The organism is Brevundimonas sp. TWP1-3 (genome assembly GCF_049896085.1).
Classification (GTDB): Bacteria; Pseudomonadota; Alphaproteobacteria; order Caulobacterales; family Caulobacteraceae; genus Brevundimonas.
Genome location: NZ_JAFCTP010000002.1, coordinates 450,773 through 900,616 on the forward strand (window position 1 = coordinate 450,773; position 449,844 = coordinate 900,616).

The window sequence follows — 449,844 nt, forward strand, 5'->3', positions numbered from 1 at the left end:
GGCGCGCGAGGCCCGACGGTTCGTCCGCGAGGGCGCGGCGCCGCCGACGCGGGACGACAGTTTTCTCCTCCATCTCGAGGACACCCCCGCAATGGCCGCCTGGCGTCGCAACAGCGCCGCCTTCGGTCCGGCGAAGGCCGGGCAAATCAGCGGCGTCATCGACAACATCACCCGACACGGCCCTTCCCTTCTGACCGAGGGCGTCGATGTCCGTCATCCGCTGTGCGCCCAACCGGTGGTCGAAGCCTGTCTGTCGACGCCAACCGCCCTTCTGGTCCTTCAGGGGCGTGACCGGGGTCTGGCGCGACATGCTTTTCGAGACCGGTTGCCGCCGGAGATTCTGCACCGGCGCTCCAAGGGCGACATGAGCCGCCTCTATGGCAAGATCATCCTCGACAATATCGACGTCCTTCGGGACTGGCTGATTCACGGCCGGCTGGTCGCTCTTGGCGTGATCGACCCCGCCGGCGTGGACAAGCTTCTTCAACGAGAGACGCTGATCTGGCGGGGCCGTTACGCCGCCCTGCTCACGGCGGCGGCGTTCGAGGGTTGGATAAGGGCCTGGGAGCGGCGCCTTGCTCCTCCTCCGCCGCGGTGATCGTTCCGGAGGGGGGCAAGGTCTCTTCGAGCCAGCGGAAGATCTGGCCATACTGGTCGCGGATATTCGCAGGGCTCCATCGTGCATGGTGCTCGCCCCAGTAGGTGACAATGCGGGATCGGCCGCCAAGGCGCGACAGGGCGCTGAACACCCGCTCGGCGTTGGTGAGGCCAACGAAGTCCATGTCAGCCGTCAACAGGAGCACCGGCGCCGAAATCCGATCGGCCTGCAGCCAGGGGCTTTCGCGAACATAGGCGGCGGGATCGGCCCAGGGCGTCGCGCCGAGCTCGCCCTGGCCGTTCTCGACCCAACCCTGCTGGTGACCGAACGGAATGCCGTATTCGGGCGTGCTGCGGCTGGATGCGTTGAACTCGCCCCACATGGCGAACATGTCCGCCGGGGGCGAAGACAGGATGTAGCTCTGGTAGCGCTTCGTCTGCGTCGCGATGGCCAGACCGGCGTAACCGCCCATACTGTGGCCGAAGACGGCGATGCGATCCCGGGGCAGGTCGGGATGAGCGGCGAAGACGGCGTCCACCGCCCGATCGACGCTGTCCACATAATGCGCGAAACTGCGCGTGCCCGGCCTGTCGGCAGGCATGGCCGGATTGATCACGGCATAGCCGGCCGCCGCCAGGACCTGCGCCCGGATGTTGTAGGTCAGAAGCAGAGGGCCTGCCCATCGTCCTTCCTCCGCGAAGCCCGGATAGACCGCAACGACAACGCCGCGCGTGGGACCTTGCGGAAGAAACAAGGCAGAACGATCCGGCTCCCCCAGCGCATTGGCGTGCGGGATGAATTCCGGAGCGATCAGTCGCACGTCGGCCCGGCCCGCATTGACCCGGTCCAGGAGGATGTCGTCGTCCCCGCGTCGCAGGCGCAGGTCCTCCACCAGTTCGTCACGCACCAGCACGAGCAGGGCGTCCGGCGATGCGGCGAGGATCTGGGTTTCGCCGGCATCGGTCGCCGGACCGATCGGACGAACAGACCCGTCCCTCACCACGACGGCCTGACCCGCGTCCTGCACCGCCGCCGTCCAGTCCTGTCGCGGCGCGTCCAGGACGATGCGGCGAGGCCGCTCCGGATCATAGGCCGGCATGGGCCGGACCGTGATCGCTGCGGGGGTCAGTCTTCGCACCCCGCTGGCGTCCATGCGCCAGTAGCCGTCCTCGGCGAAGACCCGAAGCGCATCCTCCTCCGGCGCGGCCGCGAGGCTGGCGGGCGGGTGGGCCAGCCCTGCCGTGAGCACGGTCTGACCGGCGCCGTCCAGACGGAACCAGTCCGCGCGTGCGCCTGCGGAAGGTCGCCCGTAGATCACCGGCGCGCCTTGCAGCCAATCCGCCCGCACCCCGCGGAGAATGTTGATGTCCCCCCCGAGATCGAGGGTCGTCGGCCACCGGCGAAGGGTCCCATCCTGCGCCATGGACCGAAGCCCCCCTTCGGACCACCGCTGGTCATCGCCACGCGCCCAGAACAGCACCTCGCGCGAGTCCGGCGACCAACGCAGCATCTGCGTCGCCACGTCAAGCCTGTCCGACGGCGCCGTCCGTCGTCCATCCGCCATCCGGACCATCAGCAGGCCCTGGCGGAAAGGATCGTCGAAGGACAGGGGCGGATCGGCGAGCTTGAGCCGTTCGGCGCCGAGCAGCACCGCCAGCGTCTGACCGTCCGGCGAAAGCACCTGATCCGTCACGACGCCGGCGAACAGTACCCGGACCACGTCTCCCGTCTCCGCGTCCAGTTCGACCAGATGCTGAACAGGCGTGGCCGTCTCGGGCGTCTGCACCCCCGCGTCGGTGTCGATGACCGTGCGACTGGGCGCGCGCCCCTCCGACGTGACGCGCCAGGCCGCGGCGACACGGGCCTGAGCATTGCTCGCTGCGCCCAGGAGGGGCGGAATGCTTCCGTCCGGACGGGTCACGACCAGGAGCCGGGTCGGCGACGCCCAGACCACCGGCGCGCCCTTGGGCAGAAAGTCCGGCGTGAGACCGGTCCATCGTACGTTTCGCGCCCCGACCTCGGCGATCCCGAGTTCGTAGCGGCCGCCCTGGAGACGAAACACCGCCATCCGGACGCCGTCCGGCGACCACTCTCCGCGCAAGAGACCAAGACCTTCGTCCGGAAGAAGACGCTCGGGCTGCGGTGAGACCGCCGTCAGGTCGACCCGCCAGAGATCCGTGATGGTCCAAACGGACCTCTGGACATAATCGACGGCTTGAATGGTGTCGTAGGCGCCGCGCTTTTCATAGACCGCCCACCGGCCGCCCGGGGCGATCGAGGCCCTCCCAAATCCTTCAAGCCCGACGATGTCGTCGACCGTCATATCCCTTTTTCCATCCGGCTCCGCATGGACCGAGGTCGCCAGGCAGGCGCAGATCGCCAAGGCGCCGGCTAGGCGCTTGAATATTCTGTTCATGGCGGCCCCCTACCAGCGCTTGATCAGCTGAAGGGCGACGACCCGCCCATAGGGATTGCCCTGACCCGGGTCGAATCCATACCCATTGGCGCTGTCGAAGAAGGGCGGGTCCGCATCAAGGAGGTTCTGAATGGTCAGGGCGAGGCGCAGGCCCTGCCCGCTACCGGTCCCCGGCGTCCAGCTCACCCGCCCGTCGAGCGTGTCCCAGGCGCCGACCCGGGCGCCGAGGCGGTCGCGTCCGGCCGCCGAATGGCTCCAGTGGAGGCCGCCCCCGATGGCGCCGTGCGTCCAGCTGGCCCCGATCCGCGCCCGCAGCCGGGCGGGATAGCCCGTCAGGCCGATGACGTCCTGGACGGCTGAAGCGGGGGTCGGTCGATTGTCGTACTCCAGCACCCACGACCCCGTCCCTTCCAGCGTCAGGGCGCCGCCGGCGAGCGCGATTGGGTACCGCGCCTCCAGGTCCACGCCCCGGATCTTGACCGCCCCGGTATTGACCCAGCGCGCATCGACGATCGCCCCATAGGTCGTCAGCGGATAGAGCGAGGGAAACCCGGGCAGTCCCGTGAGGCCCTGCACCCGGGCGAGATCAGCCGGGTTCGCAGCGGGCGCGATCGCGGTGACGAAGGGGGCGAGCGCGGGATCGCTCAAGGCGCCGGCGGGGTTGGCCGCGACGGGCTGGGCGATCCGATTCGTGAACCGGGTGTCGAAATAGCTGACGTCCAGATGCAGGCGTCCGCGCGGCCGCCAGCTGAAGCCCGCGGTGAAGGTTTCGGCCGTTTCCGGCTCGAGGTCCGCGTTCCCCCCTACGAGCATCAGGGAGAGGACCTGGGCGCCGCCGGGTCGCGACAGGAACAGACCGTTGACGGCCGCCGCATCATAGATCTGCGGCAGGGAGGGCGCGCGGAAGGAGGTCCCCCAGGTCGCTCGCAACAGAAGGTCGTCCACCGGCCCCCAGGCGAGCCCCAGCCGGGGATTGGCCGTTTCGCCGAAGTCGTCATACCGTTCCAGCCGCCCCGCCACAGACAGGTCCAGCCGACGAAGCCCCGGACGGGCGTTGCCCTCCCCCACGAGCGGGAAACGGGCTTCGGCGAAGACGGCGGCGATCTCCCGGCTTCGCTCCGGGGTTTCATAGACGATCGGCGCGGCCGAGGAGAGGAAGCTGGTCGCTTCCGTGTCGAAATGATCCGAGCGCCACTGGGCGCCTACAGCGAGCCGCGCCTCTCCGCCCGGCATCGACCAGAGAGGGCCTTCCGCCAGCAGGTTGACGGAGCCGGCGCGGCTCCGGTCCCATCCCCCGGAATAGCCCTGGCTGATGAAGGCGAGCACGGCCTCGCTGTTCGCCTCACCCGCCCCGAACAGGTTGAGATAACCGTCCCGGGCGGCCGAATAGGACGTCGCCGGATCGTCCGCCAAGGCGCCGAGCGCCTCGTTCACGAAGCGGGAGTTGACCCGATTGCGCTGCCCCACTTCCCCTCGCTCCGTGGCGAGGGCGGCGTAGGCGTCCAGGCTCCAGCCGGACGTGAAATCGTAGCGCGCGGCAATCGTGCCGCCGACGCTTCTTGACTGACCGGCAGCCCGGGCCAGCCCCACGTCATTCAGAAACGAATAGCCGATCAGATGCGATGAGGCGCCGACAGGCGAAAGAAAATGCGGATTGGCGGCGCTGACATTGAAGATGCCGGCCGAGGCGCCGCGCAGCAGCGTATAGTCCCGTTGACTGAACCGCAGGTCCGCCGACAGGTCAAGCTGCCCCCCGATCGTCTGCGACCATCGCGCATAGGCGCTGTACCGCTCGATCGCCGGGGCGATGTCCCCTCCCTGTTCGAGGCTCTGGCGGTTAGCGCCGCCCGCCACGAAATCCGCCAGGGAGGTCGCAGACCCCGAGGCGTTCGGGCGGATGGCGTAGCGGGAGACGTAGCCGCCCGCTGCGGGATCGAAGGCGAGAATATTCCCCGGAGAACTGTAGAGGGTGCGTCGATCCGTGCCGCCGTACGGCCGAAGGTCGCCATCCGCCGTATAGGGCCGATCGAGGGTGCTGAAGGCGTTGGTGGTCTGGTGCTCGGCGGAAAGATAGGCGCCGCCTCCCGACCATGTCCGACCGATCAGATGCGAGACGACGATGTCCTCCGCACCGCCCTGGGCGGCCGAAGCCCGTACGCGACTTTCCTGACCGTCATACGTCCGACGCAGGATGACATTGACCACCCCGGCCACGGCGTCGGTGCCGTAGATCGCGGAGGCGCCATCCAAAAGCACGTCAACCCGCTCCACCGCCGCCGACGGCAGGGCGGAGACATCGGCGAACTCGCCCCGGAAGCCCGAGCCGGCCAGTCGTCGGCCGTTGACCAGGCTGAGGGTCGAGGACGGGCCCAGGCCGCGCAGGTTGACGCCCGTCGCATAGACCGAGTTGGAGCCCGAGCGGTCCGAGCCGGCGCCCTGCACGAGCGGCGTCGACGACCCCGCATAGTTCTGGGGCAGTTCGACGAGCACCTCGGCGACGGTCGCCCGGCCCCGCCGGTCCAGTTCGTCGCGGCCGAGCGTGACCACCGGAGACACGGCAGGTCCCGGGTCGCGAAGCAGGCTGCCGGTGACCACCACCTCCTCCAGTTCGGCGGCGGGCGCCGCCGACAGACTCACAGCGGGGATCGTCCGAATATAGATGACCCCCGGTCGCGGCTCGCTCCATTGCAGTCCGGCGCCGTCCAGCAGACGGCTCAACGCCTGCGCTGACGTGTAGGCGCCGCTCAGGCCTGGCGACGTCTTGCCGTCGACCAGGCGGCTCTCAAAGAACAGCTGCTGATCCGAGGCCGCCGCGAAGGCGTTCAGCACATCGCGCAGAGACCCCGCCGGTATCTCGTAGTTGCGCGCCGACTGCGGCGCCTGGGCCGACGCGGGTGCGGCCGCCGCTAACGCGAGGACGCCGACCGCGCCGCTCGTCCATAAACCCCACTGATGCATTCGTTTCTCTCCCGGACGCCCCTCGCGTCAGTGAAAGAGACCGTTCGAACCCCGGCCTACCCCGGAGGCTTGGATAAATATTTCTCCGCGGTCGGATCACGCCGAGCGCGCGACACCGTCACCCGCCTCGCGACAGGACCACCGCCCCGTCCGCCCTGGATTGAACTTTCAGGCCCAGCGCCCCGGAGGCTGCGGCGACAAAGGCGTCACGATCGCCGACCCGGAACGATCCATTGACGGGCGTGGACACCGGCGCATCCGGCGCCAGGATCACAGGCTCCGTCAGATAACGGTTCACCTCCATGACGGCGTCCTTGAGCCTGGCGTCCACCAGGACGATCCGGCCCTCGGTCCAGCTCGTCGCCGCCCTGGCGTCGATCACACGGCTCTGCACCCGGCCGGCGCGGACCTCGGCCTGGCGGCCGGCCGTCAGACGTTCGCGCCCTCCCCTGCCCGCTACATCGACGATGCCTTCGACAAGCGTCACCCTCAGGCCTGCGGCTTCGCGCCGGACGTCGAACACCGTGCCGACCGCCGTCACCTGGGCTCCGTCGACGTCGACGACGAACGGCCGTGCCGGCTCCTTGGCCACCTCGAACAGGGCCTGGCCCTTTTCGAGCGCGATCGTGCGGCGGTCGCCGGTGTAGCGCACGCGCAATCGGCTGTCGGTGTCCAGCCGCACCGACGACCCGTCCGAGAGTTGCACCACCTGCTGCTCGCCCACGGCGGTGCTATAAACGTTGCGGACCTGGGTCCACCACCATCCCCCGGCGCCCAGCGCCAGCACCGCGCCGATCGTGGCCAGCCCTCCCAAGGCCCAACCCGACGGCCCTCTCGCCTCCCGCGCGCTCTTTCGCTGCATGGCTGCCTCCAGAGCGGCCTGAACCTCGGGCGAGGATTTCAGGCCCTCCGCCTGTCGCCAAACCTGTTCGACACGTCGATAGGCGGCGGCGTGGCCTGGCTTCGCGCGCCAGTCGAAAAAGTCTTGAAGGGTCTGCGGATCGACCTCGCGCGCGCCAAGACGGGCGTGCCAGGACGCCGCCTCGGTCTCTTCCTTCGCAACCCGCACCGTCGGGCCGTTCATGTCGCGCCCCATTCTAGCGGAGCTGAGCGGCGCAATGCGCCAGAGCCTTGGTCATCCGCCACTCCACCGTCTTCGGGCTGATGCCGAGCCGCTCGGCGATCTGGGCGTTGCTCAGCCCACCGACCCGCGACATCACAAAGACATCCCGCAGCGGCTCTGGCAACCCCAGGATGATTTGTTGGAGAACGAACGAATTTTCCGACGATGCAGTCGATTCTTGGCGTCCAAAACCGACAGCACCTTCAGCTAACCCTCGTTTTAAGGTGCGGGCAGCCTGGTCCCGGACGATGTTGGTCGCAACTCTGAACAAAAATGCCTTTGGATTCTTGATCTCCTCTCCACCACCATAAATGGCCGTACGAAGATAAGTTTCTTGAACGATATCCTCTGTCCCACGGATACCGACGCCCGCGAGCCGCCGCGCTAGCCAAGCAGCATGGCGTCGGTAGAGAAGGTCCAGCCGGCCCTTCGGATCTTCTGGCGGATGTGCGTCTGAAGTGCTCATTGGTTTCAATGCAAAGTGTAATTCAGCTAGCAACATATTGCTAGCAGTTTAGCTCCTTTAACATCTGCTTGTGACCGGCGATCCATCTTCGATGGATTGGAAGGACACCCTAGGACGGAACATACTTCGCTTCAGAACCGATCGCGGTTGGACTCAGCAGGATCTCGCCAGCGAGGCGGACTTATCTGTTCGATTTGTCTCTGGCATCGAACGAGGCGAGGAAAACCCCAGTCTGGAGACAACTTCTCAGATCGCAATCGCGCTCAAGGTTCCGATTTGGACACTGCTGCAACCGGCAGAGAACGAAACGTAGAGTTTTGTAACTAGCAATATACTGCTAGCAGCATATCACCTTTATCATTACTGTTTGATCGCCCACCCAAACCTTATGGATTGGAAGCGCTGCGTTGGGCAGAACATCTTACAGCTTCGCCGCCGTCGAGATTGGTCGCAGCAGACCCTCGCAGGTGAGGCCAATTTATCCCTACGATATCTCGCAGGGATCGAGCGCGGCGAAGAGAACCCGAGCCTTGAGACGATCGTTGCTATTTCGATCGCACTCGGCATCCATCCTGCGCGCTTGTTCGAGATCAAGAGTGAGAACATTAGTTACCAGAATACGCCTTAGTGAAACTTGGTCCGGTCTTGCTAGAGGGTGCCGAGGTCTCACCCTAGGTCGGCATTGCGCCAGTAGCGGACATTACAACCTTGCCGGAATCCGGACATTCACCATCCCAAGGCGAGATAAGGCGCTTCTCAACTTGGCTCGGCTAACCTGACGGCGTTATCCAGGTAGGGTCGGACGTTCACGGATGCTGGCTATTGTTGACCCATGGCATGACGAGCGGCGAGGTCTGCCATTTGCTTCTCTGCCACCTCAGCGTTGTCATAGATAACGGCATGCTCAAGCGCCCCAACATCAGCGTCTAGGACAACCCATCTGGCGGTCTCCATAGACTCTTCATTAAGGAGTTCGGACACAGCCATAAGCTGAGACATCGGCACCAGGGCAGTGACGAAGTTGTGGTTCATGCGGTCGCGCGTTCTGCGATTTCTGAGGAACGCGCCGAGCGCATGGTCGAGGCGACCGAGACCCTCTTGTGTCGGGTCATAGACGAAGGCGAGGATGCGCCGATCCGTGCGCTTTGCCTCTGCGGCCGCCTCCGTCAAAGTCGACAACGGTGACTGGTCGCGAAAATGCTCCGCTTCGATAGGGAGCGCGTTCGGGCCGAGAGCAACCTTCAGCTTGGCAGTCAGCCAAATTCCGACGACGTGGGTGAAGGCCTCGTCCCAGACAGGCTCGCTCAATGGCGTGCGATAGACGTCCCCGCCCGATATTCGAAGCACGAGCTCATCTCCCACCACCTGCACTTCGTAGGTCGTTTTAAGGAGGTATTGGTTGGACCCTTTACGGGTGAGGAACAACGTGTTCTCGCCGCGGTCCATGTAGACATTGAAGTTGGTTTGAGCTGCGACCAGCGTGCCAGATATTCTCGCAATCAGGTCATTGTAGGCCCGCTGCACGGCCTGAAGACCGTTGCGGATTGCGGCATCGGACAGGCCTAAGCGACGTTCAGCGGGAGTATCGAAAAATTCGGCCAACTCGCCGATGGCGTCCTCTAGCGAGCCTTCAACTGGGACGTCGCGCATGAGCCGATCCAATTGCGAGAGCATCGCTTCGGCATCCGTGAAACGGTCGTCGAGCATCGAGGCGAAAGCATGATCGAAGATTGAAACGAGCCGCTGAAAACGATCGCCGGCCGCCGTCTGGAGCAGTGCGTGCGCCTTGGACCTCTGGTGCGGGAGCTTCCCCTGAGCGTCCGAGAGCAGGTCGGGGTGGTCTCCTGTCAGCGCGTAGAACAGTATGCCTGCCGCGAACGATACGTCCGAGCGTGGGTCCTGCTTCAGGCGGCTTCCCGCAGAGAGTTCCGGGAGACGAAGAAAGCGGTTCCCAACCTCCTGCCCGTCCTCGGTAGTGAACTCGATGGCCGGCGCTTCGTGAAAGTTCAATCCGAAGTCTAGCAGGATCGGGTTGGCCGGATCGCCGCCCGCCAGGATGATGTTATCAGGTTTGACATCGCGGTGAACGCACCCTTCTCGGTGACAGGCATTGAGGATGTCGAGAAGGGCGCGCGTGAGTACGACAGCCGCTTCCAGGGAGACGTGCGCTTCACTCGCACGCCACTTTCCAAGCGTTGGCCCTTCGACAAAGTCGCTGACCAGGTACGGCGTGTAAGCCAGATCAGCGTGATGCTGGGCATTGCTCTCGATCAGACCCGGTACGCCGCCGACGCGGAACGTGTCGTAGGCGTTCGCCTCGCGAAAGAAGCGGGCCCGGCGCTCTGGCGCGTTTTTCGACTTGATGATCTTCAGGAAGCCGGAGTGACCGTCGTCCTTCCGCCGCACGCGAAAAGCCTCGCCCTGGCCGCCGCCCTCCAGCGTCTCAACCTTCTCCCAACGATCTTTCCAGGTCGCGGCGTCAGACCACACGCCATCCAAACTCATCGCCAAGCTCTCATCGCAGTCGCCGCCGCCGAAAGGACTTCGACAGCGAGTTGATTGATAAGGTTGTACTCGTGAAGCGTCATCACCAGTCGCCTCATGCGCCTGTCTCTCGGATAGGTGATCCTAGTCCGATGTTGGAGACTGAATGAAGCGCGATGAATTCGGCACGGCGATCACACTGGCTGATGCTAGGTCCATCAATCAAGGTGCCGGCCGATCCAGGAGCACTGCCAACAGCGGACCGAAACGACCCGTCAGGTTCGCAGCATATCTGAGGCAGCCGCCTCGTGTTCGGGCTATTGTGCGCGGATGACGATCTCTTTCGATCTGGCGGACTTGGTCCAACCGCTCGTCCTGAACGTGCCGGGCTTTGGTGATTTCGACCTCGAGGTTCACGGCGACCTCAAGGAGTGGCTTGCGGCTGGAGCGGACAGGAAGGCGTGGGCAACCGGCCGTGACCTGGTGCGAGACCTGCTCGTCTCCCGCGCCAAAGGGCCCGAAACGCTTGCGACATCCGGCGGCAGTCCTTGGGAACTAACGGACGAAGCCGCCGAGAGCGTCGCTGAGGCGGTCCTTTCTGGAGCATCCTTCGCGCTTCGGCCTCGCTGGATTGAACTGAGGCGAACAGGAAAGAATATTCGCGCGCGCCGGAGGAGAACTTCTGAGGCCTACGACATGTCGCGCCGCGATGACGAGACGGCAACGGCTCAGCTGATCCGGCTTTCCAACGACTTGGCGCACGACGCCCGGCTTGAAGCCAGCGGGCGAGTGACCGAATCGCTTGGGCCGAACTACGAGCAGATCATGGATGCCGTAGATCGTGCCGATCAGATTCAGGCTGCGGTCAAAGCCGCTGGGGTTCTCGACTATCTCACCGCTGACACGCCAATGGCTCGGACGTTGGCGGCGGCTCGTGACACCACGGTCGGCAGGTTGGCTCGCGGGATTGAAGGCAGCGCTTTTAGCGCCGCACGCGCCGCCGCCGCTGGTATCGATGCATCGAGCCTCAGCTTGGCTGCTCGCGCGGCGGCCGGCCTCACACCTTCGGCTATCGCTGCGGCGCAAGGCCTGGAACTCGGCGCCATGTCAGCCGTGCGAAACGCCGCCTTGGGGCTCGATGTTTCCGGACTGACTGCGGCACACAAAGCTGCGCTCGGGATCGGCGCTTCATCTCTCGGCGGCATTGCGTCAGGGTTGGCTGATCGCGAGATTCTGAAAACCTACGCCTTGGGCTCTGACGTGGCCCGGTTGGCGCGAGCGAATCTCCCGGCCTACGAGGCGTTCAACGAAACCATACTGGCGCAGTCTCGCGCCCTCAGGACCGCGATCGGCGCTCGGTCGGCGGCGGACCTCGGACTCGCCTCGACACTTGGCGCGTGGTCCGAAACGCAGAGTGCTTACCTGTTAGACTTGCACCACCACATGAGAGTCACGAGGCCGATGCTAGGCCTCGTCGCTGATCTCGCGTCCGGCGGACTTGCGTCGCAGATGGCCTCGTTCGCTGAGACCATCGCTCAAACCGGCATCCTAAGGCCCGGCTATCAGATGACCGCCGCAGCAGGTTTGGCGGGTACGGTCGCTCGCGGCGTCGCCGTCGAGGCCCTTTGGGCATATGACGACGATACTGACATCGACGCACCAGTTTTCTCTACCGCTGTCCGCACCGCGCGGGCCGCCGATGCTGAAACCGTCACCGGCGAAACGATCACGGTCCTGATGGAGACCGTCCGAGATTTGCAAGTGCAGATTCTCAGGGAGCGGGATCCGGTCCGACGCGTCGGATTGCTCGATATCGCCAACTTCATCGGCGTAATGATCGCACTTCTGATCGCGATCGCGAGTTACAGGGGAGACGAGGCCGGTCGCAAAGCGGAGGATCAAGACCGCGCCGCTCAGGTCGCGTTCGAGGCTGAAGTCCGTCAGGAAAGATCTGATGCGCGATCCGAGGCGATGGAGCGGTATCGGACCGTTCGGTACATCGGTTCGGACGGTGCGCTGAGGACAGAGCCTCATGCAAAAGGGCCGGCGATGCAGACCGTCTTTGCCGGACAAATGGCGGTGACCAAGGACATGCGCGACGGGTGGGTTCTCGTTGAGGTCTTCAGCTACGCGCCTGAGCAATCTGTCACTGGCTGGTTGCCGGCCCGTCGTCTTAGGGTGACAGACCGCTAGCACGATGATGGGCGAGTTGATCGGCCGTCTAGGAGCGCTTAGCATTCGAACGGTCGGTCTGATTTCGCGTAAGGCCGCTTGGGCGAAATCGCCCCGCTCTCATCCGTCTGCGAATGCCGGCCTGCGCCAGAAGCGGTCATTGGTTGGCCGCCCGGAAACAGACGTCCAACCGCCAACGACGTCAGGTAATGCACGTCCTTGCGCCTCGCTCTCTTAAAAGAGGCCTGCTCGGCCGATGGCGGCGTTCCGGGTGAATTGATAGTTGTTGTACGGGACCACCACGCCCTGGTCCGACCGGTGGTTCTCGATGATGATGAACTGGGCCAGATGAGCCATGCTCTGCAGATGGCGGTAGAAGTGCGTCGCGACATCGGCGCTTCGTAAGCGCTGCTCGTCCTCGGTCAGTTCACCGGGCCGGATTTCTTCAGCCGGTCGATAGGCGAAGAGCGGCGAATCCAGAACCACGAACCCTGGGTGAGGCCTTCCCTTGTCGATACAGTGTGCGAGCACACCGACCTTGAACGCCGCATGCAAGAGGGCCCGGACGCCTGCCCCGTTGTCCCGACGCCGCTTGCCGTCGACAACGATATCCTGGTCGCCTTTGTCGAAATGCAGCGCGTCCGCACCCGGATAATTCCAGGCCTTGAGCACCGCTTTCACCGCGTTCGAAAGCTCGTGGGCCTCGCTATTCGTGAGGTCGAGGTTGAGATCAATGCCCTCGGCGCGTGGCCTCGACCGAACGGATTCGGCCTTGATCTGATCGATCTGAGATTCGAGTTGCGCGAGCCGACGGCGGCTGTCCAAGGCAGCCTCAAGCTTCTCGCATTTTGTGCTAGCGCTCAGAAACATCGACCGCGCCGAGAACTCTTGCCGTCCGGCGTTCTCACGATCGCTACGTGTTTGCGTTAGGCGACCGTTCGCGCCCGTAGCAAGCTTCTCGACCTCGTCCATCTCGGCAATCGCATCGGCGAGGGCCGTTTCGAGCTCGCGAGCTTCGAACCGAATTTTACCCATCTCTGACTCGACCGCTCGCCTCTGGTCCTCGATGCCGCCCAAGCCGTGATCATGCAGCTGATGCTGCGGCTCCGCTCCGCACAGCGGGCAGTTCATCGAGGCGAACCGTTGGAGGAGAAATCCACCCTCCTCCAAACCTTCGAGCCGTTCGAGGTCGGAGGCGTAGACGCCGGCAAGCTCCTCGAAGCGAACCTTGAGGGCGACGAGTTCAGCGAGCCGCGCCTGATGAACGCGAACCTCGTCGGAGAGCGCCCGCTCCTCCTTGAACAAGGTGTCCAGGCTGGTCTGCCGCTCACCCAGAGCCTCCAACAAGCCGGTTCTCTCGTCGTCGGCATCGATGAGATCGGACGCGATGGCATCCTCATCGACTGTCTCATCGATCGTTTGACGAAGTCGATCAGCCATCTGGGAGAGCAGTTCGATCTGCCCCTCCTTTACCGCCTTCAGCTGGTCGGCTGAGCGAACCTGAGCCACCGAGGCGCCATCGACGCCCGTTAGCAGGAACTTGAGCAGCCCTTTGTCTTCCGAGGTCACGGTGGTGTTGTGAGCGAGCAGAAGGCTCTTCTCGTCGATCATCCGCGTTTCGTCGACGAGGAGGTAGCGCATGACCACGCGCAAAGAGAACGGAGACTTCTCCGCGCGCTCGTTCTTCAGAAGTTGCGCCGGTCGGAAGCCTGACGCCGACAGCAGGAACCGAGAGACATTGGGCGAGGTCACGTGCTTGCGCGAAAACACCTCGTATCCGGCGGACGTCGTATCGACGCCCGTCAAATGCCCTTCCGCTTTGTAGATGTCGCCTCCCAAGGCGGATGCGCGCAAGGTCGCCTTCTGGTCGCCGGGGAGCGTCAACCAGAGGAGATAGTTGTCCATCCCCTTGCCCTCAGGCGGCAGCGTGGGGAGGTCTCCACCCAGCAGGTAATCGATCGACTTGCGAACGAACGACTTACCGCTGTTCGAAGCGCCCCAAATTATGTTGACGCCCGATTTGAACTCGACGAACGCCGCTGGCCGCTCGGGCCCCGTGAACATCAGTCGATCGATCGTGATCCTGCGGCGTTCAGACATGCCGAGGCGCCTTTCCGACGATCTCATGGGACCAGCGCTCGAGACCCTCCTTCAAGCTCCGGATGAATGGCTCGATCCCTTGGGCAGCCGCTTCCCGCGAGAGCCACCTGGCCGCCTCGGCGAGCTGTCGGTTATACCGACTCCCCAACAAATCGGTCATCGCGGCAGCTGTTTCGTGCGCTCGGAAGGCGATGCCGCTGGTGGCGAAAACCTGCTCCACGAGGGACGCCCGCGCCATCAAGGACAGGCCTTGTTCCACCAGATGTCGGCGGACAAAATATTCACCCGCCCGCGCGTTGAGCTCGGGGTGCAAACTGGGAGGACCATCGATGTCGCCGGTATGCACGATGTAGTAGTCGAGCAGGGACAGGGTCGCGAGATCAAACGCTTCGGGCGCGAAGGCGTCGAGGATGAGCACGGCCCTCACGCCGGCTTCGAGGGGCGTGTTGAACAGGGGCGTGGCGTCGGTCGATAAGCTCAGGCCCACGGCATGCGGCCCACATTGGCGAAGTGGTGGCAGGCGCCCTGCTTCACGCTGGGCGTCACGCGATTATGCCGCCCCAGCGCGCCCGTCACTTGGGCCGTCGAGGCGCTCTCCATGATCTGGGCATGTCTATCATGCAGCGGCGCGCCTCCCAGCGCGTGATAGCGATCGATCACCGTGTCGTGCACGTCCACATCTACATTGTCGATCTGGCTAGCCGGGAGATTGTCGCGGAAATGACGACGGAACGCCTGGCGTTCGAGAAATCGCCGGCGGGCGTTGATGATCTGCGGCCCATAGACCTTGTCGGCAACGACATCCGCATAGGTCGCAAACGGCTGGCCACTGGCGCCGGCAAAGACAGCCACAAGCTGGCTGACGTACGCGGACTCGTCATCCTTAAAATCTTCCGGCACGTCGTCCACGCCGACGCGCGGAGCCTCACCGGGATCGATGTCGAGGTGATCATGCAGAACCGCTCGCATGTGCGGCTTTTCGACAAGCTCGCTGGCTTTCCAAAGTTCGACATGCGTGAAGTCGTAGCCCCGGATCGCAGCTTCGAGATCCGGTGTCAGCGGGCACGGCGTCTTCGAGATGCCGTTCAGGCAGTATTGGTCCCAATGATCGATCAGGAAGTCGGCGATGAGCGACGGTCGATCTATGACCTTCTTCACGTCTCGCACAGCGGAGTTCGGGCAGACGAAAACGTAGAGCGTCGGGAGCGTGAACTCGCCCTGGCCCGCGTAATAGAAGATCTTTCCGAGTTCGACGACGAAGTCGGCCTTGCTCAGCGGCGTCTTCAGGTGCTTGCACTGATAGTTGTGCCACTCCCCGTCGTAGCGGTGTGCCGATAGGAAGCCGACAGAATCGCGGCCCATATCGGCCGACGCGGTCGGCCGTTCATAACCGGCATAGGTCTCCTCCACCCGCGCCAGCCATTTCTTGATCAGATCTTCGAGTTCGCTGTCCGTCAGGTTGAGGATCAAGCGATCTTCGTTGAATGACATTGCGCGCTTCCTCCCCTCCTGCACGTGCCTTAGATTTAGCGGATACCCTTCTCGCGAGCGCTGTCCTCCAGACCCTAAGCGAGCGAGTTACCACCAATGCGCGAGATGCCGCCACCTGCATCTTTTGGCACCAAGAGCTTCGCTCAGCGAGGATAGTGCAAGGGGCTGCGGTCAGAAATCCCCACTGTCTCTTGAGAGGGGCTGGGAAGGCGCATCGAAGGGCACCTTTAAGCCGGACGTCTCGCAGCTTGGCGCAGGTGTTCAAGCAGCAAATTGCTGGCTGACGGCAAGCGGACGTTCCGAACGTCCCCTCTGAGTCAGAGACGGACATTTGCTTTCGACTTGGAAGCAAACTTTCGGTGGGCGTCTGCCGTTCGTTAGCGGCAAGCCATCCGCCTTAATCGCCCCGGCCTGACTGCGCTCGCCGACCACCCCAAAAACCCAGCCCGGCAGCCAGCGCAAAGAGTGCGCCAGGGACGCCGATCAGCATGCCCACCCAAAGCAGCGGCCATGTGGCGAAAGCCTCTCCAGATTTCAGTCCGAGGTAGGCCACTATAGCCGCTGCAAAAGCCAAGGGGAGGCAGCACCAGCCAATCAATGCACGCCTGCGAAAGCGGGCAGCGCGAGCGCGGCTGATCGCGACTCCCCCCAGTGCGCCAACGACAAGGGCAATCATCACAAGGCTGAACATAGACGCACTTCTCGTCGTCGGAAGTTGAAGTGAGCTCCGCGCATTTGGGTTGGAAGGGCTGCGCGGGCTTCGGCCGTCCCCTTAACGCCTCTGCTCCGGCCATCCCTCAGTCGATGATATCGGTTTGCGGATCTAGAAAGCCGTATTTGCACTCGGGGCTGTCGTCGCCCGAAAGACAGTCCGACCAACGGAACAGGTTTTCGATCTGGACGACGGGACCCGTCCTGTCTCCGCCGCCGGAACCTATGTAGGTCGTGCCCGAGATGCGACCGATGATCGTGACATTGGTCAGCTCATGAACCAGCATCGGATCGTAGGCGGTCGCGGCGCAGGCTTCGAAGTGTTGATAGGTTGGCGTGTTGGTCCAGAGAGGCTCGCCATCCTCACCGCTGCGGGCATAAAGTATGGTCAAGCACACGCCCTGATCGGTTGCGGTGATCCGCTCGACTGCGCCTGCCCAACGGATGCGCTTGCCACGGTGTCGCTCCTCAACCCCCTGACTAGGACTCAACGCAGCAACCGAAACTGTCCTTAAAACCTCGAAGTCGTCGGAGGCCGCGCCCGCTTCCGAGGGCGAGGGCGCGGCGTAGGGCTCGGAAGACGCGAGAGGCGGCTTCACCTTCCGAGAGCCGTCCGACGCGACCAGTGGCGGGGACGTGACGCATCCCGACAAGACCGCATAGCTGAGCAAAACGCCTGCGTTCAGTCTGCTCGACATGTTGAGGAGGCGAAGTTTCATCGAGCTGCACTTTCGTCTTGGGCGGATGCGCGCCCAATCATCAAACCACAGGTCGGCGGTCACCACACCCTTCAACGCTTGCCCATACGGCGGTTGGTATTTTGGGCCAGTGCGTGCAGCATCGGGCCCTAATTGCGGCAAGGGTTGATGTGATGGTGCGCACGACACGACAGTTTAAACAGAGGACCGTCGGCTCGATTGTGTCGCACGCTCTGGCTTGCGCGCTGCTCTTTGCGGGCGTCTGGACGTCGAACGCCGTCGCTGCGACCGAACGTTCGGGCGAAGAAGTCTTCGTCACCTGTCGAATCGAAGGGCGCGATCGAGAGGCATCGGTATCTCTCAGTGATATCGGCGCAACCTATCGCTACGGGCCTTCGTCGTCAGAGCCGGAGCTGACCCTGTCGAGCCCCTTGGCCGATCTCGACTATGTCCGCCACAACGGCCCGGCGGGAACGGTCGACGAGATCATGACCTTCGCGAATGGAGACACTACCTACCGGTTTGAGACAGGCCTTCGCAACGGCGCGCAGCCCGATCCCTCCGCCCTTCTGCCGTTCGGACACCTCACCATCAGTCGAAGCGGCAGCGAACTTGCTCGCCTGCCTTGCCGTCCCGACACGATTGAGCGCGCACATGATCGGCTGCTGGCGCGCATGCGCGACATCGGGCGGGAGCGGGCGTCAGACGGCGTTGGCTTCCCAAACTATACTATTCATGACCTCGCAGCCGCATCTGCATCTGCGCCTTGCGAGGTCGAAAACAACGTGGACACCTGCTGGAGCCGCGGCGTCAGCGCGGCACGGGGCGGCGATCTGAAGGTCGCGCTAGAATACTACGACATGTCCTGCGCGGCCCGCATCATGACTGCAGGCTGCTACGAGGCCGGCAAGCTGTATCTCCAGAACCGCCAGCTGCGCGACTACGTGCGCGCGAGGCAAAGTCTCGTGCTGACCTGCGACGGCGACGATTCAGGTCAAGGACCCTACGCCTGCAAGTACCTTGGCTGGATGTACCTCACGGGAACCGGCGTGGAGCGTGATCTAACCCAGGCCTTCGTCGCGCTATCGAAGGCCTGCTTCCTGCACAACGACGCCATCCTCATCGACGGGGAAGGCTGCCATTTCCTCGGCCAGGTGATTTTCGAGACTAGGGCCCCATCCGTCCGCAGCGAGACGAACGTCGATTACCTTGCTTTCCTGTCGTTCGCACAGGGGTGCACCGACGAGGCTGAGACGGTTTGCGATGAAGGCCGCGCCCTCCTCCGGCGGGGGCAGGCGCGCGCCGCGCCATGGATCAAGCGTTGCGATCGAAACGTCGGCCGTTACGGCGACATAGGCTCATGCGCGGAGTTGCTCACCATTTCGGCGGACTACGACGTCCGGCAGGCGATGCGGCGACAGCTCAAGTCGCTCTTCAGCCAGGCCTTAGCCGCCCCGGAATAGCGCCTTGGCGCTCATCGCCATTCTCCAGATTGTGAAAGTTGCGCGCGATAGGTGCGCCTGATAACATCAAGGCTGAGCCTTTCGGCTCGCTCCAGCGGGGAGCTAGGGCCGGAGGTTCCGCAGATGCCCCGGCCAGTCTTCCAAATTTGCCAAGCCGTGCAGTGAGGCGATACGGCAGAGCTGTCGCGGCTCATGCCCGAACTGCGTCACGCGGCCCGGCTGGGCGAGGACACATTCGGCCGGGCCGCATTACAGCGACGGGGGTTGCGATGACGACGGGACGCTGGAGCGGCGCGCTATGGGGGCTGAGCAACTAGTCGCCGCCAAGATCACCGAGTTTGGGGCGCACTTGACGTCAGGCGACCGGGCAGCGGCCGAGCGAGCGCGGACGGAAGCCCTTGCCGCCCTGGAGGTTCACCTCGAACTGACCGATCAGTTGATCAGCCAGACGTTCGCGTAGGCCTGATCATCCCTCAGCGCAGGCTTGCGGGTTGAACGACTCGCGTTATCTAAAAGGTATCCGGGAGGAAACATCCGGACAGGCCCGTTCCGAACCTTCAGTGGCTCCGGGGCGGGCCGAACCTTGTCGGGTCAGGTTGGGCGGCTGGCGCGCCTGTCTGAATCCCCAATGGGCGCAGGCATGATCGCTTCCGACGATGGACGCCTCCACCGCGGAGCTTCGACTGGCTCGCAGCCCCGGCAGTCGCGGGCCCGCAACCGTTGACGATAACCGCCACAGCCGCCACCTGACCAGACATGCGTTTCATCGCGATGGGGAGAGGCACGCCGACGGTCCGCTTTCCACCTAAGCCGATGACCAATAGGTCGGTCCCGTGCTTGGGTTTCGAGGTTCTGCTTCAGCACCTTCGCAATGACCGAGGTCAAGCATTGCAGACGGGCAATCCCTGTGTGAAACGCCCACGATCGCGCAGGAAGTCGCCATGCAGTTATTCCGACCCATCCTGCCCGGCACGACGATCATCGATCGTGTTGTCGCGTGCATCGCAGCCATGATCGGGATCGCGGCGACCGGTCTCGCCACTCGGTGGATGCTGGGATCGGAAGGCCCAGCGTCCTTAATGATGGTCGCATCGATGGGAGCCTCCGCCGTTCTCGTCTTCGCCGTTCCCGCAAGCCCTCTTGCACAGCCTTGGCCTGTGCTCGGCGGCAATGTTGTTTCGGCCGCCGTCGGCGTGGCGGTCGCCCACCTGCTCGACGACCCCATGCTCAGTGCAGGAATCGCGGTCGGAGCGGCCATCGCGATGATGTCGCTTCTTCGCTGTCTACATCCGCCAGGCGGGGGAACGGCTCTGATCCCGGTGCTCGCCGGCGTCGGCGCACCAGCGGCGACGTGGTTGTTTCCTTTTTTGCCGGTCGCGCTCAACGCCGCGTTTTTGATTGGCTTCGCCTGGCTCTTCCACCGCTTCTCGGGGCACCGTTACCCGAGGGTCGTCCAAGTCGCGACAGCACCAACATTCTCAATCAACGACGACGACATCGCCTACGCACTCTCGCAAATGCACGAGCCTCTGGACGTAAATCCAGGCGACCTCCGCATCATTGCAACATTGGCTGCCGAGCACGCGCGACGTCGCAGGTGAAACGTCCGTCAACTCCTTAACGCTGCACGCGTCTGCTTTGAAGAAGGGCAGCCTCGAACCGAGGCTGCCTCGATGAAGCGGACCTTTCGAACGTCTCAAATGAGTCAAAAACGAACATTTTCTTTCAGAAGCAAACTTTCGGTGGGCGTCTGCTGTTCGTTAGCAGGCAAGCCACCCGCCTTAGTCGCCCCGGCCTGACTGCGCTCGCCGACCACCCCAAAAACCCAGCCCGGCAGCCAGCGCAAAGATTTCGCCAGCGCCAATCAGCATGCCCACCCAAAGCAGCGGCCATGTCGCGAAAGCCTCTCCAGATTTAAATCCGAGGTAGGCCACGACGACCGCTGCCAAAGCCAAGGGCAGGCAGCACCAGCCTGTCAATGCAAACCTCCCCCAGCGCAGAAGACGAGGCGAGGCGTGTTGCCTTGCGGTGACCGCATGCCAGCTTTCCGCCGTAGCTGCATCGACCCCGACCGATCACTATCTGGAGACTAACGTGCTCCTCAAGAAGGCCCCGGATCGGAACCAATCCCAAGCCGAAATCGAGGATTGAGTGGTGTCGGCGTGAAATGCATCGCATAGGTCGGGGTCACCCGCTTTTGAGCACCGGCTGGCGAACGATTTTCGTTCCGCTCCCCGGAGGCGCAAATGCCTGAGACAATCCTCGTCAACAACTGGCTGTTCAGCGGGATGAGCGCGCCCGATCAGGACGTTCTTCGGCCCGCACTCGCACGTCGCGAGGTCGCGTACTCCGAGGTCCTCTTCCACGCAGGCGACGTCGTCGACGTCATCCACTTCCCGGTATCCGCGCAAATCGCAAACATCATGCGATTTGACACGGGCGAGAGCCTCGCCGTCAGTTCGGTTGGCCGAGAAGGTGTCACAGGGCTGGCGGCCTTCATGGCCGTCGAACCCTTAGGCTGGGACGCCATCGTCCAGGTCCCAGGGGTCGTGTGGACGGTTCCGGCTCACACCGTACGCACGCTCGCCGCCAGCAGTCCCGAGTTCGCGACACAGCTCCTGAAGGCCACGCACGCTAACCAAGTTGAAGCTCACAACCTCGCGATCTGCGCGACTTTTCATGCGGCTTTGCCGCGCGTCGCGCGCTGGCTCCTGACCCTGCAAGAGCGCACCGGGCAGGCAAGCTTCACATTCACACAAGAAGACCTCGCCGGTCTGCTCGGCGTTCGACGCTCCACCGTCAACGAAGCCATGATCGCCCTCAGAACGGCGGGAGCCGTCCGCGGCAAGTTGAGAGGCCGGGTTACGATTGCTGATCGCGCCGTTCTCAAAGTTATGGCCTGCTCGTGTAATCGAGCGCACTGAACGGTTCCGCATTTCTCCACAGCGTCCGTTTGCCACCATCGCGGACCTGCGGGCGTGACCCAGGCGGCGGGCTCGTCGTCCAGAACTGACATTGCGTAAGCTTAACTTGCGACATCGGATCAAGCGAAAGCACATGTCGCTGCCGCCATGTCGGCGGCGGAGGCTCTGGGAAGCATGATGCGTGCGGGCACGATGTTGGCGATCGGGGTGTGGTTGGCGACGAGTCCGACAATGGCGCAGTCGCACCATGCCGAGTCTGCGGTCGCGGCGGCTCCCATCGCCGCCTCTTTAGAATCTCAAGCGCCTGGACTACTCGCACGACTGAACATCGCCAGCCTCTCGGTCGCAGTTCTTGAGGAGGGGCGCATGGTTTACACTCAGGCTTGGGGACAAGCCTCGCCTGGCCAAGCTGCGACTTCGAATACGCTCTACAACGTCGCGTCCTTGGCGAAACCGGTCAGTGCGGAAGTCGCTATGCGGCTCATCGCGACGGGGCGTATCGGGCTCGACGAAGCCATGTCCCCCTACTGGATCGATCCGGACTTGGCGGAAGATCCCCGGGCCTCTCGGCTGACGCCCCGCCTTGTGATGAGCCACAGGACGGGATTGCCGAACTGGCGAGCAGACGACGGGGGAGTCCTCAAGTTTGATCGCGAACCGGGAGAGGCCTTCGGCTACTCAGGGGAAGGTTTTGAATGGCTCGCGCGGTTTATCGAACGCAAAACCGGCACGCCTTTCGAAGAACTGGCGCAAGCGCTCGTCTTCGCCCCAAGCGGCATGAAGGATACGGCCTACACCCGGCGTTCCTGGTTTAGCGGGCGTCTGGCCGTACCCTACGATGCGGACACGACAGCGTTGAGTCCGCAGATCGCTGAGAACTATGTGGCCTCTGACGATCTGATCACGACGCCGACCGACTACGCGCACTTCATGATCGGGGTACTGAACCAGCAAGGTCTGACGCCAGAGCTGTACCGAGAACGTCAGACGATTCAGACGGCGCGCCCGGGGCCGGCGTGCGCGACTGATGCGGCAACAGTTTGTGCGTCCGAGGACGGCTTTGGCCTAGGTTGGGAAAGCGTCTTGATCGACGGTCGGCGGGTCTTGATGCACACCGGGATGGATGAGGGAACCTTCACCTTCGCCTATTTCGAACTCGATGCGGGCAAGGGACTGGTCCTGTTCACAAACAGCAGCAATGGATGGAAGGCTGTTTTGCCCGTTCTTCAACTGACGAACGCAGACAAGGGATTTATCCAACACCTTCGCCGCGCCATCTCGTAAGTCTTGTTCGGTTGGGCCGGAAACGTGGGCCGTCGTCCACCGGCGTTTCGAAACAGCTTGGTAATGCGAGCGCGCATTGGCTGCAGTCCGCTTCCCACCCTTGCGGACGCGAACCAGATGAGCGGATCCGACTACCGCCGCGCCGCCCGCCACCACAGGAGACCGGCGTGCGCAGCCAGAGAAGCCAGGGTCCAGACAGCTGCGTTGATGAGAAACATCCGCCAATCGAACCGATCAGCAGCGAACCACACCTCGGTTATATCGGCGGTGTTCACCACGGACATGCCGAGGTAGTCGCTGACGAATGTCAGGGGCCATCCTGTGGCGACAACATTGCAGCCGTGTTCACAGCCCATGATTTCCGGATCAACGACGGTGATGGAACGCGCGCCGACGAAGGTGGACAGCAGCGTAAGCGCCGCTCCGGCGCATCCATGGAGAAGAAGGGCGGTCGCGGCGTTCATTCTCCCGGCCTATTGTCGGGCAGGCCGCGCGTCAATCTTGGCTTTCCACCCCTAGCTTACCCCCCATCGGCGCTATCGGCGATGTTCGATCCCGAAGGATGGAAAAACCCCTCGGCGGAACCTTGTAGAACCTGACGTCTTGAGGGGAAGGCGCCGACTGTGAGGGAGCGCGTGACGCTAAGTCCAGTCGTTGCTGCCGCCTAAGGGAAGATGATGACTCCATTGCGCGCGAGTAACCGCCTACTGATCGTTGAAGACGATGTACTCATCGCGACCGTCCTCAAGGACGAGCTGGAAGATGCCGGATATCACATCCTCGATCTGACAGACCGAACCGCCGACGCGCTCGAAGTCGCCAAAGGCCGCGCTCCAAATCTGGCGCTGGTCAATATTGACCTCGCTGATGGGGACGACGGTGTCGAGCTGGCCGATGCTCTTAAGACCTTGGGCATACCGGTCCTGCTGATTAGCGGCCAGGTCAGCCGCGCACGATCAGCGCGGACGGTTGCGATCGCCTCGCTGCCGAAGCCTTACGACGCCGCAGACATGGTGCGTGCCGTCGACTACCTGCTGGCTCGCCTTCAGGGGAACGCTTCACGGCCGAAGCCTATGGGCCTCGAGGTGTTCGACGAAGATGTTTTCGAGTTTGCGGCAGCAAACTAGGCGTAGGGTTCCGACCCAAGAAGGCTTGAGGCAGCGCTTCGCCAACAGCGCGTCAGGGCCTGTCAAAAATAAGGGCTCCGCAGTCCAAAAAAAATGACGTGCCGGCTTGCCGTGAATAATTCCGGCGCCCGCGTTGGTCCCGCCTTGGCTGACAACTATCGCAGGTCATAGCGACTTATGGCGAGGTCGCTTAGGCGCAGAGTTCAGATCCCTCAATACATAACGGCAACTAATGACGCCGCTTGGGTTTCTATCCGGGTGCGATCGACGCACGCATGGCGTCGCAGATCGTGGCGCTCGGTCGTGCTGGAAGGACCGGGATGCCCAAGACACTTACGAGGCTGGTTTACAGGAGCCGGTCGCTCGTGGCGCCAGACGATACAACGACTGTGAAGGCCATCTTCGAGGTCTCACGACGAAACCACAAACGCGATCGCATTACCGGCGGCCTTGCCCAACCCGATGTCATTTCACCCACGTGGTCGAAGGGCCTGCCGTGGCGATCGACGCCTTGATGGCCCGAGTTGCCGCAGACCCCCGTCACGACGACATCGTCATCCTCGGCAGGTGGCCTGCTCCTGGGCGGTTGTTTGAGGCTTGGGTGATGGCGATCCCCGATCGAACGCCTCTGAAAGAGCAGTCGTTCCGTATCATAAACGAAACAGGGACCGGGGCTCAGGTCGTCAGCGTCCTCTTAGAACTCACCAAGCGGCCCGGGAGTCTCTACGGAATTCTGTAGACCGATAGGCTAACCAATTTTCCAAAATCCACCTGCCTTTTCGCAGCCTCGACGATAAGCGCAAACTCAAATGGCCGGTTGTAGCCGCCAAGTCTTGCGGCCCGTCCGCCGTCACTGCTGAAAGCAGACGTTTGGAGAGTATCGGACTTGGTGAGAGGTGCGGATTCAGCGGGCAAACGCGGCGAGCATGCGGGCGTTGCCAAGCGCCACATCGTGCCCTTATGCTGCGAACTTGCGGCCATTTTGCCCGGCCTGCCCGTGTCAGAGCGCTGCGGTCTTGCGGAACGCCAATTTCCTAATCCATAGCCACTGAACCTTGGTTTCGCGCGACTGCCCAGTAGGCTTGAAAAGTGGGCTATCGCTTGCGCCGAGGGCTACTCCTGACCGAGGCCCAGTTCGACCGAACCGCTGAGCGGCACTTCCGGCGCGGGAATGTCCGCGCGGACCAGCCGATGGGCCGCGGCGGCAAGCTTGTGTCGCATCTGCGCCGGTCGGCGCCACGGTCGCAGGCTGTCAGCTGCCGAGATTGGATCTCCCAGGTGGTGTTCGGCGACGAACCGGGAGAAGGCGCCGTGACTGCGTGACCGAAGCGGACGCAGACGATCCAAACCTTCGTCCCGCAGATGCTCGATGCCAGCGCCGATGCCGCCGTGGGCCATGATTGCCCGGCTGACCTGCATCTCATCGCACCCCAGCCAGTGCGCAATCAGCCGGCTACGAAACACGCCGACACACGCCCCTCCCGCCGCTTCAGGGCCCGACCCCGCATCTAGGGTCAGGTCGCATTCGCTATCGAAGCCCTGAGATCGGTTGTTGACGTTGCTGGACCCGATGCGGACGAACCGGTCGTCGACGACGGCGAGCTTGGCGTGCACGATAATGATCCGGCCATTGCGGGTGACAGGGCTATAGGCGCTGAACCGCCCATGCCGGTCCGCGTCCTCCAGCCGTTTGAGAAACGCCGAGCGCGTCTTGTCCATGGTCATCTGGTCAAACCAGCTTGGCGAATGCCGGGTCGACACCAGGATCACTTCCGGGCCGTTGGCTTCGTCGAGCCGCTGGGCGATGGCCTCCGCCACGATGGGAGAGGTGAAATACTGGTTCTCGATGTAGAGGGTCGTCCTGGCCGAAGCGATCGCGGCCAAGGTGGCCGCCTCGCCCTCCCTCAACTCCGGAAAATCTTTCCACGGGGCCTGGGTTCGTGACACGCCGATCTCGACGTTTTCTAGATCAGGCGTCACGTCGGCCGGCCAGACGTCGGACACGGTTGCAGCTTGGGTGGCGAGCATCTCTCCGGTCGCCCTCGCCCACCGCTCGCGGAAAAGATCACCCAGAATGGCCGCCGGCGGACCGTCGACCATCGCCATGACCTCATGGCGGCAATCGTAGCAGGGCATTCCTTTGGCGGTCTTCCCGCGACGCGGGTCAGGGTGAAGATGTTCGGGGCTATCCCAGCGGTCGGGGCCGATGTCGCAACTGCCGCAGAAGGCCACGGCGTCGTCGATGACGATGACCTTCTGGTGGTGGGAAGCGCCCGGCGGCAAGGTTCCGTCCAGACGAAAATCGACGCGCGTGTTGGCGAAGAAGCGACGGCTGCGCCAGGGAAAGAACCGTTGGGTGGCCGCCACGGCCACGGGCGACTTCCAGCACAGGATCCGGATCTCGAGGTCCGGCCGGGCCTCGGACAGATCTCTGAGGAAGCAGCCGATCGTTTGCGGACCCGAACCGTCCATCGGCTCGTGATCGAGGACAGTGTCGGGATCAAAGGCCCAGTTCAGGAAGTGGATGGACCGACTCGCCTGGCTCATCGCCGCCTTCGCGGCGGCCAGGTAAGGTTCCATGTCCACCAGGAGCGCGGCGCGGGGCGCGACTTCGGCGCGCCAGCAGGTGGTCCCGACTTCCAGCATGTCGACGTCTCCCGACAGAAATCGCCCCGTGAGCCGGTCGCACTGCTTACATCATCTCGAGGGTGAAGCGACGCGCCCGAAATGCATCGGGAGCGTCGCGACGTTTGTCTTACTCGGTCCGGGCCGCGGCGTCGGCCGCCGCATCGGTCTTGCGCGCCGCGGTATCGGCGGCAGCGTCGGCGTTGGCTGCCGCGTCCCGGGCCGCAGCCGCGGTCGTGTCGGCGGCGGCGTCCGCATTCGCGGCTGTGTCGCTGGCCGCCGAGGCGACCGTGTCGCCGGCGTTTTCCGCAGTGGCGGCGGCGTTTTCCTCGGTCCGCTCGGAGCAGGCTGCCAAGGCCAAGGCGGCCGCAGCGGCGATGTACAGGATGCGCATTGTGTGTTTCCTCTTGCTGACGGCGGCTGATCCGCCTTCGATTGCAGCGCCGTCAGGCTAAGGCGAAGGCCTGCCGATGGCGACAGACATTTCTCACCCGGCTTGGTAGGGTCGAGCGTCTAGCGGCAGGTCGCCCGAACGTCACAGCTAGGAAGCCACCAATTTTTGCATCGCGCCAGAAGCGGTCACTCAACGACGGCCGCAAACATGACATTAAGTGCGCTCGAAAGTCGGCTTTCTGGCCGATAGACTAAGACGGTTCGAGTCGATCACTCTCACCAGGCATCGACCAGCCAAGCGTACTGTCTGGTGCCTACGTATGATAAAAACATCTCTTTCGCCAAGGCGGCTAGAATCACGCGTTTCCTGAAGCGCCGGATTAGATATGGCGATTGCCCTAGCGACCTGATGGCCCATCTGGAAAAACCGTTGGTTGTTCAGCGTCGGAATACCCGGGCGAGCGAAGCCTAGTATAGGATAGATGCTATCGCCTGCGATGAGGAGGCAAGCCTACTGCTCAAGTATGCCGTCCAGATCACCGACCTCGCGTGTGATCGCGGATCCAATAAAGCGGCTTCGCGGCCATTAGCTGCGTCACCATGTTGGCCATCCGGGACAGCCGCCCAGAGCCGGAGGGACCCAGCACAAATCCCTGGCTTCCAAGTGCTCCCGACACTTGGCGTCGTCGATGAACGGTGCCGCCCGCGCCACTGCCTCAGTCCTTGATCTCAGCTGTGCAGGGTCGATCGTCTGGCCCGGCCGCGCCGTCGCAGCGACGCGCCGCGAGAACCGTTTCCTCTGTCTCGATCAGGCGGTTCAAGCCGTCCTCGCCCTTCACCAGGGTGAATGCGTCGTAAAGTCGGCCCGTTGCGGTGAAGGCGCGGAAGTTCAACCGCTCTGCTTCGACATCGATCAACTGATAGAGCTCGGTGTTCTCAGCGGCGCGCACGGGTTGTGTATCCGCGCGGTCATTGAGACCGTACATCTTCGAGCCGGTGACTGAGACGACATAGACCGGACCCTGCGGCCGTCCGGCGGCGCTGTCGACGCGCGAGGCCTCGGCCCCGGCGGGATTGGACACCCGGCCGTAACAGTGGTCATGCCCCTGCAGCACGAGGTCTACCCGACGAGAATCGAAGATCGGCTTCCATGCCGCCTTCAGTTCCTCAGTGTCCTCGGGCCGAGCGCATGTGTAGATTGGCTGGTGAAACAAGGCCACGTTCCAGCGGGCAGTGCTGGTGGCGAGCGTCTCGTCCAGCCAGCGCGTCTGGCTTCCTGAAGCTCCGAGGTCGATGGCGGCCGTGCCGTCCAATACGATAAACCGCACACCCTGATAGTCGATGTAATAGCTGGTCTTCTCCACGCCCGGCGCGCCGTTGCCAGGAAGCGCGAACTGGAGCGCCCAGTGCGGGCCAAGACGTCGCGATTCCGACCCGTCTGGCAGGATTTGATCGACGTATTCATGGTTGCCCGTCGCGGGCAACTGCGGCGTCATGGCGAAGGCGCGACCGCCAGCCTCGGTCCATTCGCCCCATTCGTCGTCGTGGACCTTGGTCTCGCGCTGGGCCACCAGATCACCGGCGTGGACTATCAAGGCCGCCGGACCGGCTTCTTTCAGCGATGAGCGGATGACGCGCGACCCGATCTCAAGGATGTCATTTTGGGTGTCGCCCAGATAGATAAACCGAAACGGTGCGAACCCGGCCGACGCGGTGCGGAAAGGCAGCCACTCGCTCCATCCGTCCGCAGCTCGAACGCGATAGACATAACGCGTATCCGGCTCCAGCCCTTCAAATCGAACTTGATGATAATGAGCCTGACCGTTCTCGTTTTCTATCGGCGAAGTGGTTCCAGCTACTTCGCGCGTGGTGAAGTCTAAAAGCGGCCCATCGATCTCTTGCGCGATCTGAGCTTGTGCGAGCGTCTGACGGGTGTCCGTACGCCAGGCCACGGCTGCGCCTCTTGCTGCGTCGGCGGCGGGGCTCAAGACGATCCGATCCGCCCACCCCTTCGCTGCCCATCGACCGCTCGGCGCATGGGCGGGTGGCGGAAGCGGATCGGGGTCGGGCGGAGCGACGACCTGTGCGGACGCCGCCTCGACGATAAGCGTGCAGGCCAGCATGGCTCCAAGGGCGGTCAAAGCGTATCGTTTCGGAATGCGCATCTTGGAAACGGCTCCATTTGGGGACGGCCTGCGCCGGGACGCAGACAGCCGCTGACAGGACTGTATATGATGAGGCGTCTGCTTGGCTGGGGGCGTGCCATCGTCGCAAGGCCTTCGCCGTCTAACCCGCAAGCGCTACGCAAATGCGACAGGACCTGCCCGACGCGGTGACCTTCTACACGCTGCGTCAAAATGCCCAGCCTCGCTCGCGCCTTCGTCGCGAAGGCCAATCAGACTCTACGTCCGCCGCCGCATAACCGTGCGCGCAGTTCGGACACGCCTTGATGGTCTACACCATAGACGAAGGCGAGAAACGCGGCGAATACCAGGCGCGATCAACCAAAGGCAGTAAGCCAGCTAATCGCAGGGTCGAGATGGCCACTTCGATCGCAATGAGTCGTGGGATGCGAGAGGCAGGGGAGCCACGGGCCATGTCAGTTCGGCGCTGGAACAGACGGTCCTAAATGAAAAATCTCTCTGTGACAGCGGTTTTTGCACGACGACTAGGAAAAGCCCGATTGAGAGCGGCGCGGCGCGCAAGCCGCGGTGATCGACGTCCGAGACAGCAACGCGCTTTGGAAGGTTTTACGAACCGGAACGCGGGCTTTCCTCCTCAACCCGCGAGCGGACGATAGCTTGGTCGCCGACAGGGCGGAACGCGCTACAGGCACCGGCGACATCCCCGCGCGCTCAATGCTGTCCGACATCGGCTCGTCCGGTCGACATTCGACGGGCCGCAGCACAGCAGGGACGAGTATGGCACGGGCCGACTGGCTCTCCGCGTGCAACCTCGCCATAAACGGGCACCGCGTTCGTCGCCAGTCTGTTCGACACCTAGCCAACACATTAGCCCGCAGCGACCCCGTCCGTCTGCCCAACGCGCAAGCCGTGCCCCCCTTCGCCCCGCCCATCGGCGTCACGCTGAGATGGACGCCTCATAGCGTCGTCCGTCTGGGTTCATCTCGATGCAAGACTGACGGCCGTGCGCGTGCAGTCGGCCAGGTCCCTGACCACGTGCCGACCGATGCAGAACATGTCCTCATAGCTGGGCTTGGCCGCGGCCAGGCACTGGAACAGGTTCAGCTTGGACATCTGCAGGCAGAAGGTCGCGTTCGGATCCTGCAACACGCCGTCACTCCCGTCATCCGCCACGCTTTCGCCCAGCAAGGCCCGGGCGGCGATGCTCAATGACCGAGTCACCGCCGGCGTATAGGGCGCCGTTCGAAGCGAGGCGGGCGTGCGAGACGGCTCGGCATGGGCGGCCATCAGCAACAGGGCGCTCTCGTCCTCGGACGCCGGTCGAGACGTCTCAGACGCCAGTTTCGCCCGCTCCAGCCGGCCCGGCCGATCGGCCACGGGCTGACCTGCCCAGCGACGGCGGGGATCGTTGCGCTCCTGGATCGTATAGGCGTCACCCTCGACCCGGTCCGACGCGGCCTCGATGGCGACGGCGGCCTCTTCCATGACCTCGACGATCAGACCCGCCGCCGCATCGGCGCCGGGAAAGGTCGCGGCATAGGCGGGGTCGGCCGCCAGTCGGTCCAGGATCTCGCGTCTTTGCTCAGGATCGGCCGCATAGGCCCGCACGCCCGCGACGAAGTCTGGGGACTGCATCGCCAGCACCGCGCCATAGGCCACCAGACCGCGCGCCAACTGGTCGGCGTTATAGGTCGCGCCTCGCTGCAACGCCGCCTGAACTGCATCGGCGTCGGCGAAACCGCCGTCGAACGTCGCTGCGTCGCGCATGAAGACCAGATAGACCGACGCCGCCTGCGCCACGCTGTCGTCCAGTCGGATCGAGGGCGGCGGGGGCGGTGGCGGCGCAGGCGGTTCGGCCGGCTTGGCGCACCCCATGGCCAGCGCGATCAAGCTCGCCGCCGCCGCGATCCGCGCCCAGCGCAGGCTTGCGCGGCTCACAGCATGGCCACGATGAACGCGCCACAGGCGGCGAGCACTGCAACGTTCACGGCGGTCATGGCGGCGACGAAGATCTGGTGGGCGGTGAATTTCATCGGCTCTCAAAATCGGCTTCGGGATCGACGCCGCTTCGCACGTCGCCGTGGGGCGTTCGTGTGGACTTCATGGAGAAATCATGGAGACACCCCATCTAGGCTGGACCGCCGCTCTTCACCGGGCGATGTCGTGGAGACCCAATGAGCGCCTTGGTCATCATCGCCGAAGACGAGCCCGAGATCGCCGCCGTGCTCGACGCCTATTTCGTGCGCGAAGGGTTTCGCACCGTGCGCGCCATGGACGGCCAGATCGCGCTGGACCTGCACGCCGCCCTTCGGCCCGACCTGGTGCTGCTGGACGTGCGCATGCCGCGCGTCGATGGTTGGAGCGTGCTGGGCGAACTGAGGCGCAGGGGAGAGACGCCTGTCATCATGATCACCGCGCTGGACCAGGACATCGACAAGCTTCAGGCGCTCCGCATCGGGGCCGACGACTATGTCGTCAAACCCTTCAATCCGGTCGAGGTCGTGGCCCGCGCCCAGGCCATCCTGCGGCGCAGCGGCGGCTCGGGCCAGGGCGGCGTCATTCGCCTAGGGCCGCTTGAGATCGATCTCGAGGCCCACATTGTCCAGTGGCGAGGGGCCGAGGGGCCGCAACGCATTCCCCTGACCCTGACCGAGTTCCGCATGCTGGCCCACATGGCCCGCTATCCGATGCGCGTCTTCTCGCGCGCCGAGCTGGCCGATGCCTGCCTGAAGGGCGACGAGGTGCTGGACCGGACGGTGGACAGCCATCTCAGCAAGCTGCGGCTCAAGCTACGCAAGGCCGGCGGCGACGACGTCCTCGTGGGGGTGCGCGGCGTGGGCTATCGCCTGGAAGCCATGCCATGAGGGCCGCGCGCGCCCTAGGTCCCCGCATCGCCGTGCGTATGGCCCTGGTCACCCTGGCCGTGCTGGGCCTCAGCGCGGCTGGCGCCTTTGCGCTCTACGGCTGGGTATTCGAGAACTATCCCGATGCGGTGGCCTCGCCCCAGGCCTGGCATCCGCAGCCGGTGGACTATGTCGCCCTGGCCTCAGCCGCAGTCCTGGCCCTGATCGGCGCCGCCTTCGCCGGATTGCAACTGGCCCGACGCATCGTTCTGCCTCTCGCCTCCCTGTCCGGCGCCGCCCGCGCCATCGCCGACGGCGACCTGTCTGCCCGCGCCGTAGCCGGCGACCGCTCCATGTCCGAGACCGCCGACCTGGTGGACGACTTCAACCTGATGGCTCAGCGGCTGGACACTCTGGCCGCCGACATGACGACCTGGAACGCCTCCATCGCCCATGAGTTGCGAACGCCCGTCACCATCGTGAAAGGCCGTCTGCAAGCCGCCGCCGACGGCGTCCTTCCACTGGACCGCGAGATGTTCCTGACCCTGCTCAAGCCGGTCGATGCCCTGGGCCGCCTGATCGAGGATCTGCGTGTGGTCAGCTTGGCCGACAGCGGCCGCCTGCAACTGCGCCTGACGCCGCAGGACCTCGGCGAACGGCTGGAAGACGTCCGCGCCCTGGTCGGCGCCGAAGCTGAGGCCGAGGGTTACCCCATCACCTGGACGACGCCGTCCACCCCGGTCGTCTGCGACGGCGACCGTATTCAGCAGGCCGTTCTGGCTTTGCTCGAAAACGTTCGTCGGCACGCCGATCCCGGCCCTGTCGCCGTCAGCGTGACGGCCGATGACCACTTCGCCGTCATCGCCGTCGAGGACAGCGGCCCCGGCCTGCCCGACGCCATGAGCCAGTCCGTCTTCACCGCCTTCAAGCACGGTTCAGGCGACGCAGGCGGCACGGGTCTCGGCTTGGCCGTCGTACGCGTCATCGCCGAGGCCCACCGCGGCTCGGCGCACTACATCACCGGAGCTGGCCGAGGCTCGCGGGTTGAGATCCGCATCCCCATCCTGGGCCAGCTCCCTCGAGCTCACGGCCAACTCGTAGGTAGCGCTGAATGATGATTCGGCGGAGCGAACCTTACGGCACGAGAGAAGTGCGTTCCTGTTCAGCGAATGAGGATAAGCTGCCTACCCCCGAAGAAAACGGCCTGTGCGGATAACTTTAGTTCGATTTGCCTCGTTTTAGGCAGACACTTGCTCGACTCAGGTCGAAACCGGGCAGATCTCGTCACTCAGACCGGCGGCGACGCCAGATTACTGCTTGGAGAATAGCCATGAAGATGATTGCCGCTGCTGCCGCTCTTGTTCTGATCGCATTTGCGTCGCCGTCTTTGGCGCAGTCGAATTCCTCCACCACCGGTTCGGGCTCGATCACCGTGATCCGCCCTCTGACCCTTACCAAGACCGCCGACCTGAAGTTCGGCACCGTGGTTCGCCCGGCGACGGGATCAGGCGCGGCCGTAATCAGCGCCGCCGGCGCGCGTTCGGTCGCAGGTGGCGTCGTCGGCCTTGCGTCAGGCGATGCGCCGGCCGCTGCAGCCTTCTCTGTCGCCGGCGAAGGCGGCCAGTCGGTCTCGATCACCGTCCCGGCGTCCTTCTCGATGGCCAACAGCACGGACGCCGTGGTCGTCACGACCTCGAACAGCCTGACGGGTTCAGTCGCTAGCCAGACCTTGTCGAACGCCCTTGGGTCCGCCGGCTCGCTGGCCTTCAGTGTCGGCGGCTCTGTTCCCATCGGCGCGAGCACAGCGACGGGCGCATACACCGGCACATTCACTGTCTCGGCCGCCTACAACTAAGCTCGAACTTAGGCTGTCATCGCGATGGGCGGATGTGTCGCGCCGTCCGGAGGGAGTCTGGCGGTAACATCGGGGAGGGAAACTTCTACAGTTGCGTGGGCGTCAAAATGGTCGTGCGTTGGCTTTGGCTGGTCTGTGCAGTCGCTGTTCTGAGCGTCGCTTCTGGCGCTCAAGCTCAAGTGAGCTTGTCGCCTCGTACCGCACCCTCCCTCGGCACCACCATTCGCGGCTCCAGCGCGACGACGTTTTCCATCAGCAATACAGGTGCGGTAAGCCGTCTCAGCGGTGATGCGATCCGGTTGTCGAACAGTTCGGTGACCGTGCCGACGGTCTCCTTCAACTGCGGGCTGCTCAACTTAGGCGGCCTGTGCGCCCTCAGGCCGGTCCGCATCACAATCGCCCCCGCGAGCGCTGATCCAGTCGCCATATCGAAGTTCCGCGTCTCCGGCCTCAGAGGCGGGACGTATCGAACCGGGGCTCCGCCCGCTGACGCCCAGATAATCGTTTTCGATCTCAATGCGATTGGTCTGCTTTCAACGGTCAGCTTTAATCTGAGCATGGACGTCGTTTTACAGGGCGGAGCCGCGTCGGGGGTTCACAGCTTCCCATACACAGTCACGGTTCAACTGCTTTGAAAGCGAACATCACAACCTCCTGCCGCTGTTTGGTAACTGAACAGTCGGCACTCCGCTCTCTTCCCACGGTATAGCTCGCCGGCTAGTGTGGGCGGATGTGCAAGAATGGCCCCGATGTGATCGACCCCGCCGTTCAGTCCGACGTCGATCTGGTCAATTCAATCACTGCCATTACAGGCATTCTTGAGGTTGTCTGTCGGACAACAGGCATGCGTTTTGCTGCGGTCGCGCGCGTAACTGACAAGAAGTGGATTGCCTGCGCGGTCAAAGACGACGTGAATTTCGGTCTCGAACCGGGTGGCGAACTCGACCTCGGAACTACGATCTGCGATGAAATCCGCGACAGCCACGTCCCGGTCGTCTTTGACGATGCCCAAGCCCATCCCGTATACGCCGATCACCACACGCCGCGCATATACGGGTTGAGAAGCTACATCTCTTTTCCGATTATCCGCGCCAACGGAGAGATGTTCGGCACGCTCTGCGCAATCGATCCGGAACCGCGCCAAGTCTCGTCCGACGAGACCAAAGAGATGTTCCGACTGTTTGCAGAGTTGATAGCATTCCACCTTGATGCGGCAGACAAGTTTGACGCCCAGTCGTCCGACCTTGAAGCCCAACGTCGAGAATCAGAGCTTCGCGACCAGTTCATCGCAATCCTAGGCCACGATCTGCGAAACCCGGTTGCGTCGATCGCAGCCGGACTGAAACTCATTGGGCGATCCGATCTATCCGATCGAGACCGCATGGTGGTGACCCAGATGGGCGCTAGCATTATGAGAATTAGCCGTCTGATCGAAGACGTGCTGGACTTCGCGCGCGGTCACCTGGGCGGCGGACTCTCTATGGCGATGGCCGGGGAGAACGAACTCAAACCCGCCATTGAGCAGGTTATTAGCGAGCTTCAGCAATCCCACCCTGACCGCACGATTCGTGCATTCGTTTCCATCGATCACCCAGTTGCGAGCGATCCGGAACGCATAGGCCAATTGCTATCAAACCTGCTCGGCAACGCGGTGACGCACGGATCGGCGGCTCATCCCGTGGAGGTCCGCGCCGCCGCGACAAAGGGCGAATTTACGCTTTCGGTTTCTAACGGCGGAAAGGCGATCCCGCCTGAAGCTCTTCCCAACCTGTTCAAACCTTTCACCCGCGCTAGTGTCGATAAGACATCGGGAGGTCTGGGCCTGGGCTTGTTTATCGCATCGAAGATTGCGGAAGCACATGGCGGGTCGCTGACCGTCATTTCAGACGATGCCGAGACGCGCTTCACAATGAAGATCAGCGAAACCCAGGGGTAGACCGATAGCCTCATGGGACTTCTGACTTTTCCCATCAACCTCACTCTAGATGGCTGCATCGACCATCAGGAAGGCATCGCCGACGACGAAACGCATGCCTCTTTTACCCGCTTGATGGACGAAAACGGCGCGATGCTCTGGGGTCGTGTGACCTACGAGATGATGGAGGGCTACTGGCCTACCCGAGGGTCGTCCAAGTCGCGACAGCACCAACATTCTCAATCAACGACGACGACATCACCTACGCACTCTCGCAAATGCACGAGCCTCTGGACGTAAATCCAGGCGACCTCCGCATCATTGCAACATTGGCTGCCGAGCACGCGCGACGTCGCAGGTGAAATGTCCGTCAACTCCCTAGCGCTGCACGCGTCTGCTTTGAAAAAGGGCAGCCTCGAACCGAGGCTGCCTCGATGAAGCTGACCTTTCGAACGTCTCAAATGAGCCAGAAGCAGACATTCGCATCCGCGCGGAAGTCAGACATCCGGCGGGGAGCTGAAGGCCCGCCCGCTGAACCGATGGGCGGTCGAGTTATCCGGACGGGCCTGATAACGCCGCCTCAGCGTTCGATCATGTCGTGGACCTTGGCGGCGAGGTCCCCCATCACGAAGGGCTTGGTCAGGACTTCCATGCCGGGCGCCAGCAGGCCGTTGCCGACGGCTGCATTCTCCGCATAGCCGGTAATGAAGAGCACCTTCAGCTCTGGCCGATCTACGCGCGCGGCGTCCGCCACCTGGCGCCCGTTCATTCCGCCGGGCAGCCCGACGTCGGAAATCAGAAGATCGATACGACGGCTCGAGCGGAGTATATCCAGGCCCGAGGGACCGTCCGGGGCCTCGATGACACTATAGCCGGCTTCGCCCAGCACCTCGGCAACGAGCATCCGCACCGTCGCCTCGTCGTCAATGATCAGCACCGTCTCGCCGTGCCCGCCTTCGGTCACCGGGGTTCCGGAGACCTCGTCACCCTCCTCCACTCCGCCTTGATGGCGGGGTAGATACAGGCACATGGTCGTGCCCTGGCCGATCTCGGAATAGATCCGCACCTGGCCGCCCGACTGGCGTACGAAACCGTGGATCATCGACAGGCCGAGGCCCGTGCCCTGGCCCAGGGGTTTGGTGGTGAAGAAGGGGTCGAAAGCCTGAGCCTGGACCTCGGGCGGCATCCCCGTCCCGGTGTCTGTGACGCAAAGCGACACATACTGCCCCGGCGCCAGCTCGCGAGCCTTGGCCGCGCGGTCATCGAGCCACTTGTTCGAGGTTTCGATGGTCAGCCGCCCGCCGCCCGGCGCCATGGCGTCGCGGGCGTTGATGCACAGGTTCAAAAGCGCGTTCTCGAGCTGCGACTGATCGATCTTCGTCGCCCAAAGACCGCCGGCGCCGACGACCTCGACCTCAACCGCGGGGCCAACTGTGCGGCGTATGAGGTCCTCCATGCCGTTGATCAGACGGTTCACATCGGTGGGTTTGGGGTCCAGCGTCTGGCGGCGCGAAAAGGCGAGAAGCCGCTGCGTCAGCGACGCCGCCCGCTTAGCCGAGTCCTGCGCCGCATCGATATAGCGTTCCATCCCATTCAGCCGGCCCTCGGACAGGCGTTTCGACAGCAGCTCCAACGCCCCCGATATGCCGGCCAGCAGGTTGTTGAAGTCGTGAGCAATGCCGCCCGTAAGTTGGCCCACCGCCTCCATCTTTTGCGACTGGCGCAAAGCTTCCTGGGCGGTCGCCAGTTGCTGTTCGCGGGCCCGATCCTCTGTGACGTCGCGGCCGACGCCGTAGAGACGTTCGCCGCCCGGCTCCGGCGACAAGGTCCAGACGAAGCTGCGCCATTCTCCGGTGGCTGTCCGCAGGCGGTCCTCGAGCAGCCTCGGCTGTCCATCCGCCTTCATAGCCGCCAGAAGGTCGCCGATCGGCTCCACCTCATCGGGGTGAAGGATTTCGGCATAGGGCCGGGACAGCAAGGTCGCCTCGTCCCAGCCCAGAACCCGTGACCAGGATGGGTTGATCCGCTCAAGCCTTCCTTCAAAGTTGACCACTGTGAGCAGGTCGGGGCTCAGGTCCCACAGAAGGTCCCGCTCCGCCGTGCTGCCCTCCAGGAGGAACTCCAGTTGAGCGTTCAGCGCCTCCAGTTCCTCGCCCTGGCGGCGGATGTCGTCGATGTCGCTGTTGGCGCCGACCCAGTTGATGATCCGGCCGCCCTCGTCGCGCACCGGCTCCGCCTGAACGACGAACCAGCGCCAGCGTCCGTCGGCGGCGCGGATGCGGAACTCAGTGCTGTAGCGTTCGCCGCTCGACAGCGCTCGCCCCCACGTCTCTGCGGCTGCCGCGAAATCGTCGGGGTGGACGATCTTGCCCCAGCCCTCGGCGCCGTCGATGTCGCCCTCGGATAACCCGGTATAGGCATAGACCTGTTCATTGAACCAATAGAGGCCGCCGTCCGGCCGGCTGGCCCAGACGTGATTGGGAACCGCCTGGGCGAAAGCCCGGAATTGCGCCTCGCTTTCGCGCAGCGCCGTCTCCGCCGTCCGGCGCGAGGTCAGGTCCTTGAACAGAACGGCGACCTGATTGCGCGTCGGCGGCTCGATCCTGAACGCGGCGACTTCCAGCCAGCGATCGGTGGCCTCGAACGCTCTTTCTACGCGCGCAGGCTCGCCCGTATCGAGCACCCGCTTGTACAGGTCGACCCAGTCCGGCGCCTCGTTCGGCGCCAGCTCCCGGATGGTTCGGCCGGCGACCCCGCTCAGACCGACCTGGACGGCCGCCGCCGGGTTGGTCTCCACATGCAAATAGTCGCTCAAGGGGCCGTGCGGACCATCGACGAACTCGATGATGCAGAACCCCTCATCCACGGTGTCGAACAGCGTGCGGTATCGGGCCTCGCTTTCCCGCTGTTCGGCGAGAGACCGGACCCGCTCGATGTGAGCCCACGACCGTTCCGTCACTTCCCGGATTAGGGCCAGTTCATAGTCTGTCCAGACATGGGGTTGGGCCGCGTGGATGGCCATCAGGGCCGTCAACCGACCTTCCTTGACCAGAGGCATGCAGATGGTGGCGGAGATACCGAGGGCTTGGAAGGTCGATGCTTCTTCGGGTGCGATCTCCTTGAGATTGTCGTTGATGATCAGCGGCCGTCCCGCGCCCAGCTCCTGCACCGCCAACTGGCCGAAATCCGCCAATCGGTAGTGGCCCACAATGCTGCGGGCGCCAGGCTCCGCCCAGTCGCCTCGAATGGTGAAGCCGTCCTCGTCCTCGTCCATATCGGCATAGGCGCAGTTGGCGACGCCAAGGTGTTCCGCCGTCATCCGGGTCGTGGTCGCCAGGATGGCGTCGGCGTCGGTGAGGGGCTGGGTTCCGCGCGCGAGTTCATCGAGGAAGCGCAGCCTTCGCTCGCTCTCCCGGAGCGAAGTCGCGACCCGCGCGCGTTCGCTGGCCGTACGGACCCGTTCGGCGACCTCGCGAACCAGAGCCACATCCTCGTCAGTCCAGATCCTCGGCGCGGCGTTGTTGACGAACAGCAGGGCCACGACCTCGCCCTGTTCGATCAAGGGCATGTTGATCAGGGCGGTGGCGCAGATACCGGCCAGCGCGACCCCGCCATCCTGGACGCGGGGGTCGTTGGCGGCGTCTGCGAAGACGACCGTCTGCCCGCGCACCAGCTCTTCAACGTAGGAACCGAAGTCCCGGAAGTGGATCATCCCGGCGATGCTCGCAACGCCCGGGGCGTTGTAATCGCGCGCGATGGTGACGGTCTCGGCGACGGTGTCCATCACCCCATAGCCGACACGGCTCACCCCCAGCGCCTCGGCCAGAATTCGTGAGGACGCATGCGCAATTTCGTCGGGATCGGTCAGGTCGCGAACGGCGTCGTTCAGTCCCAGGAGCACGCTCTGTCGTCGCTGAGCCGTGTGGATTTCCTGCTGGGCCTTGCGGCGAGTCGCCACCGCGCGGGTGCGTTCGGCGAAGGCTCGCGCAAGGTGGACATCGTCGGCCGTCCACGACCGGGGCATGTCGGAATGGACCAGGACCTGGGCGACCATTCGGTCGTTCTCCATGACCGGGACGTCCAAAAGGGCGCGGATCTGGTAGGCTAGCAGGGCGCCGGGGTCCGCCGCGGTGCGAGGGTCGACGGTGACGTCCGCAATCGCAACGGGCAGGCCCTGAAGCGTTTGTTCGATATAGGTGCCGTAAGTGCGGAAGCTGTGGGGACCGGCGACGCTCTCGCCGCCCTCCTGAACCCAGTCGTCCGCGACGACGATGGTTTCGGCCTCCGAATCGACTTCTCCATATCCGGCGCGATAGGCGCGCAGCGCCTTGGCCAGAAGCCGGGATGACGTCTGTACGACCCGATGCGGATCGGTTTCGTGCGACAAGGCCTGATCGAGCTCGATGAGGGCGGCCTGTCGAGCTTCCAGCTGTTTGCGGGCGCTGATGTCGTTGAACAGCACGGCGACACGATGCGCATCTGGCGCTCCGATGCGCAAAGCCTCCACATCGTACCACCGCCCGAAGACTTCGGCCTGGTTTTCGAACCGCGCTGGTTCGCCGGTCCGGGCCACCCGGCCATACAGGTCGAACCAGTGCTGCTCCAAGCCGGGGGCGATCTCGCTGACCCACTTGCCCGCCGCGTCCTTTAGGCCCGTCATGTCCTCGAAGGCGGCGTTGCCCTCGACGATCAAGTAATCGACCGCCCGAGCGCCCTCGTCGAACTTTATATGTATGATGCAGAAGCCGGTCTGAACGTTCTCGAACAAGGTGCGGTATCGAGACTCGCTGTCCGCCAACGCCGCCGCGCTGCGAACGGCTTCGGTGACGTCGTAACCGCCGGCGAAGATGCCCGTAATGGCCCCGCTCGTATCGCGGACCGGTTCGTAGAGCAGGTCGACGAACCGCTCGCCCCGACCTTCGGCAAGCTGAACGGCCGTGGCTTCCCCCCGGTAAGCCTCACCCGTGCGGTAGACTCCGTCCAGCAGCTCGTAGAAGCCCTGGCCGTCCAGCTCGGGAAAAACCTCGCGCACCGTGCGACCCAAGAACTGCCGTTGTCCCGCCAGTTCCACATAGGCGTCATTGACGTAGTCGAACCGATGTTCCGGCCCTGTTAAAACGGCGGCGAAGCCAGGCATCTGCCGCAGCATCGCCCGCTGGCGCGCTTGTTCGGCCGCCGCCTGCCGTTCGGCGACGACCCGGCCCGTTGTTTCGATCACCACCGCCAGCACGCCGGCCGGACGTCCGGATTCGTCCGGCACAGGCGAGTAATCGAGATTCATGAAGACCTGTTCAGGTCGACCATGGCGGCTGAGCGTCAGTTCCTGATCCTTGTAGGCCAGGGTCCCTCCGGCCAGGCCGACCTTCATGACGTTGTCGTTGAAGTCTGCGACCTCGGGCCAACCCTCCCGCACATTGGACCCCAGCAGGTGCGGGTGGCGGCCGCCAGCGAAGACCGAATAGGCGTCATTGTAGATCATCACGCCGTGCTCGCCCCACAGCAGGACGATGGGGACAGGAGAGGCAATCAACAGCGCGACCGCCGTGCGCAGACTTTGCGGCCATGCGTGACTCGGGCCCAGCGGCGTCGAGGCCCAGTCGTGACGCCGCACGCGTTCGGCCATCTCACCAGCCCCCGGAGAAAAAGCTTCTCCTAGGCCATTACTCCTTGGCGCGTCAGACAGTGGTGAGCCCCCAGCCTTGGCGACAAAGGTCGCCTCCATCGTGCGCAAACGCGGCGAAGCTTGAAAGGGTTCAATCGACGTTCGTAGGCAGCGTCAGCGTCCTGCCGGTTGGGTCTGCTTGGCGCCAAACTCAGACAGACATCCTGCCGCGTAACAAACCCGCGTCAACGTCACCACGCATCTTAACCCGGTCAACACCTCACCGCTCAAGCGCGCTCGCTCGCCCCTCGACCGCCTGGGCCATCCCATTTACCCCAGCGACCAAGCTCAGGCTTTGACCCGATTGAGCCTGTGACCCTGGCCTCAGGCGAGCGTAATGCTCAACCCCTCGAGCATCTCTGACGACGACATAGGGCTGCAAGCCCATCTCATCATGAAACCCGGTCTTCACGGCGACGCCCTGTACCCGGCCGTTCTTAACAACGCGCACATCCTTCGCGCCTTCGAGCCGTCGCTGGTTCAGTGTCCGGATGATGTCGCGCCGCATCTGAAGCGCCCGCAATCGCGGTTCCAAGTCGCCGTCCAGCCGATATCTCCGCCCTGCCGGGACCGCCAATCCCAAACCTTCGAGAGTCCTGAGCCGCCCTCGCGTCAAAGCAGACCAGACATCGGTTCCGCCGACGCCGTCGTCCACCAAACCGGCCTCATCGGCCGCTGCGATCAGTCGGCGATCAAGCCCTGTGAACCGCTCCGCCTGGGTCTCTCTCCAGACGCGTCTCTCCGCATCGATGCGCGACAGATCCCCCAGCCGCTCCTGCGCGGCCTCCTGCGCCCGAGCCCGGAATCCATAACCGATGTAGTCCCGCGGAATGACCAGATCCCGACCACCCGCGCGCCGCCCTCGCACCAGGACGTGGGCGTGGGGCTGGTCCGTGTCGTAGTGGCAGGTCCCCACCCAGCGCAGCGACGGCTCGCCCAGGTCCGCCGCAACACGTCCCATGACATCCCGCACATAGCCCGGCAGATCGGCGATCCGGTCGCCGTTCTCGGGTGAGACGATGAACCGGAAATGATGCCGATCTGCGCCCCAGCTTTCCGTCGCCATCCGCGCGTCCAGGCCGTCGCTTTCACGGTCGAAGAAGTCCGGCCGCGCCGCCTCCGCGCCGGCGCCCGGCCGGCCCAGATAGGCGACGTGCGCCGCGAGCGCGGACGCCCGCGCTGCGCCCTTGCCGACATGGCGGGACACCATCGCCTTGACGATCACCCGCTGCCGGACGTCCAGCCGGAACGCTCGTCCCGAGCGGGTCTGCGCCGCTCGCAACACGCCTGCGCGATCGCCCAGAGCGAAGGCGCGCGACGCCGCCAGACGAACGAACAAGGCGGTCCTCACATCGGCCCTGTCGCGCTTGAGACTGGCGGGAAGCCGAACCTGGATGCCCGCGTCCGCAGAGCACTCCACCGGGGTCTCGAGGTCAGCGAACCGGTCACGTACGAGCATAGGCAAAGCCTCCCTGACGCTTTCGACCGCCCCAACCCGTGACTTGCGACAAGTCGAGAGGACCAACCAGCCGGTCGCTCAACTCACGGAGAAGATAGCCGAAAAGCGCAGCGCCGACCCCCGCCTTTTATCTTGCCCTGACCCCCTTTCACCAGATTCTCGGCCAGCCTCATCAACACCGATCAAACCGCATCAACATCAATCATGAGCTTCGCCGGCCTGGTGCGGCGGTGGGGCTGATGGTCTGCGGGCTTCGCACGACAAACAAAACCCGCCCGGCCGAGGCCGAGCGGGTCATGGGAGGGCTGACGCTTCAGGCCGATCGGGCGCGGATCTGCATATGCCGTAGCCCCTGCGCCACCGCCTTCTGCCCCAGATTGAGGGCGGGACCGAACGGACGCGGATCGCTCGCGCCATCTCGATCCACCGACTGGACCAGGGTGAGGCAGCAGCTCGGCTCGAGGGCGATGAGGTCGTCGTTCGCCCGGAACGGCGCGGCCTTGCCATGGGTGTCGAAGTCCGCGCGGGCGAGGATCACCGTCACCCCCTTCTGCTGGGCCCATTTGATGGCCAGCTTCTCGGCGCCCTTTGCTCCGGTCGTCGCCAGAGCCATGCCGGGCCATTCCTGTTTCGCCCAGTTGAGGGCGTCGAAGATCCGCCCCGCATCCCCTGCGGTGTCGGCCGAGGGGGCGCCGCGGAAGGCGACCACAGGACCGTCCGGGACCGCCTCTCCGGCGCGTCGGTTGCGGATCGCGCGGATCGCCTGTTTGGCCTCCAGCTGCGCCGCTGTCAGGTGGGTGCCGCGCCGACTGCCGCGCCAGGCCGTCCAGACCTCTCCGGTCGAGACCGTCCAGGTCTGGGAGGCGGCGTCGCGGACCAGTTCGCAGGCCCGGGTCGCCGCATCGCCGGCGCGGGCCTTTGCCGTCGCCTCCTGCAGCTCCGTATCCGCCGCCTCCGAGCCGTCGAAGTTTCGATCCAGGGCGCGCATCGCATCGCGCGCCCTGTCGGCGTCGCGTTCGATCCGTCCCGCCGCCGAATGAAACGCGCCGATCAGCGCCTCTCCGAGGATGGTCTGATAATCCTCCAGCGCGGTGTCGGCGATGACGTCGAGCAGCTCCGTCATGAGCGCGCGGCCGAGTTGCTCGAGCGCCGCCTCGCTGGGATGCGGACGCGGATCGCCGAGGGCGCCGGTGAGATCGTCGAAGGCCGAGTCGGATTTCTGGAAGGAGGCGGGGGTGTTGAAGGTTTGCATTGCAGTCATCCTCTGAATGAGGTCGAGCGCCCCATGCGCAACGACTGAGGATTTGGGCACGGCGGGGTCCCCGGCAGTCACCGGAGCGGCGCGCCCTTCGCGGCGCGGAGGGGAACGGCGCAGCCGTTGACTTCCGGGGTGACGTGACAAGATCAGAAGGCGTTGTGTGGGGGCATGTCGGCGTCGCCTTCGCGGCGCCGACCCCATTCGGCGCCGCGCGCCGATGCCGTCGATGATCCGCACAACCTGTCGAAGGGCGGCGGCTCTCGCCGCCGCCCCCTATCGACCCCGGATCGGCGCTAGTCCAGCGGACCGGCGTCCAGCAGGCTTTCCGCCACGAACGGACGGCGCTGGTAGCCGATGGCGGCGTGCGCCAGACAGAAGGCGCCGCGTTCGACCGGCGCCCCGCATAGACCGAAGGTCGCGTCCCCGCGCTTCCCGAGCGGCCAGCGGCATTCTCCGGCTCGGATGGTGAGGATCGATCGGCGAACGGGGGTCTGTTCGACAGACGGCATCAAACGGGCCCGTTCGGTCTGCGACGGCCGCGACGCCTCCTCACGGCCCTCCGACCACGCGGATCGGTCCGGGGGGCCGACCGGCGCGCGCTTCAGCCCCAACCGGTGCGCCTTGTCCAGGACAGCGGGGCGGGACACGCCCTCTCCCAGCTGGGTCGCTATCTGTTCGGCCGTCAGCCCCTCGACCCAGAGGGTGATCAGCCGGTGGGTTCTCTCCTTCGTCCAATAGCTCATGACGGAACTCCGTTCAGGCCCAATCGGCCCGACCGGCGTCGCCCTTCCTCCCGACCGCATGACAATGACCCGGCGCTGTTCGCGCCGGGTCACCGTGCTGCTGGACGACCGGTCTTCAGAAGGGGATGTCGTCGTTGATATCGTAGCCGCCGGCGGGTTCCTCCACCCGACCGCCGTCCGGGGTCTCGTCGGCCGACTGCCCGACCGCGTTCCGCCGGTTCTTCAGCCGGATATCCGACACGATCACGCGCAGATCGTAGTGTTCGACGCCGGTCTTGCCGGTCCAGCTGTCGTTCTCCACATGCCCCTGGATTACGACGCGGCTGCCCTTTTTGGCGAAGGCCTGGATGTATTTCTCGGCCGTGGACTCATTGAAGCAGAGGCAGTTGAAGCCAGTCGTCCGTTCGCCAGGCGTCCCATCCGCCTTGCGGAACCGGGTGGTCTCCAGCACACGGAAGCTCGCGCGCTTCCGGCCCGAACCCTGGGCGGAGAGGATGGAGGGATCGGCAGCCAGATAGCCTTCGAGGGTGAGGGTCTGCATGGTCAGTCTCCTGGTGATGAAGAGGAAGGTCAGGCCGCCGCGCGTTCTGCGGCGGGTTCGCGGGCCTCGGCCCAATCGAGGACGGTCAGACGGTTCACCACCAGCTCCTTGGCGGCGCGCTCCGTGCCGTCCGCAGCGGTGTAGGCGGTGTCGATGAAGGCGCCGACGACGACCGCCTCGCAGCCCTGTGCCAGACCGCGCGCGATGACCTTCTCATTGAGGCCCTTTGACCAGCTGACGCAGTTGACGCCGACGAGCCGATCCTTGCCGCCGACATCGACGCCGCGTTTCTCGATCAGCCGGAACACCGCCTTGGCGAAGTCCGGGCTGATCTGGGGGTCGGCGGCGAGCCGACCGGTGAACACCATGGTCTGCATGTCAGTCTCCTGTGGATCCTGAGGCGTCGGGGAGCCGATCTCCCTCATCCCGCCTCATCCCTCCCCGCCCTTCCCTCTCCTTCCGCGAGCCCGCTTCCGGGCGATGCCGAAAGCGGGCTGGGCCGGCGACCGTCAGGCGACGCTCAGGCCGCCGACCGCCTCAGCGCGGCTGCGCCTTCCAGAGTCACGATAAAGACGCCCTCGCCCTCGGGGATCGCCGGGTCCGCTTCAGGCGTCGTCGTTTCCTTCTCGGCTGGGTCGCCTTTTTCGGCGGTCCTCAGCCCGTCTTCCGATCCAGCATCCGCCTGCGCTTCGATGCGGCCGTGGTCGTCGCGGTCGTCGTGGTCGTCGTAGCCGTTGGGACCGGCGATCGCCTCGCCGTCGTCCGCAGCGCCGGCTCCGTCGTCGTCTCCGGGCTGCGGGATCCAGGAGAGGGAGGCCGGCGCCCAGGTCTTGCCGGCCGCTGTCTCGACCACGTGCGCCATCAGCTCCGGCTTCTTCAGCCCGATCACATCGCTCATCGGCGCGTCCATCGCCTCCAGCATCGCCAGCAGGAGGGGCTTGGGATGAGGTTTGAGGAAGACGAGATCCGGCGTCCAGTGGCGCGCGATATCGGCCTCGCACAGCCGGGCTAGCTCCGCAGCCTGGGCGCGGGCCGGGCGCTTGATCGTCGTCGTCCGATCCTCATGAAGGTCGAGAGTAAGCGCCGTCAGCTCCGCCAGCAGACCCTGGCGGTCGTCGTCCGCGAGGCCGTGCACCCAGGCGATGACCGTCTCGCCCGACCCCTCCCAGGCCGCACGCCGATCGTCCAGCCGCCGGCGAACGACCCCGTCCAGGGTGTCGATCACCCGCCCGCCCGTCGGTGCGAACGCCTTGGCTGTGATCGTCAGCGCGCCTTGCGACCGGGCGCCGCGCACGGGGATCGCCAGCAGGCTGAACAGTCCGGCGATCAGGGCCGTCATGGCCACGGACGGCGCATCCGCCAGAGCGCGGATCAGCCCCCGCGTCGCCGTCTCGGTCCTGACCCCGTGCAGGGCATGGGTCACGCCTTCGGTCTCGGGGACGGCCCCCTCCGCCTGTGGCGCCGCATAGGGCGCCGCGCCCCAAGCGCTTCGCGACAGCACGGGGCGTGACGGGTCCGCGCCCGGGTCGGCGTCGGCCTGGACCTCAGCCTCGACCCCAGCCTCAGGCTCCGGCGGGGCGTAACACTGCACTTCGACGCCCGTGCGCCGATCTGGACGAATGACGAGGACGGTCGCGAGGCGGCCGCCGCTCGCGGCCTGATCCATGGCCAGCCTGGCCTGCACCAGGGCGATGAGCGCGGGCTCGATGCGCTCCGCATCCGCCGTCTCCTCCAGGCGCGCGGCGGCATCCTCCGCCACCGCGTCATAGCGATCCCGCGCCGCACGGTAGTCATCGAGTTGACGCTCGGTGAGATCGCCGCCGTAGGCGTAGTGGAGCCGCTCAAGATCGTCGGGCAGGTCCGTCATATGCCCGGTCTCAGGACCTGCAGCCAAGTGCACCGCCAGGCCTTCCGCCTCGAAGACCAGGGCGAGTCTCCGCGCCCGCGCCGTCCAGGCGGCGGTCAGCCGATCCGGATCGAGCAGAACCGGCGCCCGTTCGCCGAACAGATCCGCTTCGACCCGGCCGCCGGATGCGGCATAGCCATCGGCCCCCACCAGGGCGAACCGCGGATCGTGGGTGGTCACCCGACCCGCGTCGAGCCGTTCCGTGACGCGCCAGTCCGCGAAACCGCGACCATCGAGGGCGTCCTGGGCCAGGGCGGCCTGTTCCGAAGGGTCGTTGAGCCGCGCCAGCAGGCGGGCCTGACGCAGGTTCATCCGTCCGGCGCGCAAGGCGTCGAGGGCGACGGACGGCAGGGCGGATAGGGCCGCCAGGCGCTTGATGTCGATTTCGGCATAGCCGAGGGCCCGCGAAATCTGCGCTGGCTTCAGCCTGGACATCACCATCCGGCCGATTGCGGCGATGACGTCGGCGACATGGATCGGCGCAGCCGTATTGGTCAGGACAGCGGCCGCGGCCTGGCGCGTCGGATCCGTCTCGACGATGACCTCGACCGGATGATCGTCCGCGATCCGCCCCTTCGCCGCCAGATGGCGCAGGGCGAGGAGACGTCGGCGGCCGTCCAGGGCCATGGCCGGGCGTTCAGTGGGCCCGCACGCCAGCCTCACGGTCAGGGGCTGCAGCTGGCCGGCGGCGAGCAGGGTTTCCGCCAGGACCGGAATGTCGTCGTCGGCGGGCTCGCCGTAGCGGAGGTTTTCGGGCGCGATGTCGAGATCGGCGAGCGCGAACTGGCGCCGCTCGCGGGCGGCGGCGACGTGGGCCGGCGTCGGGGAGACGGCGCGGCCTTTGGAGCGGGAACGGGTCATAGCGGGATTCCAACCGGCGGCGAGGACCACCCCCGCCCTACCGGCGCCCCTCCCCTCCCTCCCTTTCCCGCCTCCCGCCGGACATGAACGCTTCGTTCCAGTCCCCCCACGGCGGCGGCGGGGTCGCGACGCAACACCGGAGTCCCGCCCGCCTCAGGCGGGCGGCGAGGGTCGCGGCGGCCGCCTGACCCGCGGCGTCTCGGTCTGCAGCGATCAGGACCGAGTCGACGCCGGGCGGCGCCGCCCAGGCCGCCAGATTTCCTGCGGACAGCAAGGCCCACCCAGGCAGTCCGAACAGCGTCATGGCGCTCAGCGTAGTCATCACCCCCTCCGCCACCAGAAGACGCCCTTCCGCCTCGCCCAGCCGGACAGCGCTGCCGGGCGGAACGACCCCGACAGTCTTGCGGGCGGGCGTCGCATTTGGGGACCGATGTCCGTTGGATGACAGATAGACGAGTTCGACAGCGGTGATCGCGCCCGCCGGCGCGCGTATGCCCGCCATGAGGGCCGGAAGGCGCCGGCGACCCGGTCGATAGACCGAGGTCGGGACCGCGCCATGCTGGCGCAGATCCGGTTGCGTCGCACCGAACGCAACACCGCGAAGGCGGAGATGGCGTGCAGCGGGGCCATCCATTGAGATCGGTCCGGACTCGACCCAAAGGTGGGTGGCCGCCAGAATCCGCTCGCGACGGTCCGGACGCGGCGCGGGATCCCCTCCGCCGCCGGCGCCCCCGTCATTGCAGAGACGTCCCCGGTCGTCGACGAGGCCGCGCCGGCGAAGATCGTCGAGCACGATGCGCCAGTCGGCAGAGCCGAAGCCATGAGCGACGACACGTCCCTGGTTCAGCAGCAGGGACACCGATCGGTCGGAACTGCTGTGACCGGGGGCGGGAATATTCGCCCGGCTGCCGCCGGCATACAGATCGCCCCCGACCGCGCGGACGACGCCCCCAAGCGTCCCGGGCCTCACATCAACCCCAGGGCGCGAAAGCTGGCGACGGCCTCACGGGCCACCACCACATGATCATGAACCTGGAGCTCGAGGGCCCGGCAGGCGTCCACGATCTTGCGCGTCATGGCGATATCGGCGTGCGACGGCGCCGGGTCGCCGGAGGGATGATTGTGGACGAGCACCAGGGCGGAGGCGTTCAACTCGAGCGCCCGCCTGACGATCTCCCTAGGGTACAACGGCGCATGGTCCACCGTGCCGTCGTTGCAAATCTCGTCGCGGAGCAGACGGTTCTTCTTGTCCAGAAACAGGGTCCGGAACTGCTCGCGAGGCATGTGCGCCAGCTCCGCCCGAAGATAGGCGAGCAGGGCCGACCAGGACGACAGCACGGGTTCACGCGAGGCCTCGACCCGCGCGAGCGCGACGGCGAGCCGGCGCAGCAACATCAGGTCCGCGATCGCTTTGCACGGCAGGCGGCTGGAGCGCTGGATCTCGCCCGGATCGGCGCCAAGCACGGCGGCCGTCGATCCGAACCGCTCGATCAGGATGGCGACGGCCGAGGCGCAAGCCTCGGGCGGCAGGCTCCGGGACAACAGATCCCCAAGGAGGGCGGCATCCTCACCCAGGGCGGGTGTCGCGGCGGACGCCTGCCGCAGGGACTGCGCCTTCTGACAAAGCGACGGCCGACGGCGGGGGCGAGCCTTTGAGGCGGTATGGACGACGGTGACGACGGGGACAACGGGGACGATAGGGGGATGGGACACGGCGGCCTCCTGGCCAGAACGCTCTCAAACCGGAGCGCTCTCCCGCGCCCTTCCTCCCTGCTCGACCTTCGGCGCCGCGAGGAGGGCCCTCTCGAACCGCACCTGCTCCGAACCGGACGCGAGGGTGGCCACGAAACCGAGGGGCGCCCATGCTCGCGTGTGCGCCCCGTCGGCCCGCCACCATTCGGCGGCGTTGGCGGCCTTGGGCAGCAGGGCTCCGAGACGCCGCTCGATCTCCGTGAAGCTCAGTTCGACCACAGCCCCCTTCTGGCGCTTCAGGTATCTGCCGAGCGGATCGTATTTCCCCATTGGGGCTTAAGGCCGTATCCGAGAGCAAACATCAAGATCGGCGGCTTCAAACGGGGTCCGGCCGATCGTTCCTATGGACATCGATTTCGAAGACCCCGTCCGCCTGCGCCATCTTCCCGCGACGACGCAGCGCGGGTTGGAGGGTCGACCGAGCCCTTGGGCCGCTTCTCTTCCTATTCGTCCGGAACGCCCTGCGCCGATACTCGCGCCCAGTTCGCAACCTGGCCATGAACCCGCATCGCATCCGGTCCCGGCGCCGCTGTGCAGGCCGCATCGATCCCCATCATCAACCTTGGCCTTTGGAACGATGACTGGCGACGACTCTTTCTAAGGGGCAACTTCGAAAAGGATGCTCCCATGTTGAAAGCCGCCCTCGCCGTCTCGGCGACCGCTGTCCTCCTCACCGCGTGTGGGAATAATGAGCCTGCCGATGCGCCCGTCGAAGGTCCAGCCGTCTCGTCCGCCGAAGCCCCCATGAATCCCGCCGTCGACACCCAGGACACGTCTGAACAGGCTGCGCTCACCCCCGGCGCCAATTCCTTCACCGAGGGCCAGGCCAAGTCCGCCATCGAAAAGCAGGGCTACGTCGTTTCCGGCCCCCTGACGCAGGACGATCAAGGCATCTGGAAAGGCCAGGCGTCTCGCGCAGGCGGTGAATCGACCACTGTTTCGGTGGACTACAAGGGCGTCGTAACGCCCCAGTAACGCGCCCTGACCCTCCACTTTTTCCCAACATCAAGGAGCCAACATCATGGCGACCGTTACTCGGCTGTTCGACAGCCACACCGAAGCCCTGGACGCCGTCTCGAAACTTGAGGCTGCGGGCGTCTCCCACGACAAGATCAGCATCGTCTCGAACAATGCCGACAACTGGCATTCGGGATCTGGAAATCATAACGCCGGACCTCTCGGGGACCGAAACGGCGATGGAGAGAACGATGTCGCCGACGGCGCAGGCAAGGGCGCGGCCACGGGCGGCATCCTCGGCGCCGGCGCCGGCGTCCTCGCAGGATTGGGCATGCTCGCCATTCCCGGACTCGGTCCCGTGGTCGCCGCCGGCTGGCTCGCTTCGACAGCGGTCGGCGCAGCGGTCGGCGCCGCAGCCGGCGGTGCAACCGGCGGCCTTCTCGGCGCGCTGAAGGAAGCCGGACACAGCGACGACGAGGCGAATGTCTACTCCGAAGGCGTGCGTCGAGGCGGAACACTCGTCAGCGTCAAGGCTGACGGCGACGACGCCCACCGTCTGCAAACGATCCTCGACGGCAGTCGCGGCTTCGACGCCACGACGCGTGGTGAAGCCTACCGCCAGTCCGGCTGGTCCGGTTTCGACGCCAACGCCGAGCCCTATACCTCGGAACAGATCGAACTCGAACGCGCCAGATACCGCTAGGCGCAAGTCGACGCCCATCGCCGTCTATAGCGGCTTAATAAGCGGCCCGATGTTTCAACATCGGGCCGTAACTGCGTGGCGTCCACGAAACGAGGCCGGCGCAACCCCGCCGCGCGTCAACAGACAGCCTGCGGCCCTCGAGATCACGGCATGAAGGGCGACCCTGTATGGCCGAACACGCCGTTCCCGACCGCCGGCGCCGAGCGCCACCTCCATAGGCCCTTATTCTTTGGCGTTTGCGAACGACGCAGACCTCATTGCGCCCAGGTCCAACCGGAACAGCATGAGGTCATCGGCGCCAGAGACGGTCATCGAGACCGCCCCCTCACCCAGAACTGCGACCCGTCTTCGCTCAGCAGTTCTCCAGGCGTTCGGATGGCTTCGACCTGCGCCTCTCGCATCGTTGCGAGCTCGGCGGACCAACTCTGGGATCCGTGGACGCCCGCATCGCTCTGGAAGTGGAAGATCATAAGACGCTACGCCTTTTCTCGTCGTTCGGTTTCCTCCCGTGTTCTCTGCCAACCAGAAAGCCCCTGCGGGGACGTCAAAGGGTCCGGCTTCGGCGGTCTTTACGAAGCCGCCAAACCCTCTGTCCCTTGCCTACGAAGGTGATGCACGCTCGAAGCCTGGGGACCGGCGACGGCATCCTGCCAAACCGCCTCATCCCCCCGACGCCCGTTTCAGTCCGGGACGGATCATTTGACGGCCAAACTGCTCCGGCCCGCTAATCCGCGCGAAGGCGGCTGCGCGCGGACTCTGGAGCCCTTGATCTTGCCGGGCGCGACCTAGACCCGTGCGGTCACTGCGCCTTCAGTCGCGAGGCCAAGGCCACCGCGCCGGCTTTTGTCCATCTTGCGATAGGTCGCCAGTGCCTGACCCACGACCTGGTCCATATTGTAGTATCGGTAGGTCGCAAGACGTCCGGCGAAGACCACGTCCGGCCGCCCTTCGGCCAGCGCCTCATACCGTTTGAACAGGGCCTGGTTCTCCGGTCGCGGGATGGGATAATAGGGGTCGCCCTCGGCCGTCGGATATTCGTAGGTCACGCTGGTCTTGGGATGCACCTGGCCCGTCAAATGCTTGTATTCGGTGACCCGGGTGTAGGGCGTCGCCTCGGCCGGCGCATTGACGGTCGCGACGGACTGCAACTGCTCCCGGTCCAGCGTCTCATGCTGGAAGCGCAGCGAGCGGTAGGGCAAAGGTCCATGGCAGTGATCGAAGAACTCGTCGATCGGTCCAGTGTAGATCAGGCGATCGAAGGTCACCTCGTCGACGATGTCGCGATAGTCGACGCCCGTCTCGACGCGGATGTTTTCGTGGTCGACCATGCGCTCGAACATTCGGGTGTAACCCTCCAGCGGCATCGCCTGGAAGGTGTCGGTGAAGTAGCGGTCGTCGGTGTTGGTCCGGGTCGGGACGCGTGACGTCACCGACTTGTCGAGGTCCGAGGGGTCCAGGCCCCACTGCTTTCGCGTATAGCCTCGGAAGAAGGTCTCATAGAGCTCGCGGCCGACGGCCGAGACGACCACGTCCTCGCTAGTCCGCACCTTCTCGACCGGCTCCGCACGCGCGGCCAGGAATTCCGCTGCGGCTTCGTCCGTCTGCAGGTCGAGATCATACAGGATGTTCAGCGTCGTCCGATTGATCGGCATAGGCGCCAGCTTGTCGCCGACCTGCGCAAGCACCCGATGCTCATAGGGACGCCACCGCGTGAAACGCGACAGATAGGCGAAGACGTCGGCCGAATTGGTGTGGAAGATGTGCGGCCCATATTCGTGGATCAGCACCCCCGCCTCATCGAGGCGGTCATAGGCGTTGCCGCCGATGTGCGGCCGTCGATCGACGATCAGGACGCTCATGCCCGCGTCCGCCGCCAAGCGTTCGGCCAGGACGGAACCGGCGAAGCCTGCCCCGACGACCAGGGCGTCGTAGTGGGCGCGGCGCGGTGGGCGCGCCGCCCGCGTCGCCGACATCGCGCCCCGCGAGGTTGCGGCCCGATCAACAAGAGCGCTCATGCGAATATGGGTCTGGTCCCATGACAGATCCGCCAAGGCGGCATCCGCCTCGGTCAGCCATTGACCCGTTCGGTCGCCTGCGAGGACCAGAGCGGTCTCGCAGGCGGCGACGAAGGCTTCCGGGGTCGCTGCGATGGCGACGGCGTCCAGATCGCCATAGTGGCGCACCACGTCGCGGATCGGCGTCGACACCACAGGCCGCCCCCCCGCCAGATACTCCGGCGTTTTCGTCGGACTGATGAACTGCGTCGAGTCGTTGATCGCAAACGGCATCAAAGCGACGTGCCAGCAGCCGAGTTCGGCCGGCAAGGCGTCGTAGGATTGTCCGCCAGGATAATCGATATTGGGGCGACGCGGCAGGTCGTCTTCCGAGATCTTCACCACCGGCCCGACCATGACGATGGTCCAGTCCGGCCGCGCATCGGCGACGGCGGCGATCAGGTCGAGGTCCATCCGTTCGTCGATCACGCCGTAGAAACCCAGGGTCGGCGTCGCGTTCGGCTGGACATCGCGGGCCTGGGCGAAATGGGCCCGATCCACGCTCGATGGGAAGGGGTGGATATTGGCGTGCAGGTGGGCCTTGGCTTCGTAGAGGCTGTGGCCGCCGGTAAAGACCACATCGGCCGTGGCGATCAGCTCCTGCTCCAGCGGACGAAGCCCGGGCGGGGCGAAGCGGAAGTTGGCGAGCTCGTCCATGCAATCATAGACGACCGCCGCAGGCTGCAGATGCCGCGAGAACGGCAACATCATCGGCGTATAGTACCAGAGCACCGGCCGGGCGACGCCTTGCTCGGTCAGCAGTCCGTCGAGCAAGGCCTTGAGTCGCTCTTCCCTCGCGAGTTCGGACAGCCCATTCGGCAACCGGGGCGTGGCGATGACGACGCCGCTCAACGGACAGACGCGCGTCTCCACCCTGGCCTCGCCGTCATCGGGGATCGGTTCTTCGAAATAGATGACCGTCCTCGATTGGGCGAACCGCGTCATCAGATGCTGAGGGCGCTGAAAGACGAAGTCCCAGCGCAGATGAGAAAAACACACGATCGGATCGCGGCGGGCCGAGGGGGCGAGGTCGATGACCTCTGCGCCGGCGGCGGCGCGGTCTTTGGAGGCGGTGATCATCATTGGGGTCCTTGGTTCTGGCGCCCGCGAGGCGGTCGCCGTGGCCTTCCGGTAGTGTTGGCGTGTGCGGGACGGGGGCGGTCTCAAAGGGTCGGAGGGTCAGGCGGCAAGAGCGCCATCCGGCGGATCATCGATCTCGGGGTGGAAGCATCTTCGCTCCTCCAGCGACCACCACCCCCCGCCCGCAGGAGGATCGCTCGGCTCTCGCCGCGCCAATCCCGTGAGCCACCGCGCCAGGTCGCCAGCGACGGGTTGGCCGGAGGAGACGTCGAACGCGCCAGCCTCGTATCGGCCCTGCGTCCTGGTCAGGAGGCTGTCCCAGTCGACCGCGCCGAGCAGGGACCACGTCGTTACGGCCTCGATGGACGCGCCCTCCGCCGACAGGTCGCTCGCCGCTCGCCAGCATTGGTGGAACCAACGAATCTGTTCATCGGACTCCGCCCCGAGATGGCATTCCGTGACCGCCAGAGGCAGGCCGTACCGGTCCCAAAGCCTCGAGAGATGATCGCGCCACCCGCCAAGCCGCGGCGACATCGCCCTGACCGCCTCCACATCGGCATAGGCCAGTTCAGCGTTCGCGCCGTGCGACGCCGGCGGATAGCGATCAAGCCGGTGATCCAGGAAGCGGTCGCTCGTCACATAGTGGTTCATGCCGATCACGTCCGGCGGGCACGGGTCTTCAGAGATGACGGCGAGCCTGTCGCCCAGCCCAAACCACGCCAGACGCTGGAACAGCGGATGACCCGCCGTCACCCGGCCGCACAAAAGGTCCCAGGTCATCAGTCGTCGATCATTCTCGAACCGGACTTGGGACGCGCAGGGCGCTGTGCCATAGGTCGCGCCGAAGTCCTCGGTCTGCACCAGCCTGGCCTCAGGATTCACGCGCCGGATCGCCTTCATCGACAGCCGCGTCGCATCGATCTGGTTCAGCAGCGCCAGCCAGAAGTCGCGCTCATCGGTCCGATGCGGGTACCAATGGCCGTAGAGGGCGCTGAACCGCGCGGTCGTCAGCGGCTCGTTCACCGGTGTCCAGTCCCGAACCCACGAATAGCGTTCGGCGGTGCAGGCCGCATGGCGCGCCAGGCCCTCCGCGAAGCCCGGATCAAGGAGATCGGTCCAGGCCGGTCCAGAACCGTGATGCAGCAGCCCGACGATGGGTCGCAAGCCTAGAGACCTCAGCCGCGACAGGCGCGGGTCTGGCCACGTCCAATCCCAGACGCCCTGCGCGGTTTCAGTCCTCTCCCAGAGCACCGGATAACGCAGGGCCTCCAAACCCAGTTCGGCAAACCGGTCGAGATCGTCGATCCGGTCGTGATGGCCGCTTAGCCGTGTCTGATCGCGCCACACATCCCCGATACGGTTGAGCGTGCACTCGGGTCCGCCCCAAAGCCCGGGTCCGCAGCCGGTCATGCGGCGTTCGGCAGGATGGAAGCGCCGAAGCGCCGATTCCTGCGCCAGGCGACGGCCGTGGCGATGATCGTCTGGAGATCGTCGAACTCCGGTCGCCAACCCAGCCGCGCCGCCGCGCGCGACGGATCGGCGACGAGCACCGGCGGATCGCCCGCCCGACGCGGGCCGACCTCATAGACGGGCGGCCGGCCACAGGCTGCGCCCACCGCGTTGATCACCTCGACGACCGAAGCCCCGACGCCTCGGCCGAGGTTCATCGCCTCGAAACCACCGTCGATCCTGTCCAGACCGAGCGCCAGCACATGGGCCCGCGCCAGGTCCGCCACATGAATGTAATCGCGAACGCAGAACCCGTCCGGGGTGGGGAAGTCGTCACCGAACACGGTCAACGGTCGCCCGCCCGCCAAGGCCGCCTCGATGGCAAGGGGGATCAAATGGGTTTCAGGATGGTGCGCCTCCCCGATCAGACCCTCGGCGTCCGCACCTGACGCGTTGAAATAGCGCAGCGCTACCGACTCCAGTCCGAAGGCGGCGCAGTGGGCGGCAATCATCCGCTCTCCCGCCAGTTTGCTGTCGCCGTAAGGGTTGATCGGATTGAGCGGGTCCGTTTCCTGAAGGAGGCCAGACGTCGATGGCGTTCCATAGACGGCGGCCGTGGAGGAGAAGATCAGCCGTCCCACGCCCGTGCGCCGCATGGCGGACAGCACGGCGGCCACGCCGTTGACATTGTGATCCCAGTAGAGGTCCGGACGATGCATCGATCGGCCCACCTCGATCAGTCCGGCGAAGTGGATCACCCCGACGATCCTGTTGTCCCTCATCGCCTCCGCAAGGCGCTCCGCATCGCGCACATCGCCCTGAACCAGCGGCCCCCACAGCACCGCCTCTTCGTGGCCGTTGCTGAGATCGTCGTAAACGACCGGCTGGTAGCCGGCCTGTGACAGGGCCTTGCACGTGTGGGAGCCGATATAGCCCGCGCCCCCCGTCACGAGGATCCGGTCAGCCGCCATGACGGTTGAACCCTCCCGCCATCATCCGGCGTATCTTTCGTATTCCTCGGCGTAGCGCGCCGTCAGCAGAGCGGAATCGTCCGCCTGGTTCCAAAGATCGAGAAACCAGCCGGATTCCTCTTCGAACATGTGGGTCAGGACCGCACCCTCGATATGTTCGAGCTTGTCCAACCACTCAGGCTTGGACGCGGGTATGCGCTCCAGTTCCGCCATCTGGGTCTTGGCCACGGTCTGCTCGAGATAGGCCTGGGCGGCATGCGCCTTGTGGTCGGCCTTCCCCAGCGCGGGGTAGAGCACGATCTCTTCCGCCAGCGAATGGCCGTTCAAGACCAGGGCCAGGGCCTTGAATGCGGACTTGCGGTCGGCCGCCGACCGCGCGGCCCGCGCCGTCGCGAACGCGTCGCGGATGAGATCGTGGTGGTCCAGGACCATCGTCAGCCAGTCGCCGGGCTTCGCGGCGGCGCGCGCCTCCGCCGTCGCGGCCGCACGCTTTTCCGCGTCCGGCAAGGGCGTCACCGCAGCCATGAGCTTGTCGATCACAGACATTGTCTTCTCCGTCCAACTTCCATGGCTAAGCGACGGATCGATTGATGGTTCCTGTGTCGGCGTCCCGACTCGAAGCGCGCCGTTCTCAGTCGCCGTGCCGTCAGCCCGCGCGTCTGGGCCCCCACCGTCCACATTCGGTTCCGGCGAATGTGAGGACCAGAACATCCCCGGGGATGATCCGTGCCAATCGCAGCTGAGCCTGTCCGCGCGCCTGCTCGTCCGTCATGGCGCGCAGGCTTTCTTCAGAGACCGGACGGCCGTTCCGAACTGTCGACAAGGTGTATCTGGGCATCAGGAGAGATTGAGCGAGGCGCTCGCATCGACGCGAGCAAGCGGCCGATCCTGAGCGCTCTCGGCGACAAAGGCCGCGATGCGTCCGTTGTAGTAATGATCCCGCTCGAGAAACCCCATGTGATTGACGCCTGTGACCGGGTCCAGGGATCCAGCGGACGCGGTTTCGACCAAGGCCTCGCTGGCCTCCAGCTTCGTGACCAGGTCGAGCGTCCCGCCGATGACCAAGACCGGGCACGCCATGGCCGCGATGGCCCCTGAGGCGTCCCAGTCGAACATCGCCAGGTTGCCCTTTGCGAGGACCGCCTGCGAATTGCGCGTCCCCAGCAGCGTCGTATGTTCGAGCTGGCTGCGCGTCACGGCCCGGCCAAACTGCAGACGGTTGGCGAGATGCGCGGTTCCGTTCAGGTAGGATTGCCAGGCGCTCAACCAGGCCAGAGGCGCGAACAGCACCGTCAGCTTGAACATCGGCTCCAGAAGGGGGCGGCGCAGCGCCATCATCAAGGGACTGAACACCATGGTCCGCAAAGGATTCGTATAGGTCGTGTGGAGCAGCACGACGCCTGACACGCGCGCGTGGAACAGGGCGGGATGATCGCGGACGAGCGTCTGGATCGTCATGCCGCCGATGCTGTGCCCGATCAGAAGGACGGGCCGCGGCGCCGCCTCTTCGATCAGGTGCGCCAGGTCGGTCGCGAAGTTCTTGATGGCGATTTCGCCCGTCGGAGGCGCTTTGGATTTGCCGAGCCCCGCCAGATCCCAGGTGACGAGACGATGAGGGACGAGGCTCCGCTCGGCCCCCAGCCGGTGCTTCAGAGAGTGCCAGATGGTGCGGTCGAGTCCCCAGCCGTGGGTGACGATGACCACGGGCCCGTCTTCCCCGCCCTCGCTCTCGACATAAAGTTCAGCCCCGGTTGGACTGGCCGTCATAACGCCCCCGCCCCGATGCGCCCGCGTGGGTTCGCTGTCGGCTTTCGCGAGGAGAAGCAGGGGGAACGCTCGACCGGCCAGGCTCCACCCGACGACACCCCCGGCGACCCACAGGCGCCAATCCTCGCGCACGCGCAAGGGGACGCCCGATGGGTCAAGAAGGACGTCGCCGCGCCACCAGGTCCAGATAAGGTAGGCGGCAAGAGCGAGGACCAGAAGTCCAAGGAGCGAGAGCAAGGCCCGCACGAAGGGGATAAGGGGCATGAGGCGTCCTGAACCCGCGTTGGTGCGGGCGCAGGGCAAATGCCGCCCCATCGCCCGCGTTCCAATGTCGTCTTGACGACAGACACAGGCCTCCGCCTCCTCTCTTCCGCCGGCGACACGGCCCGACATCTCAACGTCGGCGGCGCTCCTGTGAGCGGCCTGCTCAAGCCCGCAGCGAGCGATCCAGGCAAGCGTTCGAGACGTCTGCACACTCGACCACGCCTTCACAGGCGGTAGGTTCGTCCGATCCCGGCTGGCGCAGACTTTGGGGATAAACGCCTCAGCCAAAGTTCGACGGTCGCGATATCGGCGCCGGCGAGGGCGAGGTCGTGATCCACACGAACGCCGCAACGGATATCGCCGCCCGCCGCCGTTCAGAAACCCTGCCTTCGGGACGTTGCTCAAACGGTCCCCTGCACCGTGAGGGCGCCCGAGGCGATCCGATCGCCGATGTCACCGGACTGAGAGTGATGCCGTTCAAAAATTCGGGAATGAAGCGCGGTTCGTTGACCTGGGGCTCTAGCCCCCGCGTCGGTTGGATCAGCGGGGGCCCGGGCCCTTGATACATCAAGTGTTCCAAAGTCGTCAGGACGACACTCGGACGAAGTATTCAGAACCACGCGATTCAGCGTTCAATCGCTTCACTCAAGTGTCGTCCAGCCGACATTCGAGCAAACAGACGCTTAACTGATAAATCTGGACCTGGATTCTGGAACGACTGGCGAAACGAAGGAGTTGTTGCGGAAGATTAAAAGCCCACCCTAAAAAGGACGACTCCAAAATGTTCATGCACAACAAGAGGCTGCAGTATACGGTGCGGGTCGCTGAACCCAATCCGGCGCTGGCATCGTTGCTCCTTGAGCAGTTCGGAGGACCGGATGGCGAACTCTCCGCCGCGATGCGCTACTTCACCCAAGGTCTGGGCGAGCTCGATCCCGGCCGCAAAGACCTCCTCATCGATATTGCGACGGAGGAGCTCAGCCACCTTGAGGTCATCGGGTCGATCATCGCCATGCTGAACACCGGCATCAAGGGTCAGCTTGCCGAAGCATCGATGGCGGAAGCCGAGCTCTACATGGCCTTGAACGCCGGCGGCGACAGCCACACCCAGTCGCTGCTCTACGGCGGCGGCCCTTCCTTGACCAACTCTTCCGGCGTGCCTTGGACCGCCGCCTATGTGGACAGCCGCGGCGATCCGACCTGCGACCTGCGATCCAACATCGCTGCGGAAAGCCGCGCGAAGATCGTCTACGAGCGGCTGATCAACATCACCGACGATCCCGGGATCAAGGATGCGCTTGGCTTCTTGATGACGCGAGAGATCGCGCACCAGAAATCGTTCGAGAAGGCGCTCTACGCCATCGAGGACAATTTCCCGCCGGGCAAGCTGCCGGGCATCGAGCGCTTCGCCAACATGTACGTCAACACCTCACAGGGCGAAGGCGACGTCGACGGGCCGTGGAACAGCGGCGAACAGTGGGATCGTATCGACGACCTGGATCAGGTCATGCCGGCCGATGACGGCGACGGCGGCGCAACGGTCGCCCTCGACAAGAAGACGCAAGGGGTCGTTGATAAACTCGCAGAGCGCACCCAGTCCGATCCGGCTGTGGATGCGGAGACGGGCGTTGATCTCGGAGCCGGCCCCGGGGCGGGGCGGGTCACCGATGAGGATTTCGGCGGGGCTGCAGACATCCAGGAGGCCGCCGCCCAGGCGAAAGCCCTCTGACCAAGTGAGGAGGCCGGCGCTCGGGCGCCGGTCTTTTCAAAGATGCAGGCTAGACCGCCGGACGATCTTTCGGTCCGTGTCGCTGCGCTGGGCGCGCCTGAAACGGGAGTTTCGTAGCCGGGGTCCAAGCGAAGCGGGCGCCGCTCCATTGACCGCCACGCGATCGGTGTTCGACGTCACATCGGGCCTCAGCTCCGCGAAGGGGGCGGGGAAAGCCCCGCTCGGAAAGCGTTTTCGCGCGATGGGCGTCATTCTTCAGCGTACGACCCGGCATGCGCTTGCAACCCTCGCGCCGCGTGAGGGCTTATGTCGTGGAGGCGACAGAAGTCCACGCACGACTCCTATACCGGCTTACCGGTCGAAGTGGACGTCGTGGAGAGCGGGGCGGCATGATAACGGCGGAAGCCAACGGCCTATGGGCCGCGATGAACGATGAAGACAAAGCCATTTTGGGCCAGTCCGCGATCCTGTCCCATCTTCCGAAAGATGACGTTCTCCTCCAGCGCGGCGATGCCGTCGAGCGTGTCTTTCTCCCGATCGACGCGGACATCAGCAACGTCATCCACCTCGCCGACGGCATGATGTCGATGGCGAGCAATGTGGGACGCGAGGGCGTAACCGGCTTGGCGGCCTTCATGGCTGACGAACCAATCGGCTGGGACCTGCTGGTGGCGGTCCAGGGTTCAGCCCTGATGATCCCGACGCCGGTCTTTCGGGAACGCGCGGATGCAAGCCCTCACCTTCAACAGCTTCTTCTCAGCCTTACCCACTACAATCAGATCGAGGCCGCCCAGAACGCCGTCTGCAACGCTCTACACCCGGTGCCCGCCCGCCTGGCGCGCTGGCTGCTCATGACGCAGGATCGGACGGGGCGAGACGAGTACGATCTCAAGCAGGAAAATCTGGCCGACTTGCTTGGCGCCCAGCGAACGACCATCAACAGCGTCCTTCGCGCTTTCTCGGAATGTGAAGCCGTGCAAAGTCGACGAGGTCGGCTCCGGATCCTCAATCGAGACGTCCTGCTCCGGCAAACCTGTGAATGCTACGAGACGATTGGCAGCACCCGGTGGCGACGGGGGCGCTAAGCTCGCGTTGCGAGGCTTGAAGGCTGGCGGGAGGTGCGCGCCTCCGCGTTCCAAAGTCGACGCCTGCGCGCCGGAGATGCTGGTCTTGCCAATCGAACAGACGGACCATCCTCCGCCGTATACCTACTGACGGTGAACCGCGGGCCTGCAGAGGTGTTGAACCCTCATGACCGCGAAAGACGCCTTGGCCTGCCGCCGCGCCCTTAGGGAAATCCGGGAGATCGCCGCCGTCGCCCTGCTGGATGGCGCTCAGATCTCTGAACAGGAATCGCTCCAGACCATCGCCGCCATCGCCGGGTGGGCCGTCGAGGACACGGGTTCTGCGCCTCCCGACTGCGGAGACATGATCCGCCGCCTGGACGATGCGATCGGCGAGATCGACATCGAAACCCTCGACGACAGGACCGCGATGGATCTGTTCCAGAAGGTCATCGCCCTGCTCCAAACCCAGGCCGCGCCCGGAGCGCCGGCGGCATGACCTCCCCGTGGCCCGCCCGTCTCTGGATCGTCCGCCATGGGCAAAGCGCAGGCAACGTCGCCCGCGACCACGCCCACGCCGCCGGCCTCGGCGAGATCGATCTCGATATCCGAGATGTCGATGTACCGCTCAGCCACCTGGGGCAGGTGCAGTCCGAGGCTCTCGGCAAATGGTTTGCGGACCTGCCCAAGGGCGAGCGTCCGACCGTCGTCCTGACCTCGACCTATCTGCGCGCCCAACAGACGGCGACCGCGATCGCCGAGGCCGGGGGGCTCGCCGAGGCCGATCTTGCCTTCTGTATCGATGAACGCCTGCGCGAACGGGAGTTCGGCGTGCTGGATCGGTTGACCACTCGGGGCATCGAATCCCGTTACCCCGAACAGGCCGAAGCCCGCCGCCGCCTGGGAAAGTTCTACCATCGGCCACCAGGAGGCGAGAGCTGGTGCGACGTCATCCTCCGGCTTCGCGCGGCGCTCGACACCCTAAGCCTGCATCATCGCGACGAACGCGTCCTGATCGTCGGTCACCAGGTCGTGGTCCTGTGCCTGCGTTATCTGCTGGAAGGACTGACCGAGACCGAGATCCTCGCCATCGACGCCGAGGGCGATGTCGCCAACTGCGGGGTGACGACCTATTCGCGCAACCGTCAGGGCGGCCTGACGCTCGAGGTCTACAACTTCGTCGCCCCGTTGGAAGATGAAGGGGCGCCGGTGACCTCTGCGCCGGACGCCAAGGTCGCCGCGCGATGACGACGCCCCTCGACGCCGCGGCCCTGTCCCATCATCCCCTCCCCCCGCTTCCTGCGGACGGCGACAAGGAAGACCGCGGCGCCGTCTTGGTCGTCGGCGGCGACGCCGTGATGGCGGGCGCGGCGATCCTCGCCGGCGTCGCGGCCCTCAGCGTCGGTGCGGGCAAGCTGCAGATTCGCGCCGACCGCGCCTCGGCCGCTGCGATCGCCGTGGCGGTGCCGGAGGCCCGGATCGTCATCGCGGGAGCGACGAGCGCCTCTCCTTTGGTTCAACAGGCCGTCAAGGCCTCGGCCCTCGTGCTCGGGCCAGGCATGGACACCGCCAAGGCCAGTCGGCGCTTGGCGTCGAGGTTGCTGAACAGCGCCCCCGCCGTCCCGGCGGTGATCGACGCCGGCGCCCTCCCAGTTTACGACGAAGCCGACGCCTTCGCCCGGCTCGCGGGCGGCCGGACCGTCATGACGCCTCACGCCGGCGAGATGGCCGCGACCCTCGGTCGGGCCAGGGACGACATCCAGGCCGATCCGCTCGGCGCCGCCCGTCAAGCGGCGGCCATGTTCCGGTCAGTCGTGGTCATGAAGGGAGCGACGACCTTCGTCGTATCCCCGGACGGGACGGCCTGGCGCCATGACGGCGGTGTGGCCGGCCTGGGAACGTCGGGTTCCGGCGATGTCCTGGCGGGCGCGATCGGCGGGATTCTCGCGCGGGGCGCCCCGCCTGTGGTCGCCGCCCTCTGGGGTGTCATGCTCCATGCCCAGGCCGGGTCGGACCTCGCCGCTGCCGGCGCACCGCTGGGCTTTCTGGCGCGAGACCTTCCGGGTCGGTTGCCGTTCGTGCTCGCGCGACTGTGCGCCACGTCGGGCGCTTCGTCCTGACCGCGCCCGCAGGCCTGGAGGCGCTTCTGTCGCGCCCGGCGCCGGAGGTCGCCGCCGGGCTGATCGGGGCCCGTCTGAAAATCGACGGCGTGGGCGGGATCATCGTCGAGACCGAGGCTTACGACCGCCACGATCCGGCCTCGCACAGCTTCCGTGGACCGACGCCGCGCAACGCGCCGATGTTCGGGGCGATCGGTCGGGCTTACGTCTATCGGATCTACGGCCTGCACTGGTGTCTCAACATCGTCTGCGACGCCGCGACCCCCGGCAGCGCCGTCCTCATTCGCGCCCTCGAGCCGATCTGGAATCTGCCCGTCATGGCCGAACGACGGGGCAGGGTTCGCCCCCGTGACCTCTGCGCCGGTCCCGGCCGGCTCTGTCAGTCGCTCGGGGTGACGGGGGCGCTCAACGCCCTGCCGATCACCGTCGCCCCGTTTGCGCTTGACCTTGGCCAACCCGAGCCGGTCCTCGTCGGCCCACGGATCGGCCTTCGACGCGGCGTCGAGACGCCCTGGCGGTTCGGCCGGGCTGGCTCGCCCTATGTCAGTCGCCCCTTTGCCGATGCGATAGCGGGATCCGATCCTGCCCGGGCCGTTCAGATCGGCTCAACATAAGGAGCGGCCAGACCGGGTCGGCGGCAGCTCCAGGCCCAACCCATCCTCGGCCACAAGGCTGCGCCTTCGTAACCACCCCCGTTTGAAGCGACGGTCACCCCGGCGAGCGGACAGCTTCGACGGTCGTGAGTTGATCACCAGACATCGAATCCTCCAGGTCGGCGCATGGCCGTGCGCGCTTTTCCGGTTCCGTATTGCGACGCTGGAACGCAGCGGCGTCGGGCGGATTGGGTAACGGACCAGACGGAGCATCCCATGTCCTCATCCGATCCGATTTCGACCGACGCCGAAGTCGCCTCCCCGGCCTTCATCGACAATGACAACGTCGAGGGCGATCACGCCGCATCGACCATCCGCGCAGCCATGATCAACAGGCCTCGCCAAGACCTCTACGCCTTCTGGCGTGACTTCACGAACCTTCCTTCCTTCACCGAGAATGTGAAGGCCGTCGAAGTTCTTGACGTCAGCCGATCGCAATGGACGATCGCCGGCCCGGCGGGCGCCGAGATCGATCTGGTGTCCGAGATCACCGAGGACATTCCCGGCGAGCGGATCGCCTGGCGCTCCAGCGAAGGCTCGGACGTCGATCACGAGGGGTGGATCGAGTTCAAGGACAACGCCTTCGGCCGCGGCACCGAGGTGCGCATCTTCATCAGCTACGACCCGCCCGCCGGCGCGATCGGCAAGGTCGTCGCCAAGGTGATGCAGCGCGAGCCCCGCATCCAGGCCCGCCGCGAACTCCGCCGCTTCAAGCAACTCATGGAAACCGGCGAGGTCTCGACCTCCAAGGCGCCGGAAGCTGCGCCTCGGGCCAGCCGTCACTTCTGATCCCGGGCTCGCCCGCCCCCCCCTTCAACAGCGAGAGTCCCATGCGCGCACTCACATGGCACGGCAAACACAACGTCCAGGTCGACACCGTCCCTGACCCCCAGATCGTCAATCCCCGTGACGCCATCATCAAGATCACCGCCACCGCCATCTGCGGCTCGGACCTGCACCTTTACGACAGCATGATCCCGGGCATGTCGAACGGGGATATCCTTGGTCACGAGTTCATGGGAATCGTCGAAGAGGTCGGCCCTGCCAATACGACGCTGAAGCGCGGCGACCGAGTCGTGGTGCCTTTCGTCATCGCCTGCGGCAAATGCTTCTTCTGCGACCACAAGATGCCGGCGGCCTGTGACAACTCCAACCCGGCCGACAAGGCGGATGCGACCGAGATCGCCTATGGCTATTCGGTCGCAGGCCTGTTCGGCTATTCGCACCTGACCGGCGGTTATGCGGGCGGCCAAGCCGAATACGCCAGGGTTCCCTATTCCGACTATGGCCCGATCAAGATCCCGGATGGCATCGAGGACGAGCGCGTCCTGTTCCTCTCCGACATCTTCCCCACCGGTTGGATGGCCGCCGAAAACGCCCAGATAAAGCCCGGCGACACGGTGGCGATCTGGGGCTGCGGCCCCGTCGGTCTATTCGCGATCAAGAGCGCTCTCCTTCAGGGCGCCGGCCGGGTCATCGCCATCGACCACCACCCGCGCCGCCTCGATCTGGCGAGGCAGAACGGCGCCGAGGTCCTGAACTATCATGAGGTCAAGGTGCGCGAGGCCCTGATGGAGATGACCGCCGGCATCGGGCCCGACAGCTGTATCGACGCCGTCGGCATGGAGGCGCACGGCTTCTCGCCCGACAACATCGTCGACGCCATCAAGCAGGAGACCAAGATCTTGGGCACCGACCGCCCTCACGTGCTGCGCGAGACCATCATGGCGGTGCGCAAGGGCGGCACCGTCTCGGTGCCTGGCGTCTATGGCGGCGTCGCCGACAAATGGCCGATCGGCGCCTTCATGGAAAAGGGCCTGACGCTCAAGACCGGCCAGACGCACGTTCAAAACTATCTGCCGCAGCTGCTCGAACTGATCCTTGAGGGGAAGATCGACACCACCGATCTGATCTCGCACCGACTGCCGCTGGAACAGGCCGCCGAGGGCTACAAGAACTTCAAGGAAAACCAGAATGAGTGGACCAAGGTCGTGCTGAAGCCCGGATGAGGCCAAGCCGTATGCACGCTGATCTCGACGCCCGCCCCATGGAGGCCCGGTCTCGGCCGGATCTGCCCGAGGGGGCGGGATGGGTCTACGAGCCCAAATGGGACGGGTTTCGTTGCCTCGCCTTCAAGCGAGACGGTCAGGTTCACCTGATCGCCAAGTCGGGAAAGTCGCTGAACCGCTTCTTTCCCGAGGTGGTCGATCGCCTCGCCGCCCTGCCGGAGACGCGCTTCGGTCTCGACGGCGAACTTTTGGCCCGCGACGGCGACGCCTTCTCCTTCGAGGTGCTTCAGGCGCGTCTCCACCCCGCCGAAAGCCGTATCCGGCGCCTCGCCCAGGAAACGCCGGCGATCTACGCGCTCTTCGACATGCTGGTCGATATCGATGGATCAGACCTCAGGGGTCGGCCTTGGTCTGATCGACATGGACGGCTCGAGGCCTTCCTTGAAGTTCATCAGTCGGCCGACCTCACCCTCACGCCCGGTACGTCCGACCGGGTTCTCGCCCGGACATGGTTGGAAGAGGCCAAGTTGGAAGGCGTCGTGGCCAAGGCTGAAGACGGCCCCTACGTCGAAGGCGAGCGCGCAATGATCAAGGTCAAGCGCGCCCGCACGGCCGACTGTGTCATTGGAGGCTTCCGCTATGCGTCAGACGCGCCGGTCGTCGGTTCGCTGCTGCTCGGTCTCTACGACGGAGAGGAGAAACTCAACCATGTCGGCCATACATCGGGTTTTGCAGGTGTCGACAAGATCGCCCTGACCCGTGAACTCGAAGCTTTGCGCGGGGGTGACGGCTTCAGCGGCCGCGCGCCCGGTGGGCCGAGCCGATGGTCCACCGAGCGGTCGGCCGCCTGGGTGCCGCTGCGGCCTGAGCGGGTGGTTGAAGTCGGCTTCGACCAAGTCTCGGACGAGCGCTTCCGCCACGGCACCAAGCTGTTGCGATTTAGGCCTGACAAAAGGCCTGACCAATGCCGCATGGAGCAGTTGGAGAGCTGAAATACGCTCGCGTCGTCAAAGCTAACTGGCGAAAACTTCGCACTCTCCGCCATCATCCAGCGGAGCAATGCAGGCATCTACTCGCAATCTAGCTTCGCAAATGGCGCTTAGCCGTAAAGCGGCTCACTCTTCCTCACTCACAAAGGTCGCCAACGCTCCAGAAGCAGTCGTTGGGGTGTCGCCCAAAAGCCGCCGTCTGAGCTGATACAAAAATGGTCAGCAGCGAACCGGATGAAGCAGCCCCGAACTTTTTGCATTTCTCCGATCAAACACACCGGAATAGCGCCGGGTTGAAGCGCGGCAAGTCCCCGCACGACTGGCTGGGCCTTGGAGCGAGCCTCGCGCTCTAGCTTAGCCTCGCTTGTAGGCGGCGCAGGACGCGGTCCCGCTCCTATTCGCTAACCACCCCACTGCACCGTCCGTATCATCGCGGCTTTTGGAACCGCATGGGCCGTCGAGCGCGTTGATCGCTCGCACATACTGGAGCACCCATGGCGTCGCCGTCCCAAGATGTATCTTTCTTCGAAGCCGGCCAACGCGCCCTCCAAGGCGACCCTGTCATGGTCCGTGAGGTGCTCGCGGCGATCGGAGCGTTCTCAGTCCGGCTGCTTGTCGCTGCGGTCATACTCGCGGGCACTTTCTGGGCCGCTAGGAAGCTTGCAAACCTGGTCAGGCGCGCTGTGGGTCGCATGCCCCACCACCACCACCCCGGCGACACGACACTAAGCGATTTCGTCTCCGGCCTCGTCAAATACGTGGTCATCGCCATTGGTCTGGTCGCGGTGCTTCAGCAGCTCGGCGTGCAGGCCACCTCAGTTCTCGCGGTACTCGGCGCCGCCTCCCTGGCCATTGGCTTGGCGCTTCAGGGCGCCCTCAGCAATGTTGCGGCTGGCGTGATGATCCTGATTCTGCGCCCCTACCGCGTGGGAGATCGAGTCGATCTCAACGGGCGACAGGGCAAGGTGGTGGACCTCGACCTTTTCAACACCACCGTCGTCGATTACGACGGCCTGACGCTCTACTTCCCCAACGGCAAAGTCTTCGGCGAGCTGATCATCAACGTGGATCAACTCGGGCGCCGCCGCGTGGATCTGACGTTTGGCGTCGACTATGAGGACGATCTCGATCTGGCTCTCCGCCTGCTGCTGGATTGCGCCTCCGCCGACGATCGGGTGCTCGCAGAGCCGTCGCCCTGGGCGCGGGTCACCGGCCTCGGCGACAGCGCCGTCAACGTCACCCTGCGCTGCTGGACTACTCCGGACGACTGGCAGAACACCAAGGTCGATCTGATCAAAATCATCAAGGAGCGGTTCGACGGGGCAGGCCTGAGCTTCCCTTATCCGCATCAGGTGTCCGTGGAGCGAGAGCCGAAGGCCGAGCTTCCGGTGCGGATCGTGGACGCACCGGCTGAGGGACGGGCAGACGCGTCGGCCAGGCCCGACGCACCCGAGGACTGACCGACAGCGACAGGATTGGCTTAGCGGATCAGGCGGCGTCGCCGACGGTATCCGCCATGACCGCGCCCCTGGCGCCCAACTGGCGGGGAGCCCCCGTCGTCGTATCTCGCGCCGTTTGATGCTCGATCTCGGCGTTGAGCTCTGCACCCATCAGGAAAACCATGCTCGACAGCCAGATCCAGGTCATGAAGCCGATGGCCGCGCCGAGCGCGCCGTAGGCTTCGTCGTAGTTCCCGAAGCGGGAAACATAGAAGGTGAAAGCTCCGGACATCGCGAGCCAGGCGACGGCGGCGAGGCCGCTTCCCCAGGTCACCCACTGCCAGCGCGCGCGACTCCGGCTCGGGCCAAAGCGATAGAGGAGCGTCATGCCGAGGATGACGCCGCCGAACAGCGCGCCCCAGTAGAACACCGTCCAGACGACCCTCGCCGCCGGTATCGCCGTTTCTGTCCATCCGGCGCCGACCGCCCCCAGGCCGATCGCGCTCAAGGCGAAGACAATGAGCCCCAGGGTGAAGAGGAGGGGCGTCAAGGTTTTGGCCGCCAAGCCACGCGTCTCATCCTCCTCATAGGCGATGTTCAGACCGGTGACGATCGCCTTCATCGCTTTGTTCGCACTCCAGAGTGCGGTGACGAGCCCGAGGATGAAGGCGAAGGACAGGCCTCCCTCACCGGCGGCCGCCACCTTCACCATCTGATCGCCGATGAGGCTGATGGCACCGGCGGGCATGACGCCCGACAGCGCCTCGATGTGCGTCCCCGCGTCGGCCACATCGGCGAAGAGCCCGTAAAGGGCGGCGAAGGCCGTTACGCCGGGGAAAAGCGCCAGCAGGGCGTAGAATGTGCATCCGGCGGCGATGAGCGGAATCCGGTCTTCGCTGAACTCTTTGTAGGTCCGTATCAGAATATCCTTCCAGCCCCGGAATGGTATCCGGCCGGGGCGTTCGGCGTCGCGCCCACGATCGGTTTCCCCGGCCGGCGCGTCTGCGCCCGGCGCCGAGGTCGGCGTTCCAGGTCCTTTCGGCGTGAGCTCTCCGCGGACTCCGATAGCTCGACCGATGTAAGGCCCGGCGCGCCTCAGGACTTCCCCCGCGACAGCTCCCGCTAGGAAGCTGACGCCCAGATATTCAATACGGCACGTCGGTCTTGCTCTGATGATCATCGCAAACCAATGGCGCCAACGCCCGGATGTTCCGTCCGGAAATGTCGAATCCGGCATCAGAACAGCCCGCATCGGTAGAGGTTGAACAGGTCCCTATTCCAAGGAGATGTCACGGCCAACCGACGTTCGGCTGTATTCGTTATGCCATCGACGAGTCGAGCAGTCCGCGCGCTGCATATCGATGATGATGGCGTCGGTTAGGGAGGCGATGCCCCCCCGTCGAAGGCGTCCTCGGCCGCCGCCTCATCTGCGAAAGTGCGCGGCTGGTTCGAGCGCATCGTGAAAAACCTCCAGGACGACTGCACGACCTTTTGCTGGCTGGCGAGGTGCTCGATGTGGTGAAGCCGAACGCCGGCTTCGGATTTGAGCAGGGTCTTCCTGTACCTATGGTTCGGTCCAGCGGATCGGAACCTGACACGACGTTCCGCGATTTTGGAGTCTGACCGTTTGCGAAGAGCGGTCAGTTCGACCCCCGGGGCCGCCGTCTCTCCTGAGACGGCGGCTTTGTCTTCTCTCGGACTTTGGGAACTGCGGCTGGCATTGCATGGTTGGAGAGTTGGAGCCGGCCTGAGGGGTGACGGCCCGGCATCCGCGTCACCCCGTGCGACGGGCGGTCTCCTCTCCTAGGCGGGCCGCCTGTCGCTTCTAGGCTCGAACCGGCCCGGTGCGCGCCTTCTCCATCTGCTCGCTCCTATGCCTTTGATAATGCGGCGACACTTCCAAATGTCTGACTCGATCTCATGCAGCCAAGCGTTCAGCCGCCGCGCCCGGACGATCTGGCTTCGTGGTGATAGTGGAAGCCTCGTACGAATTTCGTAGCCGATTGCATAACGCCGGAACCCGAGACCCGTCTGCGGCTTAAACATTGCGAAATCGGCAGTCGCCGGGACCATTCCCATTGAGTTTCTGATGAACCCTCGCCTTCTCGCCGCAGCTTCCGCGGTGGCGCTATGCTGCGCCCCATCCGCCTTCGCTCAGGCTCACCCTGAAGACAACGACCGGCTTGCCATTCCGACCGCGATCTTCGAGCCCACGGCGCGGGCTCCACTGCCGGGGGACACTTCGGCGCTGAAGGTCCCGGATGGATTCGAGGTTCGCCGGTTCGCCGAACGTCTGGGCAATGTGCGCATGCTGGCCGTGGCGCCGAACGGCGACATCTATGCCACGCGCCGCGCCGAGGGCGACGTGATCCTGCTTCGAGATGCTGATGGCGACGGCAAAGCGGACGGGGATCCGGTCGTTGTGGCCCGTCGGGCCGGAGCGCACGGTTTGGCGGTCCATGGCGACAAGCTTTATCTCGCCACGGTCAAAGAGGTCTTCGTGGGCGACATCATGACCGATGGGACCCTCTCCCCGCTGACTCTAATCATCGGGGACCTCCCGGACTCGGGCCAGCACCCGAACCGGACGCTGAGCGTGGGTCCGGACGAGATGCTATACATCTCCGTGGGCTCGACCTGCGACGCCTGCGCCGAAAGCAATCCGGAGAACGCTACCATCCTGCGGGCGTCGTTAGACGGTAAGAGCCGCACCATCTTCGCCTCGGGCCTGCGCAACACCATCGGCTTCGGCTGGCATCCGCGTACCGGCGAACTGTGGGGCATGGACCACGGCATCGACAATCTAGGCGATGATCTGCAGCAAGAAGAGCTAAACAACATTCAAGCCGGCAAACGCTTCGGCTGGCCTTACGTCTACGGGGTCGAGGAAGGCGTCAATCCGCAGGATGAGCCGCCAGCGAACATCACTGCCGCGACCTGGGCCGAAATGAGCGAAGCCGCTGTCCTAGGCTACACCGCCCACGCGGCGCCCATGCAGATGGCCTTCTATGCTGGCGGGCCTTTCCCGAATGCCTACAACGGCGACGCCTTTGTCGCCTTACGCGGATCCTGGGCCCGCAGCACACCGTCCGGCTATGAGGTCGTACGCGTGGACTTCGAAAACGGCCGCGCCCGCTCCATCGAGCCCTTCCTGACAGGCTTCATCGCTGACGGCGGACGGGCCCGCACCGGCCGCCCGACAGGACTGGCAATCGCCGGCGACGGATCGCTCCTGTTCGGCGACGACGAGAACGGCATCCTCTATCGCATCAGCTATCCCCGCGGGCGCGGTCGGGCCGAGATGGCGGCGCCGCCGATCGATGCGATGCGGGCTCAGACCGCGCGCGGGTCCGGCGTGCCGCTGGCTTTTGAACGTGTCCAAGGTGGGGCGCCGATCACCGTCACCTCGACGGCATTCGCCGAAAGCGCGTCCATCCCCCGGGCGCAGAGCGAATACTACGACGGAGTGTCCCCGGCCCTGAGCTGGACCCCAGTTGATGGCGCCGCGACCTATGTGGTCATTATGGAAGATCCGGACGCCGCCACGCCCAAACCCTTCGTGCACTGGCTCGCCTGGAATATCGCCCAACCGATGACGCCGGAAGGCCTGTCAGAAGAGATCAAGCTGCCAGACGGCATTGTCCAAGGCGCCACCTCGCGCGGGTCGGTCGGCTACTACGGCCCGCGGCCGCCGGTCGGCGATGCGCCGCACCACTACAATGTGCAAGTGTTCGCGCTCGACACCCGACTCGATGTGCTGCCGGGTTCAGACCGCGACACCCTGTTGGCCGCCATGCGTGGACATGTCATCGGCAAGGGTCGCCTCATCGGGACCTACGCTCAGACAGACGCCCCCCTTAAATAAACCGAAAAGAAGCCCCATGAAACGCCTCCTGTGCGCGACCGCAACGCTGTCGCTGCTCGCCACCGCCGCCTCTGCGCAATCGTTCACCTACACCTGGACGCCCGCCGGCACCCTGGCTCCCACGCCCCCCGCGCCTGAATTTCTGATGTTCGCCGGGGCTGGTGACCTCTATGAGATCGAGTCGAGCAGAGCGGTGCTCGAGACAACCGCTGATCCGGCCATCCGCCGCTTCGCCCAGATGATGATTGATCATCATACCAAGACCACAGCGGACGCCGTGACCGCCGCTCGCGCGGCCGGCTTGACGCCCGCGCCGCCGATGCTGGATGCGCCTAAAGCCGCCATGGTCGCGGCCCTACGTCAGTATTCCGGCGTCGAGCGTGACCGCCTGTATCTGGTCCAGCAGCAAATGGCGCACAAGGAAGCCCTGGGCCTGCAAAAGACCTACGCCGAAACCGGCGAGACCCCGCAACTTCGCAGCGGCGCCCGCGCCACGGTGCCGATCGTCGAGGCCCACCTCGCCGAGCTCCAACGCCTGATGCGCTGATAGAACCCCGGGAAATCTGACATGAAACGCTTGACCACCCTCCTCGTCGCGGGGGCCTCCGCCGCCGCCCTGTCTGCATGCGCCCTGACGCCGTCCGTGATGGACCCCGGCATGACCAGCGCTCCTGCCTCGCCCATGGCGCCGATGGGCATGACCGCCCGTCCTGACGCTGACATGCAGGCCGTGCTCGACGCCCACGCCGCTCTCGGCGCTAAGCCGATCGAAACCCTTACGGTTCAACAGGCCCGCACCCAGCCGAGCCCCGCCGACGCCGTCAACCGGGTCAAGACGATGCGCGGCATGTCGACCGCGCCCGATCAAACTGTCACGACCATGAACCTGACCTATCCGACTGGCGGCGCAACACAGCCGGTGCGCATCTACAAACCGGCCGGCGCGGCCGGGAACAATCTGCCTGTCGTGGTCTACTACCATGGCGGTGGTTGGGTCATTGCGGACCTGGACGTCTATGACGCCACCCCGCGGTCGATGGCGCGCAATCTCAACGCCATCGTTGTCTCGGTCGAATATCGCAAGGGTCCAGAGAACAAGTTCCCCGCCGCCCATGAGGACGCCAACAACGCCTATCGCTGGGTGCTGGACAACGCCCCCGCCTGGGGTGGCGACCCGAGCAATATCGCGGTTGCCGGTGAAAGCGCCGGCGGAAATCTGGCCCTGAACGTCGCCATCGCGGCGCGGGACGGCGGCTGGACCCCGCCCAAACATGTGCTGGCCGTCTATCCAATCGCCGACGCCGATCCGACCCTGCCGTCAAAGATGGAGAACACCGCGAGCCTTCCCTTGCGCACCTCGACCCTGGCATGGTTCGGTCAATACGCACTGCGCGGCCCGGATGATCAGCAGGATCCGCGCTACAACCTCGTCGCCGCCGACCTACGCGGGCTTCAGGGCGTGACCATCGTCAATGCTCAGATTGACCCGCTGAACTCGGACGGTGAGACCCTTGCGACCGCCCTTACCCGCGCCGGGGTGCCCAATGAGCGTCGCGTCTGGGACGGCTCGGTGCACGAGTTCTTCTCGATGGCCGACGTCGTCCGCGACGCCTATGACGCTCAGCAATGGTCGTTCGGCCGTTTGCGCAGCATTTTGGCGCGCTGACTTTGATTGGCCTAGCCGACTCTAGCGAAGAAGAAGGCCCCGGTTCGCGCCGGGGCCTTTGCGTTTGAAGAGGCTGACCGGGACGAGCGTCATTGGCCACCGACGGGGGCGGCATGGGCCCGAAGCAGCCATTGGTCCTTTCCGAGAAGCAGACCCAGCTGACCCGCGGCGGACCTGCACTATGAAACGCTGTACTCGGCTGAGCGGAATAACAGCCTGATCGAAGATCGCATGTCTTGCAGCCGCTCTCGTTTGAGCGCCATTGCTTTTCAGCGGCGTTGATCCGGCAGGCCGAGTGGGTCTACTTTCGCTTCAGCTTCAGCCTCGTGATGTTGAAAGCTGATGGTCGTGCGAGGAATCGATGTGAGCTGCGAGACGATCAATGCGTCTGCACCTCAAACGTGTCCTGCGGACGACTCATGGGCGACCGGTGCTGCTGCGCACGAGCCACAGAAGCGAACCGGCCTCGTCTGTCACCGAGAGGGTGAACTCGCCGTCCACCAGCAGAGTGGGAGGCTGCATACGCAGAAGTTCCCCCATTACCGCCAAAGCCATTTGTTTGGCCTCGTTCAGCGCCGGGAGGACATCTCCTTGCGGATCGCGAACACAGCTCCCGTCAGCAGTATTGAAAAAGTAGCGTGGCGCCCTCGAACTTCTTGGCGGCCTGCCGGGCGAGCCTGCGCTTCGGGTGCGACGGCGCCCGGGAGAGGGTGAATGGTCGGCCGCAGGCGGCGGTTCCTGTGTCGGCCGAGGCACGCTGTCAGGTCGTGCGGTTGGCCGGCCTCGTCGCTCAGTGGAAGCGGATCCATCGTAAGCTGCGTGGAACCGTGTTGGACGCGGCGAACGGGTGCTCGCGGCGGTTGGGAAGTGGCCTGCTTCAGCCTAGCCGCCTGACCCGCGAATAGGAACCAATAGAGCCGCCTGCACTTTTTGCTGGGCGCGCTAGGCGCATCATCAGGAGTTTGCACCATGGCCGAGAAAACACTCGACACCCTGTTCCACGACACGCTCAAGGACATCTATTACGCCGAGCGAAAGATCCTGAAGTCCCTGCCCAAGATGGCCCGCGCGGCGCAATCGCCCGAGCTGAAGGCTGCCTTCGAAAAGCACAAAGAACAGACCGAAGGCCAGATCGAACGCCTGCAACAGGTCTTCGAACTGATCGGCAAGGCCCCGCGCGGCAAGACCTGCGACGCCATCGAAGGCATCCTGGCCGAGGGCGACGAAATCATGGAAGAATACAAGGACACCCCGGCCCTGGACGCCGGCCTGCTGGCCGCCGCCCAGGCGGTCGAACACTATGAGATCACCCGCTACGGCACGCTGAAGCGCTGGGCTCTGGTGCTGGGGATGAAGGACGCCGCCGCCCTGCTGGACGAGACGCTTCAGGAAGAGAGCCAGACCGACGAGGATCTGACGACGATCGCGGACGCGGCCGTTAACGCAGAAGCGATGCAGCCCCAGGCGGCGTAGAACCTCGAACCCCGACGGCCCTGCCGCTCAGGCGGCGGGGCGTCAGCAAGCCGCAACTGACGCTTCAACAATGGCTGGCAGGCGTTACGCAACCGAACCTATGGCTTAAGCCCCGGGCGCCGATTCCATTGGCATCCGATCTTCATCGGGACAGACCTGCGCGAAGCCAAACCTGATGGCCGCAACCTGATGAGATACGGGAAGCTCAATCCGCGCGCCCTCAAGGTCTCCTTGATCGCCTCGGTCAAATCGAACCGCGCATCGACATAGTTGATCGAAACCCAGCAAGGGAACAGGCGACAGGTCTTTAAGTTTTCCTCCAACCAGTGAGGGAGAGCTTGTGACGGACGACAAATCCAAAACCGGTGGCTTGGATCGCCAACGCATCAGTTTGACCGAAGATTACGATGTTGGAGCCGTGCAGCAACATGCGCCCAACGCCTCGGCCATCGCATTCGCCGACGCCATCCGCATCCGAGACATCAAGGTTTCCGTCGGTAGCAGCGATGCCAGCAAGATACTGACCCGAGGCGGGCGACCGAGGCGAGCCTTATCGGGACCTGGCGGCTCGCCCCCCGAACGATCAAGACCGCCACCTCGAAGGATGACGCCCTCGATAGCGTAGTCTTAGGCTCGCCTTTTATCGAAGGCGGTCAGTTTAGCCGCGTCACTTCATTTTCTACGCCCTCGACCCTGATGCGAGGGCGACCTGTGGAACTCCAGCGTAGCTGGTTACCGGCGCCCGCCACGGTCACATGCGCGTCGGGCGCCAGATTGATCTCGACCGTGTTATCCACCCCCGCAAGATCGAGCCCGGCGCAGGTTCCGGTCAACTGAATGACATTGCCTGACCCGGCGATGACGACCTGGCGACCATCGCATGGTAAAATTTGGCGCTGATCCACGCCATTAATCTCTAGGGTTTCGCTCGTCTGGGAGGTTGTTCCGGATTGTTCAGGCGGGCCAGCGGCGGCGCTGAACGCGAGGGCGACACCAAAAGCGAGAGTGGTGACGAACAATCGATTGGGCATAGGCGGCCTCATGATTTGGTATGGCGAAAGGTCACCGGTGATCATGGCGAAAGATCGCCCTCCGAAAAAAGCGGGCCTCGATAGGGGAGCCTAGGGCTCGACGCTCAATGTCAGGGAACGGCTGGGCCTAGTCGGCATTGGCTTTTGTATGAACCTCTTCGCCAACATCCTGATCGGCGCTGACAGTCTGCTGAAGTTGCTGACCCACCGCGAGCGCTTCCTGTAGTCGGATACGCTCCCGGACATTGGAACAGGGCTTCGCGACGCGCCGTTGCGGACCCATGAACGACCTCTTGGCCAACATTGTCGGATCGGCTGCCGCCGTCTGCTCCATCACCAGCTTTGCCCCTCAAGGCATCAAAATCTGGAAGGATCGAGACGCCTCATCAGTCAGCCTCAAGACATATTCGCTGACCGTAACCTGCTTCATTCTTTGGGTCGTGTATGGCGTGATGACCCAGGCCTGGCCGGTGACCGTGTCGAATAGCTTCGCGCTCGTGATGGCGTCGGGAGTGCTCTTCATGAAGTGGCGCTTCCGAGATGGCGACCCGGAAGCGAACGAGGCCCAACCCAGTCGAGGCGGCACAAAGGGCGGGACGAGCCCAGGCGAGTAGGGGGCGTTTTTGGAACGGCTGGCGTGGGTCGCTGTTGCCCTCGTAGCAGGAGAGACAAATGGATCAGCACACTTTCAACACCGCCGCCGCCTCGCTGAAGGCCGGCGAATTCAAACTCGCCGCGAAGGTGAAGGTCACCAACGCCGGCCTACTCGCCATCGGCGGCCTGGTGTCCAGCATCCTGCTTTCAACCACGGCTCTCGTTTGGGTCGCGACGTCGGTCTCCCGGCGACATCCCGTATCGACCGCCTTGCGCCGACGCTAGCTCTCGCCACCTGCGCATGGTCGAGGAACGGGCGCCTCTTCGCGGCCCTCCTGAATGAGGTCCTGCCAGTCGCCCGGGCTCCGGATACCCCAGAGGCGGTGTCTGATCGGAAGTCAGCATCCCTGAAGCGCGCCAACCGTCAGGATGGGTGGATCACGAATCTTCTGCGGGATCGTTGAAACAGACCCGTGGGCGAAAACCTTATGCCGACGCTAAGCGACGGGCTTGGTCATCTCAGATTTCCAAGATGAGCCAGAGACGTCTTCCGCCTGGCGACAGGTCGGCGTCCGGGAGGCCCGGCCTGACAGGTCGGAGCGGGCTGTGCACGGCGCGCATCAACGCGTCGGAGGCGGTCCCTTCGATGGGTCGAACTGCTCCGCAATGGCGTTGATCTGAACATTCGCGCCGTGGACCAGTTGCAACCCCGCCGGCGAGCGATGGAACACCAAGGTCATTCGGTCGTCCGAGGCAGGGACGATTGATCCATCGGGTGGACTGAACTGGCCGACCGACCAGCGCACGACCGCAATCACCACGTCGGGACCGGCAGACCTCACGCTCTCTATGGACTTGAGCGACATCGGCACGCCCTTGAACATGGTGTTCAGATACAGGGCGTGGACGCCGACGACCTGAGCCTTTCCGCGCCAGTGCATGCCGACAATATTGACCCATTCGACATCGTCGGCAGCCGACCGGAACATGCGTTCCGCATCGCTGGTCGCCCAGGCGGCGGCGCATTCATCCAGCCAGGCCTGGACGGCGGTTCGGTCGGCGTCTGCGACTTGTGTTTGGCCCAGGGCCGGAATGGCGGTCATCAGACTGGCTCCTCCAATAAGGGTCATAAGGGTGCGGCGGTTCATCGGCTTCTCCTCGTTCACGCCAAGGATGCCGCCTGCGGATAGGGGCTCGCTAGGAAGAATCGGACATGGCGATCGCTTGCGAAACCAGGGCGCTGGGCGGCATGCCCGTGAAAGCGTGGGCGTCGCGAAGCAGATGGGCCTGATCGAAATAGCCAAAGCGGTGGGCCAGCGTCGTCCAGGTGAGATCAGGGTTTCGCTCGCGCGCCTCCAGCACGGCGTCGAACCGTACGGTCCGCGCGTAGAGTTTTGGTGTCAGACCCACTTGATCGGTAAAGCGCCGCTGAAGTTGACGCGGTGAAAGGTCCAGCCGTGTCGCCATCCTGGCGACCGGCGGCGCGCCGTTGGCACGTCGTATGAGCCGCGCGACGTGGTCCAGGGGATCTGCGGCGCGCGACCATGCCAAGCGATGGGCGAGCCAGTCGTCGGCGACCCTCACGCGCGAAGGAAAATCAGGCGCCTGTCGGATGCGGCCGACCAACTCGTCGAGCGGCTTCAGACCAAGGTCGCAAGTGGCCACCGCAATGTCGCTCAACGGCCCCATGCCAACGCCGAACAGTCGGTGAAATCCCGTCGGCTGAAAGGCGACGTGGAAGGCGGCGACAGGGCCGGCGAGCAATAAACGCGCGCTGTGTCGCGATGACGGGCCGACAACCACGGCCTCGGGAGCAGCGTCGAATGTCCCGCCGTCGATGCTGACGCGATAGGGCGTGTCCAGATAGACTTCCAGAAACTGAGCCGGGCGACCTGGCAGCGGCACCACCACGCCGGGCCCTGCGCTGAACCCCGTCCGCTCGCGATAACCGCGCACAACTGCCGCCACGGCTGGCGAGGCCCGACACGCCAGCGCCGAAATCACGTCCGTCGCACCCGTCGAGATATCTGGTCCACCACACCCCCCTGCTGATCCAGCCTTACCACAACAAGTCTGCGGTGGCGCGCTTCAGGTCGGAGCGCTCCAGCGCATGGTTCGACCGCGCTGGACACCATTGCGGGTTGCTCCCAACCACAATTACCTGCCTCCGGTTCGCCTCCCCCCAGCCGCGGCGGCCGGCCGGAGCGATGACCTGAGGCTCAGCGTTGACCGGCGCGCCAGTTCCAAGGGGTGATAAAGGCGCCGGCCCAGAGACCTTTGCGGGCCTGTTCGGCGTCGTATTGCTGCTCGGCGTGTTCGCCGTCGCTGTAGCGGGGATAGTCCAGGGCCCAGCCGGCGGCGACCATCCAGCCGCCGAGGTCGCGGCGGAAGGTCTTGCAATCTTCGTCGGGGGCGCAGTCGGCGGTGACTTCGCAGCGCGCGACCGTTCGCCCCCAGCGGTCGGGGCGGCCTTGGGGCGTGCAGGTCACCGGACGGTCGTTGATCAAACGATCGAGGTGCCGAGCGGCCTCCGTGCCGCAGCGGTAGGCCTGGCCGTTGCGTTGGCAGGACTGGCGGTTCTCGGGCGCATCGATCCCCCACAGGCGCACCCGCTGGCCGCGGATCTCTAGGGTGTCACCGTCGATGACGGTGGCGCGGCCGACGAGCGGTGTCGAGGTAACGGCGGACTGGAGGCTGACTGCGAGAACAAGGGCGGTGATCATGGGGTGGTCCTAGCCGAGACGAGGCAGAAGATCTTGCGGGTTTAGCGGCTGCGGCGCAGCGACCAGATCAGACCGGCGATGGCGCTGACCAGGGTGGCGACGGCGAGGATCAGGTCGGGCGTGACGGACATGGGCGGTCTCCTTTGCAGCCAGTATCCGCCCGTCCCGGACAACCGTCCCTCGATTGCATCAGCTCAACGTCAAAGCCGGACGTAACCCCAACCGCCGTCTGGGGTTAACGATCAGGTGATATGCGCCCGTCTCGTGCGCGCCCCCCGATATATACCGTCCAGCACTGCGAACGGCCTTCGCGCGTGACAATCACAATTTTAGGCTGACCGTTCGTCTGAACCGAGCGCCTCAGAAGTTCTCGGTCGCCAGAAGCCTCGCCCAATGTTCCGCAGTTTCAGGCGTGCGACGCAGGGCCCGTGGGTGATCACTAGCGATCCTGTCACACAGACGCTCAGTGTCCCTGGCCCAGCGCGCCCGATCTTCCGGAGACTTGACGATTTCAAGGTTCTCGCCTTCGCGGCTGAACGCATAGCGGGCGCCGCCTGCAAACTCGCGGAGGACTTCGTCGCGAGAACGATGCGGTTGATCCCTCACCAGTCCTTCCACCCGCTTCAATCGTTCCGCTTCATCCGCCGCCCAGCCAAAGGCCGCACATCGGGCGACGACATAATCCAGGCGGCCTGCGGTCTCCGTCGCCGACGGGTCTCCTGTCGTCAACATAAGCAGCAAGTCCAGCATGGAGGGATAGCTACGCGGTCGCGACGACGAGTCAATCCGCCGCCCTTGTCGCAGAGGCGTGGCATCGGCTCTGTCAGGGTCCGACGGATCAGTTCACTTTCCCGGCGGCGTCTCTGCGGGCGCGAGGGAGCCCGCAGTCGACTCCGGGTGTGTTGGACCGGTCACCGCACCCATCAACGAGCGGGGGATGTTCCTCACGCCGCCGACGCCGAAGCGACGAGGTTCAATTCAGCAAGCCGGACAGGGTTACGTCTTCAGCGTTTCAGCAGTAAAGCGCGTTCGCCAAAAGAGGAGCCTCAACATGACAAAGACTCACCCAGACTCTCTCGCGTCCTCATAGGGCAGGCTGATGGAGATCGAAGCCCCGGTTCCGCACCGGCTCCACATTCGATCTCGCGGGCATTGAGTCAGCCTCGTCTTGCACATCGGTGCATCAACACGAGAACTCCGGCAGCGGCGATCCCGAGAAGGCCTGCCGACAACAGCGGCCGGTTCACGGCCGTCGTGTAGGTGCTGAAACCGCGGCCCGGCCCCTGCGCCCGGTACAGACGGCCTTCCGACCGCCCTTCGAACAGATTGTCACCCGGCGTCTTCGGGGCGTCCGACTGCTGGACCTTCGGCATAGACCAGCCAAAGAAGCGATCCATGAGGTGAGGCATAAACTGGGCGCTGCCGACCATGACCCGGCCAGCGCCCCCGACTGTTACGCTGCGGACCGGGTGGGTCACCGTGTGCAGGATAGCCCGCGCGACCACTTCGGGCGCGTAAACGGGCGGCGCCACCTGCGGCTCGTTATCCGTGTGGTTGCGAGCGTGCTCCGAAAACGGCGTGCCGATACCAGACGGCTTGATCAGAGTGATCTGCACCGGCGCGCGGGCGTGTTGCAGCTCCATGCGGAGGGCGTCCGTAAACCCCTTCACGGCATGTTTGCTGGCGGCATAGGCGCCAAGCAGCGGAATGGCGAAGTCGGAGTTGATCGACCCGACGTTGATCAGAGTCCCCCCGCCTTCCCGGGTCTCAAAATGCCTGACCGCGGCCTTCGAGCCGTACACCACGCCCCAGTAGTTCGTCTGGAACAAGTGGCGATGTTCGTCGGTCGGCAGATCCATGAGCTCACCATAGACACCCACTCCCGCGGCATTGATCCAGGTGTCAAAGCCGCCGAAGGCGTCGAGGGCCTTATCGACGACAGCCTGGACCTGACCTTCATCGCCGACATCCGCGACAATGAAAACGGCGCGTCCACCCTCCGCCGTGATTTCACTGGCGACCGTCTTCAACGCCTCCTCTGTGCGAGCCGCAAGCACGATGGCCGCGCCCCGGGCGGCAGCGCCTTTGGCTGTCGCCAAGCCGATGCCGGATGTGGCGCCCGTGATGACGATGGTCTGTTGGTCAAGCGGCTTCTGGCGGAGAGTCATGTCGCTTCCTCGTGGCTGTTGGGTCCCGAGTCGAACCGGCAGCGTCCCCGGCGGGTTCCTCAGCGCGCGCCGCCCTGGCCAGCGGCAAATCGCCTCGCAGCGACGCGCGAAACCGTGCGCACCGCGAGCGTCCCTCGCTGCGCTCATCCTTGGCACAGTTGAGCAAGGCGAACAGCCGAAGGTTCAGACGGGCGATCAGGTGTCGCCGGAGACGAAGCCAGGTCGCTCTGATGGCTCACCTCTCGGCGGACGTTGGGGCCTTGTTGACGGATAGGCCCGCGCCGATTTTCTCGAGGACCGGCCTTAGGGCTCGATCATGTCGTGCACCTCAGGGCCAGCTCGGCCATTGCGAAGGGCTTTGTCATCACTTCCATGCCGGGGACCAGCAGACCGTTGCCCACGGCGGCGTTCTCTGCGTACCCGGTAGTGAAGAGGACTTTAAGGTCGGGTCGGGTCTCGCGCGGGGCGTCAGCGACCTGGCGGCCGTTCAGTCCGCCCGGCAGGCCCACGTCGGAGATGAGGAGATCAATGCGCCGGTCCGAGCGCAGCAGGCTTAAACCTGAGGGGCCGTCCGGCGCCTCGATCACTTGGTAGCCAGCCTCGCCCAGCACGCATAGAGGGCGCCGCCGATCCGATATTCCTCGACCGGGCGAGGTGGTCCAATCTGGAGTTCCCGGCGTCCAGAACAGGGCTGCAACATGGCGGCTGGAGCCCGGCGATGTGTCCGAACAGAAGCTCATGGGCGCGCCGTGACATCGACCTCACCCATCCGCCCACGACATTCCAGACGGGCATCCATGCCCGCGAGAAGGCGCGCCGCCGCCGCGAGCGTCATACGCTCCGGCCTGCTCATCCAGTAATGCACCCGCTCGCGTTGAAGACCGATACGGCGCGCCAGTTCCGCCTGACTGAGCCCTTTTTCCCGACGCCTAACTTCGAACACCCGATGCACTTCGCTCCAGACGACACCCTGCAACTCGCGTGCGACATCTTGCTCCAGCCGTCCCTGACCCATTGTCTCCAAATATCCTTGTGAATTGTTACGATATAACATAGCAAGCCTTCCTCATTCGAAAACGGGGGTGCGACAATGCGTTCTAGAACAATCCTTTTCTCGGCGGCCGCGATGGCGGCGCTGGCCACGGCGGCCGAGGCGCGCGCCATGCCGCAGTCAGGACCTGGCGTCGCCGAAGTCGACGACGTCATCGTCACAGCCGACCCCTTAGGCCGTTCGGGCGAAGCGGTGATCTCCAATGTCGCCATCTTGACCGGTGATGAGTTCGTACATCGTCGCGAGGGTACGCTGGGCGACACGCTGAACGGCCTGCCTGGCGTCAGCTCCGACACCTTCGGCGGCGGCGCCAGCCGCCCCGTGATCCGCGGCCAGACCGCTCCGCGCGTGAAGGTGCTGACCGACGGCTCGGCCCTGATGGACGCCTCCGAGGTGTCGCCCGACCATGCCGTCGGCGGCGAGCCCCTGTTGCTTCAGGGCGTGGAGATCCTGCGCGGCCCCAGCGCCTTGCTCTATGGCGGCGGCGCCATCGGCGGCGCGGTGAACCTGATCGACCGAAAGATTCCGACCACCGCGCCGGCCAATGGCGGCGAAGGCGTCGCCGAGGTGCGCATCGGCTCGGCGGACAATGAGGAGGCAGCCGTCGTCGGCCTCACGGCCGGCGCAGGGGCGTTCGCCATCCGCATCGAGGGCGCGACCCGCCGCACCGACGACTACGAGGTTCCCGACTGGGACGAGGACGTGCTGGACGGATCGTTCAATCGTTCCTCGACCGCGACTCTTGGCCTGTCATGGATCGGCTCGCGCGGCTATCTGGGCGCCGCCTACACGGAGCAGCAGAGCGACTATGGGCTGCCCGGCCACAGCCACGAATACGAAAGCTGCCATCCGCACGGTTCCAGCCTGCACTGCGGCGGTCATGACCACGGCGAGGAGGACCACGATCATGATCACGATCACGACCACGAGCATGGCCACGTCCCGACCGTCGACCTCGTCAGCCGCCGGGTCGATGTCCGTGGCGAGCTGCGCGATCCCTTTTCGGGCGTCGAGCGAATCCGCTTCCGCGGCGGCTACACCGACTACGCCCATGACGAGATCGACGACGGCGCCGTCTCCACCACCTTCTCCAACACTGGCTATGAGGCCCGGGTCGAGGTGCAGCACGCACCCATCGCCGGCTTCCGCGGCGTGATCGGCGGCCAGATCTCCCGCAGCGACTTCGCGGCCGAGGGTTTGGAATCCTTTATCCGGCCGAGCGAAACCGAGACCCAGGCGCTGTTTCTGCTCGAGACGCGCGATCTCGGCGCCTGGAGCCTGGAAAGCGCCCTGCGCCAGGAATGGCAGACGACGCGCGTCCCGAACGCCACGCCGGCGAGCCGCTATCCCGAGCGGGAGCACCAACCCTTCTCAGCGTCGCTGGGCGCCAGCTGGCGCGTCTCGCCTGACTACGCCCTGGCCCTGACCGTGGCCCGGTCCCAACGGGCGCCGAATATCCAGGAACTATATGCCCGCGGCGTTCACCTGGCGACCAACACCTATGAGATGGGTTCGGCCGATCTCGAGGAGGAGACGGTCGTTTCGCTCGACCTCGGACTTAAGAAGACACGCGGCGACACCACCTTCTCGGTCAGCGCCTATCGCTACGCCTATGACGGCTACATCTTCGCCGACACTCTGGACCAGTTCGAGGACTTCCGTCTGATCCAGTACACCCAGGATGATGCGACCTTCACCGGCCTGGAAGGCGAAGCGACCCACCGCTTAGCACCCGGACTGTCGGCCACTGTGTTCGGCGATCTGGTCCGCGCCGAGTTCGACGAGGGCGGCAACCTGCCGCGTATCCCGGCCGGCCGCCTCGGCGCCCGGGGCGATCTGATCCAGGGGCCGTGGTCCGGATCGCTGGAGTATGTCCGGGTGTTCGAACAGGATCGCGTCGCCGACTACGAGACGTCCACGCCGGGTTACAACATGATCAATGGCACGGTCGCCTTCGACTTCGACGTCGGCCCGACAGCCGCCCAAGTCTATGTGCGCGGGACCAATCTACTCGACGAACTGGCGATGAACCACGCCTCCTTCATCGGCGACCTTGCCCCGCTGCGCGGTCGCAACTTCGTCCTGGGCCTGCGCGCCCGGTTCTGACCCCCTAAACCCGGGAGCGGCCTGCCGTTCCCGGGTCTTCCCTCAGGAGCGCTCCATGTCGAAGTTTCCCGCCGGGCGGATCGGCGACGTCGCGGCGATCGGCCTTTCAGGTCTTTGCCTCGCGCATTGCCTCGCCCTCCCCCTCATCGCCAGCCTGCTGCCCTTGGCAGGCGTGGGTGCCGAGGTGCCTTGGGTGCACTGGGCCTTTGCTCTGACGGCCGCGCCGATATCGCTGTGGACGCTGACTCGGTGCCCCGCTGCTGCACAGCTCGTACTGGGTTTGCTGGGGATCGCCCTTCTCGTCTCCGGCGCGGCCGAATTCCCCAGCCACGAGACCGAAACGATGATCACAGTCGCCGGAGCCCTCGTCCTCGGCATGGCCCACATCCTCAACTGGAGGCGCCGACCTCACAGATGTTCAGCGTGATCCTGCCGCGCGGACGCCTCGCGCAGCGTTAATCCCAAAACAGGCCACTGCCGCCAGGGCGAGCGTTCAACCCTAGTCCGGGAGACCGCACGACAGCCTGACCACCAGGAAATCGCTTACCAGTTTCCGCCGCCGCGTCTGCATCTGCAACCGGGCCCGGACGGAGAAGACAGAAGCTCGTCGTAACCGACTCCCGCGCAGGACGATGGTAGCTCGTGAAACGGCTCGCGACGCATTGAAGGAGTGATGAAAAGCCTGAGACAGACACAGGTGAATCAGTCGCTATGCACCCCATTTGCACCCCAGATCGAAGGCTTTTGGGATGACGGAACGCTAAGCCATTGAAATCCTGGCGACCCCGGAGGGACTCCAACCCCCGACCTCGGCTTTAGGAAAGCCTTGCTCTATGCAGCTGAGCTACGGGGCCACGGGGGTGACCTAGCGTCTTGGGGGGATTTGGAAAAGTGGGCAGCGCCGTCGGTGGCGAAAAAGTCTTGTGTGAGTGACTGCGAAGAGTTGGAACAAGCTTGTGGTTAAGAGCCCTTAACCTACCAGATATCGCGGTGAACAAAGGACGAATGGGGCGGTGTCGGCGATTCGGTCCTGATTCGTTTCACGCTTGTTCCGCGATGTCAGGCCTGGCCGTTAACTCGCTGGCGGAACGTGGGCGGTCAGGGCGCGCAGGCCCTCCAGCAGGCGTTCGGAACCGGGCGTGGCCTTGCCGCCGTCGGCCAGGGTCAGCCTGAGCACACGGACGTGGACCTCGACCGACGGCCAGGACCAGGCGTCGGCGGCGCGCATCCGGTCGGCGATCTCGCACAGGCTGAAGGCGGCCTCGAAGAAGGCGGGGACGTCCAGATAGCCGGCCATGTCGACCATGGCGGAGGCGAAGGCGTAGATTTGGGCCGGGGCGTCGTCGGGACGGCTGGCGCACACGGCGTCGATGGCGTCGATATTGGTCGCCAGCAGATCGAAGACATGATCGCGCTGGCCCTCCAGCGCCTGATTGGCGCGCGATTCGGCCTCGGCGATCAGCCGTCCGCCGGGGCGGGCCATCTGGCGCTGAAGCGAGGTGTGGACCTTGCGGATGGTGGGCTTGACCGGTGCGTCCGTCACAGGCTGACCTTCATCGGTTTCAGCAGCATGTCGATGTCGTCCTGATCCATGTTTTCTTCGACGGCGGCGCCCAGTTCGCCCGACAGGTCGCTCTCGCGACGACCGTCGGTTCCGGCCGGCGGGCCATAGTTGCGCACTCGGCGGTCGGGTCCGACATAGTATTCGGCCTCGACGAAATCGCGGTCCTCGGCGCCCAGCCAGATTATGCGCTTGAGCAGCAGCGACGGCGACAGGGGCTTGGCGACCACGAAGCTGGCGCCGCAGTCGCGGCCCTGCTGAACCTTGGCCTGGGACGCGTGGCCCAGGATCATGATGACGGGCACGTAGCGGGTCGGCGTCGGGGCGTCGCGCCGCAGCCAGCGCACGAACTCATAGCCGTCCATGTCGGGCATGATGCAGTCGATCAGGATCAGATCGACGGCGCGGCGGGCCAACAGTTCCGTCGCCGCCTGCGCAGACGCGCACTTGATCTGTTCCTTGCAGCCGAAGCCCTGGACAATGGAACCCAGCATATCCAGCGACGTAGGTTGATCGTCGATCAGCAGGACTGTGGTGTGCGCCAGATTGACCCGATCGCTCTTGGCCATGACATCAAAACAGCATCAGGTCGCCGGCGTCGGCGGTGGCTTGCGACGGCGCTTCGCCGGCCGCGGGCCGCAGACGGCCGGCCATGTCGGCCAGCGACAGCCGGCTGACGGCCTCGGACGGACTGGCGCCGCCGCCCAGCATGCGCAGGACGCCGGACAGGGCCTCCAGCCTCTGGGTCAGAGCGTCCAGGGCCTGGGCCTGGGTCAGGGCGTTGGGGCGTTCCTCGGGCGGGGCGCGGCGGACCAGATCGCTCACCAGGGCCTCGATCCCGTCGATGCCCTCGCGGATCAGCATCAGCTCGTCGGCGACGGCGGCCAGCAGGTCGGCATGTTCGGGAGGGGCGCTCATGCTCAGAACAGTTCCAGCGCGCCGGTATCGACCGGAGCCATGACGGGAACGGGCTTGGGCGCGACGACGTCGGTCACGGCGCGTTGCATGGCGCGGCCGGAGACGGGCCAGTAGTGCAGGCGGCGACCGCCGTCGCCGCGCAGGCTGCCGCCCACGACCGGAATGCCTTCATCGCGCAGAAACTTCTCGGCGAAGTCGGCGTTGGCGCGGCCCACGTCGCGCAAGCTGTCGAACATGCGGCCGCCGCCGAACAGCTTGGCCTCCATCCGCTCGCGACGACCGCCGGCCTTGAGCATGTCGTTGATCAGCAACTCCATCGCATAGGCGCCGTAGCGACGGCCCGCGTCGGTCCCCGCCCCCGCCCCTTCCGGCAGCAGGAAGTGGTTCATGCCGCCGACACCGGCCAGCGGATCGCGCAGGCACATGGCGACGCACGAGCCCAGGATGGTGCTGAGCACGACGTTGGGATCGGACGTGATGTGGTGCTCGCCCTGACCGACGTGTATGCGCTTTTCCACGCTTTCTCTCAGGGCGGCGAAGCTCATGTCAGAGGACCGAAGACGGCTTCCAGCTTGCCTTTGAGCTGAGCGACCGTGAACGGCTTGACCAGATAGTTGTTGACGCCGAACTGCACGGCGCGCTGGACCAGCTCGCGGTCGGCCCGGCCGGTCAGCATGATGAAGGCGGTCTTGGACGTGGGCGGGTGGGCGCGCACGGCGCGCAGCAGGCCCAGCCCGTCCAGGTTCGGCATATTGTAGTCCGAGATGATCAGGTGCGCGGGCTTGGAGATGATGTCGCGCAGGGCGATCTCGCCGTCGGCGGCCTCGCGGATCTCGCGAACCCCGAGCTGTTGCAGACTGGTGCGGACCAGCGAGCGCATGGTCATCTGATCGTCGACGACCAGGCAGTGAAGTGAGGCGGCGGCGGGCATGAGTTACGCTCCCGGTTAGGCGACTGACCGCGCGGCCTGATCGGCGCACAGTTCGAGGATGGCGGGGGACAGGCGGTGCAGCGGCAACTGCCGCTCCACGGCGCCCAGTTCGAAGGCGGCTTTCGGCATGCCGTAGACGACGCAGGTGGCCTCGTCTTGGCCCAGAGTGCGGCCGCCGGCTTCGCGCATGGCCAGCAGACCCTTGGCGCCGTCCTTGCCCATGCCGGTCAGGATGACGCCCGTCATCGGGCGCTTCAGGCGCACGACGGACTCGAACATCACATCGACCGAGGGGCGGTGGCCGTTGACCGGATCGCTGGCGACCAGTCGGCAGCGAGGCGACATTCCGGAAGACACTTCCAGATGGGTCGCGCCGCCGGGCGCGAGATAGATGTGGCCGGTTTTCAGCGGCGCGCCGTCCACCGCCTCCGTCACGGTCGGGGCGCAGACGCGGTCCAGACGGGCGGCGAAGCTGGCGGTGAAAGTCGCCGGCATGTGCTGGGTGATGATCGTGGCGGGACAATTGGCGGGGAAGCCGCTGAGCACCGTCAGCAGGGCCTCGACGCCGCCAGTCGATGAACCGATGGCCAGGATGTGATTGGGATCGGGGCGATACGTGCTGGGCGCCACGGCGGCGGCGGGGGTGTCGCCACGGGCGCGGACGCGCGAGCGGGCCGCGGTCTTCACCTTGCCGATCAGATCATGGAAGGCGTCCACACTGGCCACCGCCGGCTTGGCCACGGCGTCCACGGCGCCGATTTCCAGCGCAGCCAGGGTCACGTCGGTCCCAGCCGCCGTCAGGGTCGAGACCATGACGACCGGCATGGGCCGCAGCCGCATGATCTTTTCCAGGAACTCCAGCCCGTTCATATTGGGCATTTCGACGTCCAGGGTGATGACGTCGGGGTTAAGTTCCTTGATCGCGGCGCGCGCCTCGATGGGATCGGCGGCGGTGCCGACGACGTCGATCTCGGGGTCCGACTTCAGCGCGGCCGAGATCAGGCCCCGCATGGTCAGGCTGTCGTCGACGACCAGGACACGAATGATGCTCATGCCGGTCCACCCAGACGATAGGTAGTCAAGCCGGCGGTCTGAAGCTGGCTGGTCGCGGGGCCGGAGACGCGTTCCGAATGGCCGATATACAGGGTCGCACCGGGGTTCATCAGAGGCGTGAACCGCTTCCACACCCGCTCCTGGGTCGCGTCGTCGAAATAGATGACGACGTTGCGGCAGAAGATGACGTCGAACTTGCCCTTCATCGGCCAGTCGCCGATCAGGTTCAGCTCCTTGAAGCTGACCAGACGCTTCAGCTGCTGGCCCGCCGTCCATTGGCCGCGGTCGGCCCGGTCGAAATATTTGCGCCACAGGGTGACGGGCGCCGGCTCCAGCGCCTCTTCGGAATAGGTGCCGTCATGGCCTTGGGCGACCATATTGGGGTCGATGTCGGTGGCGAGGATCCGCACGTCCAGGTCCGCCGCCTCTGGCAGGGCCTGAAGGATCGTCAGCGCCATCGAATAGGGCTCCTGTCCGTTCGAACAGGCGGCCGACCACAGGCGCACCCGGCCGCCGGCGCGCGCACGGGCGGCCAGCTCGGGCATGACCCGGTCGCGCAGATCGTCGAAATGGTGCGGCTCGCGATAGAAGCGGGTGACGTTGGTCGTCAGGGCCGCCGTCATCCTCTGGCGTTCGTCCACGCCGTCCACGCCCTCGACCAAGGCGCAGTAGTCGCGGAAGCTGGTCAGGCCCAGGGTACGCAGACGCTTGGCCAGCCGCGAATAGACCAACGCGGCCTTGCCCTCGTTCAGGGCGATGCCGGCGTGGGCATGCAGCATTTCGGCGATGTGGCGGAAATCATCGGCGGTGAAGACGAACTCGCCCTCGACAATGGATCCCCGACCGGCGGCGGCGTTCATGCGGCTTCGGCTTCGACTTGAGGCAGGATGTAATCCAGTTCGATCAGGCTGATCATGCGGCCGTCGATCGAGAAGATGCCCTTGACGAAGGTCTTGACCTGATCGCTGGCGACGTCGGGCGTCGGCTGGACCGAGGCCTCGCTCATCTGCAGGATGTCGGACACGGCGTCGACCAGCAAGCCGACCATCCGGCCGCCGATATGGGCGACCATGATGACGTGGCGCGCCGTCGGTTCCGAGGTCGTCAGGCCGAAGCGCGCGCCCAGATCGATGATCGGCAGGACGGTGCCGCGCAGGTTGATGACGCCCTTCATATAGCCTGGCGAACGCGGCAGGGGCGTCGCCGGCGTCCAGCCGCGGATTTCACGCACCGACATGATGTCGACGCAGAATTCCTGACTTCCGATGCGGAAGGCGATGAGTTCGCGCTGGGGATCTTTGGCTTCGGTCATGGTTCAGCTCGCGAGCTTGAAATCGGGACGGATGGATTTGCGGCGCATGTCGGTGACGATGACGTCGACGTCGAGGATCAGGGCCACGCGGCCGTCGCCAAGGATGGTGGCGGCGGCGACGCCCTCGACCTGCTGGTAGTTGGTCTCAAGGCTCTTGATGACGACCTGGCGCTGGCCCTGGATGGCGTCGAACAGAAGGGCCGCCTGCTGGCCGCTCTCGGTCTCGACGACCACGGCGACGCCGTCGGTCGGGCTCATCGGCTGCTCGCGGAAACCCATGATCAGGGCCACGTCGATCAGCGGCAGGAAGCGGTCGCGGAAACGGATGACGGGGTCCACGCCACCGACGAAATGCAGGTCGGCGGCCTGGGGCGTCAGGCTTTCCACGATGGTCGGCAGGGGCGCGATCAGCGTCTGTTCGGCGGCGGCGACGACCATGCCGTCCAGCACCGCCAGCGTCAGCGGCAGGCTAAGGGTGAAGGTCGATCCCTTGCCCGGAACCGAGCTGATGGAGATCCGGCCGCCCAGGGCCTGGATCGAGCGTTTGACCACGTCCATCCCCACGCCCCGGCCCGAGATGTCGGACACGACGGCGGCGGTGGAGAAGCCCGGGGCGAAGATCAGATTGTCGATCTGCTCGTCGGTCAGGGGGGCGTCGGCGGCGATCAGCCCCTTGTCGATGGCGATTTTCTTGACGCGTTCGCGGTTGATGCCGCGTCCGTCGTCGGAAATCTCGATCACGATCCGCCCCGAACGGTGAAGGGCGGCCAGACGCACCGTGCCCTCGGCCGACTTGCCGGCGGCGATACGCTCGTCGGGCGTTTCCAGCCCGTGGTCGATGGCGTTGCGCAACATGTGGGTGATCGGCTCGGCCAGGCGTTCGACCACGGTCTTGTCGACCTCGGTGTCCTCGCCGACGGTGACCAGGCGCACCTGTTTGGAGACCATGTCGGCGACTTCGCGGACCAGTCGCGGCATGCGCTGGAACACCGACTTCACCGGCTGGGCGCGGATGGCCATGACGCTGTCCTGGATCTCGCGCGTCAGCAGCTCAAGATCTTCAAGGCCGAGGGCGATGCCGGACGAGCGGGCCAGGCCGCTTTCCAGGACGCGTTGCGACAGCATGGCCTGCTGGATGACCAGCTCGCCGACCACGTTGATCAGGCGGTCCACCCGATCCAGATCGACGCGGATCGTCACCGGCGCCGCCGCCATCGGTGCGGCGGCGGGAGCCGGCGCAGAAACGGGCGCAGCGACCGGGGCCGCGACGACGGGCGCGGGTTCAGGCTCGAAGGCCGCGAACGGGATCGCCTCTGCCGGCGCCTCCGCGACCGTGCCGCCGGCCTTGGCCAGCAGGGCGGCGATGTCCAGATCGTCGCCGGCCGGCAGGATCGCCGCCGGTTCGTCTTCGAACGTTGCGCTCATGTTCGATGCGCCTCCCAGAGTGGCGCCAAGTGGCGTGATGGTCAGTTCGCAGTCGCTCTCGACGAAGTCGAAGACCTCGCGCACGACGGCTTCCTCGACGGCGGCGTCCAGATCGACCGTCCAGGTCAGGCAACCGTCCTCAACAGACAGGGCGTCCAGCGTAGGCGTTTCACTATCGTCCATGACGACCGTGGTCGGGCCGAGGCGGCCCAGTTCGCGCAGCAGCAGGCCGGTCTCGTTGGCGTTGGCGTACATCCGCCCCATCGGCTTGAACACGATGCGCCAGCCGACGGCTTCAGGTTCAGGCTCGGGCTCGGGTGCGGCGGCGGGGTCGTCCAGCGGCATGTCGAAGGCCATCGGCATGAAACCGAAATCGTCGTCTTCGTCCTCGACAGGGGGCGGCGCCTCGCCGCCGTGGGTCAGCATTTCAAGCTCGGCGACCAGGGCGGCGGAACGGCCCTCGTCCACCTGCGGGATCAGACCCTGGGCCGCCTGGATATGATCGGCCAGCACGTCGGAGGCGCGCAACAAAGTCTTGATGGTGATCGTGTCGCACGGCTTACGCCCCGAGCGCAGCTCGTCCATCAGGGTCTCGAAGACGTGGGCGAACCGGACCAACGCCTCCAGCCCGAACGCCCCCGCCCCGCCCTTGACCGAATGCACGGCGCGGAAGACGGCGTTGATCGTTTCGAGGTCGGTCTGACCCTGCTCCAGCAGCATCAGCTTCGCCTCCAGGTCCGCGAGCAGTTCGTCGCATTCCTGGAAGAAGGTGACTTTGATGGCTTCGAAGGCGTCCATTAGGTGCGGGTCCGGCGGCTGATCAGGCGGCGACGCGGCGAACGGCGTCCACCAGTTTTGCGGGGTCGAAGGGTTTGACGATCCAGCCGGTGGCGCCGGCGGCGCGGGCGCGGGCCTTCTTCTCGGCGTCGCTCTCGGTCGTCAGCACCAGCACCGGCGTGGTCCGGTGGTTCGGATCGGCGCGCACGCCCTCGATCACGCCGAAACCGTCCATGCGGGGCATGTTGATGTCGGTGATGATGACGTCGGCGCCCCTGGCGGCCAGCGTCTCCAGGCCGTCAACGCCATCGACGGCCTGGATCACGGTGTAGCCCGCGTCTTCCAGCGCCATCAGCAGCATGTCGCGCATGGTGCGTGAATCGTCGATCGTCAGAACGGTCTTGGTCATGCCAACGCCCCCTCGGTGTTGAAGTCAGGCGCGCCTAGAGCCGCCCACTGTTCTGTCCAATATTGGGACACAGACCCTAAGCTTAGGTTGACGCCGTCTTCGGCCCAGGTCTTGCGGGCCGACATGAGGATTTGCAGGCACAGCCCGCCCAGCCGCTCGACGGCCGAGGCGTCCAGCGTCAGGGCGTGACCTCGCAGAGCCAGCAGTTCAGCCTTCAAAGGCTCGGCTGCATTCAGGTCCAGCACCTCGGCCAGGATCAGGGTCTCGCTCATCAGAACTCCTCCCAGCCGTCTTCGACGGCGGCGGCTTGCGGTTTCAGGGCCGCGCCGCCACGACCGATGGTCTTCAGCGCGGCGACCATACGGTTGGCGGGCTTGGCGGCAGGGGCAGGCTTGCGAACCGGAGCGGGCGCGTGAGAAGCCTGCTGGTGCGACCCGACGCGGAACTGGGACACCGAGGCCTGCAGGCTTTCGGCTTCCTGGGCCAGCGAGTGGCTGGCGGCCGTCGATTGCTCGACCATCGCAGCATTTTGCTGAGTGACCTGGTCCATCTGGTTCACGGCCGTGTTGACCTGGGCCAGGCCGACGGCCTGCTCCTGGGCCGAGGCGGCGATTTCGGTGACCAGGCTGTCGATCTCGGCGACACGATCCACGATCCGTTGCAGCGCTTCGCCGGTCTCACCGACCAGTTTGACGCCGGCGCCGACCTGACCGGTCGAGGCCGAGATCAGGGTCTTGATCTCTTTCGCCGCCTCGGCCGAACGTTGCGCCAGGGCGCGGACTTCAGAGGCCACGACCGCGAAGCCACGACCCGCATCGCCGGCACGGGCGGCTTCGACGCCCGCGTTCAGGGCGAGCAGGTTGGTCTGGAAGGCGATCTCGTCGATCACGCCGATGATCTGGTTGATCTGGTTGGACGAGCCCTCGATGGCCTGCATGGCGGAGACGGCGTCTCGAACGACCATACCGCTCTTTTCGGCGTCGCCGCGCGCAGCCTGAACCACGTCGGAGGCCTGACGCGCGCCCGAGGCGGTCTTGTTCACCGTGGCTGTGATCTCATCCAGGGCGGCGGCGGTTTCCTCAAGCGAGGCGGCCTGCTGCTCGGTGCGGCGCGACAGATCGTCCGCGGCCTGGCTGATTTCGCTGGCGCCGGAACGGATCCCGGACACATTGCCGACCACGACCGAGATCGCCTGCTGGAGTTGGGCGATGGCGGCGTTGAAGTCGGCTTTCAACGATTCCGAACGCGGCGCGACCTCGACCGTGAACCGATGGGTCAGGTCGCCGTTGGCCATGGCCGAGAGGCCGTCGGCCAAGGCGTCCAGAGCGACCTTGTCCTCGGCGGCGACGCGGGCTTTTTCGGCTTCGTTGGCGGCGCGTTCCTGTTCGCTCATCGAACGATGCGACGCGGATTCCTGCTCGACGCGGACCTTGTCGAGGGCGGCGTCACGGAAGGCGACGATGGCCTGGCCCATCTTGCCGAACTCGTCCTTGCGGTCGGCGCCGACGATCTGAATGGCGGTGTCGCCCGCCATCAGCTTCTGCATATAGCCGATCATCGTGAAGATCGGCCGCACGATGGCGCGGGTCGCGGTGAAGCCTGCAATCAGTGCGATCACCAGCGCCGAGATCAGGCCAACTATGGTGGCGATCAGTGCGGTGCTGCTGGCTGCCGCCTGCGCTTCGGTAGACGCCTGGCGAGCGACATCGTTTGCGGCCTTGATCGCGTCGATCGTTTCCTCGACCGGGGCCACGTAGTTGTCGGCCGTTCCGTTGCGACCGACCATCTGCACGGCCTGCGCGCCTCGGCCCTCTCGAACCATGTCCGTTCCGGCTTCGACGACGTTCTTGTACCAGGCGGCATTGCCATCGACGACCTTGTCGACCAGGGCCGCGCGCTCGGTCGGCAGTTCGCTGCGCAACTCTTGCATCGCGGCAAGGAACTTGGCGCGGTGAGTATCGAGACGCTCGATATAATAGGGATCTTGCGACAGCAGGTAGCCGCGGAAGGCGTTTTCCTGACGGGCCATGTAGAATTCTGCCGACGCCGTCGTTCTGTTTACTTGGTTCTCCATCGTGCGGACATCGCCTGCCGCTTCCAGCCTGAGCAGGCTGAACACCACGACGGCGCCCATTACGGCGATCGCCGCAAGCACCAAGCCAAAAGCCGCGAACAGCTTGCGGCCGACTGGCAGATTATCAATCAACGTCAACTCTATATCCCCCGATGGATCGGTTATTCAGAACGAATAGTTGGTGGTGGCGAAAAACGCCCTCGCAGTCTTCATCGGCGTCGTACCCGCACACATCGACGGCGAGCATCGCCGTTTGGGGACGCCGGCCGTTAATGCTCGTGATTTCCATGCCGCAAGCCTCCGGTCCGACAACGTCGGTGACCGAAGGACCAACGACGCCGACGTCCCCGCCCAGCCATTGGGCCTGGGCCGTCACCGGAGCCGCGAGGCTGGTAGCCGCGACGGTCAGAGGCAAGAGAGTGGCAAGCGAACGAAGCATGGCTGTCCTTGAAGCTTCTCCATTGTGGAGCCCAAGGATGAGGCGATGATTAATATTATTTCTGAACCACGCCGTAGGTAGGAATGCGTAGGAACGGCAGAGCTTGCTTCTCGTGGCCCGACTGCCAATCCGTCGCAGTGATTACGTATTTTCACGCATAGAAAAATCGCCTATACGAAATAAGGCAGAAAAACGACAGGGAAGCGTTCGGGTGGTTTTGCGCGGGCAATATGCTTCATGGCGCAATTAGATTGCGCCGTTTTGAAAAGATCTGACCACCCAGTCTACATGCTGCGGCGCACAAAGACTTGGTGGGGTGGCCTTTCTGTCGTCTTTGTATCAGTATTGGTTGCTATCTCCGTCCGCCTGGCGCTCGAACCCTTCGGTCATTTCTATTATCTGCCGATGATCGTCGCCGTGATGGTCACGGCCTTGTTGGCGCGGCGGCTCTCCGTGCTGGTGGCGATCGGTCTGTCCATCACGGCCAACGAACTGATGGTGCAGCGGGAAGATGCGCTGGACTCGGCGATCAACGCGGCCCTCTTCGCCGCCGTTTCCTGGACCATCGCCGAGGTCTGCCGGCGCCTGGGCGGCGCGTTGAGAACCGCTCGGGCGCTGTCGCGCGATCTGGCCATGCGGGAGATGCTGCTCGACACAATCCTGACGTCCGTCCCGGTCGTGACGCTGGATCGCGAAGGCCGCACACAGCGCGTGACGCCGGCGGCGGCGGCGCTTCTGGGCGTGAGGCGCGAGGAGGCCATGGCGCTTTCATTTCAAACGCTGGTGCCCGGTTTCGATGACGCGGCCCTGATGTCGGCGCGGCAGGGCGGCGAGGTTCTGGCGCCGTCTCCGGGTTCCTGGATGGTCAGCCGGGCTGACGCCTGTCCTGTGCCGCTGACCATCCACGCCAATGTGTTGCCGGACGACATCGGGCCGGAACATATCCTCCTGGCGCTCGCAGATCAGAGTCAGGCCGAAGCGATCCGTAAACGCGAGCGCGACCTGACCGAAAGGCTCGACAGCGTCTGGCGTCTGAACTCCATGGGCGAGATGGCCGCGACCCTGGCGCACGAGATGAACCAGCCCCTGACGGCCGCCGCCGTCTATCTGCATGCCGGCCAGGCCGGTCTGGCCAAGGTGGGGCCGGCCGCCAAAGAAGCCAGTCGCGCACTGGATTTGGCCAGGACCCAGTTGCTGCGCGCGGGCGACATCATCCGACGCATGCGCGAACTCCTCTCGACTGGATCACGCACCTTCACCGAGGAGCGTGCGTCACAGATGATACAGGATCTGGTTCCCGTCTTCACCCTGATCGGGCGAGACACCGATGTCGTCATCGACATAGACGCCGATACCGAGGACGACCATGTGATGGCGGATCGAATTCAGCTGCAGCAGGCCCTGGCCAACCTGGTCCGCAACGCTGTCGACGCCGTCGTCGGAAGCGAAGCAGGCCGCGTGTCCATCGTCGGCCGTTCGGTCGGCCCCGAAGGCTACGAGATCGCCGTCGAGGACAACGGACGCGGCATTCCCACCGATCAGCGCGAGAGCATCTTCCAGCCCATGATCAGCACCAAGGCCGGCGGCATGGGCCTGGGGCTGTCCGTCACGCGCTCCATAGTCGAAAGCCACGGGGGCGCACTGACCGTCGGCCGTAGCAGACTTGGCGGCGCCGCCTTCACCTTTCGTCTGCCTCACAAATCGGAGCTCGACGCCGCATGAACCCGCATTCCGTCTTCATCGTCGATGACGACCCAGCCATGCGGGACTCGCTTGTCCTCATGTTGCGGGGGGCAGGCTTTCGGGCGCGCGCCTTCGTTAGCGCAGACGAGTTTCTGGAGAACCTGCCCACAGACAAGAGCGCCTGCATCGTCAGCGACGTGCGCATGCCCGGCGTCGAAGGGCCGGAACTGGTTCGCAAGCTGAAGGTGCTGAGGGGCGACACCTGGCCCGTGATCGTCATCACCGGCCATGCCGACGTATCGCTGGCGGTTCAGCTGATGAAGGCCGGGGTGGTCGATTTCATTGAAAAACCCTTCGATCCCGAACAGATCCTGACCTGCGTCAGCCGCTGTATCGCCTCGCTGAGCAGCCTGGAAGCGGACCGATCGGCGCGAGACGAGGCCCGAAGCCATCTGGCCACCCTGACCACCCGCGAGCGCCAGGTGTTCGACGCCCTGATCGACGGCTGTTCGAACAAGGAAATCGCGCTGCGGCTGGAGATCAGCCCGCGCACGGTGGAGATTTTCCGCGCCAAAGTGATGACCAAGATGCAGGCGCCGAACCTGTCCACCCTGGTTCGTATGGGAATGCGCGCCGGCGACGCTTGAGCCGGGAGAGAATCGTCTCCACCTTAGGGCGGCAATGAGCGACCGGTCCGCAGGCCTCGCCCCGTCCCGCGTCACCGCGGTCCTGGGGCCCACCAACACCGGCAAGACCCACCTGGCGGTCGAGCGGATGCTGGGTCACGCCTCGGGCATGATCGGCCTACCGCTGCGCCTGTTGGCTCGTGAAATCTATGAGCGGATCGTCAGGCAGCGTGGCGCCGCCGCCGTCGCCCTGATCACGGGCGAGGAAAAGATCGTCCCGCCGCGCCCGCACTATTTCGTCTGCACGGTCGAGGCCATGCCGCTGGAGCGGTCGGTCGAGTTCCTGGCCATCGACGAGATCCAGCTGGTCGCGGACCCCGAGCGTGGTCACGTCTTCACCCAGAGGCTGCTGCATGCGCGCGGCCGGTTTGAAACCATGTTCCTGGGCGCCGGAACCATGGAGCCCCTGATCCGCCGCCTGGTCCCGGACGTCGAGATCGTGACGCGGGACCGGCTGTCCACCCTGTCCTACGCCGGGTCCAAGAAACTGACCCGCCTGCCCCGTCGCAGCGCCATCGTCGCCTTCTCGACCGAGCGGGTCTACGCCATCGCCGAACTGATCCGGCGTCAGAGGGGCGGGGCCGCCGTTGTCATGGGATCGCTCAGCCCCCGAACCCGCAACGCCCAGGTCGCCCTGTACCAATCGGGCGAAGTCGATTTCCTGGTCGCCACCGACGCCATCGGCATGGGGCTGAACATGGACGTAGACCATGTCGCCTTCGCCGGCTTGCGAAAGTTCGACGGCAGACGCACCCGCTGGCTGCACGCCCACGAGATCGGCCAGATCGCCGGGCGCGCCGGACGTCACCTGCGCGACGGCACATTCGGGGTCACGGCCGAGGCCGAGGATCTGGACGTCGATCTGGTCGAACAGGTGGTCGAGCATCGGTTCGATCCGGTCGAGGCCGCCGAATGGCGCAACGCCAAGCTCGACTTCGACACCCTGTCCGACCTGCTGCGGTCCCTGACCGTCACGCCTCGGACGTCAGGCCTCAGCCTGACCGGCGAAGCGCTCGACGAAACCCTGCTGCGTCGCCTGATCAAGGACGAGGAGGTGGCCCGCATCGGCCGGTCGCGCGGAGCCATCATGCGGCTGTGGGAAGCGTGCCAGTTGCCCGACTTCCAGAAGACGACGCTGGACGAGCATGCCCGCCTGGCCAAGGACGTCTTCCATGCCCTGACCGGCAAGCGCGGACGGCTGACCGACGACTGGATGGCGCCGCGCTTCGCCTTCGTGGATCGCGACGACGGCCAGATCGACCAGCTGTCGGCGCGGCTCTCGGCCGTCCGCACACTGTCCTACATCGCCAACCGGCCCGACTGGGTTCACAACGCGCAAGGGTGGCGCGACAAGACCCGAGCGCTGGAGGACCGGCTGTCGGACGTGCTGCACGAGCGGCTGACCGCCCGGTTCGTGGATCGCCGGACCACCGCCCTGATGCGCGCTCTGAACGTTCGCGAAGATACTTTCGCGGGCGTCGCCGACGACGGCGAGGTGACGGTCGAGGGCCAGGTGGTCGGCCAGCTGGAGGGCGTCCGCTTCCACATGGAGAAGGGCGCCTCGGCCCTGGAGGACCGCACCCTGCGCCAGGCGGCCGTGCGCGCCGTGACGCCCGAGATCAATCGCCGCCTGGGCCGTCTGGCCGCCGAGACCGACGAGGCCTTTTCCGTCACCCCAGACGGGGCCGTCCTGTGGCGCGGCGTGCTGACGGCCCAGATCGTGGCGACGCCGCAAGGGGCCGATCCGTTCTCGCCCGTCGTCCGCCTGCTGGGCGAACTGGGCCCGACGCCCGCCCGCGAGCGCGCCAAGCGCCGGATCGAGGCCTGGCTGGCGTTCGAGGCGGGCCGCGCGCTTCGCGATCTGCGCCGGCTGCGTCAGGCGGTGGAGTCGGGCGCGCTCAAGGGTCTGCCGCGCGGGATCGCCTTCCGCCTGATTGAAGCTGGCGGACTGATCGACCGTCGCGACGTGGAGCGCGATCTGGCGGCGCTCAGCCAGGTCGAGCGCCGCACCCTGAAAAGCTTCGCCATTCGCGTCGGCGTCCATTCCGTGTGGCTGCCCGGCCTGCAGAAGCCGCGCGCCCGGCATTTCGCCCAAGGGTTCTTGGATGCGCCGCTGATCCCGGCGACGCCGGACCTGATCCCGACGCCGATCGAGGCGCCCTCGCCGCGCCTGCTTTCGGCCCACGGCCTGCGCCAGGCCGGCCGCTGGCTGGTCTCGGTCGAGACGCTGGAGAAGATGGCCGATCTGCGGGCCGCGAACCACGGCAGGCTGTCCGACGAAGCCCTGACCGACCTGGGCTGGGCCGCCGATCAGGCGAAACAGGTCATCGCCGCCCTGAAGACCGAACGCGCCCGCCTGCCCGACAAGCCGGGCGCCGCGCCCAAACCGGTTAAGGATTCGCCGTTCGCTGCGCTTGCGGTTCTGACGGAAGCCCCGCCTGCGCGGCCCAAGCGGCGGCGTCCGCGTCGGAAGGCGACGACTTGAGCGAGGACGCCTGTCGCATCGATCTTTGGCTTTGGCGCGCGCGGTTCGTGAAAACGCGGGGGCTGGCCGCCGATCTGGTTGAGCGGGGCGCGGTGCGGCTGACGCATCAGGGGCGGGAGACACGGCTCGACAAGCCCAGCCGCTGCGTCCGCCCCGGCGATTTGCTGACCTTCGTCCAGGCGGGACGGGTCACCACCCTGACGGTGGACGCCATAGGCGAAAGGCGCGGGCCGCCTGAAGAAGCCCGCACCCTCTATTCTCTGATCATCATGCCATAAGGCGGCGCGATAGCCCTATTGCTTCAGCACGAACTCGCCTTCAATGTGCAGCTTCACTTCGTCGGAGACGGCCGGCAGGGCGTAGTTGATGCCGAAGTCCGAGCGCTTGATCGTGGCCTCGCCGTCAAAGCCGGACTTGTAGGCGCCCATGACGGTGCCGGCGCCGTTGAACTCGACCTCGATGGTGACGGGCTTGGTCACGCCGCGCAGGGTCAGGTCGCCGACCACGGTCGCCTCGTTGGCGTCATCCGAATCCACCGTCACCGAGCGCGAGACGAAGGTCGCCGTCGGATGGTTGGCGGTGTCGAAGAAGTCGGCGGTCTGCAGGTGCGCCTTCAGCCGGTCGTCGTTCGGAGCGACGTCGGTCAGCGGAATGGTGGCGGTCAGGGTCGAGGCCGACGGATTGGCCGGGTCCAGCTTCAGCTCGGCCTTCACGTTCACGAACTGGCCCGTGTAGGTCGACAGGCCGAAGTGGTTCACCGACCAGGTGATCTTGCCGTGGCTGGATTCCAGGTCGTAGTCGCCGGCGGTGACTTCGGCCGGGTTGTTGGTCAGGGCGGCCTGGGCCACGACCGCGCCGCCGGCGGCGAGGCTGAGCGCCAGAGCGCCGGCAACGGCGTATTTCATGAAGGGCGTGCGCATGGGGGAGTTCCTGTCGATGGGACGGTGGATATGCAATCAATACAGTTGCGATTAAGCCTGACTGTTGTCAAGCGGCGTCGAACCCGCTTGCGAACGTCTCTCGCCTTAAGCCCTGCTGTTGACAGTTGGTTGCGTGGCCGCCATGTCGCAGGCCTCCCGCTCACAGCTTGCCCCCATATCTTCGCCCAATGACCTACATCGTCACCGACGCCTGCGTGAAATGTAAGTTCATGGACTGCGTCGAAGTGTGTCCGGTGGACTGCTTCTACGAGGGCGAGAACTTCCTGGTCATCGCGCCCGACGAATGCATCGACTGCGGCGTGTGCGAGCCCGAATGCCCCGTCGACGCCATCGTCCCCGACACCGAGGACGAGCCTGACGGCAAGTGGCTTCAGGTCAACGCCGAATACGCCAAGGTCTGGCCCAACATCACCGTCAAGGGCACGCCCCCCGCCGATCGCGAACAGTACGAACGCGAGACCGGCAAATACGAGAAATACTTCAGCCCCAAGCCGGGCAAGGGTTCCTGACTTAGAGCCCGGCGGCGCTCAAGCCTTGCCGCAAATCCACGTCCGCCCTGTGGACGTTTTGAAATTCCGCAGATTTGTGATAGGTTCTGTTTCATTGGATCGGGCGGTCGAAATCTTCGCGCCGCCCGTGTTTGCGACAGAATCCCGCCCACAGACGGGATCGGCCAGAGGTTTGGTGATCCGTTTCCGCATTTGACGCCTGACATCATCCCCTCCGACGGAGCGATCCGGCGGATGAGATTCTGTTTGCGTTTTCTGCGCCTTCGCGTCGCCCGGCCCTGAACCGGGAAAGGACGAATATGACGAGCAAGACTGGTCTGGAGTTCAAGGTTGGCGACGCGGTCGTCTATCCGGCGCACGGCGTCGGGAAAGTCGCGGCAGTCGAGACCCAGGAAGTCGCGGGCATGTCGCTGGAAGTCTATGTCGTGACCTTCGATCACGAAAAGATGACCCTGCGCGTTCCGACCAAGAAGGCCGCGACGGCCGGCCTGCGTTCGCTGGCCGCCGACGACGTCGTGACCAAGGCCCTGAGCACCCTGAAGGGTCGCGCCCGTATCAAGCGCACCATGTGGTCGCGTCGCGCCCAGGAATACGAAGCCAAGATCAACTCGGGCGACCTGATCTCCATCGCCGAAGTGGTCCGCGACCTGCACCGCGCCGATACCCAGCCGGAACAGTCCTATTCGGAGCGCCAGCTCTATGAATCGGCCCTGGACCGCATGGCGCGCGAAGTCGCCGCCGCCAACAAGATCGACAAGGGCGCCGCCGTCGAGCTGCTCGCCAAGTCGCTCAGCGCCAAGAAGCCGATCCCGACCGCCGAAGCCGCTTAATCTTCGACCTCGGACAAACGAAAAGGCCCCGGAGCGATCCGGGGCCTTTTTGTTTTTCGGGCCCTACTTGCCGAACTTTCCCGACTTGCCGGGCACGGGAACCAGGTTCTTCAGACTGGGCTGGGACGCGTTCGCCTTGGGCGGCGCGACCTTCTTGGACTTGCCCTTGCTCTCTTTCACGGTGATCGACCTTTTCTGTGAAAGATCAGCCTAACAGGCAGACGACCGCCAAATGAGGCCGCACCGGCCCGCGCCCATGGCTTTTGAGCCGAGACTTCCCAAATAGGAGAATGGTCGCCGAGAGCGAACCGCCCGCAGGCGGTTGATCGGATCCGGTTTGACCACCATGCGAAACCTTCGATCTTATGATCTGGCTCATCGAGCTATCCGTCGCGCGCGCCGCCGCGACGGGTCGTCCCCTTTCAATCAAGGGGAGGGCGGACGCATGATCGGCTATCTGATCCTGGTTCACCGCTATCCCGAACAGTTCAAACGCCTGTTCGACGCCGTCTATGATCCCGCCAACCAGTATGTCGTTCACGTCGATCGCAACTCCGGCCCCGAGCTGGAACAGCAGATCCGCCAGTTCCTGGCCCCCTACGCCAACGCCGACGTCATCGAGAGCCGGCGCGCCCTGTGGGGCGGCTACAGCCTGATCGATGCCGAGCTGCGCGGCATGAAGCGGCTGCTGGAGATGAGCGACGACTGGTCGGTCTTCACCAACCTCAGCGGCCAGGATTTCCCGTTGAAGTCCCAGGCCGACATCATGGCCTTCCTGACGACGCACAAAGGGCAGGAGTTCATCCGCGCGGTCGATCAGCGCACCATCCGCCCCGACACCATGAACCGGGTCCGCAACATGGTGTTCGAACGCCCCGGCGGCATCCTGCGCACCATCCTGCGCCGTCCGTTCCTGCGCGGCGCCACGCCCTATATCGGCAATCAGTGGATGATGGTCAGCCGCCGCTTCTGCGACTTCGTCTGCAACGACAAGGCGGCGGACCGGTTCAAGGCCTTCTATCGCCACACCTTCATCGCCGACGAAGGCTTCTTCCAGACCGTGATGAAGAACACCGACGCCCATGGGCCGATGGTCAACGACGACATGCGGATGATCGACTGGATTCCCGACGGCGACATCAAGCTGCGCCCGCGCACCTACACGCTGGCGGACCTGCCCGAACTGAAGGCCAGCCCGTCATTGTTTGCGCGCAAGTTCGACGCCGAGGTCGATGACGCCGTCATCGACGCGCTGGAGGACTGGATCGCACCGGTCGGCGCCAACAGACCGATCCCGACCGCCGAAGCCGCATAGATTTCGACATCGGACCAACGAAAAGGCCCCGGAGCGATCCGGGGCCTTTTTTGCTGCTCGGCTATACGGGCCTCAGAAATACTCGGCATTGGCCGGGCACTGGGCGCTGATGCGGCGCGCGGTGATGCTGGCGGGAATATAGGGGGTGCCGCGCACGATCTGGGCGCCGCCGTTAAAGCTGAAGCTTGTATCCGTATAGGTCCCGTTCAGCCGCACGGCGATACGGCGGCCCTTGCGGTCCTGGCACGTGCCCTCGAAGCGGGCGTTGCCATTCCCCACCACGCGGGTCGGATAGGTGCAGCGCCACTTGTTGGTCGACAGGCCGCCGAAGAAGCGGTTGATCTCGCTGGGGCGGACACAGCGTTGCAGCGTGTCGCGCTGGCCCACGGCGCTGGTGGTGTATTCCCAATAGCCGGGCAGCACTTCGGACTGGGCCGCCGTCTGTGCGAGGGCGACGGCGGGCGCGGCCAGCATGAAGCCGCCGGCGACGACCGGGGCCAGGACGGCGAGCGCCCGCTTGGGCAGACGGTCGATCAGCGACGGACGGGACATGGCGGCCTTCTGTTCAGCTTTGGTCTTCATGGTATGACCCATACAGGGCGGCATTTGAATGACGGCTGAACGAACCGTCTGGATCATGCGTCCAGACTCAGCTTGACGCCGAACCGCCTCTTCCCTTATACGGCCCCCTCTCGCGCGGGCAGGTTCCTGCGCGCAACTGTTCATGCGTCTTCTCCCATGCTCGGGCTGGACGCCGCATCTTAAGGATCTGACGATGTCGCGTCGTTGCGAACTCACCGGTATCGGCCCGATGGTCGGCCACAATGTGAGCCACTCGAACATCAAGACCAAGCGCCGCTTCCTGCCGTCGCTGAAGACGGTCAAGCTGACTTCGGACAGCCTGGGCCAGACGTTCAGCCTGCGGATTTCGAACGCCGCGCTGCGCACCCTGGACTACAAGGGCGGCCTGGACGTCTTCATCGTCAAGGCCCGCGACGAGCAGCTGTCGATCGCCGCCCAGCGCATCAAGCGCCAGGTTCGCGCCAAGCTGGCCGAGCAAGCCGCCGCCGCCTGATCGGCGACGACATAGAGTTCTGGAAGAGGCCGGTGGAAACACCGGCCTTTTTCTTTGCGCCCTTGCCGGCCCGCGCTAAGCCTTCCTCGCCAGACCAAAGGGAAGTTCGATGCGCATCAAGGTTCTGCTCGCCGCCGCGAGCCTTCTGACCCTGACCGCCTGCGCCACCACCCCGACCGCCGCGACGACGCGCGAATCGACCCCCTACACCCTGGCCACCGACCAGCCGTTGACGCCCGAACAGCAGGCGATGCGGTTCGACAAGGCCGATCTGACGATCAAGGTCATTCCCGCCGACCAGGCCATCGACGCGGTCGCCGTGCTGGACTTCACCGCCAAGGCCCCGCTGGAGGCCCTGGTCGTCGACCTGGATACGCTGCTGACCATCTCGTCGGTCCAGATCGACGGGGTCGAGGTCGCCGTCGACCGCTGGTCCAATCCCCAGGGCCGGCTGACGGTGCAGCTGGCCCAGACCCTGCCCGCCGGACAGTCCGTCGCCCTGCGCGTCGCCTATTCCGGTCAGCCGCGCGTGGCGCCCCGCGCGCCGTGGGATGGCGGCTTCGTCTGGTCTGCCGCGCCGTCGGGCGAGCCGTGGATCGCCACCGCCGTCCAGGGCGAGGGCTGCGACATCTTCTGGCCCTGCATCGACAGCCCGCACGGCGAGCCGGGCCGGGTCGATCTGCACATCACCGTGCCGTCCGAGCTGTCGGCGCCCTCCAACGGCCGGTTCCTGGGCAAGGTCGATCACGGCGACGGCTGGACCACCTGGAACTGGACCGCCAAGTCGCCCAACACCTACGCCATCGCCCTGAACGTCGGCCCTTACGAAGAGGTCGCGGGCGAATATCGCAGCCGGTTCGGCAATACGATCCCGATGGCCTACTGGCATCTGAAATCGGACAAGCCGGAACAGGTCCAGGCCCTGTTCGCCCAGTTCCCGAAGATGCTCGATTTCTTCGAGGCGACGGTCGGCCCCTATCCCTTCGGCGACGAGAAGATGGGCGTGGTCGAGACCCCGCACCTGGGCATGGAGCACCAGACCATCAACGCCTATGGCAACGGCTACAAGATCGACGGGCGGGGCTATGACTGGCTGCTGCAGCACGAGTTCGCCCACGAATGGTTCGGCAACCAGCTGACCAACCAGAACGCCGACGACATGTGGCTGCACGAAGGCTTGGGCAGCTATATGCAGCCGCTCTACGCCCGCTGGCTGCTGGGCGACCGCTACATGCAGCGCGAACTGGCCGATCAGCGCGAGGGACTGATCAACGCATTCCCCGTCGTCTCAGGCGCCCCCAAGACCGAGGATGAAGTCTACAAGGGCGATGTCGGGCCCGGGCTCGACATCTACAACAAGGGCTCGCTGATCAGCCATTCGCTGCGGATGCTGATCGGCGACGCGGCCTTCCACCAGGCCCTGACCCGTCTGGTCTATGGGACCGACGATCCGCGTCCCGGCGCCTTCAAGCCCCTGTACCGCTCGACGCAGGATTTCCTTCAGATCGTCAACCAGGTGACGGGCCAGGACTATGGCTGGTTCTTCCGGGGCTATCTTTACAACGCGGCCCTCCCCGTGCTGACGCAGACGCGCGAAGGCGGGATGTTGCGGCTGGCGTGGACCACAGGCGACGGCGGGGTCTTCCCCATGCCGCTGGAGGTCGAGATCGACGGCGTCGTCCAGACCGTGGCGATGACCGGCGGGCGCGGCGAGGTCGCGGCTCCCGCCGACGCGCACGTCCTGATCGATCCGCACACCAAGGTGCTGCGCCAGATGGACGTGATCGACGAGTTGCAGGCCTACAAGGCGGCGCAGAAGCCGAAATAGCTGTCCTTCTCCCAGAGGGAGAAGGTGGCCCGAAGGGCCGGATGAGGGGTTACGGTGCTGATCGCGTCGCACAGCGTAACCCCTCACCCTTTCGCGCCAAGACCGATCGCTGACGCTCTCGGGCGCTCAAGCCCTCTCCCAACGGGAGAGGGTAAGCATTAAGCCGCCGCCACAGTCACCGACTGACGCACCATCTGGCACCGCTCCTGGGTGGTCAGGAAGGCGATGTCCGCCGCATCCCGCCCGCAGGCGATCCGCACGAGACCCTCGACCGGGGCCAGGCCCGTCGCATCGACCAGCCACCAGCCGTTGTCCAGCCAGACCTCGAAGATGGCGTGGAAATCGGGCGGCTCCAGCTGGTGGGCGAAGGCGCTGACGGCGCGGGCGGGAATGCCCGACGCCCGGCACAGGGTCATGCCCAGGTGGGTGAAGTCGCGACAAACCCCCGCGCGGTCGATGAAGGTGCGCGCCGCCGTGGTCTCGGTGTCCGAGACGCCGTGCTCGTAATCGACGTTGGCGGTGATCCAGTTCAGGATCGCCAGCACGCGCGCGCCGCCCGCCGTGTCGCCGAACTCGCGCGTGACGAACCGGCCGAACTGGTCCGACGGGCAATACCGGCTGGGCTGAAGATAGGGCAGGACCTCGGCCGGCAGCTCGCCCCAGTCGTGCTGAGACACGCTGGGCGGCAGGCCTTTCAGCACGCCGTTCTCGACCACCGCCTCATAGGTCAGGGTGACCTCGCCCTCGACATGGCAACGCAGGGTGCGGGCGCCGAAATCGACGTCCTCGTCCTCGTGAAACTCGACCGGCGGATCGAAGGTCAGGGTCTCTTCGATGATGTCCTGGCCGGGCCAGTGGGCCACCTGGATCTTGTAGATGGCGTCGGTCGGCGGATCGAAACGATAGACGAGCTCGGCGCGCACGCGCAGTTTCATGAGGGCCTACCGTTCCGAGCGAAAATGAAAATGGACGAGGCTGCTGAACGCCATGCGCCCTGGGCCGTTCCGTGTCCGTGAGGCGCCTTCTAGCGCGGCTTTGCGTCCGTGAAAATCGACAAGACAAGACAGTGTGTTAATCTGGCGCCCATGATCGCTTCCCCCGCCCTTCTCGCTCTTCGGGAAGCCACCGCATCCGCTCACGAAGCGTTGGAGATCGAGGCCCGGATCGAGCCGCGTCTGGCCGACCGCGCGACCCGCGCCGCGACGGTGCAGGCCTTTCACCGGTTTCACGCCGGTCTGGAGCCGGTCAGCCACCCGCTGGTCGCTGGCCTGAACACGGATGTCGGCGGCGCGTTCGAGCCCCGCTCTCGCGCCGCCGACATCGCCCGGGATCTTGCGGCGCTGGGCGTCCGCGTCCTCGCTCCTGCACGCCCGGTCGCGCCGACGACCGCTGGGGCCGCCCTGGGCTGGGTCTATGTCGCGGAAGGGTCGATGCTGGGCGGCCGCATTATTCGTCGTCGTTTGACGGCCGAGAGACGCGATCTGGACGGCCTCGACTTCCTCGATCCCTATGGCGAGGAGACCGGCGCCCGCTGGCGCGCCTTTATGACCTTGCTGGACCAGGCCTGCGCCTCGGGTCGCGCGACCGTCGAGGAGATCGTGCAGGGCGGCCTCGACGGCTTCGCCTTCGCCCACCAGACCCTGCAACCGCAGACGCAGGACGCCGCCGCATGACCGAGCCCCCCGACCCCGTCGAACCGGTGCTGACGGACTGTGATCGCGAGCCGATCCACATTCCGCAATCCATCCAGCCGCACGGCTTCCTGCTGGTTCTGGACCTGCAAACCCTGACGATCAGACAGGGCGCGGGCGCCATCGAGGACCTGACCGGCCGTAAGACCTGGATCGATCGCACCATCGCGGACGTGCTGGGCGATGTCACGGACCGGCGCATCCGTTCGATGGCGGCGATGCAGGAGACCGGATTCGCCTGCCGCTGGCGCGCGACCAACCGCCTGGAATACGACGTGGTCGTCCACCGTGCGCCCAACGCCGGCCCTGCCGACGACCTGATGATCGTCGAGGTCGAACAGAGCTCGCAGCAGGCGCGCCTGGGCATCGACCTGGTCGCCAATCTGGACGCTGCGGGCGCATCGCTGGAACGGGCGGTGACGGTGCAGTCGGTGTGCGAGCGGGCGGCCGAGGCGTTTCGCAAGCTGACCGGATTCGACCGGGTCATGATCTATCGCTTCCACGACGACGATGCGGGCCAGGTGATCGCCGAGGCGCGCGCGGACGGAACTGGGTCATTCCTGAACCACCATTTTCCGGCCGCCGACATCCCCAGACAGGCGCGGGCCCTTTATCTGCGCAACCCCGTGCGTGTCATTCCCGACAGCCGCTATACGCCCCAACCCTTGCGTCCCGTGGCGCCCGGCGAGACGCCGCTGGACATGAGCGACAGCGGCCTGCGGTCGGTGTCGCCGATCCATCTGCAGTATCTCAGAAACATGGACGTGCGGGCCTCGGCCTCGGTCTCGATCATCGTCGACGACGCTCTGTGGGGGCTGATCGCCTGTCACAACGCCTCGCCCAAGCTGCTGCCCTACGAGCTTCGGGTCGGCTGCACGACCCTGGCACGCAATCTGGCGCGGCAGCTGAAGGCCAAGGGCGACGCCGAGCTTTATCGCGAACGCATCCGCCTGCGCCGCATGGAAGACGAAATGATCGGGCGGCTTTCGACGGACCGCCCGCTGCGCGAGGCGCTGGGCATGCACGCCGATTCCTTGATGCAGCTGACGAGCGCCGACGGCCTGGCCATCGTCGGCGACTGCGACGTCCAGATCTTCGGCCATGCTCCGCCCAAGGAGGCGGTGAGCGCCATCGCCGCCTGGGCTGCGGAACAGCCCGGTCTGCGCCCCGTGTCCTCCCACAACCTTGCCGCCGTCCTGCCCGAGGCCAAGGCCTGGTCGATCCATGGCAGCGGGCTCCTGGCCGTCACCCTGCCGATCGACCAGCCGGTGTCGATCCTGTGGTTCCGCTCCGAAGTGATCGAGACGGTGCGGTGGGCCGGCAATCCCTCAACCGCCGACAAGACCGGCCCAAACGCCGTGCTGACGCCGCGCGCCTCGTTCGAGAGCTGGTCTGAATCGGTCTCGGGCCGCGCCCACCGCTGGAGCCCGGCTGCGATCGAGTCGGCCGCGCGCCTTCGCGACGCCCTGGCCGACTATGCCGCCATCGACCAGCTTCGCCGCCTGAACCGCTCGCTTCAGGACCGCCTGTCCGAGCGGGATCTGCGGCTGGAGCAGCAGCAATATCTGATCCGCGAAGTGAACCACCGGGTCCAGAACAGCCTGACCCTGGTGTCCAGCTTCCTGGGCCTTCAGGCGCGCGAGCAGACGGGCAGCGCCGCCGCCACGGCCTTGAACGAGGCGCGTCGTCGCGTGCGCGCCGTCTCTGCGGTGCACAGCCGGCTGTATCTGGGCGATCAGGTCGCTTCTATCGACATGGCCCGCTACATCGGAGACCTGATCGTGGACCTCAGCTCCAGCATGGGGCCGGACTGGACGGCCGTGATCGAGACGGATCTGGACCCGGTCTGCGTCGATGCCGGGCGGGCGGTCACCATCGGCCTGATCCTGACCGAACTGATCATCAACGCCCAGAAATACGCCTATAACGGCAAGCCCGGTCCGCTTCGCATCATCATGGAAGACCAGGGCGCCAACTTCCGCCTGTCGGTCGAGGACGAGGGCGCCGGCGGCCATCTGGCGGGCAAGGGTTTCGGCTCGATGATGATCCAGAGCCTGGTGGGACAGCTGGACGGGACCATCGACTATGTGGACCGGGCGCCGGGCCTGGCCGTCAACGTCAAGGCGCGGATCGATCCGCTGATCTGATCGCACGCCCTGTGGCGTGACGCCGCAGGGCGGCGTAAGAGCCGCGCCATGTCCGCCCTTGTTTCGCGTGTCTCGCCTCGCGCCTTCGCCCTGATCGTCCTGCTGATCGCCGCTTGCGTGCTGGGCCTGGCGCCCATTCTGGTGCGGTTGACCGAGACGGGGCCGGCGGCGGCGGGCTTCTGGCGCTTCCTGTTCGCCCTGCCCCTTCTGACCATCCTGGCGGCGCGTGAGCCCGGCGGGATCGCGACGCCGTCGAAATGGGCGCTGCTGGCGGGTCTGTTCTTCGCCCTGGACCTCAGCTTCTGGCACTACGGCATCGTCATGACCTCGGTCGCCAATGCGACGGTGCTGTGCAACCTGACGCCGGTCGTGGTCACCCTGTTCGGCTGGTTCGTGCTAAAGGAGCGGCCGCACCGGCTGTTCCTTGTGGCCCTGGCCCTGGCCATGGGCGGCGCCTTCGCGATGGCTGCGGGCGCGGACGGCGGACAGGGGACCAATCCGCCGCTGGGCGATATCTTCTCGCTGTCGGTGGCAGTCTGGTATTCGGGCTATTTCCTGGCGGTGAAGGCCGCGCGGCGCACGGCCGGCGCGATGCGCGTCACCTTCTGGGCCACATTGCTGGGCGCGCCCCTGCTGCTGATCGTCGCCCTGGCGCTGGGCGAAGCTGTCATTCCCGCCGGGCCGGCCGGGTGGGCCGCCTGTATCGCCATGGGGGTCATGCACGTCTTCGGACAGGGCGGCGTGGCCTGGGCGCTGGGCAAACTGCCGGCCTCGGTCACGGCCGTCACCATCCTGATCCAGCCGGTGGTCGCGGGTTTGCTGGGCTGGTGGATCTTCGGCGAGACCCTGACGCCGATCCAGGCCCTGGGCGGCGCCCTGGTGCTGGGCGCCATCTTGATGGCGCAGAGGTCGCAGCGGGTGAAGACGGTCACCGCCGCAGAGGCGCCGAACGGGCTCAAGTAGCGCGAAGCGCGGTAGCCGGGAACGATGCGCTCAAGTAGCGCGAAGCGCGGTAGCCGGGAACGATGCGCTCAAGCAGCGCGAAGCGCGGTAGCCCCACAACAAGAAAACGGGCGCAGAAGAAACTCCCGCGCCCGTTCCTAAGCCTTGAAGGCTGATCGACTCAGAGAAGCTTGAGATCGATCGCCGAAGTCTTGCCGCGCTGGTTTTCCAGCTCGTATTCGACCTTGGCGTTCTCATCGAGACCCTGAAGTCCTGCCTTCTGAACGGCGGTGACGTGAACGAACACGTCTGTTCCGCCGCCATCGGGCTGGATGAAGCCGAAGCCCTTGGTGGGGTTGAACCACTTGACCGTGCCGGTCGCCATGTCTGCGTCTCCGTAAACGCGCTTTTCCAGGCGGATCCCCCTTGGGGTGACCCGACAGTCCTCTGGACAGCTCGTTCAGGCGAAGGAGCGAAACGCGGGTATGGACCCCACGCAAAATCCGGACTGTGCTGATGTTGTCACCCGGCTTTTCGAGGCGGTCAACAGCAAAGCGATTCGCGCTGGTCCCATTCAGGATTAACGGCAGATGCCCCGCGCAGCGCCGTCGATGTGCAGATGGTTGGCGTGGGCGGCGTTGTAGTCGGGCGTCAGAACCGTCGAGAACAGACGGCACGCGCCGTCGCGAACGGCATGCAGGAAGCGAGAGCCCGGCTCGCCCGCAGGACCGTCGCCGCGCCAGTCGTTCAGGACGCTGACGGTTCGTCCGTCCTTCAAGGTGACGCCTGCGACATCCAGCGCATTGGCCTTGGCGTGTTCGCTGGGCCGTTCCTGATCGTCCTGCGAGCCATAGATGCGGCGGCACGAATAGGTCCCGTAGTTCTCGACACGCGCCGGGGCCGAACCCAGAATGTCGCGCGACGCCGGACGCAGCACCTGTCGGTCCCAGATGACGTAGCGCACCGCCAAGGGGCACTGCATGACGACGCCGGCCGGCGCGAGAGGCGTCACCTCGCCGCCCGTGATCCGCACCGCCCCGCGCACCACGCAGAAGCCGCCGTCGTCGCGGTCGGGCGCCCGTTCGACCTGAACCCCCGCATTGCGCAAGGCCTGCATACAGGCCTCCGTCGCGCTGTTCACCGCCTCGGGCGAGGCGGCGGTCGGCACGTCGAAGGCGGCGACCTTGGCCGTCGTGGCCCGTCCCAGGGGCCGATCCAGATCCAGCGGCTTCCACGGCAGGTCCTGCGCCGGAGCAAAGACGTTCAACAGTGCAAAGCCCGCGCAGACCAGCAGCGCGAGCTCCCACACCAGATTCCACATGTCCGCCAGATCGCGCTTCATTCCGCCCCGTCACGGGCCGCAAACGGCCCCGCTGGCAAACGCCGCCGGGCGCGATACGTTCACGCCGCCTCGAAAGCGCGGACCAACCCCGGCATCAGTCCGGTCGCGGCCGCCCCGTCGCCCTGGTTGGTCAAGGCGATGAAGGCCGCGCCCAGACCCGGCGCCACGACGGCCGTCGCATACCACAGGGTGTTCGACCCATCGTGGGTCAGGATCGGCCCCCTGGACCACGCTTTTCCCGGCAGAACGATCCAGCCCAGCCCATAGGGCGTTCCCTCGCCCGCCAATGGGGCAGAGAGCGTCGCGACCGTTTCGGATTTCAGCCAGCCCGCTCCGTCGTTCAGAAAGACGCCCAGCCATGTCGCATAGTCGCCCAGCGTCATGTGCGACGTGCCCGCAGGCCCGAGGGCCAGGGGATTGTCTGCGCCCGGATCGGCAGGGTCCATGGCGATCCGCCCGGCCCCTACGCCCCTATGTCCCCAGGCATTGGCGCCGCCCGTCGCATTGTGGACCGGCCCGCCGAAGCCGCCGGTCGTCAGACCCAGCGGCCCATAGACCTCGGCCCGCATCGCCTCTTCCCAAGGTGCGCCGGTGATCCTTTCGATGGCGGCGCCGACGATCATGTAGTCGGCGTTGCTGTATTCATAAACGCCCTGGGGGCCGCTCGGCGGTGCGCCCAGCACCCGCTCGACGACGGCCGCCCGCTGCTCGGGCAGGGATCGCGGATCGTCTCGCGCCGTCAGAAAGAAGACCATGCCCAGGGCGGCCGCGTCCTTGACCCCGGCCCGGTGGCGCATGAAGTCGCGGATGGTCGTCCCATTCCAGCCTGGATCGATCGTCATGCCGGGAAACAGTTCGCCCAAGGGCGCGTCCCACTGGGTTCGGCCTTGTTCGACCAACCGCGCGAACAGGGCCGCCGTCATCGCCTTGGTGTTCGACCCGAAATGCCAGCGGTCATCGAGCGTCGCCGGATCGTTCGCGCCGAACCGGCGCACGCCCCGGACCCCGGACCAGGCCAGCCCCTCGCGCGTCACAACCCCGCCGGCCAGAGCGACCGGGGCCAGAGCGACCGGGGCCTGGGCGGCGAAGGCCGCGTCCATGGCGGCGTCATAAGCCGCCGCAGTCCGCGCTGCAGCCGGTCGGGCGCCCAACAAGGCGGCTGCGGCGCCGGCAGCCACGACGTTTCGACGATTCAGCGTCATGCGATCCCTCTTCCTGCAAGTCTCCGACCCTAGTCCGAAACCGCGCGGCGTCGCATGAGAAGATCGTAATCTCGCGCCGCTTGCCCCGATCCCACATCCGGCCCACTCTCTCGTGATGGGAAAGAAATCAGACGCCTATGACGCCGAGCTGGAGCAGATCCAGCTGGCGATCGTCCAGAGCCAGGCCTGGAGCATCGAACACGGCTCGCGCGTGGTCATCGTGCTGGAGGGTCGCGACACCGCCGGCAAGGACGGGGCCATCAAGCGGCTGACCGAACACATGTCGCCGCGCCAGACCCGTGTCATCGCCCTGCCCAAGCCCAGCGACCGCGAAAGCAGCCAGTGGTATTTCCAGCGTTATGTGCCCCACCTGCCGGGCGCGGGCGAGACGGTGATCTTCAACCGGTCCTGGTACAACCGCGCCGGGGTCGAGCCGGTGATGGGATATTGCAAGCCCGAGCAGTACGCCCAGTTCATGACCGACGCCCCGCGCTTCGAGCGGATGCTGACCGACGACGGGATCATCCTGATCAAGATCTGGCTGGACATCTCACGCGAGGAACAGGCCAAACGGCTGAAGGAACGCCGCACCGACCCGCTGAAGAAGTTCAAGCTGTCGTCGCTGGACGCCGAGGCCGAGGCGCGGTTCGACGCCTATTCCGACGCCCGCGACCGCATGCTGGACGAGACGGATCGCCCCTTCGCGCCCTGGACCGTCGTGGCCACCGACGACAAGAAGACCGCGCGGCTGAACATCGGCCGCTACATCCTGTCGGTCCTGAAACAGGCCAGCGTCGAGGTGAAGAAGCCGGATCCGCAGGTCGTCTTCAGCGCCGCCAAGGCCAAGGGAAAGCTGGCGCGCTGATCGGCCTCAGGCCGTCCTGACGATCCCGCCCGTCGCCGCCACCGGCCACGGCGTCAGCCGCCCGCCCGCGCAGGGGCCGCCCTTGCATTCGCCGGTCAGCGGCTCGAACACCGCCCCGTGCCAGCCGCACAGGATCAGCGACCCGTCGGGGGTCAGATAGCGGTCGATCTCCATGGCGATGGGAAAGCCCGCATGGGGGCAGCGGTCGACCCAGCCGGCGACCTGACCGTCCTTGCGCACGACGAAGCCGTGGAAGAAGGCCTCGCCGATCTGAAGCACGAAGCCACGCGAGCCGGGGTCGGCGATGTCGCTCTCGGCGCACAGGGCCACGCCCGGCGGCGTCTTCCAGACCCGCTTGCGCTCGGCCGGGGCCTCCTCAGACACGCTCGGCCTTCAGCGGACGCGACAGCAGGCCGTCGATCAGGCCGTCTACGTCGATCTCGCCGGCCAGCAGGGCGGCGACGCCTTCGGAAATCGGGATTTCCACGCCCAGGCGCGCCGCCAGTTCGCGAACGGCCGGAGCGCTCTCGTAACCTTCGGCCACCGACCGTTTGCCGGCCAGGGCCTGTTCCACCGTCTGCCCCTGGCCCAGGGCCAGACCCAGGCTCATGTTGCGCGACTGGGGGCTGGAGCAGGTCAGGACAAGGTCGCCCAGACCGCACAGGCCCGCCACCGTCTCGGCCTGACCGCCCATGGCGACGGCGAGGCGCGTCATTTCCGCAAAGCCGCGCGTGATCAAGGCGGCGTGGGCGCTGCGCCCCAACTGACGCCCTTCGGAAATGCCGCAGGCGATGGCCAGCACGTTCTTCAGCGCCCCGCCCGCCTCGGCGCCCACCAGATCGGTCGCCAGATAGGGCCGGAAACCCGGCGCCGACAGGGTGTTCAGCAGGGCCTGACCCAGCGCTGCATCGGCGCAGGCCAGGGTGACGGCGGTCGGCAGGCCGCGCGACACCTCGCCCGCGAAACTGGGGCCCGACAGGACGGCGGCGGGCGCGTCCGGCAGGGTCTCGGCCAGCACCTCGGTCATCAGCTTCATCGTGCCGCGCTCGACCCCCTTGGAGCACAGCACCACCGGCACGCCGGCGCGGTGATGGGGCGCAAAGGCCGTCAGGGTGGCGCGCATATGCTGGGCCGGCGGCACCGCCAGGATCACGTCGCAGTCGGCGAGATCCGCCAGCTCCGCCGTGAACTTCAGTTCGTCCGCCAACGGCACGCCGGGCAGATACAGGTCGTTGGCCCGCGTCGCCCCCAGCGTCTCGACCAGCTTCTGCTCGCGCGCCTGCAGCGTCGTATCCAGCCCTGCCCGGACGCAGACCTGCGCCAGGGCGGTGCCCCAGGCGCCCGCGCCGATGACCCCTGCCGTGCGGAATTCCATACGCCCTCCCGAGGCTTGTTTTTGCGTCATGCCTTGGCGCCTTTACGGCCCGGCTTGTGCGAAGGATCGGACAGGGCGCGCGCTTCGTCCAACGGCCATCGCGGCCGGGCGACGACGTCGATGTCGCTGGTCAGCCCCAGCGCCAGCCGCTCGGCCCCCGCCAGGGCGATCATCGCCGCATTGTCGGTGCAATAGGCCATGGGCGGCGCCAGGAAGTCGAAGCCGTGCCGGGTCGCCGTGGCCTCCAGCGTCGCGCGGATGGTCTTGTTAGCTGCCACGCCGCCAGCCACCACGAACAGCCGGTGGTCATGGGTTTCGGCATAGGCCGCCAGCGCCCGCTCCGAGCGATCCGACAGCTGGCGCGCGATGGCGTTCTGAACCGCATCGGCCAGGTCCGCCTTGTCCTGGTCCGTCTCGCACGTCTGGGCGATGCGGAAGGCCGCCGTCTTCAGACCCGAGAAGGAGAAGTCGCAGTCCTTGCGACCCAGAAGGGCGCGCGGCAGGTCGATCTTCGATCCATCGCCCTGCGCCGCCAGCCGCTCCAGCGCCGGCCCGCCCGGATAACCCAGGCCCAGCGCCTTGGCGATCTTGTCGAAAGCCTCGCCCGCCGCGTCGTCGATGGTGGCGCCGATCCGGCTCATGTCGCCGATGCCGCGCACCTCCAGAAGCTGACAGTGGCCGCCCGACACCAGCAGCAGCAAGAAGGGATAGGCCACCTCCGCCCCCAACCGCGCCGATACCGCATGGCCTTCCAGATGGTTGACCGCCACCAGAGGCAGGCCGCGCGCCAGGGCCGCCGCCTTGCCGAAGCTGAGGCCGACCATGACCCCGCCGACAAGACCCGGCCCAGCCGTCGCCGCGATCGCGTCCAGCCCGTCATAGCCCATGTCCGCCTCGGCCATCGCGCGGCGCGTGACCTCGGCGATCATCTCGACATGGCTGCGCGCCGCGATCTCGGGCACCACGCCGCCATAGGCCGCATGGTCGTCGATCTGGCTGTGAACGACCGAGGACAGGACCTCGGCCCGGCCGCCGCGGTCGGACGGATGCAGGCGCACCACCGAGGCGGCGGTTTCGTCGCAGCTGGTCTCCAGACCCAGCACCGTCAGGGCTTCACCAGAAAAGGGGGGGACATCCCGTCCGGTTGCCGCTGCGGCGCCGCTGCTATAGTCGGCGGAACTCTCCATCGGGTCGAGGTAGCGATCCGGCGTCCGGTAAGCAACGACCCACATGACGGCCATGACCTTTCCCCTCCGCATCGGCACCCGGCGCTCCAAGCTGGCCCTGGCACAGTCCGGCATGATGCAGCGCGCCATCGGCCGCGCCCTGAACGTGCCCGAGGCCGAGATCGAGACCGCGGTTCCCCTGGTCGAGATCGTCACCACAGGCGACCGCATCCAGGACCGCCGCCTGCTGGAGGTCGGCGGCAAGGCCCTGTTCACCAAGGAGATCGAGGAGGCCCTGCTGGCCGGCCGGATCGACATCGCCATCCATTCGATGAAGGATGTCCCCGCCGAACAGCCGCAGGGCCTGTGCATCGCCGCCATTCCCGAACGCGAGGACGCGCGCGACGCCTTCATCAGCCGCGACTTCGACAGTTTCGACGCCCTGCCCTTCGGCGCGCGCCTGGGCACCGCCAGCCTGCGTCGCCAGGCCCAGGCCCTGGCGCTGCGGCCCGACCTGAAGATCGAGATGCTGCGCGGCAACATCGACACCCGCCTGCGCCGCGCGGCCGAGGGCGATTTCGACGCCATCCTTCTGGCCGTCTCCGGCATGGCGCGGCTGGGCGTCACCGAACATATCCGCGAGAAACTGTCGCTGGACGCCTTCCTGCCGGCGCCGGGCCAGGGCGCGCTGGCCATTCAGACACGCGCCGAGGATATCGACGCCCCCTGGGTCGCCGCCTTGAACCACCCGGAGACCGCCGTCGCCGTCGCCGCCGAGCGCGGGGCCATGACGGCGCTGGAGGGGTCGTGCCGTACCGCCGTCGGCGCCTACGCCCTGATCGCCAACGATGCGCTGCACCTGACCACGGAAATGCTCAGCCCCGACGGTTCGGCCCGGTGGCGGCGCGTCGGCGACCTAGCCCAACCCACAGAGGCCGACGCCCGCGCCCTGGGCCAGCGGTTGGGCGGCGAGGTCCACGCCTCCGCCGGCGATCAGGAGGTCGATCCCGCGACCCTGGACGGATGACTGAGGCGCCCGCCCGCATCTGGATCACGCGCGCAGAACCCGGCGCCTCGCGCACCGCCGCACGCCTGCGAGACATGGGGTTCGAGCCGATTATCGCCCCCCTGCTGGCGATCGAGAACCTGACCCCGCCAGTCCCCGACCTGGCTCCGCTCGTCGCCCTGGCCTTCACCAGCATCAACGGCGTCGCCGCCTTCGCCGACCTGGCCCCAGAGCGTGATCGTCCAGTCTTCGCCGTGGGCGATGCAACCGCCCAGGCCGCCCGCGACGCCGGCTTCGTAGACGTCCGCTCCGCCTCCGGCGATCTCCACGCCCTCGCACGCCTGATCGCCTCCGAACTGAGCGACGGCGTCGTGCTGGTTCCGCAAGCCGAAAGCCCCGCCGGCGACTTCGACGCAGCCCTGTCCTCAGCCGGCGCCCGCAAGGTCTCGATCCAGCCCCTGATCGTCTATCGCGCCAGACCCACGACCGTCGCCGCACCCACGACATTCGACGCAATCTTGATTCACTCCCCCCGCGCGGCGAAGATCCTGACCGAACGGGACATCGTCCGGCTGTCGCACGCCGTCACGGCCTGCATTTCCCCCGCCGCCGCCGCCCCGCTGGTCGCCCTGGGCCTTACCCCGGCCGTGGCTGAAACGCCCGACGAAGCCTCATTGCTCACGATCTTGAAAGCGGCGCTTGGCAAGCGCGATGCGGCCGTATAAAGACCCCGTCTCGCGCGGACTGCTTCGTCCGTCGCAACCGGGCCGCTTTAGCTCAGCCGGTAGAGCACATCATTCGTAATGATGGGGTCAGGTGTTCGAGTCACCTAAGCGGCACCACTTTTCCGAGCGCGGTTCGCGCCGGAAGCGACGGCGAGAACCCCGTCATACATCCCAATGGTTGAATTCACACTCATCAGCACACGTAGCACTCCCTAGTGGAGTAGCTTTGGCTTGACGGCGTTGACGTTTTGGGGCCTTGGCACGCCATTAGTCCTGTCCGTAGGCCCAAATGAACGACGCAGTAGATCCCGTAGACATCGCCATCGGCGGCCGCATCCGCACGCGTCGCGAGGAACTTCGCATCACTCAGGCGCAGTTGGCCGCCGGCGCCGGCGTGACCTTCCAGCAGATTCAGAAGTATGAGCGGGGCGTCAATCGCGTGTCCGCCGCCCGTCTTCTGCAGATCGCATCAGTCCTGAAATCGACCGGCGCCGCCCTGCTGGGCGAGCTGGAGACGGCCGAGGGCGACGAGCTTGCGCTGGCCGCCCCTGGCGTCGCCGAACTGCTGGCCGCCTTCCGCGGGATCAAGGACGCCGCTCAACGCGACGCCCTCTTGACCGTGGCCAAGGGCCTGCGCGGCTGATCAGGCGCGGTTGCTGACGCTCTTCAGCAACTGCTCCACCTCGTCGCGCCGATCCGACGGCGCGTCCAGAGCCGTGGCCGCGAGCCACGATTGAATCGCTGCCAGCGCGCGCATGTCGCGGCCGTCCGAACGGCCGGCGTCGGCCAGACCCTGACGAATGATCTCGATCATGCAGACCGCCTCGACCGCCGTGCTGGGCGCATGATCCAGCAGGGTGGTTTCGGCCGCCTCCATCGGCGCCAGGTCCAGCTCGACCAGCAGGTTCTCGCCGCTGGCCGACAGGGATTGCGATCCGACCTGCTGGGCCAGATTGGCCGTCTCAAGCCACGAGCGGAACAGGGGCATGAAGGCGGTGGCGGCTTGGGTGTTCATTGGACTGTGACCTTGTGTGGCGCGCGAACAGGCGCGGGCCGTGATTGGGGATGGGCGTAGGGGGCGGCGCGCGCCTCCCAGACGCCGAAGAGAGCGAGGAGCAGCAGTTCGAACCAGACGACCATCCGGGTCGATACGATCGACCAGAGAAGGGCGTCGGAACCGGCGATGCTGGCCAGATGGGTCGAGACGGCGATGAGCTGAGCGCCGGCCGCCAGAAGAAGCCACCAGCGGTCGTATCGCAGCGCCAATCCTACCAGCAGGCAGAACATGGCGAACGACAGCGACGCCACCCCCCATCGGAAATGCCCGATGAACAGGTGGTCCACGAACGGCGTGCCCCACTGCAGTGTGAACAGGGCGACGACGACGATCCGCTCGGGCGTGCGGCCTTTCCATAGCAGAAGCGCCATGACCGCGTAGGTCAGACCCTCAAGCAGCAGGGATAGCGGCGACCACATTTCCGCAGCAGCGATCAGGCGGCGATGGCGAAGGGCGCGACGCCGGTGGTTGTGCCTGCCTTGTCCTCGCGAGGGCCGTCCATATACCAGCCGACCTGGTGTTCATCGGCGACCTGGGCCAGTTCGCCGTGACTGGCGATGACCGCGCCGCGAACCTCGGCGAGCTGGCTGAGGCCGCGAATCATATTGGCCAGGGCGTCCTGTCCGACCTCGGCCGCCAGCCGGGCCTCGACCCGACCTTCCAGCGCCGTCTGGACCAGTCGGCAGACCTCGATCATCGCCTGATCGACGGCGTGTTCGGCGGTTCTGACCTGTCGCGCCACGCGAACGCCGACGTGCATATTCTTCATTGGCTCATCTCCCGTTAAGCCGTTTTGTCAGCGCATTTCAGCGGGAGCGAGCCGGTCGAAAAGGGATGGAACCACCATGCCCGCCGTCACGATCCCGATGGCGAACAGCAGGGCGATGGCGGCGCCGGCGACGATGACCCCCACTCTCGCCAGAGCCCCGCGTGGCGGAGCCGGCAGAAGCCAGGACGTCGGTCGGTCGGAAACCGCATCGTCAGACTGTTCGGCCGACGTGGGATCATTCAGCGGATAGGGGCCGGTGTTGGGAATGAGTATCGACGCCTCTGAGTAGACGCTACTCAGCCGACGCGCCGCCAGTTTGCGATCCGATACGTTCAGTTTGGCGTAGGCGCGATGCAGGTGATTGCCGACAGTGCGGGGCGAAATGCCGAGCCGTGCGGCGATCTCCTTGTCCTCCAGGCCCTGGCCGGCGAGGTGGACGCATTCGCTTTCTCTCGTCGTCAGGCTGTCAGGCATTCGATCCCCCGCAGCCTGTTTACCCTAAAATCCAACGCTGTCAGCCGATCCGCTTGGCCTGCAAACCACTTTCCGTCTCATCGCCAGATGTCAGATCACTTGAACATATAAGCATATCTTTATATGTCTGATCGCCAGACACAGACAGGAGCCTCTCTTGGCCGCTCGTTCTTCCTTCCTCTTCACCTCGGAAAGCGTTTCCGAAGGTCACCCCGACAAGGTCGCAGACCGCATCTCCGACACCGTCGTGGACGCCTTCCTGGCCAAGGATCCCGAGGCGCGCGTGGCGTGCGAGACCCTGGTCACGACCCAGCGCATCGTTCTGGCCGGCGAAGTCCGCGCCACCCAGCCGGGCAATACCAAGGAAGAGAACGAAGCCTTCACCCAGAGCATCATCGACAGCCTGGAGCCGCTGGTTCGCGCCGCGGTCAAGGACATCGGCTATGAGCAGGACGGCTTCCACTGGGAAACGGCGGACTACGCCTGCCACCTTCACGCCCAGTCGGCCGACATCGCCGTCGGCGTCGACTCGACCAACGAGAAGGACGAGGGCGCGGGCGACCAGGGCATCATGTTCGGCTATGCGTCGAACGAGACGCCGGAACTGATGCCGGCGACCCTGCAATACAGCCACAACATCCTGAAGCGCCTCGCCGAGGTTCGCCACGCCGGTGGCTCGCAGCTGGAGCCCGACGCCAAGAGCCAGGTCACGATCGAATACCAGGACGGCAAGCCGGTCCGCGCCACCTCGATCGTCTTGTCGACCCAGCACGCCAAGGGCCTCAGCTCCGAACAGGTCGCCGAGATCGTCAAACCCTATATCCTCGAAGTCCTGCCGGAAGGCTTCACCGATGAGAACACCGTCTGGCACATCAACCCGACCGGCATCTTCGAGATCGGCGGACCTGACGGCGACGCGGGCCTGACCGGCCGCAAGATCATCGTCGACACCTACGGCGGCGCGGCGCCCCACGGCGGCGGCGCCTTCTCTGGCAAGGATCCGACCAAGGTTGACCGTTCGGCGGCCTATGCCTGCCGCTACCTGGCCAAGAACGTGGTCGCCGCCGGTCTCGCCGACCGCTGCACCATCCAGATCTCCTACGCCATCGGCGTGGCCAAGCCTCAGTCGATCCACGTCGATCTGCACGGCACGGGCAAGATTTCCGAAACAGTCCTGGAAGACAAGATCCTGGACCTGATCGGCGGCGCCACGCCGCGTGCGATCCGCGAGCATCTGAAGCTGAACAAGCCGATCTACGCCCGCTCGGCCGCCTATGGTCACTTCGGCCGTGAGCCCGATGCGGACGGCGGTTTCAGCTGGGAAAAGACCGACCTGGTCGATCAACTCAAGGCGCTCGCTTAAAGCGTCAGGCGGCCTGGTCCACAACCAGGCCGCGCACGCCCGTCAGATTGGCGTCGGTCAGGTCGGCCTGACGCATTTGGGCACCGTGCATCGTCGCCCGGCCCAGGTCGGCGCCGACCAGCACCGCGCGCTTCAGATCGGCGCCCGATAGGTCCGCACCCCGCAGCACCGCCCCCGTCAGATCGGCTGGCATCAAACGATCGGCGGCGATCAGCAACGGCCCCAGCTGCGCCTCGCGCATGTCCGCGCCGTTCAGCCTCGCACCCTTCAGACGCGCCCCACGCAGGTCGGCGCGTCGAAGTTTGGCGGACCTCAGATCGGCGTTTTCGAGCTGGGCGCCCTGTAGCTGCACCCCCTCCATATCCAGGCCGTAAAAGACTGCGCCCTTGGCCGACAGGGCGGTCAGGTTCAGGCCCGTGATCGACTTCAGCGGGCGCAGATCGACGCCGTCGAAGACCGAAGGCTGGCCCTCGGACCCGCCGGTCTCGCACCAGCGGGCGTGTTCGCGCAGCATTTCGGCGGCCGGCATCCGGTCCACGGATTCGCAAGAGGACTTGTTGTCCGTCAGCGCGCCCTGCATGTCGGCGCCGTCCGCGCGCCACATGGTCATCTTGCAACCGACCAGAATGGCGTCGCGCAGATCGGCGCCCGACAGGTCCGCACCGGACAGATCAGCCCCGGCCAGGTCCGTGCCGCGGAAATTGGCCTGTTTCAGATTGGCCCTGACCAGCTTGCAGTCCTTCATCACCGCGCCGGAGAAATCGGCCTTCATGGCGATGACGCCCGACATCTTGGAACGCTGCAGATTGGCGCCGGACAGGTTGGCGCCCACGGCCTCGGTCTCCTCGCGGTGACGCGGTTCGATCACCTTGAAGCCCAGCTTGGCGTCGGCGGCGGCGATGGTGCCTTCGCGCAGGTCGGCTTCGAACATGTCGGCGCCCGACAGGTCCGCGCCACGCAGGCAGGCGCCGCGCAGGTCGGCGCGACGCAGGCTGGCCTCGGCCAGAATCGCGTCCTGCATGTCCGCGCCGAAGAAGTTGGCGTTGTCGAGCTTGGCGCCCGTCAGGTCGCAACCTTCCAGACAGGCGGCCGCGAAATCCGCGTCGGCGAGATTGCGGCCCTTCAGGCTGAGGCCCGAAAGGTCCATCCAGCCGAAGACCGCGCGGGCGCCGCCGGGGCGGGCCTGGAACAGCCGGTCATGCCGGGCGCAGACCAGGTCCAGCTCCGCCTGCGTCAGGCGTTTTCTCACGATGGGTTCCGCCAGCGCCATTTCGACACATTGCGCCCGTCTGACTTAAGAAACCCTTGAACGACAGGCGGTTGTCAGACGCTGAGCAGGCCCTGCTCTTCGAGCGCCTCGGCCAGCTCGCCGGAGCCGGTCCACAGGCGCGTATAGCCCGCCTCCCCCAGTCGCTTCAGCTCGGTGACCAGATCGGCCTTGGGCGAGGCGACGAAGCGGCCATCGAAGCCGACGCCGTCCTCGCTGACCCGCACCATGGGCCGTCCGGTCTCCAGCCGATGCAGGAAGCCTTCGCACAGGGCCGCGCCCTCCTCGCACATCAGCCCGGTCTCGACGGTCAGCCCTTGCGCGCGCAGGCGCTCGGTGCCGCGTCCGGCGGCGAAGGGCGACGGATCCAGGCAGGCGATGACCACCCGCGCCACGCCCGCCTCGGTCAGGAAATGGGCGCACGACTTGCGGCCTGACGACCGGGCGCCGCACGGCTCCAGCGTGACATAGACGGTCGAACCAACGACCTCGGCGCCGGCGGCAGGCACGGCCTGCTCTTCGGCGTGGGGGCGGCCGCCCGGCGCGGTGGCGGCCTGGGCGATCACCCGACCGTCCTTGACGATGACACAGCCGACCGCCGGATTGGGCCAGGTCTCGCCCATTCGCCCCGTCGCCAGGGCGATGGCCTGGGCCATGAAGGCCTGGTCGGCGGCGCTCCAGCTCATGATGCGGTCGGCAGCGCTTCGGCGCGGGCGGCGTCGAGATAGCGGGCGGCGGTGGGCTTCAGCTCCGTGTCCAGATCGATCTCCAGCGGATTGCCCGTGGGAATTTCGACGCCGACGATCTGATCGTCCGGCACGCCGAACAGCAGTTTGACGATGGCCCGCAGAGAGTTGCCGTGGGCGGCGATCAGCACGTCCTCGCCGGCCTTCAGGCGCGGCGCGATCTCGGCGTCCCAATAGGGTTTGACCCGATCCAGCGTGGTCTTCAGGCTTTCGGTGTCGGGAATGGCCTTGCCGACATAGCGGGGGTCGGCCTCGAAATCGAACTCGCCGCCGGGCGCCAGAGGGGGCGGCGGCACGTCATAGCTGCGGCGCCAGACCTTGACCTGGTCCTCGCCGTGTTTCTGCGCCGTCTCGGCCTTGTTCAGACCCGTCAGCCCGCCGTAGTGGCGCTCGTTCAGGCGCCAGTCCTCGATCACCGGCACATCGGTCAGGCCCGCCGACTGCATGGCCAGGGCGCCGGTGCGTTTGGCGCGCGTCAGGACCGAGGTGAACATGACCGCCGGCTTGAACCCGGCCTCGGCGATCAGCTCGCCGCCGTGACGCGCCTGGGCCTCGCCCTCCGCCGTCAGATCGACATCGACCCAGCCGGTGAAGCGGTTTTCGAGGTTCCACTGGCTCTGGCCATGGCGGAGCAGGATCAGTCGCGGCATTCGGTCGGTCCTTCGGGAAACGGTCTTTCGGGGTAGGACGCCCTCCGAAATCGGTCAAGGCTCACGCAAAGAGAGGACGCCGTCGCCATTCCTTGTTGCGTCGCCCACGCCCGGACAGGCGATCGATCTGGAGTAAACCCTACAAATCCTCGCAGCCAGGCACCGCCTTTAAGAACGTTGATTGGTGATTGCTTTGATCTAACGGCCTGTCTATCCCCTGATAAGGAGGGCTATTCTATGTGGTGGATTATAGGGATTTTTGGCGCGGTCATACTGTTTGGAATAATGCTGGCGAAAGCCGACAAAGCTTCTGAGCAGCACGCTACTGAGCGGGACGAAAAGGCTACAGCTTTACGCACAGCGTTCGAGCAGGATCGAACAGCCTTTCTCACTGAGCATTTTCGGGAACCACGATTCCTTTGTGAGCGTGGTGAAGAACAAGCTATCATCGCAGCAGTTGATGGTGGCATTCGCATCACAAGCTGGACAAAGCCGTCCGAGCTTTTTTGGGACTTCCTTGACGAGCCTGTGGAGCGGCGAGTTTTCACGTTGGCGAGTGATCGAGTCTATTCATTCACTGAGATTCACGAAGCGACGGTTTCGCAAGACGATGTCATTGAAAAATATCTCCGAGTCGTTTCAACGCCAGTAGCTGTCGCAAAACGGAAATCGGGTGTCGGACGCGCAATGCTCGGGGGCCTGGTTTTTGGGCCAATGGGGGCCGTTGTAGGTGCCGCTAGTGCTATGCCAACCTCACACACCATCAAGACCGTGGTGACGAAGCAAGAAGACACTCGGATGGTTGCCGGAGCTCCAACGCTGACGCTGACCGTGCGGAGCAATCCATACTCATTTGAACGTTTGATATTCTCGACAATTGATGACGCTCGTAGCTGGGGCCTGTGGATCACCGACCAACTTTGAGTGCTAGAAACATTTAGAGTCTTGTATCGCTCACTAACGAGCGATGATGATTCCTAGTCGATTTTTCAAGCAGACCGATGTCAGACCGTATCTTCTTCGCCCTGGCGCTCGGCGCCGCCGTCGTGATGATCGCCCTGGCGACCGTCTGGCCCTGAGCCGCCGACCTGATCCCCTAGAACAGGATCTTGCGCAGGTTGATGCGGAAGACCCGGCCCTGTGGGTCCAGATAGTCCCGCTGATAGTTGACGGGCGTGGCGCCGTCGCTGCTGGTCACCGAAACCCGGTCGTCGAAGATGTTTTGAACCCCGAACCCGATCCGCGTCCCCTTCAGGAACGGGAAGCGTTCCACCCACGACGTGCGCTGGGTCAGGTCGGCGAAGGCGAACAGATTGACCGTCGTCCGCCCCGAGAAGTCCAGGTCGGGCGAACCGAGCGTGTCGCCATTGACCGTGGTGCCCGCGCGCCAGTTGGCGTTGACGAAGGCGCCCAGCCCATTCTTGAACAGGCCGGTCTGAAGCTGAACCTCATGGCGCGACTGACCGCCTGAACCCGAGATCGAGTCGCCGTCCAGCAGGTCCAGCGGCGCCAGACCCTCGCGGATCACGACCTCGTCCTGGACGCGCCAGGTGTGGGTCAGCGACAGATTGAACATCCCTTGGCCGGGCTGCATCCCCGGCCCGCGCGAGCCGCGCATCCGTCCGCCGCCGCCAGGGCCTCCGGGTCCACGTGGGCCGCCGCCCATCATTGCCCCACCACCGCCGGGACGCCCGCCAGGCCCCTGACCGGCCTCTGCCGGGTTCGGCTTGCCGAAGGGACGCGAGAAGTTGAAGCCCCACTGCACGTCCTGCTGCTCGCGCTTGAAGAAGTTCAGCGGGCGGGCGTCGATGGACAGCAGATTGCCATCGGAGTCGCGCACGAACCGATCCGGCAGGGCCGCTTCCAGGTCCGGGGTGATGGCGGGGAAGCTGGAAATCTCGTTGTCCGCTTCGGTGCGGGTATAGGCCAGGTTCAGCCGGAAATCCTGGGCCGACACGGGCTGCCAGTTCATGCCCAGCTTCAGGATGCGCCGATCCTCGGCCTTCAGATTGGGGTCGCCGCCTGTGATCTGATTGATTTCGACAGTCTGGTTGTTGCGGAAATCGAACACTGGCGTGTTGGGCGTCGACACCGTCGGGTCGTTCAACTGCTGGACGGTGGGGGCCTTGCCCTCGTCGGAATAGTTGGCTGACAGCGACAGCCGCTCGACCGGGGACCAGTTCAGGCCCGCGCCGACGGCGGTGACGCCGCCGAAGTCGGACAGCTCCTGATAGGCCAGGTTCAGATTGGCCGACAGGTCGCCGATCTTGGGCAGGATGCCGCGATCGACGTTCGAGATCGGCAGGTCGAAGTTGGCCTGGACGCTGCCCGAGTTGCGCGACTGCGACCGATCCACGGCGACGCCGGAGCGCACGCTCTCGGAGTCCAGCGACTGATAGCCCGCGCCCACCTTGAAGGTCGAGGTGATGTCGCCTGCGGGCAGTTCGTAAGGCCGGCCGTTAAGGACCAGTTCGGCCGTAGCGGTCTGGGCCAGCGAGTTGGCGGTGTCACGTGGATTGACCGTGGCGCGGCTGGTCAGATCGCCGAAGGGATTGACCGTCAGGTCGCCCGCGGTCAAGGCTTGCAGGGCGACCTCGTCCACACCGCGCCCGGTTGAGGTGTCGGTCTCGACGCGGCTGTATTCCCCCGTCGCCGTCCAGCGCCAGTCGCCCACATAGCCGTCGAAGACCGTTCCCAGCTCGGCGGTGCGGGTGTCGGTCTTGCGCGTCAGGGAGCCGGGCAAGTCCAGATAGCTGAACAGCGTCTCGTCCTGGCCGGACGGCGAAAAGGGATTGGTCCCTGGCACATTCAGAAGAAGGTTGGGCAGGCCCTGGTAGCTGAAGCTGCTGGAGTCTTCCAAGCTGCCGCTCAGCGTCATTCCGACCTTGTCGTTCAGGTCGTGCTTGTAGGTCCCAGCCACCGAAACCTCATCGGTCTTGGGCAGCAGGGTGCGATAGGCGTTCGCCTCTTCACCGGTTGCTCCACCGGCCGTGGCGCTACGGTCGATATCGCGCTCGGTCTCGAACAGGGTGTTGGCGGTCGTGCCGTTGATGTCCAGCGACCAGCGGTCGCCCCCGGCGATACGCAGGACGTTGTTCTCGCTGGAGGTGGTCGTACGCCCGCCCTGCTCCGGCCGGCTGACGTTCACCGAGGCGGTCAGGGACTTGAAGTCCGCCTTCAGGACGATGTTCACCACCCGCTGATTGGCGCTGTAGCCATAGGACAGGGCCGTCTCTTCCGGCAGGACGTCGAAACGCTCGATCGCCTCGGGCGGGATGCCCCGGATTTCGCGGAAGCCCGAGATGCGCCGTCCATTGACCAGGAAGACCGGAGAGCCGCCGCGCGCGCTGCGGGTCTGGGCTTCCAGCAGGGTGATCAGCTCGCCGATATTGGTCGCGCCGAACGCCTGGATCTGGGCGGCGTCATAGGAGACGATCGGCTCCTGCCCGCCCAGGGCCACGCCACGCCGCGCCGCCGTGACCTCGACATCGGGCAGCACGGTCGTGGGCTCTTCCTGCGGAGTCTGGGCTGCGGTGGTCTGGGCCGCCGTGGTCTGGGCCGCCGTGGTCTGGGCGACGCCGGCCGTGGGGGCCAGCGCCAACAACATAAGCGCGATCTGGGTCATGGAACGACGGTCCGGGAAACGAATTCAGCCCCTTGCAGGACGGTACAAACATGGCCGTAAAGCGACACAATTCATGAAGAAACAGAAAGCGTTGCACCCTTTCAACACAGCGAAAAAAGTCGCGACGGAATAGGCGATCTGCGCCGTTTAAATCACCGCTTGGCGTGCGGCTTCTTCAAGCGAGAACGGCGTCAAGCACGAGGATTTCGCGCCCGAACACCTATTTCCTCTGCAAAGGCGCGAGCGCATTGCTCAACGCTCAGGTCGGCGACTTCGGCTCGGACCCGCGCACCTTTTCCACGGCTGCGGCCACGGCGGCGATCAAGGTCTGCAGCGTGATCGGCTTGGAAAGATGACCGTCCGCCCCCGCCGCGCGGCCTGCTTCGATATGTTCGGCCAAGGCGTTGGCCGTCAGCATGACCAAGGGCGTGCGCGCCCGGCCTTGTTCCACCTCCAGGCTGCGGATGGCTCGGGTGGCGCTTAGCCCGTCCATGACCGGCATCTGCATGTCCATCAGCACTAGGTCGAAGCCGCCGTTGCGGAAGGCCTCCACCGCCTGCTGCCCGTCGTCGACCAGGACCAGTTCGGTCGGCAGGCCGCCCAGCATGATCTCCATGACCTTGCGGTTCGCCGGATGGTCGTCGGCCAAAAGGATGCGCGCAGGAAAGACCATCTCCGCCGCCGGCTCGACCGGCGTCGACACCGGCGCCTCGACGGCGGGCGCGAGCGGAATCTCGAACCAGAACCGGGCGCCGACGCCCGGTTCGCCGTCGCATTCCAACTGACCGCCCATCAGCTCGACCAGATCGCGCGAGATCGTCAGCCCAAGACCCGTGCCGCCGAACCGGCGCGTGATCGATCCATCCGCCTGCTGGAAGCGCGAGAAGATGCGGCTCTTCTGTTCGGCGTCGAAGCCGCAGCCGGTGTCCGTCACGGAAAATCTCACCCGCCCCTCGCCGGCGGTCGTCACGCCGATCGCCACCTCTCCCCGGTCGGTGAACTTCATCGCATTGGAGATAAGATTGGACAGGACCTGGCGCACCCGCACCACATCCCCCTCGACGGCGACGTCCAGCGCCGGCTCGACCTCCAGACGCAGATCCACGCCCTTTTCCTCGGCGCGAGGACGGTAGAGGGCCGCCACGCCGCGCACCGTGTCGCCGAGATCGAAGGTGGCGCGCTCCAGCGAAATCTGGCCCGCCTCGATCTTGGCCGTGTCGAGAATGTCGGACAGCAAGCGTTCCAGGGTGACGCCCGAAGCGTGGATCACCTCAGCCATCTCTCGCTCGCGAGGGTCGAGGCCCGCGCGAGACAGGGCGTCGGCCATGGCCACGACCCCGTTCAGCGGCGTGCGGATCTCATGGCTCATATTGGCCAGGAATTCCGATTTCGACCGGCTCGCCTCCTCCGCGCGCCGTTGCGCGATCCGCAGCCTCCGCGACTGACGCCAAAGCCACACAAGGCCGAAGACGGACACCAGGCCAAAGACGGCGGCGATCCCCATCAGCCATCTCTGCGTTTCGATGACGTCGCCCTGCAACTGGGTGTTGGCGCGCGCGGTCTCCAGCTGTTCGCGGCGGCGGGTCAGTTGCTGCTGCATGTCGCCGGTGACCTGGCGAATACCCGCGCTGAAGCGGCTGGCGTCCGCGATCTTGTCCAGCCGGGCATGCTCTCGCAGCCTTTCATAGGCCTCGGCCGGGCGTCCCTCGGCGAACAAGATTTCCGCTTCCACATGCGGCAGTTCCGATGCCCCCTCGTCCCGGCGGGCGCCTCCGGCCTGGCGCCGGCGCATCTGCTCAAGGTCGCGGCGCGCTTCGGCGATTTGTCCCGTCTGTGCTCGGGCGATCGCCCGTGCAGGCAGCAGATGAGCGGCGAGGAAGGAGGCTTCGCCGAGGTCTTCGCCATAAGGGGCCAGGCACTGCAGCACATCCCTTGGCGCCTGTCGGGCCTCGGCGACGATGGCGCACAGATTGGCGTCATAGACCGACAGACTGGGCAACCCCGCCCGCTGCGTCAGTCGGTGGTGGATCAGATACAGGCGCTGCGCCTGGGCGGCGTCGCCGATCTGGCTCGACAACCTGGCCAGATTGTAGACGGCGTCGAAATCCGGCCGCGGATAGGCCGGGTTGGCGAAATCGATCTCGAACCGGCCGAAGGCGGCGGTGGCGCCGGTGATGTCGTTCAGCTTCTGCAGGCCGATGCCGGTCATCTCCCACAGCCCCGCCCGCGCCGCGTTCGCATAGGGGGCGTTGTCCGGGATCAGGGCGTCCGCATTGGTCAGCAGGCTCAGTCCTTCGCCGATCTTGTCCTGGTCCATCAAGGCCAGGGCCCAGATGCGTATGGCGTGGGTGCGGGCGAACCAGTCTTGCTCGGTCTCGGAGATGCGTCGCACCTCCTCGGCTGCGGCCGTGTCGCCCTGATCGTAGCGCAGCGTCAGGGCGTTGAGATGAGCGATCTGCAAATATCGCTTGTCGCCCTGCCGACGAGCGGCCTGCGCCAGCCGGTCGTTCCAGACCTTGGCCCGATCGAACTCGCCCTGGTTCAACAAAATCCAGGCCACATGATAAAGTCGGTTCAGCCCCTCGCGGTCGCGCCGTTCCATGGCCTCACGGCCAAAGGACTCCAACGCCGCGAAGTCCGTCGCACCCGCACGGCGTTCCACCGCCTGCGCCAAGGCCAACGGCGTGCGGGCCGAGGCGGAAGCCTGGCCCTGGGCCAGCGAGACGGGGACAAACAGCCCTGTCAGAACGAGGGCGACAATAAGCGAAACAGAGAATCTGGACATGCGGGTTCCGGTTCGTCCAGACCCTGCCACGCCGTTCGTTGAATAAGGTTTATCAACCGGCGCCGCGACGGCCCGCAGCGGCGTCGTCCGGGATCGAGAGTCGATCTGACCGAGACTCTGCGTTGACCGCCCCCGGGCTTTCGGCTATAGGCCCGCCCTCTTGAGATTTCCGCGCCGTGGACGTGTGCTCCGCGGCGTTTTCCGTTCGAAGGTTTGACATGGCCAACAACCCCGGCGCCCGCAAGGCGATCCGCAAGATCGAAGCGCGTACCGAAGTGAACAAGGCGCGCCGTTCGCGCGTCCGCACCTATCTGCGCAAGTTCCAGGAAGCTCTGGCCGGTGGCGACGCCGCCGTCGCCAAGACCGCTTTCGTCGAAGCTCAATCCGAGCTGATGCGCGCAGTCTCCAAGGGCGTCGTTCACAAGAACACCGGCTCGCGCAAGGTGTCGCGCCTGGCCGCCCAGCTGAAGAAGCTGTCGGCCGCCTGAGCCAAATTTAATCCGACGCGGACGGAGCAGCTGTCGCTGTTTCGTTGTGGGATTATGAAGCAATATCAACGCCGAAGGAGCGCATGCTCCTTCGGCGTTTTGCGTTGCGTCGCTAAGGTGCATTTTTGAAATCGTCACTCGTCGAGCGACGGTTCGCCGGAAATTCCAAGCAGGATCAGGGTTTGACGGAGTCAAACAATTTAACTGCGAATCGACCAACGAATCAGCGTTGACCCACCCGGCTCGCAGCGTAAGTTTTGGCCTCTAACGCACTTCCATCCCAGCACGGATGAAGACGGCGCGGGACTTGGTTTCGCGTTGGCGGGAGATGTCTGTCCAGAGGTTCGACCCCGTCCGAAAAGCATCGCTTTTCGGCGCAGGAGAAGTCGTCCCTGAACCATCGCCCTGAAGTCGCGGAAGGTCGGATTTGGTTTTGGACTGGGCGGGCAAGATGGTTGGGGGCGCAACGGCGATGGCGGGCGGAACGAAGACGTCGGGAATGACGGACCCGGACCGCATCTGGAGCGAGGCCTCTGTGCGTCTGCGCGCCGAGATCGGCGACGGCCCCTTCTCGTCCTACATCGCCCCGTCGGCGGTCCGGCTGGACAACGCCGGCGGCCTGATCCTGGTCACCCCCACCGCCTATGCCCGCGACTGGGTGCGCAAGAACGCCCTGCGCCGCATGAACGAGCTGTGGCTGGGCCTGGACGGCCTGAACCGCCGCCTTGAGGTGCGCTGCCGCGCCGAGGTGGGTTCGGCCCCGCCGGCCTCGGCCGTGTTGTCAGGCAATGCGGCCGACGCCGCTCCGCGCCTGGCCGCCTTCGCCTCGACGCCCCATATTGCGCCCGCCGCGCCCATCAGCGCGGACGGCGCCCGCGCCGTCCGCGCCGCCGGCCTGCAGGACCGCCTGACCTTCGACAGCTTCGTGGAGGGTCAGGGCAACGCCTTCGCCCTGGCCATCGCCAAACAGGTCGCCAGCTGGGCCGACGGTCACTTCAACCCCGTCTTCTTCTGCGGCCCCTACGGCTACGGCAAGACCCACCTGCTGAACGCCATCGCCTGGGAGGCCCAGCGCCTGCGGCCCGAGGCCAAGGTCGTCTATCTGACCGCCGAACGTTTCTTGTCCACCTTCGTCAAGGCGATGCAGGACCGCTCGACCGCCGCCTTCAAGGAGAGCTTGCGGAGCGCCGACATGCTGCTGCTGGACGATGTCCAGTTCGTGGGCGGCAAGACCTCGACCCAGGAAGAACTGCTCTCGACCCTGACCGCCCTGATCGAGGACGGAAAACGCATCGTCTTCTCGGCCGACCGCGCACCGATGGCCCTGACCGAGGTCGAGCCGCGCCTGCGCAGCCACCTGGCCGCCGGCCTGACCTGCCCGGTCGAGGCGGGCGACCGCGAGCTGAAGATCGCCGTGGCCCAGAACCGGCTCAAGGCCCTGTCGGCCCTGGGCGTCGTTCAGGGCGAGGCCAATCCCGAGGTTCTGGCCCAGCTGGTGGACCGCACCCCCGGTTCGATGCGCGAGCTTGAGGGCGCCGTGAACACTTTAGCCGCCGCCGCCGGATCGCGCCTGTCTTCCGTCTCGGTGGACGAGGCCTCGACCCTGCTGGGCGCCGCCATGCGCGGCGGACCCGAGCGCCGCATCACCGTGGACGAGATCCAGAAGACGGTCGCCGACCACTTCAACATGAAACAGGCCGATCTGCTCAGCGAGCGCCGCACCCGTGCGGTCGCCCGTCCGCGCCAGATCGCCATGTATCTGTGCAAGCAGCACACGACCCGCTCCTATCCCGACATCGGCCGTCGTTTCGGCGGTCGCGACCACACCACGGTCCTGCATGGCGTGCGCAAGATCGAGGAGCTGATGCCGCAGGACGACCAGATCGCCCGCGACGTTGAGGCCCTGACGCGCAAGCTTCGCGGCTGAAGCTGTGGAGCAGCGGGTCTGACCCGTTGCTCCCGCCGCGCAATCCGCTAGTGTCCCAGGTCACTTAACCGCGGCCATCTGCGAATCGGCCGCGCCGGGCGAGACGACATGCAGCTGACCATCGAACGATCCGCGCTCCTCAAGGCCTTGGGCCACGTCCAGAGCGTCGTCGAACGTCGAAACACCATTCCGATCCTGTCCAACGTCCTGCTGTCCGCAGGGCGCGACCGGCTGGCCTTCGCCGCCACCGATCTGGACATGGAGATGGTCGACGAGGCCGAGGCCCAGGTGCAGGTCGAGGGCCAGATCACGGCGCCCGCCCACACCCTGTATGAAATCGTCCGCAAGCTGCCCGAAGGCGCCGAGGTCTCTCTGCTCTATTCGGGCGACGATCCCCGTCTGGTCGTCTCGGCCGGTCGGTCTCGCTTCAACCTGCCGGTCCTGCCGGCAGGCGACTTCCCCGTCATGTCCACCGACAGCGCCGGCGCCTCCTATGTCATGCCCAAGGAAGATCTGGCCCGCCTGATCGACAAGACCCGGTTCGCGGTCTCGACCGAGGAAACCCGCTACTATCTGAACGGCCTTTATCTGCACACGGTCTCCGAGGCCGGCGTGCCCCTGCTGCGTGCCGTCGCCACCGACGGCCACCGCCTGGCCCTGGCCGAGACGCCTGCGCCCGAAGGCGCGGCCGGCGGCCCCGGCGTGATCGTGCCGCGCAAGACCATCGACCAGGTCCGCCGCCTGCTGGACGACGCGGGCGGCCCGGTCGAGGTCACCGTCTCGGCCCAGAAAATCCGTTTCCAGATGGGCGAGGCGTCCCTGACGTCCAAGGTCATCGACGGCGCCTTCCCCGACTATCTGCGCGTCATTCCCAAGGGCAACGACAAACAGGCCGACATCGACAACGCCCTGTTCGCCAAGGCCGTCGACCGCGTCGCCACCATCTCGGCCGAGAAGAGCCGTTCGGTGAAACTGGCCTTCGACAACGACCGGGTGAAGCTGACCGTGCGCAACATGGAAGCCGGCCAGGCCGAGGAAGAGGTCGAGATCGGCTATTCCGACGAACCGTTCGAGATCGGCTTCAACGCCCGCTACCTGCTGGACGTCGCCGGCCAGATCACCGGCGAAAACGCCGCCTTCCGCTTCGCCGACCCGGCCAGCCCGACACTGGTGCTCGACCCGGCCGATCCGGGCGTTCAGTATGTGCTGATGCCGCTGAGGGTCTAAGCAAGGTATTTCCGCTCATCCCGGCGAAAGCCGGGACCCAGTGCTTTCGTTCGTACCGGAGGCTGGCGTTGGCGTGCTTCACCTACATCGTCGCCAGTCAGCGCAACGGCACGCTCTACACCGGCTGGACCGACGATCTGATCAAGCGGGTGGCCGAACACCGCGACAAGCTGCGCCAGGTTTTACGAGCCGATATGGCGTGGCGCTTCTGGTCTGGTACGAAATCCACGAAACGCGCGATGCGGCCTTCGTTCGCGAACGCCAGATCAAGGAATGGAAACGGATCTGGAAGCTGGAGCTTATCGAGCGCAAGAACTCGGCATGGGCGGATCTGTTTCCAACATTGCTCGGTTAGATCGTGCTGAGCAAAAGGACTGGGTCCCGGCTTTCGCCGGGATGAGCGGATAGATTGAGCCTGATTTCCCTCACCCTCACCGACTTCCGCTCCTATGCGGGCGCACGGCTGGAGATGACCTCCGGGCCTGTGGTGCTGCATGGGCCGAACGGGGCGGGAAAGACCAATCTCTTGGAGGCGATCAGCCTGCTGACCCCCGGCAAGGGACTGCGAGGGGCCACCGCCGCCGAGATGGGCCGGCGCGAGCCCGGCGAGGCGGCCGGCCGCGCCTGGGCCGTCATGGTCGAACTGGACGACGAGACGCGTCTGGGCACCGGCGTCCAGGCCGCGGGCGCCGCGCGGCGCATCGTCCGCATCGACGGCGAGACGGCCCAGCCGGGACGGTTGCTCGATTATCTGCGCCCCGTCTGGGCCACGCCCGAGCAGGACCGGCTGTTCTCCGACGCGCGGGCCGAGCGGCTGAAATTCTTCGACCGACTGGTCTTCGCCGCCGACCCCGATCACGCCGCCAGCGTGTCGATCTATGAGAAGGCCCTGCGCGAACGGCTGCGCCTGCTGAACGATGCGGCAGACGGACGCGAAGCCGACCCCGTCTGGCTGGATGCGCTGGAGCTTCGGCTGGGCGAGGCCGGCGCCCGCGCCGCCATCGCCCGCGTCGCCGCCCTGCACGCGCTCCAGGCCGCCATCGACGCCCGCAGCGACCGCCCCTTCCCTCAGGCCGACCTGGGGCTGGACGGTCCTGCCGAACAGATGGCCGAGACGGGCGCCGAGGAAGACGAGATCGCCGCCGTCATCCGCGAGGGCCTCGCCAAGGCCCGCGCCCGCGACGGCGCAGCCGGCCGGTCTCTGTTCGGGCCGCATCGCACCGACCTGACCGCGCTGCACCGCGAGAAGCAACGCCCCGCCGCCGAGGGGTCTTCGGGCGAGCAGAAGGCCCTGGTCCTGAACCTGATCCTGGCCCAGATCACCCGCCTGTCAGATCAGGCCGTCGCCGGGCCCGCCCGCCCCGTCCTGCTGCTGGACGAAGCGCCCGCCCACCTCGACGAACGCCGCCGCGCCGCCCTGTTCGAAGAGATCGTCGCCCTCGATCTCCAGGCCTTCATGACCGGCACCGAACGCGACCTGTTCGCCGGTCTGGAAGGCCGCGCCCAGTTCGTCCGCGTCGCCGGCGGCGCGCTGGAAAGCGACTAGATTGCCATTTTTTGCCATTCGAGTATCATTTTCGGCATGGCCACGATGAACATCTCACTCCCGGACGCGCTGAAGACCTTCATCGACGATCAGGTCAGTGATCAGGGCTTCGGAACGAGCAGCGAATACATTCGCGCCCTCGTTCGCCAGGAGCAGCAGAAAAAACGCATCCGCGACATGCTGCTGGAAGGTCGCAATTCTGGCCCCGGCGTTCTGGTCGATGACGCCTATTGGGAACGCCAGCGCGAACGTATCCGCCAGTTCGAGCGCAAGACATCGGCGTGACCGGCAAGCCGATCCGGCAACGCCCGACCGCGATCGACGATCATGACGGCGTCGTGGACTACTATCTCGAACAGTCTGGAAACAGGCTTGCGACGCGGTTTTCCACCGCGCTGAAAGACGCTTTCGAGAGGATCAGCCGAAATCCCGGCATCGGCTCCCGTCTGGTTGGAGACCACTGCGGCTTGCCGGGTTTGCGGACCTGGCCGATCCCGAACTTTCCCTATCTTGTCTGCTATTTCGACACGTCAAACTACATAGACGTCTTGCGAATTTTGCACGGTGCGCGCGACCTCGACGCCGTATTCGCGGACCCTCCAGAGGACGGGGACCAAGCGTAGTCTTTCCCTCGCAATTTGCCCCAAATTTCCTATATGTTGCGGGCTTCGGCGCGGTGCGACACCGCCGTCGATTCGAGTGCTCCACGCGGCGCTCCATCCCCGTCCCGGTCGGGACTTCAGAGCCAATGACTTCATGACCGATCCGATTGCCGACATGCCCGAATACGGCGCCGATTCCATCAAGGTTCTCAAAGGCCTGGACGCCGTGCGCAAACGTCCCGGCATGTATATCGGCGACACCGACGACGGCTCCGGCCTGCACCACATGGTCTATGAGGTGGTGGACAACGCCATCGACGAGGCCCTGGCCGGCCACGCCGACCTGGTTCAGGTCATCCTGAACGCCGACGGCTCGGTGACCGTGACCGACAATGGCCGCGGCATTCCCACCGGCATCCACGAGGGCGAAGGCGTCTCGGCGGCCGAGGTCATCATGACCCAGCTGCACGCGGGCGGTAAGTTCGACCAGAACTCCTACAAGGTCTCGGGCGGCCTGCACGGCGTGGGCGTGTCCGTCGTCAACGCCCTGTCCGACTGGCTGGAGCTGAAGATCTATCGCGACGGCAAGGCGCACCAGATGCGGTTCGAGCGCGGCGACACGGTCAAGTCGCTGGAGATCACCGGCGACGCCCCGATCCGCGAGGACACCGGCAAGGCCCTGAGCGGCACCGAGGTCACCTTCTACCCGTCGGTCAGTACCTTCAGCCATATCGATTTCGACCTGAAGACGCTGGAACACCGGCTGCGGGAACTGGCCTTCCTGAACTCGGGCGTGGTCATCAAGCTATCGGACCATCGCGGCGCCGAGCCGGTCGAGATCCTGCTGCACTATGAGGGCGGCGTGGAGGCCTTCGTGCGCCACCTCGACAAGTCCAAGACGCCGATCCTGAAGGACGTCATCGTCATTCGCGGCAAGAAGGAAGGGATCGAGATCGATCTCGCCCTGTGGTGGAACGACAGCTACCACGAGACCATGCTGTGCTTCACCAACAACATCCCTCAGCGGGATGGGGGCACCCACCTGTCGGCCTTCCGCGCCAGCCTGACCCGCATCATGGGCGGCTATATCGAGAGCTCGGGCGCCGGCAAGAAGGAGAAGGTCTCGGTCACCGGCGAAGACGCCCGCGAGGGCCTGACCTGCGTCCTGTCGGTCAAGGTGCCGGATCCGAAATTCTCGTCGCAGACCAAGGACAAGCTGGTCTCGTCCGAGGTGCGCCCGGCCGTCGAGGGCCTGTGCTCCGAGGGTCTGTCGCAGTGGTTCGAAGAGCACCCGGTCGAGGCCAAACAGGTGGTCGCCAAGATCATCGAGGCCGCATCTGCCCGTGAAGCCGCCCGCAAGGCCCGCGACCTGACCCGCCGCAAGTCCGCGCTGGAAATCAGCAGCCTGCCGGGCAAGCTGGCCGACTGCCAGGAACGCGATCCCGCCAAGTCCGAACTGTTCATCGTCGAGGGCGATTCCGCCGGCGGCTCGGCCAAACAGGCGCGCAACCGCGAGAACCAGGCCGTCCTGCCCTTGCGCGGCAAGATTCTGAACGTCGAGCGCGCCCGGTTTGACCGGATGCTGTCGTCGGAACTGATCGGCACCCTGATCCTGGCCCTGGGCACCGGCATCGGCCGCGACGACTTCAACGCCGACAAGCTGCGCTATCACAAGATCATCCTGATGGCGGACGCCGACGTCGACGGCGCCCACATCCGCACCCTGCTGCTGACCTTCTTCTATCGTCAGATGCCCGAGCTGATCACGCGCGGCCACGTCTATATCGCCCAGCCGCCGCTCTATAAGGTCGCCAAGGGCAAGCAGTCGCGCTACCTCAAGGACCAGTCCGAGATGGACTCCTATCTGATCGAGGAAGGCTCGTCCGAGGCCGAGCTGGACCTGTCGACCGGCGAACGTCGCCTGGGTCTGGACCTGCAGTCCCTGGTGCGCGAGGCCAAGAGCTTCAGCGCCGGCGTCGATCGCCTCAGCCAGCGCGCGCCGGCCTTCGCCATCGAACAGGGGGCGCTGGCCGGCCTGTTCGCCGAAACCTCGGACATGGCGACCGCATCAGCCGCCGCCGCCGTGCGCCTGAACCTCTATGCCGAAGAAGGCGACGGCGACTGGACGGGCGCACCGGGCGAACAGGGCGCCGTGGTCTTCACCCGCACCCGTCGCGCGGTGCAGGAGACCATCGTGCTGGAAGAGACCCTGATCCGTTCGCTGGACGCCCGTCGTTTAGCCGAACGCGCCCAGGCGTTCGACGGCGTCTTCGTCTCGCCCGCAACCTATCGCCGCAAGGACAAGTCCACGACCATTCGCGGGCCGCTGGACCTGCTGAACGCGGTGCTGGACGCCGGCAAGAAGGGCCTGTCAATCCAGCGCTACAAGGGTCTGGGCGAGATGAACCCGGAACAGCTGTGGGAGACCACGCTGGACTCCAACGCCCGCACCTTGCTGCAGGTCTCGGTCGAGCACGAGGAAGACGCCAACGACCTGTTCGCCAAACTCATGGGCGACGTGGTCGAGCCCCGCCGCGAGTTCATCCAGGAAAACGCCCTGGACGCCGCCGTCGACGTCTGACGGCGAGAGGGACGCGGCCTACTGGCCGCGTCCGCCCGCGATGAAGGCCGCAACGGTCGGAAAAGCCGTGGTCTGAGGCCGCATGTCTTCGCAGGCGAAGGACTTGATCCCGCCGTAGACGCCGCCGCTGGGCGTCGCCTCCCACGGCGTGTCCTCGGAATAGCGGTCGGTTTCCGCGCCGTCCGCACCATAGGTCACGGTCGCGCCCGAGCGCGACTGGCCGTCCGAACACCGCACCATGACCTCTTCGGTTTCATGGCTCAGATCGGCGGCGTCGCCGCGCGCCGGCACCCGCGCCATCCGTGTGGTCGCCACGCCGTCCACCGGCGTCAAACCGTCCAGATCGACGAGATAGACGACGGCGTCGCTGCGCGAAAACGCGGCCCAGCTTTCCGCCGCCGCAGGCGACGCCAGGGCGGCCGTGGCCATAATCGCTACAAGACCGATTGTTCTGATCATTCTCTTCCCTCCCCAGGCAAGACGATCATTTCATACCCGTGTGCGGAAGAATTCAATCTCCCTGACGGTCCTGCAAAGCTTTTCCGATCAGGGACGGTCCCGCGACGGCAGGGCCGCGACCTCTTCAACCGTCAACTTCCTGGCGATGCGGACGCGGCAAGGTTCTGGGCCGGTCGTCGGGCTGCGCAAGGTCGCCTGATCGCCAACGCACAGGTTCGATCCAGAGAGCGGCTCCAGCGCGACCGACAGGGCGCGGGTCATGTCGCGACAGAAGGTGCTGTCGATCTGGAACACATCGGCGCCGGACGTGCGCACATACAGGGTCTGGTCGTTGGGGGCGTTGAAGTTTCGCACCAGGCTGGGCCGGAAACATTGGGCGGCGTCGACGCGGCTGGCCGTCGTCGCGCCGGGCGATGGCGCACAGGCCCACAGCGCCAGGACGGCGGCCGAGGACAGGATGAGACGATGCATGTTTGGCTCCCTGAAACAGCCCCCCGCTCATCCTGCGCTTGCCGGAGACGGAGGCGCAAGGGGATTGCGGATGACCGCCGCCCGGCGCGGCGAAACGCGCGCCGCCAGATCGCGCGGCAGGGGCGACGGTCGTTTCAGGATCAGGGCGGCGACATGCTCCGCCAACACAGGCGCGACGCAGAAGCCGCGCGACCCCAGCCCGCCCAGTAGATAGAGACCGTCGTCCAGGCCCCCGGCCAAGGGCAGCCGGTCGGGCGTGGTGGCGCGGATCGCGGCACGGCTCTGCGCCTGTCCCGCCGTCTCAATCTTGTCGGCCAGCCCCGGCAGGCGCGCCCGCAAGGTCGCCAGATTTCTCTCGCTGTCTTCCGCCCGCGGCGCCGTGTCGGTATCGCCCCGGTCATGGGTCGCGCCATAAAGGACGCCATGGCCGGTCGGTACGGCATAGCCGCCCCAGGCCATCGCGTGGGTCGTGACCTCGCCCTCCACCCAGTCCGCCTGACCCCGTACAGGCGACAGGCGCGGCGCCGGATCATGCCCGTCCAGCAGGGCGGCCGATCCCCAGCCGGCGGCGACCACGACGGCATCAACCTCGGCCAGCACTGCAGCCCCCTCGCCGATCAGGCGCCAGCGGCCGTCGGTCCGCTCCAGCTTCGTCACCCGTTCCGACCGCATGTCAGCTTCGCCCAGCCAGTCCGTCAGCACGGCGGCGGGATGCACTGCACAGGCGCACCTCATCGACAGACCGCCCGACGCCGTCGCCTCGCCCGCCAAGGCCGCTGCGGCGTCTTCGTCCAGCACGACCATCGCGCCCTCGGCCCAGATCGACTGACGCGCGATCTTCTCGAACCGGGCTGCATCGCGCGGCGCCTGGGGCAGTTGCAGCACCCCAATACCCGTCACGGCGTCCGGCGTCGCGGCATACAGATGCCGCGCCCGTTCCAGCGCCTGGGCATGCAGGGCCGCGATGCCCGCGTCCCCCGCATCCAGGCGTGGCGTGACCAGGGCCGCCGGAAAGCCCGATCCGCCCGCGCCCGGCCGATCCGCCTCGAACACCACGACCCTGACGCATTGATCTCTCAGGGCGCGCACCACCGACGCCCCGGCCACGCCGGCGCCGATCACGGCGATGCTGGGAACCGGTGCGGGCGCAAAGGCCAAGGGCAGATGCGCCTCAAGCCGCTCGCGCTTGCGACCATGACCGGGGCGTTTGTCGACCACGAAGCCCTGCTCGGCCAGGCCGCGCCGCACGGCGCCGGCGACCGTGAAGGTGGCCAGGCGCGCGCCGGGCGCAGACCGCGCGGCGATCAGGGCCATGACCTGCGGCGACCACATGCCGGGGTTCAGCGCTGGCGAAAAGCCGTCCAGGAACCAGGCGTCCGCCGTCCCCGACCATTGCTCCAGCGACCAGGCCGCATCCCCGACCGCCAGGTCCAGCACGGCGTCGAAGCCCGGCAGGTCCACACGGTGAAAGCCCGGCGTCGCGGACGGCCAGGCGTCGATCAGCGCCTGCGTCGCCTCAGCCAACTCGGGCCAGGCCCCCAGCGCCCGCGCCGCCTCGTCCGCCGTCAGCGGAAACCCCTCGATGGAGAAGATATGCAGCCGCCCGCCCTCGGGTCGGGTCCGCCGCCACAGATCCAGCAGGGCGGCGATGTTCAGCCCCGTGCCGAAACCCAGCTCCGCCACTGTGAAACAAGCCCGCCCGGCCCAGGCGTCGGGCAGGCCGCATCCGTTCAGGAACACGGCTCGCGTTTCCGCCAGTCCGTCGTCGCGCGAGAAATAGACATCGCCGAACCGGCCCGAGCGTGGCTCGCCCTCCTCGGTCCAGGTCAGGTGCGGCGAGGCGTCGTCATCGGAAATCATGGCCCGGCTCTAGCACCTTCGTCGCACAGACGAAAAAGGCCGCCTGCTTCGAGGCGGCCTGATCGATGGCTTGCAGCCAAACCCTAATGAGCGGCGGGCGCGTGCGGCGGTTCGGCCGGGGCTGCGGGGGACGGCGCCGCGGCGGACGCGTCCGCGCCCTGCATCGTCGTTGCCGCCGGGGCGGCGGCGGTGTCGTTCTGGATGGCCTGGTTGGCGGCGGCCTCGGCGTCCTTGGCGGCTTGGTCGACCGTCAGGGCCGCTTCCTCGGCGGTGCCGGCAGCCTCGACCGCGTCGGTCGCGGGGGCGGTCTCGGCCTTTTCTTCAGGCGCCTTGCCGCAGGCGGCCAGGACCAGGACCGCAGCGGATGCGGCGACGAGGGCTTTGATACGCATGAGGACTTCTCCGAAAGCTTGCGCGAGGCTGCACGCCTCGCACCAGGACGATAGGGCCGCCTTGCGCGTCAGGGCAAGTTACGATCCGGCAAGGCGCGAACGGGGCGGTGCCGCGCCGCGGCGGACTAAACCTAGTCCGCGGTGATGTTGTTCAGCGTTTCTTCCATCTCGCCGAACGACGGCTGGGCGGACGAAGGAATGTCGCCACGGCCGATCTCGACCGAGATCTGGGCGGCGTTGCCGTGCAGGTGGGCCACCAGCACCGACTGGATGATCTTGTAGTAGGCCGCTTCCTCATTGACGATCGCGGTCAGACGCGCCGCGAACGGGCCGACCAGGCCATAGGCCAGGAACACGCCCATGAAGGTGCCGACCAGGGCGCCGCCGATCATGGTGCCCAGCACCTCGGGCGGCTCGGTGATCGAGCCCATGGTCTTGATCACGCCCAGCACGGCCGCGACGATGCCCAGGGCGGGCAGGCCGTCAGCCAGGACCTGAAGCGCATGGGCGTTTTCGAGATGCTCGTGGTGATGCTTTTCCAGCTGCTTTTCCATCGCGTCCTCGACCTGGTGCGGATCCTCCAGGTTCATCGTCATCATCCGCAGGGTGTCGCAGATGAAGTCGACGGCGAAATGGTCCTTCAGCACCTTGGGGTACTTCTGGAAGATGGCCGATTCCTTGGGCTTTTCGATGTGGCTTTCCAGCGCCACCACGCCCTTGGACTTCATGGTCTTGGTCAGCTGGAACAGCAGGGACAGCAGGTCCTTGTAGTCCTGCTTCTTCCACTTGGGTCCGGCAAAGCACTTGCCCAGCCCGCCCATGGCCCCCTTGATCACGGTCATGGAGTTGGAGATCATGAAGGCCGCGATGCCCGCGCCGCCGATCGCCATGAGTTCGTGGGGCGCGGCGTGCAGGATCACTTCGAACTTGCCGCCAGAGATGGCGTAGCTGCCGAAGACGAGGCCGAACAGCAGCACGATGCCGATGATCTGGAACATGAAAGCGAACGATCCTGACGCGAGAGATCAGGATCATCGCCGTTAATCATTAAGACGGCGTTTCGCGAACGCCGTCTCCTGACCTCAGAGGCGACCTTCGCCGTTCAGGATCGCAGTGCGCGCCGCCGCCGTCAGCTTCTGATAACCGGTCTTGCCGCCGCGCACGTAAAGCGCCGTCCCGGTCTTTTCGGGATCGAAGCCGTCCGCGACCAGATCGGCCTTCCTGTATTTGAACGTGCCGGTCGTTTCCGCCGACTTGATCAACCGCAGGAACACAGGCTGGGCATAGGCCGGCAGCTTGGCCTCGACATGGTCGGAGAAGGCCTGGGCGTCGAACTTGCCCTCGACCACCAGGGCCGCCATCCCCGCCTTGCCGTCCTGGGCCGGCACCGGCACGCCATAAACGATGGCCTCGGTGACGCCGGGCGCATCCATCAGCACCTGTTCGACCTCGGAGGTCGAGACGTTCTCGCCCTTCCAGCGGAAGGTGTCGCCCATCCGGTCGACGAAGTAGAAATAGCCCTCCGCGTCCTGTTTCATCAGGTCGCCGGTGCGGAACCAGCGGTCGCCCTTCTTGAACACGTCGGTCAGGATCTTCTTCTGCGAGGCGGCCTTGTCGGCATAGCCCGAGAAGTCGTGGCGGATGTCGTTGCCGATCAGGCCGATAGCCTCGCCCACCTCGCCGACCCGCGCCAGACGGCACAGGCCGTAAGGTCCTCGGATGGGCTGTTCGGTCTCGACGTCGAACTGGACCAGCCGGATATTGATCTGCGACTTCAGGAAACCGGGCACGCGGCCGATGGAGCCCTGTTTGCCGTCGAAGTTGAACAGCGAGACGTTGCCCTCGGTCGAACCGTAGAACTCCAGCACCTCGGGAATGCGGAACCGGCTCTGGAAGTCGGGCCAGACGTCGGCGCGCAGGCCGTTGCCGAACGCCAGCCGCAGCTTGTGCTTGGTCTCGTCTTCTTGCGGCGGACAGTTGACCAGATAGCGGCACAGCTCGCCGATATAGACGAACATGGTCGCCCCCGACGACCGCACGTCGGGCCAGAAGGTGCTGGCCGAGAACTTCTTGCGGATCACCAGCCGCGCGCCGTTCAGCAGGGCCGCGCCCACTCCGACCAGGCCGCCGGTCGAGTGATACAGCGGCAGGACGTTGAAGATCCGATCCTCGGGCGTCGAACGCGTGGCGCCGGCGAAGGCGCGCATATAGGTGCGGGCGCGCGAATGCGGGATGCGCGCCGCCTTGGGCAGGCCGGTCGTGCCGGAGGTGTAGATATAAAGGGCGGTGTCTCGGTTGGTCAGACCCTCGCGCGCCGACTTGGACGGCCGCACCGACGAGCCGCCGCGCACGGGCTTGTCCAGGCCGCGACGGTCGCTGGTCTCCAGGTCGTCGGGCAGGCCCAGCACCCAGAGCGCCAGGTTGTGATCGACCAGAGGCCGCGCCTCCTCGATCTGGCGCCAGCAGTCTTCGTCGGCGACGACGTTGAAAGCCTTCGAGATGGCCAGACAGTGGGCCAGCCCCTGCCCGCCCAGATTAGTGTTGATCAGGGCCGTGGCGATGCCGACCTTGGAGAAGCCGATCCAGGCCGCCAGATATTCGATCCGGTTCGTCATCATCAGGGCGATGGTGTCGCTGCGACGCAGGCCCCGGTTCTTGGCCCAGTGGGCGAAGCGGTTGGCCATGGCGTCCAGGTCGCGATAGGTCAGGGTGCGCTGACCGTCGTCGATGGCGATATTGTCGGCGAACTTGTCGACCGCCTCTTCGAAGTCGTCACAAAGCAGGACGTCGCTGTCCAGCTCGATCGGCTTGATGCGCTTGAGCAGGCGGAACAGGCCGCGAGCGAACCGGACGTCCCGACGGATATTCGCTACAAAACCCATGCGCGCCGTGTCTCCGGTCAATGCGTGTTCCACCCTGTCCGGTGATGGACGAAGGGGGGGCGTCGGGTCAACCGCGCCGTCCGCGATCCCTCGCGAACCCGACGGATTGGCGCCAGCCGTGATCCATTTGTTCTGTTGACGCGGGGGAAATCCAGAGGCGTCGCCTGCTTTTTATTGCCGCATTCCCCGCTGATCCGGCCGCAAAGGGCGCGGTTGTCGCCTCATTCCAGGCAGGAACGGTGTTTCTTCGGGGCTTTTGCGCCGGCGGCGGAACGACGTTGCGAGACGGCGGGTTGGTTGATCAACGTTATGGAGGACAGAAACAATGTCGATGACCTACGCCAACGCCAATACCGAAGCCCGCACCGAAGAAACCTTCGTGCCGCGCTACGCCCGCAACACCAAGGCCAAGAAGTCAGTGAAGACCTGGATGATCCTGGCCCCGATCGGCGCCGTGGTTCTGCTGGGCAGCGGCGTCGCCATGATGATGGGCGGCGGCGATCAGGCGGCGCCCGCGCCGTCCCTTCAGGTTGCGGCCCCGGCGATGCAGACCGCGCCCGCCGCGATGACCGCCGCCGAGACGCCCGTCATGCCGGCCGCGCCGATGGAGACCGCTCAGGCCCCCACCGCCGCACCGACGCCGGCTGCCCCCGCTCCCATCGCCCGTCGTGCTGAGCCGCGCGCCGAGCCGGTCGCCCGTCGCGCCGCACCGGCCGCTGAACGCCCGGCTGCCGTACGCGTCGAGACGCCGGCTGTCCCGACCGGTCCTCAGCCCTATGCGGCCCCGTCCGTCCCGGCGGCGAGCACAAGCCAGTTGAACACCGCTCCGGCGACAGCTTCGACCCCGGCTCCGGTCGTGACCACTCCCGCCGCTCCGGCGATCACGGTCCAACCGTTGAACTGATCGCGGTCAGATAGAAGAAAGCCCCGGTTTCGACCGGGGCTTTTTTTGTGCGCGCCTCAATCGCCGGTCACGCGCCAGATCACATTGCCCACGTCGTCGGCGACCAGCAGCGCGCCCAGCCGATCGATCTGGACCCCCACCGGCCGTCCCTGCGCCTGACCTTGGGCGTTCAGAAAGCCGGTCAGCACATCCTGCGGCGGACCGGCCGGACGACCGTCCACGAACGGCACGAAGATCACCTTGTAGCCGCTGCGCACGCTGCGGTTCCACGATCCATGCTGGCCAATGAAGGCCCCGTTTCGCCAGGCCGGCGGCAGCAGGGTCGCCCCCTCGCCGAACGTCAGCCCAAGAGAGGCGGTATGGGCGCCCAGAGCGTAGTCCGGCCGAACCGCCTGCGCGACCATCGCCGGATTGGCGGGCGGCCGCGCATCGACGTGTTGGCCGTAATAGCTCCACGGCCAACCATAGAAGGCGCCGGGCGTCACCGAGGTCATATAGTCGGGGACCAGATCGTCGCCGATCTCGTCGCGTTCGTTGACCGCCACCCACAGTTTCCCGCTCTGTGGGTTCCAGTCCATGCCGACCGGATTGCGCAGGCCCGAGGCATAGACCCGCCGCGCGCCCGTCGCCGGATCGATCTCCAGAATGGCGGCGCGATCCACCTCTTCGTCCAGCCCATTCTCGCCGACGTTCGAGTTGGACCCCACCCCGACATAGAGGCGGCTGCCATCAGGGCTGGCGACCAGGCTCTTCGTCCAGTGGTGATTGCGACCGGCGGGCAGGTCCGTAACCTTGGTCGCGGCGGCGTCGATCCGCGTCTGCCCCGTTCGATAGGGAAAGGCCACCACCACACCGGCATTGGCCACATAGAGGCGCTCCCCCACCAGGGCCATGCCGAAGGGCGAGTTCAGGCCGGTCAGGAATTCCGTCTTCGTCTCCGCGACCCCATCGCCGTCGGCGTCGCGCAACAGGACGATTCTGTTGGGACTGGGCACGCCGGCGCCGGCCCTGGCCATGACCCTGCCCATCACCCAGTCCCGCAGTCCGCCCTTCTCGTTCTCAGGCGGAGGCGGTGCATTCGACTCGGCGATCAGAACGTCGCCGTTGGGCAGGCGATAGAGCCAGCGTGGATGATCCAGCCCCGTCGCGAACGCCTGCACCCGCAACCCGGCCGCCGCGACCGGCGTCGCGCCCTGGGGCCAGCTTGCGGCGGGCGCGATATTGAGCGTGGGCAACAGACCCTGACGCGGCGCGGGCAGTTCGGGGTTCGGACCAAAACCCGCCTCGGTCGGCAAGGCTTGGCCGCCCGCACAGCCCCCCAATCCCAGGGTTGCCGCCAACATTGTCGAGGCGAGCAGGGATTTGGAGGTCGCGGTCATGATCGTGGTCCTTACCGAGCGGGTTGCGCCGGAAACTCCAGCCGGCTGACATCATAGCCCAGACCGCGCGCCCGTTCAGTCAGGCTGCGCACCTGGGCTTCGGTCGGCAGATCGCGGGTATAGATGAACAGGCGTTCGAACGTGGGATCGGCCGAGATGAACCAGCTGTAGTCATCCGCGCGGTCCAGAATCCAGTAATCCCAGGTCACGAAACCGGCCAGATATCTCACCCTCAGCTTGGCGTTCGTGCCGGGATCGAGGATTTCTCCCCGCCCGCCGATGGCCTTTTCCTTGCCCTGCGGCGTGCCGACCTGACAGGTGTCGCGCACATCGACGCGCGTGCCCTCGACCGGCGTGTAGATCGACGCGCCCGCCACGCAGCCGTCCGTCAGTCGATCAGGCAGACGCGCAATCTCGTGCCAGCGCCCGGACCACAGACGCTGGACATCCACCGGTTTAGCCGGCTGTGGCGCGCGATATTCGGAAGGCGGCGGCGCCGTCACGCAGCCGGCAAGAGCGAACACTGCGGCCGCCGAAACGGCGAGGGATTTCATGCTGGACATGAGCGTTTCCGTTTGAAGCCATAAGCCGCGCTTGGCGACCCTGGTTCCTTTACGTCGCAACGCCCGTTTCGGACGGCGTGGACGGCAAGGCGGGAAATCTCTCAGGCCGTGGCAGTATCCCTCGCTTGTCTTACGCTGCACATTGGCGTTGTCACGTCGGCGTTCGACGGAGACACCGCTGGTGGACATTGCCATTCTGACCGAAAATCGAAACGCCCTGCCTGCTGCTCGCCTGACCCATCTTCAGCGCTTGGAGGCCGAGAGCATCCACATCATGCGCGAGGTGGCGGCTGAGGCCGAGCGACCGGTCATGCTGTATTCGATCGGCAAGGATTCGGCCGTGATGCTGCACTTGGCGCGGAAGGCCTTCTATCCGTCCAAACCGCCTTTCCCCCTGCTGCACGTGGATACGACGTGGAAGTTCCGGGCCATGTACGCGATGCGCGAACAGGCGGCGGCCGACCTGGGCGTCGAGCTGCTGGTCCACCAGAACCCCGAGGCTGTCGCGCGCGGGATCAATCCGTTTGATCACGGCTCGGCCCTGCACACCGACCTATGGAAGACCGAGGGGCTGAAACAGGCCCTGTCGCACTATGGCTTCGACGCGGCCTTCGGCGGCGCCCGTCGCGACGAGGAGAAGTCCCGCGCCAAGGAGCGCATCTTCTCCTTCCGCACGGCCGAACACCGCTGGGATCCCAAGAACCAGCGGCCCGAACTCTGGCGGCTCTACAACACGCGCAAACGTCCGGGCGAGAGCATCCGCGTCTTCCCGATCTCCAACTGGACCGAGTTGGATGTCTGGCAATATATCCACCTGGAGCAGATCCCCATCGTGCCGCTTTATCTGGCGGCCGAACGGCCGGTGGTCGAACGCGACGGCGCCCTGATCATGGTCGATGACGACCGGTTCCGGCTACGCCCCGGCGAGACCCCGCAGATGAAGTCGGTCCGGTTCCGCACCCTAGGCTGCTACCCTCTGACCGGGGCGGTCGAGAGCGCGGCCGCGACCCTGCCTGAGGTCATCCAGGAAATGCTGCTGACCACCACCTCTGAACGCCAGGGGCGGATGATCGACCACGACCAGTCCGCCTCAATGGAGAAGAAGAAGCAGGAGGGCTATTTCTGATGGCTCACCAGTCTGACTTGATCGCCCGCGACATCGACGCCTATCTGGACGCCCACCAGCACAAGAGCCTGCTGCGCTTCATCACCTGCGGCAGCGTGGACGACGGCAAGTCCACCCTGATCGGCCGGCTGCTCTACGATTCCAAGATGATCTTCGAGGATCAGATGGCGGCGCTGGAGGCGGACAGCCGCCGTGTCGGCACCCAAGGGGGCGACATCGACTTCGCCCTTCTGGTCGACGGCCTGGCCGCCGAGCGGGAGCAGGGCATCACAATCGACGTCGCCTATCGCTTCTTCTCGACCGAAAAACGCAAATTCATCGTCGCCGACACGCCGGGCCACGAGCAGTACACCCGCAACATGGTCACCGGCGCCTCGACCGCGGACGCCGCCGTCATCCTGATCGACGCGCGCCGGGGCGTCCTGACCCAGACGCGGCGGCATGCCTATCTGGTCAGCCTGCTGGGCATCCGCCACGTCATCCTGGCGGTGAACAAGATGGACCTGATGGGCTGGTCGCAGGCCGTGTTCGACGCCATCGTCGCCGCCTTCCGCGCCTTCGCCGACCAGATCGGGCTCAAGTCCTTTGACGCCATTCCGATGTCGGCCCTGCGCGGCGACAACATCACCGAGGCCAGCACCCATTCGCCCTGGTACGTCGGTCCGCCGCTGATGAGCCTGCTGGAGACGCTGGAGGTCGGGGACGATCTTCAGGCGGACCCGTTCCGCCTGCCGGTGCAATGGGTCAATCGGCCCAATCTCGATTTCCGCGGCTTCTCCGGCCAGATCGCCGCCGGGACCGTGCGGCCTGGCGATCCCGTCCGCGTCCTGCCCTCGGGCAAGACCTCGACCGTCGCCCGGATCGTCACCGCCGACGGCGATCTCGATAGGGCCGTCGCCGGTCAATCCATCACCCTGACCCTGGCGGACGAGATCGACGTCTCGCGCGGCGATGTCCTGGCCTCAGCTGACGTCCCGCCGGAAGCCGCCGACCAGTTCGAGGCCACCGTGGTCTGGATGGACGACGAGCCCCTGCTGCCGGGCCGGCCCTACCTGCTCAAGATCGGCGCCAAACTGGTCTGCGCCACCATCACCGAGCCCAAGCACAAGGTGAACGTCAACACCTTGGAGCAGCAGCCGGCCAAGCGCCTTGAGCTGAACGAGATCGGCGTCTGCAACCTGTCGCTCGACGCCCCCGTCGCCTTCGCCCCCTATGTCGAGAACAAGGACCTTGGCGGCTTCATTCTGATCGACCGAATCTCGAACCGGACGGTCGGTGCGGGCCTGCTGAACTTCGCCCTTCGCCGCGCCCACAATATCCACTGGCAAGCCCTGTCGGTGGACAAGGCGGCGCGCGCCACGATCAAGAACCAGAGGGGCCGCGTCGTCTGGCTGACCGGCCTGTCGGGCGCCGGCAAATCCACCATCGCCGACCTGGTCGAAAAGCGTCTCTATGCCGACGGCCGCCACACCTATCTGCTGGACGGCGACAATGTCCGCCACGGCCTGAACCGCGACCTGGGCTTCACCGAGGAGGACCGGGTCGAGAACATCCGCCGCGTCGCCGAGGTGTCGAAACTGATGGTGGACGCCGGCCTGATCGTCCTGGTCAGCTTCATCTCCCCCTTCCGCGCCGAGCGCCGCCTGGCGCGCGACCTGCTGGGGCCGGGCGAGTTCGTCGAGGTCTATGTCGACACCCCGCTGGCCGTCGCCGAGCAGCGCGATGTCAAAGGGCTCTACAAGAAGGCCCGCGCCGGCGAACTGAAGAACTTCACCGGCATCGACAGTCCCTATGAAGCCCCTGAATCGCCGGAGATCGTCGTGGGCACCACCACCATGTCCCCCGAAGACGCGGCCGAACGCATCGTCGCCTGGCTGGACGGCCGGTTCTCGACCGAGGATTTCAGCATCTGACCCCTCGACGTTCGGCCGGTTCGGGCGCGAGGGTGGAACCTTGACCGTTCGCCAAGCGCTCTGGAGCCCATGACCAATCCGATCAGACAATTGGACCTCGCGGCCATCGAACAGTCGCAGGTCGTGCGGATCGCCGGGGCCAATCTGACGATCGGGGGCCTGACCAGCGCCGGGGTGATCCTGCTGGTCGCCTTCGCCGCCCACTGGCTGGTGACACGGTCCCTGCGCCGACTGCGTGAACGGGCGGATCGCAGCCGCCAGGCCGTCTATCTGCTGGAGCGGCTGGCGGGTTACGCCATCATCGTCATCGCCGTAATGTCGGCCCTGTCGGCGGCGGGCCTGAACCTGTCGTCCCTGACGGTCTTCGCGGGCGCCCTGGGCATCGGCGTGGGTCTGGGCCTGCAGGGCGTGGTCAAGGAGTTCGTCTCCGGCCTGTTCCTGATCTTCGACCGGATGGTGTCGGTCGGCGACTATATCGAGATCGAGGACATCGGCATTCGCGGCGCCATCATGGAGATCGGCCCGCGCGCCACGCGCGTCCGCACCAACGACAACGTTAATGTGCTGGTGCCCAACTCGCGTTTCATCGAACAGCCGGTGACCAACTGGACGCTGAAGGGCGACACCCGCCGCATCCACGTGCCCTTCTCGGTCGCCTATGGGTCGGACCGAGGCAAGGTGCGCGACGCGGTTCTGGCCGCCGCACGCGCCAGCCCCTTCACCCTGCCCGAGACGGAGGCCCGCAAGAGCCAGGTCTGGCTGGTGGCGTTTGGCGACAAGGGCCTGTCGTTCGAGCTTCTGGTCTGGCCGACGCGCGAGGCGGTGAAACGGCCCGCCGCCATGCACGCCGCCTATACCTGGTTGATCGCCGACGCCCTGGACGCCGCTGGCATGGAGGTGCCCTTCCCCCAGACCGACCTGCGCATCCGCAGCGCCTTCGGCCTGGAAGGCGACGAAGCCCTGAAGCGGCTCGGCTATGGCGTGGGCGCCCCGTCGCGACCCGTCATCCCCCTACGCTCCGCCCAGACCGCCAACGACGCCGCCGACGACGTGATGGCCGACGACGAAGCCGACACGTCGGAGCCGACGCCGCCCAAAGCGGGTCAGGCGGACTGAGCCGCCTTCGCCGTCAACCGCCAGGCATGCAGCAGCGGCTCGGTGTAGCCGTTCGGCTGTTCTACCCCCTCGAACACCAGGGCGCGCGCCGCCTGATAGGCCAGGCTCGCCTCGGGATCCGTCGCCATCGGCCGATACAGCAGATCGCCCGCGTTCTGGCCATCGACCTTGGCCGCCATGCGCAGGAAAGCCGCCTCGACCTGATCGGCCGTGCAGACCCCGTGCAGCAGCCAGTTGGCGATATGCTGCGAACTGATCCGCAGCGTCGCCCGGTCCTCCATCAGGCCGATGTCGTGGATGTCCGGCACCTTGGAACACCCCACCCCCTGGTCGATCCAGCGCACCACATAGCCCAATATGCCCTGGGCGTTGTTGTCCAGCTCGGCCGCCACCTCGTCCTCGGACCAGTTGACGCCGTGTGCCAGGGGCGGGGTCAGCAGGGCCTCCAGGCCCGGCGTCGGCTGCTCCGCCACCGCCTTCTGCACCGCGAAGACATCGACGGCGTGATAGTGCAGCGCGTGCAGGGTCGCCGCCGTCGGCGACGGGGTCCAGGCGGTGTTGGCGCCCGTCCGGGGGTGGGCGATCTTCTGCTCCAGCATGTCGGCCATCCGATCCGGCGCCGCCCACATGCCCTTGCCGATCTGGGCCTTGCCGGACAGGCCGCATTTCAGGCCGATGGCGACGTTGCGCGCCTCATAGGCGGTGATCCAGGCGCTGGACTTGATGTCGGCCTTTCGCACCACCGGCCCGGCCTGCATGGCGGTGTGGATTTCGTCGCCGGTCCGGTCCAGGAAGCCGGTGTTGATAAAGACGATCCGGTCCTTCACCGCCTGGATACAGGCCGCCAGATTGGCAGAAGTCCGCCGCTCCTCGTCCATCACCCCGACCTTGATCGCATGGCGCGGCAGGGCCAGCAGATCCTCGACCGCATCGAACAGCCGGTCGGTGAAGGCGGCCTCTTCCGGTCCGTGCATCTTGGGTTTGACGATATAGATCGAGCCCGTCGCGCTGTTGCCGAACCCGCCTAGCCCCTTGATGTCGTACAGCGCGATCAGGCTGGTCACGACCGCATCCATGATACCCTCGGGCGCGTCCGACCCGTCGGCCAGACGGATGGCCGGCGCGGTCATCAGGTGTCCGACGTTGCGCACGAACAGCAGGCTGCGCCCTTTCAGGATCACCGTCGATCCGTCCGGCGCCGTCCACCGGCGATCCGGCTCCAGCGCGCGGGTCAGGGTCTCTCCGCCCTTTCTGAATGTCGCCGACAGGTCGCCGCGCATCAGGCCCAGCCAGTTGCGATAGGCCTCGGCCTTGTCCACCGCATCGACAGCGGCGACGGAATCCTCCAGATCGACGATGGTCGTCAGGGCCGATTCCAGCACCACGTCCGCCAGCCCCGCCGCATCGCCCCGCCCGACCGGATGGCTGCGGTCGATGACCAGTTCGATGTGCAGGCCGTTGTGCACCAGCAGGATCGACGCGGGCGCCACCGCCTCGCCCGTAAAACCGACGAACTGTCCCGCATTCTTCAACGCCGGCGACAGCTTGCCCTCCGCCACCGACCAGCCGCCCACATCCGCATGCGAGCCATCGGCCAGCGGCGCCGCCTCGTCCAGAAAGGCCTTGGCCCGCGCCACCACCCGTGACCCGCGCGCCGCGTCATGGCCGCCGGCGGTGGGCAGATCGCCCAGGGCGTCCGTGCCGTATAGGGCGTCATACAGGCTGCCCCACCGCGCATTGGCGGCGTTCAGCAGGAAGCGCGCGTTCAGCACCGGCACCACCAGCTGCGGCCCGGCCATCTGGGCGATCTCTGCGTCCACGCCTTCGGTCCCGATGGAAAACGCCGACGGCTCATCGACCAGATAGCCGATCTCTCTCAGGAAGGCCTCCGACGCCCCCACGTCATAGGGCTGGCCCCGACGCTCCCGATGCCAATCGTCGATCCGGGCCTGCAAGGCGTCGCGCCGGTCCAACAGCGCGCGGTTCTCCGGCGCGAACTGTTCGAAGATCGCCGCCGCCCCGGCCCAGAAGTTCGCCGCATCCAGCCCCAGCCCCGGCAGCACATCCTGCTCGATCAGGGCGATCAGCTCGCCTGCGACCTTCAGCCCGGCGCGATCTTCATGGGTCGTCATGACGGCCTCTCCCCGGCGCGACGCCGGCCTGTAACAATGCGTGATCAGGTAAGCCGAGCCCGCGCCGCTTCGCAAGGGTCACGTCGCGTCATCGGGGTCGCTTTTCGTCGAAAGCAGGCCGGGCGACGCCCGCCCCCGGTCAGAAACTCTTAACCGCGTCCGTGAACGGGACTGCAAGCGGCGGCGCCTATTGTGAGCTTACGGACGAACTCGCGTCCGGCCAGTCGAGCGTATCGCCCATGCTGTTTCTTCTGAACGATGTCGTGTTCGACCTGGACGAGGCCTGCCCGGCCACGCCCGCCGACACGCGCCGGTTCGAGAAGCTGGAGTTCGACTATGTCCTCGAACTCGGCTGCGAACTGTTCGCCGAGGATCCGCTGCTTCACCGCAACGATCCCGAGCGCGCGCGCCGCCTGGCCTGGCTGATCGCCGAGCGCAGCCCGGATGTGAACGCCGCCCTGTTCGCCGCCCCGGCCGTCGCCTGCAACCCCGACCTGGTCGAGCCGCGTTTCTGCGCCCTGCCGCAGCAGGTCATGCATCAGCTTCAGGCCAAGGGCCGCCGCCTCGACGCCGTCTCCGCAGACCGCGCCGTCTGGAACCGCCTGGCCGCCTGATCGCGGCCCAACGCGCCGTCAGAAGACCGCGTTGAAGACCACGTGCACCAGCGTCGCCACGGCCACAATGAAGCCGAACCCGACCGCCAGCCCCAGGGCCGGGTGAAGGGGCGCATGCTCGCGCGGGGCGCTGGCGATACGGTCTTGAGGATGGATGACAGCCATCATCTTTGTCCTTTCCCTATGATCCCGGATCGATCCGGGAGGGGAGCGTCGGACTCTGACGGTCTGATCGTCTCCTCCAGAAGAGAGCATGACTCCAATATCCCCTGATGGCGAGGGGTTATTTTTCCTGCGCGCCGCGCTGGACGACGGCGCGCCGAAGTTGCACCTTCGCGCCCAAGGGATGTTCAGGGGCGATTTCATGCGTTCTAGGTTTTTGACCTGCGCCGCTGCGGCGGTGTGGGCCTTCATGCTGGCGGCTGCGCCACAGCCCGCGCATGCCGACTGGCTGCGGGCCGAAAGCGAGCGCTTCATCGTCTACAGCGACGGCGGCGAGCGCGCGCTCAGGGACTATGTTCAAAAGCTGGAGATGTTCGACCGTGTGATGCAGTTCAGATCCGGCGTGCCCATAACGACGGAACCGCCCCGGAAACTGCCGATCTATCTCGTGCGAAACCGAAGCGCGCTACTGCGCGTCCATCCGCAAAGCGGCGATAACGTCATCGGCACCTATTTCCCGACGGAAGAGGACATCTTCGCCGTCGCTATTCGCGGCGACGGAAACGGCATTTCCGGCGACGAAGTCCTGATGCACGAATACGCGCACCACTTCATGCTGGGGAATTTCCTCGGCTCCTACCCCGCCTGGTTCGTCGAAGGCTTCGCGGAATACTACGCGACGGCGGATATCGACGTTCGCGACCGGGAGGTCGTGCTCGGCGACTACAATCAGAATCGCGCCTATTGGATCATGGCGGAGAGCTGGCTGCCGCTGGACGTTCTGCTGACAAAAAGCCCGAGCGAAATTCGCGCCTCCAGCCAGCGGGCGACCTATCTATCCCATCGCCTGGTTGCTCACGCATTGGTTCTACAGCACGCCTGAACGACAGCAGCAGCTGCAAACCTACCTGACGGCGGTAGCAGACGGAGACGACTCTCTCACGGCGATGCAGCAGGCGACAGGGATGACACTGGAACAGCTGCGCGCCAGCCTGCGGCGCTACACGCGCGAGCGCCTGAGCACCACCAAAATCAGCGGTCAGTTTCCCACTGCGGAAATCTCGGTAGAAAAACTCTCACCCCCTGCCGACGACCTGTTGCTGATCAATCAGAGACTAAAAGTCGGTGTGCCGGACGAAGACAGGGCCGCCCTGGGACAGGAAGTCGCCCGATTGGCGGCACGTCACGGCGATGATCCGCTCGCTCTGCTGGCCGCCGGTCACGCCGGAATGCACTTCGGCGACAAGCCGGCGGGGGAGCGAGCGCTGCAGCGGCTGCTGGAAATCGATCCTGACCACGTCGAGGCGCTGCAATATCTTGCGCAGGAACGGCTGCGACAGGCGCGAGAGGCCGATGACGACGATCAGGCCCAGGCGCTGCGAGTTCAGGCCCGAGGTTTTCTGGCTCGCGCCTATGCCGCCGGTCAGAATGACTATCGCACCCTGATGCTGTTGTCACAGATGCGTCAGAGCCAGCCCGGCTATCCGAACGAGAACGACCTTCTGACGCTGGGGCTTGCGCTGGATCGGGCGCCACAACTTGCTGCGACGCGCTTCCCCTATGCCAATGCCCTGGTGCAGACGGGCGCAAAGGAAGAGGCGATCGCAATCCTGAAGCCGCTGGCCAACAATCCGCACGGGGGCAGCGCCTCGACCTACGCCAGTCGTCTGATCGCCGCCATCGAGGCGGGGCAGGATCTGCCCGAGATCACGGAGGACGCCGACGCGCCTCAGATCAGCGAGCCGGAGCCTGAAACACCGCCGGGCGCAGAGCCTGAATCCGCCCCCGAACCCGCCAGCGAGTGACTTTCGGCGCGTGGCGGGGTAGTCGCGCGCCATGTCCTCTCTGACCCTGCCTGAAGAAGCGGCTCGCCGCCGGACCTTCGCCATCATCGCCCACCCGGATGCGGGCAAGACGACCCTGACCGAGCATATCCTGCTGGCCGGCGGCGCCATTCGTGCGGCCGGCGCTGTGCGGGCGCGGGGCGAGAACCGGCGGACCCGCTCGGACTGGATGAAGATCGAGAAGGAGCGCGGGATTTCGGTCAGCGCCTCGGTCATGACGTTCGAGCACGACGGCAAGATGTTCAACCTGCTCGACACCCCGGGGCACGAGGACTTCTCCGAAGACACCTATCGCACCCTGACGGCCGCCGACTGCGCCATCATGGTGCTGGACGCCGCCAAGGGCATCGAGCCGCAGACGCTGAAACTGTTCGAAGTCTGCCGCCTGCGCGACATTCCGATCATCACCTTCATCAACAAGCTGGACCGCGAGGCCCAGGACCCGATGACTCTGCTGGACGACATCGCGTCCCGGCTGCAACTGGACCCGGCTCCGATCTGGTGGCCGGCCGAGAGCGGCAATCGCCTGCGCGGCATGGTCGAGGTCGGCACCGGCCGGTTCCAGCCCTATACCCGCAAGATCGCCGGCTCGGCCGAAGACCCGGATCACCCCGCCGCCCTGCCGCTGGACCAGGCGGCGCAGTATTTCGAGGCCGGCGAACAGAACAATCTGGCCGAGGCCGTAGAACTGGTCGAGGGCGGCTATCCGGCCTTCGACCGTCAGGCCTTCCTGGAAGGCCACATGACACCCGTCCTGTGGGGTTCGGCCCTGCGCCACTTCGGCATCGACGAACTGCTGAAGGCCATCGGCGACTGGGCCCCCGCGCCCAAGACGATGAAGGCCCGAAAGGAATCCCCGCCCGAGACCCGCAACGCCCCCGCTCCGGTCGAGACCGTGGTCGAGCCCGGCGCGAACGAGGTCACCGGCTTCGTCTTCAAGGTCCAGGCGAACATGGACCCCAACCACCGCGACCGGATCGCCATGTTCCGCATGGCCTCGGGCGCCTTCAAGCGCGGCATGAAGCTGAAGGTGCAGAACACGGGCAAGTCCCTGTCGGTCAATGCGCCGATCATGTTCTTCGCCTCGGACCGGGAGCTGGCCGACGACGCCTTCGCCGGCGACGTGATCGGCATTCCGAACCATGGTGTGCTGCGGGTGGGCGACAGCCTGTCGGAGAGCGGCGTGGTGCGGTTCGCCGGCCTGCCCAACTTCGCGCCCGAAATCCTGCAACGGGTGCGGGTCAAGGATCCATTGAAGGCCAAACACCTGAAGAAGGCGCTGGAAGGCCTGGCCGAGGAGGGCGTGACCCAGCTGTTCCGGCCCGAGATCGGCTCGGACTTCATCGTCGGCGCCGTGGGCCAGTTGCAGTTCGAGGTCATGGCCGACCGCCTGGGCGAGGAATACGGCCTGGACGTCCTCTTCGAACCGTCCCCCTACGCCGAGGCCCGCTGGGTCACTCCAGCCTCGGGCGGCACGGACGCCGACATCGAGGACTTCAGCGGCAAATACCGCCCCCAGATGGCCCGCGACATCGACCAGGCCCCCGTCTTCCTGGCCAAGTCCAGCTGGGAGACCGGCTACGTGGGCGAACGCTTCCCCAAGATCGCCTTCACCAAGACGAAGGAACGGGGCTGAGCCTGCTCTGCGCCAAACGACTTCCTTTGGTCACGCGGCTGAGCCATGATCACAGGATGTCGTCGCTTCTCGCCCTTTCCAGCGCTGTGGTCATGCTGCAGGCTGCCCCTTCCGTGGGGCTGGTCTCGTATGACGAGGCCGTGCGCTGTGCGGGCCTGACCCAGGCGGCGTCTGAACTTGAGGGCGGCGAGAGCGCGCAGGGGCGGCGGCTGTATGATGCGGCCCTCTATTGGTCGTTGGCGGCGATGCAGGCGGCGACGGCGGCGGGCAAGCCGGCGACGGTCGCCGAGGGTGATCAGACGCGGGCGCGCATCGCGGCCGTGCGGTCGCTGAACGGCGATGCGCCCGAGGCAAGGGCCGCCCTGCAACGCTGTCAACAGAAGACGCCGAACCTGGACTGACGAAAACCGGGATAAGGCCAAGCCGAACCGCTTTCGCGGCGCTGCGTTTGCATTGGACGCCCCGAGAGACGCAGTCTGCGTCCCGAAGCGGGATAACTGAGGTCAAGCGCATGTTCAAATTCGGCCGCGATCTTCGAAAACTCTTCGCCCAGGCGCGTGAGAGCGAAGACCTGGGCTGGGTCGAGCTGATCGGCGTGGACCTGTTGCAGGCCGAGGCGCGGCGCGAGACGATCGATTCAGGCCGCGTATCCTGCGCCCGCCCCTTCGAAACCGAGCACCGCGCCTGCGCCCTTTGGCGCGAACATGCCCGGCGCGGCGGCGCGTCAGACAGTCTGGACCGCGCCGAACGCTGCGCCGACAGCCTGGCGCGCACCGCCGTGGGCGAGGATCAGGTCGCCCTGGCCGCCATGGACAAGGCGGCGGTGCTGATGCTGCGCTTCGACCTGTGCGGCGATCCCGCGCGACTGGACCGGGCGCTGGCCACCCTGGCCGCCGTCGGTCGCCCGCGCAGCCGACGCGTAACGGCGGGCATGACCGCACTCCACGCCCGGCTCAAGGTCCGCACCGCCCGGCTGAGCGGCGATGTCGCCAGCCTGTCCGACGCCGCCGTGCTGATGGACGCTGCGGTGCGCAGCGACGACACGCACGACATGGACCTGCGAATGGACCGCGCGGCCCTGTCGCTGGAGATGGGCGTGGTGCAGCGCGACGTGCGTTTGCTGGATCAGGCCGGCCGCGATCTGGGCGCCCTGGTCGAGACCGCCTCGCCGGATCATCGCCCCCTGACCCGCGCCCGTGCCCTGGCCCTGTGCGGCGCCGGCCTGTCGGCTTTGGCGGCCATCGCGGGTCATGAAGAGGCCCGCGCTCAGGGCCGGATCATGTTCGACGCCGCCGCCGATCAGTTCACGCCCGATCACAGCCCGCTGGACTGGGCCGCGATTCAGGTGCTGCGCGTCGGCGACGACGCCCAGCCGCTGATGCTGCTGACCCAGGCCGAGGCCCTGACGCAAGGCGGCGAACTGATCATCGGCGCCCTGGTGCGCGAACGTCGTATCGCGCGCGAAGTCGCCTTAGCCGAAGCGGTCAAGAATCTGACCGCACTGATGACGCTGGAGACGCGCCTGCGGGCGCGGATGGCGACGGCGACGCCGCTGGACTGGGCCGCTGATCAGATCGGCATGGCGGAAATCCTGCTGGCGCGGCATCGTCTGGGCGGCGACGCCCCAACCGATCTGGGTCTGATCCTGGGCGAGGCCGCCATGACGGCGCGCGAACTGGGCGTCGAGGCCTTGGTCGAGCGGGCCGAGGCCCTGCTGGCGACCGCGAGACGCTAGGCCTTCAGCCGCCCATGGCGACAAAGGCGCCGTTCAGGAACTTGGCCTTGCCGTAGGACAGCCGCTGGCCGTCGTCGGCCAGCACTCGGCCGCCGGCGGCTTCCAGCACGGCCTGACCCGCTGCGGTGTCCCATTCCGAGGTCGGGCCGGTGCGCGGATAGGCGTCGAACCGCCCCTCGGCGATCAGGCAGAACTTCAGCGACGAATCCGTTCCTTGCCAGCGCGAGCAGCCGTGGCGGGCCGCCAGGCGCGTCGCCTCCTCGTCGGTGACGCTATGGCTCAGCAGGGCCATGCCTTTCTGCGGGCGGTCGCGCACCCGGATCGGCCGCCAGTCCTCGCCCGCATGGGCCTCGCCGGCCTGAAGCGCGCCGAACTGACGCCGAAAGGCGCCGCCCTCGGGCTTGTCGGTGCGCCAGGTCGTCGCCGTCGCCGGCGCCGTCACCACGCCCGCCACCGGATGCTGTCCGTGGATCAGGGCGATATTGACCGTAAAGGCCTCGCCGCCGCGCACGAAACCGCGCGTGCCGTCCAGCGGATCGATCAGCCAGAACCAGTCCTCGGCCTTTTCGGGCGCGCCGTTCGCCGAAACCGCCTCTTCCGCCACCGTCTGGACGCCGGGATACAGGGCCGCCAGCCGTTCCAGGATCAGGGCCTCGGCCGCGCGATCGGCCTGGGTCACCGGGCTGTCGTCGGACTTGGTCTCGACCGCCGTGCCTGCGCGCCAATAGGGCAGGATCAGCCGCGCGGCCTCCTCCGCGATCTCGGCGATGGCCAGGGAAAGCGCACCGGACTTCAGGTCGCGGGCGAGAGCGGTAGAGGAAGAGGTCGTCATTGGCGGGTCGATAGACCATCCGGGCGGTTCCATGAACCAGCAAATCACTCCAACTTCGCGCGCGACACGAACTGTGACCTGAGCGCGCCAGACCTATGACCCCGACCCACGACGCAGACGCCGCTCCGCTGGACCTTCCCGTCGATGGAACGGAGCTGGCGACCTACATCGCGGCCAAGCTGTGCCATGACTTCATCAGCCCCTCCGGCGCCATCGTTTCCGGCCTGGACCTGATGCAGGATCCGACGGCCCAGGACATGCGCGAAGACGCCCTGGCCCTGATCGAGCAGAGCGCGCGCAAGATGGTCGCCCTGGTGCATTTCGCCCGCGTCGCCTTCGGCGCCGCCACCACCAGCGAGCGGTTCACGGCGCGCGAGATCGAAGGCCTGGCGTCCAATATGGTCCAGGGGGGCCGCGCCGCGATGGACTGGCGCATCAGCGATGGCGAGTTCACCAAGCCCCAGGCCCGCGCCCTGACCAATCTGGCCTATCTGACCATGGGCGCCCTGCCGATGGGCGGCGTCGCCGTGATCCAGTCTCGGGTCGAGGACGGCATGATCTATCTGGAAGGTTTCGCCGAAGGCGCCCGCGCCCGTCTGAAGCCCGAAGCCGTCGTCGGCCTGGCGGGCGAGCGCCTGACCGAGGGCCTGGCCGGGCAATGGATCCAGCCCTACTGGCTGTGGCTGACCGTGACCGAGGCCGGCGGCGCTTTGCGCGTCAAGGTTGAAGACGGCAAGGTCTCCCTGATCGCCCGAATGCCCGCCTGATTTCCAATTCCCAACGACTCATTAACTGGCGTCTGAGATAAAAAGGGTCCATGCGCCTCGGGCGAAAGCCGCTGTGTTTTTGAGGGATCGATCTTGGACTTCCGAACCTGCCTGATCGTCGACGACAGCCGCATCATCCGCAAGGTTGCACGTCGCATCGTCGAGGGCCTGGGCTATGAGGTCGACGAGGCGGCGGATGGGGCCGAAGCCTTCTCATACTGCACCGGCGCCATGCCCGACGTTCTGCTGGTGGACTGGAACATGCCCGTGATGGACGGCATCACCTTCCTGCGTCGCCTGCGCGCCATGCCGGGCGGAAAGCGGCCCAAGGTGCTGTTCTGCACGATCGAGACCCGCCCCGAGCGGATCGCCGAGGCTCTGGCCGCCGGCGCCGACGACTATGTCATGAAGCCGTTCGACGGCGAGATCCTGCAATCCAAGCTGACGGAGGTCGGAGCGATCGCCGCATGACCCCAGAGGACTTCGACAAGCTGCAGTCCCTTCTCGCCACCCGCGCCGGCTACCGGCTGTCGCGGGATCGCATTCACCTGGCCGAACACCGGCTGGGACCGATCGCGCGGCGCGAGGGCTACGCCAATGTCGAGGCCCTGCTGTCGAACCTGTGGGCCAATCCGGTCGCTTCCCTGGCCTGGTCGGTCATCGAGGCCCTGTTGAACGCCGAGACCTGGTTCCGCCGCGACCGCATCCCCTTCCGCATCCTGGAAAGCGAACTGCTGCCGGCCCTGTCCAAGGCGCGGCCCGACGGGCGGATCAAGATCTGGTCGGCCGGCTGCTCGACCGGCCAAGAGGCCTGGTCCATCGCCATGACCGGGCTGGAGCTCGGCGTGCCGGTCGAACTGGTCGCCACCGACCTGTCGCAACGCGCCATCGAAAAGGCCCGCTCGGGCCTCTACACAGGGTTCGAGATTCAGCGCGGCCTGACGGCCAAGACTATGCTGCGCTGGTTCGAACCGATGGACGACCAGTGGATCGTCAAGGCTGAACTGGCCGACGCCGTGCGTTTCGGCCGCGCCAACCTGCTGGACGAGCCGACCGACGACGCGCGGTTCGACGTCATCTTCTGTCGCAACGTCCTGTCCGACATGGAACCGACGCGGCGCGCCCGTCTGCTGGACGGGCTGGAACGACGCCTGGTCGATGACGGCTGCCTGTTCCTGGGCGCTGAAGAGAAGCTGGAGGGCGAGACCGTCGCCTTCCGCGCCGTCAACGGTCGCCGGGGTCTGTATGTAAAGGCGCCCTCGGCGCTTCGCCGCGCCGCCTGAAACCGTTGCCTGCTGCGGCGTTCAGCCCGCGTGCAGTTCCTGCTTCACCCGTTCCGCCAGGGTCTTGATGTCCAGCGGCTTGGGCAGGAAGGACACCCCGACCTCGTCCTGCAGCAGGTCCGAGAAGTCGCTCTCGGCATAGCCCGAGATGAACATCACCGGCGCATCGCCCAGATACTGCCGCGCCTTCTTCAGCAGCGACGGCCCGTCCAGTCCCGGCATGATGACGTCCGAGATCATCATGTCGATCTGACCGGCGTATTCCTCGGCCAGCAACAGGGCCTCCTCGCCGTCGGCGGCCTCGATCACCTCATAGCCGCGTTGGCGCAACAGGCGGGCGGCGATGCCGCGCACCGCGTCCTCGTCCTCGACGAACAGGATACGGCCCGCGCCCGACAGGTCGCGCGGCGCCTTGATCTTGACCTCGACAGGCTGAACCTCGGCCAGCTCCGCCTCGCCGGCGGCCGGCAGGAAGATGCGGAAGGCCGCGCCCATTGTCTTGGAGTCGGGCCCCTCGATATTGCTGACGGTGATATGGCCCCCCGCCTGCTGCGCGATGCCATAGACGGTGGCCAGGCCCATGCCCGTCCCCTCGTTCACCGCCTTGGTGGTGAAGAAGGGCTCGAAGATCTTGTCCAGCAATTCAGGCGGCACGCCGGGACCGGTGTCCGACACCTCGATCAGGGCGACCTCGTCGGTCGGCGCATCGACCCAGCCCAGGGCCCGCGCCTCGTCGCCCGTCAGGCGGCGCGTGGCGATGGTGACCACGCCGGCGCCCGGCTCGACCACGCCGCGCATGGCGTCGCGGGCGTTGACGGCTAAGTTCATCACCGCCGTCTCCAGCTGCGACTTGTCGGCCAGCACCACGGGCAGGTCGCGGCCGTAATCCGTCTCCAACCGCACGTCCTCGCGCAGCAGACGGCGCAGCAGGATGGCGAACTCGCCCACCAGTTCGCCCAGGTCCAGCCGCTCGCGGCGAACGGTCGATTTGCGCGAGAAGGCCAGCAGCTTCCTAACCAGATCGGCCGCGCGAATGGCCGTCTGGCGGATCTCGTTCAGCCCCTCGTACGAGGGATCGCCCACCGGGTGACGTTCCAGCAGGCCCGACAGCTGAAGCTGGATCGCGGTCAGCAGGTTGTTGAAGTCGTGCGCCACGCCCCCGGCCAACTGGCCCACGGCCTGCATCTTCTGGGCCTGGTTGAGCTGCAGCTCCATCGACTTCTGGCCCGACACGTCGAACAGCCAGATCCGCCGCTTGTCGTCCTCAGGCGCCACATACAGGTGCAGCATCTTGTCGGGATAGGCGCGCGCGATCAGCTCGATCGGACCCGACGACCCGCCCGCCAGCTTCAGCCGCGCCTCGGCAACGCCGCCCGGATCGAACAGATCGCCGAACGCCGCATCGCGCGCGGCGCCGGGACCGGTCAGCACGGCCAGGGCCGGATTGGCCTCTTCCGCCCGGCCGGAGAACAGGTCGTCGCCCTGGATGACAGCCGAGCCGAACGGCGCCCCGGCGGCCATGGCCCGCGCCTCGCCGGTCGCGGCGGCGGCAGGCGCATGCACAGGAGCCAAGGCGATGGGCAGGGCCGCGTCAGGCGCCGCGCGCATCAGGAACCGTCCCTCGCCGGCTTGACCGATGACGACCTCGACCTCGCGTTCGCCGATCATGACGATGGCGCGGCCCGGCTCGCCTTTGCGCGCCTGGGCGAAGGCCATGTAGAGGGCCTGGGCCGACTTGCCGCGCGGCAGGGCGCCCGTCGCGCCATTGGCCTCGGCCCAGGCGGTGTTGAAGGTCAGGATCTGTCCTGAATCCCACACCAGGGCGGCCGGCTCGGCCATGGCCTCCAGCACCTCGATGGCCGCGTCGCTGCTGGGCTTGGCGTTCGCCGCCCGCCGGAAACCGAACAGGCCGATCAGCGCGATCATGCCCACCGTCAGGATCAGCACCAGTCCCGGCGCCGAGGTCGGATTGTCGCGAAACGCCGGATAGGCCAGGGCGGCGATGGCCGCCACGACGCCAAACGCCATCACGGCCGACAGCAGATCGAACGAAGGGCGTCGGGTGGACGTCATGCAGCCTCGCGAATCAGTGGGCAGATCATACGCTCAAATCCTGACGCACTCTTACCGACGCTTTCTGGACTGGAAGACGAAGCCGATGATCTTGGCGGCGGCGTCGAAATGTTCGCGCGGAATGATCTCGTCCACCTCGACGGCGGCGTACAGGGCGCGCGCCAGCGGCACGTTCTCGACGATCGGCACCCCGTGCTCGGTCGCCACCTCCCGGATGCGCAAGGCCAGGGCATCGACGCCCTTGGCCACGCAGATCGGCGCCCCGTCGCCCTGATCCGGCTCATAGCGTAGGGCGACCGCATAGTGGGTCGGGTTGGTCACGATGACGGTGGCCTTGGGGACGTTCGCCATCATCCGCTGGCGGCTGCGCTGCATGCGGATCTGCTTCAGCTTGGCCTTGATGTGCGGGTCGCCCTCGGACTGTTTGTAGTCTTCCTTCAGCTCTTCCTTGGTCATCCGCATCCGCTTGGCGAAGCGCATCTTCTGCCAGACGAAGTCGGCGCCGGCGGTCGCTCCCAACAGCAGGATCGAGGCGAAGAACAGCGACACCGCCATGTCGCGCGCCAGCGGCAGGATCGCCAGCGGGCTCATCGACACCATGTTCTCGAACTCGCGCAGGTGCGGCTTCAGCACCATCCAGCAGACCACGCAGACGGCGATCAGCTTCAAGAAGGTCTTGACGAACTGCATCAGGCCGTCGGGTCCGAAGATGCGCTTGAACCCCTGCAGCGGACTGACCGCCGACCATTTCGGCTTCAGCTTCTCGGCGGTGAAGATCAGGCCCGACTGCGCCAGATTGCCCCCCACCCCGCCCAGGATGGTCGCCAGCATGACCGCCCCCAGAAACGGTGCGATGGCCCAGACGGTGCGCACCATGATCTGGTTGCCGGCGCCCGAGTTCAGCGTGCCCAGCATCTCGTGCGGGGCGGCGATGAAGGGCAGCATCTGTTCGGCGATGGACGAGGCGAACCAGCCCCCGCCCATCAGGATCACCGCCGCCGCCCCCGCCAGCGACAAGACCTGGGCGACGTCGGGCGACTTGGCCGAGTCGCCCTTCTTTCGGGCGTCCTCAAGCTTTCGCGGGGTCGCCTCTTCGGTTTTCGACTCGGGATCCGCGCCTTCAGCCATTCGGGCCTCCGAACACGAAATACTCCGCCAGGCGGCGGTAGCGGTCGATGAAGATGGTGCCTAGCGCGCCCAGGCTGAGCGCAAAGATCGACAGGCCCAGGATGACGCTCAACGGCGCGGCGGCGAAATAGACCTGGAACGACGGCATGACCCGCGCCACCAGACCGGACGCCAGGTTGAAGATCAGGGCGAACACCAGCACCGGCGCCGACAACTGGACCCCCAGCATGAAGCTGTCGCCCAGGGTGCGCACCGCCATCTGGGTGAAGTCGGCCATCACCAGCGGCTGGGCCGGCGCGATCAGGCGATAGGACCCCACCATCCCGGCGATGAACAGGTGATGGGTGTCGGTGGCGAACAGAAGCGTCACCCCCAGCAGGGTCAGAAAGGCGGCGATGGTCGTGCCCGGCTGGGCCTGCATCGGGTTGGCGGTCTGGGAAAAGCTCAGCGTCGTCTGCAACGAGATGATCTCGCCCGCCGTCGACAAGGCCGTCATGAACATCCGCAGCAACAGACCGATCATCAGGCCGACGGCCACCTCGCGGATGATCCATCCGACCATCAGCCCCAGGCTGTCGGGCAGGCCCGGCAGCGATCCGCGCACCACCGGCCACAGCGCCAGGCTGATGAGCAGGGCCAGCGACAGCCGCACGCGCGGCGGCACATAGGTCTCGCCGAAACCGGGGATCAGCATCAGGATCGCCGCGATCCGGGCGAAGATCAGCCCCCCGGCCCAGACCTGATCGGCGGTGGCGTACGCCTCCACTACATCCCCGCGATGCGGGCCGCGATCTGACGCATGAAGCCGCCCAACAGCGCGCCCATCAGCGGCAGGAACAGGATCAGGGACACAAAGATGGCGATGATCTTGGGCGCATAGATCAGGGTCTGTTCCTGGATCTGCGTCAGGGCCTGAAACAGGCCGATCACCACGCCGACCACCAGACCCACGATCAGGACCGGCAAGCACAGCTGTATCGTCAGCCAGATGGCGTCGCGCCCGACATCCAGAACTTCCGCGCCGTTCATCGACACCGCTCCCAAACTACTGGGCAGAAAATGCCGACAGGATGGTTAACAGGCCGCTAACCAAACGCGTATTCGTGGGGGATCAGGCCGCCAGGGTGCGAGACAGCTTGCGCGCCAGTTCGGCCTGGGTGAACGGCTTGCGCACGATCAGGTCCTCGCCCACGTCCGTCAGGGCCTCGGCGTCGGCGTATCCGGTGGCGAACAGGATGGGCGCTTCGGGCCGGCGCACCTTCAGCTCGCGCGCCAGCTCGCCGCCGTTCATCCCCGGCATGGCGAAGTCCAGCACCATGGCGTCGATCCGGTCGTGATGGTCCAGCGTCTCCAGCGCCGCCCCGCCGCTGTCAGCCTCGATCACGTCGTATCCCAGGTCGCTCAGATAGCCGGCGGTGACGGTCCTGACCGCCTCGTCGTCGTCCACCACCAGCACCACCATCCCGGCGTCGCGCGCGGCCAGCAGTTCGCCGCTCGGCTCGCGCTCCTGCGTCGGCGCGGCGTCGGCGCGGGGCAGAAAGATGCGGATCGTCGTGCCCTTGTCGACCTCGGTGTCGATGCTGACCCCGCCGCCGGACTGTTTGGCCAGGCCGAAGACCTGGCTCAGGCCGAGGCCCGAACCCTTGCCGACGTCCTTGGTGGTGAAGAAGGGCTCGAACGCCCGCGCCCGGACTTCGTCGGTCATGCCCGATCCGGTGTCGCTGACCGACACCACCACATAGTCGCCGGGCGGAAGCTCGTCGGGCCGCCCGGACGCATCCAGCCGCGCGTTCTCGGTGCGGATGGTCAGCGACCCGCCGACCTCCATGGCGTCGCGCGCATTGATGGCCAGGTTCAGGATGACCAGTTCGATTTGCGTCGGATCGATCATGGCCGGCCACAGGTCGGACGCCAACTGGGGCTGTTCGATATGGACACTGCCGCCGATGGCGCTTTGCAGCATGTCGCCCATGCTGCGCACCGTTTCGTTCAGATCGACCGCTCGCGGCTCCAGCTTTTGCCGACGCGAGAAGGCCAGCATCTGCGCCGTCAGCCGCGCGCCCCGCTGCGACGCTTCGCGCATCATGTCCAGTCGACGCAGGACCTTGGGGTCGGTCTCGTTCTTTCTCAACTGATCGACATTGCCCAGCACGACGGTCAGCAGGTTGTTGAAGTCGTGCGCCACGCCGCTGGTCAGTTGACCGACAGCCTCCAGCCGTTGCGCCTGACGCAGGGCCGTCTCGGCCTTTTCACGCTCGACGATCTGGGCGGCCAGTTCGCGGTTGGCCGCCTGCAGCTGCGCTGTGCGGTCGGCGACTCGACGCTCCAGCAGGGCCTCCGCGCGCTGGATCTCGGCGATCCTTTCGCGCGCCTCATACTGCCTGCGGCGACCGCGCAACGCCGTATCGACCGCACTGACAAGGGTCGTCGGATGGAACGGCCGCTCCAGAAAGCTGACATTGCCCAGGGTCGCCGACAGCCGACGCGCCGCCGGATTACGCTCGACGCTGCCGCCGCGGCGGTTCAGCACCAGAAAGGGAAAATCCGACCAAGACGGCTGGTCTTCGATCCAGGCGGACAGAGCGTTGAGGTCGCCGTTGATCAGCACCTCCTCCACCACCACGGCTAAAGCGGCGCCTTCGATCATGCGCGCCAGAAGGTCGTCCAGGGTGTCGCAGACCTGCGCCACCGTGCCGACCTCCATCAGAATCTGGGCCGCCACCACGGCGTCGCGCCCGGCGGGCGCCAGTATCAGAGCGCGTTCTGACACGTCTCCGCCGCGGCTCATTCGGCGCTATCGCCCATCAGTCGGTCACCTTGGCCCACGAAGTTGGGAACGCCGCGCAGAACCCCCTGGAAGCCGTACAGGGGCTCGCCCAGCGTCAGGCCGTTGGTCCCGATGTCGAACTCGCGAATGGTCTTCTCGTGCCCGCCCGCGCGCTTCTTGATGACCGAAATGGCGCGACGCACCAGGCCCGCCGCCTCGAAATAGCGCAGCAGGATGACGGTGTCGGCCAGATAGGTCACATCCACCGGCGCCTTCATGTCCCCGACCAGTCCGTGCTGGGCCACGGTCAGATAGGTCGAGGCCCCCTGACGGTTCAGATACTGCAGCAGTTCATGGATGTGCAGCACCAGGAACTGCTCCTGCGGCATGGCGGCCTGGTAGCCGTTCAGGCTGTCGATCACGACCGTCTTGATGTCTCGCCTGGAGACGCAGTCCCGAACGCGCGCGGCGAACTCGCCCGGCGACAGCTCGGCCGCATCCACCTGCTCCACCAGCAAGGAGCCCTCGTCCACACAGGCTTGCAGATCGATGCCGATCTCCAGCATTCGCGCGAACAACAGGCCCAATTCCTCATCGAAGATGAACATGGCCGCCTTCTCGCCCCGCGCGATCGCGGACATCACGAAACTGACCGCAAACAGCGACTTGCCGGTGCCCGCGGGGCCCAGGATCAGCGCGCTCGAACCGCGCTGTATGCCGCCGCCCAACAGGTCATCTAGGCCTGCAACCCCGCTGGACATGGGCTCGCGCTTGAACCGCGTCCGGTGTTCGGACGCGACGATGCGTGGATAGACCTCCAGCCCGCCGGTCTTGATGGTGAAGTCGTGATAGCCGCCGCGGAAGCGACGCCCGCGGTATTTCATCACCCGCACGCGGCGGCGCTCGGCCCCGTATTCCGGCGCCAGCTCCTGCAACTGGATCACGCCGTGGGTGACGCTATGGACCGTCTTGTCGTTGGCGTCGGTCGTCAGATCGTCCAGCAGCAGAACCGTCACCCCGCGCTTGGCGAAATAGTGCTTCAGCGTCAGCACCTGCCGGCGATAGCGCAGCGATCCCTGGGCCAGCAGACGGATTTCCGACAGGCTGTCAATCACCACCCGCTGGGGCTGAAGGCGTTCGACCGCCTCCAGGATCATGCGGCTGGTCTCGCCCAGTTCCAGGTCCGACGAATACAGCAGGCTCTGCTGCTGCTGTTCGTCCAGCAGGCTTTCGGGCGGCACCAGTTCGAACAGTTCGATCCCGTCCAGAGACCAGCCATGCGACCGCGCCGTGGCCTGCAGCTCTTCTTCCGTCTCGGACAGGGTGATGTAAAGGGTGGTCTCGCCCAGCGCGACGCCGGTCATCAGAAATCGCATCGCGGCGGTCGTCTTGCCGGTGCCCGGATTGCCTTCCAGCAGATACAGCCGGTCCCGTTCCAGCCCTCCGGCCAGAATATCGTCCAGTCCGGCGATCCCGAAGGCGGCCTGGTCTTGCTTGATCTCGCCGTCCGTCATGCCATCCTCTCGCCTGTAGCTGAGCCGTAACGCACGGAAACGGATAAGGTTACACGCCGGATGACTCGTCTCTAGCGGCGCGGGAACGACGACAAAATCTCTCCCTAGACCTTGAACGGCGCAGCTCTGATCCCAACCTGACGGCTTCGCCGGGGGGCCTTTCACGATCCGATTTCAGACGAATTGCACTATTCAGACCCTCTTTTTTCGAGCGTCACCGTCTGAATGCGTCCCGGCCTCGTAATGAAGCCCGAGACCCTCTCCCCTTCCCGCAATCGCCCCGCTATCTAGGCCGCCATGACCGAACCCCGCGCCTCCAAAGTCTCCCAGGCCGACGCCGAAGCCGCCGTCCGCACCCTGATCGAATGGGCGGGTGACAATCCCGACCGCGAAGGCCTGCTGGAGACCCCGGCCCGCGTCGCCCGCAGCTATCGCGAACTGTTCGAGGGCTATGAGGTCGATCCCCTCTCCTATCTGGAGAAGACGTTCGAGGAGACGGGCGGCTACGACCAGCTGGTCGTGCTGAAGGACATCCGCTTCGTCAGCTTCTGCGAGCACCACATGCTGCCGGTCGTGGGCAAGGCGCACGTCGCCTATCTGCCGACCGACCGCGTCGTCGGCATCTCCAAGCTGGCCCGTGTCGTGCGCGGCTTCGCACGGCGCCTGCAGATCCAGGAGAAGATGACCTCCGAGATCGCCGAGGCCATCCAGACCGTCCTGCGCCCCCACGGCGTCGGCGTGGTCATTGAGGCCGAGCACAGCTGCATGACCCTGCGCGGCGTCAATGCGCCGGGCGCCAGCCTGTCGACCAGCCACCTGATCGGCGTGGTCCGCGACGACCCCCGCACCCGTGAAGAGTTCCTGCGACTGGTCCGAGGCTAGGATTTCCCCAATTGCGCGAACTGGCGCATCTCTTGCGGCGAGACGGCGGAAGGAGGCTCTAACGATGCCCTGGTCCGTAATTTCGACCCGCAATGAGACAGTTCAGATCGCGCGCGGCGGCTGGCTGGACGCTTTGCGTTTCATCGTGGCCTTCCTGATCATCCTGCATCACTTCCAGGCGGCGGGCCCGGCGCCCCTGGCCGAGGTGATCAATCCGATCTTCGAACGCGGCGGCTTCCTGCTGACCAACTTCTTCCTGATCGACAGCGGCTATGTGCTGATGCGCGTCTATGGCGCGGCGGTGGACAAGGGCCGGCTGTCGCCGGGCGACTTCTTCCTCAAGCGGTTCCTGCGCGTCGTACCCGCCCACCTGATCATGGGCCTGTCGCTGGTCGGTTTCGTGCTGCTGGCCACCGCCGCAGGCGTCCCGCCGCGCAATCCGGAATGGTTCGCCTGGGACCAACTGCCCGCCCAGCTGCTGCTGCTTCAGTCCTATGGCGTTTATGGCGGCCTGGGCTGGAACGCCCCGACCTGGTCGATCTCGGCCCTGATCGGTTGCTACCTGGCCTTCCCCTGGATCATTCGCGGCCTGATGCGCCTGGGTCCGTGGGCCGCGCTGGCGATGGGCGTCGGCGTCTATCTGGTCGCCAACCAGCTCTGCTGGCACTTCCTGGGCTATCCCGTCTATCAGATGCCCATGCGCTACGGCATCATCCGCGCCCTGCCGCTGTTCTTCCTGGGGATGTGCCTAGCTTGGTTCGCCCAGAAGGTCTGGATCGCGCCACGCCTGGCCGGTTGGGCCGGCGTCCTGGCCGCCGTCGGCTTCTTCGCCCTTGAGCTTCACGACAAGCACGCCCTGGCCGCCCTGACCCTGATCTCGATCATCATTTTGGCCGCCGGCGCGGTGCCGGTGAAGAAGCCCTCCAAACTGGTCGAGATGGCCGCCATGGTCTCCTTCTCCATGTTCATCTCCAACGAGGTGATCCGCATCGTCTGGTTCGGCGTGGTCAACGTCGTGGAGGCCCGCATCTCTCTGCCCGTCGCCGCCCAATGGGGTCTGTGGGGCCTAGGCGTCGCGGCGGCCGTCGCCTTCGCCTTCGCCTTCCACTTCGCCATCGACAATCCGATCCAGACCCGCATCCGCGGCTGGCTGAAGCGTCGCAGCGTCCGTCGCGGCCAAGTTCAACCTAAACTGGGACCAGTCATCTCCATCGACGGCTGACCCCGGCCTTTGCCTATCGGCGATCCTCGACCAAAGTCGCTCTCTCCAGCCGCCTCCCTCTCGGTCAATGTCGGCGTCCACGTATCCGCAGGGATGCGCAGAACGGCCGATAACGGCGACTTGGGAGGAAATGGATCATGGCTACCGACGCTCCAATTGCGTCTGGGGAAGAGGAACACACCGTCGATCGCAGCGATCGTCTGGTCATCCTCGCCTCATCGGTCGGCACCGTCATCGAGTGGTACGACTTCTATCTTTACGGCTCGCTGGCGGCGATTATCACCGTCCAGTTCTTCTCGGGCGTCAACGAAACCACCGGCTACATCTTCGCCCTGATGGCCTTCGCGGCCGGGTTTGCGGTGCGGCCCTTCGGCGCCATCGTCTTCGGGCGCTTGGGCGACCTTTGGGGACGCAAGAACACCTTCCTCGTCACCATGCTGTTGATGGGTCTGTCGACCTTCGTCGTCGGCCTGTTGCCGCCCTATGCGGTCATCGGCATCGCAGCGCCCATCATCCTAGTGCTGATGCGCCTGATCCAGGGCCTGGCCCTGGGCGGCGAATACGGCGGCGCCGCCACCTACGTCGCCGAGCACGCCCCGCGCGGCAAGCGCGGCTTCTACACCTCCTTCATCCAGATCACGGCCACCGCCGGCCTGGTGCTCAGCCTTGTGGTCATCCTCGGTGTCCGGCTTGCGGTAGGCGAGGAAGCCTTCGCCGACTGGGGCTGGCGCATTCCGTTCCTGGTCTCGATCATCCTGCTAGGCGTCTCCCTGTGGATCCGCCTGAAGCTGGCCGAGAGCCCGTCGTTCAAGAAGATGAAGGCCGAAGGCAAGGGCTCCAAGACCCCGCTGAAGGACAGCTTCGGCAAATGGCCGAACCTGAAGATCGTGCTGATCGCCCTGCTGGGCCTCACCGCCGGTCAGGCCGTCATCTGGTACACGGGCCAGTTCTACGCCCTGTTCTTCCTGGAACGGGTCATGAAGGTGGACGCGACCCTGGTCTATATCCTGTTGACCATCGCGCTTCTGGCCGCGTCGCCCTTCTTCATCTTCTGGGGCTGGCTGTCGGACAAGGTGGGACGCAAGCCGATCATCCTGGCCGGCTGCCTGATCGCGGCCCTGACCTATTTCCCGCTGTTCAACGCCCTGACCCAGGCCGCCAACCCGCGCCTGGCCGCCGCCGCCGCCTCGGCGCCGGTCGTGGTCTATGCCGATCCGGCCGACTGCAACGTCCAGTTCGACCCCGTCGGCAAGACGGTGTTCAACCAGTCCTGCGACGTGGCCAAGTCCCACCTGGCCAAGGCCGGCGTGACCTACACCAATGTCGAGGCGCCTGCCGGAACCGTGGCAGAGGTTCGCATCGGCGATCAGTCCGTCATCCCCAGCTTCCGGGGCGACGCCATGACCACGGCTGATTTCGCCGCCCAGAAGAAGACCTGGGACACGGAACTGACCGCCGCCCTGACCGCCGCCGGCTATCCGGCCAAGGCGGACAGCGCCCTGGTCAACAAGCCGATGGTGGTGCTGATCCTGTTCATCCTCGGCTTTTACGTGACCATGGTCTACGGACCGATCGCGGCGGCCCTGGTCGAGATGTTCCCGACCAATATCCGCTACACCTCCATGTCCCTGCCCTATCACATCGGCAACGGCTGGTTCGGCGGCTTCCTGCCGACCACCGCCTTCGCCATCGTGGCGGCGACCGGCAACATCTACTCCGGTCTCTGGTATCCGATCATCGTGGCGCTTGCGACGGTCGTGCTGGGCTTCCTGCTGGTCAAGGAAGGCAAGGACGTCGATCTGAACGCCTGATCCTGCTTTCAGGCGGAACGAGGGGCGGGTCGTCGCAAGACGGCCCGCCTTTCGCTTGTGAAACACACCCTGCCCGGTTCAGATGCCCCCATGTTCAGCCTGACGATCCTCGGCCTGGTCGCCGCCTATATGGCGGTGCTGTTCGCCGTCGCCTGGTATCAGGAACGACCGGCGGCGCGGGCGCGCGGCAAGGGGTTGGGGCCGTCGGTCTACGCCCTGTCCCTGGCGATCTACTGCACCTCCTGGACCTATTACGGCGCGGTCGGCACGGCGGCGCGCGACGGGTGGGAGTATCTGCCCATCTATATCGGGCCGGTGATCGGCCTGACCCTGCTGTTCCCGCTGTGGCGCCGCATCGCCGCCGCGGCCCGGCGCGAGAACGTCGGCTCCATGGCCGACTTCGTGGCCTCGCGTTACGGCAAGAGCCAGACCCTGGGCGCGGCGGTCACGGTCGTCGCCATCCTGGGGTCGCTGCCCTATATCGCGCTTCAGCTGAAGTCGCTGTCGATGGCCGGCGCCCTGCTGACGGCGGGCACGCCGGTGGCGGGGTCGGAGCGGCTGACGGTGCTGGTGCTGGCGGGCGTGCTGGCCTTCTTCGCCATCCTGTTCGGGGCGCGCCGTCCCGACCTGACCGAACACAATCGCGGCCTGATCCAGGCCATCGGCCTGGAATCGATGGTCAAGCTGGGCGCCCTGTTGTTCGTCGCCGTCTTCGCCCTGGTCCTGCTGCTCAACGAAGGCTCGCCGCCGCGCATTATCGAAGGCCTGGGGGCGCTGGCCTCCCCGCCCGAGGTCACGCCGCGCTTCACCGCCATCACCCTGCTCTCGACCCTGGCCATCTTCTGCCTGCCGCGTCAGTTCCACGTCGCCTTCGTGGAGGGCGCCCAGCCGTCGGACGTGAAACGGGCGCGCTGGATCTTTCCCCTCTATCTGCTGCTGACCAGTCTGGCGGTGCTGCCGCTGGTGGCGGCAGGCGCCCTGTTCGCACCGGCGGTGAACCCCGACCTGCTGGTGCTGGCCCTGCCGTTCGGACGCGGCGAGACGATGCTGACGGCGCTTGTCTTCGTCGGCGGCTTCTCGGCCGCGACCGCCATGGTCATCGTCGAGGCCGTGGCCCTGTCGGCCATGGTGTCCAACAGCCTGATCCTGCCCTTCCTGGCGCGCGATCGCTGGCGGGTGCGGGGCGACGCCTCGGACATGGCGGGGACCATTCTTCAGGTGCGGCGTGCGGCCATCGTCGCGGTCCTGCTGCTGGCCTGGCTCTATTATCAGGCGACGGATCAGTCGCGCGGTCTGGCGGCCATGGGGCTGGTGTCCTTCGCCGCCATGGCCCAGTTGGCGCCCGCTTTGTTCGGCGCCGTGATGTGGCGCGGCGGCCATGCGCACGGGGCGCTGGCGGGGATGACGGTCGGGATGGCGGTCTGGATCGTCATGCTGGCCCTGCCGCAACTGGCGCCCGGCGCGCCGTGGCACTTGCACGTCATGCTGGGGGTCAAGGATCCGCTGGCCCTAGGGGTCTTCGTCAGCCTGGGGCTCAATCTGGCGGCCTATGTCGGGGTGTCCCGCTTTGCTCAGCCCCGTTTGATCGACCGGGTCCAGGCCCGCGCCTTCGTGGATCGGCTTGGGCCGGACTGGATGGAGGCCAGGCCCTCGCCGTCGGGCGCCTCGGTCGGCGACCTGCGCGCCCTGGTCGCCCGCTTCATCGGCGACGAGCGGGCCGAGCGCGCCTTCTCCGCCTGGGGACGCGAGACGGACACCCGGCTGCGCGACGCCGATCCGGCCGATGCAGCGCTTGCCCGCGCGGCCGAGCGGATGCTGGCCGGCGCCATCGGCGCAGCCTCGGCCCGACGAGTGATCGCGGCGGCCCTTGCCGGCGTCGGCCGTGCGCCCGAAGACGTGGTGCGGATGCTGGACGAGGCGTCGCAAGCCGTTCAGTTCAACCGCGACCTGCTTCAGACCACGCTCGACAACATCGACCAGGGCGTGATCGTGGTGGACGAGGATCTGCGCGTCACCGCCTGGAACCGGCGCTATGTCTCCATGTTCGAACTGCCCGTCGGCTTCGTCCACGTCGGCCTGCCCATCGCCAACATCTATCGCCTGAACGCCGAGCGCGGCGAAAGCCCCGACGACATCGAGGCCTGGGTCGAAAGGCGACTGGAGGCGCTGAGCCGCCGCATCCCCCACGACCATGAACGGGCACAGCCCGACGGCCGGGTGCTGCGATCCTCGGGCGCGCCCATCCCCGGCGGCGGCTACGCCACCAGCTACACCGACATCACCGCCCTGCGCCGGGCCGCGCGTGAACTGGAAGAGGCCAACGAACGGCTGGAGGCCCGCGTCGCCGACCGCACCGCCCGGCTGGACGAGGCCCGACGCGTCGCCGAAGACGCCACGGCGTCCAAGACTCGGTTCCTGGCCGCCGCAAGCCACGACCTGCTGCAACCGCTGCACGCAGCCCGCCTGTTCATCGCCGCCTTGAAGGAAGAACCGGCTCTGGCCGAGCCGACCAGCCGCACCCTGGCCGTCAACGCCGACCGCGCCATCGACAGCGCCCACCGCCTGCTGACCGCCCTGTTGAATCTGTCCAAGCTGGAGGCCGGCGGGGTGCGGACCAATGTGACCAAACTGTCGCTGGGCGGTCTGTTCGACGAGTTGCGTCGCGAGTTCGCACCCGTGGCCGAAGCCAAGGGTCTGCGCCTGACCATCATGCCCAGCCGCCTATGGGCCGCATCGGACCGCGACCTGCTGCGGTCCATGCTCCAGAACCTGGTGGCCAACGCCATCCGCTACACGGACACAGGACGGGTGCTGGTCGGGGCGCGGCGGCAGGGCGAGACGGTGCAGCTGTTCGTCTGCGACACCGGGCGCGGCATCCCCGATTCCGATCACGAGACCGTCTTCGGCGAGTTCGTGCGTCTGCCCGGCGCGGTGGACGAGCCGGGCGCGGGGCTGGGCCTGGCCATCGTGCGCCGCCTGTCCAGCCTGCTGGACCATCCGCTGGAGCTGAGCTCGCGCCTCGGACGCGGCACCATCTTCCGCATCACTGTGCCGCGCACCCCCGCCGACGTGATCCCCGAAATCGCGCCGGTGCGCGAGGCGCGTCTGCCGCTAGCGGGTCTGCGGGTGCTGTGTGTGGACAATGAGCCGGTGATCCTGGACGCGCTGAACGCCCTGCTGACACGCTGGGGGGCGAAGCCGACCCTGGTGTCCAGCGTCGCGGCGGCCAAGGCGGCTCAGGGTCCGTTCGACGCCGCCGTGGTCGATCTGCACCTCGGCGACGGGCCGGAAGGGTTCGCCGTCATCGATTGGCTGAGGCCTCACGGCGTGCGCCGCATCGCCCTGGTCACCGCCGACACCCGCGACGGTCTGAACGAACAGGCGACGGCGGCCGGCGCGGTCCTGCTGCCCAAGCCCATCAAGCCGGCGGCGCTGAAGGCCTTTTTGTCGAGCTAAGTCTGGCGAGCTAGCTGGGGTCGAGCGATTTGGCCAGGATCACCGCCTGGGTCCGGTTGTGGACGCCCAGCTTGCGGAACACGCTGGTCAGGTGCGCCTTGATGGTTGCCTCGGACACGCCAAGGTCGAAGGCGATTTGCTTGTTCAGCCGCCCGGCCTTCAACCCCTCCAGAATACGCAGCTGCGACGGCGTCAGGCTGGCGACGCGGCCGGCCGGGTCGTCGTCGTCCGCCTCGGGCACATCGGGCGCCCAGCTGTCGCCGGCCAGGATGGCGGCGATGGCCTCGACCATCTGGGGCAGGGACGAGGACTTGGGAATGAAGCCGGCGGCGCCCAAGCCTAGGGCGTGGCGCACCACGGGCGCGTCCTCGCTGGCCGAGACCACGGCGACCGGCACGGTCGGCTGTTCCGCGCGCACGGCGGCGAGCCCGGCCATGCCCTCGCTGTCCGACAGCTTCAGGTCCAGCAGCAGCAGATCGACCGGCCCGGCGACCATCGCCGCCTTGGCCTCGGCCAGGCTGGCGCATTCCACCACCTCCGCTCCCGGCGCCGCCTTGTCGACGGCCGAGCGCAGGGCGGCGCGGAACAGGGGATGGTCGTCGGCGACGACGATGCGATCCATGGGCGTCCTTCCGTGCGCGGCGTCTGATCGGCCGCGTCGTCGCCATCATGGCGCGGTTCGACTTTGGTCGAAATTAGACCAATGGCCAATGGCTCCCCGAGGCTGGAGGCGGAAAGGTTTTCGAAGGGACGCCCGCGTTAGATGGGCGCGGGAGGATTCATCATGATCAAGACAAGCCTAATGGCGGGAGCCGCCGCCGTCGCCCTGCTGGCGTCGCCCGGTATCGCCTCGGCCCAGGACCAGGCCGCGCTCGAAGCGCGCATCGCCCAGCTCGAAGCCCAGCTGAACGCCCTGAAATCCGAGGTCGTCGCCTCGCGCACCCAGCAGGCCGCGCAGCAGCAGGACATCATCCGTCTGGAAACTCGCCCGGCCGCGCCCGCCCCGGTTCAGCAGGCGGCGGCGCCTGCGTCGCCCGGCGAGGGCTTCCGCATCGGCGACCACACGGTCAAGTTCGGCGGCTTCGTCAAGGTCGACGCCTACGCCACCCGCTACTCCGGCGGCGACCCGCTCAACGGCGATGCCCTGCGCGAATTCCACATTCCCGGCTCCATTCCGATCGGCGGCGCCGACGAGGATACGGCGACCGATTTCAACGCCCGCCAGACCCGGTTCTGGCTGACCACCGACGGCATGGTCGGCGGCCACAAGATCGGCACCCGCATGGAGATGGACTTCCAGACCCAGCCCGGCGTCGCCGACCAGCGGACCACCAGCCCGGCCAACCCGACCCTGCGTCGCGCCTTCATCACCATCGACAACTGGCTGATCGGCCAGGAGTGGACCAACTTCCAGAACACCGCCGTCCTGCCCGAATCCGCCGACTTCATCGGCGCGGCGGAAGGCACCGTCTTCGCCCGTCAGGTCCAGGTCCGCTATACGCGCGGTCCCTTCTCGGTCTCGGTCGAGAACCCCGAGACGACCGTGACGCCGTTTGGCGGCGGCGCGCGCATCGTCGCCGACGACAACAGCCTGCCGGACTTCACCGCCCGCTATGCCGTGTCCCAGCCGTGGGGCGACTTCCAGTTCGCCGGCCTGCTGCGCCAGCTGAAATACGAGAACCCGGCGACCAATATCGATTCCACCGCGACCGGCTGGGGCCTGTCGGCATCGACCAAGATCAAGGTCGGGTCCAAGGACGACATCCGCCTGATGCTGACGGGCGGCGAGGGCATCGGCCGCTATGTCGGTCTGAACTTCTCCAACGATGCTGTGGTGGACGCTTCGGGCGAACTGGACTCCATCGGCGTTGTCGCCGGCTTCGCCGCCTACCGCCACGTCTGGGCCCCCGGCTGGCGCTCCAGCCTGATCTGGTCGGCGCAGAAGGTGGACAACGAGACCGGCTTCACCGGCCTGGCGGTCAACCGTTCCGCCCAGAGCATCCATGCGAATTTGATCTGGTCGCCCGTTACGGCGTTTGATGTCGGGGCCGAGCTGATGTTCGCAGACCGCGAGATCGAGACCGGCGCCAGCGGCGACATGACCCGTCTGATCCTGTTCGCCAAATACGGATTCTGATTGATGCCGGAGACGTCTCGCGTGCCTGATCCCGACCTCTATCCCGTTCCTGCCGACTGGGCCGAAAAGGCCCATCTGAACCGGGAGGCCTATGAGACGGCGCGGATCGCGGCGCGCGAGACGTCCGACGCCTATTGGGCCGAACAGGCCAGGCGTCTGGACTGGATCACGGCCCCGACCAAGATCAAGGACGTCTCGTTCAAGAAGGAAGACTTCCGCATCCGCTGGTTCGAGGACGGGGTGCTGAACGTCTCGGCCAACTGCATCGACCGCCACCTGCCTCATCGCAAGGACGAGACGGCGATCATCTGGGAAGGCGACGATCCCGCCGACAGCCGCCACATCACCTTCGGCGAACTGCACGCCGAGGTGTGCCGCATGGCCAACGTGCTGAAGGCGCATGGAGCGAAGAAGGGCGACCGGATCACCCTGTATCTGCCCATGATCCCCGAGGCCGCCTACGCCATGCTGGCCTGCGCCCGCATCGGCGCCGTCCATTCGGTGGTGTTCGGCGGCTTCTCGCCCGACAGCCTGTGCGGGCGGATCGAGGACTGCGGCTCGAACCTGGTCATCACCGCCGACGAGGGCCTGCGCGGCGGCAAGCATGTGCCGCTGAAAGCCAATGTCGACGAGGCCCTGACGAAGGTGAAGGTCGACACCGTCCTGGTCATCCGTCGCACCGGCGCCGACGTGCCGATGATCGAGGGCCGCGACTTCGACTACGCCCTGGAAGCCGCCAAGGTCGACGCCGACTGCCCGCCCGAGCCGATGAACGCCGAGGACCCGCTGTTCATCCTCTACACCTCGGGTTCGACCGGAAAGCCCAAGGGCGTGTTGCACACCACGGGCGGCTATCTGTTCTGGGCCGCCTGGACGCACGAGCTGGTCTTCGACTATCGCCCCGGCGAGGTCTTCTGGTGCACCGCCGACGTGGGCTGGGTCACCGGCCATTCGTATATGGTCTATGGGCCGCTCGCGAATGCGGCGACGACCCTGATGTTCGAGGGGGTGCCCAACTATCCCGACGCCGGCCGGTTCTGGCAGGTGGTGGACAAGCACAAGGTCGAGATCTTCTACACCGCCCCCACGGCCCTGCGCGCCCTGATGCGCGAAGGCGATGCGCCGGTAAAGGCGTCCTCGCGCGCCTCGTTGCGTCTGCTCGGCACGGTCGGCGAACCTATCAATCCCGAGGCCTGGCGCTGGTATCACGAGGTGGTCGGCGACAGCCGCTGCCCCATCGTGGACACCTGGTGGCAGACCGAAACGGGCGGCCATCTGATCACCCCGCTTCCCGGCGCCACGGACCTGAAGCCCGGATCGGCCACCCTGCCCCTGCCCGGCGTCGAGCTTGAGATCGTGGACGCTGAGGGTCAGCCGCTGGAGGGCGCCGCGTCCGGCAATCTGTGCATCACCGACAGCTGGCCGGGCCAGATGCGCACCGTCTATGGCGACGACCAGCGCTTCTTCGACACCTATTTCTCGACCTATCCCGGCCGCTATTTCACCGGCGACGGCTGCCGTCGCGACGAAGACGGCTATTACTGGATCACCGGCCGGGTGGACGACGTCATCAACGTGTCCGGCCACCGGATGGGCACGGCCGAGGTCGAGAGCGCCCTGGTGCTGCATGACGATGTCGCCGAGGCGGCGGTCGTCGGCTATCCCCACGACATCAAGGGCCAGGGTATCTACGCCTACGTCACCCTGAACAACGGGGTCGAGCCGACCGAGGACCTGCGCAAGGCCCTGGTCGCCCACGTCCGCCACGAGATCGGCCCCATCGCCGCGCCCGACGTGATCCAGTGGGCGCCGGGCCTGCCCAAGACCCGGTCGGGCAAGATCATGCGGCGCATCCTGCGCAAGATCGCCGAGAACGAGATCGGGTCGCTGGGCGACACCTCGACACTGGCCGACCCGTCGGTCGTGGACGATCTGGTGAAGAACCGCGCCGGAGCCTGATGACGCGGGTTCAACGCGAGGGCTGATGCGCCTATCTGTGCGTCAGCCTGCCGCAGCCTGAGCCGTCCATGCCCCGTTTCCTGTCCCGCCTGCCCATCGACGGCTATTTGCTGGCCCTGATCGGCATGGTGATCCTGGCGGCGCTGCTGCCCGCCAGCGGACAGGCCGCCGTGGTCATGGATTGGGTGGTCAAGGCCGCCATCGCCCTGCTGTTCTTCCTGTATGGCGCGCGGATGTCGCCGGCGGCCATCGGCGCCGGCCTGATGCATTGGCGGCTTCAGGGCACGGTCTTCCTGTCGACCTTCCTGCTGTTTCCGCTGCTGGGGCTGGGCCTGGTCTTCCTGATGCGCGGCTCGCTTCAGCCCGACCTGCTGACGGGGATGCTCTATCTGTGCCTGCTGCCGTCCACGGTGCAGTCCTCCATCGCCTTCACCTCCATCGCCGGCGGCAATGTCGCGGGCGCCCTGACCAGCGCCAGCCTGTCGAACCTGCTGGGCGTCATCGTGACGCCGCTGCTGGTCGCCCTGATGATCGGCGGGGCCGGCGGCGGCATCCACCTGCAATCCATCCTCGACATCGGCCTGCAGATCCTGGCCCCTTTCGCCGTAGGCCAGCTGTGTCGCCCGCTGCTGAAGGACTGGCTGGGTCGTCACGCCAGGCTGACGGGCCTGGTGGACCGCGGCTCCATCCTGCTGATCGTCTACGCCGCCTTCAGCGAGGGCGTCGTCGCCGGGGTCTGGTCCCAGGTCGCGCCTATGGACCTGGCCAAGGTCATCGGACTGAACATCGTGCTGCTGGCCATCGTCCTGGGCCTGACCCTGATGGCGGGGCGGCTTCTCAAGTTCGACAAGCCCGACCGGATCGTCATCCTGTTCTGCGGCTCCAAGAAGAGCATGGCCACCGGCATCCCCATGGCCGGCATCCTGTTCGCCGGTCACGCGGTGCCGCTGATCGTCCTGCCGATCATGCTGTTTCACCAGATCCAGCTGTTCGCCTGCACCATCATCGCCCAGCGCTATGCGCGAGAGAATGCGGCGCGCGCCTTGAGCCCCATCTTACCTTGAGACATGGCCTCCCTTGAGATAGACCGCCCTCAGGCCATCGCGGGCATGATGTAGTGGTAGCCTGGCAGCTTCCCATGCTGCTCGTGCGGGTTCGATTCCCGCTGCCCGCTCCAACCTATTGGTGAAGGCGCGACGATCGTGCCGCCGCGCCTCCTTTCCGTTCTCAGTTCGCGGCTTCGACGGTGACGCCGCGTTGTTGCAGAATGGCCTGGACGCTCTCGTCGCCGGTCAGGTGGCCGGCGCCCACGGCGATGAAGGCGGTGCCCGAACCTTCGAGCAGGGTCTGGATCTGGTCGGCCCAGTCGGTGTTCCGGTCGACCAGCAGGGCCTGATAAAGGGCCGGCGAGGCCTCCTTCATCTCCTCAACCATGACGCGGTCCAGAGTGCCGACGTCGCCCTTGGCCCAGGCCTCGACCATGGTGTCCAGCATGGTCACGGCGTTCTCGTAGTCCTTCAGCGTCTCGCGCAGGAAGGCCATCTGCACGTCTTCGGGCAGGCCGGCCAGAATGCCGATCTGCTTGTCGATGGTCTCGAAGCCGTGGATCGGCTTGCCGGCCGCCTCGGCGCGCGCCTTCAGCACCAGTTCGACGCCGGACTTGGGATCATAGCCGGCCTTGACCAGGGGCGCGACCGACAGGCTGAGCGCCGCCAGCCAGGGCTTCATCGGCTGAAGCTGCGCGGCGGAGGCGCCCATGGCCTGGGCGGCGGCCTCCAGTTCGACGTTCTCCTCGGGCGTCAGGCGGCTGGAGAGAGGCGTGTCCGGCGACAGGCCGTGCTGCTGGATCAACGGCATGACGGCGGCCTGATCGTCGGGATTGCTGATCTCGAACCAGATGTCCGAGGCGCTGTCGAAGGCGGCCTCGACGCGAGGGCTGGCCCAGCCGGTCGTGGGGCGCAGGACGTGGACCGAGCCGAACAGATACAGGGTCGAATCCGAATCCTTGATCACCCACAGGGCGGGGCCTTCGCCCTGGATGGGCGCAGCGGCGGCGGGCGCCGTCGTCTGGGCCAGGGCGTCGGCCGGAACCCCGGCGATGGCGACGAACAGGGCCAGGCCGCCGGCGACGCCGAGGGCGCCGCGTGCGAGGGTGGAAACGGAGGATCGGAGGCGGGCGGAAAGGGTCATGAGGTCGCTCCAGTTTTTTGAAAAAGGCGGGAAAAGGGAAAAGAGGTCAGGCCAGGCCGCGGCGGGCGCTGATCCAGATGGAGGCGGCGAGATAGAGCGTCATCAGCACGGCGTAGATGTCCCAGGCGGTGATCGTCGGCGCGGCGCCCAGGCGTTCGGCGGCGGCCCACAGGAACAGGATCAGCTGGCCCAAGAAGAAGGTGACGGCGGCCGACTCCATCACCGCGCGGCGCAGCAGTTCGTCGGCCTGGCGATAGACGCGCACGTTCATCACCGTGTGCAGCACCAGCAGCAGGCCGATGGCGCCGAGGCCGAGCACGGGGCTGACGCCCATCAGGCTGAATGCGATCGGCAGGGTCAGGATGACGCCGGAAAAGCCCATGACCGCCGCCTGGAACCGCGCCACGGCGGCTTCCTCGGGCGAGGCGTCGCCTTCCAGATTGTACATCTTGCCCAGGCGTTTGGCGTCCAGGCTGACGTAGAGCGCCCACAGCGCGCCCACGACCAGGGCGAACCCGACCAGCAGGGCCAGCACGTCCGACCAGCGTATGGCCTTGTCCGTCAGGCCGAAGCCGCCCGGCGCGACCTTGGCCAGCCAGGCGCCGACGCCGTAGCCGATCACGCCGAACAGGGCGCCGAAGGCGAAGGCGCGGACCCATCGGGGCCACGAGGCGGGAGAGAGCGAGGGAGACTTCATTTCGTCGGCTCCTGGTCGTCGGAAAAGATGGATTCGATGGGTTGGCCGAAGATGCGGGCGATCTTGAAGGCCAGCGGCAGGGACGGGTCGTAACGGCCGGTCTCCAGCGCGTTCACGGTCTGGCGCGACACGCCCAGATGTTCGGCGAGCTGCGCCTGGCTCCAGTCGCGCTCGGCGCGCAGGACCTTGAGACGATTGTTCATGGCTCAGCCCCGCATCCGCGCCAGCCACCACCAGGCCCAGACGACGGTGTAGCCGATCAGCATCGGGGCGATCATCAAGGCGGCGCCGGCGGACATATAGTCGACGGGGGAGCCGCCCGATCCGACGTGGCGGGCGATGATGTCGCGCCACGGTCCGGCGGAGGAGAGGATCAGTCCCACGCCGCTGACGCACATGCCGGCCGTGCCGCCCCAGTACCAGGCGGCCTTGTGGGCCTCGCGCGCGGCCTCGTCGATCACCCGCATCCATTCGGCGCCGACCCAGAGGGCGCCCGCCATGATGGCGGCGGCGAAGACGCCGGTCACGATCAGCTCACCAAGCTCGGAGGTGATCCAGCCCGAGCTGGAAGCGTAGCCGACCGCAATGCCGCCCAGAAGGGCGAACAGCAGCCCGCCGCCGAACGTGATCACCGTCGCCTTGATTACCGGCCGCCACTTACGCATCAGTCAACACCCCTTGTCCAATTGACAAGCTACATTGACATCACACCGCAACGCCTGTCAAGCGCCCTTTCCACAGAAAGACGCCCTACTCCGACTTGGACGAGGCGATCAGCTCCGGACGAGCGATGACGCGCGGCGCGGTCTCCACCGGCGTCAGGTCCGGCAGGGCCTTGCCTTCGTGGTCCACCTGCAGGTCTTCAAAGCGGCGGGCCGACACCATGACCTGGCTCTCCAGCGAGCCGACGAACTGGTTGTACTTGCCCACGGCCTGATCCAGGGCGCGGCCGACGGCCGAGGCGTGACCGCCCATGACCGACAGCCGCTTGTAAAGCTCGCGCCCCAGAGCGGCGACCTTGTCGGCGTTGGCCGCCTGTTCTTCCGCCCGCCAACCATAGGCGACGGCCTTGCACAGGGCGAACAGGGTCGAGGGGGTGACGATGACGACGCGCGACGCCATCGCCTGGGTCATCAGGTCCGGCTCGTGGTCCAGGGCGGTGACCAGGAAGGCGTCGCCGGGCACGAACAGGACGACGAAATCGGGGCTGGGCTTGAACTGGTCCTGATAGGCCTTGGACGACAGCTGGCGTACGTGGGTCTTCAGGCTGGCGGCGGTGCGCAGGCCGACCGAACGGGCGCGCGCCTCCTCGTCGCCGTCGCCCTCGTCGAAGGCCAGGGGCACCTTGGCGTCGATCACGAACATGCCGCCGCCGGGCAGGCGGACGATGAAATCGGGCCGGTTCTGGCGGCCTTCATCGTCGGCGCTGGAGGTCTGTTCGGTGAAGTCGAACCGCCCGGCCATGCCGGCGGCCTCCAGCACGTTTCGGCAGGTCTGTTCGCCCCAGCGCCCGCGCCGGCCGGTGTTGCCGCGCAGGGCCTCGGTCAGTTTGCGCGCCTCGTCCCGTGTCGCCGAGGACGCCGCCATCAGCTGGGTCAGTTGTTCACGCAAGCCTCCGGTCTCTTCGGAGCGGGTCTTTTCCAGCGCCGCGACATGTTCCTGAAACTTGGTCAGGGTGTCGGCGACAGGTTTCAGCTGGGCCGCCATCCGCTCGCGCGCCAGCTGGTCCTGAGCGCGGAAGGTCTCGGTCGCGCGGCTGACCATCTGATCCGCCACCACCTGGGCGGATTGAGCCGCCTGGGCCTTGAGCAGTTCGCCCATGGTGACGCGGCTTTCCTCGACCAGGTCGATACGCGCCTCGGCGGCCGCCAGCGCGCCTTGCGCCCTCTGCCAGCCCATGAAGGCCCACAGGAAGCCGCCCGCGAAGGCGGCGGCGAGAAGGGCGAGGATGGGCACGAGCATGTTCATGCTCCGTTCCTAGCGGGAGTCGCCGCTCATGAGAAGCGCGCCAAGCCTCGCAGGAACGTAGCCGTTCCGATGACGTTGGTTTGGCTGAACCTGTCCTCGGAGAAGACACGCCATGATCCCCCAAGAGCCCGAACGTCACGACAAGGCCGCCGACGCCGTCCACGATGGCCGCCCGGTCGACGCCGAACTGGTCCGCAGCGGACGCAAGGGCCCACGCATCCTGGTGCTGCTGGTCATCTCGACGCTGGCGGCGGCCGTCCTGCTGCTGGGGATCTGGATGATCTCCAACGGCGGATTCAACGCCCAGAACGACGAAACGGGCCCGACCGCAGCCGACACTCGCGACTTTGCAGGCGACAGCCAGACCCCGCCTGCGGCCGACGCGCCCACGGACGCGACCGGCCGGGCTGAGCCTGTGCCGACGGGCGAGGCGCCGAACGTCAACGCGCCGACGACGCCGTCGAACTGATCGCTATCAGGCGGGGCGGCGGGCCTTCAGGGCCTGGACGATGGTGCCGTCGTCCAGCCAGTCCAGATCCCCGCCGACCGGCACGCCGCGCGCCAGGGACGTGACCTCGACCTCCGGCCCGCCGATCCGCTCGGCGACATAGTGGGCGGTGGTCTGGCCGTCCACGGTGGCGGGCAGGGCCAGCACGACCTCGCGCACCCCGCCGCCCCTTACACGTCCGACCAGTTCGGTGATGCGCAGATGCTCGGGCCCGACGCCGTCCAGGGCGGACAGCAAGCCGCCCAGCACATGGTATTTGCCCCGGAAAGCGCCGGATCGCTCCATCGCCCACAGGGCGCCGGCCTCCTCGACGACGCAGATCAGGCCGTTGTCGCGCGCGCCGTCCGAACAGATGGCGCAGGGGTCGCGGGTGTCGGGCGTACCGCACACCGAACAGGACACGACCTTTTCCGCCGTCTCGGCCAGGGACGCCGCCAACGGCACCAGGAGTTGCTCGCGCCGCTTCAGCAGGGCCAGGGCCGCGCGACGGGCGGAGCGCGGACCCAGGCCCGGCAGTTTGGCGAGCAGGGAGATCAGCCGTTCGATCTCCGGCCCGGCGGAGGCGGCCATCAGAACAGTTTCGGCATTCCGGGAATGTTCATCCCGGCCATCGGCCCGGCGGCTTCGCGCATCAGGGCGTTGTTCTGTTCGTCCAGCTTGCGCTTGGCGTCGGCATGGGCGGCGACGATTAGGTCGGCCAGAATCTCGCCCTCGCCGGGCGTCAGCAGGCTGTCGTCGATCCTGATCGCGGTGATCTCGCCCGGTCCCTTGAGGGACACCGAGACAAGGCCGCCGCCCGAGGAGCCCTCGGCGCTGGTTTCGGCCATCTTGGCCTGGGCGTCCTGCAGCTTTTGCTGCATCGCCTGGGCCTGCTGCATCAGTTGTGTGAGGTCTTTCATGCCCTCTAGATAGGGGCAAGACGGCCGGTGCGACAGGGGTTTTGCGCATTCCTCGCGAAATCGGAAACGCTGAGGCGCCGCATTCGCACTTGCGACCGTTGCGAAACGGCCTAATTAGCACCTGCATTCGTTGCTGTTATAATCAGGAAGGCATTCCATGGCCTACGACGCCCTCACTCAACGCGACGCCCCGCTGTCGGACGCCGCCTTGTCGCAACTGTTCACCGAGGCGCGCACGCGCAACGGCTGGACCGATCGCCCCGTCGCGCCCGAACTGCTGCGCAAGCTCTATGACCTGACCAAGTTCGGGCCCACGGCGGTCAACGGATCGCCCGCCCGCTTCGTCTTCGTGACCTCGCCCGAAGCCAAGGCGCGGCTGGTCCCGCTGATGAGCGAGGGCAATCAGGCCAAGACGCAGCAGGCGCCGGTGACCCTGATCATCGGCCAGGACATCGACTTCCACGAGCATCTGGACGCCCTGTTCCCGCATGCGCCGGGAGCCAAGGCCTGGTTCGCCGACGAGGCCGGCCGTCGCGAAAGCGCCTTCCGCAACGCCTCGCTGCAGGGTGGCTATCTGACAATCGCCGCGCGGGCGCTGGGCCTGGATGTCGGGCCGATGTCCGGCTTCGATGCGGCGGGCGTGAAGGCCGAGTTCTTCCCCGACAGCAATGTCGAGCCGAACTACATCCTCAACCTGGGCTATGGCTCGGACGAGAACCTGTTCCCCCGCTCGCCGCGCCTGTCGTTCGACGAGGCGACGCAGATTCTCTGAGGCGTCCGCGCCTGCCGCAAACGAAGAAGGGCGGCCCATCGGGGCCGCCCTTTTGTCGTCTCTGGGTCGTCTCTGGACCGAAGTCGTTCAGGTGTTCGGCGGGGCCGAGGCCGTCGCGGCGGGCGGAGCCGCCAGGGTGGCCTGGGCCGCAGCGGGCGCGCCTTCGGCCGGGGTCGTGCCGGTCGCTTCGGTCGCGGCGGCGCCTTCGGTCACGGGCGCTTCCGCCCCTTCGGCCGGAGCGGCCGCGCCGGGCTGGCGGGTCGGGTCCGACGCCGGGATGGCGAAGCCGCCCGAGCCTTGCGTGCGCAGCCAGGCGATCAGGTTGATGCGCGTCTGGGTGTCGCGAATGCCGGCGAAAGACATCTTGGTGCCGGGCACATAGCGCGCCGGCGCCGTGATGAAGCTGTCCAGCTGATCATAGCCCCAGGCCGGAGCCTCGGCCTTGTGCTTGGCCATGGCGTCCGAATAGGCAAAGCCTGGACGGTGCATCACCGGTCCGCCGACCACGCCAAACAGGTTCGGACCGATGCCGTCCGCGCCACCTTGCGTCACAGTGTGGCAGGCCTGGCACCGCGCGAAGGCGGCCTCGCCGGCGGCCAGGTCGGCAGTCGGCAGGACCGTGCCCCAGTCGGGCGCCAGTTCGGCCGCCTCGCCGCCTGCGACCTCTTCAGGCGCATCGACGAAATAGCCCATCTTTTCAGGGGGCTCGGAATGATAGATCAGGCCGGAGGCCTGCTGGACGACCAGGATGACGAAGGCCGTCCCCAGAGCCGCACCGAAAATCTTGTTCCACTTAAGATCGCCGCTCATGCGCCTGGTCGAATCCCTCTGCCGGCCGGGCCCTCGAAAACACGCCCCGGACATAATCTTGCGTTGGCGTCTCTTGCACGGTAGCGCCGCCTTCGCAACCGGCCCGGTACGCGACGGGCCAGACAGGCGTCAGGGAAGTCGATGAATCCGTTGATAATGATACCCGCTCGCATGGCGGCGACCCGCCTGCCGAACAAGCCGCTGGCCCTGATCGGCGATGTGCCCATGATAGTGCGCGCCTATCGCCAGGCGGAAGCCTCGGGCCTGCCGGTCGTGGTCGCCGCCGGCGATCCCGAGATCGTCGAGGCGGTGGAGGCGGCGGGCGGCCGCGCCATCCTGACCGACCCGGCCCTGCCCTCGGGTTCGGACCGGATCCGCGCCGCCGTGGACGCCATCGACCCGGAAGGCGATTTCGACGCCGTCATCAACGTTCAGGGCGACATGCCCTTCGCCAGCCCTGGTCTGGCCGTCGCCTGCGCCGCCATCCTGCATGGGGAGCCGACTTGCGACATCACCACCCTGGTCGCCGCAGAAGCCGACCTGTCGGACCGGACCAACCCCGACGTGGTCAAGGCGGTGTTGGCCCTTGGTGAGAACGAGCGCCAGGGCCGCGCCCTCTATTTCACCCGCTCCACCCTGTATGGCGATGCGCCCATCTGGCGGCACATCGGCGTCTATGGCTATCGCCGCGAGGCCCTGAACCGCTTCTGCGCCGCGCCCCCGTCGCCGCTGGAGATGCGCGAAAAGCTGGAACAGCTGCGCGCCCTGGAGATGGGCATGCAGATCTGGGCCGCGGTCATCGACGAAGCCCCCCTGTCGGTGGACAATCCGGCCGATCTGGAAGCGGCGCGACGGTTGGTGTGACAAATCTCCCTCCCCATGAAGGGGAACGAGATTACGCTTCCTCGACCCAGGCCTTGATCAGGCTGTGGGCGATCGCGAAAGGCGGCGGGGCCAGGATGGTCGGGTGGTCGCCCGACAGCACCGCCCGCGCCTCGGCACGGGTCAGCCAGGCGACGGATTCCAGCTCGGTCTGGTCGGGCCGGGCCTGGTCGTCAGACACCTCGGCGATCAGGCCGATCATCAGTTGCGACGGGAAGGGCCAAGGCTGGCTGGAGTGGTAGGCGGTGGCGATCACGGTCAGGCCGGCCTCCTCCTTCACCTCGCGGGCGCAGGCCTCCTCGATGGATTCGCCGGGCTCCAGGAAACCGGCCAGAGCCGACATCCGCCCCTCGGGCCAGGCCGCCTGACGGCCCAGAAGGCAGATGGGTTCGGCGCCGCCCTTGTAGACCGGCAGCATGATGGTGACCGGATCGACGCGCGGGAAATGTTCGGTCCCGCAGGCGGGGCAACGGCGTTTCCATCCGCCCGAGGCGGTCTCGCCCAGCGTGCCGCAGTTGGCGCAGAAACCGTGTTTGCGCCGCCAGTCGAACAGGCTCTTGGCCCCGCCCGCCATGGCCGCGTCCGCCGCCGGCAGGATGGCGGCCGCCGAGCGCAACTCCTGAAAGGCGCCGACGCCGGCCAGCGGCCCGTCGGTCGGATCGATGGAGCCTTCGAACTCGATGGCGAACACGGGCGCCGCGTCCCACAGGCCCAGAAAGACATCGCGATCCGGCACGATGTCGCGCGCATGTTTCAGCGACAGCCAGGCCAGGCGCGGGCCGTCAGCCGTCTCCTCGATCAGGGGACGCCCTTCCCACAGGACCATGGCCTGGGCCTCGGGATTAGCCTCCTGTCGGGCCAGCCATTCGGGATCGTTGCGCAGGTCGCCGGCGCGATCGAGCGGATTACCGGCGAAGGTGTTCTGATGGGCCATGCGGGTTTTGTAGCTCTTGATTCCGACGGCCGCACCCGTCATATCTCCGCTTGGAGATCGCGGGCGAAGGTTTCGCCAACCTGGTCAGGGCCGGAAGGCAGCAGCCACAACGAATTCCCCTTCGGGTCGCGGTCTCTACTTCTTTCTTTTTAGCGCTATCGCTCGCGACGCGGTGGCTCGCTGCTTGAGCGCGTTTGGTGCGCTAACGCGCGCGACGCGGTCGCTCGCTGCTTGAGCGCGTTTGGTGCGCTAACGCGCGCGACGCGGTCGCTCGCTGCTTGATCGCGGCTGTGCGTCTGCCTTCTCCCCTCGGGGGAGAAGGTGGCTCGCGGAGCGAGACGGATGAGGGGGCTGCCAAACGCAGGACCACTCTCGCCGTCAGCGAGGCGGACAGAACCCCCTCATCCGAGCCCTTCGGGCCCACCTTCTCCCCCGAGGGGAGAAGGAAGATTGAATCGCTTCTACCCGCCTCTCACCCGCTGTAAGACTTCACCCCATGACGGACAGCGACACGAATCTCGACGGCCCGCCCTGGGAAGAGGAAGACGTCGTTCAGCGCGACGAGAACACCGACGACATGTTCGGCGCGCCCGCTGCGGCGCCTGAGCCGGTCGCGGCGCCCGTTGCTGCGCCTGTCGTGGCCAAGCCCGCCCGCGCCGATGTCGAAGCCCACGTCGATGACGGGGCGGCCTATCAGGTGCTGGCGCGCAAATATCGGCCGCGCACGTTCGAGAATCTGATCGGGCAGGAGGCGATGGTCCGCACCCTGACCAACGCCTTCGCCACCGGCCGTATCGCCCACGCCTTCATGCTGACCGGGGTGCGGGGCGTCGGCAAGACGACCACCGCCCGCCTGCTGGCCCGCGCCCTGAACAACGAGACGGAGACCATCGACCGGCCGTCCCTGACCCTGACCGCCCACGGCCGGCACGACGCCGCCATCATGGCCGGCCAGCATATGGACGTGATGGAGATGGACGCCGCGTCCCACACCGGCGTCAACGACATCCGCGACATCCTGGAGAGCGTCCGTTATGCGCCGGTCGAGGCGCGCTACAAGGTCTATGTGCTGGACGAGGTCCACATGTTGTCGACGCAGGCGTTCAACGCCCTGCTGAAAACGCTGGAAGAGCCGCCGCCCCACGCCAAATTCATCTTCGCCACCACCGAGATCCGCAAGGTGCCGGTGACGATCCTGAGCCGTTGCCAGCGGTTCGACCTGCGTCGGGTCGAGCCCGATATCCTGGTCGAACACCTGGGCCGGATCGCCGACCGCGAAGGCATGAAGATCGAGACCGACGCCCTGGCCCTGATCTCGCGCGCGGCCGAGGGGTCGGTACGCGACGGGTTGAGCTTGCTCGACCAGGCCCTGATCCAGGCCGAGCGGGGCGAGACGGTCAAGACCGAGACCGTGCGCGACATGCTGGGGCTGGCCGACCGGACCCAGACCATCGCCCTGTTCGAATCCGTGATGGCCGGCCGCACGCCCGAGGCGCTGGAGAATTTCCGCACCCTGTACGGCTTCGGCGCCGATCCGGTGCAGGTGACGAACGACCTGCTGGAACACTGCCACGCCGCATCGGTCGCCAAGATGCTGGGGCCGAACGCGACGCGGTTGCCCAACGATCAGGCGCAGAAGCTGGCCGCCCTAGGCGCCGCCATCCCGGCCGCCACTCTGTCGCGGACCTGGCAGATGCTGCTGAAGGCGCTGGACGAGGTGCGGCGCGCGCCCAATCCCGCCGATGCGGTCGAGATGGCCATCGTGCGTCTGGCCTACGCCGCCGACTTGCCTGGGCCGGAGGAGGCGCTGAAACGGCTGCAATCGGGCGAACCGCTGGGCGGCGGCTCGACCCCGCGCGGCGGTGGTGGCGGCGGCGGTGGAACATCGGCGCAACTGGCCGCTCGCCCCGTCATGGCCCCCGCCCTGCCCGATCCGCAGACCTTCGAACAGGTGGTGGCCCTGATCGGCGAGAAGCGCGAGGTCGGGCTTCAGATGGATGTGGAACGGTATGTGAAGCCGGTATCGTTCAAGCCGGGCGCCATCGTCTATGAAAGCGTTCAGGGCGCGCCCATCGAGCTGGCGCGCAAACTGTCCGCGCGCCTGCGCGAATGGACCGGCCGCACCTGGCTGATCGCCGCCAACGGCCAGGGCGGCGCCGAGACGGTGATCGAACTTCAGAAAAAGGCCCGCGCCGTCGAACGTGCCGAGGTCGAGGCCAACCCCTTCATCAAGGCGGTGATGCTGGCCTTCCCCGGCGCCAAGCTGGGCGAGATCAAGACCATCGCCCCGACCGTGGTCACCCCGGAAATCCCCGACGTGGTCGAGGATGACGACGACTGAGGACTGCACACGCCTTCTGAGGTGCGTCAGTCAGCCTTTAAATCCAAACTCCGTCACCCTCGGGCTTGTCCCGAGGGCCCACCGTCGAACTGCACGGCCGACTGGAGTCCGCGAGCGATAGCTCAACCAGTTGTCCCACCACCGTCTTCGAACCTACCGTGGGCCCTCGGGACAAGCCCGAGGGTGACGGATTAGGGGTGGGGAACCTGAGCCCTTACCGCGGCGCGCGCTTGGCGAGGATGCGTTGCAAGGTGCGGCGGTGCATGCCCAGGCGGCGGGCGGTTTCCGAGACGTTGTGGTCGCACAGCTCGTAGACGCGCTGGATATGTTCCCAGCGGACCCGGTCGGCGCTCATGGGGTTTTCGGGCGGCTCGGGCGAATCGCCGGTGGCCAGCAGGGCCTTGACCACGTCGTCGGCGTCGGCGGGCTTGGACAGATAGTCGACGGCGCCGGCCTTGACCGCCGCGACCGCCGTGGCGATGGCGCCGTAGCCGGTCAGCATGACGATACGGGCGTCCTCGCGTTTCTCGCGCACGGCCTCGACGACCTTCAGGCCATTGCCGTCCTCCAGCCGCATGTCCAGCACGGCGAAGGCCGGGGCCTTATCGCGCAGCAGTTGGGTCGCCTCGGCGACGGACTCGGCGGTCGTCACCTGAAAGCCGCGCGCCTCCAGTGCGCGCCCCATGCGGGTGCGCAGGGCCTGATCGTCGTCCAGCAGCAGCAGGGACTTGTCGGGCAGGGCGGCGATGCGGGCTTCTAGTTCGGACATGCGTTTCTCTCCTGCCGCTTCAAGTCGGGACGGGTAGCGTGTGGGTCAAGGCCAAGGTTCCGCCTGCGACGCTAAGACCCAATCCGGTCATGCCGCGACCTCCAGCGCCGGTCGCGCCCAGCGCACGGCCACGCGGGCGCCGCGTGACGCCCCCCTGGCCTCGGACTGAGCAAGCCCCTGGCCCACGCTGACCGAGCCGCCGGTGCGTTCCAAGAGGGTGCGGGCGATGAAGAAACCCAGGCCCATGCCGCCCTGGCTGGGGGCGATGGGCGTGTCTGCCGTCGGCCGGCGTTTGGACGGACGGGCGGCGGCAGCGATCTGGGCGGCCAGGGCCTGGCGGGCCTTGCCCTGGGGCCGGCTGGTCACATAGGGCTCGCCCAGGCGGGGCAGGATGTCGCTGGCGAATCCGGGGCCGTCATCCAGGATGTCGATCTCGATCCAGCCGGCGTCGACCACGGCCTGGACCCGCACGGTGGTCGCGGCGAAGTCGGCGGCGTTCTCGACCAGGGTGGACAGGCCGTGGACCACCTCGGGCAGGCGTCGCACGCGCGGCGCGGGCTGGCCCGGCGGGGTTTTCACCAGCACCTCGAACGCCAGATCGAAGCCGCGGTGGGGCTCCACCACCTCTTCCAGCAGGGCCTTCAACGACACATCGGCATAGAGGGCGTCGTCGCCCTCGGGCTGCTGCGACAGCTGGGTCAGGATGCCCCGGCACCGTTCGGCCTGCTGCAGGATCAGGGCGGCGTCCTCGGCCGCGTCGCTGTCGGGGGCCGAGGCGCGCTGAAGCTCCTTGGCCACCACCTGAATGGTCGCCAGCGGCGTGCCCAGCTCGTGCGCCGCCGCCGCCGCTAGCCCGCCCAGGGCCGCCAACCGTTGCTCGCGTTGCAGGACGTCCTGGGTCGTGGCCAAGGCCAGTTCCAGCTTTTCAGCGTCCGCCGCCACCCGCCAGGCGTATCCGGCGGTGAAGACCACCCCGGTCACCAGGGCCATCGCCATGCCCAGCCGATAAAGGGTCGGCAGGTGGAAGTTCTCGTGCGGGCGCCACGGCAGCGGCTCGGACCAGAAGAACAGCACCCCGACCGCGATCAGGGCCAGCAGACCCAGCATCAGGGCCTGACGCCCCGGCAGGGCCGCGGCCGCGATGGTCACGGGCGCGACCAACAGCAGGCAGAAGGGGTTCTCCAGACCGCCGGTCAAACCCAACAAAATCCCCAGCTGGAAGATGTCGAAGCCCAGGTGGATCGCCGTCTGGCGCCCGTCCGGCAGACTGGCGTCCAGCCGCCGCACCCGCGCCATGGCACCGACGTTCACCGCCGCGCTGATGGCGATGACGATCAAACAGGGCCAGAGCGGCAGGGGGAAATGCAGCCCCTGATACGCCGTCAGGATCGCCGCGCTTTGCCCCACGATGGTCAGCCAGCGCAGCACGATCAGAGTCCGCAGCGAAAAGCCCCGCCCCCGACGCGGCGCATCGCTCCACCCGTCCAACGGCTCGGAAGCCAGACGTTGGGGGGATGATACGCCGTGCGGCGCCATGCGGGCTTCTGTCGGGGTCACACCGCTTCTATAGACCGATCACATCCGTTTCGTGAGAGGCCGTCATGCCGCGTCGTTCCATCCTGCTGTTCGCGGGCGCCTGTATCGCCATCGCCGTGGCCCTGGCCATCATCACCGTGGTCGTGGTCAGCGGCCGCACGCCGACGTCGAACGGCGCCGAGGTCACCTCGACCGGCCAGCCCCTGGTCGGCGGGGACTTCAAACTGGTGAACCAGGACGGGCAGCCGGTCGATCAGACGATGCTGAACGGCAAATGGAGTCTGGTCTTCTTCGGCTTCACATACTGCCCCGAGTTCTGCCCCACGACCCTGGCGGAACTGGCCGTCGTGCAGCAGCGGCTGGGCGACAAGGCAAAGGACCTGCAGATCGTCTTCGTCAGCGTCGATCCCCAGCGCGACACGCCCCAGGCGCTGAAGGACTATCTGTCGTCGGATGGTTTTCCCAAGGGGACCATCGGCCTGACGGGCACGCCGGAACAGGTGGCGACGGCCGCCAAGGCCTACCGCGCCTTCTACGAGAAGGTCGGAGAGGGCGAGGCCTATACGATGAACCACTCGCTGACGGTCTATCTGATGGGACCGGACGGCAAGTTCCGCACCGCCGTCGCCTATGGGATGGGGCCGGACAAGACGACCAAGATCATCGAGGACGTCATCGCGCGTGGGTGAGGAATAAGCCGTCCCCTCGTTCGTCATCCTAGGCCTTGTGCCTAGGATCCATAGACTCGAACGCGGCCGTTGATACTCAGACGCTGGCCGCCAGACCTTTTGACACCGGGAGTCTGGATCCTAGGCACAAGGCCTAGGATGACGGAGTGTCGTTGGAGCGTTCCCGACTAAGGGCTATTCCGTCGCCTCATAATCCTTTTGCAGGGTGATGCATTATATGTTGCCCTGCACAAACGGCGATGGGCCGTAACGGATCGTCATGCTCTACGCATTTCATGAACTCGCCTACCAATCGGCCCTGCCGTTCCGGGTCGGCGCCCAAATGGCGCGGAACTTCTGGACCTCGCCCTTCAATCCGGCGGCGGACACCGCGATCGGGCGCACCGCCTACGCCTCGGCCGAACTGTTCGAGAGCGTTACCCGGCGATACGGCAAGCCGGACTGGAAGCTGGAGACCCTGGAGATCGGCGGCAAGACCGTCCGCACCACCGAACAGGTGATCTGGCAGAGCCCGTGGTGCCGCCTGGTCCGGTTCGCGCGCAACATCGGCGACCTGAAACGGGCGGGCAAACCCGTTGCAGCGCCCGCCGTCCTGATCGTGGCCCCGCTGTCGGGTCACTACGCCACCCTGCTGCGCGGCACTGTCGAGGGCTTCCTTCAGGACCACGACGTCTATGTCACCGACTGGATCAACGCCCGCCAAGTGCCGGTGCTGGAAGGTCGGTTCGACTTCTTCGACTATATCGATCACGTCCGCATGATGCTGGCCGAGATCGGCGGTCGCGCCCATGTCGTCGGCGTGTGCCAGCCCGGCCCGCCGGTGCTGGCGGCCGGGGCCGTGATGGCCGAGGACGGCGACGAGAACCGGCCCCTGTCCATGACCTTCATGGGCTCGCCCATCGACGCGCGTCTGTCGCCGACCGTGACCAACCAACTGGCGGAGGAGAAGCCCTTCACCTGGTTTAAGTCCAATATGATCCACACCGTGCCCCTGCCCTATTCGGGGTTCGGTCGGCGGGTCTATCCGGGCTTCGTTCAGCTCTACAGCTTCATGTCGATGAACGAGGCGCGCCACCGCGACGCCCACTGGGACTATTTCAACAGCCTGATCGACGGCGACGGCGACGGGGTCGACAAGCACGAGGAGTTCTACGACGAATATCTGTCGGTGCTGGACCTGACCGAGGAGTTCTATCTCCAGACCATCGACATCGTCTTCCAGCAGCATCTGCTGGCGCGCGGCCTGCTGGAGCATCGCGGGCGCAAGGTCGATCTGTCCAAGATCACCGACATCGGCCTGATGACGGTCGAGGGCGAGAAGGACGACATCTCGGGCGTCGGCCAGACCCAGGCGGCGCACGGCCTGTGCCCCAACATTCCGGAGGATCGCCGCGTGCTCTATGTCCAGCCGGGCGTGGGCCATTACGGCGTGTTCAACGGCCGTCGCTTCCGTGACGAAATCTATCCCCGCGTCCGCGATTTCATCGCCCAGAACGAGGCCGTCGGTGGCGTACCGCAACGATCAGCGGCTGCCGCTTGACGAAGGGGGCGGGCCTGGTCCCGTCCTGAGACTGTCCGTCAATCCGCGCGCCCGGCGCCTGTCGGTGCGGATCGACGCACGGGCGGGCGAGGCCGTGGTCATCGCCCCGACCGAGCGCGGCCTGACCCAGGCCGTCGCCTTCGCCCGGACCAAGGCCGTCTGGATCAGCCAAAGGCTGGCGGTGCGGCCCAAGGGTCGGCCGCTGGAGCCGGGCCAGGTCATCTCCCTGCGCGGCCGTCCCGTGCGGCTGGAGGCCGCGCCCGGCGCAGGGGCCGCACGCTTGGTCGAGGACGGGACGATCATCCGCTCGGGCGGCGAGGGCGAGGCCTATGCGCGGCGGGTCGAGAACCTGCTGAAACGCGAGGCGCGCGACACGCTTCTGAAACGTACCGACCACCACCTGCGCGCCCTGGGTCAGAAGCCGGTGAAGATGTCGATCGCCGACACCCGGTCGCGCTGGGGCTCGTGCAGCCCGCACAACCGCACCATCCGCTACTCCTGGCGCGTGATCATGGCCCCGCCCCCGGTCATCGACTACCTCGCCGCCCACGAAGTCGCCCACCTGGTCCACGCCGACCACAGCCCGGCCTATTGGTCCGTCGTCGAACGCCTGGTCGGGGATCACAAGCCGTGGCGGAAGTGGCTGAAGGACTACGGCGGCGCGCTGCACGCCGTGGGGCGCTAGGCGGAAACTCCGGCGGCCGGGCGCGTTTCATCATCGCCAGTCCACTCAGGAACGCCCCATGAAAACGATGATCACCCTATCGATCGCGCTCGGCCTCGCCGTCACGGCCGCCTCGTCCGCCAGCGCCCAGTCGCAGGCCACGATGAATGCCAACGCCGCACAGGAACTGCAGCGCGCCGATCGGGCGCTGAACAGCCAGTACACGGCGACGATGGGGCGGCTGTCACCCGCAAGCCGCACCCTGCTGCGCACAGCTCAGCGCACCTGGATCAGCTTCCGCGATCAGCAATGCCGGTTCGAAGCCTCCGGCGTTCAGGGCGGATCCGCCTATCCGATGGTGCATTCGACCTGCGTCGCGCGGTTGACGACGGAGCGGACACGCCAGCTGCGGGCGCTCAGCCAATGTCAGGAAGGCGACCTGTCCTGTCCTCGCTAACGCCGGCCTAAAATGAAAAGGGAGAGACTACCGCCGGGTCGCCTCCCCCTTTTTTTGGCTCGCTGCTTGCTTCGCGTTTAGAAAAAGAGGGCGTCGCCCTTTCGCTCAGGCGCCGGGCGGCCTTCTGGCTGCTGTGGGTTGGGCGCATCGCGATAGCTGCCCTTGGGCGACGTGGGGCTGGATGGCTGCGCCGACGGCTGCTGCACCGGTACCTGCTCATCCGGGACATAGGGTTCGCCCAGCAACGGATCGACCGGCTCCACCGGCAGGCCGTTCTGGTCCAGGCCGCTCATCAGATCGCCGACCGGATCGGGCGCGACCCAGCCCTCGGGCATGGCCGGGCCGTCGGGGATGCGCGGGGCGTCCAGGCGCGCCAGGGCCGCCTCCATGAAGCCCTTCCAGATGGCGGCGGGAGACGAGCCGCCGGTCACGCCGCGCATGGCGGTGTTGTCGTCCTTGCCGACCCAGACGGCGGTGACGAAGCCGCCGGTATAGCCGACGAACCAGGCGTCCTTGTAGTCCGAGGTCGTGCCGGTCTTGCCCGCCAGGTCGCGGCCAGAGATCGCCGCCGAACGGCCCGAACCGCTGGAGACCACGCCCCGCAGCATCTGGTTCATGTAATACAGCGACGGATTGTTGATCGCCTGGCCGCTCTGGCCAGTCTGGCGCTGATAGATGACGCGGCCCTGGGGCGTGCGGATGCGGCTGATGCCATAGGCGTCCACGCGGCGGCCGCCGTTGGCGAAGGCGTCATAGGCGGTGGCCATCTCAAGCGGCGAGACCTCCACCGCGCCCAGGGCCATGGCCGGCTCCAGCCCGATACGGCTTTCGATGCCCAAGCGCCGCGCGGCGCGGGCCACGCTGTCGCGACCGACCTGATCGGCGACATAGGCGGCGACTGTATTGGTCGATTGGGCCACGGCCTGGGCCAGGGTCATGTTGCCGCTGAAGGTCCCGGAATAGTTGCGGGGCGACCAGTTGCCGATGGTGATCGGCTGATCGACCACCGGGGTCTGGGGCGTATAGCCGGCCTCGACCGCCGCCAGATAGACGAAGGGTTTGAAGGCCGAACCCGCCTGGCGTTTCGCGTCGACGGCGCGGTTGAACTGGCTGTCGGCATAGGAAGCGCCGCCGATCATGGCGCGCACCCGTCCGTCGCCGTCCAGGGCGACCAGGGCCGCCTGCTGCACGCCCTTGCCTTCGTCCCGGTCCAGGATGCGGCGGACCGACCGCTCGGCCGAGGTCTGCAGCGTCAGGTCAAGCGTCGTCTCGACCACCATGTCCTCGGTCGGTTCGCCGACCAGGCTGCGGATCGACTTGTCCAGCCAGTCGATGAAATACTGGGCGTGCTGGGTTGCAAGCGTGCGCGAGACGATGACCGGCTGGGTCACGGCCTGTTCGCGCTGGGCGGCGGTGATGACGCCGGCCTCTTCCATCTCGTTCAGCACGACGGTGGCGCGGGCGGCCGCGCGCTCGCTCTCGGACACCGGCGAATAGCGCGAAGGCGCCTTCAGCAGACCGGCCAGCAGAGCGGCCTCACCGACCGTCAGGTTCTTTGCCGACTTGTCGAAATAGCGTTGCGACGCCGCCTCGATCCCATAGGCGCCGGCGCCGAAATAGACCCGGTTCAGATACAGGGCCAGGATCTCCTTCTTGGAGAATTTCATCTCCAGCCAGACGGCCAGCATCAGCTCCTGCACCTTGCGGCGCATGTTCTGGTCGGGCGTCAGGAACAGGTTCTTGGCCAGCTGCTGCGTCAGGGTCGAGCCGCCCTGAACCACGCGGCCGGCGCGCATGTTCGTCACCATGGCGCGGGCCATGCCGATCGGGTCGAAGCCGGGGTGGTTGTAGAAGCGGCGATCCTCGATGGCGATGAAGGCCGCCGGCACATAGTCGGGTAGGCTGTCGAGATCGGCGGGCGGCGCCATCTGGGTGCCACGCGTGGCGATCAGGGCGCCGTTGCGGTCCAGATAGGTGATCGAGGGCTGGCGATCGACTTGATACAGGCTGGAGGTGTCCGGCAGGCCGCGCGCGAAGACGGCGAAGAAGACGACCAGGAAGATCAGCCCCCAGACCGCCAGCACCGCACTCCAGTAGAACAGCCGTTGCCAGGCCGACCGGCGAGGCTTGCCCTGCGCCTGTTGTCCGCCCCCGTTACCTGGACCCGCCATGACTATCCTTCAGATGCCGCGCTGGGCGGGTTTTCGTTCATCGGCTGTGTATCGCGTATGAACGCCCGCCGAAACGGTCCCGCCGACTTCACGGGATCGTGAGCGGCTATTTCGCCGAAAGAAAGGCGTCCAGGTCGGCGTAGAAGACCTGGGGCTGGTCGAACATGATGAAGTGGGCGCTGTCGTCGATGCGCTTCAGTTCGACGCCTTTCAGATTGGCGAACGAGGCCTGATAGATGGCGTCGGTGATCTGGGGCGTCATGCGCGCATCGTTGAACTTGACGTACAGCACCTCGGTCGGAGCGGTGATCTTCGACAACTCGGGACGCAGGTCGGTGGTGACCAGCTCGCGGAAGGCGGCGGCGGAGACCTTCTGGTCGCTCTCGCGCATGTCCTCCAGCGCCTCTGCGCGGCGGCTTTCCGTGTTGATCATGCCGTTGATGCTGGTCGTGGCCTGGGCGACATAGGCTTCGCGCGGACTGGTGGATTGGGCGGTCCAGATCTGGTCAGCGACGGGGGTCACGCTCTCGGCCGTCGCGCCGGGCGCGCCGAACATCGCCCCCATGAAGGGGATCATGTCCACGACCATCAGCTTGCCGACGCTGTCGGGATGGCGCGCGGCCAGCATCAGGCCGATGGTCCCGCCCATCGAATGTCCGACCACGGCCGGCTTGATCAGCCCGTTCTCGCGAATGTAGCGGGCGATCTCCTCGGCGACTGGAGCCGCCACGGGGCTGGGCGTCGCGCCCTGGGCGTTGCCCTCGGCCGGCGCGCCGGCGAAGCCCTGGACGTGGATGCGGTGAACGCGCCAGCCCACGCCGTCCTGCGCCGTCAGATGATCCACCGTCCCCTGCCAGACTTCGGGCGACGAGCTGAGGCCGGGGATCAGGATGATGTCGCGGCCGTCCGTGTCGCCATTGACGCGAACATGGATCCGGTCGGAAGCGAAGGCCGCATGGCTGTGCCCATGTTCGGGGTGTGTCCCATGCCCGTCCTGGGCTGAAACGATAGCCGGCGCGCCCAGCATGGCGGCGGCGATGGCGAGGATGCGGAACATGGCGAAACTTCCCTTGGACGACCTGAGCGGCGTTCTTCGAACAAGACATAACCCCGCCGAGACAGACAGGGGAAGGCGACGGCGGCCTTGCGCGCTCCTCTTTTTTTCGTCTCGGGGCCGAAACGTCTTCTCACTTTACGCGATCTTGCGAATGCGGATGACGTTCGGCTTCGCCCCCGCTAAAGCCATCCCATGACCGACACGCCGAAAAAGGGCTGGTTCCAGCGCCTGTCCGCTGGGCTTTCGCGCTCCTCCAAACAGATGACCGATCAGGTCGTCGCCACCTTCGTCAAGGAACCCCTGTCCGAGGCCTCGCTGGAGCAGCTGGAAGAGCATCTGCTGGAAAGCGACCTCGGCCCCGCCGCCTCCGCCCGCATCGTCGAACGCTTCCGCACGCTAAAGTTCGGCAAGGACGCCCAGGAGCGCGAGGTCAAGGAAGCGTTGGCCGAGGCCGTCGCCGCCGAACTGTCGCCGCGCCAGGCGACCTTCGATCCTTTGTCCGGCCCCAAACCCTATGTCGTCCTGTTCGTCGGGGTGAACGGCTCGGGCAAGACCACGACCCTGGGCAAGATCGCCGCCGACCTGACGGGCAAGGGCGCCAAGGTGATGATCGTCGCCGGCGACACCTTCCGCGCCGCCGCCCGCGAACAGCTCAAGGTCTGGTCCGAACGCGCCGGCGCCCATTTCGAGAGCCGCCGCGACGGCGCCGACGCCGCCGGCCTGGCCTTCGACGCCTATACCAAGGCCAAGGCGGAAGGGTTCGACGTCGTCCTGATCGACACCGCCGGCCGGCTTCAGAACAAGTCCGCCCTGATGGACGAACTGCTGAAGATCGTGCGGGTGCTGAAGAAGATCGATCCCGAGGCGCCGCACGACACCCTGCTGGTGCTGGACGCCACGGTGGGCAGGAACGCTCTGGCCCAGGAACAGATCTTCGGCCGCACCGCCTTCGTCACCGGCATCGTCATGACCAAGCTGGACGGCACGGCGCGCGGCGGGGTGCTGGTGCCCGTGGCCCAGGCGTCGGACGCCCCCCTGATGCTGATCGGCGTGGGCGAAAGCGTCGAGGACCTGCAACCGTTCGACGCGCGCGCCTTCTCCCGCTCGCTGGTGGGACTGGAAGACTAACATGACCGAGACACCTCGCACGGCCTCCAACATCCGCCAGGCCGTCGATTTCGGCGCCTTGGTCGCCTTCATGGCCGCCTACGCCGTCAACCGCTTCGCGCGCGGCCTGGACGGGCAGGAGGCGCTGGTCCAGGCGACCTGGGTGCTGGTCGGGGCCTCGGCCATCGCGCTGATCGTCGGCTATGCGGTGGAACGGCGCCTGGCGCCCCTGCCCCTGCTGACGGGCGGCTTCGCCCTGATCTTCGGGGTGCTGACCATCGTGTTCCACGACCCGAACCTGTTGAAGATCAAGCTGTCGATCCAGAACGGTCTTCTGGCGGTCGTGCTGCTGGGTTCGCTGCCGATGGGCCGTTACCCGTTCAAATATCTGCTGGGCGACGCGATCAAGATCACCGACCTGGGCTGGCGCGGCCTGACCCTGCGCTACGGCCTCTATTTCGCAGCCGTCTGCATCGTCAACGAGATCGTCTGGCGCACCCAGTCGGACGACACATGGGTGGCTTTCCGCGGCGGCCTGTGGATCGCCTCGGCCGTCTTCGGCGTCTGGCAGGTCTTCTTCATCATGAAACACATGATCAAGGACGAGGAACCCGCCCCCGTCTCGCCCGATACGGGGCTGTAGGTCCGACGAACTGTCACGGAACCGACGCGCTTTTCCCGTCAAATCGTAAAGCATAGCTGATACGTGTTCGGACGAAACTTAAGGGGAGCGGTGCGATGGTGAAGGCTGGAAAAGCGATACGGAAGGTCGGACCGTTGGCGACCTCGCCCAGCCACCTGATGCACCGCGCGCTGCAACTGGCGCTCGACATCTATGCCGAGGAGACCGGCGCCGACGGTCTGACCCAGCGCCAGTTCGCGGTTTTGGAGGCGGTGTCGATCAAGGCCGGTCTGACCCAGACCGAACTGGTGCGCATGACCGGCATCGACCGCTCGACCCTGGCCGACCTGGTCACCCGCATGACGGCCAAGGGCCTGCTGGAGCGGGAGCGTTCGACCCTGGACGCCCGCGCCAAGGCGGTCCGTCTGTCCACGGAAGGGGCCTCCCGCCTGGAGGCCGCCCGCCCGCTGGTCGAGGCCGCCGACAAGCGGATCATGGCCCTGCTGCCCAAGGGCCAGCGCGAGACCTTCCTGGCGCAACTGGCCGAGCTGGCCGCCGCCGCCGACGCCGCCCCCGACGCCGCCAAGGCTGAGGCCAAGGCCGCCAAGAAGGCGCTGAAGGCGGTCGAAAAAGAAGCCAAGAAGGCCGAGAAAGCCGCCAAGAAGGCTGACCGTCCCGCCAAACCCGCCAAGGTCAAGAAGCCCAAGCTCAAGATCGTCGAGACGGCCTAAGACTGGGGTTTGGGCCTTACGCTGAAGCGCCGCGCCCTGACGTCTCGGCCTCCACCCCCTCCCTGCCCTCATCGGGATCGCGACCCTGGCTGCGGTCGAACCACCGCATGACCGGCGTGACGGTGATCCCATGCAGCAGGATCGACATCAGGCAGATCAGACCCACGATGGCCCATAGGCGGTCGCCGCCCTCGAACGGCGCGGCGTTCAGCCCATAGGCAAGATAGTAGAACGACCCCACGCCGCGGATGCCGAAGAAGGCCAGGATCAGCTTCTCGCGCAGAGGTCGCTTCCAACCGATCAAGCCGATCATGCCGGTTAGCGGTCGAACGACCAGCACGATCACAGCCGCCACCGCCGCATCGACCGGCCTCAACGGCGCCAGCAGACCCGACACCAGCGCTCCCCCGAAGAGGACCAGCACCACCATCATCGCCATGCGTTCGATCTGCTCGATGAAGTCGTGCATCTGGGCGTGGAAATCGTGGTCCCGGTCGGCGTGCCGGAACGCCAGCGCTGTGATGAAGACCGCCAGAAACCCGTAGCAGTGCAGCATCTCCGTCACCGAATAGGAGATGAAGGTCGCCGCCAAAACGATGAAGCCGTCGCGTGTCGCCGCAAGCCGCGAGCGGACCGGGATTGCAAAGGTCAGCCACCCGAACAGCCAGCCGATCGCCCAGCCGATACCCAGCCCCGCGCCGATCTCCCACAGCACGCTGACGGTCAGCCATTCCACGAACCATTCGGTTTTCTGGCCCGACGCCACCAGCGCCAGGGCGATGGCCAGGTTGACGAACGGAAACGCCAGCCCGTCGTTCAGCCCCGCCTCGGACGTCAGGCCGAACCGCACCTCGTCTTCTCGCCCTTCGCGCGGCGCGCCCACCTGGATGTCGGAGGCCAGAACCGGATCGGTCGGGGCCAGCGTCCCGGCGAGCAGGATCGCCCCGGCCAGCCCAAGCCCCAGCACCGTCCAGCCCAGGATCACGATCGCCGCGATCGACAGCATCATGGTCACGCCCAGCAGTCGCCAGGTCACGCCCCAGCGCCGCAGGTTGAAAATCCTGTCGATCTTCAGACCGGCGCCCATCAGGGCGATGATCACCACGAACTCGGTCAGACGCTCGGTGATGTCGGGATAGGTCTGGGGCAGCGGATCGAACCCCACCTGCGGCAGGGCGAAGAGCACGGCCCCGAGGATCACGCAAACGATCGGCAGCGACAGTGGCGCACGCCGGAACACCAGCGGCAACCACGCCACCAGAGCGACCAGCGCCCCCACCACGAACAGCATCAGGATATAGGGATCGGGCATGGCTCTCCGGGGGCCGTCGACGAGACCGTGCTTGCCTAATGCGACAGCGCCCAGAAGGTCGCTGACGCCGCGCAATAGCGTCATCAGAGAGAGGCCGCCAATCCTCCACCGCCGATGCAAACGACCCTTCTGCGCTGCCTAAAGCGGCCGCCGCAGGGCTCCACAGCCTCGTCTGCTTTCCACCCCCACCATAGGCATGTCCGTTTGCGGCGCCTGCGCTCCGCTTTGCCGGTAAAGGTCTATCCTCGTCATTTCAGGGCGAGAATGACGGCTTAAAGAAGGGTCTAGCTCTTCTTGCGAAGCCGCTTCGCATTGGCCGTCGCCGTCTTGTGGATGGGGGCCAGGGCCTCGGCCTGGGCCTTCATCAGTTCGCCGTTCAGGGTCATGGCCTGGGCCGCCGCCCTGCTCCACCAGCCCATTGCATAGCTGAACTGGGCCTCGGCCGCCTTTGCGGGGGTGCGCGCCTGGGTGACCGCCGCCGCCGCCCGCAGCGCATGCGCCCCCTCGTCCATCGCGGCGCGTCCCAGCCGCTGGCCGATGGCCCCGGCGCTGGCGGCCATGGCGTCGGCCGAGGCGGACAGGGCCTCGGTCTTCTCCGAACTCATCAGCGACAGCTCCTTCAGGTCCTGGCCCTTGGCGCTGGTCAGCCCCTGAGCCATCAGGCCGGTGCGGACCGCGATCACCTCGGCCGATGCGGCCAGAATCTCGGCGCCGACGATGGCTGCGTTGGCGGCGGTGGGGGACTTGCGGGTCAGTGAGGACCTCCAGGTTGGGTCTCTGCGGCGAAGGCCGCGATGTCGCTCAACAGGGCGGGGATCGCCGCGTCGATGATCTGCTGCCCCTTTTCCGGGCTGGCCTGCGCCGGATCCGAGCCGATCCGGCCGTCGGGGAAGCGGGCGCGATAGTCCAGGGCGTCACGGATGGGGCCGTTGGGCGCGATCTGCGGGCTGTAGTCGGCCGTCTTGATCCGCTCGGGATAGGCGGCCTGCGTCACCGCGATCTCGGACGGCGTGGCGTGCATCCCGTGGCCCGTCGGAAACAGGCGGTTGCACAGGCCGTGGACGCCCGGCAGATCCCACCAGTTCTTCAGCTTCAGGATGAAGGGCGGCTGATGATCCTCGACGAAGCTCCACTCCGCGTAGATTTCCGAGATGGTCGCCTCGATGGTGGCGACGTTGCCGCCGTGGCCGTTCAGGAAATAGATCCGCTCGAACCCATGCCGGCTCAGCGACGAGACCCAGTCCGTGATCGCGGCCATGAAGGTCGAGGGGCGCAAGCTGATGGTGCCGGCGAAGGCCAGATGGTGCTGGGCCATGCCGATGTTGAACGTCGGCGCCACGATCAGACCGCCGTCGGTCTTCTCGGCTGCATGGGCGATGATCTCGGGGCACAGCCAGTCGGTGCCCAGAAGGCCCGTCGGTCCGTGCTGCTCGTTGGAGCCAATGGGCACGACGACCGTCTTCGACAGAGGACCGCCGTCGTTCAGCCGGGCGTCGATCTCGGGCCAGGACGACAGATGGATCAGCATGGCGACACTCTCAGGCTACAAAACACCAGCGCTTCTAGCGCGGCGGGGTGAAGAAGTCTTCGCTTGGGATGGGGGCGCATGGGCGACGACGAAGATTCGGGCCGCCTCCCTGGCCCGCGCCGGGCGCTTCTCGGGCGCCAGCTGCGGCACGTCCAGCATGGCGCGCAAATGGCCGTGGCCCAGGACAAGGCCGGCGAACATCTCGGCCGCCTCCTCGGGATCGGAGACGTTCAGCCGCCCCAACCGCGTCTGTTCCGCCAGCCAGGCCGCCAGTTCGCGCAGGCTGCGACGCGGGCCGGCCTCATAGATGGCGTGGGCGATCTCGGGCGCCTCGACAGACACCAGGGCCACGCCGCGCATCGAGCCGACCTTGTCGGCGCTGCACACCCGGTCCAGCAGGGTCAGGGCAAGGGTCTCCAGCACCGTCTGCGGATCGCCGGTCCCACGCAGGGGCGCTATGATGTCCTCCACCCGCTTCGACGCCAGGGCCTGGGCGATCTCCAGCTTCGAGGCGAAGCGGTTGTAGACCGTCTGTTTGGAGACGCCGGCCAGCTTGGCGATCTCGTCCATCTTGGCCTGCAGCCCCTTGTCGGCGAACAGGGTCGCGGCGGCGTCCAGGATCGCCTCGCTCTTCTTTTCATCGATCTGACCGCGGCGGCGCGCCATCAGTGGACGTCCGAGGGCGGCGCGCCCGCCTGTGCCTTCACCGGTTGCGCCGCCAGGGTGACGAAGGCCGCGCCGGCGCAGAGAATGCCCAACAGGGCGAAGGCGTCGCCGAACGCCATCGTCGTCGCCTGGCGTTGCAGAATGCCATAGACGGCCTTCATCGCCGAGGCGGCCGGGTCGATGGAGCCGGAGAAGCGCAACGCCATTCCCGCCAGCATCTGCCGCATCGCCTGGTCGCCCTGGGTGATGCCGCTGGTCAGTTCGGCCATGTGCAGGGCGGTGTTGGTGGTCAGGCTGGTATTCAGGATCGCCAGGCCGAAGGCGCCGCCGACATTGCGTGCCAGATTGACCAGACCCGAGGCGTTCTTGACCATATGCGGCGGCAGGGTCGCCATCGTCACCTGTTGCGAAGCGATCATGGCCAGCATGACCCCCACGCCGCGGAACGCCTGGACCGAGGCGAACTCCCAGAAGCCCCAGTTCTGGGTGACGACCCGCGCCTCCCACATGCCCCAGGCGCACAGCATGAAGCCGCCGAACATCAGGATGCGCGCGTCCATCTTGCGCACCAGCCGCCCGGCGAAGGGGGCGGTGGCGAACATGGCCAGACCTGAGACGACCATGGTGGTGCCCACCTGGGACGACGAATAATCCAGCACCCGACCCAGGAACAACGGCAACAGGAAGGTGCCGCCGAACAGGGCGAAACCGACGATGAAGGTCATGATGAAACCGACCAGGAAGTTGCGGTTGCCGAAGGCGCGCAGCTCCACGATCGGCTGGCGATAGGTCAGCGACCGCCAGATGAAGACCGGCCCGGCGACGGCCGCGACCACGGCCAGCAGCAGGATGTGGGTATCGTCGAACCAGTCGTTCTTGGCCCCTTCCTCCAGCACGAACTGCATCGACATCAGGAAGGCGGCCATGAAGCCCAGGCCCAACCAGTCGAACCCCTTCGCCAGCGTCGGATCGCCCTTGTCGAAGTTGCCGTACCGCCCGACCAGGAACAGCACCAGTAGGCCCGGCCCGACGTTGATGAAGAACAGCCAGCGCCAGCTCAACCACTCGGTCAGGTGTCCGCCCAAGGTGGGACCGACGGTCGGGGCCAGGGTGACGATCAGGCCCATGACCACGCTGGCCGTGACCCGCTTGTCCGGCGGGAAGGCGGTGAAGGCGACGGCGAAGACGGTCGGGATCATGGCCCCGCCGACGAAACCCTGGATGGCCCGGAACAGGATCATCATGTCGATGGACGACGACAGGCCCGTGGCGATGCTCATCAGGACGAAGCCGGCGCACGAGGCCAGGAACAGCCGCTGCGTCCCCCACAGTCGTGACAGGAAGCCCGAAAGCGGGATCATCACCACCTCGGGGATCAGATAGGCGGTCTGGATCCAGCTGATCTCGTCGGCCGAGGCGCCGACCCCGGCCTGGATCTGGGGCAGGGAGGCAGCGACGATCTGGATGTCCAGAATGGCCATGAACTGGCCCACGACCATGCCGGCGAAGCCAAGCAGCAGCATGGTCCAGCTGATCTCGGGATGGCCGGCGACGGGGCCCTTGGGCGCGGCAGGGGCCCCGCCGCTACTGCTGATATCGCCAGCGGCGGGGACGGCGGCGGTCACTGGCCTGCGGCTCCCGTCGTCGCGGCCCCGATCGCGGCTTCGCCGAAGCTCTGGCCGCCCTGGCTCTTCAGATCGATCTTGACGTCTACGGACAGGCCGGGACGAAGCGCCAGACTGCGGTCGGCGCCGCTGACCACGATCCGCACCGGCACGCGCTGGGTGATCTTGGTGAAGTTGCCGGTGGCGTTCTCGACCGGGATCAGGGCGAACTCGGATCCGGTGGCGGGGGCGAAGCTGTCGACCCGACCCTCGATCTTGCGGCCGGGGAAGGCGTCGGCCGAAATCTCGACGGTCTGGCCCAGACGCACCTTGTCCAGCTGCGTCTCCTTGAAGTTGGCGACGATATAGGTCTGGGTCAGGGGCACGATCGACAGCAGCTGGGTGCCGGCGTTGACATACTGTCCGGCGCGGACGCTGCGGGCGCCGACGACGCCGGCGGCGGGGGCGCGGATGACGGTGCGCTCCAGGGCGATGCGGGCCTGATCGACGACGGCGCGGGCCTGTTCGACGGCGGCGACGCTCTGCTGGCGGGTCGAGCCCAGCACGCCGGCTGTGCGTTGTTCGGCGACCAGGGCGGCCTGGGCCTGCTGCACGCCGGCGGTGGCGGTTGCGGCCGAGGCGCGCTCGGTCTGGATGCGCTGCTGCGAAACCCATCCCTGTTCGGCCAGCTTGCCGTAGCGATCGACCTCGGCGCGGGCCAGGCCGGCCTGGGCGTTGGCCTGGGCGACGGAGGCGGCGCGGGCGGCGATGGTCGCCTGTTCCTGTTCGGCCTGGGCGTCGACATGGCCGACGGCGGCGATGGCGGCGGCCAGATTGGCCTCGGCCTGGGCCAGTTCGGCCTTCTGGTCGGAATCGTCCAGCTTGACCAGGATCTGCCCCGCCTCGACCCGCTGGTTGTCGCCGACCAGCACCTCGGTCACCCGGCCCGACAGTTGCGGGCTGACCAGGGTGGTGTCCGCCTGGACGAAGGCGTTGTCGGTGGTCTCCCACCGCTGGCCGTTCACCCACCAGATGACGCCCCCCACGATCAGGGCGAGGCCGACGATGACCGCCGCGAACAGCGGCAGGCGTTTCTTGAGTTCAGGCGACATTGGACATCCGGGGAGGGTGCGACGTTTTGAAGCGGCGCTAAAATGGACCCCGCCGTCCAAAAATCAATGTCCAATCGCGCAAAACCCGATCACGACGCGTTTTCGTGTATGTCCTCGCCGCATGAACGACCGCGCCCGAGCCTCCAATCCCCTGCCGTCCCAGGTCGATGTCGTCGTGATCGGCGCCGGCGCGGCCGGGATCGCCGCCGCGCGTCGCCTGATGCGGCCTGGCCTGTCTATTCTAGTGCTGGAAGCCCGCGAGCGGATCGGCGGGCGCGCCTGGACGCTCAGGGCCGAGGGCGAGGGCCTAGACATGGGGTGCGGCTGGCTGCACTCGGCCGACGACAATGTCCTGGCCGGTCGGGTCGAGGCCGAGGGGCTGACGCTGGATCAGACCCCGCCGCCGTGGCGCACCCAGGCCTTCGATCACGAGATGACGCGCGCGGATCAGGTCGAATTCGGCGAGGCCTTCGCCGCCTTCGACCAGCGCGTCACCGAGGCGGCTTCGCGGGGCGAGGATCGCCCGGCTGCTGACTTCTTCGATCCCGACAGCCGCTGGAACGCCCGGATGGACGCCATTTCCGGCGCCTTGAACGGCGCGCGCTTCGCCGAGGTCTCCAGCCTAGATTACGACGCCTATGGCGACACCGGCGTGAACTGGCGGGTGCGCGAAGGCTATGGCCAGTTGATCGCGCGCCTGGGCGAGGCCGTGTCGTCGGCCACGGTGACCGACTGCGCCGTGCGTCGCATCGACCGATCCGGCCCTCTGCTGCGGCTGGAAACCAACCGGGGCGAACTGACAGCACGTATCGTGATCATGACCGTGCCCAACAGTCTGATCGCCAGCGAGACCATCCGCATCGACCCGCCCGTTCCGGCCCTGCTTGAGGCGACGGCGGGCGTGCCGCTGGGTCTGGCGTCCAAGGTGCATATGACGGTGCGGGGCGCCGGGGACTTCCAGCCCGACACCCAACTGTGGACCCGCACCGACACGGCCGAGACCGGCGGCTATCATCTGCGGCCGTTCGGGCGGCCGATGATCGAGGCCTATTTCGGCGCCGACCTGGCTTGGGGGCTGGAGGCGCAAGGCCCGGCCGCTCTGTTCGACTTCGCCCTGTCCGAACTGGTCGCGGCCCTGGGCTCGGACATGCGCAGACGGCTGGAGGCGGTCGCGGTCAGCGGATGGGGCGTCGATCCCTGGTCGCGCGGCGCCTATTCCCACGCCCTGCCGGGCCATGCGGCGGACCGGGCGAAACTGCGCAGCTCGGTCGAGGACCGCATCTTCCTGGCCGGCGAGGCGACGGCGCCCGTCTACTACGGCACGGCGCACGGCGCCTGGATGGAGGGGCGCCGCGCGGCCGACGCAGCCCTGACGGCCCTGGGCCTTGACCCACGTCGCGACGACGGCGACAGCGAGACATGACGCCCACCAAGGCCAAGAAACCTGCTGCAAAGCCCGCCAAACGCCCGTCCATCATGACCGGCGCGGCCATTCCCGTGCTGCGCTGGCCGCCGGACGAAGACCGGGTCGAGACCATCTTCGAACGCCTGTCCGGCGTCATGCCCGACCCCAAGACCGAGCTGAACTTCTCCAACCCCTACACCCTGGTCGTCGCCGTCGCCCTGTCGGCCCAGGCGACCGACGTGTCGGTGAACAAGGCGACCGACCGGCTGTTCAAGGTCGCCGACACGCCGGAAAAGATGCTGGCCCTGGGCGAGGAGGGGCTTGTGCCTTACATCGCCTCCATCGGCCTTTATCGCGGCAAGGCCAGGAACGTCATCGCCCTGAGCCGCATCGTGCTGGAGCAGCACGGCGGCGAGGTCCCGCTGAACCGCGCCGATCTTCAGGCCCTGCCGGGCGTGGGGCGCAAGACGGCCTCTGTGGTGCTGAACGAACTGGGGATCGAGGCGGCCATCGCGGTCGACACCCATGTGTTCCGCGTCTCGCACCGGCTGGGCCTGGCCAACGCCGCAACGCCGGACAAGGTGGAGGCCCAATTGTTCAAGGTCGTGCCGGAGGACTGGCTGCCCAAGGCGCACCACTGGCTGATTCTTCACGGCCGCTACACCTGCACGGCCAAGAAGCCCAAATGCCTGTCGTGCCTCATCGCCGACCTGTGTCCGTCGCGAGCCGGACTGCTGGCCCTGGGCGAGGCGGGCTAGGAGCCGGCGTCCGGCGGGAGTTCCGAAGGCGTCCCGCTCAAGCTCTCGTTGGCTTCCAGATCGGCGATCATTTTCTGAAGCAGGTCGCGCAACTGGGCGATCTGCGGGTCGGAGAGCGGCAGACGGTCCACGACCTCGCGTCGAACGTCCAGAACCTGCGGTCTCAGGCCCCAGGCCTTTGCCGTGGGCTGGACCCAGACCTTGCGTTCGTCCTTTTCGTCGCGCCGACGATCAAGCAGACCGGCGGCTTCCATTTTCTTGACCTGTGGGGTCAGGGCGCCCGTCTCCATATGGGTGCGGCGGCCAACCTCGCCCATGGTCACGGGGCCTTGCGTCTCCCACAGGGCGAGAAGGATGAGGTACTGCGGATGGGTCAGGCCCAAGGGGTCCAGCAAACGCCGATAAAGGCGCGTCACCAGACTGCTGCTCGTCTGGAGCGCCAGACACAGTTGGGCGTCGATCTCCAGGTCGGGAATACGTCCCTCGGCGCGTGATTGGGAAGCCATGACGGCCTTTAGAACACGCTTCGCACGGGCCAAAAAGAACCGAGGCGATCGGTTCCATCGAAACTCAAAAATATACCAACTCTGATATAATCATTTATTAGGTAGATAACTCTACTGCCGGCGACCCTGTTCAGAAGGAACCTGCAGATGTTCGGCCACCGCCAAAGACGCCGCGACGCGGAAGAGCTTCAGGAAATGCGCGAGATGGTCGCGGCCCTTGGGCGCGTCCAGGCGGTGATCGAATTCGACCTGGACGGCACGATCGTCACGGCCAACCCCAACTTCCTCGCCGTGGTCGGCTACAGCCTGGACGAGGTTCAGGGTCGGCATCACCGGATCTTCGTTGATCCTGCCGAGACAGCCTCGCCAGACTACGCCGACCTGTGGCGCAGGCTGAACGCCGGCGAGTTCGTCGCCGGCAAGTTCGTCCGCTACGGCAAGGGCGGCGTCCGCGCGGTGATCGAGGCCAGCTACAACCCGATCTTGGATGTCGATGGAAAACCCTACAAGGTCGTCAAATTCGCCATTGACGTGACGGCGGTCGAGGCGGAGCGCCAGCGTCGCATCGAGGCGGAGCAAATGGCGGCTCAGACGCAGGCCCTGGTCGTCAAGGCCACGGGACAAGGCCTGTCGGCCCTGGCGGCGGGCGACCTGTCCTATCGCATCGACGAGGCCTTCCCCGGCGATTACGCCGTGCTGCGCGACGACTTCAATCGCGCCATGGGCGCCCTGGACCAGGCCGTCGCCGTCATTCGCAGCAACGCAGGTTCGATGCAGTCCGGCGCCGGCGAGATCAGCAGCGCCGCCGAGGACCTGTCGCGCCGCACCGAACGCCAGGCCGCGACGCTGGAAGAGACAGCCGCCGCCCTGGATGAAATCACCGCCACCGTCCGCAAGGCGGCCGAGAACGCCCAGGCCGCCGACACGGTCGTGACCCAGACGCGCGCCCAGGCCGAAACCGGCGGCGGCGTCGTCCAGCGCGCCATTGCGGCGATGGGCGAGATCGAGGCGTCCTCGACCCAGATCAGCCAGATCATCGGCGTCATCGACGAAATCGCTTTCCAGACCAATCTTCTGGCCCTGAACGCGGGCGTTGAAGCGGCCCGAGCCGGTGAGGCCGGTCGCGGCTTTGCGGTCGTGGCCTCGGAAGTGCGAGCCCTGGCCCAGCGCTCGGCGGACTCGGCGCGAGAGATCAAGACCCTGATTTCGGCCAGCGGGGCGCAGGTCAAGGACGGCGTCACCCTGGTGCGCCAGTCCGGTAAAGCCCTTTCCGGCATCGCTCAGCGCATCAACGACATCACCCATCTGATGGGCGAGATCCGCGCCTCGACCCAGGAGCAGGCACTGGCCCTGGCCGAGGTCAATACGGCCGTCAACGAGATGGACCAGGTCACACAACAGAACGCGGCGATGGTCGAGCAATCGACCGCCGCCAGCCTGAACCTGAATCGTGAGGCGGCCGACATGGCGCAACTGGTCGGTCGTTTCCAGGTCAGCGACGGCGGCGTCGATCAGGCGCCGGCGCCGATCCGACGGGCCCAGGCCCGCATCGAAGCCTTCGCCGCCGAGACCGCGCCCGCCAGGCCGCGTCTGGTCGTCGGCGGCGGCGGCGGCGAGTGGCAGAGCTTCTAGACGTCTAGTCTGTCCTGCACGGCGCGAGCGAAACCGGCGCCGTTCGCCGGGTCGTGATCCAGATAGAAGTCCGGCTCGATCAGTTCGGCCTCCATCAATACCCAGGCCCCGGCGTCGTCGCGGGCAAGGTCGATGCGGGCGTAGAGAAGCGGCTCGTCGATGGCCGCCAGCACCTGCTGCGCCAGGGCCATGGCCTGCGCATCCGGCGTCACGGTCGAATAGAGGCCGCCGAACTGCATCTGGATGCGGAAGTCCCCGGGCACGGGCCGCTTGTTGACCGCATGGCTGAACCGGCCGCCGAAGAACAGCAGCGAGGTCTCGCCCTCGGTCTCGATGGATTTCAGATAGGGTTGGATCATCGCCGCGCCCTCCGGCGCGTCGATCAGGGCGGCGCCGCGAGAAAGACGCAGGGTGCGAAACGCCCCGGCCGAGACGGTCGGCTTGACGATCAGCACCGGCGACCCGGTCTCGGCGAAGGCGGCGTCCACCTGATCCCGGGTCACGCCGTCGCTCCATCGGGTCGGCGGTATCGGCACACCCTTGTCCGCTAGCCGCGCCAGATAGGCCTTGTCCGAGTTCCAGCGCAGCACATCGGCCGGATTGGCGACCGGCAGGTCAGCCTGGGTCCAGGTCGCGCACGCCTTCAGCCAGCGCCCATGGTCGCGGTGATAGCCCCAGGCGATGACCGGCAGGATCAGATCATAGGCCGCCAGACCCGAGGCGTCCTCCACGTGATCGGTCCATGGCGTCGGTGAAACCGTCGCGCCCGTGCTTTCCAGCGTCGCCTTCAGCCGCTCCAGCACGTCGGGCCAGCGGCCGATATAGGTGCGATCGGACGGGTCGGGGGTCAGGACGGCGATCTGGGTCATGCGATCTTCATATCGAAGCGGCACTAGGCATATAAGGGCTTCCTTATATGTTTTCGGGTGACGCGCCGTCATTCAACCGCTAAGGCGCGACCATGACCCAGAACACCGCCCAATATGACGTCTGCGCCGTCGGCAACGCCATCGTCGATGTCCTCAGCCCCTGCGACGCCGCCTTCCTGACGGCCCAGGACCTGGCCCCCAACTCGATGCAGCTGGTCGACGCCGAACGCAGCGCCGCCCTGTACGACGCCATGGCGCCGGGCGTGGAAGCTTCCGGCGGTTCGGCCGGCAACACCGTGGCGGGCGTTGGCTCGTTCGGCGGACGCGCGGCCTATATCGGCAAGGTCGCCGACGACACCCTGGGCGAGGTGTTCAGCCACGACATCCGCGCCGCCGGCGTCCACTTCGCCACCCCGGTCCTGACGGGCGGGGCGGACAAGGGCTTCGGCACCGGCCGCTGCCTGATCAACGTCCTGTCGGACGGCGCGCGCACCATGGCCACCTTCCTGGGCGCCGCGAACCAGCTGTACGCCGACGACATCGACGAGGCCCTGATCGGCGCCAGCGAGATCGTCTATCTGGAAGGCTATCTGTTCGACCCCGCGCCCGCCCGGGCCGCCTTCGAGCGCGCCGCCGCCGCCGCGCACACGGCCGGCCGCAAGGTCGCCATCACCCTGTCCGACACCTTCGTCGTCGCCCGCTGGCGCGCCGAACTGCTGGACTTCATCACCCAGTCCGCCGACATCGTCCTCGCCAATGAGGCCGAGCTGGGCGCCTTGTTCGAGACCGAAGACTTCGACGCCGCGGCCGCGAAACTGGCCGCCATCGTCGAGATCGCAGCCGTGACCCGCGGCGAGCATGGCTCGGTCGTGATCAAGGGCGAAAAGCGCGTCGTCGTCGCCGCCTATCCGGTCGCCAAGGTGATCGACACGACGGGCGCCGGCGACCAGTACGCCGCCGGCTTCCTGCTGGGCGTCGCGCGTGGCCTGACCCTGGAAGAGGCCGGCAAGCTGGGCTCGCTGGCGGCGTCGGAAGTCATCGCCCACTGGGGCCCGCGCCCGATGGTGAAACTGGCCGATCTGGCCGGCGAGCACGGGTTGAAGATCTAATCACTTTCCTTCTCCCGTTGGGGGAGAAGGTGGCCCAAAGGGCCGGATGAGGGGTATCTGTCCGCCTCGAAATGGTGAGAGCCGGGCTGCGGAAACAGCCCCCTCATCCGACCTCGCTGCGCTCGGCCACCTTCTCCCCCGAGGGGAGAAGGACATGGCGTTCAGCTCTTCCACCTCAGCGTCACAGGCTGGATCGGGTTGACGAACGGCCGGTCCTCGGCGCGACTCTTGGCCCATTCGCGCTTCAGTTGCTGATACCATTTCGCCTGTCGGTCGGCATCGTCGATCCAGATCAGGGCGGGGTCATACCGCAAGCCCTCGTTCTGCAGGTTCACCATGCCGCCGTCCTGTTTCAGGAAGGCGACCACCCCCATCCGCAGGAAGGGCTTGGCCAGGTCGAAGACCCAGTGGTCGGACCAGAAGATCTGGGTGATGCGCGTCTTGGTGTCGGTGATGGGCGTCAGGCAGGTCAGGGCCAGGACCTGCTTCTCGCCGACCTGGATATGCTCCCAACGGAAGCCGGGCAGGCGGAAGGTGATTTCGGTCGCGGGGGCCCCGCCCAGGATCTTGTACAGGCGGCTGTTCGACGATGGCGCGTGGCGGACCATGGCCCAACCGAACTCGGTCGGCGCGAACGCCTTGGCTTTTTCGTGCATCGAATGCTCTGACCGCCACCACCATTGCTGGTGGACATAGGGGCCATGGGCCGGGTCCATCAGGCCGACGACGGCGTGGTCGATATGGCTGTCGAAATCCATCGCCTCGACCAGCTTGGCCTCGCCGCCAACCACGCCGGGGAAGATCGGCGGCTCATGGTCAGGCTCCATCGGATTGCGCGCGTCCGACGCCATCCAGACGAAGACGATCCCCTGGCTCTCGCGCACCGGATAGGACCGCACGCGGATACGGTTCGCCTCGAACGCCTGATCCTCGACCAGGGACGGAATGGCGGCGCAGACCCCGTCGGTGCGGAACCGCCAGCCGTGATATGGGCATTCGACCGTCTCGCCCTCGCCGGGCTTCTCGACCAGTTTCCCCGCCGACAGGGGCGCGGCGCGGTGGGGACAGATGTCGCGCATCGCATAGACCTGGCCCGCGCGGGTGCGGCCGACCAGCACGGGCTCGCCCATGATCTCGTAGCGTTTCAGACTGGCGACCGCGACGTCGCGGCCAAGGGCGACGAAATACCAGGCGTCGGTGACGAACCCCTTGCCGAACGGACTGACGCCCGTCTTGGACGGGGCGGTTTCGGCCATGGCAGGGGCTTGGGTAGGCTGAACGGGAGCGGCGGTCATCTGCGCTGTTTAACAGTGGCCGCCTAACGAGACCATCATGCACGACGACCTCAATAAAACGGCTTGCCGACTGAGCATGATCATATACGAAGTATACTCGTTTCATATATCCCAGAGCCAGAACATGGGCATCGTCAACATCGAGGACGAACTGCACGAGCAGCTGCGTCGGGCCGCCAAGGCGTCCTATCGCTCCATCAACGCCCAGGCGGCGTTCTGGATCAGGATCGGCATGTTGTGCGAGACCCATCCGGGCGTGACGTTTCAGGAACTGGTGGCGCGCGAGCTGAGGGCGGCGGGCGTGTATGCGCCTGCCCAAGACGCTCCAATGTCGACGGACGCCGCCGCGTGATCAAGACGCCGGCCGAGATCGAGCTGATGGCCGAGGCGGGCCGGCTGCTGGCCTGCGTCTTCACCCATCTGGACGGGATGACGCTGGAGAGGCTGAGCACGCTGGAGATCAACGAGCGGGTCGAGGCCTTCATCGTGGACGAGTTGAAGGCGCGGCCGGCCAGCAAGGGCCAGTATGGCTATGGCTTCGTGCTGAACAGTTCGCGAAACCAAGTCGTCTGCCACGGCGTGCCGTCGGCGGACGAGGTGCTGAGGGACGGCGACATCGTCAATCTGGACATCACCCTGGAAAAGGACGGCTTCATCGCCGATTCCTCCAAGACCTATCTGATCGGATCGGTCGGGCCGCAGGCGCGACGCCTGGTCCGCACCACCTATGAGGCGATGTGGAAAGGCATCCAGGCCGTGCGGCCGGGCGCCAAGCTGGGCGACATCGGTTTCGCCATCGAGAAACACGCCCGCAAGGCCGGCTATTCGGTGGTGCGCGACTATTGCGGCCACGGCATTGGGCGCGAGATGCACGAAGACCCCCAGGTGCTGCATTTCGGCAAGGCGGGGACCGGAGCGACCCTGCGCGAAGGCATGACCTTCACCATCGAACCGATGCTGAACCAGGGCGTCCGCACGGTCCGCACCGAGGACGACGGCTGGACCGTGGTCACCGGCGACGGAAAACTGTCGGCCCAGTTCGAACACACCTTGGCGGTGACCAAGGACGGTGTGCGGGTGCTGACCCTGCGGCCAGACGAGAAGCGGGAGGGCGCAAGGCCAGCCGAAAACTGGAAGTTGTGATTTGGGAATGTTGGCCTACAGTCTCCTACGCTGAAGAAGTCTTGCGGAGAAGATATGATGGCTTTGTTGGCTGGCCTGGTGAGCGTCATGCTTTCGTCGGGCTTTCAGGTTCAGCCGCAATCGACTCAAGCGCCTGTCGATCTGGAAGATATATCCGTGCTCGGATTATCTACGAGGGAACAGACACAGCAGTTTGTCGGACGCATCGCAACGGCGCCCGCCGGCGCAAGAATCGGTCGATGGCATGACCCCCTCTGCATCAGCGTGGCGAATATGACAGCGCCTCACGGGCAGATGCTGGTTGATCGAATAGCAGAGTTGGCCAGAGAGCTTGACGTCAAGGTTTCGCCTCCAGGCTGCAGGTCCAATGTGCTGATTGTGGCGACAGACGATGGCGCAGCCATGGCGGAGGCTATGGTGGAGAGATGGCGACTGAGATTTCGACCGCCTATCGATAATACGAACATGGGACTTGCGGCGCTGGACCGGTTCCGAACAGGAGACGCGCCGGTGCGATGGTGGCCTGTCGCCCTGCCAGTCTCTGTCGATACAGGGCAACCTGTCGCCCGCGTGACAGGCGAGCACCGAGCGCCGATTTATTACGCCCGAAATGTGAGTCGCTTGCGATCGGCAGTAAGATACGATCTGCGATCGGTGACCGTGATCATCGACATGACCAAGACCGGAGACATCACGCTTCAATCCCTGATGGACTACACAGCCATGGTCGTCCTTGCTCAAGTCAATCCGAGATCTGACTATTCAAATCAACCGACCATCATGAATCTTTTCGATAATCCAGATGACATAACACAGATGACCGAATGGGACCGGTTATATCTTCAAGCTTTATATGATTCGGAAGTCGATCGACCGACGCCCAGCGCTCAGGTGGCGGCGGTTGTCGAGCATGTGGAGCAGTTTCGACGCCGATCACCTACATCTCAAGATCGGTTCAGCGAAGTCGACTAACGGAAGGCGCAATTCCGCCCTCAAGGATGCGCTGCCGACCAAGCCGCATAGGCGTCCAGCGCCGTCTGGGGCTGGGCGAGCCACCATGAATAGCCGTTGCGGCGGCCGACGGAGATGCCGTTGACGTCGTCGTGGATCGTCTGGTCCTTGTCGCCGAAGATCGGGCGGCCTGTGACCAGGTCGTAGTTGCGCGACCAGATCGGGCCGGCGCCTGGCTTGTCGATCAGCTTGCGGCCATCGTCGGTCATCTCGAACGATTTGTCATAGGTGCGGTTCGCCTCCAGCCAGGCGACGCCGCCGCGGATGGCGGCCTGGACTTCAGGCGACGGATCGGGTTCGCCCATCAGGAAGATCAGGATGTCGGTCGTTTCGCCGCTGGCGATGGAACGGGGTTCGTAGTTGCGGGCGCTGGTGGGAACCAGGCGCATCGGCTCGACCTGTTGCGGCCAGCCCAGCAGGCGGTCGCCCCCACTCTCGTCTTTTTGTCTGACCTGGGCGGCCAAGGTGACGTCGATGGCCTTTTTCGTCGCCTCGCCGGCGCGGACCTTCAGTTCTGCCGGGACGAAGTCGAAGCCTTCCGCGCCTTTGTATACGTCGCGCAGGATCATGGCCGCCTCGGCCACCGCATTGTCGTTGAAGGTGATGGAGTCGTGGAAGCCACCTTCCAGCGGCCAGATCTGGGGCCAGCCGCCGTTCGGATACTGGGCGTTCAACAGATAGTGGACGCCCTTGATCACGCTGGCGCGCCAGGCGTCGCCCTGGGCGCCCGGCGTCCGGGCCGCGACCTTGGCCAGGTAGCGCATCTCGGTCCAGGTCGAGTTGTTGTCCAGGGTGCCGACGAAGGTCCAGAACCGGTCTGCGGGCGCGTCGAAGTTGGCCGGGTTCTGCTCCATCGTCTCGGCGTCGTTGGAGAACCGCTGGCCAGGCAGGCGGGCGATGGAGCGGTCCTGGTTCTTGCTCCAGCCGCCGGCGGGGGTCTGGAAGGTGACGACGGCGTCGGCGACCGCGCGGGCTTCGGCCGAGCCGTACCAGGCGGCGGGGCGATCCAGCGGCATGTGCGAACTGTTGCCGCGAATGGCGAGCGGAGCAGGAGGCGGTGTCGCACCGGCCGGCAGTTCGGCGGCAAGCGCCGCGCGATCCGCCTGATGGGCGGCTTGGGACCGCGCCAGATAGTCGGCCCAGGCGCCGCGCTCCGCATCCGGCAGGGCGCCGATCCGGTCGATGGTCAGGCCCACCGCCGGGGTGTTGGCGCGAATGACCTCGGCCTGGGCGGCGCCGACGGTGAGACCGGCGGCAAGAACGAGGGTCAGGACCGAGGCGGCGAAGGCGTGTCTCATGGTGCGTTTCCTGAATGCGGTCCGGCTTCTGCGCCAGTCCCATTATTTGCCACGCACTCTACATATTGAAATCTGCTGCGCAAGGCGGCGAGGGCGGGTTTGATCGAACCTCCATCCCGCCTGCATGATCGCCCCGGTCGAGCGAGGGATTCTCGCCCTTCGTCTTTCCGACCTATATGAAGGGCGACGACCGGCGCACGCCGGATGCAGCGGACGATCCGATGGTAGACGCCCCCTCCTTCTTCTCGCCCAAGACCCACGGCTTAGTGCGCGTAGCGGCGGCGACGCCGGTCAGCCATGTCGGCGATCCCAAGGCCAATGCGGAGGAACACGTCGCCCTGATCCGTCAGGCGTGCGAGCAGGGCGTGGACCTGATGGTGTTTCCCGAGCTGTCGCTGTCGGCCTACGCCATCGACGACCTGCACATGCAGGCGGCTTTGCTGGAAGAGGTGGAACGCCAGATCGCGGTCATCGCCCAAGCGACGGGGGAGCATGATCTGGTCGCCGTGGTCGGGGCGCCGATCCGCAACGGCGACGCCCTGTACAACTGCGCCGTGGTGGTGGGCGCCGGCGAGGTTCTGGGCGTCGTGCCCAAGACCTATCTGCCCAACTACCGGGAATATTACGAGAAACGCTGGTTCGCCCCGGCGACGGCGCGCGCCGAGGATGTGATCCAGCTAAATGGCGAAACCATCGATTTCGCGCCAGGCCTGCTGTTCGAGGCGGTGAACCGGCCGGGCTTCGTCTTCGCGGTCGAGATCTGCGAGGACTATTGGGCGCCCCTGCCCCCCTCGACGCGGGCGGCGCTGGCGGGGGCGCGCATCCTGCTGAACCTGTCGGCCTCCAACATCGTCATCGGCAAGGCCGACGAGCGCGCTATGCTCAGCGCCAGCCATTCGGCCCGCACCCTGTCGGCCTATGTCTTCACCGCCTCGGGCTGGGGCGAAAGCACCACCGACCTGGCGTGGGACGGTCAGGCGACGATCCATGAGCTGGGGTCGAAACTGGCCGAGGGCGAGCGATTTTCGCTGGAAAGCCATCTGACCATCGCCGACGTGGACGTGGACCGGATCGGGCTGGATCGCCTGCGCAACGGCACCTTCGCCGAATGCGCGAGGAACGAAGGCGAGCCGGCGACCGTCGTGCCCTTCATGGCGCGCGAGGATGCGGTCAAGAGCGAGCTGATCCGGCCACTGGACCGTTTCCCCTTCGTGCCGGACGACGCTGGACGGCTGGATCAGGACTGCTACGAGGCCTTCAACATCCAGGTCCAGGGGTTGATGCGCCGGATGACGGCGACGAAGGCCGAAAGGCTGGTCATCGGCGTGTCGGGCGGGCTGGATTCGACCCAGGCCCTGCTGGTCGCCTGCCGCGCCTTCGACCGGCTGGACCTGCCGCGCACCCAGATCCTGGCCTATACGATGCCGGGCTTCGCGACCTCGGATGGGACCAAATCCAACGCTTGGGCCCTGATGAAGGCCCTGGGCGTGACGGGGGCCGAGATCGACATCCGCCCCGCCGCCGAACAGATGTTCAAGGACATCGGCCACCCCTACGCCGCGGGCGAACCCGTCCACGACATCACATTCGAGAATGTGCAGGCGGGCCTCAGGACCGATTATCTGTTCCGCCTGGCCAACCAGAACCGGGCCTTCGTCCTGGGCACCGGCGACCTGTCGGAACTGGCCTTGGGCTGGGCCACCTATGGCGTCGGCGACCACATGAGCCACTACAACGTCAACGGCGGGGTGGCGAAGACGCTGATCCGGCACCTGATCCGATGGGTGGCGGCCGGCGACCTGATCGGCGCGGGCGCGCGCGAGACCCTGCACGCCATTCTGGACACCGAAATCTCGCCCGAGCTGGTGCCGGCGAAGGATGGCGTGATCCAGTCGACCGAGGGGACGGTCGGCCCCTATGCGCTGAACGACTTCTTCCTGTTCTACATCAGCCGCTTCGGCCTGAAGCCGTCCAAGGTCGCCTTCCTGGCGCACCAGGCCTGGAGCGACGCCGGCGCCGGATATTGGCCCGCCAACACGCCCGAGGACGAAAAGGTCGAATACGATCTGGCGACCATCAAGGCTTGGCTGAGGAAGTTCCTGATCCGCTTCTTCCAGACCGCCCAGTTCAAACGCTCGGCCCTGCCGAACGGGCCGAAGGTGGTGACCGGCGGCTCTCTGTCCCCGCGCGGCGACTGGCGCGCCCCGTCGGACGGCAATGCGCGGGTGTGGCTGGACGAACTGGACGCCAATGTCCCCGACGCCTGACGGCGTCGGTTCCTTGTTAGGGCTATCGCGCTTCGCGCTACTTGAGCCCGCGACAGCGCTTATATCCACACGCAGCGCGCGGATATTTGGTGACGCAGATGGGCTGGCTCGCTAGAAGCTTCGCCATGACCGACGATGTGACCAAAGATTCCAACGGCAACATCCTGGCCGACGGCGACAGCGTGACCCTGATCAAGGATTTGAAGGTCAAAGGCTCGGGCGGCGTGACGCTGAAGCGCGGGACCCTGGTCAAGAACATCCGTCTGACCGGCGACACCGACGAGATCGAAGCCAATGTCGACAAGGTGCGCGGCCTGGTCCTGCGCGTCGAGTTCGTGAAGAAGGCCTGACCGCCCCCTCTTCCCAAATGGAACGTCAGCCGCCATCTAGCGGCCTATGACCGACACCCTCGCCGCCCCCGTTTCGACCGCCGCAACTGGCAAGATCCCTGTCACCGTCCTGACCGGCTATCTCGGCGCGGGCAAGACGACGCTGCTGAACCGGATCCTGACCGAGGATCACGGCAAGCGCTACGCCGTCATCGTCAACGAGTTCGGCGAGATCGGCATCGACAACGACCTGGTGGTCGGCGCCGACGAGGACGTGTTCGAGATGAACAACGGCTGCGTCTGCTGCACGGTGCGCGGCGACCTGATCCGCGTTGTCGCAGGCCTGATGAAGCGCCAGCGGCCCGGCAAGCCCGCCTTCGACGCCATCATCGTCGAGACCACGGGCCTGGCCGACCCCGGCCCGGTGGCCCAGACCTTCTTCGTCGATGAGGACGTCAAGGCCAAGACCCAGCTGGACAGCGTCACCACCCTGGTCGACGCCAAACATGTGATGGCGCGGCTGGACGACTCCAGGGAAGCCCGCGAACAGGTGGCCTTCGCCGACCGGATCATCCTGAACAAGGTGGATCTGGCGACCCCGGAAGAGCTGGACGCGGTCGAGGCCCGGCTGCGGGCGCTGAACCCCCTGGCCCCCATCGTCCGCGCCGAGCGTTCGAACGTGCCGCTGGACCAGGTGCTGGGCCTGCACGCCTTCGACCTTGACCGGATTCTGGAGGTTCGGCCGGACTTCGTGAACCCGCCGCACGGCGCGGACGGCCATGTGCATGACGAGGCCTGCGGGCACGATAACCACGATCACGACCACGATCATGGACACGACCATCATCACCATGATCACTCACACGGCGCGCATTCTCATGGAGCCCGGGGTCATGCGCACCAGGATGACATCAAGGGCATCTCCCTGTCGCTGGACCGCCCCCTGGACGGCGCCAAGTTCACCGCCTGGCTGGACCGGCTGCTGGGCGAACAGGGTCAGAACATCCTGCGCGCCAAGGGCATCATCGACGTCCAAGGCGAGAACCGCCGCTTGGTCTTCCAAGCCGTTCACATGATCCTAGAGGGCGACCTGCAACGCGAATGGGGCGTGGCCGAACGCCGCTGGAGCCGCGCCGTCTTCATCGGCCGCGATCTGGACGAGGCGGCGCTGAAGGCTGGCTTTGAGGGTTGCGCGGCCTCTTGATCCTTCTCCCCTCGGGGGAGAAGGTGGACCGTAGGGCCGGATGAGGGGGCTGCCGGAAACAGATGTGGCAGTCGCCGAGAAGCACCGGACAGTCACGCCGCCTTCGCGCCGAGATGACAGGCGCAGAAGCGATCCTTTGGTCCATGCTGCGGAACCGACAGCTGGGTGGTTTGAAGTTTCGGCGACAGGCCCCTGTCGCGGGCGCGATCGCCGACTTCGCCTGTCATGAGATCAGGCTTGTGATCGAACTGGATGGCGGCGTGCATGATCTGCACGAGGCGCGCGATGCGGCGCGGGATGCCTCGGATCGAGGCGGCGGGCTATACGGTGCTGCGGTTTCGGAACGCGGAGTTTTCAAGAAACCCGGCGGTCGTGACCGAGGCCATACGGCGACATGCCGTGGGGCAGAAACAGCCCCCTCATCCGACCGGCTCCGCCGGCCACCTTCTCCCCCGAGGGGAGAAGGAAATCGACGACTAATTATTTGCCGAACAGCTTGTTCCAGCGGCGCTTGTCGCGGGCCTTCCAGGCGCCGCGGTGGTAGGCGTCGGAACCGATCAGGGGGACGACCGTGGTGGCCTCGGCGAAGACCATCTGTTCGTGGGTGGTCTGGACCTTGCCCCAGGAGGCGGCTTCTTTCAGCGTCGAGGACGAGCACGCGCCGTCGCGGACGTCGGCGACGGTGATCTGGACCGCATAGCGGTGCATCTCTGCCTCGACGCCGAGGATTTCGGCGCAGACGACCGTGTCCTGGGCGAAGTTCTTGGGCACGCCGCCGCCGACCATGAACAGGCCGGTGACGCCGGCGGCGATCTTGATGTCGGTCAGTTCGCGGAAGTCGGCGATGGCGTCCAGCATCAGATAGGGCTGGCCGGCGGCGGCGCGCTCCTTCTGGTGCTTGACCAGGCCGAAGCCGGCGGACGAATCGACGAAGGCCGGGCAGAAGATCGGCACGCCCTCTTCATAGGCGGTCTGGATCAGCGAGCCGGGCTTTTTCGCATTACCCTCGCTCAGCCACTTGCCCATTTCCCAGATGAACTCGCGCGAGGAATAGCCGCGCGGCTCCAGCCGGTTGGCGATCTCCAGGATGGTGTGGTCGCAGGCCTGAAGCTCTTCCTCGTCGATATAGGTGTCGTAGATCCGGTCGATGTAGTTTTCACGCAGGACGTTGTCGTCCACCTCGCCGGCGGCCTGATAGTGTTTGAAGCCCAAGGCCTCGAAGAAATCCATGTCGACGATGGAGGCGCCGGTGGCGACGACGGCGTCCACCATGCCGAACTTCACCATGTCGCGGTACACATCCATGCAGCCGCCGGCCGAGGTCGAACCGGCCAGGATCAGCCAGGGCGAGCAGTCCTTGTCCTCGATGGCCATGGAGAAGATGTCGGCGGCGCGGGCGGTGTCGCGCGAGCTGAAGGACATTTTGCGCATGCTGTCGATGATCGGGCGCGCGTCGAAGCTGGTGATGTCGACGTGCTCGACGACGTTCTGCAGCAGCTGGGCCTTGGTGTTGGCTTGAACGGGAGCGTTCATTTCGGAGGTTTCCCTTTGATTTGAGCGCCCGTCATAACCTCAAGGAGCATCGGGACGGAGCGACCGATGACCCTGAATAGACCGTCACCCTCGGACTTGTTCCGAGGGCCCATTGATCGGCCGCACGATCCCGGCAGCGGGGTGCAGCACCGTGGGCCCTCGGGACAAGCCCGAGGGTGACGCAGTCAAGTTACTTCCGGCGCGACTTGCGCTGACCGGCCTTACCCTTGGGACGTGACAGACGCACGATCTTGCGGGCGTTCTCTTCCGCCGTGGTGCGCACGGTGGGGATGGAGCGCGGGGCCAGACCATAGAGCGAGGCCATCGGGGCGTCCTCGACCACGGCGAGATCGTGCTCGCCATAGCCGTTGAAGCCGGTCGACATGGCGACGCCGTAAGCGCCCAGCATGCCGATCTCGATGAAGTCGCCTTCGCGGATATCGGCCGGCAGCCAGAAAGGTCCCGGCATATGGTCGATGGAATCGCAGGTCGGGCCGTAGAACTGGAAGGCCTTCAGATCGCTCGCCGCCTCGCCGTCCCGGACCAGCTTGGTCGGGAAGGGCCAGCGCGAGTGGGTCGCGTCGAACAGCGAGCCGTACGAGCCGTCGTTCAGATACAGGGCGTCGCCCTTGCGCAGATCGACGCGGGCCAGAATCGACGAGGATTCGGCGACCAGCGCCCGGCCGGGCTCGCACCACAGCTCGGTCGTTTCCGACACCGGCATCTCGTTGAAGCCGCGATGGATGGCGTCGGCGTATTCGCTCATGTCCGGCGGGACCATGCCCGGATAGACCGAGGGGAAGCCGCCGCCGACATCGACGATGTCCACGATGACGCCGGCGCGGCTGATCGAACGACCGACCTGGGCCATGGCGGCCTGGTAGGCGGTCGGGCGCATGCACTGGCTGCCGACGTGGAAGGAAACGCCCATCAGGCCTTCCTTGACCGCTTGGCGCGTGGCCATCAGCAGGGCCGGAGCCTGATCCGCCGAGACGCCGAACTTGCCCGAAAGCGTATAGGCCGCACCGTCGGCCGAGACGGCCATGCGCACGATCAAATTCAGGTCGTCCGCGCCGCCAGTGGCGTCGAGGATCTTGTTCAGCTCATCCACACAGTCGAGCGAGAAGGTCCGCACGCCGTGGTCGAAATAGGCCTTGGTGATCGCAGACCGGCTCTTGACCGGGTGCATGAAGGCCAGGCGAACGTCATGGCTGACCGAGCGAACCAGCTCGATCTCGGCGATGGACGCCACGTCGAAACCGCAAACGCCGGCCTCGATCAGGGTCTCGACGACCCAACGCGACGGGTTCGCCTTCACCGCATAGAAGACGTCGGCCTTTAGATTATCCTGGAACCAGCGTGCCGCTACGGAAACCGAACGCGGTCGCACGAGGGCGACGGGACGTTCAGGGGACCGCTCACGGACCAGGTCCAGGGGAAGCTGATACGTGCGCAATTCACGTAACCCCCTGCTAATTGTTAAACCCAGACCGGCGTTAGCGGCGCAGAAAGGACCTACGGGGTCCGCCGGAAGGCGCGATATGGGGACTTCGAACTGTCATGTAAAGGGGTTTTTTCGTGGCGGGGCTTGGGTTTGGCCAGGACTGGACTGTCACAAATGTCCGTCCACCCCGTGAAACGCCGTCGTGAGGGCAACCTGGGCCGTTCCAACCTCGTTGAGCAGCCGGGAGGCGTGAATGAACCGCTGGATATTCTTGTGGCGCAAGTTGAGACGCCAACTTTGGGTGCGCGCGACGGCCTATGCGGGCGTCGGGGTGGCTGCGGCGCTCCTGGCGGTCTTCCTGGCGCCGTGGGTCCCCGCCCAGATGGCCGAGCGGTTGGGCGGCCAGTCGGTGGAATCCATATTGACGATCCTGGCGTCCAGCCTGCTGGGTGTGGCGACGTTTTCGGTCGGCGCCATGGTCACGGCCTATACCTCCGTCTCGTCAGCGGCCAGTCCTCGGGTCGCCGCCCTGGTGACCAGCGACGAGGAGACGCAGAAGTCCTTGGCCACCTTCGTCGGGGCCTTTCTCTACGCCATCGTCGCGGTGACGGCGATCAACGCCCACTATTATGGCCAGAACGGCCGAGCCATCCTGTTCCTCTTCAGCTTGGCCATGGTGGGGCTGGTGGCGTTTCGCCTGCTGGCCTGGATCAACCGCCTGTCGAGCCTGGCCCGGGTCGGTCACATGATCGATCTGGTGGAGGGCTATGCGCTCGACGCCCTGACCCAGCGCCGAGACCTTCCGCTTCTTGGGGGCAGACGGGGACACCTTTCAGGTGGCGCCGAGGTGAAGGCCCACGCCACCGGCTATGTCCAGAACGTCGATCCCGCACGTCTTCAGGCGATGGCCGAGGCGCGCGACTGCGAAGTCGAGGTGATCGCCGCGCCGGGCGCACTCGTTCGGCGTGGGGGCGTGCTGGCCCGGATCAGCCTGCCGGCCTGCGACGACAGTGCTCAGGATGATTTTCGATCAGCGTTCGCGATCGGGAATTCGCGCTCATACGATCAGGATCCGCGCTTCGGCCTGATCGTGCTGGGCGAAATCGCAGCAAAAGCCCTGTCGCCTGGCGTGAACGATCCTGGAACCGCGATTCAGGTCATATCCAGCGGCGTACGCCTGATCGACATATGGGCGAACGATGTCGCGACAGACAAGGATGGGCCCCTGCGCGACCGGCTGTTCGTGCCGGACATTGCCGATGCGGACCTTTTGGACGACGTTTTCGGCCCCATAGCGCGTTACGGAGCCGGCGACGTGGCGGTTTCGGTCCGATTGCAAAAGAGCCTCAGAGCGCTGGCGACGACACCGGCACTGGCGTCCGTGATAGAGCCCCTCGCGCGCGAAGCGCTGGAACGCTCCCGCGTCGCCTTGCCGATCGCCGCCGATGTCGCAAGGGTCGAGGCCGCGGCGGAAGGCCGCTGAATGGGTCGGCTATGGACGAGGTCGCACGCCGTGTGCGATTAAGGCCTTGCCTAGACGCCTTCGTCGCGTCATGCGGCGCCCCTTCGCCACAGCCTCCTAGCGAGTTCATGAGTTCATCCGCAGCCGCCGTCTCCCCCGGGCTCGTCCTGGCGCGCGACGTGTCGAAGACCTTCGGATCGCGAAAGGCGCTGGACGGCGTCTCGATTTCCGTCGCCTCCGGCGAAATGGTCGCCCTGATCGGTCCGTCCGGTTCGGGCAAGTCCACCCTGCTCCGCTCCATCACCGGCCTGCAGTCCATCGATGCGGGCAAGGGCACGATCCAAGTGTTCGGCGAGACCGTGCAGAAGGACGGTCGGGTCACGGGTTCCGTGCGCAAAGCGCGCGGCAAGCTGGGCATGATCTTCCAGCAGTTCAACCTGGTCGGCCGCCTCAGCCTGTTCTCCAACGTCATGCTGGGCGCGCTGGGGCGCCTGCCCGCATGGAAGGGCCTGCTGGGCGCCTGGCCCCAGGCGGACAAGGACAAGGCCATGGCGGCCCTGCACCGCGTCGGCGTGTCCGACTATGCGGCCCAGCGCGCCAACACCCTGTCGGGCGGTCAGCAGCAGCGCGGCGCCATCGCCCGCGCCATCGTGCAGGGCGCCAAGGCCATACTGGCCGACGAACCCGTCGCCTCGCTGGACCCGGTGTCCGCCCGCAAGGTGATGGAACTGCTGGTCGAGCTGAACAGGCGCGACGGCATGGGCGTGATCGTCACCCTGCACCAGGTCGACTACGCCATACGCTATTGCGACCGCGTCATCGCCCTGCAAGGCGGCAAGATCGTCTATGACGGTCCGTCTACGGCGCTGGACCAACAGCGTCTGATCGAAATCTACGGTCCCGAGTTCGAGGACGCGTTCTGGGAGACCAAGGCATGAGCCTGTCCCGTATTTCCTCTACTCGTCGTCTGTTCGCAGCGGCGGGCGCAGCCGTGATGATCCTGGGCCTGGCGGCCTGTGGCGGCGGTGAGGACCAGAAGGCCGGCGGCGTGCCGACCGAGATCACCTTCTCGATCCTGTCGGCCGAAGGTCAGGCCTCCGCCGGTCCGCTGTGGCAGCCACTGCTGGACGATATGTCCAAGGCCATCGGCGTGCCGGTCAAACCCTATTTCGGCTCGAACTATACGGTTCTGGTCGAGGCCATGCGCGGCAACCACACCCAGGTCGGATGGTTCTCGGCCAAGCCCGAGGTCGAGGCCATCGACCGCGCCAAGGCCGAGGTCATCGCCCGCACCGTCAACCGCGAAGGCCTGGACAGCTATCAATCGACCCTGATCGTCAAGAAGGGTTCGGGCATCACGCTGGACAAGGTCATGGCCTGCGGCAAGCAGTACAACTTCGGCATCGGCGACGCCCAGTCGACGTCGGGCACCTTGGCCCCGCTGACCTTCCTGTTCAATCCGCGCGGCGTCGTCCCGGCCCAGTGCTTCAAGACCGTGCGCTCGGCCAACCACCAGGCCAACGCTTTCGGCGTGGCCACCGGCGTGATCGACGTGGCGACCTCCAACAGCGTCAACACCATCTTCATGCGCAAGGAAAACCCGCAGCTGGCCGGGCAGATCGAGGAAATCTGGACCTCGCCCCCCATCCCCGAGAGCGGCATCGTCGTGCGCGAGGACCTGGACCCGGCGCTGAAGGAAAAGATCCGCAGCTTCTTCTTGACCTATGGCCAGGGCGAAGGCGCCGAGGCCGAGCGTCAGCGCGCGGTTCTGGCGGACCTGGAATATTCCCGCTTCACCGCCGCCGACGACACCTATCTGGATCCGATCCGCGAGATGATCGCCGACCAGAAACTGGGCGATGCGCGCGCCAACGGCGACACCGCCGCCGTCGCCGCCGCCGAGCGCGAGCTTCAACGCCTGCGCAGCCTGCGTGAGGTCCGGCCTTGACCGCAGTCGCGTCCCCCGCCGTCTCCATTCCGGCGGCGCCCAAGAAATCCACCCTGGCGTGGGTCGCCGACATCCTGGTGTGGGGCGGCGTCGCCGCCGTCCTGCTCTACAGCATCGACGCCGTCGATCTGGGCAATCTGCCGCGCCTGTTCGCCGGCAACGACAGCACCCAGCTGTTCGTCCATGACCTGCTGCGTCCCGACTTCAGCGACTGGAAGATGTTCGTCGCCAAGATGTGGGAGACGGTCCAGATCGCGCTTTGGGGCACCTTCCTGGCCGTTCTGCTGGGAATTCCGCTGGGTCTGGCCGCCGCGCGCAACATCGCCCCCGTGTGGGTCGTGACGCCGGTGCGTTGGGTGATGAACCTGCTGCGTTCGGTGCCCGACCTGGTGATCGGCCTGCTGTTCGTCACGGCCGTGGGCCTGGGGCCGCTGGCCGGCGTCCTGGCCATCACACTGAATACGGCAGGCGTCCTGGCCAAGCTGTTCTCCGAAGCTGTCGAATCGATCGACAAGGGTCCGGTCGAGGGCGTGCGCGCCACCGGCGCCGGCAAGCTGCACGAGATCGTCTGGGGCGTGTTGCCGCAGGTCGCGCCGCTGTGGACCTCGTTCGCCCTGTACCGCTTCGAATCGAACAGCCGTTCGGCGACGGTTCTGGGTCTGATCGGCGCGGGCGGTATCGGCCAGGTGCTGTTCGACAGCATGAACGCCTTCGACTTCCGGGCCGTCTCGGCCATCGTGATCGTCGTTGTCGTCGCGGTGACCCTGATCGACACCCTGTCGCAGGTCATGCGCCGCCGCCTGCTGTAGCGGCGGGCTGTCCTTCGTCGGACTGTCACAATCCTCTGCTCTAAGCATCGCGAAATCGATGCTCAGGGAGAGCTCAGGATGATCCGCACACTGAAACTGGCGGCTTCGGCCGCCGCCCTTCTGGCCCTGGCGGCCTGTGGCGACAATGGCGGGGGCGGCTCGGCCTCCGGCACGCGCGCCGGCATCTGGTCGGCCGGCTCGTCCACCGTCTTCCCGTTCGCCAACAGTGTGGCGGAAACCTTCGCCCGCGCCTCCAACGGCGCGGCGCCCCGCGTCGAATCGCTGGGCACTGGCGGCGGCATCCAGGCCTTCTGCCAAGGCATCGGCCCGACCACGCCGGACATCGCCAACGCCTCGCGTCAGATGAAGCAGTCCGAGTTCGACCTGTGCGCCAAGAACGGCGTCACCGAGATCGTCGAGATCAAGATCGGCTTCGACGGCATCGTCATCGCCACGGCCCGCAACGGCAACGGCTTCAACTTCGAACTGAACGACCTGTACGAAGGCCTGGCCAAGGAAGTGCCGGGTCCGAACGGGACCTTCGTGACCAACCCCGCCAAGACCTGGAACCAGGTCAACGCCGGCCTGCCGAACCAGCGCATCCAGGTCTATGGCCCCCCGCCCACCTCGGGCACCCGCGACGCCTTCCTGGAGCTGGGCATGACGCCGGGCGCCAAGCTGGTTCCGGCCGTCGCCGCCATCGAAGGCGACAAGGACCGGTTCGAGGGCATCGCCCATACCTTGCGCGAGGACGGCGCCTGGATCGATTCCGGCGAGAACGACAACGCCATCGTCCAGACCCTGACCCGCACGCCGGGCTCGTTGGGCGTGTTCGGCTATTCGTTCCTGGAACAGAACCTGGACACGGTGAAGGCCGAGACCATCGATGGCGTGGCCCCCACCGCCGACACCATCGCCAGCGGCGCCTACCCCCTGTCGCGCAGCCTCTACATCTATGTGAAGAAGGCCCACATCGGCGTTATCCCCGGCCTGAAGCAGTATGTGCAGGAGTTCCTGTCGGAAGGCGCTGCAGGCAAGGGCGGCTATCTGGCCGACCGCGGCCTGATCCCGCTGCCGGAAGACCAACTGCTGGCCCAGCGCGCGACCATCGCCGCCATGACCCCGATGACGCGTCCCGCCAAGTAAGGCGGAACCCGACCGCCGTCCCGCCCCTTCTTTCGCCGGCTCGCACCGGTTAGAAGGGGCGGGATAGCTGTCAGGATGTATTTATGACCACCACGCCCGCGCGCCTGCGCAAGGCCGTATTGCCCGTCGCGGGCCTCGGCACCCGCGTCCTCCCCGGCACCAAGACCACGCCCAAGGAACTGCTGAACGTCGTCGATCGGCCGATCCTGTCCTACATCGTCGAAGAAGCGCGCGAGGCGGGGATCGAGCATATCGTCTTCGTCACTGGCCGCTCCAAGGGCGCCATCGAGGACTATTTCGATCACCAGATCGAGCTGGAAGCCCAGCTCCTGGCCAAGGGCAAGATCGAAATCCTTGAGATGATGAACGCCGAACTGGCGTCGGCCGGCGAGATGAGCTTCACCCGCCAGATGCAGCCCAAGGGCCTGGGCCACGCCGTCTGGTGCGCGCGCGACATCATCGGCCATGAGCCGTTCGCCGTCATCCTGCCCGACGTGATCGTGGACTCGCAGCCCGGCGCCCTGAAGCAGTTGGCCGAGGTCTATGCCGAGACCGGCGGCAACATCATCGGCGTGGAATCCGTGCCCGAGGACCAGACCCACAAATACGGCATCGTCGATCCCGTCAGCCGCGACGGCTCGCGCATCGTCATGAAGGGGATGGTCGAAAAGCCCGCCGCCGGAACCGCGCCGTCCAACCTGTCGATCTCGGGCCGCTATATCCTGCAACCCGAAATCTTCGACCTGCTGGCGACGCAGGAGAAGGGCGCGGGCGGCGAGATCCAGCTGACCGACGCCATGGCGCGGCTGATGGCGGACCAAAGCTTCACCGCCGTCGAATACGCCGGCGTGACCCACGACTGCGGCGACAAGATCGGCCTGCTGCGCGCCAATGTCGCCCTGGCCCTGAAACGGCCCGACCTGGGCGACGCCGCCCGCGCGGCGATCTCGGGACTGCTTTAAGGGCAAACGCGGCGCCTCTTCCTCCCCGTCCGGGGAGGGAGGCCGAGCAAAGCGAGGTCGGGTGGGGGCGGCAATGCGACGCCCACCGATCTGTCTGGCCTTCAGACAAGTGCGCCCTGCCGGGCCGCCCCCACCCGGTCGCTGCGCGACCACCCTCCCCGGAGCGGGGAGGGAGAAGATTGAGCAAGCGCGCTACGCCTGCTAACCCTCCGCCAAATCATCAGGAGACGAACCATGGCCACTTCCGAAGGCTGGGACATGCCGACCGGCGACCTCATGAAGGGCAAGAAGGGCCTGATCATGGGCGTGGCGAACTCCAGCTCCATCGCCTGGGGCATCGCCTCGCAGCTGGCGGCTCAGGGCGCGGAACTGGCCTTCACCTATATGGGCGAGAGCCTTGAGCGTCGCGTGCGCCCGCTGGCCGAAAGCGTCGGCGCCAAGCTGCTGATCCCGGCCGACGTCACCGACGACGCCTCGATGGACGCCGCCTTCGCCGAGCTGGAAAAGACCTTCGGCACGATCGACTTCGTCGTCCACTCGGTGGCTTTCGCCAACAAGGACGAGCTGAAGGGGTCGTTCGTCGACAACACCACGCGCGACAGCTTCCTCTTGGCCATGAACATCTCGGCCTTCAGCTTCGTGGACGTGGCCAAGCGCGCATCGAAGCTGATGCCGAACGGCGGGTCGATGATCACCCTGACCTATCTGGGGTCGGAACGGGTCATCCCGAACTACAACACCATGGGCGTGGCCAAGGCCGCGCTGGAGGCGGCGACCCGCTATATCGCGCGCGACCTGGGGCCCAAGAACATCCGCGTCAACGCCATCTCGGCCGGGGCCATGCGGACCCTGTCGCTGGCCGGCATCTCGGGCGGGCGCGGCCTGCATTCCAAGTCGGCCCAGTTCTCGCTGATCAAGGAAGAGACCTCGATGGAAGGCGTCGCCGGCGCGGCCCTGTGGCTGTGCTCGGATCTGGGGCGTTCGACCACGGGCGAGGTCGTCCACGTCGATGCGGGCTTCCACGCCGTGGGCCTGCCGGACGACATGGAAGGTTGATCGGAGAGGCCTGATCAGGCCCTTCCGGCCTTCACGGTGACGGTTTAAGGCCGGGGCATGACTGCTCCGGCCTTTTCCATGCGCGCCCTGCCCGCCTCCGCCTTTTCGTCGGCCGCCGTGGCGACGGTGATCGGTTTCGGCGGGACCGTCGCTCTGGTGGTGCAGGCAGGCCAGGCGCTGGGCGCGGACGCCGATCAGATCGGATCGATGGTCACCGCCCTGTGCCTCGCCATCGGCGTGCCGGGCGCCCTGCTGAGCTGGCGGTTGAAAATTCCCGTCGTCCTGGCCTGGTCGACGCCGGGGGCGGCCCTGCTGGCGGCCTCGACCCTGGGCCTGTCGTGGCCGACGGCGATCGGCGCCTTCGTCTTCGCGGCGCTGCTGATGATCCTGACCGGGCTGATCCCGGCCCTAGGGCGGTTGGCGGAGCGGATACCGGCGGCCATCGCTTCGGCCATGCTAGCGGGCGTGCTGCTGCCGTTCGTGTTGAGACTGTTCAAGGTCGTGCCGGACGACGCGGTTCTGGTCGTCGGACTGGTTGCGCTGTTTCTGATATCGCGACGCCTGTGGCCGACCGGGGCGCTGCCTGCCGTATTGGCGGCGGCCTTTGCGGTGCTGGCGATCCGGGGGCAGCTGGCCGTGCCGGCAGGGACGGGCCTGTTCGGCCATCTGGAGCCCGTTGCGCCCGTGTTCGACTGGAAGGCCGCGGTCAGCCTAGGCTTTCCGTTGTTTCTGGTGACCCTGGCGGCGCAGAACTTGCCGGGACTGGTCGTGTTGCAGAGCGCCGGCTATCCGCCGCCCGCCAACCGGCTGATCCTGTCCACCGGCGTCGCCAGCCTGCTGATCGCCCCGTTCGGCGGACACGGGGTCAATCTGGCGGCCATCACGGCGGCGATCTGCACCGGGACGGACGCCCACGACCCGGAGCGACGCTGGGTCGTGGGCGTGATCTATGGCGGCTTTTATCTGGTCATGGCCCTTTTCGCCGCAACGCTGGCCGGGTTGTTCATCGCCATGCCGCCAGCCGTTTTGGCGGCCGTGACGGGGCTGGCGTTGATGGCGCCGTTGACGGGCGCACTTCAAAACATGATGGCCGAAGGCGCGTCGCGCGAAGCGGCCGTGCTGACGTTCGCCGCCACAGCATCGGGCCTGGCCTTGTTCGGGGTGGGGTCGGCCTTTTGGGGCCTGGTCGTCGGCTTTGCGGCCCTGGCTGCCGGACGCTGGATCAGGCCGTAGGCCTGATCCAGCGCACCGTTTTAGCCTATCGCGCTTCGCGCTGCTTGAGGCGCCTTAGTCGCGCAGCGACGCGGGAACGTGGCCGCCGTTTTCGGCGAGCTTGGTCCAGACGGCCTTGGAAAGGGCGATGTTCTGTTCGGCCGAACCGTGCTCGCCGGCATGGACGTTCAGTTCTTCCGCCAGTTCCTTGCGGGCCGCCAGGCTGGAATCCAGGTCCAGCAGCTTCAGCAGATCGACGATCGAGGTGCGCCAGTTGCCGCCGCCGCCCTTGGACGCCGCCAGATCGCTGAGCACCGCCTCGACATCGACGGGCGGCAGGGCCGGAGCGGGGGTGGAGGCCGCCGCGCCCGGCGTCGGCGTGACACTGGCGGTCGGCGTGGGCGCCGGTGCGGGGGCCGCCTTGGGCTTGTGGCCCGTGATCTTGTTCCAGATCGAAGAGAAGATACCCATGGTCACGTTCCTGTTGGTGTCTTCAGATAATGCTCGCCAGGCACGACGGTTCAGTGACGCGCCGGAATCTCCAGTCCGCGCTGCACGGCGGGGCGCGCCAGACCCCGCTCCAGCCAGGCGGCGACGCGCGGGAAGTCCGCAAAACCGACGATCTCGCCCGCCTCGTAAAAGCCGATCAGGTTGCGAACCCAGCCCAATGTGGCGACGTCGGCGATGGAGTAATCCCCGACGATCCAGTCCCGGGGCTCTCCTCCTTCATTGGCAAGCCGCGTTTCCAGCACGCCCAGCAGGCGGCGGCTTTCGGCGACGTAGCGGTCGCGCGGACGCTTGTCCTCGTAGTCCTTGCCGGCGAAGCGATGGAAGAAGCCCAACTGGCCGAACATCGGGCCGATGGCGCCCATCTGGAACATGACCCACTGGATGGTCTCGTAGCGGGTCGCCGGATCGGTCGAGAGCAGCTGGCCGGTCTTTTCCGCCAGATAGATCAGGATGGCGCCGGATTCGAACAGGGCCAGCGGCTGCCCGCCCGGCCCGTTCGGATCGAGGATGGCGGGGATCTTGCCGTTGGGGTTCAGCGACAGGAATTCCGGCCCCCAAGTCTCGTTCTTGGTGATGTCAACCAGGTGCGGCTCATAGGCCAGGCCGACCTCCTCCAGCATGATCGAGACCTTCACGCCGTTGGGCGTCGGCAGGGAATAGAGCTGGATGCGGTCGGGATGCTGGGCCGGCCAGCGCTGGGTGATCGGGAAGGCGGACAGGTCGGTCATGGCGGGCCTCGCGTGGTGAGGCCTCTATTTCGGGGCGGCCTCGCGGTTTCGCAACAGCGGCCGGCGCCATTTGATCGCGGGCTTGTGTCTGGAACCGTACGCCGGACGGCGCCAGCTTGACCGTGACCGATCCTCCGGTCGCAGGCAGGGAGACGCCCGATGGCGCACAAGTTCGAAGTCTATCAGGACAAGGCCGGCGAATACCGCGTCCGCTTCAAGTTCAACTCCGAAGTCATCTTCTCGACCGAGGGCTATTCCGACAAGTCGGGCGCCAAGCGGGCGATCGAGTCGATCAAGAAGCACGTCGGCGACGCGCCGGTGGAAGACGCCTAGTCCGGCTCGCGCTCGCCCACCTCAGTCGGCGGCGCGGCCAGCAGCCAGCCGTCGGTTAAGTGCAGTTCGGGCGTCGCTTCCTTGGTGAAGGGCAGATACCAGGTCGGGCCGCCGGTGGCGGGGGCGATTTCCAGCATGTCGTCGGCGCCGAAATTCTGGACCGACTTGACCGTGCCCATGACCGCGCCCGCCGTGTCGCGGACCTCGACCCCCAGCAGGTCGGCGAGATAGAATTCGTCCTCTTCCGGTTCCGGGAAGCGGTCGCGAGGGACGTGCAGTTTCAGGCCGCGCAGGGCGTCGGCCTGTTCCTTGGTCGTGATTTCCTTGGCCCGGCCGACGACGCCGGCCTTGTCCGGACGGGTCGAGGTCAGGGTCAAGGCGACCGTGCCGTCGGCGCGCAGCAGCGGGCCATAGGCGGTCAGGGCCAGGGGATCGGCGGTGAAGGCGGTCACCCGCACCTCGCCCCGCACCCCGAAAGCGCCGCCGATCTGGCCGACGAGGATCAATCTGCTGTCCGTGGTCATGGTCGTCCTTAGCCCATGAAAAAGGCGGCGTCCAAAGACGCCGCCTCGATCATCTTCAAACCGAAAGGCTTAGCCTTCGGCCTTTTCTTCGGTCGCTTCTTCAGCAGCCGGAGCGTCTTCAGCGGCGGCTTCAGCAGCAGGCGCTTCTTCAGCCGGGGCTTCTTCGACAGCCGGAGCGGCGGCAGCGGCAGCGGCTTCTTCCTTGGCGCGGGCGGCGGCTTCAGCGGCCTCGACCTTGGCGGCGGCTTCGGCTTCCAGGCGGTCGGCTTCGCGCTGGGCGCGTTCGGCGGCGCGCTCTTGCGCCTTCTTGCCGGGCTGGGCCTTGTTGGGGTTGTTCGACTGGGTCCACTTGACCTTGCCGGCCAGGACTTCTTCGGTGCTCTGCGAGATGAAGCGCGCGACGCGGTCGGTCGGCTGGGCGCCCTTGCCGAGCCATTCCGAGATCCGGTCAGCCTTCAGGGTGACGCGCGGCTGCGGGCCGTCCTTGGCTAGCATCGGGTTGTAGGTGCCGACGCGTTCCAGGAACTTGCCGTCCCGGGGAGCATGCGAGTCGGCGACGACGATGTAGTAGTAGGGGCGCTTCTTGGAGCCGCCGCGGGCCAGACGAATCTTCAGCATTTCAGTTCTCTTTCCAGATAGTCGTTATTTCTTGGGAGGGAAGCCGGGAAGGCCCGGAAGGCCTCCCGGAAGTTGTCCGCCACCTAGCCCGGCGAGCCGGTCCTGGATGGCTTTCAGGTCGTCGGCGCTGGCTTCCGGCGTCTTGCCGCCGCCCAGGGCCTTCAATCGGTTCAGATCCGGGCCGCCGCCCCCCATGCCGGGGATGCCGCCGCCGCCGAGGCCGCCCAGCATGGCGGCCATCTGCTGCATCTTCTTGGGTCCGCCGCGCGCCATCGACTTGACCACGTCGGCCATCTGGCGGTGCTGTTTCAGGACCCGGTTCACGTCCTGCACATCGACCCCGGCGCCGGCGGCGATGCGCTTCTTGCGGCTGGCGTTCAGCAGGTCCGGCTTCTTGCGCTCAGCCTTGGTCATCGAGGAGATGATAGCTTCCTGGCGCAGGATCATGCGGTCGTCGATGCCGCTTTCGGCCATCTGGCCCTTCATCTTGGCCACGCCGGGCAGCATGCCCATGATGCCCTGAAGCCCGCCCATCCGCTTCATCTGCTGAAGCTGGCCGGCGAGGTCGTCCAGATCGAACTGACCCTTGGCCAGTTTCCGAGCCATCTTCTCGGCCTTGGCCTGGTCCAGGTCCTGCGACGCCTTCTCGACCAGGGCGACGATATCGCCCTGGCCCAGGATGCGGCCGGCGACGCGACGGGCGTCGAACACGTCCAGCGCATCGACCTTTTCGCCGGCGCCCAGATATTTGATCGGCAGGCCGGTGACCGCCCGCATCGACAGCATGGCGCCGCCGCGACCGTCGCCGTCGGCGCGGGTCAGGACCAGGCCGGTCAGGGGCAGGCGGGCGTGGAAGGCGGCGGCGGTGCGGACCGCGTCCTGGCCGGTCAGGCTGTCGGCGACCAGCAGGGTCTCGATGGGTTTGGAGATCTCGGCGACCTCGGCCACCTCGTTCATCAGCCCTTCGTCCAGGGTGATGCGGCCGGCGGTGTCGAGGATCAGGACATCGAAGCCCTGAAGCTTGGCCGACTGCAGCGCCCGGCGCGTGATCTGGACCGCGCTCTCGCCCGCCACGATGGGCAGGACGGCGACGTCGATCTGTTTGCCCAGCTGGGCCAGCTGTTCCATCGCGGCCGGACGACGCGTGTCCAGCGAGGCCATCATGACCTTCTTGCGATCGAACTTGGTCAGGCGCAGCGCCAGCTTGGCCGAGGTCGTGGTCTTGCCCGAGCCCTGCAGGCCGGCCATCAGCACCACGGCGGGCGGACTGGCGTTGGTGTTGAGCGGGACCGGCTCTTCGCCGCCCAGCATCTCGATCAGGCCGTCATAGACGATCTTGACCACCTGGTCGGCGGGGCGGACCGAACGGATGACCTCTTCGCCGGTCGCGCGCTCGGTGGCGAAGGCGATGAATTCCTTGACGACCGGCAGGGCGACGTCGGCCTCCAGCAGGGCCACGCGCACTTCGCGCATCGCCTCGGCGACGTCCTTTTCGGACAGGGCGCCACGCCCGGTGATCCGGTCGAAGACGCCTGTCAGCCGCTCGTTCAGAGCCTCGAACATTCACTACCTCGTGGCGACGGGTGAAGCGGCTCCATACGACAACGGCCTCTGGCGACGATCACGTCGGCAGAGGGTTCTCGCCGGGCTCGTCTCATCGAAATGAGGGTCGTCCCGGTGGAGACGCAGGTTCACTTGCGTCGGAAGCGGCGGCTTATGAAGGAAAACAAGGCGGAAGGCAACCGGAGCGAGTCGGTCACGCTTTAATCTCGATCTTCGTCACGGCATTTAGCGGATTGTCATCATCGTGCTAAGAGCCCCGCCCTTTATAGGGGCGGCGATGTCGCCAACGTTTTTGACTTCAGGAGAAGCACGCATGAGCAAGGTGCTGGTTATCGGCGCAGGCGGCGTCAGTTCGGTGGCCGTCCACAAGATGGCGATGAATGCGGACATCTTCTCGCATATCACCCTGGCGAGCCGCACCAAGTCCAAGTGCGACGCCATCGCCGAATCCGTGAAGTCGCGTTTTGGCGTCACCATCGACACGGCCAAGATCGACGCCGACGACGTGGCGGCGACCACGGCCCTGATCAAACAGGTGCAGCCGGCCCTGGTCGTGAACCTGGCCCTTCCCTATCAGGACCTGGCCATCATGGACGCCTGTCTGGCCGCCGGCGTGAACTATCTCGACACCGCCAACTACGAACCGCGCGACGAGGCCAAGTTCGAATACAAGTGGCAGTGGGCCTATCAGGAGCGGTTCGAGAAGGCCGGCCTAATGGCGCTGCTGGGCTCGGGCTTCGATCCCGGCGTGACCTCGGTGTTTGCGACCTACACCAAGAAGCACCTGCTGGATTCCATCGAGACGCTGGACATCCTGGACTGCAACGGCGGCGACACGGGCCTGCCGTTCGCGACCAACTTCAACCCCGAGATCAACCTGCGCGAAGTGACCGCCCCGTCGCGTCACTGGGAAAACGGCCAATGGGTCGAGGGTCCGGCGTTGAGCCACAAACAGGTCTTCGACTTCGAGGGCGTGGGTCAGAAGAACATGTACCTCATGTACCATGAGGAGCTGGAATCGCTGGCGAAATTCTACCCCGAGATCAAGCGCATCCGCTTCTGGATGACCTTCGGCGACAGCTATCTGAAGCACCTTGAAGTGCTGGAAAACATCGGCATGACTTCGATCGAGCCGATGATGTTCCAGGGCCGCGAGATCATCCCGATCGAGTTCCTGAAGGCCCTGCTGCCGGAACCGTCGTCGCTGGGTCCGATCACCAAGGGCAAGACCAATATCGGCACCATCGCCACGGGCGTGAAGGACGGCGTGGCCAAGACGGTCTACGTCAACAACATCTGCGACCACCAGGAAGCCTATGCCGAGACCGGCAACCAGGCCGTCAGCTATACCACCGGCGTGCCCGCCATGATCGGCGCGGCCCTGATGCTGACCGGCCAGTGGAAGGGCGCGGGCGTGTTCAACATGGAACAGCTGGATCCCGATCCCTTCATGGACATGCTGAACAAGCACGGCCTGCCGTGGAAGGTTCAGGACCTGGACGCCCCTCTCGACTTCTAAGGCTCAGACCATGGCCATGCAGACCCAAGCCGGCGGACCGGGCGGCTTCGCCCGGTTCGATCTGAACCGCGTTCCGTCGCCCGCCTTCGTGGTCGACGAGGCGGCGGTGCGTCGCAACCTGTCGGTCCTGAAGGGCGTAGGCGCGCGCGGAAACGCGCGGGTTCTGCTGGCCCTGAAGGCCTTTTCCATGTGGTCGCTGGCCGATGTCGTCGGGGAATACCTCGACGGCGTCTGCGCGTCTGGCCTGTGGGAGGCGCGGCTGGCGCGGGAGTTCTACAAGGGGCACCTGACCACCTATTCGCCGGCCTACAAGCCGGGGGACGTGCCCGAGATTCTGCGTCTGTCGGACACGGTCATCTTCAACGCCCCGGACCAGATCGCCCGGTTCGCCGATATGATCGCAACGGCGCGCGGCGAGGGCGAGACGTTCGACATTGGCCTGAGGCTGAACCCCGAACATTCCGAGGCCGAGGTCGCCAAATACGATCCCTGCCAGTTCGGCTCGCGCCTGGGGTTCCCGGTGTCGCAACTGAAGCCGGAACATCTGGACGGCGTCGACGGCCTGCACATCCATGCCCTGTGCGAACAGGGGTTCGAGCCGCTTGAGCGGATCTGGGCGGCGGTGGAGCCGACGCTGGCGCCGCTGCTGGCTGACCTGAAATGGATCAACCTGGGCGGCGGGCACCATGTGACGCGGGCCGATTACAGGCGCGACGATCTGGCCGCCTTCCTGCGTCGCCTGGGCGAGACGCACGGGCTTGAGGTCTATATCGAGCCGGGCGAGGCCGTCGCCCTGGATGCCGGCATTCTGATCGGCGAGGTGCTGGACACCTTCGACAACGGCATCGCGGTCGCCATCACAGACATTTCCGCGACCTGCCACATGCCCGATGTGATCGAGGCCCCCTATCGTCCGGCCATGCTGAACGAGGGCGAGGCGGGCGTGACCTATCGCCTGGGCGGGCCGTCGTGCCTGGCGGGCGACATTATCGGCGACTATGTCTTCGAGACGGCGCCTACGGCGGGGACGCGGATCGCCTTCCTGGACCAGGCCCATTATTCGATGGTGAAGACCAACACTTTCAACGGGGTGCCGCTTCCGGCCATCGCACTGTGGAACAGCGAGACGGACGCGCTGACGCTGGTGCGTGAATTCGACTATTCGGAATTCCGCGACCGCCTGTCCTGATCGCTCCGGTCTTAAGAAAAAGGGCGGCTTTCGCCGCCCTTCCCTGACCTATTCTTCCTTCGGTTCGTCCGCCGCCGGCTCGGCGTCGGGCTTGGGCTCGGAGCCTGGCTCGGTGACCACGACGCCTTCGGGCGCAGCCGACAGTTTCGACAGGTCGCCGCCGGCGCGCAGCACGTCCAGCGCCCGCTCCAACTGATAGTCCTTTTCCTTGTCGAAGCTCTCGCCGGGGGCTTCGCGCGGCGTGTGCGGTCCCTTGCGTTCGGCGCCGATGGAGGCGTCCAGCGCCGTGGCGTAGGCGGCTTCGGAATAGATGAAGCTGGAGCGTGAGACGATCCGCGCCTCGGCTTCCGAACGGGCCACCTCCAGGTCCGGCTCGATGCCGATCTTCTGGATCGAGGCGCCCGATGGGGTGTAGTAGCGCGCCGTCGTGATCGACAGGGCGCCGTCCTGGCCCTGACGCAACGGGATCACGGTCTGGACCGAGCCCTTGCCGAAGCTGGTCAGGCCGACGACGGTGGCGCGCTGGTGATCCTTCAGGGCGCCGGCGACAATTTCCGACGCCGAGGCCGAGCCATAGTTGACCAGCACCACCAGCGGCAGGCCGCCGGCGATGTCGCCGGGCTTGGCGGAATAGCGCTGGATCTGCTCGGGCTTGCGGCCGCGCTGGCTGACGATCTCGCCGCGTTCCAGGAAGGCGTCGGACACATCGATGGCGGCGTTCAGCAAACCACCGCCATTGTTGCGCAGATCCAGGACATAGCCCTTCACGCCCGGCTTCTCGGCCTTGATCTTGGCGATGGCCTCGTTCAGCTCGCGGCCGGTGTTCTCGTTGAAGGTCGAGACGCGCAGATAGCCGAAGTCGCCCTCGACCCGGCCGGTGACCGACTGGACCTTGATGACCTCGCGGGTCAGGACGACCTCCAGCGGGTCCTCGCCGTCGCGCAGGAAGGTGACCTTGACGCTGGTGCCGACCTCGCCGCGCAGCTTTTCTGACACCTGGCTGACCGTCAGGCCGGCCGCGTTCTGGCCCTCGATCGACGAGATGACGTCGCCTGCCTGGACCCCGGCCTTGGCGGCGGGGCTGTCGTCCATCGGCGAGATGACCTTCACCATGCCGCCGTCGGCGCTGATGGTCAGGCCGACGCCCGAATACTGACCCTCGGTGCGCTCGCGCAGCTCGTCGTAGTTGGAGGGCGGCAGATAGTTGGAGTGCGGGTCCAGCGCCGTCATCATGCCGGCCAGCGCGGCCTCGATCAGCTTCTTGTTGTCGACCGGGACGACATAGGCCTGCTCGACGATGCCAACCACGTCGCCGAACAGCTCCAGCATGCGGAAGGTTTCGTTGCGGGGGGTCTGGCTGCTGACAGCAGCGGCGGATCCGCCGAGCACCAGTGCGGCGCAGCCGACGAGGAGCAGTTTACGCATTCGGTCTCTTTCGGTCGGGCCGATCATTCAAGGCGCCCGTGGGAAGGGTAAGGCGGTGCAGACACGACCAAATCGTGGCGACGCAGCGTTCCGCCGATAAAATCAGCGTCAGGTGGGAAAGCAAGCGCTTATCTTGATACGCACCTTATACGCCCGTCATCCTCGGCCTTGTGCCGAGGATCCACGGTCGGGCTGACACAAACATGCAAGTCGCGCACAAAGTTGGCCAAATCTACATCATCGAGATGGCTGACAGGTGGGTCCTCGGCACAAGGCCGAGGATGACGGCGGTGAAACCTATTGCAACCACGGCCCCGGATCGATGGGCCGTTCGTCGCGTCGCAGCTCGAAATAGATGTCGCCGTCCGGGCCGCTGCGGCCCAGGGTCTGGCCGTCCGACACGCGGGCGTCCGATCCCACATCCACGCTGTCCAGGCCGGCGATGACCGCGCGCCAGCCGGGGCCGAGGTCCAGCACCACCACATTGCCCCAGCCCGTCAGAGGCCCGGCATAGGCGACCTTGGCGTCGGCGGGAGCCGTCACGGCCGCCCGGTCGGCGCGCCAGCGCCAGCCGGAGGTTCCCGCGCCCCAGGTCTGGCTGGGCGCGCCACGGATGGGCGAGCTGAGGCGCGCGCGGCCGGCGGGCAGGCGGGCCGTGGGGGTTTCCGCCGCCTGGGTGGTCGGCACGGCCCCGCCCAGTTCGCGGATACGGCGTTCCAGCACGGCGGAGGCGCGTTCGGCGGCGCGGGCCTCGGCGTTCAGGACGGCGGTCAGGGCGGTCTTGCGCGACGTCAGACCCTCGATCTCGCCTCTTCGGTCGCCCTGTTCGCTCTCGGTCGTCAGCAGCCGCTCGGAGGACAGGACGGCGAGGCGGCGGATGCGCATGATCTCAGCCTGACGCGCGCCCAGGGCCTTGGCGCGGTTTTCCAGGTCCGGCGTCATGGCCTTGAGCAGGATGGAGGCGCGCACCGTATTGATGGCCTTGTCGGCCGGCACCAGCAGGGGCGGAGGCGGGCGGCGGCTCATCATCTGCAACGCGCTGAGCAGACGCCCCTGGGCGCCGCGTTCGCGAGCCAGGTCGGTGACCAGTTCGGCCTCGCGTTCGGTCAGTTGCTGCAGGCGGGCGCGCTGGTCATCGATCTGGCGGTCGTCAGTCTGCTCGTCGGCGCGCAGTGAGGCCAGGCGGCGCTCCAGTTGGGCCAGTTCGGCCTTGGCGGCGTCGGCGTCGGCGCGCAGGCGGCGCGCGCGTACGGTCTCGTCGCGATATTCGGCCTGGATGCGCGACAGCTCGCTTTCGGGCGCCTGACGGCCGACGGCGGGCGCGGCGCAGACGAAACCCGTCAGCAGGGCCAGCGATAGGGGAATGGCGCGACGCATGTCAGTCGCGATGATAGGGCGATCCGGCCAGGATGGTCACGGCCCGATACAGTTGTTCCGCCAGCATGGCGCGCGCCAGGGCGTGAGGCCAGGTCTGGGGTCCGAAGGCCAGAGTCGAGGACGCGGCGGCGCGCACGCTCTCGTCCAGCCCGTCCGCCCCGCCGATGGCGAAGACCAGGCGGCGTTCGCCCTGGTCGCGCAGCTTGGCGATGCGGTCGGCGAAAGCCCGCGAGGAATAGGTCCTGCCGCGTTCGTCGCAGGCGATCAGATGCGATCCTTCCGCGGCGGCGAGGATCAACTCGGCCTCCGGCGCCTTGCCCGGCTTGCGGGCTTCAAGATCGATCAATTCGAGGGGACCGAGGCCAAGCGCGCGTCCCGACAGGGTGGCGCGCTTGGCGTAATCGTCGGCGAGTGTCGCCTCAGGCCCCCGGCCCGGTCGGCCGATGGCGACGATGCTCAGCTTCACGGTTTTAGTCGCGGACCATGCGGTGGGCGGAATCGACGGCCCAGATCTTCTCGATATTGTAGAAGGTGCGCACTTCCGGGCGGAACAGGTGCACGATCACGTCGCCGGCGTCGATCAGGACCCAGTCGCAATGCGGCAGGCCCTCGACCTTGGCCTTGCCCAGACCGTTTTCCTTCAGCGTGCGCAGCAGGTGGTCGGCGATGGCGCCGACGTGACGGTGCGAACGCCCGGACGCCACGATCATGGTGTCGGCCATGGCGCTTTTGCCCTTGAGGTCGATCAGCACCATGTCCTGGGCCTTGTCCTCGTCGAGGCGGCTCAGAATGGCTTCTTCGAGCGGCGTGGAGCCGACGGGACGGGGAGCGGAATCGTCGAAACCGCGCGGCGCGGCGTCGAAATCAGATTCATCTTCGGTATGGAGAGGTTCGATAGGGTCCATCTCGTGCGCCGTATTCGAAACGGCGGCGTCTTGCGTATCATACGCGGGCGAGGGGGTCAGCGGAGAGCTCCGGGAGCGATGACTAAAGAAGCCCTCTAGCACGGATGGGCCGCAACGTGAACCGGCGCCCGAATCATCGGGCGATCACGAGACCGCGCGTCGCCCTGTCGAGGTCCTGATCGCGGTCGAGGACAGGGGATTGAGCGGCGCCGTCAGATAGGTCCAGGCGGGCGCTTCAAGGGTCGGCAACAGGCCGGCCTGCTGGGCCGGAATGCGGAAACCGGCGAAACGGGCGGCGGCCGGCGCCGTGCGGCTGTCCAGCAGCGAACCGGGCCGGGCGATCACCGCCACAGGCATCAGCCGCATGATGTCGGTCCAGCCTCTCCAGCGATGGAAGCTGGCCAGATTGTCCGATCCCATCAGCCAGACGAAATGCACGCCAGGATGCCGCGCGACCAGCAGGCGCAGGGTGTCCACGGTCCAGGCGACGCCTGCGCGGGTCTCGAAGTCCGAGACGATCATCGAGGGGCCGCGCGCGTGCTGGCGCGCCGAGGCCATGCGGTCTTCCAAAGGCGCGCTGTGGCGAGCGTCCTTCAAGGGGTTCTGCGGCGAGACCAGCCAGACGACGCGGTCCAGGTCCAGCCGACGCATGGCGGTCTCGGCGACATGGGCGTGGCCGTCGTGGGCGGGGTTGAAGGAGCCGCCGAACAGGCCGACCTTCATGCCCGGCGCCAGGGTCAGGCCATCGCGCAGCGCCCCGGATCGGGGGCCGGCGCCTTTGGGCGCGGGACCGGCGTGGAAGAAGGACAAGCGGCGTCTCGGGCGGCGAGGGAGTTTTGCTCAGCGGCGCCCTTATAGCGCGGGTGTTTGTTCAGCCTACAGAAATCGTTTCAGACGGCGGCGTCGAACAGGGCGTCGCGCGCGATGTCGGCGTGGGTCATGGGAAACAGGTGTCCGCCGCCGGACACGACCTCGACCGTGACGTTGGGCAGTCCCCGAGGCGCGACCGGCACATGGGTCAGGGCGCCGTGTTCGGCTTTGAGGATGCGCACCGGGCCGGGATAGCGCCGCAGCGCCCGCCAGGGATCATGCGCCTGGGCCGAATAGTTGGCGGCCTCCCAGGCCGGCGTGGCGGTCAGATTCAAGCCGCCCTCCCCCTCGCCATTTTGCTCAGTCAGGCCTTCCGACAGATAGTCGGCCAGGACCATGTCGGGCCAGCCCTTGAAGGCGCCGCGCCCGCGATAGGCGGCCAGGGCCTGCTCGCGACTGTCGAACAGGCTGCGGCGACGCAGGGTCGCCTTGGCGATGGGTATGGCGCCCATCAGCCGGTGGGCGAAGGGCAGGTTGAAGGCGAAGACGGCCGACCGTTTCCAGATCACCGGATCGAACAAGACCAGGCTGGACACGCGATCCGGCTGCACGGCCGCCGCCATCAGCGACGACGTTCCGCCCATCGAATGGCCGGCCATCACCACCGGCGGACCGTCGATGGCTTTCAGCAGCGCCAGAAGATCGTCGCGGTGATCCAGCCAGCTGGTCTTGGGCCGGGTGAAGACCGGCAGGGTCGAGCGGCCATGCCCGCGCAGATCCGGCGCCCAGATGCGCAAGCTGGCCGACAGGGGCGACAGCAGGCTGCGATAGGTGGCGGCGTTGAAGCCGTTGGCGTGGGAGAAGATCAGATCGACCGGACGCTTGGGATCGCCGAAGTCCAGCACCGCCATCTCGCCGGCGCCCCAGCGGTTGTCGATGGGAACGGACAGGCGCCGAGGGGGAGACATCAGCGCCGCATCCATGCTCAAGCCGCCTCGCGGCACGCGGCGCAACGGCCGTGCGCCTCAATGGTCGTGCGGGCGATGGCGTATCCGGCGGCGGCGGCGGCCGCGTTCATGGCGCTCTGGTCCGGGCCGCTGACCTCGCGCGTCGCGCCGCAGCAGTCGCAGATCAAAAAGGCGGCGGCATGGGCGGCGTCGCCGTCGTCGGTGCAGGCGACATAGGCGCTGATCGAGGCGATGCGGTGGGCCATGCCCAGCCGCTCCAGGAACTCCAGCGCGCGATAGACGGTCGGCGGCTTGGCGGCCTGGCCGTCCTCGCCGAAGCGCGCGATCAGGTCATAGGCCTTCACCGGCTCGCCCGTTTCCAGCAGCAGGGCCAGAACCCGGCGGCGCTGGGCGGTCATCCGCTCGCCCCGCTGGACCGCGCGCGCCTCGGCCGCCGCCAGGGCGCGATCCAGCGCGCCGCCGTTCAGGCCGGAATGGTCGTGATCGTGATCGCAGGCGGAACCCATGCGCCACAGCTAATGGCTGGCGGCCTCCATCGCAACTGAAGCATCGCGGGTTTGCCGCTGAGACGGGGTTGGGCTAGAAGGCGCGCCTCCTATCTCAACCAGAGCGTCCTCGCTTCATGACCGACACGAACAACTCGCCGCTCGAAGGCAACGTCCTCTTCTACACCAACCCCGAGCCGCTCGATCAGGGCATCCACGGCGGGCTGGGCGTCAACCCGACCGACAAGCCCTACGCCTTCGTGGCCCAGACCAATGTCGTGCCGCTGACGGTGACCGAATTCTCGGCCGCCGCCCTGTCCTATCCGATCATCTTCACCGGCGAGAACCGCCAGCCGGTGGCCGTGATGGGTCTGCGCTCGAACGAGAACCTGTTCGTCGCCGACGACGGCGAGTTCCGCGCCGACGCCTATGTGCCGGCCTATGTGCGCCGCTATCCGTTCGTCTTCGCCGACGACAAGCAGAACCAGCGCCTGATCCTGTGCATCGACCGCGGCGCCTCGATCGTCGCCGAGGGCGGCCAGAACCCGCTGTTCGTGGATGGCAAGCCCAGCGACTACACCAATATGGCGATGGAGTTCTGCAACAACTTCGAGCAGGAGCGTCTGCGCACCGAAGGCTTCATGACGCTGATCAACGAGCTGGACCTGCTGGACATCCGCGAGGCCCACTTCACGCCCCGCAATCCCGACGGCACGCCGGGCGAGCCGCAGAAGCTGGCCGAATATTATGCGGTGTCGGAAGACAAGCTGCGCGCCCTGCCCGCCGAAAAGCTGGTCGAGCTGCGCGACAACGGCGCCCTGGGCCAGATCTACGCCCACCTGGTTTCGCTGGTCGGTTGGGATCGCCTGATCGCCCTGGCCGTCATGCGCCAAGCGCAGGCTCCGACTTCGGTCAACTAAGCCCCGGCCTTTATAGACTGACAGACGCCCCGCCGGTTCGCCGACGGGGCGTTTTTCGTTTCAGCGACGCGAGAACAGGGCGCGCGTCAGGCACGAGAAGACCAGCCTGCCGGACTCGTCCAGCAGGTCGTGCGAGGCGATGACGATGCCTTTTTCGTCGCCGACCGGATCCTTGCCCATCACCGTCATCCGCCCCCGCAACAGCTCGCCTGCCGGCGGATTGCGCATATAACGCAGCCCGTCGACGGCCAGGACCTTGGTCTGGGCCCAGCCGCCGGACTTGTCGGCCGCCAGCCGGCTCCACAGCACATAGACCATGGCGTCCGGCGCGCCGTAGGCGACATCCCACCCCGGCGAGAACCGCTCGATGAAGACGTCCAGCGCCGCCTCATCAACGGCGCAGGCGCCCAGCGGCACGACCTGACCCACTTCCAGGTCTTCGAAATGGACGTGCAGCGGATCGCTCATGGGCGGGACTTTCCGTATCGGCTTCAGGCGGGTTCTTCGGAAACGCGAACCAGCAGCTTGCCGTCGTGATCGCCAGTGAACAAGCGGTTCAGCGAATCCACTGCGCCGTCCAGGCCGTCATCGACGTGTACCTTCCACTTCACCCGACCGTCCGCCAGCCACGGCCCCATCTCGGCGACCATCTCGCGGGCGCGCGGGGCATAGTCCAGAACCAGGAAGCCCTGGACCTGAAGACGGTGGGTGATGATGCGCGCGAAGTTCGGCGACGGCGGCGCCTTGGTCGCATTGTAGGAGGACACCAGGCCGCAGACCGCCATGCGGCCGTGGACCTTCAGCCGGTTGAACACGGCGATCATGATGTCGCCGCCGACGTTTTCGAAGTTCAGATCGACGCCGTCGGGGGCCAGACGGTCCAGCGCCTCGCCGACATCCTCGTTCTTGTAGTCGATGGCGGCGTCGAACCCAAGTTCATCGGTCAGCCAGGCGCATTTCTCGGGCCCGCCGGCGATGCCGATGACGCGACAGCCGCGCTGCTTGGCCACCTGGCCGGCGATGGAGCCTACGGCGCCCGCCGCCGCCGAGATGACGATGGTCTCGCCATCCTTGGCCTTCAGCACATCGGTGACGCCGAAATAGGCGGTCAGGCCGGTCATGCCGAGCACCGACATATTGGCGGTCAGCGGCAGGCCCGGCGCGCGGTGAACGGGGCGCAGGCCGCCTTCAGGCACGACGGCGTAGTCGGCCCAGCCGCCCGAGGTCGGCATGACCACGTCGCCGGACCTGAAGCGGCTGGACCGCGACGCCTCGACCACGCCCAGCGTCAGGCCGCGCATGACCTCGCCCAAGCCCACCGGCGGCAGATAGCCTTCGGAATCGTTCATCCAGGTCCGGTTGGTCGGGTCCAGCGACAGATAGACGGTGCGGACCAGCACCTCGTTTTCCTTCAGGTCGGGGATCGCCGTCTCGACCAGTTCGAGGTCGCCCTGCTGGATCAGGCCCTTGGGGCGCTGGCGCAGCACCCATTGACGGTTTGTCTTGCCACTTACCGAAGCCATACGCGTTTCTCCGTGCGTTTTCTTTGACCACCACCTTGGCCCCAGCAGGCCCGGCGGTCGAGCCATGACAAAGAAAAAAGCGGCCCTTGCGGACCGCTTTGAAGTGGCATCATCGAGAATGAGGCGCGGAGGCAGCATGATCGGCTATCGCTGATCAAGTCGGGGGGCGTCGCCGCCTCCGCATGCCTGTAACGACGATGCGGAACACCGGTTCCCGAGGGTTGCGACTTTTCCGTCGGCGCAAAAGAAAAGGCCCCGTCGCGGATGCGAACGGAGCCTCTTTAGTCGTCTGAATGACGGGCTTCGGCCTTACGCCGCTTCCTTCTGACGCGAAGGATGGAAGAACAGCGCCTGGCTGATCGCCGCCTTCACCGTTTCCGGCTGGAACGGCTTGGTGATCAGGAAGGTCGGCTCGGGCCGCTCGCCGGTCAGCAGGCGTTCCGGGAAGGCGGTGATGAAGATCACCGGCACGTCCATGGTCTTTAGGATATCCTTGACCGCGTCAATGCCCGACGAACCGTCCGCCAGTTGGATGTCGGCCAGCACCAGGCCGGGCTTGTGGCGGGCGACGGCGTCGATGGCTTCGTCATGCGTCGTGGCGGTGCCGGTGACGCGGTGGCCCAATTCCTTGACTAGGCTCTGTATGTCGGCCGAGATGATGGCTTCGTCCTCGATCACCAGGACGTCCGTCGCCAGTTCGGCGTCGATGTCGGACTGGGCGTCGGCGATCAGGCGTTCGACGTCGCGCGGGTCGGCGGACAGGATCTGGGCGGCTTCCGAAGGGGTGAAGCCTTCGAGCGCAGTCAGCAGGAAGGCCTGGCGCGAGCGCGGGGAGATACGCAGGAGACGCTGCGATGCGTCGGTTCCCGTCGTCTCCAGCGTGCCGGTTTCAAGCTGGGCGCCGGTCGATGACCAGATGGCGTGAAAGACGTGATAGAGGGCCACGCGCGGCGTCATATCGGCAGATAACTGCTGCTCGCCGGCCGCCAGGGCTTCCAGCGCGACGCGGACGTAGTTGTCCCCGGTGGATTGGTCGCCGGTCAACGCGCGAGCGTAACGGCGCACATAAGGCAGGTGCGGCGCAAGTCTGGCCAGAAGGCTCATTCAGATAGTCCCCGACAAATCTTCGCCGTCCCGGCAAGGGAAAGCGATACAGCGTGTCTCAACGTATCATACGCACCCCGGTTCCGCAGTTTCGATGAAGCTTGAGCTTAAAATTGATGCGGCCTAGGAACCCTCGCGTGGGGATGACGTTATCGGCGGGCATCTCCGCGATGAACGTTGGGTGGGCGTACTCTGTCTATGATCAATTCTACCGACTCCTCGCGCCCGAAAGGCGCCGATACGAAGGGGGAGGCGGGGCTTGAAGAAGCTCGGCTTCGCCAGCAGGCCATCGGCGTGAAGCTGCGGCATATGTTCGACGAAGTCGTCAACGAGCCCGTTCCCGACGAGTTTCTCGACATCCTGAAACGCGCCGATGCGAAGGCTGCGGATGGCGCCGCATGAGTACGTCTCGCCTGGGGGCGGCCCCCAAGCCCGCGTCGGCTGACGACGAAGGCTTCAAGCGCGAACTGGTAGTGCTGATCCCGCATCTGCGCGCCTTCGCCCGTACCCTGACCGGTGATCCCACCGCCGCCGACGACTTGGCGCAAGACGCCATGATGAAGGCGTGGGACGCTCGCGCGTCGTATCAGATGGGCACGAACATGAAGGCCTGGACCTTCATGATCCTGCGCAACCAGTTCTATTCCGAGAAGCGCCGCTCGTGGCGTCAATCGCAGCTGGACCAGGAAGCCGCCGAGCGGACCCTGGTCGCCGTGGACGATCCCGAGGCGCCCGTCGCCCTGGACGAACTGCGTCAGGCCCTGAAAACCCTGCCGGAAGAACAGCGCGAAGCGCTGATCCTGGTCGGAGCCGGCGGTTTCGCCTACGAAGAGGCGGCCGAAATCTGCGGCTGCGCGGTCGGCACGGTCAAGAGCCGGGTCAGCCGCGCGCGCCGCGCACTTGCGGCCACGCTGGAAAAGGGCGGCTATGGCCGCGACGGCAAGGCGGCGGGCGACGCCATGCGCTCCATCCTGGGCGAGGCCGACAGGCTGGCCGGCGCCCGGAGCTGACCTGCAGTGAGTGAGTCGACCCAAGCCGCGACAGGGCAGCGCCTAGGTCGATCGTGGACTTCAAATCGTTTTCAGGGAATTCGTTTTCGTCTGGGCGCGGCCATGGCGATGGCCCTGCTGCCGATCTTCGTCTTGAGCTTAATTCAGACCCAGGCCGATTTCCGCCGACAAGCCGAGGATCGACAGGTCGATCTGCAACTGGCCGCCGAACGCAGCGCCTCCAGCGCCAAGGCCCAGCTGGACAGCGCCCAGGTTCTGCTGCGCGCGCTCAGCCCCGATGCGCTCGGCCCCTATTGCGCACCGCGCCTGACTGCCCTCGTCGGACGGCTGGAAGGCTATGAAGGCCTTTATCGCATCAGCCCGACCGGGGAAGCGGTCTGCGCCTCCGGCCGCACGGACGGTCTGCGTTCCGGCGTCGCGCCCGCCGCACAGGCCACATGGTTTCAGCGGCTGCGCAATGGCGAGGAACTGGTCGTGGTGCGCGCCCCTGACGGCGCCGGCTATCAGAGCGCACTGATCGTCGCCACCCGCGCTGAACGACCGATGGGTCGCTTCGACGGGGCCATGGTCGCCGTCATTCCCCTGTCTGAGCTGCAACCCGATATCACGGACCCCGCCCTGCCCTCGGGCGCCGAGGCGGCGCTGACCGATGGCGCTGGGCGCATCCTGACCGCCAGCGATCCCGATGTCTTCAAGCTGGCCGACGGCGACGACATCGCCGGATGGGTCGGCCGTGCGCGCGAGCAGGGCTCGGCCGTGTTCGAGGCCAAGGACGTGCAGAATCATCGCCGGGACTATGCCGGCGCGGCCCTGGCGGGCGGCGACCTCTACGCCCTGCTTTCGGCTCCGGCGCCTGGGCTGCTGTCGTGGGCGCGGCTCAACCCGATCGGGACGCTGCTGCTGCCGCTGGGCGCCTGGCTGACGGCCTTCGCGGCGGTGATGTTGCTGTCCGAACGCATCTTCATCCGCTGGCTGGACTATCTGGAGCGGGTCGCCGCCATCTACGCCCGTGGGCGGTTCTCGGTGCGGCCGCTCCAGGCGATGAACGCCCCGGCCGAAATCCGCACCATGGCCCGAACCCTGGACGAGATGGCCGAGGCCATCACGGTCCGAGATCGCGAGCTGACCGACGCCCTGGCGGAGAAGGACGCGTTGATGCGCGAGATCCATCACCGGGTGAAGAACAACCTACAGATCATCTCTTCGCTGCTGTCGATGCAGCAGCGCGCCCTGACGGACGCACCCGCAAAGGCTGCGCTGGGCGATACACGCCAGCGCATCTCGGCCCTGGCCCTGATCTATCGCACACTCTATCAGAGCAACGACATCCGCCATGCCGATGCGCGCGAGTTCCTGAACGAGCTGGTGGGCCAACTGGTCGCCAGCGAGGCGGGACGCGGGCCTGTCGTCATCAGTTCGGTGGACGCCGATTCCCTGCACGTCGATCCCGACAAGCTGGCGCCCCTGGCGCTGTGGCTGGTCGAGGCGGTGACGAACGCCCAGAAGCACGCCTTCGCCGGCAGCGGCGGCGAGCTGAAGGTGCGCTTCCGCGTCCATGGCGAGAAGTCGGTGCTGGAAGTCGAGGATGACGGACCAGGCGCGCAGGCCGGCGCTGAAGTCGGGGTTGGTCGCACCCTGATGAGCGCCTTCGCCAAACAGCTTCGCGGCGAGACCGAGTTCGATACGCCCCCCGGCGGCGGCACTATCGCCCGCATGATCTTCGCCACGCCGGAGGCCTTGGCGCCGGTCGATCCGGCGGACAAGGCATCCAGCAAAGGAACCGGGGCCGTTGCGCCGCGTTAATCCAGCAAGACCGGCGGAGTTTACCCCGGCTAACCTCGGAGCATCACTCATGCGCAAGATTTTCGTTCTGGTCGCCGCCGCCGCCGCCCTGACCACCGCCGCCTGCAACACCGTCGAAGGCGTGGGTCGCGACACCCAAGCCGCTGGCCAAGCCGTCACCGGCGCCGCCCAAGACGCCAAGAACTAATATCGACGACCGCAGCCTCGGCTGCATCGTCGGACTTGCAAGGCCCCGCATCGTCGGGGCCTTGTTCGTTTCAGGACCGCGAAAGGAGTTTCCCGTGAACCACACCGCCCGCGACGCCGGCCTCGCGCTGCTACGCCAGCACGCCCTGATCGCTGGAGAGCCCATTCCTGCGAACGGCGCCGGGATCGCCGTCGATGATCCAACGACCGGCGAGATCATCGGCCATGTGCCCGACCTGGGCGCCGCCGAGACCAAGCAGGCGATCGCGGCGGCGGCCGAGACGTTCAAGACATGGTCCCGCAGCGACCCTCATGAGCGCGCCGCATTCCTGCGCAAATGGGCCGCGCTGATCGACGACAACGTCGAGGGGCTGGGCGCGCTGATGGCGCTGGAGAACGGCAAGCCGTTCGAGGAGGCCAAGGGCGAGGTCACCTACGCCAACGGTTTCCTGAAATGGTTCGCGGGCCAGGCCGAGCGACTGATCGGCGAAACCCAGGACAGTCCGCTGGGCCATCTGATCCTGACCTATCGCGAGGCGGTCGGGCCGTGCGCCCTGATCACGCCGTGGAACTTCCCCGCCGCCATGCTGACCCGGAAACTGGGCCCCGCCTTCGCCGCAGGCTGCACCGCCGTGGTCAAGCCGGCCAGCCAGACCCCCTTCACCGCCATCGCCCTGGCCGAACTGGCCTATGAGGCAGGCCTGCCCAAGGGCGTGCTGTCCATCGTGACCGGCGACGCCGCGACCATCGGCAAGGTCCTGACCGACAGTCCCGAAATCCGCAAACTGTCCTTCACCGGCTCGACCGGCGTGGGCCGCAAACTGGCGGAACAGTGCGCTCCCACCCTGAAGCGGGTGTCGATGGAGCTGGGCGGTGCCGCCCCCCTGATCGTCTTCGCCGACGCCGATCTGGAGCTGGCGGTGGCTGAGACCATCAAGGGCAAGTTCCGCAACTCGGGCCAGACCTGCGTCTGCCCCAACCGCGTCTATGTCGAACGCTCGGTCGCCGAGACCTATGCCGAAAAACTGGCCGCCGAGGTGGCGAAGATCAAGGTCGGCGCCGCCTTCGATGACGGTGTGAAGGTCGGGCCGCTGATCGAGGACAAGGCCATCGACAAGGTCGAAAAGCATGTGGCGACGGTCAAGGCCAACGGCGGCAAGGTGCTGACCGGCGGCTCGCGCCATGAACTGGGCGGCCGCTTCTTCCAGCCGACCGTGACCCTGGGCGGCGACGACGCTCTGTTCCGCGAAGAAGAGACCTTCGGCCCGATGATCCCCGTCTTCGCCTTCGACACCGAGGACGAGGCGCTGGAGAAGGCCAACGCCAGCGATTACGGCCTGGCCTCCTACCTGTTCACCCGCGACCTGGACCGGGCCATGCGCTTTTCCCGTCGGATCGAGGCGGGAATGTGCGGGGTCAACACCGGCCTGATCTCGACCGCCGTCGCGCCTTTCGGCGGGGTCAAGCAGTCGGGCTATGGCCGCGAGGGTTCGATCCACGGCATCGACGAATATGTGGACATCAAGACGGTGACCTTGGCGCTGAAATAACGCCAGGCGCGCAGGTCTGTAATTTGCCGCGCTTCTGCGGCATAAGCCCGCGATGAAGTTCCTCGACCAGGCCAAGATCTACATCCGCTCCGGCAACGGCGGCGGCGGTTCCGTATCGTTTCGACGCGAGAAATTCATTCCCAACGGCGGACCGGACGGCGGCGACGGCGGGCGCGGCGGCGATGTCTGGATCGAGTCGGTCGACGGGCTGAACACCCTGATCGACTATCGCTACCAGCAGCATTTCAAGGCCCAGACCGGCCACCACGGCCAGGGTCGCCAGATGCACGGCGGCAAGGGCGAGGACGTTCATCTGAAGGTGCCGGTCGGCACCCAGGTGCTGGATGAGGACAAGGAAACCGTCCTGCTGGACATGGACACGCCCGGCAAGATGGAACTGCTGCTGAAGGGCGGCAACGGCGGCTGGGGCAATGTGCGCTTCAAGGGGCCGACCAACCAGGCGCCGACCTACGCCAACCCCGGCCAGGAGGGCCAGGAACGCTGGATCTGGCTGCGGCTGAAGCTGATCGCCGACATCGGTCTGGCGGGTCTGCCGAACGCGGGCAAGTCGACCTTCCTGTCGGCCGCCAGCGCCGCAAAGCCCAAGATCGCCGACTATCCCTTCACCACCCTGGCGCCGAACCTGGGGATGGTGGACCTGTCGCCGTCCGAACGGTTCGTCATCGCCGACATTCCCGGCCTGATCGAAGGCGCCAGCGAGGGGGCCGGCCTGGGCACGCGCTTCCTGGGTCACGTCGAACGCTCGGCCAGCCTGATCCACCTGATCGACGGCACCCAGGACGACGTGGTCGAAGCCTACCGGATCATCCGGGGCGAACTGGAAGCCTATGGCGAGGGCTTGGCCGACAAGGCCGAAATCCTGGCCCTGAACAAGATCGACGCCCTGACGCCTGAGGCGCGCGATGAGAAGGCCGCCGAGCTGGAAGCTGTCGCCGGTCGTCGGCCCATGCTGGTGTCCGGCGTGTCGGGCGAAGGCGTGCCGGCCCTGCTGCGGGCGGCCTGGGCCGAGGTGAAGAAGACGCGCGGCGCCCTGGCCGGCGACAGCGACGCGGACCAGACCAGCGGCTGGCAGCCCTGATCAGGCCTCCGGCGCGGGCTCCGGCTTGGGCCGGGGTTTGCGTCGGGTCTGTTTCGGATCAGCTGCCTTCTTGCCCTCGTCCGCATAGGGTTCACCGTCGCCGGACAGCAGGATCGCCATCCAGCGCGAGCCCTTGAACTCGGCCAGGATCGCCATGGCCATGACCGCCAGCGGCGTGGACAGGAACATGCCGACCACGCCCCACATCTTGCCCCAGAAGGCCAGGGCCAGCAGCACCACGACCGGGTCGATGTTCTGGTTGTCGCCCTGCATGCGCGGCTGGATGAAGTTGCCGACGACGAACAGGATGACCTGCAGGCCCACCAGCAGCACCGCCGCCGGCCAGTAGCTTTCGAACTGGACCAGGGCGAACAGCGGCGGCGCCAGGCCGGCGACCGCCCCGCCCAGCACGGGGATGAAGCCGACGATGAAGATGACGAAGGTCCAGAACTCGGCGTTCTGAAGCCCGACGGCCCGCATCAGGATCCAGGCCACGACGCAGATCATCGCCCCCGTCACCGACTGCACCCAGATGTAGCCTTCGACCCCGCCGCGCACGCGCTGGAACACCGCGACGGCCTCGTCACGTTGGGCCTCGGACGGGAACATGGCGATGATCTTGCGCCGGAACCCGATCTGGGACGCCAGGAGAAAGCCCAGATAGATCAGGACGAAAAAGGCGCCTGAGGCGATGCCCTGCACCTGGAAGGCCATCGACGTCAGGTAACCGCGCACGTCGACGCCGTTGATCAGGTCCTGGGCCGTCGGCGGATTGGCCAGCCGCACCACGCCATAGACGTCGCGAATGATCTGATCGATGCGCGGGCCGATGTTCTGGGACACGCCCGACGCCTCGCCGAAGAAGCTGGCCGCGCCGTTCACGATGATGGCGATGGAGGCGAAGAAGGCCAGCACCACCAGGGTCAGGGCCGCGATCCCGGCCATGCGGCTGTTCAGCGGCGTGCGCGCCTCGACCGAGCGTTTCACCCCGTCGATCATGATCAGCAGGAAGATGGCCATGGCCAGCGGGGTCAGGATGTCCCGCAGCCAGTAGATGGCCGCCCCCGCCGCCACGGTGGCGATGACGCCCAGGGCGTTGCGGGACACGGCCGAGGACGGCATGGCGACGGGGCTTTTCATGTCTGTGTTGTCGAACCGCTCGGCTTCGGCGTCAATCGCTGTTCCGAGCGCGTTTGGAACGCGCTAGACCTTTCGTCGAGACGCCATCGGAGACCCTCATGCCCGACGCCCTGCCCGGCCTGTTCCTCGGCCAGTCCGACGCCGACCAGCCGGAAAGCCTGCTGTTCAACCGCGCCAACCGCCACGGCGTCGTCGCCGGCGCGACCGGCACGGGCAAGACGGTCACGCTGCAGATCATGGCCCAGGGCTTTTCCGACGCCGGGGTGCCGGTCTTCTGCGCCGACGTGAAGGGCGACCTGTCGGGCATTTCCCAGATCGGAACCCCGAACGAGAAACTGATCGCCCGCGCGACCGAGATGGGCTTGACCCTGACGCCGCGCGCCGCCCCGACCGTCTTCTGGGATCTGTACGGCCAGAAGGGCCACCCGATCCGCACCACCGTGTCCGAGATCGGCCCCGTGCTGATGGCGCGGATGTTGAACCTGAATGACGTGCAGGAGGGCGTGCTGACCGTCGTCTTCCACGTGGCGGACAAGGAAGGCCTGCTGCTGCTGGACCTCGACGATCTGCGCAGCCTCTTGGTCTATGTCGGCGAGAACGCCGACCGGATCGGGCGCGAGGTCGGCAATGTCGCCCCCGCCTCCATCGCCTCGATCCAACGCGCCTTGTTGCAGGTCGAGCAACAGGGCGGGGCCGCCTTCTTCGGCGAACCGGCCTTGAAGCTGGAAGACATGATCCGCGTCGGCCTGGACGGGCGGGGCCAGGTCAATGTGCTGGATTCGACGAGGCTGATGAACAGCCCGCGCCTGTATGCGGCCTTCCTGCTGTGGCTGCTGTCGGAACTGTTCGAGCAACTTCCCGAGGTCGGCGACCCGGAAAAGCCGCGCCTGGTCTTCTTCTTCGACGAGGCGCACCTGCTGTTCAACGACGCCCCGCGCGCCCTACTGGAAAAGGTCGAACAGGTCGTCCGCCTGATCCGGTCCAAGGGGGTCGGCGTCTATTTCGTGACCCAGAACCCGGCCGACATTCCCGACAGCGTCCTGGCCCAGCTGGGCAACCGCATCCAGCATGCCCTGCGCGCCTATACGCCGTCCGAACAGAAGGGGCTGAAGGCCGCGTCGCAAAGTTTCCGCGTCAACGCCGCCTTCGACACGGCCGAGGCTATTCAGGGTCTGGGCGTGGGCGAGGCCCTGGTCTCGGTGCTGGACGAGAAGGGCGCGCCGACCATCGTGGCCCGCACCAAGATCCGCCCGCCCGCCTCGCGCCTTGGCCCCGCCACCGACGCCGAACGCGCAGCCGTCATGGCCGCCAGCCCCGTGCGCGGCCTGTACGACCAGGTGCTGAACCGCGAATCGGCCGCCGAAATCCTGGCTAACCGCCACAGCGCCGCCGACCAGGCCGAGGCGCAGGCCCAGGCTCAAGCGAAGGCTCAGGCCGACGCCGCCAAGGCTGCCGAAATCCAAGCCAAGGCCGACGAGAAAGCTGAAAAGGAACGGGCCAGAGAACAGGCCCGGGTCGCGCCGCGGGCTGCGCCCGCCCCGCGCGCCCGCGCCTCCAATCGTCAGACGCCGATGGAGGCCCTGACCAAGTCGGTGTTGCGCACCGCCGGTTCGACCCTGACCCGTGAACTTATGCGCGGCATCCTGGGCGGGCTGAAACGGCGCTAGGTTGGGGCGGGGTCTTGCAACGGAGCGGGGGCGAGCGCATCTCCCGCCCATGTTCATCCAGACCGAACCCACGCCCAATCCGAACGTGCTGAAGTTCCTGCCCGGCCGCGACGTTTCGCCGGCCGCCGCGCTGGAATACCGAACCATCGACGAGGCGACAGCCTCGCCCCTGGCTGAGGCCCTGTTCGAGCTGGAAGGCGTCGATGGCGTCTTCTTCGGCGCCGACTATGTGTCGGTCACTCGGCAGCCCCAGGGGCCGGAGTGGTCGGAGATGAAGGCGCCCATCCTGGGCGTCGTCATGGATCATTTCGTCTCGGGCCAGCCGCTGACGCGCGGCGCGAGCGCCGAGGCCGATGGCCATGCCGAGGACGACAGCGAGATCGTCGCCGAGATCAAGGCCCTGCTGGACAGCCGCATTCGCCCGGCCGTGGCCCAGGACGGCGGCGACATCCTGTTCGATTCCTTCGACGAATCGACCGGGGTGCTGAACCTGCGGATGCGCGGCGCCTGCGCCGGTTGTCCCTCGTCGTCGGCCACGCTGAAGGCCGGCGTCGAACAGATGATGCGCCACTATGTGCCCGAAGTGACGCGGGTCGAGCAGACCATCTGATCGACAGAACGGTTTCGTCCTCGCCAGACTCGCCGTCGGGCGCCATCTTAAGTTGGTGCCCCGCTTCGTTCCTGATCCTGAAGTTCTACGCCTCGGCGAGGCGCTCGCCGCCCTGCGTCGCGAGCGCGGCCTATCGCAGGCCGAGGCGGGCGCGCGGGTCAATATGACCAGCCAGGGTTGGGGCCTGTACGAATCAGGCCGTCGCCCCGGCCTGTTCCGGCCTGACGTGCAACGTCGCCTGACCGGCGCGCTCGACTCCAGTCCCGACGCCCTGGCCTTGCTTCTGTCCAGCCAGACCGAACGGCCGACGGCGGCCTCCGACCCCAGGGGCGTGGAAGGCGGGGGACGCGCCTTCGAAGGCCGCTCCACCCGCCTGACCCGGATCGAGGTTCTGAACGCCGATCTTTCGCCTTGGGCCGAACCCGGCGTCGTGCTGGAGTGCGAACCGGGTCTGTGGCCCCGCCAGGGTCAGGGCTGCGTGATCGAGATGACGGACGGGACGACGCGGGTGCGGCTGTTCGAGCAGGCGGACGCCCAACATATGCATGTGCGGGGCGCGGGCGGGCTGGACCAGGTCGAGACGATCGAGCGGCGCCTGATCCTGAGAACATCCGCCGTCATCGCCAGACTGGAGCCCCGACTGACACAATGAAACGAAAACGTTGCACTCTCGGTAAGGTTGTGAAACTGTCCTTTTATGGACAAGACGGACGCTACAACACGCAAGACGGCGCGGGCTGTCGAGCCTCTGGACGTTCTGGTCGGGGCACGGATCATGGCGCGGCGCACGGCGCTGGGACTGTCCCAAACGGCTCTTGGCGAGATGGTCGGCGTCAGTTGCCAGCAACTTCAGAAATACGAGGGCGGGAAGAATCGTATTTCGGCGGCGCGTCTGCATCGCCTGGCCCTGGCCTTGGGACTTCCCGTCGAAGCCTTCTTTCCGGATCGGCCGGACGAAAGCGACACGCCTGAGCTTGTGGTGATCCGGTCCCTGGCCGCGACGGCCGAGGGACGCGCCATGGCCGACGGATTTTCCCGCATCGACGACCGCGCGGTGCGCCAGGCCCTGACACGACTGGTGGAGGTTCTCGCCAGAGCGGCCTAGAAGGCCGTTCATGAGACTTCTGGTGATCGATACGGCGCTCGGCGCCTGCACGGCGGCGGTGTTCGAAGACGACCGTCCCCTGGCCGTGCGATTCGAACCGATGACCAAGGGCCATCAGGAACGGCTGGGCGGCCTGGTTCGCGATGTGATGGCCCAGGCGGGTGGCGGCTTCGGCACCCTGGACCGGATCGGCGTGACCGTCGGACCGGGATCCTTCACCGGCTTGCGTGTCGGCCTGGCCTTCGCTCAAGGTCTGGGCGCGGCGTTGGATCGGCCCGTGGTCGGCATCTCCGCGCTGGACGCCCTCGCGGCGTCTCTTGATGACGCAGCAGGGCCGATCGCGGCCCTCATCGACGCGCGACGCGGTCAGGTTTACGCCCGGCTGTTCACGAATGGTGCGGCGCTTGGGCCGGACGAAGCCCTGTCGCTGGAAGAGGCGGCGCGACGGATCGGCCAGATCGGCGGCGACGTCGCTCTGGTCGGCAATGGCGCAGCGGTGCTGGCGGAGGCCTTCCCGGCTTTGGAGTTCGCCCGTATCGACGACCGCGTCGCCCCGTCGCCGGAGGCCCTGGCTCGTCTCGCCGCAGCCGCCGATCCGGCAACGCATCCGCCCCGTCCGCTCTACCTGCGCGCGCCCGACGCCACCCCGCCCAGCCGCCTGCCGGGCCAGCCGCGCCAACCGGCGTCATGACCGCATCGGACTCGGCCGCTCTCGCCGCCCTTCACGCCCAGGCCTTTGCGGCGCCCTGGAGCGCGCGCGAGTTCGCCGACCTGCTGTCCCAGCCTGGTGTCGTTTCGATCGCGGAAACCGACGGCTTCGTCCTGATCCGCATCGTGCTGGACGAGGCTGAAATCCTGACCCTCGCGGTGCTTCCAAAGGCGCGCCGCCTGGGCCTGGGGCGTCGTCTGGTCGAAGAGGCGGCCGTCGCCGCGACGAAAGGCGGCGCGGCACGGCTGTTCCTGGAAGTTGCAGAGGACAACGCCCCCGCCCGCGCCCTTTATGACCGCGCGGGATTCAGTCAGATCGGCCGTCGAAAGGCCTATTACGCCGCCGCCGACGGGTCTCGCACGGACGCCGTGGTGATGAGCCGCGATCTCTGTGCGGATCAGGCCAACGTGCCGCTTCCCTGATGCGATCCTAGCCCCTATTCTAGGATCATGGACCGGATCGAAAAACTCTGCGCCGACCGCGGCATGCGTATGACCGAACAGCGTCGGGTGATCGCCCGCGTGCTGTCCAACGCCGAAGACCACCCCGATGTCGAGGAGCTGTACCGTCGCGCCTCGGCCATCGACCCCCACATCTCGATCGCCACCGTCTATCGCACCGTGCGCCTGTTCGAAGAGGCGGGCGTGGTCGAGAAGCATGACTTCGGCGACGGCCGCAGCCGCTACGAAGAGGCGGGCGACGACCACCACGACCACCTGATCGACACCAAGTCGGGCGAGGTGATCGAGTTCTTCGACGCCGAGATCGAGCGGTTGAAGTCCGAGATCGCGGAACGACTGGGCTTCCAGCTGATCGGCCACAAGCTGGAGCTTTACGGCGTGGCGATCGAGGGCGCCGAGCCGTCCAAGCGCGAAGGCCTGATCTTCACCCGCCACGCCGCACGGGTCGATCCCGCCGACGTGGATGCGGGCTGACCACCTGTCTTGTCGCCGCACGTCCGGGCGATCATAAGCCCCGGATGACCGAGACACTGGCTCCACACGCCGAGACGATGGCCGCGCCCGAGAAGCGTCTGTTCATCAAGACCTACGGCTGTCAGATGAACGTCTATGATTCGGAGCGCATGGCCGATGTGCTGCGCCCGCTGGGCTATGCCCTCACCGAAGACGTGAAGGCCGCCGACTTCGTCATCCTGAACACCTGCCACATCCGCGAAAAGGCGGCCGAGAAGATCTATTCCGAGCTCGGCAAGCTGCGCGAAATGCGCGACGTCCGGCGCGAGACCGGCGGCGACATGACCATCGCCGTCGCCGGCTGCGTCGCCCAGGCCGAGGGCGAAGAAATCATGCGCCGCCAGCCCGCCGTGGACATCGTCGTCGGCCCTCAGGCCTATCACCAGCTGCCCGAACTGCTGACCCGCACGGCGCGGGCACGGGGAGAGCGGATCGGCGCCGACTTCGCCCCCGATGACAAGTTCGACGCCCTGCCCGCCACGCGCTTCACCGAGGGGCCGACCGCCTTCCTGACGGTGCAGGAGGGCTGCGACAAGTTCTGCACCTTCTGCGTCGTGCCCTATACGCGCGGCGCCGAATGGTCGCGGCCCATGGTTTCGGTGCTGGAGGAGGCGCGGCAACTGGCCGGACGCGGCGTGCGCGAAGTCACCCTGCTGGGTCAGAACGTCAACGCCTATGACGGCGAGCGGCCGGATGGAAAGAAGGCGACTTTAGCCGAACTGGCCTATGCCCTGGCCGAGATCCCCGGCCTGGACCGCATCCGTTATACGACCAGCCACCCCAACGACATGGCCGACGAACTGATCGTCGCCCACGGCGAGCTGGACGCCCTGATGCCCTATCTGCACCTGCCGGTTCAGGCAGGGTCGGACCGAATCCTGCGGGCGATGAACAGAAAGCACGGCCGCCAGAAATATTTCGACCTGATCGACCGCATCCGCGCCGCGCGGCCGGACATCGCCATCGCGGGCGACTTCATCGTCGGCTTCCCCGGCGAGACGGACAAGGAGTTCGAGGACACGCTGGATCTGGTGCGTCGCGTGAACTACGCGGGGGCGTTCGCCTTCGCCTATTCGCCACGCCCTGGCACGCCCGCCGCCGGCGTGGGCAAACAGGTCGAGCCGGAAGTCGCCAAGGAGCGGCTGCACCGGCTGATCGCTTTGCTGACCGAACAGCAGACCGCGTTCAATGAACTGCAGGCGGGCCGGACCCTGAGTGTGCTGTTCGACAAGCCCGGCCGACACGGCCACCGTCGCCAAGCGATCGGTCGATCCCCATATCTGCAATCGGTCCACGTCGATGACGCGGATCATCTGATCGGCCAGATCGTTCCGGTCGAGATCGTTGCGGGCCAGCAGAACAGTCTGATGGGCCGCTTAATCCCGAATGGGCTCATGCAGCCGAGCGCCGCGCGCGAGGCGATAGCCCAAAGAGAAAAGGCGGCCTAGTGGCGCGAGAATCCGAATTCGTCCCTTTGAATGACGCCGAGCTGCGTGCAGTCGTCGGGCCGAACAGTCGTCACGTCGCCCTGATCGAGGACGCCTTCAAGGTGCTGGTCGAGGCGCCGGGCGGCGGGGTCTCCGTCAACGGCGGGACGCGCGACCGCACCGATGCGCGCCAGGTGATTGAGGATCTGGCCAAACGCGCGGCCCTGGGCGCCGAAGTCACCGAGGCCGACGTGCGCGCGGCCTTGGGTCAGGCGCGCGGCGGCAAGGGCACACCGGGCATGGCGGCGGCGGGCGTGTCGCTTCCGGGCGGCAAGCGCGGCGCCATCGTGCCCAAGACCAAGGCCCAGGCCGCCTATCTGGACATGCTGGGTCGGTGCGAACTCAGCTTCGGCGTCGGCCCGGCCGGCACCGGCAAGACCTTCCTGGCGGCGGCCTATGGCGCCTCCCTGCTACGGCGGGGACAGGTGGACCGTCTGGTCATCACCCGCCCTGCGGTCGAGGCGGGCGAGAAGCTGGGCTTCCTTCCGGGCGACCTGAACGAGAAGGTCGATCCCTATCTGGCCCCGATCTGGGAGGCGCTGAACGACATCCTGGGCGCCGAGGACGTGCAGCGTAGGCGCGACAAGGGCGAGATCGAAGCCGCCCCCATCGCCTTCATGCGCGGCCGCACCCTTAGCCACGCCTTCGTCATCGTCGACGAGGCCCAGAACACCAGCCGTCTGCAGATGAAGATGGTCCTGACCCGGCTGGGCGAGGGCGCGCGGATGGTGGTGACGGGCGATCCGTCGCAGATCGACCTGCTGAACCCGCGCGATTCCGGCCTGGCCCACGCCCTGCGCATCCTCGACGGGGTCAAGGGCGTCGGCGTGCTGAAGTTCGAGGCCTCGGACGTGGTGCGTCACGCCATGGTCGAGCGGATCGTGCGCGCCTATGACGCCGATGCCGCGAAGGGCCTGCCCGCCCCGGACCTCGAAGACCCCGCATGATCGAGATTGAAGTCGAGGCCGAGGCCTGGACCGGCGCCGTACCGGACGCCGAGGCCGTGGTGGACAGGGCGGCCAAGGCGGCCCTGAGCGCCGTCGAGGGCGACATCGTCGTCCTGCTGACCGACGACGAAAGCGTTCGCGAGCTGAACGCCCGGTTTCGCGACAAGGACAGGCCGACCAACGTCCTGTCCTTCCCTGCGCCGGAAAACGCCGCGCCGCATCTGGGCGACATCGTCCTGGCCTACGGCGTCTGCGCGACTGAAGCCCAGACCCAGGGCAAGACGCTGGCCGATCATCTGAGCCACCTCGTCGTTCACGGCGTGCTGCATCTGCTGGGCCGCGACCACGAGGACGACGGCGAAGCCGAGGAGATGGAGGCCGAAGAGCGCGAAATCCTGGCCCAGATCGGCGTCGCCGACCCCTACGCCTCCGAGCAGCAGGACTGACTCCATGTTTCCCGACGCCCTGCTGGACCGTTTCGCGGCCCCGATCCGCGCCCTGCCCGACAAGAAACGCGCGCTTACCTGGCGTCTGATCCGCATCGCCCTGGCGCTGTTGGCCGGCGCCGGGACCGCCTTCGCTCATCCCCCGTTCGGGGTGCTGATCGGCTTGCTGGGCTATCCGCTGCTGATGATCCTGTCGGAACGGTCCGACACGGCGCGAGGCGCCTTCTGGATGGGGTGGCTGGCGGGCTTCGCCTATTTCTTCATCGGCTGCTGGTGGGTGGCCGAGGCCTTCTTCGTCAATCCCGAACAGGCGTGGATGGCGCCCTTCGCCGCCAGCCTGTTGCCCGCTGGCCTGGGCCTGTTCTGGGGCGCGGCCTGCGCCCTCTATCGCCGGTTCGCGCCGCTGGGCGCGGTTCGGGTGCTGTTGTTCGCGGCCCTGTTCTGCGCCGCCGAATGGCTGCGCGGCCATGTGCTGACCGGCTTCCCGTGGAACCCGGCCGGCGCGACCTGGCGTGCGGGCGGCGGCATGTCCCAGTTCGCCTCGGTCGTCGGCGTCTATGGGCTGAGCCTGGTGACGGTCGCCGCGACGGCGGCCTTCGCCCCGCTGATCGGACCGGGCGCCAAGCGCAGCCGGCTGATTTCCGCCGGCCTGGGCGCCCTGGCCCTGATCGCCGTCGGGACGTTCGGCGCCGTCAGGCTGGCGCAAGCCGACCTGCAGTTCACCGATACGGTCGTGCGTCTGGTCCAGGCCGATGTGAAGCAGGAGACCAAATGGTCGCCCGAGGCCTATCGCTCCATCGTCGATCGCTATGTCGCCCTGACGGGTCAGGCGGCGGCGCGCACGCCCGATGTCGTGGTCTGGCCCGAGGGCGCCCTGCCCGCCTCGGCCAATGACGTCTTCGCCTCGGCCGACGCCCAGGCCATCGCCGGCGCCTTGCGGCCCGGACAGACCCTGCTGATGGGTCTGGCGCGCGGCGAGGCGGACCCGACGGCGCCGGAGGGCGGCCGCTATTACAACAGCCTGTTCGCCCTGGCCGACGAGGGCGGGGCGGGTCTGAGGGTCGCCGCCGTCTATGACAAGCACCGGCTGGTGCCGTTCGGCGAATACCTGCCGCTAGGCGGGATCATGACCGCCATCGGCCTGCGCAGCCTGGTGCATATGCCCAGCGACTTTTCCGCAGGGCCCACGCCGGCGCCGATCTCTTTCCCCGGCGCACCGCCGGCCCAGGTGCTGATCTGCTACGAGAGCCTCTACCCCGGCTTCACGCCCGGATCTGCGGGCCGCCCGGAGTGGATCGTCAATGCGTCCAACGACGCCTGGTTCGGCGCCACGTCCGGCCCGCGCCAACATCTGAACCTGGCCAGTTATCGCGCCATCGAGACCGGCCTGCCCATCGCGCGCGCCACGCCGACGGGGATTTCGGCCATGATCGACCCCTGGGGCCGGATCGTGGATGGTCAACGGCTGGACCCCGGCGTCATGGGGGTGATCGACGCGCCGCTGCCGCGCCCGACCGGGATCACGCCCTATGGCCGGTTCGGAGACTGGCCGTTCTTCTTGGCTGCTCTAACGGCGCTCCTCCTATCCTTGTGGCCGTTGATTTTACGATCTAGGGTTCGCTCGAATCGGTTGGCGATCTGAAGCAAGGGAACCCGGATGGCGCGTGACAAGGACGAGGATCCGCATCCCGTCGATCGCCATGTCGGCCGTCGCGTTCAGGAAAAGCGTCTGGACCTGGGCCTGACCCAGACCGCCCTGGCCAAGGCCGTCGGCGTCAGCTTCCAGCAGGTTCAGAAGTACGAGAAGGGCACGAACCGCGTATCTGCCTCGAAACTGTTCGAAATGGCCGACTTCATGAAGGTCGGCATCCCCTTCTTCTTCGACGGCTATGGCGGCGCCTCGGTCGGCGTGGCCGAAGAGGCGCCGGCCTTCGACCACGAACATCGCCCGACCAAGAACAGCGTCGAGATCGCCCGCCTCGCGCCACGCCTGCCGCCGCGCAAGCAAAAGCTGATCCTGGACATGATGCGCGAGATGCTGGGCGACGAAGAAGCCCAGAGCTAGGATCTAGCTGACGGCGACGATCTCGGCCGACTGACCCGCCACGATCACCTCGTCGCCGACCCGCTTGCCCACGACGGCGCGGGCCAGGGGCGAGACATGGCTGACCGAGCCGGCCGCCGGATCGGCCTCGTCCTCGCCGACGATGCGCCAGGTCTGGGCGCGACCGTCCTCGCGTTCGATCGAGACCGAGCCGCCGAACCGCACGGCGCCGTCATCCTCGGTCGGCTCGACCAGCTGGGCCGAGGCCCGCCTGGCGGACCAGTAGCGAAGATCGCGCGTCGCGCGCGCCATCGCCGTGCGGTCGCTCTCGATGGAGCCCTTCACCTGGGCGGCGGTATAGGCGGCGCGCGCCGAGGCCAGTTCGACCTCGATCATCGCCAGCCCTTCCGGCGTAACCAGATTGGGATGGGGCGAGATCGGGCGGTCCGCCAGGTCGGCGGCGGTGGCTTCGAGATCTTCTTCGCGGGTGAATGCAACGCTCATGGTACGGAACATAGCGACGCTGCTGCCTATAGCCAGCGCCGCCGCAAGCGCGCAAAGCGACGCCATGCAACAGTCCCCTCGCCCGACGCCCTCCCGAACTGTCCATGTGATAGGCGCCGGTCCCGCCGGACTGATGGCCGCTGAGCGGCTGGCGCAAGCGGGAGAGACCGTGGTGGTGCACGAGCGGATGCCGTCGGTCGCCCGCAAGATGCTGATGGCCGGGCGCGGCGGCCTGAACCTGACCCATTCGGAACCGCTGGATCGGTTCACCACCCGTTATGGCGCTGCCCAGCCCGCAGCCGCCGCCTGGATCGACCGGTTCACGCCTGCGGACCTCACCGTCTGGGTCGAGGCCCTGGGACAGGAGACCTTCGTCGGATCCAGCGGCCGGGTGTTTCCCAAGGCGATGAAGACCTCTCCGCTGTTGCGGGCCTGGCTGGCGCGGCTGGAGGGGTTGGGCGTCGAGATCCGCACCCGCTCGCGCTGGACCGGCTGGCGTGACGGGGCGCTGGCGTTCGAGACGCCGGACGGCGAAGGGCTGGAGCGTCCGGACGCCGTGGTTCTGGCCCTGGGCGGCGCAAGCTGGCCGCGTCTCGGCTCGGACGGGGCCTGGGCGCCGTGGATCAAAGAGGCCGGAACCGAAGTCGCGCCGTTCCGACCCGCAAACGTCGGGTTCGACGTCGCCTGGTCTAGGCTTTTGCGCGATCGGTATGCCGGCCAACCGCTGAAGGGCGTCGCCATCACCCACGGCGACAGAACGGCGCGTGGCGAGGCGATGATCGCCCGCTACGGCATCGAAGGCGGCGCCGTCTACGCCCTGTCGGCCGTGCTGCGGGCGGCAGTCGAGGCGGACGGACAGGCCGAGATTCGGATCGACCTGAAGCCCGACGTGGCGACCGGGCGGCTGACTGAACGTCTGTCACAGCCGCGCGGCAAGGCCAGCCTGTCGAACCATCTGAGGAAGGCGATCGGGCTTGATCCCGCCGCCGTCGCCCTGCTGTACGAAGCCGGCCCCCTGCCCGCCTCACCCCGTGCCATCGCCGAACGGATCAAGGCCATGCCGCTGACCCTGACCGGCGTGCAGGGGCTGGAACGGGCCATATCCTCGGCCGGTGGGGTGGCGCTGGACGGGGTGGACGAACGGCTGATGCTGAAGGCGCGACCCGGCGTCTTCGTCGCCGGAGAAATGCTGGACTGGGAGGCGCCGACCGGCGGCTATCTGCTTCAGGCCAGCTTCGCGTCGGGCGTGGTGGCAGCCGACGGCGTCATCGACTGGCTCGACAGCCGCGACTGAGAAAGGCAGGGTCGGGCGGTTCGATCAGGAGTTTCCGATGCGCCGCACCTTGCATACCGTTTCAGCCCTCGCCCTGATGATGACCTGTTCCCCCGCCCTGGCGCAGGAGGCCGCGCCGAACGTCGACGCCGCGCGGATGAACGAATCGGTGCGGGTCCTAGCGTCGGACGAATTCGAGGGCCGCGCCCCCGCCTCGCCGGGCGAGGAGAAGACCGTCGCCTGGCTGGTCGAACAGTTCCGCGCTGCGGGCGCCGAGGGCGGCGGACCGGACGGCGCCTTCGTCCAGGTCGCCCATCTGTCGCGCACACGCCAGGACGGCCCGGCGACAGTCGCCGCGACCGTCGGCGGCAGGACGATCAGCCTGGAACGCGGACCGGACGTTCTGGTCTCCAGCGACCGCCCGACCGACCACATCACCGTGACCGACGCGCCCGTGGTCTTCGTCGGCTATGGCGCGACCGCGCCGGAGCGTCAGTGGGACGACTTCAAGGACGTGGACGTCCGCGGCAAGGTCATCGTCGTCCTGGTCAACGATCCCGACTTCCAGGCCCCCGAAGGCGATCCGGTGGCGGGCAAGTTCGACGGCGCCGCCATGACCTTCTATGGCCGCTGGACCTACAAGTTCCAGGAGGCGGGCCGTCGCGGCGCCGCGGGCGTGCTGGTGGTCCACGAGACGGACGGCGCCGGCTATGGTTGGTCGGTGCTGCAGAATTCGTCTGCCGCGCCCAAGTTCGACATCGTCCGCGCCGATCCCGACGCCGAGCGCGCGCCCTTCCAGGGCTGGATCCAGCGGGCCAAGGCCGAGGAACTGTTCACCGCCGCCGGCCTGGACTTCGCCGCCCTGAAGGACAGCGCCCGCCGCGCCGATTTCAAGCCCGTCGTCCTGCCCGGCCTGACCATGAGCGTGGATTTCGGCCAGATCGCCGACAAGGTGGAGACCAAGAACGTCATCGCCCGCATCCCCGGCGCCGAACGCCCGGACGAGACCGTGATGTACGGGGCCCACTGGGACGGCTACGGCGTCGGCAACCCGAACGCCGAGGGCGACAAGATCTATAATGCGGCGGTGGACAACGCGACCGGCGTCGCCGCCCTGCTGGAGCTGGCCCACGCCTTCGCCGACGGTCCGCGCCCCAAACGGTCGGTCGTCTTCGCCGCCTGGTCGGGCGAGGAGGCGGGCCTCTTGGGCTCGACCTATTACGCCGCCAATCCGGTCTGGCCGCTGGAGACCACGGTGGCCAACATCAACGTCGACAGCCTGCTGCCGGGGACCGAGATCGACCCCAACGTCGTCGTCATCGGCAAGGGCAAGAACCAGCTGGACGATGTCCTGGCCCGCCACGCGACCCAGGCCGGCCGCACCCTGATCGCCGATCCGGCGCCCCAGGCCGGGGCCTTCTATCGCTCGGACCACTTCCCCCTGGCCCTGCGCGGCGTGCCGGCCCTGTTCCCCGCAGCGGGCTTCACGGGCGCCAGCGCGGCCAGCCGAGACTATGTCCAGAACCGCTATCATCAGCCCACGGACGAATGGGATGCGACCTGGAAAATGGACGCCGCAGCCGCCGACACAGCCCTGATCTACGCCGTCGGACGCGAGCTGGCGGACAGCGATCAATGGCCGGAATGGAACCAAGGCGCCGAGTTCGGCCCGGCTCGGGATGCGTCCAAGGCGTCGCGGCGCTAGTTCAGAGCTCCAGCTGAAGCTCGGGCGCTGCGGCGGTCGTCGACGCGCCCAGCGGCAGGTGCAGGATGAAGGCGGCGCCCTTGCCGGGTTCGCTTTCCACCTCGGCCCAGCCGCCGTGCAGTTCGACCAGGGCCTTGACCAGGGCCAGGCCGACGCCGGGGCCGCCGCGTTCACGCCGCACGAAGCGGTCGAAGACATGGGCCTGCAGGTGATAGGGGATGCCGCGCCCGGTGTCGGACACGGTCAGGCGGACCTCGGCTGCGCCGGTCTCGGCTTTCAGCTCCACCGCCCCGCCCTCGGACACGGCGCGGGCGGCGTTTTCCAGAAGATGATCTAAAGCTTGGCCGATACGGTGTTCGTCGGCGCGGATCGGCTTGAGGTCGGCGGGACAGGAGACGGTCAGGGTCGCGCCGCGTCCCTCGACCCGCGCACGAACCTTCTCGGCCGCCTGGTTCAGCAGGTCGCTGACGCGCATGTCGCCCAGCGAAAGCTCCATCTCGCCGGCGTCGATCTGGGCCATGTCCAGAACGTCGTCGATGGAGCGGGCCAGCTGGCTGGCGGCGATGCGGATGGCGCCGGCGTGCTGGCGGCTGCGCTCGGGCAGGTCGCCCATGGTCTCCAGCAGTTCGGAATAGCCGACGATGGTCGTCAGGGGCGTACGCAGCTCATAGGAGACGCTGCCGACGAACTCGCGTTTCAGCGCCTGGCTTTCGGCCAGAGCCTGTTCGCGCTGCACCAGGGCCTGTTCCAGCCCCCGCCGGGCGGTCACGTCCGAGAAGGCCACCAGGGTCGCGCCGTCCGGCAGCGGTCGGGTCTGCCAGGCGGCGACGCGTCCATCGACGGTGCGGCCCTCGCCTGAAATCGCCACGCGGCTCTCGGGATCGGGATCGGCGACCCGCGCCTTCAACCCCAGCCACAGGGCCGGATCGGGCAGCACGGCCTTGCACAGTTCGGCCAGGGCGTCGAAGTCCGACGCCGCCGCGATCCGGTCGACCGACAGGTTCCAGAAGGTCTCGAACGCCTCGTTGTGCAGCCTCAGCCGACCGTCCGATCCAAACACGGCGACCGCGTCGTTCAGCTTGTCCAGGGTCGCGCGCTGGACCTGGATCTGGGCGTTGAACCGGCTGCGCAGCTTCAGCTCGTCGGTAATGTCCGAGAAGATCAGCAATATGCCGCCCAGCGGGTGCGGCTGGCGCACGACCCGCAGGGTGCGCCCGTCCGGCAAGGACCAGCTGTCGTCCGGCGAGGCCTCTGACGCGCCATAGAACTCAAGCTCGCGCGCCTTCCAGCCCGCGTAATCGACCACTTCGGGCAGGCTGCGACGCTGGCGCAGGCGATCCAGCAGTTCGGCATGGGTCGGACGTTCGTCCAGCCAGGCTGAGTCGATGTCGAACAGGGTCTGGAAGGCGGTGTTGTGGAAGGCCAGCCGCTTCTGTGGGCCGAAGATGGCGACGGCGTCGGCTAAGTGGTTCAGCGTTTCGTCATGGGCTTCGACGTGGCGGCGCAGGGTGTCGCGCGTCTCTTCCGCCTCGGTCACCTCGATGGCGAAGGCGGTGACGGCGCCCCCGCCCGCCGGTTCGGCGATGATGCGCCAGGCGCGGCGCGCCCCCCCGCCTGTCGTCCAGCGAAAGCCTTCCTGGCGCACGCCCAGGCGCGCGGCCTCGGCGACCAGGGCGTCCGCCCCGCGGTCGAACGACAGGCCTTCCTCGATGGCGGCTTCGATGGTCTCGGCGTTGATCTCGGCCAGCCAGGCGCGGTTCGCCCAGGCCAGTTTGCCGGTTCCGTCCACGACCCAGGTCGGCATGGGCGAGGCGTCGCCCAGCATAGCCAAGCCGCTTTCGGTCGCATCGGCGCCGGTCAGGGTAAAGCGCGACGCGGGCGACAGCCGCAGCCAGGCCGAACCGCCGGCGACCCGCCCCTCGATCCGCCACGGTTCGACATCGTCCAGCGCGACCAGCCCCTCGAAGGCCTGGCCGGACTGCACCAGGGCCTCGATCAGGGCGTCGTGGGTGACCTCGAGCTTGGCGAGGACGGCGGCGCCGACCTCGTCGCTGTCGCCCGCCAGGCGCGCGATCAGTTCGGCCGAGCCGATGGGCGCGCCAGCCGCCTGACCGTCCGGCGTCAGGGCCAGGCTGACGTCGTCGAAGGCGCGCAGCATGGCGTCGTGACGGCTGAGGTCGGCCAGGGCCTCGACCCGCTCGCGCTCGGCCTGCACGGCCGTGTCGTTCAACCGTCCGCGCAGCAGCAAGGCCCAGGCGCTGACGGCCATGGCCAGTCCGGCTGCGCCCGCTGTGGCGACATAGGCGATGTCGGCCTCGGCCATTCGTGTCCCTGGAGAGTGTGCGCCCCGATTCGGTAACCATACCCCAAGCGCGCGAAAAAGCGGCAGGTTCGTGATCGCGTCATCGCGCCCCGTTGCGCCGCCCCCTCGGGACCGCGATATCGCTGTCATGACCGACGCGATCGCCCCCTCCCTCGACGACTTCGCCAGGCTGGCGCAAGAGGCGTTCGACGCCCTGCCGGGGCCTTTCAAACAGGCGGCGGGCGAGGTGGTCATCCGCATCGACGACTTCGCCGACGAGGCGACGCTGGCGGAGATGGAGATCGAGGATCCGTTCGAGCTGACGGGCCTGTATCACGGCGTGGACATCGGCCGGCGCGACAGCCTGGGGCCGGCGGCCGAGCCGTCGCGGGTCTTCCTCTATCGTCGCCCGATCCTGGACGAATGGTGCGAGCGCGGCGACGTGGGGATCGGCGAACTGATCGCCCACGTCCTGATCCACGAGATCGGCCACCATCTGGGCCTGACCGACGACGACATCCACGCCATCGAGGACGACGAGGACTGAGGCCTACTTCGCCGCGGGATAGGGCGTCGTCACCGCGCCGGAGATCATGCCGGGGATGGCCTCGCCCAGGCCCAGCAGGATGAACTGGATCGCCAGGGCGCACAGGATCAGGCCCAGCACGCGCACGATGATGGCCATGCCCACCTCGCCCAGAAGGCGGCTGAGCGACCCGGTCAGGGCGAAACAGACGAAGGAGACGGCGCAGGCGGCGGTAATGGCGGCCAGCGACCCCATGGTCCCCGCATAACCCAGCTTTGCCGCCTCGCCCGCCTGGATGATGACGGCGGATATGGCGCCGGGGCCGATCATTAGCGGAATGGCGAAGGGCACGACCAGGCGCTGGAAGCGCCTACGGGCATAGCCGCGCACGTCCTTGGTGTCGGCGAGCGCGTCCTTGTCGGCGAACATGGCCAGGAAGTCGCCGCGCGCCATGTCCAGCCCCAGGAACAGCAGCAGAATGCCCCCCGCGATGCGGAACGCCGCCAGCGAAATGCCGAAGAACTGCAGCAGGCCCAGGCCCGTGAACAGGAAGAAGGCCAGGAAGACGGCGGCGAAGGCGCAGATCAGGGCCGAGACGGAAATCCGCTGACGCAGGGTCGCGCCTGCCGTGGCTGCGGCGAAGATCGGCAGATTGCCGATCGGGTCCAGCAGGGCGAACAGGGTCACGAACAGGTTGACACCCAAATCGACTGCGTTCATCGCCTGCCCTCGCCCTCAATCCATCACGCCGCCCTGCCGACGCGCCCTCATGTTCGGCATAGCCGCTAAGCGCGAGTCCGTCGATGACCCAGACCAACACAGCGACGCCCAATCGTGCATCTGACGAACGGATCATCTGCGCCCTGGACGTGCCGACGACGGCCGAAGCCGCCGCCCTGGTCTCGCGGATCGCCGACGCCGTCAGCTTCTATAAGATCGGACTTCAACTGTTCGCGGTCGGCGGCATGGACCTGGCGCGCGAGCTGAAGGCGCAAGGGCGCAAGATCTTCCTGGACTGGAAGCTGCACGACATCGGCGCGACGGTGGAGAAGGCGACGGCCAACCTGGCCGACGCCGACTGCGATCTGCTGACCGTCCACGCCCGTCCGCAGGTGATGGCGGCGGCGGCGCGGGGCGCGGCCGGTTCGAACATGAAGGTGCTGGGCGTCACGGTCCTGACCAGCCTGACGGCCGAGGATCTGTTCGCAGACGACCACAGCCTGTCGCCGGGCGAACTGGTCGAACGACGCGTGCGTCAGGCGCTGGAGGCCGGCATCGACGGCGTCGTCTCCAGCCCGCACGAGGCGGCCCGCGCCCGCGCCCTGGCCATCGAGGCCGGACGGCCGGACTTCCTGATCGTGACGCCGGGCGTGCGGCCGGTCGGCGCGGCGCTGGACGACCAGGCGCGGGCGGCGACCCCGCAGGCTGCGCTTCAGGCCGGCGCGACCCATCTGGTCATCGGCCGGCCGATCACGGCGTCGGCCGATCCCCGTGCGGCGGCGCAAGAGATCGCACAGCAGATCGCCCTGATCTGAGACAGACCAGGGCGACCTTTTCGTCCTCGGTTGTCCTACCGCGAGGCGATCAGCCCCGCTCGCCCGGCTCCTGGGCATAGCCGTGGCGCGGCGGCGCGTGGGGCGCGGGCGCTTCCGGCGGCGGCAGGTCGCCATAGTAGCCCGAAGGCGGCGGCGGAGGGGGAGGCGGCGGCATGGTGTTCACCTCCGGCGGGGCCACATAGATCTGGGCCGGGGCGACGTTCACCGGCGCCGACTGCACATAGACGGGCGACTGATCGACATAGACCGGGCCGCCGGTCTCGATCTGAGGCGGGGCCATATTGACCTGGCCGGGGGCGACCTGGATGCGTTGCGGGCCGATATTCACCGGGGCCGACTGCACGTAGACCGGGGCCTGATCGTAATAGACCGGACCGCCCGTCTCGATCTGCGGCGGGGCGATGTTCACGTGAGACGCGGCGACCTGGACGCGCTGAGGCCCGATGTTGACCGGCGGCGCCTGCACATAGATGGGCGGTTGCTCGATATAGGTGGGCGGGCCCATCTCGATCTGGGGCGGGGCGAAGTTGATTTGCGACGGAGCGACATAGATGCGCTGGGGCGCGACCTGCACCGGCGGCGCCTGGACATAGACCGGGGGCTGCTCGACGTAGCTCTGCTCGTAACGCTGCTCATAGCGCTGCTCGTAACGCACCGGCGGGCGAACGGGCGGGCGGCAGTTGCAGTCGGCCGGGCGGCCCTGCTGATACGGACGCCAGCCGATATAGTCGCGGCCGAAGCCGTAGACCGGATAGCCAACGGGCGCGCTGACCGGCGGACGGCCGACCAGGACCGAGGTCGTGCTCACGCCGCCGCCGTATCCGCCGCCGTAATAGCCGTCCGAATAGCCCCCACTGCCGACATAGGTCGTGCCGCCGCCGACATAGCCGCGCTGGAAGCTGGACGAGCTGGAATAGGACCGGGCGTTGATCGCCGAATAGCTGGAGGCGCCAGCATAGGCGCCCGAGTTGGCATAGGCATTGGCGTTGGCGTAGGCCCCGCCGTTCACGTTCACATTGACGTTGTGATTGGCGTTGTAGTTGCCGCCGCCGTAATGGCCGCCACCGCCCTGGTAGCCGCCGCCACCGCACCCGCCGCCGCAGCCGCCGGGTTGACCGCCATGGCCGCCGCCATATCCGCCGCCGTGGCCTCCGGGCCCTCCGGCGAGAGCGGGCGCTGCCGAGAGCAGCAGTGCCGCCGATGCGGCGGTAAGTATCGACTGTATCGTCACGGGACAGACTCCTCTGAGTTGTCCCTGCACTGGCAAATCCGGCGCCTGTTTCTTAAGCCGTGGTTAACCGTTTTCCCCGCGCCGACAGGATCAGCGGGTCAGAAATCGACCGCCAGCCCCTTCTTCTCCCAGTCGCCGAAACGGGTCGGTTCGGGACCGGACGGGCCGCCGTATTCCGTGTCCGCCTGAACCGCCTCCTGGCCCGCGCGACGATCGGCCGCCTCCTGAAGGGCGCGACGGGCGGCCTCGCTGAGGGGGCGTTCGGGCGTGGCGTGGGGCACGTCGGCGTTGAAGGCGGAGGCGGCAGAGGCCGTTTCGGCGTCGTTGTCCGGGCCGGGGGTGGGATGTTCGGTCACAGGGCGGCTCCCTTGAGGCTTGATGCGCCTTCTCTCAAATAGAGGATCAAACCCGTGACGCCAGACACAGCGGCCGGATCGGGTGACGGAACCGCGATGAATCACCTGAAGACCTTCATCCTGCTGGCGGCGATGACGGCCCTTTTCGCAGGGGTCGGCTACCTGATCGGCGGCGCGACCGGCATGGCGATCGCCCTGCTGTTCGCAGGCGGGATGAACCTGTTCAGCTACTGGAACGCCGACAAGATCGTGCTGAAGATGTACCGGGCCCAGCCGGTCGACGAGCAGCACCCCAACGCCGTGGTCAGGAACTATGTCGCCGACGTGCGCCAGATGGCCCGCGACGCCGGCCTGCCCCAACCCCAGGTCGCCATCATTCCCAACGACCAGCCCAACGCCTTCGCCACCGGCCGCAATCCCGAGAACGCGGCCGTCTGCGCCACCACCGGCCTGCTGGACATGCTGACGCGCGAGGAGGTGCGCGGGGTGATGGCGCACGAACTGGCCCATGTGAAGAACCGCGACACCCTGATCATGACGGTGACGGCGACCATCGCCGGCGCCATCGCGGCCCTGGCCAACTTCGCCCTGTTCTTCGGCGGCGGAGACGACCGTGAACGGCCGGGCGGGATCATCGGAACCCTGGCCCTGATGATCCTGGCGCCCATGGCGGCCGGCCTGGTGCAGATGGCGATCAGCCGGGGCCGCGAATACGAGGCCGACCGCGTCGGCGCCGAGATCGCGGGCGATCCCCAGGCCCTGGCCAGCGCCCTGCAGAAGATCGACGCCTACGCCAAGCGGATCACCAATCAGACGGCCGAGCGCAATCCGGCCTCGGGCCAGATGTTCATCATCAATCCGCTGGCGGGTCGCGGGGCCGACAACCTGTTCTCGACCCACCCGGCGACGCTCAATCGCGTCAAGGCGCTGCTGGAGTTGGGCGCCAAGATGGGGATGCAGCCGCGCCCGCGAACGCCGGACCTGGCCCAGCCTCGGCCCGCCGCCGGCTTCACGAGCTCGACCACCGGCGTGCCCGCCACCCCGACGGAGCCGCGCGGCCCCTGGGGCTGAACATGGGGCTGATCGTCGCGGCCTGAATACGGTTTGCGGTTTGCACTCCTTAGGCGGATCGCATCAGATGCGCCCCTGTTCAGCCATTGGGCTTTCTTGGGGAATCCATGTCGCGTCTGCTCGCCTTCGTATCCGCCGCCGCCCTTCTCGCCACGCCCGTCGCCGCCCAGTCGGTGGACCGCGTCGCCGTCAACGGCATCATCGACCAGGGGCTGAACCACAGCCAGGTGATGCAGACCGCCGCCTATCTGACCGACCGGATCGGCGGGCGGATGACCAACTCGCCGCAGATGCGCGAGGCCGAACGGTGGGCTCAAGCGCAGTTCACGAACTACGGCCTGTCCAACGTTCGCGCCGAAGGATTCGAGTTCGGCCGGGGCTGGTCCATCGTCCGTTCCAGCGCCCGCATGACTGCGCCGCGTCCGCTGGACCTGCGCGCCATTCCGGTGGCCTGGACGCCTTCGACCAATGGGACCATCAGCGGCGGCGTGATCGTGGCCCCGATTTCCAAGGTCGAGGATTTCGACAAATGGCGCGGCAAACTGTCGGGCAAGATCGTCATGCTGTCCCAGCCGGGCACGGGGTCCGAGCCGACCGAGCCGGCCTTCCGCCGCTGGACCAGCGCCGAGCTGGCCGAGCGCAACGTCTATAATCAGCCGCAGCATTCGCCGGCCGCCATCGAACGATCGCTGAAGACCGTCAACTTCGCCAACGAGCTGGACGCCTTCCTGGTCGAACAGGGCGCCCTGGCCTGGGTGCGGATTTCCCAGCGCGACGGCGGCCTGCTGCACGGCACGGGCTACACCTATCAGGTCGGCGCCACGCCGAAACTGGCGGGGTTGGAGCTGGCGGCCGAGGATTATCGCCGCCTGGCCCGCCTGGCCCTGACCGATGCTCCGCCGACGCTGGAGCTGAACAGCGAGGTCCGATTCCACGACGAGGACGTCAACGCCTACAACATCCTGGCCGACATCCCCGGCACGGCCCGCGGGACCGAATACGTCATGGCCGGCGCCCACCTGGACAGTTGGGTCGCCTCGGACGGCGCCGTGGACAATGCCGCCGGCAGCGCAGTGGTCATAGAGGCGGCGCGCATCCTGAAAGCCCTGAACGTGCGGCCCAAACGCACCATCCGTTTCGCCCTGTGGAACGGCGAGGAGCAGGGCATTCTCGGCTCGCTGGCCTATGTGGACCAGCATCTGGCGACGCGGGCGCCGTCGAACGATCCGGCGTTGGCGGGCCTGTCGAACAACCGCACCTGGCGCAGCCGCTGGCCCATCGAGCCGCGCGCGGGCTATCGCGACCTGGTCGCCTATTTCAACCTGGACAACGGCTCGGGCAAGATCCGCGGCATCAACGCCGAGGGTAATGTGGCCGCCGCCCCGATCTTCCAGGAATGGCTGGCGCCCTTCGCCAGCATGGGCGCGACGACGGTCTCGCTGCGCAACTCGGGCGGCACCGATCACGTCTATATGCAGTCGGTAGGCGTACCGGGATATCAGTTCATCCAGGACCCGCTCGACTATTCCAGCCGCCTGCACCACACCAGCATCGACAGCTACGATCACCTGAAGGCCGAGGACCTGCGCCAGGCGGCCGTCATCCTGGCGAGCTTCCTGCTGAACGCCGCCAACCGCGACGAGCCCCTGCCGCGCATGCCGCTGCCGACCCAGCCGACGCCGAGCGATCCGTTCGAATACCCGGCGGCGGACTGACTAACGCCTCCCTCTCCCGATGGGAGAGGGCTTGAGCGCCCGAGAGCGTCAGCGATCGGTCTTGGCGCGAAAGGGTGAGGGTTCGGTGGTGCGATCTGGCCCACCATCCGACCCTCATCCGGCCCTGCGGGCCACCTTCTCCCACTGGGAGAAGGCTTGATCAGCAGATCACCCCCGCTCGACGCACATCGCCACGCCCATGCCGCCGCCGATGCACAGGGTCGCCAGCCCCTTCTTGGCGCCCGACCGCTTCATCTCGAACAGAAGCGTCGTCAGGATGCGGGCGCCCGAGGCGCCGATGGGGTGGCCGATGGCGATGGCGCCGCCGTTGACGTTGACCTTGGCCGGGTCGAGACCCAGTTCCTTGACCACGCACAGGCTCTGGGCGGCGAAGGCCTCGTTGGATTCGACCAGATCAAGGTCGGCGACGCTCCAGCCCGCCTTCTCCAGCGCCTTCTTGGACGCCGGGATCGGCCCCGTGCCCATGATCGACGGATCGACGCCCGCCGTGGCGTAGGAGGCGATACGAGCCAGCGGCTCCAGCCCGCGCGCCTTGGCCTCGTCCGCGCTCATCAGCACCAGGGCGGCAGCGCCGTCGTTCAGGCCCGAGGCGTTGGCGGCGGTGACGCTGCCGTCCTTGGCGAAGGCGGGTTTCAGCTTCTGCATCAGCTCAAGGGTCGCGCCGTGGCGGATGTATTCGTCCTTGTCGACCGTCACATCGCCCTTGCGGCCGGGAATGACGACGGGAACGATCTCGTCGTCGAACCTGCCGGCGGTCTGGGCCGCCTCGGCCTTGTGCTGGCTGGCGAGACCGAATTCGTCCTGGGCCTCGCGGCTGATCGACCATTTGTCGGCGATGTTCTCGGCCGTCTGGCCCATGTGATAGCCGTTGAAGGCGTCCCACAGCCCGTCCTTGACCATGGTGTCGACCAGGGCGACGTCGCCCATCTTGTGACCGTTGCGCAGGGCCTGGGCGTGCGGTGCCTGGCTCATGCTCTCCTGTCCGCCGGCGACCACGATCTTCGCATCGCCCAGGGCGATCTGCTGGGCGGCGATGGCGACGGCGCGCAGGCCCGAGCCGCAGATCTGGTTCAGGCTCCAGGCGGCGGCTTCCTTGCGCACCCCGGCGCCCACGGCGGCCTGACGCGCAGGCCCCTGACCGGCGGCGGCCTGAAGGACGTGACCCAGGATCACCTCGTCCACCTCGTCGCCCGAGACGCCGGCCCGCTCCAGCGCCGCCTTGATGGCGATCTCGCCCAGTTTCGACGCCGGCAGGGACGACAGGGCGCCCAGGAAAGAACCGACCGGCGTACGCGCGGCGGAAACGATGACGACGTCGGTCATGGGATTTCACTCTCTGCTGAATAGGTCTGCGTGGCCGTTTTGCCGCATCGCAGCGTGTTCGTCACCTGCGACGATAGGAGCCCGGCCGGATTCAGCCAATCGTCATCCTGTCGGCGCATTATCCGGGAACGATAGACGCGATCCACGGATTGGAAGGCCATGCTTCGCACGCTGAAACGTCTCGTCACCCACGTCTGCACGCCGGACGAGCTGGACATGATCGAGCACTATCCGACCCGCGCCGAGAAACTGGCGGACCTGTGGGTCCATGTCGTCGGCCTGATGCTGGCGGCGGTCGGCGGCATCATCCTGGCGGGTCTGGCGGGCGTCTATACGGGCATCGGCGGCGTCATGGCGACGGCCATCTATGCGCTGTGCCTGGTCGGCATGCTGACGGCCTCGACCATCTACAACTGGACCAATCCCTGCGCCGCGCGTCCCGTGCTGCGGCGGCTGGACGAGGCGGCCATCTTCCTGATGATCGCCGGCAGCTACACACCCTTCACGACCCAGCGGTTCGAGGGGATGTGGTCCATCGGCTTCACCACCCTGATCTGGACCCTGGCCTTCCTGGGCGCGGGGGTGAAGCTGTTCGCGCCGCGCATCTCGGACAAGTTCTGGAGCGGCGTCTATGTCGTCTTCGGCTGGCTGGCGGTCGCGGCCCTGAAGCCGATGGTCGAGACGGTGCATCCCGTCGCCCTGGCCCTGCTGGTCATCGGCGGCCTGATCTACACAGCCGGCGTCTTCGTCTTCGTGAGCCCGCGCGTGAAGTTCCGCCGCGCCATCTGGCACGGGTTCGTCGTCACCGGCGCGACGGTGCACTGGACGGCGGTTCTGGTGGGCGTCGTCCTGGCCCCTGCCATGAGCCACGGCTGATCCGTCCGCACCCGGCGCATTGACGCAGCGGCAGCCCGCTTTAGCGGCTGCCTCTGGCGCTTCGGCGCGCAAGGGGGGATAGTGACGCGTTGCAACATCGCGAGAACAAGCGTGGCTGACGAAAAAACCAAGGGTGGAAACAAGAACGAGGCGAACGCGGTCGTCATCAAGAAGTATGCGAACCGCCGTCTCTACAATACGCGGACCAGCACCTATGTGACGCTGGAAGACTTAGCCGCCATGGTGCGCGAGGGCGTCGATTTCGTCGTCTATGACGCCAAGACCAACGACGACCTGACCCGCCAGATCCTGACTCAGATCATCTTCGAGGAAGAAAGCCGGGGCGAGGCCCTGCTGCCGGTGCAGTTCCTGCGCCAGTTGATCGGTTTTTACGGCGGCTCGATGCAGGGCGTCCTGCCCTCCTATCTGGAGATGTCGCTGGCCAACTTCGGCCGCCAGCAGGAACAGTTCGCCAGCCAGATCGGCCGCGCCTTCGGCACCGGCTCGGGCGCGACCCTGATCGAGGAGACGGCCAAGGCCAATATGGCCATGTTCGAGCGCGCGATGCAGATGTTCCCGGCCTTCGGCTATCCGCGCGCCGAACCGACGGCCGTGCCCGACGCCAAGCCGGACGCAGCCCCGCCCGCCGAGGCGCCCGACGCCCTGGACGAAATGCGCCGCCAGATGGACGAGATGCGCCGCCAGATCGACAAGTTGGCGGGCGCCAAGCCCAAATGACCGACCGGATCCAGGCTGTGGGCGGGCCGGAGCGCGTGGATCGTCGCGAAGGCGACCGCCGCGAACGCGAGCGGCGCGCCCTTTCGGCCTCGCGCGCCCTGGTGCCGGTCGATGCGCCCGAGGTCATCGAGCCCCAGCCTGCCCCGGCAAGAGCTGCCGTCCTTCCGGCGATCGAGCCGGGCGCCGCCGCCTTCGTCGCCCAGCAGATGGGCCAGAGCGGCCAGAAGCGCGGCCTGCGCGGCGGCCCGCCGGTGCTGGATGCGGCGCGCTCCGCCTATCTCGGAACCGAATATTCCGGCTCGGCCGAGCGTCGTCCGGTTGCGGGCAAGGCGGCCAAGACCGACATCTGATTTGGCGGCACGAGGTTTGCTGGAGGCGCGGCAGAACGCCCTCAGCCGGACCTGCCCATGCCCGCCGCCTTCGCCGCCAAATTCTTCGACGTCGCCGTGGTCGCCCTGATCTTCACGGCTTTTTCGTAGGCCTACCGGCCTTCGGCCTGCTTGAGGCCGAGAATTTACCCCAAGTTCGTCACCCTCGGGCTTGTCCCGAGGGCCTACGTTTAGGCAGGATGCGACGGATTAATGGGGCTCACAAGCCTCATTGCGCGTCCGTCCGTTAAGCGCCGCCGTAGGCCCTCGGGACAAGCCCGAGGGTGACGGGCATGATCAGGTTCCGAAATCGAAATCCTTTCGCGACGAGATGATCGTCACGATGAAGCCCGCCAGCACGTCCAGCAGGATCATGATCACGATCAGGAAGAAGGTCGAGGTCGCAAAGCCGGGCAGCAGCAGGAACTCCACCAGCACAGCGATGAACAGGATCATCGACAGGGCGTGATTGATGATGGCGACCCGCTGGCTGGAGGTCGACTTCACCAGCTCGAAGAACAGCAGGATCAGGCCCAGAAACAGGATCAGGTCGCCCGACCCGATGGTCCATTGCGCGCCCGAAGTCATGGTGATCGAGAACAGCGGATCGCGCAGCAAGGCGTCCGCCTGAACCACCGCGTCGCCGCCCGATCCGCCGAACAGGACCACGACATTGTAGAGCACCACGGGGATCAGCAGCAGCGGAATGGCGATCAGCATGGTCGGTCCCTCTTCGCGTCCGACCTGACGGCCACGCTTGTTCATCATGAATAGCGCCGTTCTTCGTCGCCCGCCATCGCCGGCTCAGTCCCTGGGGAAACCGCCCGCGCGGCTGAGCGCCGACGGCGCAGGCCGGCCGATGGCCTCACCGATCCAGCGCGCCGCAGCGATCAGGGCGTCCAGGTCATAGCCCGTCTCGAACCCACCCCGCGTCAGCATATAGACCAGGTCCTCGGTGGCGATATTGCCCGTTGCGCCCGGCGCGAACGGACAGCCGCCGATGCCGCCGACGGAGGCGTCCAGCACGTCGATCCCGGCCTCGACCCCGGCGTAGGCGTTGGCCAGGCCGGTGTTGCGCGTATCGTGGAAATGCAGGCGCAGGGTCGCGTTCGGCGCTGCGGCCCTGGCCGCCTCGACCTTCTTCGTCACCGCCCAGGGATCGCCCGCGCCGATGGTGTCGGCCAAGCCGATCTCACCTACGCCCATCTCGGCGATGGCTCCGACCATGTCCGCGACCTGATCGACCGAGACCTCGCCGTCGAACGGACAGCCCCAGACGCACGAGATCATGGCCGACAGCGACGGCGCGCCGTCGCTGGCTTCGGCGTTGTGCCTGCGCGCGACGATCTCGCCCAGCATCGCCAGCTGATCCTTCACCGCCAGCCCCTGGTTCTTCAGGCCGAAGCCGTCGGTGGCCGCGACCGAGACATTGACCTCGTCCACACCCGTCGCCAGCGCCCGGTCATAACCCTTGCCGTTCAGCACCAGGCCGATGCGGCTGCGGCCCGCCTCGTGCGGCAGGGCGGCCATGACCTCTTCGGCGCCGGCCATCTGCGGCACATATTTGGGATGGACGAAGGAGACGGCCTCGATCCGTTTCGCCCCCGCCCCTTCTAGCCGCCGCACCAGATCGGCGCGGACGGCGGGCTCCAGCACGGCCTTTTCGTTCTGCAGCCCGTCGCGCGGACCGACCTCGACGATCTGGATGAACCGGCCCATCACGAGCCTCCTGCGCCCGACCCGTTCCGGGGCGGCGGCGCATAGAGGGTCAGGTTGACCTCGTCCCCGCCCGAATAGTTGAAGCCGTTGACCGTCCCGACCGCGCGCCCCGACACGCCCAGTCGGGCCGCCGCCGCACGGAAGGCGTCGGCGTCGCGCCCCTCGACGATAGCGGGACGCCCTTCGGCCAGGGCCTGAGCGGCGCCTTGCGCGTCGGTCAGATCGGTGTCGCGCCCGGTCAGGAAGACGAAGCTGGGTTCATGGAAGCCGGTGATCGCCACCGGCCCCGGCGTGCGGCCCTGGCGCGGATGCAGGTCAGCCGCCTCCAGCGCCTTTTCAAGCTGCGGCGCGACAGCCAGCGGCCGAAGTTGCCGGATCGTGCCGGCCAGGGCCGCATGGGCCACGATGCCGAAGGCCAGAGACGCGACCAAGGCCGCGACGGGCGCCCGGTTCAGCAACAGGAAACCCCCCATCGCCCCCGCCGCCAGCGCCATGACCACCGTCAGCGCCGCCCAGGTCTGGGCCGTCGAGGTGCCATAGACCGTCAGCCCATAGACGGTGATGCCGATGACCAGCAGGGCCGCAAACGCCGCGAGCGCCGCGCCGGTGATCCTCGACACCTTGCCGATCGGCTGGGCCAGGGCGGCGGCGGCCAGCAGGGCCAGCGCCCCGAAGGTCGGCAGGGTGTAGTGCCACAGCTTGGTCGGGGCCAGTTCGAACATCAGCCAGCCGGGCACCAGCCAGCAGACCAGGAACCGGATGGCCGGCTCGGCCCGCCGGCTCCAGCCGGTCGCGACTGCGGCGGGCAGCAACAGGGTCGAGGGGAAGAACAGCAGAGGCGCCAGCAGCAGATACATGCCGGGGAAACCCGAATGGCTTTCGTGCGCGCCGGCGATCTTGGGCGCCAGGTCGCCGCCGATGGCCTCGCGCCAGAAACCGCCGTCGGTGGCGATGGTGATTGCGATGGCCCACGGCCCGACCATCAGGGCGACCAGCGGCAGCCCCCAGCCCCAGCCGAGGCGATAGAGCCATTTGACGTTCCGGTCCCAGATCGACAGGGCGATGATGGCCAGGGCGATGACCAGGAACCCGATCGGCCCCTTGATCAGGATCGAGAGGCCGATGCCGATCCAGAACAGCAGCTTGTGCAGCCGGATTGGTCGTTCGCCCGCCCGTGTCGCCATATAGATGCGCGCCAGCGCCGCCATGGCCAGGGTGGTCGCCCCGCACAGCATGGCGTCGGTCTTGGCGATCCCCGCCTCGGTCGACAGCAGGAAGGTCGCCCCCATGATGGCCCCGCCGAAGAAGCCGACCCGGCTGCCCAGCATGGCCGACCCGGCCCAGGCCACGGCCCAAGCCGCCAGCATGGCGCCCAGCAGGGAGGGGATGCGATAGGGGGCGATCTCGCGGTCCTCGACATCCGAGGTCAGGCCGACGGCGACGGCCTGCATCCAGTAGATGCCGACCGGCTTCTTCCAGCGCGGTTCGTCCTGATAGCGGATATCGACATAGTCGCCGCTTTCCAGCATCTGGGACGTGGCCTGGGCGAAGCGGCTCTCGTCGCGGTCCAGCGGCGGCAGCAGCAACAGGCCGGGCAAGCCCGCGATCAGCGTCAGCAGGGCCGCGAGGAGCGGGCCTCGCCAGCCGGCGATGCGGCCATCCAGATCAAAAGTCTTCATTCCAGACTCCTTACACGGCGACCGCGCCGTCGTCAGCCGTCTCCCCTAAGCCGTCGTTATCCTCTATGGAGCGGCGATGACCGTCGAGACACCCGAGATTTCCGTCGTCGTTCCCGTCCATGACGAGGCCGGCGCCGCCGTGCCCCTGGCGCGCGAGATCGCCGCCGCCTTCGACGGACGATCCTACGAGATGATCTTCGTGGACGACGCCTCCAGGGACGCCACCCTGGCCGAGCTGAAAGCCGCCATGGCCGAACTGCCGGCCCTGCGCGTCTTGGCCCACGGGACCAATGCGGGCCAGAGCCGCGCGGTCCGCACCGGCGTGCTGGCGGCCCGCGCGCCGGTCGTCGTGACGATGGACGGCGACGGCCAGAACCCGCCGGCCGACGCGCCGCGCCTGGTCGACGCCCTGCTGGCCGCCCCCGCCGACGTCGGCCTGGTCGGCGGCCGCCGCGCCAAGCGCCAGGACACCGAGGCCAAGCGCCAGGCCTCGATCTGGGCCAACCGCATCCGTCGCCGCCTGCTGGGCGACGACGCCGACGACACCGGCTGCGGGCTGAAGGCTTTCCGCCGCGACGTCTTCCTGCGCCTGCCCTACTTCGATCACATCCACCGCTACCTGCCGGCCCTGATGATCCGCGAAGGGTTCAGGAACCAGTACCTCGACGTGGACCACCGCCACCGCGAGGTCGGCCGCTCGAAATACACCAACTGGGGCCGGCTTCGGGCGTCCTTCTCGGACCTGCTGGGCGTCATGTGGCTGAAGACCCGCTCACGCCGGCCGGGCGCGATCTCGGAGTTTTGAGACAATAACCCTCACCTCCCCATCGGCGCAGGCCGATGGGGAGGACAGATCGCGTAACGATCAGGAGGGGGCGACTTGGACGCAAACGATCTCTCTGCCCGCTTCTGACACCCGGTCGCCCTCTCCTGGCGCTCGCTGACGCGACCGCCTGTCCTCTCCGTTCGCCTTCGCGAACAGGGAAGTGAGCCAAACAAAAAGGGCGGGGTCTCGCGACCCCGCCCTTCTGCATTTCAGCTTCGGAGGACTTGGACTTAGAAGTCCATGCCGCCCATGCCGCCCATTCCACCCATGTCGGGGGCGCCGCCGGAGCCGCCTTTCTTGGGGGCGTCGGCGACGGCCGCTTCGGTCGTGATCAGGATCGAGGCCACCGAGGCGGCGTCGGTCAGGGCGGTGCGAACCACCTTGGCCGGGTCGATCACGCCCATGGCGACCAGGTCGCCGTATTCTTCCGTCTGGGCGTTGAAGCCGTAGGTGGCGGAGCTGTTTTCCAGCACCTTGCCCACGACGATCGAGCCTTCGACGCCGGCGTTTTCCACGATCTGGCGGATCGGGGCCTGGATGGCGCGACGGATGATGGCGATGCCGGCGGTCTGGTCGGCGTTGTCGCCGGTCAGGCCGTCAAGCGCCTTGGTCGCCTTCAGCAGGGCGATGCCACCGCCGGGGACGATGCCTTCTTCAACGGCTGCACGCGTGGCGTTCAGGGCGTCGTCGACGCGGTCCTTCTTTTCCTTCACTTCGACTTCGGTCGAGCCGCCGACGCGGATGACGGCGACGCCGCCGGCCAGCTTGGCCAGACGTTCCTGCAGCTTTTCCTTGTCGTAGTCCGAGGTGGTGTCCTCGATCTGGCGCTTGATCTGGCCGATGCGGGCCTCGATCTCTTCCTTGCCGCCGACGCCGTCCACGATGGTGGTGTCGTCCTTGGTGATCGTGACCTTCTTGGCCTTGCCGAGCATGTCGATCGTGACGTTCTCAAGCTTGATGCCCAGGTCTTCCGAGATGACCTGGCCGCCGGTCAGGACGGCGATGTCCTCCAGCATGGCCTTGCGGCGATCGCCGAAGCCCGGCGCCTTGACGGCGGCGACGCGCAGGCCGCCCCGCAGCTTGTTGACCACCAGGGTCGCCAGAGCCTCGCCTTCGATGTCCTCGGCGATGATCACCAGCGGACGGCCCGATTGCACGACGGCTTCCAGGATCGGCAGCATGGCCTGCAGCGACGACAGCTTCTTCTCGAACAGCAGGATCAGAGGCTCTTCGAGTTGAACCTCCATCTTGTCGGCGTTGGTGATGAAGTAGGGCGACAGGTAGCCGCGGTCGAACTGCATGCCTTCGACGACGTCCAGCTCGGTCTCGGCGGTCTTGGCTTCTTCAACCGTGATGACGCCTTCGTTGCCGACCTTGGCCATGGCCTTGGCGATCATTTCGCCGACTTCAGCGTCGCCGTTGGCCGAGATGGTGCCGACCTGGGCGATCTCGGAGTTGTTCTCGACCTTCTTGGCCGAGGCCTTGATGTCGGCGAGGACAGCGGTGACGGCCTTGTCGATGCCGCGCTTCAGATCCATCGGGTTCATGCCGGCGGCGACGGCCTTGAGGCCTTCCTGCACGATCGATTGCGCCAGGACGGTCGCGGTGGTGGTGCCGTCACCGGCCTTGTCGTTCGTCTTCGAAGCGACTTCGCGGATCATCTGGGCGCCCATGTTTTCGAAGGCGTCTTCCAGCTCGATCTCTTTGGCGACCGACACGCCGTCCTTGGTCGAGCGCGGAGCGCCGAAGGACTTCTGGATCACGACGTTGCGGCCCTTGGGACCGAGCGTCACCTTGACGGCGTTGGCGAGGACGTTGACGCCGCGCAGCATCTTGTCGCGCGCGTCGGTGTTGAACTGTACGATTTTAGCGGCCATGCGGGCAGCTCCTATCTAGATGGATTGATTGAAGAAGATCGAACGTCGGGTGCTTAGGACAGCACGCCCAGGACGTCGGATTCCTTCATGATGATCAGGTCGTCGCCGTCGATCTTCACTTCCGTGCCCGACCACTTGCCGAACAGGATGCGGTCGCCGGCCTTCAGCTCCAGGGCGTTGACCTTGCCGGATTCGTCACGAACGCCGGGGCCGACGGAGACGACTTCGCCTTCCTGCGGCTTTTCCTTGGCGGTGTCGGGGATGATGATCCCGCCCTTGGTCTTGGATTCTTCTTCAACGCGCTTAACCAGCACGCGGTCGCCGAGCGGACGAAACGCCATCGGTTCTCTCCTTATGTACCCCCGGACGGGGGCGACTTGAAAACGGTGGGCCAGCCTCTCTTCGATCACCGTTTTGGCAGCCGACCGTCGAGAGTGCTAACGCGACCGGGAGGTAGTCAGAGCAGGGGCCAGCGTCAAGCGCGCCATCGCCGGCCGTCTGCGAAACTTCCGCGACAAATGAACCGAAAATGAATGGCGGGCTCCGGGGCTGTTCAAGCACAGGCTGGCAGAACCGTTTCAACGCTGGATGCATTTCCTTTCTCGGAAACGCCGAACCGGCCCGAAAATAAAAGGAGACGACCATGTCCAACTTGCTGAAGATCACCGCCGCCGTCGCCGCCCCGGTCGTCGCCATGAGCCTGATGGCCGCCCCGGCCTCGGCCCAATCGCGTGATCGCGACGACACCGGCCGCAACGCCCTGATCGGCGCAGCCGTCGGCGGTCTGGCCGGCGCCATCTACGGCAACGGCGACGGCCGCTATATCGCGGGCGGCGCCTTGGGCGGCGCGGCCATCGGCGCCGTGGCGTCGTCGAACCGCGGCTCGGGCTGCGAATATTATCGCGGCGGCCAGTGCTACCGGAACCAGGGCCACTGGGAACGCGAGCACGGCATCAACAGCCGCGACTCGCGCTACGAACAGCGCCGCGACTACCGCGATTATCGCCGCGAGCAACGTTATGACCGCCGCGACGATCGCCGGGATTACCGCCACGATCGCCGCTGGTAGTCGCGCGACGATCTGAGAAGAACGAAGGGCTCGGCCGCAAGGCCGGGCCCTTTCTTCGTCAGCCCATCAACCGCGTCATCAAGGCCGCCGTGGACGGGTCCAGATCGGACGACGGACCGCCGGCGTCCACATCCTTCAGGATCGCCTTGGCCAGCACCTTGCCCAGTTCGACGCCCCACTGGTCGAAGCTGTTGATGTCCCAGATCACGCCCTCGACGAAGGTCTTGTGCTCATAGAGGGCCAGCAATGAGCCCAGGGCCTGGGGCGTCAGCCGCTCCATGACGATGGCCGTCGAGGGGCGGTTGCCGGTGAAGGTGCGGTGCGGCGCCAGACGGGTCGCTTCCTCTTCCGCCAAGCCTTGGGCCAGACCTTCGGCCTTGGCCGCCTCGGTCGTCTTGCCCAGCATCAGGGCCTGGCCTTGCGCCAGGGCATTCGACCAGAGCGGCGATTCCGGCGCATCGACATGCGTCTTGGCCACGATCACGAACTCGGCCGGCACGGTCTGGGGTCCCTGGTGGATCTGCTGGAAGAAGGCGTGCTGGCCGTTGGTGCCTGGCTCGCCGAACACGACGGGGCAGGTCTGACGCGTCACCGGCGTGCCGTCGCGATGCACCCGCTTGCCATTCGACTCCATCTCCAGCTGCTGCAGGAAAGACGGCAGGCGGCGCAGGGCGTGGGCATAGGGGGCCACTGTGCGGGCGGGCCGGTCCAGACCGTCGACATTGAACACCTGGGCCAGGGCCAGGAGGATCGGCGCGTTCTGCTCCAACGGGGCCGAGACGAAATGGTCGTCCATGGCCGCCGCCCCGACCAGCATGGCCTCGAACACATCCCAGCCCAGGGCGATGCCGCACGACAGGCTAACTGCCGACCACAGCGAATACCGCCCGCCGACCCAGTCCCGGAAGGCGAAGGTCCGGCCGCAGCCGAAGGCCGCCGCCTTGTCCGGCGCCGCCGTCACCCCGATAAAGTGTTTCGTCATCCCCTCGGCCGGCAGGGACGCGGCCAGCCAGGCCTTGGCCGCTTCGGCGTTGGCCAGGGTCTCTTGCGTCGTGAAGGTCTTGGACACGACCACGACCAGGGTGGTCTCTGGGTCCAGCTCAGTCAGGGCCTCGGCCATGTCGCGCGGATCGATATTGGCGACGAAGCGCAGGTCGATAGCCGGGTCCAGCGGGCGCAGGGCGTCCCAGACCACGCGCGGCCCCAGGTCCGACCCGCCGATGCCGACATGGACGATGGCCTCGAACTTGCGCCCCGTGGCCCCCTCCTCGGCGCCCGAGCGCACGGCGTCGGCATAGGCCTTCATGTCCGCCCGCACGGCGTCCACCTCGGCCGAGACCGGTTCCCCCAGGGCATGGAAGTCGGCGCCCAGCGCAGCGCGCAGAGCCGGATGCAGCACGGCCCGGCCCTCGGTCAGATTGACGGCCTCGCCGGCGAACAGGGCGGCGCGTCTTGCCTCGACATCCGAGGCACGGGCCAGATCCAGGCAGGCGTCGAAGGCGGCTTTCGTCCAGCTCTGTTTCGACAGGTCCAGATAGAGCCCCGCCGCCTCGACCGACATCCGCGCCAGCCGGTCGGGATCGGCGGCGAACTGATCCACGATCCGGGTCTGGCCCGCCTCGACGGCGGTGCGATCGAATGTCTTCCAGGCGTCGTCGCGGCTCATGGCGTCCTCGGTCGATGATGTGGGCGTTGGAGAGGGTAAACACTCGTTTACGGGTCGGGGGTAAAGAGGTTCAACGTCCTAGCGGACGGTGAAACAGGAAGTCATCCCCATGTCTTGCGGCCTCGCGCTTTCGATCGCCCTGGCGATGTCCAATCCCGCCGTCGCCCTGGCGGCCGATCAGCCGCCGGCCGCCGTCGGCGCGCCGATCTCGGTGGCGGGCGAGCCCTTGTTCGCCGACATCATCTCGCGCTCGACCAGCCTGAAGGCCATGGTCGACGGCTGGGCGACCGCCAAGGCCGCCGACGACGCCGCCTTCTTCACCAGCCAGGCCTTCACCGGCTTCAAGGCCCAGGCCGAACAGCTGGCTGCGCTCGACATGCAGGGCCACCTGATCCTGAAGGAACGCGGCACCGACGGCGACCTGAAATGCATCCTGCGCGGCATCTCCGAGGACATGCCCAAGAAGGTCCAGGCCGTTCAGGCCGCCGCCAACCCGGCGGAACGCGCGGTGGCCCTGTCGGAACTGTCCTACCTGCTGAACGACAACGTGGAAGTCATCACCGCACCGCCCAAGCCGGAAGTCTGATCTGACCTAAAGGGCGTTCAGCGTCTCCAGCACGCCCTTGCCGTAGCGATCCAGCTTGGACTGACCGACGCCGGAAATGGCCCCCAAACTGTTAAGATCGCCCGGCTCCGCCTGGGCGATCTCCAGCAGGGTCTTGTCCTGGAAGATGACATAGGGCGGGACATGCTGTTCCGAGGCGCGGTCGCGGCGCCAGGCGCGCAGGGCCTCGAACCGGGCGCGAACATCGGCGTCCATCGTCTCCAGCGCCGCGTTGCGGCCCTCGCCGGTGCGGTCGCGGCGATTGCGCGGATTGCCCGAACGCGTGCCGGCGTCGAAGCCTGCGGGTACGCGGCGCACCTCGATCTTGCGTTCGGCCTTGTAGACAGCGCGCACCGCCTCGCCGTCGCCCAGACCGACTAGGGGCTTGCCGTCATTGGCGTCCTCGACCAGCAGGCCTTCGAACAGCAGATGATCGACGATATCACGCCAGCCGTTGGGGGAGATGTCGGCGCCGATGCCCCAGGTGGACAGCTGTTGCTCCCACGGCTGGACCGCCTTGGTGCGGCCGGTCAGGTGATCGACGATCCGGCCCCGGCCGAACCGGCCGCCCAGCCGCTGCACCGCCGCCAGCGCCTTCTGGGCCGGGACGGTCGCGTCATAAAGCTGGGGCGGGTCGCCGCAGATGTCGCAGACGCCGCAAGGCTCCGCATCGGTCTCGCCGAAATAGCGGCGCACGGCCTGGGCGCGACAGACGGCGCCGTCCAGCATGGCGAACAGCTGGCGCGCCTTGCGCACCTGGACCTGTTTGACCTCCTCGGCCATCGGACGGCTGTCCAGCCGGCGCAGGGCCCAGGCGATGTCTGAGGGGCCGTACAGGGTGATGCCCTCGGCCGGTTCGCCGTCACGTCCGCCGCGCCCGATCTCCTGCCAATAGGCCTCCAGGCTGCCCGGCGGATCGGCGTGGATGACGAAGCGCACGTCGGCCTTATCGACCCCCATGCCGAAGGCGATGGTGGCGACCATGACGGCGCCCTCCTCGGCCAGGAACCGCTCCAGCCGGCGGTCCCGCTCCTTGTTATCCATGCCGGCGTGATAGGCGATGGCGTTGGTCCCGGCGTCGCGCAGCGCCTGGGCCACGCGGTCGCAGCCGTCGCGGCTGCCGCAATAGACCACGCCGGGCTTGCCTCGCCGCTCGCGCACCAGTTCGATGACGCGGGCGTCGGTCTTGGCGCGCGAGGCGCTCTCCTTGCGCTCGGCCGAGAGTTGGAGGTTCGGACGGGCGAAACTGTCGACGAAGACCTTGGCCTCTTCCAGCCGCAGCGAGCGCAGGATGTCGTCGCGCGTACGGGCGTCGGCGGTGGCGGTGACGGCGATGCGTGGGACGTTCGGGAACCGCTCGGCCAGCAGACCCAGGTTGCGATAGTCGGGGCGGAAGTCGTGGCCCCATTGCGAGACGCAGTGGGCTTCGTCGATGGCGATGAGGCTCAAGGGCAGTTCGGCCAGACGATCCATCATGGCCCCGGCCGCGAGGCCTTCGGGCGAGACGTAGAGCAGGTCCAGATCGCCGGAGCGGGCCGCCGCCCAAATCGCCGAACGGTCGTCCATCGAGACGCCGGAATCGAGACGTGCGGCGGCGACGCCCTGTTGCTTCAACGCCTCGACCTGGTCGGTCATCAGGGCGATCAGGGGCGAGACCACCAGGCCCAGGCCGGGGCGCAGGATGGCGGGGATCTGGTAGCAGACGCTCTTGCCGCCGCCGGTCGGCAGGACGGCCAGCACGTCGCCGCCGGACAGGATCTGCTCGACCACCTGCCCCTGCATGCCCCGGAAATCGGCGTGTCCCCAGACGCGCGACAGCAGGGCCCGCGCGTCGTTCAGGTCAGGCGTATCGGTCGAGGAGAACTGGGGCTGCGTGGCCGGCATCCTTAAGCTGTGCACTCTTTGTTCCCGCAAGCGAAGTCCCACAGGCGACGAGAAACGGCCTGTGGTCTCATCGGATGGGGATTAATTCAGTGGCCCGTTCAGTGCGCGGGGGCTTCGGCGAACTGGCCGCCGACGCGGTAGCGCCACAGATAGGACGGGGCGATGGCCGCCATGCCGGCCGGATGATCGATGCCCAGGTCGCCGAGGCCCAGAGCGTCGGGAGCCACGACATTGTCCTTCTCCAGCATCAGCACCTGATCGCGGGTCAGCGGCGGGGTGACGCCGACGAACCGGCTCAGTTGCAGCAGGGAGCCTAGGGGCCTGGCGACGGCGAAGGGCACGGGGACCAGCATCCGGTCGCGGCCGGTCTCGCGGCGCACCAGCTCCAGCACTTCGCGGAAGGTGTAGAGGCTCGGCCCGCCCAGTTCGAAAGTGCGGCCCGCCGCATCGACGCGGGTCACGCCGCGCGCGATGGCTTCGGCGACGTCGCCGACATAGACCGGCTGGAACTGGGTCTCCCCGCCGCCGATCAGCGGCAGGACCGGCGACATCGTCGCCATGGCGGCGAAGCGGTTCAGGAAGCCGTCGCCGGCGCCGAACACCAGCGAAGGCCGCAGGATCACCGCATCGGGATAGACGGCGCGCACGGCTTCTTCGGCCTTGGCCTTGGTGCGGCCGTAGGCCGAGGGGCTGGCGGCGTCGGCGCCGATGGCCGAGATCTGGACCAGACGCTGGACGCCCGCCGCCCTGGCGGCCGAGGCGATGGTCGCCGCCGCCTGGGTATGGACGGCGTCGAAGCCGCGCTTGCCGCCCGCGTCGTGCAGGACGCCGACCAGATTGACCACGGCGTCCGCACCGCGCACCGCCGCGGCTACGTCCTCCGCGCTGGTGATGTCGCAGCGCATGAACTGGATCTGGCCCGGATCGCCCAGCGGCTGGATCTCGATGGCCAGGACCGGGTTGCGCACGGCCACGCGAATACGCCAGCCGCGCCGCGCCAGGGCGCGCACCGCCTGCGACCCGATAAAGCCCGATCCTCCGAAGAGAGTCACGACGCCGGGGGCGAGGTCAGCCATGGGGAAAGCTCCAGTCGAAATCCGTGTCGGCGGGATAGACGATAGGGCGCCGCACCGCAACGCAAGGGGCGGATTCCGTCATGGAGACAAACGGCTTCGTCCTCGCGCTTTCGCTGCGAAGGTGTTGGAGGGCTGGGCGGAGCGCCGGGCCTTCGCCCGGAGTGTGATTAGAGATTAACGTTTCGACGAAGGGTATGACGCTCCGCGCGGAAGGTTGGCCTGCAAGCTCGGGGCGTCGAGCGGTGGCGGTCTTATCGCCTAACCCCATAAGCCTGCGACGGGTCGGCGGGGTCTGCGAACCCCGTCCCGAGTGCGGCCGAGTATCCCCCTCGACCCTCCGACGGCGCACCATGTGTCGCCGCCGACGCGAGCCGTTTCAGACCCGCCCCCGTTCCATCCGCTCCCGCCGCCGCAAGGTCGCAGGCCAAGCGAGCCCTCCATGCGACGGGACGGGTCTAGAATACGCCGGTTTGGGAGGGGGGATGGGAGAACGGGGGACATAAATCGGCAAGCGATTGGATTCGTTCAGGATGGACCAGCGTCATTATGATGGCCGGGGCCAAACCAGCGCTACGCGTTCCTTCTCCCCTTGGGGGAGAAGGTGGGGCCGGAGGCCTCGGATGAGGGGTATCTAGCCGCCTCGAAACGGTGAGGGAGAGGCTGCGGAACCAACCCCCTCATCCGTCTCGCTTCGCGAGCCACCTTCTCCCCCGAGGGGAGAAGGGACATTCTCTTCGTATACTACGGACGTCCCACCAGTTGATCCACCGAACCGCTGGTCACCGGGTGATACAGAGGCCGGGCCTCGGCGTAGATGCGGCGGGCGTTTGCGCGGCCCCAGTCGCCTTCGTTCCACAGGGTCTGGAACAGGGGCAGGACGAACTTGCGGCGGCCCTGGCTGGTCAGGAATTTCTCGGCCGTGGCGACGGCGGGCTGATAGCGATGCGCCAGGGCGATCTGAAGCCAGCCGAACGTCAGTTCGCTGTTGCCCTCGTTGGCCAGGTTCAGGGTGCGCTCCAGATCGGCCAGCTGCGCATTGGTCAGCCAGTCGGTGTTGGCACGCAGCCTCTCGGGACGCCAGCCCAGGAAACGCTGGCGCTGCTGCGTGTTCCAGTCGGCCCACGGAATGGCCGAGGCCGGCCCCTTGTCCTTGAAGAAGGCGACGGCGGCGGCGTCGACCGGCGTGAAGGCGTTCGACACCGGGGCCACAGCGTTGGACGGCAGGCCGGGCTGATAGACCCAGGCGTCCAGCTGCAGTTCGGATTCCAGGGCCGCGTCGCCCTTCACTAGATGGGTGCGGATGTCGTCCAGGAACATGGCCGTGGTCATCGGCCGATAGGCGTTGCGGTCGAAATAGCCGCGCAGCCAGGCGTCGAACTTGTCGCGCCCGACGACGCGCTCGATGGTGCGCAGGAAGGCCGAGCCCTTGTCATAGGCGATGGTGTTCATGCCGTCGTCGGGGTCGCGACCCATCAGGTTCAGATGCAGGCGGGTGTCGGCGGCGGGCAGGGACTTCAGCTCGTCCTGCAGCCCGTCCCAGCTCAGCACCTGTTCCTGCACCGCCCGGTCATGGCCGTAGATCGACTCCATGATCCGGTTCTCGAAATAGGTGGTGAAGCCCTCGTTCAGCCAGAAGTCGTTCCAGGTGGCGTTGGTCACCAGATTGCCCGACCAGCTATGCGCCAGCTCGTGCGCCACCAGCGACACCAGCGACTGGTCGCCGGCGATGATGGTCGGGGTGGCGAAGGTCAGTTTGGGGTTTTCCATCCCGCCGAACGGGAAGGAGGGCGGCAAGACCAGCAGGTCGTAGCGGCCCCAGCGATAGGGGCCGTACAGCTTCTCGGCCGCGTCCACCATTTCGGCGGTCGGCTCCAGCTCGGCGGCGGCGGCCCGCAGGCGGCTAGGCTCGGTCCAGACGCCCGAGCGCTCGTCGAACGGCGCGAAGGCGATGTCGCCGACGCCGATGGCGATCAGATAGGGCGGGATCGGATTGTTCATCCGGAAGCGCCAGGACTTCATCCCGTTCGCAGCCGGCTCGCCCTTGGGCGTCAGCTGGTCGGCGCTCATGACCACGGTCAGGTCGGCGGGCGCGGTGATGCGGGCCGAATAGGTCTGGCGGATGCCGGGGCTGTCCTGGGTCGGAACCCAGGTGCGGGTCAGGATCGCCTGGCCCTGGCTGAACAGATAGGGTTTTTCGCCGCCCGCCGTCTGGGTCGGGCTGAGCCATTGCAGGGCCGCCGCGTCGGGACGGGTCGAATAGCGGACCGTGATCTTGCGGCGTTCGTTGGCGGCGAAGGCGGGGAAATAGACCGTCAGGGGCTGGCCCTTGATGGCGTCGTTGTCGCCGACGACGTAACGCAGCGGCTGACCGGCCGCGTCGCGCACGTCCTGGATGTCCAGGTTGCGGATGTCCAGGATCACCTCATTGGCGCCGGGGACGGCCAGGATGTCCAGGGTCGCCGTGCCCGACAGGGTCTTGGCCTCGAAGTTCGCGGTCAGGTCCAGCGCCACATCGACGACACGGGCGATCTCGGGCCGGGCGTAGGTGTGGCTGTCGATCGCGTCGGGACCGGGCGCCGGGGCGACGGCGGGCGGCGTCATCGAGGCGCCCCCGGTCGTGGTGGAGCAGGCGCTCAGCCCCATTGCAGCGGCGAGGGCGAGGGCGGAGACGAGACCGAGCGCTTTGCGCTTCATCGAGGCTTTCCTGGGCTGACCGTGACGATTGGCCGGAGAACGCGCGGAAACGCCGAAAAGATCAAGTCTCGCTCTAGGTTTGAACGACCGGCGGCACGTGATGGGCCCGGAACAGCCGTCCCCGCTCGGCGAACAGCACCCAGCCCAGGGCGATCAAACCAAAGACGGTGAAACCCACCGACATCGGTATGGTCGTGCCGTTGAACTGCTGGCCCACCGCAAAGCCCAGCAGCGAGCCGACGATGGTGGAGATGAAGCCCTGAATCGAGGCGGCGGTGCCGGCGATCTTGCCCATCGTCTCCATGGCCATGGCGCCGAAGTTGCCGGCCAGCAGGCCGAAACAGAACATGGTCAGGGTCTGCAGCACGGCGAAGGTCCAGATCGATTCATGCCCGCTGATCGCCACGCCGGCATGGACGGCGGAAATGGCGGTGAAGCCGATCAGGGCCGTGTGCGAAATCTTGCGCGAGCCCAGCTTCACCACCAGCCGCGCATTGACGATCGAGGCCACGGCGATGCCGCCCGCGATCAGGGCGAAGATGGCCGGAAAGGCCGCCTCGGCCTTGAAGACGTCGGCGAAGATCTGCTGCGACGAGTTGATGAAGCCGAACAGGGCCCCGGTGATCGCCGTCATGGCCAGGGTGTAGCCGACGGCCGTGCGGTCGGTCAGGGCGATCTTGTAGGCCGCGGTCAGACGCTTGAACTGGATCGGCAGGCGATCCTCGGGCTTCAGCGTCTCGGGCAGGCGCAGGGTCGCCCAGACAATCAAGGCCACGCCGATCAGGCCCAGGCCTGCGAAGATCCAGCGCCACGGCCCGACCAGCATGATCAGTTGCCCCAGCGACGGCGCCAGGATCGGCACGCCCAGGAAGACCAGGAAGCTGAAGGACATGACCCGCGCCATGGTGCGGCCCTCGTAACGGTCGCGCACGATGGAGACGGCCAGCACGCGGGTGCAGGCGCTGCCCAGACCCTGACCGATGCGAGCCATGATCAGGGTGTCGAAGGTCGGCGCCAGGGTCGCCAAGAGGCTGAACACCACATAGACGCCGACGCCGAACAGCAGGACAGGTTTGCGCCCGAACCGATCCGCCAGCGGGCCGTAGAACAGCTGCGCGCCGCCGAACCCGAGCAGATAGGCGGTCACCACCCACTGGCGGTCGTTGTCGGCCAGAACGTTCAGGTCCGCGCCGATGTGCGGCAGGGCCGGCAACATCGAGTCGATCGCCAGGGCGTTCAGCGCCATCATCAGGGCGATGAGGCAGACGAACTCGACGAAGCCGAGCTCCTTCTTGGCGGGCGCTGACGCGAGGGAAGAAGACATTCGGGCCAGATGCGCCGTCACACCCCGATCCGCAACCGCAGCCCCGTCACAAATTGCTGCAATGCAGCGAAATCAAGCTTGAGCGCCAGGCAGTCGTTTGCCGCATCTATTTAAGACGCTGCGGACGTCCCTGGCGATGGAGGCTGGCGTCGGCTGTGGTCGCTGGAGGACATCGCGAACCGGATCGAAGTTGGTAAGCCAGCGCCAGCGAAGCGCGGCTTTTACAAGAAGCGAAGGCTAAGCGGCGACTGGAGTGCCGTGTCCAGACACCAGCATGTCGAACAACCGTGTTGCTGCATCAGGAGAGGCCGCTTTCGCGATGATTTCGACACCCGCATCAGGGTACCGAAGATCGACCTCATAGACAAAATAACCAAAGTCGCCACCTAGGCCCCGCCCGCCCGATTCACGATAAGCATTGGCAGATAACGGCGATACGCATACCATTCTATGGTCACCCAGAGAGGCCGACAGATACATGTCTTCCATCGATCCCTCCAAGCCCAAGTATCGCTTCAACCAAGAGCTGCGCCTATCGGCAAACCAGCTTGCCGAATACCTTAAGGCGTCGCCCCCGCGTCGTAAACAGATTGTTAAAGCAGCAAAATTTCCTAAGACTGTGATTGTTGCGCAATACAAGGGCGCGAAAGATGCGTTGGCCAAGTTTCTTTGTGACTCGGCTCGCGACCAAAAGATTTTGGCCTCTGCCATCGAGATCATGACAGAGAAGGAGGCTAAAGCCACCTCGTCAGATTGGGTAAAAGATGACGCTCGGCGCTCGATAGAGGCGATCACGTCATTTTAAAAAAGCGCAAACGCGATGGGCGTACAAAAGCTCGACTGCAAATCTGTGGTGACCGGCCAGCCGCTTCTTCACATCGCCGGAGTGGACATCAGCGTGTCTTTGGATGCGACAGTACATCGCTTGGCTAAAAACGGCACGAACCTAGTTGGTGGGGTAATCTTCCTTCTGTCAAAAGCCGACGAAGCATCCGCGAAAGCCCGGGCTGAGCGATGCCGGGTTTCCGCCGTCTTGGCCTACCTGTTTGCGAAGGAGCACTTGGCTTATGCGGGGACTGCGGACCCCAAGCTCTGTTACTCGTTCGACGTGATGGCAGGAAAAGCGACGCAGGCCCCCGCCGCACACAAGACGCTGATCGATCACATGCATGACTCGTGCGAGGAAGTGGTTCTTCGTTGGAAGGAAATGGCCCCACCTGATGACTACGACGGTCCTGCATGGAAATAGCCGGATAGGCCGCTGCTGCGACCTAGATTCAAACTGAGAAACTACCCGTCAGGCGCCTCGCCAAAGCCAAGAAGCTTCGCTAGAGGAAGTCATGACAGAACAGATGACAGCACAGGCGGCGCTGGACCGCCTCGAAACCCTCTACACCCAATCCGTGACCAACCTGCGCGACGCCGTGCGGGATTTCGTCAACACCGGCGCGCGGCCCGATCCGCTGAAACGCGCCGAAGGGGTGTTCGCCTATCCCGAACTTCGCATCCGCTGGGACGGGGATCGTCCCCAGGACCTGGAGCCGCGCGCCTATGCCCGGCTGTCGAAACAGGGAACCTACGCCACCACCATCACGCGGCCGGACCTGTTCCGGCCCTATCTGACCGAACAGCTGGGCCTGCTGGAGCAGGAATATAATGCGACCTTCGAGGTCGCGGTGTCCAAGCAGGAAATCCCCTTCCCCTATGTGACGGACGGGCTGGAGGTCGCGCTGGACCGGTCGATGACGGCCGCCCTGGCGCGCTGGTTCCCGACCACGGACCTGGCCCATATCGGTGACGAGATCGCCGATGGTCTGTTCGAGATGGGCGGCGACTTCCCGCTCTCGCACTTCGACGGCTTGCGGACCGACTTCTCGCTGGCGCGGCTGAAACACTACACCGGCACGCCGGTTGACGACGTTCAGTCCTATGTCCTGTTCACCAACTACAATCGCTATGTCGACGAGTTCGTGCGCTGGGCCATCGAACAGCTGCAGACGCCCGGCTCGCCCTATGAGACCCTGTCGTGCGCCGGCGGCGTGGTGATTACGCGCGATACGCCCAACCCTGAGGCGGCGATCAGCGACACGGCCTGGAAGAAGCACCAGATGCCGGCCTATCACCTGACCGCGCCGGGCCATAAGGGGGTGACGCTGGTCAACATCGGGGTCGGCCCGTCCAACGCCAAGACGATCACGGATCACCTTGCCGTCACCCGCCCGCACGTCTGGCTGATGATCGGTCACTGCGGCGGCCTGCGCGCCAGCCAGACCATCGGCGACTATGTGTTGGCCCACGCATATCTGCGCGACGACCACGTGCTGGACGCGGTCCTGCCGCCCGACATTCCGATCCCGTCCATCGCCGAGGTCCAGCGCGCCCTGTACGACGCCACCAAGTCCGTCAGCGGCATGCCGGGCGACGAGGTCAAGCTGCGCCTGCGCACCGGCACCGTGGTCACCACCGACGACCGGAACTGGGAGCTGCGCTATTCCAAGTCGGCGCTGCGCTTCAACCAGAGCCGCGCCGTCGCCATCGACATGGAAAGCGCCACCATCGCCGCGCAAGGATATCGGTTCCGCGTGCCCTACGGGACGCTGCTTTGCGTGTCAGACAAGCCGCTGCACGGCGAGATCAAGCTGCCGGGTCAGGCCAACCGCTTCTACGAAGGCTCGATCTCGGAACACCTTCAGATCGGCATCCAGGCCGTGGACCTGATGCGCAAGGAAGGCCCGCGCCTGCACTCGCGCAAGCTGCGCGCCTTCGACGAGCCGCCGTTCCGTTAAGGCTTGGCGTCGGGGAGAAAGGCCTTTTCCAATGCGCCCGGCTCGACAGGGCTGGGCGCAGTGGCGGCGTTTCGGGTGTCCTGACGTCGAGGCAGTCGCCAGACCTGGTGCGAGCGATAGCTTGAGCCATCCCAGGCCAGGGCCGTGACCGTGATGGTCTTGGCGTCCCAGTCGATCTGGTTGAAGCCTGGGGGCGCCCCCCGCTCGCGGTGCGACAGGGTTCCGCACCCGACCGCATAAGAGCAGCGGTCGGCCAGAGGGATCGGCATGGCGAAGGGCACATGGACGTGGCCCGTCATGATCAGATCAACGCCGGCTTCAGCGAAGATCAGCGCGGCCTCGTCGCCGCGCTTGACGTCGCCGGTCATCGGCGTGCCGACCATCTCGATCAGCGGATGGTGGCAGGCCAGGATTCTCAGCGTGCCGATGGGCGCCTGGCGCAGGGCCTCGGCCGCGCGCCGCGTCTGATCCAGGTCGATGACGCCCTTGGACCAGTTGGGTCGGGCCTGCCAGCCGCGCGCGGTGACCACGCCGCGCACCATGACGTCCTTGCCCAGGAACTGACCGTCGTGGGCGGGAAAGCCCGTCGCGGTCTCGAAGGCGCGCCACGGATGAAGCACCCGCGCAACGGCGTCCCAGTAGGGCACGTCATGATTGCCCACGATGACGAAGCGCGGCTCGGGCATGGCCCGCATCCATTCCCCGGCCGCCGTGAACTCGTCCGGGAACCCCTTTTGCGTGATGTCGCCGGTGATCAGAACCAGGTCGTTGGGCGTGGCGTGGGCGTAGTCCAGGGCGGCGGCGCAGGCGTGTTTGTGTTCGCAACCGAAGTGAACGTCGGAAAACTGGAGAATACGACCCACTAGATGCTGTCCTCGGCCGACGGCGGTCGGGGCGCCAGGGCCTTGAAGGCCTTGGGCACGAAGCGGATGACGGCCTCGGGCTTGAGCAGCAACGGCTCGCCGTCGATCACGGCGGGGATCTTGGAGCGGGCGCGCACCTCGATCAACTTGGCCGGCCGGGTCGAAACGGCCGGATCCTGGCGCCAGTCGCTGAACAGCGCCGTGGCGGCGAGACGGAAGGCCTGGGTCGTGTCGCTGGGGTCCATGGCGGCCGCCTCCAGCCCAATGGGATCTTCCATCGCCTTGGAGATCATCGGGCTGATGAGCACAAGCGCCTCGGTGCGCCTTTTCTCGCCGCCGTCCAGGGTGAAGCGCAGTCGGCCCGAGAAGGCGCGTTTCAATGCACGCCGCCCATATTGCCAGGCCAGCTTGATCTTGCCGGTCCGCATGGCCTCGCGCGCCGGCGCCCACAGGGCGGGCGATCCCAGGATGGCGGCGCAGTAGAAATATTCGCCCTGGACCTCGCCGCCCGAGACGGCCTGGGGCTCGCCCTCCTCCAGCGCGCGCTTCAGGGCCAGCTTCCAGTCGGCCGTGCCATACAGCGCCTTGGGCAGCATATTCATGGTCCCGCCCGGCAGGGGGGCGATCATCGGACCGTTGGGGCTGGCCTTGGAGGCCACCGAGCGCGCCGTGCCGTCGCCGGCCAGAACGAAGATCACGTCGGGCTTGGCCGCAAAGGCGTCGGCGATGATCTGATCGAAGTGTCCACCCTCGAACGTCATGACCTGAGCCTTCAGATCGTAGTCGGCCAGGATTGCCTCGGCCTCGGCCGCAGCGCGTGGCCCGACACTGCCGGACAGCGGATTGACCAGCATCACGGCGTGTCTGATCTGGGCATGAGGTGTCAACGCAGGGCGTTCGTCGGCGTCGGAAAGGGTTTGAGTGACATCGGTCATGGCGGCCGAACGCCTCGCGGACGCCGCCGTTCCGTCCAAGCGTCACCATATTTGCACACACAGCTGCGCGATGCGGAACCTAAGCCGCGAGGACACGTTTGCTGCCCACAGGGGCGAACACCCAGGGACAAAGGATTTCACCATGAACAAGGCGATTATCGCGATTGCCGGCGCCGGCCTTCTGGCTTCGGCCTGCGCCAGCGACCCGTACGGCTATAACAACGGCGGCACCAACCAGACCGTCCGCCAGGGCGCCATCGGCGCCGGCCTCGGCGCTGTCGCCGGCGCCATCATCGGCAACAACGTCGGCGGCGGCAACGCAGCCACCGGCGCCCTGATCGGTGGCGCCCTGGGCGGCGCAGCCGGCGCGGTCCGCGGTTCCAACCAGGACCGCAACAACCAGCAGCGCTACCGCGACAATCAAGGCCGTTACTACTACTGCTACGATAATCGTCAGGACGAGTGCTATTGGGACAACGGTCAGCGCCGTTATTGATCAATGATCAGTTGCCGGTCGCGAAAGTCAGCGACCGGCGCTAGGTTGAAGAGGCGGCTTGTCGAAGGACGGGCCGCCTCTTTTGCGTAATGGGCCGGCAAAGCCGGGGAGGGCTGTGATGAAGCGATCGACTGGGCTGGCGATGCTGGCGATGGGACTGCTGGCGGCATGTGCGCCAACGCCGAAGCGCGAGGCGCTGGTCGTGGGGGAATCGCCCTGCGTCTCGGGCCGGTTCGACGTCTATTTCGTGGAGAACCAGGCGCGACTGACCGACGCCGCCACGGTGTTGCTGCAGACCGCCGCCGAAAAGGCCAAGGAATGCCGCGTGAACCATGTGCGAGTGCTGGGCCTGGCCGATGCGACCGGCACGGTCGAGGCCAATCTGAGCCTGTCGCAACGCCGTGCGCTTGCAGTCACCGAGGCCCTGACCCGCGCGGGCATGCCGGCGCCGGCCTTTGAAGTAAACGCCGCCGGCGATGCGGGCGCCGTCAACGCCTCGGGCGCGGACGAACCGCTGCGCCGCCGCGCCGAGGTGTTCATAGAGACTTCGCCGCGCTGATCTGCGGCGATGAGGTGATGGCGCGGGGGCTACCGAGGGACTAGGTTGTGGCCGCCTCCCAACGTCGGAAATCGCCCTTTGCGTCCCCTCGCCTTTCTCGCCGGTCTGTTGCTGTGCCTGCTGTCGCTCTCGACAATTCAGGCCCAGCCGGTCCAGAGCCAGCCTTCCGGCCTCGTCGCCTTCGGCCCACAAAGCACCGTGCGGATCGAGGCCGAACTGGTCCCGATGTCGCAGTGGGTCGCGCCCGGTTCGACCACCGTGGTGGCCGTGCGCCAGAAGATCGCGCCGGGCTGGCACACCTATTGGCGCAATCCGGGCGACAGCGGCGGGGCGACCAGCCTGGTCTGGACCCTGCCCGACGGCGTCACGGCCGATCCGATCCTGTGGCCCCTGCCCAGCCGCCAGCGGCTGATGAGCCTGATGAACTACGGCTATTCGGGCACGGTCCTGCTGCCCGTGCCGATCCATGTGCCGGCGTCAGCGCGGCCGGGCGAGGTGCTGACCCTGACGACGGACGTGCTGTTCCTGGTGTGCAGCGACCAGATGTGCGTGCCCGAGCCGCTGACCCTGTCGCTGGCCCTGCCGGTGCGCGAAGGCGCCGCGCCGCTGGCGAAACCGTGGGGCGGCGAGATCGAACGGCTGGGCGAGACCGCGCCGCGCCCGGCCGGCATCGAGGCGCGCGTCACGGCGGAAGCCGGCAAGCTGATCCTGACCGCGACGGGCGGACCTCTGGCCGGCGCCGACATCGGCCAAGTCTATTTCTACCCCTATGAGGGCGGACGGATCGACCATGCCGCCGCCCAGCCGGGAACCCGAGGCCCCAACGGCGTGAGCGTGACGCTGACCTCCGGTCGAGAGGCGGCGACGGCGCCGCTGGCCGGCGTCCTGGCGACCGACAAGGGCGCGTGGGAAATCACGGCCCAGCCCGGTCCGCCGCTGGCTGGCGCGCAGGGACAGGGCGCATTGGCGCCGCTGGACGAGGCGACATCGGCGCCGGCCAGGACAGGCGTCCTGGTCTTCCTTCAGGCCCTGGGCCTCGCTCTGCTGGGCGGGCTGGTGCTGAACCTGATGCCGTGCGTCTTCCCCGTCCTGGCGATGAAGGCGGCGTCGCTGTCGGCGGCGGCGCACGATCCGGCGCGGGCGCGGCGCGACGGCCTGGCCTTCACCGCCGGGGTGCTGGTCAGCTTCCTGGTGCTGGCGGGGGCGCTGCTGGCGCTGAGGGCGGCGGGTCAGGCGATCGGCTGGGGGTTCCAGCTTCAGTCGCCGGGCGTGGTCGCGGCCCTGGCCCTGGTCATGCTGCTGGTCGGGCTGAACCTGTCGGGCGTCTTCCATGTCGGCGCAGGGATGCAGAACGCCGGGTCGGGGCCGCTGTCGCGCCTGCCCGGCGCGGCGGGCGCCTTCTTCACCGGCGTTCTGGCCGTGGTGGTCGCGGCCCCCTGCACCGCACCCTTCATGGCGGCGGCCCTGGGCGCGGCCCTGGTCCTGCCGTGGCCGATGGCGTTGGCGGTGTTTCTGATGCTGGGGCTGGGTCTGGCCCTGCCCTATCTGGCGATCAGCCTGTCGCCGGGACTGTTGTCGCGCCTGCCTCGGCCGGGCGTTTGGATGGAGCGGCTGAAGGGTCTGCTGGCCTTCCCCATGTACGGGGCGGCGCTGTGGCTGCTGTGGGTGTTCACGCGACAGGGCGGGGTCGATGCCCTGGGCCTGCTGCTGACGGCGGCGCTGCTGCTGGCTTTCGCTGCCTGGCTGCTGGGACTGGCCCAGGCCGCCCGCCAGCGGGGCGAGCGGCCCGTGCTGGCCACGATCTGCGCGACCGTCGCCGGTGTCATGGCCATCGGGTTGGCCGGCGCTGCGGCGAGCGCCGCGCGCGATGCCGACGCCGCGCCCCAGGGCGAGCGCGGCCCCCTCGCCGCCCAGCCCTGGTCTGTCGAGGCAGTAGCCCAGGCGACGGCGGCGGGGCGGCCAGTGCTGGTCAACCTGACCGCCGACTGGTGCGTGACCTGCAAGATCAACGAGCGGGCGGCCCTGTCTTCGCCCCGCGTCGCCAAGGCGATGACGCAGGCGAACGCCGCCTATCTGGTCGGCGACTGGACCCGCCGCGACGACGCCATCACGCGGGAACTTCAGGCGCACGGCCGCTCGGGCGTGCCGCTGTATCTGTTGTATCGACCCGGTCAGGCCGAGCCGGAGATCTTGCCGCAACTGCTCACCGAAGGCGTCGTGATCGACGCGCTGACGAAGTGACGAGTCAGCTCAGGAACCGCTGAACCGCCGCCAGGAACCGCTGGGGCTGTTCGATCATCACCTGATGCTGGGCGCCTTCGATCCGTTCGAAACGCGCGGTGCGCGGCAGGCCCTGGAAGCCGTAGCGATACAAGCCTTCCAGCCGATTGCGGGGGGCCTCGGTGTCGCGGGTCCAGCCATAGACCACCGTCACCGGGGCGGTGATCTGGGACAGACGTGGGCGCAGGTCCACAGTCAGGGCTTCATACAGGCCTTGGGCCAGGACGCGCCGGTCGCCGCCCTGAAGACCCAGCCCCTGGAACACCATGTCGCCGGCCAGACCCATGTCCACGCCAAAGGCCGCGACCTGGGACTTGAGCGCCTGATCACCGAACAGAAGCAGGGCCTGATAGCCCAGCCGCGCCAGGGGCTCGACCTGGGCCGACGTCGCGCGGGCGTCCACCAGAGACGGGAAGAAGGGCGAGGAATCGACCACCATCACCCGCCCGATGCGGTCGCCCATGTCGGCGGCGACGCGCAGGGCGATCTGACCGCCCAGCGAATGGCCGATCACGGCGGGGCGGTCGATCCGCTGTTCGCGGATATAGCGTTCGATCTCGCTGGCGGCCGGCCCGGCGAGACCGCCGCCGACATTGTCACCGATGTCGGTTTCGCCGAAGCCGCGCACGGTGACCAGATGCACGCGGTAGCGGTCATCCAGCCGATCCGCCGTCGAGCGCCAGGCCGACCCCGTCGAGCCCAGGCCGGGGATGAAGATGATGTCCGGCCCAGTCCCGCGCGTCTCGACGATGATGCGGCTGGAACTGAAGGCCGGCGCCTGTACCGCAATCTGGGCCTGGCCTTGGGCCTGGACGGCGGCGGGGGCGAGAACGCACAGGGTCGCGACGAGCGAAACGAAGAGACGGATCATCATTCGCCCCTAACGCCCGATCACGGCGATCGGTTGACGACGCGCTTGCGGCTTATCGCCCCTTGAAGTCCGGTTTGCGCTTTTCGACGAAGGCGGACATGCCCTCCTTCTGGTCCTCGAAGGCGAACAGGGAGTGGAACAGGCGGCGTTCGAACTGGACGCCTTGCGTCAAGGTGGTCTCCAGCGCGGCGTTGACCATCTCCTTGTTGGCCATGACCGCCAGCGGGCTTTGCGAGGCGATCCTGGCGGCGATCTTGCGCGTCTCGTCCATCAGGGTCTCGTGCGGGAAGACGCGGGAGGCAAGACCGGCGCGTTCCGCCTCGGTCGCGTCCATCATGCGGGCGGTCAAGACCATGTCCATGGCCTTGGACTTGCCGACCAGACGGGTCAGGCGCTGCGAACCGCCGATGCCGGGGGCGACGCCGAGGTTGATCTCGGGCTGGCCGAACTTCGCCTTGTCCGACGCCACGATGAAGTCGCACAGCATGGCCAGCTCGCAACCGCCGCCCAGGGCGAAGCCGTTGACCGCGGCGATGATCGGCTTGCGGAAACGGGTGATGCGGTCGTGGCCGAGGGCGAAATAGTTGCCCGTGTACATCTGGGCGTAGGTCTGGTCCGCCATCTCCTTGATGTCGGCGCCGGCGGCGAAGGCCTTTTCGCCCGAGCCGGTCAGGATGAGGCAGCGCACGCCGTCGTCGTGCTCGACGCTGTCGAGGAAGTCGGCGAGGTCCTTGAACAGGGCCGAGTTCAGGGCGTTCAGCGCCTCGGGCCGGTCCAGGGTCACCACCGCATAGCCGTCGGCGTGGCGTTCGATCAGCAGATTGGAATAGGTCTCGGCCATGGTCGGTCTCCTCTTTCGGCCCGGTCTAACGTCTGGCGCGCAGCAGGGCGAGCGTCATGGAAAAACGGATCAGCTCCGACACCACCACGCAGCCCATCAGGCCATTGGCGATCAGCACCAGCAGATTGGCGGGCGTCGCCGCCGCCAGTAGCCGCGCCGTGGCGGATTCGCCGATCCAGCCGACGATGAACAAGACGGCGGCGACCACCGTGACCATGCCGATCAGCGCCATCAGCGAGATATGGCTGGCCTGCAGCGAAGCCTTGCGCTCGGCCGCGCCCTCGCGGGTGTCGGCGTGCGGCAGCAGACGGGCGATCAGGGTCAGCACCCCCTCTGCGATCCCGATCAGCAGCAGGCCGAACAGGAACAGCCCGCCCATCTCGCCGGCGAAGCCCGTCGTCTTCAGGTCGCCGACCCGAACGCGTTCGAGCAACTGCCAGACATAGAGCCCCCAGACGCCGAGCGTCGTGACGATAGCGATCCACAGATGTTGCTGGCGCAAGGTCATGGAACGATCTGGCACGAAATCGGCGTCGAGATGAAGGCGTCTCTACAGCCCGACCATGGCGGCCAGCTTCTGCACCGTGTTCCAGTTGCGGCCTGTGCCGACGCCGATCAGGCGCGGCTGGGCCTTTTCCGCCATCTTCGACCGGCCCAGGCCGTCGGGATGCCAGAAGAACAGGTCGCCGCCGACAGGCTCGATCCGTTCGTCGCCGGCCGCGAAGCCGCGCAGCGCCTCGACCGCGCCGTCCTTGATCCCCGCCTTCATCACCATGACCAGCCGTTTCGAGCCGTCGAGACCGGCCTCGTCCGCAAACGGATTGGAAGCCATCAATGCCGCCCATTGCACAGGCGTGCGCACGATCACCTCGATGGGGCGGCCGAAATGGGCGGCGATCCCCTGCTCCAGCCGCGCCTCGACATCGGCCGGTTCGGCGTCGCTTTCGACCACCAGATTGCCGCTGGCCAAGAGGGTACGCGGATTGGCGAAACCGGCCTCGATGGCGATGGTCTTCAGCTCGGCCATCGGGACCTTGACCCCGCCGACATTGACGCCGCGCAACAGGCAGATGCGGTCGCTCATACCTTACGCCTTCTGGCAGGAGGGGCAGTAGAATGTCGAACGCCCGCTCTGGACGATGCGGGCGACGACGCCGGTGCATTTGTCGCCTCTGCACGGTTCGCCCTCGCGGCCATAGACGTCGAACCGGTGCTGGAAATAGCCCTGGCCGCCCTCGGCGTTGGCGAAATCGCGCAAAGTCGAGCCGCCCGCCGCGATGGCGTCGTTCAGGACGTTGCGGACCTCGGCCGCCAGTCGTTCCAGCCGCGCCTTCGACACCTTGCCGGCCGCGACCAGGGGCGAGATGCGGGCGCGATACAGCGCCTCGCAAACATAGATATTGCCCAGGCCGGACACGATCCGCTGATCCAGCAGGCTGACCTTGATGTTCTGCTTCTTGCCCGCGAACGCCTCGACCAGATGCGCGCCGGAAAAGCCGTTGCCGAGCGGCTCGGGGCCCAGGCCGGCGAACCAGGGATGGGTCTCGACCTGGTCGGTGGGGATCAGGCCCATGAAACCGAACCGGCGGGCGTCGGCGTATCCGATGCGGGTCGCGGCGCCGTCGCGGATGGCGCAGCCGCTGAAATGTTCGTGCTTGCCGGCGATGGGCGCGGCCTCCTCGAACTCGCCCAGCAGAGTTCCGTCCAGGGTGAAGCGGCCGGTCATCCCCAGATGGGTGATCCAAGTCTCGCCGGTCGACAGCGGCATCAGCAGATATTTGGCGCGGCGGTCGATCCGCTGGACCGTCGCCCCCTCCAGCCGTTCCACGAACCGCTCGGGGAAGGGAAAACGCAGGTCGGGTCGGTTGATCCTGACCCGCGACAGCCGCGCGCCCTCCAGCACCGGCGTCAGGCCGCGTCGGACGGTTTCGACCTCGGGAAGTTCAGGCATGAGACGGTCCTAGACCGCCCGTGCGGCGCCGCCAAGTCAGGTCGGACATCATGTGGTCGTCGCAAGATCGACACGGCGGCGACACGCCTTGAGGGCATGGAGGGCGGACGACGATCCGGGGGGGGGCGATCATGACGGACTTCACCGCCGACGCCATCCCGCCGACCCTGCGAAAGCCTGTCGCCTTTCGATGGCGGATACGGCTGTCCAGCGAGGAGACGGCCATCCTCGCCGCCGCCGCCATCGTGGGACTGAGCGCCGCCTTTTTGCTGTTCCCCGGCGTGGACCTGGCGGTTAGCGGCCTGTTCCACCGGACGCGCGACGGCTTCTATCTGTCGCACGATCCGATGCTGCGCGCCCTGCGCAAGAGCTCGACCCTGGTGATGTCGCTGATGCTGCTGGCGGCGGTCGGGCGGTGGATCTGGCGGTTGCTGCGGCGGCGAAAGGCCGATCTGGCGGGGCGCAGGGCCCTGTTCGTGATCGCGGGTCTGGCCCTGGGGACGGGACTGGTGGTCAACGGCCTGTTCAAGGACATCTGGGGTCGGGCGCGGCCGATCGACGTGCGGGTCTTCGGCGGCGACGAGCTCTTCACCGCCGCCTGGCTGCCCAGCACGGCCTGTCAGTCCAACTGTTCCTTCATCTCGGGCGAGGGGTGGGCGCGGCCTGGATGGTGGCGGCCGCCCTGGTGCTGGCGCCGCGTCGCTGGCGGCCTGTCGCGGGAGGGCTGGCCCTGGCCTACGCCGTCAGCCTGTCGGCCAACCGCATCGTCTTCGGCGGCCATTTCCTGTCGGACGTGCTGCTGTCGTGGGCGGTGACGGCCCTGGTGCTGGCCCTGCTTTATCGCGGCCTGAAGATCGCGTCGGCGGCGCTCCGACGGCGCAAGCTCCGCGTCCTGAACATCGCGATCGCCTGAGACCCGTTGCCGCCTGCGACATAATGCGCTTACGTCCGCGCGAACGTGGGAATTCGCCGATGACAGACGCTGCCGCCGCCCCCAAGGGTCGGCTTGAACTCACCCTCCGCGCCCTGGTGCTGGGCGTTTTGCTGGCGGTGGTCTTCACCGCCGCCAACACCTATCTGGGCCTGAAGGTGGGCCTGACCTTCGCCTCGGCCATTCCCGCGGCGGTCATTTCGATGGCGATCCTGCGCGGTTTCCGCACCTCGACCATTTGGGAGAACATGACCGTCCAGACCGTCGCCTCGGTCGGCGGCGCCATGAGTTCGATCATCTTCGTCCTGCCCGGCCTGGTGATGATCGGCTGGTGGCTGGAGTTTCCGTTCTGGGAATCGACCCTGATCTGCATCTTCGGCGGCATCTTGGGGGTGACCTTCTCCATCCCGCTGCGACGCGCCCTGGTGACCAACGGCGGCCTGCCCTACCCCGAAGGCGTCGCCGCCGCCGAGGTGCTGAAGGTCGGCTCGCGCGGCGCCGAACAGACCGAAAGCGCCGTGCGCGAGAACAAGTCCGGCCTGTGGGCCGTGGTCGCCGGCGCCGTGGTGTCGTCGGGTTACGCCCTGCTGGTCGCCGGCCGGGTCTTCGCGGGCGAGGCGGCCAAGTTCTTCAAGCTCCCGGCCGCCCTGGGCGGTGGCGCCACCGGCGTCGGCTTCGGCATGCAGTTTGCGCTGCTGGGCGCCGGGCACCTGATCGGCCTGACGGTCGGCCTGGCCCAGCTGTTCGGTCTGATCCTGGCCTGGGTCATCGCCGTGCCGATCCTGACCAGCCCCGACACCATCGCCTGGCTGACCTCGCACGGTCTGCCCTCGATCGCCGCGACCCTGCCCGCCGGAACGCCGGCCGAGGAACTGGCCATGACGGTCTGGAGCCGCGAGGTCCGCTTCATGGGCGCCGGCGTCATCGGCGTGGCGGCGATCTGGACCCTGATCAAGCTGGCCGGCCCGCTGATCGGCGGCCTGACCTCGGCCTTGGCGGCCCAGTCCAAGCGTTCGCACGGCGAGGTGCTGGAACGGACCGAACAGGACATTCCGATCAAGATCGTCGGCGCCGTGTCGGTGGCGGCCCTGATCGCCATCGCCGGTCTGCTGACCTGGATCGCCCTGGCCTCGCCGACGCTGGCGGCCTCCGCGCCCCTGCTGGTCATCGGCGGCCTGGTCTATGTGGTGCTGATCGGTTTCGCGGTGGCAGCCATCTGCGGATACATGGCCGGGCTTATCGGCTCTTCGAACAGCCCGGTGTCCGGCGTTGGCATCCTGGCCATCATCGTGGCCTCGCTGCTGATGCTGGGCGTGATGAAGATCGCGGGCGTGCCGGCCGACGGCTCCATCATCGCCTTCGCCCTGATCGTGACGGCGGTGGTGTTCGCGGTCGCCGTCATCGCCAACGACAACCTTCAGGACCTGAAGACCGGCCAGCTGGTCGATGCCACGCCGTGGCGCCAGCAGTTGGCCCTGATCGTCGGCGTCATCGCCGGCGCCCTGGTCATCCCCTTCATCCTGAACAAGTTGAACGGCGCCTTCGGGTTCGAGGGCGGCCCTCCCGGCATCGCCAACGAGCCGCTGGCGGCCCCCCAGGCGACCCTGATCTCGGCCCTGGCGCGCGGCGTCATAGGCGGCGACCTGCGCTGGGACCTGATCGGTCTGGGCGCCGTGATCGGCGTGGTCATCATCGTGCTGGACGCTGTCGTGTCCAAATCGACCAAGGGCAAGATCAAGCTGCCGCCCCTGGCCGTGGGCATCGGCTTTTATCTGCCGGCGGCCGTGACGACCATGCTGGTCATCGGCGCCGTGGTCGGCTGGGTCTATGACAAGGCGGTCAAGACGACCCGGTTCGCCGACGTGGCGCGCCGCATGGGCGTGCTGCTGGCGTCCGGCCTGATCGTGGGCGAGAGCCTGTTCGGCGTCTTCTACGCCAGCGTCATCGTCGGCACGAACAGCGAAGCGCCCTTCGCCATGATCCCGGAAGGCTCCGGCTGGCCCGCCATGCTGGCCGGGATCGTCGTCTTCGCGGCGGCGGTGTTCGCCCTCTACAGCTGGACGCGCAAACGGGCCGAGAAGGTCTGATTTTCTCCCTCCCCTTCATGGGGAGGGACGATCGCGAAGCGATCAGGGTGGAGCTGGAGAGGGCGAGCGCGAAGTCCTTACGGCCCCACCCGGGCTCCGCTCCGCTTCGCCGTCCCTCCCCATGAAGGGGAGGGAGAGGACCGGGTCAGCTTCGCGTGGCGACCATCATATAGTTGATGCCCGCGTCGTCGGTCTGACTCCAGCGGTCGTGCAGCGGGTCGTAGTTGAGACCGTAGGGCCCTTCGACCGTCACCGGCTCGGCCGCCAGCATCGACCGGATCTCTTCGGGTTTCAGGAACTGGCGCCAGTCGTGCGTGCCCGCCGGCACCCAGCGCAGGATGTATTCCGCCGCCACCTTGCCCAGGGCCAGGGATTTCAGCGTGCGGTTCAGGGTGGCCACCATCATCACCCCGCCCGGCCGGACCAGGCGCGAACAGGCGCGCACGAAGGCTTCAGGGTCGGCGACGTGCTCGATCACCTCCATGGTCAGGACCACGTCGAACGGCCCCGCGCCCTCGGCCTCGATCTGTTCCACCGTGGCGGCGCGATAGGCGATGTCCAGGCCGACCATCTCGGCATGGGCGCGCGCCGTGCCGATGTTCTCGGACGAGGCGTCGATGGCCGAAACTTCAAAGCCCATCCGCCGCATCGGCTCGGCGATCAGTCCGCCGCCGCAGCCGACGTCCAGCAGGGTCAGGCCCTCGAAGGGCGCACGCGCCTTAGGATCGCGGCCCAGCCGGGTGCAAAGCTGATCGCGGATCAGGGCCAGACGCGCCGGATTGAACCGGTGCAGAGGCGCGAACGGCCCCTTCGCATCCCACCATTCGGCCGCCTGGGCCGAGAACCGGGCCACGTCGGCGGGGTCGATCGATGCGCCGAATGCGCCTTCGGACGAATTTTGCGAAAAACCATGCCCTTCGCGGGGTAGGCGAGACGGTGCGGCGTCGCTAGAAGCGGTCATGACGCGAGGGATGAACCTTCGCGCCCTTTCACGCAAGCAGGGGGCGGAACGCCACGATGACGCGGCCCGATAGCACACGACTGGTGATGAAGTTCGGCGGCACCTCGATGGGTGATCTCGAACGGATTCGTCGCGCGGCGCGGATCGTCGCTGCCGAGGCCGCCTCGGGCAAGAAGATCGCCGTCGTCGTTTCCGCCATGGCGGGCAAGACCAACGAACTGGTCGCCTGGACCGACGGCGCCGGACCGGCCGCTGCCGGCCTTCCCCTGTCGGACGACGAATATGACGTGGTGGTCGCCTCAGGCGAGCAGGTCACCGCTGGTTTGCTGGCCCTGACCCTGCGCAACATGGGCCTCAACGCCCGGTCGTGGATGGGCTGGCAGGTGCCGATCATCACCGACGACGCCCACGCCCGCGCCCGTATCATCGACATCCCCGGCGAGAAGCTGGGCGCCGCCGTCGATTCGGGCGAGATCGCCATCGTCCCCGGTTTCCAGGGCGTGACGACGGACGGCAAGATCACCACCCTGGGCCGGGGCGGATCCGACACCTCGGCGGTCGCCGTGGCGGCCGCCCTGGGCGCGCCGTGCGACATCTACACCGACGTGGACGGCGTCTATACGACCGACCCGCGCATCGAGAGCCGCGCGCGCCGCCTGGCCAAGGTGTCGTACGAAGAGATGCTGGAGATGGCGTCACTGGGCGCCAAGGTGCTGCAGACCCGCTCGGTCGAGCTGGCCATGGCCAAACAGGTGCCGGTGCGCGTGCTGTCTAGCTTTATTGAACCCGACGCAAATGGCGTCATGCCCGACAAGGGTGGAACCCTGATCTGCGACGAGGAGGAGATCGTGGAAAAACGTATCGTGTCCGGTGTGACCATGAGCCGTGACGAGGCCCGCATCACCCTGCTGGGTCTGTCCGACCGCGTGGACGCGCCCGCCGACGTCTTCACGCGGCTGGCCGAGGCCAACGTCAATGTCGACATGATCGTGCAGAGCCAGTCGCGCACGGCCGGCACCGTCAACCTGACCTTCACCACGGGCCGCCGCGACGCCGTGCGCGCCGCCGAGCTGATGACGGCCAGCCAGGCGCAACTCGGCTTCGAGGAGATCCGCATCGACGAGGACGTGGCCAAGGTGTCGGTCGTCGGCGTCGGCATGCGCAGCCATGCGGGCGTCGCCCAGCTGATGTTCCGGGCCCTGGCCGACAAGGGCGTCAAGTTCCAGGCCATCTCGACGTCGGAAATCAAGATCAGCGTGCTGATCGACGCCGCCTATGCGGAGCTGGCGGTTCGGGCGCTGCATTCGGCTTACGGCCTGGACGCGGTATAGGTGATCTGAACAGGGCGCCTATATCCACGAAAAGGGCGCGGGAGACATGATGCCGGCAGGCGGCGCGATGACCAGGGGACCTCGGATCCTCCTGCGCCAGATCCGCGAGGCTCTGGGCGGGGCCGGCGCAGGCGCGACCCCGGCGCAGGACCGCCTGAACATGGTGGTCAGGATCATCGCCCGGTCGATGGTCGCCGAAGTCTGCTCCATCTATCTGCGCCGCGCCTCGGGCGAGCTGGAGTTGTTCGCCACCGAAGGCCTGAACCCGGACGCCGTCCACAACACCCGCCTGCGGCCCGGCGAGGGCCTGGTGGGCGAGGTGGCGCGGATGGCCCAGCCGATCAGCCTGTCGGACGCGCCGTCGCACCCGTCCTTCTCCTATCGACCGGAAACGGGCGAAGACCCCTATCACGCCTTCCTGGGCGCCCCCCTGCTGCGCGGCGGCCGGGCCATCGGCGTTCTGGTCGTCCAGAACCGCACCGAGCGGCGCTATGACGAGGAAGAGGTCGAGGACATCCAGACCATCGCCATGGTCCTGTCCGAGACGGTGTCGTCCGGCGAACTGCTGGCCCTGGACGAGTTGCGCGACGTCGAGCTGGCGCCCCACCGGCCCGAGCGGCTGAAGGGACAGAAGTTCTCGGACGGCCTGGCCTTCGGCCATGTGGTGCTGCACGAGGCGCCGCTGCCCCCTGAAAAGCTGCTGTCCGAAGATCCGGCGATGGAGGAGGCGCGGCTGAAGCTGGCGCTCGCCACGCTGAAGACCGGCCTGGACGTCATGCTGGACAAGGGCCAGGGCCTGGCCGGTCCCTCGTTCGAGGTGCTGGAGACCTATCGCATGTTCGCCGACGACCGGGGCTGGAACCGGTCGCTGGAAGAGGCGGTGCGCAACGGCCTGACGGCCGAGGCGGCGGTGGACCGGGTGCGTAATGAACACCGCGCCCGCTTCGCCCAGGCGCGCGACCCTTATATCCGCGAGCGGCTGCACGACTTCGAGGACCTGGCGAACCGGCTGTTGCGGGTGCTGGCGGGCGACAAGCCGGGCGAGCGCGAACTGCCCGACGACGCCATACTGGTGGCGAGGAACCTGGGCCCCGCCGACCTGCTGGAATATCCGCGCGACAAGCTGAAGGGCCTGTTGCTGGAGGAAGGCTCGGCCGCCAGCCACGCCGCCATCGTAGCCCGCGCGCTGCAAATCCCTTGCGTCGGTCGCCTTATGGGCCTGCGCGACCGGCTGTCGGAAGGCGACATGGTCATCGCCGACGGCGAGACCGGCGAGACCTATCTGCGGCCCCGCCCCGACATGCTGGAGGCCGTGCAGTCGCGCATGGCCGTGCGCGAACAGCGCCAGGCCGAGTTCGCCCAGCTGCGAGACGTGCCGGCCGTCACCCTGGACGGTCAGCGGATCACGGTCCTGACCAATGCGGGTCTCGCCGTTGATCTGGAGAACATGGCTGAGACCGGCGCCGAGGGCATCGGCCTGTTCCGCACCGAGTTCCAGTTCATGGTCTCGGACGAACTGCCCCGCCTGAACGCCCAGACGGCGCTGTACAAGCTGGTGCTGGACGCGGCGGGCGACAAACCCGTCACCTTCCGCACCCTGGACATCGGCGGCGACAAGGTCCTGCCCTATCTGGAGGCCGAGCGCGAAGAGAACCCGGCCCTGGGCCGCCGCGCCATCCGCCTGGGCCTGGATCGGCCGTCTCTGTTGCGGATGCAACTTCGTGCGCTGCTGGCGGCGGGGGCTGGCCGCGAGCTGAGGGTCATGTTCCCGATGATCGCCACGGTGGACGAGTTCCGGGCCGCGCGCGAACTGGTCGATATCGAATGCGCCTGGGCCAAGCGTCGCGGGCGCGCCTTGCCGGCCCTGCTGCGTGTCGGAGCCATGGTCGAATGCCCGTCGCTGCTGTGGCACCTGGACGCCCTGTTGCCGCTGACGGATTTCGTCTCCATCGGCACCAACGACCTGTTCCAGTACATGTATGCCGCCGACCGGACCAATCCGCTGGTCTCGGACCGTTACGACCCCCTGTCGCCGCCGACCTTGCGCGCGCTTCAGTCGATCCAGAAGGCCTGCGCCGACACGGGCACGCCGGTGTCGATCTGCGGCGAACTGGCCGGACGTCCGCTGGAGGCCTTCGCCCTGATCGTCCTGGGGTTCACGCGTCTGTCGGCGCCGGCGGGCGGGGTCGGGCCGGTCAAGCGGATGATCCTGTCGGCGGACCTGAGCGCGGCGCGGCGCGGCATGGCCAATCTGCTGAACCTGTCCACCGGCTCGGTGCGCAACGAGATAGAGTCCCTGGCGCGCAAGCTGAACGTCGCGGTCTGATTTCGGCGACGGCGACGGGCCACGCGCGGCGTTGCTGGCAGGCCCGCAATCGTCTATCTCCGGCGACATAGACGGCGCTCGGGCGCAGTGTTTCCCGAACATGGGGTCAGGCCTAATGGCGCTGAATGCGGGGCCCGCCCCCGACGCGATCAAGACCATATCGGACGGGCAGGATCCGACGGCCGAGTTCGCCGGCGCCGCGAGCCTGGGCGAGGGCCTGCGTCATGCGCGCGAGCGGTCGGGCAAATCCCTGGCCGAGCTGGCCGCCGAGACCAAGGTGCATCGCCGCTTTCTGACCGCCCTGGAACAGAACGACTGGTCGTCCCTGCCCTCGCGCGTTTTCGCCCTGGGCTATGTGCGGGCCTATTCCTCGGCCCTGTTCCTTGACGAGCAACTGGCGGTCGAGCGGTTCAAGCGCGAAAGCCCCGACACCTCGGTGCCGCTGAAGGCGCCCATCGGCATCGCCTTCGAGGACGTGAAACGCCATTCGCCGCGCATCGTCGCCGGCGTCATCGCCGTGGTGGTCGCCGTCATTGGCTGGAACGTGTTCCAGCGCGCCAGTCTGCACCAGGCGGCGCACCCGTCCGACATCGCCGCCGTGCCCAAGACCTGGGTCAGCGGGGTCGATCCCGATCCGCAACTGGCCCTCAGCGCACCCATGGCGGCGCCGCCCGATCAGACCACGCCCCAGCTCTACATCACGCCCGGGCTTGAGGCCCAACTGACCGGCGTCGATCCGACCGATCCCGCCGTCATCGCCGCTGCCGCCAATCCCGAGCCGGTTCAGAAGGCCTTCAACCCGCGCGGCGCCGTCTACGGCGCCCCGGCCAACGCGTCGATGGTGGTGATCCAGGCCAAGACGGCCGGCGCCCTGGTCGTGCGGCTGGGCGACGGGCAGGCCCTGTTTGCGCGTCAGATGGCGCCGGGCGAGGCCTGGCGGGCGCCGATCGGCGTGGCGGCGACGGTGGACGTGTCCGATCCAGCCGCCTTCGACCTCTATCTGAACGGAGAGTATGGCGGGCCGCTGGCTGGCGTGCTGACGCCGCTGGCCCAGTTGAACAGCCGCGCCGACCAGGCCGCCAAACAGCTGGCGGCGACCCAGGCGCGCGCGCAGGTCGAGGCCCAGGCGGCGCAGGCCCGAGCCCAAACGCAGGCCTCCGCCCCGTCGCCAACGCCTGCGACGCCGAACTGAGTCGTCGGCCGTGGTCCCGCCGTCATCATCGGCCTATATGATGCTTCCATGAGCGATCACACGCACGTCCGACCCTGGCGCCATATCGAGCGCCGCAAGAGCCGCCAGATCCGCGTCGGCTCTGTTCTCGTGGGCGGCGACGCCCCGATCAGCGTCCAGTCGATGACCAATACGCCGACGACCGATGCGGCGGCGACGATCGACCAGATCCGCCAGCTGGAAGAGGCCGGGGCCGACATCGTGCGCGTCTCCTGCCCCGACGTGGAATCGACCGCCGCCTTCAGGACCATCGCCCGCGAGGCCAAGGTCCCCTTGGTCGCCGACATCCATTTCCACTACAAGCGCGGCATCGAGGCGGCCGAGGCGGGCGCCGCCTGCCTGCGGATCAATCCGGGCAATATCGGTTCGGCCGACCGGGTCCGCGACGTGATCCAGGCGGCCAAGGACAACGGCTGTTCGATGCGGATCGGCGTCAACGCCGGCTCGCTGGAAAAGGAGCTGCTGGAGAAATACGGCGAGCCCTGCCCTGATGCGATGGTCGAGAGCGCGCTGAACCACGCCCGCATCCTGCAGGATCACGACTTCCACGAGTTCAAGATCTCGGTGAAGGCGTCCGACCCCTTCCTGACCGTCGCCGCCTATCAGCAACTGGCCGAAGCCATCGACTGCCCGCTGCACCTGGGCGTGACCGAGGCGGGGCCGCTGCGCACCGGCACGATCAAGTCGGCCATCGGCATGGGCAATATGCTGTGGGCCGGGATCGGCGACACCATCCGCGTGTCCCTGGCCGCCGATCCGGTCGAGGAGATCAAGGTCGGCTTCGACATCCTGAAGTCGCTGGGCCTGCGTCACCGGGGCGTGAATATCATCGCCTGCCCGTCCTGCGCGCGTCAGGGCTTCAACGTCATCGAGACCGTGACCCTGCTGGAAGAGAAGCTGGCCCACATCTCGACGCCGATGAGCCTGTCGGTGATCGGCTGCGTCGTGAACGGACCGGGCGAGGCCCTCTATACCGACATCGGCTTCACCGGCGGCGGCAAGGGCGCGGGCATGATCTATCTCAACGGCAAGATCGCCCACAAACAGGCCAACGACGGCATGATCGACCACATCGTCGACCTGGTCGAACAGAAGGCCGCCGAACTGGACGCCGCGAGGGCGGCGGAGCTTCAGGCGGCGGAATAGGCCGACCTCCTCCGGTTGTGAAAATCTGACACATTTCACAGACCCGTGATTGACGGAGTTCGTCCGCCGTGCGACCCCTGCGTCAGGTTCGGCCGGGGGGCCGGCCCATAATCCACTGAGGGGCCTATGATTTCCAGAACTTCCGCATGCCTTGGCGTGCGTCTGCTCGCGCTTGCCGGCGTGGCGCTGTCGCTGCCTGCCTGCGCCACCGTGACGCGTGGCTCCAGCCAGCAGTTCACGGTCGAGAGCACGCCTCCGGGCGCCCAGGTCAGCACGTCCAATGGCTTCGAATGCCAGGCGACGCCCTGCACCTTCCGCATGCCGCGCAAGGACGGCTTCCGCATCACCGTGGCCAAGGACGGCTATGTCGCCCAGACCCATGAGATCACCAGCAGCGTCTCCGGCGCCGGCGGCACGGCCATGGCGGGCAACCTCCTGATCGGCGGCATCATCGGCGGGGCCATCGACGCGACATCCGGCGCCATGAACGACCTCAAGCCCAATCCACTGGTCGTGACCCTGCGAACCCCGGCTGAAGAAGCCGCTGCGGCTCGCACGCCGGCCCCGACGACGGGCGCCGCCGGCGACCAATAGTCCGACACCGGCTCATGACAATGAAGCGGCGGCGGGTGCGAACCCGCCGCCGCTTTTCGTTTCAGATGATCTTGAACAGCCGCAACGCCTGATAGCCGGCAGACAGAAGCACCACGGCGCCGACGCCGTAGGTCAGCACCCGGCGCGGGGCGATGCGGGCGACGATCCCGGCGAAAGGCGCCGCAATCAGGCCGCCGAGGATCAGGCCAAGCACCGCCATCGCATGGCTCGATATGCCCTCGGCCTCCTGCCAGTGGCCGGTCAGCAAGGCGGCGAGGAAGGTCGCCGAAATGGCCGAGGTGACGAAGAACTCGGCCGTGTTGGTGGTGCCGATGGACAAGCGGGGATCCTGACCCGTTCCCACCAGGGTGGTGGTGACGGTGGGCCCCCAGCCGCCGCCGCCGATGGCGTCGAAGAAGCCGCCGACCAGGCCCAGAGGTCCGGCGAATTTGCGCGGGAAGATCCGTTCGCGCGTCTGACGCGTGGCGCGCCAGATGATCACGACGCCCATGACAGCCAGATAGGTGGTGATCCAGGGCTTCAGCAGATCACCGTCGATGCTGGTCAGGACGAAGGCCCCCAGGCCGCCCCCCACGACGCCGCCCAGGGCCAGGGGCACGAACAGCTTCCAGTTCACATTCTTGTTGACCGTGTGCGACCCGGCCGAGGCCGCCGTGGTGAAGACCTCGGCCGCGTGGACGCTGGCCGACGCCGTCGCGGGCGGCACGCCGAACGACAGCAGCACGGTCGAAGAGATGACGCCGTAGGCCATGCCCAGCGCCCCATCCACGACCTGGGCCAGGAAACCGACGAGGAGGAACAGAAGGAAGTCTTGCATGGGCGGCCCCTGAAACGCGGACGAACGGTGCGGTTTATTTCCCTAGTCGGTCAATAGGAGAAGAACTGGCGGCGGCTTGCAGAAGGGTTCTTGCCTCGAACACGGCCGCGATGGCGTCGCGACCGTCCTGAAGCACGGGTTGAAGCGGACAGGTCTCGACATCCGGGCAGGTCTCGCACGGGCCATAGGCGGTGCGAGAGGCGCAAGGCGCGAGAGCCAGCGGCCCTTCCAGCGCCCGGATCACGTCGGCGAAGCTGATGGCGTCGGCGGGCGCCGCGAGCGCATAGCCGCCCGCTCTGCCGCGTTTCGACACCAACAGATGCTGACGGCGCAGGTCCAGCAGAATGGCCTCCAGAAACTTGCGCGGGGCCGCCGCCGCATCGGCGATCTCGGCGATGGTCGCGGGTCCGCCACCGGGAAGACCCGCCAGATGGACCATGGCGCGCAGGGCGTAGCGAGACCGGTTCGACAGCATGGTCCGTGATCGCCCGCCCGGAGGCCGGACGCAAGACGCCGTTCGCCGGTGCGGACGATCTCAGCCCGAGCGGCCCAGACGGGCCACGGCCTCCAGGATCTGGGCGCCGTTGTAGGGTTTCAGCACCAGGGCCTCGGCCATGTCGGCGTTTCGGGCGGCGGCGGCGACGTCGCCGGAGATGAAGATGACCCGCACGTCCCAACGCCCGGTCAGCACCTGGGCCAGTTCGACGCCGGTCATCTCGCCCGACAGATTGATGTCCAGCAGGGCTGCGTCGATGCTGTGGAGCGCCGCCGCCGCCTCGGCCGCCGCCGCGTCGTGGAAGGGGCCGACGACGCTGTGGCCCGCCTCGGTCAGCAGTTCGGTCAAGGAGGCGGCGGCGTCGGGATCGTCCTCGACCACCAGCAGGGTCAAGGCCTCGGCGTCGGTCGGCGACGCGGCGTCCAGCGGCGCCTGGCGGGTGACGACGGCGCGCAGGTCGCGCCAGACCTCGGTCGAGGGACGGTCGGTGTCCAGGTCGTAGATGGCGGCCATGGCGTTCAGCTCCCGGGCGTCTTCAGGTGAGAGCTCTCCGCCGGTCTCGACCAGGCGGGTGTCGTACAGGCGACAAAGGCGTTCGACGCTGCCGTCAAAAGGATCGGTTTCGGGTTGAGCCCTATCGGGTCCAGACGGGGGCGGGTGGTCGAACATGCGTCCTCCTCACGGTTGCCTATTCAGGGTGCTGGGCGCCAGCTAAACGGTTGCATCCCTCTTCGTAACCGCCCTGACGCCATCGTGACCCTGGCGTCATCGTCGATCACAAGGGCGGCGCCCGGCGCTCGCCGCGGGTTGCAATCGACACGACCGCGCCCGGCGGGTAAGGACGGCCCTTCGCTTTTCCTCAGGATATTTCCGCCTTGCGACTGCCCCAGGCCCGTCTCGATCAAGTGCTCGACCGCTTCCATGAGGTGGAGGCGCGAATGAGCGCGGCGACCGACGGCGTCGAGATCGTGCGCCTGTCCAAGGAACATGCCGAGCTGAAGCCGGTCGCCGACGCGGTTCAGGGGCTGGCCCGCGCCCGCGCCGAAATGGCGGACCTGGAAGCCATGACGGCCGATCCCGAAATGGCGGCGATGGCGCAGGACGAGCTGCGGACGCTGGGCGAGCGCCTGCCGGATCTGGAGCGCGAGGTCGCCCTGCTGCTGGCGCCGCGCGACGCCGACGAGAACGCCTCGGCCGTGCTGGAAGTGCGCGCGGGCACCGGCGGCGACGAGGCGGCCCTGTTCGCGGGCGACCTGTTCCGCATGTATTCGCGATACGCCTCCACGCGCGGCTGGCGGGTCGAGCTGGACTCGGCGACCGAGGGCGACGCCGGCGGCTACAAGGAAATCATCGCCACCGTCACCGGCGACGGCGTGTTCGGCCGGCTGAAGTTCGAGAGCGGCGTCCACCGGGTGCAGCGGGTGCCGACGACCGAGTCGCAGGGGCGCATCCATACCTCGGCGGCGACCGTGGCGGTCCTGCCGGAGGTCGAGGACGTCGAGATCGAAATCCACGACAAGGACATCCGCATCGACACCTTCCGCGCCTCCGGCTCGGGCGGCCAGCACGTCAACACCACCGATTCCGCCGTGCGCATCACCCACCTGCCCACCGGCATCATGGTGACCTCATCGGAGAAGTCCCAGCACGTCAACCGCGACAAGGCGATGAAGAACCTGCGCGTGCGCCTGTACGACATGCAGCGCCAGGCCAAGGACCTGGCCCGGTCCGATACGCGCAAGTCCCAGGTCGGGTCGGGCGACCGGTCGGAGCGGATCCGCACCTACAACTATCCGCAAGGCCGGGTCAGCGATCACCGCATCAACCTGACCCTGCACAGCCTGCCTCAGATCATGGAAGGCGACATCGACCCCCTGCTGAACGCCCTGATCGCCGAGGATCAGGCCGCGCGCTTGGCGGACCTGGAAGCCGAGTTCGGCTGATCAGCCCAGCACGCCCGCGACCGGCAGCCACAGCACCAGGCCGGTGGCGGCGGTATAGCCCGCAAAGGCGTGGACCGAACGCCGACGGCCGGAGGCGGCCGGATCGTTCAGATCGGAACGGCTGGCCCAAAGCAGATAGGCGGCCTGGATCGCCCATCCCGCCAGGAAGGCGACGACGGCCCAGGCGCTGAGCGCCGCCAGCGCCGCGCCGGACGCCAGGACCAGCACCCCGCCCAGGGCGATCACCCCGTCAGCGACCTGTTCGGCCGTGGGAACGGAAATCAGGCCGGACAAGGCCCGTTGAAGACGCCAATTGAGCCAAGCCTGATACAAAAGCATCAGTCCGCCCAAGACGTAAAATACCCCTATCGCGCGTGCCGCCCACTCCATGGCAGGAATAAGGCACCATTTTCGGCCGTTGTAATCGCGGAAAATGCGCGGCGATCTGGATCGTTAACGACCGGCGCAAAATAGACACAACCGATGGTATCCCACACCGCGCGCTAGGCCTTGGCGGCCAGGGCGCGTTGGACGGCGGGGCGGGCCTGCATCCGTTCGAAATGGGCCTGGGCCCTGGGGAACTCGGCGATATCGACGCCGTCGGTTTCCAGCCAGCCTGCGAAGGTGAACAGATAGGGGTCCGCGACCGTATAGGCGTCGCCCATGACCCAATCGCCGGTCAGATCGTCTTCGATCAGGGCGAAGCCGTCGCGCATGTTCTGCGTCACCTTGGCGGCCATGGTCGCCTGGGCGGCGGCGTCATCGCTCCAGCGCGAAGCCCGCCGTCCATGGGCGTGGGCCACGTGGATGGTGGTGGCCAGATAGAGGTTGAAGGCCTGCATCCGCGCAAAGGCGAAGGGATCGGTCGGCACCAACAGGCCCTCAGGCGCGAGCGCGGCGATATGGGCCAGGATGGCCGGGCTTTCGGTCAGCACGCCCTGATCGGTCGCCAGGGCCGGCACGCGGCCCTTGGGATTGATCGCCAGATAGTCCGGCTCGCGTTGTTCGGACTTCGAGAAGTCGAGCAGCCGGACCTCGAAGTCCAGGCCGGACTCCTCCAGCGCAATGTGGCTGGCGCGGCTGCACGAGCCAGACGACGTATACAGGGTCAGCATCGGCGAACCTCGCGTCAAAGAAAAAGGCGGCGAGATCGTCGCCGCCTTTCAGGGTCTTTACAGGTCGAGCAAGGCCCGCGCCGGATCTTCCAGCAGTTCCTTGACCCGGACCAGGAAGGTCACGGCTTCCTTGCCGTCCACGATGCGGTGATCGTAGCTGAGGGCCAGATACATCATCGGGCGGATCTTGACCTCGCCATTGATGGCCATCGGGCGCTGGACGATGTTGTGCATGCCCAGGATGCCCGACTGAGGCGCGTTCAGGATCGGCGTGGACATCAGCGACCCATAGGTGCCGCCGTTGGTGATGGTGAAGGTGCCGCCCTGCATCTGATCCATGGTCAGGTCGCCGTCGCGAGCGGCCTTGCCCAAGGCGCCGATGCCTTTTTCGATGCCGGCGAGGGTCAGGGTGTCGGCGTCGCGCAGGACCGGAACCACCAGACCCTTGTCGGTGCCGACGGCGACGCCGATGTCATAGTGGTTCTTGTAGATGATGTCCGTGCCGTCGATCTCGGCGTTGACGGCCGGGATCTCGTGCAGGGCCGCGACGACGGCCTTGGTGAAGAAGGACATGAAGCCCAGCTTCACGCCGTGGCGCTTCTCGAACACGTCCTTGTACTGGGCGCGCAGGGCCATGACGTTGGTCATATCCACCTCGTTGAAGGTGGTCAGCTGGGCGGCCGTGTTCTGCGATTCCTTCAGGCGGCGGGCGATGGTCTGACGCAGGCGCGTCATCTTCACCCGCTCTTCGCGCGGCTGGTCGGCGCGGGGGGCGGCAGGCGCAGCGGCGGCGGCCGGAGCAGCAGCCTGGCCGATGGCGGCGATGGCGTCGGCCTTGGTGATGTTGCCCTTGGGCCCGGTGGCGGTGATGGCCTTGGGGTCCAGATTGTTCTCGCCAACGACGCGCTGGACGGCGGGCGACAGGGTTTCGTTCTTGGCGCCCGAAACCTGGGCCGAGCCGGTGTTGGCCGCGGCGGCGGCGGCGGCGGCAGGCGCCGGAGCCGCAGCCGGTGCAGCGGCGGCCGAGCCGGAACCCGAGATCGAGCCGATCTTCTGGTTCGGGGTGACGGTCGCGCCTTCGTCGGCGGCGATGGTCAGTACGCCGTCAGCCGGGGCCGACACCTCGACCGCGACCTTGTCCGTCTCGATCTCGACCAGCAGTTCGTCCTTCTTGACCGCATCGCCGGACTTCTTGAGCCACTTGCCCACCGAACCTTCGGCGACGCTCTCGCCCATGACCGGCACCATGATGTCGATGGCGGCGGCGGCCGGAGCCGCAGCAGCGGGGGCCGACTTGGTCTCAGCCTTGGCGGCCGGTGCGGCCTTGGCAGCTTGAGCGGGGGCAGGAGCGGCGGCGGACGCGCCCTCGGTCACCGAACCCAGGATCGTGCCGGGAACGACGTTGTCGCCCTCGGCCGCCTTGATGTCGCCCAGCACGCCCTCGGCGGGCGATACGACTTCCAGCGAGACCTTGTCGGTCTCCAGCTCGACCAGCAGTTCGTCCTTCTTGACCGGATCACCGACCTTCTTGGTCCACTTCGCGATGGTGGCTTCGGTGACGGATTCACCGAGGGCGGGGGTCAGGATGTCGGCCATGTCAGGTCCAGCTCGTCTCTAGGTCGGTCTTTTTATACGTGTATCAGGCGAAGGCTTCGGTCGTGAAGGCGTCGAGTTCCTTCAGGTGCCGGCTCATCAAACCGGCGGCGGTCGAGGCGGAACCGGGACGGCCGACGTAGCGGGCGCGCTTGGAGGCGACGTCCAGCTTGTCGAGCGTCAGCTCCAGCCACGGATCCACGAAGGTCCAACCGCCCATGTTCTTCGGCTCTTCCTGGCACCAGACCACCTCGGCCTTCGGGAAGCGGGCCAGTTCCTTGCGCAGGGACTGGATCGGCCACGGATAGAACTGTTCCAGACGCAGGATATAGACGTCGTCCACGGCCTGGCCGTCCTTGGCCTTCTTCTCGCGCGCGTCCAGCAGGTCGTAATAGACCTTGCCCGAGCACAGGATGACGCGGCGGATGTCCTTGTCCGCCTTGATCGTGATGCCGGCGATCTCGGGCCGCGTCTGGGCGTCGTCGTGCAGGACGCGGTGGAAGGCCGAGCCCTCCGCCAGGTCCGCCATGGACGAGACCGCCTTCTTGTGACGCAGCAGCGACTTGGGCGTCATCAGGATCAGCGGCTTGCGGAACGGCCGGTGCATCTGGCGACGCAGGATGTGGAAATAGTTGGCCGGGGTGGTGCAGTTGGCGACCTGCATATTGTCTTCGGCGCACTGCTGGAGGAAGCGCTCCAGACGGGCCGAGGAGTGTTCCGGTCCCTGGCCCTCATAGCCGTGCGGCAGCAGCATGGTCAGGCCGCTCATCCGCAGCCACTTGCGTTCGCCCGAAGAGATGAACTGGTCGATCACCACCTGGGCGCCGTTCACGAAGTCGCCGAACTGAGCTTCCCACAGGACCAGCGTATTGGGGTCGGCCAGCGAATAGCCGTACTCGAAGCCCAGCACCGCCTCTTCCGACAGGGCAGAGTCGATCACCTCGAAATTGGCCTGGCCTTCGCGCAGGTTGTTCAGCGGGATGTAGCGTTCTTCGGTCGTCTGATCGATGATGCCCGAGTGACGTTGCGAGAAGGTGCCGCGCACCGAATCCTGACCCGACAGACGGATCGGGAAACCTTCGTCGACAAGGCTGGCGAAGGCCAGGCTCTCGGCCGTGGCCCAGTCCAGACCCTGGCCCGAGGTGATGGCTTCACGGCGACCGTCGATGACGCGTTTCAGCGTCTTGTGCATGTCGACGCTGTTCGGGATGGTGGTCAGGCGGTGACCCAGGTCGGTCAGCTTGGCCAAGGGCACGGCCGTGTCGCCGCGCAGCTCGTCCTTGGGCGCCTGGAAGCCCTGCCATTGTCCGTCCAGCCAGTCGGCCTTCTCGGCGGACCAGGTCTTGCCGGCCTCGAACTGCTCGTCGAGGAATTTCTCGAACCGCTCGACCTCGGCGTCCACGTCGGCCTGGGTGATCACGCCTTCGGCCACCAGACGCTGCGAATACAGTTCGCGGGTCGAGGGCTGGGCGCGGATCTTCGAATACATCAGCGGCTGGGTGAAGGTGGGATCGTCGCCTTCGTTGTGGCCGAAGCGGCGGTAGCAGAACATGTCCACCACCACGTCCTTGTGGAACTTCTGGCGGTATTCGGTAGCCACCTTGGAGGCGAAGACGACCGCTTCGGGGTCGTCGCCGTTGACGTGGAAGATCGGGGCCTGAACCATCAGGGCCACGTCCGACGGATAGGGCGACGAGCGCGAGTTGCGCGGGCTGGTGGTGAAGCCGATCTGGTTGTTGATGACGAAGTGAAGCGTGCCGCCGGTGCGGTAACCCTTCAGCCCCATCAGGGCGAAGCATTCGGCGACCACGCCCTGGCCGGCGAAGGCGGCGTCGCCGTGGATCAGCAGGGGCACGACCTTGGAGCGGTCCAGGGCCCACTGGCCTTCCGGCACGCCTTCGTTGGCCTCGCGGATGTCGAACGCCTGTTTGGCGCGCGCCTTGCCCAGGACGACCGGGTTGACGATCTCAAGGTGCGACGGGTTGGCGGTCAGAGACAGGTGGACGTGGTTGCCGTCGAACTCGCGGTTCGAACTGGCGCCCATATGATATTTGACGTCGCCCGAGCCCTCGATGTCGCTCGGTACGGCCGAACCGCCCTGGAACTCGTGGAAGATGACCTTGTAGGGCTTGCCCATCACGGCGGCGAGCACGTTCAGGCGGCCGCGGTGGGCCATGCCCAGCACGACCTCATCGACTCCCAGCGAACCGCCGCGCTTGATGACCTGCTCCAGCGCGGGGACCATGGCCTCGCCGCCGTCCAGGCCGAACCGCTTGGTGCCGGGGAAGCGCTTGTGCAGGAAGCGTTCGAAGCCCTCGGCCTCGACCAGCTTGGACAGGATGGCCAGCTTGCCTTCCTTGGAGAAGGCGTTCTGCTCGAACTTGTCAGGCCCCTCGAACCGCTGCTGCAGCCAGGATTTCTCTTCCGGCTCGGCGATATGCATGAACTGGATGCCGACCGTGCCGCAATAGGTGCGCTTCAGGATGTCCAGAACTTCGCGGATCGTGCCGGTCTGAAGGCCCAGCACGCCGTCCAGGAAGATCGGACGGTCCAGATCTGCGCCGCTGAAACCGTAGAATTCCGGCGTCAGTTCCGGGTTCTCGACCGGCTGTTCGATGCCCAGCGGGTCCAGCTTGGCCTGCAGGTGGCCGCGCACGCGATAGCTGCGGATCAGCATCAGGGCGCGGATGGAATCATGGGCGGCGGCGCGGATGACGTCGGCCGAGACGTCGGCGGGCGCAGCCTTGGCGGCCGGAGCGGCCGGCGCGGCGCCGGGCTTCTTGGGATCGGGCTTGGGAGCCGGCCAGCGGCCGTCGAAGACGCCGGTCTCCTCGGTGGGCTCGGTCGCCACGCCCCGGCCCCAGCTTCCCGCTCCCGCCGAGGCGGTCACCAGCGCGGCGTTGTCGCGCAGTTGGTCGAAGAAGGCTTTCCATTCCGCCGAGACGGAGCCGGGGTCTTTCGCCCACTTCTCCTGCAGCTCCTCCACATAGGCCGCATTGGACCCGTAGAGGAATGAGGTCTCGGCAAAGACCTGGTTCAGCCGACCGGCATCGTCCGCCATCGTTTCGCAATCCCTGGGCCCCGACGGACACATCTCCGTGAGGGGCGCGCCCGTCATATAGGCGTCGTTTCCTTATGGGTCATGACCGAAACGGGGCAATTCGGTGAGAAATTGGTCGCAGGCGCAAAGAAAAACGCCCCCGGCCTGAGCCGCGGGCGTCCATTCCAGCCGTAACCGGCATTTTTGATGCGCGAAACGAGGCTGACACCTCTCCCTCCCCGTTCGGGGAGGGTCGTCGCGGAGCGACGGGGTGGGGGCGGCCCGGCAGTGACGCACCTGTCCAATCCAGAACAAATCCGTGGGACGTCGCCTTGCCGTCCCCACCCGTCCTCGCCTTCGGCTCGGCCACCCTCCCCCGCAGGGGGAGGGAGAACGCCGACGCCGCCTTGGCTTCTTAACCCTTCAGCACTTCCACCAGGGTCTTGCCCAGGCGCGCGGGCGATTCCGACATGCGGATGCCGGCGGCTTCCATCGCCGCGATCTTGGATTCCGCATCGCCCTTGCCGCCCGAGACGACGGCGCCGGCGTGGCCCATGGTGCGGCCCTTGGGCGCGGTCCGTCCGGCGATGAAGCCGGCCATCGGCTTCTTGCGGCCCTTCTTGGCTTCGTCGATCAGGAACTGGGCGGCCTCTTCTTCGGCGCCGCCGCCGATTTCACCGATCATGATGATCGAGGTGGTTTCCGGATCGGCCAAAAACAGCTCCAGCACGTCGATGAACTCGGTGCCCTTGACCGGGTCGCCGCCGATGCCGACGGCCGTGGTCTGGCCCAGGCCTTCGTTCGTCGTCTGGAACACGGCTTCATAGGTCAGGGTGCCCGAACGCGACACGATGCCGACCGAGCCCTTCTTAAAGATATTGCCCGGCATGATGCCGATCTTGCACTCGTCCGGCGTCAGGATGCCGGGGCAGTTCGGACCCAGCAGGCGCGACTTGGAGCCTTCCAGGCGGCGCTTGACGTTGACCATGTCCATCACCGGGATGCCTTCGGTGATGCAGGTGATGAAGGGGATCTCGGCGTCGATGGCTTCGATGATGGCGGCGGCCGCGCCCGACGGCGGGACGTAGATCACCGAGGCGTCGGCGCCCGTGGCGTCGCGGGCTTCGGCGACCGAGGCGTAGATCGGCAGGGTTTCGCCGTGCGAGCCGGTCCAGTTGGTCCCGCCCTTGGTCGGGTGCACGCCCGCGACCATCTGGGTGCCATGATAGGCCAGGGCCTGTTCGGTGTGGAAGCCGCCGGTCTTGCCGGTCAGCCCCTGGACGATGATCTTGGTGTCTTTGTTGACGAGGATGGACATGGGTCTATCGATCTCTGGAATGTGTCAGTCAGCAGGGCGGTAGCGGGCTAAGGCGAACGCCTCAGCCGACCGCCGCGACGATCTTCTGGGCGGCGTCGTCGAGGTCGTCGGCGGCCGTGATGGCCAGGCCGGACTCGTTCAGGATTTTCTTGCCCAGTTCGGCGTTGGTGCCTTCCAGGCGCACGACCAGCGGCACCTTAAGACCGACTTCCTTCACCGCAGCGACGACGCCCTCGGCGATGACGTCGCACTTCATGATGCCGCCGAAGATGTTGACCAGGATGCCCTGGACGTTCGGGTCGGCGGTGATGATCTTGAAGGCCGCAGCGACCTTCTCCTTACCGGCGCCGCCGCCGACGTCGCAGAAGTTGGCCGGCTCCTTGCCGTACAGCTTGATGATGTCCATCGTCGCCATGGCCAGGCCCGCGCCGTTGACCATGCAGCCGATGTTGCCGTCCAGCGAGACATAGGCCAGGTCCCACTTGGAGGCTTCGATTTCCTTGGCGTCTTCCTCGGTCTCGTCGCGCAGGGCCTTGATGTCGTCGTGACGGAACAGGGCGTTGCCGTCGAAGCTGACCTTGGCGTCCAGAACGCGCAGATGGCCGTCCTTCATGACGATGAGGGGGTTCACCTCCAGCATGTCCATGTCCTTCTCGACGAAGGCCTTGTACAGCGCTGGGAACAGGGACTTGGCGTCTTCGGCGGCCGCGCCGGTCAGGCCGTAGGCGGCGCTGATGGCGGCGACATCGGCGTCGGTCACGCCCGTGTTCGGGTCGATGACGATGTTCTGGATCTTCTCGGGCGTGTCGTGGGCGACGGTTTCGATGTCCATGCCGCCCTCGGTCGAGACGACGAAGGCGATGCGGCCATAGGCGCGATCGACCAGCAGCGAGAGATAAAGCTCACGATCGATGTCGGCGCCGTCCTCGATGTAGAGGCGGTTGACCTGCTTGCCGGCGTCGCCCGTCTGGGCGGTGACCAGGGTGTTGCCCAGCATTTCCTTGGCGTGGGAGACGGCCTCTTCTACCGAGAAGGCCAGGCGAACGCCGCCCTTGGCCTCGGCCGGCAGTTCCTTGAACTTGCCCTTGCCGCGTCCGCCGGCGTGGATCTGCGACTTCACGACATAGAGCGGGCCGGGCAGGGATTTGGCGGCCGCCTCGACCTGATCGACCGACGTCACCGCGACGCCTTCGGCGACCGGGGCGCCGAAACCTTTGAGGACCTGCTTGGCCTGATATTCGTGAATGTTCATGGGGGACCACCGCAACCGCTGCTTGGAGAGTTGCGGGGCTTATAGGACTGTCTTTTGCATTGCGCTACCGGCCTTCGGCCTACTTTAGGCGCACGCCCTTCGCAGGTGCGAGCGTCCAAAGCCCCCCTTTAGTCGACCCAGTCCCGCTTCAGCGTGCGCGAGGCCCCGATCAGCAGGATCGCCGCCAGCACATAGAAGCCCATGCCGGTGTAGATGGCCCACCGCAGGCTCTCCTCGCCGAAGCGCGGCGCCAGCAGGTCGCTCATCCAGCCGAAATAGTAGAAGCCGACCGCGATCCCGAGCAGATTGTTCAGCAGCAGGAACAGGGCCGAGGCCGTGGAGCGCATGGCCGCGGGGACCAGATGCTGGACCGCCGCCGTGATCGGACCCAGCCAGGCCAGGTTCAGCCCGGTCGGCAACAGGAAGATCAGGAAGGCCAGGGTCAGTTGCTGCACATGGCTGCCGCCGCCGGGCAGGACCAGGCCGATCAGCCAGGGCGAGTTCATCGCCAGGATGAAACACGGCGCCGAGATTAAAAAGGCGATGGCGGGCGTCAGCGGATAGGCGCCCTTGCCCTTCTTCGACAGCTTGTCGGCGATCATCCCGCCCAGCCAGATGCCCAGAATGCCGCCGATCAGGGCGATGCCGGAATAGTAGATGCTTGTCTGGCGCAGGGTCAGGTCGAAGCTGCGCATGAAGAACAGGGGCAGCCAGCCCGCTACGCCGTAACCGCACACCGACGACGAGGCCGCGCCCAGGCCCAGCAGCCAGAAGCTGGGCTTGCGGATCACCACCGAGGCCGTGCGACGCGCGATCATCAGCGAGATGCCGATCACCCCCGCAAGCAGGCCGCCGAAGGCCAGCACCAGCGGGCTGCCCAGGGACACGCCCAACAGCCAGTTCGCCGCCGCCAGGATCAGCAGGCCGGCGCCTAGGCCCAGCATGATCTGGGCTGCGATCTTGCCGGCCCGGTCCGTGCCTACGGGGGCGGCGGCCAATGCCGCGACCTGGGCCTCGGTCTTGATCGCATCGGTCCCGCCGCGCCTGGGATCCTTGACCGTCAGCCGCAGCAGGGGCGCGACCAGCACCCCGAGCAAGCCGACGACGATGAAGGCGGTCCGCCAGCCGTAGGTCGCCGCAAGCAGCCCCCCGACCAGAGTGCCCGCCGCCATGCCCAGCGGAATGCCGAAGGCGAAGGCGGCCATGGCGCGCGCCCGCTGATGCGGCGGGAAATAATCGGCGATCAGGGAATAGGCCGGGGCCACGCCCCCCGCCTCGCCGATGCCCACGCCCATCCGACACAGGAACAGCTGTCCGAAGGAGCCCGCCATGCCGCACAAGGCGGTGAAGCCCGACCAGACCGTCAGGGCGCCGGTCATGATCCAGACCCGGCTGTAGCGGTCCGCCAGCCAGGCCAGGGGAATGGCCAGGGTCGAATAGACCGAAGCGAAGGCGATGCCGCCCAACAGGCCGAACTGGCTGTCGGACATGCCGAACTCTTCCTTCAGCGGCGCGGCCAGGATGCCGATGATCTGGCGATCCAGGAAGTTCAGCATGTAGATCAGGATCAGGACCGCCAGCACATAGTAGCGGTAGCCGGGCCGCTCGGGCCGCACCTTGTCCTCGACCGTCAGCGTATCCGTTGTCATCGGCGTTTCCCTCGGCGTCTTTTTTATTCGTTGAGGCGAGCCTAGCCGCAACTGTGCTCACTGCAAACAAAAGGGGCGGCGGCCCGGAGACCGCCGCCCCTCGTCGTCAGGCGTTGTGGATAGGGATCAGAACTTCAGACCCAGGGTGGCCGTGACCGTGCGCGGCGGGCCGTAGAAGCCGATGATCGAATCGCCGGTCAGGGCGCCGGGGAAGGTGTAGCCGCCGACCTTGTAGCGTTCGTCGCCCAGGTTCTTGCCGTGGATGCCGAAGGTCAGGCGGTCGTCGGACGAGGTCCAGACGATGCTAGCGTCATACATCCAGTAGGCGTCCTGATCGAGCAGAGGCGCCGCCGTCTCGAACTGCTGGTAGGCGCCGCGATAGGCCACCGACGGAATGAAGGCGATCGACGAGCCGTTCTCCATGAACCAGTTGTAGGTGGCGCCGATCGAGCCGGTCCATTCCGGGGTGTTCTGGAAGTCGCGCTGCGACGACACGTCGACGAAGCAGCCGACCGCCGTGGGGCAGGTCGTGTTCAGCGGGCCGGTCGGGATATAGGCCAGGAACTGGTCGAACTGGGCGTCGATATAGCTGAGCGAGGCGTTGATCGTCAGGGCGCTGGTCGCGCGCAGACGGCCCTCGAACTCCCAGCCGCGGATCGACGACGACCCGACATTGTCCACCACCGAAGCGATGGTCGTGCCGGCCGGATATTGGGTCGTGATCTGCTGGTCTTCGTAGCTTGAATCGAAGATCGCCGTGGCGAAGGTCAGGCGACGATCCAGCAGCGAGCCCTTCAGCCCGATCTCATAGGTCTCGACGGTCTCGGGCGCATAGCCGTTGACGGTGGCGGGATACAGGACCGCATCGCCGCGCATGTCGAAGCCGCCGGACTTGAAGCCCTCGCCCCACGAGGCATAGGCCGTCAGATCCGGGCCGAACTTGTAGTTGACCGAGACGCGCGGGGTGAACTTCTCGAACTCGCGGGTGCGGGTGTAGTTGGTGCGCGGCGCGCCCAGCGGCACGGCGGCGTTGTTACCGAAATAGGGGCTGCGGATGCCCAGATACTGCTGGCGGAAGACCGTGCCTTCCTTCTCGTCCTTGGTGAAGCGGCCGCCGACCGAGACCGACAGGGCGTCGGTCACGTCGTAGCTGAAGTCGGCGAAGGCGGCGTAGCTCTTGGTGGCCACCGAACCCGAGGTTAGGGTGGTCAGATTGGCCAGGCCCACGACGGTGTCGAAGGCGCCCGAGGCGTTGGCGTCCATGTAGAAGACGCCGGCGACACCGTTCAGACGGCCCGCGCTGACCAGAACCTGGAACTCCTGGCTGAACTGATCGTCGTCATAGGCGGCGGGGATGTCGAGGATCGGTCCGGGCAGGTTGTCGAAGTCGATGTTGCCGCGCGTGAAACCGTCGCGATAGGCGGTGATCGACTTGAAGGTCAGCAGGTCGCTCATCTCCCACTCGCCGGTCAGCGACACGCCGCGCGTCTGGACGCGGTTCTTGTCGCCGGCGCCGGCGTTGGTGTCGTACGGATCGGCCGGCGACGGGGCGAACTCGCGGTGGCCGTGCCGAGCGTTGGAATCGTCGTTCACCAGATCGCCAGCCAGACGGAAGAACAGGCTGTCGGTCGGGGTCCATTCGGCACTGGCGCGGAAGGCGGTGACGTCCTTGTTATAGTGTTCGTTTCCGGTGTTCAGGTTCTTGCCGTAGCCGTCGCGCAGATAGCGGGCCAAGGCTGCCGAGACCTTGAATTCATCGCTGAAGGGCAGCTGGGCGCTGGCGATCACGTCGCGCTGGTTATAGCTGCCGTAGGAGGCGCGGATGCGACCTTCGGGCTCGTCCGCGTCGATGCGGCTCGTGACGTATTTGATCGCGCCGCCGATGGTGTTGCGGCCGTAAAGGGTGCCTTGCGGTCCGCGCAGAACCTCGACCCGCTCCACATCGAAGATGTCCAGAACGGCGGCCTGCGGACGGGCCACATAGACGTCGTCGATATACAGACCCACGCCGGGATCGAAGCCCCACAGCGGGTCCTGTTGGCCCACGCCGCGGATGAAGGAGATCAGGGTCGAGTTGGAGCCCCGCGCGGCGTTCAGCGTCAGGCTGGGCGTCGAGCGCGCCAGTTCGGTGATGTCCAGGGCGCCGCGCGCCTCAAGCTGTTCGCCGCTGACGGCGGTGACGGCGACGGGCACGTCCTGCAGGCTTTCCACACGACGACGCGCGGTGACGACGATGTCGTCGACGGTGGCGGCATCCTGGTTGTTGGCGGCCTGAGCGGCGGCCTCCGCGTCCTGGGCGACCGAAGCCCCCGCAAGCACGCCCCACGCCGCGCCGGCCAGCAGCGCGCACTTCACATGACGGTTCATGATCCTAGACCCCTTGTTGTCGTTTCCAGCCCGTTGACGCTTTTATTCAGCGTTCAATGATTTTCGTGAACCTACCCGGTTTCGCCCGGCTGTCAAACGCTGTGCTGACGCAGCTTCACATGAGGCGTCCAGCGTGGCGCCGTTGCACCGGCCCCGTTGCACCGGGGTTGGGTCGCGCCTAAGCCTTGCCGCATGAGCAAGCCGGACGCCGCCCTCCCGACACCCCGCCCCGTCGCCGCCGCGCGTCGCAAGGCGGCGGGCGCGGCTCCGGCCCGACGCGGCCGCCCGCCCAAGGCCCAGGCCAAGGCGGCGGGCGAGACCCGCGAGCTGATCCTGGACGCCGCCGAGGACCTGTTTTCCAAACACGGCTTCTATGGCGTGACCATCCGTGAGGTGGCGCGCGAGGCGGGCGTGGATACCGCCCTGGTCCACTATTATTTCGGGGCCAAGCGCGACCTGTTCGACGCCGTATTCCTGCGTCGTGCGGCGGTGTGGAACGACGAACGGGTCGCGGCCATCGATCGCTATGCCGAGACGGCGGGCGAGGCCATGACGCTGGAAGGGCTGCTTGAAGCCTTCCTGCGGCCGCCGTTCGAATGGTCGCTGAAGGGCGGGCCGGGCTGGAAACACTATGCCGCCCTGGTGGCCCAGACCAACGCCAACCCCACCTTCGGGGGCGAGACCATGGCCCGCTATTTCGACCCGGCGATCCACCGGCTGATCGAACTGATCGCCGTGGTCCTGCCGGACGCCAGCGAGGTCGATCTGTACTGGGGCTATCACAATCTGTCGGGCGCCCTGACCCTGACGCTGGGCGAGACGGGACGGCTGGACCGACTGTCGAACGGACAGGCGCGGTCGGGCGATCTGGAGACGGCGGGCGACTATATGGTCCGGTTCGCCGCCGCCGGCTTCCGCGCCGTGGTCGGGATGTCGCCGGGCCAGCCTTAACCGAAGAAGATCGCCCACATCAGCCGGCCCGGCAGGAAGGTGAAGGCCCCGGCGACGATCAACCCGCCCACGAACATGCCCGTCATGGCGCGCCGGTGGTCGGCGATGCGGTGGCGACGCGCGGCATGGACCGCCATCGGCAGGGCGATCACTGTCCAGCCGCTGAGCAGGTGGATCAGGGAAAAGCCTCCGGGGCCGTCCGGATTGAGCCGGTGGATGAAGAAGGAGCTGATCGCCGTCGTCGCCATGGCCAGCACCCAGGTCCAGCCCAGCGTCCGGTGCAGCCGGTTTCCCTTCACCCCGATCAGCAGGACGATGCCGATCGCCAGGGCCGTCAGGGCGGCGGCGACGTGGATCTGGATCGCCGGCGGCGAGGTCAGCAGCAGGCTCCAGTCGGGGGCGTGCAGAGAAAACCCCATCCGCGCCAGCCGCCCGTCGTCGACCGCCAGATAGGCGACGACGGGGACGATCAGCAGCAACAGGGCCAGGACGGACGGCAAGAGGCGAGACAGGCGAGGCATTGAGTTTCTCCGTTTCCCCGCTCCTGACACAGCGCCCCGACGGCGGCATCCAAGCTTTCGCCAACGGCCACCTCGGCTGCGTCAACGCCCACCTGTCTTTCGCCCGCCTCCTTTCACCGGGCGGAAAATCATGGTCTCAAGAGGCGATCTTCCGATGCCGAAAGCCGCCATGACGCCCCTTGCCGCCGACCGCCGCCGCACCTTCCTGCGCGGCCTGATCGTCGCCGTTCTGGGCGGCGTCTTCCTGGCGGTCACCGGGGCGTTCGGGACGGCCGGAGCGAGCTTGGGGCCCCGAATGGCCTATTGGGTCATGGTCATGGTGCTGGGCGGGCTGTGGGGTCATCTGTGCGGCGTGGTGGTCAGCCGGTATCTGGACGTTGACGAGCGGCCGTGGATGACCATCGCCGTAATGGTGGTCGTGATCACCGGGCCGCTGTGCGTCATCGTCTGGGCGGCGACGGGGCTGTTCTTCGCCCAGAGGCTTTATCCGCTGGGCGTCCTGCCCCAGCTGGTCGTGCCGGTGGTGGTGATCACGGCGGCGGTGACGACGCTGAACGTCTTCCTGGGGCGCGCCCGGCCGGTCCAGACCCATGCGGCGCCGACCGAGACAGCGGCCCGGCCCGTGCGGTTTCTCGAACGCCTGCCGATGAAGCTGAGGGGCGCTGCGATCCGGGCGGTGCAGGCCGAGGACCATTATCTGCGCATCCATACCGACCGGGGATCGGACCTGATCCTGATGCGGCTGTCGGACGCGGTGGAGGAGCTGGAGGGGCTGGAGGGCGCCCGGACACACCGCAGCTGGTGGGTGGCGCGCGAGGCGGTGCGCGCGGTCGAGCGCGGCGACGGGCGGGCGACCCTGACGCTGGACGGCGGCCTGTCGGCGCCGGTCAGCCGCCGCTACGCCCGGATGCTGCGCGACGCCGAATGGTGGTGAGCGATCAGGGCGCCGGCTGCGCCGTCAGCATCGACGCCGGGGCCGCGCAGCCGGTCAGTGTGTCGTCGCCGATCTCGACCTTGGCCGTCAGCGGATAGGTGCGGTCGCTCATGCCGTCCGAGCATTCGGTGGCGATCAGGACGACGTTCAGGGCCTGGTTCAGGTCGGTGGAGCTGGCGAAGGTGGCGACCGTGCCCTGAACCGTCGCGCCGCGATTGGGCGCGCGCTGTGCCGGCTGATCGACGCGGGTGTAGATCAGCGCGTCGGGGGTGATCTCCACGCCCCAGAAAGGTTCGGTGCCGAGCGCCCGCACCGGCTTGCCCAGATCCACGCCGCCCAGGGTCGCTGCGGCCTGCGGCTCGGGCGCGGACTGGGGCTTGGCGTCGTTGCGGTCGTAGCAGGCCGTCAGCGAAAGAGCCGCGACGGCGGTGAGCAGAATGGGGCGCATGACGGTCTCCTCTGTCGGGGCGGAGGTGAGGTCCACGATGGCCTGGGTCAAGGGGTGTCCGCTTTATCCTCTGATCCGATAGGGACGATATCTTGGTGCAAGAAACCTCGATGATAACGGCTCAAGCGCGCGTAATGCGCATCTACCGACCGTCTCAAATGCGGCGCGTCTTTCACGACAAGGATGTAATCCACCAACCGTTGATAGTGCTCAATCTGCCGAGGCAGCCGCACCGCTGGCTCCTTTCGCCGATCACGTTCGGCAGCATCCATAACCGCAAGAGTTTGAACCGGTCGAGTTGGCTGGACTTCAACGGTCGACACCGGGATTGATCCGTTCATGAGGGGGCTTTGCCCATCAAATTTGGCAAACAACGCTGCTTCCAGAGCGTTTATTGCTTCCGGTCCTTGTGCCGGCCAAGCCCAGACCTCAGCAACTTCCCAGACGTCAATCTGACGATTGGCGATAATATCGGAACGCGCAGAAGTCAGGTGGCGGCGTACACGAGATCGGATTCCATCGATCGACTGACCAATGTAAATCGGCACCGCGTCCAAATCGACCAATGCGTAAACACCAGTTTCGTTAGTTAGCCCTCTAAGAGCACGATCTCGATAATCTTGGCTCATTTGCTCTCAAGCAGCGCGCGCCAAATCTACTTTGGTCATCGGCAGAAGCAGATTGTTAGCCACGAACGCGACGGCGGGAACGGCCAAGCCGTCTCCCAAAAGGTGATAAGCATCGTTGTAGTTTTTCGGTAGCTTGTAGCTGTCCGGGAGGCCCATCAGCCGCGCCGCTTCGCGAGCAGAAATCAGACGCGAACGGACGCCTTGAGCATCGGAACAAACAACGATTTGACGACTCGAACCGCCGCTCGGCGTGCGCAAGCAGCCAGCGGTGCCATCGAGACGGATTTCGGCGCGTTGAACGCCTCCCGCAGGTGAAGGACGCGTGCGTCGGTAAAGCGTACCTACAACACGCTCGCCCTTACGCTGAGCATCCTCCAACTTGCGTCGGTTCCGATCAGACATCATCCCCAGAAGCTTCGCCGTTTCTGCTTTGGAATGCCAATCTACGTCCGCTGGCGACTCCTCGAAGAAATCAATGAATTGTTTTGTACGAGCAGACACTTCGGGCAGCCGCCACCAAATCCATGCGCGTCGCAAATCGTCGTGCAGATGGGAGTAAGCTGTACGCAATGGTTTGGGATGCCAGACATCATGCGGGACATCCTGCACAAATTCTGAGCCTAGGGCGCACTCGAAAGCTACGCCAACGATAAAGACACGCTTGCGAGACTGCGGCACAAAATGAGCTGCGTCCACAACGACAGCGCCAAAATGATATCCGCCGTCATGCAAGGCTTGGCAGATCGCTTGGAAATCTTTCCCTTTGTGGGAAGAGAGCATGCCGGTCACATTTTCGAGCACGACAAAACTGGGCTTGCGACCTTGAGCAGTGAGACTCTGCACCTTGCTCCAAAAAGGCCAGAAGGTTCCTGAACGAGCGCCCTTCAGGCCTGCGCCGCCGCCAGCCAAGGACAAATCCTGACAAGGGAAGGATGCCCAAATCAAGTCGGCTTGTCCTGGAAGTTGGGTAGGATCGACGTTGTTGACGTCGTCTTGCACCACCTCGTGGCGGCCCCAGTTATCCGAATAGGATTCCACCTTCTTCGGATCGAAATCATTAGCAAACAGGCAGTTCCACGCGTCGCCAAGACCGGCCCTCGCCATGCCGCCGCCGGCGAAGAATTCGTAGAAATTTGGCATACGTTTGCTCAGCTCGTTCGCCCTATGTTCCACCCATAACACGGAACAAACTCATCTGGTGGATAAAATACCCGTAAGTCTAGGGGCAGCGGCAGATGTGGCAAAATCGATTCACTGTCGAGTGAGCCAGTGCGCCGCTACACCCCTTACGCCGACCAATGCATCAACCCGAGCGGGCTGATTTTTTAACAACGAAACGGCGCGCACCAAGCCCCGCCGCCCCTCGGGACGAGCCCGAGGGCCGACGGTCCTTTAGCCTAGCGCTGGACCCACTGGCCCTGGGCGTTGCGGTACCACTGGCCCGAGGAGATGCGGGGCAGGAGCTGGGATTCGAACATCCGGGCGCCGGCGACATCGGCCGAGGTGCCGGCGTCGGTCGCACTGCGGGCGTAGGCGGCGCGGCGGCCAGCGTTGGTGGCGTCGACGGCGGCGCGCAGGCCGGCGTCCGAGGTCGGGGTGCGGAAGCCCAGGTAGCCGTCGGCCTGCTCGCCGACGACGCCGGCGGCCTTGGCCTGGTCGATCTGGGCCTTTTGTGCGCCGGTCTGGGCGATGGCGGCCCCGGCGACGCCCATGGCGGCGACGGCGGCGCCGATGACGAAGAGTTTGCGGAAGGTCATGTCAGCCTGTCCCTTTCAGAAGAGAAGCGGGAGATCAGAAGAGATTGGGGTTCTGCTGGAGCAGGGTTTGCAGTTCCTGGTCCAGGCGGACGCGCACGTCGGCGTCCAGTTTGGCGTAAATCTGGATCGGCGCGACCTCAAGGCGGATGGTAGGGGCGCAGGCCGCGAGGGCGACGACGACCGCTCCGAAGCCGAGGCCGGCCAGTTGGCGCTTGTGAATCATGACGTGGGCTCCGGTTCGGCCGAGAATGGTGGCTCTAATAGCACGTCGCCAAGTGAACGCGCGCTGAATGGTGAAGTTCAATCGGCAGGGGCAGGCGCCGGCGTCGGCTCCAGCTCCTGCTGGCCTTGCCGGGCGCGATTGACCGCCAGCAGGTCCGAGATCAGCTGGTTGGCGTTCAGGGTCGTGTCCAGCGTCAGGTCGATCTGGGTGTTCGAGGGCAACGGCAGTTTGCGGTTCAGGAACTCGCGGCTGATCAGCTCGGCGATCGTCAGGCGCAACTCCTGGCGCTGGGGCGGATCATGGCGGCCACGAATGTGGAACAGCACCGAGACCCGGCCGCCGTCCAGACTGTTCACATCGGCGCTGAGCACGTCGAAGGACAGGTCCTCCATCGCCTGATAGGCCAGGTCCTCGACCATGCCGCTGGGCAGCTCCTCGCCGCCGCCGCCCGCGTTCACATCGGTCAGGACCTCGCGCTTGATAGACAGCCGGCCCGGCTGGACCGCGCCAAGCGTTCCGGCGGTGATCCGAAGACCGGTCTTGGGGTCCATGATGAAGGGCAGACGGCCCGAGACCACGGCGTCCAGCTTGACCTTGTCGTCGAAGCCGGTGTCGGCGACGATATCGCCCAGTTGCACCCGGTCCAGCACGATGACGCCGCTGTAGGGCTGGGTGGCGTCCAGCGGAACGGTGAAGGGCTCGACCGAGACGGTTCCGCCGCCGGCGGCGACCTGAGCGCCGTCGATCAGGACGCCGGCTTCGTTGACCGAGAATGTCACGTCCAGGGCCGTGACCGCCGTGCCGATCGCCAGACTGTCGGCCGTCAGCTTCTGGTTCGGAGCCGTGATCAGGGGCGTCAGGCTGCTGAAGACCACGTCGCCGCGCAGGCCCTTGACCGCGCCGGCCGGGCTGACGAAATCCAGGCCCGGCGTGACCAGACGCCCGCTGGAGGTCGGCTCGGCGTCCTTAGTCCAGTCGAAGCGGCCGTCGAAGCTGACGGCCCCCGTCACCGGCGACTGGAGGAAGGCGGCGGCCAGGGGGCTGAGCATCGCCGGCTGGAGACCGTTCTCGGCGAAGGTCACGTTGAGGGCCGCAATGACGATGCCGCCCGAACCCGTGCGACCATCGTGCGCCAGGGTCAGGCGGCCCAGCGTATGCGCCGCCGCCTCGCCCGTGCCCTTCAGGTCGAAGGCGCCGCTCCAGCGTTCATTGGCCAGGGTTGCGGAGCCGGTCGCGGCCAGGGGTTCGAACCGCGCAGGCGTCAGGGCGTCGATGGCGCGGGCGGCCGTGACGTTCGCCGTCAGGCCGACGCCTGCCTTGGTCCCATCGACCGTGACCCGCCCTGAGGCGTCGGCGAACCGCATGCCCAGGAAGGGCGCCTGGGCCGAGACCTGATCGAAGGCGCCGACGACGCGCCAGACGCCGTCCTTCGATGTCAGCAACGGACCGCCGGCGGGGCACAGTTTGCCGGCGACCTGATGCACGTCGTTCTCGTCCAGCTCCAACCGCTCGACCGTCAGGTCCACGCAGTCCGGGGTCGCATAGGTCAGTCGGCCGTCGGCCATGGCCAGGACGCCGCGCGTGCGGGCGTCGATGCCGCGCGCCAGGTCGAAATCCAGACGAGCGCGGCCGTCCAGCGCAGCCTCGAAACCGGTCTCGGTCAGCCGCCAGTTCGGCACGGCGACGGTCATCTCCGGCAGGCCCTTGCCGCGCGTTGCGGTGACGCTCAGCGCGCCGCCGCCCAGACGGCCGGCCTCGGCCTGATAGGCGCCTTCGCCTGCCTGGGCCACCGTCAGGACGCCGCCGTTGGCCGGGGTCAGGGTCACGGGGCGAGGCAGGACAACCGTCGTGCCCGCCGTGCCGGTCGCGAACCGGATGGCAGGGGCGTTCAGGGCGAAGCTTCCCAGCGCCCGCTTCATTTCGGCCAGCTCGGCGATGTCGTCGGAGCCGACCGGGCCGAACAGGGGCCATGCGCCGTCGGCGGCGCGCAGCGATCCATCGGCGCCGATCTGGATCACGCCGTCGCTGACGACATCCAGGTTCAGGTCGGCGCGTCCGCGTTTCAGCGCCAGGTCGCCGAAGCCGAACCGGTCGAAGGTCGCGCTCACCGGCCCGGTCGCCTCAAAGGCCGCGTTCTTGCCGCCGAAGCTTAGGGCGCGCGAGGTCAGCGACAGGCGGCTGATATTCGTCTGGCCCATGCGACCCGAGCCGGCCGTCAGGGACAGGGGCGCCTGCACGCTCCAGCGCAGGGCGTCGTCGCGCGAGACGGTCAGCTTGGCCTGGGTCGCCTTCGCCGCGACATCGGCGATGCGCAGGTCCGCGCCCTGGACCGCCGCCACCTTCAATGCGGTCGTCGCGGCGCCCTCCAGACGGAAGGTCTCGATCCAGCCAGAGACGACGCCGTCAAACTGGGCCGTCACGTCGGCGTTGCGCGCGGCGAGGGTTTCGGTCCCCAGGCTTTCGCCGGTCAGGCGGCCGTCCAGCACCACCCGGCCGTCGCCGCGTCGGGTCTTCAGATCAGGATAGGGCAGGTCGCCGGTCAGGGTCAGATTGGCCTCCTGCCCTCTCGCTGCGGGGGTCGTAAAGGCGTCGGCCGCCGCCAGCAGCCGCACCGCCACCCGGTCGCCCGTGGTGGTCAGGTCCAGCGTCGCGGACAGGCCCCGCGCCTCGACCTCGCCGCTCTTCAGCGCCGCCGTGGGCAGACGCGCCGCCAGCCGCATCAGCTTGCCGTCGTCGATCCGCGCATCGGCCAGAATCTCGACCGGGCCATATTCGGTGTCCAGCCGCCCGCGACCGCCCTCGACGATGACCAGAGGACTGCGCGAATCCGGGCGCGGCGGGCCGCCGGTGAATTCCTTGACCAGCGGGTCCAGCGAACCCAAGGACAGCTTGCCACCCTTCAAGCTGGCCCGCACCACCGGCCGCACCAGGCGGATACGGCTGGGCGTGACGCCGAGACCCGACTTGGACCACGGCAGGGCCACCGCGTAATCGACCTCGGCCCGTTCGACCACGACATCAGGATTCTTGGGATCGCCGATGCGGATGCGGCCGACGAAGCCGTCGATCTCGACCCGCTCGACCTCGACATCGGCCTGGATGCCGCGCTGGTCCAGCCAGCCGACCAGCACGTCGCGCGCCACCGCCCGGCGATTGATATAGAGCAGCGCCGCCGCGATCCCGACCAGCAGCACCGCGATCAGCACGACGACCGCAACAACGCGCAGGACACTGCGGCGCGGTGGGGTTCTGGACGACGGAGAAGGCTTCGTAGGGGTGTCGGTCAAGCGGATCGATCGCGTGATTGAAACGGGTCGCCGATCACCTTCGTCATCCTGATCCCGAGCACAAGATCAAAGCGTTACCGCCGGCGTTCGACCGCGCGTTCCTTGACGGTGAAGCTGGGCGATAAAGGGGCGCGGGCGGCGCGTCCGTCCACAGCGAATTACTGCTCCCGATTCGGACGTTAACCGTTTGTAACGGTCTGTCTTCCCAAAGTGAGACAGGCAAGCTATAGGACCGCCTTCGCGCCATGGGCGATCGGCGCGAACTTCGAGAACGAGTAACGCTTTGGCGCCGCAGGCGTCGCAATACGACGGGGACCGATGGCTCAGTTCGACCCACGCCGCCAGCCGACGCGGCTCGCGCCGCACATGCTCACTGCGGTAGCCGCAATCTCGGTGGCGATGTTCGCCGGTAGAGCCTATCAACCCGCTCAAGCCGAAGAGGTTCCCGCGCTGACATCGGCCCAGATGGCCGCCATGGAAGCCCAGGCCTTCGCCTCCGCCAACGCCCCCGCCGGCATGACCGCGCCTGAGGCCGTCAACGTCCAGATTCGCCGCGGCGAAACCTTCGAGCAGGCCGTCGCCCGCACCGGCGTCGCGCCGGAAGAAGCCAGCGCCGTCGCCGCCACCGTCGCCAACGCCTTCGACCTGGCCGACCTGCGCGCCGGCCTGAAGTTCGAGACCGCCATCGCCAAGCCGCGCGACGGCCGGGGCGACGCCCGCCTGATCGGCCTGACCATGCGCACCGGCCCGGCATCGCAGCTGACCGTGTCGCGCAGCTTCGACGGCGCCCTGCGCCTGCGGTCCCTGGAAGAAAAAGTTACCCACGAGACCGTGGTGCTCAAGGGCGACGTCGAGCGGTCCCTGTCCGCCAGCGCCCGCGAACTGGGCGCCACCGCCTCAATCGTGCGTTCCGCCAGCCGCCTGTTCGCCACCAAGTTCGACATGCAGCGCGACATCCGGTCGTCTGACGAGTTCACCATGGTCTTCGACCGTGAAGTGACCGAGGCCGGCCGCACCGTCGATGTGGGCGACCTGATGTATGCCGAACTGCGCGGCGTCACCTTCTATCGCTTCAAGCCGGCCGGCGCGAAAGAGGCCCAGTTCTTCGACGCCAACGGCAAGAACCTGCGTTCGGCCATGATGCGCACCCCGCTGCAGAGCTTCCGCCGGGTGTCGTCCAGCTTCGGTTTCCGCACCCACCCGATCTCGGGCTACAAGAAGATGCACCAGGGCATCGACTTCGCCGCCGGAACCGGCACGCCGGTCGTGGCCCCCGCCGACGGCGTGGTGGTCGAGGCCCGCCGCTGGGGCGGCTATGGCAACTGGTTGCGCATCCGTCACAACAACGGTCTCGAAAGCGGCTACGGCCACCTGTCGCGCTATGGCTCGGGCATTCGCGCCGGCCAGCGGGTCAGCCAGGGCCAGATCGTCGCCTATGTCGGTTCGACCGGCGCCTCGACCGGTCCGCACCTGCACTACGAGCTGTGGCGCGGCGGTCGGCGGATCAATCCGGCCGGCGTGCGCACTCAGGAAGGCACCGAATTGGCCGGCGCCGACCTTGCCGCCTTCCGCGCCGAGAAGGCCCGCATCGACCGCATCATCGCCTCGGGCGGTCAGAAGCGCCCGGCGATGCAGCAGGCCTCGGCCGACGGCCTGCGCCCCGCGAACGGCTGAGGTCTCACGGCTGAGTTCAGCCGACCAGGCGCGGCGTCGATCGGCCTTCGCTCGGGCATGACAGGCCGTGCACCGCCACATCGGCCTCGCCCAGCCTGAGCCCCAGTACGTCCAGCACCGGGTTCAGCACGCCGTCCAGCATAGGCCCCAACGGCTCCAGTAACCGGCCCAGAGCCTTGGTCAGGTCGCCGAGACCCAGACCCAGACCGACCACGTTCACATCCACGTCCAGCCGACCCAACAGGCTGGAGACCAGACCGCTGGCGAAGCTGCGCGAGGCCACGGTCTTGATCCGTTGCGCCTCGATGTCGGCGTCGTCGAACCTCAACGGTTTGAACCCCGCATCGGCCGCCTCCACGTCGGCCTTGCCGGTGATGCTGACCAGACCCAGGACCGACAGCAGGGTGGCGCGTTGCGGCGACAGGGGCGTCTTGAAGTCGTCCAGCTTCGTCTCGTCCACGGAGCCGATCGAGGCGCGCGCCAGACCTGGCCGCACCTGGACCTCGACCGACCGCGCGGGATCGCAGGACAGGGATTTCAACCGCGCCTCGGACGCCGCCAGCTCCACCAGGATCGGCAGCTCGACCCGCGCCAGACCCGACAGGGTCTGGGCCGTCCGTGCACGGACATAGAGCCGCGCCTGGGCCGTGCGGATGATCGGCTGGCCGTCTGCCGTCACCGTCAGCCAGGGCGAGCGATTGGGCCGTTCGCCGATGGCCAGGCTGGTCCTCAGGTCGGCCAGGCCGGCGGGCACGCCCAGGTTCAGCGCGATCTGGCGGTCACCGCCCCCGACCTCCAGCATCGCCATGGCCAGGTCCATAGCCGAGACGGACGCATCCAGACCCTCTCGGATTCCTTGCGGCGACTGGGCCTCAACGCCGATCAGATCGCCCAGCTTCACCTTCGTCCCGACCGAAGCCGAGGCCAGCCGGCCCAGGGCGCCGCCGTCATCACCGCCCGCCAGCCGTTCCAGCACCTTCAGCGCCCGCCCCGCATCGACATCAGTCGCCAGCAGCCGGTCGTAGTCGCCGATGGCGATGTCCAGATCCGTCGCCAGGGCGTCGGTGAAGCCCAGCAGATTGACGTCCAGGTCCGCCAGCCGGCGATAGTCCATGAGGCTGAGCGAGACCTTCGAGCCCGTCAGGCCGCTCAGCACCTGGTTCGCCACCCCGTCGTCCAGCCCCGCCAGACGCGAGCCGATGGAGAACATGGCCTTGGGCGGGGCGCCGGTCGCGGTCGAGGCCGTAGCGCGCCGCGTCACCCGCACTTCGTCCTTGCCCAACAGCAGCTGAGTGAAGAACAGGGGCGCGCGGCTGGTCACCTGAACCCGCGCGGCGTTGGGCGTCTGGCCCCCTGCCGTGAACCGCTCGTCGCGCGCCCTGGCCGGGTCCGGCGCATAGACGCCGAGCGTGGTCGCCACCGTGACCGAAACGTCGGGGGCCACATTGGCCTGGACCGTCGCCTGGCCCGCGCGACCGACAACGGCTTCGCCCTGCTCTAGATTGTGCGCGGCCGACAGGGCCGCCAGATCCGCCGCCCCCTGAACCCGACGCGTATGCAACGCGAGCATGCCCAGATCGATGGTCACGGCCGTCACGATGCACAGCAGGCCGCCGGCGACGGCTGCGATCACGGCGACCGCCCCACGCCGATCCGCGCCGAAGCGGCCGATCCAGCTCCTCATGCGCCGGGCGCTCACGAGTATTCACCCACATGGATCACCGCCGAGCGCCGGATGACGACCGGCGGACGGGGCAGCATTCCCCCCAGCGCCATGACCAGACTGTCTCCGGTGTCATAGACGACCACGACCCGCAGCCGTCCGGCCTCCTCCGCAACCTCGATCGTGGTTCTATCGGGATCCAGCGCCACGCCCCTGACCGCCGCCGTCACCTCGCGTCGCGCCAGCGCATCGCGCTCCACAGCGTCCAGTCCGCCGACCGCCGCCCGCGCCCCCTCCGACGCCAGGGCCTGAACCGACTGCGCCATCAGGAACCAGCCGCCATAGACCACGATGGCGATCAGCAGCAGCACCAGGATCGGCCCCACCAGGGCGAACTCCACCGCCGCCGCGCCTTCGCGCCCGCGCCGTTTTTTCTGAAGGATGGGGCCAAACGTCCGCATGGCAACCTCACAGCTACTCGCCTGGGTTGTATATCATCGCGGTTAAAGGATCGTGTGGCCGCCACGCCGTCTCGCGAGACCCTTCTCCGCCCGAACCGGGCGCCGCATTGATGGCGTGATCAGTCGAACAATATCGTTGGGAGAGCGGCGCGTCCGGAGCCATTCGATCGCGATTCCAGATTCGCCGGCTGGCGCAGGTGCATCCTGCAATCCGTCGCTTCCGACTGGAACTGTGTAACGTCGCCATTGAGCGCCAGCGCCCGTTCGTGACTGACCGACCCTGCATGTGGTGGGTCATGATGAGAGAAAGACGCTGACCGTGGCTGTTGCGGCCGCTATTCGAGAGCCCGAAGCCGCGCGGCGCGAAGCTGCTTGATATAATCCATCACCGCCGTCGGCTCATACGGGCGCTTCAGGTGCGGCCCGGTTTCGCACAGGTCAGCGGCGGTCTTGACCGCACCTTCAAGAGTGCCCGAGAGTCGGACCTCCAGGCCCGGCCGATTTTCGCGCACCCACCGAGCGAGTTCGAACCCTGAGCGGACGCCGAGCGCGGCGATGTCGCAGACGATCACGTCAATGCCGAGAGCGGCTTCCTCAAGCGCCGTCATGGCTTCGTCCGTGCTGGCCGCCTCGACGACGACATAGCCGCAACGCCTCAGATAGTCGGAGAGGGCATGCCGAGAGATGACGTCGCCATCGACGATGAGGACGGCCTGGGCGGGCGTTACCGGGTCAGTACGCAGGCTCATTCGGCTGCCTGCAGAACAGCCTGTATGGCGAGGACGACCTCATCCGACGTGCAGGGTTTGGGCAAGAAGGCGGCCGCGCCGCCGACATAGGCCTTTGCGGGATCCAGATGACCCGAGGTCATCACCACCGGCAGGTACGGCTGCACCCGCTTGATGTAGGCGAGCAGTCCGATCCCATCGATCGGACCAGGCATGCGAACATCCGTGAAGACGATGTCAATCTGCGCGCCGGCCGTGAGAAGCGCCACCGCTTCCTCGCCGTTACACGCCTCGACGACCATGTATCCCGACTCGCGCAGATGGCCGGCCAACAGCATTCGGATCAGAAACTCGTCTTCGACGAGAAGGACGCCTCGCGGCGTTTCAGCCACGGCGACCGGATTTACCATTGATGTCAAATGCCTGTCCCCGTCTCAAGTCCAACCAAACGGACCCCCGATGGTTCCGCATTCAATCCGCCCAATCACGCACTGTGCGAGACAGAGATCACACCTCGCAAGCTCACGCCCTTCGCCCGTGTGTCGAAACGCTGAAGCTCAGCGCTAGGGTTTGGGACAACTGTTGCGTCAGGTTCCTCTGCATGAAGCTGAAACTGATCCGACCGAATAGATTGGTCGGCCCGATAGGCCCTGGCCGGGCGCCTGCGGTTGACTCCGTTTCCCCGAACGGTATGGCTTGGCTGTCAAGTAGAGGTGCGTTCGCAAGATGCAGGATAGGGCTTCGGTCACAGATGAGGCCCTGGCCAGGGCGCACGCCCGCCTTCTGAAGGACGATTTTCTCCAATTCGACCGCATCGGCTTTGATCGCCCGGACATCAAGACGCCCGGCTGGCTGCACTGGATCGGCGATGTCCTTCAGTTCATCGCGCCGGTGCTGCAGTGGGTGTTCTGGATCGGCCTGGCCCTGGTCGCCGGTTTGATCCTCTACGCCATCGGCCGCGAGATTCTGCGGATGCGCGCGCCGCCGGCCAAGCCCGTGAAGCCCAGGATCGTCGCCGAGGCGCAGTGGCGGCCCGATGCACGTGTGGCTCGCGACCTGCTGGCCGACGCGGACGCCCTGGCGGCGCGAGGCCTCTATGCCGACGCCGCTCACCTGCTGCTGCTGCGCAGTGTGCAAGACATCGAACAGCGCCAGCCGCGCGCGGTGCGCGTCTCGCTGACGACGCGCGAGATCGCCCGGCTGAAGGCCCTGCCCGACGCCGCCCGTCCCGCCTTCGACCTGATCGGCCGGATGGTGGAGCGTAGCCTGTTCGGCGGCGCCCCGGTCGGCGCCCAGGACTTCGCCGATTGTCGTCAGGCCTATGAGGCCTTCGCCCTGCCCGAGGGCTGGCGCGCATGAGCCGATCGAGCAAGGCCGGCGACGGCGGCTTCTCGCCTGTCACCATGATCGTCGTTTTGCTGGTCGGGGTGGTGGCGTTGGCAGGGCTGGGGGTCCTGTCCGCCTATGCGCCGGAACTGCGATCCGGAAACGACGGCGGCGGCCATGCGCTGTCGCGGTCGTCCACCGGCTTCGGCGGCCTGCCTTTGCTGTTGCGCGGTGTGGGCATGCCGGTGGTGCTGAACCGGGGCGTGCTGACCGAGGCGTCGGACGAGAGCCTGCTGATCCTAACGCCTTCGGTCCAGACCGAGCCCGAGCAGATCGACGATATCGAACATTACGGCGCCACGCTGGTCGTCCTGCCGAAATGGACGTCCATGCCCGACGCGGACCGCCCCGGCTGGGTGCGCACTATTGGCGTCCAGCCGTCGCCGCTGGTGCTGGCGTCCCTGCCGGACGACCTGCGCAAGAACCTGAAACTGATGGAGCGCAAGGGTCGCGCCACCGTGACTCTGCGCGGTCCAAACGGTTTGCCCTTCGGCAAACCGGTCCAGGTCGAAAATCTGCGCACGCTGGGCGGTCCCGACTGGATTCCCATGGTCTTGGACGATCAGGGCCGTGCGGTGCTGGCGATGCACCGAGAGCTCCGGACCTATGTTCTCGCCGATCCCGACCTCGTCAGCACCGCTGCGCTCAAGAGCCTGAACGGCGCGACCACCGCTGTCGCCTTGATCGACATCGTGCGCGCCGACGACTCGCCCGTGGTGTTCGACCTGACGCTGCATGGCTTCCAGCGGACCCGCAATCTGCTGCGGCTGATGCTGGAGCCGCCGCTGGTCGGAATGACCCTGGTGCTGGTCGCCTTGGCCGCCTTCGCCGGTTTCCAGGCCGCGGTCCGGTTCGGTCCCGCGCGCGAAAAGGGCAGGGTCATCGCCCTGGGCAAGCGCGGGCTGGCGGACAATACCGCAGGCCTGGTCCGGTTGGCGCGGCGCGAACATCGCATGGCGGCGCCCTACGCCCTGCTGGTGCGCGCCGCCGTGGCCCGCGCTATCGGCGCGCCGCGCAATCTGGACGAGGCCACGCTGGACGCCTTCCTCGACCGCGTCGGCCGCACCGGCGGCGCGACCGAATCCTATACCGCCCTGGCCGAACAGGCACGGGCCGCCAAGTCGCCGGCTGACCTCATGCGGGTCGCCGGCGCCCTTCATCGCTGGAACCAGGAGCTGACCCGTGCACGTCAATGAGGTGAAGACGATCGCCGAGCGCATCCGCGCCGAGATCGCCAAGGCCGTGGTCGGCCAGGAGGACGCCGTCGACATGCTGCTGACGGCGCTGTTCGCCGGCGGCCACGTCCTGCTGGAGGGGCCGCCCGGAACGGCCAAGACCCTGCTGGCCCAGACGTTCGCACGCACGGTGGGCCTCGACTACGGCCGCATCCAGTTCACGCCCGACCTGATGCCCGGCGACATCATCGGCTCCAACCTGTTCAACTTCCAGACGTCCAGCTTCACCCTGACGCGCGGGCCGATTTTCTGCGAACTGCTGCTGGCGGACGAGATCAACCGCACCCCGCCCAAGACCCAGGCGGCCCTACTGGAGGCCATGCAGGAACGCCAGATCACCATCGACGGCGAGGCCCATGCGCTCAGTTCGCGCTTCACCGTCGTCGCCACCCAGAACCCCATTGAGCAGCAAGGCACCTATCCGCTGCCCGAGGCCCAGCTGGATCGCTTCCTGTTCAAACAGGTGCTCGACTATCCTAGCCTGGACCAGGAGCGCGCCATCGTCGCCGCTCACGGTTCACGCACCGGCCTGATGGACCCCATCGCCCTGGGGGTCGAGGTCGTCGCCGACGCCGCCGTCATCGATGCGGCCGTGAACACCGTCGCGGACGTGCGACTGACGGACGAGGTGATCGGCTACATCACGGGCCTGGTGCGCGCCACCCGGATCTCGGCCGATGTCGAGACCGGCGCCTCCCCGCGCGCCGGGGCCATGCTGGCCGTCGCGGCGCGCGCACGCGCGGCGCTGGACGGTCGCGACTATGTCATTCCCGACGACGTAAAGGCCCTGGCCATTCCGGCCCTGCGTCACCGCCTGGTTCTGTCGCCGGCGGCCGAGATCGAAGGACGCCGCGTCGAACAGGTGCTGGCCGGTCTGGTGGATCAGGTGGCGGCGCCCCGGTGATCTATCCCACCCGACGCGCGGTGACGGCGATGGCGGCGGGCATTCCCGTGGCCCTGCTGGCCGGCGTCCTGACGCCTCTGGGCTGGATCGCAGGTCCGGTCTGGATCGCCGTCCTGCTGTTGCTCGTCGCCGTAGACGCCCTGTCCGGCGGATCGAGACGCGGGCTTGAGCTGGACGAACCCAGGCCCATGCGCGCCGCCGTCGGTCGGTCGGACATGGCCGGGTTGAGGGTGCGGTTCGGCACGAAAGGCCCCGTTCCCAGGATTGTCGAGGCCGCGCTTTCGGGCGAAGCCCGGCTGGGGCTGGACGATGCGACGCGTCAGGCGACGGTTTCGGATCGCGGCGCGGCCCTGGCCTTTCCCTTCACCCCCAATCGCCGGGGCGCCGCCGGCCTGGACGCCCTGTGGGTGCGCTGGCGCGGACCGATGGGAGTGGTGTGGAAGCAGAAGACCTTCGCGCTGGACATCGCCGCCCCTGTCCTGACCGACCTGAAATGGGTCCGCGATCAGGCGGTGCGCCTGTTCGCCCGCGACGCCCTGTTCGGCGCCAAGACCCAGCTGGAGATCGGCGAGGGGTCCGAGTTTCAGGCCCTGCGCGACTTTCAGGCGGGGATGGACCGCCGCTCCATCGACTGGAAACAGTCGGCCCGCCACGCCGCCCTGCTGGCCAAGGAGTTCCGCACCGAGCGAAACCACAACGTCATCATGGCGCTGGATTGCGGCCGGGCGGCCTGCGAGCCGGTCGGCGGCATGCCGCGCATCGACCGTTTCATCCATGCGGCGCTGCTGCTGTCCTACGCCTGCCTGCGTTCGGGCGACCGGACGGGAATCTTCGCCTTCGATTCCCAGCCGCGCGTGACCACCGGCGCGGTGGGCGGGCTGGACGCCTTTCACACCCTTCAGGCCGTGGTCGGCCGCATCGACTATTCGACGCACGAGACCAACTACACCCTGGCTCTGGCGACCCTGTCAGGCCAGCTTCAGCGCCGCTCGCTGATCGTGGTCTTCACCGACTTCACTGATTCCACGGCCGCCGAGCTGATGATCGAGTCGCTGGGACGGCTTCTGCGGCGTCACTTGGTCCTGTTCGTCGTCCTGCGCGACGACGAGCTGGAGGGCTTGACCGCCGCCGATCCCCAGACGCCCGATGACGTGTCCCGCGCCGTGGTCGCTGGAACCCTGCTGCGTGAGCGCGAGACGGTGATCGGGCGGTTGCGGCGCATGGGGGCGCACATCGTCGACGCCCCCGCCGAGCGTGTGGGGACCGAGGTGGTGAACGCCTATCTGGACCTGAAGCGGAGGGATCTGCTGTGACCGACGTGCGCCCCTCCGGCCTGCTCAAGAGCCAGCGTTTCCGCCAGGCCCGCGAAGAGGACTGGCGTCGTCTGGAACGGCTGATGGACAAGGCCGAGAAAGGCTCCGCGTCCAAACTGACCGACGCCGAGATCCTGGCCGTGCCGGTGCTGTATCGTTCGACCCTGTCGGCCCTGTCGGTGGCGCGCGAGACCTCGCTGGATCAGGGTCTGATCGACTATCTGGAGACCCTGTCGGCGCGGGCCTATTTCTTCGTCTATGGCTCGCGGGCGACGATCCAGGACCGGTTGGTGGCCTTTTTTCGCACCGACTGGCCCGCTGCGGTGCGCGGCCTGTGGCGCGAGACCTTGATCTCGGCCGCCCTGATGCTGCTGGGCGCCCTGGTCGGCGCCTGGTTGGTGATGCACGAGCCGGAGTGGTTCTACGCCTTCGTTCCCGCCGAGCTCAGCGGCGGACGTGATCCCGCCGCCTCGACCGAGACCCTGCGCGCCACGCTGGACGGGGCGGAGGACGCCCAGGGCCTGTCGGCCTTCGCGGCCTATCTGTTCACCCACAACGCCCAGGTCGCCTTGCTGGCATTCGCCCTGGGGTTCGCCCTGTGCCTGCCGACGGGCCTGCTGATCCTCTACAACGGCGCGACCCTGGGGGCCTTCTTCGCCCTGTTCGCCAGCCGGGGGCTGGGGTTCGAGCTGGGCGGCTGGCTGCTGATCCATGGCGTGACCGAACTGTTCGCCGTCATCCTGGCGGGGGCGGCGGGATTGCGGATCGGCTGGGCCGTCGCCTTCCCCGGCCAGAGACGACGGATGGACGCCGCGGTCGAGGCGGGACGCACTGCAGCCATCGCCATGGGCGGGGTGGTGGTGATGCTGATGTTCGCCGGCCTGCTGGAGGGTTTCGGTCGTCAGCTGATCGTCGATACCGGCCTGCGCTACGCCGTGGCGGCGGCGACCGCCGTGATCTGGGGTCTCTATTTCTACGCGCCAAGACCAGGGGTCGCCCATGTCCGCTGATCCCGTCGCGCCGCACACCGAACGCGCCTTCGTCACGCCCGAGGGCGTGGACCTGCGGCTGAACATCGGCGATGCGGGCCAGAGGGCCGGCGCCTTCCTGCTGGACGCCGCCATCATCATCGGCGTGCTGATCGCCTTCACCATCGCTTCGATCTTCGCGTTCAGCGCTGGGGCGTCCATGGTCGGCGGTGAGACCGGCGCCGAGATGATCGCGGTGATCTGGCTGATCGTCTTCTTCCTGCTGCGGAACTTCTATTTCACCGCCTTCGAGCTGTCGGCGGCGGCGGCGACGCCAGGCAAGCGGGTGATGGGCCTGCGGGTCGCCTCGCGGGACGGCGGACGGCTGAAGGCCGAGGCCGTCTTCGCCCGCAACGCCATGCGCGAGCTGGAGGTCTTCCTGCCCATGTCCATCCTGGTCGCCCGCAGTCAGGAGGGCGGCGTCGAGGGCTGGATGTATCTGCTGGCCTTCGTCTGGGCGGCGATCTTCGTCTTCTTCCCTCTGTTCAACAAGGATCGGCTGCGGGTCGGCGACCTGATCGGGGGGACCTGGGTGGTGCGCACGCCGCGTCGCAAGCTGATCCGCGATATGGCCGACGACGGGGCGGGGCGGATGGCGGCCTATGACTTCACGCCGGCCCAGGTGGACGCCTATGGCGCCAAGGAACTGCACGTTCTGGAAACGGTCCTGCGCCAGGGCGACCGCAAGACCCAGCGCGACGTCGCCGACCGCATCGCCAAGAAGATCGGCTGGACGCGCAGCCCGCAGGACGCGGATCGCGACTTCCTCAGCGCCTATTACGCCGCCCTGCGCGGCCGATTGGAACAGAAGCTGCTGATGGGCGTCAGACGTCGAGACAAGCACGACGTCTGACATCGCAGACGATCAGTCGAAGATCGAGGCCAGTTCCTCCGACCCGACGCCTTCCTTGACGGAGCGGAGTTCGTAATAAAGCGACGCCACGCCAGCCGAGGCGACGACGCCGGACAGGATACTGACCACGGGTTCGGTGATGAGGTTGACCATCAAGTTCGGCGTGCCGCCCGTGAAGGTTCCGCCGGTCGCCAGGCTCAGACCGCCGATCGCCGCCCCGATGATCCACGACAGGATCACATAGATCACCAGCAGGCCGAACACCGACCAGCGATAGCCTTTGGTCAGTTCACGGCTGCGCTGCAGGCTGGCGAAGACGCCGCGTTTCTCGACCACGACGGCCGGTGAGCCGACGGACCACATGACCGCCAGGATCATGCCCGGCACGAGCAGTAGAACGAAGCCCAGCATCATGCCGATGGAGGCGATTATGGCCAACCCAAGCAATGGCAGGAAGTTCTGGATCCCGATACTGAAGGCGTCACCGAAGGCGGTATTCTTGCCGTTGAAGCCGTTCACGGCCGCCTTCACCACCATGCCTTGCAGAAGATAAAGTCCGACGAAGTTCAGCACCGCGCCGACCATCATCATTATTACGCCCGGACCAAAGTCTTCGCTCAGCATCGCACTCTGGCCCACAGCCGCGAGGATGCTGGGCAAGCCGACCAAGATCGCGGCCGCGCCGAAGAATATGGCCGCATTCTGCTTGATCGCGGCGAACGTCCGCTGGATCACGCGCCCCAGGTCGAACACGCCGCCGCCTCGGCCGCCGTCGGGCGTCCCACTCGTGATCAGCGGCGGTCGCATGGCGATGATCTGCTGGGCGCGCCAGTCTTTCTCGGCGATGAAATCGACCCTCTGGCTGCGTTCCAGAACCGAGGGCGGCTGAACGTCCTCCTTCGTGAACGAATACCGCGCACCGTCGTCGCCGAGGATGAACCCCAATCCGGTCGCCTCGTCGAACGTCAGAACCTCACCCCGCAAACTCGCCTCCCGACATACATGCAGAACGATTGTAGAAGCCGGGGCGCAGCCTCGCCAGTTCCATTTCTGCAACTGACGATCGAATCAGCCTGCCGGTCTATTGCCCGCGCTGACGTTCGAGAAGAGCGCGGGTCACCCCGTTCGTCCACCCGAGTCCGTCCTGAATCGGGTATTCGCCGCCGCCGAGGCGCTGGTCTTCGATGTCGTATTTCTCAAGCATCTTGCCCGGCTCGCGGTAGACGCAATCTACGAGGTCTTCAGTTTGGGCTTTCGATCTGTGAGCCGCTGATATCCGTGTGACCGCCCCTCCTCGATCCCGCCATCCATGTGGACGGCAAAGGCTGCGCTTGGTGCACTCAAGACGAAGCCGCTTCAAGGCGGTTCCATGGAAGACACCCTCGCGGAAGGTGTTCCGCAGCGTTTTCCACGATGTCTGGAAAATTGCGCACCCGGAGCGATTCGAACGCCCGACCCCCAGATCCTTAGTCTGGTTAAAACTCTTTTATTTCAATTCAGTATATCTTTTCCGCTGTAACATTCCAGGCTGATCGATTGCTGGCGATGACGGGCGTTACTAAACGGCGATGGCTTAGGTCGACGCGTGGACAGCCCTGCCGATCGAGCGCCCTGAGACCAGGATCAGGTTACAGCAGGCTCAGTGCGCAAGGCCTCTCTGAGACGATCAAGACGCGCGCGATACCCGTCCGCATCGCCGTAATCGACAAAGGCCTGGTAGCGTTTGTGGGGGTTTGTGATCTTCAGGGCGTGTTTGATCGGGCACCAGTACTGCTCGGTCCGGCTGGCGATTTCGCGAACGTAGGGGGCGACGCCGTTGGCGTATTCGCAGAACCAGCAGTTCAGGCGCTCGATCCAGTTGAGATAGGCGAGCGCTTCACGGTCGAAAACGAGATACTCGCTCCTTCGTACCCGAGGCAGGCGGTAGGCCCGAAAACAGATCGCCTGATAGGCCGACGCCCACAAGTCGATCAGCGCCAGCGGCAGGATGAGGGAATAGATCACCGGGGCTGTCAGGACAGTCGCGGGCGGCGCGCCGGCCATAAAGGCGGCGGCGCTCAGTTTCAGCCGACGATGCTCCGCTACGAGCCCATGTTCGAACTCAACAAGCCCCTCATGTAGCCGCCAGCCGAGCGCGTCTCGGCGTTTGAAAATCTCCCGATCCAGTTCCCCCTGCAGGCGGACGATTTCGGATGCGATCTCGTCGATGCGCGCGTGGACCGGCGAAGGCGCCGTCATCCTGAAACCGCCATCGACCCTGTGGCCACATACCGCGTATGCCAGGACAGGGCTTCATCCAGCAACATGGGGGTCTGAAGCCCATAGGAGCCTGTGAGGGCCCGCTGGTGATAGTCGGCCAGCATCGGCCGATAGACCGGATGCGCGCAGGTCTCGATGACGACCTTGGCGCGCTGCTTGGGCGACAGGCCGCGCAGATCAGCGAGGCCCTGTTCGGTGACGATGACCTGGACGTCCTGATTGATGTGGTCGACATGCGAGGCGCAGGGCACGATGGTCGAGATCGCGCCACCCTTGGCTGTCGAGGCGCTCATGAAGATCGAGATATAGGCGTTGCGGGCGAAATCGCCCGAGCCGCCGATGCCGTTCTGGATGCGTGAACCCATGACGTGCGTCGAGTTGACGTTGCCGTAGATGTCGGCCTCGATCATGCCGTTCATGGCGATGACGCCAAGGCGGCGGATGATCTCCGGGTGATTGCTGATCTCCTGGGACCGCAGGATGATCCGGTCACGGTACTCGCCCATGCGCCGGTTGACGCTCTCGTTGAGGTCGGGACTGAGGCTGAGCGCCGTGGACGAGGCGAGGCGCAGCTTGCCGCTGTCCATCAGCGCCATCATCCCGTCCTGGATCACCTCGGTATAGGCGGTCAGATTGTCGAACGGCGACGCGATCAGGCCCGTCAGCACCGCGTTGGCGGTATTGCCCACGCCGGACTGCAACGGCAGCAGCGACGGCGGCAGGCGACCTTTCCTGACCTCATGTTCGAGAAATTCCAGCAGGTGGCCGGCGATGGCCAGGTCGTCAGCGCCTGGGGCGGTGAAGCCGGCGTTGCGGTCGGGCCGGTCGGCCTCGACGATGGCGACGATCTTGTCGGGGTCGCAGCGGAAGCAGGGCTCGCCGATACGGTCGCCGGGATGGATCAGGGGGATGGGCACACGGTTCGGCGGCAGGGCGGCGCCGTAATAGATGTCGTGCATGCCCAGCAGTTCGGGATTCTGCCAGCGATTGACCTCCAGGATCACCTGGCCGGCGCGGTCCAGCCAGGTCTTGTTGTTGCCGACCGACGACGCGGGAATCAGCGCCCCGTCCTCGCGAATGCCGGTGACCTGGATGATCGCCGTGTCGAGCGGGCCCAGAATGCCTTGCCAGGCGGCGGGCGCCACCTGACTCAGGTGCATGTCGAAATACTCCATCTGGCCGCGATTGATCTTGTCGCGGCAGGTGGGGTCGGAGTTGTAGGGCAGCCGGAACTCGATGCCGTCCGCCTTGGCCAGGGCGCCGTCCAGCTCCGGCCCGGTCGAGGCGCCGGTCCAGATGCGCAACTTGAACGGCCGACCCGCCGCATGCTCGGCCTCGATCCGGGCAGCGAGCGCCAGGGGCACCGCCGTCGGATAGCCCGAGGCCGTGAAGCCGCTGAGACCGACCGTGGCGTTCGGCGCGATCAGCAGGGCCGCATCCTCGGCTGACATGATCTTGGCGCGATGGCCGACGCTGCGAATACGTGTGTCGTTCATGGGCTAGTCTTGGTCCAGTCGATCGCGCGCATAGGCAAGCTGAGCCTTCGCCGGAAAGAAGGCGCGCCGGATCAATGGCTCAGCAACAGGCAGACGGGCGACCGTTCCAGCAGACCGTGGGTCACGCCGCCCATCACCCATTCGCGCAATCGGGCGTGGCCGTAGCCGCCGGCGACGATCAACCCGGCCCCATGGTCCTCGGCGAACGCGACGATCTGGTCTGACCTCGGGCCGCCGTCGCCCTGCACGGTCTGGGCGCTGGCGACGATGCCGTGGCGACCCAGGAAGATCGCAACATCAGAAACGCGGTCACGGGCGTCTTCAGCCTGTTCGGCCGTGCAGACCTCGATGACGTGGACGATCGACGAGGCGCCCAGAAGCGGCAAGGCCGCCGCGACAGCCCGCTGGGCTTCGCGACAGTCTTTCCAGGCGATCACGGCGGGCGTTCCCAAGGGGCCGATGGCGATCGCAGGCGGCGCGATCAGCACCGGGCGGCCGGCGGCCATCAGGACGTCCGCCGGGTCGGGCGACCGCGCCGGGGACCGCGCAGGATCGCGCCGCCCCAGGATCACGAGATCGGCGGCTCTCAGGGCCTGAACCACGAGATCGGATGGGCAGCCGACGTCACCGCGCCATTCGGCATGATCGGCGGTCTCTCCGACCACACCCCAGAAAAGCGTCCGAGCCCGGCCGACGTCCGTCTCGGCCATGTCCCGGAACAGGCCCTGCGTTTCGCCCAGCATGGCTCCAGCCGCATAGGGATCGACCTGAGGGACATCGGGCATGCTGGCGGCGATGCCGATCAGATGTGACTTGAAAAGCCCGGCGATTTCGCCGGCTAGGGCGGTCCGCGTGCGGGCCTCTGTGCCTTCATCCGTATAGACCAGCAGACTGGCGAAGCGCATGGCGACGTATCCCGTTCACCGCGATCTAATCACCGCGCCCTGTCGGGCGCCTTGATCAGGATCAACGATCCCATCGCGCGGAAATGGGAGGGTTGGCGCCCACCAGGAGCCCGCCCATGAAACGCATCGTCGTGTTCGCCGCCCTTGTGGCTCTGGGTGGATGTGAGAGCCTTGGTGTCGAGGCTCCGGCCAGGCGCGCCGAAGTCCACCAGATCAGGCTTTCCGGAGACACCTTGGCCACGGAGCGGGGCGCCGCCTACGCACAAGCCAAATGCGCCGGTTGTCACTCTGTCGGCCGGACCGGCGACAGTCCCCTTGAGGCGGCCCCCCGGCTCAGAGCGTTAGGCGTCCTGTATCCGATCGAAGACCTGGCCGAGGCCTTCGCCGAGGGTATCGACACCGCCCACCCGGCGATGCCCGAGTTCGTCATGTCCTCGCGCGAAAACGCCGATCTGATCGCCTACCTGAAAAGTATCCAATCATCGGCGAGTCCGTAAACTTCAAGCGATATAAAGATTTCAGCCCATGAGGCCTCTTGCGCGCATTTGATCCAGATCAATAAACAGACTCGGTAATCGGGCAGGACGGGCGCATGCTGGGTCATGTTCGTCGCCACAAATCTTCATCTTGCGCCGCGATCACATCCGCCTCCCGGATGTATCGATCGACCAAAGAGCAACGACTGCAACAGTTGCGGCGCGCGCGCCCTGACCGTCTGCGGGGCTGTGGACGCGCCAGATCTCCAGCGCCTTAGCGACTTGGCCGAAGTCATCACCCTGAAGACCGGCGCCGTCCTGACCCGGGAGGGCGACCCGGCTCCCCATTTGTTCAGCATCTCTTCGGGTTCGCTGAGGGTCTACAAACTCCTCCCGGATGGTCGCCGCCAGATCACCGGCTTCCTTTTCGCAGGGGACTTTCTGGGCCTGGCCGTCGGCGACGACTATGTGTTCTCGGCCGAAGCGATGGAGCCCTCGACCGTCTGCCGGTTCCGCAAAGGTCCGTTTCGCGCCCTCGTTGAGCAGTCACCGCCGCTCGAACACATGCTTCTCCATCGGACGATGCACGAATTGGCGGCGGCTCAGAACCAGATGCTTTTGTTGGGGCGAAAGACCGCGATCGAGCGGATGGCGTCATTCCTGCTTGATCTTCCCGGCCACGACCCCGCGCGACCCAGCGCACCCGGTCATGTCCGACTGCCCATGAAGCGTGCGGAGATCGCCGACTACCTGGGCCTGACCATCGAGACGGTCAGCCGGGTCCTGACCCGAATGAAGTTGCAAGGGCTGATCTCGACGCCGTCGCCAAGCCACCTCGTCGTCGAGCGCCCCGACAGATTGCGCCAGTACGCGCTCGGCGAGGTCTGATCCCGCATGCCAGGCCCCGGCGCGGTCAGCGCCGAGGCCCGTCTGTTCTGATCTCAGGACTGCGAAAGGCGCGTCAGTCCAAACGTCACCGCCAAGGCGACGACCAGGCTGAGGACGAAGCTGGAACCGAGGTTGGTGGCGACGGGGTGATCCCGAACCGTGGCGGACAGATGTTCGCGGGCATTTGCGGCTGAGGTCTCTGCTTCGTCTCGCAGACGATCGGCCGCCCGTGAGATGGCCTTGGTCGATCGCGCGACGGCGTCTGTCGCTTCCGTACCGGTCTTCTTCGCCGCGTCCTTCAAGTGTTCGGAGGCTTCGTCGGCGAAGGCGTGCAGGTCGTGGCTCAGGGTCTTCAGGGCGGTGTGCGTCATGGCAGGCTCCTTTGGATGACGCGCGCATCCAACAGCATCGAGCATCGCCAGTCGGTGATCTGGATCAACGCCTGCGCATCCCGACAGCTCTAGGGTCTGGATACCGCGACGAGATCGGGCCCGCCGGGCTTTTCTCGTCGGCCTTTCTGGAGAGGCCCACGATGCCGATGACAGCCCTCGCACCGCCTTCGGACATTGCCATGAACCTTGCCCTGTCCCTGATCGCCGCCTCTGTTGCGCCCGTTCTTTTACTGAACGAAGATCTGACGGTCATCGCGGCCAGCCAGTCCTTTCTCGAAGGCTTCGATGTCGGTCTCGAAGACATTCCGGGCGCGCGACTGGCCGATCTCGGCGACGGCGAATGGAATACGCCCCAGCTTTGGTCGTTGCTGAAAGCCACCGCCTACGGCCAGGCCACGATCAAGGCCTACGAGATGGATCTCCAGTCCAGGCGAGGGGTCAGACATCTCGTGCTCAATGCCCAACGGCTCGACAACGGGGTCGCGCAAGGCATCCGCCTGCTGCTCTCGATCCAGGACGTCACCGAAGCGCGGGCAAGCGACCGCGAAAAGGACGCCCTGATCCGCGACAAGGCGGTCCTCGTCCAGGAGATGCAGCATCGGATCGCCAACAGTCTTCAGATCATCGCCAGCGTCCTGATGCAGAGCGTGAGCAAGGTGGGCTCCGACGAGAGCCGCCATCATCTGCGCGACGCGCACCAACGGATCATGTCGGTCGCTGCGGTCCAGCGTCAGCTCACGGGGTCCACGCTCGGCGACGTCGAACTGCGCGGCTATTTCACAGACATGTGTCGCAGCATCGGCGATTCCATGATCCGCGATCACGACCAGCTTTCGCTGACGGTCACCGTGGACGACAGCATCGCCTCGTCGGGCAAGGCCGTCAGTCTCGGCCTGATCGTGACCGAACTGGTGATCAACGCCCTCAAGCACGCCTTCCCCGACGACCGCGAAGGGCAGATCATCGTCGATTACCGGGCGCATGGCGAAGGCTGGACCCTCACGATCTGCGATGACGGCATGGGCCTGCCTTCCGGCGGCGGCGCTGCCAAACCCGGTCTGGGCACCGGGATCGTGAAGGCCCTGGCCAGTCAGCTCGGCGCCGTCATCGAGATGGCGGACGCCAAGCCCGGCTTGCGCGTGTCGATCACCTGCGACCCTCAATCCTCCCCCGTAATCTGAAAGAACCCATCTCGTGGTCAACAAAATCCTCTCCCCCGACCATCAAGCCCTGGTTGAGGAACACAAGGCGCAACCCGTCATCCACCACACGCCGCACGGCTTCTCGGACCGGTTCGCGCTGGGGTTCACAAAGCTGCTGCGCTTTTCCGCCGACACCTTCTTCGCCAAACGCTACGGCCACCGCGCCATCGTGCTGGAAACGGTCGCGGCCGTGCCCGGCATGGTCGGCGCGACGATCCAGCACCTGACCTGCCTGCGCCGCATGAAGGACGACGACGGCTGGATCCGCACCCTGATGGAAGAGGCCGAAAACGAGCGCATGCACCTGATGACCTTCATCGAGGTGGCCAAGCCGACCTATTTCGAGCGGCTGGTGATCCAGCTCGCGCAAGCGATCTTCTACGTCGGCTTCTTCCTGCTCTATCTCGTCTCGGCCCGCACCGCGCACCGCGTCGTCGGCTATTTCGAGGAGGAAGCCGTCATCAGCTACACCCTCTATCTCAAGGAGATCGACGAGGGCCGCTCGCCCAACGTCCCGGCCCCGGCCATCGCCAAACATTATTGGAAAATGGCGCCCGATGCGACGCTGAGGGATGTCGTCCTGCTGGTTCGCGCCGACGAAGCCCATCACCGTGACGTCAATCATGGCTTCGCCAGTTCGTTGAATGGTGAGACGATCGACCGGACGCTGTCGGCGCCCTACCCCGCCCACGCCGCTGAAATCCGCGCCTAAGGACCCGAGCCGATGATGGGACGTCTTCACACTGAGCGTCATCTGATCGGCCGGGTGGGCTGGCTGCGCGCCGCCGTGCTGGGCGCCAACGACGGGATCGTCTCGACCGCGAGCCTGATCGTCGGCGTCGCGGCGGCCGAGGCGGGCCGGAGCGGCGTCCTCGTCGCCGGCGTCGCGGGTCTGGTCGCCGGCGCCATGTCGATGGCGGCCGGCGAATACGTCTCCGTCAGCTCCCAGGCGGATGCCGAGAAGGCCGACCTTGATCGGGAACGCGGCGAACTGGCGGCGGCGCCCGAGGCCGAACTGCGGGAACTGGCGGGCTTCTATGTGGCGCGTGGACTGAGCCCGGACCTAGCGGGCGAGGTTGCGGTCCAGTTGACGGCGAAGGACGCCCTCGGCGCTCACGCCCGCGACGAGCTGGGCATTTCGGCTCACACAACCGCCCGCCCGATCCAGGCAGCCCTGGCCTCGGCGGCGGCCTTCTCGGTCGGGGCCGCCGTACCTTTACTAATGGCGGTCGTCGCCCCGGTTTCGATGACGGTCGTCGCGGTGACGGGGGCCGCCGTTATCAGTCTCGCGATCCTTGGCGGGGTCGGCGCGAAGGTGGGCGGGGCGAAGATGCTGACGCCCATCGTTCGCGTCACCCTCTGGGGCGTCCTGGCCATGGCGATCACCGCCGGAATCGGCCGCCTGTTCGGAGCCGTCGTATGACTGATCAGGACCGTATTGCGATCATCGGGGCAGGCCACGTCGGCGCCACAGCGGCCTATGCGCTCATGCTGCGTGCTCTCGTCCCCGAGATCGTGCTGATCGACAGCAACCGCGCCTTGGCCCAAGCCGAAGCCGCCGACATCGCCGACGCCAACGCCCTGGCTCGTCCCGCTCGGGTCTGGGCGGGGGATTATGCGGACGCGGCCCGTGCGAGCATCGCCGTCATCACCGCCGGCGGCGCGACCCACGGCTCGCAAGACCGGCTCTCGGTGGCGGCAGCCAGTGCGGCGATCGTCACCGATTGCGTGGACAGGCTGATCGGGGCCGGCTTCTCCGGCGTTCTGGTGGTCGCGGCCAACCCTGTCGATCTGATGACCCTCGTGGCCCTGCGCCGATCCGGCCTGCCCGCCTCGCGGGTCATCGGCACGGGAACCCTGCTGGACACCAGCCGCCTGAAGCAGGCCCTTTCCCGGGCGCTCGGCGTCGCCCCCACGTCGATCGAGGGCTATGTCCTGGGTGAGCATGGCGACAGCGAGGTCGCCGCCTTCTCGACCGTCCGGATCGGCGGCCAGACGCTCGACCCGTTCCGCCAAGGGCGAGACCGGCCTGATCTCGACGCCATCGGGCGTGAGGTCAGGGACGCCGGCTACGCCATCGTCGAGGGCAAGGGCTACACGTCCTTCGGCGTCGCCACGGCCATCGTGCGCATCTGCGAGGCCATCCATCGAGACGAGCACGCCGTGCTTCCGGTCTCCACCTTGTTGACGGGCGAGTATGGGCAATCGAATCTGTGCCTGAGTCTGCCCTGCATCCTGGGCGCCGGCGGCGTCGAGCGCGTCCTGACGCCCGATCTGGCCCCACACGAGATGGATGGTTTGGCGGCGTCGGCCCTGGTCCTGAAGGCGGCCCTTGCCGGCTTGGCTTGACGGCCCAGGCGCCAGATCGTCCCTGATCCCTTTCGACGTCGACCTCATAGAAAGAAGCCAAGACCGGTAGAGGCCTAACAACCCGGCTGAGCCTCAGACTATCGTGGCGGGAATTTCCGTTTCGATTCACGACTGAAGTCGCTGTCGATCGACGCGTTGCAGCCGACCAAACCTTGGCCCATCCATAGAGCCGACGGCATCTTGTTGAGTTTTATAATGGAAAAGTGGCGCACCCGGAGCGATTCGAACGCCCGACCCCCAGATTCGTAGTCTGGTGCTCTATCCAGCTGAGCTACGGGTGCGGCTGCCTTGCGGCGAGGGCGGGTCTTTAGCTCGCGGATCGGGCGGACGCAAGCGGGGGAATGCAGTTTTGCGCAGATAGAGCGGTTGGCGCGGCGCGCGGGACGGATTAGGCCTTTGGGACGTTCTCGCCTCCCCGGATATTCCATGCGCTCTTTTCGTCGTCAGATCGCCGCCCTGCTCGTGCCCGCCGTCTTGGCGGGGTGTCAGACGGCGGCAGGGATGGATGCGGCGGCGATACCGCAGATGGTGGCGGGCGCGCCGGCTTCATCCCCGGCGTCACCCCAGGCTCGGGGGCCGTTCGTGACGGCGGCCAATCCGTTGGCGGTCGAGGCGGGGATGACTGTCTTGCGGCGCGGCGGGTCGGCGGTGGATGCGGCGGTGGCGATCCAGGCTGTGCTGGGGCTGGTGGAGCCGCAGTCGTCGGGACTGGGCGGCGGCGCCTTCCTGATGAGCTATGACGCCGAGACCGGAACCGTCACCGCCTATGACGGGCGCGAGACGGCGCCGGCGTCCGCGACGCCCGAGTTGTTCTATGAAGACGGCAAACCCCTGCCCTTCATCGACGCGGTGCTGTCGGGGCGGTCCACGGGCGCGCCGGGGGCGGTGGCCATGCTGGCCATGGCGCAGAAGGATCACGGCAAGCTGGCGTGGGGCGAGCTGTTCGGGGACGCCGAACGGCTGGCGCGCGAAGGGTTCACCGTCAGCCCGCGGCTGGCCGGCATGATCAACGGACGTTTTCCCCAGGCGCGGACCCGCTGGGCGACCGCCTATTTCACCAAGCCGGACGGCACGCGGTATCAGGCGGGCGATACGCTGAAGAACCCGGCCTATGCCGACACGGTCGCGCGTCTGGCGCAGCAGGGGCCGGGCGTCATCTATGGCGGGGCGATCGGGGGCGAGATCGCCGCGACCGTGCGTCAGGGGCCGCGCCCCGGAGCCCTGAGCGAGGCGGACATCGCAAGCTATCGGCCGCTGCGTCGTGACGCCCTGTGCCGGCCGTATCAGGCCTATGTCATCTGCGTGCCGCCGCCGCCGTCCAGCGGCGTGGCCCTGCTGCAGTTCCTGGCCATGGCCGAGGAGACGCCTGATCTGGACAAGGGCGCCGCGAGCCCCGAGGCCTGGGTGGCGTTCGGTCGGTTGCAGCGGCTGATGTACGCCGACCGCGACCGCTATGTGGGCGATAATGACTTCGTCGGCGTGCCCATCGCGGGCCTGCTGGATCCCGACTATGTCGCCGCGCGCGCCGCCCTTGCGCCCCAGGTCGACGGGCCGGTGGAGGCGGGGGCGCCGACGGGGTCGCCGCCGCGCGGTGCGGACCAGACGGCCGAGCCGGGCGGCACCTCTCACATGGTCGTGGTCGACGCCTGGGGCAACGCCGTCAGCATGACCACGACGGTGGAGAGCATCTTCGGCAATGGGCGGATGGTCGGCGGCTTCTTCCTGAACAATCAGCTGACCGACTTCTCGTTCACGCCGCGCGAGGACGACCACCCGGCGGCCAACGCCGTGGCGGCGGGCAAGCGGCCGCGGTCGTCGATGACGCCGGTGCTGATCCTGGATCGACAGGGCCGGCTGGTGGGGGCCATCGGTTCGCCGGGCGGGTCCAGCATCCTGGCCTATGTGGCCAAGGCGTTAGTCGGGACGATGGATTGGGGCCTGTCGATGCAGGACGCCATCGCCCTGCCCAATCTGGTGGTGCGGGGCGATATGGTCGGTGCCGACACCGACATGATCGCGCCGGAGATCCGCGACGCCCTGGGCGCGGCGGGCATGACGTTGAGGCCCAACGCCACCGAGACCTCAGGCCTGCATGGAGCGATCTGGCGCGACGGTCGGTGGGATGCGGGGGCCGATCCGCGTCGTGAAGGCGTGGCGGTATCGGAGGTTCGCTGACGAATCAGCGGCTGGGACGTAGGGTCAGCTGAAAGGCAACCAGACCCTCGTCCAGATCAGTGTCCAGGCCGTTCATGCCGCGCAGCCCCTTGCCCGCATCGATCTCGCGATAGACCACCCCGACCGAGGTCTGCACGTCGCCCCGACGATAGGCCACGCCGATCGAGGCGTCGCCCAGGAAGCTGCCTTTGTCCTGGGTATAGCCGGAGCGGGCGTAGTCGCCGTCGCGCGTGCGGGCGAAGTTGTAGCCGACCGCACGCCCCGATCCCGCAGCGTACAGATACCAGCGCGGCCGTTCGCCGAACCGTTCGCGGCCGTCGGGCGCCAGACGGTCCAGCCCCTCGCCGATCTTGAGCGTGACGCCCGCCTCCGCCGAACGGCCCTCGCTGCCGACGCCCAGGCCGGCGTGGGGGGTCAGACTGACTTCCAGACCCGAGGCGGTGTGTCCGCGCGCGCCGCGGAACCCGCGCACATAGCGCAAATCATAGGCGTCGGGATCGAGCTCGGCCCGATCGACGGGGGTGACCGGCAGTGGCGAGCCGTCGGCGCGACGAAGCCGCCCGGCGGTCTCCAGCGTCACGCGGTCTGTGAAGTCGGTGCGGTCGATCCAGACGTCGCGGCGGGTGCTGGCGGACAGGCCCGAGGCGTCGGCGGGACGGAAGGCGGTCGGGATTTCGATCTCGGGGCCGAAACGGGCGTCGGCCGTGACGCGGAAGCTGGTCTGGTCGTTCAGTCGGGCGGTGACGGCGATGTCTGGCGCGGCGTCGAAAGCGTTGGGAGCCCAGGTCTGCGCACAGGCGGCGTCTGCACAGGCTGTCGCCAGTACGCCGGTCGCTCCAATCATGCAGGCCTTCAAACGCATCTGGTCTCCCCACCGATCCGCTGACCTCACACTGCAACCACCCGGCGCAGGAGTCCAACAGGATTTCGACATGGTTTTGTCGCTTTTCAACGACGACGACCGGCGGGGGTTCCCGAATGCAAAAAGGGCCCCGCTGTCGCGGAGCCCTTCAGGGTCTTCAGTGCTGGAGCCTTACTGGCAGGCCAGGCACTCGTCGTAGTCGGTCTTGGGCATTGAGAAGAGGTCGGGCTGGTTGGGATCGACCACAGCCTCGGCCTTGTCCTCGGCGCCGGCGAAGGCGGCCCGCTGCACCGACTTGGAGCGCAGATAGTAGAGCGACTTCACGCCGCGTTCCCAGGCGGACCAGTGCAGCATGTGCAGGTCCCATTTGTTGACGTCGCCGGGGATGAACAGGTTCAGCGACTGGGCCTGGCAGATTTCCGGCGCGCGGTCGGCCGCCAGTTCGACCACCCAGCGCTGGTCCAGTTCGAAGGCGGTCTTGAAGATGCCCTTCTCGTCCTCGTCCAGTTCGTCGAGATGCTGGACCGACCCTTCCTGTTCCAGGATCGAGCTCCAGACGGCCTCGGTGTTGATGCCCTTCTGGTCGAGCAGGCGCTCCAGATAGGGGTTCTTGACCGCGAACGAGCCCGACAGGGTCTTGTGCGTATAGATGTTGGCCGGGATCGGCTCGATGCCGGCCGAGGTGCCGCCGCAGATGATCGAGATCGAGGCGGTCGGGGCGATGGCCAGCTTGTGGCTGAACCGCTCCATCACGCCGCGTTCTTCGGCGTCCAGGCACGGGCCCTTTTCTTCGGCCAGCAGGCGGCTGGCCTTGTCGGCCTCGCGACGCAGATGCTTGAACAGGCGCATGTTCCACGACTTGGCCATGGCGCTTTCGAAGGCGACGCCCTGGCCTTGCAGGAAGGAGTGGAAGCCCATCAGACCCAGGCCCACCGAACGCTCGCGCTTGGCCGAATAGACGGCGGCGGCCATGGCGGGCGGGGCGCGGCGAATGAAGTCCTCCAGCACGTTGTCGAGGAAGCGCATGATGTCCTCGACGAACTTGGGCTCCTCGCGCCATTCCAGGAAGGTCTCGGCGTTGACCGATGACAGGCAGCAGACGGCGGTCCGGTCCACGCCCAGGTGGTCACGGCCGGTGTGCAGCATGATCTCGGCGCACAGGTTGGACTGTTTGACCTTCAGGCCCAGCTCGCGCTGGTGCGGCGCCATCTGGCGGTTCACCGTGTCGGAGAAGATCATATAGGGCTCGCCGGTCTGCATCCGGATGTCGAGCAGCTTGGTCCACAGCGAACGGGCATCGACGGTCTTCATGACCTCGCCGTTCTTGGGCGACTTCAGGTCGAAGGTCGCGCCGACCTTCACCGCCTCCATGAACTCGTCGGTGATGTTGATGCCGTGGTGCAGGTTCAGGGACTTGCGGTTGAAGTCGCCCGACGGTTTGCGGATTTCGAGGAACTCCTCGATCTCGGGGTGGTGGATGTCCAGATAGACGGCGGCCGAGCCGCGACGCAGGGAGCCTTGCGAAATCGCCAGGGTCAGGCTGTCCATCACGCGGATGAAGGGGATGATGCCCGAGGTCTTGCCCGCGCCCTTGACCTTTTCGCCGATGGAGCGGACCCCGCCCCAGTAGGTGCCGATGCCGCCGCCGTTCGAGGCCAGCGAGACATTCTCGTTCCAGACGTTCTGGATGCCCTCAAGGCTGTCGCCCACGGCGTTCAGGAAGCAGGAGATCGGCAGGCCGCGATCCGCGCCGCCGTTCGACAGGACCGGGGTCGCCGGCATGAACCACAGGCGGCTCATATAGTCATACAGACGCTGGGCGTGTTCGGGGTCGTCCGAGAAGGCGGTCGAGACGCGGGCGAACATGTCCTGATAGCTCTCGCCGGCCAGCAGGTAGCGATCTTCCAGGGTCTTCTTGCCGAAATCGGTCAGCAGGTCGTCGCGCGACCGGTCCACCTGGACCGACTTCACCACCGTCAGGTGGGGGCGTTCAGGCGTCTGCGATCCCGCAACACCTTGGAATTCCGTCGTCTTCAATGCCTCGCCGCCAGCCATGGTCATCTGCGTCCTGAACAATAAACAGCCTAGAGCCACCTGCGCCGTAACCACATCATCTTGTGGCCTCTGCGCTCCCCGAGCCCACATATAGGGCGCATATGCCTAATGACCCGTCAACGGGCTTGACGGAGACTTAAGAGGCGAATCGCTTGGACAAGTCGCGCAGGCCTGGGGAAAAGCCAGTGCGCAAGCCAGCACGGCCCCTTTACGTTCACGCGACAAAAGCGATCACGAACGCGTGATCGGAACATAGGACGAGCTTGGCCGTTTGGCCCGTCCATGACCCAATCCCTGGCCTTGGCCGATATCCGTCCCTTTTTGATACGCGTCCTGACGGTCGCCCGCACGGAGATCGCGGCGCTTGCCGCCCTCTTCGTCGTCGCAGGAGGCGTGCTGACCTTCGTCGAACTGGCAGACGACATGACCGAAGCGGACGGCATCGCCTTCGACCATCATATCCTGGCGCTGATGCGGCCATACGCCGACGATCCCGGCCGGCCGTGGGGACCGTGGTGGCTGAAGGAGGCGGCGGCCGACCTCACCTCTCTGGGCGGCATCTCCGTGCTGGGCCTGTTCGCCCTGATCGTGATCGTCTTCCTGCTGAGCCAGAGGAAATGGCTGTCGTCGCTGCTGCTGGTCGTCGGTCTCGCCGGGGGCGTCGCGCTCTCGGAAGGGCTGAAGGCGGTGTTCGAACGCGCCCGGCCGCCTGCCGCCATGCAGGCGGTGGAGACGATCAACGCCAGCTTCCCGTCGGGTCACGCCCTGCTGTCCACCGTCTTCTATCTGACCGTCGCCGTCATGCTGACGCGCGCCTTCCCGCGCGAGCGGTTCAAGGTCTTCGTGCTGGGGGTAGGGATCCTGATGGCCCTGCTGGTCGGCTTGACCCGCATCTATCTGGGCGCCCACTGGGCCACCGACGTCTTCGCCGGCTGGGCCGTCGGCGCGGCCTGGGCCATGGCCCTGTGGCTGGTCGCCTATGGCGTGGCGCGCTGGCAGAAGCGCCGCCGTGCGCCGCTGCAGGACGAGCCGTCGCCGATCGAGGTCGAGACGACGATCGCCGCGACCAAAGTCTAGGCCCGCGGCGCCGTCCGCGACAGGCTAGTCTGGCTGAACGCCGCGAGAGATGAGCCATGGACCACGCCGCCCTATACGCCGAACGCCTGAAGACCCCCGATCAGGCCGCCGCCCTGATCCGCTCGGGCGCCAAGGTCGCCATGGGCCTGGGCGTGTCCCAGCCGCCGGCCTTGCTAAAGGCCCTGGCCGAGCGGGCGGAGCGAGGCGAGGTCGAGGACGTGAACCTCTACTATCTGCTCTCAACCGCCATCGCGGGCGACACGGTGCTGCGCTACGAACTGATGGACCGGATCCGGCCATGGAGCCTGTTCCACAGCGCCATCGAGCGGCGGCTGGAACAGCGGGCGCACGAGGAGGGCCGGCCCAATCCCGTCCAGTTCATCCCCACCGGCTTCCAGCAGTCGCCGCGCCTGCTGTGCGACGAGGTCGGGGTCGATACGCTGGTCTGCACCGTGTCGCCGATGGATGAGGACGGCTTCTTCTCGTTCGGGACCAACACCGACTATTCCAAGCCGGTGTCGCAGACGGCGAAGACCGTGATCGTCGAGGTCAATCCGCACATGCCGCGCGTGTTCGGCGACTGCACCGTCCATGTGTCGAAGGTCGCCGGCATCGTCGAACATTCCGCCCCCCTGCTGGTCGTGCCGCGCGCCGAGCCTCAACCGGCGGACCTGGCCATCGGGCGGATCATCGCCGATCTGGTCGAAGACGGCGCGACGCTGCAGATGGGGATCGGCGCCCTGCCCAACGCCGTCTGCGACGCCCTGAAGGACCACCGCGACCTGGGCGTCCATACCGAGATGCTGACGCCCGGCCTGGTCGAGCTGATGCAGGCCGGGGTCGCCAACCATGCCCGCAAGACCCTGCATCCCGGCGTGGGCGTCTTCGCCTTCTCGATGGGCGACCTCAACACCTATGAATTCCTGGACGGCAATCGCGGCATGGAGGCCCATCCGGTCTCCTATGTGAACGACCCCGCCGTGATCGCGCGCAATGCGAGGATGATCTCGGTCAACGCCACGCTTCAGATCGACCTGACCGGCGCCTGCTGTTCGGAGTTCCTGAACGGGCGACAGTTCACGGCCGCCGGGGGCCAGCTGGACTTCGTGCGCGGGGCCTATGGGTCGCAGGGCGGCAAGTCGATCATCGCCTGTCATTCTACGGCGGCCAAGGGGACGGCGTCGCGCATCGTGGGGCGGCTGGACGGGCCGGTCACCACGCCGCGCAACGACACCCATATCGTCGCCACCGAACACGGCTGGACCAATCTGAAGGGCAAGTCGTCCAGCGAGCGCGCCCGCGCCCTGATCGCCCTGGCCGCGCCCGAGTTTCGCGACGGGCTGACGACAGCTGCGCGTGAGCAGGGCCTGATCTGACGCCCGGCGGCTTGATCTTCGGCTTGATCTTCGGTCGCCGGTCGGGACTTCTACCGCCATGAGGATCGCCCGCCTGCTGGCCCTGCTCGCCCTTCTCGTCGCCGCGCCCGTCAGCGCCGGCGCGGCGCAGGGCGCCTATGCGACACAGGGGGACTGCGGCGACCGGCCGTTGACCGGGGTGCGGATGGCGCCCGGCTATTGCCTGGGGCTGGTGTGGCAGGGGTCGGGCGCGGACGGGCCTCGAATGCCGCGCGGCCTGTTGGCGCTGCCCGGCGGCGACTGGTTGGCGACGGACCTGGGCAACTGGTATCCGGGCAATGGCGCAATCTGGCGGCTGTCGTTCGGCCCGGACGGCGCGCCGCGCTGGCGACGGCTGGCCCAGGGGCTCAACATGCCGCACACGGCGGCGCGCGGGCCGGACGGGCGCCTCTATGTGTCGGAGATGAACCGGATCCTGACCCTGGATCCCGACGCGGCCGATCCGGCGGCGACGGTGCGGACGGTGATCGGCGACCTGCCGGACAACCGGCTGCACGCCAATCGCCATCCTCTGTCCAGTTTCGTCTTCGACGGGAACGGCGACCTGCTGGTCAATGTCGGCGCCCCCAGCGACCGCTGCGTGGATGGACGGGGCCGCGCGCGCGCCAATGCGTCCGGCGCCTGCATCGACAGCGCCGCGACGGCCCAGGTGCGGCGCCACGCCTATCTGGGCAAAGGCCGGTGGGCGCAGGACAGCATGGTCTTCGCCTCGGGCCTGCGCAACTCCATCGCCTTGGTGCGGCACCCGTCGGGGACCATTCTGCAGGGCGAGAACTCGGTCGACCTGACCACGCCCGACCATCCCTATGACGAAATCAATGTGCTGCGTCAGGGCGGACATTACGGCTGGCCCTATTGCGTACCTGGCGACGCCCCTGCCCGGCTGGAGCGCGGCCCAGGCGCGGTGCGGCCAGCGCGAGCGGCCCGCCGCCCTGCTGCCGCCGCACGCCGCGCCGCTGGACCTGATCTATTACGAGGGGGCGATGTTCCCCGAACTGCGCGGCCGGCTGCTGATGAGCTGGCACGGCTATCGTCGTGCGGGCGGCCGGATCGTGGCGGCCGAAACGGACGCCCAGGGCCGCCCCCTGACCGACATCGGCGGACGCTACGCCATCTATCCGCGCGGATCGCGGACCTATCCGGCAGGCGCGCCCAGCATACGCGGCAAGGTGCTGACGCCGGGCTGGGACACTTTCGCAGGCCAGCAGCCCCGCGGCGCACCGGTGGTCATAGCCGTCGCCGCCGACGGATCGATCTGGGTCACGGACGACCGGAACCGGGCGATCCTCAGGATCGCCCGGTCCGACGTCGCAAACTAGGCCTTGCGCACGTCGCGCTTGGCCAGGACGCGCAGGCGCAGCGCATTCAGCTTGATGAAGCCCTCGGCGTCGTGGTGGTCATAGGCCTGAACGCCTTCCTCGAAGGTGACCAGGTCCTGGTCGTACAGGCTGTTGGGGCTTTCGCGGCCGATGATCGAGACATTGCCCTTGTAGAGCTTGACCTTGACCGTGCCGGAGACCTTTTTCTGGCTGAGGTCGATGGCGGCCTGCAGCATCTCGCGCTCGGGCGAGAACCAGAAACCGTTGTAGATCAGCTCGGCGTATTTCGGCATCAGCTGATCCTTCAGGTGCATGGCGCCGCCGTCCAGGGTGATGCTCTCGATTCCGCGGTGGGCCGCGATCAGGATGGTGCCGCCGGGGGTCTCATAGACGCCGCGCGACTTCATGCCGACGAAACGGTTCTCGACCAGGTCCAGACGGCCGATGCCGTTGTCATGGCCGTATTGGTTCAGGGCGGTCAGGATGGTGGCGGGCGACATGGCCTCGCCGTTGATCGAGACGGCGTCGCCCTGCTCGAAACCGATTTCGATGACGGTCGCCACGTCCGGCGCGTCCTCGGGCGAGATGGTGCGCTGGTGGACGAACTCGGGGGCCTCGACCGCCGGGTCTTCCAGCACCTTGCCCTCGGAAGAGGAGTGCAGAAGGTTGGCGTCGACGCTGAACGGCGCCTCGCCGCGCTTGTCCTTGGATATCGGGATCTGGTTCTTCTCGGCGAAGTCCAGCAGGGCCTCGCGACTGCGGAACTCCCACTCGCGCCAGGGGGCGATGACGCGGATGTCGGGTTCCAGCGCATAGTAGCCCAGCTCGAAGCGGACCTGGTCGTTGCCCTTGCCCGTCGCGCCGTGACAGACGGCGTCGGCGCCGACCTGACGGGCGATCTCGATCTGGCGCTTGGAGATCAGCGGCCGCGCGATGGAGGTGCCCAGCAGATAGTCGCCCTCATATTGCGCATTGGCGCGGAACATCGGGAAGACGAAGTCGCGCACGAACTCCTCGCGCAGGTCGTCGATGAAGATGTTCTCGGGCTTGATGCCTAGCTTCAGCGCCTTCTCGCGTGCGGGGCCCAGCTCCTCGCCCTGGCCCAGGTCGGCGGTGAAGGTCACGACCTCGGCGTTATATTCGGTCTGAAGCCACTTCAGGATGATCGAGGTGTCGAGGCCCCCGGAATAGGCGAGGACGACTTTCTTCACGGGCTTGTCGGCGGGGGCGGACATGGCGGCTCTTTCGGTAAACTCAGCAGCAGGGATCGGGGAGTTGACGCGCGCATAAGACCGGGGGTCCGGCGATGCAACCTTTTCCGGGAAGCAGGCTCGCCAACATGAACCTTTGGTCATGTTTCATTCCGTCGCGTTGCCACACGGCAGACCAGCGTTATGGTCCGTACCAACTGCAATCCTGAGGATCTCGCATGCGCCGCACCGGCTCTCTCGTCGCCGCCGCCGCCCTTCTGGCGGTTTCAACCCCTGTCTGGGCCTCTGTCGCGCCCGCCCCGGCCGCTCAGGCGGCTGCGCCCGCCGTCCAGGCCGCGCCGGTCGCCGATCTGGTCGCCAAAGTCGACATTCCCTACACCAAGTTCACCCTGGACAACGGCCTGACCGTCCTGGTCCACGAGGACCACAAGGCCCCGGTCGTCGCCGTGTCCGTCTGGTACAATGTCGGCTCCAAGGACGAGCCGGCCGGCAAGACCGGCTTTGCGCACCTGTTCGAACACCTGATGTTCGGCGGCTCGGAAAACGCACCGGGCAGCTACTTCACCCCGATGCGCAACATGGGCGCGACGGACATGAACGGGACGACCTGGTTCGACCGCACCAACTATTTCGAGACTGTCCCGACCCCGGCGCTGGAACAGGCCCTGTTCATGGAAAGCGACCGCATGGGCTACATGCTGGGCGCCATCAGCCAGGAGACGCTCGATCTGCAGCGCGGCGTGGTCCAGAACGAAAAGCGCCAGGGCGACAACCAGCCCTATGGCCTGAACCAGTACAAACAGCTGGAGGCCCTGTTCCCCGAAGGTCACCCCTATCGCCACTCCACCATCGGCTCGATGGCCGATCTGGATGCGGCGTCGATGCAGACGGTGCGCGACTGGTTCACCTCCAACTACGGCCCCAACAACGCCGTGCTGGTCCTGGCCGGCGACATCACGCCCGCCAAGGCGCGCGAACTGACCGAGAAATATTTCGGCCCCATCGCCAAGGGTCCGGTCAACACCCCCGCCCAGGCGCCGATCCCGACCCTGCCGGCGCCGGTCAACGAAACGACGCACGACCGCGTCTCCAACGCCCAGGTCGAGATCAGCTGGGTCGTGCCCGGCATGCTGGACGCGGATTCGGTGCCGCTCAGCGTCGGCGCCTCGGTGCTCGGCGGCCTGGCCAGCTCGCGCCTGGACAATGAGTTGGTGCGCGGCGACCAGAGCGCCGTCTCGGTCAGCGCCTCGAACGGCGCCTATCACCGCGTCGGCATCTTCGAGATTTCCGCGACCGTGAAGCCCGGTGAAGACCCGGCCGCCGTCGAGGCTCGCACGCGCGAAATCCTGAACCGTCTGATCGCCAACGGCCCGACGCAGGACGAGATCAACCGGGTCGTGACCCAATACGCCTCGCGTCGCATCCAGGGCCTGGAACAGGTCGGCGGCTTCGGCGGCAAGGCCACGGCGCTTGCGGAAGGCCAGCTCTATGCCGGCGATCCCGAGTTCTACAAGAAGCAGCTGGCCGCCTATGCGGCGGTGACGCCGGCCCAGGTCCAGGCGGCGATGCAGAAGTGGTTGACCCGCCCGGCCTATACGCTGACGACGCTGGTGGGCGAGCGTGAAGCGTATGCCGAGGCGGCCGAGGCTCCGTCGGGCGCCAACCATACGCCGGCGCCGGAAATCCAGCGCGTCGCCCGCATGGCCAAACCCGAGATCGGCCAGGTCGCCAACGTCGACTTCCCGGCCGTCGAACGCGCCCGCCTGTCGAACGGCATGGAGGTGATCTACGCCCAGCGCGACGCCGTGCCGGCGACCAAGATCGCCATCGACTTCGACGCCGGTCTCGCCGCCGACGACCGGGCGAAACTGGGCCTTCAGACCCTGATGCTGGACCTGATGGACGAGGGCACCCGCACCCTGAACGCCACGCAACTGGCCGAGGCCCAGGAAGCGCTGGGCGCCAGCATCACCACCGGCGCGACCATGGATCGCTCGGTCGTGCAGCTGTCCGCCGTCACCCCGAACCTGAAGCCGTCGGTTGACCTGCTGGCGGACGTGGTGCGCAACCCCGCCTTCGCCTCGGCGGAGCTGGAGCGCCTGCGCGCCACCCGCCTGTCGCGCATCGCCGCCGAACGCACCCAGCCGGCCGCCCTGGCCAGCCGCGCCCTGCCGGAGCTGATGTATGGCGCGGACAGCCCCTATGGCCGTCCGTTCAGCGGCAACGGCGACGAGACCAGCGTCAAGGCCATCACCGAGGCCGACATCCGCACCGACTACGCCCGCTGGATTCGTCCGGACAACGGCAAGATCTTCGTCGTGTCGGACCGTCCCCTGTCCGAGATCACGCCGATCCTGGACGCCGCCTTCGGTCAGTGGGTCCCGCCCGCATCGGCCAAGGCGGTCAAGGACTTCTCGGCCCCGATCCCGGCCGCGACGCCCAAGATCGTGCTGATCGACCGTCCGCAGTCGCCCCAGTCCTACATCATGGGCGGTGAAGTGCTGGCGGCATCGGGCACGGACGATCTGCTGATGCTGAACGCGGCGAACAATGTGCTGGGCAACGACTTCCTGTCGCGCATCAACTCCGACCTGCGCGAGACCAAGAGCTGGTCCTACGGCGTCAACGCCTCGGTCGCCGGCTTCGCCGGACGCGTGCCCTATCTAGTTACCGCCCCGGTCCAGGCCGACAAGACCGGCCCCGCCATCGAAGCCCTGAACCTTCAGTTCAACGACTTCCTGAAGGGCGGAAAGGGCGTCACGCCGGCCGAGCTGGAGCGGACCATCAACGGCAACACCCGCCGTCTGGCCGGCAGCTACGAGACCTCGGCGGCCGTTCTGGGCGCATTGCGCAGCAATGACCTGCTGGGTCGCCCGGACGACTATCCGGAAACCATCGCCGCCCGCACCAACGCCCTGACGGCGGCGCAACTGGACGAGGCGGCCAAGGCCGCCATCGACCCGTCCAGGTTCGTCTGGGTCGTCGTCGGCGACGCCTCGGTGGTCAAGCCGCAGCTGGACGCCCTGGGCATCCCCGTCGAGGTCCGCTCGGCGGCCGGCGCCGCCCAGTAGGACGACGACAGTCCAAAACGACGAAGGCCCGGAGAGCGATCTCCGGGCCTTTTTCGTGCTCGCTGCCTAACCTCGTCATCCTCGGGCCCGACCCGATGATGACGGGGGCGTTCAGTCGGTCGTCGCGCCGGTCGTGCGCATGATCTCGGCGCGCAGCTCGGGCAGGCCCAGGCCCTTTTCCGACGAGGTCAGCAACACCACAGGGAAGGCGGCGGGACGTTTGGAGATGGCTTTCAGCGTGGCTTCCTGCACGACCTCGCCCTCGCCCTTCTTCAGCTTGTCGGCCTTGGTCAGGACGATCTGATAGCTGACGGCGGCCAGGTCCAGGGCGTCCAGCGCCTCCTTGTCCACGCTCTTCAAACCGTGACGGCTGTCGATCAGCAGATAGACCCGCTTCAGCGTCACCCGGCCGCGCAGGTAGTCGCGGCCCAGATCCTGGAACTTCTTGACCGTGGTCTTGGACGCCTTGGCCCAGCCGTAGCCGGGCAGGTCGACCAGGCGCATCCGGCCGTCCAGGTCGAAGAAGTTGACCTCGCGCGTCCGGCCCGGCTCGTTGGAGGCGCGGGCCAGCTTGTGCATGCCGACCAGGCCGTTGATCAGGCTGGACTTGCCGACGTTGGAGCGGCCGGCGAAGGCGATCTCGGGCAGGTTCGGCTCGGGCAGTTGCTCGATCTTGGCCGCGCCCATGATGAAGGTGGCGGGCCGCGCGAACAGGACCCGCGCGGCCTCGATTTCCTCGGGCGTGAACTCAGTTTCGTCGATCACGCCGGTGACTTCTTGAACCGGGCGAAGAAGGTGTCGATCGGGTTCTCGGCCTTGTAGCGGTGCATGATCACGTACTGCTGCAGGATGGTCAGGACGTTGGACCAGGCCCAGTAGATCAGCAGGCCGGCCGCGAACGGCGCCATGATGAAGGTGAACAGCAGCGGCATGAACTGGAAGATCTGACGCTGGATCGGATCGGTCGCCGGCGGGTTCATCGCCGTCTGCAGCCACATGGTCAGGCCGTAGGCGATGGCCAGCAGGCCCAGGTGCAGCGGACCGGCCAGCAGGCCGCCGATCAGCGGCGCCATGGACGGATCCCACGGGATCAGGCCGAACAGGTTCCAGATCGACGACGGATCGCGCGCCGACAGGTCGTTGATGAAGCCCAGGAAGGGCTGGTGGCGCATTTCGATGGTGACCGTCAGCACCTTGTACAGGGCGTAGAAGACGGGGATCTGCAGCACCAGGGGAAGGCAACCCGCGACCGGATTGATCTTTTCCTTCTGGTACAGGGCCATCGTCTCCTGCTGCTGCTTCTGCGGGTCGTCTTTGAACTTCTTCTTGATCTCCTCCATCTTGGGCTGGAGGTTCCGCATCTTGGACATGCTGGCGTAGGCGTTGTTGGCCAGCGGGAACATCACCAGCTTAACGATGACGGTCAGGGCCAGAATGGCGACGCCGAAGCTGCCGACCAGGCCATAGACATTTTCCAGGATCCAGAAGATCGGGCGCGTCAGGAACCAGAACATGCCCCAGTCGATCGCATAGACGAAGCGCGGCAGGCCCAAGCTTTCCTCATAGGACTTCAACACCTCGGCGCGCTTGACCCCGGCGAACAGGCGCTGGGTCTCGGTCGCGGTCGCGCCCGGCTGGATGGTGCGGGTCGTGCCCAGGACATTGGCTTCCAGCTGCTGGCCGCCGTTGATGTCGCGAACGCGGAATTCGGTTTCGACCGCCTCGTTCTGCTGAGGCAGCAGGGCCGCCAGCCAGTATTTGTCGGTGATGCCCAGCCAGCCGCCGGTCGAGGCGTTCTCGATACGGGGCTCCTTCAGCCAGTCCTTGTACTTCTTCTGCTCGGTGCGATAGCCGCCCGGCTCGCCGAAGGTGCCGATCGCGCCCTCATGGACGATGTGCGACGAGCCGGCTGCGGGCGGGACGCCCTGGCGCTGGACGCTGCCGTAGGGGGCGATGGTGATGGCCTGCGTGCCCAGGTTCTGGACCGTGTCCTGGACCGAGAAGACATATCGATCATCGACCGACATCAGGCGGGTGAAGCGCAGGCCCTGGCCGTTGTCCCAGGTCAGGGTGATCGGCGTGGTCGGCGTCAAGGACGACCCGTTCGTCAGGCGCCAGACGGTGTTGGGTCCGGGCACGCCGCCGGCGACGTTGGGACCGGTCCAGCCGAACTGGGCGAAATAGGCGTTCTGCATCCCCTGCGGGCGGAACAGCTCGACCGGCTGCGGCTTGTCCTGAACCTCGCGATAGTCGGTCAGGAACAGGTCGTCGATGCGGCCGCCCTGAAGCGACAGCGACCCCTTCAGCGTGCCGGACTGGATCGGCACGCGGGCGGCGGTGCTCAGCGCCTGGCTGCGGTCGGTGACGAAGGTCGGGCCCTGCGGGCTCAGCGCCGTCTGGGCAGCATTCTCGGCGGTCTGCGACTGCTCGGCCTGGGCCTGCTGCTGCACCGCGCGACGCTCGGCCTGCGGACGCAGCACGGCGAAATAATAGATCCCCATGATCAGGGCCGAGCACACGATGAAGATGATCGTGTTGCGCGTGTTCTCGTTTTTCATGGATTCTGGCGGTCCTGGCCGGATGGGGCGCGGGCGGGCGAGGGCTTGGCTGCCCCCCGATCATGTCGCGGTGTCGCCAGCCTTGTAAGCGTCGATTTCACGTCGTCAAGCAGACGGTCCCACGCACGCTCGGTCGTGCCCATGCGGGCGATGAAGACATAGTCGCTGCCGGGCACGCCGTGCTGGGCCAGCATGGCCCGCGCAGCCTCGCGCAGACGGCGTTTGGCGCGGTTGCGAACCACCGCGCCGCCGACCTTTTTCGTGGCGGTGAATCCCAGACCGATGTGCGGCGAACCGTCGCCGCGCTCCAGCCGTTGGATCACCACGGCGCCGCGCGCCTCGGAAACGCCTTTGGCGGCCGCCAGAAACTGGGGCCGCCGCAACAGACGTTTGATCTGTAAAAGGTCGCTCATGCGTCCAAATATTCCGGACGCTGAAAGCCGCTTACGCCGTCAGGCGCTTGCGGCCCTTGGCGCGACGGCGCGCAACAATCTTCTGGCCGTTCTTGGTGGCCATCCGGCTGCGGAAGCCGTGACGGCGCTTGCGCACGAGTCGCGACGGCTGATAGGTCCGCTTCACGGTCGGCTCCTGACGTTAAAAGGTTGGGCGACGGGGCAAGAGGCGTCCGTCGCAGGAAGGGCGGGCGTATAAGTCGCATGTCCGCGTGAGTCAACGCTCGGACGGCATTTCGGGAACGATGAACGGATGGCGAAACGAACGGCGAAGGAATGGAGCCTGCGGCTGCTGCCGCTCGCGGCCATCGCCGGCCTGGTGGTCGCCTTCTTCGCCCTGGGCTGGAATCGCTATCTGTCGATGGACCTGATCCGCGAGCACGGGCTGAACCTGCAAGCCTATGCGCAAGAGCACTGGTGGATCGCGCTGGCCGCCTTCATCGCCGTCTATGCCCTGGCGACCGCATCGACCATCCCTGGGCCGGTCTTCCTGACCCTGCTGGGGGGAATGATGTTCGGCCCCTATGTCGGCGCCCTGGCCCAGGCGACGGGGGCCACCATCGGCTCTGTCGTCATCTATTATGTGTACCGCACCTCGATCGGGACCTGGCTGCGGGCCAAGTTCGAGGCCGACGCCGGGTTCATGGATCGGCTGGCCAAGGGCATCGACCGCAACGCCTTCACCACCCTGTTCACCCTGCGCGTGATCCCCAGCGTGCCCTTCGTCCTGGTCAACGCCACGGCGGGCATGATGGCGGTGCCGTTGCGCCCCTATGTGATCGCCACCTTCATCGGCCTGTTGCCCTCCACCTTCATCTACACCTGGATCGGCTCGCAACTGGGCGACCTGCTGCGCGCCGGCGTGCGGCCGGATCTGCCCATGCTGCTGCAACAGTTCTTCTGGCCGCTGATGGGTGTGGTCTTCCTGTCCCTGCTGCTGCCCATCGGCATCAAGCTGTTCCAGGTGGTCCGCGCGCGACGTAACGCAGGGGCGCCGGCATGAGCGCCCTGTTCGACCGGATCGCCACGCGGCTGAACCTGACGCCGGAACAGGCGACCCTGTGGCGCGAACGCCTGACCCCGCGCGCGCCGGACGGGCTGTCAGCGCGCCTCTTGCTGCTGACGGTCGCCTTCACCCTGGCGGTCGAGGCCCTGATCATGGGGCCGAACCTGGCGGCCTTCCACGAGCGCTGGCTGCGCGACCGGCTCCAGGCCGCCGAACTGGCCTCGGTGGGCGTCGAGGCCCTGCCCTACAGCGCGGTCGAGGACGACACGGCCGCAGAACTGATGCGGATCGGCGGGGTGCAGGCCGTGGCCCTGACAGAACAGGGGGTGCGCCGCCTGCTGCTCCAGGCCCCCAACCTGCCCCGCGCGCCCGAACTGATCGACCTGCGGCGGCAAGACAGCTGGGGGCGGCTGACGGACCCCTGGCGCACCCTGTTCGGCCATCCGGATCGCTCGCTGCGGGTCCAGGCCAAGCCGCGCTATCGCTCGGGCGACTTCATCGAGATCGTCACTCCGGCCCAGCCGCTCAAACTCGAACTGAAGGCCTTCCTGCTGAACAGCCTTCTGGTGTCGCTGTTGGTCTCCCTGACGGCGGGCGCCCTGCTCTATGGCGGCCTGGCGCTTCTGGTGCTGCGCCCCCTGCGCCGCGTCACCCGCTCCATGGAACGGTTCGCCGCCGATCCCGAGAGCGAGGCCGAGGTGCCGTCGGATCGGCACGACGAGATCGGCCGGGTCGAACGCGAGCTGAGCCGCATGCAGGAAGAGGTGCGCCATTCGCTGCGTTCGCGCGCCCGACTGGTGGCGCTGGGCGAGGCGGTGGCCAAGATCAATCACGACCTGCGCAACATGCTGACCTCGGCCCAGATGGCGTCCGAGCGGCTGGCGACCTCGGCCGACCCCCAGGTGGCCAAGGCCCTGCCCCGGCTTGAGCGTGCGCTGAGCCGCGCCGCCAACCTGTCGCGCAATGTGCTGGAATACGGCCGCAGCGAGGAGCCCGCCGCCCAGAAGACGCGGGTGGTCCTGACCAAGGCCCTGACCCTGGCGGCCGAGGATGCGGGGCTGGAGCCGGAGGGCGTGGCCCTGGTCAAGCAACTGCCGCCGCGCTTCGCCGTCGAGGCCGACCCGGACCAGCTGTATCGGATCCTGGTCAATCTGATGCGCAACGCCCGCCAGGCCATCGAGGCCGATCCCGGCCGTCCGCCGGAGCGGCGCGGCAAGGGTGCGATCACCGTCAGCGCTTTCGGCGAGGGCGGCTTCTGCGTCGTCCGCATCGCCGACGACGGGCCCGGCATTCCGCCGCGCCTGGCCGAGCGCCTGTTCGAACCCTTCGTCAGCTCCAAGAGCTCGGACGGCTCGGGCCTGGGCCTGACCATCTCGCGCGAACTGGCCGCCCTGAACGGCGGCGATCTGCGACTGATCGAGACGGACGGCGCCGGCGCGGTGTTCGAACTGCGCCTGCCCGACTGACAGGCCCTATTCCAGTCCGTCGTCCGAAACGACGAAGGGCCGGTTCTCGGCCTTGGCCTGGGCCGCCAGTTCATCCTGGACCAGGTGCCAGCGCCGCAGTCGTTCGTAGTCGATGGCGTGTTCAGGCGAGGCGTCCAGCCAGTGGCGGAAGTCCTCGATCTGAAGTCGGGCGTTGGGCGCGGCGGTATCGGGCAAGGCCGGGACATTCGGCAACTGGCGCGCGACATCGGCGGGAATGGGGAAGTCGCCGGACGAGGTGCTGAGGATCATCAAGTCTTCTCGGATGCGGAAACGGTCGGGGAGGTTGAGACCATGCCGTGAAGCTCGGCCGCGCGCCACCTTTTCATGACTGCGGCGTTTTGCATCGGAGCAGTTTATGGCCAAGCTCAGTCCGACCGCGGCCCGCATTCAGGAGACACGTCCATGATCGTTCGCACTTCCCTCTCCGTCCTGATGCTGGCGGCGGCGCTGGCGAGCCCGGTTCAGGCGCAGACGACCTCGCCTGCGGCGTCCGATCCCTATCGCGATCAGCGCGCCCTGCCCGATCCGGGTGACCCCGCCGCCCGTGACGCCCTGCTTCAGGCGCGCGGAGAGGCCTACCACCGCGCCAGCGACGATCAGCAGACCGAAGAGGAACTGCGCACCACCCGCGCCCTCAATGACGAGATCGCCGCCCAGAACGCCTTGGCGGACAAGGCCGACGAAGCCGCACGGCTGGACTACGACGCCGCCCTGGCCCGTCATCAGATCGAGGTGAGCCAGGGCGAGGAACAGGCCCGCGCCGCCGCCGAGACGGCCCGCGCGAGCCAGGCGCAGTACGACAGCGACTACGCCGCCTGGCAGGAGCAGGTGCGACTGTGCCGGTCGGGCTTCCGCGAGGCCTGCACCGCGCGGCCGGCCTGGGTCAGGCCGGCGCAATAGGCTAGGCTAGGCCTCGTTCGCCTTCGCCTCGGCGACCAGGGCGTCGTCTATGCCGCGCGCACGGACGGCCGCCGGACGCGCCGCAATCCGCTCGGCATAGGCCTGGAAGGCCGGTCGGGCAGGCAGGCTCTTGAACATCAGGCCCCAGGCGATCTGGCTGCCGACATAGACGTCGGCGGCGGTGAACTGTTCGCCCAGCAGCCACGGGCTCTTGTCCAGCGCGTGCTCCAGGCCGTCAACGACCTGATCGAACGAACCATAGCCGACCATAGCCGACTTTTCGGCGGGCGGCAGCTGTCCCAGCGACTTGGCGGTCACCGCCGCCTCGACGGGGCCGGCGGCGAAAAACATCCAGCGGTAATAGAGGCCGCGCAGAGGGTCGTCCGTCGCGGGCGCCAAACCGGCGTCAGGGAAGGCGTCCGCCAGATAGGCGCAGATGGCCGCGCATTCGGTCACGACGACGCCGCGATGGCTGATCGCCGGCACCTTGCCCATCGGATTGATCGCCAGATAGTCGGGCGACTTCATTCCCGCGTAATCGACCACCACCGTGCGATAGGGCTGACCCACCTCCTCCAGCATCCAGCGGACGATCCGTCCGCGAGACATGGGGTTGGTGTAGAAGACGATTTCGTCGGTCATGGCGCTCTCCCATTTTTCTTGGGCCTACCGCGCTTCGCGCTGCTTGAGGCCAACTATTCCCTTGGCCTATCGCTTCGCTGCTTGAGGCCTGTCAGCCCGCGACCAGGCTCATGTCGCGACGCGCCATCATGCGGTCGAACTCGGTCCAGACGCCTTCGACCCCGTGCCAGTCCCCTTGCGTCGCGGCCTTGGAATATTCGGTGGCGCGGGCCTCGAAGAAGTTGGCGTGTTCGACGCCCGACAACAGCGATTGCAGCCAGGGCAGCGGGTTTTCCTTCACGCCGAACACTTCCGGCAGCTTCAGCTGGCGCAGGCGCCAGTCGGCGATGAAGCGGATGTATTGCTTGATATCCTCGGGCGTCATGCCCTGGACCGAGCCCATCTCGAAGGCCAGGTCGATGAACTTGTCCTCCATGTTCACCACCGTCTTGCAGCAGTCGACGATGTCGTCGGCCACGGTCTTGGTGACGGCCCCCGTCTCCTTGTTGAAGGCGTGGTACAGCTTGATGATGCCTTCGCAGTGCAGGCTTTCGTCGCGCACCGACCAGGACACGATCTGGCCCATGCCCTTCATCTTGTTCTGACGCGGGAAGTTCATCAGCATGGCGAACGACGCGAACAGCTGAACGCCTTCGGAGAAGCCGCCGAACATGGCCAGGGTCCGGCAGATGTCGGCGTCGGAATCGACCCCGAACTTGCCCATATAGTCGTGCTTGTCCCGCATGGCCTCATACTCCATGAAGGACCCGAACTCGCTCTCGGGCATGCCGATGGTTTCGAGCAGCAGGGCGTAGGCCGCGATATGGATGGTCTCCATATTACCGAAGGCGGCCAGCATCATCTTCACCTCGGTCGGTTTGAAGACCCGGCCGTAGCGCTCCATGTAGTTGTCCTGAACCTCGATGTCCGCCTGGGTGAAGAAGCGGAAAATCTGGGTCAGCAGATTGCGTTCGCCGTCGTTCAGCGTGGACGCCCAGTCCTTGATGTCCTCGCCCAGCGGCACTTCTTCGGGCATCCAGTGGACCTGCTGCTGCTTCTTCCACATGTCGAACGCCCACGGATAGCGGAACGGCTTATAGGCGGCGGACGGGGTCAGCAGACCGGCGCGTTCGGGAAGGATGATCGGGGTGATGGCGTTCATCGAACTGGACCTGAAGCGATTCCGGAGAGGCGTTCACCATGCGACTCTCGAACCCCGGCGCCAAGTCGAATTTGGTCTATGTTGCGTCACATTTTTTGACAGACGCTATATCTGGTAGATTTGTCTCAGGATTCTGGGGAGGGAGCTGGGGACGAATTCGCGCCCTCCAGCCACGCTTGGCCTCAGGCGGCCCGGGCGGCGTCCACCCGCTCGGCGACCGCATCGAACACGGCCTCGATGGCGGCGTAGAGTTTGGCCTGGGTGACAGGCTTGGCCAGATGGCCGTCCATGCCGGCGGCGATGCAGCGGGCGGCGTCCTCGGGCATGGCCTCGGCGGTGACGGCCAGGACCGGCACGTCGCGCAAGGGCGCGTCCAAGGCGCGAATGGCCCGGGTGGCGGCCATGCCGTCCATCACCGGCATCCGAACATCCATCAGCACCAGATCGAAGGGCTGGACCGCCAGCGCCGCCAAGGCCTGTTGGCCGTCCGCCGCCTCTGCGGTCTCGCAATCGGCGGCCTGGAGCATGATCCGCAGCAGGTCGCGATTGGCCGGATGATCATCGACGATCAGGATGCGCGTCCGCCGGCTGTGCAGCGGCGCGGATTCCGGCCCCTCGACAGCCTCGACCACCGGCGCAGGGATCGTGAGGGTGAAGGTCGAGCCGCCCCATTGGGTGCTTTCGACCACGACGGCGCCGCCCAGACACACGATATGGTTCTTGGCCAAGGCCAGGCCCACGCCGGCGCCTTCGTGGGCCCGGCTGGTGGTGGCGTCCCCCTGTTCGAACAGGCCGAAGACGCCGGCGCGGGTATGCTCGTCCATGCCGCAGCCGGTGTCCGACACGACGATGGACAGGCCGTCTTCGACCCGGTCCACCACCACCGTCACGTTGCCACGGCCGGTGAATTTGACGGCGTTGTTCACCAGGTGATGCACGGATTGGCGCAGACGCCGGGCGTCGATCATCACCTGGCCCTCGGCCTCGGGCGAGATGGTCAGGGCGAACTCCAGCCCCTTGATCACGGCCCATTCGCGTGAAGGGGCGACCGCCTCCTCGATCATCTGGCGCACGTCGCTGGCCTTTGGCGTCACCTCGGCCCCGCCGCGCGACACCTCCAGCAGATCCTCGACCAGACGCAGCATGGTTTCGCCGCAATGCCGGACGGCGTCGACCTGGCGCAGGCCTTCTTCGTCCATGCACGGACGCCGCGACAACAGATCCGCATAGCCGGTGATGCCGGTCAGGGGCGTGCGCATCTCATGGCTCATCATGGCCAGGAACCGGCCCTTGACGGCATAGGCCGCCTCGGCGCGCTGACGGGCCGACAGCGCCGCCTGGGTGCGCGCCTTCAGCCGCTCCACCAGGCGACGGCGCTCGGTGGACAGGGTGGTGATGGGCAGGGCCGTGCCGACCACGCACAGCAGGAACAGATGGAAGGCGTTCATCTGACGCATGACCGTAGGCAGAGCGTCCAGAACCGGGTCGTGCGCCAGACGTGTCAGGACGATCGGTCCATGCCCGCTGAGCGTCGCCGCGCCACCGATCGCGGCGACCATCACCACCGCACCCGCCGTCGTCGGGGGACACAGGCGGAAAGCCAGCAGGATAAGGGGCGGGAAGATCGCAAACATGATCGGCGCCGAGGACTGGGAGAAGACCCACAGGCTGACGCCCCCGACCAACGCCAGCAGGGCGGCGGCCTCGGTCAACGTCGCCTGGGCGTCGTCCCGGAAACGGTGGTTGCGGGCCAGCAGCAACAGGGACGGCGTGACGATCATCATCGCCAGCACCTCCATTTCGAACAGGTGGTGCATGCGGAAGCCCAGCGTACCCGGCACCTTCCAGCTCATCAGTACGGCGACGCCGCCCGCCAGCAGGGTGCTGAGGAGGACCGCAGGCGCAGCGGCGAAGACGGCGAAACGGAACAGACGCCAGGGCCGGCGCATATCCAGCGCGGCGCCGCAGAAGCGACGCGCCAAAAGGGCCGCGACGACCACCTGGGTCATGTTCAGGGCGACATTGGTGAACATCATCACGACGGGGCCGCCCCGCACGATGTTGCCGATCAGATTGATGGCGGCGCAGGCGGCCATGACGGCGACAGCCGGGCGGCGATGAAGTTGCAGCACAGCGGCCAGAAGCACGGCGTTGGCGGGCCACAGCACGGTGGCGCCGAAGGTGTTCATGCTCCACTGACCCACCGCCAGGCACAGGACGAACAGCGCGACATAGGCGTAAGGGGGCGGTCCTGCCGCCCTGCCGGCCTCATGGCGGAAGAACCGCCAGCGCCCGCCTTCTGCGTTCACCCACTTCAATCCCATGACCGAACAGTGACATTCAGGAGTTAAGGATCCCGTAGCGGAAGGACTAGGTAGTAATGCGGAACCGCCGTTCAGCGTCGCCGTTTCCCTGCCCTCGCAGGAAAGGCCCGAACCGATGTCAGACGTGATCGCCGAACCGACGTTCGAACCGCCTGCGGACGCACTGGCCTTCTATGAGGAGAGCCTGCGCCTGCTGAAGGAGAGCGGCATCCCGTTCCTGCTGTCCGGCACCTATGCGGTGACGGCCTATACGGGCATCCGCCGCCCGACCAAGGACCTGGACGTTTTCTGCAAGCCCGGCGATTATCCCCGCATCCTGGCCTTCTTCCAGAAGCACGGCTACCGCACCGACGTCGAGGACGAGCGCTGGATCGCCAAGGTCTGGAAGGACGAGAAACACTTCTTCGACGTCATCTTCGCCATGTCGAACGGCACTATCGCCGTGTCCGACAGCTGGTTCAGCGAGGACCGGATCACCGTCTATGGCCATCAGGTCCAGATCACCCCGCCGACGGCCCTGATCCTGTCCAAGGTCTTCATCCAGGACCGCTATCGCTATGACGGCGCCGACGTGAACCACGTCATCCTCAAACAGTCCGACGCCATCGACTGGAAGAGCCTGCTGGATCAGATGGACCTCTATTGGGAGGTGCTGGCGGCGCATCTGCTGAACTTCCGCTTCGCCTATCCCACCGAGCGCGACCGGATTCCGCGCTGGCTGATGGAGGAGCTGGTCGAACGGCTGACGGCCCAGATCGACCTGCCGGCGCCGCGCGTGAAGGTCTGTCGCGGCCGTCTGTTCAGCCCGCGCGACTATGTCGCCGACGTCGCCGAATGGGGCTTTGGCGACGTGGTGGGCAAGGGGCTGGAGGAACGCCACGACCCCGTCAACCTCGGCCACTGAGAGGACCGGCCGCCATGACCGATTCCCCCCCCGACCCGCAGACCACCCAGCCCGGCCTGGAGCCAGGCCCCGCCAGGAAGTTGCGCGTCGCCGCCGTTGGCGACCTGCATGTGGGCGAAGCCACCGAGCACAGCTATCGCGACCTGTTCGAACGGGTGTCGGACGATGCGGACGTGCTGTGCCTCTGCGGCGACCTGACCAACTACGGCAAGACGCCCGAGGTCGAGCGGCTGTTGGAAGACCTGAAGCTGTGCACAATCCCCATGGTCGGCGTCCTGGGCAATCACGAGCATGAGTGCGGCCAGCCCGAGCATGTGACCAAGATGCTGACCGACGCCGGGGTCAGGATGCTGACCGGCGAGGCCTATGAGATCGACGGCGTCGGCTTTGCGGGCGGCAAGGGGTTCGTCGGCGGTTTCGGCCGTTACATGCTCAGTTCGTTCGGCGAGGCCTCGGTCAAGCGCTTCGTGCAGGAGGCGGTCGAGGACGCCAATCTGATCGAAAATTCGATCCGCATGCTGCGCACCGAGCGCTCGGTGGTGCTGCTTCACTATGCCCCCGTCGTCGAGACGGTGATGGGCGAACCGCCCGAGATCCACGCCTTCCTGGGCTCGTCGCGCCTGGCGGAGACCATCGATCGCTATGACAATGTCAGCCTGGTCGTGCATGGCCACGCCCATCGTGGCGGGCCGGAGGGGCGCACCAACAAGGGGGTGCCGGTCTATAACGTCGCCCTGCCCGTGCTGCGGACGTTGGGCGACACGCCCTATCGGGTCTTTGAAATCTGATCCGGGTGTAGGACTGTGCCGTCCAGAGCGGATACCAAAGCCTTTTCTCTGGTCGCGCAGCGGCCTGTTTCGGAGTTTCCCATGCGTCTTCTGTCTTGCGTCGCGGCCGTCGCCGCCCTGGCCCTGACCACCCCGGCCTTCGCCGCCGACCAGACCTCTGCGCCCCAGGCGGCGCCCGCTCCCACCGCAGCTCCTGCGCCGACTGAAGAAGCCGAAAGCCCGGAAGCGGCTGCGTTCGAAGCCAAGGGCGAAGCCTTCGGCGAGAAGATGGAGGCCATGTCCAACGAAATGCAGGCCGCGGCCGCCCAAACGGACAAGGCCAAGGCCAAGACCGATCTCGACGCTCTCCAGGCGCGCTATCAGCCTGAAGCCGACGCCTTCGCCCAGGAGCTTCAGGCCTTCGCCGTGACCCAGGGCGCGCCCGCCGATCAGATGGCTGCGGTCGCGGCGCAGATCCAGGGCATACCCGCCAAGGTTCGCACCGAAATCGAACAAGCCGCCGCCGCGCCGGACGCCGCAGCCCCCGCCCAACCGCAGTAAGCCGCGCCTTACCGCGATTTCACTTGAGACGGGGCGGCGCAGGGTCGAGTTTGCGCGGGTCATTCAACGGGAGCCCTCCCATGATCCGCCTGCTCAGCCTGACCGCCGCCTTGGCGCTCCTGCCCCTGTCCTCCGCCCTGGCCCAGGACGGGACGCCCGCCCCTGAATCCGCCGAAGTCCGGTTGGAAACCGCCGCCTCCGCCTTCGAGGCCCGCATGGAGGCGTTCGGCGAACGCGCCGAGGCCATCTCCGAAGACAAAAGTCTGAGCGAAAGCGTGCGCGGCCAGCGCGTCGCCGCCCTGTGGGCCGAATATGCGCCCGACGTGGCCGCCTTCACCGCCGAGGCGACCAAACACGCATCCGAAATCGCCGCCCAGGCGCTGAAGGACATCGACGTCGACGCCCTGGTCGCCGACGCCCTGAACAGTCCCGAGGTCAAACAGGCGATCGAGGACGGCTTACATAAGGGCGTCGTCACCGCCAACGGCATCGCTGAGAACAGCGCCTGGACCAATCCGACCCCCGAGCAGATGGAAACCTACAGCCTGGTCGCCCAGTACGCTCTGGATCAGGCCGCCGACGCCGTCGTCGAGGACGAGATGGCGGCCGAGGTTCCCGAAGCGCCGGAACGTCCGACGGCGTAACCCATCGTCTCCTCCCCACTTGTGGGGAGGGGGACCGCGAAGCGGTGGAGGGGCTCTTGAAGCGCCACCGATCTGTGATGCGGTGCAGAACCCCTCCGTCACGACGCTGAAGACGCGCCGCGCCACCTCCCCATGAAATGGGGAGGAGACGGAGGTCCTTGACCGCGCCGACCTAAGCAGCGACATCGCGCCGCATGTCCGCCCTGCCCGTCGATCCGCACCTCTATTCTACCTTCCTCGGCGTGATGGCGGTGATGGCGATCACGCCGGGGCCGGCCAATCTGTTCGCGGTGGCGACCGGCGTCGAAAAGGGGCGCGCCTCGGCCCTGGTTGGGGTGGTCGGGATGAATGCGGCGACCCTGGTGTGGTTCGGCGCGGCGGCCCTGGGCCTGGGCGCCCTGGTCAAGGCCTTCCCCGCCGCCTTCAAGGTCATCGCCGTCCTGGGCGCCCTCTATGTCGCCTGGCTGGGGATCAAGGCCCTGCGCGGCGCCTTCGCCACCGCCGCCCAGCCTGACCACGTGGTCGTCAAGAAGGGGCGCAGCGCCCTGATCGACGGGTTCGCCGTCCAGATCGCCAACCCCAAGGCCATCCTGTTCTTCACCGCCGTCCTGCCGCCGTTCGTGGACGTGAACCGGCCGGTCGCGCCGCAGCTGGCCCTGTTCGCCGTCGCCGTGATCGGCATGGATATGATGTCCATGAGCGCCTACGCCCTGTCCGGCGCGGCCCTGTCGCGTCGCATGCAGCAGCCCCGGTTCAAGCGCGGATTCGGGATCTTCGTCGGCGCCCTTTTGCTGACCGCTTCGGTCCTGATCGCCCTGCGCATCTAGACGCGACCGCGCTTCGTCCTAGATTGAGGGGGAACGCCGCCATTCATGCTCCGTTCAGCCGTCAGCGCGCCCGAATGGGCGATCAAGGAGTTTGATTTCATGAAAGCCCTTCCACTGAAGACCCTGGCGATGACGGTCGCCGCCGGCCTCGCGCTGGCGGCCTGCGCCACCGCCACCCCGTATCAGCCTGCCGGCTTCAACGGCCAGCGCGGCGGCTATGCCGAGCAACGTCTGGAGAACGACCGGTTCCGCGTCAGCTTCTCGGGCAACTCGCTGACCTCGCGCGAGCAGGTCGAGCAGTCTCTGCTGCTGCGTTCGGCCGAACTGACGGTCGAGAGCGGTTATGACTGGTTCTCGACGGTCAACCGCGCCACCGATCGCGACACCCGCTTCGTCGGCACGCCCGACCCGTTCTATTCGGGCTACAATCGCTTCTACAGCCCCTATTGGGGTCCGTCGTGGCGCTACTACCGCGGCGGCTTCTGGAGCCCGTGGGATCGCTATGGTCCTTGGAGCGCCAACGACTTCGACGTGCGTCAGGTCGATCGCTTCGAGGCCAACGCCGAGATCGTGCTGGGCCGCGGACCCAAGCCCGCCGGCGACCCCAACGCCTTCGACGCCCGCGAGGTGATCCAGAACCTGGGCCCGCAGGTCACGCGACCGGCGGCCTAAGACAAAAGCCCCTCTCCACGGCGTGGAGAGGGGCTTTTTCGTTCACCCCACGCGCGGCGACTTCAGCCGGCGCTTGTTGGAGTGGGTGGCCGGCGCCGTGCCCAGGGCCTCGGGCACCTCGCCCTTGAAGTAATACCGCTGCCACGCCTCCTTGGCCGCATCGGGATCGCCGCCGGCGAGGCGCTGGTTGAAGTCGGTGCGGGCGCGGTTCCAGGCCTCGAACTGCCCCTTCATCACCGGGTTGGAGTCCAGCGTCCGGATGATCGGCTGGAACTGCTCCACCTTCTTGTGCTCGATCAGATTGATGAAGCAGAAGGGCTCGCCCTTTTCGAAGGTGATCCGGCCCGGCCGGGTGAAGATCCAGTTCATCGTGAAGGGGAAGGGCAGCCAGTCGGTCTCGATCAGGCCGACCAGCGGCTGGATGCCGTCCTTCACATGGTTGGGCGATCCCGAGCATATCATCCCCCAGCCCGGCGGCGTGCGGAACAGATATTGCGGATGCATGGTCAGGACGCCGCGCGAGAAGTGCGAGGTGACGAAATGGTCCAGATCGTGCTGGGGTCGGTCCGGCGTGATGACGATGTCTTCCTGACGCGGGCCGCCGTTCCATTCGGCCGAGAAGCCGAACGGACACAGGATTTCCCACCCCGTGGTGTTGGCCATGTTCAGCGGCAGGCACCGATACGGGTGGCGGCTGATGAAGGCGTCCATCCAGTTGCGCGACTGGCGGCCGGGCACGAGGTCCGGCGGCCGGGCCGTCATCGGATAGCATTCCAGTTCCAGCGGGCGTGTCTTGACGGTATCGACCATGATCATTTCCTAACGCCCGAAACCCGACGGCTCAACCATGACTGACGAACCCGCTTTCGACCGCGAAACATTGACCGTCTGGCTCAAGACGAACGGCGTGGATCACGTCATCCACGACCACCCCGCCGTCTTCCGCGTCGAGGAGGGGTTGGACCTCAAGGCCGACCTGCCCGGCGCCCACACCAAGAACCTGTTCCTGAAGGACCACAAGAGCCGGCTGTGGCTGATTTCGGCCCGCCAGGATACGGTCATCGACCTGAAACGCGCGGCGGGCGCGATGGGCTCCGGCCGCCTGTCTTTCGGAAACGAGACCCTGATGTGGGACACCCTGGGCGTCCGCCCCGGCTCCGTCACGGCGCTCGGCCTGATCAACGACATCGACCGCCGCGTCACCTTCGTCCTGGACCGCCGCCTGTGGGACGCCGACATCGTCAACTTCCACCCCCTGACCAATACGGCGACGACGGCGCTGGATCAGGCGGCGTTCCGGCGGGTGCTGGAATTGCTGGGGCGAGAGCCGGTGGTAGTGGATTTCGAAGCCCTGAACTGAGGCTTCCGACATTTCTAGCGTTGCCTTAGCGCCCTCGTCACCGCCTGGCCGCCGTCGAAGATCGTCACCTCGTCGCCATTGAAGGCGAACTGCAGATCCCGGTCCGTCGCGGCGAAACGCGCCTCGCTGATCGCAAAGAGGACCAGCGACAGGTCGCCGGACTGCATCCGCAAGCCCCGCCCCTCGACCGACAGGATCACGTCGCCGAAGTCCGGCGACCGATATCGACCGGCGTATAACGGCAGGCGCGCAGCATCGAATGCCGCATCGGCGGGCGGCGGCGCATAGGGCGGCGGGCCGTGGTCGTAGCTGACCACCCGGGCCATCCGCCATCGCCCATCTTCGCGACGCCAGACATCGGCGAACCGGGCGCGGGCGCTGATATGCTCGGCCTTGCCGTCCTGACGGACGTAGAACTGATGGTCCCCGACGAGGAAGATGTTGCGGTCCGCCAAAGGGAAGGCCTGGACCGTGCCCTCGACGACTTCGCGGCGAAGATGCTGGCCCGCCGTCCCGCACGGTCCGCTCATCAGCGAGGCAACGATAGCGTCGCGCCCGCGCGTCAGGCCGGTGATGTCGTGATAGAATTCCGCGTCCTCGGTGAAGGCGTCCGCCATCCGTTCGCGGTCGCAGTCATTATAGGCGGCCCAGAAGGCCTCGTCCGCCCGCTCCACCTCGACGGCGGGGGTCGGGGGAGACTCAGGCCCGCCCGCCAGTGATGCCACAAGGATCGCTGCGATGATGATCATGGCTTCTCACTCGTGACGACCCTGAACTCAGGCTCAAAGGACAGGAGGCGTCCAGCGGCCCGAACGGATGCAGCGCCGGTCCTTTTCGTCGCGCCACCGACAGCTTGAACCCCGCGACCGAGGCCCCATCTCGCTGTTCAGGACCGATCAGCAGGGGAGCGGGCGGTGTTTTCAGACGATTCAGACGAATTAGACTCAGTTTTCTGCGGCCCGAGTCTGAAATCCCGGCGCGACCAATTCGCCGCTTGATGCCGACGCATCCCGACGCCATCTGAATCGTTGAACCTGACCGACCCTGCACGGACTTCGCCCATGACACTGCTCGATCCGACCCTGACCCCCGGCCGCTCTGGCGACGACCTGATCAAGGAAGGCACCGACGCCTCCTTCATGACCGACGTCATCGAGGCGTCGAAGCATCAGCCGGTCATCGTCGATTTCTGGGCCACCTGGTGTGGGCCGTGCCGGACCCTGGGGCCGGCGCTGGAGAAGAATGTGCGCGCCGCCAAGGGGGCGGTGAAGATGGTCAAGATCGATGTGGACGCCAATCCGGCCTATGCGGGCCAGCTGCGGGTGCAGTCGATCCCCACCGTCTACGCCTTCGTCGACGGCCAGCCGGTGGACGGCTTCCAGGGCGCCATCCCCGACAGCCAGATCAAGGCCTTCATCGACAAGCTGACCGGCGGTCAGGGCGGGTCCACCGAGACGGCGCAACTGCTGGAGCTGGGCGAGGAATCCCTTGGCCTGAACGACTTCGGCGGCGCGGCGCAAGCCTTCGCCCATGTCCTGTCGATCGAACCCGAGAACGAGAAGGCCATCGCCGGCATGGCGCGGGTCTATCTGGCGGGCGGCGACCATGAACAGGCGCTGCAGACCATCGCCATGGCGCCGCAGGACTCCAAGGAGCCGACGGTCCAGAGCGTGCGCGCCCAGCTGGCCCTGGCGGCGAAAGCCCCGTCAGGCGCTTCGGCCGAGCTGGAGGCCAAGGTTGCGGCCGATCCCAACGATCACCAGGCCAGGTTCGATCTCGCCGAGGCCCAGAGCGCGGCCGGCGATTTCCAGGGCGCGGTCGACAATCTGCTGCACATCATCAAGGCCGACCGCGAGTGGAACGAACAGGCGGCGCGCAAGCAGCTGCTGGTCATCTTCGAAGCGGCGGGCGTCAGTTCCGACGTGGCCAAGGACGGGCGGCGCCGGCTGTCGTCGATCCTGTTTTCGTAGGCTCATTAGGCGGGCCTCAAGTAGCGCGAAGCGCGATAGGCCCAAGGAGAAATAATGCCCCAGGGCTATGTTCGAGCGCTCGACCTGCCGCAGGTGATCCCGGTGTTCCCGCTGGGCGGGACCATCCTGCTGCCGCGCGGGCAACTGCCGCTGAACATCTTCGAGCCTCGCTATCTGAACATGGTGGACGACGCCATGGCCGGCGACCGGATCATCGGCCTGGTCCAGCCCAATGGCGGAACCCCTGCCCTGCCCAGCCTGTCGCCGATCGGCTGTGCGGGCCGGATCACCAGCTTCGCCGAGACTTCGGACGGGCGGTATCTGATCACCCTGACCGGGGTGTCGCGGTTCCGCATCGCCGCCGAGATGCCGTCCAAGGCGCCCTATCGCCAGATCCGCGCCGCCTTCGAGGCCTATGAATCCGATCTGGTCTCTCCACCCGAGGAGCCTGATTTCGACCGCGAGGCCTTCCTGGACGCCCTGCGCGCCTATATGGCCCACCGCCTGCTGGACATCGACTGGGAGACGGCCGAGAGCGCGCCGATGGAGGCCCTGGTCAACAGCCTGTCGATGGCCCTGCCGTTCGAACCGGCCGAGAAACAGGCGCTGCTGGAGGCCATGGGCCTGATGCCCCGCGCCGAGGCCCTGACCGCCCTGCTCCGCATCGACGCCGCCGACGCCGGTGACGACGCCGCGCCGTCCATGCAATAAAAGCGGCCACGCTTTCAGGAAACCGCCATGAGTGACGCCTTCAAGACGCCTGTGTCCGTCGATCCCCGCCTGCTTGAGGTGCTGGTCTGCCCCGTCACGCGCGGCAAGCTGACCTACGACCGCGACGCGGACGAGCTGATCTCGGCCGGCGCCAAACTGGCCTATCCGATCCGCGAGGGCGTGCCGATCATGCTGGCCGAGGAAGCGCGTCAGCTCGACTGACCGCCGCACCGACACCGAACATTCACTGGCCCGGAGCGCGGCGCGCCCAACGGGCCTCAAGTAGCGCAACGCGCGATAGGCCCAAGAAAAATGACCCTCAGAGTCGCCATCCAGATGGACCCGATCGAGGCCGTCGATATCGCCGGGGACACCACCTTCCTGATGGCCGAGACGGCCCAGGCGCGCGGGCACAAGCAATGGGTCTATGACTTCCGCACCCTGGCGCTGGAGGAGGGCCGCCTCTACTGCCGCGCCCGGCCGATCACCGTGCGCCGCGAGGTGGGAAACCACGTCGATTTCGGCGACTGGGAAAAGCTGGATCTGGCCGAGGACGTGGACGTCATCCTGATGCGTCAGGATCCGCCGTTCGACATGGCCTATGTCACCGCCACCTATCTGCTGGAGACGGTTCATCCGAAGACCCTGGTGGTCAACGACCCGGCCCAGGTGCGTTCGGCGCCCGAGAAGCTGATGGTCACGGCCTTCCCCGGTCTGCAGCCGCCGACGCTGATTTCGGCCGATCCCGTGGCCCTGACCGCCTTCCACAAGAAGCACGGCGAGGTGGTGCTGAAGCCCCTGCACGGCAACGGCGGCTCGGGCGTGATCAAGCTGCGCGCCGACGATCCCAATCTGGACGCCCTGATCGAGATCCACGCCGGCGCCAGCCGCGACCCGCTGGTGATCCAGAAGTTCATTCCCGCCGTGTCCAAGGGCGACAAGCGCATCATCCTGATCGAAGGCGAGCCGGTCGGCGCCATCAACCGCGTGCCGGCGGCCGGGGCCGTGCGGTCGAACCTGCACGTCGGCGGCACCGCCATGCCGGTCGAGCTGACCCCGCGCGACCTGGAGATTTGCAAGGCCATCGGCCCGACGCTGAAGGAACGCGGCCTGATCTTCGTGGGCATCGACGTGATCGGCGACTATCTGACCGAGATCAACGTCACCTCTCCCACCGGTGCCCAGCAGTTGAAGACCTTCACCGGCATCGACGCCACGGCCCTGATGTGGGACGCCATCGAAGCCCGCCGCGCCGCACAGGTTGCGTGACCGCCACTTGAATTAGATTTCAGTTCATGGTTCGTTCTCTCGCAGGAAGCGGGAGGACGTCATGGTCGCACGGGTTGTCACGGTCGCCTTCGACGGGGTGGAGGCCCGGCGCGTGGACGTCGAGGTCCAGTTGGTCGGCCAGAACCGCGAGACGGTCTTCACAATCGTCGGCCTGCCGGACAAGGCGGTGGCCGAGAGCCGCGAACGGGTGCGCGGCGCCTTTTCCGGCATCGGCCTGGCCCTGCCCGCGGCGCGGATCATCGCCAATCTGGCGCCCGCCGACCTGCCCAAGGAGGGCAGTCATTTCGACCTGCCCATCGCCCTGGCCTTGATGGCGGCCATGGGGGTGATCGCGCCCGACGCCCTGGACGGCTGGGCCGCCATCGGGGAGCTGGGGCTGGACGGACAGATCGCGCGGGTCGGCGGGGCCCTGCCGGCCGCCGTGGCCGCCGACGCCATGGGCCTGGGTTTGATCTGCCCCGAGGCGACGGGACCGGAGGCGGCCTGGGCCGGGGGGGCGCGCATACTGGCCCCGCGTTCGCTGATCGGCCTGGTCAATCACTTCAAGGGGACCCAGGTGTTGCGTGCGCCCGAACCCGGCCCGTTGGCCAGCGGCAAGGCCGTGCCCGACCTGCGCGAGGTCAAGGGCCAGGAAAGCGCCAAGCGCGCGCTGGAGATCGCGGCGGCCGGCGGTCACAACCTGCTGTTCATCGGCCCGCCGGGATCGGGCAAGTCGATGATGGCGCAACGGCTGCCGGGCCTTCTGCCGCCCCTGACCTCGTCGGAACTGCTGGAGACCTCGATGGTCTGGTCGGTCGCCGGCCTGATCGAGCGCGGCGCCCTGACACGGGATCGACCGTTCAGAAGCCCGCACCATTCCGCCTCGATGGCGGCCCTGACCGGCGGAGGCTTGCGCGCCAAGCCGGGCGAGGCGTCGCTGGCGCACAACGGCGTGCTGTTTCTCGACGAACTGCCCGAATACAGCGCCCAGGCCCTGGATTCGCTGCGGGCGCCGCTGGAGACGGGCGAGATCGTGGTCGCCCGCGCCAACGCCCACATCCGCTATCCGGCGCGGTTCCAGTTGGTGGCGGCGATGAACCCCTGTCGCTGCGGCATGGGCGGGGCCGGACGCGGGGCTTGCGGCAAGGCCCCGCGTTGCCAGCGCGACTATCAGAACCGAGTGTCGGGCCCGATGTTCGACCGGATCGACCTGACGGTGGAGACCCCGCCGGTGACCGCCGCCGACATGGCCCTGCCGCCGCCCGCCGAGGGCACGGCCGAGGCCAGGGCGCGCGTCGCGACCGCCCGCGCCATGCAGGAGGACCGGGTGCGCGAGGCGGGGCTGGACCCGGCCCAGGGCCTGAACGCGCGCGCGACCGGCGACACGCTGGACAGGTTCGCCACCCCGGACGAGGCGGGGCGCATGCTGTTGATGCGGGCGGGCGAGGCGGGCGGACTGACGGCGCGCGGCTGGACCCGCACCCTGCGCCTGGCGCGCACCATCGCCGATCTGGACGGCTGCACCGGCGTGCTGCGCCGCCACATCGCCGAGGCCCTGATCTATCGCCGCAACACCGTCGGGGCCGAGGCCGATTTCGACCGGCGCGTGGCGTCCCGAAACGACGCAGCGTTCGGAATGCGTGAAGACGACGGCGCGCAGACCCCGTTCCTTCATTCGTGAGCGACGAGGAGATATCCTTAACCCGTCGCGCCTAAGGTCTGTGGCGATGGGGGAGGCCGCCATGGCGCGACGCACGGAGACGAAGCGGATCGAGGATCAGGCTGTGCAGCCTGTCGATCCCGCCCAGCAGTTCCTGCGGCTGATGAGCCACGAGATGCGCACGCCGCTGAACGGCGTCATCGGCATGATCAACCTCTTGCAACGGACCCGGCTGGACGGCGCCCAGCGCGCCTATGCCGAAAACGCGCGTCAGTCGGCCGAACATCTGCTGGGTCTGGTCAACGACCTCTTGGACTATGCGCGCCTGGAGGCCGGGGCGCTGGAGTTCGATCTGGCTCCGGTCGATCTGGAAGGGCTGGTCCGCGGCGTCGCCGAACTGCTTAGCCCGCGCGCCCACGACAAGGGCCTGGAGATCGTCTGGTCGGTGGCCGCCGACGCGCCCGATGTTTTGGCCGATGAAGGCCGGCTACGCCAGGTTCTGTTCAATCTCGCCGGCAATGCCGTGAAGTTCACCGAGACCGGCGGCGTGCGGATCACGGTCGAACGCGCCGGCGGCAGCGCGGCCCGCCCGCGCCTGGCCTTCCTGGTCGACGACACAGGGCCGGGCGTCGCGCCCGAGGCCCGCGCGCGCATCTTCGAGGAGTTCGGTCACGCCGATTCCTCCGACGCCGTGCGGCATGACGGCGCCGGCCTGGGGCTGGCGGTCGTGCGCAAACTGGCCGCCGCCATGGAGGGCTCGGTGCGGGTCGAGGACCGGCCGGACGGCGCCACATCCAGCAAGGGCGCCCGCTTCCGCTTCGAGGCCGCCTTCGCCGCCGTCGCCGTGGCGCGGGACAAGCCGCTGCGGAATCATAAAGTCGCGGTGCGCTCGCCCGACCCCTTCGTCCTGTCCGCCGCCAGCGCCCAGATCGAGGCCTCTGGCGGCACGATCGCCGACCAGGCGCCGGTGACCCTGATCGACCACGCCGACGCCACGGTGGGAAGCCTGGCCGCCCTGCCCGCCGCCGGTCGCGGCATCGTCCTGCTGAAACCATCCGAGCGCGACCTGATCGCCCGCTATCGATCCGCCGGCTTCCACGGCTATCTGATCAAGCCGCTGCGCCGCGCCTCCCTGGCCGAGCGGGTCCTGGCGGCCATCGGCGCCGAGACGGGCGACAGAAGCGCCGCCCCCATCGCAGCCCATGTCGAGGACGACCGCGTCTCGCCCGTTCAGTTCGCCGGCATTCGCGTGCTGCTGGCCGAGGACAATCCCGTCGGCGCGCTTCTGGCCCGCACCCTGCTGCGCCGCGAAGGCTGCACCGTCGAGACCGCCGCCACCGGAGAGGAAGCCGTCGCGGCCCTGAAGCGCGCGCGCTACGACGTGGTCTTCATGGACATGCGGATGCCGGGCATGGACGGCCCCGCCGCAGCCCGCGCCATCCGCGCCGGGGGCGACACGACGCCCATCCTGGCCCTGACCGCCAACGCCTTCGCCGAGGACCGCCGCGCCTGTCTGGAGGCCGGCATGGACGACCATATCGTCAAGCCGCTGGACGCCGACGCCCTGCGCGCCGCCCTGGCCCGCTGGACGAAGCGCGACATCCGCGCCAAGGTCGGCTGAGTTACAGGCGCCCGCGTTTCCGGCCGCCGCGCCGGAGCCGTGCATGACCGACCAAGCCACCCCCGCAGAGACCACGCCCAAAAAGGCGGCCGGAGCAACTGATGTCCTGAAGGCGCTGGGGCGCGGACGCGTACTAATCACCCTGCTGATCGGCCTCGGCTCAGGCCTACCCTTCATGCTGGTCGGCAACACCCTCGGCATGTGGCTGCGTGAGGGCGGGACGGAGTTGGCGGCGATCGGCTTCATCTCCTGGGTGGGCCTGGCGTATTCGCTGAAGTTCCTCTGGGCGCCGGTGATTGATAGGGTCGATGTGCCATTGCTGGGCCGGCTGGGACGGCGTCGGGGCTGGCTGTTGTTGTCCCAGATCGCCGTCGGCCTTTCGTTGATCGCCATGGCCCTGATCGGACCAGAAGGCGGCTTGACCCTTTTGGGTGCGGCTGCCTTGGCGACGGCCTTCTCGGCCGCGACACAGGATATCGTCGCCGATGCCTGGCGGATCGAGAGCGCCGAGAGCGACGAGGATCAGGGTCTGCTGACCTCGGCTTTCCAGCTCGGTTATCGCGCGGCGATACTGGCGGGCAACGCGCTGATCCTCTTCGTCGCCTCCGGCATCGGCTGGAATGGCGCCTACGGCCTGTATGGCGCGGCTATGGGGATCGCCGTCATCGCGACCCTGTTCGCAAAGGAGCCGGTGGATCGCCGGACCTTGGAGCAGGTCACGGGACAGGTGTCGCTGCTCTCACCCCGCGGCCTTTTCGACGCAATTGTCGGCCCGTTTGTCACCTTCCTGAAAACTCACGGTGGGGCGGCGATCCTGATGCTGGCGGCGATCAGCCTTTATCGTCTGCCGGACTTCGTCATGGGGCCGATGATTGGCCCCTTCTACACCGACCTGGGGCTGGCCAAGGAAACCGTCGGGGCCATGCGCCTGAGCGTCGGGCTTGTCGCGTCGTTGCTTGGCATCGCTGCGGGCGGTCTGTTCTCGGTCCGGTTTGGCTTCGGCAAAACCCTGCTGCTGGGCGCCCTGATCGGACCGATGTCGAACCTTGGCTATACGGTCATGGCGGTCGTCGGCCTGTCGACGCCGGTCTTCGGCGGCGTTCTGTTCGTGGAAAACTTTTCCGAAGGTTTCGCCGGCGCGGCCCTTGTCGCCTACATGGCCAGCCTGACCAGCATCGGCTACACGGCGACGCAATATGCCCTTTTAAGCTCGTTTTACGCCCTGCTCGGCAAATTCCTGAAGGGTTTGTCGGGCGTGGCAGTTGAAGGACTGGAGCAAGGACGCCCTCTCATGGAAGCCTACGCTCTGTTCTTCGCCGCGACGGCTGCGGTCGGTGTGCCTGCAGTCTTGCTGTGCTGGATTCTTTTGCGCCGACAGCGACCGCAGGCGGAGACTTCGGCAACGCCATAGCCTTCATCCTCGCCGCGAAAAAGGGTGAGCCCTTCTCACGCCTCACCGCTTGAGGAAGCCGCCGATCATGTCGCCCAAGCCGCCAGCAAGCCCGCCCGGCAGCTTGCCCAGCAGGTCGTCTGCGCCGTCGATCTGACCGCCGGGGGTCAGGCGGTCGATGGCCTCGGGCAGCAGGCCCGCCAGGGTCTCGCCGGCCTGCTGGGGCGAGACGCCCATCTTGGCGGCGATGTCGGCGATGGGGCCGTGGCCCAGGACGGCCGTGATCTGCTCAGGCGAGATATTGGCGTTCGGACCCGTGCCGACCCAGGAGCCGATCACGTCGCCCAGGCCTGCCTGGCCAAACTTTTCTGCCAGTCCGCCGACGCCGCCCTGACCCTTGAGCAGGTCGGCAAGGCCCCCTGCGGCGTCGTCGCCCAGGCCCTTCACCACATTGTCGAGAAAGCCCATCGTCCGTCTCCTGTCTGACGCCGAACCGTAACACCGTCGTGCGACGGATACGAGAAAGGCCCGCCGGGATCCGACGGGCCTTTGCAGCGTCAGCTTTCGCCGAAGCTTAGTTCTTGGCGTCGTTCGCGCCGGTGGTCACGGCCGAACCGGCGGCCGAGACATCACGGCCGGCGCCAGCGATGGTGTTGCAGGCCGACACGGCCAGGGCGGCGGCGACGATGGTCAGAGTGATGATCTTGCGCATGGTGTGAACCCCTTGTTGGTATGGTCAAGCTCCGTCCAAACGCCGACCTTGAACTTGGGTTGCATCAAGCGACGCCGTATTGGAATTTCGTCCGGACGTGTCGGATCGCCGCAACGCCTGCGACATTGGCGGCTTGCGCCCGGCGAACGCGCGCCCGAAGGTGAGCCCCTGTTTCACGAGAGGTTGTCCATGCGTCGTCTTCTGATCTCGTCCGCCGCCATGATGGCGGTGCTGTCCGCCGCGCCTGCAATGGCCCAAACGCCGGCGGCGACAACGACGGGGACGCCGGCAGCCGAGGCCCAAAGCGAGGACGCACGGCTGAACGCCTTCTTCGAGGACGCCTTCCAGGCGCGGATCGCGCTGAGCCCGCAACAGATGACCTCGCTGGGCATCAAGACCGATTACGACAAGCTGGACGATGTGTCGGACGCCGCCGCAGACCGGGCTTTGGCCCTTCAGGAGGCCCAGCTGGCGCAGATGAAGGCCGGCTTCGATCCCGAGAAGCTGGGTCCGCAGGCGCGGCTGTCGTGGCGGATGTTCGAATACGGCGTCCAGCAGGCGCGGCTGTCGAACCAGTGGCGCGACTGGGGCTTTCAGTTCGCCGCCAACGGCAATCCGACCACCAGCCTGCCCGTCTTCCTGATCAACAACCACCGCGTCTCAAGCGTCGCCGACGCCGAAGCCTATGTCGGCCGTCTGCGCGCCGCCCAAGTCCAGATGGGCCAGGTCGCCGACGAACTGCGTCAGCGTGCGGCGGCCGGCGTGGTCTCGCCCCGCTTCGTCTTCGAACCCTCCATCGCCAACACCCGCAACGTCGTCTCCGGCGCGCCGTTCGACGGTGGCGCGGACAATCCGGTCTGGGCCGACTTCAACAAGAAGGTCGCGGCGCTGGAGGCCGACCAGGCGACCAAGGACCGGTTGCTGTCCGAAGGACGCGCCGCCCTGACGGGCCCCTACAAGGCCGGGTTCGAGACCGTGTTGACGGCCTTGGCCGAGGTGCAGCCCAAGGCCGACAGCGACGCGGGCGTGTGGCGCCTGCCGCAGGGCGAGGCCTATTACAACGCCCGGCTCCAGCTCTCGACCACCACCGACCTGACCGCCGACCAGATCCACCAGATCGGCCTGGACGAGGTCGCCCGCATCCAGGAAGAGATGGAAGTCATCAAGGCCCAGGTCGGCTTCACCGGCACGCTGCAGGAATTCTTTGCTTTCCTGAAGACCGATCCGCGCTTCCAGTATCCGAACACGCCGGAGGGCAAGGAACAGTATCTGACCGACGCGCGCGGCTTCATCGCCCAGGTGATGGCGGCGGCCCCGCAGTGGTTCTCGACCCTGCCCAAGGCGGCGCTGGAGGTGCGGGCGGTGGAGCCGTTCCGCGAGGCGACGGCCTCGATCGCCTTCTATAACTCCCCGGCGCCGGACGGGTCGCGGCCAGGCATCTATTACGTCAACCTGTCGGACATGACCCAGGTGCTGAAGCCCCAGATCGAGGGCATCAGCTATCACGAGGGCGCGCCCGGCCACCATTTCCAGATCGCCTATGCCCAGGAAATCGAGGGCCTGCCGCGCTTCCGCCGCTTCGGCGGTTACGGCGCCTACGCCGAGGGCTGGGGCCTGTATGCCGAACAGCTGGGCAAGGAGATGGGCTTCTATCAGGATCCCTATTCCGACTTCGGCCGGCTCTCGACCGAGCTGTGGCGGGCGGTGCGGCTGGTGACGGACACCGGCCTGCACGCCAAACGCTGGAGCCGCGAACAGGCGATGGACTATTTCCGCCAGAACTCCCTGCTGTCCGAACGCGACATTGAAAAGGAAGTCGAGCGCTACATCACCAATCCCGGCCAGGCGACCAGCTACAAGATCGGCGAGCTGAAGATCGAGGAACTTCGGGACCGGGCCAAGGCGGCGCTTGGGGACCGGTTCGACATCAAGGACTTCCACGCCGTGGTCCTGGGCTCCGGCTCGGTGCCGCTGGACGTGTTGGAAGACCAGGTGGACGGCTGGATTGCGGCGGGGGGCGGAGCGCCGACGGCCTGACTTTTTCCTTCTCCCATTGGGAGAAGGTGGCTCGAAGAGCCGGATGAGGGTCGGCCGGTGGGCCAGGTCGCACCGTTCGACCCTCACCCTTTTGCGCCAGAACGACGGCTATTGCCGCCGTGCGCTCAAGCCCTCTCCCAACGGGAGAGGGAGGCATGGGTGCGCTTTTCGTGTATGAGCCGCCGCCATGCCCTTCACCGCCACCGTCCTGACCATGTTTCCCGAGGCCTTTCCCGGCCCGCTCGGCGTGTCGTTGATCGGCACCGCCTGGCGCGAGAAGGGCTTGTGGAGCCTGGAAACGGTTGACATTCGCGCCTTTTCCACAGATACGCGCGGCTTCTTGGACGACACCCCCGCGGGTGGCGGCCCGGGAGCTGTGCTTAAGGCGGACGTGGTGGCTCGGGCGGTGGATAGCCTTCCGGTACCAAAACGGCCGCTTTTGTACATGAGCGCCAGGGGTCGACCCCTGACCCAGGCGCGCGTCAAGGAATGGGCGAAAGCCGACGGGATCGTCGTGCTGTGCGGTCGTTTCGAGGGGGTGGACCAACGGGTGCTCGACGCACGCGGGTTCGAGGAGGTCTCGGTCGGAGACGCGGTGCTCGCCGGCGGCGAGGCGGCGGCGATGGTCGCGATCGAGGCGTGCGTAAGACTGATCCCTGGAGTGCTCGGCGCGGCGGATAGCCTGTCGTCCGAAAGCTTCGAGGATGGGCTTCTGGAACACCCGCAGTACACGCGACCGCGGACGTTCGAGGGGCTTGAGATACCCGAGGTGCTGGTGTCGGGCGACCACAAGAAGGTCGCACAATGGCGCGAGATGCAACGGGAAGAGACCACGCGGGAGCGGCGACCAGACCTCTGGGAAGCGCATCTCGCCAAATCACAGCTAAAGGGCGCAAAGCCCGAGGAGAAATGACATGAACATCGTTCAACAGCTGAACGCCGAAGAAAAAGCCCGCGTCCTAGGCGAGCGCATCATCCCGGTCTTCCAACCCGGCGACACCCTGCGCGTCAATGTGAAGATCAAGGAAGGCGAGCGCGAGCGCGTCCAGGCCTTCGAAGGCGTCTGCATCGCCCGTGACGGAGGCGGCATCAGCGAAACCTTCACGGTCCGCAAGATCTCGTTCGGCGAAGGCGTCGAGCGTAAATTCCCCATTCTGTCGCCGAACATCGAGTCGATCGAAGTGAAGCGCCGCGGCGTCGTGCGTCGCGCCAAGCTCTATTATCTGCGCGATCGTCGCGGCAAGTCGGCCCGTATCGCCGAGCGCCAGACGGTCCGCCCCGTCAAGGGCGTCGTGGTTCCGGAAACCGGTTCGGCCGCCAAGGGCGACGAAGCGTAGTTTCAGACACGACACTGAGATGACGAAGGCCCCGGCGGAAACGCCGGGGCCTTTTTCGTATCACCTCCCCGCCCGCGAAGGCGGGTGGGGAGGACAGACCGCGTCAGCGGTCAGGAGGGGGCGACCCGGTGGAGAACGTCGAGCGTCGCCTTCATCGGCCGATACCCGGTCGCCCCTCCTGGCGACCTGCGGCCGCCTGTCCTCCCCATGCGCCTCCGCGCATGGGGAGGTGAGCGTTTCTACTGCGGATAGAGCGGGTTGTCCGCGTCGCGCTGGCCTTCCAGGCTGTGCTTCAGCGCCTCCATCTGCTCATGCTCGGTCTTCACCGCCGCATAGGCCCGCCTGATCGTTTCGCGCGTGGTGGCGGAAATGCCGGTGTCCTCCAGCGCCTTTTCGTATTTGCCGGCGATGAAGCCTTCGCCGCTGTTGATCGAGCCGACGACGGAATCGTCGTTGCGAAGCAGGGCGTGTTTCACGTCGAGGAAGGCGCGGTGCGCCTTGGCCAGGATCGAGCCGTCAGATTCGGGATCGCCGCCCAGGCCGCGCACGGCGGCGGACAGGTCGTCGACGACCTGCTGGCGTTCGGCGCTGCGGCGCTCGAACAGGGTGCGATAGTGAGGGTCCTGCGTCTGTTCGGCGGCTTCGCGATAGCCGTCGGCGCTGTCCAGCGTGGTCTCGATCAGGCCGTTCAGAACCTTGATGTCGTGGGCGTTGGGATTGCTCATCTCGTCCATTCCTTCCGCTGTTGCGGTCGAACGGCGAAATGGCCGGGCGCGGCGAAGGTTGCCGCCTGCGACATCAAAGTTTGGTGCGAAGGGACCAAAGCTCGGGGAAGCAGCGCTTGGTCAGGGTCGAGGCCAGATAGGCCGCCCCCTCCGTGCCGCCGGTTCCGCGACGACGGCCGATGATGCGCTCGACCGTGACGACATGTTTGTGGCGCCAGGTCAGCAGGGCGTCGTCCAGATCGACCGGCTTCTCGGCCAGTTGATACAGCACCCACCAGCGCTCGGTGTCGCGATAGACCTCCAGCCAGGCCGCCTCGACGGCTTCCGAGGGTTCATAGGGCTGGGTCACGTCGCGGTTCAGCACCTCGGCGGGCACCGGCAGACCGGCCTTGGCCATCTGGGCCAGGGCGTCATCGTACAGGCTGGGGGCGGCGATGGCGGCCTGGAGCGCGGCTAACGCCTCGGGGCGATCCTCATGGAACTTCAGGAAGCTGGCGTCCTTCAGGCCCAGCATGGCCTCGAAACGACGGAACTGGTCGCTCTGGAAGCCAGAGGACGATCCAAGGGAGCCCCGAAACCGCAGATAGTCGGCCGGGGTCATGGTCGACAGGATGTCCCAGCTGTGGGTCATCACCGCCTGGATGCGCGACACCCGCGCCAGGCTCTTGTAGGCGGGCACCAGATCGCCGGCGCGCACCAGCCGCTGGGCCAGGGCCGTCTCGTGCAGGATCTGCTTGAGCCACAGTTCCTTGGTCTGGTGGATGACGACGAACAGCATCTCGTCGTGCTGGTCCGACAGCGGATGCTGGGTCGAAAGCAGGTCGTCCAACGCCAGATAGCCGGCGTAGGTGATGTCGCTGGATTGGGTCATGCTCGCCTATCGCCCGCGATGGCGGGCAGCGCAAGGCGGCTTGGCGCCGGCCCTAATGCTGGCCTTGGGCCGAGACGTTCGAGGCGATCTGACGGCCGGCGTCGAAGGCGTCGCGCGCGCCTTTATAGATGAAGCCGTAGGTCGGATAGACCGTGGTGCCGAGATCGTTGATCGGATTGTACCAGACCTTGACCTGGGACCAGTCGTTGGAGGGCGAGACGTCGACGACGGTGACGTTCTCCTCGACCTTGCCGCGGCTGCCGCCCCAGTTGGCGTGGGTCACGCGGACCACGCGGTCGGTCAGGATGTCGGAAACGACGGCGACGTGGCCCCGGCTCATGCGGCCCTCGGGGCGGAAGACCAGGACAGAACCCGTTTCAGGCGCGCGACCGGTGCGGAAGCCGGCGGAGGCCTGACGCCACCAGGTCCAGGCGTCGCCGAAGATGTTGATGCCCGAGAACATGCGCGCGAAGGTCACGCACTGCCAATACGGCTCGTCAGCCTTCGCACTGGAGGGAACCGCGCCCAATGCAAAAAAACCGAGGGTCGCCGCAACCGCGGCGGCTTTGAGCCGTTTCGTCATGCTTAGGGGTATCCCGACCCGTCTTTGGGATACCCTTTAGGCCACGGGTTCACGCTCGGTAGCAAGTTGTTTCGGCGTAGCGCCGGACTTCAGACTGCTTGCCGAAGTCTTATCGCCCCGCTTGCCCATGCCGCGCAAAGCCTTGCGAGCCGGGTGTTCGACGAGGTGATACGAGACGGCGGCCACCACCGGCAGCAGGGCCAAAATCGCCAACCACACGAAAATTTGAAGCTGCTTGTCGGGCGCATCCGTCAGCTTGGCGGCCAGGCCGACGGCCAGAAGCTTCCACGGCACGCAAACCATATAGACCGAATAGCTGATCTCGCCGAGGTAGACGGCGGGCTTGGAGGCGAGCCATCCGGCGCGCTCATTGGGCAGTGACGCCAGCGACAGGATCAGGGCGCCGGCCAGCAGAACCGTGATCCCGTCCCACAGGCCAAGCGCCGCGCTGAGCACCATCAGGCCGAACGAGACAGCGGCGCACAGCCACGGCGCCTTCAACGGCGCGCGGCGGTAGACGAGGTAGAGGGCGCACCCCAGGGCGAAGCACGGCACGATCCGAAGCGCGCCCCAACGGATGGTCGCCTCGGTCAGAGCAAATCCGGCCCATTGCTCGAAGACGAAATAGAGGATGGCCAGGAAGGCCGCCGCACCGACGACGGCCGCGATCGGACGATGACGCGCGCGCCAGAAGACGAAGGCGAAAAGCGGGAAGCAGAGATAGGCGAACCACTCCGCCGAGATCGACCAGGACGGATGGTTCCAGCCCGCCACCGGCGCCACGCCCCAGGCGTGGACCATGAACAGGTTGGCGGGCAGCGACGCCCAGCTCAGCACATTGCCGTCCACGCTCATGCCCGCGAACAGGGCGGCGGCGGCCAGAAGCCCGACCCCGATCAGGGTCGCGATATGCAGCGGATAGACCCGCGCCACCCGCGCCCACAGGAAGCTTTTATACGAGAACGACTTCTCGCCCGCCGCCTGAAGATAGACGTGGCTGAGGATGAAGCCGGACAGGACGAAGAACAGCTCGACTCCCAGATAACCCTTGGCCACCAGGCCGACCTGACCGGCGCCCGCCAGATTTTCCCAGAAGCTGTAGACGGCCACCCACATCGCCGCGACAAAGCGCAGGGCGGTGATGGGGCGAAGATCGGCGGGAGTCTGAACGGGGGTCATGGTCTCACCTTGGCACGTCAGCCTTTTCGAACCGTGAAGGCCCGCAAAGGTTGTGCCTTCAGCGCATCGCCGCCAGCGCATGGTCCGCGATCAGGGTGTCGGCCAGCCCGTGCGGATTGCGAACGTCAAAGTTCTCGGTCGTCACCACCACGACCGCGTCCAGGTTGGGGATGATCGCGACCTTGTTGCCGCCGGTGCCCGACATGGTCCAGGCGGGATGCGGCGCGCCGGCGACCTGATAGGTCGGCAGCCAGATCAGATAGCCGTAGTCGCCCTTTTGCGGATCGACGCTGGCGTGCGGCGCGGTCATGGCGCGGGTCCAGGCCTCGGGCAGAACCTGGCTTCCGTCCCAGCGGCCCTGGTTCAGCAGCAATTGACCGAGGGTGAGCAGATCACGGCTGCGCAGGCCCAGGCCGCCGCCGCCCTGAGCCAGGCCCGTCGGCGACATCTGCCATCGCTCGCCCTCGATCCCCAGCGGGCCGAACAAGGCCTTTTGCGCGAAGTCCTGAAGCGGCTCGCCCGTCGCCTTCTGCACCACGGCGCCCAGGGTGGTCACACCGGCGGTGCAATAGCTGAAGGCCCGGCCATAGGGCTGGTCCGCAGGCTTGGGAATCCAGGCCGGAAAGCCGCGAAGCGGCAGGTCCATGGCGAACTTCACCCAGTCCTCGATCAGATACATCCGCTCCTCGTTGCCGCGCGAGAACGAATTGTCGTCGTCGCATTCCAGCAGCGAGCTCATGGTCAGCAGGTCCTCGACCGTGATCGCGGCCTTGCGGGGGTCGGGATTGTCGAACGGGCCGTGGTCCGCGACGAAGGGCATGACCGGCGCATCGACGCTGGCGATGTCGCCCCGCGCGACGGCGGCGCCGACCAGCATGGCGGTGACGGTCTTGGTGACCGAGCGGGTGTTGCGGCGGCTCTCGCGGCCCGCATCATCGAAATAGACCTCATGGACCAGCCGGCCGTGGCGGGCGATCAGGACGCTGGTGATCTTCTGGAAGGTCCCTGCGCGGACGGCAGCGTCCATGGCCGCCAGCCCGTCGACCGAAACCGCCTGGGTTTCGGGTGCGGCGACTGGCCAGTTCGGCTCGGCCATCACGGGTGCGGAGACGAGCGCTAGCCCGAGGGTCGCGAGAAGCAGATGAAGCATGACGGTCCTGAATGGGGGAAGTAACGACCGGACTTCCCACGCGAGGAGCCGCCCGTCTTGAACAGATGCAACCGATCAGGCGAACAGGGCGCGGTAGCGGGCCGGCGTCAGGCCATAGAGCGCGCCGAACTCGCGCGTCATATGGCTCTGGTCGGCATAGCCCGCGCCCAGAGCCAGTTCGGCCAAGTCCCGCCCGCGCGTGATCTGGGCCGCCGCCCGATCCGCCCGCGCGCGTCGAATGGCGGCGGCGGGCGAAAAGCCGAAATGGCGGCGATAACGGCGGGCCAGGGAGACGGGATGGACCCCCACCATGCGGGCGACCGTCGCCACCTCCAGCCCCGGCTGGTCCGCCAGATCGTGCAGGACGTCATGGGCTCTCAACAGCCAATCCGGCGCAGGATCCTCGTCCAACTCCCCCGGCGACAGAACCGACGCCGCCAGATCCAAGGTCAGACCCTCCATCACGACCGCGTCCCCCGCTGCAAACCGCCCGGCTACTCCAATCAGCCGACGCGCCGCTCCTTCGGCCAGGGCGCCGCGCAACCGCATTGGGTCGCCGCGCCCGGCGCCCTTGGGCGGATCGAAACTGATCGACAGGAAGCGGCCGCCCGCGACGTCGAAACAGTCGCGATGCTCGACTCCCGGCGGATTCCACACCAGGGCGCCGGGGCCGAAGGCGGCGTCACGGGGCGTCAGGGGATCATGGGCCAGGCTGCGGTATCCGCCGTCCAGGGCCAGGACGAAGTGGGCGTCGTCATGGGCGTGCATCTCCACGCCCTCGGGCGGCCGGCTGGCGATCCACAGGCCGACGCGAAAGCCCCCGGCCTCCACCGTCCGCGAAGCCGCGCCGAAGAAATCGCCCGACGGCAGATGTGGCCTGGTCATGAATGACGATCCCCGCGCGGCGTCTGCGGCCACGCTTGGCATCATGCGCAGGAACCGCGCAAAGAAAAAGGCCCGGAACCTGGGTTCCGGGCCTTTGTCCTTCGGTGCTCGCGACCCCGGACCTAGTCCAGGGTGCGCTTGATCTCTTCGACCGTGAAGCACTCGATGTAGTCGCCTTCCTTGATGTCCTGGAAGCCCTGGAACTGCATGCCGCACTCCTGGCCCGCCGTGACTTCGTTGACCTCGTCCTTGAAGCGTTTGAGCGTGTTGAGCACGCCCAGCTCCAGAACCACCACGTCGTCGCGGACGATACGGACGCGAGCGCCCTTGCGGACCACGCCTTCCGACACCCGGCAACCGGCGATCTTGCCGATCTTGGAGATGTCGAACACCTGCAGGACGGCGGCGTTGCCCAGGAAGGTTTCCCGTTGCAGCGGCGCCAGCATGCCGGACAGCACGCCTTTGATGTCGTCCAGCAGGTCGTAGATGATCGAATAGTAGCGGATCTCGACGCCCTCGCGGTCGGCCAGATCGCGCGCCTGTTTCGACGCACGGACGTTGAAGCCGAGGATCGGCGCCCCGGCCGACTTGGCCAGGTTGACGTCGCTCTCGGTGATGCCGCCGGCGCCGGAATAGACCGTGCGGGCGCGCACCTCGTCGGTGCTCATCTTGTCCAGCGAGCTGACGATGGCTTCGGCCGAACCCTGCACGTCCGCCTTGATGACGACCGGCAGTTCCGAGACCTTCTTGGACTGCAGACGCGACATCATGTCGACCAGCGACACGGACCCGCCCGAGACCTGGGCCTTTTCGCGCTTCACCCGCTGACGGTATTCAGTCAGCTCGCGAGCGCGGGCTTCGGATTCCACCACGGCGAAGACGTCGCCGGGAGACGGCGCCTCGTCCAGGCCGAGGATCTCGACGGGGACGGAGGGACCGGCGTCTGTCAGTTGCTCGTTGCGCTCGTTCAGCAGGGCGCGAACCTTACCCCACGAGCTGCCGGCGACGACGATGTCGCCGCGCTTCAGCGTGCCGCGCTTGACCAGGACGGTGCCGACCGGGCCACGTCCCTTGTCCAGCTTGGCCTCGATGACCACGCCCTCGGCCGAACGATCGGCGCTGGCGCGCAGGTCCATGACCTCGGCCTGGACCAGGATGGCCCCAAGCAGGCCGTCGAGGTTCATCCGTTCCTTGGCCGAGACCTCGATGATCTGGGTCTCGCCGCCCAGGCTTTCGGCGATGACTTCATGCTGCAGCAGTTCGTTGACGACCTTCTGCGAAGTCGCGCCGGGCTTGTCCATCTTGTTGACGGCCACGATCAGGGGCGCATTGGCGGCCTTGGCGTGCTGGATGGCTTCGATCGTCTGCGGCATGACGCCGTCGTCGGCGGCCACGACCAGAACCACGATGTCGGTCACATTGGCGCCGCGCGCCCGCATGGCCGAAAAGGCGGCGTGGCCCGGGGTGTCCAGGAAGGTGACCTTCTGGCCGTCTTCCAGACGCACCTGATAGGCGCCGATGTGCTGGGTGATGCCGCCGGCTTCGCCGCCCGCGACGTCGGTCGTGCGCAGGGCGTCCAGCAGCGAGGTCTTGCCGTGGTCGACGTGGCCCATGATGGCCACGACCGGAGCCCGGACATCGTCCGCTTCGGCGTCGTCCGCGTCGCCCAGGAAGCCGAACTCGATGTCGGATTCCGAGACGCGCTTGACCGCCATGCCGAACTCTTCGGCTACCAGTTCGGCGGTGTCGGAATCGATCACGTCGTTGATCTTCATCATCAGGCCCTGCTTCATCAGGAACTTGATGATGTCGACGCCGCGCACGGCCATCCGGTTGGACAGCTCCTGAACGGTGATGACGTCGGGGATGACCACTTCGCGCGGACGGTTCGGCGCGTCGGTCGAGCCGCCCTTACGCTTTTCCTTCTCGCGTTCGCGGGCGCGGCGGACCGAGGCCAGCGAGCGCATCCGCTCGGCGGCGTCGCCGTCGCCGACCACGGACTGGATGGTCATACGGCCTTCGCGACGCTTCGGCTCGCCGCGCGTGCGGCTGACCGCCTTGCCGGCGTCGGAGAAGCGCTTCTCGCGATCGTCGTCGCGACCGACCGGACGGCCGAAGCCGGCGCCGGGCGCACGGGCTGGACGCAGGACATTGGCCTCGGCCGGGGGTGCGTTCGGGGTCGGACGGCCGCCAGGGCCGGTGCGCGCGCCGCCGGGACGGGCGGCGCCGGGGGCCGGACGCGGGTTCAGGGCCGAATAGCGAACGGGCTCGGCCGGCTTGGCGCCTTGCGGACGACCTGCACCGCCGGGGGCCGGACGTGCGCCTTGCGGGCGGTCGGTCTGCGGACGATCCGAATAGGCGCGATCTCCGCCGCCCATCGCCTGTTCACGGGCCGAACGGCCGCCGAAGGCGGGACGCTCGGGCGCGGCGCGTTGGGGATTGCCGGGCTTGGGCACGCGCTGGCCGAAGTTGACGACCGGGCGAGCCGGAGCCGCCGGACGGGCCGGGGCGGCCGGAGCCGGCGTGGCGGCGGCGGTCGGTGCAGGCGTCGGAGCCGGCGTCGGGGCGACCGGTGCGGCAGCGACAGGCGCAGCCGGCTTGGGCGCAGGCTTGACGGGCTGAGGCGCGGCTGCGGTCAGCTTGGAGGCCTCGGCGCGAGCGGCTTCGGCAGCGGCCTTGGCGGCGGCGGCTTCGTCGCGTGCGGCCTGAGCGGCGCGTTCGGTGGCGGCGGCCTGGTCGCGAGCGGCGGCGTCAGCCGCAGCCTTGGCGGCGGCGGCGGCGTCAGCCTTGGCGGCGTTGGCCTGGGTCGCCATGGCGATGGCGCGGCGGCGCGCTTCCTGCTCCTCGGGCGAAAGGGCGCCGCCGGCGGGTTGCGGCGAACGCTGACCCTGCGGACGCGGCGCCTGAGAGGCCTGTTGCGGACGTGCGACATCGAAGCCCTGCGGACGTTGCGGTCCGCCGGCGCCCGCACGGCGTTTGGTCTCGACCACCACCGTCTTGGATCGGCCATGGCTGAAGCTCTGTTTCACGGTCCCGGTCGGGACCGATCCCACAACGCGCGGCTTCAGGCTCAGCGGAGCGCGCGGCCCCGTCTGGGACGGCGCGCCGCCCGTGTTGCCCTGGCCTTCGTTGGTCTTGTCGTTTTCGTCGCTCATCCGGTCGCTTTACTCGGGGCGGAAAGGCCCGCCGTCCTCATCTAATACCCATGAACGACCGTGAGCCCGTCTCCGCCCTTGGAGACAGGCCTTCGGCCGCCAAAATCCTAACTCGCCCCTGAAGGGTTTGCTCCCGCCGGTCCGTCCTCGACACTGGAAACATTCCAGTGAGGGGGGCGAAGCGGCCGAAATCCAGCCAGTCGTTCGACCTCTATGGTCCACCGATCGGCGCGTCCGCCCGCAAGCAGGACGGCGTGTATCGCATTTTCCAGCCCAAGGGCCAAACTCAAATCGTCCACAGTGAACGCGCCGCAGACTTTCGCGGTCTGATGGCGGGCCAGGGCGAGGATTTTTCCACGCCCGTCGGCCGAGCCGTCGGCGGCTTCCACCACCCAGGCGGCCTTGCCCGAACGGATGTTCGCGGCGGATTTCTCGAAGCCAGAGATAAGCACGCCTTCGCGCCGGGCAAGACCCAGTTGGTCGAGACAGCGCCTGACAAGCAGCCGTTCGACGACATCGGCGAGGTCAGCCGGAGCGGTCAGCTTGGTTTTCGCGGCGCGGGTGAAGCCGTTCTTCTTGACCGCAGTCTCGATCGAGGCGCGGCTGGCTTCGACCCACAGGCCGCGTCCGGGCAGTTTCCTGCCCAGGTCGGGAACCACCTGGCCATCGGGCCCGGCGACGAAACGGATCAGGCGAGATTCGTCCATGACCTCGTGAGTGACGAGGTCCCGGCGTTCCCTATCGATCGTTGCGTCGCGCAAGCTCATATGTGGCCAGGTCTCCCATCACGCGTTCGACGGTTCGGAGCCGTCCTCGGCGAGGACCCCCGTGTCGTCAGAAGCGTCGTCGGAAGCATCAGCCTCGGCAGGCGCATCGCCGAACACCTGGTCCGGGTCGTATTCGCCCTCGGCGAACTCGCCGTCTTCGAACTCTTCCGGCTCGGGCTGCGGCAGTTCCGAAGCGTCGATCCAGCCGGCGGCGACACGCGCCTGCAGGATCAGCAGTTCGGCGTCTTCCTGGGCCAGGTTGAAGCTTTCCAGCACGCCGGGGACCTTGACCCGTTCGCCGTTCTTCACTTCGTAGCCGCCGCGGATTTCGTCGGTGGCCAGGTCGGCCAGATCCTCGACCGTCTTCACGCCGCCTTCGCCCAGGGCGACGGCGATGGGCAGGGTCACGCCCGGCACCTGAAGCACGCCGTCCTCGACGCCCAGCTCGACGCGCTTGGCGTCCAGCTCGGCCGCCTTCTTGTCCAGGAATTCGCGGGCGCGGGCCTGCAGTTCCTCGGCGGTCTCCTCATCGAAGCCTTCGATCTCGGAGACTTCATAGGGGTCGGCATAGGCCAGGTCTTCCACCGTCGCGAAGCCTTCGGTGACCAGCAGCTGGGCGATGACCTCGTCCACGTCCAGGGCTTCCTGGAACAGGCCGGTGCGCTCGCTGAACTCGCGCTGGCGACGCTCGCTGTCCTGCGCTTCCGTGATGATGTCGATCTGCCAGCCGGTCAGTTGCGAGGCCAGACGCACGTTCTGGCCGCGACGGCCGATGGCCAGCGACAACTGTTCGTCGGGCACGACGACTTCCACGCGGCCGGCTTCTTCGTCGAGCACGACCTTGGAGACTTCGGCCGGGGCCAGGGCGTTGACGATGAAGGTGGGCTCGTCCGGGTTCCACTGGATGATGTCGATCTTCTCGCCCTGCAGTTCGGCGACGACCGCCTGAACGCGCGAGCCGCGCATGCCGACGCAGGCGCCGACGGGATCGATCGAGCTGTCGTTCGACAGGACGGCCATCTTGGCGCGCGAGCCCGAGTCACGCGCAGCGGCGCGGATCTCGATCACGCCGTCGTACACTTCAGGCACTTCCTGGGCGAACAGCTTGGCCATGAAGCCCGGATGGGCGCGCGACAGCATGACCTGCGGGCCCTTAGCCTCGGGCCGGACGTCGTAGATGTAGGTGCGGATCCGGTCGCCGATGTTGAACACTTCGCGCGGGATGGACTGGTCGCGGCGCATGACGCCCTCGCCCCGGCCCAGATCGACGATGGTGTTGCCGTATTCGACGCGCTTGACCGTGCCGTTGACGATCTCGCCGACGCGATCCTTGAACTCTTCGTACTGGTTGGCGCGCTCGGCCTCCCGGACCTTGCCGGTCACGACCTGGCGGGCCATCTGGGTCTGGACGCGGCCGAACTCGAACGGCGGCAGGGTCTCGACATATTCCTTGCCGACGACGGCTTCCGGATCGCGCTTGGAGGCGTCGGTCAGGCGCACCATGGCGCTGTCGTTGAACTCTTCCAGCTCGTCTTCCGGCATCCAGTCGTCCTCGACGATGGTGACGTGACGGGTCAGGGACAGTTCGCCGGTCTTGTGGTCGATCTTGGCGCGGATGTCGTGATGGGCGCCGTAACGCGACTTGGCGCCCTTCTGGATCGCCTCCTCGATCGCCTCGATGACGACCTCGCGCTCGATGTTCTTTTCTTGCGCGACCGCATTGGCGATCTGCAGCAGTTCGAGGCGGTTGGCGGAAATACCGGTGACGGCCATCAGGCGTTGTCCTCAGAAGGGGTCGTGGTGTCGGTTGTTGCGTCTTCGGCTTCCCCTTCGGGCAGGCCGTCGTCTTCGGGTTCGCCGCGCGCGGCGCGAATGGCGGCGCCCCGCTTCATCAGGGCGTCGGTCAGGACCAGCTTGGCGTCACTCAGCCAGTCGAAGGGGATCAGGGCGGTCTCTTCCTCGCCGTCCAGGTCGATCAGGACGTTGCCGTCCTCGTAGCCGGCCAGCACGCCCTTGAACCGCTTGCGGCCCTCGATCATCCGGTCCGTCTCCAGCCGCGCCTCCTCGCCCTCGAACAGGTCGAAGTCGATGGGACGGGTCAGGGGCCGGTCGATACCGGGCGACGAAACCTCCAGCATATATTCGCCGGCGATGGGGTCGGCGGCGTCGAACACTTCGGACACGGCGCGGCTCAGCTTGGCGCACTGTTCGACCGAGATGTCATGATCGGACGGGCGTTCGGCCATGACCTGAAGGCGCTGGCGCTTGGAGCCGGTCATCAGTCGGACGCGCACGACTTCCAGTCCGAGCGACTCCGCGATGGGGTCGATCAGGTCCAGCAGTTGGCGATCCTGGGCGGTTCTTGCGCGCAAGCGACGAATATCCAAAACAAAAGCGGCGGTCCGTCCGGGCCGCCGCTTGGAACGACGCCGTTGGACGCCGGTCTAACGATGTGAGGGGCCATATAGGCTGTTCACGATCGCTTGTCAGCCCTCTTCGTCAGCTTCGGGCGAAGTCGGGGGTCAAATCAGCGCCAGCCGACCCAGATAATCCATCTTGCCCAGCGGCACGCCTTCCTTGCGCAGGATGGCGTAGGCGGTCGTGAGGTGGAAGTGGAAGTTGGGCAGGACGAAGCTGGTCAGATAGCCGGCACCGTCGAAGTGCAGCTCGCGGTTCGGCGTCTTTAGCACGACCGGACGGGTCTCGGCGCCGACGAAGGCGGCGGGCTCCACGCTCTCGATGAAGGCCAGGGTGCGGGCGATACGGTCCTTCAACTCGGCGAAGGTCGTTTCGGTGTCGGCCATCGACGGATTGTCGACGCCGCCCAGCCGGGCGACGCCGCCCAGCCGGGCGACGGCGCCCTTGGCCGAGTCCGAGGCCAGTTGAACCTGCGACGCCAGCGGCCGCATGTCGTCATGAAGGCGCGCCTGGACCAGGGCGGCTTCGTCGAAGCCCTCCGCCGACGCCTTGTCCAGGCAGCCCGACAGATTGGTCAGGCCGCGCAGGAAGATCGGCGAGGCGGCGTCGTAGATCGAGAAGGTCATCGCAGGGCTCCGGTTGGCGCCATAGCTGGGCGGCGCCTCGTCGAAACGCCAGCCCTGCCGACCTCCTAAATCAGAACGCTTCCCAGCCATCCTCGGCCGCCATGGCGGCGACCCTGGGCGCCGCGCCGCCTCGGCCGACCGTCTTCAGCGCGGCGACGAGATGGGGCGAGCGCGCCGGCGGGGCGGCGGTTGAAGACGCCCTGCGTGGCGCGGGGATCGGCGCCGATGCGACGGTCGAGCCGACGCGGAACTGCGCGACGGACGCCTGCAGGCTTTCGGCCTCCTGGGCCAGCGAGTGGCTGGCGGCCGTCGATTGCTCGACCATCGCAGCATTTTGCTGGGTGACCTGGTCCATCTGGTTCACGGCGGTGTTGACTTGGGCCAGGCCGACGGCCTGTTCCTGGGCCGAGGCCGCGATTTCACTGACAAGGCCGTTGATTTCGGCGACGCGGTCGACAATCCGTTGCAGGGCCTCGCCGGTCTGGCCGACCAGTTTGACGCCCGATCCGACCTGGGTGGTAGAGGTGGAGATCAGGGTCTTGATCTCTTTCGCGGCTTCCGCCGAACGCTGGGCCAGGGCCCGGACCTCGGAGGCCACGACCGCAAAGCCGCGACCGGCGTCGCCGGCGCGAGCGGCTTCGACGCCCGCGTTCAAGGCCAGAAGATTGGTTTGGAAGGCGATTTCGTCGATCACGCCGATGATTTGGCTGATCTGCGAGGATGAGTTCTCGATGGCCTGCATGGCCTGGACGGCGTCACGAACAATGACGCCCGAGGTCTCGGCGTCGCCCTTGGCGGCCTGAACGACATCGGAAGCCTGACGCGCGCCTGAGGCGGTCTTGTTCACCGTGGCCGTGATCTCGTCCAGAGCGGCGGCGGTTTCTTCCAACGAAGCCGCCTGTTGTTCGGTGCGGCGCGACAGATCGTCGGCGGCCTGCGAAATTTCACCGGCGCCCGAGCGGATACCCGCCACATTGCCCAGGACCACGCCCAAAGCCTGCTGCAACTGGGCGATGGCCGCGTTGAAGTCGATCTTCAGCTTGGCGTAGTCGTCAGGGAATTCCTGGGCGATGCTGTAGGTCAGATCGCCGCGCTTGAGGTGGTCCAGCCCTTCGCCCAAGGCTGCGACCACGACCGCCTGTTCACGGGCCCTGGCGTCTGCTGCGCGCTGGTTTCTGGCGCGTTCCTCGTCCGACTGATTGCGAAGCGCCGCCCCTTCGGCCTCCAGCTGAATCTTCTCGATTGCGGCGTCGCGGAACACCAGCAGGGCCAAGCCCATCTTGCCGATCTCGTCCTTGCGCTGGGCGTGCGGCACCTCGATGGTGGTGTCGCCGCCGGACAGCTTGGCCATCCGTTCCCCGATGCCCGTCAGGGCGCTGACGATGGAGCGGGACACGATCAGGCCCACGGCCATGGCGATCAGGGTCGCGATGCCGATGGCGATCAGAGTGGTCATGGCGGCCTGGCCCACGTCCGCCGACAGCTGGGTCGACTTCTCGGCGCTGGCCGCGACCTTGGCGTTCGTAAAGTCGGTCAACTTGGGGATCACAGCCGCCATCTTGCCGTCCATCTCGGTCATCAAGGGGCCTGCCGCCTCGTCATTGGCCAGACCGAGCGCGATAGACCGCGTCGCCAGGTCGCTGACCTCTTTCAGGGGCGCACGCAACGCGTCTACCTCCGCCTTCCATTCCGGAACCAAGGTTTCGGCCTCGCTCAGCAAGGTCTCGATCGCCTGAATTTTCTGGGCCGCGTCGTCCGCCGCCTCGCGCGCTCTGGCCGAGGAACCGTCGTAGACCAAGACCTTGTAGGCGTCGTAGGCCATGCCCTGCATGGTTCGATTGACTCGAACCATCTTCACCAAGGCGACGTTCTCGACATCGACCAACTGGCTGTACTGGGCGTCGATCTTCTTCATGTTCCAGGCGCTGTAAGCGGCGCCGCCCAGCGCCACCAAGGCCAGAAGGATCAAGGGCACGATGATCTTCACCGAGATCTTCGTATCGGACAGAATCTTGTTCACACCCATCTCCAGGCCCATGGGCCGATCGGATTCGAGACGTCGAATCCTTGATTCAATAAACGCGCAGGACGGCCCCAGATCGTCTGGATACAGACCTTTCGAAAGCGACAGACGCGCGAGTCTGAAACTCGACTTGGAAGCTGCGCCGTTCGTCACGAAAAAGGGTAAACGACGAAATAGGTGGGATTACATATATCGAAGATCGTTAAGAGACTTACGCAGCCTCTCCTGGTTCAGAATTCTTCCCAGCCTTCTGACGCGGCCTGAGGTTTGAGCGCGGCGCCGCCGCGACCGACGGCCTTCAGTGCCTGCACCTTGAGATTAGGGGAGCGGCCCACGCGAGCGGACGCCGTGCGTGACACCGGCGCCTGGACGTTGTCGCCCACACGGAACTGAGCCACCGAGGCTTGCAGCGACAGCGCTTCCTGCGCCAGCGAATGGCTGGCGGCGGTCGATTGCTCGACCATGGCGGCGTTTTGCTGGGTGACCTGGTCCATCTGGTTCACGGCGGTGTTGACCTCGGCCAGGCCCACGGCCTGTTCCTGGGCCGAGGCGGCGATTTCCGACACCAGCCCGTCAATCTCGGCGACCCGGTCCACGATCCGTTGCAGGGCTTCGCCGGTTTGACCGACCAGTTTCACGCCCGAACCGACCTGGGTGGTCGAGGTCGAGATCAGCGTCTTGATCTCTTTCGCAGCTTCGGCCGAACGCTGGGCCAGGGCGCGCACTTCGGAGGCGACCACCGCGAAGCCGCGACCGGCCTCGCCAGCACGGGCGGCTTCCACCCCGGCGTTAAGGGCCAGGAGATTGGTCTGGAAGGCGATCTCGTCGATGACGCCGATGATCTGGCTGATCTGCGACGACGAGCCTTCGATAGCCTGCATGGCCGACACCGCGTCGCGGACGATGACGCCCAAGGTCTCGGCGTCGCCCTTGGCGGCCTGGACGATGTCCGAGGCCTGACGCGCGCCCGAGGCCGCCTTGTTCACCGTCGCCGTGATCTCGTCGAGCGTGGCGGCGGTCTCTTCCAGACCGGCGGCCTGCTGTTCGGTGCGACACGACAGGTCGTCGGCGGCCTGGCTGATCTCGCCGGCGCCCGAGTGGATGCCCGCGATGTTGGAGACCACGACCGAGACGGCCTGCTGCAACTGGGCGATGGCGGCGTTGAAGTCGGTTTTCAGCTCGGCGGCCTTGGGCGCGAACTCGGCCTCGATCCGATAGGTCAGGTCGCCGTCGGCCATGGCCGACAGGCCCTGGCCCAGGGCGGTGATGGTGACGCGGTCCTCTTCGGCCTCGCGCGCCTTTTCGGCCTCGCGGGCGGCGCGTTCCTGTTCGCTCATCGAGCGTTGCGACAAGGCCTCGGCCTCCAGCCGGTCCTTTTCGATGGCGGCTTCGCGGAAAATGGCCAGGGCCGTGGCCATCTGCCCGATCTCGTCGCCGAGCGCCACGCCGGGAATTTCCGTGGTCTTGTCATCGTCGGCCAGGCCGCGCATGCGCCGACCCAGGGCCACCACCGGCCTGGATACCGAGCGTCCGATGAACCAGCCGGTCGCCCCGATCGACAGCGCGACCGCCAGCGCCATGGCGCCCAGCGTCATGGCCGCCTTGCCGACGGCGGCGGCGATCTGATCGGTATAGACGCCCGAGCCGATGACCCAACCCCAGGGGGCGAAACCCTTCACATAGGAGATTTTGGGGAGGCCTCTTCCTGGTTCGGCTTGGCATTGATAATCGACTTAGCCTTCGCCCTGCTGCTGAACGACGCTGACGAATTCCTTGAACATCAGCACGCCGTCGGCGTCTTTGTTCTCGCTCAGATCCGTGCCGTTCAGGGCCGGCTTCATCGGGTGCATCACCATGGTGGGATGCATGTCGTTGATCCAGAAATAGTCGTCGTTGCCGTAGCGCATGGCGCCGACGGCCGCCTTGGCGGCGTCCTGGGTCTGGACACGGGAAAGGCGACCCGCCTGCTCCTCAGCCTGATAGTGGGCCACGACGCTGTAGGCGATCTCGACCGAGGCCTTGGTGCGGTCGGCGATGTCCGCGCGCATGGCGGCGTCCAGCCGCATCAGCGACAGACCCGTGATGACCAGAAGCCCCGCCATGGTCACCAGAGCGAGCAGATTGATCCGCCCGCCGATCGTCAACGCCTTCATAGGCCCGTCCCCAAATCTCACCGTTTGGGACACTGCTAACGAGGTTCGTTAAATATCCGCCAAAGGGCGGGGTGCGTAAGACGACGCAACCGCCGCGTCATTTCGTCCTTCGAAACTCCAGGAAGACCGGAACGGTGTCGCCCAGCTTCTTTTCCTCATAGCGGGTGACGACGTGGTCGGCGGGCGGGACGAACCAGTCCTGATCCGCCGCCCCGATCCGCTCCAGTCCCGGCGTGCGGTTCAGCCGCTCCAGCGCCCATTCGGCATAGTCCAGCCAGTCGGTGACGAAGCGCAGCGTCCCGCCCGGTTTCAGGATGCGGGCGAAGGCTTGGGCCGTCTCGTCCTGCAGCAGGCGACGCTTGTTGTGCCGGGCCTTGTGCCAGGGATCGGGAAACAGGATCAGCAGCCGGTCCACCGAGGCGTCGGGCAGGGCGTCGACCAGGTCTCGCGCGTCGTCGGCGTGGATGCGGACATTCTCCAACCCGCCCTCCTCGACATGGCGCAGGGCCGAGGCGACCCCGTTCAGGAAGGGCTCGCAACCAATGACCAGGGCGTCCGGCCGCGTCGCCGCCTGGGCCGCCATGTGCTCGCCGCCGCCGAAACCGATCTCCAGCCAGACCTCAATGGCCTCGGGCATCATCGTCCTGGGGTCCAGCGGCCCGGCCTTGGGTTCGGGCACGGCGATCTGCGGCAGCAGCGTCTCCATCAGCGCCGCCTGACGGGGCTTGATCGGACGGGCCTTGATGCGGCCGAACGACCGCAGCGGGCGGTCGAGATGGGGGTTTTCGTCCTCGGGACGGTCGTCGGAGCTCATGCGCCTGCCGTTAGCCGTCGCAGGGCGGGGCGTCCAGAACAAGCGCGCCCAAACCGCTGCCATGGGACGAACACCGAAACCTTTTGACGGTCGCGACCGAACGCCTTTCTATGACGGCTGCAAGCGGCGTCGGGGCTGACGCATTCGCGGGGAGAGGGATTTCGATGATCGGACATCATCTGCGGGGCGTCAGCCTCGCGGCCATCACATGCGCCGTGCTGGGCCTGTCGGCCTGCGCCACCACCGGCCAGACTTCCGACGACACCGCCGCAAAACCGTCGAAGGACCAGACGATGGCCGCCGGGCTGGATCCCGCGACCACGCTGAACCCCTATCCTTCCACCTATCAACCGTTGCCGCGCGAGGATTTCGCCGTGGTCGGCGCGACCGTCCTGACCGGCACGGACCGCAAGATCGAAAACGGCGTGGTCGTGGTCACGGACGGCAAGATCGCCGCAGTCGGCGACGCCTCGACCCCCGTCCCCGCCGGCTATCGCGTCGTCGAGGCGCGCGGCCGTTATGTCACCCCCGGCGTCATCGACGTTCACAGCCACCTAGGCGTCTATCCGTCGCCCGGCGTCAGCGGCATGAGCGACGGCAACGAGGCGACCAGCCCGAACACCGCCCAGGTCTGGGCCGAACATTCGCTGTGGCCCCAGGATCCGGGCTTCAACACCGCCCGCGCCGGCGGCGTCACCACGCTTCACATCCTGCCCGGCTCGGCCAATCTGTTCGGCGGCCGGGGCGTGACCATTCGCAACACGCCGTCGATCACCATGCAGGGCATGAAGTTCCCGGACGCCCCCTATACGGTCAAGATGGCCTGCGGCGAGAACCCGTCGCGCGTCTATGGCGGCCGCAACCAGAGCCCGGCGACGGGCATGGGCAATATGGCCGGCTATCGCGCCGCCTTCATCGCCGCGCGCGATTACAAGGCCAAATGGGACAAGTGGCGCGAGGACGGCGAGGGCGCGGCCCCGACCCGCAATCTTCAGAACGAGACCCTGGTGGGGGTGCTGGACGGGTCCATCCTGATCCAGAACCACTGCTACCGCGCCGACGAAATGGCCATGATGATCGATATGGCCAAGGAGTTCGGCTACCGGATCACCACCTTCCACCACGCCACCGAGGCCTACAAATTGGCCCCGCAACTGGCCGCCAACGGCATCTGCGCGGCCATGTGGACCGGCTGGTGGGGCTTCAAGATGGAGGCGCTCGACGCCATCGAGGAGAACGCGGCCCTGGTGGACGCGCAACAGGGTTCGTGCGCCGTCATCCACTCCGACGACGCCGAACTGACTCAACGGTTGAATCAGGAGGCCGCCGCCGCCCTGTCGGCCGGTCGCCGCGCTGGGCTTAACATTTCGGAAGAACACGCCATCGGCTGGATCACCTCCAACGCCGCCAAGGCCATCGGCATCGCCGACCAGACCGGCTCGCTGGAGCCGGGCAAGCGCGCCGACGTGGTGATCTGGAGCGCCGATCCCTTCTCGATCTACGCCCGCGCCGACCAGGTCTTCATCGACGGCGCCCTGACCTTCGACCGGACCAACCCCGCCTATCAGCCGACCAGCGATTTCGAGCTGGGCCAGCCAGGCTATGGCCTGACCGCCGCCAACGTCGCCGAAGGAGCCCGCTGATGCGTCTGTCCCACATCCTCGCGGGCCCCCTCGCCGCCCTGTCGGTCGCGGCCCTGTCCCTCGCCGCCCCCGCCCTCGCCCAGGACACCGTGGCCATCGTCGGCGGCCGGGTTCTGACCGGAACCTCCGTCATCGAGGGCGGCACGGTCGTGATCCGTGACGGCAAGATCGTCTCGGTCGGCTCAGGCAGCGCCCCGTCCGGCGCCCGCGTCATCGACGCGACCGACAAGGTGGTCGCCCCCGGCTTCGTCGCCGTCGATTCCGGTTTAGCCGGGACCGAGGTCGGCGCCGTCGGCGGCACCAACGAACTGCGCAACAGCGCCAACACCCTCAGCGCCGCCTTCGACATCTCCTACGGCCTGGACCCCTGGTCCTTCACCCTGCCGGTCGCTCGGCTGGGCGGGATCACCCGCGCCGTGGTCGTGCCCCAGCACCCCGGCTCGTCCGGCGGCCATGTGCATGAGGACGAAACGGCCGGCGCCGGCGACGGCGGCTATCAGACACCCGGCCTGTTCGCCGGTCAGGGGGCGGTCATCCGACTGGCCCAGGGAAGCGACATCCTGGTCAAGCCGCGCGTGGCCATGGTCGCCCCCTTCGGCGAGGCCGGGGCCGACATCGCCGGCGGCGCTCGCGGCGCCCAGTTCGTCCTGTTCAAGGAGACGATGGCCGAGGTCCGCCTCTACGCCCGCAACAAGCCCGCCTATGAGCGGGCGGGCCTGCGCGACCTCAGCCTGTCGCGCGCGGACCTGGAAGCCCTGATCCCGGTCGCCAATGGTTCGATGTCCCTGATCGTCAGCGTCCACCGGGCGTCGGACATCCAGCAGGTGCTGCGTCTGGCGCGCGAGGAAGGGATCAAGCTGATCCTGGACGGCGCCGAGGAAGGCTGGCTGGTCGCCGGCGACATCGCGGCGGCGGGCGTGCCCGTCCTGCTGAACCCCATCTCCAACCTGCCTAGCGATTTCGAGATGCGGGCGGCGCGGATGGAGAATGCGGCGGCCCTGAACGCGGCCGGCGTCGTCATCGCCATCAAGGGCAACGAGGGCTCGACCCACCGCGCCCGCGAGGCCCGCTACAACGCCGGCAACGCCGTCTCGCACGGCCTGCCCTATGGCGCCGCCATCGCCGCCCTGACGGTCAATCCGGCCAGGATCTTCGGCATGGACGGACAGTTCGGCCAGATCGCGCCGGGCGCCGCCGCCGACGTCGTGGTCTGGTCCGGCGACCCGCTGGAGCCACTCAGCCAGCCCTCGGCCGTCTTCATCGACGGCGTCGAACAACCCCTGACCAGCCGCGCCCTGCTGCTCCGCGACCGTTATCGCCAGCAGACGCCCATGCCCCCGGCCTATCGCAACTGACGGCGGCTTCGATGTGAACGGAAAGGGCGGGGCCTCGCGGTCCCGCCCTTTTTCATTTGCGCCGTCCGCGCTAGGTCACGCCCATGCCCACGGTTCTCTACATCGACGCCGACGCCTGCCCGGTGAAGGAGGAGGTCTATCGCGTCGCGCGGCGCTATGGGCTGAAGACCTATGTCGTTTCCAACACCTGGATGCAGGTTCCACGCGAGCCTCTGGTCGAACAGGTGGTGGTCGACGCCGGTCCCGACATCGCCGACGACTGGATCGCCGAGCGTGCGACCGTCGGCGACGTGGTGATCACCGCCGACATTCCTCTGGCCGACCGCTGCCTGAAGTCGGGCGCCCAGGCGCTGAAGTCCAACGGCCAGCCCTTCACGCCGGATTCCATCGGCTCGGCCCTGGCCGGGCGGATGGTGGGCGAGCATCTGCGGTCCATGGGCGTGGCCACCTCCGGCCCTCCGCCCTTCTCGGCCGCCGACCGCTCACGGTTCTTGCAGGCGCTGGATCAGGCCGTGGTCAAGGCGCGCAAGGCGGCCTCATGACCACCGTCATTCCCGAGGACGAGTTGGAGTTTCACTTCTACCGCGCCGGCGGGCCGGGCGGCCAGAACGTCAACAAGGTCTCGACCGCCGTCCAGATGCGGTTCGACGTGAAGAACTCCCCCAGCCTGACCGATCCGGTCAAGGCGCGGCTGATGAAGCTGGCCGGCAGTCGGCTGACGCTGGAAGGGGTGATCCTGATCACCGCCGTGCGCCACCGCACCCAGGAGCGCAATCGCGCCGACGCCATGGAACGGCTCCAGACCATGGTGGACGAGGCCTCGATCCGGCCGGTCTATCGCGTGCCGACCCGCCCGACCAAGGCGTCGAAGGAACGACGGCTGAAGGCCAAGACCACACGGTCCACGATCAAGTCCGGCAGAGGAAAACCCCGTCAGGACGACTGAGACGCAGGAACGTCTTGCAGCCGTTATCGTTCAGCTTCCACAGCAACGGTTGAGTGAGGCGCGGATGCGGCGATTTCGGGCGATGACGATCGGGTTGATGCTGGCGACGGGTGGCCTCGCCGCCTGCGGCCAATACGAAGTCCGAAAGAAGGAAAGCGCCGATCCCGGACCTCAGGCACCGGCTCAGTCCGAACAGGACAAGGCCGTCATCGCCGCCACGCCTCAGGTTTCCATGTCCGCTCGGGATCGAGCCGAAATTCGCGACGTGGCGCGCGGCTATCTTGATGAGGCCGCCAAGGAACTGGCCAAGGGCTTTTCGCCCGTCGCCGGCGTCGAAGATGTGGTCGTCGCGATGCAGCCGACGGAAGTTCACGCCTGGAAACTGAACCTTGAGAACGGCAAGAATTATCGCATCATTGGCGAATGCGACAACGAATGCTCCGACCTCGATATGGAGCTGCTCGATCCGGCGGGCAAGATTGTCGAACGCGACACGCTGCCGGACTCAGCGCCGGTGATAAACATCCAGCCCACGAGGGCCGGCGCCTATACCGCACGCCTGGTCATGAAGACCTGCACGGTGGCGCCCTGCTACGCGGCGGCGCGTCTGTACCACCAGACCGGCCCCATCCCGGACGACGATGCGCCGCCCGCGACGGAGACCTGAGGGATCAGCTTTCGGCCGGTCGGAACAGCAGGGCGGCGATCTTGTCCTCGGCGTCGAAGCCGATCATCCATTCGGTGACCTGGTTGTCGAAGGTGACCTTGAACATCTGGGCCTCGCCTTCCTGCTTGACGTACTGGACGGTCTTGATCGCGCCGAAGCCCTTGATCAGCGGGATGACTTGGGCCTCCTGCTGGCGGATCTGGGTTCCCAGGCCCGTCGTGAAGTCCGCATAGTCGAACCCGGTCCCCTGGGCCGCAGCGATCACGGCGCGCAAGGCCTCTTCCGAACGGGCGATGTCGGGCGCCTGGGCCGCAGCCGTAGGCGCGGGTGCAGCAGGAGCGGGACGCGCCTGAGGGGTCGCCGACTGCGCGGGCCGATCAAAGGCGTTGGGTACTGCGCCCGCGGCGGCTTGGGCTAAGGCGGGAACGGGCGCCAGAAGCAAGGCTGCGGCCAGGGCGGTCTTCATAAGGGTCGGCTTCATAGCGAAAGCTCCGGTCAGGACAGATAGGGCCAGAGCGAGAGGCCCAAGGCCGTCAGGGCCGCGAGAACCGCGACCGTGACTGAAGCAGTCACCCAAGCGGGAGTTCCCGACTTTTCGATGACCACCGCCGCTGGACGCGGCGGCTCCTGCACCAGACGCGAGATGGCCCGCGCCGCCGCAATCATCTCGTTCAGGGCGTCGCGGGCCTGGGCCTGCGGCCCCAGCTCGCGCCGGATCCAGCGTTCGACCACCGGCTGGGCGGCCTTCCACAGGTCATGATCGGGTTGAAGCCGGCGCGCCACCCCCTCGACCGAGACCATGGTCTTCTGCAGCAGGATCAGCTCGGGCCTCAGCCGCATGTCGAACAGGGCCGTGATCTCGAACAACTGGCCCAGCAGCCGGCCCATCGACACCTGGCTGGCGGCGCGGCCGATCACCGGCTCGCCCACCGCGCGCAGGGCCTGGGCGAAGGTCTCGACCGAATGGTGGGCCGGCACATAGCCGGCCTCGAAATGGACCCGGGCGATCCGGTCGTAGTCGCGGCTGATGAAGCCCCACAGGATCTCGGCCAGATAGCGCCGCTCGGCCGGACCCAGCCGCCCGACGATACCGAAGTCGATGGCCGTCAGATGTGCCGGGGCGCTGGCGAACAGATTGCCCTCGTGCAGATCGGCGTGGAAGACGCCATGATCCAGGGCCTGAACCAGGAAGGCGCGCACGACATTGTCGGCCAGCAGATCGACATCCAGGCCGGGCAGGTCCGCCAGGGCCGGATCGGTCATGGGCACGCCCTGCGCCCACTCCAGCGTCAGCACCCGCTTGCCCACCCCGTCCCAAATGACGGCGGGGGCGGACATATAGCCGTCCTTGGCCATGACATCGGCCATCTCGCTGGCGGCAGCGGCTTCCAGCCGCATGTCCAGCTCCAGATCCATGGAATTGGCGATGGTCTCGACGAAGGCCTGGGGCTCCAGTCGGCGCGACAGGGGCACCAGCCGCCAGACCAGGGCGGCGCCCAGCCGCATGGCGTCCAGACCGTCGGCGACCCGGCGTTCGACCCCCGGTCGCAGCACCTTGACCGCCACGGCCCGGCCATCGGCCAGGGTGGCGCGGTGCGCCTGGGCCAGGGAGGCGGCGGCGACCGGCGGGCTCAGGTCGATGAACAGGCTCTCGACCGGCCGGCCCAAGGACTTCTCGATCTCGCGCCGCGCATCCTCCAGAGGAAAGGGCGGCAGGGCGTCCTTCAACCGGCCCAGGTCTCGCGCGAACTGCAGGCCGAAGATGTCGGCGCGGGTGGCCAGGACCTGGCCCAGCTTGATCGCCACAGGCCCCAGGTGCTCGAAGGCCTTGCCCAGTCTCTGGCCCGGCCGGCCCTGACGCCCGTCTCGGCCGGACAGCATCTGCACGGCACGGGCCAAGGGTCGCGCCCAGACGGGCAGCAGGGGGTTGGCCTCGCGCGGGATCAGGGCGTCATGGCGCGCCAGAACCCACAGCCAGCCCAGCAGGCGCAGAAAGGCCGCCACGGGATTGTGCACCGCGACGGTGGCGGGCGGCGGCGGGGCCGTGCGATACACTCGGGTCAGATCGCCCACCCGTGGTGGATGGCGGCGATCCCGCCCGACAGATTGGTCACCGAGACGCGCTTGAAGCCTGCGTCCTCGATGAGGCTCTTAAAGGCCGTCTGGTCGGGGAAGCGGCGGATGCTTTCGACCAGATATTGATAGCTGTCGCGATCCTTGGCCACCCAGCCGCCGATGCGGGGAATGGCGTGGAAGGACCAGGCGTCATAGACCTTGCGGATCGGGCTGGTCGTCGGGCGCGAGAACTCCAGGCACAGGAACCGGCCACCCGGCTTCAGCACCCGACGCGCCTCCGACAGAGCCTTGTCGATATGGGCCACGTTGCGGATGCCGAAACTGATCGAATAGGCGTCGACTGAGGCGTCGGGCAGCGGCAGGTTCATCGCGTCGCCGACCGACCAGCTCATCTCCGGCTCGCCGCCCTTGTGAACCCCGGCGAGGATCATCTCGGCGTTGTAGTCCAGCACGATGACATTGGCGTCTTCTCCGCCGCGCCGTTCCTGGGCTGCGCGCGCCATCTTGGAATAGCGCCGAGCCATGTCGCCGGTGCCGCCGGCCACGTCCAGAATGGTCTCGCCCGGACGCGGGTTCAGCTTGGCGGCGGCCATGTCCTTCCAGATGCGGTGGACGCCGACGCTCATCAGGTCGTTCATCACGTCGTAGCTGGAGGCGACGGAATCGAAGACCCCGCGCACCATCTTGACCTTCTCGCGCGCGTCCACGTCGCGGAAGCCGAAGGAGGAACGGTCGCCCGACGAATGCGGGCCGTGCGAGGAGGCGTCTGTCATGGGTCACCGTCTAGCGCGTCGCCGCGCCGCCGTCACCCGATCACACGCCGGATCAGGCGGCTTCCGGCTGCGGCAATTTCAGATCCTTGGTCACTTCACGCATCAGGCCGTAACAGCCGCACGACGCCTTCTCCAGGCCGTCCCGGTCCAGCACCTTGACCCAGCCGCGCCCTCGCTGGATCAGATCCTTGCCCTCCAGCACCGTCCCCACCTCGGACACGGTGGCGCGTCGCACCCCCAGCATGCCGGCGATGTCGGCCTGGGTCAGGTCGATCCGGTCGTCTTCGGCCCGGTCATGCAGCATCAGCAGCCAGCGCGCCAGCCGCTCGTCTAGCCGGTGCTGGGCGTTGCAGGCGGCGGCCTGCTGGACCTGAGCCATCAGCCCCTCTGTAAAGCGAGACAGGGCCAGGCGCAGGCTCTCGCTTTCGTCCAATGCCTCGCCGAACACTTCGGCCGAGCAATAGGCGGCGACGCCATCGCGCTGGGAAATGGCCCGGCTGGCGGCGCGGGCGTTGAACGGGCCGCAGGTGACGCCGATCAGACCTTCACGGCCAATGGCGGCGGTCTCGACCATCTTGTCGTCAGGCAAGATGGTCATCAGAGACACCACCCCCTTGAGCGGAAACCAGACCCGATCGACCGCCTCGCCGGCGTCGTACAGCATCTGGCCGCGCGCGATCTCGCCCTGCTTCAGATGAGGTTCGATACGTTTGCGGTCGGCCGCGTCCAGCGCGGCGATCCAGAGATTGTCCATCTTAACCCCGCTGACGACCGGACGACGCCTTGCGGCGCATCCACACAGCCTGAGAACGCGGAAGCTTGACCATGCGTTCCGCCGTGCGGTTTGCGATCCTGAACGCCGGCTTGCCGCAACACGCGGGGCGCGTTACGCCGAAAGAAAAGAGGAAGCCCTAATGACCGAAGCCCATCTTGACGTAGCGGAAACGCTGAAGATCCTTCCCTCATGGCGCGCCTTCGAGGGCGAGCGCTCGGCCATCGTGCGGACGCTGAAGTTCGCCGACTTCAACGCCGCCTTCGGCTTCATGACCCGCGTCGCCCTGATGGCCGACAAGATGGACCACCACCCGGAATGGTCCAACGTCTATGACCGGGTCGAGGTGCTTCTGACCACCCACGACGCCCACGGCGTGACCGACAAGGACGTCGCACTGGCCCGATTCATCGATGCGGTCGCCACGGACATGGGCGTCAAGTCGTGAGCGCCGCCCGCACCGGCCGCGTCGCCGGCAAGACCGTCCTGATCACCGGCGCCGCCGGCGGCCTGGGCGAAGCCATGGCCTTCATGCTGGCCCGCGAGGGCGCCCGCGTCGCCGTCACCGACATCGATGGCGACCGCGCCGCCGCCCTGACCCGCCGCATCAATGAAGAGCTGCCCGGCGCCGCCTTCGCCTATGCTCACGACGTGGCCAGCGAGGCCGATTGGGAGCGGGTCATCGCCGCCGCCGTCGCCGACCTGGGCGGTCTTTCGGTGCTGGTCAACAACGCCGGCGTCGGCGGCCCCATGGCCTTCGTCGAACAGGACACGGTCGACAACTGGCAGCGTCAGTACGAGATCAACCTGCGCTCCATCATGCTGGGCGCCAAACACGCGATGCCGCATCTGCGCGCCGCCGCCCCGGCCTCGATCATCAACATCTCCTCGATCGCAGGTATGGTCGCCGCCCCCGGCATGGGCGCCTACAACGCCACCAAGGCCGCCGTCTGGATGTACACCAAGACCCTGGCGCTCGAAGCCGCCAAGGCCGACTGGAACGTGCGCTGCAACTCGGTCCACCCCGTCTTCATCAAGACCCCGATCCTGGATCCCTTCATCGCTATGGCCGGCGGCGACGAGGACAAGGCCCACGAGCGTTTGGCGCGCGGCATTCCGCTGAAACGGATCGGGGAACCGGACGACGTCGCCTATTGCGTCCTGTACCTCGCTTCGGACGAGTCGAAGTTCGTCACAGGTTCCGAGTTCAAGATCGACGGCGGCATGACGGCGCAGTAGGGCGCTGGCGCGTGACTGTTTTCTTTTTGGGCCTATCGCGCTTCACGCTGCTTGAGGCCGTTGGCCTTCCTTGGCGGTGATTGAGGGCGGCCATCCGGTCGTCATCCGCGCATTCGGGATTGAGGCCGCCTGCACCTTGCTGTAAGCGGCCTGTTCCGGCGTCACGCCGCATACGCACCCGTAGCTCAGCTGGATAGAGTACTGCCCTCCGAAGGCAGGGGTCACAGGTTCGAATCCTGTCGGGTGCGCCACTTCGGTTTAAAACTGAGAACTCCGCCACTAGCGGCATAATCCGCACTACCACTGGACGCCAAGGCTCGCAGCAGCTCCGTACGCGAGCCGATGATGCGCGCCTCGGTCTTGCTGATGACCTCCACCCGCTGGGTCAGGGCTCGGAGGTGATCACGTCGATACCCACTGGTCCGATCCCGCAGCTTGCGCCGCGCGGCGCTGGCGAACCGATTTAGGGCGTCCGGTGTGATCGTCGGCGCCAACCGATCCACGGATGCACCGATCCGCTCGGCGTCTGCTCGGGCCTGATCCCGGATGCCTGACAGTTCGGCCACGCGATCCTTTAGTGAGGCGTCGTCAGGCGCCAGGAGGCCGTTCTCAATGGCTTCGTAGAGGCGGTTGAGTTTCGCATCGGCTTCGGTGGCCCGTTTGCGCATTTCCGCGATGTGGCTGCGCCGCTGGTCGGCCCACTCCTCGCGACGATCCAAAAGCTGTTCCATCAGCGCCGCGAGGCGATCCGGGTCCAGCAACCTGGATTCGAGGTGCTCGATGATCGCGTCGTCGAGCTTGTCCATGGGAACCGCGAGACCCTTGCAGCCCGCCTCGCCCATGCGTGCTTTGGTCGAACAGGCGTAGTAGCGGTACTGGCCGCCCGCACTGCCCTTGCCGGTTCTCAGCGTCATGGCGCCGCCGCACGCGCCGCAGAAGCAGATACCCGTTAGCAGGTTCGGGCCGGTGGAGACTCGCGGCGGCGTCCACTTCGGGTTTCGAGCGGTGAGCCGCGCTCTGACAGCCTTATGGTCAGCCTTCGACACTATTGCGGGCACAGCCATGATGGCGTGTTCCGTCTCAGGCTTCGGGGCCTTGGTCTTGTGGTCGCGAGTGTTGAACCGGTGCTCACCCATGTAGGTGGTGCGGGTCAGGATCTGATGGACGGCGCTGATGCCCCAGCGCCCTCCGTCTCGCGTGCGGACGTTTTGATCGTTAAGCCGCGTAGCGATTGTCTTCAGACCCATCGGCCCCTGGGCGCCGTCGCCGGTCAACGCCCAGCGATAGATCGTGCGGACTGTCTCGGCCTGAAGCGGGTCGATCTCCAGCGTCTTCTTGATCTTGGCCCCGCGCTGCTCCGCTGCGACGATGCGGTAGCCGATGGGCGCACGCGCGCCATTCCAGAAGCCCTGCCGGGCATTCTCCTTCATGGCTCGCAGGGTATGCTTGGCGTTCTCGCGGGATTGATACTCGTCGAAGAGCGTCATGATCTGGCGCATCATCACGCTGATGGGATCGTCGCCCAGCTCCTGGGTGATCGAGACCAAACGCACCCCGTTTTTCGCAAGCTTGCGGACGTAGAACTCGAACTGGAACTGATCGCGGAAGAACCGCGAGAAGCTGTGCACCACGATCATGTCGAAGGCTGGCGGCTTGGTCAGCGCTGCTTCGATCATCGACTGGAAAGATGGGCGCCGGTCGTCGGTGGCGGTGTTGCCCGGCTCGACATACTCCGCCGTCGCTTCCCACCCCTTGGCATCGCAGTAGGCTTCCAACTGACGGCGCTGATCAGGAATCGATAGATCGTTGACGGCCTGCCGTCCGGTGGAGACGCGGAGATAGAGGGCGGCGCGGGTCTGAACTCCCGTGGTGACGGCTTGGCGGCTCATGTCCTGCTCCTTTCAGAGGCGCGGACCCAGAACCTCGTCGAGCACCTCGCCAAGCCACGCCTCCACCGCCTGGAGTTCAGCCGGGGTGATTGGAAGATCATCAGGCCAAGTGTCGGTGATGCGGACGGTCGATTGTACGCCAACTGGCCGGGCTTGCGGAGTCCGGCGCCGACGCGCCTCCGGCTCTGATGTCGGCTGGACATACATGTCCGCCAAGCTGATCGCTCTGAGACTGCGGGCATACCCGTAACCTTTCTCTCGGAAATCCTCGGCCGCCGCTTTCTCGCAAAGCGGATCGATCCATCGATCACGCCCAGCCCTCAGCGGCGGCGGCCGCCCGGGTCAACGCCTGCGGCGCTTGCCGCAGCCCGCAGGGCGCGAAGCGGGGTTGAAGCGGGCGGACGGCGCTGCTCCCCACACAGCAGATGAGGGTCGATACGGCTCCGCTTGTCAGACAATGCCGGCGCAAAGCCTATCCTGCCCTAGACCCTCACGACCGGCCCTAGACCCTCACGACCGGTCAGAAGCCCTTGCATCGCCCGCCTTATCGACGGCGCGGCTCAACCGAAACAGTGCCTCCGCTAAACTCGCTTCGACCGCTCTTTCCTCGATGCCCAAGTGCTCGGCGATCCGCTCCAAAGTCATTTCGGCGAACCGATGGAGGACGAAGACATCCCGGTAGCGTCGGGGCAGTCCCTGGATCGCCCGAAGAAGAATTTGTCGCTCCCGGTCTTCCTCAGTGGACTGTGATGGCGGGCAGCTCATCTGTCTGTCCCGCTGTCGATCTTTATCGCGGCCTCCACGGCGCTCAGAAGGTCGCAAATGGCTTGATCGGCAACATCCGGTGGGAGCGGCAGGCCCGGCTTTGCGCCGGAGCGCAGGGCGCCGGAGCTATAAAGGGGACTGAGCGCCGCTGCGAGTTCGGCAATGCCGTCAGGAACGCCTTGGAACCCCAGCATCCGGACGGAGCGGAGCGCCTTGCTGACATCGTGACGAAGCCAGACGCGGGTCCAGTCGTCAGAGAAGCCGCGATGCAAGAGGTAGGCTTTGAGGCCAAGTTCAATAGCGATGGCGGAGTGATAGGCCGACTGGGTGTCGACGCGGTTATCGGTCCTCCAAGCCATTCCGTGAAAGGCTCGGGCGTTACGGGCGAAGGCGATAGCTAGGCGACTGTCTGGAGGCCACCGCCGCCACTTTCTGAACGGTATCCGCAGATGCTCAGGCATGCGTGACCTCCCGCGCAGCCGTCCGGTCGCTCAAAACACGCTGAGCGGTGGAGTTTCGGAGTATTTCAGTTAGAGTTCAGCGGAATTCACCGACTTAGTCAACGGAATTCCGCAACTAGTCGGAGGATTTCTCTAAAATGATCGGCCCCGCTCAGCTTCGTATGGCCCGCGCTGGCCTTGGCATCAGCGTGAAGGTGCTCGCTGAACGTTCAGGTGTCGCTGATTCCACTATCCATCGGTTTGAAACGGGTCGTGGCGGCATGCAGACGGGAACCCTTGAACGCCTGCAGTCAGCACTCGAAACTGCGGGTGCGATCTTCCTGTCTGCAGACACCACAGGCGGACCGGGCGTTCGGCTGCGGTTGTGATGATCCTAGGACGCCCATTCTCTCCATAGTAGCTGTTCTCATCTGCGTTGCGACGGCCGACGTGCCGAGCGATGGCTACGGCTCTTCCGAAATGCCCTCTTGTTTGCACCTCCCAAATCAGTGGAAACTCGACGAGTTTTCGGAAAGGATGACGATGCTCGTTGGCTACGCCCGCGTTTCTGCGCGTGACCACAATCCAGCTCTGCAGATCGAAGCCCTTACCGGCGCCGGTTGCGAACGCGTGTTTTTGGAAAAGGCGTCGGGTGCCAATCGGGATCGCCCCGAGCTGCAGGCCGCGCTCACTTACCTTAGTGCCGGGGATACTCTCGTTGTCTGGAAACTCGATCGCTTGGCTAGAACCGTCCGGCAGTTGGTCGAGACCGCCGAGGATCTGCAGAAGCGTGAGATCGCCTTACGGGTGCTTACGCAGGAGATCGACACCACGACCGCAGATGGACGATTGGCCTTCCATTTCTTCGCAGCCGTCGCAGAGTTCGAGCGTGAACTCGCGCTCGACCGGACTCATGTTGGCCTTGCGACCGCTCGAGCGCTGGGGAGGCGCGGCGGTCGAAAGCCCGCCTTGGGTCCAACCCAAATAAAGCGGGCGAAGGCGATGTTGGCCGACCCTACGATGAGAGTCGAAGAAATTGCTGGCAAGTTGGGTGTACGCGTTTCCACTTTGTATCGACACATTCCAGGCGGCAGAAGCGCCCTTCAGAGCGGGGACGCGGCAGCATGAAGTCGAAGAATCCTACGATGTTCGCCTTCTTCGCAGGCGGGGGTGGGATGCATCTCGGTTTCGAGGCCGCTGGCTTCGAGCTGACGCTTGCATCAGATATCGCGCCCGCCGCTGAAGCAACGCATCTTAAAAATCATCCTGGCACCCCCTTCATTTTAGGCGATATCCGTAAGTTGACTGCGGACTATCTGTTAAAAGCAGCCGGAGGGAGGCGCCCAGACATCATAGTTGGCGGCCCTCCGTGCCAAGGCTTCTCCACGCTTGGTGACAAACTATCGTCTGACCCGAGAAACGCACTTTTCGCTACCTACGCGCACTTGGTCGAGGAGTTGCAGCCCAAATTCGTCGTGATTGAGAACGTGAAATCCCTAGTCACGCTCTACGATGGGAAGTTCCGAGACATGATCCTTCGGACCTTCGAGGCAGCTGGCTATCGGATGCACTGGGCCATTCTTGATGCCGCCGATTACGGCGTCCCCCAGTTTCGGAAGCGGGTGATCTTCTTTGGCACCCGCCACGACGCACCATTCGAGTTCCCGATCGCGACGCATGGACCCGGCACCGCCTTGCCTTACGCCACGACTTGGGATGCGATTCGAGATCTCGTGACAAAGGGAGATGAGATCCCAAACCACATTGCTCTGGATCATTCGGAGCGCGTCATCGCTCGATATAGGTTGATCCCCGAGGGTGGGCGCTTACCCCCGCCCGAAGAACTTCCGCCTGAGATCCGCCGAAGCAATTTCGGCAACACCTATAAGCGGCTTCACCGCATGCGACCGTCTTTGACGATGGTTCCGGGCAACAACGCGTTCCCGGTCCATCCTACGCTTCATCGAAGCCTAACGCCGCGCGAGGCTGCTCGACTTCAAACTTTTCCGGACACCCACCTTTTCGCCGGCGACAGGCGCAGCCAATGCATTCTTGTCGGCAACGCCGTCCCGCCGAAGATGGCAGAGGCAGTTGCCAAATCCGTCTTGGCTCATGCGGCCAGGAAGCCCACCCACCTCCCCCGAGCACACAACGTGACTACCCCGTCCAAGCCGAAGTCTGTTTCACGCCCTCGCCTGACGTCAGAGGGTTTTGTCGATCTGTTCAGCGGCGTGGGTGGGTTTACCATCGGCCTCGAACATTCCGGATGGGCACCGCTTTTGGGCGTCGATATCAACAAACACGCGGCCGCCAGCCACCGGCACAACCATCCAGACGTTCCGTTTGAGGAAGCCGATCTTGGCGATCCAGAGAGACTGGCCAAGCTGGCTGCAGGGTTTGAGGGGCAGGATCTAGGATTGGTTGTCGGGGGGCCGCCATGCCAAGGGTTTAGTGTTTTTGGACGCCGCCGCTTTGTAAACACGCGTGGCTATTCCCCGCATACAGACGACCGAAACAAGCTGGTCTTCGCCTTCGTTGAGTTCGTTCGCCGCACACAGCCACGCTGGTTCGTTATGGAGAATGTGCCAGGCCTTACCACGTTGGACGACGGCGAATTTCTAAAGGTTCTTCTTCGCGAGCTTCAGCAGATCGGCTATCCGAATACTGAGGCAAGGGTGCTTAACGCTGCCGACTACGGCGTCCCCCAGCTACGTCGGCGGCTGCTGATCATTGGCAACCGCACAGGCCATATAATCCCGTGGCCCAAGCGAAAATTCTTTGCCGCTCCAAAAGAATGGCAGGATGCATACCGGACAGTTGGTGAAGTCATCACCGACCTTGCGTCGCCCAAATCACACACCCGTCACACAAGTCACGTGGCGATGAACCACAAACCGCTTCTCGTCGAGCGCTACAGCTATATTCCAGAGGGCGGAAAGCTTGATGTCGATGCGCTCCCTGAACATCTGAAATCTGGCTATCGAACAAATGCCGTGAAAAATTACTCTCACGTTTTTAAGCGGCTGCATCGTGATCGACCTGCCTTGACGATGGTGCCGGGCCACAATGCTCTCCCCATACATCCATGGCTTAATCGGGCGCTTACGGTTCGAGAGGCCGCGCGGATTCAGACGTTCCCAGATGACATCGAGTTCCTTGGCCCGCGTCAAGAGCAGTGCATTCAGGTTGGGAACGCCTTCCCTCCGCTTCTGGCAGAGATCATTGGCAACAATATTCGGAAAGCTGAGGTCAACGGGTGGTATCCGGGTCGGGTGCCAGCGTCAGCATATTACGCCTTGGTCGAACGCGATGGACCTGACCTACCGGAACAAGAAGACGCTTCTCGTATGGCCGTCGCATGAGCCATGATCTCGAGGCATCCTACGCAGCTGCCGAAGTCGCCAGTCAGCTGCTGGCGTCGCCAGAGAACTGTTTCCAGAACGCGCCGGGCCGAGCCGATCTCAGCGCGTACGCCGCTCGAGAAGGGCGAAATCTTTGGCCGCATGCCGACGGTGTGATTGAGCTAGGAATCACTGGCGCCCGACCACGGCGATACAGTGTCGCGGTCGAATTCAAACGGCCTAACGAGGGATTACACGGAGTGCTGACCGCAATCGGCCAAGCGCATGCGTATCTGCGTAAGGGCTATGCGGGTTCCGTCATTGTGGTCCCGGAAACCTATTCGGGCCTCGATGGGGTCGGTGCATACGTCAAGGACGTCTTGGACCTCACGAGCCGGACATCTGCAATTGGTGTTTACAGCTACCGCCCCCCAGATATGTCCCGTCCGTCACCATTCGCAGATAAGCTGATACTGGGTCGCGCCTTTCAGGTTGATGCTGCTGCTCCGATCGCGGCACCCATAGCACCCAGCGCAACTGAGACGCAGTGGGCCCATGTTCGCGAAGGGAGCACTGACCCTGATGCTTTCTTCAAATACCTTCAGGCCGTAAAGCTGCTTGGCGGTGGCGGCCTGCCAGCCGAAGCCCCGGTCTTCTCTCCTGCACTGTTGGCGGCCGTACAGAGGGTGAGACCGGGAGCCGACCCAGT

Annotated in this window: 429 protein-coding genes, 5 tRNA genes, 1 other RNA gene and 4 pseudogenes (2 of these 439 only partly in view); 216 read left to right on the forward strand and 223 right to left on the reverse strand. The window is 66.6% G+C overall.

Going from position 1 to position 449,844, the window contains the following annotated elements; genetic code table 11:
• Positions 1-598, forward strand: partial view of an asparagine synthase-related protein gene (locus ACP693_RS14120; protein WP_426020341.1) — the 3' end only. The gene continues 1,073 nt to the left of window position 1, outside the view; the window shows 598 of its 1,671 coding nt (coding positions 1,074-1,671); the start codon falls outside the window, past its left edge; it ends in the stop codon at positions 596-598.
• Here the strand turns inward: ACP693_RS14120 and ACP693_RS14125 are convergent.
• From ACP693_RS14125 to ACP693_RS14140, 4 genes are all read right to left on the reverse strand, one after another.
• Entirely contained in the window at positions 528-3,014 is a 2,487-nt protein-coding gene (locus ACP693_RS14125) for a prolyl oligopeptidase family serine peptidase (protein ID WP_426020342.1), read from the reverse strand. The genes ACP693_RS14120 and ACP693_RS14125 overlap by 71 nt on opposite strands.
• A 9-nt stretch (positions 3,015-3,023) precedes the next feature.
• On the reverse strand, positions 3,024-5,972 hold the full coding sequence (locus tag ACP693_RS14130) for a TonB-dependent receptor domain-containing protein (protein WP_426020344.1): 2,949 nt from the start codon (positions 5,970-5,972) through the stop codon (positions 3,024-3,026).
• A 118-nt stretch (positions 5,973-6,090) separates the two neighbouring features.
• Positions 6,091-7,056, reverse strand: a complete 966-nt coding sequence (locus ACP693_RS14135; RefSeq protein ID WP_426020345.1) for a FecR family protein — start codon at positions 7,054-7,056, stop codon at positions 6,091-6,093.
• Between the two features lie 13 nt (positions 7,057-7,069).
• A complete protein-coding gene (locus tag ACP693_RS14140) occupies positions 7,070-7,561 on the reverse strand; it encodes an RNA polymerase sigma factor (RefSeq protein WP_426020346.1) in 492 nt (163 codons plus the stop codon).
• A 91-nt stretch (positions 7,562-7,652) separates the two neighbouring features.
• Here ACP693_RS14140 and ACP693_RS14145 point away from each other — a divergent pair, with 91 nt between their 5' ends.
• On the forward strand, positions 7,653-7,874 hold the full coding sequence (locus ACP693_RS14145; RefSeq protein ID WP_426020347.1) for a helix-turn-helix domain-containing protein: 222 nt from the start codon (positions 7,653-7,655) through the stop codon (positions 7,872-7,874).
• Positions 7,875-7,949: 75 nt separating this feature from the next.
• A complete protein-coding gene (locus ACP693_RS14150; protein WP_426020736.1) occupies positions 7,950-8,189 on the forward strand; it encodes a helix-turn-helix domain-containing protein in 240 nt (79 codons plus the stop codon).
• Between the two features lie 191 nt (positions 8,190-8,380).
• Here the strand turns inward: ACP693_RS14150 and ACP693_RS14155 are convergent, their stop codons facing one another.
• Positions 8,381-10,066 (reverse strand): serine/threonine protein kinase, encoded by a 1,686-nt coding sequence (locus ACP693_RS14155; RefSeq protein ID WP_426020348.1) that lies wholly within the window; start codon positions 10,064-10,066, stop codon positions 8,381-8,383.
• 309 nt (positions 10,067-10,375) lie between these two features.
• Here ACP693_RS14155 and ACP693_RS14160 point away from each other — a divergent pair, with 309 nt between their 5' ends.
• On the forward strand, positions 10,376-12,238 hold the full coding sequence (locus ACP693_RS14160) for a hypothetical protein (protein ID WP_426020349.1): 1,863 nt from the start codon (positions 10,376-10,378) through the stop codon (positions 12,236-12,238).
• A gap of 213 nt (positions 12,239-12,451) precedes the next feature.
• On the opposite strand, the gene ACP693_RS14165 is transcribed toward ACP693_RS14160, so the two are convergent.
• The 4 genes from ACP693_RS14165 to ACP693_RS14180 all read right to left on the reverse strand — a co-directional run bounded on the left by ACP693_RS14165 (position 12,452) and on the right by ACP693_RS14180 (position 17,301).
• Entirely contained in the window at positions 12,452-14,317 is a 1,866-nt protein-coding gene (locus ACP693_RS14165; RefSeq protein ID WP_426020350.1) for a hypothetical protein, read from the reverse strand.
• Positions 14,310-14,804 carry an ABC-three component system middle component 2 gene (locus ACP693_RS14170; RefSeq protein WP_426020352.1) on the reverse strand — a complete coding sequence of 165 codons (495 nt, stop codon included), beginning with the start codon at positions 14,802-14,804 and terminating at the stop codon, positions 14,310-14,312. Before ACP693_RS14170 ends, ACP693_RS14165 begins: the two co-directional genes overlap by 8 nt.
• A complete protein-coding gene (locus ACP693_RS14175) occupies positions 14,795-15,808 on the reverse strand; it encodes an ABC-three component system protein (protein WP_426020353.1) in 1,014 nt (337 codons plus the stop codon). The genes ACP693_RS14170 and ACP693_RS14175 overlap by 10 nt, the downstream gene beginning before the upstream one ends.
• Before the next feature lie 797 nt (positions 15,809-16,605).
• Positions 16,606-17,301, reverse strand: coding sequence for a Slp family lipoprotein (locus ACP693_RS14180; protein ID WP_426020354.1), 696 nt, complete (start codon positions 17,299-17,301; stop codon positions 16,606-16,608).
• Positions 17,302-17,390: 89 nt separating this feature from the next.
• On the opposite strand from ACP693_RS14180, the gene ACP693_RS14185 reads away from it, so the two are divergent.
• The 3 genes from ACP693_RS14185 to ACP693_RS14195 all read left to right on the forward strand — a co-directional run bounded on the left by ACP693_RS14185 (position 17,391) and on the right by ACP693_RS14195 (position 20,281).
• Positions 17,391-18,680: a tetratricopeptide repeat protein gene (locus ACP693_RS14185; protein WP_426020355.1), complete on the forward strand. Its 1,290-nt coding sequence runs from the start codon at positions 17,391-17,393 to the stop codon at positions 18,678-18,680.
• A 298-nt stretch (positions 18,681-18,978) separates the two neighbouring features.
• Entirely contained in the window at positions 18,979-19,140 is a 162-nt protein-coding gene (locus tag ACP693_RS14190; protein ID WP_426020356.1) for a hypothetical protein, read from the forward strand.
• A 481-nt stretch (positions 19,141-19,621) separates the two neighbouring features.
• Positions 19,622-20,281, forward strand: a complete 660-nt coding sequence (locus ACP693_RS14195; RefSeq protein WP_426020357.1) for an HPP family protein — start codon at positions 19,622-19,624, stop codon at positions 20,279-20,281.
• Positions 20,282-20,385: 104 nt separating this feature from the next.
• Here ACP693_RS14195 and ACP693_RS14200 read toward each other — a convergent pair whose 3' ends face one another.
• Entirely contained in the window at positions 20,386-20,544 is a 159-nt protein-coding gene (locus ACP693_RS14200; protein WP_426020358.1) for a hypothetical protein, read from the reverse strand.
• Between the two features lie 382 nt (positions 20,545-20,926).
• On the opposite strand from ACP693_RS14200, the gene ACP693_RS14205 reads away from it, so the two are divergent.
• Positions 20,927-21,604 carry a Crp/Fnr family transcriptional regulator gene (locus ACP693_RS14205; protein ID WP_426020359.1) on the forward strand — a complete coding sequence of 226 codons (678 nt, stop codon included), beginning with the start codon at positions 20,927-20,929 and terminating at the stop codon, positions 21,602-21,604.
• Positions 21,605-21,835: 231 nt separating this feature from the next.
• Positions 21,836-22,888, forward strand: a complete 1,053-nt coding sequence (locus tag ACP693_RS14210) for a serine hydrolase domain-containing protein (RefSeq protein ID WP_426020360.1) — start codon at positions 21,836-21,838, stop codon at positions 22,886-22,888.
• Between the two features lie 131 nt (positions 22,889-23,019).
• Here ACP693_RS14210 and ACP693_RS14215 read toward each other — a convergent pair whose 3' ends face one another.
• On the reverse strand, positions 23,020-23,352 hold the full coding sequence (locus ACP693_RS14215) for a hypothetical protein (protein ID WP_426020361.1): 333 nt from the start codon (positions 23,350-23,352) through the stop codon (positions 23,020-23,022).
• Between the two features lie 210 nt (positions 23,353-23,562).
• On the opposite strand from ACP693_RS14215, the gene ACP693_RS14220 reads away from it, so the two are divergent.
• Together ACP693_RS14220 and ACP693_RS14225 are read left to right on the forward strand one after the other, a co-directional pair.
• A complete protein-coding gene (locus ACP693_RS14220) occupies positions 23,563-24,015 on the forward strand; it encodes a response regulator (protein ID WP_426020362.1) in 453 nt (150 codons plus the stop codon).
• A gap of 232 nt (positions 24,016-24,247) precedes the next feature.
• The gene (locus tag ACP693_RS14225; RefSeq protein WP_426020363.1) at positions 24,248-24,754 is read left to right on the forward strand and encodes a BLUF domain-containing protein; all 507 of its coding nucleotides are present in this window, start codon (positions 24,248-24,250) and stop codon (positions 24,752-24,754) included.
• A gap of 374 nt (positions 24,755-25,128) precedes the next feature.
• Here ACP693_RS14225 and ACP693_RS14230 read toward each other — a convergent pair whose 3' ends face one another.
• The 4 genes from ACP693_RS14230 to ACP693_RS14245 all read right to left on the reverse strand — a co-directional run bounded on the left by ACP693_RS14230 (position 25,129) and on the right by ACP693_RS14245 (position 31,115).
• Positions 25,129-26,661 carry a phospholipase D-like domain-containing protein gene (locus ACP693_RS14230; RefSeq protein WP_426020364.1) on the reverse strand — a complete coding sequence of 511 codons (1,533 nt, stop codon included), beginning with the start codon at positions 26,659-26,661 and terminating at the stop codon, positions 25,129-25,131.
• 109 nt (positions 26,662-26,770) lie between these two features.
• Positions 26,771-27,034 carry a hypothetical protein gene (locus ACP693_RS14235; RefSeq protein WP_426020365.1) on the reverse strand — a complete coding sequence of 88 codons (264 nt, stop codon included), beginning with the start codon at positions 27,032-27,034 and terminating at the stop codon, positions 26,771-26,773.
• Between the two features lie 715 nt (positions 27,035-27,749).
• Complete coding sequence (locus ACP693_RS14240; RefSeq protein ID WP_426020366.1) at positions 27,750-29,198, reverse strand: fibronectin type III domain-containing protein; 1,449 nt, start codon at positions 29,196-29,198, stop codon at positions 27,750-27,752.
• 957 nt (positions 29,199-30,155) lie between these two features.
• Complete coding sequence (locus ACP693_RS14245; RefSeq protein ID WP_426020367.1) at positions 30,156-31,115, reverse strand: hypothetical protein; 960 nt, start codon at positions 31,113-31,115, stop codon at positions 30,156-30,158.
• A gap of 236 nt (positions 31,116-31,351) precedes the next feature.
• Between ACP693_RS14245 and ACP693_RS14250 the strand changes: the two genes are divergently transcribed.
• From ACP693_RS14250 to ACP693_RS14260, 3 genes are all read left to right on the forward strand, one after another.
• Positions 31,352-32,041, forward strand: coding sequence for a response regulator (locus tag ACP693_RS14250; protein ID WP_426020368.1), 690 nt, complete (start codon positions 31,352-31,354; stop codon positions 32,039-32,041).
• On the forward strand, positions 32,038-33,135 hold the full coding sequence (locus tag ACP693_RS14255; RefSeq protein ID WP_426020369.1) for an ATP-binding protein: 1,098 nt from the start codon (positions 32,038-32,040) through the stop codon (positions 33,133-33,135). Before ACP693_RS14250 ends, ACP693_RS14255 begins: the two co-directional genes overlap by 4 nt.
• A gap of 215 nt (positions 33,136-33,350) precedes the next feature.
• Positions 33,351-33,875, forward strand: coding sequence for a DUF4402 domain-containing protein (locus tag ACP693_RS14260; protein ID WP_426020370.1), 525 nt, complete (start codon positions 33,351-33,353; stop codon positions 33,873-33,875).
• 175 nt (positions 33,876-34,050) lie between these two features.
• Here the strand turns inward: ACP693_RS14260 and ACP693_RS14265 are convergent, their stop codons facing one another.
• The gene (locus tag ACP693_RS14265) at positions 34,051-34,215 is read right to left on the reverse strand and encodes a hypothetical protein (protein ID WP_426020371.1); all 165 of its coding nucleotides are present in this window, start codon (positions 34,213-34,215) and stop codon (positions 34,051-34,053) included.
• A 411-nt stretch (positions 34,216-34,626) separates the two neighbouring features.
• Here ACP693_RS14265 and ACP693_RS14270 point away from each other — a divergent pair, with 411 nt between their 5' ends.
• Entirely contained in the window at positions 34,627-35,811 is a 1,185-nt protein-coding gene (locus ACP693_RS14270) for a GAF domain-containing sensor histidine kinase (protein WP_426020372.1), read from the forward strand.
• Positions 35,812-36,370: 559 nt separating this feature from the next.
• Here ACP693_RS14270 and ACP693_RS14275 read toward each other — a convergent pair.
• The 10 genes from ACP693_RS14275 to ACP693_RS14320 all read right to left on the reverse strand — a co-directional run bounded on the left by ACP693_RS14275 (position 36,371) and on the right by ACP693_RS14320 (position 50,242).
• Positions 36,371-41,413, reverse strand: a complete 5,043-nt coding sequence (locus tag ACP693_RS14275) for a PAS domain S-box protein (protein ID WP_426020373.1) — start codon at positions 41,411-41,413, stop codon at positions 36,371-36,373.
• Positions 41,414-41,672: 259 nt separating this feature from the next.
• Positions 41,673-42,791, reverse strand: coding sequence for a DUF3363 domain-containing protein (locus ACP693_RS14280; RefSeq protein WP_426020375.1), 1,119 nt, complete (start codon positions 42,789-42,791; stop codon positions 41,673-41,675).
• A 433-nt stretch (positions 42,792-43,224) separates the two neighbouring features.
• Entirely contained in the window at positions 43,225-44,163 is a 939-nt protein-coding gene (locus ACP693_RS14285) for a DUF2493 domain-containing protein (protein WP_426020376.1), read from the reverse strand.
• A 299-nt stretch (positions 44,164-44,462) separates the two neighbouring features.
• Positions 44,463-44,912, reverse strand: coding sequence for a GcrA family cell cycle regulator (locus ACP693_RS14290; protein WP_426020377.1), 450 nt, complete (start codon positions 44,910-44,912; stop codon positions 44,463-44,465).
• A 115-nt stretch (positions 44,913-45,027) separates the two neighbouring features.
• Positions 45,028-45,453, reverse strand: a complete 426-nt coding sequence (locus ACP693_RS14295; protein ID WP_426020378.1) for a single-stranded DNA-binding protein — start codon at positions 45,451-45,453, stop codon at positions 45,028-45,030.
• A gap of 29 nt (positions 45,454-45,482) precedes the next feature.
• Positions 45,483-45,830 carry a single-stranded DNA-binding protein gene (locus tag ACP693_RS14300; RefSeq protein WP_426020379.1) on the reverse strand — a complete coding sequence of 116 codons (348 nt, stop codon included), beginning with the start codon at positions 45,828-45,830 and terminating at the stop codon, positions 45,483-45,485.
• 143 nt (positions 45,831-45,973) lie between these two features.
• Positions 45,974-48,220 carry a ParB/RepB/Spo0J family partition protein gene (locus tag ACP693_RS14305; protein WP_426020380.1) on the reverse strand — a complete coding sequence of 749 codons (2,247 nt, stop codon included), beginning with the start codon at positions 48,218-48,220 and terminating at the stop codon, positions 45,974-45,976.
• A 37-nt stretch (positions 48,221-48,257) separates the two neighbouring features.
• Positions 48,258-49,079, reverse strand: a complete 822-nt coding sequence (locus ACP693_RS14310; RefSeq protein WP_426020381.1) for a toprim domain-containing protein — start codon at positions 49,077-49,079, stop codon at positions 48,258-48,260.
• A gap of 107 nt (positions 49,080-49,186) precedes the next feature.
• Positions 49,187-49,933 carry a JAB domain-containing protein gene (locus ACP693_RS14315; RefSeq protein WP_426020382.1) on the reverse strand — a complete coding sequence of 249 codons (747 nt, stop codon included), beginning with the start codon at positions 49,931-49,933 and terminating at the stop codon, positions 49,187-49,189.
• A gap of 24 nt (positions 49,934-49,957) precedes the next feature.
• Positions 49,958-50,242, reverse strand: a complete 285-nt coding sequence (locus tag ACP693_RS14320; protein ID WP_426020383.1) for a DUF7662 domain-containing protein — start codon at positions 50,240-50,242, stop codon at positions 49,958-49,960.
• A gap of 357 nt (positions 50,243-50,599) precedes the next feature.
• On the opposite strand from ACP693_RS14320, the gene ACP693_RS14325 reads away from it, so the two are divergent.
• Positions 50,600-50,947, forward strand: coding sequence for a hypothetical protein (locus ACP693_RS14325; protein ID WP_372691240.1), 348 nt, complete (start codon positions 50,600-50,602; stop codon positions 50,945-50,947).
• Between the two features lie 46 nt (positions 50,948-50,993).
• The gene (locus tag ACP693_RS14330; protein ID WP_426020384.1) at positions 50,994-51,632 is read left to right on the forward strand and encodes a hypothetical protein; all 639 of its coding nucleotides are present in this window, start codon (positions 50,994-50,996) and stop codon (positions 51,630-51,632) included.
• 785 nt (positions 51,633-52,417) lie between these two features.
• Here the strand turns inward: ACP693_RS14330 and glf are convergent.
• The 5 genes from glf to ACP693_RS14355 form a co-directional block, all read right to left on the reverse strand.
• Entirely contained in the window at positions 52,418-54,766 is a 2,349-nt protein-coding gene (gene glf / locus ACP693_RS14335) for a UDP-galactopyranose mutase (RefSeq protein ID WP_426029328.1), read from the reverse strand.
• Between the two features lie 99 nt (positions 54,767-54,865).
• Positions 54,866-56,176, reverse strand: a complete 1,311-nt coding sequence (locus tag ACP693_RS14340; protein WP_426020386.1) for a family 1 glycosylhydrolase — start codon at positions 56,174-56,176, stop codon at positions 54,866-54,868.
• Positions 56,173-57,186 (reverse strand): UDP-glucose 4-epimerase GalE, encoded by a 1,014-nt coding sequence (gene galE, locus ACP693_RS14345; protein WP_426020387.1) that lies wholly within the window; start codon positions 57,184-57,186, stop codon positions 56,173-56,175. The genes ACP693_RS14340 and galE overlap by 4 nt, the downstream gene beginning before the upstream one ends.
• Before the next feature lie 21 nt (positions 57,187-57,207).
• Positions 57,208-57,732: a hemerythrin domain-containing protein gene (locus tag ACP693_RS14350; protein ID WP_426020388.1), complete on the reverse strand. Its 525-nt coding sequence runs from the start codon at positions 57,730-57,732 to the stop codon at positions 57,208-57,210.
• A 291-nt stretch (positions 57,733-58,023) separates the two neighbouring features.
• Complete coding sequence (locus ACP693_RS14355; RefSeq protein ID WP_426020389.1) at positions 58,024-58,890, reverse strand: alpha/beta fold hydrolase; 867 nt, start codon at positions 58,888-58,890, stop codon at positions 58,024-58,026.
• A gap of 1,108 nt (positions 58,891-59,998) precedes the next feature.
• Here ACP693_RS14355 and ACP693_RS14360 point away from each other — a divergent pair.
• The 10 genes from ACP693_RS14360 (at position 59,999) to ACP693_RS14405 (ending at position 69,241) form a co-directional block, all read left to right on the forward strand.
• Positions 59,999-60,946, forward strand: coding sequence for a manganese catalase family protein (locus ACP693_RS14360; protein WP_426020390.1), 948 nt, complete (start codon positions 59,999-60,001; stop codon positions 60,944-60,946).
• A 389-nt stretch (positions 60,947-61,335) separates the two neighbouring features.
• On the forward strand, positions 61,336-62,031 hold the full coding sequence (locus ACP693_RS14365) for a Crp/Fnr family transcriptional regulator (RefSeq protein ID WP_426020392.1): 696 nt from the start codon (positions 61,336-61,338) through the stop codon (positions 62,029-62,031).
• Between the two features lie 166 nt (positions 62,032-62,197).
• Complete coding sequence (locus ACP693_RS14370; RefSeq protein ID WP_426020393.1) at positions 62,198-62,509, forward strand: hypothetical protein; 312 nt, start codon at positions 62,198-62,200, stop codon at positions 62,507-62,509.
• Positions 62,506-63,258, forward strand: coding sequence for a histidine phosphatase family protein (locus ACP693_RS14375; protein WP_426020394.1), 753 nt, complete (start codon positions 62,506-62,508; stop codon positions 63,256-63,258). Before ACP693_RS14370 ends, ACP693_RS14375 begins: the two co-directional genes overlap by 4 nt.
• Positions 63,255-64,130 carry an NAD(P)H-hydrate dehydratase gene (locus ACP693_RS14380; protein WP_426020395.1) on the forward strand — a complete coding sequence of 292 codons (876 nt, stop codon included), beginning with the start codon at positions 63,255-63,257 and terminating at the stop codon, positions 64,128-64,130. The genes ACP693_RS14375 and ACP693_RS14380 overlap by 4 nt, the downstream gene beginning before the upstream one ends.
• On the forward strand, positions 64,103-64,744 hold the full coding sequence (locus tag ACP693_RS14385; RefSeq protein WP_426020396.1) for a DNA-3-methyladenine glycosylase: 642 nt from the start codon (positions 64,103-64,105) through the stop codon (positions 64,742-64,744). The genes ACP693_RS14380 and ACP693_RS14385 overlap by 28 nt, the downstream gene beginning before the upstream one ends.
• A gap of 255 nt (positions 64,745-64,999) precedes the next feature.
• On the forward strand, positions 65,000-65,572 hold the full coding sequence (locus ACP693_RS14390) for an SRPBCC family protein (RefSeq protein WP_426020397.1): 573 nt from the start codon (positions 65,000-65,002) through the stop codon (positions 65,570-65,572).
• Between the two features lie 41 nt (positions 65,573-65,613).
• Positions 65,614-66,792, forward strand: coding sequence for a zinc-dependent alcohol dehydrogenase (locus tag ACP693_RS14395; protein ID WP_426020398.1), 1,179 nt, complete (start codon positions 65,614-65,616; stop codon positions 66,790-66,792).
• A gap of 11 nt (positions 66,793-66,803) precedes the next feature.
• The gene (locus ACP693_RS14400) at positions 66,804-67,784 is read left to right on the forward strand and encodes an ATP-dependent DNA ligase (protein ID WP_426020399.1); all 981 of its coding nucleotides are present in this window, start codon (positions 66,804-66,806) and stop codon (positions 67,782-67,784) included.
• A gap of 560 nt (positions 67,785-68,344) precedes the next feature.
• Entirely contained in the window at positions 68,345-69,241 is an 897-nt protein-coding gene (locus tag ACP693_RS14405) for a mechanosensitive ion channel family protein (protein ID WP_426020400.1), read from the forward strand.
• Positions 69,242-69,269: 28 nt separating this feature from the next.
• Here the strand turns inward: ACP693_RS14405 and ACP693_RS14410 are convergent, their stop codons facing one another.
• Entirely contained in the window at positions 69,270-70,457 is a 1,188-nt protein-coding gene (locus tag ACP693_RS14410; RefSeq protein ID WP_426020401.1) for a YihY/virulence factor BrkB family protein, read from the reverse strand.
• A 1,071-nt stretch (positions 70,458-71,528) separates the two neighbouring features.
• On the opposite strand from ACP693_RS14410, the gene ACP693_RS14415 reads away from it, so the two are divergent.
• From ACP693_RS14415 to ACP693_RS14425, 3 genes are read left to right on the forward strand one after another with little or no spacing between them, the layout of a single operon-like run.
• Entirely contained in the window at positions 71,529-73,085 is a 1,557-nt protein-coding gene (locus tag ACP693_RS14415) for a YbhB/YbcL family Raf kinase inhibitor-like protein (RefSeq protein ID WP_426029329.1), read from the forward strand.
• Between the two features lie 16 nt (positions 73,086-73,101).
• Complete coding sequence (locus tag ACP693_RS14420; protein ID WP_426020404.1) at positions 73,102-73,632, forward strand: DUF4142 domain-containing protein; 531 nt, start codon at positions 73,102-73,104, stop codon at positions 73,630-73,632.
• Between the two features lie 21 nt (positions 73,633-73,653).
• Entirely contained in the window at positions 73,654-74,751 is a 1,098-nt protein-coding gene (locus ACP693_RS14425) for an alpha/beta hydrolase fold domain-containing protein (RefSeq protein ID WP_426020405.1), read from the forward strand.
• 417 nt (positions 74,752-75,168) lie between these two features.
• On the opposite strand, the gene ACP693_RS14430 is transcribed toward ACP693_RS14425, so the two are convergent.
• On the reverse strand, positions 75,169-75,507 hold the full coding sequence (locus ACP693_RS14430) for a DUF6894 family protein (protein WP_426020406.1): 339 nt from the start codon (positions 75,505-75,507) through the stop codon (positions 75,169-75,171).
• Between the two features lie 213 nt (positions 75,508-75,720).
• On the opposite strand from ACP693_RS14430, the gene ACP693_RS14435 reads away from it, so the two are divergent.
• Complete coding sequence (locus ACP693_RS14435; RefSeq protein ID WP_426020407.1) at positions 75,721-76,224, forward strand: ferritin-like domain-containing protein; 504 nt, start codon at positions 75,721-75,723, stop codon at positions 76,222-76,224.
• A 653-nt stretch (positions 76,225-76,877) separates the two neighbouring features.
• Here the strand turns inward: ACP693_RS14435 and ACP693_RS14440 are convergent.
• On the reverse strand, positions 76,878-77,255 hold the full coding sequence (locus ACP693_RS14440) for a DUF3060 domain-containing protein (protein ID WP_426029330.1): 378 nt from the start codon (positions 77,253-77,255) through the stop codon (positions 76,878-76,880).
• A gap of 281 nt (positions 77,256-77,536) precedes the next feature.
• Here ACP693_RS14440 and ACP693_RS14445 point away from each other — a divergent pair, with 281 nt between their 5' ends.
• Positions 77,537-77,869, forward strand: a complete 333-nt coding sequence (locus ACP693_RS14445; RefSeq protein ID WP_426020409.1) for a SemiSWEET family sugar transporter — start codon at positions 77,537-77,539, stop codon at positions 77,867-77,869.
• Between the two features lie 58 nt (positions 77,870-77,927).
• Positions 77,928-78,134, forward strand: a complete 207-nt coding sequence (locus ACP693_RS14450; RefSeq protein WP_426020410.1) for a hypothetical protein — start codon at positions 77,928-77,930, stop codon at positions 78,132-78,134.
• 335 nt (positions 78,135-78,469) lie between these two features.
• Here ACP693_RS14450 and ACP693_RS14455 read toward each other — a convergent pair whose 3' ends face one another.
• From ACP693_RS14455 to ACP693_RS14485, 7 genes are all read right to left on the reverse strand, one after another.
• Entirely contained in the window at positions 78,470-78,952 is a 483-nt protein-coding gene (locus ACP693_RS14455; RefSeq protein WP_426020411.1) for an SgcJ/EcaC family oxidoreductase, read from the reverse strand.
• A 94-nt stretch (positions 78,953-79,046) separates the two neighbouring features.
• The gene (locus ACP693_RS14460; RefSeq protein WP_426020412.1) at positions 79,047-79,760 is read right to left on the reverse strand and encodes a helix-turn-helix domain-containing protein; all 714 of its coding nucleotides are present in this window, start codon (positions 79,758-79,760) and stop codon (positions 79,047-79,049) included.
• 308 nt (positions 79,761-80,068) lie between these two features.
• Positions 80,069-80,572 (reverse strand): thermonuclease family protein, encoded by a 504-nt coding sequence (locus ACP693_RS14465; RefSeq protein ID WP_426020413.1) that lies wholly within the window; start codon positions 80,570-80,572, stop codon positions 80,069-80,071.
• A gap of 360 nt (positions 80,573-80,932) precedes the next feature.
• Entirely contained in the window at positions 80,933-81,322 is a 390-nt protein-coding gene (locus ACP693_RS14470) for a hypothetical protein (protein ID WP_426020414.1), read from the reverse strand.
• Between the two features lie 407 nt (positions 81,323-81,729).
• Positions 81,730-82,740, reverse strand: coding sequence for an SDR family oxidoreductase (locus ACP693_RS14475; protein ID WP_426020415.1), 1,011 nt, complete (start codon positions 82,738-82,740; stop codon positions 81,730-81,732).
• 314 nt (positions 82,741-83,054) lie between these two features.
• Complete coding sequence (locus ACP693_RS14480; RefSeq protein WP_426020416.1) at positions 83,055-83,480, reverse strand: response regulator; 426 nt, start codon at positions 83,478-83,480, stop codon at positions 83,055-83,057.
• A complete protein-coding gene (locus ACP693_RS14485) occupies positions 83,477-83,794 on the reverse strand; it encodes a hypothetical protein (RefSeq protein ID WP_426020417.1) in 318 nt (105 codons plus the stop codon). The genes ACP693_RS14480 and ACP693_RS14485 overlap by 4 nt, the downstream gene beginning before the upstream one ends.
• Positions 83,795-83,830: 36 nt before the next feature.
• Between ACP693_RS14485 and ACP693_RS14490 the strand changes: the two genes are divergently transcribed.
• Together ACP693_RS14490 and ACP693_RS14495 are read left to right on the forward strand one after the other, a co-directional pair.
• Complete coding sequence (locus tag ACP693_RS14490) at positions 83,831-85,897, forward strand: TonB-dependent receptor domain-containing protein (RefSeq protein WP_426020418.1); 2,067 nt, start codon at positions 83,831-83,833, stop codon at positions 85,895-85,897.
• A gap of 55 nt (positions 85,898-85,952) precedes the next feature.
• Positions 85,953-86,324 (forward strand): MerC domain-containing protein, encoded by a 372-nt coding sequence (locus tag ACP693_RS14495; protein ID WP_426020419.1) that lies wholly within the window; start codon positions 85,953-85,955, stop codon positions 86,322-86,324.
• A gap of 350 nt (positions 86,325-86,674) precedes the next feature.
• Here the strand turns inward: ACP693_RS14495 and ACP693_RS14500 are convergent.
• The 14 genes from ACP693_RS14500 to ACP693_RS14565 all read right to left on the reverse strand — a co-directional run bounded on the left by ACP693_RS14500 (position 86,675) and on the right by ACP693_RS14565 (position 96,796).
• Positions 86,675-86,751: transfer RNA gene (locus ACP693_RS14500), tRNA-Arg, on the reverse strand.
• Positions 86,752-86,969: 218 nt separating this feature from the next.
• On the reverse strand, positions 86,970-87,440 hold the full coding sequence (locus tag ACP693_RS14505) for a hypothetical protein (protein ID WP_426020420.1): 471 nt from the start codon (positions 87,438-87,440) through the stop codon (positions 86,970-86,972).
• Positions 87,437-88,027, reverse strand: coding sequence for a response regulator (locus ACP693_RS14510; RefSeq protein WP_426020421.1), 591 nt, complete (start codon positions 88,025-88,027; stop codon positions 87,437-87,439). The genes ACP693_RS14505 and ACP693_RS14510 overlap by 4 nt, the downstream gene beginning before the upstream one ends.
• A 4-nt stretch (positions 88,028-88,031) precedes the next feature.
• Positions 88,032-88,376, reverse strand: a complete 345-nt coding sequence (locus ACP693_RS14515) for a hypothetical protein (RefSeq protein WP_425982093.1) — start codon at positions 88,374-88,376, stop codon at positions 88,032-88,034.
• 2 nt (positions 88,377-88,378) lie between these two features.
• Positions 88,379-88,921 (reverse strand): chemotaxis protein CheD, encoded by a 543-nt coding sequence (locus tag ACP693_RS14520; RefSeq protein WP_425982091.1) that lies wholly within the window; start codon positions 88,919-88,921, stop codon positions 88,379-88,381.
• Positions 88,918-89,307 (reverse strand): response regulator, encoded by a 390-nt coding sequence (locus ACP693_RS14525; RefSeq protein ID WP_008262387.1) that lies wholly within the window; start codon positions 89,305-89,307, stop codon positions 88,918-88,920. Before ACP693_RS14525 ends, ACP693_RS14520 begins: the two co-directional genes overlap by 4 nt.
• 15 nt (positions 89,308-89,322) lie before the next feature.
• Positions 89,323-90,360, reverse strand: a complete 1,038-nt coding sequence (locus ACP693_RS14530) for a protein-glutamate methylesterase/protein-glutamine glutaminase (RefSeq protein ID WP_426020422.1) — start codon at positions 90,358-90,360, stop codon at positions 89,323-89,325.
• Positions 90,357-91,220, reverse strand: coding sequence for a CheR family methyltransferase (locus ACP693_RS14535; RefSeq protein WP_426020423.1), 864 nt, complete (start codon positions 91,218-91,220; stop codon positions 90,357-90,359). Before ACP693_RS14535 ends, ACP693_RS14530 begins: the two co-directional genes overlap by 4 nt.
• Entirely contained in the window at positions 91,217-91,672 is a 456-nt protein-coding gene (locus tag ACP693_RS14540) for a chemotaxis protein CheW (protein WP_409716480.1), read from the reverse strand. Before ACP693_RS14540 ends, ACP693_RS14535 begins: the two co-directional genes overlap by 4 nt.
• A gap of 3 nt (positions 91,673-91,675) precedes the next feature.
• The gene (locus ACP693_RS14545) at positions 91,676-93,895 is read right to left on the reverse strand and encodes a chemotaxis protein CheA (RefSeq protein ID WP_426020424.1); all 2,220 of its coding nucleotides are present in this window, start codon (positions 93,893-93,895) and stop codon (positions 91,676-91,678) included.
• Positions 93,896-93,917: 22 nt separating this feature from the next.
• A complete protein-coding gene (locus tag ACP693_RS14550; RefSeq protein ID WP_346494404.1) occupies positions 93,918-94,283 on the reverse strand; it encodes a response regulator in 366 nt (121 codons plus the stop codon).
• Positions 94,280-94,555, reverse strand: a complete 276-nt coding sequence (locus ACP693_RS14555; protein WP_426020425.1) for an STAS domain-containing protein — start codon at positions 94,553-94,555, stop codon at positions 94,280-94,282. The genes ACP693_RS14550 and ACP693_RS14555 overlap by 4 nt, the downstream gene beginning before the upstream one ends.
• A complete protein-coding gene (locus ACP693_RS14560; protein ID WP_426020737.1) occupies positions 94,555-96,417 on the reverse strand; it encodes a methyl-accepting chemotaxis protein in 1,863 nt (620 codons plus the stop codon). The genes ACP693_RS14555 and ACP693_RS14560 overlap by 1 nt, the downstream gene beginning before the upstream one ends.
• A 64-nt stretch (positions 96,418-96,481) precedes the next feature.
• Positions 96,482-96,796, reverse strand: coding sequence for a hypothetical protein (locus ACP693_RS14565; protein WP_426020426.1), 315 nt, complete (start codon positions 96,794-96,796; stop codon positions 96,482-96,484).
• A gap of 345 nt (positions 96,797-97,141) precedes the next feature.
• Between ACP693_RS14565 and ACP693_RS14570 the strand changes: the two genes are divergently transcribed.
• The 4 genes from ACP693_RS14570 to ACP693_RS14585 are packed head-to-tail and all read left to right on the forward strand — an operon-like array spanning position 97,142 to position 101,928.
• Entirely contained in the window at positions 97,142-98,518 is a 1,377-nt protein-coding gene (locus ACP693_RS14570) for a two-component system sensor histidine kinase NtrB (protein ID WP_426020427.1), read from the forward strand.
• A complete protein-coding gene (locus ACP693_RS14575; protein WP_426020428.1) occupies positions 98,515-99,126 on the forward strand; it encodes a response regulator transcription factor in 612 nt (203 codons plus the stop codon). Before ACP693_RS14570 ends, ACP693_RS14575 begins: the two co-directional genes overlap by 4 nt.
• Before the next feature lie 34 nt (positions 99,127-99,160).
• The gene (locus ACP693_RS14580; protein WP_426020429.1) at positions 99,161-101,650 is read left to right on the forward strand and encodes a helicase-related protein; all 2,490 of its coding nucleotides are present in this window, start codon (positions 99,161-99,163) and stop codon (positions 101,648-101,650) included.
• A complete protein-coding gene (locus ACP693_RS14585; RefSeq protein WP_426020430.1) occupies positions 101,647-101,928 on the forward strand; it encodes an RNA-binding S4 domain-containing protein in 282 nt (93 codons plus the stop codon). The genes ACP693_RS14580 and ACP693_RS14585 overlap by 4 nt, the downstream gene beginning before the upstream one ends.
• A gap of 15 nt (positions 101,929-101,943) precedes the next feature.
• Here the strand turns inward: ACP693_RS14585 and ACP693_RS14590 are convergent, their stop codons facing one another.
• Complete coding sequence (locus ACP693_RS14590) at positions 101,944-102,570, reverse strand: YceI family protein (RefSeq protein ID WP_426020431.1); 627 nt, start codon at positions 102,568-102,570, stop codon at positions 101,944-101,946.
• A gap of 188 nt (positions 102,571-102,758) precedes the next feature.
• Between ACP693_RS14590 and fdxA the strand changes: the two genes are divergently transcribed.
• The 3 genes from fdxA (at position 102,759) to ACP693_RS14605 (ending at position 105,245) form a co-directional block, all read left to right on the forward strand.
• Positions 102,759-103,100, forward strand: a complete 342-nt coding sequence (gene fdxA, locus ACP693_RS14595; protein ID WP_017505910.1) for a ferredoxin FdxA — start codon at positions 102,759-102,761, stop codon at positions 103,098-103,100.
• Between the two features lie 299 nt (positions 103,101-103,399).
• The gene (locus ACP693_RS14600; protein WP_135194663.1) at positions 103,400-103,930 is read left to right on the forward strand and encodes a CarD family transcriptional regulator; all 531 of its coding nucleotides are present in this window, start codon (positions 103,400-103,402) and stop codon (positions 103,928-103,930) included.
• Between the two features lie 445 nt (positions 103,931-104,375).
• Positions 104,376-105,245, forward strand: coding sequence for a beta-1,6-N-acetylglucosaminyltransferase (locus tag ACP693_RS14605; RefSeq protein WP_426020432.1), 870 nt, complete (start codon positions 104,376-104,378; stop codon positions 105,243-105,245).
• 72 nt (positions 105,246-105,317) lie between these two features.
• Here the strand turns inward: ACP693_RS14605 and ACP693_RS14610 are convergent, their stop codons facing one another.
• Positions 105,318-105,827 carry a DUF3617 domain-containing protein gene (locus ACP693_RS14610; RefSeq protein WP_426020433.1) on the reverse strand — a complete coding sequence of 170 codons (510 nt, stop codon included), beginning with the start codon at positions 105,825-105,827 and terminating at the stop codon, positions 105,318-105,320.
• Between the two features lie 193 nt (positions 105,828-106,020).
• On the opposite strand from ACP693_RS14610, the gene rpmB reads away from it, so the two are divergent.
• Entirely contained in the window at positions 106,021-106,320 is a 300-nt protein-coding gene (gene rpmB, locus ACP693_RS14615) for a 50S ribosomal protein L28 (RefSeq protein ID WP_135195581.1), read from the forward strand.
• A gap of 109 nt (positions 106,321-106,429) precedes the next feature.
• Complete coding sequence (locus ACP693_RS14620; RefSeq protein WP_426020434.1) at positions 106,430-108,148, forward strand: M1 family metallopeptidase; 1,719 nt, start codon at positions 106,430-106,432, stop codon at positions 108,146-108,148.
• 158 nt (positions 108,149-108,306) lie between these two features.
• Here ACP693_RS14620 and ACP693_RS14625 read toward each other — a convergent pair whose 3' ends face one another.
• The gene (locus tag ACP693_RS14625) at positions 108,307-109,083 is read right to left on the reverse strand and encodes a transglutaminase-like domain-containing protein (RefSeq protein ID WP_372691292.1); all 777 of its coding nucleotides are present in this window, start codon (positions 109,081-109,083) and stop codon (positions 108,307-108,309) included.
• A 150-nt stretch (positions 109,084-109,233) separates the two neighbouring features.
• Between ACP693_RS14625 and ACP693_RS14630 the strand changes: the two genes are divergently transcribed.
• The 3 genes from ACP693_RS14630 to ACP693_RS14640 are packed head-to-tail and all read left to right on the forward strand — an operon-like array spanning position 109,234 to position 112,949.
• Positions 109,234-109,821 (forward strand): biliverdin-producing heme oxygenase, encoded by a 588-nt coding sequence (locus tag ACP693_RS14630; protein WP_426020435.1) that lies wholly within the window; start codon positions 109,234-109,236, stop codon positions 109,819-109,821.
• Entirely contained in the window at positions 109,818-111,986 is a 2,169-nt protein-coding gene (locus ACP693_RS14635; RefSeq protein WP_426020436.1) for a histidine kinase dimerization/phosphoacceptor domain -containing protein, read from the forward strand. The genes ACP693_RS14630 and ACP693_RS14635 overlap by 4 nt, the downstream gene beginning before the upstream one ends.
• Before the next feature lie 48 nt (positions 111,987-112,034).
• Positions 112,035-112,949, forward strand: a complete 915-nt coding sequence (locus ACP693_RS14640; protein WP_426020438.1) for a DMT family transporter — start codon at positions 112,035-112,037, stop codon at positions 112,947-112,949.
• Positions 112,950-113,109: 160 nt separating this feature from the next.
• On the opposite strand, the gene ACP693_RS14645 is transcribed toward ACP693_RS14640, so the two are convergent.
• From ACP693_RS14645 to ACP693_RS14655, 3 genes are all read right to left on the reverse strand, one after another.
• The gene (locus ACP693_RS14645; protein ID WP_135194657.1) at positions 113,110-113,313 is read right to left on the reverse strand and encodes a cold-shock protein; all 204 of its coding nucleotides are present in this window, start codon (positions 113,311-113,313) and stop codon (positions 113,110-113,112) included.
• A gap of 195 nt (positions 113,314-113,508) precedes the next feature.
• Entirely contained in the window at positions 113,509-114,270 is a 762-nt protein-coding gene (locus ACP693_RS14650) for an extensin family protein (RefSeq protein ID WP_426020439.1), read from the reverse strand.
• A 59-nt stretch (positions 114,271-114,329) separates the two neighbouring features.
• Entirely contained in the window at positions 114,330-115,472 is a 1,143-nt protein-coding gene (locus ACP693_RS14655) for a serine hydrolase domain-containing protein (protein ID WP_426020440.1), read from the reverse strand.
• Between the two features lie 115 nt (positions 115,473-115,587).
• Here ACP693_RS14655 and ppk2 point away from each other — a divergent pair, with 115 nt between their 5' ends.
• The gene (gene ppk2 / locus ACP693_RS14660; protein ID WP_426020441.1) at positions 115,588-116,337 is read left to right on the forward strand and encodes a polyphosphate kinase 2; all 750 of its coding nucleotides are present in this window, start codon (positions 115,588-115,590) and stop codon (positions 116,335-116,337) included.
• A gap of 6 nt (positions 116,338-116,343) precedes the next feature.
• Here ppk2 and ACP693_RS14665 read toward each other — a convergent pair whose 3' ends face one another.
• The 3 genes from ACP693_RS14665 to tsaD are packed head-to-tail and all read right to left on the reverse strand — an operon-like array spanning position 116,344 to position 118,953.
• Positions 116,344-116,721 carry a Rieske (2Fe-2S) protein gene (locus ACP693_RS14665; protein WP_346494423.1) on the reverse strand — a complete coding sequence of 126 codons (378 nt, stop codon included), beginning with the start codon at positions 116,719-116,721 and terminating at the stop codon, positions 116,344-116,346.
• The gene (locus ACP693_RS14670) at positions 116,714-117,712 is read right to left on the reverse strand and encodes an NAD(P)H-dependent glycerol-3-phosphate dehydrogenase (protein WP_426020738.1); all 999 of its coding nucleotides are present in this window, start codon (positions 117,710-117,712) and stop codon (positions 116,714-116,716) included. The genes ACP693_RS14665 and ACP693_RS14670 overlap by 8 nt, the downstream gene beginning before the upstream one ends.
• A 26-nt stretch (positions 117,713-117,738) precedes the next feature.
• Entirely contained in the window at positions 117,739-118,953 is a 1,215-nt protein-coding gene (gene tsaD, locus ACP693_RS14675) for a tRNA (adenosine(37)-N6)-threonylcarbamoyltransferase complex transferase subunit TsaD (RefSeq protein ID WP_426020442.1), read from the reverse strand.
• Here tsaD and hemC point away from each other — a divergent pair.
• The 4 genes from hemC (at position 118,952) to ACP693_RS14695 (ending at position 121,252) form a co-directional block, all read left to right on the forward strand.
• Positions 118,952-119,905, forward strand: coding sequence for a hydroxymethylbilane synthase (hemC, locus tag ACP693_RS14680; RefSeq protein ID WP_426020443.1), 954 nt, complete (start codon positions 118,952-118,954; stop codon positions 119,903-119,905). The genes tsaD and hemC overlap by 2 nt on opposite strands.
• Positions 119,902-120,609, forward strand: coding sequence for a uroporphyrinogen-III synthase (locus ACP693_RS14685; RefSeq protein ID WP_426020444.1), 708 nt, complete (start codon positions 119,902-119,904; stop codon positions 120,607-120,609). Before hemC ends, ACP693_RS14685 begins: the two co-directional genes overlap by 4 nt.
• Positions 120,610-120,650: 41 nt before the next feature.
• Positions 120,651-120,726: transfer RNA gene (locus ACP693_RS14690), tRNA-Thr, on the forward strand.
• Positions 120,727-120,898: 172 nt separating this feature from the next.
• Positions 120,899-121,252, forward strand: coding sequence for a helix-turn-helix domain-containing protein (locus ACP693_RS14695; RefSeq protein WP_039246365.1), 354 nt, complete (start codon positions 120,899-120,901; stop codon positions 121,250-121,252).
• Here the strand turns inward: ACP693_RS14695 and ACP693_RS14700 are convergent, their stop codons facing one another.
• The 4 genes from ACP693_RS14700 to ACP693_RS14715 are packed head-to-tail and all read right to left on the reverse strand — an operon-like array spanning position 121,253 to position 122,909.
• Positions 121,253-121,624, reverse strand: a complete 372-nt coding sequence (locus tag ACP693_RS14700) for a hypothetical protein (protein WP_426020446.1) — start codon at positions 121,622-121,624, stop codon at positions 121,253-121,255.
• The gene (locus ACP693_RS14705) at positions 121,621-122,085 is read right to left on the reverse strand and encodes a hypothetical protein (RefSeq protein ID WP_426020447.1); all 465 of its coding nucleotides are present in this window, start codon (positions 122,083-122,085) and stop codon (positions 121,621-121,623) included. The genes ACP693_RS14700 and ACP693_RS14705 overlap by 4 nt, the downstream gene beginning before the upstream one ends.
• Positions 122,086-122,099: 14 nt before the next feature.
• Positions 122,100-122,435 (reverse strand): hypothetical protein, encoded by a 336-nt coding sequence (locus tag ACP693_RS14710; RefSeq protein WP_426020448.1) that lies wholly within the window; start codon positions 122,433-122,435, stop codon positions 122,100-122,102.
• Positions 122,436-122,462: 27 nt separating this feature from the next.
• The gene (locus tag ACP693_RS14715; RefSeq protein ID WP_426020449.1) at positions 122,463-122,909 is read right to left on the reverse strand and encodes a helix-turn-helix domain-containing protein; all 447 of its coding nucleotides are present in this window, start codon (positions 122,907-122,909) and stop codon (positions 122,463-122,465) included.
• A gap of 157 nt (positions 122,910-123,066) precedes the next feature.
• Here ACP693_RS14715 and metK point away from each other — a divergent pair, with 157 nt between their 5' ends.
• The gene (gene metK / locus ACP693_RS14720; protein WP_426020450.1) at positions 123,067-124,272 is read left to right on the forward strand and encodes a methionine adenosyltransferase; all 1,206 of its coding nucleotides are present in this window, start codon (positions 123,067-123,069) and stop codon (positions 124,270-124,272) included.
• A 4-nt stretch (positions 124,273-124,276) separates the two neighbouring features.
• Here the strand turns inward: metK and ACP693_RS14725 are convergent, their stop codons facing one another.
• The 3 genes from ACP693_RS14725 to ACP693_RS14735 are packed head-to-tail and all read right to left on the reverse strand — an operon-like array spanning position 124,277 to position 126,935.
• The gene (locus ACP693_RS14725) at positions 124,277-125,542 is read right to left on the reverse strand and encodes a pentapeptide repeat-containing protein (protein ID WP_426020451.1); all 1,266 of its coding nucleotides are present in this window, start codon (positions 125,540-125,542) and stop codon (positions 124,277-124,279) included.
• 53 nt (positions 125,543-125,595) lie between these two features.
• Positions 125,596-126,225, reverse strand: a complete 630-nt coding sequence (locus ACP693_RS14730) for a bifunctional diaminohydroxyphosphoribosylaminopyrimidine deaminase/5-amino-6-(5-phosphoribosylamino)uracil reductase RibD (RefSeq protein WP_426020452.1) — start codon at positions 126,223-126,225, stop codon at positions 125,596-125,598.
• Positions 126,222-126,935 (reverse strand): 2,3-bisphosphoglycerate-dependent phosphoglycerate mutase, encoded by a 714-nt coding sequence (locus ACP693_RS14735; protein ID WP_426020454.1) that lies wholly within the window; start codon positions 126,933-126,935, stop codon positions 126,222-126,224. The genes ACP693_RS14730 and ACP693_RS14735 overlap by 4 nt, the downstream gene beginning before the upstream one ends.
• A 237-nt stretch (positions 126,936-127,172) precedes the next feature.
• On the opposite strand from ACP693_RS14735, the gene ACP693_RS14740 reads away from it, so the two are divergent.
• Positions 127,173-127,859 carry a hypothetical protein gene (locus ACP693_RS14740; protein WP_426020455.1) on the forward strand — a complete coding sequence of 229 codons (687 nt, stop codon included), beginning with the start codon at positions 127,173-127,175 and terminating at the stop codon, positions 127,857-127,859.
• 172 nt (positions 127,860-128,031) lie between these two features.
• Here ACP693_RS14740 and ACP693_RS14745 read toward each other — a convergent pair whose 3' ends face one another.
• A complete protein-coding gene (locus ACP693_RS14745) occupies positions 128,032-130,560 on the reverse strand; it encodes a TonB-dependent receptor plug domain-containing protein (RefSeq protein ID WP_426020456.1) in 2,529 nt (842 codons plus the stop codon).
• Positions 130,561-130,819: 259 nt separating this feature from the next.
• A complete protein-coding gene (locus tag ACP693_RS14750; RefSeq protein WP_426020457.1) occupies positions 130,820-133,345 on the reverse strand; it encodes an ATP-binding protein in 2,526 nt (841 codons plus the stop codon).
• Between the two features lie 218 nt (positions 133,346-133,563).
• On the opposite strand from ACP693_RS14750, the gene rpsT reads away from it, so the two are divergent.
• From rpsT to gyrB, 8 genes are all read left to right on the forward strand, one after another.
• Positions 133,564-133,833 (forward strand): 30S ribosomal protein S20, encoded by a 270-nt coding sequence (gene rpsT / locus ACP693_RS14755; protein ID WP_135194610.1) that lies wholly within the window; start codon positions 133,564-133,566, stop codon positions 133,831-133,833.
• A 451-nt stretch (positions 133,834-134,284) separates the two neighbouring features.
• Positions 134,285-135,760 carry a chromosomal replication initiator protein DnaA gene (gene dnaA, locus ACP693_RS14760; RefSeq protein ID WP_426020459.1) on the forward strand — a complete coding sequence of 492 codons (1,476 nt, stop codon included), beginning with the start codon at positions 134,285-134,287 and terminating at the stop codon, positions 135,758-135,760.
• Between the two features lie 108 nt (positions 135,761-135,868).
• Complete coding sequence (gene dnaN, locus ACP693_RS14765; RefSeq protein WP_346494456.1) at positions 135,869-136,987, forward strand: DNA polymerase III subunit beta; 1,119 nt, start codon at positions 135,869-135,871, stop codon at positions 136,985-136,987.
• A gap of 199 nt (positions 136,988-137,186) precedes the next feature.
• Entirely contained in the window at positions 137,187-137,342 is a 156-nt protein-coding gene (locus ACP693_RS14770; protein ID WP_426020460.1) for a hypothetical protein, read from the forward strand.
• Between the two features lie 54 nt (positions 137,343-137,396).
• Positions 137,397-138,533: a DNA replication/repair protein RecF gene (gene recF, locus ACP693_RS14775; protein ID WP_426020461.1), complete on the forward strand. Its 1,137-nt coding sequence runs from the start codon at positions 137,397-137,399 to the stop codon at positions 138,531-138,533.
• A gap of 45 nt (positions 138,534-138,578) precedes the next feature.
• Entirely contained in the window at positions 138,579-138,818 is a 240-nt protein-coding gene (locus tag ACP693_RS14780) for a ribbon-helix-helix domain-containing protein (protein ID WP_426020462.1), read from the forward strand.
• Positions 138,815-139,156: a type II toxin-antitoxin system RelE/ParE family toxin gene (locus ACP693_RS14785; protein WP_426020463.1), complete on the forward strand. Its 342-nt coding sequence runs from the start codon at positions 138,815-138,817 to the stop codon at positions 139,154-139,156. The genes ACP693_RS14780 and ACP693_RS14785 overlap by 4 nt, the downstream gene beginning before the upstream one ends.
• Before the next feature lie 133 nt (positions 139,157-139,289).
• Entirely contained in the window at positions 139,290-141,716 is a 2,427-nt protein-coding gene (gene gyrB, locus ACP693_RS14790; protein WP_426020464.1) for a DNA topoisomerase (ATP-hydrolyzing) subunit B, read from the forward strand.
• A gap of 18 nt (positions 141,717-141,734) precedes the next feature.
• Here gyrB and ACP693_RS14795 read toward each other — a convergent pair whose 3' ends face one another.
• From ACP693_RS14795 to ACP693_RS14820, 6 genes are all read right to left on the reverse strand, one after another.
• On the reverse strand, positions 141,735-142,175 hold the full coding sequence (locus ACP693_RS14795; RefSeq protein ID WP_426020465.1) for a hypothetical protein: 441 nt from the start codon (positions 142,173-142,175) through the stop codon (positions 141,735-141,737).
• Positions 142,176-142,262: 87 nt separating this feature from the next.
• Complete coding sequence (locus tag ACP693_RS14800; protein WP_426020466.1) at positions 142,263-142,646, reverse strand: DUF6491 family protein; 384 nt, start codon at positions 142,644-142,646, stop codon at positions 142,263-142,265.
• A gap of 27 nt (positions 142,647-142,673) precedes the next feature.
• Complete coding sequence (mnmC, locus tag ACP693_RS14805; RefSeq protein ID WP_426020467.1) at positions 142,674-144,506, reverse strand: FAD-dependent 5-carboxymethylaminomethyl-2-thiouridine(34) oxidoreductase MnmC; 1,833 nt, start codon at positions 144,504-144,506, stop codon at positions 142,674-142,676.
• Between the two features lie 83 nt (positions 144,507-144,589).
• Positions 144,590-144,898 (reverse strand): hypothetical protein, encoded by a 309-nt coding sequence (locus tag ACP693_RS14810; protein WP_426020468.1) that lies wholly within the window; start codon positions 144,896-144,898, stop codon positions 144,590-144,592.
• Between the two features lie 131 nt (positions 144,899-145,029).
• Positions 145,030-145,896, reverse strand: coding sequence for a flagellar motor stator protein MotA (gene motA / locus ACP693_RS14815; RefSeq protein ID WP_426020469.1), 867 nt, complete (start codon positions 145,894-145,896; stop codon positions 145,030-145,032).
• An 84-nt stretch (positions 145,897-145,980) separates the two neighbouring features.
• Complete coding sequence (locus tag ACP693_RS14820; protein ID WP_426020470.1) at positions 145,981-147,780, reverse strand: long-chain-acyl-CoA synthetase; 1,800 nt, start codon at positions 147,778-147,780, stop codon at positions 145,981-145,983.
• A gap of 325 nt (positions 147,781-148,105) precedes the next feature.
• Between ACP693_RS14820 and ACP693_RS14825 the strand changes: the two genes are divergently transcribed.
• The gene (locus tag ACP693_RS14825) at positions 148,106-148,684 is read left to right on the forward strand and encodes a hypothetical protein (RefSeq protein ID WP_426020471.1); all 579 of its coding nucleotides are present in this window, start codon (positions 148,106-148,108) and stop codon (positions 148,682-148,684) included.
• A gap of 56 nt (positions 148,685-148,740) precedes the next feature.
• Here the strand turns inward: ACP693_RS14825 and ACP693_RS14830 are convergent, their stop codons facing one another.
• A complete protein-coding gene (locus ACP693_RS14830) occupies positions 148,741-150,063 on the reverse strand; it encodes a PQQ-dependent sugar dehydrogenase (RefSeq protein WP_426020472.1) in 1,323 nt (440 codons plus the stop codon).
• Positions 150,064-150,074: 11 nt separating this feature from the next.
• Positions 150,075-150,626, reverse strand: a complete 552-nt coding sequence (locus tag ACP693_RS14835) for a lipocalin family protein (protein ID WP_426020473.1) — start codon at positions 150,624-150,626, stop codon at positions 150,075-150,077.
• Positions 150,627-150,804: 178 nt separating this feature from the next.
• On the opposite strand from ACP693_RS14835, the gene cysD reads away from it, so the two are divergent.
• The 3 genes from cysD to ACP693_RS14850 all read left to right on the forward strand — a co-directional run bounded on the left by cysD (position 150,805) and on the right by ACP693_RS14850 (position 154,781).
• A complete protein-coding gene (gene cysD, locus ACP693_RS14840) occupies positions 150,805-151,752 on the forward strand; it encodes a sulfate adenylyltransferase subunit CysD (RefSeq protein ID WP_426020739.1) in 948 nt (315 codons plus the stop codon).
• Positions 151,752-153,665, forward strand: coding sequence for a sulfate adenylyltransferase subunit CysN (gene cysN, locus ACP693_RS14845; RefSeq protein ID WP_426020474.1), 1,914 nt, complete (start codon positions 151,752-151,754; stop codon positions 153,663-153,665). Before cysD ends, cysN begins: the two co-directional genes overlap by 1 nt.
• A gap of 69 nt (positions 153,666-153,734) precedes the next feature.
• Positions 153,735-154,781: a mechanosensitive ion channel family protein gene (locus tag ACP693_RS14850; RefSeq protein ID WP_426020475.1), complete on the forward strand. Its 1,047-nt coding sequence runs from the start codon at positions 153,735-153,737 to the stop codon at positions 154,779-154,781.
• On the opposite strand, the gene ACP693_RS14855 is transcribed toward ACP693_RS14850, so the two are convergent.
• On the reverse strand, positions 154,769-156,913 hold the full coding sequence (locus tag ACP693_RS14855; protein WP_426020476.1) for a malate synthase G: 2,145 nt from the start codon (positions 156,911-156,913) through the stop codon (positions 154,769-154,771). The two genes, ACP693_RS14850 and ACP693_RS14855, sit on opposite strands and share 13 nt — an antisense overlap.
• A 239-nt stretch (positions 156,914-157,152) precedes the next feature.
• Here ACP693_RS14855 and ACP693_RS14860 point away from each other — a divergent pair, with 239 nt between their 5' ends.
• On the forward strand, positions 157,153-157,527 hold the full coding sequence (locus ACP693_RS14860) for a hypothetical protein (protein WP_426020477.1): 375 nt from the start codon (positions 157,153-157,155) through the stop codon (positions 157,525-157,527).
• Between the two features lie 18 nt (positions 157,528-157,545).
• Here ACP693_RS14860 and ACP693_RS14865 read toward each other — a convergent pair whose 3' ends face one another.
• Positions 157,546-157,695 (reverse strand): hypothetical protein, encoded by a 150-nt coding sequence (locus tag ACP693_RS14865; protein ID WP_426050120.1) that lies wholly within the window; start codon positions 157,693-157,695, stop codon positions 157,546-157,548.
• Positions 157,696-157,780: 85 nt separating this feature from the next.
• Between ACP693_RS14865 and ACP693_RS14870 the strand changes: the two genes are divergently transcribed.
• The 5 genes from ACP693_RS14870 (at position 157,781) to ACP693_RS14890 (ending at position 162,904) form a co-directional block, all read left to right on the forward strand.
• A complete protein-coding gene (locus tag ACP693_RS14870) occupies positions 157,781-158,572 on the forward strand; it encodes a hypothetical protein (RefSeq protein WP_426020479.1) in 792 nt (263 codons plus the stop codon).
• Complete coding sequence (locus ACP693_RS14875) at positions 158,541-159,494, forward strand: tetratricopeptide repeat protein (RefSeq protein WP_426020480.1); 954 nt, start codon at positions 158,541-158,543, stop codon at positions 159,492-159,494. The genes ACP693_RS14870 and ACP693_RS14875 overlap by 32 nt, the downstream gene beginning before the upstream one ends.
• A gap of 31 nt (positions 159,495-159,525) precedes the next feature.
• Positions 159,526-161,169: a peptide chain release factor 3 gene (locus tag ACP693_RS14880; protein ID WP_426020481.1), complete on the forward strand. Its 1,644-nt coding sequence runs from the start codon at positions 159,526-159,528 to the stop codon at positions 161,167-161,169.
• Positions 161,170-161,225: 56 nt separating this feature from the next.
• On the forward strand, positions 161,226-161,570 hold the full coding sequence (locus tag ACP693_RS14885; RefSeq protein ID WP_426020482.1) for a hypothetical protein: 345 nt from the start codon (positions 161,226-161,228) through the stop codon (positions 161,568-161,570).
• 110 nt (positions 161,571-161,680) lie between these two features.
• Entirely contained in the window at positions 161,681-162,904 is a 1,224-nt protein-coding gene (locus ACP693_RS14890) for a hypothetical protein (protein ID WP_426020483.1), read from the forward strand.
• A gap of 4 nt (positions 162,905-162,908) precedes the next feature.
• Here ACP693_RS14890 and cysQ read toward each other — a convergent pair whose 3' ends face one another.
• Positions 162,909-163,736: a 3'(2'),5'-bisphosphate nucleotidase CysQ gene (cysQ, locus tag ACP693_RS14895; protein ID WP_426020484.1), complete on the reverse strand. Its 828-nt coding sequence runs from the start codon at positions 163,734-163,736 to the stop codon at positions 162,909-162,911.
• A 95-nt stretch (positions 163,737-163,831) separates the two neighbouring features.
• On the opposite strand from cysQ, the gene chpT reads away from it, so the two are divergent.
• The 3 genes from chpT to ACP693_RS14910 all read left to right on the forward strand — a co-directional run bounded on the left by chpT (position 163,832) and on the right by ACP693_RS14910 (position 165,786).
• The gene (gene chpT / locus ACP693_RS14900) at positions 163,832-164,503 is read left to right on the forward strand and encodes a histidine phosphotransferase ChpT (protein ID WP_426020485.1); all 672 of its coding nucleotides are present in this window, start codon (positions 163,832-163,834) and stop codon (positions 164,501-164,503) included.
• 93 nt (positions 164,504-164,596) lie between these two features.
• On the forward strand, positions 164,597-164,974 hold the full coding sequence (locus ACP693_RS14905; protein ID WP_426020486.1) for a response regulator: 378 nt from the start codon (positions 164,597-164,599) through the stop codon (positions 164,972-164,974).
• Entirely contained in the window at positions 164,971-165,786 is an 816-nt protein-coding gene (locus ACP693_RS14910) for a CheR family methyltransferase (protein ID WP_426020487.1), read from the forward strand. The genes ACP693_RS14905 and ACP693_RS14910 overlap by 4 nt, the downstream gene beginning before the upstream one ends.
• Positions 165,787-165,807: 21 nt before the next feature.
• On the opposite strand, the gene cckA is transcribed toward ACP693_RS14910, so the two are convergent.
• From cckA to ACP693_RS14940, 6 genes are all read right to left on the reverse strand, one after another.
• Positions 165,808-167,859 (reverse strand): cell cycle histidine kinase CckA, encoded by a 2,052-nt coding sequence (gene cckA / locus ACP693_RS14915; RefSeq protein WP_426020488.1) that lies wholly within the window; start codon positions 167,857-167,859, stop codon positions 165,808-165,810.
• Between the two features lie 51 nt (positions 167,860-167,910).
• A complete protein-coding gene (gene flhB / locus ACP693_RS14920; RefSeq protein WP_426020489.1) occupies positions 167,911-168,987 on the reverse strand; it encodes a flagellar biosynthesis protein FlhB in 1,077 nt (358 codons plus the stop codon).
• The gene (fliR, locus tag ACP693_RS14925) at positions 168,980-169,753 is read right to left on the reverse strand and encodes a flagellar biosynthetic protein FliR (protein WP_426020490.1); all 774 of its coding nucleotides are present in this window, start codon (positions 169,751-169,753) and stop codon (positions 168,980-168,982) included. The genes flhB and fliR overlap by 8 nt, the downstream gene beginning before the upstream one ends.
• Positions 169,753-170,016 (reverse strand): flagellar biosynthesis protein FliQ, encoded by a 264-nt coding sequence (fliQ, locus tag ACP693_RS14930; RefSeq protein WP_135194575.1) that lies wholly within the window; start codon positions 170,014-170,016, stop codon positions 169,753-169,755. Before fliQ ends, fliR begins: the two co-directional genes overlap by 1 nt.
• An 82-nt stretch (positions 170,017-170,098) precedes the next feature.
• Complete coding sequence (locus tag ACP693_RS14935) at positions 170,099-171,757, reverse strand: response regulator (RefSeq protein WP_426020491.1); 1,659 nt, start codon at positions 171,755-171,757, stop codon at positions 170,099-170,101.
• Between the two features lie 14 nt (positions 171,758-171,771).
• The gene (locus tag ACP693_RS14940) at positions 171,772-173,268 is read right to left on the reverse strand and encodes an ATPase domain-containing protein (protein ID WP_426020492.1); all 1,497 of its coding nucleotides are present in this window, start codon (positions 173,266-173,268) and stop codon (positions 171,772-171,774) included.
• A gap of 297 nt (positions 173,269-173,565) precedes the next feature.
• Here ACP693_RS14940 and folE point away from each other — a divergent pair, with 297 nt between their 5' ends.
• The 4 genes from folE (at position 173,566) to ACP693_RS14960 (ending at position 180,639) form a co-directional block, all read left to right on the forward strand.
• A complete protein-coding gene (gene folE / locus ACP693_RS14945) occupies positions 173,566-174,150 on the forward strand; it encodes a GTP cyclohydrolase I FolE (protein ID WP_346494487.1) in 585 nt (194 codons plus the stop codon).
• 64 nt (positions 174,151-174,214) lie between these two features.
• Complete coding sequence (locus tag ACP693_RS14950) at positions 174,215-175,372, forward strand: acyltransferase family protein (RefSeq protein WP_426020493.1); 1,158 nt, start codon at positions 174,215-174,217, stop codon at positions 175,370-175,372.
• A gap of 137 nt (positions 175,373-175,509) precedes the next feature.
• Positions 175,510-177,183 (forward strand): MFS transporter, encoded by a 1,674-nt coding sequence (locus tag ACP693_RS14955; RefSeq protein WP_426020494.1) that lies wholly within the window; start codon positions 175,510-175,512, stop codon positions 177,181-177,183.
• A gap of 90 nt (positions 177,184-177,273) precedes the next feature.
• A complete protein-coding gene (locus ACP693_RS14960) occupies positions 177,274-180,639 on the forward strand; it encodes a hybrid sensor histidine kinase/response regulator (RefSeq protein ID WP_426020495.1) in 3,366 nt (1,121 codons plus the stop codon).
• Positions 180,640-180,649: 10 nt separating this feature from the next.
• On the opposite strand, the gene ACP693_RS14965 is transcribed toward ACP693_RS14960, so the two are convergent.
• Positions 180,650-181,261, reverse strand: a complete 612-nt coding sequence (locus ACP693_RS14965; RefSeq protein WP_135194568.1) for a response regulator transcription factor — start codon at positions 181,259-181,261, stop codon at positions 180,650-180,652.
• A 162-nt stretch (positions 181,262-181,423) separates the two neighbouring features.
• Between ACP693_RS14965 and ACP693_RS14970 the strand changes: the two genes are divergently transcribed.
• From ACP693_RS14970 to ACP693_RS14985, 4 genes are all read left to right on the forward strand, one after another.
• On the forward strand, positions 181,424-182,776 hold the full coding sequence (locus ACP693_RS14970; protein ID WP_426020496.1) for a DcaP family trimeric outer membrane transporter: 1,353 nt from the start codon (positions 181,424-181,426) through the stop codon (positions 182,774-182,776).
• A gap of 3 nt (positions 182,777-182,779) precedes the next feature.
• Positions 182,780-184,735: an acetate--CoA ligase gene (acs, locus tag ACP693_RS14975; protein WP_426020497.1), complete on the forward strand. Its 1,956-nt coding sequence runs from the start codon at positions 182,780-182,782 to the stop codon at positions 184,733-184,735.
• Positions 184,736-184,803: 68 nt separating this feature from the next.
• A complete protein-coding gene (locus tag ACP693_RS14980; RefSeq protein ID WP_426020498.1) occupies positions 184,804-185,799 on the forward strand; it encodes a bile acid:sodium symporter family protein in 996 nt (331 codons plus the stop codon).
• 39 nt (positions 185,800-185,838) lie between these two features.
• Positions 185,839-185,912: transfer RNA gene (locus ACP693_RS14985), tRNA-Gly, on the forward strand.
• A gap of 50 nt (positions 185,913-185,962) precedes the next feature.
• On the opposite strand, the gene ACP693_RS14990 is transcribed toward ACP693_RS14985, so the two are convergent.
• From ACP693_RS14990 to ACP693_RS15010, 5 genes are all read right to left on the reverse strand, one after another.
• The gene (locus tag ACP693_RS14990) at positions 185,963-186,925 is read right to left on the reverse strand and encodes a TraB/GumN family protein (protein ID WP_426020500.1); all 963 of its coding nucleotides are present in this window, start codon (positions 186,923-186,925) and stop codon (positions 185,963-185,965) included.
• 46 nt (positions 186,926-186,971) lie between these two features.
• The gene (locus ACP693_RS14995) at positions 186,972-187,622 is read right to left on the reverse strand and encodes a hypothetical protein (RefSeq protein ID WP_426020501.1); all 651 of its coding nucleotides are present in this window, start codon (positions 187,620-187,622) and stop codon (positions 186,972-186,974) included.
• A complete protein-coding gene (locus tag ACP693_RS15000; RefSeq protein WP_135194562.1) occupies positions 187,619-187,825 on the reverse strand; it encodes a helix-turn-helix transcriptional regulator in 207 nt (68 codons plus the stop codon). The genes ACP693_RS14995 and ACP693_RS15000 overlap by 4 nt, the downstream gene beginning before the upstream one ends.
• 3 nt (positions 187,826-187,828) lie before the next feature.
• Positions 187,829-188,287, reverse strand: coding sequence for a hypothetical protein (locus tag ACP693_RS15005; protein WP_426020502.1), 459 nt, complete (start codon positions 188,285-188,287; stop codon positions 187,829-187,831).
• Between the two features lie 85 nt (positions 188,288-188,372).
• Entirely contained in the window at positions 188,373-189,590 is a 1,218-nt protein-coding gene (locus ACP693_RS15010) for a DNA recombination protein RmuC (RefSeq protein WP_426020503.1), read from the reverse strand.
• 112 nt (positions 189,591-189,702) lie between these two features.
• Between ACP693_RS15010 and ACP693_RS15015 the strand changes: the two genes are divergently transcribed.
• A complete protein-coding gene (locus tag ACP693_RS15015; RefSeq protein ID WP_426020504.1) occupies positions 189,703-190,059 on the forward strand; it encodes a hypothetical protein in 357 nt (118 codons plus the stop codon).
• Positions 190,060-190,065: 6 nt separating this feature from the next.
• Here the strand turns inward: ACP693_RS15015 and recR are convergent, their stop codons facing one another.
• Both recR and ACP693_RS15025 read right to left on the reverse strand, forming a co-directional pair.
• Positions 190,066-190,668 (reverse strand): recombination mediator RecR, encoded by a 603-nt coding sequence (gene recR / locus ACP693_RS15020; RefSeq protein WP_159846808.1) that lies wholly within the window; start codon positions 190,666-190,668, stop codon positions 190,066-190,068.
• Positions 190,668-190,997, reverse strand: coding sequence for a YbaB/EbfC family nucleoid-associated protein (locus ACP693_RS15025; protein ID WP_135194557.1), 330 nt, complete (start codon positions 190,995-190,997; stop codon positions 190,668-190,670). The genes recR and ACP693_RS15025 overlap by 1 nt, the downstream gene beginning before the upstream one ends.
• Before the next feature lie 157 nt (positions 190,998-191,154).
• Here ACP693_RS15025 and ACP693_RS15030 point away from each other — a divergent pair, with 157 nt between their 5' ends.
• Entirely contained in the window at positions 191,155-191,769 is a 615-nt protein-coding gene (locus ACP693_RS15030; RefSeq protein ID WP_426020505.1) for a malonic semialdehyde reductase, read from the forward strand.
• 87 nt (positions 191,770-191,856) lie between these two features.
• On the opposite strand, the gene ACP693_RS15035 is transcribed toward ACP693_RS15030, so the two are convergent.
• On the reverse strand, positions 191,857-192,579 hold the full coding sequence (locus ACP693_RS15035) for a c-type cytochrome (protein WP_426020506.1): 723 nt from the start codon (positions 192,577-192,579) through the stop codon (positions 191,857-191,859).
• 141 nt (positions 192,580-192,720) lie between these two features.
• Here ACP693_RS15035 and ACP693_RS15040 point away from each other — a divergent pair, with 141 nt between their 5' ends.
• Positions 192,721-193,443, forward strand: a complete 723-nt coding sequence (locus tag ACP693_RS15040; protein WP_426020507.1) for a 3-deoxy-manno-octulosonate cytidylyltransferase — start codon at positions 192,721-192,723, stop codon at positions 193,441-193,443.
• A 31-nt stretch (positions 193,444-193,474) separates the two neighbouring features.
• Here ACP693_RS15040 and nudC read toward each other — a convergent pair whose 3' ends face one another.
• Complete coding sequence (gene nudC / locus ACP693_RS15045) at positions 193,475-194,395, reverse strand: NAD(+) diphosphatase (protein ID WP_426020508.1); 921 nt, start codon at positions 194,393-194,395, stop codon at positions 193,475-193,477.
• A gap of 48 nt (positions 194,396-194,443) precedes the next feature.
• On the opposite strand from nudC, the gene ffs reads away from it, so the two are divergent.
• Positions 194,444-194,539: signal recognition particle sRNA small type (gene ffs / locus ACP693_RS15050), an RNA gene on the forward strand.
• Positions 194,540-194,891: 352 nt separating this feature from the next.
• Positions 194,892-196,736: a DNA polymerase III subunit gamma/tau gene (locus ACP693_RS15055; protein ID WP_426020509.1), complete on the forward strand. Its 1,845-nt coding sequence runs from the start codon at positions 194,892-194,894 to the stop codon at positions 196,734-196,736.
• Positions 196,737-196,950: 214 nt separating this feature from the next.
• Here the strand turns inward: ACP693_RS15055 and ACP693_RS15060 are convergent, their stop codons facing one another.
• Complete coding sequence (locus ACP693_RS15060) at positions 196,951-197,505, reverse strand: ActR/PrrA/RegA family redox response regulator transcription factor (protein WP_135194551.1); 555 nt, start codon at positions 197,503-197,505, stop codon at positions 196,951-196,953.
• 87 nt (positions 197,506-197,592) lie between these two features.
• Positions 197,593-199,062, reverse strand: coding sequence for an ActS/PrrB/RegB family redox-sensitive histidine kinase (locus ACP693_RS15065; protein ID WP_426020510.1), 1,470 nt, complete (start codon positions 199,060-199,062; stop codon positions 197,593-197,595).
• 44 nt (positions 199,063-199,106) lie between these two features.
• Between ACP693_RS15065 and ACP693_RS15070 the strand changes: the two genes are divergently transcribed.
• From ACP693_RS15070 to ACP693_RS15085, 4 genes are all read left to right on the forward strand, one after another.
• Positions 199,107-199,730: an SCO family protein gene (locus ACP693_RS15070; RefSeq protein WP_426020511.1), complete on the forward strand. Its 624-nt coding sequence runs from the start codon at positions 199,107-199,109 to the stop codon at positions 199,728-199,730.
• Positions 199,731-199,989: 259 nt separating this feature from the next.
• A complete protein-coding gene (locus tag ACP693_RS15075; protein ID WP_426020513.1) occupies positions 199,990-201,270 on the forward strand; it encodes a polyhydroxyalkanoate depolymerase in 1,281 nt (426 codons plus the stop codon).
• Positions 201,236-201,955 carry a M48 family metallopeptidase gene (locus tag ACP693_RS15080; protein ID WP_426020514.1) on the forward strand — a complete coding sequence of 240 codons (720 nt, stop codon included), beginning with the start codon at positions 201,236-201,238 and terminating at the stop codon, positions 201,953-201,955. Before ACP693_RS15075 ends, ACP693_RS15080 begins: the two co-directional genes overlap by 35 nt.
• Before the next feature lie 58 nt (positions 201,956-202,013).
• Positions 202,014-202,391 carry a lysozyme inhibitor LprI family protein gene (locus ACP693_RS15085; protein ID WP_426020515.1) on the forward strand — a complete coding sequence of 126 codons (378 nt, stop codon included), beginning with the start codon at positions 202,014-202,016 and terminating at the stop codon, positions 202,389-202,391.
• A 77-nt stretch (positions 202,392-202,468) separates the two neighbouring features.
• Here the strand turns inward: ACP693_RS15085 and ACP693_RS15090 are convergent, their stop codons facing one another.
• Together ACP693_RS15090 and ACP693_RS15095 are read right to left on the reverse strand one after the other, a co-directional pair.
• Positions 202,469-204,562 (reverse strand): PBP1A family penicillin-binding protein, encoded by a 2,094-nt coding sequence (locus tag ACP693_RS15090; RefSeq protein WP_426020516.1) that lies wholly within the window; start codon positions 204,560-204,562, stop codon positions 202,469-202,471.
• Between the two features lie 106 nt (positions 204,563-204,668).
• A complete protein-coding gene (locus tag ACP693_RS15095; RefSeq protein WP_426020517.1) occupies positions 204,669-205,619 on the reverse strand; it encodes an alpha/beta fold hydrolase in 951 nt (316 codons plus the stop codon).
• A gap of 192 nt (positions 205,620-205,811) precedes the next feature.
• Here ACP693_RS15095 and ftsY point away from each other — a divergent pair, with 192 nt between their 5' ends.
• The 3 genes from ftsY (at position 205,812) to ACP693_RS15110 (ending at position 208,079) form a co-directional block, all read left to right on the forward strand.
• Positions 205,812-206,747 carry a signal recognition particle-docking protein FtsY gene (gene ftsY / locus ACP693_RS15100; RefSeq protein WP_426020518.1) on the forward strand — a complete coding sequence of 312 codons (936 nt, stop codon included), beginning with the start codon at positions 205,812-205,814 and terminating at the stop codon, positions 206,745-206,747.
• A 1-nt stretch (position 206,748) separates the two neighbouring features.
• Entirely contained in the window at positions 206,749-207,369 is a 621-nt protein-coding gene (locus ACP693_RS15105; RefSeq protein ID WP_426020519.1) for an inner membrane-spanning protein YciB, read from the forward strand.
• Positions 207,370-207,464: 95 nt separating this feature from the next.
• Positions 207,465-208,079 (forward strand): MarR family winged helix-turn-helix transcriptional regulator, encoded by a 615-nt coding sequence (locus tag ACP693_RS15110; protein WP_409716837.1) that lies wholly within the window; start codon positions 207,465-207,467, stop codon positions 208,077-208,079.
• Positions 208,080-208,095: 16 nt separating this feature from the next.
• Here ACP693_RS15110 and ACP693_RS15115 read toward each other — a convergent pair whose 3' ends face one another.
• The 6 genes from ACP693_RS15115 to ACP693_RS15140 form a co-directional block, all read right to left on the reverse strand.
• The gene (locus ACP693_RS15115) at positions 208,096-209,391 is read right to left on the reverse strand and encodes a cation:proton antiporter (protein ID WP_426020520.1); all 1,296 of its coding nucleotides are present in this window, start codon (positions 209,389-209,391) and stop codon (positions 208,096-208,098) included.
• A 284-nt stretch (positions 209,392-209,675) separates the two neighbouring features.
• Entirely contained in the window at positions 209,676-210,074 is a 399-nt protein-coding gene (locus ACP693_RS15120; RefSeq protein WP_409716833.1) for a phasin family protein, read from the reverse strand.
• Between the two features lie 68 nt (positions 210,075-210,142).
• Positions 210,143-210,919: a creatininase family protein gene (locus ACP693_RS15125; protein WP_426020521.1), complete on the reverse strand. Its 777-nt coding sequence runs from the start codon at positions 210,917-210,919 to the stop codon at positions 210,143-210,145.
• A 15-nt stretch (positions 210,920-210,934) separates the two neighbouring features.
• Positions 210,935-211,585, reverse strand: coding sequence for a TetR/AcrR family transcriptional regulator (locus ACP693_RS15130; RefSeq protein ID WP_426020522.1), 651 nt, complete (start codon positions 211,583-211,585; stop codon positions 210,935-210,937).
• The gene (locus ACP693_RS15135; protein ID WP_426020523.1) at positions 211,585-213,210 is read right to left on the reverse strand and encodes a DHA2 family efflux MFS transporter permease subunit; all 1,626 of its coding nucleotides are present in this window, start codon (positions 213,208-213,210) and stop codon (positions 211,585-211,587) included. The genes ACP693_RS15130 and ACP693_RS15135 overlap by 1 nt, the downstream gene beginning before the upstream one ends.
• The gene (locus ACP693_RS15140) at positions 213,207-214,301 is read right to left on the reverse strand and encodes an HlyD family secretion protein (protein ID WP_426020524.1); all 1,095 of its coding nucleotides are present in this window, start codon (positions 214,299-214,301) and stop codon (positions 213,207-213,209) included. The genes ACP693_RS15135 and ACP693_RS15140 overlap by 4 nt, the downstream gene beginning before the upstream one ends.
• A 121-nt stretch (positions 214,302-214,422) precedes the next feature.
• Between ACP693_RS15140 and ACP693_RS15145 the strand changes: the two genes are divergently transcribed.
• Both ACP693_RS15145 and nth read left to right on the forward strand, forming a co-directional pair.
• Positions 214,423-215,724: a flavin monoamine oxidase family protein gene (locus ACP693_RS15145; RefSeq protein WP_426020525.1), complete on the forward strand. Its 1,302-nt coding sequence runs from the start codon at positions 214,423-214,425 to the stop codon at positions 215,722-215,724.
• Positions 215,721-216,464 carry an endonuclease III gene (gene nth, locus ACP693_RS15150; protein WP_426020526.1) on the forward strand — a complete coding sequence of 248 codons (744 nt, stop codon included), beginning with the start codon at positions 215,721-215,723 and terminating at the stop codon, positions 216,462-216,464. The genes ACP693_RS15145 and nth overlap by 4 nt, the downstream gene beginning before the upstream one ends.
• On the opposite strand, the gene ACP693_RS15155 is transcribed toward nth, so the two are convergent.
• Positions 216,461-216,970: a MarR family winged helix-turn-helix transcriptional regulator gene (locus ACP693_RS15155; RefSeq protein ID WP_426020527.1), complete on the reverse strand. Its 510-nt coding sequence runs from the start codon at positions 216,968-216,970 to the stop codon at positions 216,461-216,463. The two genes, nth and ACP693_RS15155, sit on opposite strands and share 4 nt — an antisense overlap.
• A 147-nt stretch (positions 216,971-217,117) precedes the next feature.
• Between ACP693_RS15155 and ACP693_RS15160 the strand changes: the two genes are divergently transcribed.
• On the forward strand, positions 217,118-218,602 hold the full coding sequence (locus ACP693_RS15160) for a methyl-accepting chemotaxis protein (RefSeq protein WP_426020528.1): 1,485 nt from the start codon (positions 217,118-217,120) through the stop codon (positions 218,600-218,602).
• On the opposite strand, the gene ACP693_RS15165 is transcribed toward ACP693_RS15160, so the two are convergent.
• The gene (locus tag ACP693_RS15165; protein ID WP_426020529.1) at positions 218,599-219,471 is read right to left on the reverse strand and encodes an ATP-grasp domain-containing protein; all 873 of its coding nucleotides are present in this window, start codon (positions 219,469-219,471) and stop codon (positions 218,599-218,601) included. The genes ACP693_RS15160 and ACP693_RS15165 overlap by 4 nt on opposite strands.
• A 92-nt stretch (positions 219,472-219,563) precedes the next feature.
• Between ACP693_RS15165 and ACP693_RS15170 the strand changes: the two genes are divergently transcribed.
• Positions 219,564-220,580, forward strand: a complete 1,017-nt coding sequence (locus ACP693_RS15170) for an adenosine kinase (protein ID WP_426020530.1) — start codon at positions 219,564-219,566, stop codon at positions 220,578-220,580.
• Between the two features lie 161 nt (positions 220,581-220,741).
• Here the strand turns inward: ACP693_RS15170 and ACP693_RS15175 are convergent, their stop codons facing one another.
• Entirely contained in the window at positions 220,742-221,836 is a 1,095-nt protein-coding gene (locus ACP693_RS15175; RefSeq protein ID WP_426020531.1) for a Rieske 2Fe-2S domain-containing protein, read from the reverse strand.
• Between the two features lie 163 nt (positions 221,837-221,999).
• On the opposite strand from ACP693_RS15175, the gene ACP693_RS15180 reads away from it, so the two are divergent.
• From ACP693_RS15180 to ACP693_RS15190, 3 genes are read left to right on the forward strand one after another with little or no spacing between them, the layout of a single operon-like run.
• Entirely contained in the window at positions 222,000-222,227 is a 228-nt protein-coding gene (locus ACP693_RS15180; protein WP_426020740.1) for a ParD-like family protein, read from the forward strand.
• Positions 222,224-223,018 carry a type I methionyl aminopeptidase gene (gene map, locus ACP693_RS15185; protein ID WP_426020532.1) on the forward strand — a complete coding sequence of 265 codons (795 nt, stop codon included), beginning with the start codon at positions 222,224-222,226 and terminating at the stop codon, positions 223,016-223,018. Before ACP693_RS15180 ends, map begins: the two co-directional genes overlap by 4 nt.
• 54 nt (positions 223,019-223,072) lie before the next feature.
• Positions 223,073-223,990 carry a hypothetical protein gene (locus ACP693_RS15190; protein ID WP_426020533.1) on the forward strand — a complete coding sequence of 306 codons (918 nt, stop codon included), beginning with the start codon at positions 223,073-223,075 and terminating at the stop codon, positions 223,988-223,990.
• 20 nt (positions 223,991-224,010) lie between these two features.
• Here ACP693_RS15190 and pelA read toward each other — a convergent pair whose 3' ends face one another.
• Positions 224,011-225,327 (reverse strand): pectate lyase, encoded by a 1,317-nt coding sequence (pelA, locus tag ACP693_RS15195; protein WP_426020534.1) that lies wholly within the window; start codon positions 225,325-225,327, stop codon positions 224,011-224,013.
• Between the two features lie 221 nt (positions 225,328-225,548).
• Between pelA and ACP693_RS15200 the strand changes: the two genes are divergently transcribed.
• From ACP693_RS15200 to ACP693_RS15220, 5 genes and pseudogenes are all read left to right on the forward strand, one after another.
• Entirely contained in the window at positions 225,549-227,594 is a 2,046-nt protein-coding gene (locus ACP693_RS15200) for an NAD(+) synthase (RefSeq protein WP_426020741.1), read from the forward strand.
• 125 nt (positions 227,595-227,719) lie between these two features.
• Positions 227,720-227,944 carry an alkylphosphonate utilization protein gene (locus tag ACP693_RS15205; RefSeq protein WP_159846931.1) on the forward strand — a complete coding sequence of 75 codons (225 nt, stop codon included), beginning with the start codon at positions 227,720-227,722 and terminating at the stop codon, positions 227,942-227,944.
• Positions 227,945-227,990: 46 nt separating this feature from the next.
• Positions 227,991-229,127: a CobW family GTP-binding protein gene (locus ACP693_RS15210; protein WP_426020535.1), complete on the forward strand. Its 1,137-nt coding sequence runs from the start codon at positions 227,991-227,993 to the stop codon at positions 229,125-229,127.
• A gap of 143 nt (positions 229,128-229,270) precedes the next feature.
• A pseudogene (locus tag ACP693_RS15215) lies at positions 229,271-229,369 on the forward strand (DUF559 domain-containing protein); the annotation flags it as partial.
• Positions 229,370-229,424: 55 nt separating this feature from the next.
• The gene (locus tag ACP693_RS15220) at positions 229,425-229,607 is read left to right on the forward strand and encodes a DUF559 domain-containing protein (protein WP_426020536.1); all 183 of its coding nucleotides are present in this window, start codon (positions 229,425-229,427) and stop codon (positions 229,605-229,607) included.
• Here ACP693_RS15220 and ACP693_RS15225 read toward each other — a convergent pair whose 3' ends face one another.
• Together ACP693_RS15225 and ACP693_RS15230 are read right to left on the reverse strand one after the other, a co-directional pair.
• On the reverse strand, positions 229,608-230,660 hold the full coding sequence (locus ACP693_RS15225; RefSeq protein ID WP_426020537.1) for a 1,9-bis(guanidino)-5-aza-nonane synthase: 1,053 nt from the start codon (positions 230,658-230,660) through the stop codon (positions 229,608-229,610). It lies immediately after the preceding gene.
• A 190-nt stretch (positions 230,661-230,850) separates the two neighbouring features.
• On the reverse strand, positions 230,851-232,116 hold the full coding sequence (locus ACP693_RS15230; RefSeq protein WP_426020538.1) for a type III PLP-dependent enzyme: 1,266 nt from the start codon (positions 232,114-232,116) through the stop codon (positions 230,851-230,853).
• 241 nt (positions 232,117-232,357) lie between these two features.
• On the opposite strand from ACP693_RS15230, the gene ACP693_RS15235 reads away from it, so the two are divergent.
• The 8 genes from ACP693_RS15235 to ACP693_RS15270 all read left to right on the forward strand — a co-directional run bounded on the left by ACP693_RS15235 (position 232,358) and on the right by ACP693_RS15270 (position 240,720).
• Entirely contained in the window at positions 232,358-233,587 is a 1,230-nt protein-coding gene (locus ACP693_RS15235; RefSeq protein WP_426020539.1) for a DUF2254 domain-containing protein, read from the forward strand.
• A gap of 107 nt (positions 233,588-233,694) precedes the next feature.
• On the forward strand, positions 233,695-234,504 hold the full coding sequence (phnC, locus tag ACP693_RS15240) for a phosphonate ABC transporter ATP-binding protein (RefSeq protein WP_409716794.1): 810 nt from the start codon (positions 233,695-233,697) through the stop codon (positions 234,502-234,504).
• Positions 234,501-235,514: a phosphate/phosphite/phosphonate ABC transporter substrate-binding protein gene (phnD, locus tag ACP693_RS15245; protein ID WP_426020540.1), complete on the forward strand. Its 1,014-nt coding sequence runs from the start codon at positions 234,501-234,503 to the stop codon at positions 235,512-235,514. Before phnC ends, phnD begins: the two co-directional genes overlap by 4 nt.
• Complete coding sequence (gene phnE, locus ACP693_RS15250; RefSeq protein WP_409716790.1) at positions 235,511-236,323, forward strand: phosphonate ABC transporter, permease protein PhnE; 813 nt, start codon at positions 235,511-235,513, stop codon at positions 236,321-236,323. The genes phnD and phnE overlap by 4 nt, the downstream gene beginning before the upstream one ends.
• Before the next feature lie 78 nt (positions 236,324-236,401).
• Entirely contained in the window at positions 236,402-237,469 is a 1,068-nt protein-coding gene (locus tag ACP693_RS15255) for a substrate-binding domain-containing protein (protein WP_426020541.1), read from the forward strand.
• 83 nt (positions 237,470-237,552) lie between these two features.
• The gene (galU, locus tag ACP693_RS15260; RefSeq protein WP_372691398.1) at positions 237,553-238,431 is read left to right on the forward strand and encodes a UTP--glucose-1-phosphate uridylyltransferase GalU; all 879 of its coding nucleotides are present in this window, start codon (positions 237,553-237,555) and stop codon (positions 238,429-238,431) included.
• Between the two features lie 258 nt (positions 238,432-238,689).
• Entirely contained in the window at positions 238,690-239,487 is a 798-nt protein-coding gene (locus tag ACP693_RS15265) for an enoyl-ACP reductase FabI (protein ID WP_409716945.1), read from the forward strand.
• Positions 239,488-239,544: 57 nt separating this feature from the next.
• Positions 239,545-240,720, forward strand: a complete 1,176-nt coding sequence (locus ACP693_RS15270; protein ID WP_426020542.1) for a benzoate/H(+) symporter BenE family transporter — start codon at positions 239,545-239,547, stop codon at positions 240,718-240,720.
• A 54-nt stretch (positions 240,721-240,774) separates the two neighbouring features.
• Here the strand turns inward: ACP693_RS15270 and ACP693_RS15275 are convergent, their stop codons facing one another.
• The gene (locus ACP693_RS15275; RefSeq protein WP_135194517.1) at positions 240,775-241,170 is read right to left on the reverse strand and encodes a DUF3597 domain-containing protein; all 396 of its coding nucleotides are present in this window, start codon (positions 241,168-241,170) and stop codon (positions 240,775-240,777) included.
• A 50-nt stretch (positions 241,171-241,220) separates the two neighbouring features.
• Positions 241,221-241,937 carry a glutathione S-transferase N-terminal domain-containing protein gene (locus ACP693_RS15280; RefSeq protein WP_426020543.1) on the reverse strand — a complete coding sequence of 239 codons (717 nt, stop codon included), beginning with the start codon at positions 241,935-241,937 and terminating at the stop codon, positions 241,221-241,223.
• A gap of 159 nt (positions 241,938-242,096) precedes the next feature.
• Between ACP693_RS15280 and ACP693_RS15285 the strand changes: the two genes are divergently transcribed.
• Positions 242,097-242,270 carry a YegP family protein gene (locus ACP693_RS15285; RefSeq protein ID WP_426020544.1) on the forward strand — a complete coding sequence of 58 codons (174 nt, stop codon included), beginning with the start codon at positions 242,097-242,099 and terminating at the stop codon, positions 242,268-242,270.
• Here the strand turns inward: ACP693_RS15285 and rimM are convergent.
• The 3 genes from rimM to ffh all read right to left on the reverse strand — a co-directional run bounded on the left by rimM (position 242,267) and on the right by ffh (position 244,975).
• Positions 242,267-242,794 (reverse strand): ribosome maturation factor RimM, encoded by a 528-nt coding sequence (rimM, locus tag ACP693_RS15290; protein WP_426020545.1) that lies wholly within the window; start codon positions 242,792-242,794, stop codon positions 242,267-242,269. The two genes, ACP693_RS15285 and rimM, sit on opposite strands and share 4 nt — an antisense overlap.
• A 69-nt stretch (positions 242,795-242,863) precedes the next feature.
• The gene (rpsP, locus tag ACP693_RS15295; RefSeq protein WP_426020546.1) at positions 242,864-243,412 is read right to left on the reverse strand and encodes a 30S ribosomal protein S16; all 549 of its coding nucleotides are present in this window, start codon (positions 243,410-243,412) and stop codon (positions 242,864-242,866) included.
• A gap of 24 nt (positions 243,413-243,436) precedes the next feature.
• Positions 243,437-244,975 carry a signal recognition particle protein gene (ffh, locus tag ACP693_RS15300; RefSeq protein WP_426020547.1) on the reverse strand — a complete coding sequence of 513 codons (1,539 nt, stop codon included), beginning with the start codon at positions 244,973-244,975 and terminating at the stop codon, positions 243,437-243,439.
• Between the two features lie 313 nt (positions 244,976-245,288).
• Between ffh and ACP693_RS15305 the strand changes: the two genes are divergently transcribed.
• Both ACP693_RS15305 and ACP693_RS15310 read left to right on the forward strand, forming a co-directional pair.
• A complete protein-coding gene (locus ACP693_RS15305) occupies positions 245,289-246,494 on the forward strand; it encodes a saccharopine dehydrogenase family protein (protein ID WP_426020548.1) in 1,206 nt (401 codons plus the stop codon).
• Positions 246,495-246,504: 10 nt separating this feature from the next.
• Positions 246,505-247,683, forward strand: coding sequence for a carboxynorspermidine decarboxylase (locus tag ACP693_RS15310; RefSeq protein WP_426020549.1), 1,179 nt, complete (start codon positions 246,505-246,507; stop codon positions 247,681-247,683).
• A 48-nt stretch (positions 247,684-247,731) separates the two neighbouring features.
• Here ACP693_RS15310 and ACP693_RS15315 read toward each other — a convergent pair whose 3' ends face one another.
• The 7 genes from ACP693_RS15315 to ACP693_RS15345 all read right to left on the reverse strand — a co-directional run bounded on the left by ACP693_RS15315 (position 247,732) and on the right by ACP693_RS15345 (position 253,674).
• A complete protein-coding gene (locus tag ACP693_RS15315; protein WP_426020550.1) occupies positions 247,732-249,108 on the reverse strand; it encodes a S41 family peptidase in 1,377 nt (458 codons plus the stop codon).
• Positions 249,109-249,405: 297 nt separating this feature from the next.
• On the reverse strand, positions 249,406-250,485 hold the full coding sequence (locus tag ACP693_RS15320; protein ID WP_426020551.1) for a murein hydrolase activator EnvC family protein: 1,080 nt from the start codon (positions 250,483-250,485) through the stop codon (positions 249,406-249,408).
• Position 250,486: 1 nt separating this feature from the next.
• Positions 250,487-250,951 (reverse strand): 23S rRNA (pseudouridine(1915)-N(3))-methyltransferase RlmH, encoded by a 465-nt coding sequence (gene rlmH / locus ACP693_RS15325; protein WP_426020552.1) that lies wholly within the window; start codon positions 250,949-250,951, stop codon positions 250,487-250,489.
• A gap of 4 nt (positions 250,952-250,955) precedes the next feature.
• The gene (gene rsfS, locus ACP693_RS15330; protein ID WP_135194508.1) at positions 250,956-251,390 is read right to left on the reverse strand and encodes a ribosome silencing factor; all 435 of its coding nucleotides are present in this window, start codon (positions 251,388-251,390) and stop codon (positions 250,956-250,958) included.
• Positions 251,391-251,534: 144 nt separating this feature from the next.
• Complete coding sequence (locus ACP693_RS15335) at positions 251,535-252,200, reverse strand: nicotinate-nucleotide adenylyltransferase (protein ID WP_426020553.1); 666 nt, start codon at positions 252,198-252,200, stop codon at positions 251,535-251,537.
• A gap of 80 nt (positions 252,201-252,280) precedes the next feature.
• Complete coding sequence (locus ACP693_RS15340; protein WP_426020554.1) at positions 252,281-253,168, reverse strand: alpha/beta fold hydrolase; 888 nt, start codon at positions 253,166-253,168, stop codon at positions 252,281-252,283.
• Positions 253,169-253,185: 17 nt separating this feature from the next.
• Positions 253,186-253,674 (reverse strand): Fur family transcriptional regulator, encoded by a 489-nt coding sequence (locus ACP693_RS15345; RefSeq protein WP_135194507.1) that lies wholly within the window; start codon positions 253,672-253,674, stop codon positions 253,186-253,188.
• Between the two features lie 116 nt (positions 253,675-253,790).
• Between ACP693_RS15345 and ACP693_RS15350 the strand changes: the two genes are divergently transcribed.
• Positions 253,791-254,573, forward strand: a complete 783-nt coding sequence (locus ACP693_RS15350; protein WP_426020555.1) for a SapC family protein — start codon at positions 253,791-253,793, stop codon at positions 254,571-254,573.
• Positions 254,574-254,633: 60 nt separating this feature from the next.
• Here the strand turns inward: ACP693_RS15350 and ACP693_RS15355 are convergent, their stop codons facing one another.
• The 3 genes from ACP693_RS15355 to ACP693_RS15365 form a co-directional block, all read right to left on the reverse strand.
• Positions 254,634-255,041, reverse strand: a complete 408-nt coding sequence (locus tag ACP693_RS15355; protein ID WP_346494556.1) for an acyl dehydratase — start codon at positions 255,039-255,041, stop codon at positions 254,634-254,636.
• A 23-nt stretch (positions 255,042-255,064) separates the two neighbouring features.
• The gene (locus ACP693_RS15360; protein WP_426020556.1) at positions 255,065-256,096 is read right to left on the reverse strand and encodes an NADP-dependent oxidoreductase; all 1,032 of its coding nucleotides are present in this window, start codon (positions 256,094-256,096) and stop codon (positions 255,065-255,067) included.
• Between the two features lie 309 nt (positions 256,097-256,405).
• Positions 256,406-257,200 carry a response regulator gene (locus ACP693_RS15365; RefSeq protein WP_426020557.1) on the reverse strand — a complete coding sequence of 265 codons (795 nt, stop codon included), beginning with the start codon at positions 257,198-257,200 and terminating at the stop codon, positions 256,406-256,408.
• 198 nt (positions 257,201-257,398) lie between these two features.
• On the opposite strand from ACP693_RS15365, the gene ACP693_RS15370 reads away from it, so the two are divergent.
• The 6 genes from ACP693_RS15370 to obgE all read left to right on the forward strand — a co-directional run bounded on the left by ACP693_RS15370 (position 257,399) and on the right by obgE (position 262,848).
• On the forward strand, positions 257,399-257,602 hold the full coding sequence (locus ACP693_RS15370) for a NepR family anti-sigma factor (protein ID WP_426020558.1): 204 nt from the start codon (positions 257,399-257,401) through the stop codon (positions 257,600-257,602).
• Complete coding sequence (locus tag ACP693_RS15375; RefSeq protein ID WP_135194501.1) at positions 257,599-258,210, forward strand: sigma-70 family RNA polymerase sigma factor; 612 nt, start codon at positions 257,599-257,601, stop codon at positions 258,208-258,210. The genes ACP693_RS15370 and ACP693_RS15375 overlap by 4 nt, the downstream gene beginning before the upstream one ends.
• A 102-nt stretch (positions 258,211-258,312) precedes the next feature.
• Positions 258,313-260,013 (forward strand): sensor histidine kinase, encoded by a 1,701-nt coding sequence (locus ACP693_RS15380; protein WP_426020559.1) that lies wholly within the window; start codon positions 258,313-258,315, stop codon positions 260,011-260,013.
• A 49-nt stretch (positions 260,014-260,062) separates the two neighbouring features.
• The gene (locus ACP693_RS15385) at positions 260,063-260,200 is read left to right on the forward strand and encodes an entericidin A/B family lipoprotein (RefSeq protein WP_017505506.1); all 138 of its coding nucleotides are present in this window, start codon (positions 260,063-260,065) and stop codon (positions 260,198-260,200) included.
• 94 nt (positions 260,201-260,294) lie between these two features.
• A complete protein-coding gene (locus ACP693_RS15390) occupies positions 260,295-261,749 on the forward strand; it encodes an NAD-dependent succinate-semialdehyde dehydrogenase (protein WP_426020560.1) in 1,455 nt (484 codons plus the stop codon).
• Positions 261,750-261,801: 52 nt separating this feature from the next.
• Positions 261,802-262,848 (forward strand): GTPase ObgE, encoded by a 1,047-nt coding sequence (gene obgE / locus ACP693_RS15395; RefSeq protein WP_426020561.1) that lies wholly within the window; start codon positions 261,802-261,804, stop codon positions 262,846-262,848.
• Here the strand turns inward: obgE and ACP693_RS15400 are convergent, their stop codons facing one another.
• Positions 262,849-263,988, reverse strand: a complete 1,140-nt coding sequence (locus ACP693_RS15400; protein WP_426020562.1) for an AI-2E family transporter — start codon at positions 263,986-263,988, stop codon at positions 262,849-262,851. It lies immediately after the preceding gene.
• 98 nt (positions 263,989-264,086) lie between these two features.
• Here ACP693_RS15400 and ACP693_RS15405 point away from each other — a divergent pair, with 98 nt between their 5' ends.
• From ACP693_RS15405 to ACP693_RS15460, 12 genes are read left to right on the forward strand one after another with little or no spacing between them, the layout of a single operon-like run.
• Entirely contained in the window at positions 264,087-265,655 is a 1,569-nt protein-coding gene (locus ACP693_RS15405) for a helicase HerA-like domain-containing protein (protein WP_426020563.1), read from the forward strand.
• A gap of 49 nt (positions 265,656-265,704) precedes the next feature.
• Positions 265,705-266,265, forward strand: coding sequence for a NifU family protein (locus ACP693_RS15410; protein ID WP_409716738.1), 561 nt, complete (start codon positions 265,705-265,707; stop codon positions 266,263-266,265).
• A gap of 55 nt (positions 266,266-266,320) precedes the next feature.
• Entirely contained in the window at positions 266,321-266,917 is a 597-nt protein-coding gene (locus ACP693_RS15415) for a helix-turn-helix domain-containing protein (RefSeq protein WP_426020564.1), read from the forward strand.
• Between the two features lie 45 nt (positions 266,918-266,962).
• On the forward strand, positions 266,963-267,370 hold the full coding sequence (locus ACP693_RS15420) for a helix-turn-helix domain-containing protein (protein WP_426020565.1): 408 nt from the start codon (positions 266,963-266,965) through the stop codon (positions 267,368-267,370).
• A 10-nt stretch (positions 267,371-267,380) separates the two neighbouring features.
• Positions 267,381-268,061 (forward strand): tRNA (adenosine(37)-N6)-threonylcarbamoyltransferase complex dimerization subunit type 1 TsaB, encoded by a 681-nt coding sequence (gene tsaB, locus ACP693_RS15425; protein ID WP_426020566.1) that lies wholly within the window; start codon positions 267,381-267,383, stop codon positions 268,059-268,061.
• Entirely contained in the window at positions 268,058-268,501 is a 444-nt protein-coding gene (gene rimI, locus ACP693_RS15430; protein WP_426020567.1) for a ribosomal protein S18-alanine N-acetyltransferase, read from the forward strand. The genes tsaB and rimI overlap by 4 nt, the downstream gene beginning before the upstream one ends.
• Before the next feature lie 27 nt (positions 268,502-268,528).
• Positions 268,529-269,014, forward strand: coding sequence for a Fur family transcriptional regulator (locus ACP693_RS15435; protein ID WP_159847368.1), 486 nt, complete (start codon positions 268,529-268,531; stop codon positions 269,012-269,014).
• 44 nt (positions 269,015-269,058) lie between these two features.
• On the forward strand, positions 269,059-270,501 hold the full coding sequence (gene miaB / locus ACP693_RS15440; protein WP_426020568.1) for a tRNA (N6-isopentenyl adenosine(37)-C2)-methylthiotransferase MiaB: 1,443 nt from the start codon (positions 269,059-269,061) through the stop codon (positions 270,499-270,501).
• Positions 270,501-271,487, forward strand: coding sequence for a PhoH family protein (locus ACP693_RS15445; protein WP_426020569.1), 987 nt, complete (start codon positions 270,501-270,503; stop codon positions 271,485-271,487). The genes miaB and ACP693_RS15445 overlap by 1 nt, the downstream gene beginning before the upstream one ends.
• A complete protein-coding gene (gene ybeY, locus ACP693_RS15450) occupies positions 271,484-271,933 on the forward strand; it encodes an rRNA maturation RNase YbeY (RefSeq protein WP_426020570.1) in 450 nt (149 codons plus the stop codon). The genes ACP693_RS15445 and ybeY overlap by 4 nt, the downstream gene beginning before the upstream one ends.
• A 4-nt stretch (positions 271,934-271,937) precedes the next feature.
• Positions 271,938-273,575 carry an apolipoprotein N-acyltransferase gene (gene lnt, locus ACP693_RS15455; RefSeq protein WP_426020571.1) on the forward strand — a complete coding sequence of 546 codons (1,638 nt, stop codon included), beginning with the start codon at positions 271,938-271,940 and terminating at the stop codon, positions 273,573-273,575.
• 15 nt (positions 273,576-273,590) lie between these two features.
• Positions 273,591-273,998 carry a helix-turn-helix domain-containing protein gene (locus ACP693_RS15460; RefSeq protein WP_426020572.1) on the forward strand — a complete coding sequence of 136 codons (408 nt, stop codon included), beginning with the start codon at positions 273,591-273,593 and terminating at the stop codon, positions 273,996-273,998.
• A 3-nt stretch (positions 273,999-274,001) separates the two neighbouring features.
• On the opposite strand, the gene greA is transcribed toward ACP693_RS15460, so the two are convergent.
• Positions 274,002-274,481, reverse strand: a complete 480-nt coding sequence (gene greA / locus ACP693_RS15465; RefSeq protein WP_426020573.1) for a transcription elongation factor GreA — start codon at positions 274,479-274,481, stop codon at positions 274,002-274,004.
• A 64-nt stretch (positions 274,482-274,545) separates the two neighbouring features.
• On the opposite strand from greA, the gene ACP693_RS15470 reads away from it, so the two are divergent.
• Both ACP693_RS15470 and ACP693_RS15475 read left to right on the forward strand, forming a co-directional pair.
• Positions 274,546-275,775, forward strand: coding sequence for a TIGR03862 family flavoprotein (locus ACP693_RS15470; RefSeq protein WP_426020574.1), 1,230 nt, complete (start codon positions 274,546-274,548; stop codon positions 275,773-275,775).
• Positions 275,776-275,812: 37 nt separating this feature from the next.
• Positions 275,813-277,459 (forward strand): M28 family metallopeptidase, encoded by a 1,647-nt coding sequence (locus tag ACP693_RS15475; protein WP_426020575.1) that lies wholly within the window; start codon positions 275,813-275,815, stop codon positions 277,457-277,459.
• Position 277,460: 1 nt separating this feature from the next.
• Here ACP693_RS15475 and ACP693_RS15480 read toward each other — a convergent pair whose 3' ends face one another.
• On the reverse strand, positions 277,461-279,782 hold the full coding sequence (locus ACP693_RS15480) for an ATP-binding protein (RefSeq protein WP_426020576.1): 2,322 nt from the start codon (positions 279,780-279,782) through the stop codon (positions 277,461-277,463).
• Positions 279,783-279,909: 127 nt separating this feature from the next.
• On the opposite strand from ACP693_RS15480, the gene ACP693_RS15485 reads away from it, so the two are divergent.
• The gene (locus tag ACP693_RS15485) at positions 279,910-280,308 is read left to right on the forward strand and encodes a metallopeptidase family protein (RefSeq protein WP_409716712.1); all 399 of its coding nucleotides are present in this window, start codon (positions 279,910-279,912) and stop codon (positions 280,306-280,308) included.
• Positions 280,309-280,311: 3 nt separating this feature from the next.
• Here ACP693_RS15485 and ACP693_RS15490 read toward each other — a convergent pair whose 3' ends face one another.
• Positions 280,312-281,007: a MarC family protein gene (locus ACP693_RS15490; protein WP_135194479.1), complete on the reverse strand. Its 696-nt coding sequence runs from the start codon at positions 281,005-281,007 to the stop codon at positions 280,312-280,314.
• 83 nt (positions 281,008-281,090) lie between these two features.
• On the opposite strand from ACP693_RS15490, the gene pyrF reads away from it, so the two are divergent.
• Complete coding sequence (gene pyrF / locus ACP693_RS15495) at positions 281,091-281,822, forward strand: orotidine-5'-phosphate decarboxylase (protein WP_426020577.1); 732 nt, start codon at positions 281,091-281,093, stop codon at positions 281,820-281,822.
• A gap of 49 nt (positions 281,823-281,871) precedes the next feature.
• Here the strand turns inward: pyrF and ACP693_RS15500 are convergent, their stop codons facing one another.
• Both ACP693_RS15500 and ACP693_RS15505 read right to left on the reverse strand, forming a co-directional pair.
• A complete protein-coding gene (locus ACP693_RS15500; RefSeq protein WP_426020578.1) occupies positions 281,872-283,074 on the reverse strand; it encodes a hypothetical protein in 1,203 nt (400 codons plus the stop codon).
• A 98-nt stretch (positions 283,075-283,172) separates the two neighbouring features.
• On the reverse strand, positions 283,173-283,430 hold the full coding sequence (locus tag ACP693_RS15505; RefSeq protein ID WP_426020579.1) for a DUF1674 domain-containing protein: 258 nt from the start codon (positions 283,428-283,430) through the stop codon (positions 283,173-283,175).
• A gap of 96 nt (positions 283,431-283,526) precedes the next feature.
• On the opposite strand from ACP693_RS15505, the gene htpX reads away from it, so the two are divergent.
• Both htpX and ACP693_RS15515 read left to right on the forward strand, forming a co-directional pair.
• Entirely contained in the window at positions 283,527-284,501 is a 975-nt protein-coding gene (gene htpX / locus ACP693_RS15510) for a zinc metalloprotease HtpX (RefSeq protein WP_426020743.1), read from the forward strand.
• A 107-nt stretch (positions 284,502-284,608) separates the two neighbouring features.
• A complete protein-coding gene (locus ACP693_RS15515) occupies positions 284,609-286,216 on the forward strand; it encodes a M20/M25/M40 family metallo-hydrolase (RefSeq protein ID WP_426020580.1) in 1,608 nt (535 codons plus the stop codon).
• 168 nt (positions 286,217-286,384) lie between these two features.
• Here the strand turns inward: ACP693_RS15515 and ACP693_RS15520 are convergent, their stop codons facing one another.
• Positions 286,385-287,560: an acetyl-CoA C-acetyltransferase gene (locus tag ACP693_RS15520; protein WP_426020582.1), complete on the reverse strand. Its 1,176-nt coding sequence runs from the start codon at positions 287,558-287,560 to the stop codon at positions 286,385-286,387.
• 159 nt (positions 287,561-287,719) lie between these two features.
• Here ACP693_RS15520 and trhA point away from each other — a divergent pair, with 159 nt between their 5' ends.
• The 3 genes from trhA to ACP693_RS15535 all read left to right on the forward strand — a co-directional run bounded on the left by trhA (position 287,720) and on the right by ACP693_RS15535 (position 289,524).
• Positions 287,720-288,436: a PAQR family membrane homeostasis protein TrhA gene (gene trhA, locus ACP693_RS15525; RefSeq protein WP_426020583.1), complete on the forward strand. Its 717-nt coding sequence runs from the start codon at positions 287,720-287,722 to the stop codon at positions 288,434-288,436.
• A 111-nt stretch (positions 288,437-288,547) separates the two neighbouring features.
• Positions 288,548-289,174: a polyhydroxyalkanoate synthesis repressor PhaR gene (phaR, locus tag ACP693_RS15530; protein WP_426020584.1), complete on the forward strand. Its 627-nt coding sequence runs from the start codon at positions 288,548-288,550 to the stop codon at positions 289,172-289,174.
• Positions 289,171-289,524 (forward strand): hypothetical protein, encoded by a 354-nt coding sequence (locus ACP693_RS15535; protein WP_426020585.1) that lies wholly within the window; start codon positions 289,171-289,173, stop codon positions 289,522-289,524. The genes phaR and ACP693_RS15535 overlap by 4 nt, the downstream gene beginning before the upstream one ends.
• A 315-nt stretch (positions 289,525-289,839) precedes the next feature.
• Here the strand turns inward: ACP693_RS15535 and ACP693_RS15540 are convergent, their stop codons facing one another.
• The 3 genes from ACP693_RS15540 to ACP693_RS15550 all read right to left on the reverse strand — a co-directional run bounded on the left by ACP693_RS15540 (position 289,840) and on the right by ACP693_RS15550 (position 292,940).
• A complete protein-coding gene (locus ACP693_RS15540) occupies positions 289,840-290,262 on the reverse strand; it encodes a hypothetical protein (RefSeq protein ID WP_426020744.1) in 423 nt (140 codons plus the stop codon).
• Positions 290,263-290,346: 84 nt separating this feature from the next.
• Positions 290,347-291,261 (reverse strand): hydroxymethylglutaryl-CoA lyase, encoded by a 915-nt coding sequence (locus ACP693_RS15545; RefSeq protein ID WP_425981719.1) that lies wholly within the window; start codon positions 291,259-291,261, stop codon positions 290,347-290,349.
• Positions 291,261-292,940, reverse strand: coding sequence for an ArnT family glycosyltransferase (locus tag ACP693_RS15550; RefSeq protein ID WP_426020586.1), 1,680 nt, complete (start codon positions 292,938-292,940; stop codon positions 291,261-291,263). The genes ACP693_RS15545 and ACP693_RS15550 overlap by 1 nt, the downstream gene beginning before the upstream one ends.
• A gap of 76 nt (positions 292,941-293,016) precedes the next feature.
• Between ACP693_RS15550 and ACP693_RS15555 the strand changes: the two genes are divergently transcribed.
• Complete coding sequence (locus ACP693_RS15555) at positions 293,017-293,745, forward strand: glycosyltransferase family 2 protein (RefSeq protein WP_425981712.1); 729 nt, start codon at positions 293,017-293,019, stop codon at positions 293,743-293,745.
• Between the two features lie 251 nt (positions 293,746-293,996).
• On the opposite strand, the gene groL is transcribed toward ACP693_RS15555, so the two are convergent.
• On the reverse strand, positions 293,997-295,643 hold the full coding sequence (gene groL / locus ACP693_RS15560; protein ID WP_135194468.1) for a chaperonin GroEL: 1,647 nt from the start codon (positions 295,641-295,643) through the stop codon (positions 293,997-293,999).
• Positions 295,644-295,696: 53 nt separating this feature from the next.
• Positions 295,697-295,984, reverse strand: a complete 288-nt coding sequence (gene groES, locus ACP693_RS15565) for a co-chaperone GroES (protein WP_008259448.1) — start codon at positions 295,982-295,984, stop codon at positions 295,697-295,699.
• Between the two features lie 302 nt (positions 295,985-296,286).
• Between groES and ACP693_RS15570 the strand changes: the two genes are divergently transcribed.
• A complete protein-coding gene (locus ACP693_RS15570; RefSeq protein WP_426020587.1) occupies positions 296,287-296,712 on the forward strand; it encodes a hypothetical protein in 426 nt (141 codons plus the stop codon).
• A gap of 58 nt (positions 296,713-296,770) precedes the next feature.
• Here the strand turns inward: ACP693_RS15570 and pgi are convergent, their stop codons facing one another.
• Entirely contained in the window at positions 296,771-298,378 is a 1,608-nt protein-coding gene (gene pgi / locus ACP693_RS15575) for a glucose-6-phosphate isomerase (protein WP_426020588.1), read from the reverse strand.
• A 109-nt stretch (positions 298,379-298,487) separates the two neighbouring features.
• Between pgi and ACP693_RS15580 the strand changes: the two genes are divergently transcribed.
• A complete protein-coding gene (locus ACP693_RS15580; protein WP_426020589.1) occupies positions 298,488-298,964 on the forward strand; it encodes a hypothetical protein in 477 nt (158 codons plus the stop codon).
• 6 nt (positions 298,965-298,970) lie between these two features.
• Here the strand turns inward: ACP693_RS15580 and recQ are convergent, their stop codons facing one another.
• From recQ to ACP693_RS15605, 5 genes are all read right to left on the reverse strand, one after another.
• The gene (gene recQ, locus ACP693_RS15585; protein WP_426020591.1) at positions 298,971-300,866 is read right to left on the reverse strand and encodes a DNA helicase RecQ; all 1,896 of its coding nucleotides are present in this window, start codon (positions 300,864-300,866) and stop codon (positions 298,971-298,973) included.
• Positions 300,867-300,964: 98 nt separating this feature from the next.
• Positions 300,965-301,942, reverse strand: a complete 978-nt coding sequence (locus ACP693_RS15590) for a complex I NDUFA9 subunit family protein (protein ID WP_426020593.1) — start codon at positions 301,940-301,942, stop codon at positions 300,965-300,967.
• 741 nt (positions 301,943-302,683) lie between these two features.
• Positions 302,684-304,636 carry a M1 family metallopeptidase gene (locus ACP693_RS15595; RefSeq protein WP_426020594.1) on the reverse strand — a complete coding sequence of 651 codons (1,953 nt, stop codon included), beginning with the start codon at positions 304,634-304,636 and terminating at the stop codon, positions 302,684-302,686.
• Positions 304,637-304,709: 73 nt separating this feature from the next.
• Complete coding sequence (locus tag ACP693_RS15600; protein ID WP_426020595.1) at positions 304,710-305,960, reverse strand: multidrug effflux MFS transporter; 1,251 nt, start codon at positions 305,958-305,960, stop codon at positions 304,710-304,712.
• A 237-nt stretch (positions 305,961-306,197) separates the two neighbouring features.
• Entirely contained in the window at positions 306,198-306,449 is a 252-nt protein-coding gene (locus ACP693_RS15605) for a hypothetical protein (RefSeq protein ID WP_426020596.1), read from the reverse strand.
• Here ACP693_RS15605 and ACP693_RS15610 point away from each other — a divergent pair.
• From ACP693_RS15610 to ACP693_RS15620, 3 genes are all read left to right on the forward strand, one after another.
• Positions 306,439-306,765, forward strand: a complete 327-nt coding sequence (locus ACP693_RS15610; RefSeq protein ID WP_426020597.1) for a hypothetical protein — start codon at positions 306,439-306,441, stop codon at positions 306,763-306,765. The two genes, ACP693_RS15605 and ACP693_RS15610, sit on opposite strands and share 11 nt — an antisense overlap.
• A gap of 15 nt (positions 306,766-306,780) precedes the next feature.
• Entirely contained in the window at positions 306,781-307,209 is a 429-nt protein-coding gene (locus tag ACP693_RS15615; protein WP_426020598.1) for a hypothetical protein, read from the forward strand.
• A 91-nt stretch (positions 307,210-307,300) separates the two neighbouring features.
• Positions 307,301-308,746, forward strand: a complete 1,446-nt coding sequence (locus ACP693_RS15620; RefSeq protein WP_425981694.1) for an AMP nucleosidase — start codon at positions 307,301-307,303, stop codon at positions 308,744-308,746.
• Here ACP693_RS15620 and ACP693_RS15625 read toward each other — a convergent pair.
• Positions 308,743-309,609, reverse strand: a complete 867-nt coding sequence (locus ACP693_RS15625; RefSeq protein ID WP_426020599.1) for a metallophosphoesterase family protein — start codon at positions 309,607-309,609, stop codon at positions 308,743-308,745. The two genes, ACP693_RS15620 and ACP693_RS15625, sit on opposite strands and share 4 nt — an antisense overlap.
• Positions 309,609-310,544 (reverse strand): diacylglycerol/lipid kinase family protein, encoded by a 936-nt coding sequence (locus ACP693_RS15630; RefSeq protein WP_426020601.1) that lies wholly within the window; start codon positions 310,542-310,544, stop codon positions 309,609-309,611. The genes ACP693_RS15625 and ACP693_RS15630 overlap by 1 nt, the downstream gene beginning before the upstream one ends.
• 142 nt (positions 310,545-310,686) lie before the next feature.
• Between ACP693_RS15630 and ACP693_RS15635 the strand changes: the two genes are divergently transcribed.
• The 3 genes from ACP693_RS15635 (at position 310,687) to ACP693_RS15645 (ending at position 313,840) form a co-directional block, all read left to right on the forward strand.
• Positions 310,687-311,040, forward strand: coding sequence for a glycine zipper domain-containing protein (locus tag ACP693_RS15635; protein WP_135194456.1), 354 nt, complete (start codon positions 310,687-310,689; stop codon positions 311,038-311,040).
• Between the two features lie 118 nt (positions 311,041-311,158).
• On the forward strand, positions 311,159-311,599 hold the full coding sequence (locus ACP693_RS15640; RefSeq protein WP_426020602.1) for an OmpA family protein: 441 nt from the start codon (positions 311,159-311,161) through the stop codon (positions 311,597-311,599).
• Positions 311,600-311,677: 78 nt separating this feature from the next.
• Positions 311,678-313,840, forward strand: a complete 2,163-nt coding sequence (locus tag ACP693_RS15645; protein ID WP_426020603.1) for a protein-disulfide reductase DsbD family protein — start codon at positions 311,678-311,680, stop codon at positions 313,838-313,840.
• Between the two features lie 4 nt (positions 313,841-313,844).
• Here the strand turns inward: ACP693_RS15645 and ACP693_RS15650 are convergent, their stop codons facing one another.
• From ACP693_RS15650 to mutM, 5 genes are read right to left on the reverse strand one after another with little or no spacing between them, the layout of a single operon-like run.
• On the reverse strand, positions 313,845-314,750 hold the full coding sequence (locus ACP693_RS15650) for an alpha/beta fold hydrolase (protein ID WP_426020604.1): 906 nt from the start codon (positions 314,748-314,750) through the stop codon (positions 313,845-313,847).
• Between the two features lie 52 nt (positions 314,751-314,802).
• Positions 314,803-315,591 (reverse strand): enoyl-CoA hydratase-related protein, encoded by a 789-nt coding sequence (locus ACP693_RS15655; RefSeq protein WP_426020605.1) that lies wholly within the window; start codon positions 315,589-315,591, stop codon positions 314,803-314,805.
• A 25-nt stretch (positions 315,592-315,616) separates the two neighbouring features.
• Positions 315,617-316,099 carry a hypothetical protein gene (locus ACP693_RS15660; protein ID WP_426020606.1) on the reverse strand — a complete coding sequence of 161 codons (483 nt, stop codon included), beginning with the start codon at positions 316,097-316,099 and terminating at the stop codon, positions 315,617-315,619.
• A 42-nt stretch (positions 316,100-316,141) separates the two neighbouring features.
• Positions 316,142-316,675 carry a DUF1697 domain-containing protein gene (locus ACP693_RS15665; protein WP_426020607.1) on the reverse strand — a complete coding sequence of 178 codons (534 nt, stop codon included), beginning with the start codon at positions 316,673-316,675 and terminating at the stop codon, positions 316,142-316,144.
• A gap of 3 nt (positions 316,676-316,678) precedes the next feature.
• Positions 316,679-317,542 carry a bifunctional DNA-formamidopyrimidine glycosylase/DNA-(apurinic or apyrimidinic site) lyase gene (gene mutM / locus ACP693_RS15670; protein ID WP_426020608.1) on the reverse strand — a complete coding sequence of 288 codons (864 nt, stop codon included), beginning with the start codon at positions 317,540-317,542 and terminating at the stop codon, positions 316,679-316,681.
• A 667-nt stretch (positions 317,543-318,209) separates the two neighbouring features.
• Here mutM and ACP693_RS15675 point away from each other — a divergent pair.
• Positions 318,210-318,329 (forward strand): annotated as a pseudogene (locus ACP693_RS15675) (phosphatase PAP2 family protein); the annotation flags it as partial.
• A 185-nt stretch (positions 318,330-318,514) separates the two neighbouring features.
• Positions 318,515-320,560: an OPT family oligopeptide transporter gene (locus ACP693_RS15680; protein WP_426020609.1), complete on the forward strand. Its 2,046-nt coding sequence runs from the start codon at positions 318,515-318,517 to the stop codon at positions 320,558-320,560.
• A gap of 145 nt (positions 320,561-320,705) precedes the next feature.
• Here the strand turns inward: ACP693_RS15680 and ubiG are convergent, their stop codons facing one another.
• Positions 320,706-321,521 (reverse strand): bifunctional 2-polyprenyl-6-hydroxyphenol methylase/3-demethylubiquinol 3-O-methyltransferase UbiG, encoded by an 816-nt coding sequence (ubiG, locus tag ACP693_RS15685; RefSeq protein ID WP_426020610.1) that lies wholly within the window; start codon positions 321,519-321,521, stop codon positions 320,706-320,708.
• A gap of 56 nt (positions 321,522-321,577) precedes the next feature.
• Here ubiG and ACP693_RS15690 point away from each other — a divergent pair, with 56 nt between their 5' ends.
• The 5 genes from ACP693_RS15690 to ACP693_RS15710 all read left to right on the forward strand — a co-directional run bounded on the left by ACP693_RS15690 (position 321,578) and on the right by ACP693_RS15710 (position 328,149).
• Positions 321,578-322,852 (forward strand): aspartate kinase, encoded by a 1,275-nt coding sequence (locus ACP693_RS15690; RefSeq protein WP_426020611.1) that lies wholly within the window; start codon positions 321,578-321,580, stop codon positions 322,850-322,852.
• Positions 322,853-322,919: 67 nt separating this feature from the next.
• Positions 322,920-325,178 (forward strand): phosphoenolpyruvate--protein phosphotransferase, encoded by a 2,259-nt coding sequence (ptsP, locus tag ACP693_RS15695; RefSeq protein WP_409719684.1) that lies wholly within the window; start codon positions 322,920-322,922, stop codon positions 325,176-325,178.
• A gap of 115 nt (positions 325,179-325,293) precedes the next feature.
• Positions 325,294-326,370, forward strand: coding sequence for a helix-turn-helix domain-containing protein (locus tag ACP693_RS15700; RefSeq protein ID WP_426020612.1), 1,077 nt, complete (start codon positions 325,294-325,296; stop codon positions 326,368-326,370).
• A 48-nt stretch (positions 326,371-326,418) separates the two neighbouring features.
• Positions 326,419-327,555 (forward strand): flavodoxin-dependent (E)-4-hydroxy-3-methylbut-2-enyl-diphosphate synthase, encoded by a 1,137-nt coding sequence (ispG, locus tag ACP693_RS15705; RefSeq protein ID WP_426020613.1) that lies wholly within the window; start codon positions 326,419-326,421, stop codon positions 327,553-327,555.
• Between the two features lie 156 nt (positions 327,556-327,711).
• The gene (locus ACP693_RS15710; RefSeq protein WP_426020614.1) at positions 327,712-328,149 is read left to right on the forward strand and encodes a translation initiation factor 2; all 438 of its coding nucleotides are present in this window, start codon (positions 327,712-327,714) and stop codon (positions 328,147-328,149) included.
• A 61-nt stretch (positions 328,150-328,210) separates the two neighbouring features.
• Here ACP693_RS15710 and ACP693_RS15715 read toward each other — a convergent pair whose 3' ends face one another.
• The 3 genes from ACP693_RS15715 to ACP693_RS15725 are packed head-to-tail and all read right to left on the reverse strand — an operon-like array spanning position 328,211 to position 330,152.
• The gene (locus tag ACP693_RS15715; protein WP_426020615.1) at positions 328,211-328,987 is read right to left on the reverse strand and encodes a sulfite exporter TauE/SafE family protein; all 777 of its coding nucleotides are present in this window, start codon (positions 328,985-328,987) and stop codon (positions 328,211-328,213) included.
• Positions 328,988-329,021: 34 nt separating this feature from the next.
• Positions 329,022-329,462, reverse strand: a complete 441-nt coding sequence (locus ACP693_RS15720) for an RrF2 family transcriptional regulator (protein ID WP_426020616.1) — start codon at positions 329,460-329,462, stop codon at positions 329,022-329,024.
• 60 nt (positions 329,463-329,522) lie between these two features.
• On the reverse strand, positions 329,523-330,152 hold the full coding sequence (locus ACP693_RS15725) for a response regulator (protein WP_426020617.1): 630 nt from the start codon (positions 330,150-330,152) through the stop codon (positions 329,523-329,525).
• Between the two features lie 206 nt (positions 330,153-330,358).
• Between ACP693_RS15725 and prfA the strand changes: the two genes are divergently transcribed.
• On the forward strand, positions 330,359-331,426 hold the full coding sequence (prfA, locus tag ACP693_RS15730) for a peptide chain release factor 1 (protein ID WP_135194440.1): 1,068 nt from the start codon (positions 330,359-330,361) through the stop codon (positions 331,424-331,426).
• Here prfA and ACP693_RS15735 read toward each other — a convergent pair whose 3' ends face one another.
• The 8 genes from ACP693_RS15735 to ACP693_RS15770 form a co-directional block, all read right to left on the reverse strand.
• Positions 331,427-331,720: a hypothetical protein gene (locus ACP693_RS15735; protein WP_426020618.1), complete on the reverse strand. Its 294-nt coding sequence runs from the start codon at positions 331,718-331,720 to the stop codon at positions 331,427-331,429.
• Between the two features lie 209 nt (positions 331,721-331,929).
• Positions 331,930-332,541 (reverse strand): glutathione S-transferase family protein, encoded by a 612-nt coding sequence (locus ACP693_RS15740; protein ID WP_426020619.1) that lies wholly within the window; start codon positions 332,539-332,541, stop codon positions 331,930-331,932.
• 57 nt (positions 332,542-332,598) lie between these two features.
• Positions 332,599-334,137: a 2-oxoglutarate dehydrogenase complex dihydrolipoyllysine-residue succinyltransferase gene (odhB, locus tag ACP693_RS15745; protein ID WP_426020621.1), complete on the reverse strand. Its 1,539-nt coding sequence runs from the start codon at positions 334,135-334,137 to the stop codon at positions 332,599-332,601.
• Between the two features lie 43 nt (positions 334,138-334,180).
• Entirely contained in the window at positions 334,181-337,195 is a 3,015-nt protein-coding gene (locus ACP693_RS15750) for a 2-oxoglutarate dehydrogenase E1 component (RefSeq protein WP_426020622.1), read from the reverse strand.
• A gap of 394 nt (positions 337,196-337,589) precedes the next feature.
• Positions 337,590-338,492 (reverse strand): succinate--CoA ligase subunit alpha, encoded by a 903-nt coding sequence (gene sucD / locus ACP693_RS15755; protein WP_426020623.1) that lies wholly within the window; start codon positions 338,490-338,492, stop codon positions 337,590-337,592.
• Between the two features lie 61 nt (positions 338,493-338,553).
• A complete protein-coding gene (gene sucC / locus ACP693_RS15760) occupies positions 338,554-339,744 on the reverse strand; it encodes an ADP-forming succinate--CoA ligase subunit beta (protein WP_346494619.1) in 1,191 nt (396 codons plus the stop codon).
• A 128-nt stretch (positions 339,745-339,872) separates the two neighbouring features.
• Positions 339,873-341,393 carry a spinster family MFS transporter gene (locus ACP693_RS15765; RefSeq protein ID WP_426020624.1) on the reverse strand — a complete coding sequence of 507 codons (1,521 nt, stop codon included), beginning with the start codon at positions 341,391-341,393 and terminating at the stop codon, positions 339,873-339,875.
• Between the two features lie 126 nt (positions 341,394-341,519).
• Positions 341,520-343,760: a TonB-dependent receptor gene (locus tag ACP693_RS15770; protein ID WP_426020625.1), complete on the reverse strand. Its 2,241-nt coding sequence runs from the start codon at positions 343,758-343,760 to the stop codon at positions 341,520-341,522.
• Positions 343,761-343,952: 192 nt separating this feature from the next.
• Here ACP693_RS15770 and ACP693_RS15775 point away from each other — a divergent pair, with 192 nt between their 5' ends.
• Positions 343,953-344,711, forward strand: coding sequence for a TetR/AcrR family transcriptional regulator (locus ACP693_RS15775; protein ID WP_426020627.1), 759 nt, complete (start codon positions 343,953-343,955; stop codon positions 344,709-344,711).
• Here the strand turns inward: ACP693_RS15775 and ACP693_RS15780 are convergent.
• Positions 344,708-345,232, reverse strand: a complete 525-nt coding sequence (locus ACP693_RS15780; protein WP_426020628.1) for a DUF2306 domain-containing protein — start codon at positions 345,230-345,232, stop codon at positions 344,708-344,710. The two genes, ACP693_RS15775 and ACP693_RS15780, sit on opposite strands and share 4 nt — an antisense overlap.
• A 169-nt stretch (positions 345,233-345,401) precedes the next feature.
• On the opposite strand from ACP693_RS15780, the gene ACP693_RS15785 reads away from it, so the two are divergent.
• Positions 345,402-346,166 carry a LytTR family DNA-binding domain-containing protein gene (locus ACP693_RS15785; protein WP_426020630.1) on the forward strand — a complete coding sequence of 255 codons (765 nt, stop codon included), beginning with the start codon at positions 345,402-345,404 and terminating at the stop codon, positions 346,164-346,166.
• A gap of 4 nt (positions 346,167-346,170) precedes the next feature.
• On the opposite strand, the gene ACP693_RS15790 is transcribed toward ACP693_RS15785, so the two are convergent.
• The 6 genes from ACP693_RS15790 to ACP693_RS15815 form a co-directional block, all read right to left on the reverse strand.
• Positions 346,171-346,665, reverse strand: a complete 495-nt coding sequence (locus tag ACP693_RS15790) for a COG3650 family protein (protein ID WP_426020631.1) — start codon at positions 346,663-346,665, stop codon at positions 346,171-346,173.
• Positions 346,662-347,243 (reverse strand): GIY-YIG nuclease family protein, encoded by a 582-nt coding sequence (locus ACP693_RS15795; protein WP_426020632.1) that lies wholly within the window; start codon positions 347,241-347,243, stop codon positions 346,662-346,664. The genes ACP693_RS15790 and ACP693_RS15795 overlap by 4 nt, the downstream gene beginning before the upstream one ends.
• 6 nt (positions 347,244-347,249) lie before the next feature.
• The gene (locus tag ACP693_RS15800; protein ID WP_426020633.1) at positions 347,250-348,383 is read right to left on the reverse strand and encodes a DNA cytosine methyltransferase; all 1,134 of its coding nucleotides are present in this window, start codon (positions 348,381-348,383) and stop codon (positions 347,250-347,252) included.
• Between the two features lie 257 nt (positions 348,384-348,640).
• Positions 348,641-349,000 (reverse strand): YdbL family protein, encoded by a 360-nt coding sequence (locus tag ACP693_RS15805; protein WP_135194427.1) that lies wholly within the window; start codon positions 348,998-349,000, stop codon positions 348,641-348,643.
• A gap of 34 nt (positions 349,001-349,034) precedes the next feature.
• Positions 349,035-349,223: a YnbE family lipoprotein gene (locus tag ACP693_RS15810; protein WP_159847615.1), complete on the reverse strand. Its 189-nt coding sequence runs from the start codon at positions 349,221-349,223 to the stop codon at positions 349,035-349,037.
• Between the two features lie 77 nt (positions 349,224-349,300).
• Positions 349,301-352,510 carry an intermembrane phospholipid transport protein YdbH family protein gene (locus ACP693_RS15815; protein ID WP_426020634.1) on the reverse strand — a complete coding sequence of 1,070 codons (3,210 nt, stop codon included), beginning with the start codon at positions 352,508-352,510 and terminating at the stop codon, positions 349,301-349,303.
• A 318-nt stretch (positions 352,511-352,828) separates the two neighbouring features.
• Here ACP693_RS15815 and ACP693_RS15820 point away from each other — a divergent pair, with 318 nt between their 5' ends.
• Positions 352,829-354,184, forward strand: coding sequence for a peptidoglycan DD-metalloendopeptidase family protein (locus tag ACP693_RS15820; RefSeq protein WP_426020635.1), 1,356 nt, complete (start codon positions 352,829-352,831; stop codon positions 354,182-354,184).
• Positions 354,185-354,200: 16 nt separating this feature from the next.
• Here the strand turns inward: ACP693_RS15820 and ACP693_RS15825 are convergent, their stop codons facing one another.
• The 4 genes from ACP693_RS15825 to ACP693_RS15840 form a co-directional block, all read right to left on the reverse strand.
• Positions 354,201-355,868 carry a TadG family pilus assembly protein gene (locus tag ACP693_RS15825; RefSeq protein WP_426020637.1) on the reverse strand — a complete coding sequence of 556 codons (1,668 nt, stop codon included), beginning with the start codon at positions 355,866-355,868 and terminating at the stop codon, positions 354,201-354,203.
• 11 nt (positions 355,869-355,879) lie between these two features.
• Entirely contained in the window at positions 355,880-356,308 is a 429-nt protein-coding gene (locus tag ACP693_RS15830; RefSeq protein WP_426020638.1) for a TadE/TadG family type IV pilus assembly protein, read from the reverse strand.
• A 335-nt stretch (positions 356,309-356,643) separates the two neighbouring features.
• Positions 356,644-357,057 (reverse strand): response regulator, encoded by a 414-nt coding sequence (locus tag ACP693_RS15835; RefSeq protein WP_426020639.1) that lies wholly within the window; start codon positions 357,055-357,057, stop codon positions 356,644-356,646.
• A complete protein-coding gene (locus ACP693_RS15840; RefSeq protein WP_426020640.1) occupies positions 357,054-357,446 on the reverse strand; it encodes a response regulator in 393 nt (130 codons plus the stop codon). The genes ACP693_RS15835 and ACP693_RS15840 overlap by 4 nt, the downstream gene beginning before the upstream one ends.
• A gap of 316 nt (positions 357,447-357,762) precedes the next feature.
• On the opposite strand from ACP693_RS15840, the gene ACP693_RS15845 reads away from it, so the two are divergent.
• Genes ACP693_RS15845 through ACP693_RS15870 form a run of 6 tightly spaced genes read left to right on the forward strand, consistent with a single transcriptional unit; the run spans position 357,763 to position 363,755 of the window.
• On the forward strand, positions 357,763-358,395 hold the full coding sequence (locus ACP693_RS15845) for a DUF4129 domain-containing protein (RefSeq protein WP_426020641.1): 633 nt from the start codon (positions 357,763-357,765) through the stop codon (positions 358,393-358,395).
• Positions 358,392-359,618, forward strand: a complete 1,227-nt coding sequence (locus ACP693_RS15850; RefSeq protein WP_426020642.1) for a DUF4350 domain-containing protein — start codon at positions 358,392-358,394, stop codon at positions 359,616-359,618. Before ACP693_RS15845 ends, ACP693_RS15850 begins: the two co-directional genes overlap by 4 nt.
• The gene (locus tag ACP693_RS15855; protein WP_426020643.1) at positions 359,605-360,561 is read left to right on the forward strand and encodes an AAA family ATPase; all 957 of its coding nucleotides are present in this window, start codon (positions 359,605-359,607) and stop codon (positions 360,559-360,561) included. Before ACP693_RS15850 ends, ACP693_RS15855 begins: the two co-directional genes overlap by 14 nt.
• Positions 360,558-361,874 carry a DUF58 domain-containing protein gene (locus ACP693_RS15860; protein WP_426020644.1) on the forward strand — a complete coding sequence of 439 codons (1,317 nt, stop codon included), beginning with the start codon at positions 360,558-360,560 and terminating at the stop codon, positions 361,872-361,874. The genes ACP693_RS15855 and ACP693_RS15860 overlap by 4 nt, the downstream gene beginning before the upstream one ends.
• Positions 361,871-362,884: a stage II sporulation protein M gene (locus ACP693_RS15865; RefSeq protein WP_426020645.1), complete on the forward strand. Its 1,014-nt coding sequence runs from the start codon at positions 361,871-361,873 to the stop codon at positions 362,882-362,884. The genes ACP693_RS15860 and ACP693_RS15865 overlap by 4 nt, the downstream gene beginning before the upstream one ends.
• Positions 362,874-363,755 carry an RDD family protein gene (locus ACP693_RS15870; protein ID WP_426020646.1) on the forward strand — a complete coding sequence of 294 codons (882 nt, stop codon included), beginning with the start codon at positions 362,874-362,876 and terminating at the stop codon, positions 363,753-363,755. Before ACP693_RS15865 ends, ACP693_RS15870 begins: the two co-directional genes overlap by 11 nt.
• Positions 363,756-363,767: 12 nt before the next feature.
• Here the strand turns inward: ACP693_RS15870 and ACP693_RS15875 are convergent, their stop codons facing one another.
• From ACP693_RS15875 to ACP693_RS15895, 5 genes are all read right to left on the reverse strand, one after another.
• Entirely contained in the window at positions 363,768-364,739 is a 972-nt protein-coding gene (locus ACP693_RS15875) for a hypothetical protein (RefSeq protein ID WP_426020647.1), read from the reverse strand.
• A gap of 97 nt (positions 364,740-364,836) precedes the next feature.
• Positions 364,837-365,115, reverse strand: coding sequence for a trehalase family glycosidase (locus ACP693_RS15880; RefSeq protein WP_426020648.1), 279 nt, complete (start codon positions 365,113-365,115; stop codon positions 364,837-364,839).
• 263 nt (positions 365,116-365,378) lie between these two features.
• A complete protein-coding gene (locus ACP693_RS15885; RefSeq protein ID WP_426020649.1) occupies positions 365,379-365,993 on the reverse strand; it encodes a hypothetical protein in 615 nt (204 codons plus the stop codon).
• On the reverse strand, positions 365,990-367,510 hold the full coding sequence (locus tag ACP693_RS15890) for an acetyl-CoA hydrolase/transferase family protein (protein ID WP_426020650.1): 1,521 nt from the start codon (positions 367,508-367,510) through the stop codon (positions 365,990-365,992). Before ACP693_RS15890 ends, ACP693_RS15885 begins: the two co-directional genes overlap by 4 nt.
• A gap of 71 nt (positions 367,511-367,581) precedes the next feature.
• Positions 367,582-368,415 carry a universal stress protein gene (locus tag ACP693_RS15895; RefSeq protein ID WP_426020651.1) on the reverse strand — a complete coding sequence of 278 codons (834 nt, stop codon included), beginning with the start codon at positions 368,413-368,415 and terminating at the stop codon, positions 367,582-367,584.
• 116 nt (positions 368,416-368,531) lie between these two features.
• Here ACP693_RS15895 and ACP693_RS15900 point away from each other — a divergent pair, with 116 nt between their 5' ends.
• Both ACP693_RS15900 and ACP693_RS15905 read left to right on the forward strand, forming a co-directional pair.
• Entirely contained in the window at positions 368,532-368,912 is a 381-nt protein-coding gene (locus ACP693_RS15900; RefSeq protein WP_426020653.1) for a c-type cytochrome, read from the forward strand.
• A gap of 261 nt (positions 368,913-369,173) precedes the next feature.
• Positions 369,174-369,779 (forward strand): helix-turn-helix domain-containing protein, encoded by a 606-nt coding sequence (locus tag ACP693_RS15905; RefSeq protein WP_426020654.1) that lies wholly within the window; start codon positions 369,174-369,176, stop codon positions 369,777-369,779.
• A 53-nt stretch (positions 369,780-369,832) separates the two neighbouring features.
• Here the strand turns inward: ACP693_RS15905 and ACP693_RS15910 are convergent, their stop codons facing one another.
• The gene (locus ACP693_RS15910; RefSeq protein ID WP_426020655.1) at positions 369,833-370,150 is read right to left on the reverse strand and encodes a hypothetical protein; all 318 of its coding nucleotides are present in this window, start codon (positions 370,148-370,150) and stop codon (positions 369,833-369,835) included.
• 11 nt (positions 370,151-370,161) lie between these two features.
• On the opposite strand from ACP693_RS15910, the gene ACP693_RS15915 reads away from it, so the two are divergent.
• From ACP693_RS15915 to ACP693_RS15930, 4 genes are read left to right on the forward strand one after another with little or no spacing between them, the layout of a single operon-like run.
• The gene (locus ACP693_RS15915) at positions 370,162-371,352 is read left to right on the forward strand and encodes a sensor histidine kinase (protein WP_426020656.1); all 1,191 of its coding nucleotides are present in this window, start codon (positions 370,162-370,164) and stop codon (positions 371,350-371,352) included.
• A 13-nt stretch (positions 371,353-371,365) separates the two neighbouring features.
• Complete coding sequence (locus ACP693_RS15920) at positions 371,366-372,085, forward strand: alternative oxidase (RefSeq protein WP_426020658.1); 720 nt, start codon at positions 371,366-371,368, stop codon at positions 372,083-372,085.
• A 15-nt stretch (positions 372,086-372,100) separates the two neighbouring features.
• A complete protein-coding gene (locus tag ACP693_RS15925) occupies positions 372,101-372,796 on the forward strand; it encodes a VIT1/CCC1 transporter family protein (protein ID WP_426020745.1) in 696 nt (231 codons plus the stop codon).
• Positions 372,793-373,722: an L-lactate dehydrogenase gene (locus tag ACP693_RS15930; protein ID WP_426020659.1), complete on the forward strand. Its 930-nt coding sequence runs from the start codon at positions 372,793-372,795 to the stop codon at positions 373,720-373,722. Before ACP693_RS15925 ends, ACP693_RS15930 begins: the two co-directional genes overlap by 4 nt.
• 225 nt (positions 373,723-373,947) lie before the next feature.
• On the opposite strand, the gene ACP693_RS15935 is transcribed toward ACP693_RS15930, so the two are convergent.
• Positions 373,948-374,024: transfer RNA gene (locus ACP693_RS15935), tRNA-Arg, on the reverse strand.
• A gap of 145 nt (positions 374,025-374,169) precedes the next feature.
• Here ACP693_RS15935 and ACP693_RS15940 point away from each other — a divergent pair.
• Positions 374,170-375,918 carry a gamma-glutamyltransferase family protein gene (locus tag ACP693_RS15940; RefSeq protein ID WP_426020660.1) on the forward strand — a complete coding sequence of 583 codons (1,749 nt, stop codon included), beginning with the start codon at positions 374,170-374,172 and terminating at the stop codon, positions 375,916-375,918.
• Between the two features lie 4 nt (positions 375,919-375,922).
• On the opposite strand, the gene ACP693_RS15945 is transcribed toward ACP693_RS15940, so the two are convergent.
• Positions 375,923-376,780: a lipid A-modifier LpxR family protein gene (locus ACP693_RS15945; protein ID WP_426020661.1), complete on the reverse strand. Its 858-nt coding sequence runs from the start codon at positions 376,778-376,780 to the stop codon at positions 375,923-375,925.
• A 171-nt stretch (positions 376,781-376,951) separates the two neighbouring features.
• Positions 376,952-378,841: a ribonucleoside-diphosphate reductase subunit alpha gene (locus ACP693_RS15950; protein WP_426020662.1), complete on the reverse strand. Its 1,890-nt coding sequence runs from the start codon at positions 378,839-378,841 to the stop codon at positions 376,952-376,954.
• Positions 378,842-379,117: 276 nt separating this feature from the next.
• Here ACP693_RS15950 and ACP693_RS15955 point away from each other — a divergent pair, with 276 nt between their 5' ends.
• From ACP693_RS15955 to ACP693_RS15970, 4 genes and pseudogenes are all read left to right on the forward strand, one after another.
• Entirely contained in the window at positions 379,118-379,912 is a 795-nt protein-coding gene (locus ACP693_RS15955; protein ID WP_426020663.1) for a phosphatase PAP2 family protein, read from the forward strand.
• Positions 379,913-379,968: 56 nt separating this feature from the next.
• A complete protein-coding gene (locus ACP693_RS15960) occupies positions 379,969-381,288 on the forward strand; it encodes an acetyl-CoA hydrolase/transferase family protein (RefSeq protein ID WP_426020664.1) in 1,320 nt (439 codons plus the stop codon).
• Between the two features lie 442 nt (positions 381,289-381,730).
• A pseudogene (locus ACP693_RS15965) lies at positions 381,731-382,138 on the forward strand (PQQ-dependent sugar dehydrogenase); the annotation flags it as partial.
• The gene (locus tag ACP693_RS15970; protein WP_426020665.1) at positions 382,134-382,646 is read left to right on the forward strand and encodes a hypothetical protein; all 513 of its coding nucleotides are present in this window, start codon (positions 382,134-382,136) and stop codon (positions 382,644-382,646) included. The pseudogene ACP693_RS15965 and the gene ACP693_RS15970, both read left to right, overlap by 5 nt.
• Here the strand turns inward: ACP693_RS15970 and ACP693_RS15975 are convergent.
• Entirely contained in the window at positions 382,643-383,881 is a 1,239-nt protein-coding gene (locus ACP693_RS15975) for an argininosuccinate synthase (RefSeq protein WP_426020666.1), read from the reverse strand. The two genes, ACP693_RS15970 and ACP693_RS15975, sit on opposite strands and share 4 nt — an antisense overlap.
• Positions 383,882-384,075: 194 nt before the next feature.
• On the opposite strand from ACP693_RS15975, the gene ACP693_RS15980 reads away from it, so the two are divergent.
• Positions 384,076-386,928: a M16 family metallopeptidase gene (locus ACP693_RS15980; RefSeq protein ID WP_426020668.1), complete on the forward strand. Its 2,853-nt coding sequence runs from the start codon at positions 384,076-384,078 to the stop codon at positions 386,926-386,928.
• A gap of 111 nt (positions 386,929-387,039) precedes the next feature.
• On the opposite strand, the gene yihA is transcribed toward ACP693_RS15980, so the two are convergent.
• Genes yihA through rpmH form a run of 4 tightly spaced genes read right to left on the reverse strand, consistent with a single transcriptional unit; the run spans position 387,040 to position 390,065 of the window.
• On the reverse strand, positions 387,040-387,693 hold the full coding sequence (gene yihA, locus ACP693_RS15985; protein ID WP_425981529.1) for a ribosome biogenesis GTP-binding protein YihA/YsxC: 654 nt from the start codon (positions 387,691-387,693) through the stop codon (positions 387,040-387,042).
• Entirely contained in the window at positions 387,690-389,486 is a 1,797-nt protein-coding gene (yidC, locus tag ACP693_RS15990; protein WP_426020670.1) for a membrane protein insertase YidC, read from the reverse strand. The genes yihA and yidC overlap by 4 nt, the downstream gene beginning before the upstream one ends.
• Complete coding sequence (gene rnpA, locus ACP693_RS15995; protein WP_159847677.1) at positions 389,483-389,899, reverse strand: ribonuclease P protein component; 417 nt, start codon at positions 389,897-389,899, stop codon at positions 389,483-389,485. The genes yidC and rnpA overlap by 4 nt, the downstream gene beginning before the upstream one ends.
• Before the next feature lie 31 nt (positions 389,900-389,930).
• On the reverse strand, positions 389,931-390,065 hold the full coding sequence (gene rpmH, locus ACP693_RS16000; protein ID WP_003164000.1) for a 50S ribosomal protein L34: 135 nt from the start codon (positions 390,063-390,065) through the stop codon (positions 389,931-389,933).
• Between the two features lie 126 nt (positions 390,066-390,191).
• On the opposite strand from rpmH, the gene ACP693_RS16005 reads away from it, so the two are divergent.
• The gene (locus ACP693_RS16005) at positions 390,192-390,941 is read left to right on the forward strand and encodes a TVP38/TMEM64 family protein (RefSeq protein WP_426020671.1); all 750 of its coding nucleotides are present in this window, start codon (positions 390,192-390,194) and stop codon (positions 390,939-390,941) included.
• The gene (locus ACP693_RS16010) at positions 390,938-392,410 is read left to right on the forward strand and encodes a sensor histidine kinase (RefSeq protein ID WP_426020672.1); all 1,473 of its coding nucleotides are present in this window, start codon (positions 390,938-390,940) and stop codon (positions 392,408-392,410) included. Before ACP693_RS16005 ends, ACP693_RS16010 begins: the two co-directional genes overlap by 4 nt.
• Before the next feature lie 6 nt (positions 392,411-392,416).
• On the opposite strand, the gene ACP693_RS16015 is transcribed toward ACP693_RS16010, so the two are convergent.
• Positions 392,417-392,680 carry a hypothetical protein gene (locus ACP693_RS16015; RefSeq protein WP_135194411.1) on the reverse strand — a complete coding sequence of 88 codons (264 nt, stop codon included), beginning with the start codon at positions 392,678-392,680 and terminating at the stop codon, positions 392,417-392,419.
• Positions 392,681-392,833: 153 nt separating this feature from the next.
• Between ACP693_RS16015 and ACP693_RS16020 the strand changes: the two genes are divergently transcribed.
• Positions 392,834-393,331, forward strand: coding sequence for a hypothetical protein (locus ACP693_RS16020; RefSeq protein WP_426020673.1), 498 nt, complete (start codon positions 392,834-392,836; stop codon positions 393,329-393,331).
• Positions 393,332-393,337: 6 nt separating this feature from the next.
• Here the strand turns inward: ACP693_RS16020 and ACP693_RS16025 are convergent, their stop codons facing one another.
• The 3 genes from ACP693_RS16025 to ACP693_RS16035 form a co-directional block, all read right to left on the reverse strand.
• On the reverse strand, positions 393,338-393,973 hold the full coding sequence (locus ACP693_RS16025) for a glutathione S-transferase family protein (RefSeq protein ID WP_426020674.1): 636 nt from the start codon (positions 393,971-393,973) through the stop codon (positions 393,338-393,340).
• 91 nt (positions 393,974-394,064) lie between these two features.
• Positions 394,065-395,114, reverse strand: coding sequence for a ribonucleotide-diphosphate reductase subunit beta (locus tag ACP693_RS16030; protein ID WP_135194408.1), 1,050 nt, complete (start codon positions 395,112-395,114; stop codon positions 394,065-394,067).
• Positions 395,115-395,296: 182 nt separating this feature from the next.
• Positions 395,297-397,423, reverse strand: coding sequence for a response regulator (locus ACP693_RS16035; protein ID WP_426020675.1), 2,127 nt, complete (start codon positions 397,421-397,423; stop codon positions 395,297-395,299).
• A gap of 130 nt (positions 397,424-397,553) precedes the next feature.
• On the opposite strand from ACP693_RS16035, the gene ACP693_RS16040 reads away from it, so the two are divergent.
• The 6 genes from ACP693_RS16040 (at position 397,554) to ACP693_RS16065 (ending at position 401,813) form a co-directional block, all read left to right on the forward strand.
• Positions 397,554-398,342, forward strand: coding sequence for a nucleotidyltransferase family protein (locus ACP693_RS16040; protein ID WP_135194406.1), 789 nt, complete (start codon positions 397,554-397,556; stop codon positions 398,340-398,342).
• 14 nt (positions 398,343-398,356) lie between these two features.
• Entirely contained in the window at positions 398,357-399,130 is a 774-nt protein-coding gene (locus ACP693_RS16045; protein ID WP_426020676.1) for a metallophosphoesterase family protein, read from the forward strand.
• Between the two features lie 81 nt (positions 399,131-399,211).
• On the forward strand, positions 399,212-399,670 hold the full coding sequence (locus ACP693_RS16050; protein ID WP_426020677.1) for a translation initiation factor IF-2: 459 nt from the start codon (positions 399,212-399,214) through the stop codon (positions 399,668-399,670).
• An 80-nt stretch (positions 399,671-399,750) separates the two neighbouring features.
• Positions 399,751-400,314: a hypothetical protein gene (locus tag ACP693_RS16055; RefSeq protein WP_426020679.1), complete on the forward strand. Its 564-nt coding sequence runs from the start codon at positions 399,751-399,753 to the stop codon at positions 400,312-400,314.
• A gap of 194 nt (positions 400,315-400,508) precedes the next feature.
• Entirely contained in the window at positions 400,509-401,141 is a 633-nt protein-coding gene (locus tag ACP693_RS16060) for a LysE family translocator (RefSeq protein WP_135194404.1), read from the forward strand.
• Between the two features lie 99 nt (positions 401,142-401,240).
• The gene (locus ACP693_RS16065) at positions 401,241-401,813 is read left to right on the forward strand and encodes a CC0125/CC1285 family lipoprotein (RefSeq protein ID WP_426020680.1); all 573 of its coding nucleotides are present in this window, start codon (positions 401,241-401,243) and stop codon (positions 401,811-401,813) included.
• Positions 401,814-401,855: 42 nt separating this feature from the next.
• Here the strand turns inward: ACP693_RS16065 and ACP693_RS16070 are convergent, their stop codons facing one another.
• Positions 401,856-402,623: a DUF6065 family protein gene (locus tag ACP693_RS16070; RefSeq protein ID WP_426020681.1), complete on the reverse strand. Its 768-nt coding sequence runs from the start codon at positions 402,621-402,623 to the stop codon at positions 401,856-401,858.
• 37 nt (positions 402,624-402,660) lie between these two features.
• On the opposite strand from ACP693_RS16070, the gene ACP693_RS16075 reads away from it, so the two are divergent.
• The gene (locus ACP693_RS16075) at positions 402,661-403,173 is read left to right on the forward strand and encodes a prolyl-tRNA synthetase associated domain-containing protein (protein WP_426020682.1); all 513 of its coding nucleotides are present in this window, start codon (positions 402,661-402,663) and stop codon (positions 403,171-403,173) included.
• A gap of 14 nt (positions 403,174-403,187) precedes the next feature.
• Here ACP693_RS16075 and ACP693_RS16080 read toward each other — a convergent pair whose 3' ends face one another.
• Positions 403,188-403,922, reverse strand: a complete 735-nt coding sequence (locus ACP693_RS16080) for a nuclear transport factor 2 family protein (RefSeq protein WP_426020683.1) — start codon at positions 403,920-403,922, stop codon at positions 403,188-403,190.
• A gap of 312 nt (positions 403,923-404,234) precedes the next feature.
• On the opposite strand from ACP693_RS16080, the gene ACP693_RS16085 reads away from it, so the two are divergent.
• The 7 genes from ACP693_RS16085 to ACP693_RS16115 all read left to right on the forward strand — a co-directional run bounded on the left by ACP693_RS16085 (position 404,235) and on the right by ACP693_RS16115 (position 411,815).
• Positions 404,235-405,143, forward strand: a complete 909-nt coding sequence (locus ACP693_RS16085) for a tetratricopeptide repeat protein (protein ID WP_426020684.1) — start codon at positions 404,235-404,237, stop codon at positions 405,141-405,143.
• A gap of 54 nt (positions 405,144-405,197) precedes the next feature.
• The gene (locus tag ACP693_RS16090; RefSeq protein ID WP_135194399.1) at positions 405,198-405,854 is read left to right on the forward strand and encodes an LON peptidase substrate-binding domain-containing protein; all 657 of its coding nucleotides are present in this window, start codon (positions 405,198-405,200) and stop codon (positions 405,852-405,854) included.
• A gap of 27 nt (positions 405,855-405,881) precedes the next feature.
• Complete coding sequence (locus ACP693_RS16095; RefSeq protein ID WP_426020685.1) at positions 405,882-406,076, forward strand: Trm112 family protein; 195 nt, start codon at positions 405,882-405,884, stop codon at positions 406,074-406,076.
• Positions 406,077-406,166: 90 nt separating this feature from the next.
• Positions 406,167-407,123, forward strand: coding sequence for a glutathione synthase (gene gshB, locus ACP693_RS16100; protein ID WP_426020687.1), 957 nt, complete (start codon positions 406,167-406,169; stop codon positions 407,121-407,123).
• A 61-nt stretch (positions 407,124-407,184) separates the two neighbouring features.
• Positions 407,185-408,804: a YifB family Mg chelatase-like AAA ATPase gene (locus ACP693_RS16105; RefSeq protein WP_426020688.1), complete on the forward strand. Its 1,620-nt coding sequence runs from the start codon at positions 407,185-407,187 to the stop codon at positions 408,802-408,804.
• A 61-nt stretch (positions 408,805-408,865) separates the two neighbouring features.
• Positions 408,866-410,404 carry a response regulator gene (locus tag ACP693_RS16110; RefSeq protein ID WP_426020689.1) on the forward strand — a complete coding sequence of 513 codons (1,539 nt, stop codon included), beginning with the start codon at positions 408,866-408,868 and terminating at the stop codon, positions 410,402-410,404.
• Between the two features lie 43 nt (positions 410,405-410,447).
• Positions 410,448-411,815 carry an AmpG family muropeptide MFS transporter gene (locus tag ACP693_RS16115; protein ID WP_426020690.1) on the forward strand — a complete coding sequence of 456 codons (1,368 nt, stop codon included), beginning with the start codon at positions 410,448-410,450 and terminating at the stop codon, positions 411,813-411,815.
• 42 nt (positions 411,816-411,857) lie between these two features.
• Here the strand turns inward: ACP693_RS16115 and ACP693_RS16120 are convergent, their stop codons facing one another.
• Together ACP693_RS16120 and ACP693_RS16125 are read right to left on the reverse strand one after the other, a co-directional pair.
• A complete protein-coding gene (locus ACP693_RS16120; RefSeq protein ID WP_425981474.1) occupies positions 411,858-412,262 on the reverse strand; it encodes a YidB family protein in 405 nt (134 codons plus the stop codon).
• A 106-nt stretch (positions 412,263-412,368) separates the two neighbouring features.
• Positions 412,369-412,506, reverse strand: coding sequence for an entericidin A/B family lipoprotein (locus ACP693_RS16125; protein WP_055754663.1), 138 nt, complete (start codon positions 412,504-412,506; stop codon positions 412,369-412,371).
• Positions 412,507-412,695: 189 nt separating this feature from the next.
• On the opposite strand from ACP693_RS16125, the gene ACP693_RS16130 reads away from it, so the two are divergent.
• The 3 genes from ACP693_RS16130 (at position 412,696) to rplS (ending at position 415,880) form a co-directional block, all read left to right on the forward strand.
• Complete coding sequence (locus tag ACP693_RS16130; RefSeq protein ID WP_426020691.1) at positions 412,696-414,543, forward strand: DUF885 domain-containing protein; 1,848 nt, start codon at positions 412,696-412,698, stop codon at positions 414,541-414,543.
• 187 nt (positions 414,544-414,730) lie between these two features.
• Positions 414,731-415,456, forward strand: a complete 726-nt coding sequence (trmD, locus tag ACP693_RS16135; RefSeq protein ID WP_426020692.1) for a tRNA (guanosine(37)-N1)-methyltransferase TrmD — start codon at positions 414,731-414,733, stop codon at positions 415,454-415,456.
• A gap of 1 nt (position 415,457) precedes the next feature.
• On the forward strand, positions 415,458-415,880 hold the full coding sequence (rplS, locus tag ACP693_RS16140; protein WP_426020694.1) for a 50S ribosomal protein L19: 423 nt from the start codon (positions 415,458-415,460) through the stop codon (positions 415,878-415,880).
• A 239-nt stretch (positions 415,881-416,119) separates the two neighbouring features.
• Here the strand turns inward: rplS and ACP693_RS16145 are convergent, their stop codons facing one another.
• From ACP693_RS16145 to trmB, 15 genes and pseudogenes are all read right to left on the reverse strand, one after another.
• Positions 416,120-416,605: a PA2169 family four-helix-bundle protein gene (locus ACP693_RS16145; protein ID WP_135194389.1), complete on the reverse strand. Its 486-nt coding sequence runs from the start codon at positions 416,603-416,605 to the stop codon at positions 416,120-416,122.
• A 73-nt stretch (positions 416,606-416,678) separates the two neighbouring features.
• Positions 416,679-417,476 (reverse strand): tryptophan 2,3-dioxygenase, encoded by a 798-nt coding sequence (locus ACP693_RS16150; protein WP_426020695.1) that lies wholly within the window; start codon positions 417,474-417,476, stop codon positions 416,679-416,681.
• 52 nt (positions 417,477-417,528) lie between these two features.
• Positions 417,529-418,059, reverse strand: coding sequence for a CHAP domain-containing protein (locus tag ACP693_RS16155; protein ID WP_135194387.1), 531 nt, complete (start codon positions 418,057-418,059; stop codon positions 417,529-417,531).
• A 36-nt stretch (positions 418,060-418,095) separates the two neighbouring features.
• Positions 418,096-419,238, reverse strand: coding sequence for an acyltransferase family protein (locus tag ACP693_RS16160; protein ID WP_426020696.1), 1,143 nt, complete (start codon positions 419,236-419,238; stop codon positions 418,096-418,098).
• Between the two features lie 58 nt (positions 419,239-419,296).
• Positions 419,297-420,388: a serine hydrolase domain-containing protein gene (locus ACP693_RS16165; protein ID WP_426020697.1), complete on the reverse strand. Its 1,092-nt coding sequence runs from the start codon at positions 420,386-420,388 to the stop codon at positions 419,297-419,299.
• A 75-nt stretch (positions 420,389-420,463) separates the two neighbouring features.
• A complete protein-coding gene (locus tag ACP693_RS16170) occupies positions 420,464-421,273 on the reverse strand; it encodes a helix-turn-helix domain-containing protein (RefSeq protein WP_426020698.1) in 810 nt (269 codons plus the stop codon).
• A 122-nt stretch (positions 421,274-421,395) separates the two neighbouring features.
• Positions 421,396-424,428, reverse strand: a complete 3,033-nt coding sequence (infB, locus tag ACP693_RS16175; RefSeq protein ID WP_426020699.1) for a translation initiation factor IF-2 — start codon at positions 424,426-424,428, stop codon at positions 421,396-421,398.
• Positions 424,429-424,535: 107 nt separating this feature from the next.
• Positions 424,536-425,195: an RNA-binding protein gene (locus ACP693_RS16180; RefSeq protein ID WP_346497374.1), complete on the reverse strand. Its 660-nt coding sequence runs from the start codon at positions 425,193-425,195 to the stop codon at positions 424,536-424,538.
• A gap of 18 nt (positions 425,196-425,213) precedes the next feature.
• On the reverse strand, positions 425,214-426,968 hold the full coding sequence (nusA, locus tag ACP693_RS16185; RefSeq protein WP_426020700.1) for a transcription termination factor NusA: 1,755 nt from the start codon (positions 426,966-426,968) through the stop codon (positions 425,214-425,216).
• Complete coding sequence (gene rimP / locus ACP693_RS16190) at positions 426,968-427,567, reverse strand: ribosome maturation factor RimP (protein ID WP_426020701.1); 600 nt, start codon at positions 427,565-427,567, stop codon at positions 426,968-426,970. The genes nusA and rimP overlap by 1 nt, the downstream gene beginning before the upstream one ends.
• Positions 427,568-427,717: 150 nt before the next feature.
• Positions 427,718-428,239 (reverse strand): DUF1993 domain-containing protein, encoded by a 522-nt coding sequence (locus tag ACP693_RS16195; protein ID WP_426020702.1) that lies wholly within the window; start codon positions 428,237-428,239, stop codon positions 427,718-427,720.
• Between the two features lie 70 nt (positions 428,240-428,309).
• A complete protein-coding gene (locus ACP693_RS16200; RefSeq protein ID WP_426020746.1) occupies positions 428,310-430,265 on the reverse strand; it encodes a methyl-accepting chemotaxis protein in 1,956 nt (651 codons plus the stop codon).
• Between the two features lie 227 nt (positions 430,266-430,492).
• Positions 430,493-431,857, reverse strand: coding sequence for a methyl-accepting chemotaxis protein (locus ACP693_RS16205; RefSeq protein WP_426020747.1), 1,365 nt, complete (start codon positions 431,855-431,857; stop codon positions 430,493-430,495).
• Between the two features lie 18 nt (positions 431,858-431,875).
• Positions 431,876-432,415, reverse strand: a pseudogene (locus ACP693_RS16210) (cache domain-containing protein); the annotation flags it as partial.
• 97 nt (positions 432,416-432,512) lie between these two features.
• Positions 432,513-433,229: a tRNA (guanosine(46)-N7)-methyltransferase TrmB gene (trmB, locus tag ACP693_RS16215; protein WP_426020703.1), complete on the reverse strand. Its 717-nt coding sequence runs from the start codon at positions 433,227-433,229 to the stop codon at positions 432,513-432,515.
• 164 nt (positions 433,230-433,393) lie between these two features.
• Here trmB and ACP693_RS16220 point away from each other — a divergent pair, with 164 nt between their 5' ends.
• From ACP693_RS16220 to ACP693_RS16240, 5 genes are all read left to right on the forward strand, one after another.
• Complete coding sequence (locus ACP693_RS16220; protein ID WP_426020704.1) at positions 433,394-434,872, forward strand: amidohydrolase; 1,479 nt, start codon at positions 433,394-433,396, stop codon at positions 434,870-434,872.
• Positions 434,872-436,227, forward strand: coding sequence for an amidohydrolase family protein (locus tag ACP693_RS16225; RefSeq protein ID WP_426020705.1), 1,356 nt, complete (start codon positions 434,872-434,874; stop codon positions 436,225-436,227). The genes ACP693_RS16220 and ACP693_RS16225 overlap by 1 nt, the downstream gene beginning before the upstream one ends.
• An 83-nt stretch (positions 436,228-436,310) precedes the next feature.
• Entirely contained in the window at positions 436,311-436,769 is a 459-nt protein-coding gene (locus ACP693_RS16230; protein WP_426020706.1) for a YaiI/YqxD family protein, read from the forward strand.
• A complete protein-coding gene (gene arfB / locus ACP693_RS16235; protein WP_426020707.1) occupies positions 436,766-437,173 on the forward strand; it encodes an alternative ribosome rescue aminoacyl-tRNA hydrolase ArfB in 408 nt (135 codons plus the stop codon). The genes ACP693_RS16230 and arfB overlap by 4 nt, the downstream gene beginning before the upstream one ends.
• Before the next feature lie 82 nt (positions 437,174-437,255).
• Positions 437,256-437,840 (forward strand): hypothetical protein, encoded by a 585-nt coding sequence (locus ACP693_RS16240; protein ID WP_426020708.1) that lies wholly within the window; start codon positions 437,256-437,258, stop codon positions 437,838-437,840.
• 4 nt (positions 437,841-437,844) lie between these two features.
• On the opposite strand, the gene ACP693_RS16245 is transcribed toward ACP693_RS16240, so the two are convergent.
• Genes ACP693_RS16245 through ACP693_RS16260 form a run of 4 tightly spaced genes read right to left on the reverse strand, consistent with a single transcriptional unit; the run spans position 437,845 to position 441,443 of the window.
• Positions 437,845-438,321 (reverse strand): hypothetical protein, encoded by a 477-nt coding sequence (locus ACP693_RS16245; protein WP_426020709.1) that lies wholly within the window; start codon positions 438,319-438,321, stop codon positions 437,845-437,847.
• Positions 438,322-438,335: 14 nt separating this feature from the next.
• Complete coding sequence (gene ubiB / locus ACP693_RS16250; RefSeq protein ID WP_426020710.1) at positions 438,336-439,913, reverse strand: 2-polyprenylphenol 6-hydroxylase; 1,578 nt, start codon at positions 439,911-439,913, stop codon at positions 438,336-438,338.
• Positions 439,901-440,689 carry a bifunctional demethylmenaquinone methyltransferase/2-methoxy-6-polyprenyl-1,4-benzoquinol methylase UbiE gene (gene ubiE / locus ACP693_RS16255; RefSeq protein ID WP_426020711.1) on the reverse strand — a complete coding sequence of 263 codons (789 nt, stop codon included), beginning with the start codon at positions 440,687-440,689 and terminating at the stop codon, positions 439,901-439,903. The genes ubiB and ubiE overlap by 13 nt, the downstream gene beginning before the upstream one ends.
• A 52-nt stretch (positions 440,690-440,741) precedes the next feature.
• A complete protein-coding gene (locus tag ACP693_RS16260) occupies positions 440,742-441,443 on the reverse strand; it encodes a Crp/Fnr family transcriptional regulator (RefSeq protein WP_426020712.1) in 702 nt (233 codons plus the stop codon).
• 160 nt (positions 441,444-441,603) lie between these two features.
• Between ACP693_RS16260 and ACP693_RS16265 the strand changes: the two genes are divergently transcribed.
• From ACP693_RS16265 to ACP693_RS16275, 3 genes are all read left to right on the forward strand, one after another.
• Positions 441,604-441,909 carry a 4a-hydroxytetrahydrobiopterin dehydratase gene (locus ACP693_RS16265; RefSeq protein WP_426020713.1) on the forward strand — a complete coding sequence of 102 codons (306 nt, stop codon included), beginning with the start codon at positions 441,604-441,606 and terminating at the stop codon, positions 441,907-441,909.
• Positions 441,906-442,700 (forward strand): SDR family oxidoreductase, encoded by a 795-nt coding sequence (locus tag ACP693_RS16270; RefSeq protein WP_426020714.1) that lies wholly within the window; start codon positions 441,906-441,908, stop codon positions 442,698-442,700. The genes ACP693_RS16265 and ACP693_RS16270 overlap by 4 nt, the downstream gene beginning before the upstream one ends.
• A 174-nt stretch (positions 442,701-442,874) precedes the next feature.
• Positions 442,875-442,951: transfer RNA gene (locus ACP693_RS16275), tRNA-Arg, on the forward strand.
• On the opposite strand, the gene ACP693_RS16280 is transcribed toward ACP693_RS16275, so the two are convergent.
• From ACP693_RS16280 to ACP693_RS16290, 3 genes are all read right to left on the reverse strand, one after another.
• A complete protein-coding gene (locus ACP693_RS16280) occupies positions 442,922-444,589 on the reverse strand; it encodes a recombinase family protein (RefSeq protein WP_426020715.1) in 1,668 nt (555 codons plus the stop codon). The genes ACP693_RS16275 and ACP693_RS16280 overlap by 30 nt on opposite strands.
• Before the next feature lie 510 nt (positions 444,590-445,099).
• Positions 445,100-445,354: an RNA polymerase sigma factor gene (locus ACP693_RS16285; protein WP_426020716.1), complete on the reverse strand. Its 255-nt coding sequence runs from the start codon at positions 445,352-445,354 to the stop codon at positions 445,100-445,102.
• Positions 445,351-445,815, reverse strand: coding sequence for a hypothetical protein (locus tag ACP693_RS16290; RefSeq protein WP_426020717.1), 465 nt, complete (start codon positions 445,813-445,815; stop codon positions 445,351-445,353). Before ACP693_RS16290 ends, ACP693_RS16285 begins: the two co-directional genes overlap by 4 nt.
• A 137-nt stretch (positions 445,816-445,952) precedes the next feature.
• Here ACP693_RS16290 and ACP693_RS16295 point away from each other — a divergent pair, with 137 nt between their 5' ends.
• The 4 genes from ACP693_RS16295 to ACP693_RS16310 all read left to right on the forward strand — a co-directional run.
• On the forward strand, positions 445,953-446,183 hold the full coding sequence (locus ACP693_RS16295; RefSeq protein WP_426020718.1) for a helix-turn-helix domain-containing protein: 231 nt from the start codon (positions 445,953-445,955) through the stop codon (positions 446,181-446,183).
• Positions 446,184-446,331: 148 nt separating this feature from the next.
• Entirely contained in the window at positions 446,332-446,922 is a 591-nt protein-coding gene (locus ACP693_RS16300) for a recombinase family protein (protein ID WP_426020720.1), read from the forward strand.
• Positions 446,923-446,939: 17 nt separating this feature from the next.
• On the forward strand, positions 446,940-449,156 hold the full coding sequence (locus tag ACP693_RS16305; RefSeq protein WP_426020722.1) for a DNA cytosine methyltransferase: 2,217 nt from the start codon (positions 446,940-446,942) through the stop codon (positions 449,154-449,156).
• Between the two features lie 239 nt (positions 449,157-449,395).
• Positions 449,396-449,844, forward strand: partial view of a hypothetical protein gene (locus ACP693_RS16310; protein ID WP_426020723.1) — the beginning only. 802 nt of this gene lie beyond the right edge of the window; 449 of the gene's 1,251 nt are visible here — the first part of the coding sequence; it begins with the start codon at positions 449,396-449,398; its stop codon lies beyond the right edge, outside the window.

Coding starts and splice junctions, on each gene's coding strand:
- ACP693_RS15975 (WP_426020666.1), bottom strand. CDS start 383,881: ATGTCCGCCCCCGCCGACAAGCCCGTGAAGAAAGTCGTCCTCGCCTAT.
- ACP693_RS14455 (WP_426020411.1), bottom strand. CDS start 78,952: ATGACCGCCATTCCGGCCCTGGGCCAAACACAAGTCGCAGACGCCGAC.
- ACP693_RS15125 (WP_426020521.1), bottom strand. CDS start 210,919: ATGCTGATCCATCTGTCGTCCTGGCCCGAGATCGACGCCCGGCTGAAC.
- trhA (WP_426020583.1), top strand. CDS start 287,720: ATGCTTCGCACGCTGAAACGTCTCGTCACCCACGTCTGCACGCCGGAC.
- ACP693_RS14445 (WP_426020409.1), top strand. CDS start 77,537: ATGAACGACCTCTTGGCCAACATTGTCGGATCGGCTGCCGCCGTCTGC.
- ACP693_RS14125 (WP_426020342.1), bottom strand. CDS start 3,014: ATGAACAGAATATTCAAGCGCCTAGCCGGCGCCTTGGCGATCTGCGCC.
- ACP693_RS14210 (WP_426020360.1), top strand. CDS start 21,836: ATGGCGCAGTCGCACCATGCCGAGTCTGCGGTCGCGGCGGCTCCCATC.
- recQ (WP_426020591.1), bottom strand. CDS start 300,866: ATGCCGGCCACGCAGCCCCAGTTCTCCTCGACCGATACGCCTGACCTG.
- ACP693_RS15780 (WP_426020628.1), bottom strand. CDS start 345,232: ATGCCTCGCCTGTCTCGCCTCTTGCCGTCCGTCCTGGCCCTGTTGCTG.
- trmD (WP_426020692.1), top strand. CDS start 414,731: ATGCCCTTCACCGCCACCGTCCTGACCATGTTTCCCGAGGCCTTTCCC.
- ACP693_RS14645 (WP_135194657.1), bottom strand. CDS start 113,313: ATGGCGACCGGCACGGTCAAGTGGTTCAACCCCACCAAGGGCTTCGGC.
- ACP693_RS14670 (WP_426020738.1), bottom strand. CDS start 117,712: ATGGAATTCCGCACGGCAGGGGTCATCGGCGCGGGCGCCTGGGGCACC.
- ACP693_RS15490 (WP_135194479.1), bottom strand. CDS start 281,007: ATGAACGCAGTCGATTTGGGTGTCAACCTGTTCGTGACCCTGTTCGCC.
- ACP693_RS14205 (WP_426020359.1), top strand. CDS start 20,927: ATGCCTGAGACAATCCTCGTCAACAACTGGCTGTTCAGCGGGATGAGC.
- ACP693_RS14795 (WP_426020465.1), bottom strand. CDS start 142,175: ATGATCAGAACAATCGGTCTTGTAGCGATTATGGCCACGGCCGCCCTG.
- ACP693_RS15010 (WP_426020503.1), bottom strand. CDS start 189,590: ATGAACATGCTCGTGCCCATCCTCGCCCTTCTCGCCGCCGCCTTCGCG.
- ACP693_RS14655 (WP_426020440.1), bottom strand. CDS start 115,472: ATGACGCTGAATCGTCGAAACGTCGTGGCTGCCGGCGCCGCAGCCGCC.
- ACP693_RS14510 (WP_426020421.1), bottom strand. CDS start 88,027: ATGGCCAAGAGCGATCGGGTCAATCTGGCGCACACCACAGTCCTGCTG.
- pelA (WP_426020534.1), bottom strand. CDS start 225,327: ATGAGACACGCCTTCGCCGCCTCGGTCCTGACCCTCGTTCTTGCCGCC.
- lnt (WP_426020571.1), top strand. CDS start 271,938: ATGTTTCCCGACGCCCTGCTGGACCGTTTCGCGGCCCCGATCCGCGCC.
- ACP693_RS16145 (WP_135194389.1), bottom strand. CDS start 416,605: ATGAGCAATCCCAACGCCCACGACATCAAGGTTCTGAACGGCCTGATC.
- ptsP (WP_409719684.1), top strand. CDS start 322,920: ATGACCAGGGGACCTCGGATCCTCCTGCGCCAGATCCGCGAGGCTCTG.
- ACP693_RS14275 (WP_426020373.1), bottom strand. CDS start 41,413: ATGGCCGAACGCGTGCGGCGTCACGACTGGGCCTCGACGCCGCTGGGC.
- ACP693_RS14295 (WP_426020378.1), bottom strand. CDS start 45,453: ATGCAGACCCTCACCCTCGAAGGCTATCTGGCTGCCGATCCCTCCATC.
- ACP693_RS15115 (WP_426020520.1), bottom strand. CDS start 209,391: ATGCCCGATCCCTATATCCTGATGCTGTTCGTGGTGGGGGCGCTGGTC.
- cysN (WP_426020474.1), top strand. CDS start 151,752: ATGGCTCACCAGTCTGACTTGATCGCCCGCGACATCGACGCCTATCTG.
- ACP693_RS14450 (WP_426020410.1), top strand. CDS start 77,928: ATGGATCAGCACACTTTCAACACCGCCGCCGCCTCGCTGAAGGCCGGC.
- ACP693_RS15545 (WP_425981719.1), bottom strand. CDS start 291,261: ATGGGCCGGTTCATCCAGATCGTCGAGGTCGGTCCGCGCGACGGGCTG.
- ACP693_RS15580 (WP_426020589.1), top strand. CDS start 298,488: ATGTCTTGCGGCCTCGCGCTTTCGATCGCCCTGGCGATGTCCAATCCC.
- ACP693_RS15190 (WP_426020533.1), top strand. CDS start 223,073: ATGATGGCTTTGTTGGCTGGCCTGGTGAGCGTCATGCTTTCGTCGGGC.
- ACP693_RS14190 (WP_426020356.1), top strand. CDS start 18,979: ATGGGGGCTGAGCAACTAGTCGCCGCCAAGATCACCGAGTTTGGGGCG.
- ACP693_RS15130 (WP_426020522.1), bottom strand. CDS start 211,585: ATGGCGCGCCGCCGCGGTCAGATCGATGAAAAGAAGAGCGAGGCGATC.
- ACP693_RS15470 (WP_426020574.1), top strand. CDS start 274,546: ATGCAACAGTCCCCTCGCCCGACGCCCTCCCGAACTGTCCATGTGATA.
- ACP693_RS14540 (WP_409716480.1), bottom strand. CDS start 91,672: ATGACCGAAGCCAAAGATCCCCAGCGCGAACTCATCGCCTTCCGCATC.
- ACP693_RS14870 (WP_426020479.1), top strand. CDS start 157,781: ATGACTCCAATATCCCCTGATGGCGAGGGGTTATTTTTCCTGCGCGCC.
- ACP693_RS14485 (WP_426020417.1), bottom strand. CDS start 83,794: ATGTTATATCGTAACAATTCACAAGGATATTTGGAGACAATGGGTCAG.
- ACP693_RS15235 (WP_426020539.1), top strand. CDS start 232,358: ATGAACCGCTGGATATTCTTGTGGCGCAAGTTGAGACGCCAACTTTGG.
- ACP693_RS15485 (WP_409716712.1), top strand. CDS start 279,910: ATGACCGACGCGATCGCCCCCTCCCTCGACGACTTCGCCAGGCTGGCG.
- ACP693_RS15375 (WP_135194501.1), top strand. CDS start 257,599: ATGAGTACGTCTCGCCTGGGGGCGGCCCCCAAGCCCGCGTCGGCTGAC.
- ACP693_RS15665 (WP_426020607.1), bottom strand. CDS start 316,675: ATGAGCGACCGCATCTGCCTGTTGCGCGGCGTCAATGTCGGCGGGGTC.
- ACP693_RS16090 (WP_135194399.1), top strand. CDS start 405,198: ATGCCCCAGGGCTATGTTCGAGCGCTCGACCTGCCGCAGGTGATCCCG.
- ACP693_RS15590 (WP_426020593.1), bottom strand. CDS start 301,942: ATGGCTGACCTCGCCCCCGGCGTCGTGACTCTCTTCGGAGGATCGGGC.
- ACP693_RS16285 (WP_426020716.1), bottom strand. CDS start 445,354: ATGAGCTGCCCGCCATCACAGTCCACTGAGGAAGACCGGGAGCGACAA.
- ACP693_RS16240 (WP_426020708.1), top strand. CDS start 437,256: ATGACGATCGGGTTGATGCTGGCGACGGGTGGCCTCGCCGCCTGCGGC.
- ACP693_RS15680 (WP_426020609.1), top strand. CDS start 318,515: ATGACAGACGCTGCCGCCGCCCCCAAGGGTCGGCTTGAACTCACCCTC.
- mutM (WP_426020608.1), bottom strand. CDS start 317,542: ATGCCTGAACTTCCCGAGGTCGAAACCGTCCGACGCGGCCTGACGCCG.
- ACP693_RS15340 (WP_426020554.1), bottom strand. CDS start 253,168: ATGTCTCCCCCTCGGCGCCTGTCCGTTCCCATCGACAACCGCTGGGGC.
- ACP693_RS14370 (WP_426020393.1), top strand. CDS start 62,198: ATGACCGCGAAAGACGCCTTGGCCTGCCGCCGCGCCCTTAGGGAAATC.
- ACP693_RS15835 (WP_426020639.1), bottom strand. CDS start 357,057: ATGAGCCTGCGTACTGACCCGGTAACGCCCGCCCAGGCCGTCCTCATC.
- ACP693_RS16005 (WP_426020671.1), top strand. CDS start 390,192: ATGGCGAAACGAACGGCGAAGGAATGGAGCCTGCGGCTGCTGCCGCTC.
- ACP693_RS15140 (WP_426020524.1), bottom strand. CDS start 214,301: ATGTCGCCTGAACTCAAGAAACGCCTGCCGCTGTTCGCGGCGGTCATC.
- motA (WP_426020469.1), bottom strand. CDS start 145,896: ATGTTCCAGATCATCGGCATCGTGCTGCTGTTCGGCCTCGTCTTCGGC.
- ACP693_RS16065 (WP_426020680.1), top strand. CDS start 401,241: ATGAAAGCCCTTCCACTGAAGACCCTGGCGATGACGGTCGCCGCCGGC.
- ACP693_RS14175 (WP_426020353.1), bottom strand. CDS start 15,808: ATGTCATTCAACGAAGATCGCTTGATCCTCAACCTGACGGACAGCGAA.
- pgi (WP_426020588.1), bottom strand. CDS start 298,378: ATGAGCCGCGACGACGCCTGGAAGACATTCGATCGCACCGCCGTCGAG.
- ACP693_RS15840 (WP_426020640.1), bottom strand. CDS start 357,446: ATGGTAAATCCGGTCGCCGTGGCTGAAACGCCGCGAGGCGTCCTTCTC.
- ispG (WP_426020613.1), top strand. CDS start 326,419: ATGAGCGATCACACGCACGTCCGACCCTGGCGCCATATCGAGCGCCGC.
- rpmB (WP_135195581.1), top strand. CDS start 106,021: ATGTCGCGTCGTTGCGAACTCACCGGTATCGGCCCGATGGTCGGCCAC.
- hemC (WP_426020443.1), top strand. CDS start 118,952: ATGACCTTTCCCCTCCGCATCGGCACCCGGCGCTCCAAGCTGGCCCTG.
- ACP693_RS15850 (WP_426020642.1), top strand. CDS start 358,392: ATGAGCCGATCGAGCAAGGCCGGCGACGGCGGCTTCTCGCCTGTCACC.
- ACP693_RS15410 (WP_409716738.1), top strand. CDS start 265,705: ATGTTCATCCAGACCGAACCCACGCCCAATCCGAACGTGCTGAAGTTC.
- ACP693_RS15570 (WP_426020587.1), top strand. CDS start 296,287: ATGTCCAACTTGCTGAAGATCACCGCCGCCGTCGCCGCCCCGGTCGTC.
- ACP693_RS16115 (WP_426020690.1), top strand. CDS start 410,448: ATGACCGACCAAGCCACCCCCGCAGAGACCACGCCCAAAAAGGCGGCC.
- ACP693_RS15075 (WP_426020513.1), top strand. CDS start 199,990: ATGCTCTACGCATTTCATGAACTCGCCTACCAATCGGCCCTGCCGTTC.
- ACP693_RS15825 (WP_426020637.1), bottom strand. CDS start 355,868: ATGAGGAGCTGGATCGGCCGCTTCGGCGCGGATCGGCGTGGGGCGGTC.
- ACP693_RS15220 (WP_426020536.1), top strand. CDS start 229,425: ATGCCTCGGATCGAGGCGGCGGGCTATACGGTGCTGCGGTTTCGGAAC.
- ACP693_RS14910 (WP_426020487.1), top strand. CDS start 164,971: ATGACCCCAGAGGACTTCGACAAGCTGCAGTCCCTTCTCGCCACCCGC.
- ACP693_RS14395 (WP_426020398.1), top strand. CDS start 65,614: ATGCGCGCACTCACATGGCACGGCAAACACAACGTCCAGGTCGACACC.
- ACP693_RS15830 (WP_426020638.1), bottom strand. CDS start 356,308: ATGCGGACGTTTGGCCCCATCCTTCAGAAAAAACGGCGCGGGCGCGAA.
- ACP693_RS14470 (WP_426020414.1), bottom strand. CDS start 81,322: ATGCTGGACTTGCTGCTTATGTTGACGACAGGAGACCCGTCGGCGACG.
- ACP693_RS14880 (WP_426020481.1), top strand. CDS start 159,526: ATGTCCTCTCTGACCCTGCCTGAAGAAGCGGCTCGCCGCCGGACCTTC.
- ACP693_RS15515 (WP_426020580.1), top strand. CDS start 284,609: ATGTCGCGTCTGCTCGCCTTCGTATCCGCCGCCGCCCTTCTCGCCACG.
- ACP693_RS16025 (WP_426020674.1), bottom strand. CDS start 393,973: ATGACCGACGAAATCGTCTTCTACACCAACCCCATGTCTCGCGGACGG.
- ACP693_RS14950 (WP_426020493.1), top strand. CDS start 174,215: ATGCCCTGGTCCGTAATTTCGACCCGCAATGAGACAGTTCAGATCGCG.
- ACP693_RS15750 (WP_426020622.1), bottom strand. CDS start 337,195: ATGGCGGACGATGCCGGTCGGCTGAACCAGGTCTTTGCCGAGACCTCA.
- ACP693_RS16055 (WP_426020679.1), top strand. CDS start 399,751: ATGATCCGCCTGCTCAGCCTGACCGCCGCCTTGGCGCTCCTGCCCCTG.
- cysQ (WP_426020484.1), bottom strand. CDS start 163,736: ATGACGACCTCTTCCTCTACCGCTCTCGCCCGCGACCTGAAGTCCGGT.
- ACP693_RS14800 (WP_426020466.1), bottom strand. CDS start 142,646: ATGCATCGTCTCATCCTGTCCTCGGCCGCCGTCCTGGCGCTGTGGGCC.
- ACP693_RS15420 (WP_426020565.1), top strand. CDS start 266,963: ATGGACAAGACGGACGCTACAACACGCAAGACGGCGCGGGCTGTCGAG.
- ACP693_RS14350 (WP_426020388.1), bottom strand. CDS start 57,732: ATGTCTGTGATCGACAAGCTCATGGCTGCGGTGACGCCCTTGCCGGAC.
- ACP693_RS14885 (WP_426020482.1), top strand. CDS start 161,226: ATGTCGTCGCTTCTCGCCCTTTCCAGCGCTGTGGTCATGCTGCAGGCT.
- ACP693_RS14435 (WP_426020407.1), top strand. CDS start 75,721: ATGGCCGAGAAAACACTCGACACCCTGTTCCACGACACGCTCAAGGAC.
- ACP693_RS14150 (WP_426020736.1), top strand. CDS start 7,950: ATGGATTGGAAGCGCTGCGTTGGGCAGAACATCTTACAGCTTCGCCGC.
- ACP693_RS15870 (WP_426020646.1), top strand. CDS start 362,874: ATGTCCGCTGATCCCGTCGCGCCGCACACCGAACGCGCCTTCGTCACG.
- flhB (WP_426020489.1), bottom strand. CDS start 168,987: ATGGCTGAAGGCGCGGATCCCGAGTCGAAAACCGAAGAGGCGACCCCG.
- folE (WP_346494487.1), top strand. CDS start 173,566: ATGACCGAACCCCGCGCCTCCAAAGTCTCCCAGGCCGACGCCGAAGCC.
- ACP693_RS15280 (WP_426020543.1), bottom strand. CDS start 241,937: ATGACCGACCTGTCCGCCTTCCCGATCACCCAGCGCTGGCCGGCCCAG.
- ACP693_RS15180 (WP_426020740.1), top strand. CDS start 222,000: ATGGGCATCGTCAACATCGAGGACGAACTGCACGAGCAGCTGCGTCGG.
- ACP693_RS14780 (WP_426020462.1), top strand. CDS start 138,579: ATGAACATCTCACTCCCGGACGCGCTGAAGACCTTCATCGACGATCAG.
- ACP693_RS14490 (WP_426020418.1), top strand. CDS start 83,831: ATGCGTTCTAGAACAATCCTTTTCTCGGCGGCCGCGATGGCGGCGCTG.
- ACP693_RS16195 (WP_426020702.1), bottom strand. CDS start 428,239: ATGACCTTCTCGATCTACGACGCCGCCTCGCCGATCTTCCTGCGCGGC.
- ACP693_RS14865 (WP_426050120.1), bottom strand. CDS start 157,695: ATGATGGCTGTCATCCATCCTCAAGACCGTATCGCCAGCGCCCCGCGC.
- ACP693_RS15820 (WP_426020635.1), top strand. CDS start 352,829: ATGGCTCAGTTCGACCCACGCCGCCAGCCGACGCGGCTCGCGCCGCAC.
- ACP693_RS15480 (WP_426020576.1), bottom strand. CDS start 279,782: ATGGCCGAGGCCGACATCGCCTATGTCGCCACAGCGGGCGCAGCCGGA.
- ACP693_RS14635 (WP_426020436.1), top strand. CDS start 109,818: ATGACCGAGCCCCCCGACCCCGTCGAACCGGTGCTGACGGACTGTGAT.
- ACP693_RS14565 (WP_426020426.1), bottom strand. CDS start 96,796: ATGCTTCGTTCGCTTGCCACTCTCTTGCCTCTGACCGTCGCGGCTACC.
- ACP693_RS14580 (WP_426020429.1), top strand. CDS start 99,161: ATGAGCGACCGGTCCGCAGGCCTCGCCCCGTCCCGCGTCACCGCGGTC.
- ACP693_RS14360 (WP_426020390.1), top strand. CDS start 59,999: ATGTTCATGCACAACAAGAGGCTGCAGTATACGGTGCGGGTCGCTGAA.
- ACP693_RS14630 (WP_426020435.1), top strand. CDS start 109,234: ATGATCGCTTCCCCCGCCCTTCTCGCTCTTCGGGAAGCCACCGCATCC.
- ACP693_RS15170 (WP_426020530.1), top strand. CDS start 219,564: ATGACCCAGAACACCGCCCAATATGACGTCTGCGCCGTCGGCAACGCC.
- ACP693_RS15175 (WP_426020531.1), bottom strand. CDS start 221,836: ATGGCCGAAACCGCCCCGTCCAAGACGGGCGTCAGTCCGTTCGGCAAG.
- ACP693_RS15595 (WP_426020594.1), bottom strand. CDS start 304,636: ATGAAGCGCAAAGCGCTCGGTCTCGTCTCCGCCCTCGCCCTCGCCGCT.
- ACP693_RS15225 (WP_426020537.1), bottom strand. CDS start 230,660: ATGAACGCTCCCGTTCAAGCCAACACCAAGGCCCAGCTGCTGCAGAAC.
- ACP693_RS15630 (WP_426020601.1), bottom strand. CDS start 310,544: ATGACCGATGTCACTCAAACCCTTTCCGACGCCGACGAACGCCCTGCG.
- ACP693_RS15030 (WP_426020505.1), top strand. CDS start 191,155: ATGGCCTACGACGCCCTCACTCAACGCGACGCCCCGCTGTCGGACGCC.
- ACP693_RS14735 (WP_426020454.1), bottom strand. CDS start 126,935: ATGCCGCGACTGATCCTGCTCCGCCATGGCCAGAGCCAGTGGAACCTC.
- ACP693_RS15800 (WP_426020633.1), bottom strand. CDS start 348,383: ATGCCAAATTTCTACGAATTCTTCGCCGGCGGCGGCATGGCGAGGGCC.
- ACP693_RS15895 (WP_426020651.1), bottom strand. CDS start 368,415: ATGCGCTTCGCCAGTCTGCTGGTCTATACGGATGAAGGCACAGAGGCC.
- ACP693_RS14325 (WP_372691240.1), top strand. CDS start 50,600: ATGTTGAAAGCCGCCCTCGCCGTCTCGGCGACCGCTGTCCTCCTCACC.
- ACP693_RS14135 (WP_426020345.1), bottom strand. CDS start 7,056: ATGAACGGCCCGACGGTGCGGGTTGCGAAGGAAGAGACCGAGGCGGCG.
- greA (WP_426020573.1), bottom strand. CDS start 274,481: ATGAGCGTTGCATTCACCCGCGAAGAAGATCTCGAAGCCACCGCCGCC.
- ACP693_RS14550 (WP_346494404.1), bottom strand. CDS start 94,283: ATGACCAAGACCGTTCTGACGATCGACGATTCACGCACCATGCGCGAC.
- ACP693_RS16160 (WP_426020696.1), bottom strand. CDS start 419,238: ATGACCCCCGTTCAGACTCCCGCCGATCTTCGCCCCATCACCGCCCTG.
- ACP693_RS15940 (WP_426020660.1), top strand. CDS start 374,170: ATGCGCTCTTTTCGTCGTCAGATCGCCGCCCTGCTCGTGCCCGCCGTC.
- groES (WP_008259448.1), bottom strand. CDS start 295,984: ATGGCGTTTCGTCCGCTCGGCGACCGCGTGCTGGTTAAGCGCGTTGAA.
- ACP693_RS15345 (WP_135194507.1), bottom strand. CDS start 253,674: ATGGGTTCCGCCTGCGATCACGATCACGACCATTCCGGCCTGAACGGC.
- fliQ (WP_135194575.1), bottom strand. CDS start 170,016: ATGAACGGCGCGGAAGTTCTGGATGTCGGGCGCGACGCCATCTGGCTG.
- ACP693_RS14520 (WP_425982091.1), bottom strand. CDS start 88,921: ATGAGCTTCGCCGCCCTGAGAGAAAGCGTGGAAAAGCGCATACACGTC.
- ACP693_RS16085 (WP_426020684.1), top strand. CDS start 404,235: ATGACACTGCTCGATCCGACCCTGACCCCCGGCCGCTCTGGCGACGAC.
- ACP693_RS16020 (WP_426020673.1), top strand. CDS start 392,834: ATGATCGTTCGCACTTCCCTCTCCGTCCTGATGCTGGCGGCGGCGCTG.
- ACP693_RS14495 (WP_426020419.1), top strand. CDS start 85,953: ATGTCGAAGTTTCCCGCCGGGCGGATCGGCGACGTCGCGGCGATCGGC.
- htpX (WP_426020743.1), top strand. CDS start 283,527: ATGAATCACCTGAAGACCTTCATCCTGCTGGCGGCGATGACGGCCCTT.
- ACP693_RS14525 (WP_008262387.1), bottom strand. CDS start 89,307: ATGCCCGCCGCCGCCTCACTTCACTGCCTGGTCGTCGACGATCAGATG.
- ACP693_RS14575 (WP_426020428.1), top strand. CDS start 98,515: ATGAACCCGCATTCCGTCTTCATCGTCGATGACGACCCAGCCATGCGG.
- ACP693_RS14955 (WP_426020494.1), top strand. CDS start 175,510: ATGGCTACCGACGCTCCAATTGCGTCTGGGGAAGAGGAACACACCGTC.
- ACP693_RS14705 (WP_426020447.1), bottom strand. CDS start 122,085: ATGTGGTCGCCGCTATCCCTGCTGCTTGAGGGTCTGACCTACGCGGTC.
- ACP693_RS15155 (WP_426020527.1), bottom strand. CDS start 216,970: ATGGCTTCCCAATCACGCGCCGAGGGACGTATTCCCGACCTGGAGATC.
- miaB (WP_426020568.1), top strand. CDS start 269,059: ATGACCGAGACACTGGCTCCACACGCCGAGACGATGGCCGCGCCCGAG.
- ACP693_RS14835 (WP_426020473.1), bottom strand. CDS start 150,626: ATGTCCAGCATGAAATCCCTCGCCGTTTCGGCGGCCGCAGTGTTCGCT.
- ACP693_RS14745 (WP_426020456.1), bottom strand. CDS start 130,560: ATGACCCAGATCGCGCTTATGTTGTTGGCGCTGGCCCCCACGGCCGGC.
- ACP693_RS15635 (WP_135194456.1), top strand. CDS start 310,687: ATGAACAAGGCGATTATCGCGATTGCCGGCGCCGGCCTTCTGGCTTCG.
- ACP693_RS14530 (WP_426020422.1), bottom strand. CDS start 90,360: ATGAGCATCATTCGTGTCCTGGTCGTCGACGACAGCCTGACCATGCGG.
- ACP693_RS15740 (WP_426020619.1), bottom strand. CDS start 332,541: ATGCTGACCCTGTATACGTCGTCTGGCTCGTGCAGCCGCGCCAGCCAC.
- ACP693_RS15285 (WP_426020544.1), top strand. CDS start 242,097: ATGGCGCACAAGTTCGAAGTCTATCAGGACAAGGCCGGCGAATACCGC.
- ACP693_RS14860 (WP_426020477.1), top strand. CDS start 157,153: ATGCTGTTTCTTCTGAACGATGTCGTGTTCGACCTGGACGAGGCCTGC.
- ACP693_RS14290 (WP_426020377.1), bottom strand. CDS start 44,912: ATGAGCTATTGGACGAAGGAGAGAACCCACCGGCTGATCACCCTCTGG.
- chpT (WP_426020485.1), top strand. CDS start 163,832: ATGACCCCGACCCACGACGCAGACGCCGCTCCGCTGGACCTTCCCGTC.
- ACP693_RS16080 (WP_426020683.1), bottom strand. CDS start 403,922: ATGATCATCATCGCAGCGATCCTTGTGGCATCACTGGCGGGCGGGCCT.
- ACP693_RS16040 (WP_135194406.1), top strand. CDS start 397,554: ATGTCAGACGTGATCGCCGAACCGACGTTCGAACCGCCTGCGGACGCA.
- ACP693_RS14375 (WP_426020394.1), top strand. CDS start 62,506: ATGACCTCCCCGTGGCCCGCCCGTCTCTGGATCGTCCGCCATGGGCAA.
- rimM (WP_426020545.1), bottom strand. CDS start 242,794: ATGACCACGGACAGCAGATTGATCCTCGTCGGCCAGATCGGCGGCGCT.
- ACP693_RS14560 (WP_426020737.1), bottom strand. CDS start 96,417: ATGGGCGCCGTCGTGGTGTTCAGCCTGCTCAGGCTGGAAGCGGCAGGC.
- ffh (WP_426020547.1), bottom strand. CDS start 244,975: ATGTTCGAGGCTCTGAACGAGCGGCTGACAGGCGTCTTCGACCGGATC.
- phnD (WP_426020540.1), top strand. CDS start 234,501: ATGAGCCTGTCCCGTATTTCCTCTACTCGTCGTCTGTTCGCAGCGGCG.
- rpsP (WP_426020546.1), bottom strand. CDS start 243,412: ATGCTGAAGATTCGTCTGGCCCGCGGCGGCTCCAAGAAGCGCCCCTAC.
- ACP693_RS15795 (WP_426020632.1), bottom strand. CDS start 347,243: ATGAGCCAAGATTATCGAGATCGTGCTCTTAGAGGGCTAACTAACGAA.
- ACP693_RS14410 (WP_426020401.1), bottom strand. CDS start 70,457: ATGCCGGATTCGACATTTCCGGACGGAACATCCGGGCGTTGGCGCCAT.
- gyrB (WP_426020464.1), top strand. CDS start 139,290: ATGACCGATCCGATTGCCGACATGCCCGAATACGGCGCCGATTCCATC.
- ACP693_RS16120 (WP_425981474.1), bottom strand. CDS start 412,262: ATGGGCTTTCTCGACAATGTGGTGAAGGGCCTGGGCGACGACGCCGCA.
- ACP693_RS14830 (WP_426020472.1), bottom strand. CDS start 150,063: ATGACCGCGACCTCCAAATCCCTGCTCGCCTCGACAATGTTGGCGGCA.
- ACP693_RS16150 (WP_426020695.1), bottom strand. CDS start 417,476: ATGACCCAATCCAGCGACATCACCTACGCCGGCTATCTGGCGTTGGAC.
- ACP693_RS15305 (WP_426020548.1), top strand. CDS start 245,289: ATGAGCAAGGTGCTGGTTATCGGCGCAGGCGGCGTCAGTTCGGTGGCC.
- ACP693_RS14225 (WP_426020363.1), top strand. CDS start 24,248: ATGACGCCGCTTGGGTTTCTATCCGGGTGCGATCGACGCACGCATGGC.
- ACP693_RS14850 (WP_426020475.1), top strand. CDS start 153,735: ATGACCAATCCGATCAGACAATTGGACCTCGCGGCCATCGAACAGTCG.
- ACP693_RS15265 (WP_409716945.1), top strand. CDS start 238,690: ATGCCGACCGGCGACCTCATGAAGGGCAAGAAGGGCCTGATCATGGGC.
- ACP693_RS15400 (WP_426020562.1), bottom strand. CDS start 263,988: ATGAAAAGCCCCGTCGCCATGCCGTCCTCGGCCGTGTCCCGCAACGCC.
- ACP693_RS16045 (WP_426020676.1), top strand. CDS start 398,357: ATGACCGATTCCCCCCCCGACCCGCAGACCACCCAGCCCGGCCTGGAG.
- ACP693_RS15350 (WP_426020555.1), top strand. CDS start 253,791: ATGACCGACACGAACAACTCGCCGCTCGAAGGCAACGTCCTCTTCTAC.
- ACP693_RS15275 (WP_135194517.1), bottom strand. CDS start 241,170: ATGGGTATCTTCTCTTCGATCTGGAACAAGATCACGGGCCACAAGCCC.
- ACP693_RS14380 (WP_426020395.1), top strand. CDS start 63,255: ATGACGACGCCCCTCGACGCCGCGGCCCTGTCCCATCATCCCCTCCCC.
- ACP693_RS14155 (WP_426020348.1), bottom strand. CDS start 10,066: ATGAGTTTGGATGGCGTGTGGTCTGACGCCGCGACCTGGAAAGATCGT.
- ACP693_RS15110 (WP_409716837.1), top strand. CDS start 207,465: ATGGTGAAGGCTGGAAAAGCGATACGGAAGGTCGGACCGTTGGCGACC.
- ACP693_RS14285 (WP_426020376.1), bottom strand. CDS start 44,163: ATGCAAACCTTCAACACCCCCGCCTCCTTCCAGAAATCCGACTCGGCC.
- ACP693_RS14230 (WP_426020364.1), bottom strand. CDS start 26,661: ATGCTGGAAGTCGGGACCACCTGCTGGCGCGCCGAAGTCGCGCCCCGC.
- rimI (WP_426020567.1), top strand. CDS start 268,058: ATGACCGCATCGGACTCGGCCGCTCTCGCCGCCCTTCACGCCCAGGCC.
- pyrF (WP_426020577.1), top strand. CDS start 281,091: ATGACCCAGACCAACACAGCGACGCCCAATCGTGCATCTGACGAACGG.
- ACP693_RS14715 (WP_426020449.1), bottom strand. CDS start 122,909: ATGCCTGACAGCCTGACGACGAGAGAAAGCGAATGCGTCCACCTCGCC.
- ACP693_RS14590 (WP_426020431.1), bottom strand. CDS start 102,570: ATGCGCACGCCCTTCATGAAATACGCCGTTGCCGGCGCTCTGGCGCTC.
- ACP693_RS15610 (WP_426020597.1), top strand. CDS start 306,439: ATGTCTTCCATCGATCCCTCCAAGCCCAAGTATCGCTTCAACCAAGAG.
- ACP693_RS15380 (WP_426020559.1), top strand. CDS start 258,313: ATGGCGATGGCCCTGCTGCCGATCTTCGTCTTGAGCTTAATTCAGACC.
- sucD (WP_426020623.1), bottom strand. CDS start 338,492: ATGTCCATCCTCGTCAACAAAGACACCAAGATCATCGTCCAGGGGCTG.
- ACP693_RS14600 (WP_135194663.1), top strand. CDS start 103,400: ATGACGAGCAAGACTGGTCTGGAGTTCAAGGTTGGCGACGCGGTCGTC.
- ACP693_RS15775 (WP_426020627.1), top strand. CDS start 343,953: ATGAGCAAGCCGGACGCCGCCCTCCCGACACCCCGCCCCGTCGCCGCC.
- ACP693_RS16125 (WP_055754663.1), bottom strand. CDS start 412,506: ATGCGCAAGATCATCACTCTGACCATCGTCGCCGCCGCCCTGGCCGTG.
- dnaA (WP_426020459.1), top strand. CDS start 134,285: ATGGTTGGGGGCGCAACGGCGATGGCGGGCGGAACGAAGACGTCGGGA.
- ACP693_RS15930 (WP_426020659.1), top strand. CDS start 372,793: ATGACTGATCAGGACCGTATTGCGATCATCGGGGCAGGCCACGTCGGC.
- gshB (WP_426020687.1), top strand. CDS start 406,167: ATGACCCTCAGAGTCGCCATCCAGATGGACCCGATCGAGGCCGTCGAT.
- recR (WP_159846808.1), bottom strand. CDS start 190,668: ATGGCCGCCTCCGCCGGGCCGGAGATCGAACGGCTGATCTCCCTGCTC.
- ACP693_RS14960 (WP_426020495.1), top strand. CDS start 177,274: ATGTTCAGCCTGACGATCCTCGGCCTGGTCGCCGCCTATATGGCGGTG.
- ACP693_RS15700 (WP_426020612.1), top strand. CDS start 325,294: ATGGCGCTGAATGCGGGGCCCGCCCCCGACGCGATCAAGACCATATCG.
- ACP693_RS15405 (WP_426020563.1), top strand. CDS start 264,087: ATGCCCGACGCCCTGCCCGGCCTGTTCCTCGGCCAGTCCGACGCCGAC.
- ACP693_RS14405 (WP_426020400.1), top strand. CDS start 68,345: ATGGTCCGTGAGGTGCTCGCGGCGATCGGAGCGTTCTCAGTCCGGCTG.
- ACP693_RS15770 (WP_426020625.1), bottom strand. CDS start 343,760: ATGAACCGTCATGTGAAGTGCGCGCTGCTGGCCGGCGCGGCGTGGGGC.
- ACP693_RS14810 (WP_426020468.1), bottom strand. CDS start 144,898: ATGCGTATCAAAGCCCTCGTCGCCGCATCCGCTGCGGTCCTGGTCCTG.
- ACP693_RS16030 (WP_135194408.1), bottom strand. CDS start 395,114: ATGAACGCCATCACCCCGATCATCCTTCCCGAACGCGCCGGTCTGCTG.
- ACP693_RS15950 (WP_426020662.1), bottom strand. CDS start 378,841: ATGACCATGGCTGGCGGCGAGGCATTGAAGACGACGGAATTCCAAGGT.
- ACP693_RS14515 (WP_425982093.1), bottom strand. CDS start 88,376: ATGAGCGCCCCTCCCGAACATGCCGACCTGCTGGCCGCCGTCGCCGAC.
- ACP693_RS14605 (WP_426020432.1), top strand. CDS start 104,376: ATGATCGGCTATCTGATCCTGGTTCACCGCTATCCCGAACAGTTCAAA.
- ACP693_RS15655 (WP_426020605.1), bottom strand. CDS start 315,591: ATGGCCGAGACCTATTCCAATCTGCTGATCGAACGCCACGCCGACGGC.
- ACP693_RS14730 (WP_426020452.1), bottom strand. CDS start 126,225: ATGAGCTGGAGCGCCGCCGACCAGGCCTTCATGGCCCAGGCCATCGCC.
- ACP693_RS15210 (WP_426020535.1), top strand. CDS start 227,991: ATGACCGACACCCTCGCCGCCCCCGTTTCGACCGCCGCAACTGGCAAG.
- ACP693_RS16295 (WP_426020718.1), top strand. CDS start 445,953: ATGATCGGCCCCGCTCAGCTTCGTATGGCCCGCGCTGGCCTTGGCATC.
- ACP693_RS15055 (WP_426020509.1), top strand. CDS start 194,892: ATGACGGACAGCGACACGAATCTCGACGGCCCGCCCTGGGAAGAGGAA.
- ACP693_RS14740 (WP_426020455.1), top strand. CDS start 127,173: ATGTGGTGGATTATAGGGATTTTTGGCGCGGTCATACTGTTTGGAATA.
- ACP693_RS14620 (WP_426020434.1), top strand. CDS start 106,430: ATGCGCATCAAGGTTCTGCTCGCCGCCGCGAGCCTTCTGACCCTGACC.
- ACP693_RS14220 (WP_426020362.1), top strand. CDS start 23,563: ATGATGACTCCATTGCGCGCGAGTAACCGCCTACTGATCGTTGAAGAC.
- ACP693_RS15720 (WP_426020616.1), bottom strand. CDS start 329,462: ATGCTGTCGAACCGGTCTCGCTACGCCCTGCGCGCCATGGTCCATCTG.
- ACP693_RS15085 (WP_426020515.1), top strand. CDS start 202,014: ATGAAAACGATGATCACCCTATCGATCGCGCTCGGCCTCGCCGTCACG.
- ACP693_RS15660 (WP_426020606.1), bottom strand. CDS start 316,099: ATGACCTTGCGCCAGCAACATCTGTGGATCGCTATCGTCACGACGCTC.
- odhB (WP_426020621.1), bottom strand. CDS start 334,137: ATGGCCGACATCCTGACCCCCGCCCTCGGTGAATCCGTCACCGAAGCC.
- ACP693_RS15555 (WP_425981712.1), top strand. CDS start 293,017: ATGACCGTCGAGACACCCGAGATTTCCGTCGTCGTTCCCGTCCATGAC.
- ACP693_RS15000 (WP_135194562.1), bottom strand. CDS start 187,825: ATGAACAATCGTCTCAAGGTCCTGCGCGCCGAGCGCGACTGGAGCCAG.
- ACP693_RS14390 (WP_426020397.1), top strand. CDS start 65,000: ATGTCCTCATCCGATCCGATTTCGACCGACGCCGAAGTCGCCTCCCCG.
- rnpA (WP_159847677.1), bottom strand. CDS start 389,899: ATGAGCGACCTTTTACAGATCAAACGTCTGTTGCGGCGGCCCCAGTTT.
- ACP693_RS15890 (WP_426020650.1), bottom strand. CDS start 367,510: ATGAACGACACACGTATTCGCAGCGTCGGCCATCGCGCCAAGATCATG.
- ACP693_RS16200 (WP_426020746.1), bottom strand. CDS start 430,265: ATGGGTGTGAACAAGATTCTGTCCGATACGAAGATCTCGGTGAAGATC.
- ACP693_RS14235 (WP_426020365.1), bottom strand. CDS start 27,034: ATGCGCATCCTGTACATCGCCGCTGCGGCCGCCTTGGCCTTGGCAGCC.
- ACP693_RS15955 (WP_426020663.1), top strand. CDS start 379,118: ATGACCCAATCCCTGGCCTTGGCCGATATCCGTCCCTTTTTGATACGC.
- ACP693_RS15925 (WP_426020745.1), top strand. CDS start 372,101: ATGGGACGTCTTCACACTGAGCGTCATCTGATCGGCCGGGTGGGCTGG.
- ACP693_RS14650 (WP_426020439.1), bottom strand. CDS start 114,270: ATGAAGCGCGATCTGGCGGACATGTGGAATCTGGTGTGGGAGCTCGCG.
- ACP693_RS16130 (WP_426020691.1), top strand. CDS start 412,696: ATGCGTCGTCTTCTGATCTCGTCCGCCGCCATGATGGCGGTGCTGTCC.
- ACP693_RS15355 (WP_346494556.1), bottom strand. CDS start 255,041: ATGAGCGATCCGCTGCACGTCCATTTCGAAGACCTGGAAGTGGGTCAG.
- ACP693_RS15160 (WP_426020528.1), top strand. CDS start 217,118: ATGTTCGGCCACCGCCAAAGACGCCGCGACGCGGAAGAGCTTCAGGAA.
- ACP693_RS15015 (WP_426020504.1), top strand. CDS start 189,703: ATGATCCCCCAAGAGCCCGAACGTCACGACAAGGCCGCCGACGCCGTC.
- ACP693_RS15690 (WP_426020611.1), top strand. CDS start 321,578: ATGACGCGGCCCGATAGCACACGACTGGTGATGAAGTTCGGCGGCACC.
- ACP693_RS16180 (WP_346497374.1), bottom strand. CDS start 425,195: ATGAGCTTGCGCGACGCAACGATCGATAGGGAACGCCGGGACCTCGTC.
- ACP693_RS16220 (WP_426020704.1), top strand. CDS start 433,394: ATGATCGGACATCATCTGCGGGGCGTCAGCCTCGCGGCCATCACATGC.
- ACP693_RS15145 (WP_426020525.1), top strand. CDS start 214,423: ATGAACGACCGCGCCCGAGCCTCCAATCCCCTGCCGTCCCAGGTCGAT.
- rsfS (WP_135194508.1), bottom strand. CDS start 251,390: ATGGACCCTATCGAACCTCTCCATACCGAAGATGAATCTGATTTCGAC.
- tsaB (WP_426020566.1), top strand. CDS start 267,381: ATGAGACTTCTGGTGATCGATACGGCGCTCGGCGCCTGCACGGCGGCG.
- ACP693_RS15035 (WP_426020506.1), bottom strand. CDS start 192,579: ATGAGCGGCGATCTTAAGTGGAACAAGATTTTCGGTGCGGCTCTGGGG.
- ACP693_RS14305 (WP_426020380.1), bottom strand. CDS start 48,220: ATGACCCGTTCCCGCTCCAAAGGCCGCGCCGTCTCCCCGACGCCGGCC.
- ACP693_RS15270 (WP_426020542.1), top strand. CDS start 239,545: ATGACTGCTCCGGCCTTTTCCATGCGCGCCCTGCCCGCCTCCGCCTTT.
- ACP693_RS15070 (WP_426020511.1), top strand. CDS start 199,107: ATGCCGCGTCGTTCCATCCTGCTGTTCGCGGGCGCCTGTATCGCCATC.
- ACP693_RS15620 (WP_425981694.1), top strand. CDS start 307,301: ATGACAGAACAGATGACAGCACAGGCGGCGCTGGACCGCCTCGAAACC.
- ACP693_RS15360 (WP_426020556.1), bottom strand. CDS start 256,096: ATGGCTTCGGTAAGTGGCAAGACAAACCGTCAATGGGTGCTGCGCCAG.
- nusA (WP_426020700.1), bottom strand. CDS start 426,968: ATGGCCGTCACCGGTATTTCCGCCAACCGCCTCGAACTGCTGCAGATC.
- ACP693_RS16165 (WP_426020697.1), bottom strand. CDS start 420,388: ATGCTTCATCTGCTTCTCGCGACCCTCGGGCTAGCGCTCGTCTCCGCA.
- ACP693_RS14970 (WP_426020496.1), top strand. CDS start 181,424: ATGATCAAGACAAGCCTAATGGCGGGAGCCGCCGCCGTCGCCCTGCTG.
- ACP693_RS14990 (WP_426020500.1), bottom strand. CDS start 186,925: ATGACCCTTTCCGCCCGCCTCCGATCCTCCGTTTCCACCCTCGCACGC.
- ACP693_RS15945 (WP_426020661.1), bottom strand. CDS start 376,780: ATGCGTTTGAAGGCCTGCATGATTGGAGCGACCGGCGTACTGGCGACA.
- galE (WP_426020387.1), bottom strand. CDS start 57,186: ATGGCGGCTGACCGGATCCTCGTGACGGGGGGCGCGGGCTATATCGGC.
- ACP693_RS14440 (WP_426029330.1), bottom strand. CDS start 77,255: ATGCCCAATCGATTGTTCGTCACCACTCTCGCTTTTGGTGTCGCCCTC.
- ACP693_RS15255 (WP_426020541.1), top strand. CDS start 236,402: ATGATCCGCACACTGAAACTGGCGGCTTCGGCCGCCGCCCTTCTGGCC.
- ACP693_RS15540 (WP_426020744.1), bottom strand. CDS start 290,262: ATGCTGATCGCCATTCCGCTGCTGCTGATCCCCGTGGTGCTCTACAAT.
- ybeY (WP_426020570.1), top strand. CDS start 271,484: ATGATCGAGATTGAAGTCGAGGCCGAGGCCTGGACCGGCGCCGTACCG.
- ACP693_RS16060 (WP_135194404.1), top strand. CDS start 400,509: ATGTCCGCCCTGCCCGTCGATCCGCACCTCTATTCTACCTTCCTCGGC.
- ACP693_RS14725 (WP_426020451.1), bottom strand. CDS start 125,542: ATGGCGCTGGCGGAACCCATCGTGAGAAAACGCCTGACGCAGGCGGAG.
- ACP693_RS15600 (WP_426020595.1), bottom strand. CDS start 305,960: ATGTCTTCTTCCCTCGCGTCAGCGCCCGCCAAGAAGGAGCTCGGCTTC.
- mnmC (WP_426020467.1), bottom strand. CDS start 144,506: ATGATTTCCGATGACGACGCCTCGCCGCACCTGACCTGGACCGAGGAG.
- ACP693_RS14415 (WP_426029329.1), top strand. CDS start 71,529: ATGCTGGCCGTGGCGCCGAACGGCGACATCTATGCCACGCGCCGCGCC.
- ACP693_RS15980 (WP_426020668.1), top strand. CDS start 384,076: ATGCGCCGCACCGGCTCTCTCGTCGCCGCCGCCGCCCTTCTGGCGGTT.
- ACP693_RS14365 (WP_426020392.1), top strand. CDS start 61,336: ATGATAACGGCGGAAGCCAACGGCCTATGGGCCGCGATGAACGATGAA.
- ACP693_RS14250 (WP_426020368.1), top strand. CDS start 31,352: ATGAGCGCCTTGGTCATCATCGCCGAAGACGAGCCCGAGATCGCCGCC.
- ACP693_RS15095 (WP_426020517.1), bottom strand. CDS start 205,619: ATGTTCCGCATCCTCGCCATCGCCGCCGCCATGCTGGGCGCGCCGGCT.
- ACP693_RS14610 (WP_426020433.1), bottom strand. CDS start 105,827: ATGAAGACCAAAGCTGAACAGAAGGCCGCCATGTCCCGTCCGTCGCTG.
- ACP693_RS16260 (WP_426020712.1), bottom strand. CDS start 441,443: ATGGACAATCTCTGGATCGCCGCGCTGGACGCGGCCGACCGCAAACGT.
- ACP693_RS15845 (WP_426020641.1), top strand. CDS start 357,763: ATGCAGGATAGGGCTTCGGTCACAGATGAGGCCCTGGCCAGGGCGCAC.
- ACP693_RS15090 (WP_426020516.1), bottom strand. CDS start 204,562: ATGGCGGGTCCAGGTAACGGGGGCGGACAACAGGCGCAGGGCAAGCCT.
- ACP693_RS15725 (WP_426020617.1), bottom strand. CDS start 330,152: ATGTTCGACCACCCGCCCCCGTCTGGACCCGATAGGGCTCAACCCGAA.
- galU (WP_372691398.1), top strand. CDS start 237,553: ATGACCACCACGCCCGCGCGCCTGCGCAAGGCCGTATTGCCCGTCGCG.
- ACP693_RS16010 (WP_426020672.1), top strand. CDS start 390,938: ATGAGCGCCCTGTTCGACCGGATCGCCACGCGGCTGAACCTGACGCCG.
- infB (WP_426020699.1), bottom strand. CDS start 424,428: ATGAGCGACGAAAACGACAAGACCAACGAAGGCCAGGGCAACACGGGC.
- ACP693_RS16015 (WP_135194411.1), bottom strand. CDS start 392,680: ATGATCCTCAGCACCTCGTCCGGCGACTTCCCCATTCCCGCCGATGTC.
- ACP693_RS15105 (WP_426020519.1), top strand. CDS start 206,749: ATGACCGAGACACCTCGCACGGCCTCCAACATCCGCCAGGCCGTCGAT.
- ACP693_RS16070 (WP_426020681.1), bottom strand. CDS start 402,623: ATGGTCGATACCGTCAAGACACGCCCGCTGGAACTGGAATGCTATCCG.
- phnC (WP_409716794.1), top strand. CDS start 233,695: ATGAGTTCATCCGCAGCCGCCGTCTCCCCCGGGCTCGTCCTGGCGCGC.
- ACP693_RS14695 (WP_039246365.1), top strand. CDS start 120,899: ATGAACGACGCAGTAGATCCCGTAGACATCGCCATCGGCGGCCGCATC.
- ACP693_RS15535 (WP_426020585.1), top strand. CDS start 289,171: ATGACCGACCGGATCCAGGCTGTGGGCGGGCCGGAGCGCGTGGATCGT.
- ACP693_RS16170 (WP_426020698.1), bottom strand. CDS start 421,273: ATGACCAGGCCACATCTGCCGTCGGGCGATTTCTTCGGCGCGGCTTCG.
- ACP693_RS14195 (WP_426020357.1), top strand. CDS start 19,622: ATGCAGTTATTCCGACCCATCCTGCCCGGCACGACGATCATCGATCGT.
- ACP693_RS14545 (WP_426020424.1), bottom strand. CDS start 93,895: ATGGACGCCTTCGAAGCCATCAAAGTCACCTTCTTCCAGGAATGCGAC.
- ACP693_RS16205 (WP_426020747.1), bottom strand. CDS start 431,857: ATGACGCTGGGCGCCATGGCGCTGGCGGTCGCGCTGTCGATCGGGGCG.
- ACP693_RS16265 (WP_426020713.1), top strand. CDS start 441,604: ATGACCGAAGCCCATCTTGACGTAGCGGAAACGCTGAAGATCCTTCCC.
- ACP693_RS15365 (WP_426020557.1), bottom strand. CDS start 257,200: ATGAGCCTTCTGGCCAGACTTGCGCCGCACCTGCCTTATGTGCGCCGT.
- ACP693_RS15900 (WP_426020653.1), top strand. CDS start 368,532: ATGAAACGCATCGTCGTGTTCGCCGCCCTTGTGGCTCTGGGTGGATGT.
- ACP693_RS14340 (WP_426020386.1), bottom strand. CDS start 56,176: ATGACCGGCTGCGGACCCGGGCTTTGGGGCGGACCCGAGTGCACGCTC.
- ACP693_RS15320 (WP_426020551.1), bottom strand. CDS start 250,485: ATGCGTCGCGCCATTCCCCTATCGCTGGCCCTGCTGACGGGTTTCGTC.
- nudC (WP_426020508.1), bottom strand. CDS start 194,395: ATGGCCCATCAGAACACCTTCGCCGGTAATCCGCTCGATCGCGCCGGC.
- ACP693_RS15970 (WP_426020665.1), top strand. CDS start 382,134: ATGACGAAATCAATGTGCTGCGTCAGGGCGGACATTACGGCTGGCCCT.
- ACP693_RS15910 (WP_426020655.1), bottom strand. CDS start 370,150: ATGACGCACACCGCCCTGAAGACCCTGAGCCACGACCTGCACGCCTTC.
- arfB (WP_426020707.1), top strand. CDS start 436,766: ATGACCACCGTCATTCCCGAGGACGAGTTGGAGTTTCACTTCTACCGC.
- ACP693_RS14700 (WP_426020446.1), bottom strand. CDS start 121,624: ATGAACACCCAAGCCGCCACCGCCTTCATGCCCCTGTTCCGCTCGTGG.
- ACP693_RS14255 (WP_426020369.1), top strand. CDS start 32,038: ATGAGGGCCGCGCGCGCCCTAGGTCCCCGCATCGCCGTGCGTATGGCC.
- ACP693_RS14145 (WP_426020347.1), top strand. CDS start 7,653: ATGGATTGGAAGGACACCCTAGGACGGAACATACTTCGCTTCAGAACC.
- ACP693_RS15765 (WP_426020624.1), bottom strand. CDS start 341,393: ATGACAACGGATACGCTGACGGTCGAGGACAAGGTGCGGCCCGAGCGG.
- ACP693_RS15605 (WP_426020596.1), bottom strand. CDS start 306,449: ATGGAAGACATGTATCTGTCGGCCTCTCTGGGTGACCATAGAATGGTA.
- ACP693_RS14320 (WP_426020383.1), bottom strand. CDS start 50,242: ATGGGGAAATACGATCCGCTCGGCAGATACCTGAAGCGCCAGAAGGGG.
- ACP693_RS14400 (WP_426020399.1), top strand. CDS start 66,804: ATGCACGCTGATCTCGACGCCCGCCCCATGGAGGCCCGGTCTCGGCCG.
- ACP693_RS14165 (WP_426020350.1), bottom strand. CDS start 14,317: ATGTCTGAACGCCGCAGGATCACGATCGATCGACTGATGTTCACGGGG.
- ACP693_RS14825 (WP_426020471.1), top strand. CDS start 148,106: ATGTCGATGACCTACGCCAACGCCAATACCGAAGCCCGCACCGAAGAA.
- ACP693_RS16230 (WP_426020706.1), top strand. CDS start 436,311: ATGCCCACGGTTCTCTACATCGACGCCGACGCCTGCCCGGTGAAGGAG.
- ACP693_RS15715 (WP_426020615.1), bottom strand. CDS start 328,987: ATGCAAGACTTCCTTCTGTTCCTCCTCGTCGGTTTCCTGGCCCAGGTC.
- ACP693_RS14555 (WP_426020425.1), bottom strand. CDS start 94,555: ATGAGCGAGACCCTGATCCTGGCCGAGGTGCTGGACCTGAATGCAGCC.
- ACP693_RS15810 (WP_159847615.1), bottom strand. CDS start 349,223: ATGATTCACAAGCGCCAACTGGCCGGCCTCGGCTTCGGAGCGGTCGTC.
- ACP693_RS14475 (WP_426020415.1), bottom strand. CDS start 82,740: ATGACTCTCCGCCAGAAGCCGCTTGACCAACAGACCATCGTCATCACG.
- ftsY (WP_426020518.1), top strand. CDS start 205,812: ATGACCGACACGCCGAAAAAGGGCTGGTTCCAGCGCCTGTCCGCTGGG.
- ACP693_RS16305 (WP_426020722.1), top strand. CDS start 446,940: ATGTTCGCCTTCTTCGCAGGCGGGGGTGGGATGCATCTCGGTTTCGAG.
- tsaD (WP_426020442.1), bottom strand. CDS start 118,953: ATGGCCGTCATGTGGGTCGTTGCTTACCGGACGCCGGATCGCTACCTC.
- ACP693_RS15550 (WP_426020586.1), bottom strand. CDS start 292,940: ATGAAGACTTTTGATCTGGATGGCCGCATCGCCGGCTGGCGAGGCCCG.
- ACP693_RS14420 (WP_426020404.1), top strand. CDS start 73,102: ATGAAACGCCTCCTGTGCGCGACCGCAACGCTGTCGCTGCTCGCCACC.
- ACP693_RS15370 (WP_426020558.1), top strand. CDS start 257,399: ATGATCAATTCTACCGACTCCTCGCGCCCGAAAGGCGCCGATACGAAG.
- ACP693_RS15520 (WP_426020582.1), bottom strand. CDS start 287,560: ATGACCGACGTCGTCATCGTTTCCGCCGCGCGTACGCCGGTCGGTTCT.
- ACP693_RS15785 (WP_426020630.1), top strand. CDS start 345,402: ATGACGCCCCTTGCCGCCGACCGCCGCCGCACCTTCCTGCGCGGCCTG.
- obgE (WP_426020561.1), top strand. CDS start 261,802: ATGAAGTTCCTCGACCAGGCCAAGATCTACATCCGCTCCGGCAACGGC.
- ACP693_RS14750 (WP_426020457.1), bottom strand. CDS start 133,345: ATGTCCAGATTCTCTGTTTCGCTTATTGTCGCCCTCGTTCTGACAGGG.
- ACP693_RS16075 (WP_426020682.1), top strand. CDS start 402,661: ATGACTGACGAACCCGCTTTCGACCGCGAAACATTGACCGTCTGGCTC.
- acs (WP_426020497.1), top strand. CDS start 182,780: ATGCCGGAGACGTCTCGCGTGCCTGATCCCGACCTCTATCCCGTTCCT.
- ACP693_RS15200 (WP_426020741.1), top strand. CDS start 225,549: ATGGTAGACGCCCCCTCCTTCTTCTCGCCCAAGACCCACGGCTTAGTG.
- ACP693_RS15640 (WP_426020602.1), top strand. CDS start 311,159: ATGAAGCGATCGACTGGGCTGGCGATGCTGGCGATGGGACTGCTGGCG.
- ACP693_RS15205 (WP_159846931.1), top strand. CDS start 227,720: ATGACCGACGATGTGACCAAAGATTCCAACGGCAACATCCTGGCCGAC.
- groL (WP_135194468.1), bottom strand. CDS start 295,643: ATGGCCGCTAAAATCGTACAGTTCAACACCGACGCGCGCGACAAGATG.
- ACP693_RS15960 (WP_426020664.1), top strand. CDS start 379,969: ATGGACCACGCCGCCCTATACGCCGAACGCCTGAAGACCCCCGATCAG.
- ACP693_RS15060 (WP_135194551.1), bottom strand. CDS start 197,505: ATGTCCGAACTAGAAGCCCGCATCGCCGCCCTGCCCGACAAGTCCCTG.
- ACP693_RS14260 (WP_426020370.1), top strand. CDS start 33,351: ATGAAGATGATTGCCGCTGCTGCCGCTCTTGTTCTGATCGCATTTGCG.
- ubiG (WP_426020610.1), bottom strand. CDS start 321,521: ATGACCGCTTCTAGCGACGCCGCACCGTCTCGCCTACCCCGCGAAGGG.
- ACP693_RS14855 (WP_426020476.1), bottom strand. CDS start 156,913: ATGACGACCCATGAAGATCGCGCCGGGCTGAAGGTCGCAGGCGAGCTG.
- ACP693_RS15310 (WP_426020549.1), top strand. CDS start 246,505: ATGGCCATGCAGACCCAAGCCGGCGGACCGGGCGGCTTCGCCCGGTTC.
- ACP693_RS14185 (WP_426020355.1), top strand. CDS start 17,391: ATGGTGCGCACGACACGACAGTTTAAACAGAGGACCGTCGGCTCGATT.
- ACP693_RS14130 (WP_426020344.1), bottom strand. CDS start 5,972: ATGCATCAGTGGGGTTTATGGACGAGCGGCGCGGTCGGCGTCCTCGCG.
- rplS (WP_426020694.1), top strand. CDS start 415,458: ATGAACATCGTTCAACAGCTGAACGCCGAAGAAAAAGCCCGCGTCCTA.
- ppk2 (WP_426020441.1), top strand. CDS start 115,588: ATGGGAAAGAAATCAGACGCCTATGACGCCGAGCTGGAGCAGATCCAG.
- ACP693_RS15315 (WP_426020550.1), bottom strand. CDS start 249,108: ATGCGTAAACTGCTCCTCGTCGGCTGCGCCGCACTGGTGCTCGGCGGA.
- rpsT (WP_135194610.1), top strand. CDS start 133,564: ATGGCCAACAACCCCGGCGCCCGCAAGGCGATCCGCAAGATCGAAGCG.
- ACP693_RS15025 (WP_135194557.1), bottom strand. CDS start 190,997: ATGAAAGACCTCACACAACTGATGCAGCAGGCCCAGGCGATGCAGCAA.
- ACP693_RS16050 (WP_426020677.1), top strand. CDS start 399,212: ATGCGTCTTCTGTCTTGCGTCGCGGCCGTCGCCGCCCTGGCCCTGACC.
- ACP693_RS15165 (WP_426020529.1), bottom strand. CDS start 219,471: ATGACCCAGATCGCCGTCCTGACCCCCGACCCGTCCGATCGCACCTAT.
- ACP693_RS14300 (WP_426020379.1), bottom strand. CDS start 45,830: ATGCAGACCATGGTGTTCACCGGTCGGCTCGCCGCCGACCCCCAGATC.
- ACP693_RS15805 (WP_135194427.1), bottom strand. CDS start 349,000: ATGACCTTCCGCAAACTCTTCGTCATCGGCGCCGCCGTCGCCGCCATG.
- ACP693_RS14140 (WP_426020346.1), bottom strand. CDS start 7,561: ATGAGCACTTCAGACGCACATCCGCCAGAAGATCCGAAGGGCCGGCTG.
- ACP693_RS14710 (WP_426020448.1), bottom strand. CDS start 122,435: ATGAAGAATATGCACGTCGGCGTTCGCGTGGCGCGACAGGTCAGAACC.
- ACP693_RS15885 (WP_426020649.1), bottom strand. CDS start 365,993: ATGACGGCGCCTTCGCCGGTCCACGCGCGCATCGACGAGATCGCATCC.
- ACP693_RS14685 (WP_426020444.1), top strand. CDS start 119,902: ATGACTGAGGCGCCCGCCCGCATCTGGATCACGCGCGCAGAACCCGGC.
- trmB (WP_426020703.1), bottom strand. CDS start 433,229: ATGAGCTCCGACGACCGTCCCGAGGACGAAAACCCCCATCTCGACCGC.
- ACP693_RS15040 (WP_426020507.1), top strand. CDS start 192,721: ATGAATCCGTTGATAATGATACCCGCTCGCATGGCGGCGACCCGCCTG.
- cckA (WP_426020488.1), bottom strand. CDS start 167,859: ATGACGTCCACCCGACGCCCTTCGTTCGATCTGCTGTCGGCCGTGATG.
- ACP693_RS16225 (WP_426020705.1), top strand. CDS start 434,872: ATGCGTCTGTCCCACATCCTCGCGGGCCCCCTCGCCGCCCTGTCGGTC.
- ubiE (WP_426020711.1), bottom strand. CDS start 440,689: ATGACAGACGCCTCCTCGCACGGCCCGCATTCGTCGGGCGACCGTTCC.
- ACP693_RS15005 (WP_426020502.1), bottom strand. CDS start 188,287: ATGCGTAAGTGGCGGCCGGTAATCAAGGCGACGGTGATCACGTTCGGC.
- ACP693_RS16245 (WP_426020709.1), bottom strand. CDS start 438,321: ATGAAGCCGACCCTTATGAAGACCGCCCTGGCCGCAGCCTTGCTTCTG.
- nth (WP_426020526.1), top strand. CDS start 215,721: ATGACGCCCACCAAGGCCAAGAAACCTGCTGCAAAGCCCGCCAAACGC.
- ACP693_RS14965 (WP_135194568.1), bottom strand. CDS start 181,261: ATGGATCGCATCGTCGTCGCCGACGACCATCCCCTGTTCCGCGCCGCC.
- ACP693_RS14465 (WP_426020413.1), bottom strand. CDS start 80,572: ATGATCACCGCCCTTGTTCTCGCAGTCAGCCTCCAGTCCGCCGTTACC.
- ACP693_RS16095 (WP_426020685.1), top strand. CDS start 405,882: ATGAGTGACGCCTTCAAGACGCCTGTGTCCGTCGATCCCCGCCTGCTT.
- ACP693_RS14215 (WP_426020361.1), bottom strand. CDS start 23,352: ATGAACGCCGCGACCGCCCTTCTTCTCCATGGATGCGCCGGAGCGGCG.
- glf (WP_426029328.1), bottom strand. CDS start 54,766: ATGATCACCGCCTCCAAAGACCGCGCCGCCGCCGGCGCAGAGGTCATC.
- ACP693_RS14820 (WP_426020470.1), bottom strand. CDS start 147,780: ATGGGTTTTGTAGCGAATATCCGTCGGGACGTCCGGTTCGCTCGCGGC.
- ACP693_RS14625 (WP_372691292.1), bottom strand. CDS start 109,083: ATGAAACTGCGCGTGCGCGCCGAGCTCGTCTATCGTTTCGATCCGCCG.
- sucC (WP_346494619.1), bottom strand. CDS start 339,744: ATGAACATTCACGAATATCAGGCCAAGCAGGTCCTCAAAGGTTTCGGC.
- ACP693_RS16110 (WP_426020689.1), top strand. CDS start 408,866: ATGGCGCGACGCACGGAGACGAAGCGGATCGAGGATCAGGCTGTGCAG.
- dnaN (WP_346494456.1), top strand. CDS start 135,869: ATGCAGCTGACCATCGAACGATCCGCGCTCCTCAAGGCCTTGGGCCAC.
- ACP693_RS14480 (WP_426020416.1), bottom strand. CDS start 83,480: ATGAGCTTCTGTTCGGACACATCGCCGGGCTCCAGCCGCCATGTTGCA.
- ACP693_RS14425 (WP_426020405.1), top strand. CDS start 73,654: ATGAAACGCTTGACCACCCTCCTCGTCGCGGGGGCCTCCGCCGCCGCC.
- ACP693_RS15385 (WP_017505506.1), top strand. CDS start 260,063: ATGCGCAAGATTTTCGTTCTGGTCGCCGCCGCCGCCGCCCTGACCACC.
- ACP693_RS16280 (WP_426020715.1), bottom strand. CDS start 444,589: ATGAGCCGCCAAGCCGTCACCACGGGAGTTCAGACCCGCGCCGCCCTC.
- ACP693_RS14330 (WP_426020384.1), top strand. CDS start 50,994: ATGGCGACCGTTACTCGGCTGTTCGACAGCCACACCGAAGCCCTGGAC.
- ACP693_RS14890 (WP_426020483.1), top strand. CDS start 161,681: ATGTTCAAATTCGGCCGCGATCTTCGAAAACTCTTCGCCCAGGCGCGT.
- ACP693_RS15615 (WP_426020598.1), top strand. CDS start 306,781: ATGGGCGTACAAAAGCTCGACTGCAAATCTGTGGTGACCGGCCAGCCG.
- ACP693_RS15435 (WP_159847368.1), top strand. CDS start 268,529: ATGGACCGGATCGAAAAACTCTGCGCCGACCGCGGCATGCGTATGACC.
- ACP693_RS16300 (WP_426020720.1), top strand. CDS start 446,332: ATGACGATGCTCGTTGGCTACGCCCGCGTTTCTGCGCGTGACCACAAT.
- ACP693_RS14640 (WP_426020438.1), top strand. CDS start 112,035: ATGTCCGCCCTTGTTTCGCGTGTCTCGCCTCGCGCCTTCGCCCTGATC.
- ACP693_RS15460 (WP_426020572.1), top strand. CDS start 273,591: ATGGCGCGTGACAAGGACGAGGATCCGCATCCCGTCGATCGCCATGTC.
- ACP693_RS16155 (WP_135194387.1), bottom strand. CDS start 418,059: ATGACGAAACGGCTCAAAGCCGCCGCGGTTGCGGCGACCCTCGGTTTT.
- ACP693_RS14940 (WP_426020492.1), bottom strand. CDS start 173,268: ATGACGGACGGCGAGATCAAGCAAGACCAGGCCGCCTTCGGGATCGCC.
- ACP693_RS16290 (WP_426020717.1), bottom strand. CDS start 445,815: ATGCCTGAGCATCTGCGGATACCGTTCAGAAAGTGGCGGCGGTGGCCT.
- ACP693_RS14160 (WP_426020349.1), top strand. CDS start 10,376: ATGACGATCTCTTTCGATCTGGCGGACTTGGTCCAACCGCTCGTCCTG.
- fdxA (WP_017505910.1), top strand. CDS start 102,759: ATGACCTACATCGTCACCGACGCCTGCGTGAAATGTAAGTTCATGGAC.
- ACP693_RS15650 (WP_426020604.1), bottom strand. CDS start 314,750: ATGATCCGTCTCTTCGTTTCGCTCGTCGCGACCCTGTGCGTTCTCGCC.
- ACP693_RS14980 (WP_426020498.1), top strand. CDS start 184,804: ATGCCCCGTTTCCTGTCCCGCCTGCCCATCGACGGCTATTTGCTGGCC.
- ACP693_RS14995 (WP_426020501.1), bottom strand. CDS start 187,622: ATGAAGTCTCCCTCGCTCTCTCCCGCCTCGTGGCCCCGATGGGTCCGC.
- ACP693_RS14535 (WP_426020423.1), bottom strand. CDS start 91,220: ATGAACGCCGCCGCCGGTCGGGGATCCATTGTCGAGGGCGAGTTCGTC.
- ACP693_RS15475 (WP_426020575.1), top strand. CDS start 275,813: ATGCGCCGCACCTTGCATACCGTTTCAGCCCTCGCCCTGATGATGACC.
- ACP693_RS14240 (WP_426020366.1), bottom strand. CDS start 29,198: ATGCGCATTCCGAAACGATACGCTTTGACCGCCCTTGGAGCCATGCTG.
- ACP693_RS16105 (WP_426020688.1), top strand. CDS start 407,185: ATGGTCGCACGGGTTGTCACGGTCGCCTTCGACGGGGTGGAGGCCCGG.
- yidC (WP_426020670.1), bottom strand. CDS start 389,486: ATGAAAAACGAGAACACGCGCAACACGATCATCTTCATCGTGTGCTCG.